General features: G+C 34.0%; 279 protein-coding genes, 4 tRNA genes, 1 rRNA gene, 1 other RNA gene, 3 pseudogenes and 1 riboswitch (1 of these 289 only partly in view). Of the genes and pseudogenes, 152 read left to right on the top strand and 136 right to left on the bottom strand.

From position 1 onward, the window contains the following. The first annotated feature begins 11 nt into the window (after positions 1-11). A 5S ribosomal RNA gene (gene rrf / locus DR871_RS09475) occupies positions 12-121 on the top strand. A gap of 768 nt (positions 122-889) precedes the next feature. Here rrf and DR871_RS09465 read toward each other — a convergent pair. From DR871_RS09465 to DR871_RS09385, 17 genes are all read right to left on the bottom strand, one after another. Then, positions 890-1,333, bottom strand: a complete 444-nt coding sequence (locus tag DR871_RS09465) for an RteC domain-containing protein (protein WP_113665511.1) — start codon at positions 1,331-1,333, stop codon at positions 890-892. Positions 1,334-1,466: 133 nt separating this feature from the next. Beyond that, complete coding sequence (locus DR871_RS09460) at positions 1,467-2,630, bottom strand: site-specific integrase (protein WP_317125680.1); 1,164 nt, start codon at positions 2,628-2,630, stop codon at positions 1,467-1,469. Between the two features lie 384 nt (positions 2,631-3,014). After that, positions 3,015-3,102: transfer RNA gene (locus DR871_RS09455), tRNA-Ser, on the bottom strand. Positions 3,103-3,270: 168 nt separating this feature from the next. Next, on the bottom strand, positions 3,271-4,404 hold the full coding sequence (gene ribB, locus DR871_RS09450) for a 3,4-dihydroxy-2-butanone-4-phosphate synthase (protein WP_113665512.1): 1,134 nt from the start codon (positions 4,402-4,404) through the stop codon (positions 3,271-3,273). Positions 4,405-4,411: 7 nt separating this feature from the next. Then, positions 4,412-5,851 carry an LptF/LptG family permease gene (locus tag DR871_RS09445; RefSeq protein ID WP_113665513.1) on the bottom strand — a complete coding sequence of 480 codons (1,440 nt, stop codon included), beginning with the start codon at positions 5,849-5,851 and terminating at the stop codon, positions 4,412-4,414. An 8-nt stretch (positions 5,852-5,859) separates the two neighbouring features. Beyond that, a complete protein-coding gene (locus tag DR871_RS09440; protein ID WP_371807565.1) occupies positions 5,860-6,474 on the bottom strand; it encodes a LolA family protein in 615 nt (204 codons plus the stop codon). 79 nt (positions 6,475-6,553) lie between these two features. Then, positions 6,554-9,001 carry a DNA translocase FtsK gene (locus tag DR871_RS09435; RefSeq protein ID WP_113665515.1) on the bottom strand — a complete coding sequence of 816 codons (2,448 nt, stop codon included), beginning with the start codon at positions 8,999-9,001 and terminating at the stop codon, positions 6,554-6,556. 19 nt (positions 9,002-9,020) lie between these two features. Next, a complete protein-coding gene (locus DR871_RS09430; RefSeq protein ID WP_113665516.1) occupies positions 9,021-9,395 on the bottom strand; it encodes a diacylglycerol kinase family protein in 375 nt (124 codons plus the stop codon). A gap of 10 nt (positions 9,396-9,405) precedes the next feature. After that, positions 9,406-9,903, bottom strand: a complete 498-nt coding sequence (gene tpx, locus DR871_RS09425; RefSeq protein WP_113665517.1) for a thiol peroxidase — start codon at positions 9,901-9,903, stop codon at positions 9,406-9,408. Positions 9,904-10,093: 190 nt separating this feature from the next. After that, entirely contained in the window at positions 10,094-10,351 is a 258-nt protein-coding gene (locus DR871_RS09420) for a DUF6952 family protein (protein ID WP_113637306.1), read from the bottom strand. 106 nt (positions 10,352-10,457) lie between these two features. Continuing rightward, complete coding sequence (locus DR871_RS09415) at positions 10,458-10,766, bottom strand: thioredoxin family protein (RefSeq protein ID WP_091172170.1); 309 nt, start codon at positions 10,764-10,766, stop codon at positions 10,458-10,460. Between the two features lie 87 nt (positions 10,767-10,853). Next, positions 10,854-11,492 (bottom strand): peroxiredoxin, encoded by a 639-nt coding sequence (locus DR871_RS09410; RefSeq protein ID WP_113665518.1) that lies wholly within the window; start codon positions 11,490-11,492, stop codon positions 10,854-10,856. A 142-nt stretch (positions 11,493-11,634) separates the two neighbouring features. Continuing rightward, positions 11,635-13,245, bottom strand: a complete 1,611-nt coding sequence (locus DR871_RS09405; RefSeq protein ID WP_113665519.1) for a glycoside hydrolase family 3 protein — start codon at positions 13,243-13,245, stop codon at positions 11,635-11,637. Positions 13,246-13,401: 156 nt separating this feature from the next. Then, positions 13,402-14,676, bottom strand: coding sequence for an AmpG family muropeptide MFS transporter (locus DR871_RS09400; protein ID WP_113665520.1), 1,275 nt, complete (start codon positions 14,674-14,676; stop codon positions 13,402-13,404). Positions 14,677-14,703: 27 nt separating this feature from the next. Beyond that, a complete protein-coding gene (locus tag DR871_RS09395) occupies positions 14,704-16,236 on the bottom strand; it encodes a glycoside hydrolase family 10 protein (protein WP_113665521.1) in 1,533 nt (510 codons plus the stop codon). Between the two features lie 307 nt (positions 16,237-16,543). Beyond that, the gene (locus tag DR871_RS09390; protein WP_113665522.1) at positions 16,544-17,752 is read right to left on the bottom strand and encodes an anhydro-N-acetylmuramic acid kinase; all 1,209 of its coding nucleotides are present in this window, start codon (positions 17,750-17,752) and stop codon (positions 16,544-16,546) included. A 231-nt stretch (positions 17,753-17,983) separates the two neighbouring features. Beyond that, the gene (locus DR871_RS09385; RefSeq protein ID WP_113665523.1) at positions 17,984-19,210 is read right to left on the bottom strand and encodes an aminotransferase class I/II-fold pyridoxal phosphate-dependent enzyme; all 1,227 of its coding nucleotides are present in this window, start codon (positions 19,208-19,210) and stop codon (positions 17,984-17,986) included. A gap of 276 nt (positions 19,211-19,486) precedes the next feature. Here DR871_RS09385 and DR871_RS09380 point away from each other — a divergent pair, with 276 nt between their 5' ends. Both DR871_RS09380 and lpdA read left to right on the top strand, forming a co-directional pair. Continuing rightward, a complete protein-coding gene (locus DR871_RS09380) occupies positions 19,487-19,945 on the top strand; it encodes an Lrp/AsnC family transcriptional regulator (protein ID WP_113665524.1) in 459 nt (152 codons plus the stop codon). Positions 19,946-20,096: 151 nt separating this feature from the next. Next, positions 20,097-21,500 (top strand): dihydrolipoyl dehydrogenase, encoded by a 1,404-nt coding sequence (gene lpdA, locus DR871_RS09375; protein ID WP_113665525.1) that lies wholly within the window; start codon positions 20,097-20,099, stop codon positions 21,498-21,500. 79 nt (positions 21,501-21,579) lie between these two features. On the opposite strand, the gene DR871_RS09370 is transcribed toward lpdA, so the two are convergent. Together DR871_RS09370 and DR871_RS09365 are read right to left on the bottom strand one after the other, a co-directional pair. After that, positions 21,580-21,960, bottom strand: coding sequence for a DoxX family protein (locus DR871_RS09370; RefSeq protein WP_113634612.1), 381 nt, complete (start codon positions 21,958-21,960; stop codon positions 21,580-21,582). A 36-nt stretch (positions 21,961-21,996) separates the two neighbouring features. Then, on the bottom strand, positions 21,997-22,401 hold the full coding sequence (locus tag DR871_RS09365; RefSeq protein WP_113665526.1) for a VOC family protein: 405 nt from the start codon (positions 22,399-22,401) through the stop codon (positions 21,997-21,999). Positions 22,402-22,543: 142 nt separating this feature from the next. Between DR871_RS09365 and DR871_RS09360 the strand changes: the two genes are divergently transcribed. From DR871_RS09360 to DR871_RS09350, 3 genes are read left to right on the top strand one after another with little or no spacing between them, the layout of a single operon-like run. Further along, positions 22,544-23,830: an anthranilate synthase component I family protein gene (locus tag DR871_RS09360; protein WP_113665527.1), complete on the top strand. Its 1,287-nt coding sequence runs from the start codon at positions 22,544-22,546 to the stop codon at positions 23,828-23,830. 27 nt (positions 23,831-23,857) lie between these two features. Next, a complete protein-coding gene (tilS, locus tag DR871_RS09355) occupies positions 23,858-25,168 on the top strand; it encodes a tRNA lysidine(34) synthetase TilS (protein WP_113665528.1) in 1,311 nt (436 codons plus the stop codon). After that, on the top strand, positions 25,168-27,201 hold the full coding sequence (locus DR871_RS09350; protein ID WP_113665529.1) for a protein-disulfide reductase DsbD family protein: 2,034 nt from the start codon (positions 25,168-25,170) through the stop codon (positions 27,199-27,201). Before tilS ends, DR871_RS09350 begins: the two co-directional genes overlap by 1 nt. Before the next feature lie 143 nt (positions 27,202-27,344). On the opposite strand, the gene DR871_RS09345 is transcribed toward DR871_RS09350, so the two are convergent. From DR871_RS09345 to DR871_RS09325, 5 genes are read right to left on the bottom strand one after another with little or no spacing between them, the layout of a single operon-like run. Continuing rightward, positions 27,345-28,418 carry an alanine/ornithine racemase family PLP-dependent enzyme gene (locus DR871_RS09345; RefSeq protein WP_091171105.1) on the bottom strand — a complete coding sequence of 358 codons (1,074 nt, stop codon included), beginning with the start codon at positions 28,416-28,418 and terminating at the stop codon, positions 27,345-27,347. Beyond that, positions 28,418-29,569, bottom strand: coding sequence for an alanine racemase (gene alr / locus DR871_RS09340; protein WP_113666035.1), 1,152 nt, complete (start codon positions 29,567-29,569; stop codon positions 28,418-28,420). Before alr ends, DR871_RS09345 begins: the two co-directional genes overlap by 1 nt. Then, positions 29,559-30,713: an amidohydrolase gene (locus tag DR871_RS09335; protein WP_113665530.1), complete on the bottom strand. Its 1,155-nt coding sequence runs from the start codon at positions 30,711-30,713 to the stop codon at positions 29,559-29,561. Before DR871_RS09335 ends, alr begins: the two co-directional genes overlap by 11 nt. A 6-nt stretch (positions 30,714-30,719) precedes the next feature. Beyond that, positions 30,720-31,154 (bottom strand): GNAT family N-acetyltransferase, encoded by a 435-nt coding sequence (locus DR871_RS09330; RefSeq protein WP_113665531.1) that lies wholly within the window; start codon positions 31,152-31,154, stop codon positions 30,720-30,722. Then, positions 31,135-32,607 carry a sodium:solute symporter family protein gene (locus DR871_RS09325; RefSeq protein ID WP_113665532.1) on the bottom strand — a complete coding sequence of 491 codons (1,473 nt, stop codon included), beginning with the start codon at positions 32,605-32,607 and terminating at the stop codon, positions 31,135-31,137. The genes DR871_RS09330 and DR871_RS09325 overlap by 20 nt, the downstream gene beginning before the upstream one ends. Before the next feature lie 511 nt (positions 32,608-33,118). Between DR871_RS09325 and DR871_RS09320 the strand changes: the two genes are divergently transcribed. After that, positions 33,119-34,966 carry a CocE/NonD family hydrolase gene (locus DR871_RS09320; protein WP_113665533.1) on the top strand — a complete coding sequence of 616 codons (1,848 nt, stop codon included), beginning with the start codon at positions 33,119-33,121 and terminating at the stop codon, positions 34,964-34,966. Positions 34,967-35,212: 246 nt separating this feature from the next. Here the strand turns inward: DR871_RS09320 and DR871_RS09315 are convergent, their stop codons facing one another. The 4 genes from DR871_RS09315 to DR871_RS09300 form a co-directional block, all read right to left on the bottom strand. Continuing rightward, a complete protein-coding gene (locus DR871_RS09315; protein WP_113665534.1) occupies positions 35,213-36,529 on the bottom strand; it encodes an ammonium transporter in 1,317 nt (438 codons plus the stop codon). 327 nt (positions 36,530-36,856) lie between these two features. Further along, positions 36,857-37,234 (bottom strand): PH domain-containing protein, encoded by a 378-nt coding sequence (locus DR871_RS09310; protein WP_113665535.1) that lies wholly within the window; start codon positions 37,232-37,234, stop codon positions 36,857-36,859. A gap of 9 nt (positions 37,235-37,243) precedes the next feature. Continuing rightward, positions 37,244-38,551 (bottom strand): amidohydrolase family protein, encoded by a 1,308-nt coding sequence (locus DR871_RS09305; RefSeq protein WP_113665536.1) that lies wholly within the window; start codon positions 38,549-38,551, stop codon positions 37,244-37,246. A 65-nt stretch (positions 38,552-38,616) separates the two neighbouring features. Beyond that, complete coding sequence (locus DR871_RS09300; protein WP_113665537.1) at positions 38,617-41,607, bottom strand: amidohydrolase family protein; 2,991 nt, start codon at positions 41,605-41,607, stop codon at positions 38,617-38,619. Positions 41,608-41,841: 234 nt separating this feature from the next. Between DR871_RS09300 and DR871_RS09295 the strand changes: the two genes are divergently transcribed. From DR871_RS09295 to DR871_RS09285, 3 genes are all read left to right on the top strand, one after another. After that, positions 41,842-43,377: a YifB family Mg chelatase-like AAA ATPase gene (locus DR871_RS09295; RefSeq protein WP_113665538.1), complete on the top strand. Its 1,536-nt coding sequence runs from the start codon at positions 41,842-41,844 to the stop codon at positions 43,375-43,377. A 155-nt stretch (positions 43,378-43,532) separates the two neighbouring features. Next, entirely contained in the window at positions 43,533-44,231 is a 699-nt protein-coding gene (locus tag DR871_RS09290) for a pseudouridine synthase (protein WP_113665539.1), read from the top strand. A gap of 362 nt (positions 44,232-44,593) precedes the next feature. Continuing rightward, positions 44,594-45,253 (top strand): hypothetical protein, encoded by a 660-nt coding sequence (locus tag DR871_RS09285; protein ID WP_113665540.1) that lies wholly within the window; start codon positions 44,594-44,596, stop codon positions 45,251-45,253. Positions 45,254-45,594: 341 nt separating this feature from the next. Here the strand turns inward: DR871_RS09285 and DR871_RS09280 are convergent, their stop codons facing one another. The 8 genes from DR871_RS09280 to panB all read right to left on the bottom strand — a co-directional run bounded on the left by DR871_RS09280 (position 45,595) and on the right by panB (position 56,712). Further along, positions 45,595-46,884 carry a DEAD/DEAH box helicase gene (locus tag DR871_RS09280; RefSeq protein WP_113665541.1) on the bottom strand — a complete coding sequence of 430 codons (1,290 nt, stop codon included), beginning with the start codon at positions 46,882-46,884 and terminating at the stop codon, positions 45,595-45,597. A gap of 167 nt (positions 46,885-47,051) precedes the next feature. After that, the gene (gene ypfJ / locus DR871_RS09275) at positions 47,052-47,912 is read right to left on the bottom strand and encodes a KPN_02809 family neutral zinc metallopeptidase (RefSeq protein WP_113665542.1); all 861 of its coding nucleotides are present in this window, start codon (positions 47,910-47,912) and stop codon (positions 47,052-47,054) included. A gap of 85 nt (positions 47,913-47,997) precedes the next feature. Beyond that, entirely contained in the window at positions 47,998-51,933 is a 3,936-nt protein-coding gene (locus DR871_RS09270; RefSeq protein ID WP_165355321.1) for a PAS domain S-box protein, read from the bottom strand. Positions 51,934-52,149: 216 nt separating this feature from the next. After that, positions 52,150-52,938 (bottom strand): DUF2189 domain-containing protein, encoded by a 789-nt coding sequence (locus tag DR871_RS09265; RefSeq protein ID WP_113665544.1) that lies wholly within the window; start codon positions 52,936-52,938, stop codon positions 52,150-52,152. Positions 52,939-52,958: 20 nt separating this feature from the next. Further along, on the bottom strand, positions 52,959-53,696 hold the full coding sequence (locus tag DR871_RS09260; protein WP_113665545.1) for a nitroreductase family protein: 738 nt from the start codon (positions 53,694-53,696) through the stop codon (positions 52,959-52,961). Continuing rightward, positions 53,687-55,015: an aldehyde dehydrogenase gene (locus DR871_RS09255; RefSeq protein ID WP_113665546.1), complete on the bottom strand. Its 1,329-nt coding sequence runs from the start codon at positions 55,013-55,015 to the stop codon at positions 53,687-53,689. The genes DR871_RS09260 and DR871_RS09255 overlap by 10 nt, the downstream gene beginning before the upstream one ends. A 160-nt stretch (positions 55,016-55,175) precedes the next feature. Further along, a complete protein-coding gene (locus DR871_RS09250) occupies positions 55,176-55,865 on the bottom strand; it encodes an RluA family pseudouridine synthase (RefSeq protein WP_165355320.1) in 690 nt (229 codons plus the stop codon). Positions 55,866-55,893: 28 nt separating this feature from the next. Further along, positions 55,894-56,712: a 3-methyl-2-oxobutanoate hydroxymethyltransferase gene (panB, locus tag DR871_RS09245; RefSeq protein ID WP_113665547.1), complete on the bottom strand. Its 819-nt coding sequence runs from the start codon at positions 56,710-56,712 to the stop codon at positions 55,894-55,896. 101 nt (positions 56,713-56,813) lie between these two features. Here panB and DR871_RS09240 point away from each other — a divergent pair, with 101 nt between their 5' ends. After that, positions 56,814-57,257 (top strand): Cif family virulence factor, encoded by a 444-nt coding sequence (locus DR871_RS09240; protein WP_113666037.1) that lies wholly within the window; start codon positions 56,814-56,816, stop codon positions 57,255-57,257. A 40-nt stretch (positions 57,258-57,297) separates the two neighbouring features. Here the strand turns inward: DR871_RS09240 and DR871_RS09235 are convergent, their stop codons facing one another. The 4 genes from DR871_RS09235 to DR871_RS09225 all read right to left on the bottom strand — a co-directional run bounded on the left by DR871_RS09235 (position 57,298) and on the right by DR871_RS09225 (position 60,101). Further along, positions 57,298-57,645: a hypothetical protein gene (locus DR871_RS09235; protein ID WP_113665548.1), complete on the bottom strand. Its 348-nt coding sequence runs from the start codon at positions 57,643-57,645 to the stop codon at positions 57,298-57,300. Between the two features lie 4 nt (positions 57,646-57,649). Then, the gene (locus tag DR871_RS09230; RefSeq protein WP_113665549.1) at positions 57,650-58,282 is read right to left on the bottom strand and encodes a SatD family protein; all 633 of its coding nucleotides are present in this window, start codon (positions 58,280-58,282) and stop codon (positions 57,650-57,652) included. A gap of 136 nt (positions 58,283-58,418) precedes the next feature. Beyond that, positions 58,419-58,589, bottom strand: coding sequence for a hypothetical protein (locus DR871_RS16420; protein ID WP_165355319.1), 171 nt, complete (start codon positions 58,587-58,589; stop codon positions 58,419-58,421). A gap of 84 nt (positions 58,590-58,673) precedes the next feature. Further along, positions 58,674-60,101 (bottom strand): L-serine ammonia-lyase, encoded by a 1,428-nt coding sequence (locus tag DR871_RS09225; protein WP_113665550.1) that lies wholly within the window; start codon positions 60,099-60,101, stop codon positions 58,674-58,676. 238 nt (positions 60,102-60,339) lie between these two features. Here DR871_RS09225 and DR871_RS09220 point away from each other — a divergent pair, with 238 nt between their 5' ends. Further along, on the top strand, positions 60,340-62,847 hold the full coding sequence (locus DR871_RS09220) for a M14 family metallopeptidase (RefSeq protein ID WP_113665551.1): 2,508 nt from the start codon (positions 60,340-60,342) through the stop codon (positions 62,845-62,847). A 70-nt stretch (positions 62,848-62,917) separates the two neighbouring features. Here DR871_RS09220 and tamL read toward each other — a convergent pair whose 3' ends face one another. The 8 genes from tamL to DR871_RS09175 form a co-directional block, all read right to left on the bottom strand. Further along, positions 62,918-65,212: a translocation and assembly module lipoprotein TamL gene (gene tamL, locus DR871_RS09215; RefSeq protein ID WP_113665552.1), complete on the bottom strand. Its 2,295-nt coding sequence runs from the start codon at positions 65,210-65,212 to the stop codon at positions 62,918-62,920. Continuing rightward, a complete protein-coding gene (locus tag DR871_RS09210) occupies positions 65,205-70,208 on the bottom strand; it encodes a translocation/assembly module TamB domain-containing protein (RefSeq protein ID WP_113665553.1) in 5,004 nt (1,667 codons plus the stop codon). The genes tamL and DR871_RS09210 overlap by 8 nt, the downstream gene beginning before the upstream one ends. Before the next feature lie 163 nt (positions 70,209-70,371). Further along, positions 70,372-72,054 carry a Na/Pi cotransporter family protein gene (locus DR871_RS09205; protein WP_113665554.1) on the bottom strand — a complete coding sequence of 561 codons (1,683 nt, stop codon included), beginning with the start codon at positions 72,052-72,054 and terminating at the stop codon, positions 70,372-70,374. 167 nt (positions 72,055-72,221) lie between these two features. Then, positions 72,222-73,031, bottom strand: a complete 810-nt coding sequence (locus DR871_RS09200) for an NIPSNAP family protein (protein ID WP_113665555.1) — start codon at positions 73,029-73,031, stop codon at positions 72,222-72,224. 105 nt (positions 73,032-73,136) lie between these two features. Further along, positions 73,137-74,267: a chromate efflux transporter gene (gene chrA, locus DR871_RS09190; RefSeq protein WP_113665556.1), complete on the bottom strand. Its 1,131-nt coding sequence runs from the start codon at positions 74,265-74,267 to the stop codon at positions 73,137-73,139. 75 nt (positions 74,268-74,342) lie between these two features. After that, positions 74,343-74,903 carry a helix-turn-helix domain-containing protein gene (locus DR871_RS09185; protein WP_113665557.1) on the bottom strand — a complete coding sequence of 187 codons (561 nt, stop codon included), beginning with the start codon at positions 74,901-74,903 and terminating at the stop codon, positions 74,343-74,345. A 105-nt stretch (positions 74,904-75,008) separates the two neighbouring features. Beyond that, complete coding sequence (locus tag DR871_RS09180; RefSeq protein WP_113665558.1) at positions 75,009-75,593, bottom strand: cytochrome b/b6 domain-containing protein; 585 nt, start codon at positions 75,591-75,593, stop codon at positions 75,009-75,011. 82 nt (positions 75,594-75,675) lie between these two features. Then, entirely contained in the window at positions 75,676-76,113 is a 438-nt protein-coding gene (locus tag DR871_RS09175) for an acyl-CoA thioesterase (RefSeq protein WP_113666039.1), read from the bottom strand. A gap of 257 nt (positions 76,114-76,370) precedes the next feature. Between DR871_RS09175 and DR871_RS09170 the strand changes: the two genes are divergently transcribed. Then, positions 76,371-76,751 (top strand): hypothetical protein, encoded by a 381-nt coding sequence (locus DR871_RS09170; protein ID WP_113665559.1) that lies wholly within the window; start codon positions 76,371-76,373, stop codon positions 76,749-76,751. A gap of 99 nt (positions 76,752-76,850) precedes the next feature. Here DR871_RS09170 and DR871_RS09165 read toward each other — a convergent pair whose 3' ends face one another. The 3 genes from DR871_RS09165 to DR871_RS09155 form a co-directional block, all read right to left on the bottom strand. Beyond that, positions 76,851-78,323, bottom strand: coding sequence for a serine hydrolase (locus tag DR871_RS09165; RefSeq protein ID WP_113665560.1), 1,473 nt, complete (start codon positions 78,321-78,323; stop codon positions 76,851-76,853). A gap of 82 nt (positions 78,324-78,405) precedes the next feature. Continuing rightward, positions 78,406-78,753 (bottom strand): ligand-binding sensor domain-containing protein, encoded by a 348-nt coding sequence (locus tag DR871_RS09160; protein ID WP_113665561.1) that lies wholly within the window; start codon positions 78,751-78,753, stop codon positions 78,406-78,408. A 12-nt stretch (positions 78,754-78,765) separates the two neighbouring features. Continuing rightward, positions 78,766-79,470 carry a ligand-binding sensor domain-containing protein gene (locus DR871_RS09155; protein ID WP_113665562.1) on the bottom strand — a complete coding sequence of 235 codons (705 nt, stop codon included), beginning with the start codon at positions 79,468-79,470 and terminating at the stop codon, positions 78,766-78,768. Between the two features lie 537 nt (positions 79,471-80,007). Here DR871_RS09155 and DR871_RS09150 point away from each other — a divergent pair. Further along, the gene (locus tag DR871_RS09150; protein ID WP_113665563.1) at positions 80,008-82,626 is read left to right on the top strand and encodes a TonB-dependent receptor; all 2,619 of its coding nucleotides are present in this window, start codon (positions 80,008-80,010) and stop codon (positions 82,624-82,626) included. 167 nt (positions 82,627-82,793) lie between these two features. Here DR871_RS09150 and DR871_RS09145 read toward each other — a convergent pair whose 3' ends face one another. The 4 genes from DR871_RS09145 to DR871_RS09130 form a co-directional block, all read right to left on the bottom strand. Continuing rightward, on the bottom strand, positions 82,794-83,183 hold the full coding sequence (locus DR871_RS09145; RefSeq protein WP_113665564.1) for a DUF1398 domain-containing protein: 390 nt from the start codon (positions 83,181-83,183) through the stop codon (positions 82,794-82,796). Positions 83,184-83,294: 111 nt separating this feature from the next. Next, entirely contained in the window at positions 83,295-83,984 is a 690-nt protein-coding gene (locus DR871_RS09140; protein WP_113665565.1) for a DUF2461 domain-containing protein, read from the bottom strand. Between the two features lie 154 nt (positions 83,985-84,138). After that, positions 84,139-84,549 carry a DUF5004 domain-containing protein gene (locus tag DR871_RS09135; protein ID WP_113665566.1) on the bottom strand — a complete coding sequence of 137 codons (411 nt, stop codon included), beginning with the start codon at positions 84,547-84,549 and terminating at the stop codon, positions 84,139-84,141. A gap of 200 nt (positions 84,550-84,749) precedes the next feature. Further along, positions 84,750-85,700 carry a C1 family peptidase gene (locus DR871_RS09130; RefSeq protein ID WP_113665567.1) on the bottom strand — a complete coding sequence of 317 codons (951 nt, stop codon included), beginning with the start codon at positions 85,698-85,700 and terminating at the stop codon, positions 84,750-84,752. Between the two features lie 655 nt (positions 85,701-86,355). Here DR871_RS09130 and dnaK point away from each other — a divergent pair. The 3 genes and pseudogenes from dnaK to DR871_RS09115 all read left to right on the top strand — a co-directional run. Beyond that, entirely contained in the window at positions 86,356-88,242 is a 1,887-nt protein-coding gene (dnaK, locus tag DR871_RS09125) for a molecular chaperone DnaK (RefSeq protein ID WP_113665568.1), read from the top strand. Positions 88,243-88,409: 167 nt separating this feature from the next. Continuing rightward, positions 88,410-89,009, top strand: coding sequence for a hypothetical protein (locus DR871_RS09120; protein WP_129752536.1), 600 nt, complete (start codon positions 88,410-88,412; stop codon positions 89,007-89,009). A gap of 26 nt (positions 89,010-89,035) precedes the next feature. Further along, positions 89,036-89,440, top strand: a pseudogene (locus DR871_RS09115) (Hsp70 family protein); the annotation flags it as partial. A 79-nt stretch (positions 89,441-89,519) separates the two neighbouring features. Here DR871_RS09115 and DR871_RS09110 read toward each other — a convergent pair. After that, complete coding sequence (locus tag DR871_RS09110; protein WP_113665571.1) at positions 89,520-90,431, bottom strand: Brp/Blh family beta-carotene 15,15'-dioxygenase; 912 nt, start codon at positions 90,429-90,431, stop codon at positions 89,520-89,522. Between the two features lie 109 nt (positions 90,432-90,540). On the opposite strand from DR871_RS09110, the gene DR871_RS09105 reads away from it, so the two are divergent. After that, complete coding sequence (locus DR871_RS09105) at positions 90,541-91,266, top strand: bacteriorhodopsin-like (RefSeq protein ID WP_113665572.1); 726 nt, start codon at positions 90,541-90,543, stop codon at positions 91,264-91,266. 363 nt (positions 91,267-91,629) lie between these two features. Here the strand turns inward: DR871_RS09105 and DR871_RS09100 are convergent, their stop codons facing one another. Next, entirely contained in the window at positions 91,630-94,191 is a 2,562-nt protein-coding gene (locus DR871_RS09100; protein WP_207209804.1) for a zinc-dependent metalloprotease, read from the bottom strand. A 352-nt stretch (positions 94,192-94,543) separates the two neighbouring features. Here DR871_RS09100 and corA point away from each other — a divergent pair, with 352 nt between their 5' ends. The 11 genes from corA to DR871_RS09045 all read left to right on the top strand — a co-directional run bounded on the left by corA (position 94,544) and on the right by DR871_RS09045 (position 114,803). Further along, a complete protein-coding gene (gene corA / locus DR871_RS09095; protein ID WP_113665574.1) occupies positions 94,544-95,614 on the top strand; it encodes a magnesium/cobalt transporter CorA in 1,071 nt (356 codons plus the stop codon). 54 nt (positions 95,615-95,668) lie between these two features. Then, positions 95,669-97,762 carry a phosphate acetyltransferase gene (gene pta, locus DR871_RS09090; RefSeq protein WP_113665575.1) on the top strand — a complete coding sequence of 698 codons (2,094 nt, stop codon included), beginning with the start codon at positions 95,669-95,671 and terminating at the stop codon, positions 97,760-97,762. An 86-nt stretch (positions 97,763-97,848) separates the two neighbouring features. Further along, positions 97,849-99,033 (top strand): acetate/propionate family kinase, encoded by a 1,185-nt coding sequence (locus DR871_RS09085; RefSeq protein WP_113665576.1) that lies wholly within the window; start codon positions 97,849-97,851, stop codon positions 99,031-99,033. A gap of 97 nt (positions 99,034-99,130) precedes the next feature. Next, positions 99,131-101,875 carry a helix-turn-helix and ligand-binding sensor domain-containing protein gene (locus tag DR871_RS09080; RefSeq protein ID WP_242497091.1) on the top strand — a complete coding sequence of 915 codons (2,745 nt, stop codon included), beginning with the start codon at positions 99,131-99,133 and terminating at the stop codon, positions 101,873-101,875. 242 nt (positions 101,876-102,117) lie between these two features. Continuing rightward, positions 102,118-105,114: a SusC/RagA family TonB-linked outer membrane protein gene (locus DR871_RS09075; protein WP_113665578.1), complete on the top strand. Its 2,997-nt coding sequence runs from the start codon at positions 102,118-102,120 to the stop codon at positions 105,112-105,114. Positions 105,115-105,118: 4 nt separating this feature from the next. Then, on the top strand, positions 105,119-106,576 hold the full coding sequence (locus DR871_RS09070) for a RagB/SusD family nutrient uptake outer membrane protein (RefSeq protein WP_113665579.1): 1,458 nt from the start codon (positions 105,119-105,121) through the stop codon (positions 106,574-106,576). An 82-nt stretch (positions 106,577-106,658) separates the two neighbouring features. Beyond that, on the top strand, positions 106,659-108,032 hold the full coding sequence (locus DR871_RS09065) for a glucoamylase family protein (protein WP_113665580.1): 1,374 nt from the start codon (positions 106,659-106,661) through the stop codon (positions 108,030-108,032). A 6-nt stretch (positions 108,033-108,038) separates the two neighbouring features. Beyond that, a complete protein-coding gene (locus DR871_RS09060) occupies positions 108,039-108,752 on the top strand; it encodes a carboxylesterase family protein (RefSeq protein ID WP_113665581.1) in 714 nt (237 codons plus the stop codon). Further along, a complete protein-coding gene (bglX, locus tag DR871_RS09055; protein ID WP_113665582.1) occupies positions 108,742-111,042 on the top strand; it encodes a beta-glucosidase BglX in 2,301 nt (766 codons plus the stop codon). The genes DR871_RS09060 and bglX overlap by 11 nt, the downstream gene beginning before the upstream one ends. 143 nt (positions 111,043-111,185) lie before the next feature. Next, positions 111,186-113,285: a glycoside hydrolase family 97 protein gene (locus tag DR871_RS09050; RefSeq protein WP_113665583.1), complete on the top strand. Its 2,100-nt coding sequence runs from the start codon at positions 111,186-111,188 to the stop codon at positions 113,283-113,285. A 138-nt stretch (positions 113,286-113,423) separates the two neighbouring features. Continuing rightward, on the top strand, positions 113,424-114,803 hold the full coding sequence (locus tag DR871_RS09045; protein WP_113665584.1) for a M28 family peptidase: 1,380 nt from the start codon (positions 113,424-113,426) through the stop codon (positions 114,801-114,803). 31 nt (positions 114,804-114,834) lie between these two features. Here the strand turns inward: DR871_RS09045 and DR871_RS09040 are convergent, their stop codons facing one another. The 4 genes from DR871_RS09040 to DR871_RS09025 form a co-directional block, all read right to left on the bottom strand. After that, a complete protein-coding gene (locus DR871_RS09040) occupies positions 114,835-115,929 on the bottom strand; it encodes a PAS domain-containing sensor histidine kinase (RefSeq protein WP_113665585.1) in 1,095 nt (364 codons plus the stop codon). 214 nt (positions 115,930-116,143) lie between these two features. After that, on the bottom strand, positions 116,144-116,986 hold the full coding sequence (locus DR871_RS09035) for a hypothetical protein (protein ID WP_113665587.1): 843 nt from the start codon (positions 116,984-116,986) through the stop codon (positions 116,144-116,146). 18 nt (positions 116,987-117,004) lie between these two features. Beyond that, a complete protein-coding gene (gene kdsA, locus DR871_RS09030; protein WP_113665588.1) occupies positions 117,005-117,823 on the bottom strand; it encodes a 3-deoxy-8-phosphooctulonate synthase in 819 nt (272 codons plus the stop codon). A 211-nt stretch (positions 117,824-118,034) separates the two neighbouring features. Beyond that, complete coding sequence (locus DR871_RS09025) at positions 118,035-118,484, bottom strand: 2-dehydro-3-deoxyphosphooctonate aldolase (protein WP_113665589.1); 450 nt, start codon at positions 118,482-118,484, stop codon at positions 118,035-118,037. A gap of 444 nt (positions 118,485-118,928) precedes the next feature. Between DR871_RS09025 and DR871_RS09020 the strand changes: the two genes are divergently transcribed. Together DR871_RS09020 and DR871_RS09015 are read left to right on the top strand one after the other, a co-directional pair. After that, complete coding sequence (locus tag DR871_RS09020) at positions 118,929-119,489, top strand: YeeE/YedE family protein (protein WP_113666040.1); 561 nt, start codon at positions 118,929-118,931, stop codon at positions 119,487-119,489. Between the two features lie 36 nt (positions 119,490-119,525). Beyond that, positions 119,526-119,942 (top strand): DUF6691 family protein, encoded by a 417-nt coding sequence (locus DR871_RS09015; RefSeq protein WP_113665590.1) that lies wholly within the window; start codon positions 119,526-119,528, stop codon positions 119,940-119,942. Between the two features lie 44 nt (positions 119,943-119,986). Here DR871_RS09015 and DR871_RS09010 read toward each other — a convergent pair whose 3' ends face one another. The 4 genes from DR871_RS09010 to prmA all read right to left on the bottom strand — a co-directional run bounded on the left by DR871_RS09010 (position 119,987) and on the right by prmA (position 123,185). Beyond that, positions 119,987-120,658, bottom strand: a complete 672-nt coding sequence (locus tag DR871_RS09010) for a lysoplasmalogenase (protein ID WP_113665591.1) — start codon at positions 120,656-120,658, stop codon at positions 119,987-119,989. Between the two features lie 9 nt (positions 120,659-120,667). Beyond that, positions 120,668-121,939, bottom strand: a complete 1,272-nt coding sequence (locus DR871_RS09005; RefSeq protein ID WP_113665592.1) for a sterol desaturase family protein — start codon at positions 121,937-121,939, stop codon at positions 120,668-120,670. A gap of 92 nt (positions 121,940-122,031) precedes the next feature. Next, complete coding sequence (locus DR871_RS09000) at positions 122,032-122,307, bottom strand: ATP-dependent Clp protease adaptor ClpS (RefSeq protein ID WP_113665593.1); 276 nt, start codon at positions 122,305-122,307, stop codon at positions 122,032-122,034. A 44-nt stretch (positions 122,308-122,351) separates the two neighbouring features. Beyond that, positions 122,352-123,185 carry a 50S ribosomal protein L11 methyltransferase gene (gene prmA, locus DR871_RS08995; protein WP_113665594.1) on the bottom strand — a complete coding sequence of 278 codons (834 nt, stop codon included), beginning with the start codon at positions 123,183-123,185 and terminating at the stop codon, positions 122,352-122,354. A 95-nt stretch (positions 123,186-123,280) separates the two neighbouring features. On the opposite strand from prmA, the gene DR871_RS08990 reads away from it, so the two are divergent. Continuing rightward, complete coding sequence (locus DR871_RS08990; protein ID WP_113665595.1) at positions 123,281-124,504, top strand: porin; 1,224 nt, start codon at positions 123,281-123,283, stop codon at positions 124,502-124,504. Positions 124,505-124,559: 55 nt separating this feature from the next. Here the strand turns inward: DR871_RS08990 and tpiA are convergent, their stop codons facing one another. The 4 genes from tpiA to DR871_RS08970 all read right to left on the bottom strand — a co-directional run bounded on the left by tpiA (position 124,560) and on the right by DR871_RS08970 (position 127,772). Further along, the gene (gene tpiA, locus DR871_RS08985; RefSeq protein ID WP_113665596.1) at positions 124,560-125,312 is read right to left on the bottom strand and encodes a triose-phosphate isomerase; all 753 of its coding nucleotides are present in this window, start codon (positions 125,310-125,312) and stop codon (positions 124,560-124,562) included. Positions 125,313-125,379: 67 nt separating this feature from the next. After that, complete coding sequence (locus DR871_RS08980; protein ID WP_113665597.1) at positions 125,380-125,877, bottom strand: TlpA family protein disulfide reductase; 498 nt, start codon at positions 125,875-125,877, stop codon at positions 125,380-125,382. A 230-nt stretch (positions 125,878-126,107) separates the two neighbouring features. Next, positions 126,108-127,208, bottom strand: a complete 1,101-nt coding sequence (locus DR871_RS08975; RefSeq protein ID WP_113665598.1) for a BT_3928 family protein — start codon at positions 127,206-127,208, stop codon at positions 126,108-126,110. Between the two features lie 18 nt (positions 127,209-127,226). Next, positions 127,227-127,772, bottom strand: coding sequence for a DUF1599 domain-containing protein (locus DR871_RS08970; protein WP_113665599.1), 546 nt, complete (start codon positions 127,770-127,772; stop codon positions 127,227-127,229). A gap of 88 nt (positions 127,773-127,860) precedes the next feature. Here DR871_RS08970 and folP point away from each other — a divergent pair, with 88 nt between their 5' ends. Both folP and DR871_RS08960 read left to right on the top strand, forming a co-directional pair. Further along, a complete protein-coding gene (folP, locus tag DR871_RS08965; protein ID WP_113665600.1) occupies positions 127,861-128,685 on the top strand; it encodes a dihydropteroate synthase in 825 nt (274 codons plus the stop codon). 2 nt (positions 128,686-128,687) lie between these two features. Then, the gene (locus tag DR871_RS08960) at positions 128,688-129,320 is read left to right on the top strand and encodes a hypothetical protein (RefSeq protein ID WP_113665601.1); all 633 of its coding nucleotides are present in this window, start codon (positions 128,688-128,690) and stop codon (positions 129,318-129,320) included. 32 nt (positions 129,321-129,352) lie between these two features. Here the strand turns inward: DR871_RS08960 and rlmH are convergent, their stop codons facing one another. The 3 genes from rlmH to DR871_RS08945 all read right to left on the bottom strand — a co-directional run bounded on the left by rlmH (position 129,353) and on the right by DR871_RS08945 (position 131,011). After that, a complete protein-coding gene (gene rlmH / locus DR871_RS08955) occupies positions 129,353-129,826 on the bottom strand; it encodes a 23S rRNA (pseudouridine(1915)-N(3))-methyltransferase RlmH (protein WP_113665602.1) in 474 nt (157 codons plus the stop codon). A 117-nt stretch (positions 129,827-129,943) separates the two neighbouring features. Then, the gene (locus DR871_RS08950; RefSeq protein WP_113665603.1) at positions 129,944-130,435 is read right to left on the bottom strand and encodes a CIA30 family protein; all 492 of its coding nucleotides are present in this window, start codon (positions 130,433-130,435) and stop codon (positions 129,944-129,946) included. Between the two features lie 132 nt (positions 130,436-130,567). Next, entirely contained in the window at positions 130,568-131,011 is a 444-nt protein-coding gene (locus DR871_RS08945; RefSeq protein ID WP_113665604.1) for a hypothetical protein, read from the bottom strand. A 285-nt stretch (positions 131,012-131,296) separates the two neighbouring features. Between DR871_RS08945 and nadC the strand changes: the two genes are divergently transcribed. From nadC to DR871_RS08905, 8 genes are all read left to right on the top strand, one after another. After that, on the top strand, positions 131,297-132,154 hold the full coding sequence (gene nadC, locus DR871_RS08940; RefSeq protein ID WP_113665605.1) for a carboxylating nicotinate-nucleotide diphosphorylase: 858 nt from the start codon (positions 131,297-131,299) through the stop codon (positions 132,152-132,154). Then, positions 132,151-133,059, top strand: coding sequence for a YihY/virulence factor BrkB family protein (locus DR871_RS08935; protein ID WP_113665606.1), 909 nt, complete (start codon positions 132,151-132,153; stop codon positions 133,057-133,059). The genes nadC and DR871_RS08935 overlap by 4 nt, the downstream gene beginning before the upstream one ends. A gap of 120 nt (positions 133,060-133,179) precedes the next feature. Continuing rightward, the gene (locus DR871_RS08930; protein ID WP_113665607.1) at positions 133,180-133,608 is read left to right on the top strand and encodes a DUF2147 domain-containing protein; all 429 of its coding nucleotides are present in this window, start codon (positions 133,180-133,182) and stop codon (positions 133,606-133,608) included. Positions 133,609-133,682: 74 nt separating this feature from the next. Beyond that, positions 133,683-136,148, top strand: a complete 2,466-nt coding sequence (gene priA, locus DR871_RS08925) for a replication restart helicase PriA (RefSeq protein WP_113665608.1) — start codon at positions 133,683-133,685, stop codon at positions 136,146-136,148. A gap of 84 nt (positions 136,149-136,232) precedes the next feature. Next, a complete protein-coding gene (locus tag DR871_RS08920) occupies positions 136,233-137,081 on the top strand; it encodes an NAD(P)H-hydrate dehydratase (RefSeq protein WP_113665609.1) in 849 nt (282 codons plus the stop codon). Positions 137,082-137,138: 57 nt separating this feature from the next. After that, positions 137,139-137,606 carry a hypothetical protein gene (locus DR871_RS08915; RefSeq protein ID WP_113665610.1) on the top strand — a complete coding sequence of 156 codons (468 nt, stop codon included), beginning with the start codon at positions 137,139-137,141 and terminating at the stop codon, positions 137,604-137,606. Positions 137,607-137,701: 95 nt separating this feature from the next. Beyond that, positions 137,702-138,496 (top strand): HipA family kinase, encoded by a 795-nt coding sequence (locus tag DR871_RS08910; RefSeq protein ID WP_113666041.1) that lies wholly within the window; start codon positions 137,702-137,704, stop codon positions 138,494-138,496. Further along, positions 138,474-138,857: a DUF3037 domain-containing protein gene (locus tag DR871_RS08905; protein WP_113665611.1), complete on the top strand. Its 384-nt coding sequence runs from the start codon at positions 138,474-138,476 to the stop codon at positions 138,855-138,857. The genes DR871_RS08910 and DR871_RS08905 overlap by 23 nt, the downstream gene beginning before the upstream one ends. Positions 138,858-138,933: 76 nt before the next feature. Here DR871_RS08905 and DR871_RS08900 read toward each other — a convergent pair whose 3' ends face one another. The 3 genes from DR871_RS08900 to DR871_RS08890 form a co-directional block, all read right to left on the bottom strand. Continuing rightward, positions 138,934-140,124, bottom strand: coding sequence for a BaiN/RdsA family NAD(P)/FAD-dependent oxidoreductase (locus DR871_RS08900; RefSeq protein WP_113665612.1), 1,191 nt, complete (start codon positions 140,122-140,124; stop codon positions 138,934-138,936). Positions 140,125-140,346: 222 nt separating this feature from the next. Beyond that, positions 140,347-140,850 (bottom strand): SRPBCC family protein, encoded by a 504-nt coding sequence (locus DR871_RS08895; protein ID WP_113665614.1) that lies wholly within the window; start codon positions 140,848-140,850, stop codon positions 140,347-140,349. Between the two features lie 140 nt (positions 140,851-140,990). Then, positions 140,991-141,500, bottom strand: a complete 510-nt coding sequence (locus tag DR871_RS08890) for a GNAT family N-acetyltransferase (protein ID WP_113665615.1) — start codon at positions 141,498-141,500, stop codon at positions 140,991-140,993. A 244-nt stretch (positions 141,501-141,744) separates the two neighbouring features. Here DR871_RS08890 and DR871_RS08885 point away from each other — a divergent pair, with 244 nt between their 5' ends. Then, positions 141,745-142,284 (top strand): lipid-binding SYLF domain-containing protein, encoded by a 540-nt coding sequence (locus DR871_RS08885; RefSeq protein WP_113665616.1) that lies wholly within the window; start codon positions 141,745-141,747, stop codon positions 142,282-142,284. Positions 142,285-142,396: 112 nt separating this feature from the next. On the opposite strand, the gene DR871_RS08880 is transcribed toward DR871_RS08885, so the two are convergent. Beyond that, entirely contained in the window at positions 142,397-142,891 is a 495-nt protein-coding gene (locus DR871_RS08880; RefSeq protein WP_113665617.1) for a hypothetical protein, read from the bottom strand. Positions 142,892-143,766: 875 nt separating this feature from the next. Between DR871_RS08880 and DR871_RS08875 the strand changes: the two genes are divergently transcribed. Beyond that, a complete protein-coding gene (locus DR871_RS08875; RefSeq protein WP_113665619.1) occupies positions 143,767-144,675 on the top strand; it encodes an SH3 domain-containing protein in 909 nt (302 codons plus the stop codon). A 107-nt stretch (positions 144,676-144,782) separates the two neighbouring features. Here the strand turns inward: DR871_RS08875 and DR871_RS08870 are convergent, their stop codons facing one another. The 4 genes from DR871_RS08870 to thrA form a co-directional block, all read right to left on the bottom strand. Further along, positions 144,783-146,192, bottom strand: coding sequence for a hypothetical protein (locus DR871_RS08870; RefSeq protein ID WP_113665620.1), 1,410 nt, complete (start codon positions 146,190-146,192; stop codon positions 144,783-144,785). 462 nt (positions 146,193-146,654) lie between these two features. Continuing rightward, entirely contained in the window at positions 146,655-147,944 is a 1,290-nt protein-coding gene (gene thrC / locus DR871_RS08865; protein WP_113665621.1) for a threonine synthase, read from the bottom strand. A 117-nt stretch (positions 147,945-148,061) separates the two neighbouring features. Then, positions 148,062-148,982 (bottom strand): homoserine kinase, encoded by a 921-nt coding sequence (locus DR871_RS08860; protein WP_113665622.1) that lies wholly within the window; start codon positions 148,980-148,982, stop codon positions 148,062-148,064. 84 nt (positions 148,983-149,066) lie between these two features. Beyond that, the gene (gene thrA / locus DR871_RS08855; RefSeq protein WP_113665623.1) at positions 149,067-151,514 is read right to left on the bottom strand and encodes a bifunctional aspartate kinase/homoserine dehydrogenase I; all 2,448 of its coding nucleotides are present in this window, start codon (positions 151,512-151,514) and stop codon (positions 149,067-149,069) included. Between the two features lie 712 nt (positions 151,515-152,226). Between thrA and hutH the strand changes: the two genes are divergently transcribed. The 3 genes from hutH to DR871_RS08840 are packed head-to-tail and all read left to right on the top strand — an operon-like array spanning position 152,227 to position 155,813. Further along, a complete protein-coding gene (gene hutH, locus DR871_RS08850; RefSeq protein WP_113665624.1) occupies positions 152,227-153,741 on the top strand; it encodes a histidine ammonia-lyase in 1,515 nt (504 codons plus the stop codon). A gap of 49 nt (positions 153,742-153,790) precedes the next feature. Then, complete coding sequence (locus DR871_RS08845) at positions 153,791-154,435, top strand: DUF47 domain-containing protein (RefSeq protein WP_113665625.1); 645 nt, start codon at positions 153,791-153,793, stop codon at positions 154,433-154,435. A 31-nt stretch (positions 154,436-154,466) separates the two neighbouring features. After that, entirely contained in the window at positions 154,467-155,813 is a 1,347-nt protein-coding gene (locus DR871_RS08840) for an inorganic phosphate transporter (protein ID WP_113665626.1), read from the top strand. Between the two features lie 70 nt (positions 155,814-155,883). Here DR871_RS08840 and DR871_RS08835 read toward each other — a convergent pair whose 3' ends face one another. The 7 genes and pseudogenes from DR871_RS08835 to DR871_RS08805 form a co-directional block, all read right to left on the bottom strand. Next, positions 155,884-156,165 carry a GNAT family N-acetyltransferase gene (locus DR871_RS08835; RefSeq protein ID WP_113665627.1) on the bottom strand — a complete coding sequence of 94 codons (282 nt, stop codon included), beginning with the start codon at positions 156,163-156,165 and terminating at the stop codon, positions 155,884-155,886. Between the two features lie 193 nt (positions 156,166-156,358). Next, entirely contained in the window at positions 156,359-156,556 is a 198-nt protein-coding gene (locus tag DR871_RS08825; protein WP_113665629.1) for a hypothetical protein, read from the bottom strand. Positions 156,557-156,566: 10 nt separating this feature from the next. After that, positions 156,567-156,749 (bottom strand): annotated as a pseudogene (locus DR871_RS08820) (pirin-like C-terminal cupin domain-containing protein); the annotation flags it as partial. Between the two features lie 7 nt (positions 156,750-156,756). Further along, positions 156,757-156,876, bottom strand: a pseudogene (locus DR871_RS16655) (pirin family protein); the annotation flags it as partial. Between the two features lie 57 nt (positions 156,877-156,933). Beyond that, a complete protein-coding gene (locus DR871_RS08815; RefSeq protein WP_113665630.1) occupies positions 156,934-157,449 on the bottom strand; it encodes a DUF421 domain-containing protein in 516 nt (171 codons plus the stop codon). An 85-nt stretch (positions 157,450-157,534) separates the two neighbouring features. Continuing rightward, a complete protein-coding gene (gene rimK, locus DR871_RS08810; RefSeq protein ID WP_113665631.1) occupies positions 157,535-158,917 on the bottom strand; it encodes a 30S ribosomal protein S6--L-glutamate ligase in 1,383 nt (460 codons plus the stop codon). A 137-nt stretch (positions 158,918-159,054) separates the two neighbouring features. After that, the gene (locus tag DR871_RS08805; protein WP_113635627.1) at positions 159,055-161,601 is read right to left on the bottom strand and encodes an ATP-dependent Clp protease ATP-binding subunit; all 2,547 of its coding nucleotides are present in this window, start codon (positions 161,599-161,601) and stop codon (positions 159,055-159,057) included. Positions 161,602-161,857: 256 nt separating this feature from the next. Between DR871_RS08805 and gyrA the strand changes: the two genes are divergently transcribed. From gyrA to DR871_RS08790, 3 genes are all read left to right on the top strand, one after another. Next, positions 161,858-164,506, top strand: a complete 2,649-nt coding sequence (gene gyrA, locus DR871_RS08800; protein WP_113665632.1) for a DNA gyrase subunit A — start codon at positions 161,858-161,860, stop codon at positions 164,504-164,506. Between the two features lie 46 nt (positions 164,507-164,552). Next, the gene (locus tag DR871_RS08795; protein ID WP_113665633.1) at positions 164,553-165,821 is read left to right on the top strand and encodes a tetratricopeptide repeat protein; all 1,269 of its coding nucleotides are present in this window, start codon (positions 164,553-164,555) and stop codon (positions 165,819-165,821) included. 345 nt (positions 165,822-166,166) lie between these two features. Then, entirely contained in the window at positions 166,167-167,240 is a 1,074-nt protein-coding gene (locus DR871_RS08790) for a tetratricopeptide repeat protein (RefSeq protein ID WP_113665634.1), read from the top strand. A gap of 24 nt (positions 167,241-167,264) precedes the next feature. Here DR871_RS08790 and DR871_RS08785 read toward each other — a convergent pair whose 3' ends face one another. Beyond that, complete coding sequence (locus DR871_RS08785) at positions 167,265-168,026, bottom strand: C40 family peptidase (RefSeq protein ID WP_113665635.1); 762 nt, start codon at positions 168,024-168,026, stop codon at positions 167,265-167,267. Positions 168,027-168,098: 72 nt separating this feature from the next. Next, positions 168,099-169,277, bottom strand: a complete 1,179-nt coding sequence (locus tag DR871_RS08780) for an acetyl-CoA C-acyltransferase (protein ID WP_113666043.1) — start codon at positions 169,275-169,277, stop codon at positions 168,099-168,101. A 227-nt stretch (positions 169,278-169,504) separates the two neighbouring features. Between DR871_RS08780 and DR871_RS08775 the strand changes: the two genes are divergently transcribed. The 3 genes from DR871_RS08775 (at position 169,505) to DR871_RS08765 (ending at position 169,777) form a co-directional block, all read left to right on the top strand. Then, a tRNA-Ser gene (locus DR871_RS08775) sits at positions 169,505-169,588 on the top strand. Positions 169,589-169,608: 20 nt separating this feature from the next. Continuing rightward, positions 169,609-169,683: transfer RNA gene (locus tag DR871_RS08770), tRNA-Pro, on the top strand. A 20-nt stretch (positions 169,684-169,703) separates the two neighbouring features. Beyond that, a tRNA-Arg gene (locus DR871_RS08765) sits at positions 169,704-169,777 on the top strand. A 174-nt stretch (positions 169,778-169,951) separates the two neighbouring features. Here the strand turns inward: DR871_RS08765 and DR871_RS08760 are convergent. The 3 genes from DR871_RS08760 to DR871_RS08750 all read right to left on the bottom strand — a co-directional run bounded on the left by DR871_RS08760 (position 169,952) and on the right by DR871_RS08750 (position 175,120). Beyond that, positions 169,952-171,370 carry a UvrD-helicase domain-containing protein gene (locus DR871_RS08760; protein WP_113665636.1) on the bottom strand — a complete coding sequence of 473 codons (1,419 nt, stop codon included), beginning with the start codon at positions 171,368-171,370 and terminating at the stop codon, positions 169,952-169,954. Then, a complete protein-coding gene (locus tag DR871_RS08755; protein WP_113665637.1) occupies positions 171,363-173,039 on the bottom strand; it encodes an ATP-dependent nuclease in 1,677 nt (558 codons plus the stop codon). Before DR871_RS08755 ends, DR871_RS08760 begins: the two co-directional genes overlap by 8 nt. Before the next feature lie 1,142 nt (positions 173,040-174,181). Continuing rightward, positions 174,182-175,120 (bottom strand): alpha/beta hydrolase, encoded by a 939-nt coding sequence (locus DR871_RS08750; RefSeq protein ID WP_113665638.1) that lies wholly within the window; start codon positions 175,118-175,120, stop codon positions 174,182-174,184. 423 nt (positions 175,121-175,543) lie between these two features. Here DR871_RS08750 and DR871_RS08745 point away from each other — a divergent pair, with 423 nt between their 5' ends. The 10 genes from DR871_RS08745 to DR871_RS08700 all read left to right on the top strand — a co-directional run bounded on the left by DR871_RS08745 (position 175,544) and on the right by DR871_RS08700 (position 186,367). Continuing rightward, a complete protein-coding gene (locus DR871_RS08745; protein WP_113665639.1) occupies positions 175,544-176,992 on the top strand; it encodes an MFS transporter in 1,449 nt (482 codons plus the stop codon). Between the two features lie 100 nt (positions 176,993-177,092). Next, entirely contained in the window at positions 177,093-177,929 is an 837-nt protein-coding gene (kduI, locus tag DR871_RS08740; RefSeq protein WP_113665640.1) for a 5-dehydro-4-deoxy-D-glucuronate isomerase, read from the top strand. A gap of 6 nt (positions 177,930-177,935) precedes the next feature. Then, a complete protein-coding gene (locus tag DR871_RS08735; RefSeq protein ID WP_113665641.1) occupies positions 177,936-178,721 on the top strand; it encodes a gluconate 5-dehydrogenase in 786 nt (261 codons plus the stop codon). A 17-nt stretch (positions 178,722-178,738) separates the two neighbouring features. After that, the gene (gene uxaC, locus DR871_RS08730; RefSeq protein WP_113665642.1) at positions 178,739-180,139 is read left to right on the top strand and encodes a glucuronate isomerase; all 1,401 of its coding nucleotides are present in this window, start codon (positions 178,739-178,741) and stop codon (positions 180,137-180,139) included. A gap of 18 nt (positions 180,140-180,157) precedes the next feature. Then, positions 180,158-180,505, top strand: coding sequence for a cupin domain-containing protein (locus tag DR871_RS08725; RefSeq protein ID WP_113665643.1), 348 nt, complete (start codon positions 180,158-180,160; stop codon positions 180,503-180,505). Between the two features lie 23 nt (positions 180,506-180,528). After that, positions 180,529-181,551 (top strand): sugar kinase, encoded by a 1,023-nt coding sequence (locus tag DR871_RS08720; protein WP_113665644.1) that lies wholly within the window; start codon positions 180,529-180,531, stop codon positions 181,549-181,551. A gap of 10 nt (positions 181,552-181,561) precedes the next feature. After that, complete coding sequence (locus tag DR871_RS08715; RefSeq protein WP_113665645.1) at positions 181,562-182,230, top strand: bifunctional 4-hydroxy-2-oxoglutarate aldolase/2-dehydro-3-deoxy-phosphogluconate aldolase; 669 nt, start codon at positions 181,562-181,564, stop codon at positions 182,228-182,230. A 13-nt stretch (positions 182,231-182,243) separates the two neighbouring features. Beyond that, positions 182,244-183,062 carry an SDR family oxidoreductase gene (locus DR871_RS08710; RefSeq protein WP_113665646.1) on the top strand — a complete coding sequence of 273 codons (819 nt, stop codon included), beginning with the start codon at positions 182,244-182,246 and terminating at the stop codon, positions 183,060-183,062. 216 nt (positions 183,063-183,278) lie between these two features. Next, positions 183,279-184,721: a tagaturonate reductase gene (locus DR871_RS08705; RefSeq protein WP_113665647.1), complete on the top strand. Its 1,443-nt coding sequence runs from the start codon at positions 183,279-183,281 to the stop codon at positions 184,719-184,721. Positions 184,722-184,750: 29 nt separating this feature from the next. After that, positions 184,751-186,367 carry a UxaA family hydrolase gene (locus DR871_RS08700; RefSeq protein ID WP_113665648.1) on the top strand — a complete coding sequence of 539 codons (1,617 nt, stop codon included), beginning with the start codon at positions 184,751-184,753 and terminating at the stop codon, positions 186,365-186,367. A 63-nt stretch (positions 186,368-186,430) separates the two neighbouring features. Here DR871_RS08700 and DR871_RS08695 read toward each other — a convergent pair whose 3' ends face one another. Beyond that, on the bottom strand, positions 186,431-187,459 hold the full coding sequence (locus tag DR871_RS08695) for a LacI family DNA-binding transcriptional regulator (RefSeq protein ID WP_113665649.1): 1,029 nt from the start codon (positions 187,457-187,459) through the stop codon (positions 186,431-186,433). A 320-nt stretch (positions 187,460-187,779) separates the two neighbouring features. On the opposite strand from DR871_RS08695, the gene DR871_RS08690 reads away from it, so the two are divergent. From DR871_RS08690 to DR871_RS08650, 9 genes are all read left to right on the top strand, one after another. After that, complete coding sequence (locus DR871_RS08690) at positions 187,780-189,222, top strand: glycoside hydrolase family 28 protein (RefSeq protein WP_113665650.1); 1,443 nt, start codon at positions 187,780-187,782, stop codon at positions 189,220-189,222. Positions 189,223-189,265: 43 nt separating this feature from the next. Further along, the gene (locus DR871_RS08685) at positions 189,266-192,361 is read left to right on the top strand and encodes a SusC/RagA family TonB-linked outer membrane protein (RefSeq protein ID WP_113665651.1); all 3,096 of its coding nucleotides are present in this window, start codon (positions 189,266-189,268) and stop codon (positions 192,359-192,361) included. Between the two features lie 12 nt (positions 192,362-192,373). Then, positions 192,374-193,999 carry a RagB/SusD family nutrient uptake outer membrane protein gene (locus DR871_RS08680; RefSeq protein WP_113665652.1) on the top strand — a complete coding sequence of 542 codons (1,626 nt, stop codon included), beginning with the start codon at positions 192,374-192,376 and terminating at the stop codon, positions 193,997-193,999. A 156-nt stretch (positions 194,000-194,155) separates the two neighbouring features. Continuing rightward, complete coding sequence (locus tag DR871_RS08675) at positions 194,156-195,052, top strand: alpha/beta hydrolase (RefSeq protein WP_242497090.1); 897 nt, start codon at positions 194,156-194,158, stop codon at positions 195,050-195,052. Positions 195,053-195,057: 5 nt separating this feature from the next. Then, positions 195,058-196,014, top strand: a complete 957-nt coding sequence (locus tag DR871_RS08670) for a DUF4861 family protein (protein ID WP_113665653.1) — start codon at positions 195,058-195,060, stop codon at positions 196,012-196,014. 23 nt (positions 196,015-196,037) lie between these two features. Further along, entirely contained in the window at positions 196,038-197,234 is a 1,197-nt protein-coding gene (locus DR871_RS08665) for a glycoside hydrolase family 88/105 protein (protein ID WP_113665654.1), read from the top strand. 44 nt (positions 197,235-197,278) lie between these two features. Continuing rightward, positions 197,279-199,330, top strand: a complete 2,052-nt coding sequence (gene pelA / locus DR871_RS08660) for a pectate lyase (protein ID WP_113665655.1) — start codon at positions 197,279-197,281, stop codon at positions 199,328-199,330. 31 nt (positions 199,331-199,361) lie between these two features. Continuing rightward, positions 199,362-200,729, top strand: coding sequence for a glycoside hydrolase family 28 protein (locus tag DR871_RS08655; protein ID WP_113665656.1), 1,368 nt, complete (start codon positions 199,362-199,364; stop codon positions 200,727-200,729). A 10-nt stretch (positions 200,730-200,739) separates the two neighbouring features. After that, positions 200,740-201,486 carry a rhamnogalacturonan acetylesterase gene (locus DR871_RS08650; RefSeq protein WP_113665657.1) on the top strand — a complete coding sequence of 249 codons (747 nt, stop codon included), beginning with the start codon at positions 200,740-200,742 and terminating at the stop codon, positions 201,484-201,486. Between the two features lie 676 nt (positions 201,487-202,162). On the opposite strand, the gene DR871_RS08645 is transcribed toward DR871_RS08650, so the two are convergent. The 3 genes from DR871_RS08645 to arsC form a co-directional block, all read right to left on the bottom strand. Beyond that, on the bottom strand, positions 202,163-202,360 hold the full coding sequence (locus DR871_RS08645; RefSeq protein WP_113665658.1) for a hypothetical protein: 198 nt from the start codon (positions 202,358-202,360) through the stop codon (positions 202,163-202,165). 401 nt (positions 202,361-202,761) lie between these two features. Further along, positions 202,762-205,215: a TonB-dependent receptor domain-containing protein gene (locus DR871_RS08640; protein ID WP_113665659.1), complete on the bottom strand. Its 2,454-nt coding sequence runs from the start codon at positions 205,213-205,215 to the stop codon at positions 202,762-202,764. A 97-nt stretch (positions 205,216-205,312) separates the two neighbouring features. Continuing rightward, positions 205,313-205,657 (bottom strand): arsenate reductase (glutaredoxin), encoded by a 345-nt coding sequence (gene arsC / locus DR871_RS08635; RefSeq protein WP_113665660.1) that lies wholly within the window; start codon positions 205,655-205,657, stop codon positions 205,313-205,315. 97 nt (positions 205,658-205,754) lie between these two features. Between arsC and DR871_RS08630 the strand changes: the two genes are divergently transcribed. Together DR871_RS08630 and DR871_RS08625 are read left to right on the top strand one after the other, a co-directional pair. Beyond that, positions 205,755-206,666, top strand: a complete 912-nt coding sequence (locus tag DR871_RS08630; RefSeq protein ID WP_113665661.1) for a CPBP family intramembrane glutamic endopeptidase — start codon at positions 205,755-205,757, stop codon at positions 206,664-206,666. Between the two features lie 39 nt (positions 206,667-206,705). Next, entirely contained in the window at positions 206,706-207,755 is a 1,050-nt protein-coding gene (locus tag DR871_RS08625; RefSeq protein WP_113665662.1) for an AMP-binding protein, read from the top strand. A 76-nt stretch (positions 207,756-207,831) separates the two neighbouring features. On the opposite strand, the gene DR871_RS08620 is transcribed toward DR871_RS08625, so the two are convergent. The 4 genes from DR871_RS08620 to prfB all read right to left on the bottom strand — a co-directional run bounded on the left by DR871_RS08620 (position 207,832) and on the right by prfB (position 212,707). Further along, positions 207,832-208,464 (bottom strand): hypothetical protein, encoded by a 633-nt coding sequence (locus tag DR871_RS08620; RefSeq protein ID WP_129752535.1) that lies wholly within the window; start codon positions 208,462-208,464, stop codon positions 207,832-207,834. Positions 208,465-208,614: 150 nt separating this feature from the next. Then, positions 208,615-210,243 (bottom strand): acyl-CoA carboxylase subunit beta, encoded by a 1,629-nt coding sequence (locus DR871_RS08615; protein ID WP_113665664.1) that lies wholly within the window; start codon positions 210,241-210,243, stop codon positions 208,615-208,617. A gap of 165 nt (positions 210,244-210,408) precedes the next feature. Further along, positions 210,409-211,407, bottom strand: coding sequence for a UDP-3-O-(3-hydroxymyristoyl)glucosamine N-acyltransferase (gene lpxD / locus DR871_RS08610; protein ID WP_113665665.1), 999 nt, complete (start codon positions 211,405-211,407; stop codon positions 210,409-210,411). Positions 211,408-211,608: 201 nt separating this feature from the next. Continuing rightward, a protein-coding gene (gene prfB / locus DR871_RS08605; protein WP_113665666.1) for a peptide chain release factor 2 occupies positions 211,609-212,707 on the bottom strand; the annotation gives its coding sequence in 2 pieces (ribosomal slippage) (positions 211,609-212,643 and positions 212,645-212,707; 1,098 coding nt in all). Between the two features lie 189 nt (positions 212,708-212,896). Here prfB and DR871_RS08600 point away from each other — a divergent pair. Continuing rightward, a complete protein-coding gene (locus tag DR871_RS08600) occupies positions 212,897-213,919 on the top strand; it encodes a threonine aldolase family protein (RefSeq protein ID WP_113665667.1) in 1,023 nt (340 codons plus the stop codon). A gap of 85 nt (positions 213,920-214,004) precedes the next feature. Here DR871_RS08600 and DR871_RS08595 read toward each other — a convergent pair whose 3' ends face one another. Then, entirely contained in the window at positions 214,005-214,325 is a 321-nt protein-coding gene (locus tag DR871_RS08595; protein WP_113665668.1) for a YbaB/EbfC family nucleoid-associated protein, read from the bottom strand. A 145-nt stretch (positions 214,326-214,470) separates the two neighbouring features. On the opposite strand from DR871_RS08595, the gene DR871_RS08590 reads away from it, so the two are divergent. Together DR871_RS08590 and DR871_RS08585 are read left to right on the top strand one after the other, a co-directional pair. Then, the gene (locus DR871_RS08590; RefSeq protein ID WP_113665669.1) at positions 214,471-216,531 is read left to right on the top strand and encodes a S9 family peptidase; all 2,061 of its coding nucleotides are present in this window, start codon (positions 214,471-214,473) and stop codon (positions 216,529-216,531) included. Positions 216,532-216,599: 68 nt separating this feature from the next. Then, complete coding sequence (locus DR871_RS08585) at positions 216,600-217,640, top strand: PLP-dependent cysteine synthase family protein (protein WP_113635574.1); 1,041 nt, start codon at positions 216,600-216,602, stop codon at positions 217,638-217,640. 83 nt (positions 217,641-217,723) lie between these two features. Here DR871_RS08585 and DR871_RS08580 read toward each other — a convergent pair whose 3' ends face one another. Continuing rightward, entirely contained in the window at positions 217,724-219,796 is a 2,073-nt protein-coding gene (locus DR871_RS08580) for a hypothetical protein (RefSeq protein WP_113665670.1), read from the bottom strand. Positions 219,797-220,474: 678 nt separating this feature from the next. Between DR871_RS08580 and DR871_RS08575 the strand changes: the two genes are divergently transcribed. After that, a complete protein-coding gene (locus DR871_RS08575; RefSeq protein ID WP_113665671.1) occupies positions 220,475-222,100 on the top strand; it encodes an amidase in 1,626 nt (541 codons plus the stop codon). Positions 222,101-222,137: 37 nt separating this feature from the next. On the opposite strand, the gene DR871_RS08570 is transcribed toward DR871_RS08575, so the two are convergent. The 3 genes from DR871_RS08570 to DR871_RS08560 are packed head-to-tail and all read right to left on the bottom strand — an operon-like array spanning position 222,138 to position 224,079. Further along, positions 222,138-222,785, bottom strand: a complete 648-nt coding sequence (locus DR871_RS08570) for an endonuclease III domain-containing protein (protein ID WP_242497089.1) — start codon at positions 222,783-222,785, stop codon at positions 222,138-222,140. A 1-nt stretch (position 222,786) separates the two neighbouring features. Continuing rightward, on the bottom strand, positions 222,787-223,176 hold the full coding sequence (msrB, locus tag DR871_RS08565) for a peptide-methionine (R)-S-oxide reductase MsrB (protein ID WP_113633934.1): 390 nt from the start codon (positions 223,174-223,176) through the stop codon (positions 222,787-222,789). 36 nt (positions 223,177-223,212) lie between these two features. Next, entirely contained in the window at positions 223,213-224,079 is an 867-nt protein-coding gene (locus tag DR871_RS08560; protein WP_113665672.1) for an alpha/beta fold hydrolase, read from the bottom strand. A gap of 169 nt (positions 224,080-224,248) precedes the next feature. Here DR871_RS08560 and DR871_RS08555 point away from each other — a divergent pair, with 169 nt between their 5' ends. The 6 genes from DR871_RS08555 (at position 224,249) to DR871_RS08530 (ending at position 233,943) form a co-directional block, all read left to right on the top strand. Then, positions 224,249-225,670: a glycogen synthase gene (locus DR871_RS08555; RefSeq protein ID WP_113665673.1), complete on the top strand. Its 1,422-nt coding sequence runs from the start codon at positions 224,249-224,251 to the stop codon at positions 225,668-225,670. Beyond that, positions 225,667-226,947, top strand: a complete 1,281-nt coding sequence (locus tag DR871_RS08550) for a glucose-1-phosphate adenylyltransferase (protein ID WP_113665674.1) — start codon at positions 225,667-225,669, stop codon at positions 226,945-226,947. The genes DR871_RS08555 and DR871_RS08550 overlap by 4 nt, the downstream gene beginning before the upstream one ends. Before the next feature lie 67 nt (positions 226,948-227,014). Next, the gene (gene glgB / locus DR871_RS08545; RefSeq protein WP_113665675.1) at positions 227,015-228,922 is read left to right on the top strand and encodes a 1,4-alpha-glucan branching protein GlgB; all 1,908 of its coding nucleotides are present in this window, start codon (positions 227,015-227,017) and stop codon (positions 228,920-228,922) included. A gap of 196 nt (positions 228,923-229,118) precedes the next feature. Next, on the top strand, positions 229,119-231,518 hold the full coding sequence (locus tag DR871_RS08540; RefSeq protein WP_113665676.1) for a glycoside hydrolase family 31 protein: 2,400 nt from the start codon (positions 229,119-229,121) through the stop codon (positions 231,516-231,518). An 88-nt stretch (positions 231,519-231,606) separates the two neighbouring features. After that, positions 231,607-232,422 (top strand): M48 family metallopeptidase, encoded by an 816-nt coding sequence (locus DR871_RS08535; protein ID WP_113665677.1) that lies wholly within the window; start codon positions 231,607-231,609, stop codon positions 232,420-232,422. A gap of 195 nt (positions 232,423-232,617) precedes the next feature. Next, on the top strand, positions 232,618-233,943 hold the full coding sequence (locus DR871_RS08530; RefSeq protein ID WP_113665678.1) for an MFS transporter: 1,326 nt from the start codon (positions 232,618-232,620) through the stop codon (positions 233,941-233,943). Positions 233,944-233,977: 34 nt separating this feature from the next. Here DR871_RS08530 and DR871_RS08525 read toward each other — a convergent pair whose 3' ends face one another. The 4 genes from DR871_RS08525 to DR871_RS08510 are packed head-to-tail and all read right to left on the bottom strand — an operon-like array spanning position 233,978 to position 236,861. After that, entirely contained in the window at positions 233,978-234,712 is a 735-nt protein-coding gene (locus DR871_RS08525; protein ID WP_113665679.1) for a head GIN domain-containing protein, read from the bottom strand. 16 nt (positions 234,713-234,728) lie between these two features. Next, positions 234,729-235,790, bottom strand: a complete 1,062-nt coding sequence (locus DR871_RS08520; protein WP_113665680.1) for a hypothetical protein — start codon at positions 235,788-235,790, stop codon at positions 234,729-234,731. Beyond that, positions 235,774-236,310: an anti-sigma factor gene (locus tag DR871_RS08515; protein ID WP_113665681.1), complete on the bottom strand. Its 537-nt coding sequence runs from the start codon at positions 236,308-236,310 to the stop codon at positions 235,774-235,776. Before DR871_RS08515 ends, DR871_RS08520 begins: the two co-directional genes overlap by 17 nt. Further along, on the bottom strand, positions 236,307-236,861 hold the full coding sequence (locus DR871_RS08510) for an RNA polymerase sigma factor (RefSeq protein ID WP_113665682.1): 555 nt from the start codon (positions 236,859-236,861) through the stop codon (positions 236,307-236,309). Before DR871_RS08510 ends, DR871_RS08515 begins: the two co-directional genes overlap by 4 nt. A gap of 308 nt (positions 236,862-237,169) precedes the next feature. On the opposite strand from DR871_RS08510, the gene lon reads away from it, so the two are divergent. The 4 genes from lon (at position 237,170) to DR871_RS08490 (ending at position 242,994) form a co-directional block, all read left to right on the top strand. Beyond that, entirely contained in the window at positions 237,170-239,620 is a 2,451-nt protein-coding gene (gene lon / locus DR871_RS08505) for an endopeptidase La (protein ID WP_113665683.1), read from the top strand. A 169-nt stretch (positions 239,621-239,789) separates the two neighbouring features. Continuing rightward, complete coding sequence (porQ, locus tag DR871_RS08500) at positions 239,790-240,809, top strand: type IX secretion system protein PorQ (protein WP_113665684.1); 1,020 nt, start codon at positions 239,790-239,792, stop codon at positions 240,807-240,809. A 37-nt stretch (positions 240,810-240,846) separates the two neighbouring features. Next, a complete protein-coding gene (gene cmk / locus DR871_RS08495; RefSeq protein WP_113665685.1) occupies positions 240,847-241,542 on the top strand; it encodes a (d)CMP kinase in 696 nt (231 codons plus the stop codon). Positions 241,543-241,617: 75 nt separating this feature from the next. Then, entirely contained in the window at positions 241,618-242,994 is a 1,377-nt protein-coding gene (locus DR871_RS08490) for a nucleoside permease (RefSeq protein WP_113665686.1), read from the top strand. Positions 242,995-243,049: 55 nt separating this feature from the next. Here the strand turns inward: DR871_RS08490 and DR871_RS08485 are convergent, their stop codons facing one another. Continuing rightward, positions 243,050-243,649, bottom strand: coding sequence for a YdbT family protein (locus tag DR871_RS08485; protein WP_113665687.1), 600 nt, complete (start codon positions 243,647-243,649; stop codon positions 243,050-243,052). Between the two features lie 305 nt (positions 243,650-243,954). On the opposite strand from DR871_RS08485, the gene rpsA reads away from it, so the two are divergent. The 5 genes from rpsA (at position 243,955) to DR871_RS08460 (ending at position 252,486) form a co-directional block, all read left to right on the top strand. Continuing rightward, a complete protein-coding gene (gene rpsA, locus DR871_RS08480) occupies positions 243,955-245,733 on the top strand; it encodes a 30S ribosomal protein S1 (protein ID WP_113665688.1) in 1,779 nt (592 codons plus the stop codon). A 228-nt stretch (positions 245,734-245,961) separates the two neighbouring features. After that, positions 245,962-246,516 carry a fasciclin domain-containing protein gene (locus DR871_RS08475; RefSeq protein WP_113665689.1) on the top strand — a complete coding sequence of 185 codons (555 nt, stop codon included), beginning with the start codon at positions 245,962-245,964 and terminating at the stop codon, positions 246,514-246,516. Positions 246,517-246,724: 208 nt separating this feature from the next. Beyond that, a complete protein-coding gene (locus DR871_RS08470) occupies positions 246,725-249,379 on the top strand; it encodes a gliding motility-associated C-terminal domain-containing protein (protein ID WP_113665690.1) in 2,655 nt (884 codons plus the stop codon). Between the two features lie 31 nt (positions 249,380-249,410). Beyond that, positions 249,411-250,346: a PorP/SprF family type IX secretion system membrane protein gene (locus tag DR871_RS08465; RefSeq protein WP_113665691.1), complete on the top strand. Its 936-nt coding sequence runs from the start codon at positions 249,411-249,413 to the stop codon at positions 250,344-250,346. 10 nt (positions 250,347-250,356) lie between these two features. Beyond that, a complete protein-coding gene (locus DR871_RS08460) occupies positions 250,357-252,486 on the top strand; it encodes an OmpA family protein (protein WP_113665692.1) in 2,130 nt (709 codons plus the stop codon). 60 nt (positions 252,487-252,546) lie between these two features. Here the strand turns inward: DR871_RS08460 and pheT are convergent, their stop codons facing one another. Continuing rightward, the gene (gene pheT / locus DR871_RS08455; protein ID WP_113665693.1) at positions 252,547-254,967 is read right to left on the bottom strand and encodes a phenylalanine--tRNA ligase subunit beta; all 2,421 of its coding nucleotides are present in this window, start codon (positions 254,965-254,967) and stop codon (positions 252,547-252,549) included. 265 nt (positions 254,968-255,232) lie between these two features. On the opposite strand from pheT, the gene DR871_RS08450 reads away from it, so the two are divergent. The 3 genes from DR871_RS08450 (at position 255,233) to DR871_RS08440 (ending at position 258,325) form a co-directional block, all read left to right on the top strand. Further along, on the top strand, positions 255,233-256,738 hold the full coding sequence (locus DR871_RS08450) for an aldehyde dehydrogenase family protein (RefSeq protein WP_113665694.1): 1,506 nt from the start codon (positions 255,233-255,235) through the stop codon (positions 256,736-256,738). A gap of 65 nt (positions 256,739-256,803) precedes the next feature. Beyond that, positions 256,804-257,871, top strand: coding sequence for a 2,3-butanediol dehydrogenase (locus DR871_RS08445; RefSeq protein WP_113665695.1), 1,068 nt, complete (start codon positions 256,804-256,806; stop codon positions 257,869-257,871). 79 nt (positions 257,872-257,950) lie between these two features. Next, complete coding sequence (locus DR871_RS08440; RefSeq protein WP_113665696.1) at positions 257,951-258,325, top strand: DUF779 domain-containing protein; 375 nt, start codon at positions 257,951-257,953, stop codon at positions 258,323-258,325. Positions 258,326-258,327: 2 nt separating this feature from the next. Here the strand turns inward: DR871_RS08440 and DR871_RS08435 are convergent, their stop codons facing one another. From DR871_RS08435 to DR871_RS08415, 5 genes are all read right to left on the bottom strand, one after another. Continuing rightward, a complete protein-coding gene (locus DR871_RS08435) occupies positions 258,328-259,254 on the bottom strand; it encodes an AraC family transcriptional regulator (RefSeq protein ID WP_113665697.1) in 927 nt (308 codons plus the stop codon). 76 nt (positions 259,255-259,330) lie between these two features. Further along, positions 259,331-260,194: a bestrophin family protein gene (locus tag DR871_RS08430; protein WP_113665698.1), complete on the bottom strand. Its 864-nt coding sequence runs from the start codon at positions 260,192-260,194 to the stop codon at positions 259,331-259,333. 28 nt (positions 260,195-260,222) lie between these two features. Next, a complete protein-coding gene (locus DR871_RS08425; protein WP_113665699.1) occupies positions 260,223-261,536 on the bottom strand; it encodes a TolC family protein in 1,314 nt (437 codons plus the stop codon). Positions 261,537-261,613: 77 nt separating this feature from the next. Continuing rightward, entirely contained in the window at positions 261,614-264,709 is a 3,096-nt protein-coding gene (locus DR871_RS08420) for an efflux RND transporter permease subunit (protein WP_113665700.1), read from the bottom strand. Positions 264,710-264,777: 68 nt separating this feature from the next. Further along, positions 264,778-265,836, bottom strand: coding sequence for an efflux RND transporter periplasmic adaptor subunit (locus DR871_RS08415; protein ID WP_113665701.1), 1,059 nt, complete (start codon positions 265,834-265,836; stop codon positions 264,778-264,780). A gap of 228 nt (positions 265,837-266,064) precedes the next feature. Between DR871_RS08415 and DR871_RS16620 the strand changes: the two genes are divergently transcribed. The 6 genes from DR871_RS16620 to DR871_RS08390 all read left to right on the top strand — a co-directional run bounded on the left by DR871_RS16620 (position 266,065) and on the right by DR871_RS08390 (position 272,063). Then, on the top strand, positions 266,065-266,190 hold the full coding sequence (locus DR871_RS16620; protein ID WP_262707885.1) for a hypothetical protein: 126 nt from the start codon (positions 266,065-266,067) through the stop codon (positions 266,188-266,190). Between the two features lie 44 nt (positions 266,191-266,234). Then, positions 266,235-266,828, top strand: coding sequence for a 2OG-Fe(II) oxygenase (locus DR871_RS08410; RefSeq protein WP_113666046.1), 594 nt, complete (start codon positions 266,235-266,237; stop codon positions 266,826-266,828). A gap of 722 nt (positions 266,829-267,550) precedes the next feature. Then, on the top strand, positions 267,551-268,051 hold the full coding sequence (locus DR871_RS08405; RefSeq protein WP_113665702.1) for a CAP domain-containing protein: 501 nt from the start codon (positions 267,551-267,553) through the stop codon (positions 268,049-268,051). A 473-nt stretch (positions 268,052-268,524) separates the two neighbouring features. Beyond that, positions 268,525-269,010: a SixA phosphatase family protein gene (locus DR871_RS08400; protein ID WP_113665703.1), complete on the top strand. Its 486-nt coding sequence runs from the start codon at positions 268,525-268,527 to the stop codon at positions 269,008-269,010. Further along, complete coding sequence (gene ppk1 / locus DR871_RS08395) at positions 269,007-271,094, top strand: polyphosphate kinase 1 (protein WP_113665704.1); 2,088 nt, start codon at positions 269,007-269,009, stop codon at positions 271,092-271,094. The genes DR871_RS08400 and ppk1 overlap by 4 nt, the downstream gene beginning before the upstream one ends. Before the next feature lie 78 nt (positions 271,095-271,172). Then, positions 271,173-272,063 (top strand): Ppx/GppA phosphatase family protein, encoded by an 891-nt coding sequence (locus DR871_RS08390; protein ID WP_113665705.1) that lies wholly within the window; start codon positions 271,173-271,175, stop codon positions 272,061-272,063. Positions 272,064-272,075: 12 nt separating this feature from the next. Here DR871_RS08390 and DR871_RS16540 read toward each other — a convergent pair whose 3' ends face one another. The 3 genes from DR871_RS16540 to DR871_RS08375 all read right to left on the bottom strand — a co-directional run bounded on the left by DR871_RS16540 (position 272,076) and on the right by DR871_RS08375 (position 274,378). After that, the gene (locus tag DR871_RS16540; protein WP_241258565.1) at positions 272,076-272,651 is read right to left on the bottom strand and encodes a DNA polymerase III subunit gamma/tau; all 576 of its coding nucleotides are present in this window, start codon (positions 272,649-272,651) and stop codon (positions 272,076-272,078) included. A 74-nt stretch (positions 272,652-272,725) separates the two neighbouring features. Further along, positions 272,726-273,811, bottom strand: a complete 1,086-nt coding sequence (dnaX, locus tag DR871_RS08380) for a DNA polymerase III subunit gamma/tau (protein ID WP_113665706.1) — start codon at positions 273,809-273,811, stop codon at positions 272,726-272,728. A 267-nt stretch (positions 273,812-274,078) separates the two neighbouring features. Continuing rightward, entirely contained in the window at positions 274,079-274,378 is a 300-nt protein-coding gene (locus DR871_RS08375) for a hypothetical protein (protein WP_113665707.1), read from the bottom strand. Positions 274,379-274,496: 118 nt separating this feature from the next. On the opposite strand from DR871_RS08375, the gene rnpB reads away from it, so the two are divergent. Together rnpB and DR871_RS08365 are read left to right on the top strand one after the other, a co-directional pair. Beyond that, positions 274,497-274,820: RNase P RNA component class A (gene rnpB / locus DR871_RS08370), an RNA gene on the top strand. 223 nt (positions 274,821-275,043) lie between these two features. Beyond that, entirely contained in the window at positions 275,044-275,976 is a 933-nt protein-coding gene (locus tag DR871_RS08365; RefSeq protein WP_113665708.1) for a ketopantoate reductase family protein, read from the top strand. A gap of 152 nt (positions 275,977-276,128) precedes the next feature. On the opposite strand, the gene DR871_RS08360 is transcribed toward DR871_RS08365, so the two are convergent. The 3 genes from DR871_RS08360 to DR871_RS08350 form a co-directional block, all read right to left on the bottom strand. Then, positions 276,129-276,962, bottom strand: coding sequence for an OmpA/MotB family protein (locus tag DR871_RS08360; RefSeq protein ID WP_113665709.1), 834 nt, complete (start codon positions 276,960-276,962; stop codon positions 276,129-276,131). Positions 276,963-277,013: 51 nt separating this feature from the next. After that, positions 277,014-278,015, bottom strand: coding sequence for a glycosyltransferase family 2 protein (locus tag DR871_RS08355; protein ID WP_113665710.1), 1,002 nt, complete (start codon positions 278,013-278,015; stop codon positions 277,014-277,016). Between the two features lie 66 nt (positions 278,016-278,081). Then, positions 278,082-278,528 (bottom strand): type I restriction enzyme HsdR N-terminal domain-containing protein, encoded by a 447-nt coding sequence (locus DR871_RS08350; RefSeq protein WP_113633896.1) that lies wholly within the window; start codon positions 278,526-278,528, stop codon positions 278,082-278,084. Positions 278,529-278,619: 91 nt separating this feature from the next. Here DR871_RS08350 and holA point away from each other — a divergent pair, with 91 nt between their 5' ends. The 3 genes from holA to ettA all read left to right on the top strand — a co-directional run bounded on the left by holA (position 278,620) and on the right by ettA (position 281,663). Beyond that, positions 278,620-279,624, top strand: coding sequence for a DNA polymerase III subunit delta (gene holA / locus DR871_RS08345; RefSeq protein WP_113665711.1), 1,005 nt, complete (start codon positions 278,620-278,622; stop codon positions 279,622-279,624). Positions 279,625-279,699: 75 nt separating this feature from the next. Continuing rightward, entirely contained in the window at positions 279,700-279,882 is a 183-nt protein-coding gene (locus DR871_RS08340) for a CAL67264 family membrane protein (RefSeq protein WP_113665712.1), read from the top strand. 86 nt (positions 279,883-279,968) lie between these two features. Continuing rightward, entirely contained in the window at positions 279,969-281,663 is a 1,695-nt protein-coding gene (gene ettA, locus DR871_RS08335) for an energy-dependent translational throttle protein EttA (RefSeq protein ID WP_113633893.1), read from the top strand. Between the two features lie 65 nt (positions 281,664-281,728). Here ettA and DR871_RS16615 read toward each other — a convergent pair whose 3' ends face one another. From DR871_RS16615 to DR871_RS08325, 3 genes are all read right to left on the bottom strand, one after another. Beyond that, positions 281,729-281,854 (bottom strand): hypothetical protein, encoded by a 126-nt coding sequence (locus tag DR871_RS16615; RefSeq protein WP_256371164.1) that lies wholly within the window; start codon positions 281,852-281,854, stop codon positions 281,729-281,731. Positions 281,855-281,932: 78 nt separating this feature from the next. Then, a complete protein-coding gene (locus tag DR871_RS08330) occupies positions 281,933-282,349 on the bottom strand; it encodes a thiol-disulfide oxidoreductase DCC family protein (RefSeq protein WP_113665713.1) in 417 nt (138 codons plus the stop codon). Between the two features lie 135 nt (positions 282,350-282,484). After that, a complete protein-coding gene (locus DR871_RS08325) occupies positions 282,485-284,650 on the bottom strand; it encodes an endonuclease MutS2 (protein WP_113665714.1) in 2,166 nt (721 codons plus the stop codon). Positions 284,651-284,796: 146 nt separating this feature from the next. Between DR871_RS08325 and ung the strand changes: the two genes are divergently transcribed. Beyond that, positions 284,797-285,468 (top strand): uracil-DNA glycosylase, encoded by a 672-nt coding sequence (ung, locus tag DR871_RS08320; RefSeq protein WP_113665715.1) that lies wholly within the window; start codon positions 284,797-284,799, stop codon positions 285,466-285,468. Positions 285,469-285,619: 151 nt separating this feature from the next. Here the strand turns inward: ung and DR871_RS08315 are convergent, their stop codons facing one another. The 5 genes from DR871_RS08315 to porX all read right to left on the bottom strand — a co-directional run bounded on the left by DR871_RS08315 (position 285,620) and on the right by porX (position 289,840). Beyond that, positions 285,620-285,994: a DUF4258 domain-containing protein gene (locus DR871_RS08315; protein ID WP_113665716.1), complete on the bottom strand. Its 375-nt coding sequence runs from the start codon at positions 285,992-285,994 to the stop codon at positions 285,620-285,622. Positions 285,995-286,030: 36 nt separating this feature from the next. Next, positions 286,031-287,230, bottom strand: a complete 1,200-nt coding sequence (locus tag DR871_RS08310) for an alanine dehydrogenase (protein ID WP_165151261.1) — start codon at positions 287,228-287,230, stop codon at positions 286,031-286,033. A 94-nt stretch (positions 287,231-287,324) separates the two neighbouring features. Beyond that, a complete protein-coding gene (locus DR871_RS08305) occupies positions 287,325-287,798 on the bottom strand; it encodes a GNAT family N-acetyltransferase (RefSeq protein ID WP_113665717.1) in 474 nt (157 codons plus the stop codon). A gap of 8 nt (positions 287,799-287,806) precedes the next feature. Beyond that, positions 287,807-288,214 carry a tRNA (adenosine(37)-N6)-threonylcarbamoyltransferase complex ATPase subunit type 1 TsaE gene (tsaE, locus tag DR871_RS08300; RefSeq protein WP_113665718.1) on the bottom strand — a complete coding sequence of 136 codons (408 nt, stop codon included), beginning with the start codon at positions 288,212-288,214 and terminating at the stop codon, positions 287,807-287,809. A 72-nt stretch (positions 288,215-288,286) separates the two neighbouring features. After that, positions 288,287-289,840, bottom strand: a complete 1,554-nt coding sequence (gene porX / locus DR871_RS08295; RefSeq protein ID WP_113665719.1) for a T9SS response regulator signal transducer PorX — start codon at positions 289,838-289,840, stop codon at positions 288,287-288,289. A gap of 539 nt (positions 289,841-290,379) precedes the next feature. Here porX and DR871_RS08290 point away from each other — a divergent pair. The 5 genes from DR871_RS08290 (at position 290,380) to DR871_RS08270 (ending at position 294,018) form a co-directional block, all read left to right on the top strand. After that, entirely contained in the window at positions 290,380-291,282 is a 903-nt protein-coding gene (locus DR871_RS08290) for a PIN domain-containing protein (protein ID WP_165355317.1), read from the top strand. A gap of 180 nt (positions 291,283-291,462) precedes the next feature. Next, the gene (locus DR871_RS08285; protein ID WP_113665720.1) at positions 291,463-292,329 is read left to right on the top strand and encodes an alpha/beta hydrolase; all 867 of its coding nucleotides are present in this window, start codon (positions 291,463-291,465) and stop codon (positions 292,327-292,329) included. Positions 292,330-292,828: 499 nt separating this feature from the next. Next, positions 292,829-293,110 carry a hypothetical protein gene (locus DR871_RS08280; RefSeq protein ID WP_113665721.1) on the top strand — a complete coding sequence of 94 codons (282 nt, stop codon included), beginning with the start codon at positions 292,829-292,831 and terminating at the stop codon, positions 293,108-293,110. Positions 293,111-293,128: 18 nt separating this feature from the next. Then, complete coding sequence (locus tag DR871_RS08275; protein WP_113665722.1) at positions 293,129-293,668, top strand: GNAT family N-acetyltransferase; 540 nt, start codon at positions 293,129-293,131, stop codon at positions 293,666-293,668. A 23-nt stretch (positions 293,669-293,691) separates the two neighbouring features. After that, positions 293,692-294,018: a hypothetical protein gene (locus tag DR871_RS08270; protein WP_113665723.1), complete on the top strand. Its 327-nt coding sequence runs from the start codon at positions 293,692-293,694 to the stop codon at positions 294,016-294,018. Positions 294,019-294,134: 116 nt separating this feature from the next. Here the strand turns inward: DR871_RS08270 and DR871_RS08265 are convergent, their stop codons facing one another. Genes DR871_RS08265 through DR871_RS08250 form a run of 4 tightly spaced genes read right to left on the bottom strand, consistent with a single transcriptional unit; the run spans position 294,135 to position 300,355 of the window. Beyond that, complete coding sequence (locus tag DR871_RS08265; protein ID WP_113665724.1) at positions 294,135-295,535, bottom strand: efflux transporter outer membrane subunit; 1,401 nt, start codon at positions 295,533-295,535, stop codon at positions 294,135-294,137. Further along, complete coding sequence (locus tag DR871_RS08260; protein WP_113665725.1) at positions 295,525-298,695, bottom strand: efflux RND transporter permease subunit; 3,171 nt, start codon at positions 298,693-298,695, stop codon at positions 295,525-295,527. The genes DR871_RS08265 and DR871_RS08260 overlap by 11 nt, the downstream gene beginning before the upstream one ends. A gap of 33 nt (positions 298,696-298,728) precedes the next feature. Continuing rightward, positions 298,729-299,835 carry an efflux RND transporter periplasmic adaptor subunit gene (locus DR871_RS08255; protein WP_113665726.1) on the bottom strand — a complete coding sequence of 369 codons (1,107 nt, stop codon included), beginning with the start codon at positions 299,833-299,835 and terminating at the stop codon, positions 298,729-298,731. 22 nt (positions 299,836-299,857) lie between these two features. Next, positions 299,858-300,355: a GbsR/MarR family transcriptional regulator gene (locus DR871_RS08250; RefSeq protein ID WP_113665727.1), complete on the bottom strand. Its 498-nt coding sequence runs from the start codon at positions 300,353-300,355 to the stop codon at positions 299,858-299,860. 235 nt (positions 300,356-300,590) lie between these two features. On the opposite strand from DR871_RS08250, the gene DR871_RS08245 reads away from it, so the two are divergent. The 15 genes from DR871_RS08245 (at position 300,591) to DR871_RS08175 (ending at position 316,288) form a co-directional block, all read left to right on the top strand. Further along, positions 300,591-301,385, top strand: coding sequence for a 3-keto-disaccharide hydrolase (locus tag DR871_RS08245; protein ID WP_113666047.1), 795 nt, complete (start codon positions 300,591-300,593; stop codon positions 301,383-301,385). Positions 301,386-301,506: 121 nt separating this feature from the next. Then, complete coding sequence (locus DR871_RS08240) at positions 301,507-302,736, top strand: HD domain-containing protein (protein WP_113666048.1); 1,230 nt, start codon at positions 301,507-301,509, stop codon at positions 302,734-302,736. 40 nt (positions 302,737-302,776) lie between these two features. Beyond that, the gene (gene lpxD / locus DR871_RS08235) at positions 302,777-303,820 is read left to right on the top strand and encodes a UDP-3-O-(3-hydroxymyristoyl)glucosamine N-acyltransferase (RefSeq protein WP_113665728.1); all 1,044 of its coding nucleotides are present in this window, start codon (positions 302,777-302,779) and stop codon (positions 303,818-303,820) included. Beyond that, on the top strand, positions 303,813-305,201 hold the full coding sequence (locus DR871_RS08230) for a bifunctional UDP-3-O-[3-hydroxymyristoyl] N-acetylglucosamine deacetylase/3-hydroxyacyl-ACP dehydratase (protein ID WP_113666049.1): 1,389 nt from the start codon (positions 303,813-303,815) through the stop codon (positions 305,199-305,201). The genes lpxD (DR871_RS08235) and DR871_RS08230 overlap by 8 nt, the downstream gene beginning before the upstream one ends. An 87-nt stretch (positions 305,202-305,288) precedes the next feature. Next, complete coding sequence (gene lpxA / locus DR871_RS08225) at positions 305,289-306,074, top strand: acyl-ACP--UDP-N-acetylglucosamine O-acyltransferase (protein ID WP_113665729.1); 786 nt, start codon at positions 305,289-305,291, stop codon at positions 306,072-306,074. A gap of 59 nt (positions 306,075-306,133) precedes the next feature. Then, entirely contained in the window at positions 306,134-306,700 is a 567-nt protein-coding gene (gene efp, locus DR871_RS08220; protein WP_113665730.1) for an elongation factor P, read from the top strand. A 68-nt stretch (positions 306,701-306,768) separates the two neighbouring features. Further along, the gene (locus tag DR871_RS08215; RefSeq protein WP_113665731.1) at positions 306,769-307,698 is read left to right on the top strand and encodes a UDP-3-O-(3-hydroxymyristoyl)glucosamine N-acyltransferase; all 930 of its coding nucleotides are present in this window, start codon (positions 306,769-306,771) and stop codon (positions 307,696-307,698) included. 1 nt (position 307,699) lies between these two features. Next, complete coding sequence (locus DR871_RS08210; RefSeq protein WP_091169631.1) at positions 307,700-308,062, top strand: hypothetical protein; 363 nt, start codon at positions 307,700-307,702, stop codon at positions 308,060-308,062. A gap of 94 nt (positions 308,063-308,156) precedes the next feature. After that, entirely contained in the window at positions 308,157-309,029 is an 873-nt protein-coding gene (sucD, locus tag DR871_RS08205; RefSeq protein ID WP_035672307.1) for a succinate--CoA ligase subunit alpha, read from the top strand. A 215-nt stretch (positions 309,030-309,244) separates the two neighbouring features. Next, positions 309,245-309,667: a hypothetical protein gene (locus DR871_RS08200; protein ID WP_091169635.1), complete on the top strand. Its 423-nt coding sequence runs from the start codon at positions 309,245-309,247 to the stop codon at positions 309,665-309,667. A 126-nt stretch (positions 309,668-309,793) separates the two neighbouring features. Next, a riboswitch (SAM-I-IV-variant riboswitch) is annotated at positions 309,794-309,890 on the top strand. 54 nt (positions 309,891-309,944) lie between these two features. After that, the gene (locus DR871_RS08195) at positions 309,945-311,267 is read left to right on the top strand and encodes a Na+/H+ antiporter NhaC family protein (RefSeq protein ID WP_113665732.1); all 1,323 of its coding nucleotides are present in this window, start codon (positions 309,945-309,947) and stop codon (positions 311,265-311,267) included. A 182-nt stretch (positions 311,268-311,449) separates the two neighbouring features. Then, positions 311,450-312,196, top strand: coding sequence for a 3-oxoacyl-[acyl-carrier-protein] reductase (gene fabG / locus DR871_RS08190; RefSeq protein WP_113665733.1), 747 nt, complete (start codon positions 311,450-311,452; stop codon positions 312,194-312,196). Positions 312,197-312,296: 100 nt separating this feature from the next. Next, positions 312,297-314,324 carry a hypothetical protein gene (locus DR871_RS08185; protein ID WP_113665734.1) on the top strand — a complete coding sequence of 676 codons (2,028 nt, stop codon included), beginning with the start codon at positions 312,297-312,299 and terminating at the stop codon, positions 314,322-314,324. 14 nt (positions 314,325-314,338) lie between these two features. Then, the gene (locus DR871_RS08180) at positions 314,339-315,235 is read left to right on the top strand and encodes a LysR family transcriptional regulator (protein WP_113665735.1); all 897 of its coding nucleotides are present in this window, start codon (positions 314,339-314,341) and stop codon (positions 315,233-315,235) included. A gap of 138 nt (positions 315,236-315,373) precedes the next feature. Continuing rightward, positions 315,374-316,288: a YeiH family protein gene (locus DR871_RS08175; RefSeq protein WP_394345633.1), complete on the top strand. Its 915-nt coding sequence runs from the start codon at positions 315,374-315,376 to the stop codon at positions 316,286-316,288. On the opposite strand, the gene DR871_RS08170 is transcribed toward DR871_RS08175, so the two are convergent. After that, positions 316,272-317,021, bottom strand: a complete 750-nt coding sequence (locus DR871_RS08170) for a YoaK family protein (protein WP_113665736.1) — start codon at positions 317,019-317,021, stop codon at positions 316,272-316,274. The genes DR871_RS08175 and DR871_RS08170 overlap by 17 nt on opposite strands. Before the next feature lie 97 nt (positions 317,022-317,118). On the opposite strand from DR871_RS08170, the gene DR871_RS08165 reads away from it, so the two are divergent. Next, complete coding sequence (locus tag DR871_RS08165) at positions 317,119-318,117, top strand: zinc dependent phospholipase C family protein (protein ID WP_113665737.1); 999 nt, start codon at positions 317,119-317,121, stop codon at positions 318,115-318,117. Positions 318,118-318,173: 56 nt separating this feature from the next. Here DR871_RS08165 and DR871_RS08160 read toward each other — a convergent pair whose 3' ends face one another. After that, complete coding sequence (locus DR871_RS08160; protein ID WP_113665738.1) at positions 318,174-320,273, bottom strand: LTA synthase family protein; 2,100 nt, start codon at positions 320,271-320,273, stop codon at positions 318,174-318,176. Between the two features lie 159 nt (positions 320,274-320,432). Between DR871_RS08160 and DR871_RS08155 the strand changes: the two genes are divergently transcribed. The 23 genes from DR871_RS08155 to DR871_RS08045 form a co-directional block, all read left to right on the top strand. After that, positions 320,433-320,867: a thioredoxin family protein gene (locus DR871_RS08155; RefSeq protein WP_113665739.1), complete on the top strand. Its 435-nt coding sequence runs from the start codon at positions 320,433-320,435 to the stop codon at positions 320,865-320,867. Next, a complete protein-coding gene (locus DR871_RS08150) occupies positions 320,867-321,850 on the top strand; it encodes an FAD:protein FMN transferase (RefSeq protein WP_113665740.1) in 984 nt (327 codons plus the stop codon). The genes DR871_RS08155 and DR871_RS08150 overlap by 1 nt, the downstream gene beginning before the upstream one ends. 15 nt (positions 321,851-321,865) lie before the next feature. Then, positions 321,866-322,078, top strand: a complete 213-nt coding sequence (locus DR871_RS08145) for a DUF4266 domain-containing protein (RefSeq protein WP_207209802.1) — start codon at positions 321,866-321,868, stop codon at positions 322,076-322,078. A gap of 43 nt (positions 322,079-322,121) precedes the next feature. After that, positions 322,122-323,570: a DUF3570 domain-containing protein gene (locus tag DR871_RS08140; RefSeq protein ID WP_113665741.1), complete on the top strand. Its 1,449-nt coding sequence runs from the start codon at positions 322,122-322,124 to the stop codon at positions 323,568-323,570. Between the two features lie 28 nt (positions 323,571-323,598). Continuing rightward, positions 323,599-324,261, top strand: coding sequence for a response regulator transcription factor (locus DR871_RS08135; RefSeq protein ID WP_113665742.1), 663 nt, complete (start codon positions 323,599-323,601; stop codon positions 324,259-324,261). A 6-nt stretch (positions 324,262-324,267) separates the two neighbouring features. Next, positions 324,268-325,662, top strand: a complete 1,395-nt coding sequence (locus DR871_RS08130; RefSeq protein ID WP_113665743.1) for a sensor histidine kinase — start codon at positions 324,268-324,270, stop codon at positions 325,660-325,662. A gap of 56 nt (positions 325,663-325,718) precedes the next feature. After that, positions 325,719-330,053, top strand: coding sequence for a CusA/CzcA family heavy metal efflux RND transporter (locus DR871_RS08125; RefSeq protein ID WP_113665744.1), 4,335 nt, complete (start codon positions 325,719-325,721; stop codon positions 330,051-330,053). A gap of 10 nt (positions 330,054-330,063) precedes the next feature. Then, on the top strand, positions 330,064-331,179 hold the full coding sequence (locus DR871_RS08120) for an efflux RND transporter periplasmic adaptor subunit (RefSeq protein WP_113665745.1): 1,116 nt from the start codon (positions 330,064-330,066) through the stop codon (positions 331,177-331,179). A 16-nt stretch (positions 331,180-331,195) separates the two neighbouring features. Next, positions 331,196-332,314: a VIT1/CCC1 transporter family protein gene (locus DR871_RS08115; RefSeq protein ID WP_113665746.1), complete on the top strand. Its 1,119-nt coding sequence runs from the start codon at positions 331,196-331,198 to the stop codon at positions 332,312-332,314. 53 nt (positions 332,315-332,367) lie between these two features. Further along, positions 332,368-332,871 (top strand): hypothetical protein, encoded by a 504-nt coding sequence (locus tag DR871_RS08110; RefSeq protein WP_113665747.1) that lies wholly within the window; start codon positions 332,368-332,370, stop codon positions 332,869-332,871. A gap of 277 nt (positions 332,872-333,148) precedes the next feature. Continuing rightward, positions 333,149-334,006, top strand: a complete 858-nt coding sequence (hisG, locus tag DR871_RS08105) for an ATP phosphoribosyltransferase (RefSeq protein WP_113666051.1) — start codon at positions 333,149-333,151, stop codon at positions 334,004-334,006. 77 nt (positions 334,007-334,083) lie between these two features. Continuing rightward, on the top strand, positions 334,084-335,376 hold the full coding sequence (hisD, locus tag DR871_RS08100; protein WP_113665748.1) for a histidinol dehydrogenase: 1,293 nt from the start codon (positions 334,084-334,086) through the stop codon (positions 335,374-335,376). Next, the gene (gene hisC, locus DR871_RS08095) at positions 335,366-336,415 is read left to right on the top strand and encodes a histidinol-phosphate transaminase (protein ID WP_113665749.1); all 1,050 of its coding nucleotides are present in this window, start codon (positions 335,366-335,368) and stop codon (positions 336,413-336,415) included. Before hisD ends, hisC begins: the two co-directional genes overlap by 11 nt. Before the next feature lie 24 nt (positions 336,416-336,439). After that, on the top strand, positions 336,440-337,576 hold the full coding sequence (hisB, locus tag DR871_RS08090; RefSeq protein WP_113665750.1) for a bifunctional histidinol-phosphatase/imidazoleglycerol-phosphate dehydratase HisB: 1,137 nt from the start codon (positions 336,440-336,442) through the stop codon (positions 337,574-337,576). A 77-nt stretch (positions 337,577-337,653) separates the two neighbouring features. Continuing rightward, complete coding sequence (gene hisH, locus DR871_RS08085) at positions 337,654-338,241, top strand: imidazole glycerol phosphate synthase subunit HisH (protein ID WP_113665751.1); 588 nt, start codon at positions 337,654-337,656, stop codon at positions 338,239-338,241. Positions 338,242-338,340: 99 nt separating this feature from the next. Further along, the gene (gene hisA, locus DR871_RS08080; protein ID WP_113665752.1) at positions 338,341-339,066 is read left to right on the top strand and encodes a 1-(5-phosphoribosyl)-5-[(5-phosphoribosylamino)methylideneamino]imidazole-4-carboxamide isomerase; all 726 of its coding nucleotides are present in this window, start codon (positions 338,341-338,343) and stop codon (positions 339,064-339,066) included. A 98-nt stretch (positions 339,067-339,164) separates the two neighbouring features. Next, positions 339,165-339,920, top strand: coding sequence for an imidazole glycerol phosphate synthase subunit HisF (hisF, locus tag DR871_RS08075; RefSeq protein ID WP_113665753.1), 756 nt, complete (start codon positions 339,165-339,167; stop codon positions 339,918-339,920). Between the two features lie 98 nt (positions 339,921-340,018). Beyond that, positions 340,019-340,624, top strand: a complete 606-nt coding sequence (hisIE, locus tag DR871_RS08070) for a bifunctional phosphoribosyl-AMP cyclohydrolase/phosphoribosyl-ATP diphosphatase HisIE (RefSeq protein WP_113665754.1) — start codon at positions 340,019-340,021, stop codon at positions 340,622-340,624. A 127-nt stretch (positions 340,625-340,751) separates the two neighbouring features. After that, positions 340,752-341,897, top strand: a complete 1,146-nt coding sequence (locus DR871_RS08065) for an alpha/beta hydrolase (RefSeq protein WP_317125678.1) — start codon at positions 340,752-340,754, stop codon at positions 341,895-341,897. Positions 341,898-341,981: 84 nt separating this feature from the next. Further along, the gene (locus DR871_RS08060) at positions 341,982-343,415 is read left to right on the top strand and encodes a leucyl aminopeptidase family protein (protein ID WP_113665755.1); all 1,434 of its coding nucleotides are present in this window, start codon (positions 341,982-341,984) and stop codon (positions 343,413-343,415) included. Positions 343,416-343,418: 3 nt separating this feature from the next. Continuing rightward, complete coding sequence (locus DR871_RS08055) at positions 343,419-344,633, top strand: ATP-grasp domain-containing protein (protein ID WP_113665756.1); 1,215 nt, start codon at positions 343,419-343,421, stop codon at positions 344,631-344,633. A 145-nt stretch (positions 344,634-344,778) separates the two neighbouring features. Continuing rightward, complete coding sequence (locus DR871_RS08050) at positions 344,779-345,825, top strand: alkaline phosphatase D family protein (RefSeq protein ID WP_113665757.1); 1,047 nt, start codon at positions 344,779-344,781, stop codon at positions 345,823-345,825. Positions 345,826-345,884: 59 nt separating this feature from the next. Next, positions 345,885-347,269 carry the 5' portion of a M1 family metallopeptidase gene (locus tag DR871_RS08045; RefSeq protein WP_113665758.1) on the top strand. 271 nt of this gene lie beyond the right edge of the window, so 1,385 of the gene's 1,656 nt are visible here — the first part of the coding sequence; it begins with the start codon at positions 345,885-345,887; its stop codon lies beyond the right edge, outside the window.

The raw sequence follows: 347,269 nt of genomic DNA, 5'->3' as shown, positions 1-347,269 counted from the left end.
TTATAACCTCTTAAGGTGGTTATTGCGGCGGGGCTCACCTCTTCCCATCCCGAACAGAGTAGTTAAGCCCGCCTGCGCAGATGGTACTGCAGTTATGTGGGAGAGTATGTCGTCGCCTTTCTTTGAAGAATCCTCATCATTCAGTTGATGAGGATTTTTTTTTTGTTTTAATGGTAAGAAGTGTCTGGGTATTGCCGGATCAATCCCATAACCTGTAGAGTAGATAAATTAAGAACATAAATTAGTGAGTCTAAATAGGAAGAATTCTATATTTCTTAAGCCTCTAAATTTGCTTCTGAACGTATTTATTTGCGCATTGAATGATTCCTGAGGCATTGGTGCTTCGATTATCAAAATACTGCTAAATAGTTTTGTAATTGATAGATTATGGTTCTTGGGATACTATTGAAAGCCTTAAATACTGATTGGCTTACTTTTTCTTGTCTTAATTATCCAAAAATGTTATATAATCTGAATAAGAACATATATTTTTTCGTATCGCTCTAAATTGCGATTTAAAAGCTTTAATTTTATTATTGAAATATTCTCGCTGAAACGCTTGTATTATTATTTCAAAGTAGTTTATTGTTGGTTAGTAATTAACCGTTATTCTTTTGAGTACTATATTGAAGTTCTTAAACTTAGTCTCCTCTATATTTCTTTATTATTTTTCTAATTAAGCATAGTTATGTGCTATGATTATAAGAATTGTAAACATTTACGAATTGCTATGATCATTGATAGACATTTCTTATATCAGGATATAATTCAAATAAAACATGATAACTCTTTCTTGTAGGCTATCGGTCCACTTTTCTGTAGATTTATAAATCTAGCTAACAATCGATTTACAGTATTGTAATTAATAAAAACTGGAGCATTATGTATCTTATTTGTAGATTTGGCTTATAATATCGATTTCAAAGCTGTTTCTTATAAAAAATTTGTTGTCAAAGGAATTACCTCCTAATCGGTAGTAATTATAAAACTCAGTGTTTTCTCCAAAATAAATATTAAGTTTATTTAATTCATTTTCTAAATAATCTCTTTGTATTCTTTTACTCCCAAGAGGCTTGTAAGATTCTAGTTTTCTGACTTTGTTGAAGTAAATTAATTTAGAAGAAAATTTGGGTTTAATATTTTTGAAAAAATGAATTTCATCCTCCTTGGTTTGAAATTCATTATCCAACGTGTAATTTTTAAGAATCTGTAAATACGTAACTGTGGTTTCGATAGACTTATCACTCATGCTTATTGGGTTATCATAATCAAATGATATAGCATGCAATTCTTCTTCGAGTTCACATAATAATGTGCGACTGAATGTGATCATAAAATAGTTTGGGTTTGGTTAATTTCTATTTGGGTTTTATTAATAAAAATCACCTAAAATAGTTTAATACATTGCCCGAAAACAAATGTAAAAGGGACTATTATTTATCTCCTTTATTTTCAATCACTTACCACTAGTTTATATTTTTATTTTGTTGAGAAGTCACTGCAGCAAATTTGTCGCGAAGTATTTTCATATCCTCACTTACTTTTTTGTCCAAGACCTTAGCATAATGCTGGGTGGTTCGTAAGTTTTTATGACATAACATTTTACTCACGCTTTCAATGGGAACGCCATTTGTAAGCGTTACTGTCGTTGCAAAAGTGTGTCGGGCAATGTTGAAAGTCAATTCTTTTTCGATCTCACAAATACCTGCTATTTCTTTTAAATAGGCATTCATTTTTTGATTGCTTAAAATTGGAAGCAGTTTATTCTGATTGTTGCATTCCTGATGATCTTCGTATTTGTCAATAATCATTTGTGTTAGGGGAAGTATTGGAATTTTTGATGCTGTTTCCGTTTTCTGTCTGTGGGTAAATATCCATTTCTCTCCATCAATACCGATGCTTATATGAGATTTTGTTAAGTTTTTGACATCAATATACGCTAAGCCGGTAAAGCAGCTGAATAGGAAAATATCGCGTACTAATGATAGTCTTTCTGTCTTGAAATCTTTATTGATTATATTTTGGATTTCGCCTTCTGATAAGTACACTCGCTCAACTTCTTTGACTTTAGATTTATAATTAGCAAATGGATTCCGGTCAATCCAATGATTGGCCAAGCAAATCTTAATTATCTTACTGAAGTTCTTGATGTATTTTACAGCGGTATTGTTAGCACAATTGCGAACGCTTCTCAAATAGAACTCATATTCGGTAATGAAAGCGTGGTCGATTTTCGAGATTTTGATATCGGATATTTTGTATTTCCATTCCAGGAATTCTATAGTATGCTTCAAGGAGGTATTGTAGCGCTCTAGTGTTCCCGGCGCATATTCTTTACCCACTAATTCTTTAATTTTATTATTGTGGTCTTTGAAAATAGGGATGAGGGTTCTCTGGCGTTCTTGGGTTCCAAGCAGTCTGTTTTTAAGTGCCTCAGAAGTTATATTGATGTTTTTATGGATAAGTTCCATTTGGATATCAATAATCTTGATTTTGAACATGTCTAGATGAGTATTTATTGAACGGGCTTCTTCAGAACTACCTTTCATTTTGCCAGCTTCCGTGGACCATTTTGAAATTTCGACAAATCTATTTGTGCTCAATTCAATTCTTTGGCCATTGACAGTAATTCAAGTGTAGATAGGTACTAAACCGTTTACACTGGCTTTTGCTCTCTTTGCATAAAAGAGAATAGATACTTTTGTTTTCATTGCGGTAACCTTTTAGTTAAACTTAAATTTAATTCTAAAAAGACTTCAACACAAGATGTTTGAATAGTAAACAGGTTATTAAACATGTAGCTATTCAACAAATGAACATGTTATCAAATATGTTCAAAAGCCTTGTGTGTTCTAGCCTGAGATAAAAATCGGTTACCCAAATTTTTTAAGTTTTAGGGTACCCGAATTTATCCCCTTATAGACACGCATTAATGAATATTTTGGAGGGGGTATAAAAGAAAAACCCTCTAAATCATACGATTTAAAGGGTTTTAATTCAATTTGCTTTCCAGCTGGCGGAGAAAGAGGGATTCGAACCCCCGGACCTGTTACAGTCAACAGTTTTCAAGACTGCCGCATTCGACCGCTCTGCCATTTCTCCAGTGAGCGACAACCATTACCTGATTGCGAGTGCAAATATAAGAACCTTTTTTGGTTATGCAAATCTATTTTTAGAAAAAAAGCATCTATTTTTTGTACTGTTTTTTAAAGGTTTCATTTTCTATACTTTAGATGAAAAATATTTTTAAAAAAGATTTAAAAAAAAACTTTAATACTTAACATATTCTGTGATTTCTAAGCCATAACCTATCATTCCAACTCGTTTTGTTTGCTCAGTATTGGATAATAAACGAATTTTTGAAATGTCTATATCATGTAAAATTTGAGCTCCAATACCAAAATCTTTATTATCCATTTTGATTTGTGGCGCTTTAAATTCTCCTTTGGCTTGCAATCCTTTCAATTCTACAATTCGATTCAGTAATTCCACTGATTGTGCTTCCTGATTGATAAATAAAACGGCACCATTACCTTGTTGATTGATGATTTCAAACATATCATCTAATTTTTTGTTAACATCGTTTGTCAATGTCCCTAAAATATCATTATTGACTAAAGTCGAATTAATTCTAGTTAATACAGATTCGCCAATATTCCAATTGCCCTTAGTTAAGGCAATATGTATTTGTTTGTTGGTAGTTTGTTGGTACGCTCTCAATCTGAAAGTCCCGTAACGCGTTTCAATATCAAAGTCTTCTTTCTTAACAATCAAACTGTCGTGTTGCATTCGATAGGCAACTAGGGCTTCAATTGAAACTAGTTTTAAATCGAATTTTTTAGCCACTTCCACCAATTGTGGAAGTCGCGCCATTGTTCCATCTTCATTCATGATTTCAACAATCACTCCAGCTGATTTAAACCCTGCCAAACGTGCGAAATCAATTGCTGCTTCAGTATGACCGGTTCTTCTTAAAACACCTCCTTGTTTAGCAATTAAGGGAAAAATATGTCCTGGTCTTGCTAAATCATGTGGTTTTGTCTCGGCATTAACGAGTGCTAAAACTGTTTTAGCTCTATCTGCTGCAGATATTCCTGTGGTTACACCATTTCCTCTTAAATCTACCGAAACTGTAAAAGCGGTTTCCATAGGATCCGTATTATTGGTCACCATTACATGTAATCCTAATTCTTTACAACGGCTTTCCGTTAATGGAGCACAAATTAATCCACGGCCATGTGTAGCCATGAAGTTGATCATTTCCGGTGTCACTTTTTCGGCTGCAGCCAAAAAATCACCTTCATTTTCACGATCTTCATCATCTACAACGATAATAATTTTTCCTTGACGGATGTCTTCTATTGCTTCTTCAATTGTGTTAAGTTGTATTTTATTTAAGTCCATTTAGGGTTTAGTTTTGTGTTGGGAATAATTTTTTAATTACTTTTTGGAAGGGTGCTAATATAACATCCATATTTATTAATCCAATATCGTTTGTAGCTCTGTAAGTCAGTAAAACAGCTAATGGTGCTAAGATAAATGATGATAACCAAGCTCCCATAAATGGAGTCATTCCGTTTTCTTGAGCAATCCTTTTTCCAAAAGTATTTATGAAGTGAAAAGTAATAAATATCAACACGGCAAAAACTATTGGAAGTCCTAATCCGCCTTTTCTGATAATTGCTCCCAATGGCGCTCCTATAAAAAACATAAGAAAGCAGGCGAATACAATTACAAATTTATCGTAAAAAGCTAGTAAATGTCTGTTTATGTTTTTTTGCTTATTGAACAATTCAGTTCTGGAAGAATCAATAGCGTAGGAAATACTCGTTACATTACTACTCGCGATTTTTAAAATATCTGATTTTTGTTGGTTTGTGTACAACGACAAAATATCATTTGGAAGCGGTTCTCTTTTCTTAGCCTTAGCAGCAACCATTTTCTTTTTCGCGGGAAATCCAATTCGGGAATTACTGTTTTCTGTAAACGAAATGATATCCGTTTTCATGTTCTTATTCAATGAATCTAAAGTGTAATTGAGTTCATTAACGGTAAGCATCGTATTGGTATTAGCGACCGATTCGTCATTTACGTCAACTTTATTTAGTTCTGACAAATCAATATTAATGATTTGCTTTTTAAAGGAACTTTTTGCGAAAGGCATTTTACTGCGATCTTCATATTTTTTAGGTACTATATCTTCGTAATAATAGCCATTATTAAGCACTAATTGCAGAATACTGGATGCTTCACTACTGATTAATTCTCCGTCTTTTGCTTTGATAACTGTTTTACTTCCGTCACCAATCTTTGATTTTTTGTGAATGGTTATTCCAGTAAGCGTATTGCCTTCCTTACCGCTTTTTTTGTTGACTTTAATATTGTAAAAGCCCACATCATTAAACTGTCCTTCGGCTATAGCCAATGCCGGTTTAACTTGTGCAATGTTTTTTCTGAAATTTATAAACTTGTATTCGGCATACGGAATCACATTATTCGAAAAGAAAAAAGCAACAATACTCAATAATATTATAAATACCGTTAAACTTCTCATAGCTCGTTGCAGCGAAATTCCAGAAGACTTCATCGCTGCAAATTCATAATTCTCAGCTAAGTTTCCAAAAGTCATTATCGAGGATAGTAGTATCGAAAGTGGTAAAACTAATGGTACAATTCTAGGCATAGAAAAGGCCAGGAATTTTATAATCATTAATAGATCTAAATCTTTCCCGGCCAATTCGGATATGAATAACCAAACGGTTTGAAGTATAAATATAAAAAATAGGATTACAAATACCGTAGTAAATGTAGTCAAAAAGGTTTTTAATAAGTATTTGTCAAGAATTTTCACCTAGTGCATTAATCTAATTTGTTGATGTAGTAATTTGGATATTTACTTCCCGCAAATGTAAATTGATTTTTTGACAAAGGTTGGTTGGTTTTGAAAGAATTAACCGTTAATGTTGTTTTTGTTCCTTTTTTACCTACCTCTATCAAATTATAGATGTGTTTCGTTTGAACATCAATCCCTAATAACACCTCTTTTCTTTGGTCTTTAGCATTTAAAGGAACTAATTTGATATATTGAATTTTTCTGCCTTTTACATTTTGCAAAATATCCATATTGTATTTATAACCGGTATTGAAAAAAGTCAACATTTTAGAAGGTGTAATGGCATTATCGTCTTTCTCGTTAACTGCAGAAATCGTAATTTCTTCATCCTCAGGAACGATTGTGTACGTTTTTTTTCCATCAAAAATTTTAGTGACTCCCATGAAATTCAAAACATATTGATTGCCTTTCATCGTCACATTTCCTTTACTGTCCTGATTAATGTTTTCTTTTGCATTATTTAAGGAGTATTTAAAATCAATGGCAATATTATTATAACTTTTAACCTTGGCGGTAACTTGATCTAAAAGGTCTTTTGCTTTTTTGTCTTGTGCCTGAATCGAAAAAGTAAACAGAAACATTGCTGTTAATAAAAATAGTTTTTTACCAATGCTATTTCCACTACTTTTTTTAGAATCTTGAATTTTTAATTTCATCGTATTATTTGTTTTGTTCATTGTTGAAAAATTGATCAAGAGAACTCATATCCAGAATGTTTACACTTCGTGCTTTACTTCCTTCAAAAGGGCCTACAATTCCGGCAGCTTCGAGTTGATCTATTAATCGACCTGCTCTGTTGTAGCCTAATTTAAGTTTTCTTTGTAATAACGAAGCTGATCCTTGTTGTGCATTCACTATTATTTCGGCGGCTTCTCTAAACAAAGTATCTCTGTCGGAAATATCCATATCAAGATTAATGCCACTTTCCTCCCCAACGAACTCAGGAAGTAAATAAGCAGTCGCATATGCTTTTTGAGAACCAATAAAATCAGTAATTTTTTCTACTTCTGGCGTATCTATAAAAGCACATTGTACTCGCACGACATCATTTCCATTAGTATAAAGCATATCACCACGACCAATCAATTGATCCGCTCCTTGAGTATCTAAAATGGTTCTGGAATCAATTTTTGAGGTTACTCTAAAAGCTATCCTCGCAGGGAAATTGGCTTTTATCAAACCTGTAATTACATTTACTGACGGTCTCTGTGTCGCTATAATTAAGTGGATTCCAATAGCTCTTGCAAGTTGTGCCAATCGTGCAATAGGAACTTCAACTTCTTTTCCAGCGGTCATAATCAAATCGGCAAACTCATCGACAACAAGAACGATGTAAGGTAAAAATCGGTGTCCGTTTTCAGGATTCAATTTCCGAGCCTTAAATTTATCGTTGTATTCTTTTATGTTACGCACCATCGCATCTTTCAATAACGAATAACGGTTGTCCATTTCCACACAAAGCGAATTCAACGTATTCACCACTTTTGCATTGTCCGTAATAATAGCATCATCCATATCTGGAAGTTTTGCTAAATAATGTCTTTCTATTTTATTAAATAGGGTCAACTCAACTTTTTTAGGGTCTACCAAAACAAACTTTACTTCAGCTGGATGTTTTTTATACAAAAGAGAAGTCAAAACAGCATTCAAACCAACTGATTTTCCTTGTCCGGTAGCTCCCGCCATCAATAAGTGAGGCATTTTAGCTAAATCCACGACAAATGTTTCGTTCGAAATTGTTTTTCCAAGTGCGATTGGTAATTCCATTTCGGCTTCTTGAAATTTGGCAGAGCCAATAACACTTTTCATCGAAACCATTGTTGGATTCTTATTCGGAACCTCGATTCCTATCGTTCCTTTTCCTGGAATAGGAGCAATGATACGAATTCCTAATGCCGAAAGTGATAAGGCGATATCATCTTCTAAACTCTTGATTTTTGAAATACGAATTCCCGCTTCCGGTACAATTTCATATAGCGTAACAGATGGTCCAACGGTCGCTTTTATTTGTGCAATTTCTATTTTGTAATTGCGAAGCGTATCTACAATTCGGTTTTTATTTTCTTCTAGTTCTTCTTGGTTGATAGTAATTCCGCCAGTCGAATATTCTTTTAATAAATCAATTGTAGGGAATTTATAATTGGATAAATCCAAAGTTGGATCAAATAATCCAAAATCAGCCACCAATCGTGAAGCTAAATTTTCTTCGATAATATCTTCTTCCGGAGCAGTTTCTATGACAAAAGATTCGTCAGCATTCGAAATAACTTCTGGAGCTACCATTGGCGTAACTTCCATTGCAAGCGGTTTTGCAATTGGATCTCTGTTAATATCAGACGAATTACTGATGGTAGGTTTCAGTGCTTCTTTATTAATTTCGAATTGCGAACCATTCTTTTTTAAATGGATGTCATCAATCTCTTCTTCTACAACTGCAAATTCTTCTAGGTTATAACCACTTTTGCCATTGTTAAGCGGATTGGTGATTGAAACCGCTTTTATTTCTTTTTTGGTAGTGTCAAAAAAGGACTGAATACTTTCAGGGGAAAGTTTGATTTTAAAAATCACGTAGATTATTAATCCGAAGAATAAAATCAACAAAGTTCCTGGTTTTCCAATATAATCTTGTAGGAATAAATTTAATTCATACCCAATTGTCCCACCTAATTCTGGAGCTGAAGTAGCAAAGAACCCAAATAAAACAGACAAAATAATAATTACGAATAAATCCCAAAACCATATGTTTTTTAATTTCCTTGCCGGAATTCCAAGTACTAAATAAATCCCTGAAAGGAAAAACAAACGTACAAATATAAATGCAGCAATTCCAAAACCTCTATAAACAAGTAAATCAGCTAAGAAGGCGCCAAATTTCCCAAGCCAATTCTGAACGGTTTCTGAACGATTTGTTAATTCCTGAACAGCACTTTGGTCTTGTTGTCCGTAAATGAAAAAGGACACAAAGGCAAACAATAAAGCAATAGAAAATAAAACCAAAAGCGAACCTAAAACAATTTTGTGCTGTTTGGTTAGCTGTAATGGAGTTTTATCAACTGATTTAGTATCGTTTTTTTTATTTAAAGGGGCTGTTTTTGTTGTTTTTGCCATTCTTAATTTTAAATAATACCTAAAGAAATAAAGGCACATATATGATTAGACCAATTGCTATTGCTGTCAAAGCAGCAAAAAATACCGCTCCTGCAGCAATATCTTTGATGAATCCAATTCTTTCATGGTAATTTGGATGAATAAAATCGGCTATTTTTTCAACAGCGGTATTTAAACCTTCGATGCTCATCACTAAGCCGATAGCTAAAGTCTGAAAAAGCCATTCTGTTTTAGAAATACCAAAATAAAATCCAGCAATGCACATCAAAATCCCAATGGAAAATTGAACCATAATACTGTGCTCCGTCGAGATTAATTTCAAAGCGCCCTTAAATGCATAAGAGACGCTTTTTAATCTTCCGGTAAAGAAAGTATTGTCTTTTTGAAACTCCATCAAGTTGTGATTATAGTACTGCTAATGCAGCTTCGTAGTTTGGTTCATCTGCAATTTCAGCAACTTGTTCAGTGTGAGTGATTATTCCGTTTTCGTCAACAACAATAACAACTCTTGAATGTAATCCAGCCAACGGTCCGTCAGTAATTTCTAAACCATTTGCTTTACCAAAACTTCCTTCTGGAAAATCAGATAAATTTACTACATTTTCAAGTCCTTCCGCTCCACAAAAACGTTTTTGCGCAAAAGGTAAATCTCTTGAAACGCATAAAACTGTTGTATTTTCTAAAGTACTGGCACTTTCGTTAAATTTACGAACAGATGCTGCACAAGTCCCCGTGTCAATACTTGGAAAGATATTTAAAACTAATTTTTTACCTGCAAAATCACTTAGTGAAGCTACAGAAAGATCTGTTTTAACTAATTTAAAATCAGCAATTTTAGTACCTACTTTTGGTAATTCTCCTGATGTGTGAATCGGATTTCCTCCTAATGTTATTGAAGCCATAATGTTTGTTTTTTTGTGAGGTTCAAAAGTATGAAAATTATTTAAGAATAAGCCCTCAAATGTCTCGATAAGTTTAGCGTTTTGGTTCAATTTTTAAACTCACTGACTGCAATGTATTTTGCTTTTTGTATAAAAAAAAAACGCGCTCATTGCGGAGTGCGTTTTTGAAATACAGAATTAAAAATTCTTTTTATTTGTCAATAGAGCCCAAAACACGTTTCATAAAACTGTTTAAAGCTTCTTTTTTGTCAGTTCCGGTTTTTACCAATTTGTTGACTTCTAAAGCGCCATACATATTAGAAATTAATTCCCCAATAACATCTAATTCTTCATCTTTCAATGATGAAATTTCAGTCATTGCTTCCAGAACTTCGATTGTTTCTATGATGTAATCTTCATCATTTTCTTCTATAAACTGCGTTAAATGCTTAATTACGGGTAACTTCATTTTATTTTTTAAGTTTAAAGTTTAATGTTTTTAAAGGTTTAAGGTTTTGAACTGCTGTTGCATTAAACTTACTTATAAAGTCAGGCAACTTTAAACTAAGAAATCATTAAACTATTTCGTTCACTAATTCAATTAACACTTCTTGTTTATTGGTTTGTGTTTCGTTCACCAGTTTTCCATTTACAAAAGTGGCAAAAGTTGGTAAATTACTAACATTTGCTAATTTTCTGGATTCTGGGAAATTTTCAGCATCAACAAGAGCAAAAGTGATTGTTTCGTTTTCTGAAGCTAATTTTTTGAATTTTGGCTTCATAATTCGGCAATTTCCGCACCATGATGCCGAAAATTGAACGACTACTTTTTCGTCTTTTGCAATTAAATCCTGTAATGTATCTTCAGTTAATTCGATTAACATATTTTTTAAATTTAAAAATGCAATTGCAATAACAATAATCAATATTATGAATTGAAATTTGGTATTGCAATTGACATTGTTATTGAATTAGTTTAAAGTCAAGTATTCAGCAGTACTGATTCTGTCAGCGCTCATCGCTTCTTTTCCAGCTTCCCAGTTTGCAGGACAAACTTCTCCTTTTTCCTGAATGTGCGTGTAAGCATCAACCATACGTAAAAACTCGTTTACGTTACGACCAAGTGGCATATCATTTACACTTTCATGGAAAATTTTTCCAGTTTCATCAATTAGGTAAGTCGCTCTAAAAGTTACATTAGAACCTTCAACAATTACAGAATCAGTTTCTTCAGAATATTCAGTTGAATCAATATCAAGAATTCCTAAGATGTTAGATAAGTTTCTGTTAGTATCAGCAAGAATTGGGTAAGTAACACCTTCAATTCCACCGTTGTTTTTTGGAGTATTCAACCAAGCAAAGTGTACTTCGTTAGTATCACAAGATGCACCTATGACAATTGTATTTCTTTTTTCAAATTCCGGTAAAGCAGCTTGAAAAGCGTGCAATTCAGTTGGGCAAACGAATGTAAAATCTTTTGGGTACCAAAACAAAAGTACTTTCTTGTTGTTATTAACTGCTTCTTCGAAAATGTTGATTTTTAAATTATCACCCATTTCAGAAATAGCGTCTACTGCAATACTTGGAAATTTTTTACCTACTAATGACATTTTATTTACTTTTTTAGTTATTTATTTTGATGGTGCAAAAGTAGTCTATACAATAGGCTGGAAGCAATAAGATTTGATTATAAATAGTTATTAAAGAATAGTTATTTCTTATGTGTGCTATTTTAAACTTTTTGAGAAATAATTATTGAATACTAACCATCACTGGCAGAGTTCCTTTGCAATCCATATTTTCCAGAAGTTGCTCTGCAGCGGTTTCTTGAAATTCTGAAAAATCTTGATACATTTCTATAATTCCCAATGCATGTTCCAGATTTGGAATAATTTGTAGTGCATACGGATTTCCAAAAACATACAAAACACATTTTTTGGTAGTCAATACGTTGCCTAAAAATTGAAGTACAGATTCTTCAATATCAAAATTATTCAAAGGTTTTGCCTTTGGAACAAATAAAGATATGATTAGTGTGTCAAATTTATTCAGGTTTTTTTCTAATTCATTCAAAACGGATTCACCGCCTATTTCGTAACTAAATTCTGACGAAGGCAAAGCATGAGTCAGGCTTTTAAAAAACACATTATCAGTGTTTTTGTAAATACTGATTTTAGCAAGATCTTCTCTGTTTTTTGCATCAAAAACGGTCACAGTATTGTGATTATCTTTAATTTTAGTAATGCAGTTTTGAGCAATTTTCAGATTTAATTTCGAAGTATTTTCAAAATCAAAATGGTTTATTGAAGTATCTGGCAGACTAAGATTTCCGTCTGTAATTCCAGCTTTTTGTTTGCATTTCCAGATGCGTTGAAAACTAGCTTCTATTCGCTCCGGAGTTGCGTTTTTTAAGATTTCTTGAATTCCTTCGGGAACATTTTCGGCAAAGCATAACACATCATTTCCAGCATTAAAAGCTTCCCATTCCAGAAGGCCTTTTTGATCGTATAATTTAGAAACACTATGCATGTTAAGAGCATCAGAAATTACTAAGCCATTATAACCTAATTGCTTTCGCAAAAGTGTTTCAATCACAGATTTTGATAATGTTGCCGAAGTATCTTTTCCATCGTTTAAAGCAGGAACAGCCAAATGACCAATCATAATCGAATCCACATTATGTTCGATTCCTTTTAAAAATGGAACTAATTCATTGGCTAATAATTCTTCGAGAGTTTCTTTTAAAACAGGTAATCCTAAATGCGAATCTACATTTGTATTTCCATGTCCGGGAAAATGTTTGAGACAACCCAAAATCCCGACATCATTCATTCCTCTTAGATATTCCAAAGCAAAATCACTTACTTTTTCTTTGTTTTGACCAAAAGAACGGTAGCCAATCACAGGATTATTCGGATTGTTATTGATATCCGCTAACGGCGCTAAATTATAATGAATCCCAACTGATTTTAAGTCTAATCCTATTTGTTTCCCAACTTCGTAAACCAAGTTTTTTTGATTGTTCGGCAAAGCGCCAAGCGTTATTGCATACGGATATTGTGGTGTTTTTTCGACACGCATGGCTAATCCCCATTCGGCATCAATACTCATTAATAACGGAGTTGTAGCGCAATTTTGATACCTGATGATAAGTTCCTTTAAACGCTGAAAACTATCATCATTCAACACTATTTTTTTCTTCGTTTCATAATTCGTTGCTGCACTGGCTCGACTGTGAAAAAAAGTCAATCCGCCTATATTGTGTTCTTTGATTAATCTTTCGGTAGCCTGAATATTTTCTTCGGTATCATTGATAAAAACGGCAGGAAAGAAAAATTGTCCTATTTTTTGTTTTAATGTCATTTTGAAATGGATATGGTAATAATTTTCAAGATATAAGTCATGTAAGTCAAACTATACAGAATAAATAATTACATAAAAGTGGTTGCAAAAAAACAATTATTTTAAGAAAGTCTTACTTACTTATATGACTTATATGTTATAAAAAAAGCTAGTTTTTTATTCTTGTTCAGATTTCTTCCCGAATTCGGCTGGGAAAATCAAAAAGCGCGATAAAATTAGTCCCGGAATCGTTGCTAGAAATACCCAAATAAAGAAATTTCCATAGCCTAGATATTCCTGGATATAACCGCTCAACATTCCCGGAAGCATCATTCCTAAAGCCATAAATCCGGTTGCGATAGAGTAGTGGGACGTTTTTGATTCACCATCAGCGACATAGATTAAATACATCATGAAAGCGGCAAAACCAAATCCGTAACCAAATTGTTCTGCAATAACGGTTGCATAAACATACAAAACGGAACCAGGGTGAAAATGTGAAAGTAGTATGAACCCAATTATAGGTAAGTGCATGGCCAAAATCATGGGCAACATCCATTTTCCTAATCCGTCTCGTGAAATTACGATTCCGCCCAAAATTCCACCAACAGTAAGTGCAATCACGCCAAAAGTGCCGTAAATGACACCGACATCTTGAGTAGTTAAGCCCATTCCGCCTGCGGTTACAGGATCGATTAAAAAAGGAGTTAGCATTTTTAATAATTGGGATTCGCCTAATCTGAATAATAGAATGAAAGCCAGTGCTAAACCTATTTGTTTCTTTTGAAAAAAAGTAGCGAAAACAGCAGCAAAACTTTTATTTGCAACTGATTCCGTTTTTGTATCTACGATTTTTGCTTCTGTTTTTGGAGTCGAAAAATAATTATAAACTGTAATTACGGTCATAATTACACCCACAACTACCATTGTATAAGACCAAGCTTTTTGCTTGTCGCCATATTCTTGTTCTAAATAACCAGCAATAAACACCATTAATCCATTTCCAGTAAGCATTGAAAGTCGGTAAAAAGTACTGCGGATTCCCAAGAAAAAGGATTGTTGGTCTTTTTCTAAAGCCAACATGTAAAATCCATCACTGGCCACATCATTTGAAGCTGATGCAAAAGCAGCTACCCAAAAAACGGCTAAACTGATTACGAAAAAATTGCTCAAAGGAATCGTTAAACCAACAATTAAAAAAGCAAGAGAAATAAGCAATTGCATGCTCAAAAACCATTTTCTTTTAGTGGAATAGAGATCAATAAACGGGCTCCACAACGGCTTAATTACCCAGGGTAAATAGAGTAAACTGGTATAAATTCCAATGTCTTCATTATTAATTCCGAGGTTTTTGTACATGATCACCGAAACCGAAATAATGATGGCGTAAGGCAAGCCGGAAGCAAAGTTTAAAACTGGAATCCAATACCAAGGTCTATTGTCTGTTTTCATGTAAGGCAAATTATAATCAATTAAATTTTATAGCGTAAAGTTCACTAAAGTTGGGTCACTTTCATTACCATAAAAATCAATGAATGTAATCGCGCACGTTGTGTTTTTATCTAATTTATAGGATGGAATTACGACTTCAACTGTATCACTGTCTTCTTTAAATGCAATTTTGTCAATAATTTGACTTGGGTCATTTACATTAATTTCCGAATTGAATTTGGCGCCATAAACCATAACATAACGCACTTTGCTATACATTGGATAGGTTACATTAAATCGTGATGCAATTGGATCTATCAATATGTTATTTGCAGTGGGAACTATAGCCATTTTTTTTACGGAACCAGGTACTACTGCAGGAAGAGCAGGATATTTATACTGGTTTTCTGTTAGTAATTTAGTCACACTTTGATTTTTATTCAAAAATGATTTAGCACTAAAAAACGCATTTCCCTGAACGTTCTTGTAGGATCTGGTGATATCAATTTGATTCGGAATTTCTTGTGGATTATTCCATCTTTTATCAGAATCCGCATTAATTTTATAGGTTCCATTTCCAATGTAAATTGCGGTATTCGTTGAATTTTCAGACCACCAACGCAATAATTTCGAATACGAAGCTTTAGGGTGATCCATACTCCAATACAATTGAGGAACTAAATAATCAATCCATTTGTTCTCCATCCACGCTAACGGATCAGCGAATAGATCATCATAATTTGTTTGTCCCGCTTCCGTTTCAGAACCTCTGGGATCCACTGATTTATTTCTCCATACTCCAAATGGGCTGATTCCAAATTGTACCCATGGTTTAATATTTTTTATCGAAAGGGAAACACATCGTACAAAATTATTCACATTTGAACGTCTCCAATCTTCAATACTTAGTCCATTTCCATATTTTTTGTACGAAGCAGTATCATTAAATAATTCTCCTTTTATTCTGTATGGATAAAAATAATCATCAAAATGTATCGCATCGATATCGTATTTTTCCACAACTTCCTCTACAATGGCCAGTAAATGGTTCTGAACTTCGGGCAATGCCGGATTGTAATAATATTTTCCACCGTATTTAATCATCCAATCTGGATGCTTGAAAAAATCATGATTTGGACTCAAAAGCGAAGTATTATAATCCATCGTAGCTCTGTATGGATTCATCCAAGCATGAAACTCAAAACCTCTGGCATGCGTTTCAGCAATCATCCACGCTAATGTATCATAGTAAGGTTTTGGTTCTTGACCTTCTTTTCCTGTCAAAAAACGGGACCATGGTGCTAATTGGGTTGGATAAAAAGCATCCCCAACACTTCTGATTTGGACAATTACAGCGTTATAATTTAGTTTTTTATAAGCGTCTAAAATTTCAATATAATCCGCTTTTTGTTTGGCAACATTATCAGTACTCATTTTCGGCCAGTCAATATTTACTACGGTAGCAATCCATACGGCTCTAAATTCATTTTTTGGATTTGTAGCCAATGCTTGTGCGTTAGCATTCCAAAAAGAAAATATAAGGAACGAAATAAGCAAAAGTTTATGCTTGAAATTTTTCATTAGAATATTGTTTATTAAGTAATCAAAAATAGTTTTTTTAGTGAAATTTACCAGTTAAAATGGTTTTAAAATTTGACTTATTTTAACAGCTCAATTTCTTTGCCAATTTTTTGTATTTGCATTCAAAAACATATTAGAGCTATGTTTTATATCACTTGAGGTACTCCTAAAATAAATAGTGTAATGGTGTAGTTTGCCACAGTGAAATTTTATGGTTGTCAAATGTAGAACGGCAACAGATATTTTTAAAAATACCATGGAGATCGCTCATAATGGATTATGAATAATTATAAAAAGTATCTCTACTTTAATTGGGAAATGATATTTTCCCCATAGAAACTGATGGGATTCCTTTGCGGGTACCAAAATCTGAGCCTCCGCCTGCAATTGTTTCATTAGCCAAAACAGCAAATAATACTGCTTCTTTTGCATCACCAGATATACCTAATTCATCAGTTTTAAAAAAATGACAAGGCAATAGTTCTTTTAACCAATTTACTAATAGTGGATTATGAGCTCCGCCACCTGACATGTAAATAGAGAAACTTTCTAAGGCGTATTTTGTGTTTTCTATAGCATACTTGATTGCTTCGGCTATAGTTACGGCGCTAAATCTTGTTAATGTGGCTAATAAATCAGGTACTATAATGTTTTGGGTATTACTTTTAGCTTGAGCACTTTTAACATATTCCATATTAAAAAGTTCTGGACCTGTAGTTTTTGGGAAAGAATCTTTAAAAAAACTATTTTCTTGTAAAGCCTCTAAAAGGGATTGGTTTACAACACCGAGTTTTGCAATTTCCGCATCTTTATCATACGATTTTCCGGGGTAAAATTGTCTGATACAGGCATCAATTAATGTGTTTCCAGTGCCTGTATCCGTTACGAAAACTTCTTCTGGGTTCATATTTGAGGGTAAATAGGTGAAATTTGCAATACCGCCCATGTTCAACATAATACGATTTTCGCCTTTTTTTCCAAAAATAAAATAATCACCATAAACTGCCAGTGGAGCTCCTTCACCGCCTGCTGCAACATGTTTTTGCCTGAAATCCGAAAGTGTTATTATTCCAGTCTTTACAGCAATGTGATCCCCATCCCCAATTTGCAAAGTGGCATTAGGAAATTTTTCTTGCAGATGTAATTTTTTTGGAAGGTGTAATACAGTTTGTCCATGTGAAGCTATTAAATCTACCTCATGATTTGATATATTCCAGTTTTTCAAACAATTTAATACCATGTTGGCATGAAGAATACCAATCCATTCATTCAATAAAACAAGAGAGTGGAAATCAATATTCTGTTTTGCAAACACTTTTTGAATCTCAGCCTTTATTTCGTTTGAATATTCAATCGTCTTAAAATTTGTTAGCGTGATTTTTGTATTTTCTCCTGTACCTGAAACCTTGCACAGAGCAACATCCAGACCATCCATTGAAGTACCTGACATGAGTCCAATAATCATTCTGGAAGGTTTTTTGGCAATTTTACACAGCAATTCTAAATTTTTATTCATGACAATATTTTTCGCAAAATAGTTTTTTTTCTAACCAACATGTAAATACTGGAAAATTTATCTTTGATTGCAAATAAAATCCAGTATTCATGAAGGTTATTGCTAATAGCAAATTTCATATACTTTTAGCAAAGTACAAATTAAATTTTAGGAATTGTAAAACAATCCTAAAGAATTAAATTTAAAAAAGCAGTTGTGTTGGGTCTAAAAATTATAATTAAAACACTTTTACTATTTTGTCAAAATTGATTCTGATGCTAGTATATTCAACTCTTGCATACATTTCTTCATCATCTGATATGTTCTTTCAATATCATTGTCTAAACCGATTGAGAACCGAATCAAGCCGTCAGTTAATCCCATTTCTATTTGTTCTTCCATTGGAATTTCACTTGAAGTTGAAGTTCCTGGGGCGCTAAATAAGGTTTTATAGAATCCTAAACTTACGGCAAGATACCCAAGATTTTTGGCTTGCATCAATTCCATTAACGCATTGGCTTTCGCCAAAGTTCCTACATCTAAGGTCATCATTCCGCCAAAACCATATTCATGATTGATCATTCCTGAATATAATTCATGACTTGGGTGACTTTTCAAACCCGGATAAACCGTTTTCAGTCCGTCTTTTTCAAAGCGTTCTGCAAGATACATCGCATTATGGCTGTGTTGTTTCATTCTAATGTGTAATGTGCGTAAGTTTTTCATCACACTTGCTGAACGCAAACTATCCATTGTTGGGCCCAATAACATACTAGCACCGCTGTTCACATTTTTTAAACTGTCGATAAATTCTTGTGATGCACAAGTCACACCACCCACAGTATCACTGCTTCCGTTGATGTATTTTGTCAAACTGTGAATCACAATATCAGCACCTAATTTTGCAGGAGAAACTGATAATGGTGAAAAAGTATTATCGACAACCAATTTCAAATTGTGTTTTTTAGCAATTTTTGCCAAACCTTCAATATCAGCCACTTCTAATAAAGGATTACTCACCGTTTCACAGTACAAAACTTTAGTTTCGGGAGTAATAGCTGCTTCTACAACATCGAGTTTTGTGATGTCAACAAAGGTGGTTTTGATACCTAATCTCGGTGTAAAATTCTTCAAGAAAGCATAGGTTCCACCGTAAATTGTTCTGCTCGAAACGATGTGATCGCCCGAACCGCATAATTGTAATAGAGTAGGAGTAATCGCTCCCATTCCTGAAGCCGAAACGTTAGCTGTTTCTGTTCCTTCCATTGCTGCCAAGGCTTTGTCTAAGTACAAATTACTCGGTGAAGAGTGACGGGAGTACAAATAGCATCCTTCCATATTACCTTCAAAAGTATCGAACATCGTTTTCGCCGATAAAAAAGTATAGGTTGAGGAGTCTGAAATTGATGGATTAACACCACCAAATTCACCAAAGTACTGTAAATCCTGAATGTTGTCTGCGGGATTAAAATTTTTCATAGTTGTTTTTTTGTTATTTGAAGCTATTCCTGCTATTCGCTATATCTTTTACTTTTTAAAGAAAAAAGTAAAAGGATGCCGCTGCTATCAGGGCTAGGGAATTTCGGTCTTGATTAAATCTATTCAAAATAACAGTGTTCTAGATTAATAATCAATACTATTATTTATTATTAGATTTTAAAACTATAAAATATAAAAAATGTAATTTAATTTTCTAAATTAGCTTTTCAAATAAGTATTTTATAGATTATTCATCCATTATAATTTTTTAATAAAATGACATTAGACGCCATCGATAAAAAATTACTCTTTTTATTACAAAAAGACAGTAAAAAAACAACCAAGGACCTGTCCTTAAAGCTTAATCTTTCGGTTACTGCCGTTTACGAGCGCATTAAAAAACTGGAAAGAGAAGGCATTATCGATAAATACGTAGTTTTAGTGAATCGTTCGAAAGTAGAAAAAGGTTTTGTTGTTTTTTGTCACCTCAAACTGATTCAGCATACGAAAGAGTTTATCGCTAAATTCGAAAGCGAAGTGATACAACTTAAGGAAGTAATTGAATGCCATCATGTGAGTGGAGATTATGATTATATCTTGAAAATAGTAGTAAAAGACATGGAAGCCTATCGAGAATTTTTGGTTACAAAACTCACAACATTGGAGCATATTGGAAGTACGCACAGTACATTCATGATTAGTGAAGTAAAAAACACGACCATTGTTGATATTTAGAATAAAAGTGGATTTAAAGCGGTATTCAATGGTAAGCAAATGTTAATTACTAAAAATTCGTAACAAAAAACCTTCTGAATTAAACTTTAAACAAAACTTAATTCCTTAATTTTGTGCAACATTTTATAAAAACACCATAAAAAAATATACTATGAGTTCATTTGACGTAGTCATTATAGGTTCTGGACCAGGCGGATATGTATCAGCAATTCGTTGTGCACAATTGGGTTTCAAAACAGCAATTATAGAAAAATATTCCACTCTTGGAGGAACTTGCCTGAACGTAGGTTGTATTCCTTCAAAAGCATTGCTAGCTTCTTCTCATCATTACAGTGAAATTGCTCATTTTGCGGATCACGGTATTGAACTTTCTGGAGAAGTAAAAGTAAACCTTGAAAAAATGATTGCACGCAAACAAGCTGTTGTCGATCAAACTTCAGGTGGTGTGAAATTTTTAATGGACAAAAATAAAATTACAGTTCTCGAAGGATTGGGTTCATTTGTGGATGCTACGCATGTTGCTGTTGCAAAAGCAGATGGAACTTCTGAAACTATCGAAGCTAAAAATATCATTATTGCTACAGGTTCAAAACCTTCTTCTTTGCCATTTATCAAAATTGATAAAGAAAGAATTATTACTTCTACAGAAGCTTTGAAACTTAAAGAAGTTCCAAAACATTTGGTAATTATTGGTGGTGGAGTAATTGGAATCGAATTAGGTCAAGTGTATTTACGATTGGGAGCACAAGTTTCTGTTGTAGAATATTTAGACAGAATCATTCCTGGAATGGATGCTTCATTGTCTAAAGAATTGACTAAAGTATTGAAAAAACAAGGCATGAAATTCTACGTTTCGCACAAAGTGAAATCAGTAGAAAGAAATGGCGAAGGAGTTGTAGTTCAAGCTGAAAATGCAAAAGGAGAAACAATTACGCTGGAAGGAGATTATTCATTAGTTTCTGTAGGACGTCGCCCATACACAGATGGATTGAATGCAGATAAAGCAGGAGTGAAAATCTCAGATAGAGGAATGGTTGAAGTCAACGATCATTTGCAAACTAATATTCCAAATATTTATGCCATTGGTGATGTGGTTCGTGGCGCAATGTTAGCGCACAAAGCAGAAGAAGAAGGAGCTATGGTTGCCGAAATATTAGCAGGTCAAAAACCGCATATTGATTATAACTTGATTCCTGGAGTTGTGTATACTTGGCCAGAAGTAGCTGCTGTTGGACAAACGGAAGAGCAATTGAAAGCAGCTGGTGTTGATTATAAATCAGGAAGTTTTCCTTTCAAAGCTTTAGGTCGTGCTCGTGCAGGAGGAGATTTAGACGGATTTGTTAAAATTCTTGCTGATGCAAAAACAGATGAAGTTTTAGGCGTTCACATGATTGGAGCTCGTTGTGCAGATTTAATTGCTGAAGCGGTTACAGCAATGGAATTTAAAGCATCTGCTGAAGATATTTCAAGAATGTCTCATGCGCATCCAACTTTTGCAGAAGCAATAAAAGAAGCAGCTTTAGCAGCAACTGATAATAGAGCTTTACATGTGTAATTAGTTAATTACATTTTCTATAAAATAAAGAAACCCGTTCAATTGAGCGGGTTTCTTTGTTGTTATGAGTTTAGTTTAATTAGCCTTTTGCTACAAATAAACCTTTATAGTTTTCCCAATGGCTGTAAATTAAAAATAGATTACCTAGAAATAAGAATACAGCGATTGGTATTCCTTCAGGGGATAAGAAAAAATTAATAAATAATATGTTTAAGGTGATTGGTAGGATTAATAGATTCGCTAATGTAACATAGCGTCCTGTAAGAAACGATAGTCCACAAAGGAATTCTATTGATTTTGCTAGTGGCAAGATGTAAGTAGAGGCGACTAAACCTATATTGAAAGCTTTGAAATTTCCGGTAACTTCAGGTTCTGGTGCTAGTTTTAGAAAAAAGCTAACAGAAGCATAAAGTAATATAAGCCCAATTAAAGTACGGATAATAATAATTGCAATTTTCATAGTATATGGTGTTAGAGGTTACATATTTGAAAACTATTATTGTGGAATTGCATTTTCATCCATATACATAATTTCCCACTGATGCCCGTCTAAATCGGCAAAACTATGTCCATACATCCATCCATGATCTTGCGGCTCCATATAAATTGAGCCACCGGCATCTACTGCGGTTTTTACCATTTCATCTACTTTTTCTCTACTTTCAGCATCTATTGCAATTAATACTTCGGTATTTTTATGGGCATTGCAAATTTCTTTTTTGGTAAAGTCTTTAAATCGTTGCTCAGTAACTAGCATCGCAAAAATATTTTCTCCAATAATCATGCAAGTGGCATGTTCATCAGTAAATTGTGGGTTGAAAGAAAATCCAAGTGTAGTAAAAAAATCAATCGATTTTTTAAGGTCTTTAACAGCTAAATTGAGAAAAATTTTGGAAGCCATAACGGGAATGATTTAATGATTTACAAAATCTAAAACGGATCACGCACTATCAAATTTACAAAAAAATAAGCTAATTTTAGTAAAATCGGTTATTGAAGGTTTATTTTTTGTTGTAATTTTGAATTTTAAATACCAATACTTTTTGAGAACTTCTATTTACAAGTCTATTTCTGATCCAAAACTGTTTAAAGAACAGCTTTTATTTTGGTCTCAACAGTTTCGAGAAATCATTTATTTAGACAGCAATGATTATCCAAAAAATTATTCCAGTTATGATTGTGTTCTTGCCGTTGATGCATTTACTTCAATAAAAACGGATTATCAGAATGCTTTTGAGGATTTAAAACAATACCAGCAAAGTACCAAAGATTGGCTTTTTGGATATTTATCCTATGATTTAAAAAATGATATTGAACAGTTGCAATCTCAGAATTTTGACGGATTAGAATTTCCAGATTTGTTTTTTTTTCAACCTAAGAAGTTATTTTTATTGAAAGGGAATCAACTTGAAATTCAATATCTCAATATGTGTGACGATGAAGTGGAGTTAGATTTTGAAGAAATTGTCGAAATTCGAAAGTCAAAAATCGAAATAGAAGCACTAGTAAATATTCAACAACGGATTCCGAAAGAGAGTTATCTTGAGAAAGTTTCAAAAGTTTTGGAACACATTCATCAAGGCGATATTTATGAAGCTAATTTTTGTATGGAATTTTTTGCTGAAAACGCAACGATTGATCCAATAGAAAAATTTATCAAACTCAACGAAATTTCTCGGCCTCCATTTGCCGTTTTTTTTAAAAACAACAACCATTTTTTGCTTTCGGCGACACCGGAACGTTATTTAAGGAAAGAAGGAGAACGCATTATTTCACAACCGATTAAAGGAACCGCGAAAAGATTTTCAGATCCAATCGAAGATGAGCAATCAAAAAGACAATTGGCTTTAGACCCAAAAGAACGAGCCGAGAATATTATGATAACGGATTTAGTTCGGAATGATTTGTCTCGAACGGCACAAAAAGGATCCGTTGAAGTAAAAGAGTTATGCAAAATTTACTCTTTTTTGCAAGTGCATCAAATGATTTCTACAGTGACATCAAAATTAGATGCGCAATATTCCGTTGTTGATGTATTAAAAACTACTTTCCCGATGGGAAGTATGACTGGAGCACCAAAAATTTCAGTGATGAAAATCATTGAACAGTTGGAGGAAACAAAACGCGGATTATATAGCGGCTCCGTTGGTTATTTTACACCAAACGGAGATTTTGATTTCAATGTTGTTATCCGAAGCATTTTGTACAATCAAGAGAAGAAATATATTTCTTTCTCGGTTGGAAGCGCCATCACTTCACAATCCATTCCTGAAAAGGAATATGAGGAATGTTTGCTTAAAGCAAAAGCGATGCGAGAAGTTTTAAGTTAAATCCAAACGAATTAATTAAATTTGAACATGCTACAGAAATTCCAAAATCATCTGCTTCATAATTTCCAGTTCTTGAGCGGAAAAAAAATACTTCTGGCGACAAGCGGCGGGAAAGACAGTATGGTAATGGTGCATCTTTTTCAGCAATTGGATTATAAATTAGGAATCGCACATTGTAACTTTCAATTGCGTGGGATGGAAAGTTTTGAAGACCAAAATTTTGTCCAGGAATATGCTGCCGCAAATGATATTCCGGTATTTATAACACAATTTGACACTAAAGCTTTCGCAGAAGATTATAAAGTTTCTACGCAAGTTGCCGCGCGTGAGTTGCGTTACAATTGGTTTTATGAGTTATTGGAAACTGAAAAATTCGATTATATTCTCACGGCACATCATGCCGATGATAATCTGGAAACTTTTTTAATTAATTTGAGTCGTGGAACTGGATTAGAAGGTTTAACTGGAATTCCGGAACAAAACGATAGAGTAATTCGTCCGCTTTTGGCATTTAGCCAAGAAGAAATGGAAGAATATGCCATAATAAATAACATTAAATGGCGTGAAGACAGCAGCAATGCATCAGATAAATACCTTCGAAATAAAATTCGTCATCATCTGGTTCCTATGTTAAAGGAATTGAATCCCAATTTTCTTTCATCGTTTCATAAAACGCAAGCCTATTTGCAAGAAGCTCAAGTGATGGTCGAAGATGCATCAATTATGATTTATCAGCAAGTGGCTAAACAAGAGGAGGATACTATTTATTTTGATTTAAAAAAATTAAAAAAATTACCCAATTACAAATCGTATTTACATCAATGGCTGAAAGAATTTGGATTTTCGGCTTGGGATGATATTTATGATTTGGTCGAAAGCCAATCTGGTAAATACGTTTTTTCGCCAGAATATAGATTATTAAAAGATAGGGATTCCTTAATCCTAAGCCCAATAAATTTCGTAAATGAAAAGGAGGAATATGCAATTGATGAAAATCAAAAAGAAGTTAATATTCCCTTAAATCTTACGTTTTGTAAAGTAGCGGACATTAGTTTAACAACGAACTCAGCTATCTTTGTTGACGCTGATAAACTGCAATTTCCTTTAGTTTTACGCCACTGGAATGAGGGCGATAGTTTTCAGCCTTTTGGGATGAATGGTAAATCTAAAAAAGTGAGCAAGCTTTTTAAAGATGAAAAATTATCCTTGCTGGAAAAAGAAAATTCGTGGCTTTTATGTTCGAATGAAGACATAGTTTGGATTATTGGGCTTCGTCAGGATGAACGTTTTAGAATAGAGAACACAACAAAGAATATACTTAAAATACAATTAGAATAATGAAGAAACTACTATTTATACTTATTGCTTTTTTGGCTTTTGCCAATGGATATGCCCAAATTCTTGATCCTGCAAAATGGACTACCAAAATAGAAAAGAAATCTGAGAGTAATTATATTCTTACTTTTAATGCCGTCATAGAAAAAGATTGGCATTTATATTCCCAATTTACGGCTGACGGTGGATCTTTGCCTTTGGAAATTATTTTCAAAAATCAAAAAGTAAACTTTAATTTAGTGGGCAAAGCCAAAGAAAGCAAAACTACAACTGCTTTCAATGATGTTTTTGAAGTGAATGAAACGTACTTTGAGAAAAAAGCTCAAATTCAACAAGAAATCACGATTACAAACCCAAAGATTACAAAAATTGAAGTCAATTTGAATTATCAGGTTTGTAAAGAAGCATGTATCAATTTAGAGAAGAGTTTTACGTTTACCATTCCTGCCACTGCAAAAACAGCGGAAATATCTACTGTAGCATCAGATTTAACTACGATAGATTCAGCTAAAGTTGATACTTCAGTTGCCATTGCGGATGTAAATAAAGAACAAGTTGTTACTCCTGAAAAAGTTCCTGTTCTGGACACTAAACCTTCTAAACAAAGAGGATTATGGTCTATTTTCTTTATTGCTTTTTTATCTGGTTTTGCCGCGTTGCTTACGCCTTGCGTCTTCCCGATGATTCCTATGACGGTCAGTTTTTTTACCAAACAAAGCAAAACAAAAGCAAAAGGAATTAGAAATGCCATTATTTATGGAATTGCAATCATCTTCATATATGTTGTTTTAGGATTCTTAGTGACTTGGATTTTTGGTGCGGATGCATTGAATGCGTTGTCTACGAATGTTTGGTTTAATATTATTTTCTTTGTTTTATTAGTCACTTTTGCGGCTTCATTTTTAGGAGCTTTTGAGATTATGTTACCAAATTCTTGGGCAAATAAAGTCGATAATCAAGCGGATCGAGGCGGAATAATTGGAATTTTATTCATGGCTTTGGCATTAGCAATTGTCTCTTTTTCGTGTACAGGACCTATCGTAGGAACACTTTTAGTCGAAGCTGCGTCTAAAGGTGGAATAGCGCCAATTGTTGGAATGTTCGGATTTTCATTGGCTTTAGCCTTACCATTTATGTTGTTTGCGATGTTTCCGGGTTGGTTGAATTCATTACCAAAATCTGGCGGTTGGTTGAATACGGTTAAAGTAGTTTTAGGATTTTTAGAATTGGCTTTGGCATTCAAATTTTTGTCGAATGCGGATTTAGTTTTACAATTGCATTTCTTGGAAAGAGAAGTGTTCTTGGCGATTTGGATCGCTATTTTTGGAACATTAGCCTTTTATTTATTCGGGAAAATTACACTACCGCATGATAGCCCGATGAGTCATATATCAGTAGGAAGATTGTCTTTTGGATTGGTAGTTTTGGCCTTTACCATCTATTTGATTCCCGGAATTTGGGGAGCACCATTAAAATTAATTTCTGGTTTCCCACCTCCAATGACGTATAGCGAAAGTCCGTACGGAGTAGGAAATTCAAAAGGTGGTTCGAATGCATCTGCCCAAATTTTGCCGGAAGGTGCGCATTTAGGACCGCATGATCTTATTGCTTTTGAGGATTATGAAAAGGGATTGGCTTATGCCAAATCAGTAAACAAACCCATTTTACTTGATTTTACAGGATATGCTTGTGTGAATTGCAGAAAAATGGAAGATTATGTTTGGTCTGATCCTGCTATTCTAAAAATTTTACAAGACGAAGTGGTTTTAATCTCTTTGTATGTCGATGATAAAAGAGAATTACCCAAAAATGAGCAATATGTATCAAAAGAAACGGGTAAAGAAATTGTAAGTGTTGGGAATAAATGGAGTGATTTCCAAATTACAAGATACAAAGCCAACGCGCAACCGTATTACATTGTTATAGATGTAGAAGAAAATATGTTGTCTAATAAACCGGAAAGTTATAATTCGGATATTAATGCTTATAAAGGCTGGTTGAGAGAAGGAATTGATCGCTTTAAAAAGGCTAAATAAAGCGTAACAACAAGACAAAATAGTAAACGTAAATTGCACTAATTTCCAGGGATCAAGCCATGGAAATTACTGCAATTTTTTTTGAATTTAGTATTTTTAACTAAGTGTAATTGTTATATTTTAACTGTAGACAGGAAATTTTTTTATTCAATTATTTTTTCGATATAATCAGAATTTAAAAGATACAAAGCGCCCATATAGCGTATTTGAAAAGCAACTAAGTCTCCAATTTTATACGTTTTTTTAGAATTAGAAATATCGATAACCAACATGTCAGAACTCGCATCTACAATAGTAATATCCGTGTCATCAGATTCAATGTATTGTGGTTGCATATCTAGCAAACCAATATCTAGAATGGCTCGCAGCGAAGTAATTCCCAGATCAGTGACATCGTCCATTGAAAACGAATTTCCGGCTACATTCTCTCCTAATTCACCTGTTGGCGTATTCGGCTTTTCAGTAATTTCGATGATTTCAGCATATAATTTGAAAACATCATGGTGCATTCCTTCAATTGTATTTCCAGTAAACAAGTCTTTCCCAAAAAAAAGCGCTTCTCCTATTCGGAAGTGATTCACGGCCATTGGTCGGGCATTTTTTAGGAGCAACGGTATTGTAACCGAGGTTCCTCCAGAGACGAACGGAATACTGATATTGAATTTAGCTTCGATTAATTGCTTGTATAAACTCAATTGAATAAGCTTGTCCTGCGTTGGCATTACGCCGCTAAGGCAATTAAAATTCGTCCCGATACCAGAGATTTCGATATTTGGCATTTTCAGAATTGTACCGTAAAAGTCTATTAATTCTTCCCCCATAACGCCTTCGCGAAGGTCTCCCATTTCAATCATGATGATGATTTTATGCGTCTTATTTTGCTTCACCGCTTCATCTGAAAGTAGTTGTATGGTATAGATTTCAGTATTAAAACTGATATCGGCATACTTAACAATGCTTTCAATACTTCGTTTTGCAGGTGGTTTTATATAAACAGTTTGAATTTCAGGATCTAGTGCTTTAATTTTTTTCAAATTACTCACTCTGGAATCATGAATTTCACGCACTCCTAAAGCAATGATTTCTTTGAGGTAAATTTTATTACCGCACAGCAGTTTTGAAACTACGCCCCATTCAATATTTCTGGATTTAAATGTTTCATCTAAAAACTGATAGTTTTCCTGTAATTTTTTTCGATATAATTTTATAAAAGCCATTATTCTATGATTTTACGTGGAATTGCTTTAGAAATCCGAGTTAATAATTCGTAATTGAGTTGGTTACTGAAATCACTGAATGAAGCTACAGATACGGAAAGCTCTTTTTGGGTGCCTATCAGTACCACTTCATCCTCTTTTTTTGCCATGTCGATATCAGTAATGTCGACAGTCATCATGTTCATGTTTACGGAACCCACTACAACACATCGTTGCCCATGGATAAGAACACGACCTTGGTTGCTCAATGAGCGACTGTATCCGTGGCAGTAGCCAATGGGGATAACAGCGATTTTCATTTTCCTTTTAGCCATAAAACTGCTACCATACCCAATGAAATCACCAATATTTACTTTTTTTATGCTCATAATAGCACTTTTCCAAGTGATAACGCGCTGTAATGGATCCGTTTTGTTCTTTTTAGAATTGAGATAGGTTACAAATACTTCGGGACTGGACCACAATCCGTATTGCATAATTCCGATGCGTACCATATCCATTCTGGTTTGCGGAAACATTATTGATGCTGCGGAACAAGCAGAATGTCTGATTTGTGGTTTCAGGTCATTTTTACAAAAAAAGGCATAAATTTCTTCAAACTTCTTGATTTGTTGATCCACTCTGTAATAATTAGCGATACTTTCGGCACCCGCATAATGTGTGCAAAGCCCTTTGAAAGTAAGATATTGTTCTTCTTTTTTTAATATAGCAATAACAGTATTCAGTTCGTTTTTGTCAAAACCGGTTCGGTTCATTCCAGTTTCTACTTCAATGTGCAGAATTGCTTTTTTTTCGAGTTTTTTAGCTGTTTTCATAGCTTTCGTTAGTCGGCTTTTATCAAAAACAAAGAATTCGATGTCATTTTGGATTACCCATTCCAAGTCTTCATCCTGAACAAGTCCCATAACCATGATAGTTGCTTTATCCTTTAATGTATTTTTTACAACTTTAGCTTCTTGAACATCAAAAACAGAAAAATGATTTACGCCACATTGAAAAGCCATAGAAACAAATTCTTGTACCCCGTGACCATACGCATTTCCTTTTACAACAGAGGAAACCAATACTTTTTTTCCGAAAGTCTTTTTTAGAAAGTCGATGTTGTTTTGATACGCGCAGCGATTAAGCTCTATAAGTGAATTAGTGTGCATTTGTAATTTGTTTACTGATTTCATAAAAAACGGATACTCCAGTTGCAATAATTTCATCTGGAAAATCATAATCAGGATTGTGTAATGCAGGAGTGTTTATTCCTGCCCCCAGTCCAAACATGGCGCCAGGATAGTGTTGTGTGAACAAACCAAAATCTTCGCCCCAAGTGAATGGTTTCTCTTTTTCGAATAATTCAAAACCATTAATTTTTGCTGCTTTTTTGATGAATGTTACAGCATTTTTGTCATTCTCATTGGCTTGAAAACTTTGGGTCCAACGGGTTTTACACTTTATCTGATGCTCTTTTGCGATTGATTTGGCTAAATTTTCTAAAGCGAGTTCAATCTTTCTCATTTGCAAATTGCTGTCACTTCGTACTGTAAAATGAATTTCTCCTGTACCAGCTGATACGCCATACGCTTTTTTGCCGATTTTAGAATAAATGGGGGTAATCAGGCAATAGTTTTCTTTTGTAATTTCGGTCTGAATAATAGTATTAAATTGATTAATAATTGCGGCTATTGCCAAGGCAGGGTTTATTCCTTTTCCGGGTTCACCGGCATGAGCTGTTTTGCCTTTTAATTTTATAATAATGCTGTTTACGGCGCAGGTAAAAGTTTCGTTTTTTACTACAATTTGATGTATTGGAAATCCCGGCAAATTATGAAGTGCAAAGACGTAATCGGGTTGGATAGAAGCAAATTTGGGATCCGATAATACTTTTTGAGCACCACTGCCGTCTTCTTCAGCGGGTTGAAATAATACAATAACAGCTCCTGATTCTGGTTTGTTCTGATGCAATTCAGTAGCTAAACCACAGAGGATAGCCATGTGACCATCGTGACCGCATTTATGTGAAACGCCATTATTTAAGGAACGATGGTCAAAATCATTCGTCTCTTCAATGGGTAAAGCATCTAATTCGCATCGGAATAATACTGTTTTTCCAGCTTTGTTACCTTTGTAAATTGCCATTACACCAGTTGTACCTACTTCGGTAATCAATTCATCAGGTTGATAATTTTCGAGAAAAGAAAGGATCCGTCTAGACGTTTCAATTTCTTTATCGGAAACCTCCGGATGCTGGTGTAGTTCTTTTCGCAACCGCACAAGTGAATCGGTAAACTGGTTTGAATTTTCCATTTTGGATTATTTGATGAGGCGCATTTCCAGATATTTATTGGTAAAACCTAAACTTTCATATAGTTTTTTGGCAGGATTATCCGGTTCAACATGCAATGCTATATTTCCTTCGGCAATTGATATGGCTTTTTGCATCAACTGTTTTCCAAATCCTTTTCCACGTTGACTGTTGTCCACGGCAATGTATACCAAAATATTTTCGGGAATAAAATCTTTCATTCCCGTGTTGTTCAAGATCACAACACCTACGATTTTCTGTTCCTCGATTCCCACAACAATGTTTCCTCCTTTGGCAGGATTCATGACATAATCAATACATTTTTGAATGTCTTCAATAGTGTCGCCATATTGTTCTAAATGCGTATAAAGGAAGAGTGCTATAATTTGATTGGTATATATTGTATCTTCTCCAGTAGTGTCATTAATTTGTTTGAATTCCATTTTGTCTGTCTTTTTTGTTATAGTGATAAAGTGATATTGTGATGAATAAAATAAGTGAAACACTTATTCCGTAAAGATTAGCGTCTAAGTGTTCCGGCAGTTCTAATCCCAAAGGGAGTTTATTCTCCGAAACAATTAATAGAATCGTTGTTGCACCGCCAAAAAGCATGCTCCAAAAAGCTGCTGTTGGATGGCTTTTTTTCCAAAACAAAGCGCCTATTACTGGAACAAATAGTCCTGAAACCATGAAAGCGTAGGAGTAAAGCATCAGTTCTAATACATTTTGCATTTGGGACGCAATTAAAATAGCAAGAAAACCAACCATTAAGGTGACTCCTTGTGAGAGTCTTAGCTCCTTTTTATGACTCAATTCTTTTTTTGAAAACTTAGCAATAATATCAGTGACAATATTTCCAGAAGCCGCCATCAAGCAACTGTCCGCAGTTGAAAGTATAGCCGAAAAATAGGAGGAAAGCATCAATCCCATTAATCCTACAGGAAGTATTGTGGCCAATAAAATAGGCAATCCCATTTCGCTGTCCATATTGGCTGCATCAGTAAAGCCATCAAACATTCCTTTGTTAGCAGCCACTTTAGCCAGCATTCCCAGAATTACTCCCATGAATGCCATTATCGGCCATTCAAAAACGCCTGCAATCAGCCAAGCTTTTTTAGCTTCTTTTTCACCCTTGCTGGCATAAATTCGTTGGTATAAAGTCATTCCTACAAACCAAATAGGAATAATGGTTATGGACCAGTTTAGAATCTGATACCACTTCACATTGGTCAGCGATAAATATTCAGGTGCTAAACTAGTTTTGATTGCATCATAACCTCCCACGGCAGTGTAGGCAATAGGAATTCCTATGAAAACCAATCCTCCAATTAAGACTAACCATTGGATCGTATCGGTATAAATGACCGCTTTTAGTCCTCCAATAGCGGTGTAAATTACTGCGATAAGACCCATGACTATCAGCGCAGTTTGTAAATCAAGTCCTTTTATGGTTGCCGAAGCTAATTTGGCTCCTGCCAAAACCTGAGAACTCGTAAATCCGATGTATCCAATAGCTGAAATAATTCCGGCCAGCAGCGCAACTTTAGCATTATAAAAATGATTAAATATTTGCGGGAAAGTAAAAAACTTGTATTTGTGTCCTAATGCGCTTACTTTTGGAATAAGAAAAACGGCACTCAACCATGCGCCCAGCAGTCCGGTGAACAGCATCCATGAACCTGATATTCCCATTGTAAAACCAAGTCCACCCAATCCTATTGAGAATCCACCACCAACATCAGTGGCAACAACTGATAAGCCAATGTGCCAGCTACTCATATTTCTGCCACTTACGTAAAAATCTTCAGCGGTTTTATTTTTGTTAAAAAAGTAGACACCAACGCCTAACATGGCCAACATATAAACAATAAAGATTGCATAATCTATTATGTGCATATTATTAATTTTCGATTATTTAATAGCCTGTAAATGGAATTTTTCCAAAAGGCAAAAGGTGCAGTAAACTGCAAAAAAAGATGATTTTTTCAGAATTTTTTTCTGAAATAAGGGATCTTAATTTTGGGTTAAAAGTGCACAAAAAGAGACTTTAAAAACCACAAAAAATAATTTGGTATTTTACAAATATAAGGCAAATTATCTGAAAATAGCTCTTAAAATGGGTAAAAAGTGCTTTTTGTAAGGAAAAACAATCCTTTTATGGTTTTTTTTTGTAAATAATTCAAAGCAAAGACAAAGGATTATCGGGCAGAAAAAGTTGCTAATTTGAATACATAAATGAATGAATTATTGGTGTGAAAACGTTGAATAATGAGCTATTATAAACAGCGTCAATTGCTACTTTTTCATCTTATCAAAATCGATATATGAATTTTAAAAAAGTTGGAATAAGGATACTATAATCAGTGAGATTTTTTATCTTTAAAAACTATTTTAATTCAAAAAATTCATGAAAAAACTACTTAGTATTTCTCTTTTTTTTATTGGTGCAGTTCTGTTTGCCCAAGACAATAAATCCAATTATGTTTCGGAAAATTACACTAAAAAAGAAGTGCATATAAAGATGCGCGATGGTGCAGAATTATTTACTTCTATTTACACCCCCAAAGATGTTTCTAAAAAATATCCGATTATAATGCAAAGAACGCCTTATAATTCTAGTCCTTATGGAGAAGGTCAGCTCAAAAGAAGTATTTCTCCTAGCGAAACGATGATGAAAGAAGGATATATTGTGGTCTATCAAGATGTACGAGGAAGATTTATGAGCGATGGTTTATACGATAATATGCGCGGCTTTATTCCAAATAAAAAAGGAAAGGCAGCTACCGATGAAGCCTCGGATACGTATGATACGATAGATTGGTTGGTCAAAAATGTAGCTAATAACAACGGAAATGTTGGAACTTGGGGAATTTCATATCCAGGATTTTACGCTACGTATTCTTTGTTGAGCAATCATCCAGCTTTGAAAGCGGTTTCACCTCAAGCGTGTATTGCTGATTTCTTTTTTGATGATTTTCATCATAATGGAGCCTATTTGTTGAGCTATTGGAAAGTTACGCCATTATTTGGTCCTCAAAAAACAAAGCGAACTACGGAACCTTGGTATAAATTTACGAATACGGGTACAAATGATGATTATCAGTTTTTCTTGGATGCTGGCCCTTTATCTAATTTAGATAAATATTACGGTAAAGATGATGAATTTTGGCAACAGCTGAAAGACCATTCCAGTTATGATGATTTTTGGCAAAAACGTGGAATTTTACAACATTTGAATAATATCAAACCAGCGGTAATGACCGTTGGCGGTTGGTTTGATGCTGAAGATTTATATGGACCTTTGAATACGTACAGTACGATTGAAAAAAGCAGCAAAAATTACAACACAATCGTTATGGGACCATGGAGCCACGGTGATTGGGCTAGAAATTCAGCAAAACAAGTGATTGGTAATATTAATTTTGGAGATAGTATTTCAGGTTATTATCAAAAAAATATAGAAGCTAATTTCTTTCGTCATTTCTTAAAGAATAACGCTCAAGGTGAAAATAAATTACCAGAAGCCTATGTTTTTGATACTGGAAGAAAAGAGTGGAAGACCTATGAAACTTGGCCTCCTCAAAATACTGAAAAACAAGATTTCTTTTTGCAAGGAAATCAATTGACAAAAATGGCGAAGCGAAATATTTCTTTTGAAGAATTTATCAGTGATCCTAAGAAACCGGTTCCTTATTCTGAAGATATCAAACAAGCAGGGCTTACGCCAAGGAAATATATGACGGATGACCAACGTTTTGCCGCGAGACGTCCGGATGTGATTGTTTTTGAAACAGAAGTATTGAGCGATGATACCACATTAGCAGGAGAAATATTAGCCAAATTACAAGTTTCAACTACAGGAACAGATGCGGACTGGATTGTAAAAGTAGTTGACGTTTTCCCTAATGATGAGCCAGAGACCAAAGATGTTGCTCCTTATTTGAAGATGAGTAATTATCACATGATGGTACGCAGTGAGGTTATGAGAGGACGTTTCAGAAACAGTTTTTCAAAACCGGAAGCATTTGTTGCTAATGAGAAAACACCAGTGAATATTAAGTTGCAAGATGTTTTTCATACATTTAAAAAAGGACATAAAATCCAAATTCAGGTTCAAAGTACGTGGTTTCCGTTTATTGATTTGAATCCACAAACATTTGTAGATAATATTTTTTATGCTAAACCAGAAGATTTTCAAAAGCAAACTCATAGAATTTATAATGATTCAAAAATTGAGTTTACTATTTTAAAATAGATAATCCTTTTACTTACTAAAAGCATTCGATTATATTTGAATCTAAAATCCCAATCTTTTTTAAAGATTGGGATTTTGTTTTTAAAGGATATTGACTAAAACTAGTCTGGCAAAAAATGTTTCTTAAAGATGTTAATTTTTGTCTAAAGATAATTGGACAGACTGCATAGAATCATCCTTCTTTGAGTGACTGCAGAGCAAAAAAAACTCTCTGAATTGCAGAGAGTTAATTGATGTTAAGATGATTTACAAAAATTCACCATGTTGAGAAATATCTAAACCTAATTCTTCTTTTTCTTCACTTACACGAAGTGGGGTAATTTTATTTACGATAAAGAAAAGGAAATAGGAACCTACAAAAGCAAATATGGAAACAATTACTAAAGCAGTTAATTGATTGATAAATAATGTAGCGTCTCCAAAAATTAGACCTTGATTATCACCAACAACGGAGTTGATCGATTTTGAAGCAAAAACTCCAGTTAAAAGCATTCCAACCATTCCGCCCACACCATGGCAAGCAAATACGTCTAAAGCATCATCAATTTTTAATTTGTGGAAACTTCTAACCACTAAATTACTAACGATACTGGCAAAAGCTCCTATGAACATTCCGTGTGGAATACTCACAAATCCTGCAGCAGGAGTAATAGCCACTAAACCTACTACAACACCGATACAAGCTCCCATTGCAGAAAGTTTGTGACCAAGAATTTTGTCAAGAAATACCCAAGCCATTCCAGCTGCGGCAGCTGCAACAGTTGTAGTACCAAGCGCTTGAACCGCTAAACCGTTAGAACCTAAAGCAGATCCAGCATTAAAACCAAACCATCCAAACCATAATAAACCAGTTCCTAATAATACATAAGTGATACGGGCAGGATTAGGTTTTTGTGCTTTTCTTTTTCCAAGAAAAATGGCTCCTGCAAGTGCAGCCCATCCAGCACTCATGTGAACGACTGTTCCACCTGCGAAATCCAATACCCCCATTTTAAAGAAAATACCATCTGGGTGCCAAGTCATGTGTGCTAATGGTGTATAAACTAGTAATATAAATAAAACCATAAATAGTAAGTAAGCCCAAAAACGAATTCTCTCAGCAAAAGCACCCGTAATTAAAGCTGGGGTAATTATGGCAAATTTTGCTTGAAACAATGCAAATAACATAAAAGGGATTGTTGGAGCAAGACTCCATGATGTATTAGTACCTACACCTTGAAAGAATAAATTCGGGATAGGATTTCCTATAACGCCGCCAATTGTTGGGCCAAATGATAATCCAAAAGCGATAACAACCCATAAAACGGTTACAATTATCATGGCCATAAAACTTTGAAGCATGGTACTGATGACATTTTTTTTACCTACCATCCCACCATAAAAGAAACCTAAACCAGGAGTCATGATTAATACAAGTGCTGTAGCAACAATCATCCAAGCGGTATCGCCAGTGTCAAATTTTACAGCTTCTGCGGGTGCAGGGCTATCTGTTAGAAAATAATTTGAAAAAAGGGTAAATACCAAGATTGTGATTAATATCACACTTAAAATAATTTTTCTCATTGTTTTTTAGTTTTAAATTTCGATAAAAATATAAAAATCATCAACAACCCCCTTTATAAAAGTAATTGAATGTTTTATTTTTACGATTTAAACAATGCACACCCCTTTTTATTGTGGGTATATTATAATTTGAAGTTAAAATTTGTAATTTGTTAAAGTTAGGTTAAAGGAATATTATGTTTTGATATCTAAAACCGCCTTTTCTACAAAAAATTAAGAATCCTATTCTGATGTGTCGCCGTCTTTTGTAATGACAAAAGAGATTAACCTAAAAAAGGCACTAATTGCATGGATTGCAATTAGTGCCTTGAATTATAAATGATATGCTTATTTCAATGTATGTTGGCTCAATATTTTATAAACCTCATTGATGTTGTTTCCTCCTTTACCAAATTGTTTGATAATTGGATTATTATCGTGGTTTAACCAAATTTTTAATTCGGCATCCAAATCTAATATTCCTGCACTTTCTTTTGAGAATTTCTTAATACTGGAATAGGGAATAGACATATAATCAACTTTACTTCCAACCAATTGTTTTTCGACTAAAATCAGTCTTTTATTGGTGAAAATAAACATATCCCGAATAAGCTTATACGCTTTTTCGATTTTTTCTCCATCAATTAAGATAGGCTCAAATTCATTCGAAACATTTTCAATATTTACTTCAGATGCATTGCCTAAGATGGCGTTAAATAGTCCCATTGTATTAATTTATTTTTGATTGTATTTTGTTTTATATCGGTCATTCAGCTTAGTTTGATGTGTTTCCAAACTAATCATTCTCCCTTGTATAAAGGCATTAGTCAATTTATTGGTTCTCATATCTAAAGCATCACCTTCGGAAATGAATAATGTAGCATCTTTTCCTTGCTCTAAGGTACCACATTGCGCATCAATTCCTAATATTTTAGCAGTATTAGATGTAATTAGTTGTAACGCTTTTTCTTTTTCCATTCCGTAGGCAGCACATGTTCCCGCTAAAAATGGTAAATTTCTGGTATTCATTCTTTCATGGGCACCGCTATTTTCTAAACCTACAAGGACACCTTTATCGGTTAATAATTTGGCTGCTTTGTATGGTAAATCAATATCATGATCATCATTCTCTGGCATATCATGCACGCGTTTTAGCAGTACGCCAATATTATTTTTTTGTAATAATTCAGCAGTTTTATACGCTTCATACCCGCCAACAATGACCATTTTTTTAATACCATTTTCTTTGGAAAATTGCACCGCATCGATGATTTGTTTTTCTTCATTGGCATGAACAAACAGCGTTAGACTTCCGTCATATAGACCTTTTGTAGATTCTAAAACTAAATTTCGCTCTTTTGAACTATCGCCTAAATACGCTTTTGCATTAGATAAAAATCCAGATAATTCTAAAACTTGTTTAGCATAGTCCTTATTAGCTTCTATATTTCCTGGTTCTGCCCACCATCCACTTCTTTTAAAGGTGGATGGGAAATTGATGTGAATTCCATCGTTTTCTTTTATAATTGCATCTTTCCAATGCCAAGCATCCAGCTGAACAATTGAGGAAGATCCAGAAATCACTCCGCCTCTAGGTGTTATTTGAGCCATCAAAATACCGTTTGGTCTTACTGTTTCAATTACTTTAGAATCGGCTGTGTAAGCAACAATACTTCTTACATTTGGATTCATTGCTCCAATTTCATCTTCGTCATCGGAGGATTTTATGGCATCTATCTCAACCAAGCCTAATGTAGAGTTAGGTGCAATAAATCCCGGATACACATGTTTTCCGCTGGCATCAATTGTCATGTCATAGGCACCCGCAGCTAAGCGTATTACTCTCGCATCTGCAACCAAAGTGATTTTCCCGTCTACAAATCCGATGGCGCTGTTCTCAATCACTTCACCATTACCCAAGTGTGCTGTAGCATTAAGGATTAAAACAGATTTTGATTGCTTTGCGGCTGGTGTTTGTTGTGCCTGAGATAGTATTGAGATACTAAAGGCCAATATTAAAAGATATATTTTTTTACTATTCATGATTATAGGTTTTTTAGAATTGCTTTATAATAAAAGCACGGTTTTTGAAATTTAGATGCATTGGATTATTCTTCTAAAGTATCGCAATGATATTCTTTCTTCTCCGTTTTTTTAGGTTCTTGCGTGGTCATTCCTTTATTTTTTTCTTGTAATAACTGACCTATTAGTTCACTTCTTTCTTTAGCGATTGCTACTCTTTGTGCTTCATCTTTTTTAGCATCATAATACACAACACCTTCAATTAATGTTTTTTCAGCTTTGGCATAAATAGATAAAGGATTTGCATTCCATAATACGATATCCGCATCTTTGCCCACTTTGATACTTCCTACTTTATCATCTATATGCAATAATTTAGCAGGATTCAATGTCACAAATTTCCATGCATCTTCTTCTGAAATATTACCATATTTTACTGCTTTTGCTGCTTCTTGATTTAATCTTCTAGACATTTCAGCATCATCAGAGTTGTAGGCAACTACAATTCCTGCATTATGCATAATTGGTCCGTTGAAAGGAATGGCATCATTCACTTCAAATTTATAAGCCCACCAATCCGAGAAAGTGGAGGCTCCAACACCATGCTCTTTCATTTTATCGGCAACTTTATAACCTTCAAGAATATGAGTGTAGGTATTAACTCTAAAATCAAATTTTTCAGCTACATTTATCAACATCAAAATTTCAGATTGCACGTAAGAATGACAAGAAATGAAACGTTCTTTGTTTAATATTTCGGCTAATGTTTGTAACTCTAAGTCTACTCTCGGTGCATTTCCTTTTGCTTTTTTACCACTAGCATTGTATGCTTTCCAAGCTAAGTCATATTCTTTTGCACGTTGGAAATAATCAGTAAAAACTTGTTCGACTCCCATTCTGGTTTGTGGAAAACGAGTAGGGTTTACGTTACCCCAATTAGATTGTTTAACATTTTCACCTAAAGCAAATTTGATGAATCCGGGTTGGTTTTTATATAACATTTCCTCTGCAGGTGCTCCCCATTTCCATTTTACAATTGCGGAACGTCCACCAATAGGATTAGCTGAACCGTGCAATAATTGAGATGTTGTAACTCCACCAGCTAAATCTCTATAGATATTAATGTCTTCAGAATTCACTACATCTTGTATCGTTACTTCAGCACTAGAGTTGTGTCCGCCTTCATTCACACCGTTTGAAATGGCAATGTGCGAGTGCTCATCAATAATTCCGCTAGTCAAATGTTTTCCTTTTGCATCAACAATTGTTGCGGATGCATCAGCAATATTTTTCCCAACAGAAGCTATTTTTCCGTTTTTTACCAATACGTCTGTTTCTTCTAAAATACCGTCTTTTTCATTGGTCCAAACAGTAGCATTTTTAAAAAGTATTGTTTCTGCGGTAGGTTTCTTCAGGTTACCAAAAGCAACATTTGGAAATGTTGTTGGGATAATCATGTTGTTTTTTTCAATTTTAGAAGAATCAATCGCTTTTACAAATGGAGCCGTTTTTACCGCTGACCATTTCACTTCATTTCCATTGAATAAAACTGCTTTCCCGGAAAGATTTTGTGTGTCTTCGATGTATCCAATTAATCTGGTAAAGCTAGTTTTAGTAGAATCATTAGGTTTTATTACAGTCGAAATCCAATTATTGGTCATCGTCAGTTTTGACTTGATTTTTTTAGAATCTACTGTTGTGATTTCTGATTTTGGTGCAGTAATCTCCCCATCAATTTTCCATTTATATTTTTCGGAATTAATGGTCAAATCATAATTTCCACGAATGTCCTTCGTTGCAATGTCGTTGACAACAAATTTGTTTCCTTGAACCCAGTTTTCGTACAATACTGTTTTTTCTTCAAAAATTTCTCCGGATGTAATCACAAAATTGGCTAAACTTCCTGTTTTCAAAGTTCCCATTTCGTTGCTTTTTCCTAAAAGAGCAGCAGGAATGGTAGTCAATGCTTCTAATGCTTTGGTTTTATCAAAACCATATTTGATGGCTCTTAACAGATTGGGTCTAAAATCTTCCATCTTCTTTAACTTGTCAGTTGTCAATGCGAAAACAATTCCATTATCCGATAAAACTTTAAGGTTGGTCGGCGCTTGGTTCCAAAAACGCAAATCTTTTAATTCCATTTGGTTCGCTTGGTTCGGATCAGAAACATCATAGGCTTCAGGGAAATTGATTGGAATAATAAATTTCGAATTCGTTTTTTTGATTTCCTCAATGCGTTCAAATTCGTTTCCGTTTCCTTTTAAAACATAATTCAAACCAAATTCCTTCGCAATTTTGGACGCTCTTAAACTGTTTAATTTGTCTTCAGAAGCAAATATTTGAACTAACTTTTCATTATTTGCCATGGCTTCTAATGACAAATCTTTGGTTGCTGAATTTCCTTTTTTGTACCAATCTAAATCATAGTACATTTGGCGTAATAATGCCATCATTCCCATTAATGAACTTGGATAGGATTGATTTGTAGTTACGCTTTTAGTAAATGCAAAATGATTGGTCACTTTATCGGATAGCAATTGATTCTTTTTTTCGAAATTATTCAAAGCGATTAAAGTTCCTGATCCGCGGGCAATTCCGTCTGGAATATGCGTTCCTACAACACCAAATCCAGCTTTCAATAATTCTTCGGCTTTAGGTTGGTCATATTTAAATGCTTCGTAGGCATTCAATTCTGAACGGATGCTCTCATTCCAATAAAAACCAGATCTTTTAGTATCATATAAGGGGTTTCTTTCGGTAATTCCTTTTGGTTTTTCGATTCCAAAACTCGTGTAAATATCAATAAAAGAAGGATAAATGGACCTTCCTTCTAAGTTGATTGTGGTACAGTTTTTAGGAATTGAAATATTAGTTCCTACACCAATTACTTTTCCGTTTTGTATCAGTAAAGTACCTTTTTCAACAACTTGTGTTGGTGTCACATAGATTTTTGCATTGGTAAAAGCGGTGAAATTGCTGGTTTTGTTTTGAACACTTTCATTGTTAGGAAAGTATTCCTGTGCATAAGTTTTTGGCAGTAAAAAACTGAAAAATAACAGAAGTAAGATTTTTTTCATAGTAAGGTTTCTAATTATTTTCTAAAAGTAGAAAAATGCTAATAGTATACCTTCAATTTTTTTAATTTTAACATTTTGTTTTTGCGAAAAATGTATCATATCGGACTGTAATATGTAATATTTGAAGTATTTTTTGATGAAATTTTGGTTATTCACTATTTTATTGGAATTTGTGTAGGATTTATAATAATAATAAGAAAAGTTTTCTCTAATTTTAGAATCAAATAAAAACAGATGCTAGTTAAAGTTTTTGGAAGTGCAGTTTTTGGAGTCGAAGCCACAACGATTACTGTTGAGGTAAATATTGATAAAGGGATTGGTTATCATTTAGTTGGATTGCCGGATAATGCCATTAAAGAAAGCAGTTACCGTATTGCAGCAGCACTCAAAAATAACGGCTACGCCATGCCAGGTAAAAAAATCACCATCAATATGGCTCCTGCTGATTTGCGCAAAGAAGGCTCTGCCTACGACCTGACTTTAACCATCGGAATTTTGGTCGCATCTGGGCAAATCAATGCCGAGGACGTTGATAAATACATCATTATGGGGGAACTTTCCCTTGATGGCAGCCTTCAACCAATAAGAGGTGCTCTACCCATTGCCATTAAAGCCAAAGAAGAAGGTTTTAAAGGTTTTTTTCTTCCAAAGCAAAATGTAAAAGAAGCAGCGATTGTTGCTGGATTAGATGTGTATGGAGTCGAAAATGTTCAGGAAGTAATTGATTTCCTTGAAGGAAAAGGAACTCTGGAACCAACAACAATAGACACGCGAGCTGAATTTTATAAAACATTAGACTTTCCTGAATTCGATTTTAGTGATGTTAAAGGACAAGAAAGTATTAAGCGTTGCATGGAAATTGCCGCAGCCGGAGGACATAATATTATCTTGATTGGACCGCCGGGAGCAGGGAAGACCATGCTTGCCAAACGTTTACCGAGTATTTTGCCGCCGATGACGTTGCGTGAAGCATTAGAAACAACCAAAATTCACAGCGTTGCCGGAAAATTAAAGGAAGTGGGATTGATGAATCAACGTCCGTTTCGAAGTCCGCACCATACAATTTCGAATGTCGCTTTGGTGGGCGGCGGAAGTTATCCGCAACCGGGTGAAATTTCGATGGCGCATAATGGTGTTTTGTTTCTGGATGAATTGCCTGAATTTAAGAGAGACGTTTTGGAAGTGATGCGTCAACCGCTGGAAGATCGAGAAGTAACAATTTCCAGAGCTAAATTTACGGTTACTTATCCGTCTTCTTTTATGTTGGTGGCGAGTATGAATCCAAGTCCAAGTGGGTTCTTTAACGATCCGGATTCACCACAAACTTCTTCGCCACACGAAATGCAACGGTATTTGAGTAAGATTTCGGGACCTTTATTGGATAGAATAGATATTCACATCGAAGTGACTCCGGTTCCTTTCGAAAAATTATCGGATGATCAAAAAGCGGAAAGCAGTGTTGATATTCGGAAAAGAGTGACTGCAGCACGAGAAATCCAAACCGAACGTTTTGAACAAATGGAAAACATCCATTACAATGCTCAAATGAATACCAAACACATTCGGGAGTATTGCGCTTTGGACGATGTTTCCAAGCAATTATTGAAAACGGCAATGGAACGATTGAATCTTTCCGCTAGGGCCTACGATCGTATTTTGAAAGTAGCCAGAACAATCGCCGACTTGGATGCAGCTCCAACAGTAATTTCGGGCCATATAGCAGAGGCAATTCAATATAGAAGTTTGGATCGTGATGGTTGGCTGGGGTAAATTAGATTTCAGATTTTTGATTAACGATTTTTGATTTTAGATGTTTAACAGCTGAAAATAGAGAATACGCTCGCGCTAAAGAGTAAAAAAGAAAAGTGTAGAAATAAATAAGTCAAAAAAGAGATTTCGAGAGAAATCTCTTTTATTTTTGCCAAATGTTAGAAATTCTGTACCAAGACGAATATATTATTGCAATTAATAAACCAAGTGGATTGTTAGTCCACAAATCGTTTTACGCGCGCGATGCAAAAGTTTATGCGATTCAAGAATTGAGAAATCAAATAGGAGGGCAACACGTTTATCCTATTCATCGGTTAGATCGCAAAACATCTGGAGTCTTGTTATTTGCGTTGGATAAGGAAGTTTTAAAAATTATGAATGATCGTTTTGCCACACGCGAAGTCGAAAAAAAATATTTAGCAATTTTACGTGGTTGGTCACCCGAAGAACTAACGATTGATTATGATTTAACCAATGATGATGGCATTATACAAAATGCAGTAACCTACTTTCATCGATTGCAAACTACAGAAATTGAGTTAGCATTTAACAATAAACCTACATCACGATATTGTTTGGTAGAGGCTATTCCTGAAACGGGACGTATGCATCAATTACGAAAACATTTCAAACATATTTTTCATCCCATTTTAGGAAGTCGGCCACATGGTTGTAATAAACAGAATAAATTATGGTTGGAGCATTTTGAACTGATAGGAATGATGCTTCATGCACATCAGTTAATTTTTAATCATCCAATAACAAATAAACCACTTATCCTGAATGCAAAAATTAATGAAGAATTTAGCAGAGTAGGTACTATTCTTAATCTAGATTTAAATACGTATGAATAGAATACTACTTTGTAAAGTAATGCATTAAATTATTGTTGTATTTGGAAACAACAATTTTCAGTATGAAGAGAAGTAGATTTGTGATTAACTATTTTTAATCACAACGTTCCACAAAGTTTCCTACTTTGAGGAAGTGACTTTCGGTTTTTAACCGATTTTGTTTTTATAATATTTTAATTTTAAGGTCAGTTGGCGACTGAGAAACATATACTCAAAGTTGGAGACTTTGCGTAGCGGGTTATAAATTTTAAACTACTAACAATCGAATATTTAATCCTTTTTGAACAATAAAAAGCATCATATTAATTTGTGACAGATTTTATTCGGAAATATTTTATATTTGTTATATTTAATTTTACAATATGAATTTTTTTAAACGAAATATGGGTTTAAGTTATACGATTTTAGCGGGTTTTTTTCAAATTGCAGCTATTATATGCGGCATTTTAGCGTATAATGCCGATAAGAAAGTGGATGTAGTTCCCACATCAGGAAATACATTTAATATAAATGGTGACTATGTGAATAGAGATAAAAATATTGATAACAAAACTGTTATAAATAAAAAAACAGTCATCCAAAAAGATAAAGAACAAGAAGTTATTCACGCTAAGAAATCAGATAATAATAAAATTCCGATTGCAAATATTAATGTAGCTAATTTAGGGGTAAATAACGGTATAATTAATTCAGGGGTAAATTATGGTAATCAAACAGTAAACAATAATTACAATGAGAAAGAAGCACCAAGACAAGTCACAAATAATGACTTAGAATACATTAAACAGAATATTCCATTAGATTATAAAATTGATTTAAGCTTTGTTAATAGCACGCAAGAATGTATAAATTACAAAAACCAAATAATTTCAGGTTTAACTCAGTTCGGTTATAAAGTAGCTAATATAAATTCTATTGGAATGCTGCTAGATGGTAGAATAAATAATTCAGGTGATAGATTCTATATCAACAAAGATGAATCTCAAAAAACAGCTGAAATTGTTATTAAGGAACAAAAATAATTTTTTAAATAAAAAGTCAGCACATTCAGTTGTTGGATGTGAACTCCTAGATATCTAGTATATGTATCTTCAAACAGATATGTAGGTTTGCAAACTGTCCCCCCATAAACGTGAGCGACTTTGTTTTTCAAAGAAAAGTGCTATTATGAAAGTAAAAACGCTCTCAATAGCCCCGATTACTTCACTTAGCTTTTATTTTAATTGGAGTTCAGTGAACTACGTTTGAAATGAAAAACCTTCTTAGAGCTGGTGTTCAGCTCTAAGAAGGTTTGTAATGTATAGCGGGAAATACGTTCTAAAAAAACGAACTCGTTCTGCTCCTAAAAAATAATAAAAATTAATTATCTATTAGAACGTCGGTCATTATTTTGACTTGGGCGTCTTGGACCAAAACTATTATTGCTGCTACGGTTTGTAGTGTCAGTTTTTGGTTTTCGCGGAGTTGAATCGCGTTGTTGTCTTCCTTGCCCTTGTTTAATTGGTTCTTTGGAAGCGTTAGGATCGGGTTCGAAACCTTTTATGTTTTCTTTAGGCAAATTTAAACCTACTAATTTTTCGATATCACGTAAAAAAACCGTTTCATCCGGACTGAATAGCGAAATAGCTTCACCATTTGCACCAGCTCTTCCGGTACGACCAATTCGGTGGACGTAATCTTCAGGAATGTTAGGCAATTCAAAATTGACCACATGCGGCAACAATGGAATATCCAGACCTCTGGCCGCAATATCGGTAGCGACTAAAGCGGTAAGACTTCCGTCTTTGAACCCTGCCAAGGCTTTGGTTCGTGCGCCTTGCCCTTTATTTCCGTGAATGGCAGCTGCTTTGATTCCGGCACTAATCATGCTTTCTGTCAGTTTATTGGCGCCTTGTTTGGTACGGGTAAAAACCAAAATTTGTTTCCAGTTTCCTTCTGTAATCAATTTAATGATCAGTTCCGTTTTTTTCTCTTTGGCAACAGGATATATTATTTGAGTAATAGCATCGACGGTGGTATTTTCCGGAGTTGCTTCTACATGAACGGGATGGTGTAAAATGCCCATCGCCAATTTCTTGATGTCTGTTGAGAAGGTTGCCGAAAACATCAAGTTTTGTCTTTTTGTAGGCAATACTTTTATAATGCGCTCAATGTCTCGTACGAAACCCATGTCTAGCATACGGTCAGCTTCATCTAAAACTAAGATTTCAACTTTGGCAAGTGATATTAAACCTTGGTTTTGCAAATCGATTAACCGACCTGGAGTGGCGACTAAAATATCGACACCCTGACGCAATTGCGTTACCTGGGGATTCTGATTTACACCACCAAAAATAACGGTGCTTTTCAGGTCTAAAAATACACTGTATTCCTTGATATTGGCTAATATTTGTGCGGCTAATTCTCTGGTTGGTGTCAATATTAAGGCGCGAATAGGTCTTTGTCGCAATTGTTGACCTTGTGATAATATTTGTAAAATAGGTAATGTAAAACCGGCTGTTTTTCCTGTTCCTGTTTGTGCAGATGCCAAAACATCTTTACCTTCTAATATTGGGGGAATTGCTTTTTGTTGAATTGGAGAGGGAGTTGTGTACCCTTTTTTGCTGATGGCTTTAAGTAAAGCATCAGATAAACCTAATGAGTTAAATGACATAAATGGTGTTTATAAAGTAAACACTATTATTTAGGTTACTTTTTTAATTGGGCGCAAAGGTACTGTTAATTTTCCGATGTGCTTTTGATTGCCTCGATTTGTTTAAATGTAAGCACAAAAAAATCGGGACTATATCCCGATTTTTTAAATTCTTATTGATTTGAAATTTATCTTATTTCTGCAAAAGTATCGCCTTGATTGATGTCACCGGATTTATACCCTTTCATAAACCATGCTTTTCGTTGTGCCGAAGTTCCGTGTGTAAAGGACTCCGGAACAATGTGTCCTTGAATTTTAGATTGAATTGCATCATCACCAACTGCGTGAGCCGCACTTAAAGCTTCATCAATATCACCTTCTTCCAAGAAATTATTCATTTTTTGATTGTAATGCGTCCAAACACCCGCATAAAAATCAGCTTGCAATTCCAGAGCAACCGATAATTTATTGGCTTCAGCCTGGCTTTTTCCTTCTTGCATTTGTCTCATTTTAGCAGAAGTGCCTAACAACGTTTGCACGTGATGACCAATCTCGTGAGCGATTACATAGGCTGTAGCAAAATCGCCACCTTCAGCTCCAAATTTAGTTTTCAGTTCCTCAAAAAATGTTAAATCCATATATACTTTCTGGTCAGCCGGACAATAAAAAGGTCCCGAAGCAGAGGTAGCATTACCGCACTCCGTTTCCACAGCCTGGTTGAACAATACTAAATTTGGTCTTTCATACTGCATGTTATTCTGCTGAAATATTTTTCCCCAAACATCCTCCGTATCTACTAATATAGCTTCTATGAATTTGCCTTCTTCAATTTCGGTGGCGGTTAGGTCTCTTTGTTCAGTAGGAGCGCTATTTCCTTGATTCATTTGTTCTAAAATTGGCGTCAGCATTTGTGCATTTTCTCCACCAAAAACATTCAATAACAAGATAATTATACCTATAATTCCACCTCCTACAATTGTTTTTCCTCCAGAGGACATTCCTCTTCGGTCTTCAAAATTTTCACTTGAACGTCTGCCACTCCATTTCATAATCTGTTGTTTTTTAATTGTTAATAAACCTTTGTACTACAAAATTACTTTATTTTTAAGTATTATTATACTTTTTAAATTTAGGTCAATGTACCCATTTCAGAAATGTTTCTTCAATAATTCCTTTAATTATTGGTTTTGGAATGTAATCACTCATTCCTGCATTAAGACATTTTTCCTTTTCTTCTTTTTCCGTACCGGCAGTTATTGCAATTATAGGTACGTTCTGTCCTGATTTTAAATTCCGAATGATTTCTGTCGCTTCATAACCATTCATGACAGGCATTTGGATGTCCATAAAAATAATATCAGGGTGAATTGTTTCAAATTGTTCTATTGCTAACTGACCGTTTAGTGCTTCATAAATTGTGGTAGGTACGGGCAAATTTTTAATGATTGTTTTCAGCAGTAACATATTCACTTTGTTATCCTCCACAATTAATACAGTAACTTTTTTAGCTTGATGATTAGTTTGGACTGCTATTTTGTTAATAGAATCAAAATCAGTGTCGTGTAAACTGAACGTTGTCGAAGCTTCATCGCTTGTCTTTAGTGTTAAATCAAAATAAAAAGTGCTGCCTAAATCTATTGTACTTTCTAATTGCAAATGACTGTTCATTAATCCTAATAATTGGTTTGAAATCGTTAATCCCAGTCCAGTACCACCAAATTTTCTTGTTGTGGAACTGTCTTCCTGTGAGAATGCTTTAAATATTTTCTTTTTGTTTTGTTCTAATATTCCAATTCCGGTATCGATAACCGCAAAGCGAATAGTAGCTTTGAAATCATCTATTTTCTCTATCACTGACACCTCTAATTTTATTGCGCCTCTTTCTGTAAATTTTACGGCATTCGCCAATAAATTAATCAAAATCTGTTTCAATCGAACGCTATCCAGCCATAAATATTTTGGTGTATCTGCTGCAATATTGAGTTCCAGTTTTAAATTTTTTTGATTGGATTCATATAAAATTAAATCGATTACTTGAGCGAGCATTTCATTGATATCATATTTTTCAATGTACAAATCCAATTTTCCGGCTTCAATTTTGGAGAAATCCAGAATATCATTGATAATGTCTAGCAAGGAGTGTGCCGATTGACTGATGGTAGTCATATATTTATGCTGTGTTACTCCAAGATTAGTTTTCATCAATAAATCCGTAAAACCGATAATCCCGTTTAAAGGCGTTCTAATCTCATGACTCATATTAGCCAGGAATTCTGATTTTGCTTTGTTGGCAGCTTCGGCTAATTCTTTCTCCTGGACTACGGTTTCGGCTTGTTTTCTCTCGGTAATGTCAATAAAAATTCCTTCTAAAAAAACAATTTTTCCATCTTTGTATATGGTATCGCCAAATTCTTCTACCCAAACCACGCGATTGTCTTTATGAATAATTCGGAACGTTAAGTGGACAGGGATTTTACGGTCTATCGCATTTTTTTGAGCAGCAATAGCGTTCGCTTTATCTTCGGGATGAATTAAATCTATGAAAGATAAGTGGTGATTTAGGAATTCTGATTTGGGGTATCCAGTAAGTTTTTCAATTTCATCATTGATGTAAATTTTAGTATTATTTTCATCGTAGTTCGATAAATATACCGTTCCGGGAATATTATTAGCCAATAATCTAAATTTTTCTTCACTTTCATAAATTGCGGTCTCGTTTGTAATACGTTCAATAGATGACGCAATATTACTGGCTAATGTTTGTAAAATATTCACCTCATCTTCAGACCAGGCTCTTTCGTTTTGTGTGTCGTCAAACCCTAAAAATCCGTGAAATTTATTTTTAACGAAAATTGGAAATAAGATAATTGAAATTACATCTACATTAATTAATTTGTTTCGAAGCGATAGATTTTCAATTTTCGGAATTATTGCTTTATAGATTTTGTTATTCAAAAGCGGTGTTAGTAGCTCTTCAAAAAAATCATGCGGTAAGTTTTGAAGTTTAATATTGTTCTCTGTCAATTTAATATTGTTGATAATCCATCGGTATTTTTGACTTATTAATCCCGTATTTGCATCGTTTTCATAGTAATACGCACGATGTGATTTGGTCGCTTGTCCCATAATAATAAGGACATCCGAGAAAATATCGTTGAAGTCATTACTGTTCAAAAATTTCTCCGTGCAAAGCGCCATTGCAGACAAAAGTTCGCTTTTGTATTCTAATTTCTTTTCAGTTTCATAGCGACTTTGTGAAATCATGGTTAGTGAAATAATATCAGAGATTGATCTTGCAAAATTAATGTCTTCATTATCCCAATTTATTTTTGATTTGGTAGCCTCAAGACACAATACGCCAATGAGTTCCCCATTAATAAAAAATGGAATATCAAGTATTGACTTTATATCATACTCTAAAAAATAATTTTCAGTGAATTCTGATAGTCCATATTTGCTGAATACGTCAGGAGCACAAATTTGTTTTCTGCTTTTTATCAGTTCAAAATAAATTGGGTAATTTTCTTTTTTAAGAACAACGCCTCTACTGAAAGAATTAGCTTCTAATTCATATTGGTTTTCACATGTTAAGATGTCATTGGCATATTTCCAATAACTTACACGATTGCATCTGGTAACTCTAGCAGCGGATTCTAGGATTTGCATTACACTAACATCTAGATTTTTGTAGTTGCTAAAGTTGGTTGTTGATAATCGTTTAATCGTTTCGTTGTATTTTTCTATTTTTTCCTGCCGCGCTTTATTTTCAATTTCTATATCTTTAAACTTAGTTATATCTCGAGCAATCCCGGAATAAGCAACTATTTTTCCAAGATCATTTCTACGAATAATCACTTTCTGTGAAACCCATAATTCTTCTCCGTTCTCTTTTAGTAAGGGAAATTCAATTGTTGGAAAGTAATTTTCCTTTTCCAACAAATTTTGATAAAAATCTCTGATGCTGCTAACATAATCTTTCCGAATAAAATCAGAGTAATGTCGATTTATTAATTCCTCATTTTCATAACCCAGTAATTTAATTGTAAAGTCATTCACAAATATAAAATTTCCAATAGTATCGACTTCATAAATAAGATCGATTGCATTTTGAATTAGATATTTATACTGATTTTGAATTTGAATTTCATTGGTTACATCCTGTCCAATTCCAATTATCAAATCATTCGAAAATTTCTTATCGTTCCATTGGATGTGTTTGAATTCACCATTTTTACATTTCAGTTTTCGAATAAATATATGATCGTCTTTAAATGTTTTATGGTATTCTTCACCAAAAAATTCGCTATCTTCAGTAACTTTCCAATACCCTAATCCCATAACTTCCTCTACAGAATAACCTAAAATTGTTTTTACATTTTCACTACAAAATACAATTTCACCTTTTTTGTTAGTGGCCAGAATAAGCGAATTTCCTTTATTAATGATTTGATTGTTGAAACGCATTTCAATTTCAAGATTCAGTAACGAAATGTAATGAATGTAGTTGATAATCAATATTATGAATGAATAGGTGGCAAGCGCAATGCTAGTTTCTATAGGGACCAATTCTAATAAAAAAATAACCAAAAAGAATGTAAAGACTGCGGTTACGAAAAACCAATATAGTTTTGTAGGTTTTAAAATGTTGTACGAAAAGAAAAAGGAAACTATAAAGCCTACAATAGGAATTGTATCTGTTGGAGAATAAATCAGATTTCTAGAAATAAAAACAAAGTAGAAAAGAAATAAACTGATGAATATTTCTTTAATATGTTTAAAAATAATGGCATATTTAGTGCTTAGCATGTAGAGAATTAGCAGAAATAAACCAATAGTACAGTTAGCTAATATTAAACTTTTAGGTCTAATTTTAAAAATCTCAAAGATGATTTCAATTGAAGGAATTATGATACCTAGAAAAAGAAGATACAGTTGGTATTCTTTATTTTTTAAAACGGTGTCCCTACCATTTTCTAATAGCTTACTCTTTAAAGTTGATTTTATTTTATATACTTCATAGATTATGAACACAAATAAAATGGGTATAGCAATCAATAAAAGATTACTCATAGGGAAAAAATTATAAGCCCAAAATAAAATAAATTTTGAGTTGAGAATAGTCAGCAGTCCACAGTACCACAACATAGTAATTTTTTTATGAGGTTTCTAAAGAGTAGATCTTGGGCTCTAACTTTTGGTGTTCAATGTAGCAAAAAAAATCAAATAAAAACCAAAACAGATTTAAATTTCTGTTTGGTCTTTATTCAAAAAAGTAATTCTTAATTTTTATATTTTTTCTTGAAATTCAATTTCGCTTTCATTTTCAAAACCTATTATTTCGCTGTAAATAGCATAGTATAAGGAGTACATAAAAGGTAATGTGAAAAATATCCCAATACAACATCCTATAAAACCTACCAGCACTCCAATCGTTCCAATAACGATTAATCCCAGTAGTACTAATGGTTGTTTAGAAACCAGTAAAATGCTAGTTTCTATTGCTTCTACCGCTTTTAAATTTCCAAAAATAATTAACGGAATCATTAACATCGTAAATAACGATACGGTCACAGTAACAATAAAACCAAGTGCAGGTATTTGTGCATAATTTATTATCGTGGAAATGATGGAACTTGTAATAGATATGAGAAATGTTGCTACAAAAAGTTCCTTGAAATAGGGAGCTTTGAAAAATTCAAACATAGTAGAGACATGAAACTCTTCATCTCTTTCTGCGCAATAAGCCATTTTTAGTAATCCCGCTGTGAATGGACTAAATAAACTTGAAATAAGTGCTGAAATTCCTGTAATCAGTAGCAGCGTAGGTAAGGCAATTTCCTCCAGTTTTAAATTTTCCGGTTTTAAAAAATCTAAAACTGTTGGTGCTCCAAATATTGACATCACTATTCCAAATCCTAATATACTAAGCAGAACAAAGAAGACGAAAAATATCAAACCGCCATACAGTGCAATCTTTTTATAATTTTCGAAAGCGTGATTAAAAACATTGCCAAAATCTAAATTGTAGCCATCTTGTTTTATTTCTGAAATTCGGTTTTGTGTAGTTTTGTTCATTTGGTTTATATATTGATTAATTATATTTTAAAATAAGTTTCTTCAAATGGGATTCGGAATCGTTCTCCATAAACACCATTTTCGTCTCTGATACCGCAGCCTAAAATCATGTTGATTTCTGCGGAAGCGGGTAAATGTAATATTTTTTTAATTCTCAGCGAATCAAAACCTTCCATGGGACACGTGTCATAATTGATTGCGGCCATACTGATCATAAAATTCTGCGCAGCGAGTCCAGCACTTTTGTGAGCTACAATACGCATGTCGCTTTGTCGCGCTTGTCTGTAAATAGGTTTGAATATTCCAATGACTTGAAAAACAACGAACTTTATCATTCCGATAATTCCTAAAAAATCAAAATAAAGTGCCGGAATAATTTTCTGATAATAATTCAATGCAAATTTCTCTCTTTTGGAATACGCTGCTTCGGGTTTATTGCCGTATTGATTTTTCAAATAATCAATATTCGATTGCACTCTCTTGCGCCATAAATCCTTCCTCGCCACTACAATTACCAATTGCTGAGCTGTTTTAGCTGCATTTTGGTCAAAACTTGCTTTGGCTATTTTTTGAATTACTTCAGGGGAGACAACATGATAAAATTCCCAAAGTTGCATATTACTGCTTGTGGGTGCGAGCGCCGCTAATTGAATACATTCTTTTACTTTTTCAGTATCAATAGCTTCATTTTTAAAGACCCGAACCGAGCGTCTGTATTTTATGGCTTCGCTTACTGATTTTTCATTGGTTACAACCATTTTAAGAGTTTTTGAATGGTTTTTAATTTGTCTTTATAGGGTGCATAACGCAGTTGTAAATCAAGCCAAGTTCCTTTTTTTACAATCGCTTTTTTATGGGAAAAAATATCAAAACTTAATTTTCCATGATACGCACCCATTCCGGAATTTCCAACTCCACCAAAAGGAAGTCGATTGTTTACCAGATGAATTACGGTGTCATTAATACAACCACCACCGAACGAATATTTGTGGATGACTTCATCGATAAAAGATTTGTTTTGGGAAAATAAATAGAAGGATAATGGTTTTTCGAAGCTCGAAATTATTGCATCAATATCTGATTTAGTTTCATAGGAAAGTATCGGGAGTATCGGTCCAAAAATTTCTTCTTTCATAACTAGACTGTCCATTTTGGGTTCGTCCAGTAAAGTAGGAGCGAGGTATAGCGAATCTGGGTTTGATTGTCCACCAAAAAGTATTTTCTGATTTTCTAATAAACTCAATTGACGCTGCCAGTTTTTCAGGTTAATAATTCGGGCAAAGTCCGGAGATTCTTCTGGATTTGCTCCCAATGCTTTTTCAATTTCCTGGATAAGAAATTTCACCAAAGTATCTTTCATTTTATGGTGTACCAAAATATAATCAGGAGCCACGCAGGTTTGTCCTGCGTTTATGATTTTTCCCCAAACAATGCGGCGGGCACTTAATTCTAAATTGGCTGTTTCATCAACAATGCAAGGGCTTTTTCCGCCTAATTCCAGTGTTACCGGCGTTAGATTTTCGGCTGCAGCCTTTGCTACAATTTTTCCAACAGCGACACTTCCCGTAAAAAAAATATAATCCCAGCGTTTGCTTAACAAATTTGCTGCAATAGTGGCGTCTCCAGTAATGACAACAACATCCTTTACCGGAAAAGTTTCAGTGATTATTTTTACTATAATATTTGACGTATTCGGGGTTAGTTCAGAAGGTTTTAAAGTCACTTTATTCCCAGCAGCAATAGCGGCGACAAGTGGACATAAAGCCAATTGAAACGGATAATTCCAAGGCGAAAGGATTAAAACATTGCCATAAGGTTCACTGTATACGTAATCAGAAGAAGGGAAATTTAAAAATGAAGGGAAAACCTTTTTTGGCTTCGCCCAAGAATCGATGTTTTTTATCGTTTCTTTCAAATCACTGATAACGTAATTAGTTTCAGTTAAAACGGCTTCAAAAGCAGGTTTTTTAAAATCATCATACAACGCCTTAATAATTTCCTCTTCATGTTTTGTGATGACATGTAATAATTTTTTAAGAGATTCTTTTCGGTATTTTATGTCGGTTTTGTGATTCATGAGATGATTTTTAAATTAAAAATACATAATTATTAACTTACAGCAACTTTCTTTAGAAGCTAAAATAAAAAAAACAGGAGTTTATTCCTGTTTTTCTATGGTATAAGTCTGTAAGTTATCTTTTTTGTTACCGTTTTTGGATCCGTAAACTGCAAAATATTTAGACTGCATTCCAAATCACATCATCAGGAGTTGGTGCGATTATTTCTATGTTTTCTTTGGTAACAGGATGTACAAAAACTAGTTTTCTGGCGTGCAAATGTATTCCTCCATCGGGATTACTTCGATCAAAACCGTATTTCAAATCGCCTTTTATGGGTGATCCAATAGCCGAAAGTTGGGCTCTGATTTGGTGGTGTCTTCCCGTATGAAGATTAATTTCCAGTGCAAAATAATTGTTGAGTTGTTGAATGATTTTATAATCTAAACTGGCTAGTTTACTGTCAGGAACTTCTTTTAAATGCGCTTTTGACGTGTTGTTTTTTTCATTTCTTTTAATATAATGAACCAATTTATCCTCAGAATTTGCAGGTTTATTTTTCACAATACACCAATACGTTTTTTGAGTTTCACGGTTGCTGAACAACTCATTCATTCTGGTTAACGCTTTACTGGTTCGGGCAAAAACTACAATTCCGGTTGTTGGTCTGTCTAAACGGTGTACAACGCCCAGAAATACTTCTCCCGGTTTATTATACTTATCTTTGATGTATTCTTTCACCACATCAGACAATGGTTTATCACCTGTTTTATCACCTTGCACAATATCGCCTACGCGCTTGTTGACCACAATAAGATGGTTGTCTTCGTGAAGAATTTGCAGGTTATTTTTATTGGAAACTATTTTCATTTTCAATTCCCCTTTCGGGTTTAGGTGCTTAATATTGTTCGTTGGAATTAGGAAAATCACTTGATTTCACATCGGCAACATATTGACCAATAGCAGTTGTCATTCCTTCGTATAAATTCATGTATCTTCTCAAGAAACGCGGACTAAATTCATTGTTCATTCCTAACATGTCGTGAATTACTAAAACTTGTCCGTCAACACCGCCACCAGCGCCAATTCCAATTACTGGAATCGAAATACTTTGGGCTACTTTTTCGGCTAAATGTGCTGGAATTTTTTCCAAAACCAAAGCGAAACAACCTAATCTTTCCAACAATTTAGCGTCTTCTATTAGTTTATGCGCTTCTTCCTCTTCTTTGGCACGAACGGTATAAGTTCCAAATTTATAAATAGATTGTGGGGTTAAACCCAAATGTCCCATCACTGGAATTCCTGCGTTTAGTATTTTTTTGATTGAATCTTTAATTTCTTTTCCGCCTTCCAATTTCACGGCATGACCACCGCTTTCTTTCATAATTCGGATAGCAGAACGCAAGGCTTCTTTAGGATCTGATTGGTAACTTCCAAAAGGTAAATCTACGACTACCAATGCTCTTTCGATCGCTCTCACCACAGATGATGCGTGATAAATCATTTGGTCCAACGTAATTGGCAAAGTCGTTTCATGACCCGCCATCACATTCGAAGCAGAATCACCAACTAAAATCACATCAATTCCGGCGGTATCAACGATTTTTGCCATCGTATAATCGTAGGCAGTAAGCATGGAAATTTTCTCTCCATTTGCTTTCATTTCAATCAGTGATTTTGTAGTAATCCTTTTATAATCTTTTTTTGCGACAGACATATTTGTTATTTTAAGATTGTAAAGGTAACAAAATGTATATTTTTAACTCAAAAATGTAACAGTAATGTTACTTGAAATACCAATTAAATAAAAAAGTAATTATGCGTAAAACAGTAGTAATGATAGTATTGCTTATAACGGCGAATGCTGAGGCTCAAAATCAAGAAATTCAAAACGTAATTGAAACTTTTTTTGAGGCTTTTCATGCCAAAGATACGCTGAGATTAAAGACGATTTGTGACGAAACAATGATGTTACAATCCATTAGTGAAAATGCTAAAGGCACTAGATTAACGAATGAAAAATTACAAGCATTTTTTAAATCGATAGCTTCTATTCCTCCCGAAGTCAAATTTCAGGAAAAAATACTGAATTACTCCATCCAAATCGATGGAAGTATGGCTCACGTTTGGACGCCGTACGAGTTTTATGTGGATGGTAAATTAATTCATAAAGGCGTGAATGCGGTTACGCTGTTTAGGAAAGATACTCCCGAAACTTCAGAATGGAAAATCGTTCATATTATTGATACCAGAAGAAAGTAGTTTTAGTCAGTTATTTTTTAAAGACGTTTACTTGATTGTTTTATCCAATGTATTTATCATAGAGAAAAACATAGAAAATGGCTATCATAACAGAAATGAAATTCCCCACCAAATAAAAATCGTTGTACAGAGATTGCTTTACTTTATCTTGTTCATCGTCCCTTTTTAATCTTGTTGCCAATTTTAAGGCACCAAATAAAGCTAATGCATGAGGGTAATCATTGATCAGCGAAACTAATAAAAAGATTCTTTCAACGATTCCTTTAAGAAGAGATTTATAGTCTATAACTTTATTTTTTCGAATTGTTTTTGGCGTGATAACATAATAAAATATACCCAGAAGTATTTCTGTAGAAAGAATGAAAACCATAAATTGAAATATAGCCATGCTTTTATTTTATTGAGGTAATTGTATGAATTATATTTTTTGTAGCATTATAAGTTTCCATCTGCAATGTTTTTTCTCTTTTCCATATTAAAGAACGGGTTTTATTCATTTTTTCAGAAACGATTTTATAGTCTTTTAATAGTATAAAATTTGATACTAATTCATAGTCCTTTTCTAAAGACCATTTGTCTATAACATTTTCAAAAATTATGAAAGCATCATTCAAAATACTTTGTTGTAAGAGATTGTCTATTGAAATGTTAAATCTAAATTTTTTATATTTTGAATCATTCAGTTTCAATCGTGCCTCCGTTAAACCGCTTCCCAACATTTCATAGGCAATCTTTTCATTGACGGGCGTTTCTATTTCGCCTTGATTCAAAACATACCGTAATTTAAAATTTAATTTTTTGTGAACACAATTTTCCTCTAAAGTAAGAATAATTTGTATCGATGCGGCTAAGTTTTTTATTACGCCTTGAAATTCATCACCTAAAGTAATAGTCAAGGGTGATAATATATCCGTTTTATAGATTTCATTTACCTCTTCTATTAGATTTTTGAAATCTTCCATTAGTGGTTTTTGCTCCTTTTTTCCACTATTAATAATATCCGCCATTAGGATAAAGTGTTTCATAAAAAATGAAATTATATTAATTATTTCAAAAATAGTGAAATAATTAATATAATTTCATTTTTAGTGAAATTAAAAGTAGGATTTAAGGAAAGATAAAATCAATTTATAAAATTACATGAGAATTTAACAAGACAAGTTAATAGGTGTCGTCATTCAAATCTGATTCTTTTTCATCAGCTTTTTTGAAATCATTGTTCAAAAAATTGGTGTACTTTTTTTTATCTTTTTGATTTTTTTTGATAAGAAATACAATCAAAATTACCACACAAATAATTACAATACTAACTACCATCCAATTGATTTCCATTATTTTTGATTTAAGAATAAAGATTAAATCTACTATTAATAGTTGGATTTTAGAGTGAATGTATTTTAAATTTGTGTTATGGAATTAACAATCCGCCATATTTACGGCAATAGCTAATCCTCCTTCGGAAGTTTCTTTGTATTTGTTGTTCATGTCTTTAGCCGTTTGCCACATCGTGTCCACCACTTTGTCCAAAGGTACTTTTGCGTTTTTAGGGTCGGTTTCCAGGGCTAGTTCAGCTGCATTAATCGCTTTTATGGCGCCCATCGTATTACGTTCAATACACGGAATTTGAACCAAACCACCAATAGGATCACAAGTCAATCCCAAATGATGTTCCATCGCGATTTCGGCAGCCATTAAAACCTGTTCGGGAGTTCCGCCCATCAATTCACATAAAGCGGCAGCTGCCATCGATGATGAAACGCCTATTTCGGCCTGACAACCACCCATTGCTGCGGAAATAGTAGAACCTTTCTTGAAAATACTGCCTATTTCACCGGCAACCATCAGGAATTGTTTGATTTCTTTTTCTCCGGCATTGTGGTTTTCAATTACTAAATAATACATCAAAACGGCAGGAATTACACCCGCACTTCCATTTGTTGGAGCCGTAACCACACGTCCTAAGGCTGCGTTTACTTCATTTACCGCAAGGGCAAAACAAGAAACCCATTTCAGGATTTGGCGAAATTTCACTTCCGTTTTTCTGATTTCTTCGAGCCAGGTTTGTGGAGAATCATAATTGGCTAAACCGATGAGGTTTTGGTGCATATCAAAAGCGCGGCGACGCACGTTTAATCCGCCGGGAAGAATCCCTTCAGAATGACAACCAATGTACATGCATTCGAGCATGGTTTTCCAAATGCGCATCAATTCATGATCGATAACCGCATCAGTGCGCATCGATTTTTCATTCTCATAAACGATTTCTGATATGGATTTGTTCTCCTTTTTGCAAAAATCTAACAGTTCAGCTGCTTTCTCAATTGGATAAGGAAAAGCATATTTTATTTGTGTTTTCTTCTTGGCGTTGATGCGTTCTTCCTTAACCACAAATCCGCCACCAATAGAATAAAAGGTAGAAACGTATTCGCTGTCATCCGTCATATAAGCCGTAAAAGTCATTCCATTGGCATGAAAAGGAAGGAAGTTTTTATTGAAAACGATGTCTTGAAGGAAATAAAAGGGAATTGGTTTTTCGTTTCCTAAATTGATTTCGTTTTTTGTTTCAATGGATTTGATAATCGCATCAATATTTTCAACGGGAATATATTCCGGATCTTGTCCGCTCAAACCCAGCATTACGGCTAAATCGGTGGCGTGACCTTTTCCGGTCAAGGAAAGGGAACCGTATAAATCTATTTTTACCCGATTTACAACAGGAAGTAAATTTTCATTTCTCAATTCACTAAGAAAGCGTTCGGCTGCTCTCCAAGGTCCAAGTGTGTGTGAACTCGAAGGTCCAACACCAATTTTTAACATGTCAAAAACTGAGATACATTCTTCCATCTTTCGTGTGAATTTTGTTGTTTGCAAATATAATAGAATGTAGCAAGGATACTAATCCAAATTGGAATATTATTGTTTTTTTAATAACGAAAGGTGCTGTATTGTTAGTATTCTTCAACAAAAAATGAATTAATAAAAACTTGAGGTTTAGGAAAATCAATATTTCACTAATCCGAAATTTAGCTTGTACAATAGTTCGTAAATGGCTATTTTTGAAGTATAACTAACCCAAAACAATATGAAAAAGACTATTTTTTCTTTTTATCTTATGCTAACTTTGGTGCTCAGTGTTCAGGCACAAGTGCAAAGTCCTTCCCAGTTTTTACCCAATTACGGAAAACAAATTACCTATTATCATCAGGTTGAAAATTATTTCAAGCATCTTGCGGAAAAGTCCACTTTTGTCAAACATCAGAAATATGGAGTGACTCCAGAACAAAGAGACTTGAATGTGTATTTTATTTCCAGTCCGGAGAATTTAGCTAATTTAGAACAAATCAGAAATAACAATTTAGCAGCCATTGGTTTATCCGAAAATAAATCGCAAATGATTGGTGATAAATTAATTGTATGGTTGAGTTTTAATGTTCACGGAAATGAATTTGCCGGAACCGAAAGTGCCATGACCGTAGCATACGAGTTAGTAAATCCATCGAATGCTGAAACTAAAAAATGGTTAGAGAATACGATTGTTATCCTTGATCCATGCATTAACCCTGATGGATATTCCAGATACGGGAATTGGTTACGAGAAATTTCAGGAAAAAAAACGCATCCTGATTTATCAGACAGAGAGCATATGGAAGTTTGGCCAGGCGGTAGATACAACCATTATATTTTTGATTTAAATAGAGATTGGGCTTGGCAAACACAACCGGAAACCCAGCAGCGTATCGCGTTGTACAACCAATGGATGCCTCAAGTTCATACGGATGTACACGAAATGGGATACGATTCTCCGTATTTTTTCCCACCATCAGCGGAACCTTTGCACGAATACATTGAGAAATACCAGAAAGATTTTCACTACACTTTAGGTAAAAATATTTCCAAAAAATTTGATGCTCAAAACTGGATGTACAATACCGGCGAACGTTTTGATTTGTTTTATCCAAGTTATGGCGACACTTATCCTACGTATAATGGTGCGGTAGGAATGACGATGGAACAAGGAGGAATAGGCGCGGGGAGAGCTGTTACAATGAGTAACGGAATTACCCTTACAATACAAGACCGATTAACACATCACGCAACGGCAGTCTTGACCGTGGTAGAATCAGCGGCGGCACAAGCGGATGTTTTGCTGAAAGGATTCAGAGGTTTTATGAATAATTCCCGAAAAACAGTAAAGGGAAATTATAAAATGTACGTGATGAAAAGCAATCCGAAGTTGGTTCAAATGGCAGATTTATTGAAAAAAAATAATGTAGAATTCAGTTATGCCGATGCCAGTCAAAAAGCATCTGGATTTAATTATAATACTAAAACAGAGAAAGGTTTTACGATTGAACCGAATGATTTAATTGTAAAAGTAGACCAACAAAAAGCTGTTTTTGCGCAGGTACTTTTTGAACCAAATCAAAAGTTGAATGACAGTTTATCCTATGATATTACTTCTTGGGCTCTGCCCTTGGCGTATGGAGTTGAAGGCTATGCGTTGAAAAACAGTTTGGCTATCAAAACAAAAGCAGCCATTGAAGTGCAAGAAAAAGGAATTCCACAAAATGTATATGCATTTCATATTCCTTGGAATAACAGAATTTCTGCTCAGGTGCTTTCATTATTGCACCAAAATAATATCAAAGTTCGATCTGCTATGAAAAAAGCTGTTTTTGGTGATGTAATAGTGGAGCCAGGCGGTTTGATTGTAACCAAAGCCGATAATCCAAAAGTAGTAGATTTTGAAAAAACGATTGGCGAGCTGATTAAAATAAAAACCGATTACAATTATATAGCTACGGGATTTTCATCGAATTCGAAAGATGTTGGTGGAGAAAATTTCAATTTACTAAAAGCACCAAAAGTCGTTTTATTATCCGGAAAAGGAGTTGGCTCAACGGAGTTTGGTGCTGCTTGGTATTACATGGAAGAAACTATTGGATATCCAGTGAGTGTGGTTGAGGTAAGTAATTTTGACAGATTAAACCTATTCAATTATAACACGCTTATTATGGCTGATGGATATTATGATTTTTCAGAAGACCAACAAAAGAAAATAGGAGAATGGATTAAAAATGGCGGAAAAGTGATAGCGATGAACAGCGCGCTTACTCTTTTTGAGGCTAAAGAGGGATATGCGTTGAGTCCTTTTGCAACAGAAGAAGACAAATTAAGTTCCGAAAAAGAGGCCGAAGAAGAAGAATTGAAAGAACGTTTTCTGGATTTTCAGGATTCAGAGCGTAGGTATATTTCTAAATCAATTCCTGGAGCCATCATTGAAAATCTTCTGAATAAAACACATCCAATGTCGTTTGGTTTAGGCGATAAATATTTCAGTCTAAAAACAGATGACAGGCATTATTCATTGTTGAAGAAAGCCACCAATGTTGTTTACGTTCCTAAAGATTATAAAAGTTATGGATTTGTGGGGAATGAAATCAGAAAGAAACTGAACAACACCGTAAGTTTTGCAGTAGAAAATAAAGGTGATGGTTCTGTAATTTATATGGTAGACAATCCATTATTCAGAGGATTCTGGGAAAATGGAAATTTACTGTTTAGCAATGCCTTATTCTTGGTAGACTAAAACGGGATTAATTATCATAAAAAAAGAGCACGAAATCATCGTGCTCTTTTTTTATTTAAATGGTTTTGTTCTAAAAAGGATATCCAATCGCTAAATTAAAAACTAAATTTTCTCTTCGCCAAGGACCGCTTCCAAAATCAATTTTATCTAAAACCCAACGGTCTCCGTCCGGCAAATAGGGTTTTCTTAAAGGAAATGCAAGATCTGTTCTCAGGATAAGAAAAGAGAAGTCGAAACGTAATCCGGCTCCAGCTCCAACAGCTATTTCATTTAGGAATTTTTTAGAGAATTTAGCTCCCGGTTTTTCCGTATTCTCATTCAACAACCAAATGTTTCCGGCGTCTATAAATAAAGCTCCCTTCACTAATCCGTAAATTTTAGCTCGGTATTCGGTATTAAATTCTAATTTTATATCACCTGATTGATCGGGCAAGAAAGCATTAGTATTTGTTGATGCGCCATCAAAACTTCCCGGCCCAATAGAACGTGCTCTAAAGGCTCGCAAACTATTGGTTCCACCAATGAAAAACTGCTTGATAAAAGGCAATTCGCGCGAGTTACCGTAAGCAAATCCTGCTCCTGCAATAACTCTGGTGGCAATTTGTGAATCCGGACCTAACTTGTAATAATGTCTAAAATCATTTTCTATTTTTATAAATTGGCTAAAAGGGACGTCAAAAAATTTAACCGGGTCCTTTTTTTCAATGTTTGCTCCCGTAGCTAATCCGGCAATATTTCCTGCCAAGTCGACGGTTCCTTTGTAGTAAAAAGTATTTTTCTTTCGCTTTTGCAATGTATTAGTGTACGTGTAGGAATAGGTTGGACCAAAAATTAATTGTTTCTCAATTACTTTATCTAACGATGGGTTTACATTTATTTGTTCTTGATACAAAGGCGTTACATTTTGCGGACTTGCATACGTAATTTCAGTGATATTTAATAAATGTTCTTTCTGTTCACTTTCTTTCCATAAATATCCAAAAGAGCCTTTGAATGTTTGCAACGAGTATAACTTGGTTCTATTTTGAAACTCATATCCTAATGTTGCTTTTGTTTTTGGTACAAAACCACTTGGAGAATTTAGTTTGAAAGGTGCCACTAATCTTGGCCAAATTAAATTAGCCTCGGTTCCGAAGCGATAAACATTAAATCCATTATTTTGTCCGGAAACTTGTACTTCAACACCTCCAAATGCTGATATCGTAAGCAATTCAGCACCTCTGAAAGCATTTCTGTTGCTCCAGTTTAAATTGAGCTCGGTTCCGGTATAATTAGCTGAATTTGTTTTGGCTAATAATTCCAATCGGATTGATTTTTTTGGTAACGGCGTCAAATAATAGTAGGCATCAAGATAATTTCCTGTTGTATCTGAAACCTTAAATTGATTTTTTACAAATTTAAAAGTACCTAAATTCACCAATCGATTCAGTGATAAGTTATGATCAGTTCTGTTATACAAATCTTCTTTTTTGAAATACAGCGCGCGGTCAAAAATACGTGGTTTGAATAAATTCTCTGGGTCTATAATCGTTAAATCATTGTACTTTTGGATAGAATCCAAGTTGTTTTTTACACTGTCAATGCCAATAGAATAATTAGGATAAACAATAATTTTATTGATTTTATACGGTGTCTCTGCCAGGCTTGGAGTTTCCTCTTTAACTTTTACAATTAAATCCACTTGATGATCCGCAACGGTACTATCGACCTGCACTTTAAGATAATCGGGGTTAAAATAGAAAAACCCTTTTTCTTTTAATCGGGCATCAATACGAACCCTCTCTTCTTTAATTGCCTCAAGGCTGTATCCGTCCTCTTTTTTCAACAAACTTCTTCGTCTGGTATTGCGCACAGCAGTTGAAATTATTGAAGAATCCGTAGGGAATTTAACTTCTCTGATTTTGTATTGTTTTGCCGGATTTACCAGATATTCAGCACTTGCTTTTTTTCCTTTTCGTGTAGAATCCGCCGTTGTTTTGGTATTGAAATAACCACTGTTTTCAGAGAAATTTTGTAAAACACTTTTGTTGTACGATAAATCTACTTGACTATACAAAACGGGAGGTTCGCCTACTTTAGTTCTCAACCAGTAACGCCATCCTTTTTCTTTCTTTGGCGTCCCAGCCAAATTATAAATGTACAGTTTTGGCTTTAACCCAAGAATTGAAGAGTTGGGTTTGGGTCTCACAATTTCTTGTAATTGGTTTTTTAGCGCTTTGTTTTCTTTCTTGGAGGTTTGCTTTCCTTCCACTTTTATTTTTGCGCCGGTATACAATAATTCTCCTTCCGGCAAATATCTGGTATTGCTACACGAGGAAATAAACAATCCTAAAAAAAGAAAGTATAATAAAGGAGTTTTATTCATCTGATTTATTTTTTAATTCTTTTTTTGCTTTTTGCTTTGCTTTTTTTGCTTCGCTTTTAGCGTATAGTTCCCTGAACTTGTTGTAATTCATAGTAATAACGAATGCAACTCCAGTTTCAACCACTTCTCCCTGAAGCGCGACTTGATATTTATTGACACGATATACTCTAATTTTATACCTTCCATCTTTAGAAAGTTGATAATCCAGCGAAACATCACCTGCAATATTATTGGCATCCTGATTAGTTTGCTGTGGCCCTTCGATTCCAAAACTACTTCCAACAGTAACTTTCAATCGGTCATTCAGCAATTTCTTTGAAATTCCAACATTCAAATCGGTTTTATTCTCGCGTTGTCCGGTTGTGTAATCGTCAGAAGTATTCAAATCAAAATTAAGTTCAACGCCTTCAATTAAATCTCCTGCCAGATTATTCAGCTGTTGTGATAAAATTTTACTGGCACTTTCTCGCGCTAATGATGAAACGTTTGTTCCTCCGGTTTCACTGGCAAATGGGTTTTCTCCAACAAAACGGTTTAATAACAACAAGGCAAAAACCTGCTTGTTCATTTCATCCTGTTGCTGACGCAATTGAGTCAATTTAGCCTGTGTAGTATTAATAATTTCTGTTGAAACACTGTTATTTCCCTCCGGTAAAACAATGTCAAATGAAATTGTAGGTTTCATTAATTCTCCTGTCATTTTCAGACGGGTTTCAAACGGAATTCTTTGCTTGTATGTATTTCTTATTTCGGCAGTAACAGTTCCTAATTGGTCGTTGACTAAATCGATTGGAGCGGCTTCCGTCTTGTAAATTGCCGTGATGTTTATGTCAGCGCTTGTTGGTTCTCCAGTCCACAAAATATAGCTTCCTGATTCGATATCGAATTTTCTTTTAATACCATTAAAATTCATCTCATAACTTCCTTCAGACAATTCATATCTGCCGGTAAGCGTTGTTTTTCCTGAAGGATCAATTCCTCCATTCAATTGCGCTTCTCCTTTTAATTTTAAGAAATCTCCGCTTGCTTTATCAATGTTTAAAGATAGTTCAGCCTCTTTGTCGATTTCAATATTTACAGAGGCATTGATTCCTTTTATTTCCATTTCACTACTGATTTCATCAAGTGTAGCGGTGCCTAGAATTTGTGGATTATCCTGATCAATGAACTCTACAATTCCTTCTCTGTCCGCTATGGACGGATCTGATTGTGGTAAAACAACAGTAAATTTAGTGTCTTTATTGATTTTGATATTTCCTTCTACGATAGGATTTTCTATTGTTCCACTTACTTTTAAATGGTTATCCAGAAACAGTTGACCATAATACAAATCATTATCTTTCGCTTCAGAATTGACTGCTTGAAAATTATCTGCATCAACGGATAAATCAAATCCAAAATTGCTGAAATTACTACTGTTAATCGCTCCGTTTATCACTAAATCATTGTCTTTCTCGTCTTTTATAGTGAACGTGTCAAAAAGTATTGCATTTTCTGTAAAGGTGATTTTATCATTCAAAGACTTAAATTTGGCATTAAGTTGTGTGGCTTTGAATCCAATCTCATTGAATTGTAATTCTCCAATTACTTTTGGCTGTGTAGTATTTCCGGTAATCTTGAAATTTCCAGTTAAAAATCCTGTGCTTTCAGTAATGTTATCAAGTGTAAAGCCTTGGATACTTTTCAAATTCAATTTGTCAATGTCCAAATTCATATCAAAACGGCTTTCATTCGCTTTGTAGAATCCTTCTAAATTCACCTGATTTCCTTGCCCGGTAATTGCAACTTTAGCATCATATTGATTTGCAATCGCATTATTGACGTTGATGCTGATGTTTCCAACGGTGTCTTTTTTGAAAGTGAAATTTTCAATGTTCAAATCCGAAGTGAAAAGCGGTGTTTTAGTTAAGTTTTTTACAGTTGCATTTCCATTTATTTTCCCACTTAACTTTAAATCTTTCTTCTCCACAAAACTGGTAATCGTATTGATGTCAAAATCCTTAAAATCAATTGCAATTGGAGCATTCTGATTATCCGTTTCGGACTGGATTTTGATGTTACTTCCATCTTTACTCAATTCGAAATTATCGATATAAATTCCTTTTGCGCCAAAGCGAATCAGATTGTCTTGTGCAATTTTCCAAGATTCATAGTTTAACAATAAATTGTCCGGACCAAGGCTTACTTCATTATTTCCATTAGTAGCCTTTAAAGTACCAGCAATTAAATAACGCTCCACATCTTTTGCATCTTTTAATTGCAAGATGTAATCCACCAGATTTTTCTCCACTTTTCCAGTAATGCTGGTGTGTGGTAATTGAATTTGGTTGTTTTGAATATCGTCTACTACAAAGCTGTATAGCAGTGCTTTGTCTTGAGTGTCAACTTTCAAAGTCGCATTTGTAATTGTGTTGGCTCCGTAAACTAATTTTGGAATAGAACCATTCAAAACAATGGAATCGTTTACCGAATTATATTTCCCTGTTATATTAATTGGTTCCAGACTTTTAAGTTCAGGAATAAGTTTCAATATAATAGGATTATCTTTTACACTAACTTTAAAATCGAATTGCTGATTTTCAACCGCTATTTTTTTCGAATTTGGGTTACTGTCATAATACGTCGCAATAGAATTAGATAATGCATTTGCAATTTTTGATAACTTATATTTTCCATTAATTTCAGCGTCTAAAAATGGAGAATTTACTACCAATGTATTTTTTTCAGAAGTGGTTGTTGCTACAACATCTATGGAATCAATTACGAATTGTTCCTTGGCATTGACCACATTTATGCTGTGTGCATTCACGGTTCCGTTGAGATAATCTAAATCAGCTGACTGAATATCAGCATCTACAACACCTCTTATTTTTAAAGGACCAGCATGCAGATTCAGTTTTTCTAAATCGGCGATATCGACATTCAGTTTTAATTTTCCGGAAGGATATTTGTCTTTAAAACTACCGCTGCTCACTAAATCAAAAGTCAAATTAGGATCTTTTGCAATAGCAGTCGCATTAAAATTTCCATTTCGAATGGCTCCTTTTACATTCAGGTTTTTATAGGTGTATTTGTTGTAATATGCTTTTAAAATACTTCCGTTTAACGAAGCCGTTGCGGTTTTTGGATCAAAACCAGTTCCTTTTATATTGGCTTTTAATGTGACTTTTCCAATCGAATCGTTTTTGATAAATTTTCCTAAATCAAAATTAGTAAACTCCGTTTGAGCATCGTATTTCTCATAATTTTTTCTTCTTTGATCGAATGTTGCTTTGATTTTTGCACTTCCAAAACTGCTGACCAAATTCAAATTGGTATTGAAATTAGCAATCGTTCCTTTAAATGTTCCTTTAGCGTTTAATTTTGAAGGCAACTGAATCGTATTTGGAATCGTCCCTTTTGGTAAAAAACCAACAAAATCCTTTGCGCCAGTTTGCAAGTCTTTAATATTCAAATCAAAATAAGCTTTGGTCATGTCCGGTAATCCTACAATGCTGCCGCTTGCCGATAATTTTGTCGCTCCAATGCCGCTAATCTCCATAGACGGAAATATAATGTTGTTCAGTTTTCCTTTGATGGAGCCATTTAGCAACAATATTGCATTAGGATAGCTCATGAAAGGATTGGTTTTGTTCAAAGTGGGGGCAAAAAGCAAAATGTCTTTAATTCCAATTTTACTTTTCTTTAAAGAGGCGATAAGGCCTAGTTCGCCGGGATTTGCTGCCAATGAAGTAATTGATGGATACCCAATTCTGATTTCATCCCTCAATTCCGTTTGTGGAGTTTTTAAATATAATTTCTTAAAAAAAGCATTCTTCTTTCCATAAAAGAACTCAGTAGTTAAGGATTGAATGTTCAAACCGCTTTTGTCTTTTATGCTCAGGGAATTAACCTCTCCGGATATGTTTTCGGGATTGTAATTAAGGACATCTACTTGTAAATTTAAATTGGTAAGATTTAAATGGTTGTAATCAATTCCTTGTTGGGTAGCAGCAACATTATTATTGTCGTAACGGAAATTAACACGCTTGAACTCCGTCGTCTTTATCTTGACCTCCCACTTGTTGGATTCGGTGCTTGCAGTTTCTTTTTTTGGTATTTTTTTATCTAATTTTCCAAAGGTCAAAGCACCTTCTACTCCCATTAAGTCTAAACTTTCCACAATGGCAAATTGATTGTTGAGATCAATTTTATCTATTTTGGCAAGCAATTTTTTAACATAGAAATTTGTCTCTAGTTTGGTTTCTTCACTTTGGTAATCCACATCAATTTTTGCTAAATCAATTTCACCTAATTTTAATTTTAGGATGGATTCCGACTCGTTTTTTATAACTGCGGCTTTGGTTGCATTAGAAATTTGAACGATACCCTGTTGTAATCTGAGCTTTAATCCATTAATTTTTGCTTTCGGAATTTCAAAGTTCATTTTGTCTAAATCGAAAGTTTTGATATTGGTTTCAAAGTGATTTAGATTGGCGTACAGATTGTTTTTTGTAACAAAATCATTGTATTTAAATCGGATTCGGTCCAGTTTGATTTTTTCTACGGAAAATTGCATCGGTGGTGAATCTGTTTTCTGTTTTTCAGGCGATGCAAAAGCGTCTATGATGTAATCAAAATTAAAAACAGCTTTTGAATCTCTATTTAAATGAGCCGTAATTCCTTCTAAATGAACAGAGTTTATTTCGACTTTGTTATTCATCAATTGGAGTAAACTAATATCGACGGAAAGTTTTTCTCCTGCAAAAAGGGTGTCTTTTTTTTGATCTTCAAAATAAACACCTTCAAGAATCACTTTTTTTGGAAGGCCAATTTCTATGCGTTTAATGGTAACTTTAGTTTTAATTTTTCCTTCCAGATACGTGACCGCTTTAACTTTAGCATAATTTTGAACTGATGGAATTTGAATGGCTACAACCAATAGTAAGAACAACAGAAGTATTGATCCTATTATCCAAAGGAAAACTTTTAAACTTATCTTTAAGTATTTTTTCAAATGATGTGTTTTTTTTAGCTAAAAATAACTAATTAAATCAGAATTCAATTTCAATCCTAAAAGGAATTACCTGCAAAGGTCGAAAATTGAAAGTAAAATACCTTATATAATATAAAAATAAAGTTGTAAAATTTTTCGGAATTTTTTTATTTTTTTATAAAGTTTAGGTTTTGTAGATGGGGATTTCATTAAAATTCTGGGCATTTTTTTCGTCTAATAAAACATCTTTCACAGCCATTAGCATCGCTTTATTTGAAGTAAAAAGTTCTCTGTTAAAATTAATAACGGTTGTAATGTCAATACTTTCAATGGTTGTCAGTTGAACTTCTGTATAGAATGTGTTAAGTGCTGTCGTGTAATTTTTTTGAATAGTGTCAAAAAGAACTTTTAATTCTTCAAAATTTGTGGGTTCTTTTTTAGTCAGAAACGCATTTAATTTGTCATATAATTGTTGTGTCTCGTTTTTATGATGCAGGAAAAATTGGTATTTAATATCTTTAGAAGAGCGACTCAGATTGGTAATGTTTGCACCAATATCTTTCACGCTTTTTACGGCATGCATTGAACTTCGTGCAGCCGAAATTAATTGGTTGAGTTCTGAGTTTTGTTCACTGTTTAATTTAGTCCTTAATTTCAAATAGAAAGCCTGCATTTCCCCTTGCAACTGTTTCAGGAATTCATATTTTTCTTCGATGGATTTCGTTTCATAATTATTTTTTTCATTGATTTCAACGTAATCGCTTTGTTGTTTTAGAGCAGTCGTATCAATTTTAAATAATTCCAGATTGAAAAGCATCGAATTGTGAATGAAATAATTAGTTTCTCTTCGGAATAAATCAAGTGCCGTTACGGGTTCTGCAATAGAGGCGTGGCCAATAAAAGCAGCAGAATTACCATCGGTATTTTTAAAAAAACGTTCTAAAAATTTAGTAAAAATATCAAGAACAGGCAGAAAAAGTACAATCGCCAGTAAGTTAATCAGACTTGAAAATGTAACCAAGCCTATCAGCGGATCTTTGATTTTTATAACGTCAGTAATCAACTGAAGAATAGGTTTTAGCAATATAAATGCAATGGCGGTGATGAAAATATTGAACAATAAATTGCCTAAGGCGACGCGTTTTTTTGATGCGTTGCCTCCAATTGCACTTGCAAGAATTTTAATGATAGTTCCGGTCTCTCCTCCCAATACTATTGCGGCTGCCATAGGAAATCCTATTGCTCCGGCATTCAACGCACTTAATGTGAGCGCCATGTTTACGGAACTTGATTGCACAATGAGCGTAATCAAAAAACCAATAATAAGAAAAACGATTAGCGGCATCGAAGCATATTGCGAGAAATCAAAGTGTTGTACCTGCGTCTCCATGGCGGTTTTCATAAAGGAAAGTCCGATGAACATTAAGCCAAATCCCAAAAGAAAATAAGAAATGTATTTGAATTTTTTCCGGCTACCAAGCAAAATAAGTAAAAAACCACCCAAACAAACGGCTGGATAAGCAATCACTTCAATATCAGTTTTAAAACCTAAAGTGGCCACCAGCCAGCTGGCAATTGTTGTTCCTAAATTAGCACCAAGTATGATGGCCATTGCATTTTTCATCGTAAAAACACCTGCACCTACAAACGCCAAAACCATTAACGAAACCATCGAACTGCTTTGAAGTATGCCCGTAATTATAGTTCCGCCCGCAACGGCGCCAATATTGTTTTTAGTAATGCGTTGCAGAAATAGTTTGAAACTTCGGCCGGAGAGATTTTTCAACGATTCTTCTACCAAATACATGGCGAAAAGAAATAATCCCACACCTGCAGCAAGTTTTAGTATCGTATTGAGTGTTTCCATAGCTTAAATTGGTATTAAAGATACTTAAATTTATCAATACTACCTTTGTGAAGTTTTGACTTCTATTCTTTGCAAATTAGCATTTGGGGTATTGCTTTAAACAAAAAAACTACAACTTTTAGGGTTATAGTTTTAGTAGCTTACGATCGAAATCAGTTGTTGTAAACCTAATAATCAGAATAATCTGTTGGGTATAAAAAAGTAATATCGATGTGCGAAATATTATTTTTATACTTTTCCATAGCTATTAATCCTTTCCATTCTGGCGAATCTACAAAGGATTTCCAGTGCGCATCTCTACTTTGCTGGTCTGCAAAAGTGGTCATATACATTAAATTCGGCATTTTGGCTCCTGAAACAACATCGCCGTAAAAAACAGCATTAAAGGCAAGGCGTTTAAAGAGTTTTATTTCTCCACCGGCATTAAACATATCGACTTTATTGTGGTAAATTGCTTCGGTAGCTGATTCGTAGCTTCTCAATTCATAAACACGACTGGATCTAGCGCTGTTCAGTGCTGGTTTCGTCAAGAAAGGATGATCTGAAAAAGCTTTTAGTAAAATAGATTCTATTCGCAAATATGGCGGTTGTTTGTAGGTAGCATTTAAATAATCGGCGCCGGCAATTAAATATGTTTTGTCTTTCGCCAGTTTATCTTCTAATTCGAGGAATTGCTTCATGGATGAAAACGGAATTACTACAATAACTTTTTTTAAGGTGTCCGTAGCATTTGGTTTTGGTTTGAAAACACCAATATTTTTGATTCCCAGTTTTTTCAATCCAGGTAAATATGCTTCTTTTAGATATGCATCAGTGGTTTGTTCTTGCTGTTCGTTTTTAAAAATATAGGTCTTAATTTGGTAAAATTCTCTTGATTTTAGAGTAAGAGATGCAGCAATTGAATCGTTTGGAGCCCATTTAAAACTGGTTATGCTAAAAATGATCAACAGTGCAAAAAATAATTTTGTTAATTTCATTCTTGATTTTTTGGTTTGGTAGTTTTATTTATTCATCTATAAAAGTATAAAAAAAAAGACAACTTTATGGGGTAATTACTTGGGAAGCGAATTACTTTTTATTGTTTAAAGAAGGGTCAACATGTAACCCAAAATGGAACTGCCCAAAACGATAAATGCACTGTTAATTCTTTTGAAACCAAAAGTAATGGCGAGGCTTATCATGGCGATTAAAATGGTCCGCCAATCTGTAACGGTGTCTTTTGCCATGGCATAACATATCGAAATTATAATGGCCACAGAAGCTATATTTACCGCATCGAGGAATGCTGAAAAAGGTTTTGAATTTCTCATTTTTTTTACCAATGGATTCAGAAGCGCAACAAAAATAAAGGAAGGCAGAAAAATTGCAATTGTAGAAACTACTGCGCCGGAGAAACCTTTGATTTGATATCCAATAAAAGTTACTGATGAAAAAACTGGACCTGGTGTAAATTGTCCTACGGCAATTGCATCGATTAATTGTTGTCTTGTCAGCAGTCCGGTAGCCACGAGTTCAGCATCGAGAAAAGCAAAAAGTACATAACCGCTGCCATAAAGGATTGCGCCAATTTTCAAGAAAATCCAAAATAAATTCATATTGGTGGCAGTCAAAACTGTTGCGGTTGAAACCTGCATCAGCGTTATGGGCAGAAAAATAGAAGTGTTTTTCACTTTTTGGACTCGGATGAAATACCAGAACAAGGCAAATAATCCTGCTCCAAACATCAAATAGATTTCATGGAAGTCGAGTAAGGACAAGATTAATACAGCAATTCCGATTCCGGCTAATGGTATTGATTTCAGGGATTTCTTGGCCAATGGATAAATGGCAGCCAGAATCACGGCAATAATCGCGGGCTTTATGCCATAAATAAAGGGTTGAATTTCCGGTAACTGTCCATATTGTTTATAGCCCCAAGCAAAAAAACCGGTGATGAAAACTGCTGGCAGAATAAAACAGAGTCCAGCTGCAATCAGACCTTTCCAACCAGCTCGTTCATTGCCAATATGGATTGCCATTTCAGTGCTGTTGGGTCCCGGAATTAAATTTGTGGCACCTATGAGATCTAAAAAATGTTGTTCTGAAAGCCATTTTCGCTTTTGGACTACCTCTTCCTGCATCATCGCAATATGTGCCACCGGACCACCAAAAGCGGTAAGTCCCAACTTAAGGAATAGTTTGGCAAGCTCTTTTATTTCGGAATTTTGATTCATCTTTCTGAATCTTTTTTGTTAAAGGCAATACAACTATCGAAAGGCATTTGGTTTTATAAAAAGGAAGTTCTTTTATTAAATATTTTGAATGGTAATTCTTCTTTTTTCTTTTAAATTTTTAAAATGAGTAGGTGTCAATCCGGTTGCTTTTTTAAACTGATTTGACAAATGGGAAACACTGCTGTAATGCAGTTTGAAAGCTATGGCTGAAAGGGTGTGTTCCTCTAAAATGATGAGCTCTTTTATACGTTCTACTTTGAGTGAAATCACATATTGTTCAATTGTACTGGCTTCTATTTCGGAGAAAAAATTGGCTAAGTAGGTGTAACTGTGATTTAATTTTTCGCTTAGCAAAACAGAGAATTTGATGACTGGTTTTTCATCAGAATTATAGACGTAATCAATTATTACACTTCTGATTTTTTCAATCAGAATACCTTGTTTTTTTTCTAATAATTCTAATCCTGCTTTTTTAATTTTACTGTTTAATTTCTTTTTTTCACCCGTGGTGAGTTCTTCTTTCACTTCAATTTCACCAAGTTCTATTTTTATCGCTGTGATGTCGAGCTCTTCTAAAGCCTCTTTAACAAAGATTTTACAACTTTCGCAAGCCATATTTTTGACATATATTTTCATAGATGGGATATTGCATTAAATTTTTGGATTCCGAAGTTTATCCAAAATATTGTTTTTGTTTCTTGAAAACCGGATAATTTGCAAAAAAATGAGTGCTTTTTATTTCTAATTTTCTTCGGTCTTTGTTGGTCCGCTTACGATTCTGGAAATTAATCCTTGCTGCGTTGTTAATTCAGAATAGAAAACGCCTGATAAGTGAATCACAATAAACGCCAATAGATAGTAAATAGAAAGTACGTGTATTTCTTCCATGGATTCCTTTAGATTTTTTGGACCTAAAACGATAATTAAACCGGTAATCAGCGAAATAGCGACACAAACATAAAAAATGAGATATGTCCAATATTGAAATTTTTCTTTAATGCCTAAATCTTTGTGGAACGGATTAGAAAATTTCATTTGCCCAAAAAATGGAAGCGCCATCCGAATACTATACAAACCTACCAAAGCATAACCAATATAAATATGCCAGTCCCACATGGGTTTTCTTATTTTTTTAGCAAGCGTAATGAGTTGGTCTTGCGTCAACTTTTGATCTGTAGTCGCTAAATAATCTTGAATAATTAGCGCAACATTATTTTTATTCATCCACGTCAAACGTAGAAAAATCGTGACAAGCAATAAAGTCATGCAAATGGCGATTGACCAATGCATTATTCTGTAAATGGCGGAGTATTCTCTGTTTTTCATGATTTTTGAGTGCTAGTAACGTTACGCTTTTGATTCTCGTTTGATTTAAAATGCGAAAATGATTCTAATTTCCCGATTTTTTTTATGTAGTCACGAAGCTCTCGCTTTTAGGAAAAATACTCAAGGCTTCCATCGCAATTGCGGGAGTAGGAGATGCTAGTTTTCGAAGTTTAAGATCCATCCATGCGCCATCAACTGTTATGGTTGCGCATAGTTTATTGTCTTCATTCATGAATTCATGTACAATGGACCAGCGGGAAGCATCCGCATTTACTTTTGAAGTTTTGGTGTACATGGAAATTTTATCCGAAAGTTTTATTTCCTTTCTAAACACACATTCTTCCCTAAACAGAATCGGGCCAAAGCCTTGCGCTTGCATCACCTTCATTGTTAAACCAAGACTTTCCAGTATTTCGATACGATGTTGTGCACCAAAGTCATAATAAGCGCTGTGTCGAACATGAAAATTAGGGTCAAGATCAGACCAACGAAAGGATAATTCTTTGCTAAATGAAGTCATTGTAATTATTTTTAAAGTTGTTTGCGCTATTCTTTTGGATTGCTTTACCAGAAATTTATTACGCATTGTTACGGTCAAAACTACGAATAATATGTGGAATGAAAAGGAACTCACGAACCTTTTTAATCCTTTTTTAAGGATACGCTACCAAAAGTAATTGGGGATTTTGTAGTTTCTTTTTCTTCAAAAAAAAATGTGGCGTGTCTTTTGTATAAGAAAAGAATTGTCCAATTCTGGATAATAGAAAATAACCATGTATGAAAAAAATGATTGTACTGTTATTGCTATCGGGTGGTATTTATGCTCAGGAACAAGTGTTTTATGTGCAACGGTATTGCATAGATGAAGAGCCTTTTAAACAAGGCGAATGCAATGTATCAGGAAATGAATACTCTTTTGTGTTTCTTGACACTCATAAGCGTACTGTAGTTTTCTTTCTCACAGCTACAAAGATGAAATATAAAATTGTAGACTCGGGCATTTTTGCTCCCGATAGGAATTATACGTTCTATACTTTAGAAAATGAGAAAGGTCAAGTAACAATGCGGATAAACAAGCAAAATACTAAAATTGAATTCCTGTATCCCAATACGCATGTTTATTTGACCGTTGGGAAGTCAACTAAGGCGGTGAATTAAAAAGTGAATTTAAGAGCGTGATTTTTATTATTATCCGCACGGTCATGTTTTTGAAATCAAACATGATCCGTGCGGTTTTTTTTAAACAGGTCTACTAATTTAGGACTTTGAAATTTCTTCCAATACTTTTTTCCCATTTTCATTATTTGGATCCAGTTCCACTGATTTTTTATAATTTAGAATAGCAAGCTTTTTATCTCCGTTTTTCAAATAGGCTTCTCCCAAACTATCGTAGGCATTTCCTGATTTTGGAAACGCTTCTACATTTAGTTTGAAAACTTCTATTGCTTCTTTTACTTTTCCGGTTTGTAACAATTGATATCCTGCGGTATTCATTTCATTTTCGTTGATAGCATAGGTATTTGAATTTTTATTTTCATTAAAATAAGTTAATCCGGAAGCAATTCCTTTTTCCAGAATAACGTCTACGAAAGCAACAGCCAATGATTTTTTAGGCAAACTGTACGGTTTATTGTATAAGATGTTTCGAATTGCTTTACTCATCTCGTTTAAGTTTGTACCGCCTGTATTATTTAACAAAACCACTAGATTTTTGTCAGACGGAATACGGGAGAGCAAGGTGTTGAATCCATTTATTCCACCGCCATGCTCAGTAACTATGATACTCTCATTTTTTTCTCCATTGAAAGCCTTATTGATAAACCATCCATAACCATATTGTCCTGGTCCTGCAGGAATATAGGAATTAAATAACAGCTCTTTATTTTTTGTCGAAAGTAACTGTTCGGTGTAAAGTGCTTGATCCCATAAATACAAATCATCTACATTGGAATACAAAGAACCGGCAGCGTAGGGGATAGACAAATCAAGGTAACTGGCATTGCTGTAGTTTTTACCATTTTTCTCATAACCGGAAGCTCTGTTTTTCAAAATTGTCTCATGATGGTCGAATCCTGTATTATTCATTTTGAGTGGCGTAAGAATATTGTCTTGCAAAAACTGCTCATAAGTTTTACCGGAAACCTTCTCTATAATATAACCCAATAAAAAATAACCGGAATTGCTGTATGCAAATTTTTCTCCCGGCGTAAACTCCAGCGGTAGGTCAGCGAATTTTTTTACAAAAGCTTCCGGACTGTAAGGATTGATACTTAAATCTTTCACGAAATTAGGAAACGAAGTATAATTAGGAATTCCAGCGGTGTGCGTTAGTAAATGATGAATAGTGATTTTATCGCCCAATGCTTTAGGATAATCAGGAAGATAGGTTGTAATAGGAACATCCAACTTTAATTTTCCCTGCTCAACTAATTGAAGTATTAGCATGGCGGTAAATTGTTTGGTAACAGAACCCAAACGGTGTTTAGTGTCTGGCTGGTTCGGAATATTCCATTCCATGTTTGCCATTCCAAATCCCTTTTTATAAATAACTTTACCTGCGTCAGCGACAAGAATGGAGCCGTTAAATTGCCCGTAGTCCGAATATAGATTCATCAATTTATCGATTTGTTCTGCTTTGGTTTGCCCAAAGGAAACCGTTACTGTAAATAGCTGGATGAATAGACCAATTAGGATTGTTTTTACTGCAAAATGCTTGGAACGTTGTTTCATAATGATTGTTGGTTTTAGTGATTGATGTTTTTTTGTACTTTTTGTCTGTTGTTGCAAATTTTGTTTATTAGTCCGTTACAGGCTAGTGTTTATATTCCGAATAATTAATAAATGTTTTTCCATCGTAAAGGGAGAGACCTGTTTCTCTCGTACCCACCCAAATATTTCCTTTTTTATCTTCCAAAATTGCCCAAACACCGTTATTGATTAGTCCATCTTTTGTTGTAAAACAAGTGAAAGCTTTTCCATCGTAACGGCAAATACCGCCAGCGCCACCAAACCAAATATTTCTGTTTTTATCTTCTATAATTCGCATAACCGAATCACTTACCAAGCCATCACTTTTTGTAAAACTAGTAAATGATTTTCCATCATAACGGTAAACCCCGCTCCAATTGCTGAACCAAATATTTCCGTTCTTGTCTTGCAATGCGGGCCAAGCCTAATTGTCGCCATTTGGTTTAAGATTGATTATAGATTTTCCATCGTAACGAAACACACCCTTATTACCCCTTCCACCAAACCAAATGTTACCAGCTTTATCCTCTAAAATATATTCCACGTTATTGTTACTGCTCATATAGCCAACTCCGCCCTCATTAATTATAAACGGAGTAAAGGATTTGCCATCGTAGATGTAAACACCATTGATTGTTGCGAACCATAGTTTTCCGCTTTTGTCCTGCATGATACTGAATACCTCCTGCGTTTTTCTAAACTTGTTGGGAGGCAGGTTTTTTCGTAAAGGGATCTGGATCTTAGTAAATGTTTTACCATCGTAAAGGCAAACTCCCGCTGGAGTACCTATCCAAATTTTACCATCTTTATCTTCCAAAAGGGCATTAATATTATTACTGTTGAGCCCATCGCTTACTAAAAATTGGGTAAAGGATTTTCCGTCATATTTATAAAGACCATTTTCTGTGGTGCCAAACCAAAGGTTACCGGCTTTGTCCTGCAGCGCAGATTGTACATTGCCATATTTAGGCGAGCCTATGGTTTTTATAAGTTTGGGATGTGCAACAGATAGCGATTCACTTATCTCTCCTTTTGGCAAGTCTTTTTTAACGGGTCCGTTGCAGGCAGTGCCAAAAAGTAATATTGTCAGAAAAGTAAAAACTCGCATTTGTGAGAAATATTTTTTCATCGTTCAATCTATTTGTCGGTTTGGGTGTCGCTCTGCAATGACCATTAACTTGTATATATTTGTTGCACAGTAGCGGACATAGACCCAAATATATGTATAACTTAGAAGAGCAACTGTAAAGTTCACCATATTTTTATTGCGTTAGTTTTTAATATTTAAAACTAAGTCTTTTTTTGAACAATTTTTAAGAAAGTCTGCGAAAAATAGTTTGCACAAGTAATCGCTTTCTATAAAAATTTTCTGTAATAATAGAGCAAGTACGGTAATTATTTGGCAGTATTTAATTTAATAGTCTTAATAGTATGGCACAGGAGATCAGCTTAAAGCTATTTAGCGAGCTAATAATTGATAGTTGTGATTCTTTATCGGAAAAAAAATAACAGTTAACTTTTTTAAGAACAATCACTTAGTGCCATTTATTTTAAATTTCTGTCGTTTCATAAGTGAAACTTTAGATTAATCTTGATTTTTAAGATTTTTTTAAGAAAAAAAAGTAAATTTACTTTCTAGACTATATTAAAAAAACAAAAAAAAATTATGAGATTTAACCAATTTATTTTAGCCGCATTATTTATCTTAATAGGTACTGCAGCTGTAAATGCACAAACAATTAAAGGGATTGTGACGGACGAGAATGGGCAAGCGCTACCATATTCTAATGTAATAGACAAAGTGACATCACAAGGAGTAACCACTGACGGTAATGGTAATTTTGAAATTAAGGTAAAGAGTTTGCCAGTTACTTTAATTGCAAAATATGTGGGTTACCAAAATCAAAATATTGAAGTAACCAATGCTGATGTTGCCATTGTTTTTAAACTTAATCCTAATAACAGTTTAGATGAAGTAGTTGTTACTGGAAATAGATCAAAAGTACGCAGTGTTTTAAACTCTGCTGTGCCAATCGATAAACTTTATGCGGAAGATCTTAAATCTAGCGGACAGGTTACATTTGATAAAATGTTAGCCTATAAAATCCCTTCTTTTAATTCTAGTAGTCAGGCTATCTCTGATGCTACGGCTCACTTTGACCCAGCAGATTTGCGTGGATTAGGACCCAGTCGTACGTTAGTTTTGGTAAACGGAAAAAGAAAAAATCAAAGTGCTTTAGTTTATATCAATGACACGCCTGGTAAAGGAGAGGTAGGAACAGATATGAAAAGTATTCCTTTTTCAGCAATCGAAAGAGTTGAGGTTTTGCGCGATGGAGCCTCTTCTCAGTATGGTTCTGATGCTATTGCCGGAGTAGTGAATATTATACTTAAAAAGCAAACTAACTTTACCGAAGTGAGTCTTACTTCAGGAATAACTTCGCAAGGGGACGGTTTCAATTTTGGAGCTGATCTTAATTCAGGATTTAAAATTGCTGACAAAGGTTTTGTGAATTTCAATCTTTCTTATTTGGATCAAAAGAAAACGAACAGAGCAGGGAAACCAGGAAAAGATGATTTGTTTGGAGTAGCTGCAAATGATGCACAATGGGGAGATTGGTTAAGCAGAAATCCTGACTTGGGGATGACTATCGGACAGCCAGATTCTAAAATGGGAGCTTTGGTGGTTAATGCTGAATATCCTCTTTCTGACCTCACAACGATTTATGCTTTCGGGGATGTAAATGTTAGAAAAGGAACGAGTTTTGCTTTGTATAGAACTCCTTACTGGGTTTCAGACCCTAACAATTTATTACACGATGCAGGTACGACTTATAATGGATTCCAACCTACCTTCAACACGGATGTATTTGATAACCTGGGGTCTATTGGGATAAAATCAACTTTGTTTGGTTTTAATTCAGATTTCAGTTTAACAGCGGGTTCTAATAAAGTAGATTACACAGTAGGGAATTCCTTGAATGTATCTCTGGGCGCTAACAGTCCTACTGAATTTAATACTGGTGGATATACTTTTAGTCAGTTGGTGGGTAATGCTGATTTTAGCAGAACATTTGATAAAGTTACTTTTGGTTTTGGAACAGAATTAAGAAGAGAACAATTTGAAGCTAGAGCAGGCCAAGAGGAGTCATACGTTGGTGGAGGTGCGCAGTCGTTTCCTGGGTTACAACCGGCAAATGCATTGAAAAAAGACCGCAGCAACGTTGGGGTTTATACTACATTAGACTATGATGTTTCTGAGGCTTTCTTGATTGGAGGATCTTTACGATACGAGAACTATTCAGATTTTGGTGATAATTTTTCTTGGAAAGTGAATTCTCGTTACAAATTAAATAGTGATATTGTTGTAAGAGGGTCTTTCAGTACAGGATTTAGAGCACCGGCATTACACCAGATTTATTTGAGTAATATTCAAACCCTTGTATCAGGAGGTACGGTTTCTAATCAAGGGACTTTTAACAATGTGGATCCAGCAGTGATTGGATTAGGAGTTCCTAAGTTACATGCTGAGCAATCACAAAATGCATCAACAGGGATTACTTTTAGATCAGGTGCTAATTTTTCTGCTTCTGTTGATTTCTACCATATAAAAGTGAAAGACCGTGTTTTGTTTTCAGGAGAAGTTGGATTTGACGGTGATAATTCAACAACTAACCCAGTCGAAGCAGTGTTAATTGCTAATGATATAACAAGCATGAAGTTTTTTATCAACGCAGTGAATACTATAACTAAAGGTGTTGATGTTGTTTTGAATTATAAAAACCTTGCAATTGGGAACGGTAAATTAGGATTTAGCTTGGCATCAAATATTGCTTCTACTAAAATTGATGGACAAATTGCAACACCAGCTATTTTGAAGGCTAACGGATATGACATTTTCAACCGTAAAGAGCAAGGTAGAATTCTAAGTGCAAGACCTAATACAAAGGTATTGTTAGGAACCAATTATGATTTGAAGAAAGCAAGTCTTATTTTTAATAACACTTATTTTGGTGAAGTTACTTGGCAACACGCTACAGACATCTCAAAAGATCAAACTTTTGCAGGAAAAGTTATTACGGATTTAGGAATTGCTTATAAATTCACAAATACAATATCTGCTAATGTGATGGTAAACAATTTATTCAATGTTTATCCAGACAAAATAGACACTAAAGGGGATGTGGTTACTGACTTGGGAGGTCGTTTTAAATATCCTTGGGAAGTAAATCAATTTGGGTTTAATGGAACCACTTTTTCAGCAGGACTAAACTTTAAGTTTTAAAAGGCAGTAAAAACTTAGCATAAAAAAACGGGATTTATTCCCGTTTTTTTTATGATTAAGTTTAACTGATTGCTGCCGTAGTATTTATTTTAATAATTGAATGGGGTAGTACTATATTTCAGTTATAGTTGTATGACTAGTAATTGAAAATTAGACAACTCAAAAAATTAAACCGGAATTTTTTCTATCACAATGGGATCCTCTGCAGAGGTAAGATAAGTGCAGGTCATCTCGATGATATCAATACGCGACTTGGCAATACCACATTGCGCAGCTTGTTGGCAAAAAGTATAATAGTCGGTTTGACCGCTTTCATGAGTAACCAGATATTCAATGAAGCGTTCCTTATTTGCAGTGCCAGCGATCAATAATTGATCGTATTTTGCATCGGTGCTTACTTCATGATTAGTATCTCCATAATAAATGACACGACCGTCTGTAACATGAGTGTCATATCCTTTTATACCTAATTCAATTAATTCCTGTATGTAATTTTTAAAATCAATTTCTGTATGTACTTTATCATACGCTTGTTTGATTTGTGCTAGGGTAAACATATTTTTTAATTTTATTTTTTATTTAGTTTGTGGCTACAGCTTGCAAATATACGCGATATGCAAAAATAAGTTGGACCGCTCTGACTTTGATTTTGTTTGCAACTTGCTATTTTAAACTTTAATTTCACCATTCAAATCAGTTGTAAGTACAACACTCAAATGGTCAAAAAAGGGGCGTACCGATTTAAAAATTTCATTTACATTGTGGACAAATCTTGGATCAATGACTTCTTGATCTGTAAAATTATATCTCAAAATAAATTGTTTATGGCGAATTAGATCTATGGCTTCATGGTCTTTAGGGAAGCCTTTTGGAAAAGTGGGAACGGTGCTGCCTGTCAGCTCTACAAAGTTATCTTTGATAGGTTTTGAATCTAAAATTTTGCGCCAATCTTTAAAGTTCAGCTCAATATCCTTTCGTATTCTTTTTAGGTCTTCTGGATTAGGGGAGAAAAAACCACAAGCCAAATAATTATTACCGGGTTCTATGTTCATATAATAGCCTCCTCTTTTTAATTTAGTAGCTCGTTGTAAACTGAATGCAAATCGAGGTTTGTAAGGGGATTTATCTTTACTGAACCGGACATCATTATAAATACGATATAGGCTTTTTTTTCCAGATTCATTTTCAATGGCATCATGAGTATTCATTAGGAGTATGAGTTGGTCAATAAAGGCAATAATATTACTTTGTGCCGAAATATAAGTCTCCTTATTTTCAGCAAACCATTCTCGATTGTTATTTGTTGCCAAGGTTTCCAAAAAAGTAAGGCTGCTGGCAAGTATACGTGAATCTTCCATTTTTAATGTGTATTCTGATTATTGACCTTTGTGTTAGCGGGCACGGATAGCAAATTTGTGCAATCTGGATTTGCCGAAACATGGCAGATAAAATACTATTTTTCCATTAAGCCTAATGCCCAAATTCATTGTAATAGCTTTTGTACTAACTTTTTTAAACTTTTTGTACTTCTAAATCAAGTTCTGTTTCGCTTAAATGGAAAATTATTTTACCATTTACTTCAGCTACAATTATTTTTAAAATATTGTATCCATCAGATTGATTACCAATACTAATAACATAATTATTTTTGTTTAATTTCCATTTAGAATTATTGGTCATATTTGTGAACATTGAAAATAACTTTGAATTGTCAGCTGTTGTTAGTTTAAAATCTGAATTCTCCTTAAATTCAAATATTGCGGTATTAAAACTTTTAACAATATCTTTTAGGTTAGGATTCTCAATCTTTTTCAAAACTTTAATCACTTTCCATTTTCCAATTATGTTTTCTTGAGTGATTTCTTGAGAAATTATATGATTGGAAAACAGTAAGATTGATAAGATAAAAAGATATTTTTTCATTATTTTTTGGTTAGGTTATTGTTTAATAGATTCTTGGACTTTTAGTTTTCTAGCAAACTGTCGCACGGCTTGCAAATACGCGCTATCGGGTTTGCTCTTTTTCTTTTGTTCGTCAAAATAACTATAAATTCGATATAAATCCAGATATTAGAAACCCATGTATAAACTAAAAAAAATATTGGAGATAGAACTTTATATATTTAAACCCAGATACCGTATCCTTCGCAAAATGCTGCCGCAACATAATCGTTAGATGCATAAGCATAACCATTATCTCCCCAATCAGTACCCCAACTGTTGCGAATGATAAAATGATTTTTAGTATAACCTACAATGGCAATTGCGTGTCCTGTATCTGGAACAACTGTTGTTAAATCATAAAAATCCAGTTTTCCGCCATTATCGTAGTTTCTAAAGTTCCAGTCGGTATCAGTCATTGCTATTATTGGGCCAATACTTGCTAACCACATTCTAAGATGATCTAAATTGACATCGTATTCCTTGATAATGCTGTAATAACTATTAATAGAAAATAGTGAAGCGATCGAATAGAAAGTTTCAGCATCCATTTGTGGATCAGTTATTCTTCCACCAAATGGAAGGTGTTTTTCCAGAACAGCACCATACTTCTTTAAAACATTTAAAGCACCTTTAAGCGGTGTGCCTGAATTTTCAATAAAAGTTTCAGGATAGGTTACAAAATTATCAGTCTCTTTTGCAGCCATCCAAGTAAATTGTACAGAAAGCCTTTCTGTTTCGTTTATTTTCTTAGCTCTTACTAAATGCCATCTCAATAATGAATCTGTAGCAGCCCATGCAGTGCAAGAACCTGTATGATTTTGATCACCTATTTCCCACCAATTATTACCTGTTCGTAAATCTATTTCTTCGGGGAAATCATGTTTTACAATGCCATTAACTATTGCATGTATAATGGTCCAATCATTTTCTTTTTCTCTTGATCTAACACAGTGGGCAATTGGTTTTTTTATTGTTTCTTCTACAAATCCTCTTGTTTTTTCTTTTAAACTGTCTTCAGTTTTTCCTCCTACTCTGCCTCCTGCTACATTGCTTTTCCCGCCTCTTGTTCCACCTTTTCCTCCAGATGTTCCACCTTTTCCACCTGAATTCCCTGCTATTCTTTCAGACATATAATTTATTTAAGGGTTAAAATAGTTGCTCATTTTAGGCTGAAATTTTGAGCCAGTTTTATAACTTGACTAATAACGAGCAGTACTATTTTTTTGTAGTAAATGTAGGTGATTTTTTCTTTTTTGAGAATGATTTGAGAGGATTATTACAAAAGTTCAATTCACTGAAATAATGTTTCTCCTTTACTCAAAGAGATTCTTACAGATTTTATGTATTAGCTTTTATTTTTCCTATTTAGATTTACCGGTACTGATTTTGACCCTTTATGTTTACTTTTTAAATCTCGGGAATTTATTAAATTGGATTTTTTTGAAAGTACTAATAAAATTAGTAATTCCAAAAATGTGATTTAATCCTAAATGCCCTAGCCCCGATAGCAGCGGCATCTTTTTTTTTAAAAAAAGAAAAGATTTAGCGAATAGCGGGAAACAGCTCCTAAAATAAATACAAGCTTCGGATGTGCTTAGTGTCATAGTAAGAATGACAATTCATAGAACAATGACAGTGGACCTAAAATGTCATCTTGTCAGATTTTTTTCCGCCAATTTTAATATAAACTGACATTTTATTAGTGGGTTTTGTATTGGCACAAAGATTGACTTATCGACTTCGAGTCATTAAAACAAGTATACAATAAAATTAAATATATTAAAAATGGGTAAAATAATCGGAATTGATTTAGGTACGACCAACTCTTGTGTTTCTGTAATGGAAGGTAATGAAGCAGTTGTTATTCCTAATGCAGAAGGAAAAAGAACAACACCATCTATCATCGCTTTTGTTGAAGGTGGCGAAATTAAAGTAGGAGATCCTGCGAAAAGACAAGCGGTAACTAATCCAACTAAGACTATTGCTTCTATCAAACGTTTTATGGGACAAGGTTTTGGTGAAGTTTCGGCTGAAGCAAAAAGAGTTTCATACAAAATTGTAAAAGGGGACAACAATACACCACGTGTGGATATTGATGGTCGTTTATACTCTGCTCAAGAATTGTCAGCAATGACACTTCAAAAAATGAAAAAAACTGCTGAAGACTATTTAGGTCAAACAGTTACTGAAGCAGTTATTACAGTTCCTGCTTACTTTAATGATGCACAACGTCAAGCGACTAAAGAAGCTGGTGAAATTGCAGGTCTTAAAGTTATGCGTATCATCAATGAGCCTACTGCTGCTGCACTAGCTTACGGATTGGATAAAAAAGGAACTGATCAAAAAATTGCTGTTTACGATTTAGGTGGAGGTACATTTGATATTTCTGTTCTTGAATTAGGAGACGGAGTTTTCGAAGTATTGTCTACAAACGGTGATACTCACTTAGGTGGAGATGATTTTGACCACGAAATTATTGACTGGTTAGCTGCTGATTTCTTAGCTGAAGAAGGTATTGACTTACGTCTTGATCCAATGTCATTGCAACGTTTGAAAGAAGCTGCTGAGAAAGCAAAAATTGAATTGTCTTCTTCTGCAGAAACTGAAATCAACTTGCCATACGTTACGGCTACAGCTTCAGGACCAAAACACTTAGTGAAAAAATTATCTAGAGCTCAATTTGAAAAATTAACTGATTCTTTAGTTAAACGTTCTATGGCACCAGTTGCTAGAGCCTTGAAAGATGCAGGTTTATCTGTTTCTGATATTGACGAAGTTATCCTTGTGGGAGGTTCTACTCGTATGCCAAGAATTGCTGAAGAGGTTGAAAAATTCTTTGGTAAAAAAGCGTCTAAAGGAGTTAACCCTGATGAGGTTGTTGCAATTGGAGCAGCTATTCAAGGTGGAGTTCTTTCTGGAGATGTAAAAGATGTATTGTTATTAGACGTTACACCTTTATCTTTAGGTATCGAAACTATGGGTGGAGTTATGACTACATTAATTGAGTCTAACACAACTATTCCAACTAAAAAATCTCAAGTTTTCTCAACTGCTGCTGATTCTCAACCAACTGTTGAACTACACGTTCTTCAAGGAGCTAGAGCAATGGCTGCTGATAACAAAACTATTGGTCGTTTCAACTTAGATGGTATTCCACCAGCACCAAGAGGAGTTCCTCAAATTGAAGTAACTTTTGATATTGATGCTAATGGTATCATCAAAGTTTCTGCAACTGACAAAGGAACTGGAAAATCTCACGATATCCGTATCGAAGCTTCTTCTGGATTAACTTCTGAAGAAATCGAAAGAATGAAACAAGATGCTGAAGCTAATGCTGAGTCTGACAAAGTTTTAAGAGCTAAAGCGGAGAAAATTAATGAGGCTGACTCAATGATTTTCCAAACTGAAACTCAATTGAAAGAACTTGGAGCTAAATTAGCTGATGATCATAAAGTTGCTGTAGAATATGCATTAACTGAATTGAGAATGGCTCACCAATCTCAAGATGTTCCTGCAATTCAAACGGCTCTTGACAACATCAATGCTGCTTGGAAAACTGCTACTGAAGCAATGTACGCTCAAGGAGAACAAGGTCAAGGTGAAGCACAACCTCAAGGGGATGCTGCTCAAGGAGACAATGTTGAAGACGTTGAATTCGAAGAAGTAAAATAATTATCCGTAGAGATGCACTGCGGTGCATTTTTACGATTGATTTAGAAAACCGTTCGCCATTGGTGAACGGTTTTTTTTGTGGAATTTATTTTTGTTTAAATAGGGATGCGCCTATTTTGTATCAAATATTATTGTACTTTTCAATCTCTTTGAAATCCAAATCAATTATGAAAAAAACAATTTTACTTCTTGTTATGGCATTTTGTTGTACGGCTCTTTTCAGTCAGACCAATAAATCCAAAAAATCAACAGCTTCATCCATTCTTGCAAAATCAGAGAATGTTTCTGCGGAAATGATTAAGAATAAATTTTATTTGTTTATCACGAATAAAGGAGCCAAAAAAGACACGATTTTATTGAAAAGTTTTGAGGTAGATAAGTTGCCATTAGAATGTAAAATTGAACCCTTTACGACCAAAGGAACTCCTTTGCATAAAATAACGTGGCAGGAAAAAAAGACGGCGCAAAGCAAATTAAAAACAGAGGCTGCAGTGACTACCGTTTCTGTAATTTGTGACATAGTTTCTAAAACAAAAGTGCTGACGAATGAACAAACAACTACAAAAATAACTGAAATACATTTTTTGGATGATAAGCAAACGGTTTCTGAAACAATAGACCGAATTCGAAATGAAGGTTTTGAATGTATTGTAAATAAAGCAGGAGATGTGGTATTGAAAAATAAAGGAAAGGAAAATAAAATGATTTACGTTCCTGCGGATAAGAAGTTTGTATTCGCTTCTGCTGGACCAGCTAAGAAAAAATAATAAGTTTAGTTTTAAAATTTAGCCTGATTCGTTTCAGCAATGAGTCGGGTTTAGCAGCTGAAGAAATCGAAAGAATGAAAAAAGAGGCAGAAGCTAATGCTGATTCTGACAAATTTTTAAGAGAAAGAACAGAAAAATGGAACGAAGCAGACGGAATGATTTTCCAAACTGAAACTCAATTGAAAGAAGTAGGTTCTAAATTAACTGATGAAAACAAAGTTGCTGTAGCATATGCATTGACTGAATTGAGAATGGCGCACCAATCTCAAGACATTCCTGCAATTTTAACGGCTCTTGACAACATCAACGCTGCTTGGAAAAAAGCAACCGAAGCAATGTATGCTCAAGGAGAACTAGGGGATGCTCAACCTCAAGGGGATGCTACTCAAGGAGACAATGTTGAAGACGTTGAATTCGAAGATGTAAAATAATAATTCCCTGTAGAGACGGACTGTTGCCCGTCTTTATTGTTAATTTAGAAAATCGTTTACCAACGGTGAACGGTTTTTTTTATGCTTCTTTATTTTTGATTTGCTTTTCGTTACCACGGAACATTTCTGTTATTACTGCCGCATGTGGAAAGGTTATGGCGGCCAAAAAGGAGAAAAACAAAGCATTAAACAATTGTTCCTCTTTACATATATAGTAGATCAGTGTAATTCCTACTATAGATAGTAACCAATAAATCCCTGCCGCTTTACAATAAGCAAAAAAATATTTTATTGAAAAGGAACCATTCAAAAATTTAATTTGGTCAATTATTGAAGGAATGCTGTGCCATAAAACAAAATAAATGGCAAATCCCCAAATCAGACTGGAAGACTTAAAGAGGATTGCAAATAGAAGCAAATAAAAGAATTCTAAAATTAGTTTTTTTCTGATATTTTCTGATTTCCAATACAAATATGCGCTTAAGCTAATAAAAATAATTCCTGAAACCTGCAGTATAATGGTAAAGTAACTGTCAGAAATGCTGATATTTGCAATGTTTAAAATGATATTTTGCACTTCAATTAAGTGAAAATTAAACAGTAAAAGAAGAATAACTAATCCATATATAAATTGGAATATTATTATCAGCCATTTGGGAAAGTCACGTTGTAGATTTTGCCATTGTTGTTCTCCAAAATGATAGGCACTTACAATAATGAACAGTAACAATGCAATTTGCGGAATTGTATAAAACAATAGTATGCCTGTTAGAACCACCACTACATAATACCCTAGTATTTTGAGTCCTGAATTGGACTGTTTTACAGAATTTATATTTTTTATTAAAAGTAGATCATTTGCGCCATGCAAAATCCCAAAAGTAAAAATCAAGAAGAAACCTGATACTATCTGAAGTTCAGTCGAAAGAAAAGAATCCATCCATAACCCGAAAAAGCTTGCTACAATTGCAATATTTGAATAATTTTTCATGAAATTTAATTAATGTTTAAAATTAGTTAAAAAATATTAAACAAAAAACACTTTTGTTTGTTTAACATTTTGTAGATTTGACTCAACAAAATCATTAAAATAATTATTTATGACAAATTTTATGTTTATTTCAGGACTAGTTGGGAAAATGTTGCCGACTGATTACGTAGGGTTTACTTTTTTTGTAGGCTGTATGGCTATGATGGCCGCTTCAGCATTTTTCTTTTTATCCTTAAGCCAGTTTGATAAAAAGTGGCGTACGTCAGTGTTGGTTTCTGGTTTGATAACCTTTATCGCTGCGGTGCATTATTTCTACATGAGAGATTATTGGGCTTCATTTGGGGAGTCACCAACTTTCTTTCGTTACGTTGACTGGGTGCTAACAGTGCCGTTAATGTGTTTAGAATTTTACCTAATACTAAAGGTAGCTGGAGCAAAACAGTCTTTATTATGGAAAATGATTATTTATTCAGTAATCATGTTAGTAACAGGTTACATTGGTGAAGTTATCGCACCAGAAAATGCAGCTTTATGGGGATTCATTTCCGGAGTAGCTTACTTTGCAATTGTGTATGAAATTTGGTTAGGTGAAGCCGCGAAATTAGCTGCTGCAGCTGGTGGAGAAATTCAAAAAGCACACAAAATTTTATGTTGGTTCGTACTTGTAGGATGGGCAATCTATCCATTAGGTTACATGTTAGGAACTGATGGATGGTATACAGGTCTTTTAGGTAAAGGAAGCGTTGATGCAGTTTACAACATCGCTGATGCTATCAATAAAATTGGGTTTGGATTAGTAATATACACTCTTGCTGTTAAATCTCAAAAAGATTAATTCCATTTTTATTTTTTTTAATATTTGATTAGAAAACCGGGCTAGCGATAGACCGGTTTTTTTGTGTCATTTAATGAAATAGAACACCCGACCTATTTGAAACAAGTTGGATGTTTTCATTTTATTATTGTTATTTATCTTGCAGAGACGCACTGCATTTCATCTCTACATTGTGTGTTCTTCAAGGTAGGTTTGTATAACGTACGCCTCTATGAAGTGAGATTTTTCACTGTGCGTTTTATAAACGTCATAATAACCATGCAATGTATTAGTACATTTCACATAATCCACGATGAAATAACATTCATTACAAAGCAAAAAAAAAGGGAAAATGTTGTTTGAACATTTTCCCTTTTTAATTTATTATTTAGGATCTAAAGCTTCACCAATTCTAGAAATCAAATCGAGTACATGGTATTTACTCATTCGGTCTGACATTCTAGCGGAAGACATTTTTAAATCATTTTTAAGAGAATTCAATTGGCCTCTGGCAATAGAAGGTAAATCCGTTTGTGCTAAATTTACTCTTCTGGTATTGAAACCGTACGTTACACCAACCGGAACCGATCTTACTTCTGCATTACCAGGTTTTAACATACCAATCATCTTGTCTACATACAATTTTTGAATGTTTCTGCGATACATATCAATAGAACTATTGCTTTTCAATTCAGAGAAAATTCCTTTATTCAAATCACTGATTAATTCGTCCACAGAATAATTGTCTTTACTAGCAGTTGAGGTTTCTAAAAGGCGAACCATTCTGTCACCGGCTAATAAGCTAGTTAATGTTGCATCTTGCATTCCTTTGATTGCTTCAACACCGTTTTCTGGGTTGATTTTCGAAAGGACATTTTGATCCAATAACCATTTTGGGGTGTTGAATAATTGAGTATTCAAGAATGCCACAGCGTCTTTTTGAATACTTTTTGGAACTACTTCAAATTGATTCCCAGCCATATCATAGGTTTTTGGAGAATCATAAATTCCACCCACGTTTTTAGTTACGTGTCCCATGTATCTTCGGAATTGTCCTGTAAGCGCGCTGTAAAGCTCGTCTAATTCAGTATAACTTTGACCATCTTCTTTAGTCCATTCTAATAAATTAGGAAGTATTCTTTTCAGGTTTTTAATTCCGTATTCAGAAGCTCTCATCGCATTATCACCAATATCTTCCGTTTGATATCTTGGATCATAAGGACTGGATTCCGTACCAAACCACAAACGATTGTTTTTATATGCTTCCTTAGTCATTTCATTCAATAATGCTTTTTCCTGTGCTTCATTTTTAGTGTCTTCAAAATAAGAATATCCCCATTTGATAGCCCATTTATCATAATCTCCAATTCTTGGAAACAAAGCCGTAACACCATCTTCTGGTTGTGCAACATAGTTGAAACGCGCATAATCCATAATAGATGAAGTATGTCCATTTTTCTCTTGGTAGTCTTTATCTCTCAATTTCTCAACCGGAGTTGCAGAACTCGCACCCATATTGTGACGTAATCCTAACGTGTGTCCAACTTCATGTGAAGCAACAAAACGAATTAATTCTCCCATTAATTTGTCATCAAACTTTTTCGATCTTGCCGCTGGATCAACCGCTGCCGTTTGAATCAAATACCAGTTTCTTAAAAGACTCATGATATTATGGTACCAACCAATGTGGCTTTCTAAAATTTCACCGCTTCTTGGATCGTGAACATTAGGACCATAAGCATTTAGAATTTCGGCAGCAAAATATCTTAAAACAGAAAAACGCGCATCTTCCAAACTCATTGTTGGATCATTTTCCGGCCAATATTCACCACGAATGGCATTTTTCCAACCTGCTGCTTCAAATGCGATTTGCCAATCGTCAATTCCTTGTTTGATGAATTTTTTCCATTTTTCCGGAGTGGCGGGGTCAATGTAGTATACAATTGGTTTCAAAGGCTCAATCAATTCACCCTTTTTTTGTTTTTGGGCATCTTCAGCAGATTTCGGTTCTAAGCGCCATCTTACCGCAAATACTTTGGTATCAGATTTTTGAGATTCTTCCTCGAATACATCATATTGGTTTGCAAAATAACCTACACGAGCATCAAATTCTCTTTTGCGCATCGGATTTTTTGGCAATAAAATCATAGAAGTATTCATTTCTACTGTAATCACACCTGCATCTAAAGCCGAAGGCAAATCAACTCCAATTTTTGGAGTAGGTGAAGTATTGATTTTTGGTGGCGTTGTCGTAAAGGTTTTTACACTTCTAATTTCGGTGTTTATTGGAAAACTACTTACTTTTGAGATAAATGATCTGTCTTTTTGAAATGTCTGAATGTTTAACAGTTGCTTTTTAATTGGATCCAATGAAAAAGTTTGAACATCAGCATCGAAAGTAGTGGATAAATCTAGTACATAACCTGTGATTTTTCCAGCATCATCTTTTTTGTACGCCAGAACATCATAATTTCCAATAATTGGATCTGAAGTTGAATTTTTGACTGCTTGAGCCATTGGTTTGTCTTCATCCGGAGACATAATAACGTAGGTAATAGATCTCAATAAGATATTGTTATTCAACCCTTTTTCCCAACGAACCACTTGTCTGTTGATTTCCTCTCCACCAAAAATTCCTCCTCCGGCCGGAGTTTTAGAATATCGGGTAATGGTCATCATTTCACTTCCTAAAATAGAATCCGGAATTTCAAAAAGGTATTTGTTGTCTATTTTATGGACGTCGATTAATCCTCTTTGCGTAACTGCACTTGAATCAATTACTTTTTTGTACGGTTTGGGTTCTTTCTTAGCATCATTTGCCTTGGTATCTACTTTGGCAATAGCATTTTTCTCTGCTTTTCTTTTCTTTCTACTTTGAGCAAATGTCTCCGGAGCCGAAAAAATTAACAGAAAAACAATAAATAGAGTTAGTTTTTTTTTAAACATGTAGTGCAACATATATTGGTTAATAATTAGTTTTTAGTAAATAAATAGGAGAATCTTCTATTTATTTGCCATTAATTTTCAAATCTATTGATATATTTTTAAAATTGTATTATCCAGAAATAGAATTTTAAATAATTAACAATAATTAACAATAATTAACAATCGTTGAGTATTTATTTCTCATTGGGGCAATATGATTTTTGTCATGAAAGGAATTACTATTTCGTGTTACCTTTGCTTTTTTTAAGGAGTAAATAAAGTAATATTTTTTAATTTCATGGAATGTCAAAAGTGCCTAAAAACGATTTACTTGTAAAAGTTTTTCGTAATATTACTTCATAAATCAGTTGGGATGAGAAAAATCAAGTACAAGAAAGGGAGGAAAATGCAACCCTATAATTTAGAATATACAGGGATTCATAAAAGCAAAGATTCAGAACTGCAGTTGTTTGTTTACGATGATTTGAATCTAACGGAATATGAGGATTTTAAGGTTTCAGATTTAGACAAATATATTGATAAACAGAAAACAAATTGGATTAACATACACGGCTTGAATAATGTTGATTGGTTAAAATCTATTGGTGATTATTTTAAAATCGATAATTTTATGTTGGCTGATATTTTGAATACCACCCGAAGAACTAAACTGGAAGAATCTCATGACTTTTTGTTTTTCAATATAAAATCACTGTTGCCAGGGGAAAATTCAGATAATATTAGTGTAGAACAAATTAGTTTTTTATTGAAAGACGGCGTCTTAATTTCTTTTCAGGAAAAAAGGAGTGATTTTTTTACCCATATTCGAGAACGCATTCGAACCCATTCAGGGATTGTAAGAACTAAGAAAGCGGATTATTTGCTGTACATCCTTTTAGATGCAATTATGGAAAATTTCTTCATCACTTTAGAAAACGAAGAAGATAAAGTAGAGGAATTGATCAATCTTACGAAGCAAAGTGTAGATCCCGTAATTTTAGAAAAAATAGAGAAACACCGCGATAATTTAAACTTCTTAAAACGTTCCATTATTCCATTACGAGATTCTTTGTACGACATTAAAAGCATAAAAGACGACACGATATTTAATGCGATGGAAGCAGATAGTTTTAGTTTCTTTTCGCGATTGCATCAAAAAAGTTTAGAACTTTTGGAACAAATTGATTCTGATATGGGGTCTTTAGAAAGTGCTTCAAATTTCTTTTTTTCGGCACAAACGCATAAGATGAATGAAATTATGAAAACGTTGACCATCGTATCGGCGATATTTATTCCGCTTACTTTTATTGTTGGGATTTACGGAATGAATTTTGAATATATGCCGGAACTCAAGCGTCATTATGGCTATCACACCGTTGTTGGTGCCATGTTTTTAATAGTGATTGGAATGATTATTTATTTTAAAAAACGCCGTTGGTTTTAGAACTCAAAAAGCAATACATTCAATTGATTTGAAATTAAATTTAAAAATATATAGATGAACAAGGCCATATACATTGCAACAAGCGAGCAAAATAGTGGAAAGTCGATTATTACGTTGGGATTGATGAGTATGCTTATTGGCAAAATGGCCAAAGTAGGTTATTTTAGACCCATTGTTGAAGATTTTGAAGAAGGCGGATTTGATAACCACATTGAAACTGTGATAGGTCACTTTGGTTTAGATATTCAATTTGAAGACGCTTACGCAATTACAAAAAGTAAATTAATCAAAAAGAAGAACAAAGGAAAAATAGGAGAGGTTCTCGATTTGATTATTGAAAAATATAAGAAATTAGAAGAGCGTTTTGATTTTGTTTTGGTGGAAGGAACTGGTTTCAGTGGGGAAGGAACGGTGATTGAATTAGACATGAATGTTCTTATTGCTAAAAATCTGGGAATCCCAACGATTATTGTTGGTTCTGGAGTAGGCAAAACACTGGAAGAATTATTGGACAGTTTGTATCTTGCTTACGATTCATTTAAAGTGAAGGACGTGGAGGTATTAGCCGTAATATCTAACAAAGTACAACATGAAAATATAGACATAGTAACTACTGGTTTACGCAAAAGTTTGCCTCATAGCGTGATGGTGAATACGATTCCTTTAATCCATAATTTGAATAATCCGACGGTACAGGAAATAGTAAAGGAGTTGGATGCTAAAGTTTTATTTGGCTCGGCACACTTGAACAACCAAACCGGAAATTTCAGTGTTGGCGCCATGCAATTGTGTAATTATTTGTTGCATCTGAAAGAGAATAGCCTGGTGATTACTCCTGGAGACAGAGCCGATATTATTTTAGGAGCTTTACAAGCTAATGAATCCGTGAATTATCCAACTATTTCCGGAATTGTTTTGACAGGGAATATCTTGCCGGAGATTAGTATTTTGAAATTGATTGAAGGACTTTCGACTATTGTTCCAATTATTGCCGTGGAAGAAGGGACGTATTTCATCACCAATAAAATAGGATCCATTAAATCTAAAATTTATGCAAATAACAAGCAGAAGATTGAAATTTCGATTACTACTTTCGAAAAATATGTCGACTTAGATAACTTGGCTGAAAAGCTCATTACTTTTGAGGCTGATGGAATGACGCCAAAAATGTTTCAGTATAATTTGGTTAAAAGAGCCAGACAACACAGGAAACACATTGTCCTGCCGGAAGGGAATGACGATAGAATTATTATGGCAGCTTCCCGTTTATTAGAAATGGATGTAGTGGATATTTCGATTATTGGCAACAAGAAACAAATAGAAAGTAAGGTTGCGGAATTAGGATTGTTTTTTGATTTTTCCAAAGTGCAAATCATTAATCCGATTGAATCCGAGCATTATGACGACTACGTAAACACGTATTATGAGTTGCGAAAAGCGAAAAATGTTACGTTAGGAATGGCGAAAGATTTGATGGAAGATGTTTCGTATTTTGGAACGATGATGGTTTACAAAGGAGATGCTGACGGAATGGTTTCTGGCGCTGCACATACTACGCAACATACTATTTTACCGGCGTTGCAATTCATTAAAACAAAACCCAATTCATCAGTGGTTTCCTCAATATTTTTCATGTGTTTAGAGGACAGAGTTTCAGTTTTTGGAGATTGTGCCATTAATCCAAATCCTACCGCGGAACAACTGGCAGAAATTGCCATTTCATCTGCGGATTCCAGTTTAGCTTTTGGTATTGAACCAAAAATCGCTATGCTTTCGTATTCTTCGGGTTCTTCCGGAAAAGGAGATGAAGTGGATAAAGTGCGAACTGCAACTGAAATAGTGAGAAAAAAACGCCCAGATTTAAAAATCGAAGGTCCTATTCAATACGATGCTGCCGTTGATATGGCCGTTGGTAAAAGTAAAATGCCAAATTCAGAAGTGGCAGGACAAGCCAGCGTTTTGATTTTTCCAGATTTAAATACAGGAAATAATACCTATAAAGCGGTTCAAAGAGAAACGGGTGCATTAGCAATTGGTCCGATGTTACAGGGATTGAACAAGCCGGTTAATGATTTAAGCCGCGGTTGTACCGTAGATGATATTATAAATACAGTCGTGATTACGGCGATTCAAGCACAAGGATTATAGCTTTTTAATTTAAAGATTGAAATATTTAATGATTTTAAAATTAATCTTTTAATACTTCAATTGTTTAATCTTTTAATGAAACTTAAATGAAAATAGTAATAATAAACTCAGGAAGTTCTTCTATAAAATACCAGTTAATTGACATGCCTTCTTGCGAAGTTATTTGCTCTGGGATGATTGACAGAATAGGATTAGAGACTTCAAATTTGAGCTATGAAACTCAAAAAAATAAAATTGAGGAATCGATGCCAATTCCCAATCATAAAATAGGGTTAGAAAAAATCGCTCGTTTATTGATGGATGAAAGAGTAGGTGTGATTAAAAGCACGCTCGAAATTGATGCTGTTGGTCATCGTGTTGTTCACGGAGGTGCTGGTTTTTCAGATACCACCATCATCAACAAAAAGGTAAAAGATAAAATAAAACAACTTTTTGAATTGGCACCATTGCACAATCCTGCTAATTTTGAAGGAATAATTGTAGCGGAAGAAATCTTTGGCACTGCTAAACAAGTAGCTGTTTTTGACACGGCATTTCACCAAACAATTCCAGTTGTGGCTTATAAATATGCCTTGCCTAATTATCTTTTGACCGAAAATAAAATTCGAGTTTACGGTTTTCACGGTACAAGCCACAAATATGTTTCTGAAAAAGCGATCAAGTTTTTACAAAACAGCTCTAAAATTATCACTATACATTTAGGTAATGGATGCAGTATGGCGGCTATAAAAGATGGGAAAAGTATCGATACTACACTCGGTTTTGGACCAATGAATGGTTTGATTATGGGAACTCGTAGTGGAGATGTCGATCAATCAGTTATATTTTATATGGTCAATTCATTGGGTTATTCCCTTGCCGATGTCAACACGATGTTGCAAAAACAAAGCGGAATGCTTGGACTTACCGGTTTTAGTGATTTAAGAGATATTGAATCTCAAGCCGGACAAGGAAATAAAGATTGTCAAATGGCATTGGCAATGAATGCGTACCGAATCAAGAAATATATAGGTTCTTATACAGCTGCTTTAAATGGTTTGGATGCGATTATTTTTACAGCTGGAATTGGAGAAAATTCTTCTTACATGCGAAAATTAGTTTGTACTGATATGGAGTATTTTGGAATTGAACTTGATGATTCTAAAAATGATATGCGTTCGAAAGAAATTCGGGAAATCAATACTTTGGAATCCAAAACTAAAATAGTAGTTATTCCCACTAATGAAGAGATTGAAATTGCCAATCAAGTCTTTGAATTACTGATAAACTAAGAAAATAAAAAACCCGAAGGAGCTTCTGAATTCAGAGGCTTTTTTTATAGATTTTATTTAATAAATCTAATTATATTTGGATACTAAACACCACATTTTGAAAGCAAGAATTACAGCCATATTCCTACTCTATCTTATCTCATTTCAATTGTATTCGCAGGAGTTACTTCCTTTTGTGGAAAATTACAATAAATCTGATTATCAAGGAGATAATCAAATATGGAATGTAGCGCAGGGCAATGATAATGCGATGTATTTTGCCAATAATTATTATTTATTGCGGTACGATGGTGTAAAATGGGAAAAATATTCGCTGCCTAACAAAACCATAATTCGTTCTATAATGGTGGATGGCGACAGGATTTATTCCGGTTCCTATAAGGAATTTGGCTACTGGTATCGAAAAAATGGGAAGATGATTTATGTTTCTATTTCTGATACCACTAAGGTTTTTGATGAAAGTGATAATGAGGAGGTTTGGAAGATATTTAAATTTAAAGGTAAAATTTATTTCCAGTCTTTTAACGGTCTTTTTCAGTATGATGGAAAGATAATTAAGAAAAGTAAATTTGATTTTTTGGTTTCCTATTGTTTTCCCGTTGGCAATGATTTATTAGTGGCTTCGGTAGAAAAAGGAATTTATAAAATGAATAATTCCAAATTTGAAAAGATAGAGGGATGGTCTATTTTAGAGAATAACGTCATCCACGCTATTCAAAAACACCAAAATAAAACGTATTTTTTCACTAAAAAAAATGGAGTTTATGTGGAAGAAAACGGAGTATTAAGTGCTTGGAAAAGTTCATTAAATGATATTTTGAAAGCGGCTAATATCAATGTTGCTAAATTCATTAAAAGCAATAAATTAATAATAGGAACTGCAAATAAAGGAGTTTATATTTTTGATTTGAATTCTGGTGCTTACAAAAACATCAATCGCAATAATGTTTTAATGAATAATTCAATTTTGAGTATTGAATTGGACAAAGAAAATGATTTGTGGTTGGGTTTAGATAACGGAATTGCTCATATCGAAGTAAATTCTCCAATTTCTATTTTTTATGATAATTCAGGTATTTTAGGTTCCGTTTATTCTATTGCGAGTACTTCAAAAGGTTATTTAATGGCTTCGAATCATGGTGTTTTTAAATACGAAGACAAGGAACTTTCGTTGATTCCTAATACGCAAGGACAAGCCTGGGATATCAGTAAAGTAAATAACAAATACCTAATAGGCCATAACGAAGGTACTTTTGTTTACGAAAACGGATTATTCTCTAAATTAAGTACTATAAACGGAGGTTGGAATTTAGCCAAAAGCAATATTAATAATTCGTATTTGCAAGCAACATATAGCGGCGTAATTATTTACAATGATGCTAATGATTTGAATCAAAAGATAGTTATAAAAGGAATATTGAAACCGATTAAATACGTTGCGCAAAACAGAAAAAATGAAATATGGGCTGCTGATAATAATAGAGGCTTGTATCGAATTCTGTATAATGATGCATACGAAACAACCGATATCAAAAATGTTACCCAACACAGTAAAATAAGTAATGATTTTGGAGTCAAAATATTTGAGTTCAGAAATGAAATCCTTTTTTTAATTAATAAATCCTGGTACACTTATAATTCAATTACTAATCAATTGGAAGCAAATGAATTGTTCAATACTAATTTTAAAAACGTATCAAACATAGTTTCCATTGATGAAAACCATTTTCTGATACTTCAAGAAGGACTTTTATACAATATTTATGCACATGATAATAAATTTATTCGCAATATTATTCAAGAGAAATATTACAAAGGGAAAATCATTAACGACAATGTAAAAGTTTTCAAAAACAAAGATAATTATCTGTTAAACCTAGATGATGGCTTTATTTCGTTACAATTAAAATATACGAACAAGAAAGCATCAAACATAAGTATAGAAGCTTTTGTTAATAATAATTTGGTTCAAAAGAACTCAAAGATTCCGTACAATTCTGAGCTTCGCATACATGTAATATCAGGTGTTTTTGGCGCAACAAGACCTAATTTGTTTTATAAATTAAATGGGACCAAAGAATTTATTCCTGTAAATGAAGGTTTGATTGTTTTGAACAATTTAAATAGTGGTTCCAATGAGATTACCGTTTACCTTCATGACGGCCTTACGTATGATAAAATTTCCAACTTCCAATTTATTGTGGCTAAACCATGGTATTTATCTTTTTGGATGATTTTATTTTATCTAGTTGTGATTGGAGGAATACTCTATTTGTATTACAAATGGAATAAAATGCGATACATTCAGAAACTGGAATTGCGTGATGAAGAATTAAAACATCAAAAGAAGATTCTCGAGATGGAATTGAAAGCCGAAAATGAATTGAATATTCAGGAGTATGAAAAACACATTTTAGAACTGGAACTGCAAACCAAATCTTCTGAGGTTGCAGGCAAATCACTTTCGATTGCGAAACAAAGTGAAATGATTGAAAACATACAAAGTATTCTGGATTCCGATATGGATTTTAATAAATTGAAAAGTGAAATTAAAAAAGCTATAAAAATCAATGCCGTTAACAAACATGAATGGGAAACGTTTGAAACAAATTTGAATCAAATTCATAATGAATTTATAATTACCTTATTCAAAAAATTTCCCAATCTTACTTCGAAAGATATTAAACTTTGCATTTACTTAAAAATGAATCTTTCCTCCAAAGAAATTGCTCCCATGATGAATATATCATTTAGAGGGGTAGAACTACATCGTTATCGATTAAGAAAGAAACTAAACCTTGTTCAAGATGAGAATTTATCTAAATTTTTATTATCAATATAAATAGCTTTATTTTTTTATAGATAATTTATAATTTAAGCATATTTATTATGAAATAACACTACATCATTACTACATCATATAGATGTAGTGCGGTATCTCGTAACCGTTATTTTTAGCAGTTATACCGAGATTTAGAATCTTATTTTATTGTTTTGATGTATTCATGTAGTATTTCTGTTTTAGTAACTATAACGTTGTAATTATTTACTTTGGCTCCACTAACTTTAACAAATCATTAATATATGAGAAATATTATTTTTAGCTTTTTAGCACTCATTTTACTTCCGGCATATATGTCTGGACAAGTAATTAAGGGAAAAGTACTGGATAAAAGTGGAATTGGTATTCCAGGAGCCATGATAGTCGCGGCTGATTCTAAAACTTCAACTGATACCGATTTTGAAGGTAATTTTAGTATCAATGCTAAAGTTGGCGAAGTATTAAAAATTAGCATGGTAGGTTTTGATGCTTTATCAGTACCTGCAACTGCAGCACCGATGAACATAAATTTACAAGAATCCAAAGACACTGAATTAAAAGAAGTGGTTGTTATTGGTTATGGAACCAGAAAAAAGATTGATAACACTACCGCAATTACTTCATTAAAAGCGGAAGAAATATCCAAAACCAAGGTTTTGAATGCTTCGCAAGCCATACAAGGTAAAGCAGCAGGAGTTCAGGTAGTTTCTTCAGACTTACCAGGAAGCACTCCTTCGGTAATTATTAGAGGTTTAGGTACTGCTTTAGGCGGAAGAACTCCTTTGTATGTTGTAGATGGAATGCCTACTGATAATATCAATAATATAAATACAAATGATATTACCTCTTATGAGATTTTGAAAGATGCATCATCTTTAGCTATTTATGGTACAAGAGCAGCAAACGGTGTTATCATTATTACCACTAAAAAGGGTAAAGGCGACAAGGTTTTAGTTGAATTTGAAAGTTTTGCCGGTTTTAGAAAACCATTAAGAACGGTAAAAATGGCTGGAAGCGAAGCTTATGCACGATATTCAAATGCTGCTTTGAACAATACAACATTTTCTGAAAATCAGCCTGTAAATACAAATTGGTTAGATGCTATTACTAGAACGGGATCATACACTCAAAATAATGCATCTATTTCTGGGGCAACTGAGAGTGTAAAATACTTTTTCAGTATTGGGAATTATGAAGAAAAAGCAATTTTAAACGGTCTTGATTACAGTCGTTTTACTTTTAGAAATAACAACGAATATAAAATTTCTAAAAAATTGACTATAAATCAAAACTTTAGTTTTACATCAGCTAATTCAAGCCCAAAACCATTAGGTGCTTTTACTAATGCTTACAAACAATCTCCTATCGTTCCGGTACGTTTTGCATCAGGTCAATACGGGGTTTCCTTTGTAGATACAAATGGTGTTGCAAGTACGAGTGGCTCTTCCTTTAATAATGTTGGAAATCCAGTTGCTCAATTAGACTTTTATGATGAAGAACAACGTAGCATAAGCTTACAAGGAGGTTTAAAATTAGATTACGATATTGTAAAATCATTAAAATTCACTTCACAGTTTAACGGTGAATATTATTCTTGGAAGCAATATAATTTTGAAGATACAAGAGCTATTGATATTGCTGGAGATCCAAGTCCAGGAAATTCTCTACCAACGAATATTAATGAGTTGACTAAAGGAAGAGAGCAATATTTTAATTGGAACTTATCAAATTATTTAACCTACAATAAGGTATTTAATGATATTCATGATGTTGAGCTAACTGCAGGTATCGAAACATCAGTTAAAGGAGCAAGAGAAAAATTGACGATAAGAAGAAAGAATGTCAATGCAAATTCTAATTATTGGTCATTAGCAGGTGTTGATAATGTAGCTAACGTAATCAGTTATAGAGATGAAGTGTTTAATGAAACTAGATTGGCTTCATACTTTGGTCGTTTTCAATATAAGTTAATGGATAGATACTTAATTACAGGAACAATCAGACGTGATGGCTCATCTAATTTTGCTAAAGATTATCGTTGGGGAACTTTTCCTGCCTTTGGTTTAGGATGGATTGTTACCAAAGAAGAATTTATGGCTAATGTAAAAGGAATAGATTTATTGAAACTAAGAGGAGGTTGGGGTAGATTAGGAAATCAAACGGTACCGCTTAACAATCAAGCTTATGCATCAGGACTTTCAAGTTATTTAGGAGGTTCAATACTAAATGAAGGAACTACAATCAATTCTCAAGTAGACCCAAGTCTTTCTTGGGAAATTACTGAAGAAACTTCAGTAGGTTTAGATTTTGAATTATTGAATAGGAGGTTAAAAGGATCTTTTGATGTTTATGAAAAGAATACAACAAATGTAATTTTGAATGTGCGACCTTATCCAACTTCAGGAATTGTTGTAGCTACACCAGGACATGTAGGGGAAGTATCCAATAAAGGGTATGAAATTGCATTGCGTTGGGATGATAAGTTAACAGACAATTTGAGTTACTGGGTTGGAGGGAATTATTCGAAAAATATAAATAAGCTTTCAGGTTTAAAGGATTTTGAAATTTCTCCGATTATTGGAGGTAATTTAGGTAACGGTCAGGATACTAAATTACTTAATAGCACCTCTGTAGGTCAGCCACTAGGAAGTTTTTATATCTATGAATTTGCTGGTGTAGATCCGGCAAATGGTAAAATGTTATATTATACTGCCAGCGGTGCAAAAGTGACGCAAGATGCCTTATCTGCAACTAATGATAAAAAATATGGAGGCTCAATATTGCCAAAATCTAATTATGGAGTATCAGTGGGTTTAAACTATAAAAACATCGATTTTTCTGTTGACGGATATGGTACAGGTGGAGCAAAAGTTTACAATGGTAAAAAAGCACAACGCTTTACAGGTGAAAATATAGAGCAATCATTAGCTATCGACTTCTGGAGTACCAGCAATACAAATGCTTCAAATCCAGCTCCATTCAATCAAGTGCCAGTTGCTTCTACATACTATTTAGAATCAGGTGATTTCTTCAGAGTCAATAACATTACTTTAGGTTATAAAGTTCCAATGAAGGAAAATCAATTTTTAAGCTATTGCAGAATATATATGAATGCAATAAACCCATTTATCACCCAAAAATTCTCAGGTTTCTCTCCAGAACTAAATGGAGATGGTAATCCTTACGGAAATCAAGGAATTGAGTTGGATGCTTATCCTACGTTAAAATCTTTCGTTATTGGTGCTAATTTAAAATTTTAATATTATGAAAAAGATATATATAACAATGTTCGCGTTATCCGCTTGCTTTTTTTCGGGATGTGCTGATGATTATTTGGATGTAAACCAAACAGAATCTATTTCTACAGCAGATATTGAATTGTTCAATAATGACGCTGGTGCAACCACTTTTGTAACTGCAATTTACAGTAAATTTTTAGATTGGGATATGACCTCTTTTGGTTGGATTGGACTCTCGAGCATTACTTCTGACGATGCCGATAAAGGTTCATCTCCTGGAGACACTGGAAGTGATAAAGATGTGTTAGATGCATTAACATACAACGCATCAAATCCTTCAGTAGAAAGTACTTTTAATGCCAATTATGATGGAATTAACAGATGCAATCAAGCTTTAAATATTATTCCTAAATTAGATAAAGCAGATGCAGGTTTGCGAGCGAGGCTAATTGGGGAAGCTAAATTTTTAAGAGCATTTATGTATTTTACATTGGTAAAAGCGTATGGCGGTGTACCTATTGTAGATCATTTACCAAATCCGACATCTGAACAGGATAAAATAATGTTGTTGACTCGTAAGACTGCTGCTGAGGTGTATGCTTTTATAGAAAGCGATTTGAATGATGCGATTGCAGTATTGCCCATTAAATCAGTTTATTCAGCTAATGAAAAAGCAAGAGCTTCAAAAGGTTCAGCTCATGCGTTATTAGCTAAAGTAAATTTATATCAAAAAAACTGGCAAAAAGTGGTAGACAATTGCAATTTGGTTACAGGTTATTCCATTGTTCCAGATTATGCCGCTATGTTTAGAGTAGGGGGAGAAAACGGTGATGAATCTATTTTTGAAATTAATGGTGTAGGTTCAGTTCCTGCAAAAGGGATTCAAGGGTATTCAGCCACTCAAGGTGCTCGTGGTGCTGGTGGATGGGGTTGGGGATTCAATACTCCATCTCAAAGTTTAGTAAACGCTTATGAAGTAGGGGATGTGAGAAAAAATGCAACAATCATTTTTAGAGGAACGACCTTATACGATGGTAGAGTAGTACCAGTTACTGTTGAAAATGAAAGATACAACTTCAAAGCATATTCTTCTGCATTTACAGATGGATGGGAAACAGATGTAAATATTAAATATTTAAGATATGCCGAAGTCCTTTTAATGAAAGCTGAAGCGTTGAATGAATTAAACCAAACTCCCGCGGCTATTGTTTTGTTGAACCAAATCAGAAACAGAGCTGGATTAGCAAATACAACTGCTGTTTCTCAAGGCGATGTGAAAACTGCAATCTGGAAAGAAAGAAGAGTAGAAATGGCTTTTGAGCACGACCGGTTCTTTGATTTAGTTAGAACAGGACAAGCGGCCGCTGCATTTGCTGTTGATGGTAAAACATTTACTGTAGGTAAAAACGAGCTATTTCCTATACCGGATTCTTTTATTAGACAAGCTGCTGGTTTATCAAGTCAAAACCCGGGATATAATTAAATGATAATAATCTCCCTTCTGCAAAAAAAAGAGTAGAAGGGAGATTTATTTCTAATAACTTAAATTGTTTAAAAATCAAAAGATGATTAAAATTTCAGTTTTATTTATAGCTTTTACTTTTCTCGGTTGCAGTTCCTATAATGATAAATCAAATGAAAGTGATAAAGCAAAAACTCCTATTACACAAGTATCAGATGAGGAACTTATAGATCTCGTTCAGAAGCAGACTTTCGCTTATTTTTGGGAATATGCAGAGCCAAATTCTGGTTTGGCTAGAGAGCGCTTCCATCCTGACGGTTTTTATCCTGAAAATGATGCTCATGTGGTTACAACCGGAGGCTCCGGTTTTGGATTGATGGCAATAGTCTCAGGTATGTCTAGAGGCTATGTGACGAAGGATGAAGGTACCAAAAGATTGAATAAAATCGCCAATTTCCTTGCTAACGCAGATCGTTTTCATGGAGCTTGGTCACATTGGATTGATGGGAATACTGGTAAAGTAAAACCTTTTGGCATAAAAGATAATGGAGGAGATTTAGTAGAAACTTCTTTTTTGGCAGCCGGTTTTATAGTAGTCAGGGAATACCTCAAAAACGGAACAGCTGATGAAAAGGCTGTCAGCCTAAAATTTGATGAACTCTGGAAAGGGATTGACTGGCAATGGTACACAAACAATCAGAATAAATTATATTGGCATTGGTCTCCTAATTACAACTGGGATATGAATTTTGCCTTAGAAGGGTATAATGAATGTTTGATTACGTATGTCATGGCAGCATCTTCGCCATCACACCCAATAACTCCTGCAGCTTATCATGAAGGATGGGCAAGAAATGGAGGCATAGTTTCAACCAAAACCAAATACAATTTGCCATTGATTTTAAAACACAATGGTGCTGAAGAATTCGGAGGTCCATTATTTTGGGCTCATTATTCTTATTTAGGATTAGACCCAAATCAGTTAACGGATAAATATGCCAATTATTGGGATTTGAATTCCAATCATACTAAAATTAACTATTTATATGCAATTGCTAATCCTAAAAGTTATAAAGGATATGGAGCTTATTATTGGGGTTTGACAGCTTCGTATTCAAGAAATGAAGATGGATCTGTTGGGTATGATGCGCACATGCCAAGTAACGATAAAGGTGTCATTTCGCCTACAGCTGCCATCAGTTCAATTGTGTACACACCAAATGAATCTAAAGCATTTATTCGAAATTTATACGAGAATTATAAAAATGATACTTGGGGAGTTGCGGGCTTTTATGATGCACACAGTCAGCACTATCAATGGACAACTAAACGATATTTAGCTATTGACCAAGGACCGGAAATGGTGATGTTAGAAAACTATCGTACAGGTTTAATATGGAATTTATTCATGAATGCACCAGAGGTAAAAAAAGGTTTAATTAACCTGGGCTTTCATTCGGGTAAGTATAAGTTCTAAATGTGTATGAAATATCTATTTATTGCAACGGCCTTTTTACTATCGTTGAATTCGTTTTCACAAAATGATGTTATTGGTACCCTAAAAACCGAAATCGTTCAAAAACGCGAATTAACTTTTGCTTTACATATTCCGAAGCATACAAAAGATAAAAAGCCGCTGATTGTTTTTCTTCATGGTTCTGGTGAAAAAGGAACCGATATCGAAAAAGTAAAAGAGCATGGACCATTCAAGTATTTGAAAAGTCACGAATTAGATGCTTATGTTTTGGCACCGCAATGTCCGGAAAATGAATATTGGAATGAAGAAGTGCTCTACCGATTGATTCTTAAAATCCAGAAAGAGAATAATATTGATAGTAGCAGAATTTATCTCACAGGTCTTAGTATGGGAGCTTGGGGCGCTTGGAATTTAGTCGTTGCACATCCTGAAACTTTTGCCGCTTTGGTTCTTATTGCAGGATATGTAGATCGAATTCCTATGATTGAAAATTGTAAAATCGCAACCATTCCAACTCGGATTTTTCATGGTTTGCTGGATGATGTCGTGAATGTAGAGTATTCGATTGCGATGTATAAAAAATTAAAAACCTGTAATACTAATGTGACGCTGACGATTTTTGATGATGCCAATCACGACAGTTGGTCACGAGTATATGACAACCAAGAAATTTATGATTGGATGTTCAAACAAATAAAAAACAGACAAAATGAAAATTAAATTGATCATACTACTTTTTGGAATTTCTCTTTTTGGCTACAGCCAAAAAAAGACATCTAAAAAGGAGGTTAAAATTAAACCGAAAACAGAATTCGTTACAGAGTTACTTTCGAAAATGACTTTGGAAGAGAAAATTGGACAATTGAATTTACCAACTTCAGGTGATATTACTACCGGTGCAGCCAGTAGTTCTAATGTGGCTAAGAATATCGAAGATGGAAAAGTGGGTGGTTTATTCAACATCAAATCAGTTCAGAAAATAAAAGAAGTACAGAAAATTGCTGTCGAAAAAAGCCGCTTGAAAATTCCGTTACTTTTTGGGATGGATGTCATTCACGGTTACGAAACGACTTTTCCTATTCCGCTAGGATTGTCCGCTACTTGGGACATGAAACTAATTGAACGCTCTGCCCAAATCGCCGCCAAAGAAGCAAGTGCCGATGGAATCAACTGGACATTCTCGCCTATGGTAGATATTTCCCGCGATCCACGTTGGGGAAGAGTTTCTGAAGGCTCGGGTGAAGATCCGTTTTTGGGAAGCGAAATTGCAAAAGCAATGGTGAATGGGTATCAACAAAATGATTTGTCAAAGAACAACACCATCTTATCGTGTGTGAAACATTTTGCTTTGTACGGCGCACCAGAAGCTGGACGTGATTACAATACGGTTGATATGAGCCGAATTAAAATGTACAACGATTATTTTCCGCCATACAAAGCTGCTATTGATGCAGGTGTGGGTTCAGTAATGGCATCTTTCAATGAAATTGATGGAGTTCCCGCTACTGGAAATAAGTGGTTAATGACGGATGTGTTGCGCAAGCAGTGGGGATTTAAAGGTTTTGTCGTGACTGATTTCACCGGAATTCCGGAAATGATTGAGCACGGAATGGGAGATTTGCAAACAGTTTCTGCTTTGGCTTTGAATGCCGGAATTGAAATGGATATGGTGGGCGAGGGTTTCTTAACAACGTTAAAAAAATCAGTAGAAGAAGGTAAAGTAACTATTGAACAAATCGATAATGCAACGCGTCTTATTTTGAATGCGAAATATGATTTGGGATTGTTCCATGATCCGTACAAATATTGTGATGAAAATAGAGCGAAAACAGAAATTTTTACAAAAAACCACAGAGCCGAAGCACGAGCAATTTCAGCACAGTCTTTGGTTTTATTGAAAAATAACAATCACTTGCTTCCTTTGAAAAAATCAGGAACGATTGCTTTAATCGGACCATTGGCTGATGCCAAAGAAAATATGGCAGGAACTTGGAGTGTGGCTACTAATATGGATAAATCGATTTCATTAGTTGCAGGGATCAAAGAAGTGGCAGGGAAGGATACTAAAGTGCTTTACGCCAAAGGGAGCAATTTGGATTATGATGCTGCTTTCGAAGAAAAAGCAACTATGTTTGGGAAAACCTTACACCGTGATAACAGAACTTCCGAAGAATTATTGGCGGAAGCCTTAAAAATTGCCAATCAATCCGATGTGATTGTAGCAGCTTTAGGAGAATCAGCAGAAATGTCCGGAGAAAGCAGTAGCAGAACGAACTTAGAGATTCCACAAGCGCAAAAAGACTTATTGCAAGCCTTATTGAAAACAGGAAAACCAGTAGTTTTGGTTTTATTTACAGGCCGTCCATTGGTTTTGGTACAAGAAAACGAAACAGTTCCAGCTATTTTGAATACTTGGTTTGCAGGAAGTGAAGCGGGAAGCGCTATTGCTGACGTTTTGTTTGGAAATGAAAACCCTTCCGGAAAATTAACCGCTACTTTTCCAAGAAGCGCTGGTCAAGTACCTATTTATTACAATCAAAAAAATACGGGAAGACCGTTAGGGAATAAAGAAGGAAAGTTCGAAAAATTCAGATCGAACTATATCGACGAAAGAAATGAACCTTTATATCCGTTTGGTTTTGGATTGAGTTATACCACATTCGATTACTCAAATTTGAAAATTTCATCTGATAAAATGAATTTCAATGAAAAAGTAAAAGTGACTGTTGATGTTATCAATACAGGAAATTATGATGGTAAAGAAGTGGTTCAGTTGTACATAAGAGATTTAGTGGGTTCCGTTACAAGACCGCTAAAAGAGTTGAAAGGATTTCAAAAAGTAGCCCTTAAAAATGGAGAAAAACAGACAGTTACTTTTGAAATTTCTGTTGAAGAATTAAAATTTTATAATTCGGATTTAGAGTTTTTGGCGGAATCTGGTACTTTCCAGGTTTTTGTAGGTACAGATTCGAATACGGATATGAAAGTTAGTTTTGAGTTGATTAAATAGATTTGGTTTGTTTATTTATGATCGGCCCTTCAGTATTTATACTGAAGGGTTTTTTTTAACAAAAAAATGGTATTTATTAAAAGTCATACTGTGAAAAACAGCTATTTTCTTTACTTTTATCAATTCAAAAAAATCATCCAAAAATGAAATATTTATTTTCTCTTTTTCTACTCTTTCTTTTCAATTTTGGCAATGCCCAAAGCGTTCAATCGCCATCGGGTAAAATTGCCTTAAATTTCAAATTAGGGACAAATGGTCAACCTTTTTATTCTGTAAATTACAAAAACAAAGCGGTCGTTTTGGAAAGTGCTTTGGGTATAAAATTAAAGGAAAAACCAGCTTTAGACGCAAATTTTGAAATACTGACTTCAAAAACTTCCAACTTCAACGAATCTTGGAAACCAGTTTTAGGGGAGCAATCCAGTATTAAAAATCAATATAGTGAACTTAATGTTTCGCTTATCAACATGGAAACTAAGGTGAAAATGAATATCATCTTTAGAGTTTTTGATGAAGGAGTTGCTTTCAGATATGATTTTCCAAAACAAGCGGAATTGAATTATTTTATCATTTCTGATGAGGTTACCCAATTCAATTTAATCGAAAATAATAAGGTATTTTGGCTTCCAGGCGATTTCGACAGCAATGAATACGAATACAACGAAACTAAGTTTTCTGAAATTGATAATAGCAAAATTAATATGAACAACGGAATTGGAGTAAAATCGATTCCAGGGAAATACATGGTTCAAACACCGTTGATGATGAAAGCGCCATCAGGTTTGTATCTCAATATTTTTGAAGCGGCGGTTGTCAATTATCCAGTGATGCACCTAAATGCAGATGTGACAAATTATAAATTAAAAGCCGAATTAGTTCCGAATGCCATTGGTGACAAAGCCTATTTGCAAACGCCTTGTGTGTCGCCTTGGAGAACCATAATGATTAGCGATGATGCCAGAGATATTGTGGCTTCTAAAATGATTCTGAACCTAAACGAACCGTCAAAATTAGAAGATACTTCTTGGATTAAACCCATGAAATATGTTGGAATTTGGTGGGAAATGCACGTAGGGAAATCTACTTGGGATTATGCCGGTTCTCAAAACGCCACTAATTTTGCAGATGCCCCAAAAGCGTCAGGAAAGCACGGTGCTACTACCGAAAATACGAAACGATATATCGATTTTGCTGCAAAAAACGGTTTTGATGGCGTATTGGTAGAAGGCTGGAATGTAGGTTGGGAGGATTGGAACGGAAACTGGAAAGAGGAAGTTTTTGACTTTACAACGCCGTATCCGGATTTTGATATTGCAGCTCTTTCGGCTTACGCCAAAGAAAAAAATGTCAAAATGATTATGCATCATGAAACATCGGGATCTGTCAGCAATTACGAAAGACACTTGGATCGAGCTTTTGATTTGATGAAAAAATACGAATATCCAGCAGTAAAATCGGGTTATGTGGGTAAAATTATTCCACGTGGGGAGTTTCATGACGGGCAATCTATGGTGAATCATTTCAATTTTGTGGTTAAACGCGCTGCTGATTATAAGATTATGATTAACTCTCATGAATCATCAAGACCAACCGGTTTTGGAAGAACATATCCTAATTATATCGCTGCTGAAGCGGCTCGTGGGAATGAATTTAATGCTTGGAGTGTTGGAAACCCGCCAGCGCACGAAACTATTTTACCATTTACCAGACAATTGGGTGGACCTATGGATTATACGCCGGGAATTTTTGAAGTCAAAATGAGTTATTATGATAAAAACAAAACAGAGCAGGTTCATACGACTTTAGCCAAACAACTGGCTTTGTATGTTACGATGTATTCTCCGCTGCAAATGGCGGCTGATTTATTAGAAAATTATGAGAAATATCCAGATGCTTTTCAGTTTATCAAAGATGTTGAAATGGATTGGGATGAAAGTAAATATTTAGAAGCGGAACCAGGTGATTATGTTACAGTTGCCAGAAAAACAAAAGGAAAAGAAACTTGGTTTTTAGGTGCTATTACCGATGAGAATGCCAGATCATCAGAAATAAAGTTAGACTTCTTAACCAAAGGGAAAAAATACAAAGCGATCATTTATGAAGATGCTAAAAATGCCGATTGGAAAAATAATCCAATTGCTTATAAAATTAGCACGATGACAGTTTCCAGCAAATCAAAAATTAAGTTGAATTTAGCTCCAGGAGGAGGAACAGCAATCAGTTTCGAACCGATAAAAGAATAAGGATATCCTGCAAGAGCTTTAAACTTGCAGGATTTTTTTTGAATCTAACATAAATTATTCGTTAGGAATTGCGAAATTGCAACAGCAACCAAAACCAAAATTATAAAGAAAAATACCTTAAAAAGTTCCAAATTTATTATGAAAAAATCAATTGTTTTAGCAGCACTTTTGTTTGGTGGAATCACTTTATTCGCGCAAACTAAAGACGAACAAGCGTTAAAAGATATTTACAAATCATCCCTGACCAATGCCAAATGTTATCCTTGGCTGGACCATTTGTCGAATACAATAGGATCCCGATTATCAGGTTCTACAGGAGCAGAAAAAGCCGTTTTATATGCCAAAGCACAATTAGAAACGCTAGGTTTAGATAAAGTGTACCTTCAAGAAGTAATGGTGCCAAAATGGGTGAGAGGCGAAAAAGAAATCGCTTATTTACAAGTAGGGAAACAAAAAATAACGTTCCCCATTTGTGCTCTGGGGGGTTCCGTTGCCACTCCAAAAAAGGGAATACAAGCGCCAATATTGGAAGTAAAGAGTCTAGAGGAATTAACAGCATTAGGAGAAGCAAAAGTTAAAGGTAAAATCATTTTCTTTAACAGACCCATGAATCCTGAGTTTGTAGAAACATTTAAAGCTTACAGTGGTTGTGTGGACCAGAGATCATCAGGCGCTAGAGAGGCTGGAAAACTGGGTGCTTTGGCAGTGATTGTTCGTTCAATGAACTTAAGATTAGATGATTTTCCGCACACAGGTGCTACCAATTATGGTGATATTACCAAGGAGCAGCGCGTTCCTGCTGCTGCCATTAGTACCAATGGTGCCGAAATTTTGAGTAAAAGTTTGAAAACCAATCCCAATGCAACTTTTTACTTGAAACAATCGTGTCAGACATTTGATGATGTTTTATCCTACAATGTGGTTGGTGAAATGACCGGTTCTGAACATCCTGAGAGAATATTGGTAGTTGGAGGTCACCTTGATTCTTGGGATCTTGGAGATGGTTCTCATGACGATGGCGCAGGATGTGTCCAAAGTATGGAAGTGTTGAATATCTTCAAAAATATAGGGTACAAGCCTAAAAATACGTTGCGTGTGGTTTTGTTTATGAATGAAGAAAACGGCGTTCGAGGCGGAAAAGAATATGAAACACAGTCCAATAAAAACAACGAAAACCATATTTTTGCTTTAGAAAGTGATTCGGGAGGGTTCTCACCAAGAGGTTTTTCAATTGAAGCCGATGAAGCTAACTTCAATAAGATTAGTAGTTGGGCAACGATGTTCGAACCCTATTTAATTCACAAATTTGTAAAAGGACATTCCGGTGTTGATATTGGTCCGTTACAATCCAATCACATCGTAAAAGTAGGATTGCAACCGGATTCTCAGCGTTATTTTGATTATCATCATGCTGCCAATGACACTTTTGATGCTGTCAATAAAAGAGAGTTAGAACTAGGAGCAGCAGCTATGGCTTCTATACTTTATTTGATGGATCAAAACGGTATTGCAAAATAGAAACATACTTATTCTTGAAGGTGCTACATTCTCAATATTTGAAAGAAATAATGAATGTAGCACCTTCATTTATTTTACTCTCCACGGCAATTCTTCCGCCTAAACTGGTGATGTGATTGTAGACCAAATAGAGACCAATGCCATTGCTGTCAATGTTACTGTGGAATTTTTGATACAATCCAAAAATCTTATCTTTTACTTTATCCATATCAAAACCGAGTCCTTCATCCGAGAATACTAATTGGTTGACTCCATTGACATTTCTGGATTCGATGGTAATAAGTGGTACTTGATGTGGTTTCGCATATTTAATTGAATTGGTTAATAAATTCAAAAAAATACTTTTGATGTATGCTTTGTTAAAAGTAATATTCTCAAATGCTGAAAAGTCAATGTTAATAATTGCTTTTGAATCGCGAACTAAAGAATTTATGGAAGTAAGCACTTCACTAAGGGATTCATTTAAATTTATTTCTTCAATTTGAGTATTGATACTCTCGTTTTCTACTAATTGATCAATAGAATCATTTAAAGTTTGTTTTAAATTTTCACTAGTTAATTTAAGAATTTCTACTAACTCTAACGTTTCTGGATCATTGATTTTTGAAACATCAATTAAGTTAAAAACAGAAAGCATGTTATTTATGGGAGACTTTAAATCATGCGAAGTTTTATGAGACAAAACCGTTAGTTCTTTGTTGATTTGTGTCAAATTTGCAATCAGTAAATTGCGCTCCTCTTCCATTTTTTTTTTATGGGTGATGTTTTTGGCAATTGCATAAACTAATTTCTCTGACTCAACAGGCATAGAGGTCCATGATAACCATACAATTTCTCCGCTTTTAGTTAAATAGCGGTTTTCAAAATTCAAAAGAGGCTTGTTTTTATAGACTTGTTCTCTGGTTTCTATCGTAATTTGGAGATCGGCTGTGTATACAAAACTGCTGATTGGTCGAGAATATAATTCCTCTTCCGTAAAGCCTAATAATTTTGAAACAGCCGGATTTATTCTTCTAAAATAGCCATCAAATCCTGCAATACATATGAAATCAGCTGAGATATTAAAAAAATTATCAAAGTGATAGTCTGTTTTTAAAGAAGAAGTGGCGGTGTTATTTTTGGTCATTTATAATTTTAAGGAATTATATTTATTAAAATTACCCAACTTGAAACAAGCAAATCCGATGGCTAAATTTAACTATTTAAAATTTCAAAAAAAAGAAAAAAAATCAAATAATGAAACAGTTGTTAATTTTATATATTTTAGTTTTTTTTTAAATCAAATTCAAAAAAAAAGCCATCAAAAATGACAGCTTATTTAATTTTTAATACAGGATGAATTAAATTCTAAAAATCCCTCCCACGGCAATTATCCTCTGAAAAAAGAAAAAATCTTGTGAGGCACTATCTTCGGTGCTCTGTGTAGTTCGTATATCCTGCATGTTGATGTAACCTCCTTTAAGTTCTCCTTGAATATAAAAGTGTTTGAAAAAAGTAACATTTAGTCCTGCTTTCAAAGAAGTTCCAAAACCTGAAACATGGAAATCATCATGACGTTCTTTTCCCAATAAAGTTGTATTAGTTTTAGGGTATAAGAAACCAAAACCAACTCCCTCAGTTAAATTGACTTGAATTTTATCAATATTTCCAATTTTGAATATTGACGATATGTCATCATGTCTTGAAAACTCAGTATTTATATAATTCAAACCATCGGTATGCTCATATTTCAGAAATTCTTCAGTCAAAAGCACTTGATTATTAGCTAATAGCTCATCATAAGATCCGGGATTTGGATAATACCCATTGATGTCCACAGCCTTATTTTGCGACATCACATATTTCATGTGATCCACACCAATAGCAACACTATAATGATCGCTTACAAAATACCCCATTCTAAAATTAGTCTGTGGTATAGTCATTCTGGATGGATTAATATAATCAACATGCCAACCTTTTGGTTTGTCATGCGCTGGAACATTTTCTAAAGTAAAATTGTAATCTTTACCTCGAAAAGTGATGTCTGATTTGGAGTAACTGTCTCTGTTTCCTCCCCATGAAATAAAAAATTTCCCTTTGTTATGAGTTGTATATTTAGTTTGGATTTCTGTAACTTCCTGTGCAATTGTGTTATTAGTAAATAAAATAATAAAGAATGCGTAATATAATAGATATTTCAATGAATTTGGGGCCTAAATTTAAAATGTATTTATTGTTTTTCTGATATCAACTAACTTGGTCATCAAGGATTCAAAATAATCCAAATGCAACATATTAGCTCCATCGCTTTTTGCATTGGCAGGATCAAAATGGGTTTCAATAAAAATTCCATCTACACCTACAGCAATACCAGCTTTGGCAATGGTTTCAATCATATCTGGTCTTCCTCCAGTTACACCTGCTGTTTGGTTGGGTTGTTGCAGCGAGTGCGTAACATCAAGAACAGTTGTTGCGTATTGTTGCATCGCAGGAATTCCTCTAAAATCAACAATCATATCTTGATAGCCGAACATGGTTCCTCTATCCGTAACCATCACGTTTTCATTGTTACAATCCAATACTTTTTGAACCGCATGCTTCATGCTTTCCGGACTCATGAATTGTCCTTTTTTCAAGTTGACCACTTTCCCAGTATTGGCAGCAGCCACGACTAAATCAGTTTGACGTACTAAAAAAGCGGGAATTTGTAACACATCAACATAATGAGCAGCCATATCAGCATCTTCATTGGTATGAATATCCGTAACAGTTGGAACGTGAAAAGTCTCTGAAACTTTTCTTAAAATTTTCAATGCTTTTTCGTCACCAATTCCTGAAAAACTGTCAATTCTAGAACGGTTTGCTTTCTTGAAAGAACCCTTAAAAACGAAAGGGATTTGTAAATTATCAGTAATACCAACTAGTTTTTCGGCAATTCGCATCGCCATTTCTTCCCCTTCAATGGCACAAGGCCCTGCTAATAGGAAGAAATTGCCGCTGTCAGTATATTTGATTTGTGGAATATGTTGTAGGTTCATAGTATGATTTTTTAAAGGTGCAAAGGTAGTTATGATTTACGATTTACTATTTACGATTTCCAAATAATTTATGACATTAACTTTTTTTTAGGAGCTGTTTCCTGTCTCGTCATTAGGACGAGATTACAATCTCCCTGAAAAACGGGAGGATTTTCACTAGCATCAGGGCTAGGGAATTGTTTTGCAAGGACATTTTGGGATTCGAAAAATATTATTTTTTCAATGTAAGTCCTACAGGAACCATCAATATTCCTTTTTCATAGATGTTCAAATAGAGTAGTACTGGTTTTTTTTGACCATTCCATTTTAATTCATATACATCTAGAAACCCGGCACCCAACTCGCTTCTTTTTGTTGGAAACGGGCAGCAACTTTCTAATTTAGTAAATGTGATTTTTTCGCCATTAGGTCCCGCCAAAGCATTCAAAAAACGACCTTGATTGATGGTTTCATTTTTAGTGTTATTAAAGAAAATGTTGATTGGGTAATCTTTATCATAACCATATTTTTTGTCTTTACTATATGCCGTAATTAGAAAAGTATTGTCTTTAGAAAGAGTAAGGTTTGGCGCATTATCATCCGTATTTTTCAATGTAGATTGCGTACTGGAGCAAGAAGCTAAACTAATAAGTAAAGCAATAAGAAGGATTGATTTGTTCATGTTTTAAAATAAATTTATTGCGTAATTCGCTTAAGTCTTGAAATAACAGTATTGTGTTGAATACATATTTTTAAACATATAAGAAAAAATAAGTTTTTTAATTTGAATAAAATCGAGTAAAGTTAGTAGTTCATTTAAGCAAAGTCTCTTTACCTCGTAAAGAATATTTTAACTTATATTTACTTTTTAACCCTAATTTGACAAATAAACTTTTTTAGCTTACATGACTTATATGTTTAAAATTAAATTCTTTTCATTTTAGGACATGGTAATAAAATTTAAATAGCAATTATAATACCATGCAGTTTAAATGTACAAATATAAACAGAACTTTAGACCTTAGTGCGTGTTCCCTTAATAATTTAGATTCCCACTTTTTTACCGAAAGTAGCATTTCTTCCAAAATCTCGTAAAATGCTTCTTATCTTTGCACAAAAAAACAATATGGATATTATTTTTCAAACATGGTCCTGGTACGTTTCCGGTTTTTTAATCGGCTTGATTATGTTAGCACTTATATATTTTGGAAAGTCTTTCGGAATGTCTTCTAATTTGCGTTCACTGTGTTCAATGGCGGGTTTAGGAAAACGAGTAGCCTTTTTTGATTTTGATTGGAAAGCACAACGCTGGAATTTAGTAGTCGTTCTCGGTGCAATGCTGGGTGGTTTTGTTGCTGTTCATTTTATGAGTAATGCTTCAAATGTGGACATAAATCCCAAAACAATAGCACAATTAGCACAAATGGGTATCGAAGCTCCAAATGGAAAATTAGTACCGGATGCACTTTTTGGAATCTCCATTTTAGAATCTCCAAAAAGTATTTTCATACTGCTTATTGGTGGTATTTTGATTGGTTTTGGGTCTCGTTATGCTGGTGGTTGTACTTCTGGACATGCCATTTCAGGATTGAGTAATTTACAAATTCCTTCGTTGAAAGCAGTAATTGGATTCTTCATTGGTGGATTAATAATGGCGCATTTTTTATTGCCATTAATTGTAAAGTAGATAGGCAATCATCATTTAAAATTTAAAATTAAAAGCATGAAAAATATACTAAAATATTTATTGGTTGGATTTGTTTTCGGAATTGTACTGACTAAATCTGAAGCCGTTTCTTGGTATCGTATTTACGAAATGTTCCAATTTCAGTCATTTCATATGTACGGTATCATTTCGGTGGCTATCTTGACAGGAATTATTGGGATTCAAATCATAAAAAGGAATAACATCAAAGACATCAAAGGAGAATCGATTGAAATTCCAGATAAAGAAAAAGGATCTGCTCGTTACTGGATTGGCGGATTATTTTTTGGTTTAGGTTGGGCATTGGTTGGTTCTTGTCCGGGACCAATATTCATCTTACTTGGAGCAGGTTTTTGGACTATTTTGATAGTTCTTTTTGGAGCTCTTTTAGGAACTTATTTATATGGGTTATTGAAAAATAAATTGCCCCATTAATCGTTAGAAATTTTATATCAAAGTAGCATTCTCGTATGGAAATGCTACTTTTTTTTATTTAATTTCAAAATACCAATAACAATCAAATATTGCGCAAGTAAATAAGTTGCCATAATCAGGAAGGAACTGTATTGCAACGGTGCATAAAATTTATTAAAGGCCAAAATACTATCTGAAGCTACAAAAATGATAGCGCCAACCAAAATGTATATGCTGGCAGGTTTATGCCAATTCATAAAGCCTTTCAATGCAAATAACAACATAATTGAAATTGTGAGCGCGTAAACAAAAACCGGAATTTTTAGGTCACCCAAACTTGGCAATAAAATCAGCATCATTACAATTAAATAAAAGGTAATTGCTGTAACTCCTATCCAGAAAATGATTTTACTTTTCTTTAAATAAATCTTTAATTGTTTGCTAAAAAGTATGATATAAAAAATATGTGAAAGTAAAAAAGCAATCAATCCTGCAATAAAATATAATTCTCGTTTATCAGCAAACATCAAAATAATATCACCAAACCACGACAAAGTCAAAGCTGTCAAAAGAACTTTTTTAGTAATGAACCTTTCGTGTACATAAACTGCCAGAATTAGAAACGGTAATAAAAACGGTTTGAAAAACCAGGCAATTTCCTCTTTTCCAAAAAGAATTATCAAAAGATAAACTAGATTAAACCCGATGAACCTTTTTAATATTATGTTGCTTTTCATTTTTTATTTTTAAGATTGAGCTATAATCATTGTTTCTTTTTCAAAATTACTGCTGACAAAATATACCGTTACAGCCCAGGATAAAAGGAGGTAACCACCAATAATATAACTCGCAAATGGGAAGAGTTGATTCATCCCAAACCAATCTCCAAAATAGAAAATTAGCCCAATTCCAAATACAAACCGGATACTTTCCCAAAACACAGAAATTTTTCGGGTGTCCATTAATTCTGTGTAACTGTAAACGGTCAGGAAAATGAACGCTCCGTAAATAAATACATTTGGCAAACCTATTAACGCGATTGAATTGTAGAGGTAACTAATAAGTAATAACGTTATTATTGCTTGAAATAAAGACCAGTACATCAGTTTTTTAGAATATTGGACTCCATATTTTTCAAAATCATAGACATTGGTGATTTTAGTTACGGGATATTTTTCTTCAAAATTTTCTGGACGCCAGCCTGTTGGTTTAAACCAAATGGTAAACTTATCTTTCCAGTTTTCGACGCGCCAAGCATCTGTAATCAGCAGCCATAAATGCTGAAAATTAATCCGAATAGGATTCCAAGTTCTCGCAGGTCTTGTGATTCCAAAAACAGGCGGAACGGTTTCTAATTCTGCTTGAAAAGTGCCAAACAATTTATCCCAAATAATAAATATCTGTGAATGATTTTTGTCCATGTATTCTGGATTTATGGCATGATGAACCCTGTGATGGGAGGGAGAAACCAGTATGTTTTCTAGAAAACCAATTTTCTTAATGTGCTTGGTGTGGTACCAAAATTGAAGGAATAAATGAATAGGAAGTGTTATAGCAATCACTTTGGAGGGAACTCCTAAAAGAGCCGCCGGAATTAATAAAAAGGTAAACAGATTGACAAAACTGGAAACAGGTTGGCGCAGGGCACAGGCCAAATTGAATTCTTCACTACTGTGATGAATCGCGTGTTTGTTCCATAAAAAATTAATTTGATGTGACAGTCGATGACTCCAATAGCCATAAAAATCAATAGCAATAAATCCGATAAAGTAGGTAAAAAAGGTTGCTTGAAGATCAAATAAGGCTATTTTAGAAGCAATCCAATCGTAAGAAACAAGCGTGATGCTGAGTCCCAAAACATCTTTTAGGGAATTTACCATTCCAGAACTTACGCTCGAAACAGAATCCATATTAGGTGAAGTATCTTCCCCTTTGTAATGCCCATATATTTTCTCGATGATAATCAATATCAAAAATAGGGGCATTGCAAAAACTAAAATTTTACCGTATTCTTCCATAAAAACACTTTTTATTATTCAAATATAGAATAAAAGAGAATGTTTTTGAATTATTCACAGTAATTTATTTCTAGTGGAAGTTTTTACTGTACTTAAATTATCTCCGCATTTAATCCTGCTTGTAATAATTGAGTGCATTGCGGTTTTAATTTATCATAAGGACCCGTTTTTACGGTACACTTTCCGTTATAATGTACAATTAATGAACATTGCTCTGCTTGTTCCGGAGTGTGATTACAAACACGAATCAAAGTTTCAATGACATGGTCAAAAGTGTTTACATCATCGTTGTAAACCACTATTTCATTGTCTAAACTAATTGTTTCTTTTACACTGACTCTTTCTCTTACTTTTTCTTTAGTACTCATTATGTAGGTTTTTGTACTTTCGTAATTAATAAAAAATAGTACTACTAATTTACGTATTTTAAAGATACCCAATTGTTTCTTTCAAATTTTTTAACATAAGTCAGTCCTTTTTCAGTACAAGAAGCATCTATAAATGGAATATCTTCCTGATAAAACCCACTTAAAAGTAGTGTTCCATTAGGATTTAAACTGTCAACATAACTTTGCATATCGTTCAACAAGATGTTTCTGTTAATATTAGCAATAATTAAATCGTATTTTTTACCGGCTAATAATGCTGCTTCACCTTCATAAACTGTGACGTGTTTACAATTATTGCGTTGAGCATTTTCAATTGAATTCAAATAACACCAATTATCAATATCAATGGCGTCAATTGGTTGTGCTCCTTTCATCTCGGCAAGTATTGCTAAAATGGCAGTTCCGCATCCCATATCCAGCGTTTTCATTCCGGTAACATCTATTTCTAATAAATGCTGGATCATCATGTGAGTTGTCTCGTGGTGACCTGTTCCAAAACTCATTTTTGGTTCGATAACAATATCGAATTCGGCATCTGTTTTTGGGTGAAAAGGGGCGCGTACGTGACAATTTCCATCAACATCGATTGCTTCAAAATTCTTTTCCCATTCTTCATTCCAGTTGACTTGTTCGATTTCTTCGAAAGTATAATCGATAGTAAATTCATCTGATTGTAAAATATGAATGTCATCAAGAATCATTTCATCCCATAAATCTTTTTGTACAAAAGCTGAAATCCCAGTTTCAGTTTCCGTAAAACTCTCAAATGCTCTTTCTCCCAGTTCTGCGATTAATATTTCAGAACCTAGTTCTTTAGGCTCAATAGTAAAATGGTACCCGATATATATGTTTGACATGCTTATTTTTTTTGCAAAGGTAACAATCACTATTTAAACGGCATTTGTAAATCAAATTTTATTTTACATTTGTAGCACTAACACACAACTACACAATGAAAAAAATCATTTTATTTTTTGTTTTTCTGCTTAGTATTGCCGGCAATGCTCAAGTTACTATAAAGCAAAATAAACAAGATAATGACTTAAAATTATCTGCACTTCCTTATTACAGCTTTGGTAAAGGGATTGGAATTACTTCTCCAGACAGTTTATACCAATTGAATATTCGTTTTCGAATGCAAAACAGAGTTACTTATACTGAAAATGAAGGAGAAGATGGCGTTTATGATGGACAAATCAGACGTTTGCGTTTGCGATTTGACGGATATGTGGGTTCACCAAAATTTTTATATGCAGTCCAATTATCATTTGCCCCAGGCGATGTGGGAGAAATTCAAGAAGGAGAAAATATTAATATTATTCGTGATGCGGTTGTTTTTTACAGACCTAATAAACATTGGAATATCAGTTTTGGGCAAACAAAATTACCAGGAAACCGTCAACGTGTAAATTCTTCAGGTGGTCTTCAATTAACGGATCGCTCCATTAATAACGCCAGATTTACAATTGATAGGGATTTTGGTTTCCAAGTTCATAATATGAATGAATTTCAAGATAAATTTTCTTATAATATCAAAACTGCTGTTTCAACAGGTGAAGGACGTAATATAACAGGAAATGCAGATGCAGGAGTTGCTGTAACCGGAAAAGTGGAGTTATTACCCTTTGGAGCTTTTTCTAGGGACGGGACCTATTTTGAAGGGGATATTGTAAGAGAAAAAAAGCCAAAACTGATGCTTTCTGGAGCTTTTCAGCAAAATAATCATGCCAAAAGAACACAAGGACAGTTAGGGAATGACTTGTTTGACGAACGTACTATGAAATCAGTGATGTTGGATGTGATGTTAAAATACAACGGTTGGGCAGCGATGTCTAGTTACATGTCTAGAACTACATCCAGGAATGCTGTTACTATTAATCCGGACGATATTTCACAATCTAATTTTGCTTATGTAGGGAATGGATTTGATCATCAGTTGAGTTATAATTTCCCATCAAATTATGAAGTTATTGGCAGGTATTCCACTCAAAAAGTAGGTGAAGATATTAGGACTTTGGCTCCAAATTCTAAACAATATACTGTTGGTTTAACCAAATATATTTGGGAACACACTTTTAAGCTGCAAAGCGAATTGACTTTTGACACTTTAAATTATTTCGACGGAAGTACTAAGAATAATTGGTATTTACGTTTTCAGGTAGAAATAGGTATTTAAAAAAAAAGCGGTGAAAATAAATCACCGCTTTTTTTATAAATTCTAAAAATGAAATTTATATTGCATTTATAATTGATACAAAATCATCAGCTTTTAATGCAGCACCACCAATAAGACCACCGTCTACATCAGGTTTTGAGAATATTTCTTTTGCATTATCAGGTTTCACGCTTCCTCCATAAAGAATAGATACGTTATCAGCAATATCGCCTCCAAAAGCTTTACGAACAGTTTCTCTAATAAATTCATGCATTTCTTGTGCTTGTTCCGGAGAGGCAGTTTCTCCTGTTCCTATTGCCCAAACTGGCTCATAAGCTAAAACAATATTATCCCAGTCCTTTGCTTCAATATGAAATAACCCATCTCGCAATTGGTTTTCTACCACATTAAAATGATTTTTTGTTTGACGATCTTTTAATTCTTCTCCAAAGCAAAAAATAACTCTCATATCATGTTCCAAAGCTGTATTTACCTTGCTAGCAATCAAAGCGTCTGTTTCATGAAATATCGCTCTGCGCTCTGAATGTCCTAAAATTACGATATCTACACCAACACTTTTTAACATATCTGCTGAGATTTCACCAGTGAAAGCGCCGCCTTCGGCTTGATGAACGTTTTGTGCAGCAACATCAATATTAGTAAACTCTAAATGATCTACAGCAGAGGCTAAGTTCACAAAAGTAGGAGCTACAATAACCTGAACAGTAGTGTCTGTTGGTATTTTTGCTATTAGTTCATTTAATAAATCTTCAGTTTGTTCTGCATTTTTATGCATTTTCCAATTTCCTGCAACAATCTTCTTTCTCATTTTCGTTGTGTTATATTTAGTTTTTGGTTTTAATTTTATATGGTTTGAAAAATAATAGCTAGAATAATTATTTCAAACTTAGTAAGGTTTCATTTATTTTTTCAAAATCTGTTTCAATAGCGCGGTACAATACTATTTTTCCAGTTTTGTCTACGATGATGTATCTAGGAATCCAATCCACATCCACAGCTTTTGCAAATACACCTTTCATTTGATCGTTTGCCATGAAATGTCCACCTTTTAATTGATGTTTTTCAATCCCAGCTTTCCATTTATCAGCAGTTTTATCCATTGAAATAAACAAGTAAGCAACATCAGGATTATTAGCTTGTAATTCTTTTAGTTTAGGCATTGCTTTTACGCAATCACCACACCAAGAAGCCCAAACTTCAATTACTAATGTTTTTCCTTTGTACTGTTTTAAAATATCTTTAAAAGCGACTTGACTTCCATCAGTGGCTAAAAGGGTTTCAGATAAAGCTTCTTTTGAGAATTTAGTTTTTTGTGCATTTGATGTGCAAGAGAAGGTGACAAACGCAAGTAGTAATGCTATTATTCGTTTCATTATAGTATAGTTTTTAAACAAAGTTAAACAAAGAATTTGAATGCGTTATACAGAATAAGAAATTTTGAAAGCATTATCCGAAAATGATAAAGCAATATCGTTATAGTTCAAAAATAATTGAATGATTTTGACTTAGTGTTTTTTCGGAATAGAACTTGCCATTCTTTTAAACAAAAAAGCCGTAAAGTTTCCTGTTTCGGACTCTACGACTTTTTAGTTTTATGGTTTATTTAGAATTTTAAATCTGCAATATCATTATGATGAACTTTTTGTTTTATTGTTCCTTTTTCAATCAAAACAATACTTGGATTGGCCCTTTCAATTGTTTTTACGGTTATCGCATCACAAAAATAGAAGTCAAATGTCAATCCGAATTGTTTTTTTGCAGCAGCTATTTCTTCTGGTGAAGAAGCTGTCATTGCAATCACCTGATATCCTTTTGCTTTCGCATCTTGATTCAGTTTTTCTAATTTTGCCATTCCACTATGATCCGCTTTTGTTAAATCGTAAGCGGTTATCAACATCAATTTTGGTGCTTCTAAAAATTCTTCTTTATACTCAGATCCGTCTTTTTCCATTGTAAAATCATGAATAGGAGGAACGTAACCTTCTGTAATAACTTTGTCTTTTCGGTCTACAAATACGGCGCCTTCAGGAATTGCCATCAAATCTTTTTCAGTAAATTCTTTATCGACACCGCCAACTTTGTAAATAAAGACCATTTCTACCACTGATTTTTCAGCTCCATCAGGAATTCGCATTCCTTTTTGAATATTGTTTCCTACTTTATAAGGTCTGAAATCGATTAATGGCAAATGGTTTAAAACCCAAACTCCCATAAGTGACGATAAAACGATACTGGCGTAAATGACTATGTTTTGTACATTATTGGTAAACAAAGGTTTCACCAATTTTTGATTAAAAAATAATATCAAAACAAAGAAAAGTAAAACGATATCCTTAGTAAACGATTGCCAAGGTGTCAGTTTTAAAGCATCTCCAAAACAACCACAATCTTTTACTACATTAAAATAAGCCGAATAAAAAGTTAGGAAAGTAAACAGTACAATCAGGATTAATAAACTCCAAATAGTGAATTTGGTCTTGTAACCAATGAGCAACATAATCCCCAAAACCACTTCTAAAATCACCAAAAATAAAGCGATTCCTAATGCAAACGGAACAAAAAAGGGCATGTTGAAAACAGGTTCACTGAAATACTCCGCCAGTTTATACGAAAACCCAATCGGGTCATTCAGTTTGATTAAACCGGAGATAATGAATAGGATTCCAACGAAAATTCGAGAAAATTGCGTAATTATATTTTTCATTTTTGTGACAGCTTTTTATTATTTATTTCCAAAACCCATTAGAATCAACGCAAAAACCGAGTAATTTATCATATCCTGATAATTAGCATCGATTCCTTCAGAAACTAATGTTTTTCCTTTATTGTCTTCAATTTGTTTGACACGAAGTAGTTTCTGTAAAATCAAATCAGTCAGTGAACTCACACGCATTTCGCGCCAAGCTTCCCCATAATCATGATTTTTGTCTTCCATTAAATCTTTGGTCAGTTTGACTTTAGCATCGTATAATTCAGTGGCTTTAGCAACGTCTAAATCGGGTTGATCCACAACGCCTAATTCCAATTGAATCAAAGCCATAATCGAATAATTGATAATCCCGATGAATTCTCCTGTTTCATCTTCATCAATTTTTCGAACTTCGTTTTCTTGTAAACTTCTAATTCTTTGGGCTTTAATGTAGATTTGATCCGTCAATGAAGGCAATCTTAAAATGCGCCAAGCACATCCGTAATCTTTCATTTTGTTGATAAACAGTGCACGACAAGTCGCAATCACCGTGTCATATTCCTTTGAAGTATTCTTCATTATTGGTGTATATTTGTCTTGAAATTTTTCCAAAAATAAGATAATTTTTTTGAATGTCGAATTTTGAAGTCTTTAAAACTGTAAACGAATGACTATTAACTGCAAAGGATTACTTGTTGACTTATCAACTCCCAAAGTAATGGGAATTTTGAATGTGACGCCCAACTCTTTTTTTGATGGTGGAAAGTATAAAAATGAAACGGAAATACTTTCTCAAGTTGAAAAAATGCTCCTTGATGGCGCAACTTTTATAGATATTGGCGCTTATTCCAGTAAACCAAATGCAGAATTTGTCTCGGAACAAGAAGAAATTTCGAGAATTAATCCTATTGTTGATTTGGTTCTAAAGAATTTTCCAGAGACAATAATTTCGATTGACACCTTTAGAAGTGAAGTGGCAAAAACTTCAATAGAAAGCGGTGCAGCTATCATCAACGATATTTCAGCAGGAAATCTGGATGATAAAATGTTTGAGATAATTGCAAAATATAATGTTCCGTATATTATGATGCACATGCGAGGTAATCCGCAAACGATGCAAACACTCACAGATTACGATGATATTGTAAAAGAAATTTCGTTCTATTTTTCGGAGAAAGTGTCTATGGCCAGAAGTTTTGGAATCAATGATTTAATAATCGATCCGGGCTTTGGCTTTGCCAAAACAATAACTCAAAATTACGAAGTTTTTAAAAAAATGGAATTGTTTAATATGCTGGAGTTACCACTTCTTGTTGGGATTTCCAGAAAATCCATGATTTATAAAACGCTTGAAACTACAATCGAAAATGCATTGAACGGAACTACGGTTTTGAATACTTTGGCGTTAACCAAAGGAGCAAAAATTCTTCGAGTTCACGATGTTAAAGAAGCGATGGAATGTGTTACCTTATTCAATAAAATAAATTTATAAAGATGAAATATTTTACGCTGATTGTTCTTTTTACTCTATATTCTTGTGGAAAGAAAGAAGACATTTTGTTGCCAAAAGCAAATACAACAATTGTCAAAAATGTAGATGATCTTTCTCCAATCTATATTTTTTTTAGAATAAAAGGAAATGATACCTTAGCAGATGTAAACCGTAAAAACAGTATTATTTCGACCAATTGGATTCTAAATGTTGACAAACGTTTACCGTTGCGACTTGCCATTCCGGAAATCATGAAGTTGCAACAAAAGAAGCGCGAAGAAAAAGCACACAAGAATGAAAAGGCCGAAAATTATTATTCTTACGCAGATACAATTGGAAAAAATCTAGCTTTTATTCCTTTTACCAATGTGTATTACAAAATGGAAAAACCAAAGTCAGGAGTTGCGGTCTTTTTTACTAAAAACAATGAAATTTTAGTAGATGATATTGTGGTAAAAGAAGAAGAGTTGCAAACCTATTTTGATAAAGTACCAAATAATGAAGCTGTCCAATATGTTTTTTGCTTTGATAAAAACTTGAATTTTGGAAGTTACATTCAAAACAAAATTTTCATTAATGGTTTAAAGTTGCCATCGTCGGAATTTAATATAAAACAGGAAGAATTTATTTACTAAACTTCAAACAAAGAAAACTTTAAACAAAATAATTACTGGTGATGATACGGTTCGTTTCTTAAAATCGTGAAGCCACGATACAATTGCTCGATAAAAAACAACCGCACCATTTGATGGGAAAATGTCATTAAAGACAGCGATATTTTTCCTTGTGCTTTAGCATAAACAGTATCAGAAAATCCGTAAGGACCGCCAATTACGAAAACTAAAGTCTTCACTCCGGAGTTCATTTTCTTTTGTAATTCTTCTGAAAAAGCTACACTGGAAAAGTTTTTTCCGTTTTCGTCCAACAAAATAAGTTGGTCCGTAGGTGTAATTTTTGCCAAAATCAATTCGCCTTCTTTTTCTTTCTGTTGGCTTTCGGATAAGTTTTTTACGTTCTTGATATCAGGAATAATATCTAAATCGAACTTGATATAAAAAGACAAACGTTTGGTATAATCGTCTATTAAAGATTGTAAGGCTTTGTTATCAGTTTTACCGATAGCAATCAATTTGATGTTCATTTTTGTTGGATTTCAGAGGCGCAAAGATAGAAAAATTAACAGTTTCAATCTATGTTTTTCTTTGGTCGAAATTAATAATATGACTTTAAGTTTGTACAAAAAAAGTTTGAATAATATTTATTTTACCTCAATGCTATCAATTAGCAATTGAAATGTTTCCTCTTTTTTATTGCCTATCAAAAATGTAATTTCTTCTAAATTAGAACCGTCATAATTAGCCAGATTTAGTTTTTGTCCTCTGAAAGCAGGATACAATTCCGTGATTGGAATTTCAATCGTTTGCCAATCTGTGGTAGTTTGAAAAGGAAATACATATGAATGGGAATCAGTTCGATGAGTCTTGACTCTGAATTGATATTGTTTACCGTCCCCTTTAATCCGAATGCAAAAATGTGTAGCGCTTTTTAAAATTAATGGATCAAAAGTATATTTTACAGCGCAAAATCCACCATTATTTTCTAAAGATACTTTGCCTTCAAAAGTTCCCTCTCCATTTGTATTCAGATAGATTTTACTTTCGGATACTCCGCCCATCACAGCATCATTTACAATTTTCCAATTGCTAAGGTCGCTCTTTAAATCAAAATCAAAAATTAAAAATGGTTTCATAATGTTGGGTTTGCAAATTATTTTATTCTAAAAAATTTCTTTTTTTTTTATGGCATTGATACCAAAAACTAATAGTGGCGTAAACTCTTCAGAATTTACGCCAGTTTTTATCTTGAGGAATTGTTTCAAATTCTATTTTGGTAATGGCGCACCCACGGCAATATCACAACGGTGATTTTCTTGACCATGTGGCGGGTTCATTCCTTCAGCGGTTGGAGTTGTTGGAAGAGTAGTTGCAACAGTTGGGGTTGTTGTCGTTGTAACAGTAGCAGTAGTTACTGGTTTGTTTTGTTGTGGAGTTGTTGTAGCAATTGGAGAATTTAAAGGTGCTCCAACAGGGATATCACAACGATGACCTGGTTGACCGTGAGCTGGATTTGCACCGGCGGCAGAGGTTGTTGGCTGAGCAGTTGTATTTTGTGGTTGGTTAGCTGCAGCAGCTTCAGTTTTCATTTGTCTGCCAACTTCCGTAAAAGGAACAACGTTTGTTGGAGTGGTATTTTGGGTTTCTGCTTCCTTTTTACAAGAGGTTAAAAGCAGCGAGGTTACAAAAAGTAAACTTAAAAAAGATTTCATAAACAGTGTTTTAATTACTAAATCCAAATATAAGATTTTAAATAGGATTGCCCTAAAAAAAAATAGGATTCTAAAGTTTGAATTGAATATCTGCACAATACTGAATTTTTTAATGCGTTGCTTATAAAATTCAAGGATGCAACTGCATTCAATTAGTCTGCTCCGCAGGGTATATTTTCTTGATGAAGCGGATTCAATTGTATCTTTTTTCTAAAGAACCCGACCTACAAATTTTCAATTCCACAAAATATATCTTACTTTAGCATTCTATAAATTTCCTATAAAATGATCAGCGATATACAGTTTAAAAACGAGTTAGACATACTAATACAAAATGCCATTCGAGAAGATGTTGGACCAGGGGATTACAGTTCATTAGCTTGCATTCCAGCATCTGCAACAGGTAAAGCAAAGTTATTAGTCAAAGAAGACGGCATTATTGCCGGTGTAGCTTTTGCTAAAATGGTTTTTGGTTATGTAGATCCTAATTTGCAAATTGAAACTTTTATTCAGGACGGAACTCCGGTAAAAAAAGGTGACATCGTTTTTCATGTATCAGGAAGTTCTCAATCTATTTTGAAATCAGAACGCGTAGTTTTGAATTCAATGCAAAGAATGTCAGCTATTGCAACTAAAACTAAAGAATACACCCGTTTATTAGAGGGAACAAATACTAAAATTCTAGACACACGTAAAACGACACCAGGATTTAGAGCATGTGAGAAATGGGCAGTTAAAATTGGAGGTGGCGAAAACCATCGGTTTGCTTTGTATGACATGATAATGCTTAAGGATAATCACAATGATTTTGCAGGTGGAATCACTTTGGCTATAGCCAAAACAAAAGCATATTTAAAAGAAAATAACCTGAATCTAAAAATTATTGTCGAGGCCAGAAATTTGGATGAAATCAAAGAAATTTTGCAGAGCGATGGTGTTTTCAGAATTTTAATAGACAATTTTAATTTTGATGATACGAAAAAAGCAGTCGCTTTAATTGGAGATAAATGCGATACAGAATCTTCTGGAAATATTAATGAAAACACGATTCGTAACTATGCGGAATGTGGTGTAGATTATATTTCTTCGGGCGCGTTGACGCATTCCGTATATAACATGGATTTGAGCTTGAAAGCATTATGAGTAAAGAAATTGAATTGAAACTACGAAGAATTCCAATTGTACGGAATCTTATGTTTGGTTTAAAAAAGATAAAACTTCCTTGGTTGGAAGGGTTGTCTTTGTATGATTTAATGGAATTATATGGATTAGGAATAGTCGAAAGTGCGTTAACCTATCATGCTAGTGCCATTGCATTTAGTTTTTTTATGGCATTATTTCCTTTTGCACTTTTCATATTAAATCTAATTCCATTCATCCCTATTGAAGGTTTTCAAGAAGATTTTTTGTTGTTTGTCAAGGACGGAGTACCGCCTAATACATACGATGCTATTTATAAAATCATCAGTGATATTCTGAATAATAGTGATTCCGGACTATTGTCTTCCGGTTTTATATTGTCTATTTTCTTGATGGCAAATGGATTAAATGGTATTTTAGGTGGTTTTGAAACTTCTCGTCACGTCCTTATAAAAAGAGGGTTTATTCGTCAATATTTAGTTGCTTTGGGAATGTCGTTATTATTGTCTTTACTACTATTAGTGACCGTTGCAATAATTGTTGTTTTTGAAGTTTTGTTGCAAAAAACAGTTTTTAGTGACCAAATTCAATTAATCGTTATAGGACGATATGCGTTTGTTATTTTGATGATTCTGATGACCACATCCATACTTTTCAAGTTTGGTACTAAGCATGATAAAAATAGAGCTTTTATCTCCATAGGATCCGTTTTTACTACAATTTTGATTATTTTGGATTCCTATTTTTTTGGAATCTGGGTCACAAAATTTTCACAATACAATGAATTATATGGTTCGATAGGAACATTATTAATCTTGATGTTTTACATTTGGATTAACTGTATGATATTATTGTTGGGTTTTGAATTGAATGCAACAGTAAATAAATTAAAAGCTAAAAAAGAATAAATTATTAAATCTAAATAGTTTCAAAATTAGGAGCTATTTCCTGCTATTCGTTACAATCTTTTCTTTTTTAAAGAAAAAAAGAAAAGGATTTCCACTACTATCAGGGCTAAATAAAAAAAAATGAGAAACACAATTACAAGTCTGGCATTATTCGCCTCTATGGCTTTTTATGCACAAACCAATAGCGTTATTGGGAAATGGAAAACTATCGATGACGAAACTGGAAAAGCTAAATCAATCGTAGAAATCTACGAGCGTTCCGGTAAAATCTATGGAAAAATCGTTGATATCATTGATGTCGAAAAGAAAAAAAGCTTGTGTACTGCATGTTTAGGTGAGGAAAAAAACAAACCGGTAATGGGACTTGTTATCATCAAAGGATTAAAAAAAGATGGTAAAGAGTACAATTCAGGAAAAATTCTAGATCCTACTTCTGGTAAATTATACAAATGCTTTATAGCTTTAGAAGGTAATGACAAGCTGAATGTAAGAGGCTATATTGGAGTTTCTTTATTTGGTAGAACACAAACTTGGAATAGAGTAAAATAATTAAAATATTAAGAGTTATGAGTTAAAGTACTACATAATCATAACTCAACCTCATAACTCTTAATTGATAATAAATGTATTTTGTAGAAGTAATTTTACCACTTTCCCTAGCCAAAACCTTTACCTATAGTGTTTCCGAAACGGAATTTCACTACATCAAAAAAGGGATGCGGGTGGCAGTTCCTTTTGGAAAAAGCAAAATATATACCGCTTTAGTTATTGAAATTCATCAAAACAAACCAGAATTATACGAAGCTAAGGAAATCCATCAAATTCTGGATGAAAGACCTATTGTTACTGAAATCCAAATCGCACATTGGCAATGGATTGCTTCTTATTATATGTGTGCCATTGGGGATGTGTATCGTGGCGCTATGCCAAGTGCACTTTTGCTGGAAAGCGAAACCCTTATTTCTCAAAAAACAGATTCATTTATTGATACCAGCCTTCTTTCTGATGATGAGTTTCTAGTTTATGAAGCCTTGCAGCAACAAAGTTCTCTAAAGGTCCAAGATATTATTGCTATTTTAAACAAGAAAAATATTTTTCCTGTTATTCAAAAACTGGTCGATAAGAATATTTTAGTACTTCAGGAGGAAATACAAGAAAGCTATAAACCTAAGTTAGTTCGATACTTACGTTTACATCCTAAATATGAGTCCAATCAAGGTTTAGGCGAGTTATTGGAAACATTGAAAAATGCCAATAAACAAAAGGAAATCGTAATGCGTTATTTCCAATTGTGCGCTACAGAAAAGACCCAAGGCGTAGCTAAACCCATAACCGTAAAAAAACTAATTGAGGAAGCTAATTCTTCTGTTGCGATTGTAAAAGCGTTAATCGAAAAAGAGATATTCGAGGACTATTTTCTTCAGGAAGACCGTGTAAATTTCAGCGGAAAAATTAACGAAGGTGAACTGCAATTAAGCGTGGATCAGCAAACCGCTTTTGAGGAAATTAAACAAAGTTTTACTCAAAAAGAAGTGTGTTTGTTGCATGGCGTAACTTCCAGTGGAAAGACCGAAATTTACATTAAACTCATCGAAGAATATTTGGCAACGGGGAAACAAATTCTGTATTTATTGCCGGAAATTGCTTTGACGACTCAATTAGTGGGGCGTTTAAGGGCGTATTTCGGAAATAAAGTGGCTGTTTTTCATTCGAAATACAACAATAATGAACGAATTGAAGTTTGGAATCAAGTCTTACAAAAATCGGAGAAAGCACAAGTGGTAATAGGAGCGAGGTCCGCTTTATTTTTGCCATTTCATGATTTGGGATTCATAATTGTAGACGAAGAGCACGAACAAACCTTCAAACAAGTAGATCCGGCTCCACGATATCATGCTCGAGATGCAGCTATAGTTTTAGCTCATTCACATAAAGCAAAAGTACTTTTAGGTTCAGCTACGCCAAGTATAGAAACGTATTTTAATGCCAAATCAGATAAATTTGGTCTGGTAGAAATTACGAAACGATTTGGAAATGTAATGATGCCCAATATCGAATTGGTGGATTTGAAAGACAAATACTTTCGTAAAAAAATGACCGGACATTTCAGCGATGTTTTAATCGAAGAAATTACAAACGCACTGTCATTAGGAGAACAGGTAATTTTATTTCAAAACCGTAGAGGATATTCACCAGTTGTAGAATGTATCACTTGCGGTCACGTACCACAATGCCAGCAATGTGATGTGAGTTTGACGTATCACAAACATAAAAATCAGTTGCGTTGTCATTATTGTGGGTACACTATGGCAAAACCTACGCATTGTCACGCGTGTTCGAGCGTTGATTTGACTACTAAAGGCTTTGGAACGGAACAAATCGAACAAGAACTGATTTCTATTTTTCCAAATTCAAAAATAGGGAGAATGGATCAGGATACTACCAGAGGAAAATTTGGTTTCGAAAAAATCATTGATAGTTTCAAGAATAGAGAAATGGATATTCTAGTAGGAACTCAAATGCTCGCTAAAGGATTGGATTTTGATAACGTTAGTTTAGTGGGAATCATGAATGCGGATAATATGTTATACCATCCTGATTTTAGGGCTTTTGAGAGAAGTTTCCAAATGATGACTCAAGTTGCGGGTAGAGCGGGTCGTTCAGAAAAACAAGGAAAAGTAATTATACAAACCTATAATCCTAATCACAATACCATACAACAAGTCACTAATAATGATTATTTGGGAATGTACAACGAACAGTTGTATGACCGACAAATTTATAAATACCCTCCGTATTTCAGAATCATAAAGCTGACTTTGAAACAGCGTGATTTTGATAAGTTGAAGGAAGGTTCTATGTGGTTGTACCAAGTAATGAGCCAGAACTTGAACATGCCGGTATTAGGTCCGGAGGAACCGGCAATCAGCAGAATCAGAAATGAATATATCCGGACGATTATTATCAAAATTCCTCAAAATGTATCTATTGGAAACACAAAAAAAACGATTCAGAAAATGTTGAATAGTTTTGAAGCGGTTGCTCAGTACAGAGCTATAAAAGTTACTTTGAATGTAGATTTCTATTGAGAAATTATGTCTTGGATATGAAAAAAATCAAACGGAATTTCTATTTGAGATTTTAAATCCGTAATTTTAAACAAACAAATTTCCATGATAAATCCAATTTACATTGACCAAAAAGAAATCCTGAAACACTACAAAAAGCCTGATGAACATACGCATAAAGGAATTCAAGGACATGCTTTAATCATTGGCGGAAGTTATGGCAAAATAGGAGCAGTAAGTTTATCTTCCAAAGCTTGTTTGAAAACTGGTTGCGGATTAGTCACCGTTTTTATTCCAAAATGTGGGTACACTATTCTGCAAACAGCGATTCCCGAAGTCATGGTTCTTACAGATATTCAGGACGCAATAATTTCAGAAATAACTTTTGATGTAGAACCGCAGGCCATCGGAATTGGTCCTGGTTTGGGTCAGGTAGTAGAAACCCAAAATGCGCTGTATCAATTTTTGAAAACGAATAGAATTCCGTTAGTTATAGACGCTGATGCATTAAATATTATCTCTAAAAACAAAAAATTATTAGCTTTACTACAACCCAAAACTATCATTACGCCGCATCCCAAAGAACTGCAACGATTAATAGGAAAATGGGATTCCGAAGACGAGAAAATGAGTAAAGCAGTCTCTTTCTCCAAACAATATCAAATTATAATCGTAATGAAAGGCGCACCCACACGAATCATCGATGGTGAAACTGTCTATCAAAATACCACGGGAAATGCTGCGCTTGCAACTGCGGGAACTGGCGATGTTTTGACGGGAATGATTAGCAGTTTATTGGCACAATCCTATGAACCCATTAGTTCCGCAATTCTTGGCGTTTATCTCCACGGATTAACCGCTGATATTGCGCTGCCGGAAACTGGTTATCAATCGTTCATCGCTTCAGATGTGATTGCGAATATTGGGAAAGCCTTTTTGAGTTTAGAAAGTTGAGATATTCTCTAAATTAACTACTTTTAAGAATTCAACAATTAGAAAATAGTCATCAACATGAACAAATTAAAATTATTGTTTTTCGTATTTATCCTTATTTCATGTTCTCGAAACGAAAAAATTATTGAAGGAGATTTGGCTTTTAAGTCGATTGATCTTTTTAACTATTATAATCTTGATCAGAAGAGTATTGATGAGTGGGAAAAAGTACTTATTGGTACGCGTCAAATTAAAAACCCTAGTGCGGATGATGTGTTTATTTTGAATTATTTTGATGCATTAAAAAAACACAAAGTAATAAAGTCTCCTTCTATTAAACTCAAAACAAAAGATTCAATTATAAGAGTCTATTTAAGCGAGAATGATTATCAAAAAGTAAAGAATTATAATTCAAATGATTTGATTTCAAATAATAGAAAAGTAAGTCTTAAAATGAACATTGAAACCAGAGGAAAAGAAATTTATTATTGTAAAGAGTTAATTTATATAAAAGAAGTTCATGGTGAAACTTACAACAGTAAGTAGCAATATTATTTACCGTTTTAGTAATTACTAATACAAAATCAAACCACTTATTTGTAAGTTTGTATCCAAGCAAAATTGCTTTATCCAATTCAATTATGGAAAAAACACCCCATCTTAGAACCGTAAATGTTACGCGATACATCACTCCTTTGCGGGAAGGAGGCTCTTTGCCTGCACTCGCTGAAGCCGATGATGATTTTAAATATGTCTTGAAATTCAAAGGTGCCGGACACGGCGTAAAAGCATTAATCGCTGAATTAATTGGCGGAGAAATTGCCCGTGCATTAAATTTGAAGATGCCGGAATTAGTTTATGCTAATCTCGACGAAGCTTTCGGACGCAGTGAAGCCGACGAAGAAATTCAGGACCTGCTTCAAGGGAGTCAAGGACTGAATTTGGCGTTACACTATTTATCTGGAGCCATAAATTTTGATCCTATTGTCACGTTGGTTGATCCAAAATTAGCTTCCCAAATTGTTTGGTTAGATGCTTTTATTACAAACGTGGACAGAACGTTTAGAAACACCAATATGTTGATTTGGCATAAAGAATTATGGCTGATCGATCATGGCGCCAGCCTATATTTTCATCATTCGTGGACCAATTGGGAAAAGCATGCGCAAAGTCCTTTTGCACTGATAAAAGACCATGTGTTGTTGCCTCAAGCTTCTTTGTTGCCAGAAACAGACGCGATTTTCAAAAAAATATTGTCTGTTGATGTATTGCAAAATATCGTGAATCTGATTCCGGAAGTATGGCTCCATTGGGAAGATACCGATGAAACTCCTGAAGCCATTCGGGAAGTCTATTTTCAGTTTTTAGCGACACGTTTGAACCATTCCCAAATTTTTATAAACGAAGCACAAAATGCAAGAGAAGCACTTATATGAGTATGCCGTAATCCGTGTTGTGCCTAGGGTAGAACGCGAAGAATTCCTCAATGTGGGTATTATTTTGTTTTGTAAAAAAGCGAAGTTTATAAAAGTACTCTGCTCGATGAACGAAGCCAAATTGCAACTATTCTCAGCCGATTTAGATCTGGAACAATTACATCTAAATTTACAGGCATTCGAGAAAGTGGCGCATGGTGAAAGATCAGGTGGACCCATAGGACAATTTGATATTCCATCGCGTTTCCGTTGGTTGACTGCACTTCGCAGCTCTGCCATTCAAACCTCAAGACCACATCCGGGCTTGTGTGATGATTTGGAACAAACAACACAGCGGTTATTTGAAGAAATGGTGTTATAAATAAATTTTAAAACTATTGGAAAGTCATTTCGTATTCAAAATACTTTTTTGGAATCCACACTATAATCCATAAGATTTAAGGAATGCTGTTCAAGTGACGTGCAAGATGCATCCCCATACTAAAGCAAGCCTGAAGAAGGTAACCGCCAGTGGGTGCATCCCAGTCCAGCATTTCACCAATACAATAATTACGATTTTTATTTTTTAATTGGAAATTTTCATCGACCGCATGGAGCTGAATACCACCTGTTGTGGATATAGCATCGTTCAAGAGTCCTGTACCAGTAATTTCGAGGCTTAATTTTTTTATGTTTTGAGCCAATAACTCCGGATTCAAATAAGTTTCTTTGGAAAGGTATTTTTTCAAAAGCCCAATCTGTGCAGGACTCAATTTTACTTCTTTTTGTAATGTTTCGCTCATCTTTTTAAAAGTCGATTTTTTAATTTTGTCAAGCAAATCTTCATAACACAAAGTTGGTTTCAGATCTAGAGAAATTGTAGCTTTTTGATGGTTCTCTAATTCCTCCCGAATTTGTGGGCTAAGCGCATAAATAGCATTGCCTTCTAAACCGAAACGCGTGATAACCGCTTCCCCTTTTTGTCTTTTATTTAAACAACTGATAGCAATATTTTTAAGCGGACTGCCTTCATGTTCTAAGATAAAATCTTCCGGCCAATCCACACGATACGCACAATTCGAAGATTGAAAAGGAACGATAGGAATACTTTCCCTTTCGAATAAATCTAGCCAAGAACCATCAGAACCGGTTACTTTCCAGCTCCCACCGCCCATGGCAAAAATGGTATAGTCGGATTTTATTGTTGTATAGGTATTGAAGATTATCTCATTTTCATTTGTCCAACCCTTCCAAGTATGTTGGTATTGAATGGCAACGCTTTGCTTATCCAGAACATCCAGAATTGCGTTGAGTACTGTTATGGGCTTGATACCACTTTCAGGATACACACGTTTGCTACTGCCAATATACGTTGGGATACCAATGGAATCAATCCACTGTCTAAAGTCATTATTATTAAAATCAAGCAATGCTTTTTCCAGAAAATGAGGCGGAGTGTAGCGCGCAATCAACTCCCCAATAGGTTCAGAATGGGTGAGGTTGAATCCACCTTTTCCAGCCACCAGAAATTTCCTTCCCAGTGTTTTATTTTTCTCGTAAATGGTAACTTTGAATTTCTTACAATCCAATAATGCAGCAAGGATAAGCGCTGCGGGACCTCCTCCAATAATTGAAACTGATTTTTTCACTCCACAAAAATAGGCTTTGTTTTAACTATAACTGATTTTATTGGAGTTTTATTAGGGTTTGGGCATAACCCCAAAGCAGAAAATTCCTTTTTCCATTTCCATATCTGCAACTTTGGGGTCGGGCTTTTGGCTCTATCTTTTTTTTTAAAGAAAAAAAATAAAGGATGCCACCGCAATCCCTTACGCGAGCTGCCCTACGACTAAACGAAATCTTGCTTATTGTTATATTTTATTCTCTTGAAATAACATTTCCAATTGCTCCAAACAAGCAGTAATGCCTTGTTCAAAACCCATTTCAATCATGGTTTCAATCTCTTTTTCATTGGAATAAAACATCTTGAATTCCACTAAAGTGCCCGATGCTGTTGGTGTAAAAACAATTATTCCTTTGGAAACAGGCAACGAAGTATTCACAATTCCTTCTTCATCACAAAAACTATCATTAATTTCAAAACTTAAATGTGGAGTTATGGCAGTATAGTCCATGCGTCCCCAATGTTTTTCATTTTCGGGACCTACCATCGCGTAAAGCCAATGACCGCCAACTGAAAAGTCCATCGATTTAGTTTCGGCTTTCCAAGGTTTTGGTGCCCACCATTGTTCTAATAATTCACTTTCAGTAAACGAACGCCAAACTTTTTCTAGCGCAGCAGAAAATGTTCTAGAAACCAAAATTGATTTTTCTTCTAAATCTTTTATAACGAGTGTTTTAGGAGTAGTTGCCATTTTATTTCGATTTAAGATTGATAATAGAAAAACTAATAGATTGAAATTATTTATAGCTTTACTACTGGGAATTAAAAGGAATTAATAAAGTTAATTAATTTTATTTAAAAATATAATAAACTATAAATCAATTGTTTGAATTAATAAATAATTTTTTCCATAACAATAAATTCCAAAGGCTCTTCCGAAATTGGAATATGAACATCGCTTGCGGGAAACGGTTCTTTTGCGCCAGTATCCTCATAACCGTTACGTTTGTACCAAGCAATAAGTTCATCCCGAACGGAAATTACTGTCATAACAATTTTAGGTAATCCCAATGCTTGCGCATGAATTTCTGCCTGCTGCAATAATTTTTTTCCAACGCCACTGTTTTGTAATTCGGGTGAAACGGTCAGCATGCCTAAATACAATTCCTGCTCTTTCTCAACCAATAGTACACAACCTATAATTTGGTTGTTGTCCGTAAATTTCAGAACTGTATTTTTAGGATTCAGAATCGTTTCTGACAATTCTTCCTCAGTCGTTCGAAATCCATCTAAAATATTAGCCTCAGTAGTCCATCCTTTTTTAGACGATTCTCCGCGGTACGCTGAATTGATTAAGGTGTTTAATTGCGAAACGTTCTCTAATGTTGCTTTTTTAATCATGTGAAGTTGTCTACTATTTTTGTGTTTTTCAAAGATAGAAAAAAGGAATAAACAATTACAGTTTCTACTGGTTTCAAGTTTGTGTATGAATTATTATAGGAATTGATTTTTTTATTAATAAACAGAATTTTATCAGGAATGAATAAAATTTAAATAATTGAAAATCAATATTTTATATTTTAAGTAAATAATTTTTTTTACCTTTAGATAAAGATATAAATTCAACATTTTAATAGTTATAATTATGAAAAATCTAAATAGTATTTTGGTGATGATGGTGGTTTTTGCATTAAATACAGCACCAATATTTGGTCAAACGACCGCTAAAAAGAATAAAATTATTGCTGATAGCGAATCAGCAAAATCTGAATTTATTAAAAGTGATCCGCTGATGAAGGCACTTTTTGATAAAGCGTACGGTTATGTCATCTTTCCTAATGTTGGAAAAGGAGGACTTGGTATAGGTGGAGCAGCGGGTAACGGAGTCGTTTATGAACAGAATAAGAGAGTGGGTATGGCCAAGTTATCGCAAGTAAGCATAGGATTTCAAGCGGGAGGACAAGCGTATCGGGAAGTTATATTTTTTGAATCCAAAAATGAAATGGACCGGTTTAAAGAAAGCCGTTTCGAGTTTTCCGCACAAGCTTCTGCAGTAGCGGTAACGGAAGGCGCTTCTGCAAATGTAAAATATACCAATGGCGTGATGGTTTTCACCATGCAAAAAGGTGGACTCATGTACGAGGCGTCTATTGGTGGACAGCAATTTAAGTTTAATAAATTGTAATAAAAATTAAAACGGCTGAGAAAATTTTCTCAGCCGTTTTGATTTTTAGTAAGTATTGTGACATGCGATCTTAGATACTATTTTGATTCCTGCAGAGGAATAATTTTAGTAATCAACATCGATTATTTTTTTTTGTTTCCAATAATATGTATTTTTTGAATACATATTTCCAAGGTACAAAGAGTATAGGTATTATAATTCCGGAGAACATATAAGCCATTTCTTCGGCTGGCGAACCTTCAAGAGTGCCGGCAGACCATAAAGGATAAGCCACAACTACAAGCCAGAGTCCTTTATAAAAAATCATAAAAAGCATAATGGGTAACATTCGCAATGTATGAAATACTCCTAAAAGTGCCAGTGTGGAGTAAGCAGCCCAAGTGCACCAAGCAACCGCCCTTGTAGGATCCCATGCACCTTCATGGTTAAGAATAACGGTCCAGGAATCTGTGGCAACAAAAACAAACATTAACGCAAAGAACAGCCGCATCACATAAATATTGATTCTGCGAACCCCTTCATAGTTTTCGTAGTCCGGAACAAAAATATTTTTGATACTGAACTTGGTTTGTTTCTGCTGTTGTGACGCTTGTTCTGTTGTATTCATAGTTTTTCTGTTTGGTTTTTATTGTAGAGCCAAGGTATAAAAAAAGCTATATACGTTTGAGTCAATAGCTTATTTTGTTATTATATCGTATTTGGTTCTATGAATGATTAGATAATTTTTCTTGCTAGCGTGAGCGTCCCGCTCGTGCCCATTACAATTTGATTCACAATTTATTATCTCTTTTTTTTAGTTGGCACGAGCGGAACGCTCACGTTAGATGGGGTATTTCTAAGATGAAGTGCTTTAGTAATCATTTGCATTACCATTTTTGCATCTAAATCTGCACGTATAGTTACCTTTTCTATGTGATGATTTATCACAGCTTGAAAAAAAATATAGATAAATATTTTGCAAATCGTGATAATCAGAAATAGATTGACATCTAAAAGTCGTGAGCATTTTTTTCTTAGTTCGTTTTGATTCATATGTTTTTTTTAAGGAGTGCTCGAAGATTTTAACCAATTTTTATATACTAGCGGTAAAGTGACCCAAATTTGGTTGACTCTGTATCATAAGTATTGCTTTTCTTAATTCTATGAGAATTAATGATTTTATTTATATAAATCTAATCTATCAATAAAAAGAAAATAGAATTGATTTCGATAAAAAAAATCGACTAAAAATCACTTTTAAGTCGGTTTTGTATTTAAAAAAAAAATATTTGATTTTTATCCAAAAACACTTTCAATTCCTTCTAAATCTTAATTTGCAATCTCCCTTTTTCTTCAGGCTAAATAGTATTACTTATTGCTGTTTAGTGCTGTTGTTTTTTAGAATTAGTTTAAAAAAAACTAAAAAATAATAGTTTCCTGTGGTGCTTTCTTGGTTGTTTTTAGTATTTTGGCAGTAGAATCATTTATAATTAACTGATTAGTATGAAATATAGAGTCGCTACTCCGTCATTAAATCTGAGAGATTTTCCGGCAACGCAGGATAATTCCAAAATTTTAATACAAATACCTTTTAGACATACCGTTAAATTAATTGAGAAAACAGCCTCAGATTGGTGGAAAGTAAAACTTTTGAACACTGAAAAAGAGGGGTTTGTGTTTTCAAAAGATATCGAGCTTGTTGATGAAACGAATCAAAAAAGTATGGATATTGAAGTGCCCAATTTTGAACCGGGTACAAAAGCAAGTTTGGATAGTAAAGAGGAAACATACAAACCTATTGGCGATCCTTCAATTCCGTTTAGAGATTTAACGAATCTAGAGTCTAAACTTACGTCAATTCAAAACATCATCAAGGCGCTGGATGTTTCAAAAAGTTTCCGATATCAGAAAGACGCGTCGGATACCTACTGTAATATTTATACTTTTGATTATTGTTTTTTTGCCAAGGTCTATATCCCCAGATTGAGATGGACTGATACCGCAATTGAGCAATTGGAGAAAGGGAACGAAGTAGCATTGGTTTTTGATGAAACGGTAAGGCCTTTTTATTCCAATTATATCTATGATTGGTTTTTACAATCGGGAAGTGAGTTTGGTTGGGAAAGAATTGATGATGTTGATGAACTTCAAATGAAAGTAAATGCTACTGGAGGAGTAGGAATCATCTGTGCCAAAAGATTTATCCTGAATAAATCAGGACATATTGTAGTGGTAGTTCCGGAAACGGATACTGATAAAGCCTTTAGGAAAGACGGCAAAGTCATTTATCCGTTGCAGTCCCAAGCAGGAGCGGATAATTATAATTATTTTTCAGAAATCAGAAAAGATTGGTGGGACAATAAAGATCCGGAAAAAGGATATGCTGCTGCTATATTTTATTACCATGAGTAGTTAAAAAAAATCGTATAAATAAATACCCTTCTGGCAGACTACTGTCAACAAGAAGGGTAATTATATAGGGCTTATTCTAAAATGAGACCTTGTATTTGTGACACCCCTTATTTTTTTATTAGTAAAGAACTACAAAAGCCTTTTTCATAATAGGTAGCGTGTAAACTGCTGAATATTTGATTGTAAATTTCTAAAGGATCATTCGATTCTATGGTGATAGATAATATGTTTTCTAAAAGGCCGATGAATTTTGACGGTACATGTGTTTCTTTGCCGTGGATAATAGATTCGTAGACAAAGTTATTCCATTCCAAATCGCAAATCGGATTTTCGATTTCGTTTAACAGGGCGTGATCCATAATAAAAACAAGAAAATTCAAAACCTCCTGTAGGTGTATTTCGTCGAAATAATCAAATATTCGAAACTCAATGCCATGATTTTTGTGCTTGTGAAAATTGATGTCAAGCCCAATTTTATCAATTTTTTCATAATCTGATATTTCAGAATAACGGTTCACCCACCACAACGGATTATCGTGCATTGGGTGTTCGTCAAAATTCATTTGGACGATTTTTCCGGTTTTCATCACATTGGTGTCATAGGTTCCTACCCCAATGTATCTTGACATGGCACATCGTTGTGATGCTTTTGTTAAATTAACGCTGCTGTCATTATGCGATAAATAATCAGAAGAACCGAATTTTATCATAAATAATGGACTCAACCATTGGAATAAGCGAATGGCTCTTTGGTGTTTTTTTATAAAACCTATTTTGTCCTTAATTTCACCGTCCTTATTTAACTCAGTAGGAATAGTTAAATTGAAGTGATAGGTCATATTATTAAAAACAGAATAATTAGTGTTGTTTGAAATAAATATGGCAAAAGGATGATTTTTAGAACATATTTTTATGGCGCCATATTCCGTAAAGATTTTATCTTTATCAAAGGCGCTTTGTAAGTTGTTTATGAAACCTTGTTTTATTTTTGCTAGCTCAGCAATGGCGGAGTCAATATCTGTTTTGTAAAATTTTTGTGTAACAAATTCAACTGTGTCACCGTCAAAAATGAATTCTTTTTGAAGCTCGTCTATAAAATAAGGATTGTTTTTTTGTAATATTTCAAAGATACTTTCCCCTGAATATTCAGGATTTGGCTCATTGTCTATCGGGTCAAAAGTCTTGTGCTGGTTGTTAATGTCCGTTTTTGTAAACGAATGGGAATTCATCAGTACAGGCAAATAATATTCTTTATCGGATAATATTTTTAGTAATGAATTCTGGTATATGTTTTCTTTGTAATTCTTAAAATGATTAACACTATACTTTTCATGAAGTCCTTTAGTCAGCAAAAAATCTTTGTCTACCACACGATGGTTTTCAAACTCTAAATAACATTCATTTTCGATTCCTACGCCCCAATATAAATCATTTGACTTATATTGATTCCTATAATCTTTGTGCTTATCCAATAATTCAATTTCAAAACTAACAGCATTCATGCTATGATCCGTCATAAACTTTTTTCTCCTTCTTTTAATAAATTATGTTGATATGGGAAGCTACTTTATCAGGTAGTTTTTTTGAAGTATTTTTTAATCTGTTGATTTTAGTTAAGATTCAAACAGTTTCTTAAATACTTAGTTGTTTTTTTAATGGGGTTCAGGTTTGTTTTTTTACTCTCAAATGACCTGAATAGAGACAACTCAATTTTTTGCAAAACTAAGTATAATTTAAATCATATTCAAGCTATATTTTCAGATCTGGAATTTTATTTTTTTGTGGTGGAATTTATTTTTTAGCTTCTCTGTAAATTACTCATAATTATATATTTAAAATGGAAGTCTAAAATGCGTAGAATTGTTTTGTAGTTCCAAAATACAAGTTTAGGACCACTTTAAAAACAGATTTATTTTGGTATAAAAAAACGACTAAAATGGGATTCTTAGTCGTTTTTTTTTGGGGGTAACAGACATTTTTTATCCCAAAAACGCTTTCAAATCCTCGTACGTTTTAATTTTTGTACTCACTTTTTCCTTTCCTAAAACGCTTTCAATTTGGGTTGGAATCGGTAATTTTACGTTTAATGCTGGTTCCACCGTATCCAAAAACTTAATTGGGTGGGCAGTTTCTAAGAAAATACCAATCGCATTTGTATGGTTTTGCAATTCTTTTTTCAATCCTAAATAACCAACAGCTCCGTGCGGTTCTGCAATGTAACCGTTGGTATTGTAAATAGTTTTCATGGCTTCAATCGTTTCTGCATCAGAGAATGTAAACGAAGAAAAATCTTTTTTGAATTGCTCTAAATCATTGTCATACATTTCCTGAATTCGGATAAAATTACTTGGATTTCCCACATCCATCGCATTCGAAATCGTCGCTTTTGAAGGTTTCGGGTCATAAATTCCGTTTTCTAAAAATCTCGGAACGGTATCATTCACATTCGTGGAAGCGACAAAATGTTCAACAGGCAATCCCATTTTTTTGGCAATAATCCCTGCGCAAATATTTCCAAAATTTCCACTTGGACAAGAGAAAACCAACGGTTTGTTTTCTTTTTTTAATACTTTATACGCAAAGAAGAAATAAAACATTTGTGGCAACCAGCGCGCAATATTTATCGAATTTGCCGAAGTCAGGTTTTTATGTTGTAGACTTTCATCTAAAAATGCTTTTTTGACCATATCCTGACAATCATCAAAGACGCCGTCTACTTCAAGCGCTTTAATATTCTGTCCCAAAGTAGTCAATTGTCGTTCTTGAATATCGCTCACTTTTCCGGATGGATACAGGATAATCACTTCCACACCTTTTACGCCAAGAAAACCACTGGCCACAGCTCCGCCCGTATCTCCGGAAGTCGCTACCAAAACCGTGTTTTTACTGTCTTTGTTATCTTTATTAAAATACCCCAAACAACGAGACATGAATCGCGCGCCTACGTCTTTGAAAGCCATCGTTGGGCCATGAAACAATTCAAGGGAATAAATGTCTTTTTCAACTTCGACAACAGGGAAATCAAAACATAACGTTTCGGCAATGATTTGTTTTAAAGTGGCTTCCGGGATTTCGTCACCCACAAATTGTTGAATCGCTTTAAAAGCAATTTCTTCATTGCTTAAATTTTCGATTTTATCAAAGAAATCAGGAACTAAAGGGGTGATTGTTTCCGGAAAATACAAACCTTTATCAGTTGCTAATCCTTGTATTACGGCTTCTTTGAAAGAAACTTTGGGTGCGTTATGGTTTAAACTGTAATATTTCATTATGATTTTTGATTGAAGATTAACGATTTTTGATTTAAGATTTCCGCAACAGAAGTTATATTAGAAATGCAAAGCCAGTTAGCTGACGCTCGGGTCAAAAATCGTTAATCATAATTCTTAAATAATTTTCATCCCCTCATCATTCACCTTAGAAACGTGAATTTCATACGGTAATTTCATTTCGTCGTACACAGCGCTCATGGCTTTTGCGATTTTATCAGCGGTTTCCTTTCCTTTGCTCAAAGCAAAAATTGAAGGACCCGAACCGGATATTCCAGAACCTAAAGCTCCGTTTTCTAAAGCCGTTTGTTTGATTAAATCAAATCCGGGAATCAAAACACTTCGCAACGGTTCCACAATTTCATCATGTAATGAACGCCCGATTAAGTCATAATCTTTGGTGTATAATCCGGCAATTAATCCGCCCACATTTCCCCATTGCGTGATGGCACTTTTCAAGGAAACGGTTTGTTTTAATACCGAACGCGCATCGGAAGTTTTCAACTCAATTTGAGGATGAACCACCGTAGCATACAATTCTGATGGACTTTCAATTTTAATAATATCCAACGGATTGGAACTTCTCACCAATGTAAAGCCACCCAAAAGGGCAGGAGCAACGTTATCCGCATGGGCATTTCCACTAGCTAATTTTTCGCCTTGCATAGCAAATAAAACCAATTCTTTTCTTGTAAATGGACGTCCCAATAATTCATTGATTCCAAAAACTGCTCCCGCTGAACTCGCGGCACTGCTTCCAATTCCGCTTCCGGCTTTAATGTTTTTATAGATTTCGATTTCGAATCCAAATTCGGTTTCTACCGCTTCCAACATCGCCAAAGCGGATACTCCAGCAACATTTTTTTCGGTTTCCAAAGGTAAGTCGGCACCCACAATTTTAGTGATGCGAATCCCTTTTACATCTGATTTCCGAATAATCATTTCGTCACCCGCAGTTTCCAAACAAAGCCCCAAGACATCAAATCCACAGGAAAGATTGGCGATTGTAGCGGGGCAAAATATTTTTATTTCGTTCATGTTGTTTTGTTTCAGGTTTAAAGTTTAAAGTTGTTACCAGTTCTTGAACTTGAAACTTTAAACAAAGAAAACTTTAAACTATTTTTATATATTTCCAATTCTAATCACATCAGCAAAAATTCCGGAAGCAGTAACTGCAGCTCCGGCACCGGCACCTTTTATTAATAAAGGTTGATCCACATAACGATCGGTGAAGAATAATACAATGTTGTCTTTTCCTTCCAAATTGTAAAACGGATGGTCTTTAGGTATGAATCTTAAACCAACATTTGCTTTTCCATTTTCGAATTGCGCTACGTATTTCAAACGAGATTCTTTGCTTAACGCTTCTTTATAAATAGTTTCAAAATGAGCTGCATGTGTTTGTAAGGATTCGAAAAAAGCTTCGTTTGAAGTCGTATCTAAACATTCAGCAGGCATAAAAGATTCGTTTGTGATTTCGTCAATTTCCATTTTGTAACCACTTTCACGAATCAAGATTAATATCTTTCTGGCAACGTCAATTCCGCTCAAATCTATCTTTGGATCCGGCTCTGTAAATCCTTGTACACCAGCTTCTTTGACGACATTATGAAAAGTGTTGTTTTCATCGAAATTATTAAAGATAAAGTTCAGACTTCCAGATAAAACGGCTTGAATTTTATTGACTTTATCGCCCGAAGCAACCAGATTTTTTACGGTATCGATGATTGGTAATCCCGCTCCCACGTTCGTTTCAAAAAGAAAAGGCGCATTGAATTGTTGTGATAATTTTTTCAGTTTTTTATAATTATCATACTCGGAGGCACAGGCAATTTTGTTGCAGGTTACCACCGCAATATTTCTTTTTAAAAACTGTTCGTAGGTTTTAGACACGCTTTCATTTGCAGTAATATCCACAAAAATACTGTTGCGTAAATTGAGTTGTTTTACATTATTAATAAACTGTTCTTTATCCGCAAGTTCCCCTGTTTCTAATGCAAATTGCCAATCTTTTAAGGAGATTCCATCTTCATCGAAATACATTTTTCGGGAATTTGACAACGCAATAACACGCAGGTTTATTTTCAGATTGTCTTTTAGGAATTTCTTTTGTTGGTGAATTTGCTCGATGAATTTTTCTCCCACATTTCCAACGCCCATTACAAATAGATTCAACTGCTTGGTGTTTTCTTCGAAAAAGTTTTCATGTAAAGAATTCAATGCTTTTTTTACATCTCTTTCGTTGATTACTGCCGAAATATTTCTTTCAGAGGCACCTTGTGCAATCGCTCTGATGTTGACGTTGTTTTTACCCAAAGTGCTAAACATTCTGCCGCTTAAACCTTGATGATTTTTCATGTTTTCGCCGACCAAAGCAATAATGCAAAGGTTTTTTTCAACAATACAAGGCTCTATTTTATTTTGCAAAATTTCTACTTCAAAAGCTTTGTTAATGGCCTCTTCCGCCACATCAGCATCCGAATTTAGAATTCCGATACAAATAGAATGTTCTGATGAGGCTTGAGTAATGAAAATTACGTTGATATTTTTATTGGACAATACTTCAAAAAGCCTTTTTGAAGAACCGGAAACACCAATCATTCCAGAACCTTCAAGCGTAATCAATGTGATTGCATCAATATGTGTGATTCCTTTTACGGGATTGGATTGAGTGAAAACTTGATTGGAAATATACGTACCTTCAGCAGCAGGTTCGAAAGTATTTTTGATCAGAATTGGAATATTCTTTCTCAATACCGGCTGGATTGTTGGCGGATATAAAACTTTGGCACCAAAATGAGATAACTCCATTGCTTCCTGATATGAAATGTAGGCGATAGGTTGTGCTTGTTTTACAATTTTTGGATTGGCAGTAAACATTCCGTTGACGTCAGTCCAAATTTCCAAATCACTTGCGTCAAGAGCGCCTGCAAGAATAGCGGCAGTATAATCCGATCCTCCGCGTCCTAAAGTTGTGTTGATTCCGTCTAACGAAGCAGCAATAAATCCGGGCATAACAACCACCTGATTTTCATTCGAAGCAAAAAAGTCTACAATTAATTCATTGGAAACATCAAAATTCACGATAGCTTTTCCAAAATGATTATTGGTTTTGATCAATTCACGACTGTCTTTATAACTGCTGTTTTTTAGATTTTGTTTTAAAGCTTCTGCGATGATATACGAAGACAGTAATTCGCCAAAACTCAAAATTGTGTCTGAAGTTCTGGAAGATAACTCACCCAAAAGATAACATCCATCCAATAAGGTTTCCAGGTGATTGACGATTCTTTTGATGTGGCTCAAAAGACTGCTTTGTTCGCTGACAGGAATTAGTTCTTTTAAGGCATCTAGGTGTTTTTTCTCGATTTCTGCAAGAATATCTTTAAAACTCTCATCTCCGGCAGCCGCTTTTTGCGAAGCAAGTTGAAGCAAATCAGTAATTTTGCTAAAAGCGGAAACCACGACGATTAATTTTTCTTCTCTTGCTTTATCGCTAACGATTGCTAAAACCAGTTTTATATTTTGTGCATTGGCAACGGAAGTTCCGCCAAATTTTAATACTTTCATATCAAGTTATTTTAATGTAATAATAAATCGCTATTTAGTTGTTGCAGACGATTTAATTGTGTGTGTTGTTTTTTTTTTTGAAAATGCAATATTTATTATATACCCAAGAACTTTCTTTCTTCCGAAAAAAAAATATAATAATAGGATTATATGTTGAAAATTTACCCCAAAGGGGTAGTTGTAGTTGTTGTAGTAAACGTAATAGCAGTGCCAACCCAGATTTGAGTTGTTATCGAAGAGTGATATGTAGCTTTATTGTTTACCATTTTGATCTTCCAAAAGTACATTTTTTTATAAAAAGCAGTGCGTTTAATTTTGTTTTTGCGAATATTTGAAAATATTCGATGCTATTTGAGGATTATGAAATATTGTATGGTTTATCAAGTCCTTGATGAAGCTATTCTTATAAATCAGCATATTTTTCAAATTGGTTTAGCATGCTAGTATCTTTTTTATTGAATCAAAAGGATGTAATTCCCTCCTAATTAAAGTCAAAATAGGTAAAACGCGTTTGTTTATTTGTCTACTCACTTTTGGTTTTTAGTAAAGGCAGTGAAAAGTGGCAATTAAAATTAGTGTTTTGCACTCGTATAAGAATATTTGCCTGAAATCTAATTTTTAGTTTTGTTTAACTATTAAATTTAAATTATTATCAATAAATGTTGTGTAATTATAAAGATTTATTCAATTTTACCTTTTAAACACTATCAAAATGGATAATACGCATTATATTAGTACTGAATTACTTAGCTTGGAAAAATTGACCGAAATTGTTTCTCACCAAAAATTATTGGCTTTGTCTGATGAGGCGAAAATAAATATTCAAAAATGTCGTGATTATTTAGACAAAAAAATGGCATCGCATTCTGATCCTATTTACGGTATAAATACAGGTTTTGGATCGCTTTGTAATGTTAAGATATCCAATGAGAACTTGTCAAAATTGCAAGAGAATTTAGTGAAATCACATTCTTGCGGGACAGGCGAGGAAGTGCCAACTGAAATTGTGAAACTGATGTTGTTGCTTAAAATTCAATCGTTAAGTTATGGTCATTCCGGAATTCAATTGCAAACAGTCGAACGATTGATTGCTTTTTATAATAATGATATTCTGCCGATAATTTATACACAAGGTTCACTGGGAGCTTCGGGAGATTTGGCTCCTTTGGCGCATTTATCGTTGCCTTTGTTAGGCGAGGGAGAGGTATATTTTGAAGGCAAAAAAGTGCATTCAAGCGAAGTTTTGAAACATTTTAATTGGGAGCCCATTGTTTTGCAATCAAAAGAAGGGTTGGCTTTGTTGAACGGAACGCAATTTATGAGTGCGTATGGCGCGCATATTTTGATGAAAGTTAGCAAATTTTCTTATTTGGCTGATTTGATAGGAACAATTTCGCTTGAAGGTTTTGATGGAAGAATCGAGCCATTTAATGAATTAATCCATTTTATAAGACCTCATAAAGGACAAATTGTAACGGCCAACCGCATCAAAGGATTTTTAGAAGGAAGCGAAATTATCGAACAACCTAAAAATCATGTTCAAGATCCTTATTCGTTCCGATGCATGCCGCAAGTTCATGGTGCTTCAAAAGACGCAATTGATTATGTGAAAAAAGTGTTTAAAACAGAAATCAATTCGGTTACGGATAATCCTAACATTTTTATTGAAAGTGACCAAATCATTTCCGGTGGGAATTTTCACGGACAGCCTTTGGCTTTAGCCTTAGATTTTATGGCTATTGCTTTAGCTGAATTGGGAAGTATTTCAGAGCGAAGAACGTATCAATTGATTTCAGGAACTAGAAATCTTCCTGCATTTTTAGTAGACAATCCCGGTTTGAATTCTGGTTTGATGATTCCGCAATATACAGCGGCAAGTATTGCCAGCCAAAATAAGCAACTGGCAACTCCCGCCAGTGTGGACAGTATTGTTTCCAGTAACGGGCAGGAAGATCATGTCAGTATGGGAGCCAATGCCGCTACTAAAGCATTACGTGTTTTGGATAATCTGGAACGCATTTTAGCGATCGAATTAATGAATGCTTCGCAAGCGATTGAATACAGACGGCCATTACAATCTAGCGATTTTATTGAAATGTTTTTAAACGCATATCGCGAAGAAGTTCCTTTGATTAAAGAAGACCGAATATTACATTATGATATTGAAAAGACGGTCTCTTTTTTGAACACTTTTCAAATAGAAAATGATTTGTTAATGTTAGCTTAACATTAGCAGTAAATAATGAAGTAATTTTGCCGGACTAAATTTTAATGAAATGAACATAAATAATTTTTTCCAATTTTTGGTTCCTAAAGACAAAAAGTTCTTTCCGCTTTTTGAACAAGCATCAAGTAATTTAATTGAAATTGCTACAAATTTGCACGAAGCTGTAAACCTTCCTTTGAAAGAGCGTGAAGTTCTTTTTCAGAAAATCGATGTTTTAGAGCAAAAAGGGGAGGATATAACCCGTCAAACCAATCTTGAGTTGAGTAGAAATTTTATTACACCGTTTGATAGAGAGGATATTTATTCATTAATAACTTCAATAGACAATGTAGCGGGTAATCTTCATGGTGCAGCGAGTAGAATGCGATTGTATCAAGTAGATAAAATTACAAAATCTATCAGAAAATTGACCGAGATTAATCTTGAGGCATGTCAGAATATTGATGTGGCAGTAAGAGAATTGAGAGATTTGAAAAAAATGAAGAATATTACTGATGCTTGTCTTAAAATCAATAAGTTAGAGAATAAGTCAGACAATGTTTATGATAAAGCAGTCCTTGATTTATTCGAAAATGAAACGGATGCTAAAAACATTATCAAGTACAAAGAAGTATTGTCAGTTTTAGAAACAGCAACTGATAAGTGTAAGAGCGTAGCAGGTGTTCTAGAATCTATTTCTGTAAAACATTCTTAATTCAATCGGTTTTATTCTGAAATTATAATTTATGGAATTTACTCTACTTATAGTTATTATAGTGCTGGCTTTGATCTTTGATTACATCAATGGTTTTCATGACGCTGCCAATGCTATAGCAACGGTTGTTGCCACAAAAGTATTAAGTCCGTTTCAAGCAGTTGTATGGGCAGCTTTTTTTAACTTTTTGGCCTATTGGGTTTTTGGTTTTGGAGTCGCTGATACGGTTGCGAAAACTGCCAATACCTTGGAAATTGATTTAGTTGTGATCCTTGCTGGAGTTATAGCTGCAATTATTTGGAATTTATTCACTTGGTGGCAAGGGATCCCTTCCAGTTCCTCACATACTCTTATTGGAGGATTCGCTGGAGCAGCAATTGCACACGCTATTGCAGTCCATGGTTTTTTTGGATATGCAGTAATTGAAGGAACGGAAATTCATACTGCGTATTGGTATGATACTGTAAACTGGTATACCGCAGGTAAAAACGGAGGATTCCCTTCAGGGGTTTTAATCATTATTGCCTTCATTGTTTTGGCTCCTTTAATTGGTGCCCTAATGTCGTATTTAATCTCAATTTGGCTTCTTAATGCATCGAAAAGAAGTATTTATCCTAAAATATTTACGGTTTCATTAATGTTGCTAACTATTTGGTTTGTGGAAAGTCAAATGGTATACTTTGATGAAATAAAGAAACCACGTTTCGACTCCCAGTTTTGGAGTGTTGTTTTTGAATCACACAATATTAAGTGGTTTTTAGTTGCATTTATTGTTTTGTCTGTAAGTTCTTTTTGTTTAATTTTCAGTAGCTTAAATCTGCATCAGTCAACGTATTGGTTAAAAAAAATGCAATTATTATCATCAGCTGCTTTTAGTTTAGGGCATGGTGGAAATGACTCCCAAAAAGTAATGGGTATTATAGCTGCGGCTGTTACTGTTTATATTCAAACTAGTGGTATCGCACAGGAAAGCTTACCGAATTGGTTAGATGTAGTTCTTCCGGATGAAAATGGAGCTTTCAAAATGCCAGACTGGATTCCGCTAGCATGTTACTCTGCAATTGCTGCCGGTACTTTGAGTGGTGGTTGGAAAATTGTAAAAACAATGGGTTCTAAGATTACAAAAGTAACTTCTTTTGAAGGCGTTGCTGCAGAAACTGCAGGAGCATTAACTTTGTATTTTACGGAGCATTTTAAAGTTCCTGTAAGTACAACGCATACGATTACTGGATCTATCATTGGAGTTGGACTTACTAAAAGAGTTTCAGCTGTACGATGGGGAATGACCGTAAGCTTGTTGTGGGCATGGGTTTTAACCATTCCAATTTCAGCTATATTAGCAGCAATAATTTATTATATTTTCAGTATTTTTATTTAATGCTAAAATAATATTCATAAAAAAAACCATTCTGAGAATGGTTTTTTTTATGCTCAAAAAATTCTATTTATTAAAACAATAGATCTTGTATATCCTTTGTTTTATCAAACACGCTTTTTGCGAAAGGACATAAAGGCAAAATTTTAAGATTGTTTTCTCTTGCGTATTGCACGGCTTCCAACACCATTTTTTTACCTACGTTTTGTCCAGCAAAATCTGGATTTACTTCAGTATGGTCAATAATAAATTTATCCGTTCCTGCCCAAGTATAGGTCATTCTTCCGGCTTCCTTTTCATTATCAATCGCTTTGAAATGACCGTTTTTTGTTTTGTTTAAATGTTCTATTGTCATGGCTTTCTAATTTAATGTGGTAGTTATTTCGATAGGATTGGTTAAAATTTTGTGTAACGGACATTTATTTGCAATGATTAATAATCGCGCTTTTTGATCCTTTTCTATATCTCCGCGTAATTTAATATTGCGAAATATTTTGAATTTGTTTTTACTGAATCAGCTTCAAAACGGAGTTCAACTTTTACATCGGTTAAATTCCAGCCTTTTCTGTTCGCATACAGGCGCAAAGTGATTGCTGTGCAAGTGTGGATAGGGAAGAAGCCAGTAATTCTTTTGGCGTAAAGCCTAAATCTTTTTTGTCCGCTCCGTCCGGTTCATCAGAAATGATCAAATTTGTTTCAGATTCTTTTTCCGTTTTGTAAAGTTCAGCGCCAATATTTGCTGTCATCTTTTAATATTTATTGTTTTTTAATTTGCTCCGGAAGTGGAACAAATTCAGTTTCACCAGGAATTTTTTCAAAGGTTTGTGCCAACCATTTTTCTTTGGCTTGCTCAATCAATTCTTTGGTTGAAGCCACAAAATTCCAGTAGATAGTTCGTTCTTCTGGGAAAGGTTCTCCTCCACAAATATAGATAGTCGTCTTATCAGTGATTAATAAATGCAAATGGCCCAACCATTCTTTTTTCTCGAAACGGAAGTAATCTTCCCACCATAAAGTTGCCAATATTACTCGGGCGCTCTTCTATTATTAGTTTTATATTCGACATATTAAGTGTTTTGTAAATCTAAAAATAACGAAAATTGATCTGCGATTACTATTTCCTTTAGTTTATCCCGCTTAAACTTTTGTGAATGTGTTTGCGCTTGTGATACGTTTGTTTTAAATTTTGGTTGCCCGAAATGATACTAATATTTCCATCAATTTCTAGCATTGCGAGTTTTACATCTTTAAAATATTCGATTCCATGTTCGCGCATGGCTTCTTTTAATTCATCCGATGTGATATTTAATTTGCTTAAAGATTTAAAATCCAAATTACCATCGTGTATCAGGATTTCTGGTTTTTCTTGCATGAAATCACTGAATCGGGGATATTTATACATTAATTTCTTTAAAATAAAATTAATGCTAAAAAGGACCGAAGCCGCGGCTAAGCCTCCCCATAAACTGGTATCGTTTCCAACCATTGCATTTTGAACGGAGTTACTGATGAGTAGAATTAATATTACATCAGCAGTGTTCAATTGAGACAATTCTTTCTTGCCAAAAAGGCGTAAAGCGATAACCATAAAAAAATAAACGGCACTACTGCGAAGAATTATAGCAAGGTACTCGTTCATTTTTTTAGGTTTACTATTTTGTTTTTAACTTTAAGAATGACCAAAACTTAAATAAATTTTTTACAAATTCAAGGTTGGTATAATACTATTTCAAATCTGTTTTTTGTTTGAAATTTTTTTCAATTGCTTTGATCATTTCGCCGGCAATATCTTTATTAGTAGCGCCTTCAATTCCCTCTAATCCAGGGGATGAATTTACTTCCAATAATAATGGCCCTTTTGCGGAACGAATAATATCAACTCCTGCTACTTTCAAATCCATAGCTTTAGTTGCTTTTATGGCAATACGTTTTTCTTCTGCAGTTACTTTTATAACCGATGCTGTTCCTCCAAGATGAATGTTGGCTCTAAATTCGCCCGGCATTGCTTCGCGCTGAATGGCTGCGACTACTTTTCCGTCAATTACAAAACAACGAATATCTTTTCCGTTAGCTTCTTTGATAAATTCTTGAACTAATATATTGGCATTTAAACTTTTGAAAGCATTAATTACACTTTCTGCGGCCTTTTTCGTTTCTGCTAATACGACTCCTTTTCCTTGGGTTCCTTCGAGTAATTTTACGATTAAAGGAGAACCTCCAACCATTTTTATCAAGTCATCAGTATCTAAAGGAGAATTAGCGAAACCAGTCGTAGGAATTTCTACACCATGATTTAATAACAATTGCAATGAATACAATTTATCGCGTGATTGTGTAATGGCATTTGATGAATTCAAACAATACACTTTTAAGGCTTCAAATTGTCGTGTCAGTGCGCATCCGTAAAAAGTGATACTAGGTCTTATTCTAGGTATGATGGCATCAAATTGATTTAATATTTTACCGCCACGATAATGAATTTCTGGTGTTTTTGCATCCAGTTTCATGTAGCATTCCTTGATGTTTAGAAAGTGCATTTCGTGACCACGCATTTCACCAGCTTCCATAATACGCTTGTTGCTGTACAATTCAGGATTACTTGCTAAAAGTCCGATTCGTAAACCAGAACTTGCTTTTTCCGAATTTTTATATAATTCTTTTAAAGTGTCAGTTGTAGGTTGTCCCAAAAGATACTTTTGTTCCGGATCAACGAGAACTCTTCCGCTCATGGCTTCACGTCCCAAAAGCATTCTGAAACCCATAGAATCTCGATTTGTCAACGTCATTTCTATTGGCCACTTGGAACTTCCAATTTGAAGATTTGTTTGAATTACATAACGTTGTTCTCTAAAACCACTGGAACTTTTAACAATCCGTTTATCAATTAATGGTGCTTCACAATGGATTACCGTTTTTAAATTATTTTGAATCGGGTTAATGTCAAATTTTACCCAGTTGCTTTCATTTTTAATGAATGGAGCAATGTTTATAGCATGTAGAGCAGATGTTTTTGCACCCGAGTCCACTCGGGCTTTAATGGTAGGAATCCCTAATTCTGGAAAAGAACACCATTCTTCGCTACCTAGAATAACTTTGTTATCTGACATATATTAATTTTATTAAATCTTTTTTTAAAACTCAAATGTAAATATTTGTTTTTAAAAAAAAGGTTATTTGCCGTAAAGAATAAACCCGTTATGTTATAAAAACGTAACGGGTTTATATCAAGATAATTGTTTAATAATTATGGATTTGTTGGTTCTCCCGCCTTATGAACTTGCACTGTTAATTCTTGAGCGCCATCTTCAATATCCATGAAAATCTCATCTCCAGAACTAATTTTAGAAGTGATGATTTCTTCAGCAAGTGCATCTTCAACATATTTCTGAATAGCTCTTTTAAGAGGTCTTGCGCCAAATTGTCTGTCGAAACCTTTCTCTGCAATAAAAGCTTTTGCTTTATCAGAAAGATTCAATTGATATCCTAGTTCCGCAACACGAGCAAATAATTTTTTCAATTCGATTTCGATAATCAAATCGATATCATGTTTCTCCAAAGCATTGAAAACAATTACATCATCAATTCGGTTTAGGAATTCAGGAGCAAAAGTTTTTTTCAATGCGTTTTCAATAATGCTTTTCGAATTATCGTCAGCCTGAGCTACTTTGGCAGCAGTTCCAAAACCTACTCCTTGTCCAAAATCTTTTAATTGTCTGGCTCCAACATTCGAAGTCATGATAATTATAGTGTTTTTGAAATCAATTTTTCGACCTAAACTGTCTGTCAAATAACCATCATCCAAAACTTGCAATAGCATATTGAAAACATCAGGATGCGCTTTTTCAATCTCATCCAATAAAACAACACAATATGGTTTTCTACGAACTTTTTCTGTTAATTGACCACCTTCTTCATATCCTACATATCCCGGAGGAGCTCCAACTAAACGAGAAATCGCAAATTTCTCCATGTATTCACTCATATCAATACGAATCAAAGCATCTTCAGAATCGAATAATTCTTTAGCCAAAACTTTAGCCAATTGGGTTTTACCAACACCAGTTTGTCCTAAGAATATAAAAGAGCCAATTGGACGATTCGGATCTTTTAATCCGGCACGATTTCTTTGGATAGAACGAGCAATTTTCATTACTGCTTCTTTTTGTCCAATTACTTTTCCCTCAATTAGTTCTGGAAGTTTAGCTAGTTTATTGCTTTCTGTTTGCGCAATACGATTAACAGGAATTCCGCTCATCATCGAAACAACATCAGCGACATTGTCTTCTGTAACTTCAATTCGGTTATTTTTAGCATCTTCTTCCCATTGTTCTTGGGCGATAGCTAAGTCTTTTTCAATGCGTTTTTCATCATCACGAAGTTTGGCAGCCTCTTCGTATTTTTGTTTTTTCACTACAACATTTTTCAATTCACGAACATCCTCTAGTTGACGTTCGAGATCTAAAATTTGTTTTGGAACTTCAATATTAGTAATGTGAACTCTTGAACCTGCTTCATCTAATGCATCAATAGCTTTGTCTGGCAAGAAACGTTCGGACATATATCTATCCGTTAATTTTACACAAGCCTCAATTGCTTCTTGCGAGTAGGTAACATTATGATGATCTTCGTATTTGTTTTTGATATTATTCAAAATTGTAATTGTTTCGGAAACTGATGTAGGTTCCACAATTATTTTTTGAAAACGTCTTTCTAATGCACCATCTTTTTCTATGTATTGTCTGTATTCGTCTAATGTAGTTGCACCAATACATTGAATCTCTCCACGAGCTAATGCTGGTTTAAACATATTAGAAGCATCAAGAGAACCTGTTGCGCCACCGGCACCAACAATAGTGTGAATTTCGTCTATGAAAAGAATGATATCATCATTTTTTTCTAATTCGTTCATAACTGCCTTCATGCGTTCTTCAAATTGTCCGCGGTATTTTGTACCGGCAACCAGACTCGCCAAATCCAAAGTTACGACACGTTTATTGAATAAAGTACGAGATACTTTCTTCTGAATGATTCGTAACGCTAAACCTTCGGCAATAGCTGATTTTCCTACTCCAGGTTCCCCTATAAGTAAAGGATTGTTCTTTTTTCGACGGCTCAAAATTTGAGAAACGCGTTCAATTTCTTTCTCGCGTCCTACAACAGGGTCTAGTTTTCCTTCTTCGGCCATTTCTGTTAAATCTCTACCAAAATTATCTAAAACTGGTGTTTTAGATTTTTTATTTGATTTATTGGCTGGATTGTTAAAAGTTCCTTCTTTGAGACTGTCATCTTGTCCTGAATCGTCATTATACGATTCGTTTCGTGGCAAGTTTTCTATAAAATCTTCTTCGTTTGGAGTCATGTTTAGATATTGTTCTTTGGCTACGTCGTAATCAATTTTAAGTTTATTCAATAGCTTGGTTGTTGGATCGTTTTCGTTTCTTAATATGCACAACAATAGATGTGCGGTACTGATGGAAGAACTTTGAAATACTTTAGCTTCCAGGAAAGTAGTTTTCAAGGCTCTTTCTGCTTGTCTTGTCAAGTGTAGGTTTTTCTTTTCAACATTTACTTCTAAGCTTGGACTGGCAGGGCTTAGGATTTCCACTTTTCTACGTAAGTGATCCAAATCAACATCCAGGTTATTCAATATTTGAATTGCTTTTCCATTTCCGTCTCTTAAAATACCCAACATTAAGTGTTCTGTTCCTATAAAGTCATGCCCTAATCGCAAAGCTTCTTCCTTGCTGTAAGTAATAACGTCTTTTACTCTTGGTGAAAAATTATCATCCATAATATATATTTGATATCGTAAATTTAGTGAATTAGTGATAGAAAAACAAAAACCATTCCTATAAGAAGTCGTGTCAGCTAAGAGACAAAAATAATCATAATATTAAAGTTAAATTTACCTTAAATTATTAACGAAAAGCGAAGTTTAATTTGTTAATAAATCATTGAAATAAGTATTTTAAAATTGGTTTTAAAATTTCAAAAAAGCGTATATTGGCACGTTTGGAAACTAATATAATTATTTAATATAACAACTTATGTCTGAAGGAGAAAAGTTAATTCCTATTAACATTGAAGATGAAATGAAAACGGCTTACATCGATTATTCGATGTCAGTAATTGTATCAAGAGCTCTTCCAGATGTTAGAGATGGCTTGAAACCAGTACATCGAAGAGTACTATTTGGAATGCATGATTTAGGAGTTAACTCTAGATCAGCCCACAAAAAGTCCGCAAGAATTGTTGGGGAAGTTCTTGGTAAATATCACCCTCACGGTGACACCTCTGTTTATGATGCCATGGTTCGTATGGCGCAGGAATGGAGTATGCGTTATTTATTAATAGATGGTCAGGGTAACTTTGGGTCTGTGGATGGTGATAGTCCTGCAGCAATGCGTTATACAGAGGCTAGAATGCGTAAGATTTCGGAAGAAATCTTAGCGGATATAGATAAAGAAACGGTTGATTTTAAATTAAATTTTGATGATACGCTAGAAGAACCGACAGTAATGCCAACGCGTGTTCCTACCTTATTAATAAATGGGGCAACAGGAATTGCGGTAGGTATGGCGACTAATATGCCACCTCACAACTTAACGGAAGTGATTAACGGTACGTTAGCTTTCATGGATAATAATGATATTGAGGTTGACGAGTTGATGACGCATATCAAAGCTCCTGATTTTCCTACTGGTGGTATCATATATGGTTATGAAGGCGTTCGTGAAGCATTCAAAACAGGTAGAGGGCGTATTGTGATGCGTGCCAAAGTTGGTTTTGAAGAAGTAGATGGTCGTGAGTGTATCATTGTTACCGAAATTCCATACCAAGTCAATAAAGCTGACATGATTAAGCGTACGGCTGATTTAGTTAATGACAAAAAAATTGATGGAATTGCGAATATCCGAGATGAATCGGATAGAAACGGGATGCGTATCGTTTATATTTTAAAACGTGATGCTACGCCAAACGTAGTTTTGAATACGCTCTATAAATTTACACAATTACAATCTTCTTTTAGTGTAAACAATATTGCCATCGTAAAAGGACGTCCGCAAATGTTGAATCTGAAAGATCTGATTCATTATTTTATCGAACACCGTCACGATGTGGTGACTCGCAGAACGCAATTCGAATTGAAAAAAGCCGAAGCAAGAGCACATATATTAGAAGGTTTGATTATTGCTTCAGATAATATTGATGAAGTAATTGCTTTAATCAAAGCTTCAAAAAGTACTGAAGAAGCAAGAGAAAAATTAATTGAAAGGTTCAAATTATCAGATATTCAATCTCGTGCTATAGTAGAAATGCGTTTGCGTCAATTAACCGGTTTAGAACAAGACAAGTTAAGAACGGAATACGACGAAATCATGAAATTAATAGAGCATTTGAAAGCTTTATTAGCGGATGTAAACTTGAGAATTGCTTTAATTAAGGAAGAATTGACTGAAATTCGCGATAAATACGGTGATGAGCGTCGTTCTCAAATTGAGTATTCTGGCGGTGATGTTAGTATCGAGGATTTAATAGCCGATGAAAATGTAGTTATCACAATTTCTCATGCGGGTTATATTAAACGTACTAATCTTACAGAATATAAAACTCAAAATAGAGGTGGAGTTGGACAAAAAAGTGCAGGAACAAGAGATCAGGATTTCTTAGAGCACATGTTTGTAGCAACGAATCACCAATATATGATGTTCTTTACTCAAAAAGGAAAATGTTTCTGGATGCGTGTTTATGAAATACCGGAGGGAAGTAAAACGGCTAAAGGAAGAGCAATTCAAAATTTGGTAAATATTGAAAGCGATGATAAAGTAAAAGCATTTATTTGTACGCAAGATTTAAAAGATCAAGATTACATAAAAAGCCATAACCTTATTATGGTAACCAAAAAAGGTCAGGTTAAGAAAACTTCTTTAGAGAAATATTCTAAACCTAGAGTAAATGGAGTTGCTGCAATCACTATTAAGGAAGGCGATGAATTATTGGAAGCGAAATTAACCAATGGTGAAAGTCAAATTATTTTGGCTGTAAAATCTGGAAAATTAGTGCGTTTTGAAGAAACTAAAACGCGTCCGATGGGAAGAACAGCTTCTGGAGTTCGTGGTATTACTCTTAAGGATGATACGGACGAAGTTATTGGCATGGTTACTGTAGATAAGGAAAATATTAACGATTCCCAAATTTTAGTAGTTACTGAAAATGGTTATGGAAAGCGTACCAAATTAGTCGATGAAGATGGCGAAGATGTTTATAGAATTACTAATCGTGGAGGAAAGGGTGTAAAAACACTTAATATAACAGAAAAAACCGGAAAACTTATTTCGATAAATGCAGTTACTGACGCTGATGATTTGATGATTATTAATAAATCTGGATTAACAATCAGAATGGCTATTGAAGATTTGCGTGTAATGGGACGTGCTACCCAAGGGGTTAAATTGATAAATCTAAAAGGTAAAGATTCAATTGCTGCTGTTACCAAAGTAATGAAAGATGATGTGGCAGAAGTGGTTGTTGATGAAGACGGAAATATTATTGAATCTGACGCTATCGAAAGAGTGAAACCGGTATTAGAAGTTCTCGAGGACGAAGGTGTAGAAGAGGACGATGATGAAGATGAAACAGAAGAAAATGACGCTGAGGATGAAACTGAAGAAGACGATTCTGACGACGAAGCTTAATTAAAAAAGAAAAACAAGAATAATTATTAAACAAACAGAGAATATTATGAAAGGTAAATATGTATTACTAGCATCAGCGTTATTGATATCAGTAGCTACTTTTGCTCAAAAGGATCAAATTAAAGCAGCTGAAAAGGCGCTTAAAGGTGGGAAATCTCAAGAGGCGGTAACCATTTTGATGGAAGCAGAATCTTTAATAGCTAATGCTCCAGATGCTGAAAAAGCACAGTTTTTCTTTGTAAAAGGAAACGCTTTATTGGATTTAGCAAACAAGAATGTTGATGCCAGTACGAATCTTTCGCTTGCTGCAAAAGCATATCAAGATTTAATTGCAGCTGAAAAAGCTTCTGGGAAAGTAAAATTCTCAACGCAAGCCTCAGCTTCAATTACAGATATTAAATTCAAATTAATTAATAGTGCAATTGCTGATTCAAAAGTGGATAAACATTCAGATAGTGCTAAAAAATTATATGATGCTTATTTGTTAGACAAAAAAGACACTATTAATTTGTATTATGCTGCATCTACTTATGTTAATGCTAAAGAGTATGACAAAGCGCTTGAGTTGTATGATAATTTAAAAACGTTAAACTATTCTGGAAAAGGAACCAGTTATTTTGCAGTAAATAAGTTAACAACACAAGAAGATTTTTTTACGACTGTTCAGGAGAGAGATAGAATGGTGAAATTAGGAACACACGAAAAGCCAAGAACTGAAGTTGTTCCTTCTAAAAGAGGTGAAATTTACAAGAATATGGCTTTGATTTTAGTTGAAAAAGGTAAAACCGAGGAAGCTAAAAAAGCAATCTCTGAAGCGAGATTAGCAAATCCTGAAGACACATCTTTGACTTTAACTGAAGCTAATCTTTATTTAGAAACTAAAGATTTTGACATGTATAAAAAATTAATCGCTGAAGTATTGGAAAAAAATCCAAACGACGTAGAATTGATTTTTAACCTTGGAGTATTAAGTGCTAATGCGAAGAACACGGATGAAGCGGAGAAATATTACAAAAAAGTGATTGAAATTAACCCAAAATACATCAATGCTTACATCAATCTAGCTGCAATGAAGTTAGAGAATGAAAAAGCAATTATTGATGAAATGAACAAATTGGGTACATCCACAAAGGATATGAAGCGTTATGATGATTTGAAAAAGAAAAGAGAAGAACTTTTTAAATCAACGATTCCTTATCTTGAAAAAGCGGTTGAATTAGATTCTAAAAACGAAGATGTTGTTAAAACTCTTTTAGGTGTTTACAGTGCTTTAGAAATGACGGCAGAATACAAAGCATTAAAAGCAAAAATGTAAAAAAGTTTACAAAAAAAAAGCATAATTGTTTAACAAAAATACTTAAAGACCCTTTCAAAAGTTTATACTTTGAAAGGGTTTTATTTTTTGTATGATTTTTTTATTTAGTAGGAATAGTAATTAACAAGGTAAAATATTGTAATTTTTAATTTGCTGATAATTAATGTGTTAAAAATGGATAAATGTTATATTAAATAATTGTTACTATTTTTTTTGTAAAACAAAAATTTAATTATATTTTTAAATTACATTATGTTTAATTTTTATTAATTAGGATGGACTTTAACCAGTATAACTCTTAAAATTAAATAAAATTCTAACTTTAAAACCAAAACCAATATTAATATGAAAAAGCATTACTTTTCGATTATCTTCTTATTATTTTTTTCAATAGTATCATTTGCTCAAAAAAATCAAATAAAGGCAGCTGCAATAGAGTATAATAGTGGTAAATTTCAGCAAGCAATAGATATTTTAAATGGTGCAGAGTATTTAATTTTTAATGCGGAGGCAGTTGATCAATCGGAATTCTATAACTTAAAAGCTAAAGTTTTAACTGGTTTAGTAGAAAATAATATTGAACCAACTAAAAATGTTGCTCTCACAGTAACTGCTTATCAAGAGTTAATCGCGGCTGAAAAGGCATCAGAAAAATTTAAATATTCAGTTGCTGCATTAGAATCTATTAAAAAAATACAAAAGGATTTATTTAATAGTGCTCTTTCAGATGCTAAGGCTAAAAGGTTTTCAGAAGGGGCTAGTAAAATGCATACTATTTATTTGACTAACAAAAGAGATACTATAAATTTATATTATGCAGCTTCTTATTTTAGAGATGCTAAAGATTATAATCAGGCTTTAAAACTTTATGAAGAGTTGGATATTCTCAAATATTCAGGGAAGGGTTTAGATTATTATGCTGTTAATAAGCAAAATAATGAAGATGAATTATTTAGTTCGGCAGCATCGAGAGATTTAACTATTAAATCAGGAACTCATATAAAGCCAAGGATGGAAAAATCCCCATCTAAGAAAATTGAGATATACACAACTATGGCCTATATGTATCTTGAAAAAGGAGATTTAGAAAAGTCAGAGAAATTTAATAACAAGATATTAGAGATCGATCCCAAAAATCCTGATTCCTATCTAAATTTAGCCTATTTAAAACTTGATGAGAAAAAAGAGATAATGGATCAGATGAGTAATCTTGGTACATCACCTAGTGACATGAAGATTTATGAACAGATGATAATTAAAAAGGATAATTTAATTAAAAAAGCTATTTCCTATTTGGAAAAAGGTAATGTAGAAATTCCTAAGAATCAAGATATTTCTAAATTACTATTGAATTTATACAGAGCACTGGATATGACGGCAGAGTATAATTCATTAAAAGCACGCATAGTAAATTTATAAACTAAAAAAAATAAAGATGCCGTTTTAAATAATTTTTTTAATCACTCTGAGTTTATGAGTGTGTTTATTTATTTCGGCATTATATATCCCAAGATGATCTAGTCTATCTATTCGAACCTTTCCACTTGCATGAATGATATAATTATTTTCCATTATAATTCCAACATGGGTAATTGCTCCTTCATCATTATCAAAAAAAGCTAGGTCTCCAGGTTCACTTTCTTCAATAAAACTTAATGCCTCTCCTTGTTTTGACTGCTGTGAAGCATCTCTGAGTAATTTATAACCATTAAGTTTATATACCATTTGAGTAAATCCGGAACAATCAATACCAAAAGGTGTTTTTCCTCCCCACAAATAAGGAGCATTCATATACATAAAGGCTGTATTGATTAAGTTGCTTTTAGCTTTTTCACCACTGGTTTTAATTCCTTCAAAATCAAAATTAGCAACATTTATTTCATTGTGATTGATAAATGCTAACGAAGACCCAAGAGGAATAGGTATTAATAAGTTGTTTGGAGCAGTAACATATTCAATCAAATCAGAATTTAAAATGATAGCTTCTGTTGACAATCGCTTAAAGCTGGACTCTGAAATCGGTTGTAACTGTTTAGAGTCTATCCAGCCTTCGTAATCATCATATTGCATTCTGATGTAAGACCATTGCTTAAGTTGTTCTAAAATTTCAAAATGTTCCCCAAATAAAACTTGAGAAACAATTTCACTTTTGTCACTAGGTTCAAAGCGAAGCGGGATCATTGCTAGATTACAAATTCCGAACATTTAGATTGATTTAGAGTTAAGTAAAATGAGTTATAAGTTCAAAAACCCATAACTCATTAAATTTAGTATTAGTTATGCTTTTTCAATAACAATTGCCGAGGCACCACCACCACCATTGCAAATTGCAGCAGCACCGATAGTTCCGTTATTTTGTTCTAAAACATTAATTAACGTAACAATTATTCTTACTCCGGAACAACCAAGGGGATGTCCTAAAGATACTGCTCCACCATTTACATTTACTTTGCTGTCATCTAAACCTAAAATTTTAGAATTAGCTAAGCCTACTACTGCAAAAGCTTCATTGAATTCAAAATAATCAACATCACTAATCGCTATTCCTGCTTTTTCTAATGCTTTTGGAATTGCTTTTGAAGGGCTTGTAGTAAACCATTTTGGTTCTTGCGCCGCATCAGCATAACCTTTAATGTAAGCCAGCGGTTTTAGTCCTAAAGCTAAAGCTTTTTCTTCGCTCATTAATACCACAGCTGCGGCGCCATCATTTATTGTAGATGCGTTGGCTGCAGTTACAGTACCGTCTTTTGTGAAAACAGCATTCAATGCTGGTATTTTATCCAATTTTACGTTTGTAAATTCTTCGTCTTTAGAAACTATGATAGGATCTCCTTTTCTTTGTGGAACAGAAACAGGAACAACTTCATTATCAAATTTTCCAGCATCCCAAGCTTTTGCGCTACGCTCATAGGATTGAACTGCGTAGTTATCTTGGTCTTCACGGGTAAAGTTATATTCTGTAGCACATAAATCAGCACACACTCCCATAGCGCTGTTATCATAAGCATCAGTCAGTCCGTCTTTCTGCATTCCGTCTATCATGGTTGCTGAACCAAATTTAGTTCCAGTTCTTAAATTCATATAATGTGGAATCAAACTCATGTTTTCCATCCCACCGGCAACAACAATTTCTGCATCACCACATTGAATCGCTTGCGCGCCCAACATAACTGCCTTCATTCCTGAAGCACATACTTTATTTATTGTGGTACAGGCAACCGTATTAGGTAAACCGGCAAATATTGCAGCTTGTCTGGCAGGAGCTTGTCCTACGCCAGCTTGAACTACATTGCCCATAAATACTTCATCAATTAAATTTGGATCTAATTTTATTTTGTCCAATGCACCTTTAATAGCAACTGCACCTAATCTTGGAGCAGTAACTGTAGATAATCCCCCCATAAAACTTCCGATAGGTGTTCTAACGGCAGAAACGATAACAACTCTTTTGTTCATGACTTTCATAATGTTAGTTTATGTAGCAAATTTAAACTTTTTTATACAATTTCATATTTTGATACTGTGTTTATCTTTTTTATATTTATTTTTAATCTATATGTTTGATATTGAAGTGTTTTTATATTAAAGACAAAAAATATTGAAAAAAAGCCCTGAAATACTTGTGAGAAGTCTAAAGATGTCTTAAATTTGCAACCGCAAAACAGACACGTTTTCTTGAGCATGGAGGGGTGCCAGAGTGGTAATGGAGCAGTTTGCTAAACTGTCATCGAGTAATCGGTGCCAGGGTTCGAGTCCCTGTCCCTCCGCTTTATGATTTATTGTTTTTCGGGGTGTAGCGTAGCTCGGTTATCGCGCCTGCTTTGGGAGCAGGAGGCCGCAGGTTCGAATCCTGCCACCCCGACAATTTTTTCCAAGAGTAATGGAGGCATAGCTCAGCTGGATAGAGCACCTGCCTTCTAAGCAGGCGGTCGAAGGTTCGAATCCTTCTGCCTTCACTAAAATTCCCCTTATAAACTGGTGATTATCAGTGTTTTAAGGGGTTTTTTTATTGTTTTTTACTTCTGACATAAGTCCTTTTTTATATCTTTTTTCAAGTAGTTTGAGGACTTTTGACACAGATATGGCACAATGATAATTTGTGTGTCAAATTTTCATGAAATTATTTTCTGCTAATACGGTTTGAGAATTTTGCTTTCAGTAAGAATTATTAGTCTTTTTGATGCTCTTGTTAAAGCTACATATAAATGTTTTGGACAGTCGAACTTATGAGCATTTAATATTACTACCGTATCGAACTCCAAACCTTTAGTTAAAAGTGTGGTTCCAATGCATTTCCCATATATTTTTCTACCAACCCTACGGGTCAAATTTCTACTATTTGTCATTGCTTGAAATACTGAAATATTAGAATGTTCAGCATCTTTTAGAGCAGAACAAAACGAATGAAATAATTCCTTTCTATAGCATTTTACATCGGGTAAATCTTTTATTAAAATTAAAGCTTCTAAAACAATAGAAAACGAAATGTTTTTTTCTAAAATTTGAATTTTATTTATCAATGGTATTAAAAGTACATTATCACTTTCTTTAGTTTTGTTTTTGATACCTTTTGCAGTGAACCATTTTTCTATCGCAGTTTTATTAAATAATTTAATTGTTAATGAATACAGATCTTTTATAATATTATCAGAAGTGATTAAATCTGCATCTTTTGATAAAATATAAAATGTTTTATCGTCGATTGATTCAATTAATCTAGGTATATTTTTAAATCGTTGTGTAAAAGCAATTCTACTATTAATATTAGTAGATATTGGATCAATTATTAAAACACTGTCACTACTTGTCAATAAGTTCATAATAAAATTATATTTATCATAGTACATATTCTTTGTAATATGCGTTTCTATCGAGCTATGAGAGGCTAAATTAATATCTTCTTTATCTATAAGAGATTTTCTAATTTTTTTTAAATCTTCACCTAATAAGGTATTATTTCCATTTAGCCATCTTTGAGGTTCGTGTAATTCGTAATAGGATTTTTGAAATTCTCCCATTTCAGCATTGCTTTGCAGATTAACAAGGTTTTCTCCATTAAAGCCAAATATCCCTTGCAAAAAATCACCAAGTATTCGTGTAGGTAGTAATTCTGAAAGTATTAGAATTAGTTCATGCTGTTTTGTAGTGCAATCTTGATATTCATCAACAAAAAGACCATCATATGTATTTAAAATAATTTCTCTGATTGGTTTTCTTTTTAATAGATGAATAGACTTTTCAATTATAAATGGATAATAATTCTTGGAATCTTCTTGTTCTGGAATATCAGTTCCGATGTAGAAGGATAAAACATATTTTTGTGCAAAGCTGGATATTGTTTCAATAAAGTACTGGGAACTTGGAATTCCTTCCCTTTTAATTTTTTCTTTTATTGATGCAACTCCTGCATGTGTATGGGTTAGTATGAGTTGTTTACCTTTTGTTTGAGTATGCTTAAGACATTCTACAATAGTATGTGTTTTACCAAAGCCTGCTGGCGCAATAAGCATACTCTTTTCATTGGAAATAAATTCTTTATAATTAATCATTATCAATCCATTTAGATAATTCTTGAAATTGGTTACCCAACTTTTTATCCTTAATGTCTTCCAGATATTTACATATTACACCTCCAACAAATTCACCATGGTCCGTTCTTTTAAACCATGATTTTTTCTTGGCAATTGTTCCAATAACAGAACGTAATTGAGGCGTATCAATTTCTTTCCAATTTTCGGGTAAATCACCATGTACTTTATAACCCGTGCGTATGCTATCTTCTACTGAATCCTGATTCTGTAAAGTATAATATTCAATTAGTTCATGTATTCCTTTTAATGGTAGATCATCAAAAATTTGATTTTCTGTGGCATTGTGGTTTTCGCAATCTACTATACATATACCATCGTCCTTCAACTTTTCTTTTAGTTTATTTATTCCTTCTACATCTGAATCGCAAAACAAGCAAACTTCAAATCCGGATTTTAAAAAACTTTTTGCATATTCAATTTGACTTGAACCATTCCCATTTGCAAATCGAATTCCTAAAAAAGAAATGTTATCTTTTCCATTCTGCATTCTAAAATTATTCAAACCTCTACAAATTCCTATTTCAGTTGGACCTTCACAAACCAATACACGATCAGAAAAAAAGGCTTCGGGATTACTTCTGATGGCAGATTGTAAGGAATTATCAAACTGATATAAACTTGGATAGTATTTTTTTACTTTAAATAAATCATTAGCATCTAATTCAACTAATACATCTCGTGAGTGCGTCGTGATAAAAATTTGACCTTGGTTAGTTCTTTTTAAAATTTTTGCCAAATGTTGAGCTCTATCCGGTTCAAGACCTTGTTCAATTTCATCTATTAGCAATATTCCTCCAGCTTTAGCTAATTCAGTTTGTATTGCTATAGAAATTAATCTTTTTGAACCTTTCCCTTTTTGTCGAAATGGTATTTTATCATCGTGTAAACAAATTCGACCATCTTTAATAGAAAAATCTTTAAAATCTATTGTTGTTGTTGTATTTGAGATATCAATTCCCAAATTTGAAGCAGAGTCTTTTATTTTTTTAACGATACTATCTAAGTGGTTGAAAGAACTTGAATCAATTTTTTCTTTTGCCTCTCTCAATGCATCTATAATTACATTATTTTTTTCGTCATGATTCTTTTCCTGTTTTAATAATGAATAGAGAGGATTTCCTTTGTTCCATGAAAAGTGCCTATCTATATAATCCGAGACTAAAAAGACATTCAGGCTAGCTCTATCAGTAGCTTTTATTTCAATAGGTTCTTGATGCTCTCTATCATTTATAATAAACCATTTTGGTTCTAAATCTTTTTCTACAATTAGTTTTACTGTAAGAATAATTTCATGGTCATCCAGCAGGTCGTCATATATTATATCTGTAGATTTATCAAGACCTCTTATGAATAGCCCATATTTATTTTCCTGAATTAATTCTTTAGGCAAATCATATAATGAAACTTCAATTTCAATGGAATTATTAATGTCGCCATTAAAAAAATCGGTATCGTAGAAGCTTAAATTCCAACTTGGTGATAAGACTGCTGAAATAGCTTCAAGAATAGTTGTTTTACCAGAGTCACCTCTACCAATTAAGCATACAAAATCAGTCATGCCAAAAACTTGTTGAAGTTCTTGAATTCCTCTAAAGTTAGATATTTTAAACGAGTGTATTTTTGCCATGTCTTTTTTTGATTACTTGTAAATGTAGGAAAGATAGTTAAATATTAATTAATTTGACTTTTAAAATAGCAGTATTTTTTTAATACATCGAATCATATATGATTTGATATTTATAATTGTTTTTCTCTTTATTTAGTTTGCTATATTTGACATGGAATTTCTATTACAAACAAGTTAATTCTAAGAGAAAACGAAAAAATTTGGCACAAAGTTGCCACAAGAAATATAATAACTCAATAATAACGTGCGCTGCGAGTTGTGTCAGTAATCCTTCTGCCTTCACAAAACCCTTATAAATACTTAATTTATAAGGGTTTTTTAATTTAATTGCCTTTTCCGTTGCCTTTTTTGGTTATTACTTAATTTTACTAAGGAATTTATTTTTTTTACAAAATTTGTTTCTTTTTAATAAGTGTTATTCTTTTTAAATGTTGAATAAAAAAAAATCCCATTTCTGAAAGGCTATTTTTTAAATTTGATAAGACTATATTACGCAGTCAATTGATAAGATGAATTGTACTTTTCAATAGCCTTTATCCATTTTCGATAAATAAGCGCAGCCAGTTCATCTATTTTGTCTTCATTATCTTTACTGTATACTGCAAATTTAGAGATGTTGACCACCTGATTTAGGTGTACAATTGATCCTTAAAAACCACTAACTTTTTCATGTTTTTTGCACCAAACATTCGTTAAAAAAAAACAGGGATTACAGCAAACAAAATAACAGACATGAGTAAAATTAGGAAAGCAATTAAATGCTACTGTAACGTTAAAAGTAAGTTATGCATAAGTAATTAGCTATCCCTTTCTAGAAATACGGTAAAGAAGTATATTTCTTTATTTGAAGTCTTCGAATTAAGTATTGAAGTGATAAATGAAAAAACTGGTGCAGAACTGGAACTTTTGTTTTCGCACGCTACAGTGGAATCAATCACTCCCAAATTATTCAAATTATATCCTTACTTCAAATAAGAGACATGAACAAAATCAAATTAAAACCTATAAAACAAAAAAACAGTAATAAACATGAGCTCACTACTGTTTAAAAACTGAGCTTTTACATTATTAATCTTGTGTTACTTTTCAGGACTAGATCTTTCATAAAATAAAAAATAGAACTTCATAATTTAATCGATTATTCATAGGATGCCACGAAGCCAATTCTCGCAATCTTTGGTCCAATATTGGCTGGTATCTTTCACTCCTAAACCAAAGCCATGTCCTCCTTTTTCATACAAATGCAACTCTGCTGGAACCTTATTTTTCTTTAAAGCTATGTAATAATTGAGGCTGTTTTCTGCTGGAACTACTAGATCGTCTGTGGCATGAATGATAAATGTTGGCGGTGTCTCAGAATTTACGTGCTGTTCATTGGAAAATTTATTAATCAATGAAACGGACGGCGAGACCCCCAATAAATTATTTTGTGATCCTTTGTGTGTGATTTCATTTGTCATGGAAATAACAGGGTAAATTAATATCGAAAAATCCGGTTTGGCACTTAAGGAATCAGAAACTTGGTATATTTTTTCATTATAATGAGTAGATAAAGTGGCTGCTAAATGTCCGCCTGCCGAAAAACCCATAACTCCAATTTTGTCCTTATTTACTTTCCATTTTTCTACGTTGCGTCTGATGTATCTAATAGCTTCTTGGGCATCTTGTAAAGGACCAATTGTTTTATCTTTCATTATTTGTTCGTTTGGTAGTCTATATTTTAAGACAAAGGCTGTTATTCCTAAGGTATTTAACCATCGTGCTACTTTCGTTCCTTCTTTATCAATAGCTAAATGAGAATATCCGCCTCCAGGGAAAATCAGAACTGATGCTCCATTAGTAGAGGATTCGTTGGGTAGAAAAACAGAAAGAGTAGGAGTGATAACTTTACTACTGTTTTGGACTATTCCCTCTTTTGATATTTCATTTTCCTGATAATTCGAATTATAAATAGCATCAGGTATTGCTTCCGTCCAAAGCGGTATTATTTGATCTTGAGCGTGTATCTGTGAATGTATGCCAAGAATAAAAAATATAGGTAATGCATAGCGACTTGCTTTTAGAATAGTATTAATTTTCATTGTATTTTTTTTTTAAGGATTTATTTTTCGGTAGGATAAAATTTTAATGTCTTTTTTAGAAATCAATAGGTTATTGTTAATGCAGTTTAGATTTCCTAAAAGCTGAAACTATCGGTTTAATAGCTTTAACATTAATTTTCTTAAATGTGTAATTTAATATTGTTTTTTATTTTATGTATTTATTTAAGTTGCTAATTTAAAATAATATTCAAATAATTTGGATAATGAATATTAAAAAGTATATTTGTGCAATCGATTACATTTCATAGCATCTAAATTTATTCTCGAACAAAAAGGGTTCTTTAAATAAAGGAAAGACTTTATCGAGATTCATTTTAAAAAGAGATCAAATCTGCGGATAAACTGTTTTACGTAATAAGGATGCATTTTATATCGAAAACTAACTATTTTAAACATAACCAAATGATAAAGCAAACAAGTAAAAATATTGGAAACTACCGCTGGTCAATTTGTGGTTTACTTTTTTTTGCAACTACTATAAATTACTTGGACAGACAAGTGCTTTCATTGACATGGAGTGATTTTATTGCTCCAGAATTTCATTGGACCAACAATGATTATGGAAATATTACGGCATTATTTTCAATTTTTTATGCAGTATCATTATTGTTTGCAGGAAGATTTGTGGATTGGCTAGACACCAAAAAAGGATTTCTTTGGGCCATTGGGATTTGGTCTTTTGGAGCTTGTTTACACGCATTCTGCGGTATTGCAACAGCAGGGATTATTACTGGGGATTGGTTTGTTGGTTTTGAAGGAGCTAAAGAAGCACTTAGTACGGTGAAAGATACTGGACTGATTATCAATGTAAGTGTGACTTTATTTATTTTTGCCCGTTTTGTTTTGGCCGTTGGTGAAGCAGGAAATTTCCCTGCAGCTATTAAAACAACAGCCGAATATTTTCCTAAAAAAGACAGAGCTTTCTCTACAAGTATTTTTAATGCGGGTGCGACTGTTGGTGCATTGGCTGCCCCAATATCTATTCCGTTTATTGCAAAAGCGTTTGGTTGGGAAATGGCTTTTATTATCATTGGTGCCTTAGGTTTTGTTTGGATGGGATTTTGGGTTTTTATGTATGAAAAACCAGAGAAACATCTAAAGGTTAGTACCGCTGAATTAGAATATATCCAGCAAGATGATATTGCGGCCAGTAAATTAGAAGGATATGTACCAGAAACGAGCACCAAGGTAACTTTAATGGATTGTTTTAGATACAAACAAACATGGGCTTTTGCTTTTGGTAAGTTCATGACCGATGGCGTGTGGTGGTTCTTTTTGTTTTGGACTCCTGCGTATTTAAGCTCAGTTTACGGCATGGATTCCACCGAAGCGGCTTTGCCATTATTTGTATTATACATGATTACATTGCTTTCAATTATTGGAGGTTGGTTGCCCACTTATTTTGTTGAAAAGAAGGGGATGAATCCTTATGAAGGACGAATGAAAGCCATGCTGATTTTCGCTTTTTTCCCATTATTAGCTTTGATCGCGCAGCCTTTGGGCCATATTAGCTATTGGTTGCCCGTAATAATAATTGGTATTTCAGGAGCGGCTCACCAATCTTGGTCGGCAAATATCTTCACAACAGTAGGCGATATGTTCCCTAAAAAAGCAATTGCAACTATTACTGGTATCGGCGGTTTGGCTGGTGGTATTGGTTCCACGATGATCAACAAAGGTTCAGGCTTGTTGTTTGATTATACTAAAGAAACCAATATGGCTTTTATGGGTTTTCAAGGGATTGAAGCTGGATATTTTATTATTTTCTCTATTTGTGCCGTTTGTTATTTGACCGGTTGGTTGTTCATGAAAGCATTGGTGCCAAAGTATAGTCCGATTACTGATTTATAAGTCGGTTTTTTAAAATTAAGAGCTTTTTAGAGATAAAAAAATAGTACTTAAAGGAATATAAAGTATCTTTGTGTAATCGATTACATTAAAATAATATAACATGACAAATTTTTCTTTCAGATACGCTTCGAACCCTACGGACGTCAAGAAATATGGAACTGACGAATTGAGAGAGCAATTTTTAATTGAAAATCTTTTTGTTGAAAATAAAATACAATTGACCTATTCTATGTATGATAGATACATTGTAGGTGGAATAATGCCGGTTGGTAAAGAATTAAAATTAGAAACTATTCCGTATTTGAAATCAGAAAACTTTTTAGACAGACGGGAATTGGGAATTATCAACGTTGGCGGTAGCGGAACCGTTACGGTTGACGGCGTGGTGTATGAATTGCAAAAAAAAGAGGCGCTTTATTTAGGTCAAGGTTGTAAGGAAGTTATTTTTTCCAGTGCTAATGGCGAACAAGCTTTATTTTATATTAATTCGGCACCGGCACATACGAAGTTTCCAAATAAAAAAATTGGAAAAGAAGACGCTGAAGTCATTCAATTAGGAGAAGAAAAAACAGCCAACAAGCGAATTTTAAACAAACTGATTGTCAATAGTATCGTTGAAACGTGTCAGTTACAAATGGGACTTACGGAATTGTTGCCCGGGAATGTATGGAACACCATGCCTGCCCACACGCACAACCGACGAATGGAGGCCTATTTTTATTTTGATATAGAAGCACCACAAACGATTTGTCATTTCATGGGAGAACCACAAAATACCAGACATATCTTCATGCAAAACCACCAAGCCGTTTTATCTCCGGAATGGTCCATACATTCTGGTGCAGGAACGTCAAACTATTCCTTTATATGGGGAATGGCCGGTGAGAATTTAGATTATGGCGACATGGATATCGTTGCCCCAAATGAATTAAGATAAGAAACTATGAATTTATTTGATTTAAAAGGAAAAAGAGCGCTGATAACCGGAGGAACGCACGGTTTAGGTTTGGCAATGGCGGAAGGTTTGGCAATTGCAGGTGCTGAACTTGTAATAACCGGTACAACGCCTTCTAAAATGGAGGAAGCACTGGCGTATTATTCTGGTAAAGGATACAAAGTTTCCGGATATTTATTTGATGTTACCGATGAAAAAGCGGCGGCAGACAACATTGCATTAATCACCAAAGAGTTAGGAGATATTCATATTTTAGTGAACAATGCCGGAATTATAAAAAGAGAATTAGCCATCACAATGCCGGTCTCTGATTTTAGAAAAGTGATCGATGTAGATTTAGTAGGTCCTTTTATCATGTCACAACTGGTTGCCAAGCAAATGATTGAAAGGCAGGAAGGCAAAATAATCAACATTTGTTCTATGATGAGTGAATTGGGACGGAACAGTGTCTCGGCTTATGCTGCTGCAAAAGGTGGTCTGAAAATGCTGACCCGAAATCTGGCTACCGAATGGGCAAAATACAATATTCAAGTCAACGGAATTGGCCCTGGTTATTTTGCAACTACACAAACAGAACCTATTCGAGTAGACGGACATCCGTTTAATGAATTTATAATCAATAGAACGCCGGCTGCACGTTGGGGAAATCCAGAAGATTTAGCGGGAACAGCTGTCTTTTTGGCTTCAAGAGCGAGTGATTTTGTAAACGGACAAATCGTATATGTCGACGGTGGAATATTGGCTACTATCGGAAAACCATCAAATGAAAATTAATATTTAAGAAATTTATAATGAGTACACCATTTATAAACGACAATTTTTTATTAGAAAATAAATTTGCGGAAGAATTATATCATAATTATTCTAAAAATCAGCCTATAATCGATTATCACAATCACTTGTCGCCACAGTTTATTGCTGAAGATAAAATTTTCGACAATATAACCCAAGTTTGGATTAATGGTGATCATTACAAGTGGCGCGCGATGCGTACGTTGGGGGTCAACGAACAGTTTATAACAGGTAACGGTTCAGATAAAGATAAGTTTATGAATTGGGCAAAAACAGTTCCGTATACCATGCGCAACCCTTTGTACCATTGGACGCATCTGGAATTGGCCCGTTATTTTGATATTCATGATTTGTTAAATGAAAAATCAGCTGAAAAAATATATATGGAGGCTTCCGCCAAAATAAATTCGGCAGAATACAGCACTCAAAATTTACTTCGAAAAGTAAATGCCGAATTTGTATGTACTACCGAAGATCCAATTGATACTTTAGAATACCACCAACAATTAGCCAAAAATCCTTTTGGGACCAAGGTTAGCACTGCCTTTAGACCGGATAAAGCGATTCTAATTTCGAATGATGGATATAATTCGTACATAGACACTTTAGGTGAAGTTGCAGGAATTACGATTAGTTCTTATTCTGATTTGTGTACTGCGCTTACCAACAGGATTGACTTTTTTGATAAAGATGGCTGCAAACTTTGTGATCATGGTTTGGACCAAATTTATTTTGAAAATTTTACCGAAAGTGAAGTAAATTCAATTTTTAAAAAGAAAAGAGAGCGCAAGGAAATCAGTAATGAAGAAGCGTTAAAATTTCAAACCGCTATTTTATTGTTTTTATCTGAAACCTACCACCAATACGGTTGGGTACAGCAGTTTCACTTGGGAGCACTAAGAAATAATAATGAGCGCATGCACCGTATTTTAGGTCCTGATACCGGATGGGATTCCATTGGAGATTATCCGCAGGCTCAAAAATTATCTCGTTTTTTAAATGCTTTAGACCGTAAAGATAAATTGACAAAAACCATTATTTACAATCTAAATCCTGCCGATAACGAAGTTATGGCTACGATGATTGGTAATTTTAATGATGGAAGCGTAAAGGGTAAAGTACAATTTGGATCCGGATGGTGGTTTTTAGACCAGAAAGACGGAATGACCAAGCAATTGAATGCCCTTTCTAATATGGGATTGATTAGTTGTTTTATAGGAATGTTGACCGATTCCAGAAGCTTTTTATCGTTTCCAAGACACGAATACTTCAGACGTATTCTTTGTAATCTTTTAGGAGATGAAATCAAAAGAGGTGAACTGCCAAATGATATGGAATGGATTGGTAAAATGGTTTCGGATATTAGTTATAATAATGCCAAAGAATATTTTAAATTCTAATAATCAGATTCGGATAGTATGACGGTATTGGCAAATAGTACGCGCTTTTTTAAAGAAGAAGAAACTCAATGGGAATTTGTGGGGGAAGGCGTGCAACGTCAAATTGTGGGATTTGATGATCGGGTCATGATGGTCAATGTGAAGTTTGAGAAAGGAGCAATTGGCCCTTTGCATACTCATCATCACACACAAGTTACCCATATTGCCGATGGTACATTTGAAGTGACTATTGAAGAGGAAACAAGAATACTAAAAAAAGGAGATTCCTTTTATATTCCTTCCAATAAAATACATGGGGTTGTTTGTTTGGAAGAAGGAATTCTAATCGACGTTTTTAGCCCTATGAGAGAAGATTTTATAAAATAGAGAACATTTAATTCAGGTATAAAATGAATAAAGTAGTCACCTTTGGAGAAATAATGTTGCGACTTTCAACAGAAAGGCATTTGCGTTTTGAGCAAGCAAAAGCATTTACCGCTTCCTATGGTGGTGGTGAATTTAATGTGGCCGTTTCTTTGGCAAATTATGGTATAAATGCAGAATTTGTAACCAGAATTCCAGAGAATGAAATAGGTGCTTGTGCGCTAAAAGAAATGCGAAAGATGAATGTTGAATCCAAAAATATCATTTTTGGAGGCGATCGTTTAGGGATTTATTATCTTGAAACGGGTGCTGGAACACGCGGCAGCAACGTAGTGTATGACCGTGCGCACAGCTCGATGGCAACCATTGAAAAAGGAGCAGTTGATTGGGAAAAAGTACTGGAAGGTGCTACCTGGTTTCATTGGAGCGGGATTACACCGGCGATTTCTGAGAGCGCTGCCGAAGCCTGTTTAGAAGCCGTAAAAGTGGCGCATAAATTAGGTTTAACAATCTCATGCGATTTGAATTACAGGTCAAAATTGTGGCAATATGGCAAAACTCCCAGCGAGGTTATGCCTGAAATATTGCACTATAGCAACGTAATTCTAGGAGATATTGATACTGCTTATTTTATGTTAGGAATCCCTAAAGTGAACCCCAATTATCAGGACACAAAATCACTACCGGCTTTATATAATAAGTTATTTGAATTATGCCCAAATTTAAAAATAGCAGCTACCACATTACGTTATTCTGTGAGTGCATCGCACCAACGAATTGGAGGCATTTTATTTGACGGAAAAAGTATTTATGATGCTGCCGTAAAAGAAGTAACTCCTGTGATAGACCGTGTAGGCAGTGGTGATGCCTTCATGGGCGGATTGATTTATGGTTTGTTGGAATTTCAAAATAACAATCAAAGAGCGTTAGATTTTGCAGTTGCGGCCTGTTGTTTAAAACATACCATTGCAGGGGATTATAATTTAGTGACCTTAAAAGAAGTTGAAAACATGCTAGACGGTGATGGCGCCGGATTAGTTTCTAGATAAATACAGAAGTATGGCAAAATATTCAAGATTAGAAGTAGCAAATGTAATGGCGGAAACGGGAATGGTTCCCTTATTTTTCCATACCGATGTTGAATTGGGGAAAAAAGTAATCAAAGCCTGTTATGATGGTGGAGCCCGATTGATGGAATTCACCAGCAGAGGCGATTTTGCATTTGAAGTTTTTGGTGCATTAAACAAATACGCATTAGCTGAATTGCCGGGAATGATCTTGGGAGTTGGTTCGATAACGGATGCCGCTGCTGCTTCATTGTATATGCAATTAGGAGCAAATTTTATTGTCACACCGGTTTTGAGAGAAGACATTGCATTGGTTTGCAACCGTCGCAAAGTATTGTGGTCACCAGGTTGCGCTTCACTTACCGAAATTGCACGCGCCGAAGAATTGGGTTGTGAAATTGTAAAGTTATTCCCGGGCGATGTTTACGGACCACAATTTGTCAAAGGAATCAAAGGTCCTTGTCCATGGACGAGTATTATGCCAACGGGAGGTGTTTCAACCGATAAAGACAATCTAAAAAACTGGTTTGACGCTGGAGTAACTTGTGTAGGTATTGGTTCTCAGTTGATTTCAAATGAAGTTTTGAAAAGTGAGGATTTTGACGGTTTAGAGGCAACTGTCAGAGCAACTTTAGCCACAATTAAAGAAATTAGAAGCTAAAAAATAAAAAAAGATGGAAAATAGTTTTTCATTAAAAGGGAAAGTAATAGTGGTAACCGGCGGAACCGGAATACTCGGTGAAGCCTTTATAAATGGTATTATTCAGGCAGGAGGAGCAGTTGGGATCTTGGGCAGAAATGAGAAAATAGCCAATGAAAGAGTTCAAAATATAATTGCCAAAGGCGGACGAGCTATCGCTCTGATCGCCGATGTAACGGATGAATTACAACTCTTAGCTGCAAAAGAAAAAATGCTTGCCGAATTTGGAAAAATTGATGGTTTGGTTAATGCGGCCGGTGGAAACCTTCCGGAAGCTGTAGTACAGCCCGAACAGGATATTTTTAAGTTAAATGTTACTGCATTGGAAGATGTAATGCGATTGAACCTGGTTGGTACTATTTTACCAACACAAGTTTTTGGGGAAGCTATAAAAAAAAATGGTGGCTCAGGAAGTATCGTAAATATTTCATCGGTAGTATCACAATTAGCGGTTACCAAAGTATTGGGCTACAGCCTAGCCAAATCTTCCATAGATTCTTATACGCAATGGTTTGCAGTGGAGCTCGCCAAACGATATGGCGATGCAATACGAATGAATTCAATTGCACCGGGATTTTTTCTTACGGAACAAAACAGAACCTTGTTGACGAACGCCGATGGGAGCTTAACGGATAGAGGGAATTTGGTACTTCAAAACACACCATTTAAACGTTTTGGAAATCCGGAGGAACTCGCAGGAGCCTTGGTTTGGTTGTTAAGTGATGCCTCAAAATTTGTTACAGGATCAAAAATTACTGTTGATGGCGGATTTACGATTTTCAGTGGCGTTTAAGAAAATTCAATTTCAAATTATAAAATAAGAATGCAATAAGCGACTTAAAGAAATGCGTTTTAAAGGATTGTTCCTTATTCCTCTAATGGACTGAAATGTTGAATCGCAAAGCAGTTAAGTCGTTTATTGTACCCTTAATTAAGCGTATTTCCGGCTTAAATAAATAAAACATTTTACTGCTAAAAAATAAGATTTTGGGGTATTAAAGATATAAAAATGAAAAAATTAAACAGAATAAATACAGGATTAGAAAAATTACAACCCATAAAAGTGGTACAATTTGGAGAAGGTAATTTCTTGAGAGCATTTGTAGATTACGCTTTTCAAAAACTTAATAAAGAAGTTGATTTCAATGCTGGTATCGCAATAGTTCAGCCATTGAAAGAAGGTATGATAAACATGATTAACGATCAAGATGGTTTGTACACTTTGTTTGTGAATGGAATCAAAAAAGGCGAAAAAATACAGGATATTGAGTTAATTTCTAATATTGTAAAAGCTATAAATCCATATACTGATTTTGCAGATTATCTAGCTTTAGCCAAAGAAGAGGAACTTCAATTTATTGTTTCAAACACTACCGAAGCTGGAATTGAATTCATCGAAAGTGATACTCCAGATATGCAACCACCGGTTTCATTTCCTGCAAAGTTGACTGTTTTATTATATGAAAGATTCAAACATTTCAATGGAGATGCTGCTAAAGGATTGACTATAATTCCTTGTGAATTGATCGATTATAACTCAGAAACTTTAAAAAAATATATTTTGCAATATTGCGATTTATGGAAATTTGAGGCTTCATTCAAAACTTGGGCATCAGATGCTTGTACGTATCACAGTACTTTGGTGGACAGAATTGTTCCTGGATATCCAAGAGCTGAGATTGAAGAATACAATAACAAATTAGAGTATCAAGACAATTTAATTGTTGCCGCTGAACCATTTTTTCTTTGGGCTATCGAAGGCGGTGATGCTTTAAAAGAAAAATTACCTTTCCATAAAACGAATTTGAATGTGAAGATTGTTGACGATATACGGCCTTTTAAAATGATAAAAGTTCGTATTTTAAACGGTGCTCATACTGCAATGGTCCCTTTTTCCCTTTTGCACGGTAACAAATTAGTTATGGAAACCGTGAACGGAGATTTTACTGGGAAATTCGTAAACAGCGTTATTGGCGAAATTAGTGAAACTCTTGATATGGACAAAAATGAAATCCTTGCCTATACTGAAGAGGTAATGGATCGATTTAAAAATCCATTTATCAAACACGCATTGGCTGATATTGCTTTAAATTCTATCTCAAAATTCAAAGTAAGAGTTTTACCAAGTTTATTGCAATATTATAATGCAAATAAAAAATTGCCTACTAATTTGACTTTTTCATTAGCTTGTTTAATCCAATTCTACAAAGGAACTTGGAATAACGAAGCATTACCGGTTAAAGATTCTCCAGAGATAGTTGAAGCATTTAAAAATGCTTGGCAATTAGGATCTTTAGATTTAGTTGCGACTAAAATTTTATCTAATGACGAATTCTGGGGTGAAGATTTAACTAAAATAAACGGATTATCAAAAGCTATGATATTGGCATTGAACGAAATTGAAGCGAATGGTATTGAAAAAGGTTTTGCCAATTTCAGTCAACAATATTAATATTTTATAAACTTATCACATTTATTAAAATGCAAAAGAAATTAATAAAAGTAAATCCTTCAGATAATGTCGCGGTAGCATTGGTGAATCTTGCAGCTGCTGAGGTTATCCACTTTGAAGGTGAAAATATCACGATAATCACTGATGTGAAAATGAAACATAAAATCGCTTTAAACGATTTGAATACCGGTGATCGAATTATAATGTATGGTGTTTTAGTGGGTAAAGCAAGTGCTAAAATCGAAAAAGGAGGTCTTCTTTCTACTTTAAATGTTAAGCATGAAAGTGATAAAGTGACTGGAAAAACGGAAACTATTGGTTGGGATGTTCCGAATATTGATAAATGGAAAGATAGAACTTTCAATGGATATCACAGGGAAGACGGACAGGTAGGGACCGAGAATGTTTGGTTGTTTTTTCCGTTAGTTTTTTGTGAAAACAGAAATATCGAAATCTTAAAGGATATTTTTGAAAAAGAATTAATCAAACCGAAAGAAAACGATTATCAATTGTTACTTCGTTCGTTAGTAAGTTCTGAAAACGGTTCCACAGAAGCGGCAGGAAAATCGGCGGAAGCAGATTTATTCAACAATATTGAAGTGAAATTCATCACGCACCAAGGCGGATGTGGTGGAATTCGTCAGGATTCACAAAGTTTGGCTAAACTTTTGGCAGGATATGTCAATAATCCCAATGTGGCTGGAGCAACGGTTTTGAGTTTGGGTTGTCAAAACTTACAAATCCAAATATTCAAAGACGCTTTACATGAAATTAATCCAACAAGTACTAAGCCCGTTTTGATTTATGATCAGCAACAAATTGGTACCATTGAGGCAATGTTGAGCAGTGTGGTAAAAGATACTTTTGAAGCTATCAAAGAAGCAAATAAAATAGAAAGAACACCAGCGCCATTGTCTAAATTGACGATTGGTTTAGAGTGTGGCGGTTCAGACGGGTTCTCCGGAATCTCGGCTAATCCAACTTTGGGAGTTACTTCGGATTTGCTTACAGCGCTTGGAGCAACAACCATTCTTTCAGAGTTTCCCGAATTATGTGGAGTGGAGCAGGAATTAGTAAACCGCTGTGTTGAAGACGAAGCTGGAGTACGTTTTTTAGAATTGATGAAATGGTATGAAAAAACGGTTGTAGATGCCGGATCTGGATTTGACATGAATCCTTCACCAGGAAACATCAAAGACGGATTGATCACGGATGCCATGAAATCAGCAGGAGCGGCTAAAAAAGGAGGAACATCTCCAATAGTAGGCGTTTCGGATTATGGAGAATACATTTCAAAACCAGGTTTGAATTTGCTTTGTACGCCAGGAAATGATGTGGAATGTACGACTGCAATGGTTGGTTCCGGAGCCAATATGGTTTTGTTTACAACAGGTTTAGGAACACCAACAGGAAACCCAATTGCACCGGTAGTTAAAGTTTCCTCCAACTCTGAGTTAGCTAGAAAAATGTCGGATATCATTGACATTGATACTGGTGGAATTATTACAGGTGAAAAAACAATTGATGAAATGGCGGATGAAATGCTGGAATTTATTATAAATGTGGCTAGTGGTGAAATTAAAACCAAAGCAGCAATTTTGAATCAGAACGATTTTATTCCGTGGAAAAGAGGCGTTTCTTTATAGAAAAAGAGGTTGTTATTGTATCGAAAAAGGGTGGAGTTTAAAAAACTTCACCCTTTTTTTGTTTTAAATATTGTTTCTCGAGGATGATTTCCGAATGTGCAGAATAGGATTCAGAACAATCTTTTTTTCCATTTTAAAATCTTCCGTATTGTTCATTTGTTCCAAAAATACTTTAGCGGTCATTTTTCCCATTTCAAGAGGGGATTGATCAATTGTAGAAATGGAAAGTTCCATGAATTTTGTAAAGGGTTCGTTACCAAATCCTACTACACAAAAGTCTTCCGGAATTTGAATTCCCTGTGCTTTCAATTCTTGTATGGCGCCCAATGCGGCAAAATCACTAGCAGAAAATATAGCGTCAGGTGGGGTTTTTAATTGCAGTAATTTGTTGGTTACTGATATACCGTCTTCAATATTACTCTTTGACTGAATAACATAAGTTTCATCAAATGTTATTCCGTTGTCTAGCAATGCTTTTTGGTAGCCTTTAAATCGATTTTCGTATATTTCTAATGATTGATCTCCACATAAATGAGCTATTTTTTTACAACCTTGGTCAATCAAATGTTTTGTTGCTATGTAACCAGCTTTGAAATCATCAATTGTAATGGAACTCACACCATCAATGTTCTTTTTTCTGTCGAAAAAGATTAGTGGAACATTTTTTTCGAGAACACGATGAATGATTTTTTCATTTTTCTTTGATTCATTGGTAATAGAGATCATGATGCCATCTACTTGTGCGTCAAGAAGTGTATTGATATTTTCAATTTCTCTGCTTTCATCTTCATGTGTTTGGCATATAATTACATTGTACTTATTGGGATGTAATTCTTCCTCAATCCCTCGTATGACAGATCCAAAAAAATTGGTATTGATGCGAGGAACGATAACGCCAATATTTCCGCTTTTTCCGCTTCGAAGCGCTAAGGCTAACCTGTTTTGTTTATAATTCATTTTAGCTGCAGTATCCATTACAAGTTTAATAGTACTTTCACTTATTTTGGGATTATTATTTAAAGCTCGAGAGACTGTAGCAGCGGATATATTGAGTTCTTTTGCAATATCGTAAATGGTTGTTTTCTCACTCATTATGAATCAATAGTTGTTATGAATTTGTAAAATTAATACTTTTTTTCTTAAATACTTATTTAATGTTATCGATTGTATAAAATCTTATTTTTTACAGGTTTTATCTAAGAAGCTTCTAGTTATAATGTATTTTTAATACTATTTTTTTATAATAAGTGTATAAATATAGGATATTTTTTATGGTACCTACATTTTTATTGATTTTATTTTGGTTAAATGGAAATTAATATTTACGTTTGTGTAATCGATTGCATGATTTGATTTTTGAATCTAAGCACATAGAGAAAAAACTAAATTTGAAGGAATTTATATTTTACCAAATGAGAAAAAAAATATTTTTTATAATTAACAGACTTTCGTCTATTGTTCTTTTTTCATTGCTTTTTGTTTCTTGTGGAGTAAAGCAAACAAAAACAATTGTGTCTGCTGATCCTTGGAAAACGATGCAGCATATAATTGATAGTGTAAAGGTGCCTTCTTTTAGGGATAAAACATATGTAATTACTGATTTTGGTGCTCAGTCTGGAGGTGTTTTCGACAATACTCAGGCATTTAAAAAAGCAATTCAACATTGTGGTAAAAACGGTGGCGGTAAAGTTTTAGTTCCATCCGGAAAATATTTCACCGGTCCGATTCATTTAGAAGATAATGTAAACCTTCATTTGCAAGAAGGAGCAGAAATTTTGTTTAGTACAAATTCAGCTGACTATCCGATAGTACATACTTCATGGGAAGGAACGGAATTGATGAATTACTCTCCTTTAATATATGCTTACCAAAAAACTAATGTTGCGGTAACCGGAAAAGGAATATTGAACGGTCAATCCAATAATGAAAATTGGTGGTGGTGGTGTTCTAAAAAGGAATACGGTTGGAAAGAAGAGAAGCCTAATCAGAACGATCCTCTCAATCGATTGCGTCTTATTGCCATGGCTGAAGAAGCAGTGCCTGTTTCGGAACGTGTTTTTGGTGAGGGACATTATTTAAGACCAAATTTTGTAGAGTTTTTTGATTGTAAAAATGTTCTTCTAAAGGATGTAAAAATTGTGAATGCGCCATTTTGGGTTGTTCATCCTATAAAATCTTCGAATGTCATAATTGATGGAATAACGGTTGAAAGCCACGGTCCTAATAATGACGGATGTGATCCGGAATATTCTAAAAATGTAATCATAAAAAACTGCACTTTTAATACTGGAGATGACTGTATCGCTATAAAATCTGGAAGGGATGCTGATGGTAGGCGTGTGGCTATGAAAAGTGAAAATATTGTTGTGCAAAACTGTAAAATGATTGATGGTCATGGCGGGGTTGTAATTGGAAGTGAAATTTCGGGTGGAGTAAGAAATGTTTTTGTGGAGAATTGTATTATGGACAGTCCAAACCTTGACAGAGCAATTAGAATTAAAACAAACTCAAACAGAGGTGGACTCATCGAGAATGTATACGTAAGAAATTTAGAAGTCGGTCAGGTCAAAGAGGCTGTTTTGAAATTAAATATGTTTTATGAAGTCTATGGCGCTAAACCAGGGACATTTATACCTCAAATACAAAATATTTTTCTAGAAAATATAACAGTAAAAGATGGTGGAATGTATGGTATCTTGGCAAAAGGCTATAAAGAATCACCTATAAAAAATGTTACTTTAAAGAACGTAAAAATTATTAAAGTAAAAGAAGCATATTCTATCGAAAACCTAGAAGGTCTTACATTAATCGATACGTATATCAACGGAGTACTTGCGGAAAGCCCTAAAAATTGAATTAAACTATTATCTATATACTAACTAACCAAATAATTAAATTATGAATTTCAGACATTTATTTAAAAAAGGCTCAATATGCTGCTTTGCCTTTTTCTTTTTAATGAGCCTGTTCACGGGTCAGGAAATGAAGGCTCAGCAGACTTCAACAATTAGCGGTATAATCACTGATGCCGCAGGTTTAACTTTACCCGGAGTAAATGTTATTGAAAAAGGAACTCAAAACAATGCGGTAACAGATATTGATGGAAATTTTACTTTGAAACTATCAAATGCCAAAGCTATTTTACAGATTAGTTTTATAGGCTTTGAGACACAAGAAATTAATGTTGCAGGTAAAAATAACATAAAAGTAGCACTTCTTGAGCAGTCTCAAACTTTACAGGAAGTTGTAGTTGTAGGTTATGGATCAGTTAAAAAAACGGATTTGACAGGTTCTGTAAGTACATTAGATGCTAAAACAATTACAGAAAGAAGTACAACTAACGCATTAGAAGGAATCCAAGGGAATGTTGCCGGAGTTCAAATTAATGCTTCAACGGGTCGTATCGGGGATCCTTTTACTATTTCAATTAGAGGAAAAAGTACAATGAGCGGCGAAGCTTCACCTTTATTTGTGGTTGATGGAGTGCCTACTGATGGGATTGACTTTTTAAATCCGCAAGATATTGCCCGAATTGACATTTTGAAAGATGCCTCATCTACAGCAATTTATGGATCACGTGGTACAAATGGTGTCGTGATTGTAACAACAAAAGGAGGGAGTACTGTAAAATCAAGCATGTCGGTTTCTTTTGATTCTTATATTGGAGGAAAAGAAGTGGCTCGATTACCTAGAATGATGGATGGTCAAAAATGGTGGTTGTATCATCAAGCAGCCTATTTACCAACGGCGAAAAAAGATCCTATTACCGGAACAGTTACTGCATCTATTTTAGATGCGACTGTACTTGGAACTCAAAACACATTGTTAGGAACCAGAGTAGCAAATAACGATACATTTGATTGGTATGATGCTGTATTAAAATCCGGTATTCAAAAAAATAATTATTTGTCAATTGCAGGTCGTAGTGACAATGGATTGTCTTATAATTTAGCTATAGGTGTTCAAGGTGAAACTGGAAACGTAGACAACGAATCATTAGATAAATACAGTTTTAAAGTAGGCTTGACTCATAAAGTAAATGATAAATTTACTGTTGGAACTAATTTAACGCTTGCTAAAACTGAACAAGAATTAGGAAGTGCTTTAGCAATGCAAGAAGCTTTTAGATTAAGTCCGTTTTACACGCCATACGATTTAAATGGAAATTTATTTCCATTACCAGGGAAATTGACAGATGCAACAGGCGCTTTTTTGATTAATAAAACAAGTACGTACAATCCGTTGTTAGAAATTGCTAATAGCACTAATTCAATCAACAGATGGAATGGTGTAGGGAATTTATTTGTGGAATATAAACCAATCACTTGGCTTACCTTAAGATCATCATACGCAGTTGGATATGATCAATTTAAAAACGGAAAATCTTGGGGAGCTTTGACTAATACAGGTGTAGCTAATAGAAATTTACCTTCGGCTTCTATTTACGAAGAAGAGAATTTTAATTCTACTTTTGACAATCAGTTTACTATTAATTATGATTTGAATAAAGATCATTCCTTTACTTTATTAGGACTACAAAGTATGTATTATGATAAGACAGAAGGAGTATCTGCCAGTTCCACGGATCAGCCATTCGATCTTTCCTATAATAATTTGGGTTCAGGAAAACAATCCACTTTTTTAATGGGTTCTAGTTTTGTGAAAAGCACATTGCTTTCGTATGCTTTGCGTTTGAATTATAACTTCAAAGGGCGTTATTTATTGACCCTATCTGACAGATGGGATGGGTCTTCAAAATTCGCTGAAAATAACAAATGGGGATCATTTCCATCAGCAGCTCTAGCTTGGAGATTAAGTGATGAAGGTTTTATGAAAAACCAAAAAGCAGTTTCAGACTTAAAAGCCAGAATTAGTTATGGATTTACAGGTAACAATAAAGTTGCCGAATATTCAACGATAAACAAATTAGATCAACAAACGTATTATGATTTTAATAATACTACTGCAAATGGATGGTTGCAAGGTTCTCCGGCTAATAAAGAGTTAGGTTGGGAAAAAACAAGAGAATTTAATGTAGGATTAGATTTTGGATTCGTCAATAACAGAATTACAGGTAGTTTAGATGTTTATGACAGACTTTCTACAGATTTATTGTTGAAACAAAAATTAGTGGTAGAAAATGGATTCGCTACCTATACTAATAATATTGGTTCAGTAAGTAACAAAGGGGTTGAAGTACTTGTAACCACAAAAAATATCAATACTGATTTTGTAAAATGGGAAACGACTTTCATCTTTTCTGCAAACAAAAACAAAATTGAATCTATTTACGACGATGTGTCTGATGATGTAGGGAATAATTTATTTATTGGTGAATCAATCGATGCGATTTACAATTATAAATTCACTGGAATCTGGCAAGCTGATCAAAAAGCGGAAGCTGCATCTTTTGGACAAACGGAAGGACAAGCCAGAGTGGAAGACTTGAACGGAGATGGAAAAATCACCTCTGCGGATAGACAAATTTTAGGGCAGGGAAATCCAGATTGGACAGGAAGTATTTCTACGAAATTAACAGTGGGTAATTTTGATTTAGCAGCTTCAGCAATTACTAGTCAAGGTGGTTACGTATACAGTGCATTTCATGCTAACTTTACTAATACAAGTGATAGAGGTCGTCAAAAATCAGATATTAATTGGTATATTCCCGCTAATGATGCTGGTTTGCCAGCTCAAGCTTCAAACCAATATCCAATGGCTCAAAACGAAGGGACGTATTGGAATTCTAATGGTGTAGGATACTACAGAGACAACTCATTTGTGAAAATTAAAAATATTACTCTAGGGTATACTTTTGATAAAAATATCATAGAGAAATTTAAAATGAAGTATTTGCGTTTTTATGTAAATGTTCTGAACCCGTTTGTATTTACTCGTTATGACGGTTATGATCCAGAATGGGCTGCCGCAGGATTCGGTGTAGGACGTGTAGCATCGATTACTTATCAAATGGGAATGAGTATTAAATTTTAAAACAAAATCAAAATGAAAAAAATAATAGTAAGTCTGTCAATAGCTTTATTAACACTAAGTTCTTGTAGCGATTTCATAGAAGAAGATAATAGATCTAATGCAGAAACGAATGAATATCTTAAAGCATCCGGATTTGAGTCTTTAATTAATGCAAATTATGCACAATTAAAAGATATTTATGGTGGTGAACCATGGTTATTTGTTGCAGGTACTGATTTATATTCCGAAGGGAGAAATAGAGAACCGATAGAATTGAGTCAATACACACAACTAACTCCAGCATCTCCAAATGTTGATTACTTATACAGAGAGTGTTATAAAGCTATTCAGAGAGCTAATACGGCATTGTATTATAGTACATTAACCGAAAAAACGACCACATTAACAAATCGTATCGGAGAAGTAAAATATTTAAGAGCAAATGCTTATTTCTTATTGGTGCAAACCTATGGCGGTGTAAGTTTAGATACGGAGTATCATGCTTCTCCAGTACTTTCTTTTGAAAGAAATACCGCTGAAGAAGTCTATACTTTTATTATTAAAGAATTAGAAGAATCACTTTCTTTATTACCAGCAGGTGCCTTTACAGGTCGCGTTACTAAAAGAGCTGCACAAGATTTATTAGCAAAAGTTCATTTGACAAGAGGATATGAAACTTTTGGAGCAGCCAGTGATTTTACAACTGCGGCTAAATATGCAGATGAGGCCATTGCAGGAGAAACATTAACGCTTAATTATAATGATTTATGGTTTCCGTCTACTACTGCTATAGATATTAATAAGGAAACTATATTCTCAGTTCAGTTCAGCGCTGGTTCTAATAGTTCTAATCCACAAACCACGGGTAATGGTCAAGCCAGTTATTTCAGTTCTTATTTAGGAGGTTCAGAAGTGGCTACGAAAGCACCTTACCGATCTTATACTTTATTACCAACGGATTTCGCTATAGGACTTTATGAAAAAGGAGATAAAAGATGGGAAGGAACGTTTATGACGCAAGCGTATGCGACCTATTATGATTTTTATACAAAAGCAGATAAAACAGGTTTAACAGTAGCACATTTTTATGTGCCAAAATGGATGACAGATGCTGAACTAGCAGCTTATAAATTGGCAAATCCTAAAGCAACAATACATTTATATGGTTCTTACGGTACTTCGGTTACTTTCAGTAATGATTATCAAACCATACCTGTTCGTAAATTCGATGATCCAAAAGCACCTTTTGCCACTAGCGCATCAAGTCCTAGAACAAGTACACGTGATTTTGTAGTTTCAAGATTAGCGGATACCTATTTGATTGCTGCCGAAGCTTATTTGCGCACCAATCCGACAACTGGATTGGCAAGGCTTAACGAAGTAAGAAGGAGAGCTGGTGTTATAGCTGCTACAAGTGGGCAGTTCAATATTGATTATATTTTAGATGAAAGAGCAAGAGAAATGATTGGAGAATATAACCGCTGGTTCGATTTGAAACGTACTGGAAAATTGATTGAAAGAGCTTCTTTATACAATCCAAAAATCAAAGCTTCGAACTTTGACGGAGCTAATGGAGAGAAGAAAATCTTAAGACCAATTCCACAGGAAGCATTAGATTTGAATCAAAATAAAAGTTACCCACAGAATCCTGCGTACTAAATAATAAAATTAGTTTTTGGTTGAATTTTTTGAGTTTGTTAAAAAAGGGGCTTGATTGGTTTATCAAGCTCCTTTTTTCATAAGGAATACATTAAATCCGTTATTTTAAATAAAATGATAAAACCTTGCTGTCTCATTTTGATTTTATTTACAAATTTGCTTCATTCACAGATTCACTCTAATAGAGATACTTCTTATACGGTTCAAAGCACTTTTAATAAAGACAAAATCAAGTTTCCCTTTATTGAAATCGTTCAGGAACAAGAATATGAAAGTGTGAATCAGATACAGGAATTGGTTTATAAAAAAACGGAGACAAGGGAACTGCATTTAGATGCCTATTTTAAAAAAGGGAATTCATTAAAACCAGCGGTAGTATTAATTCATGGTGGCGGATGGAAATCAGGGAATAAATCACAGATGAAAATTTTAGCACAAGAAATCGCTTCAAGAGGATATTCTTGTTTTGCTGTTGAATATAGATTATCTCCGGAAGCAGCATATCCAGCAGCAATATTTGATGTAAAAGAAGCCATTAAGTACATTAAAGAGAATGCTAAAAATTTTAATGCAGATCCAAGTAGATTTGCTGTGTTAGGTTGTTCTTCAGGCGGACAAATGGCGGCTTTGATTGGGACGACAAATGATAATCTAGAATTTGAAGATCAAAAAAGTGATTTTAACCAAAACGCAAATGTGCAAGCCATTATAGATATGGATGGTATTCTGGCTTTTAAACATCCGGAATCTCAAGAAGGGAAAGTTGCCGGTGAATGGTTCGGCGGAACTTTTGAAGAAAAACCGGACATTTGGAAGCACGCTTCAGCCTTGACACATACGGACAAAAATACTCCGCCCGTATTATTTATAAACAGTGATATGGTGCGTTTTCATGCAGGACGAGAGGATATGATTGCTATTTTGAAGCAAAATAGAATTTATAATGAAACTAAAGAATTACCAAATGCACCACATTCCTTTTGGTTTTTCCATCCCTGGTTCGAAAAAATTGTAACAGATACAACTGATTTTTTAGATAGAATTTTAAAATAAAAAAGATGAAAACAGTAAAAATAATAGCTTGCCTTACGTTGCTTGGAGTATTAAATAGTCAAGCCCAAAAAAAGAATGATGCAAAAACCTATGCTGAAATCTCTGTAAAGGAAGGGGGCAAATGGGAAGGTAGAAAATACATTGGTGGGACTTTCAAAAATGTTGAAAAACTCCAATTAGCTCCGGAACATACAGATCATTCGTTTGATATTCGCTATGAAGGTCCGGGTTGGGAAAGCAACAAAATTGGATACCGATTGTATCTGGACTGGAGAAATGCTATTGATATTTTTGGAAAAAAAACCGAAGCGATCATTCTTCCGCAAGTTGGTCAGGATGGTTTTGATTCCTACCACGAAATGAGCGATTGGGGTTCGGATATTTTAAAAGCTGGAAAAGGAATCGGAATTGGTTCCATCGATAGGTATTTAAATAAAGAAAGACTACACTTTTATGAAGTGGATTCGACTATTGCCAAAGTAGAAAACAAAGCGAAATCTTCCGGTGTGAAAATCAATTACTACGGATGGAAATCAGCTTCGGATAAAATTGATTTCACTTCAGAATTGACTATTAATCCTGATCAGCGTTATACTAAACACACTATTCAAGCCTCACAAGCAATTGCTGGAATTTGTACCGGAATTGTAAAACAAAAAAACACCGAAGTACTCAAAAAAGTAAGCCGAAACAAAAAATGGGCATACCTAGCTACTTATGGCGCACAGACTTTGGTGCCAGATAAATTGGGGATGGCTATTTTCTATGAAATTAAAACCATAGAGTCTGAAGTGGATGCTGAATTTGATCATCTTTTGATTTTTAAACCAACAACAAAACCTACTTCTTTTTATTTTTTAGGTGCATGGGAACAAGAGGTAAACGGGATTAAATCCAAGGAAAATTTCGTGAAATACTTAGATGAAAAATTAGCCCTTTTGAATAAAAAAAGAAAAATGTAATCCTTTACTATTACAATCTTACTATGAAAAACAACATTTTAAAACCACTAATAGCAGTCCTTTTAATCGCTTTTGTTTCATTGCAAATGAACGCACAAAAGGACCAAACCATTTCAAAAAAATTAAAATGGTCGGAGCGAATGGCTTTGTCAATCATGATGCAACACAAAGAATCCTATATGATAGATGATGCCATTACCCCAAAATGGGATTATGTGCATGGTTTAGTGTTAACCTCTTTTGATGAATTGAACAAAAAGCATCCAAACCAAAAATACAGTGCGTATAGTAAAACATACGTTGATAAATTGGTTCAACAAGATGGTACGATTGATACTTATAAATTAGATACTTACAACATAGATATGGTTGTTGCCGGTCGCTTATTATTTGATTTGTATGCAACTACCAAAGAGGCCAAATATTTAAAAGCACTTCAAACACTACGAAAACAAATTGAAGAGCAACCTAGAACAGCCAGTGGCGGTTTCTGGCACAAGAAAATCTATCCAAACCAGATGTGGCTGGATGGCTTATACATGGGGGAACCTTTTTATGCGCAATTCACCGTAACCTTCGAAGACGGAAAGAACTTGTTTGATGTTGCCAAACAATTTGAATTGATTCAAAAAAACGCTCGAGATTCAAAGACTGGATTGTTTTATCATGGTTGGGATGAGAGCAAACAAATGCCTTGGGCAAACAAAACAACCGGAACTTCCCCTAATTTTTGGTCGCGTTCTTTGGGTTGGTATGCAATGGCTCTTGTAGATGTATTGGATTATTTTCCAAAAGACCATCCCAAGCAAAAAGAATTGGTGAGTTACTTGAATCAATTAGCCAATACTTTAGTGAAGTTTCAGGATAAATCGGGACTTTGGTATCAAGTTACAGACAAAGGTGCTGTAGGCGGAAACTATCTAGAAGCTTCAGGAACTGCAATGTTCACATATGCTTTTGCAAAAGGGGTGAACAAAGGGTATTTGCATAAGAAATTCAAAACTGCGGCTAAAAAAGCATTTTCAGGTATGACAAAGCACTTAATTAAGGTTGGTCAAAATGGTGAAGTTACTATTACACAAGCATGCGCCGTAGCAGGTTTAGGAGGTAATCCATATCGTGATGGCTCTTTTGAATATTATGTAAACGAAAGAAAAAAAGACAACGACCCAAAAGCTACCGGACCTTTTATTTTAGCGGCTTTAGAGTTGAATAAATAAACTTGAATTTTTAAAGTGCAATTGTTTTCCTAATAGTTTAAAAAATGAGTTGTTTTCAAAAAATAATAATTGCGTTCGTATTTGTTTGCACTGCAGGTTCAGGTCTTCAATCACAAATATTGAATAAAAACTGGAAAGATATTGTTGCCATAGATGACAAAGCTTGGTTCAGTTCCACGGAAGCGCGAGAGATTGCCGAAAATGTGTTGCTTTACCAACGCAACATTGGCGGATGGCCAAAAAACATTCAAATGCAGAAAATACTTTCAGAGGAAGAAAAACAAAATCTGGAAGCGCTTAAAACGGATCCGATGGATTCGACTACTGATAATGGTGCGACTTGCATGGAAATGCTTTTTTTGTCTAAAATATATGCACAAGTTCCCAATGAAAAATATAAAAAAGCATTCTTAAATGGTTTAGATTATTTGCTGGCCGCTCAATATGAAAATGGCGGATGGCCACAGTTTTATCCGTTAAAAAAAGGATATTATTCGCACATTACGTTTAATGATGATTCGATAGTGAATATTTTGGAAATTTTAAAAAATCTAATAGACGGAACGGATTATTATTCCATAAAACCATCGCAAGAAACGCTTTTGAGACTACAGAAAGCTTTTGATAAAGGAATTGATTGTATTCTAAAAACGCAATACAAACAAAACGGACAATTAACGGCGTGGTGCGCCCAGCATGATGAGTTTACCTTGCTTCCTGCTAAAGCTCGGGCTTACGAATTACCATCATTAAGCGGAAAAGAATCGGCTAAAATAGTACTGCTTTTGATGGCTATTGAAAATCCATACAAGGAAATAATTACTGCGATAAATAGCGCAGTGGTTTGGTTCGAAAAAACAAAAATAACAGGAATTAAAGAAGAGCGTCAGAGGGTTGGGAATACTAAAGTCTTCGACAAAGTGATGATGAAAGATCTAAATGCAGCTCCTTTATGGGCTCGTTTTATGGAATTGGATACTAATACTCCTTTTTTCTGTGATCGCGATGGTGTCAAAAAAGGATCTTTAGCAGAAATTGGTTCAGAGCGCAGGAATGGTTATGCGTGGTACACCAATGAACCAAAGGAGGTTTTGAAAAAGTATCCGCTTTGGAAAAAAACATACATGGTTTCGCTTGACAAATCTAGTATAAAAAACACTAAATCTTCAAAAAACGAATGGTACAGTGTCGTTGCAAAGGACGGAAGCGGTGATTACAGTTCGATTCAAGAAGCAATAAACGATTCGAATTCATTTCCGTATCAAAGGAAAACTATTTTTATAAAAAACGGAATTTACTACGAGAAAGTAAAAATTCACGAGTGGAATACTAACATTTCTTTGATTGGAGAAAGTAAAGAGCAGACGATAATTACCTACGATGATTATTTCAACAAGATTAATTTAGGTAAAAACAGTACTTTTTATACCTACACGATGTTAGTGGAAGGGGAAGGTTTTGTGGCTCAAAATTTAACCATACAAAATTCCTCCGGTGAAGTGGGGCAGGCGGTAGCTTTGACTTTAAATGCCAACAAAGTATTAATTTCAAATTGTATTATTTTAGGCAATCAGGATACTTTGTACGCAACAGGAAATGGAAACAAACAGTATGTGAAAGACTGTTATATCGAAGGAACCACGGATTTTATTTTTGGAAAAGCAACTGTTTTATTTGAAAATTGCACCTTGAATAGTTTGAAAGATTCCTATATAACGGCAGCTGCTACTCCTGAAGACGTTGCTTATGGATTTATTTTTAAAAACTGTAAATTGACTGCTGCTCCAGAAGTTACGGCTGTTTATCTCGGACGCCCTTGGCGCATTCATGCTAAAACAGTTTTTTTAAATTGTGAAATGGGAAAACACATCAAACCGGAAGGATGGCACAACTGGTCCAAACCAGAAGCTGAAAAAACGGTACTTTATGCCGAATACAATTGCACTGGTGATGGATTTCTTCCCAAAAGCAGAGTGACTTGGTCGCATCAATTACGGAAATCAGAAGCGAAGAAATATTCGCTGGAAAACTGTTTGGGTTCGGATTTTTCCAATGCGATAAAAGCAGGTTTGTTGGAATCAAAAATAAAGTATTAAACAACTTTTTTTCAAATCAAGATTAAAAATCATGAAATATAAACTTCTCCTTTTATTGCTGGTTTCGTTAAATTGTTTTGCCCAAAACAACAGTTTTCCATCGGACAGCGTTGATTTAATCCTAAAGCGGATTCAATTGCCTCAAATCCCATCCTTTAAAATTGTAGTTACTGAATTAGGAGCAAAAGGAGATTCCATTAGTGATGCGAAACCCGCTTTTGATAAAGCGATGGCACTTTGCAAAAAGAATAATGGAGGTACAATCGTAGTTCCTAAAGGCGTTTATACGCTAAACGGACCCATTCACTTTGTGAGTAATGTGAAGCTTTTAATTGAAAAAGACGCTAAAATCCGCTTCAGTGATAATCCTAAACATTATTTACCACTGGTACTCACGAGCTGGGAAGGAACTATGATTTACAATTACAGTCCGCTTATTTATGCCTACGGCTGTACTGATATTGCTATAACTGGAGAAGGAACCATTGATGGAGAAGGAAGTAAAGTCTGGCATAGTTTTAAGGCAAAAGAAGGAGCCGACAAACTATTAACCCGAGAAATGAATCATAAAAATGTGCCTTTGAAAGACCGAAAATTTGGACCGGAACATTTTCTGAGACCGCAATTAATTCAGTTTTTTAATTGCAAAAATATTTTGGTAGAGAATATAAAAATTGAGGATTCTCCTTTTTGGTGTCTTCATTTATTGAAATCACAAAGTATTACCGTCAGAGGATTAAGATATAAAGCTTTTAACACTAATAATGACGGAATAGATACGGAATATGCCAAAGATGTTTTAATCGAAAATATTGATTTTGATAATGCGGATGATAATATTGCCATTAAAGCAGGCAGAGATCATGAAGGAAGAGCAAACAGCAAAACCCCGAGTGAAAACATCGTGATTCGCAATTGCAATTTCAAAGGATTGCACGGAGTAGTTATGGGTAGTGAAATGTCAGCGGGTATCCGAAATGTTTTTATTGATAATTGCAACACTGTTGGGTATTTGAAACGCGGAGTTTATTTTAAAACCAATGCCGAGAGAGGCGGATTTATCAAAAATATTTATGTCAGAAACATTCAATTGGATGAGGTTGAGGATTGTATTTATATCACTGCGAATTATATGGGGGAAGGCTCAGGTGATTTCCCATCGGATGTATCCGATATTTTCTTGTCCAATATTTTTTGTAAAAAGGCTAGAGAAACCGCGATTATTATTCAGGGATTTGCCCAAAAGAAAGTACGAAACATACATTTGGACACCATTGAAGTACAATCCGCAAAAAATGGAATGACGATTCTGAACACGGAAAATGTAACCATGAATGATGTTATAGTTGGTCAAAAGGCTACAATTCCCACTTCAGCAAGTAAGTCCGTTAAACATTAAACAGAAGATTATGAAACACTCATTTTTCTTATTATTGTTTATTTCGCTCAACTGCTTAGCTCAAAAAACAACGATTTACGGCATAGGCGATTCTACGATGGCCAATAAAATCAAACCGGAAGAAAATCCGGAACGCGGCTGGATGCAAATGATATCGCAGTTTTTTAGTGCAGATGTTGTGATTGATAACAGAGCAGTCAACGGTCGCAGTACACGCAGTTTTATCAATGAAAAAAAATGGGATTCGGTTTATAAAGTGTTGAAGCCCGGAGATTATGTTTTCATACAATTTGGGCATAACGATCAAAAAAATGCAGATTCCACCAGATATACCAATCCTCATACGAGTTATCGCTATAATCTAATTCGTTTTGTTCAAGAAACGAGAGAAAAAGGTGCCGTTCCAATTTTATTTTCTTCCATTGCCCGACGAAATTTTAACGAACAAGGTGTATTAATTGGTACACATGGCGATTATCCGCTCGAAACCCGTTTGGTAGCCCAGCAATATAAAGTACCTTTTATTGACTTGGAATATTTTACAGAACAATTAGAAGAATCGTACGGTCCCGAAAAATCAAAAGAATTGCATTTGCATTTTAAAGTGGGTGAACATCCATATTATCCCGAAGGTAAAGAGGACAATACCCATCTTTCTGTAAAAGGGGTTACAGCAATCGCAAAATTGGTTATAGATCAAATACGATTATTGGAAAGTCCTTCGGTTAAAAAGCTGAAAAAAGGAATTAAAAAATAAGTTTTAAATCTACGTTGTTTTTTATTTTAATAATGCTATCCGAAAGTTTTAATTTAATCGAAAAAAAGAAATGGCTACAAATTAAATATAGGTTTTAAGTATATTTAGTCAAAGCTTAGATATCTTTAAGCACCAAAACGGGGCTTTTATCATTACTAAGTTACATTCAGATTAAATGTAACATCAAAGATATTATTTATATTAAATTTACTATAAATAATACTTTGCTTTGCTGATTTTAGCAAGAACTAACAATATGACTTTTCTATCTGATGCCAGTCATTGTGAACAAATTAGATATTGTAACTGCTACTAAAGTTAAATAAGAATAACCAAAATTAACAAACTTGTTGTTTAAGTATTTGAAAAAAAAAATTAAATTTATTGATCCTGATTAAGAAGAAACCGTGGAAAAATATAATCCAAAATAAAATGAAAGAAAATAAAGAGGTTAAAAAAGTTACTACAAAAGAATAATTAGAACAGAAAGCTATAACTACAAAACTAAAAATATTAATTAGAACCTTTGCATTTCAAAAAATCAACTAAAAGTTTCAAATCTTCTAGTAAAAGGTTCGAATTTTGTACCTTATGGTTCACATATTGGGATAAATCAGGGAAACCTGATTTATACTTTTTTTAATATCTAAATCCTTGTATAGTAACAACATAAGTCTTAGTCCTTCATTGATTCTAGTGGTTCGAAATTAATTATTTTAAAAGTGGGTTTTTCAGGAAATATTGAACCAATTATCTTTCTTTTAGTGGTGGCAGATCCCTCTTCGTACAATGTCAAAAGTTGTGAAATTTGGTTTATAGCCTTATTTAAGAAAGGTTCAACATTGGTGACTTTACTGTTTTTTGTATTTAGCATCGATCCAAGTCTTTTTATTCGTTCACCTGTTTCTCTTTTATCTTGCGATAATCATTTGGATCTAAATCTCTTGCAACCAATAAATTTCTTGCTTTGGCCAATCTTAATATTTGTCTCTTCAAGTTCTTTTGTAAATTGATTACTATCTTTTCGCCGGTATTTAGTTTTATTTTGAAGTACTGATGTTATTGCTTCTCTACTTAAATTCTGGATTTAAATTTCTATTTATCAATGTTTTTTTTTGCTATTTATGGATGTTAAAGTATCAAATCCAAAAACCGGGAAAGAGCAAAAAATTGGACAAAGTTCAAAAGTTATGGGTTTTTTAAAAGGGTTAGATTATCTGAAAAGAAAAAATGACTTATAAAAAAAGGACTCATTTTCATGAGTCCTTAATTTTGTTATCCTTGATAATCACCTTCATTATCACCTTGATTTCGTTTAGGTTGTTCTCTTTCGTTTTTAGGTTTGTTAAAACGATAAGTAAACGATAAATTAAATTGTCTCTCTCTCCATTGCATTTCGCTGTAAGAATCAACAATTCCCGGAAGGTTAGCTTCCATCATTCTTTTTCTTGAATTGAAAACATCACTCACGTTGAATGAAAGTGTTCCTTTGTCTTTTAGAACATCTTTACTAAATGCTATATTTGCAGCAAAAATTCCTAAGCTTCTTCCTTGAGCATTATTTTGAGGACCGTTATACGTTGCATTAGTCTGCCAGTCAATTTTGTAAGGCAGTGTGATTTTTGAGGTTAGTCTTGTAGACCATGAAGTTGCGATGTTATCAAAATTTTGTACAATTTCAATATTGTTAAAATCAGTATAAGTAAAATCTCCTTGAGTTTCGTTTCTGAAGAAATTGAAATTACTGTTTAATTTCCACCATTTGAAAGGAGAATAGTTTAATGTGAATTCAAATCCTGTTCTATATTCAGTTGCCAAGTTGATTGGAGAACTAATAATAATAGGAATTCCGTTTACAAAATCACCTGATTCTCTTCTTGCAAATTGGAATACATCAGTTGTTTTATTAACGTATAATGAAGTATTGAATGTTAGTTTCTCCCATCTTTTAATGTAACCAAAATCAATAGCATCTGAAAACGCTGGATCTAAATCTGGATTTCCAACAAAAATATTGATGTTACTTGACAAGTTGCTGAACGGATTCAACATTCTTCCTCTTGGTCTTTGAATTCTTCGGCTGTAACTTACAGAAGCGCTACTTTTATCTGAGATTTCGTAAGTGAAAAACGCACTTGGAAAAAAGTTATTGTACTTTTTAGTATTGAAATCATTGGTCGCTAATTGATTGATTTCAATATTGGAATCTTCAAAACGCAATCCAAATAAGGCTGAAAGTTTATTGATTTTCACTCCGTATTGCGTGTAAAGTGCATTTACTTTTTCTTTGTATTCTAATGTATTCGTGAAATTTTCGTTGATTACGCCATCATTATCAACTCTGTAATCTGTAAGTAATTCCGAGAAATCACCACGGTAACCTGCTTCAAATTGACTTCCTTTTCCAAAAGGTAAAACATAGTCCATTTGAAGTAAATTTCTGCTTTGAGTTTGATTGTTGATGGTATTGTCAAATTTTACTACACTTGTATTTGTTGCTGTGTCTGTAATTAAAGCGTCATTAATATCATCATTTGTAGAGAACGAACCGTCAATTGTTAATTTATGACCGTCTTTTTTAAATTTCTTAGTAAAGTTAGTTGCAAATTCTACGTTTTCACTGTCGCTATTTTCTAAATTGATACGGTTACGAGTGTAGTCATAATTAAAACCGGCATCATAATTATTTTGGAAAACGTTATCCACATTGTTACCATTACTTTTTCGGTAGTTGAAAGTGTTAGTCCAAGAAAGGCTTTCACTTAAATACCATTCCATTCCAAAGTTTCCATTGTAACCTTTGCTGTCTCTTTCGTTTTCTCTCGTTTCATTTACATAATTTCGAGTTGTATTATCAGCATTTAAATATCTTGAATCTGTAAATGCATTTCCAGGATTACTGCGGTCATTGTATCCCTGTGTTGTAAAAAGATTGAAGTTCTTGGATTTATAATTTAAGGTTCCGCTTAAACCATAATTTTCAGGATATCCTGCTGATGCAATGATTGTTCCGTTTAAACCTTGGTTTTTTCCCTTTTTTAATATAATATTCAATAATCCTCCACCACCTTCGGCATCATATCGTGCCGATGGATTAGTGATTACTTCAACTTTTTCAATCGCATCAGCAGGAATCAATCGCAATGCTTCAGCAATATTAATAGCATTTGAAGGTCTGCCATCAATAAGAACTCTTACATTTTCATTTCCACGAAGGCTTATGTTTCCTTCAACATCAACAGCAACAGAAGGAATGTTGTCTAAAACATCACTTACAGTTCCTCCTTTTACCATGAGGTCACTACCTACATTATATACTTTTTTATCTAATTTTATTTCAACTGTCGTTTTTTCGGAACGAATGATAACCTCATTCAATTGATTAGCATCTTCCTCTAAACTGATTAAACCTAAACTGGTAGTTTTTTGAAGATTTTTTAGTTTAAACTCGCTTAATTTAAATGATATAAACTCGATTTTTATGTCATAAATACCGGGGTTTACTTCAATATCAAATTCTCCAGTCGCGTTAGTAATTCCGCCGGCTACTGGTTTTGGATTATTAGGCACTAAGAAAGTAATTGTTGCGTATTCAAGTGGTTGCTTGCTTATTTTTTCTACTACCTTTCCGGTAATTTTGATTTTTGGAACAGCAGGACCTTGTTGGGCAAAACTGAATAAGGTTGTTAAAAAGAGAACAAGAATTAATACGGATTTTATTTTTTTCATTTTAAAAAAACTTAGGTTATGGCATTTAGATTGCAAAAGTAAGATTTGGTTTAATACTATAAATCACAAATAAATGTTAATTAAAATATGCGAATTTTCATAATATAAACGATTCTACTTTTTCTAAGTCACGTCCTATAATCGCCGATTCCTCAATAACAACAATGGGTCTTTCTATAAGAATTGGGTTATCGACCATTGCTTGGATGATTTCTTCCGAATTCATTTTTTTATCTCTAAAAATTTCAATCCAAATTTTTTCTTTTTGGCGAACTAATTCAATAGGTTTTTTGTTCAGTTTTTGAAGGATGGAGGATAATTCTTCAAAAGATGGCGGGTTGGTCAGATAATTAATAACTTCGAATTCTTTTTTAGAATTTTCTAGAAGTGCTAAACAATTTCTTGATTTTCCACAGCGTGAATTATGGTATATTTGTATCATATTTTAATGAAAGTAAGTTAGGATTGAAAAGTATATTAAGTCTAGCAAAAATAACATTTGTTATACTAATTAGGTAAAAATATTAAACTAAAAATACATGTTTATAGAACAAGGTTTTAAATCAGAAAATAAATTTTGGAAGTATATTGTGGGCTCTCTAATAATCATTTTCGCTTCATTTCTGGGTCAGTTGCCGCTCCTGATGGCTTTGCTTTTTGAGACATTTGTAAATGGAAAACCATATCCTTCCAGCAATGAGGCAATCATGCGTTTTTTTGAACCTAATTTCACTTTGTTTTTAATCATGATTTCGTTTGTATTTATTATGCTTGGAATCATTTTGGTCATCCGCTATTTGCACCATCAAACGGTACTTTCTGTAACCACTTCAAGAGCGAAAGTAGATTGGAACCGAATCGTGTTTTCATTTTTGATTTGGGCAGCAATAACTATTTTATCGACATTGTTGTTTTATTATTATTCTCCAAGTGATTTTGTCATCAACTTTAAACCTGTTCCATTTGCTATTTTGGCAATAATCGGGATAGTACTTATTCCTATTCAAACCAGTTCTGAAGAATATATTTTCAGAGGCTATTTGATGCAGGGATTTGCGAATCTTGCTAAAAACAAATGGTTTCCGTTACTTATGACTTCGCTTATTTTTGGGGGCATGCATTGGTTTAATCCAGAAGTAACTAAGATTGGTCCAATTGTTCTGGTTTATTACATTGGGACTGGATTGTTTCTGGGAATTATAACGCTTATGGATGAGGGAATGGAATTGGCTTTAGGCTTTCATGCAGCTAATAATTTAGTTGGTGCATTGTTAATCACTTCGGATTGGTCTGCTTTTCAAACGCATTCTATTTTTAAAGATATTTCAGATCCTTCAGCAGGATTAGATGTAATTTTACCAGTTGTCATAATTTACCCGATACTTTTATTTATCTTTAGTAAAAAATACAACTGGACGAACTGGAAAGAAAAATTAAGCGGCAATATATAGTTGATTTAAGCATTAAATAATTTAAAAAAATACTCGCTCATGACCAATACAATAACTTATCAGAATGTTCATAATCTGTTTAAATTGAACGGATTTCACCTAAATCGAAATGATTTATGTCGAGTTGCGTATAGTTTTATCAAAGAAGGTGATGAATATGAAAAGTCTGTTGGAGACTTCATACTTGATTGGTTTGACAATAAATCCTACTTGGAACTCAATACATCCGGGACTACGGGAACGCCCAAAATAATTCGAATTGAGAAACAAGCAATGGTCAATTCAGCGATTGCTACAGGTGATTTTTTTGATTTACAACCGGGCGATAGAGCATTACACTGTTTGCCAACGAAATACATCGCCGGAAAGATGATGTTTGTTAGAAGCTTTATTCTTGGTCTTGATATCGATTTTGTGGCGCCAAGTTCGCATCCAATGTTGAAAAATGACACTAAATATGATTTTGCAGCTATGGTTCCTTTGCAAGCCCAAAACTCTTTAGCAGTATTAAATAATGTGAAGAAGATGATTATTGGCGGAGCAAAAATGAACAATGGTTTAGAAAAAGAACTTTCTAAATTGAAAACACAGGTGTATGAAACCTACGGTATGACTGAAACTATCACGCATATTGCAGCTAAAAAAATAGGAGAGAAGGCATTTTCAGTTTTACCTAACATAAAAATTGCCAAAGATGACAGAAATTGTCTGGTGATTGATGCACCTAAAATTTCAGAAGAATCTATTGTTACGAATGATTTAGTGGAATTAGTTGGTGAGAATCAATTTGCTTTTTTAGGAAGAATAGATAATGTAATCAACAGCGGTGGGATTAAATTAATCCCTGAGAAAATTGAGGAGAAATTGTCTGCAAAGATTCAATCCAGATTTTTTGTAACTGGAATACATGATGCTGATTTAGGCGAAAAATTAGTTTTAGTAATCGAAGGTGAAGATCAAACTTTAGAGGATAGTATTTTTGATGGTTTAGATAAATATGAAAAACCAAAAGAAGTATTTTATGTAGCAAAATTTTCCGAAACCGAAAATGGTAAGCTCAAAAGAAAAGAAATACTGGAGGGTATATAAATTAGTATAAGTATCAAATTAAAAAATAATCTTTTCTAAAAGACACTTTTGAATTTGATACTTTTTTTAATGAAAATCAGTTTATAAATCGGTAATTGAATTTCAAACCTAAACTATTTTCAGCATGTCCAAGCGCCAGAAATTGGGTTAAATTCATGGAAACTCCAAATTTATTTTTATTAGGGCTAATTATGAAATACCGACCCACATACAATCCCGAACATATACCAAATTGTTGATCACTGGCATATTCTGAAACAAAACCCATTCCTATTTTTCTGTCTTCATCAGATAAAACATATCCCACTCCCGTTTCTGCACCCCAAAACCAATGCGAATTCATATTGAATTGAATATTGGGTTTGAGACTAAAGAGGCTAAAGTTATTGTGACTGGCTCTTTCTGGCAGTGTACTTTCTGGGGTTAGAATTCGGGTGTTTTTTCGGATGAACCGATAATCATAATCAAATCGGAGTCCTAACTCTATTTTCTTTGAAATCAATTTCCCAGCTCTCGCATTCAAACCAATCGCTAGTCGGTGCGTCCGATACATCATGATATGAACCGGCAAAGATGCATTGAGTCCTGATTCAAAATAAATAGGTTTCTTTTCTTTTTGAGTACCAGCATTGCCTAAGTTGTTTTGTGCACAAATTGAATGACCTATTAGTAGCATTATACTAAATAGTAAAACCAAAATCTTTTTCATTTCTTATTCAAGTTTAAATTAATAAAATGAATTAGGTTAAGATTTTTTAAATATTGTATAACAAATGAGGCTATTTTACAACTGCTATAAAGCAGGAGTAAAACAGCCATAAATATACAAAACATTAGTATAAGTATTTGAAAATCAGTACTAAACTTGAATAACTCCTAAATTAAATTTTTTCTCAATTGGCGAGTGGTTTGCCGCTTCAATTCCCATTGATATCCAAGTTCTGGTGTCTTTTGGATCGATAATCGCATCTGTCCATAAACGTGATGCAGCATAATAAGGAGAAACTTGTTCGTCATATCTCGCTTTTATTTTATCAAACAACTCTTTTTCTTTGATTTCATCTACGACTTCACCTTTTGCTTTAAGCGATGAAGCTTCTATTTGTGCCAATACTTTTGCAGCCTGCGTGCCGCCCATAACGGCTAATTCAGCACTTGGCCAGGCAAAAATTAATCTTGGGTCATACGCTTTGCCGCACATAGCATAATTTCCTGCTCCGTATGAATTTCCTACGATTACCGTAAACTTTGGTACAACCGAATTTGAAACGGCGTTTACCATTTTGGCACCATCTTTTATGATTCCGCCATGTTCAGATTTAGATCCAACCATGAATCCGGTTACATCTTGTATGAACACTAAAGGGATTTTTTTCTGGTTGCAATTGGCAATGAAACGCGTGGCTTTATCCGCACTATCAGAGTAGATTACACCACCAAACTGCATTTCGCCATTTTTAGTTTTCACTACTTTTCGTTGATTAGCCACAATTCCTACTGCCCAACCGTCAATTCTGGCATAACCGGTAATAATGGTTTGACCGTAACCATCTTTGTAGGCTTCAAATTCAGAATTATCAACTAAACGATTGATGATTTCCATCATGTCGTACTGCTCATTTCTGGCTTTTGGCAAAACGCCATAGATTTCATTTTCGTCTAAAGCCGGTTTTTCAGCTTTAATTCGGCTGAAACCTGCTTTGTCAAAATCACCTATTTTGTCGACTATATTTTTAATTTTATCTAATGCATCTTTATCATCTTTGGCTTTGTAATCCGTAACGCCCGAAATCTCACAATGGGTTGTTGCTCCTCCCAATGTTTCATTATCGATGCTTTCGCCAATAGCAGCTTTCACTAAATAACTTCCTGCTAAGAAAATACTTCCCGTTTTATCTACAATCATGGCTTCGTCGCTCATAATTGGTAAATAAGCACCTCCGGCAACGCAACTTCCCATTACAGCAGAAATTTGAGTTATTCCCATACTGCTCATCAGGGCATTATTTCTAAAAATACGTCCGAAATGTTCTTTATCAGGGAAAATTTCGTCCTGCAATGGCAAGTAAACTCCTGCACTATCCACTAAATAAATGATTGGCAATCTATTTTCCATTGCAATTTCTTGCGCGCGTAAGTTTTTCTTTGCGGTGATAGGAAACCAGGCACCTGCTTTCACGGTAGCGTCATTAGCCACAACAATACATTGTTTCCCTCTAATGTACCCTATTTTTACCACAACACCTCCTGATGGACAGCCGCCGTGTTCCGCATACATTCCTTCACCAACAAACGCTCCAATTTCTATACATTTCGCCTTCGGATCCAATAAATAATCGATACGTTCGCGTGCAGTCATTTTGCCTTCTCCGTGTAATTTCTGGATGCGTTTTTCACCGCCTCCCATTTTAACTACGCTCAATTTTTGACGCAAAGCGGAAAGTAAAAGTTTATTGTGGTCTTCGTTTTTGTTGAAGTTCAAATCCATGATGAAATAATGTTAAAAAAGTTTGCGCTAAAATACAAAATCCAACTAAATAAATTTTATTATTTTAAAGTGTAAATAATGAAAATCGAATATTTGTTTACTATTAAAACAAAAAAACAGAAGCGAACTTCTGTTTTTTTGTGAATTCAATAAAAAAGCTAGTAATTATTTTTTAGATTCATTTACGAGTCTTTTCAAAATTGCCCATTGTTTCAATGCATCTCGGGCTTCTACAGCCGGATATCCTAACATGGTTTTTCCCGCTGGAATATCTCCTGTAACACCTGAACCGGCACCTACAATAGCTCCGTCACCAATAGTGGTATGGTCTTTTATAGATGCGCTTCCACCAATGATTACGCCGTTACCTAAAGTTACGGATCCTGCCAGTCCACTGTTTCCAGCCATAATACAAAACTTACCTAATTTACTGTTATGACCTATTTGGACTAAATTATCAATTTTGCAACCGTCACCTAAAATGGTAGAACTGAATTTCCCTCTATCAACGCATGTATTGGCGCCAATTTCTACATTATTACCTATAATTACATTTCCAATTTGTGGAATTTTTACCAAACCTCTTTGTGGATCAGGACGAAAACCAAAGCCATCAGCTCCAATTGTTGCATTGGGATGTAAAATACAGTCGTTTCCTATATGGCAACGTTCTCTGATTACAGTTCCTGACCAGATAACCGTGTTTTTTCCAATGGTGCATTCATCTAGAATGGTCACGTTAGGATAGATTGTTGTGTTGTCACCAATGACAACTTTTGGTCCAATATAAGATCCAGCACCAATTTTGACTCCATTGCAAATAGTTGCTGTTTCGTCTATTATTGCAGTTGGATGAATGTCAATATTGAATAATGGTGTAGGAGGAGCAAAAAGTTCTAATACTTGTGACATCGCCAAATCAGCATTTTTTACTTTTATAAAAGCTCTGTTTTCGCCAGGTTCTATAGATATGTCTTCATTAACAACGGCAACAGAAGCATTAGATGAAGCCCATAATTTTTCATATTTCTTGTTTCCAATAAATGAAATTTCGGTTGTACTGGCCATTTCTAATTGTTCAGGAGCCGTAATTTTTTGAGTTATGCTTCCTACGATAGCGCCCTTAAGAATATCGTTTATTTCTTCAATTGAATAAGATTTCATGGAGTATATAGGAATTAGTTTTGTTATCGTTTTCAAATAAAATCATTTAACGTTGAAATTGCAAATGTTTTTTTGAATTAAAAATAAATGTTTACTTTGGTTAAAAATAAAACCCCTTAAATTCATCGATAATATGATGTTAAGGGGGTAATATTTATGAGAGCATTGTGAAAATTTATAAATCGTGCTTATAATAATATCTTATTCTTCTTCTTTTTGCCCCATCATCATTAAATAGGCTTTCAGAAATTCGTCAATTTCTCCGTTCATAACACCATCAACGTTACTGGTTTCATATCCAGTACGAACATCTTTGACTAATTTATAAGGTTGCATTACATAATTCCTGATTTGGGAACCCCATTCTATTTTCATTTTTCCTGCTTCGATATCCGCGCGTTGTGCCTGTTTCTTTTTCAACTCAATTTCATACAATTGAGAGCGTAACATTTGCATCGCACGTTGTCTGTTGTCTTGCTGGGAACGTGTTTCAGAGCATTGTATTTGAATTCCGGTTGGTTTATGAAACAATTGCACTTTGGTTTCCACCTTATTTACATTTTGTCCTCCCGCACCGCTGGATCTCGAAGTCGTAATCTCGATATCAGCAGGGTTTATCTCAATTTCTATACTGTCATCTACAAGTGGATAAACATATACTGAAGCGAATGAAGTATGACGTTTGGCATTGCTGTCAAACGGTGAGATTCGAACCAATCGATGTACTCCATTTTCTCCCTTTAGATAGCCAAAAGAATAATCACCTTCAAACTCAAGGGTTACAGTTTTTATACCTGCTGCTTCTCCTTTCTGGAAATTCAGTTCTTTGATTTTGTAACCGTATTTTTCACCCCACATCATGTACATGCGCATCAGCATCTCGGCCCAATCGCAACTTTCAGTTCCACCGGCACCAGCAGTTATTTGTACCACGGCACTCAATGTATCACCTTCGTCCGAAAGCATATTCTTGAATTCGATCGCTTCAATATGTGCTTGCGTAGCGATGTAATGTTCGTCTAATTCTTCTCCGGTTAGTTCACCTTCTTTGTAAAAATCATAGGCGAGTTGCAATTCTTCAGTCATTTCGACCGCCTTATTGTAATCTTCAATCCACTTTTTCTTGTTTCGGAGATTTTTTACAATGAGTTCAGCATCTTTGGCATTGTTCCAAAAGTCAGGCGCAAAAGTTTTCTCTTCTTCGTTCGAAATCTCAATTAGCTTGGCATCAACGTCAAAGATACCTCCTCAACGCACCAAGGCGCTCTACAATACCTTTAATTTGTTCGGTAGTTGTCATAAAATTATATTAATTTGATAGGTCTGTTTTCAATATTTATCGAAAATGCCGTTGTGTACTACAATTAGTTTAGTTTTAACGGAACTAGTTGGAATTAACAAACGGTATTGTGTAAATTTGTGGTACAAAAATAGAAAAATTTTACGCAGGGGCAAGTTGTGATTTGTCCTTATCAAAAATAAAAATAATATGGAGATAAATTTAATTAGCGATACGATTACAAAGCCTTCACGCGAAATGTTGGTTCACATGTTGAATGCTGTAGTAGGTGATGACGTTTACAAACAAGATCCCACGGTTATTGAACTTGAAGCAAAGGTTGCAGAAATGTTCGGAATGGAAGCGGGACTTTTCTTTCCTTCAGGAACTATGGCCAATCAAACGGCGATAAAACTACATACACAGCCTGGAGAACAATTGATTGCCGACAAATATGCGCATGTTTATCATTACGAAGGCGGTGGAGTTTCCTTTAACAGTGGTGTTTCGTGTTGTTTGTTAGATGGAAATCGCGGAATGATAACTGCGGAACAAGTGGCTGGAGCGATCAATGATCCGGAATTTTACCACAGTCCGTTAACGAGTTTAGTTTGTGTGGAAAATACAACCAATAAAGGCGGTGGTGCTTGTTATGAACTGGAAGATTTGCAAAAAATAAAGATGGTTTGTGATGCCAACAATTTGAAATTTCACATGGATGGTGCCCGAATCTGGAATGCTTTGGTAGCCAAAAATCAAGATCCAAAAGCATTTGGGAAATTATTTGATACCATTTCAGTTTGTTTGTCAAAAGGTTTGGGAGCACCAATTGGTTCGGTATTGTTAGCTGATAAAGCTACTATTCATAGAGCGTTGCGTATCCGAAAAATTCTAGGTGGCGGAATGCGTCAGGTAGGATATTTGGCGGCAGCCGGAATTTATGCTCTAGATAATAATATAGAACGTCTCGCTGAAGATCATCGAAGAGCTAAAGAAATAGGAGAAGTTTTAAAAAAGGTAAGCTGGGTTGCATCAGTAGAACCTGTTGAAACTAATATTTTGATATTCACACTGGTTCCAAATTGTATCGAGAAGAATTTAATTGAATTATTGAAACAAAAAAATATTTTAATCAGTTCCATGGGTCATGGAAAACTGCGAATAGTTACGCACCTTGATTATAAAGAAGTAATGCACACGTATGTGTTGGAAACGCTACAAAAGTTAGTGTAAATCTTCTTAGGGAATTTGTTTAAAGTTTAAGGTTTAACGTTTTTATCGCGATCAAAAAACGTTAAACCTTAAACTTTAAACTTTTTTATTTAAACAAATCTTCCATTCCAGGAATCATTGGCATATCCATTTTGGTAACGGCATCCAGTTCATTCTGATTCACATTTGTCGCTTTTTCAATCGCTTTATTCAATACTAAAATTAAATAATCTTCCAGTTGATCTTTATCTTCTAATAAAGTGTCGTCAATGGTGATTGATTTTATAGTTCTGTTAGCAGTCAAAGTAACTTTTAATAAAGTATCGGTACTTTGCTCGTCAATTAGAACAGTATCTAAACGTTTTTTTGTGTCTTCTATCTTTTGTTGGGTCTCTTTAAGTTTGCCCATCATTCCCATTAAATCCATGTTTTAATTTTTTAAATTAATTTGATTTACAAAATTACTATATTGCATAGTCATAATCAATAAAATATTCATGAAAAATAAACTCATCCTCAGTTGTCTTTGTGTTATTTTTGCAGCATCAAATACTAAAATTAAAGCACAAAAAATGTCAAAAAATATTCCAACTCCAATAGCTAAAATAATTCCAAAAACTTTAGAAAAACACAATCAAAAACGTGTTGATAATTATTTTTGGTTAAACGACAGAGAGAATCCTGAAGTAATCGATTATTTGAATCAGGAAAATACTTATTATGACGCTATGACTGCGGATACGAAAGGTTTTCAGAAAGAATTATACGAAGAAATGAAAGCCCGCATCAAGGAAGACGACCAATCGGTTCCTTATTTATACAATGGTTATTATTACATTACGCGTTTTGAAACGGGAAAAGATTATCCTATTTATTCTCGAAAAAAAGGAAGTCTTACTGCTACTGAGGAAATTTTATTCAACTGTAATGATTTGGCCAAAGGACAAACATACTTTCAATTAGGCGGTTTGAGCGTGAGTCCAGATAATAAATTTGCGAGTTTTGGTATCGATACTGTGGGAAGACGTATTTACACAATACAAATTAAAAATCTTGAAACAGGAGAAATTCTTTCGGATAAGATTGAAAATGCTACCGGAAGTTCGGTTTGGGCCAATGATAATAAAACAATATTTTATACCAGACAAGACAAAGTTACGTTGCGTTCTGATAAAGTTTTCAAACATAAATTAGCCTCAGATGCTGCCGATGATGTATTGGTTTTCAATGAAAAAGATGATACATTCAATGTTTCTGTAGGCAAAGAAAAATCAAAAAAATACATTGTAATAGGTTCTGGAAGTACATTAACTACTGAATATAGAATTTTAAATTCGGATAATCCAGACGGAGAATTTGTGGTTTTTCAACCAAGGGTTCGCGGATTAGAATACAGTATTTCTCATTTTGGTGATTCTTTTTACATCATGACCAATAAGGACAAAGCGACTAACTTCAAGTTGATGAAAACGCCGGAGAACGCTACTGCAAAAGAAAATTGGAAAGATGTAATCGCGCATAGAAAAGATGTTTTACTGGAAGATATTGAGATTTTCAGCAACTATTTGGTTGTAGAAGAACGTTCGAATGGTTTGAATCACATTCGTATTATGCCTTGGAGTGGAGAAGGAGAGTATTATTTGCCTTTTGGGAGCGAAACATATAGTGCTTACACAACGACAAATGTAGATTTTGATACTGATATTTTGCGTTACAGTTACCAATCTTTGGCAACGCCATCTTCGGTTATTGATTTTAATATGAAATCCAAGGAGAAAGAAATCAAGAAAGAGCAACAAGTTCTTGGTGGCAAATTTGATAAAAATAATTATATCGAAGAGCGTGTTTGGGCTACAGCAACAGATGGAACCAAAGTGCCCATTTCAATGGTGTACAAAAAAGGTTTGAAAAAGGACGGGAATAATCCGGTATTGCTTTATGCTTATGGTTCTTACGGTGTTACAATGGATTCTTATTTTTCATCAACACGTTTGTCGATTTTGGATCGAGGTTTTGTTTTTGCCATAGCGCACATTCGCGGTGGCGAAGATTTAGGAAGACAATGGTATGAGGACGGAAAATTATTGAAAAAGAAAAACACATTCACTGATTTTATTGATTGTTCCAAGTTTTTGATTAAAGAAAAATATACTTCACCACAACATTTATATGCCGAAGGCGGTTCAGCAGGCGGATTATTAATGGGAGCAGTAGTCAATATGGCACCGGAATTGTACAATGGAGTAATTGCCCAAGTCCCTTTTGTCGATGTAATTACCACGATGCTTGATGATACTATTCCGCTTACAACTGGAGAATATGACGAGTGGGGAAATCCAAACGAGAAAAAATCGTATGATTATATGTTGTCGTATTCGCCTTATGATAATGTAAAGGCTCAAAAATACCCTAATATGTTTGTTTCTACCGGACTTCATGACTCTCAAGTTCAGTATTGGGAGCCTGCAAAGTGGGTTGCAAAGCTACGAACCCTAAAAACAAATGATACTGTTTTATATCTTAATACGAATATGGATGCCGGTCACGGTGGTGCTTCAGGACGATTTGAAGCTCTAAAGGAATTAGCAAAGGAATATAGTTTCTTATTAGATTTAGAAGGAATTAAAAACTAATCAGATTTTTTTGTTAAATTTGCAACATTCGTGTTTAATGAAAAATTGCCACGACTAACTATTTTTTTATGAAAAAAGAAATAACAGCTTATAATAATGTCTTAGAATTAATAGGTAATACTCCGCTTATTAAGCTAAATAAGGTAACTGAAAATTTAGAAGGAAATTTTTACGCTAAAGTAGAAGCTTTTAATCCAGGACATTCCTCAAAAGATAGAATAGCATTATACATAATTGAAGAAGCTGAAAAGAAAGGTATTTTATCTCCGGGTGATACCATAATTGAAACCACTTCCGGTAATACTGGTTTTAGTTTAGCAATGGTCAGTATCATAAAAGGCTACAACTGCATTCTTGCCGTTAGTTCTAAATCATCTAAAGATAAAATAGATATGCTTCGCAGCTTAGGTGCTAAAGTGTACGTTTGTCCTGCGCATGTTTCTGCTGATGATGAGCGTTCTTATTATAACGTAGCCAAACGTTTGCACGAAGAAACGAAAGGTTCTGTTTATATTAATCAGTATTTCAATGAGTTGAATGTTGATGCGCATTATAAGTCTACCGGTCCGGAAATTTGGAAACAAACTAACGGAGCAATTACACACTTAATTGCTTGTAGTGGTACAGGTGGTACTATTTCAGGAACTGCAAAATACCTAAAAGAACAAAATCCAAATATTAGAATTCTTGGCGTGGATGCTTTTGGTTCAGTATTGAAAAAATATCATGAAACCAGAGAATTTGATAATGATGAAATTTATCCATACAGAATAGAAGGTCTGGGGAAAAATTTAATTCCATCTGCAACGGATTTTGATATTATTGATAAGTTCATGAAAGTGACGGATGAGGAAAGCGCTCATGCTGCCAGAGAAATCACTAGAAAAGAAGGTTTATTTGTTGGATATACTTCAGGAGCAGTGATGCAAGCGATAAGACAATATGCAGAAGAAGGTGAATTTGACGCCAACAGTAATGTAATCGCAATTTTCCCTGATCATGGTTCTCGTTACATGAGTAAAGTATTTAGCGATGATTGGATGAACGAACAAGGTTTCTTTGACAGCATCAACGAAGAAGAAGTTCAAAAAATTGAAATGATAAAATAAGTTGAAAATTATACATGAAAAAGTCCCATCTGCTTTTGCGAATGGGACTTTTTTATTGAGTTTAAATAAGAATACTTTTTTATTTAATCCAATAATTCAGGATTATTAAGTATCAATTCAATTTTTTTAATAGTGATTGTGATCTGACTCATTTGTAATTCTATATTTCTAAAAAAGAGGCTAATATCTCTATTGACCCAACTTTCAGAAATAACTCTCGCGCCCAAACTAATTCTTAAAATAGCACTTTCAATTTCATTAGTATATTTTACATTAACTGCTTGACCAATATGACATTTTTGGGCAGCAAGACGAATGATTTCTAAAGAGGACCCTTCAAACTGATCCGATAAATCAGAATTTAATAAAGTGTATAATTTCTTTACTTTATCAACAGATAAGACTTCATTGTTTTTAAAAATAAAGAAAGGAAAAATGGTACGTATATTTCTTATTCCAAATTCTTTACTGCTGTAGCTCTTGGTTTTAGTTTCGTCCCCATAAATAGGCTGTAAAAAAGTAGCTTCTTTTATGGAGTCATCCACAAAATTGCAAAACATCTCAATACCCATATTTCGATATAAAATAGGTGTTTTGTAATACCTGTCCATTTCAACCACTGCAGCATTCCAGCGCATATAGGAACCATAGTTATAGCCGTCAGATAATTCAGTGGAACAAAACCAGGAAGTCGGCCAATCAGAACGATTATAATATTGGGTTAAGCCTTTGGGTAATGTGTTTTTTACAGATTGAATTAATTTATTGACACTTTGAGGTAAAATTAATGCACCGCAGTATGGAGGGCCAGTGAAGAATTTACTCCCCGTTATGGTAACAATATATCCTTTATTTAAATAATTTTGTATGTCTTTTGGATCTAATCGTAACTGTGAACCATCTACAATTATTTGAATTGATAAATCTTCAAGTGTATTTAGTTTTTTAATAAATTCGTCGCTAGGAGATTGATACCCTAGTTTTGATTGGTCCATAGTATGTAATACGATGTGCCTGCCTTGATTTTTGGTCTTAATAACGGCATCAAATACTTCCTGATCTAATTGAGCAGAAGATTTTAATGCTCCATTTTCATCTCTAAAAGGAATTTGTATTAAATCAACATCTCTAAAACCTTCAATTTTAGTGTCTTTTTTAATTGGATAATTTAAAGCAGTAGTATTTTCAAAATGACACCCTTTTAAGGCCGCAGCTACACCACTACCAGTTTCATCAGAGGCAACCAGAATATGTGTAATTTCTTTATCGGAAATAATTTGCGTTATGGCTGCTATTTGAAGTGAAGAATCAGTACCGGATGGTGAAAAAATTATTTCACATTCCTCATTTAATTTAAATATATGTCTCAGGTTATTTTTCAGCAATTCAGAAAACTCGATCGTAGTTTCTTGAAAACCTTTTTTCAAGCTATTTCTAATCAATATACTTCTCACTTTATCTGTTTTATCAAAAGCAAAATTAGAAACGCTCGATGCCGTAGACGAAGCAAAGGTAAATGCATCAGGTCTTGGGAATGGGCGACATCCGTATTTGTTTAGCAAATGAATCTCGTCGATATTCAATCTAAGATCACCGCCAGACATCAACATATATTCTGTAGGTTTTGCAAGATTTTCGACAATAGGTTTCCAAGATTCTTTGAGTTCAATGTTAGAATTTTTCATACCATGAAAAGACTGAAGCTCTTCGTTTAGTAATGAAGATTCAGCATTTAGATAAATATCATTTTTGATTAAATTAACTAGAACATAATCAAGATTTTCTAATTTTTCTTTATCATCTTTTGGCAGTAAATTATAAAATATTCTGATCACTTCAAGAGCTGCAATATCACATAAAACAACATCTTTTTTCTCGGTGTTCAAAGCTTTATACCATAGCTGCCATTCGATCCCATATCTTAAATAGACTAAAGCTAAAATGGGTTTGTTCAAAAAGGAGGAACCAATTATAATTGATTTATTAGGAACAATTTTGAAAACAGTAGGCTCACTAGTCGACGTAATAATATTGATGTTATTTATCTTTGGGACGGTATTGAATCTTTTTAAAATGCGAACTAAATAGTTTACATTTTCTTTTTCAAATAAACTGGTTCTTTTATATTGATTTTCAATTAGAATATTATTTGTCATATATGTTATAATTTTAAGCGTTCCTTAGAACGATATTCTGTATTTGTAAATTTAGATTGCTAACTAAACTCAGGCAATCAGGGACAATATTTTGTAATAAATTATCACAAAAAATAATTGTGTTACCAATGCTTTGAGGTTTCGCCTATTTTAAAGCGTTACATATTGCAAAAGTTAGCAAATATAAGAAACTTGGCAGCAGTAAAAAAGACATTAAAAAATACTCGTTTACGAAATCATCTATTTTTAGTTAAAGTCAGTTATTTAAACGGTATTTATAAAGTGATTTTACATGGATAAACTTGTGAAAAAAATAATTTCTATACTATTGATTTAATGTTTGAAAACTTCAGAAAAAGTGAAAAAAAATAGGAGAACACATAATTACAAGAAACTATTTGGTTTGTGTTGTAAATATTTTTAGCATATTTTAAAAAGTAATTCAGAGAAGACTTTAAATAATAAATCACAGAGGCTATATTTATATAGGTATCTGTCAATTTTTGATTTCCATTTTAGTTTCGTTTTTCTATGTTAAGGAATTTTAAATTTTATTCCATTCAGCACACAAACTAAACTTTAACATTTGTTCCAATTAACAGCGTCTTGTTTTTAGCGAAAAAAAACTAATTTAGGGCATTATTATGCGAATTTTTAGCCAAATAAATGATTTAACCTATGAAAAGAAGATCTTTTTTAACCACTGCAACACTTGCCTCAGCAGGTTTAACCACACTTTTGATTACTGGTTGTACTTCAAATACAAAGAAAAAGGACAAAGAAACAGTATCAGTCGAAGAGACTAATGAAGCCTTTGAATTGGACGAAGAAACAATCGGGAGTTTAAGGGAGAAATTAACTTCTGGAAAATATACTTCGGAACAATTAGTTCAGTTGTACTTGAAACGCATCGAAGCTATTGATGCTTCTGGACTACAATTGAATTCGGTTATCGAAATTAATCCTGATGCAGTTGCTATTGCAGTTGCAATGGATAAAGAGTTCAAGGCAGGCAAAATCAGAGGACCTTTACATGGAATTCCTGTTTTAATAAAAGACAATGTAGACACTGCAGATAAAATGCAAACAACGGCTGGTTCTCTTGCAATGGAAGGGAATATTGCTTCAAAAGATGCTTTTGTGGTAAAAAAGCTCAGAGAAGCCGGAGCTATAATCATTGGGAAAACAAATTTAAGTGAATGGGCTAATTTTCGTTCGACCCAGTCGTGTTCCGGATGGAGCAGCAGAGGTGGGCAGACTAAAAATCCGTACATTTTAGATCACAATCCATGTGGTTCAAGTGCTGGATCAGGAGCTGCAGTTTCAGCGAATCTTTGTGTAGTTGCTGTTGGAACTGAAACCGACGGTTCTATTGTGTGTCCAGCATCGGTAAATGGAATTGTGGGTATTAAACCGACAGTAGGTTTGGTTAGCCGCTCTGGAATTATTCCAATATCAAAAACGCAAGATACGGCCGGTCCAATGGCGAGAACGGTAACTGATGCAGCTATTTTACTAGCAGCAATAACGGCGATTGACGAAGATGATTCAGTAACTCTCGAAAGTAAAGGAAAATCACAGACGGATTACACAACGTTTTTAGATGCCAATGCTTTGAAAGGCAAACGCATTGGTATTGAGAAAAAACCACAGGGAAATAATAAATATATTAACGCACTTTTTACTGTTGCTATAAACCTGCTCAAAAAGCAAGGTGCTACCATTGTTGAAATCGATTATTTAGATAAAATTAATGCTGCAGGTCAGGCTGAATTTGAAGTTTTGCAATATGAATTTAAAGACGGATTGAATAGCTACTTGGCTACAGCCAATGCAAAAGTGAAAAATTTAAAAGAAGTCATTGATTTTAATATTGCTAATGAAGATAAAGCAATGCCGTATTTTAAACAAGAAACATTGGAGAGTTCTAATGCAAAAAAAGGACTTGATGATAAAAAATATACAGAAGCATTGACTGCGAGTTTTGAAGGAAGTAAAAGTATTTTAAATGCTGTTTTTAAAGCAAATAAATTAGATGCTATTTGCGGAATAACTATGGGACCGTCATGCAGTATTGATATGATTTACGGCGATCGTTGGGGCAGTTATTCATTGACTTCGCCAGCTGCGGCAAGTGGTTATCCGCATATTACAGTTCCTTGCGGACTGGCTTATGATTTGCCTGTTGGGTTGTCATTTTTTGGAAAACCATATACAGAAGGTGAATTAATAGGATTAGGATTTGCTTATGAACAAGCGTCTAAAAAGCGTTTAAAACCTAACTTTAAGCCTTCTTTTTTATAAAAAAAATATTTTAAAAGGGTAATAAGTACTTCACTTTTTACCCTTTTATTTTTTTATAATACTGACAAATCGTATTAATAGGACATTCTGGACATTTAGGTTGTGGGCGGCAAATTTCTCTTCCTAAAAATGAAATAGCCATCCCAATTTCGCCCCAGATTTCTTTTGGAAGCACTTGCATCAACTGTTTTTCGGCTTTAATTCCGTCTTTAGTTTCTGAGATTAATCCAATTCTGGGTGCAACTCTGATAACATGTAAATCGGCTATAATTCCCTCTGCTGGAATTTTTGCTTCTCGCATAATTACGTTGGCTGATTTTCTTCCAATTCCTTTTAATGCAACTAAACCTTCCATTGTCAGTGGAATATTTGCATCATTTTGAACTGTTTTCGCTATTTCCAAAAGCCATTTTGCTTTGGTTCCAAAATTCCTCACTTCAGAAATATACGGAAATAATGCTTCCTCATTAGCAACGGCTAAACTTTCCATATTTGGATATGCATCAAATAAAGCAGGAGCAATTTTATTGATATTAGCATCAGAATCCTGAGCCGAAAGTACCACCATAACCATAAGTTGATACAAATTATGGTACTCCAGCGGATGTTTTTGTCCTTTATATTTCGTTAGGATAGGTTTTAGTTTTTCAGTCCAATCAGTAGAATTCCCAAATAAGTCCATCATACTATTCTTTAAAGTCTACTGATAAAGAGTTTACGCAATAACGTTGTCCGGTTTTTGTAGGTCCGTCATCAAATACATGTCCTAAATGACTGCCGCAATTAGCGCACAAGATTTCGGTACGTTTCATGCCATGAGAAACATCTGATATGTATTTTACTTTTCCAGGAATGGATTCATCAAATGAAGGCCAACCGCAATGTGCATCAAATTTTGAATTACTTTCAAATAAAGGTTCTCCGCAAGCACCGCAACAATAAGTTCCTTTTTCGTAATGTAAATTATAAGTTCCCGTATGAGGATATTCTGTTCCTTTTTGTCTAAGAATTCGGTAACGTTCTTCTCCCAATTGTTCTTTCCATTCTTGTTCTGTTTTTTCTAAAGGATATTTCATGATCTATTTTTTTTACTAATTATAAAATGTTAAGTTCTATTTATTTTGAATGAATTGAACCGTTTTTTCAATTACTTTAGAATTGCCAAGAATTTTGCGATGCCCTAAACCATCGGTTAATAGTAACTCCCCATTTTTTAGATACTTATGAATATGAATTCCCGCTTTTACAGGAACTTCAGGGTCATTATTATCATGAATTACTAAAACTGGAATCGCTGTTTCTTTTGCAGCCAAAAAAGCAGAATAACTGTTCATTTTCTCTCCGTATTTTTTTTCGAAATGCAAACGCAAAAGAGTGCTTACAGTTGGTTTGAGTTCTAATTTTGCCACAAAATCATCTATAATATCTTCAACGATATCGCCACTGCCAATAACTACAGCATAGTTTACTTTTAAACCTTTTTTTATTGCATTTAATACGGACATTCCACCCAATGAATGACCGATTGCAGCTTCGAAGGGACCAAATTGCTTTTCTATTTCTAAAATTGTAGCGATAAAATCGACCATGATAGTATCTTTTCCTGGTGATTTTCCGTGGGCTGGAGCATCAAAACTAAGGGTTGAGTATCCTACTTTGAGCAATTCGTCGGCTATTTTGAATAATTGTGTTCCTCGACCTGACCAACCGTGTACCAACAAAACTTTCTTCTCGCTTTTGCCATATTCGTACACAACAACTTCTTTGCCAATTGCAGGAATCGAAACTAATTTTTGGAGACTGTTTCTATCCATTTCTAATTCTCGTTTTGGAATTTTATGTTTTATAGGTGTTGTAAATAGTTTAGCAGCAAATAATGTAATTAATTTTGGCGAAATAAAAGAGATTAATTTACTGGTTAATAAAATAATCTTAGGAATTTTCAATGATTGGGTATGATTAGCAGATTTTTTTGTCATTTCAATAAATTTTCAAGCGGGTTATAATATTATAATTTTTTTAGTAAATTTAGAAAAACATAAAAGTAGTATTTTTTATAAAGTTTTTATGGGTATTAACATAAAAGACGGAAATATTAGTAATTAATCGAGTAGTATTACAATACTCAAAAACATCAAAATTTCATATATGGAAATATTTCATATCAGTGCAGAGTGTTATCCTGTTGCAAAAGTAGGAGGTTTAGCAGATGTGGTTGGCGCGTTACCAAAATATCAAAACAATGCAGGACATTTAGTAAGAGTCGTTATGCCATGTTACGACACCAAATTCAGGAAGGATAATGATTTTGAATGTGTTCATTGGGGTCATGTAAAATTGGGTAATTTTAATTTTCCTTTCAATATTTTAAAAGAAAAAACGGACCACCTTGGATTTGAATTGTATTTGGTCGAAATTCCAGAATTGTTTGATAGAAAAGATGTTTATGGATATAAAGATGATATTGAACGATTTTTGTCTTTCCAAATTGCCGCTTTGGATTGGATAATTGGTAGAAAAGACATTCCAGATGTTATCAATTGTCACGATCATCACACAGGTTTGATTCCATTTATGATGTTGTACTGCCATAAATATGAAAAACTGCGCAATACACCGTCTATGATTACGATTCATAATGGTTTGTATCAAGGTCAGTTTGGATTTGATAAATTGTATTATTTACCCGAATTTGATTTAGCGCATGTAAAAGTTTTAGAATGGGATAATTGCATTAATTCATTGGCAGTTGCTGTAAAATGTGCTTGGGCTGTAACTACTGTTTCGCCAAGTTATCTAAACGAAATCAATTATTCTTCAAATGGATTGGAATCCTTATTTAATTTGGTACGCTATAAATCCAAAGGAATTCTAAACGGAATCGATATTGAGGTTTGGGATCCGGCCAAGGATATGATGCTGGAAAAAAATTATTCGATTAAAAATTTTGAAAAAGGAAAACAAGAAAACAAAGATAAATTGTGCAACCTTTTTAATTTAGATCCAACAAAACCACTTTTTAGTTTCATTGGAAGACTATTAGAGGAAAAAGGAGGCGATTTATTGCCACATGCGGCCGCTCTAGCCTTATCAGAGAATTATCAGCAAATAAATATATTGATTTTAGGCTCAGGAAATACTGCCATAGAAAATCAGTTGAATAGTTTGCTACAAGATTACAAAGGGAATTACAACACATTTATTGGTTATAACGAAGAATTAGCGCACTTAATTTATGCTGGTTCTGATTTTTTGCTAATGCCTTCCAGAGTAGAACCTTGTGGTTTGAACCAAATGTATTCCTTGCGTTACGGGACAATTCCCATTGTACGTCGAACGGGCGGATTGCGGGATACTGTAGTTGATTTTGGCGATGACGGAAATGGGATTTGTCATGATCAAGCCACAGTTGGTGATATTTGTTACTCGATTCAGCGCGCAGTAAATTTATATGATGATAAAAAACATCTGAATGAAATTAGAAAAATTGGAATGAACACCGACCATTCTTGGGAACGTGTTTGTCAGGAATATATAGAAATGTACAAACTAATAATTAACAAGAAATGAAAGCCAAAAAGAAAAATGTTATTGCAATAATTTTAGGTGGTGGGCAAGGTTCCAGATTATATCCTTTGACAGAAACGAGATCAAAACCTGCTGTACCGATAGGGGGAAAATATAGATTGGTTGATATTCCAATATCAAATTGCATGAATTCAGATATTTACAGAATGTTTGTATTGACACAATTTAATTCGGCTTCCTTAAATGCGCACATAAAAAACACGTATAACTTTAGTATTTTTAGTCATGCTTTTGTTGATATTCTTGCAGCTGAGCAAACTCCTGATAACCCAACTTGGTTTCAAGGTACTGCTGATGCCGTAAGACAATGTATGCCTCATTTCTTGAATCATGATTTTGATTATGCCTTGATACTTTCCGGGGATCAGTTGTACCAAATGGATTTCAATGATATGGTAGAGGAACATATCAAGAGAGAAGCTGATATTACCATTGCGACATTACCCGTAAATGCAAAAGATGCGCCTGAATTTGGAATTTTGAAAACAAACTCCGAAAGTTGTATTGAATCTTTTATTGAAAAACCCGCGAAGGAATTATTGCCAGATTGGGAATCAGATGTAAGTGAACAAATGAAAAGCGAAGGCAAACATTATTTAGCTTCGATGGGAATCTATATTTTCAACAGAAAATTGTTGATAGATATCATGTCTAACAAAGAAACCAAAGATTTTGGTAAAGAAATTATTCCGCATGCTGTAGGAAACAAAAAGATTTTAAGTTACCAATATGAAGGATATTGGACAGACATTGGTAATATTGATTCATTTTTTGAAGCAAATATTGGGTTAACTGATGACTTACCAAAATTTAATTTATTTGATAACGATAATAAAATTTTCACCAGACCTAGATTACTCCCGCCGTCCAAATTCCAAAAAACAATGATTGATAAATCATTAATTTCGGAAGGTTGTATTTTAAATGCAAAAGAAATAAATCGATCTGTGATTGGAATTCGATCAAGAATTGGTGAAGGAACAATCATTCAGAATTGTTATGTAATGGGGAATGATTTTTATCAGAATATAGATGATATGAATGAAGATCTTAAAACCGGGAAACAACTAGTGGGAATTGGAGAAAGATGTTTTATAAGCAATGCTCTAGTGGATAAAAACTGTCGAATTGGGAATGATGTTTACATCAACGGTGGAAACCATTTAGAAGATTTCTCGAATGAATTGTATGCCATAAAAGACGGAATTGTTGTTATTAAAAAAGGAGCAGTTATACCGGATAATTACATCATAAAATAAATTTTTAAACTGTTTTTTCTTAAAAATAATATTCTATTTCTAAAAGGTAGAATTATACAATTATTATATGAGTAAAGTAATTACGCATTCTCTTTTTACCGATTTCGATATCGACTTATTTAAAGCTGGAAAACATTTCCGTCTCTACGAAAAACTTGGAGCACATCTTATTTCAGTTGACGGAGCTGACGGCGTTTATTTTGCAGTTTGGGCTCCTACGGCACATTCGGTATCGGTAGTTGGGGATTTCAACTTTTGGACACAAGGCGAACATTTGTTAGAAGTTCGTTGGGATTCATCCGGAATTTGGGAAGGTTTTATTCCAAATGTCAAAAAAGGGACAACCTACAAATATAAGATACAATCTAATAATGGCGGTATAGTTACTGAGAAAGCAGATCCTTTTGCTTTTTACTGCGAAAAACCTCCACATACGGCTTCAGTAGTTTGGGATTTAGATTATAAATGGAAGGATAAAAACTGGATGGAAACGCGTCAAAATCACAACGGTCTTGACAAGCCTTACTCAGTTTACGAAGTCCATTTAGGATCATGGAAACGTCATGCCAATGATAATCGTTTTCTAACCTATCTTGAATTTGCCGAAGATTTAGTAAATTATATAAAAGAAACCGGCTTTACGCATGTAGAGTTCATGCCAATAATGGAATATCCGTACGATCCGTCTTGGGGATATCAATTAGTGGGGTATTTTGCACCAACTTCCCGTTTTGGGAATCCCCAAGAATTCATGCATTTAGTAGACAAATTGCACGAAGCAGGAATTGGAGTAATTCTCGACTGGGTTCCTTCTCATTTTCCTGATGATGCGCATGGTTTAGGATTTTTTGACGGATCAAATCTTTTTGAACATCCGGATCGAAGAAAAGGCTATCATCCTGATTGGAAAAGTTTAGTTTTTAATTATGGTCGAAATGAAGTTCGCTCCTTTTTAATAAGCAATGCTTTGTTTTGGCTGCATCATTATCACGCCGATGCGTTGCGCGTAGATGCTGTTGCCTCGATGTTGTATTTGGATTATTCTAGAAATGATGGTGAATGGGAACCTAATATTTATGGTGGAAGAGAAAATTTGGACACGATCAGTTTTCTGAAAGAATTTAATGAAGCTGTTTATTCTAATTATGAAGGCGTACAAACCATTGCCGAAGAAAGTACATCCTTCCCGATGGTTTCCAGACCTACATCTATAGGTGGTTTAGGTTTTGGAATGAAATGGATGATGGGTTGGATGCACGATACGTTAGAATATTTTCAGAAAGATACCGTATATAGAAAATACCATCAAAATGATTTGACTTTCTCGATGACGTATACTTTTTCGGAAAATTTTATGCTTCCGCTTTCTCACGATGAAGTAGTTTACGGAAAAAAATCTATTGCAGGAAGAATGCCTGGAGATGAATGGCAAAAATTTGCGAATCTACGATTACTCTATGGCTATATGTTTATGCATCCCGGAACTAAATTGTTGTTTATGGGTTGCGAATTTGGACAAAGTAGCGAGTGGAATTTTGAAGGAAGTTTAGATTGGCATCTTTTACAATATCCTTTTCATGCAGGAGTCAAAAAATTAATAACGGATTTAAACAAATTATATAAAACCCAACCTGCCTTGCATGAAAAACAATTCAGTGCAGATGGTTTTGAATGGATTAATTATTCCGATCATCAAAACGCGGTAATGTCCTTCATTCGAAAAGGAAATAATCCAAAAAATGACGTCATTATAGTTTGTAATTTTACGCAAGTAGTGCGACCTAATTATCGTATTGGTTTACCCAAAAAAGGAAAATTGACAGAAATTTTTAATAGTGACGCTTCAGATTATGGAGGAAGCGGAGTTTCAAACGCGAATAAAATTGCAATTGAAGCGATGCCTTATGATGGAAGAGATTATTCAACAGAATTACTTTTGCCACCTTTAAGTGTTACTGTTTTTAAAATTTCATAAGCATAAAATTGTTCTTTTATAGATAAGCATAACTAATGGTTTTCATTTATAATGGAAACCATTATTATATATAGTTGATTGTTACATTGAAACAAACTACAACGTTATCGTGAATAAAATCTACATATTTAACAGTTTACCAAGTAATTTTGTAAGTTTGAATTTTATATAAAGATTAAAGTAAATACCATAAAATATGATTACAAATACAGAATTAGAATATAAAGGAGATTTATATCCTACTAAAATAGTCTCTTTTGAGCATGAAGTTGATACGATAAGTTTCCATACTGATAATAGTGTCATATTAAAAGTAACTGTATTAAGAGATAGTTTAATTCGGTTTAGATTTACTACAAAAGGGTATTTCAGCAATGATTTTTCTTATGCTGTAGATAAAAATCATTCCCATGGATATAATCATCTGGAAGTTTCAGAAGTAGAGGATTATTATCAGATTAAAACCAGTAAGGTAAAGTGCAGGATTCAAAAAAGTGACATGAGATTGTCTATTTTTGATTTAGAGGACACTATTATTTTAGAAGATGAGTTGGGATTTCATTGGGAAGAAAGCTATGAATATGGTGGAAATATCGTAAAAATGAGTAAAGCTTCTAAAGATGGAGAATGTTTTTACGGACTTGGCGATAAAGCAACTCAACTGAACCTTAAAGGTAAGAGACTGGAAAATTTTGCTACAGATCAATATGCTTTTCAAAAAGACCAAGAACCTTTGTACAAAGTAGTTCCGTTTTATATTGGATTACAAAACAAACAATCGTACGGTATTTTCTTTGATAATACTTTTAGAACCTATTTTGATTTTTGTCACGAACGAAGAAACGTTACCAGTTTTTGGGCTGAAGGAGGAGAAATGAATTATTACTTCATTTACGGTCCTGAAATGCAGGATGTCGTTACAACCTATACTCATCTAACGGGTAAACCAGAGCTACCGCCGCTTTGGGCACTTGGATATCACCAATGTAAATGGAGTTACTATCCAGAAAGTAATTTAAAAGAAGTTGCTGCCAAATTCAGAGAATTGAAAATTCCTTGTGATGCTTTGTATTTGGATATTGATTATATGGAAGGTTTTCGATGTTTCACCTGGAACAAAGAATATTTTCCCAATCCTAAAAGAATGGTGGCTGAATTAGCTGAGGATGGTTTCAAAACTGTGGTAATTATTGATCCGGGAATCAAGATTGACAAAGAATATTCAATTTATAAAGAAGCTTTAGAAAAAGATTATTTCTGTAAAAGAGCTGATGGTCCATACATGAAAGGGAAAGTTTGGCCGGGAGAATGTAATTTCCCGGATTATACAAATCCTGCGGTAAGAGAATGGTGGGCAGGATTATTCAAAGAATTAATATCAGATATTGGGGTAAAAGGCGTTTGGAATGATATGAACGAACCTGCCGTTATGGAGGTTCCTAATAAAACGTTTCCTATGGATGTACGTCACGATTATGATGGAAATCCTTGTAGCCATAGAAAAGCGCACAATATTTACGGCACACAAATGGCCAGAGCTACTTACCACGGTGTAAAACGTTTTGCGTATCCAAAAAGACCTTTTGTAATAACAAGATCAGCGTATGCAGGCGCACAGCGTTACACATCGTCCTGGACCGGAGATAATGTGGCCACTTGGGAACATTTGTGGATAGCAAATATTCAGGTACAACGCATGTCTATTTCGGGAATGGGTTTCACAGGATCTGATATTGGTGGATTTGCAGAGCAACCTTCAGGTGAGCTATATGCACGCTGGATTCAATTGGGCGTTTTTCATCCATTTTGTAGAACACACTCTTCAGGAGATCATGGAGATCAAGAACCATGGGCATTTGATGAAGAAGTTATCGATATCACCAGAAAGTTTGTCAACTTGAGATATCAATTATTACCTTATTTATATACGATGTTTTGGCAGTATATTGAGGAAGGAATTCCAATGCTCAAACCATTGGTTTATTATGATCAGGAAGATATTCAAACACATTACAGAAATGATGAATTTGTTTTTGGAAATCAAATACTAGTTTGTCCTATTTTAGAACCAAATTCTTTGGGACGAAGAATGTATATTCCTCGTGGACAGTGGTATAATTATTGGACAAATGAAGTGGTAAAAGGGGGAAAAGAAATTTGGGTAGACACTAAATTCGATCAGATTCCAATTTTTGTGAAGGCGGGAGCAATTATTCCTAAATATCCAGTGCAACAATTTGTAGGTGAGTTAGAATTTGACGAGTTGACTTTAGATATTTATTACAAAGAAGGAAAAGAAAAATCTGTCGTGTATGAGGATGCTCAAGATGGGTATGATTACAAAAAAGGGAGATACAGCTTCTTATCGTTTCAAACAACCGGTAAAGAGAAAGAATTGATTATCCAATTGCATAAAGAAGGAAAATACGATACGAATTATTCTAAATACAAAATAAATCTTATTGGATTACCATTTAAAGTAAAGGCGATTGAAATCGATAACGTAGAAGTCCCATTTGATAGTTTTACTTTAGAAAATGATAATTATTTAATTGTGGATAAGGAGTTTACAACTTTTCATATCATTGGAGAATAACAATAAAGTTGAAACTTTTATATTTAATTGTGTAAATATTAGACGTTAGAATTCGTGTATTTTTGTTAATTATTTAATATTTAAAATTATGAAAAAACATTTATTAATAGGGATTTTTGCAGCAGGATTAGTTTATTCTTGTGCTACTAATCCACTTACAGGGAAGAAAAGTTTGAATTTTGTTTCTAACAGTGAACTGTTTCCAACATCTTTTCAACAATATGGTACTTTTTTAAAGGAAAATAAAGTAATTACCGGAACTGCAGAGGCTAGAAAAGTGGAAGCAGTTGGGATGCGAATTAAGGCTGCAGCCGAAAAATATTTGACCTATTTAGGTCAATCACAATATTTGACTGAATACCGTTGGGAATACAAATTAATTGACAATAAGGAAGTGAATGCTTGGTGTATGCCAGGAGGGAAAATTGTTGTTTATTCCGGGATTTTGCCAGTAACATTGAATGACTCGGGTTTAGCGACTGTAATGGGGCATGAAGTATCTCACGCATTGGCAAATCACGGTGCGCAACGTATGAGTGCTGCTCAATTGCAACAATTAGGTGCGGTAGGAGTTGCAGTAGCGACTGGAGGTAAAAGTGAACAAACACAACAAATATGGGGTCAAGCGTATGGATTAGGGTCTCAGTTTGGTGTTATGCTTCCTTTTAGTAGAAATCACGAAACTGAAGCAGATAAAATTGGTCTGACTTTAATGGCAATTGCTGGATATAATCCGGAGGAATCTATAACTTTCTGGTCTAGAATGGCTGCAAAATCTTCAGGTCAAGCACCGCCGGAATTTATGAGTACGCACCCGTCTGATGCTACTAGAATCGCAAATTTGAAAGCATTGATCCCGGAAGCTAAAGCTTTAGCAACCAAAGTGGGTATTATCTATAGGTAACAATTTGAAATCATAGTGTTCTTTATCGAACATCGAAATGGGCTATTCTCAAGTGAGAGTAGCCCTTTTTGGTATACTATTTTGCGACTTTTAAATACATTGTAATTATGGCGCAATTTGTTAATATCAAATAAAGCTGTTTTTTGAATTTTATCAATAAAAATTAAATAAATTCGCAGCATAAATTAAGTAAATATGGCAGATTTAGAAAAAGGGAGTAAAAAATTATTAAATGCTTGGGCTTTTTATGATTGGGCAAATTCAGTTTATACACTTACCATTGCATCTGCAGTATTTCCTATTTTTTATGAAGCCTTGTTTTCTGAGCGAAATCATTACATTGATGTTTTTGGCTTACATCTAAAAAATTCAGCTTTAATCAGTTTTGTTACCGCTTTTGCATTTTTATTAGTGGCTTTTATTTCTCCACTATTATCTGGTATTGCTGATTATGTTGGAGATAAAAAATCATTTATGAAATTCTTCTGTTATTTGGGAGCTTTGTCTTGCATGGGATTGTATTGGTTCAATCTTGACAATATATACCTTGGTTTAGCATTTTATTTTCTAGGATTGATTGGATATTGGGGCAGTTTAGTTTTTTATAATTCCTATCTACCAGATATTGCTTATGTGGAGCAACAAGATAAAATTAGCGCCAAAGGATATTCCTTAGGATATATAGGAAGTGTAATTTTATTGATTATCAATTTAGCGATGATTATGAAACCAAAGCTTTTTGGGATTTCTGGGACTGATGGTGAAGCAGCTATGAAAGCCATGCGATATTCCTTTGTAATGGTAGGTGTTTGGTGGGTTTTATTCAGTCAGTACACGTATTATTTTTTACCAAAAGGAAATAAAAACGCAAACAACAAAGTAACGCACCATGTTGTCTTGAATGGTTTTAAAGAGTTGAAAAAGGTATGGATTTTATTAAAAGAAAACGTTGCATTGAAACGATATTTAGGAGGTTTCTTTGTTTCGAGTATGGCAGTGCAAACTGTAATGCTTGTCGCTACTTACTTTGGTGCACAAGAAATTGCTTGGTCTTCTAAAGCGGAAAGTACAACGGGTTTAATTATTTGTATATTAATCATTCAATTAGTAGCTGTTCTCGGCGCAGTTCTAACTTCTAGAGCATCAGAAAAATTTGGTAATATTCCAACTTTGATTTTTATTAATTGTATTTGGGCAGTATTTTGTGCACTTGCATTTTTTATCACTTTACCCATACATTTTTATGTAATGGCGTCAATTGCAGGTTTGGTGATGGGAGGAATTCAGGCTTTATCGCGTTCTACTTATTCTAAACTATTGCCAGAAACGCAGGATACAGCTTCTTTTTTTAGTTTTTATGATGTTGCTGAAAAAATTGGAATCGTAATAGGAATGTTAGTCTACGGAATCATTGATCAGATTACTGGCAGCCCGAGACTTGCCATCGTATTTTTGGGAGTATTTTTTGTAATAGCCATTCTATTGCTGAAAAGAGTGCCAAAAAAAGGCGTTTTAAATTAATAAAACACCTTATTGTATAATGCTAAATTCGAAGTTAAGACTTTGAAATATTCCCTGATCCAGTCACTTTGGTATCTTTTTTCTTTGGATTGCCTTTGTATTCAATATCTCCAGAACCTGAAACTCTGGCATGAATGCTTTCACTGCAGAAAACAGTATTGTCTCCTGATCCAGAAACGGTCGCTGTTACGTTTTTAGCTTTTAAATTTGCGGCATCTATATCGCCTGATCCGTTTAAATTACTGTTTAAATTTACCGCTGTTCCAGTTATATTTAAGTCTCCTGAACCACTTAAATTGGCGTCAAGATCGTTTGCTTCTACTTCTAAATTCATGTCGCCTGAGCCAATTAGTTTAGCTGAAAATGATTTTGATTGGATGCGATTTTTAGTCAACACATCTCCGGAACCGGTCAAAGAAACTTGATTAATACTTTCGAAAGGAACAGTTATAATAATTTGTTTTCCTTTGCTGCTACTAATGTATTTGTTCTTTTCTGAATAAATTTTCAAAACTTGATTCGCAACTTCAATTTTGATGTAAGGCAGTAAATTTTCTTCTCCTTTTACAGTAATGTTTCCCTCATTTCCAGAAACTAATTCTACATCAAAAAAGCCTGTTACAGCAATTTCATCATACGAAGATGTCGTTCTTTTTTCAGATACAACGTTTCCGTTTCCATTTATTTTGGATTTAGAAGACCATTGTGCTTGGGCCATCGACGTGATTAATACTGCGCAACTGACAAATAATTGAATTGATTTTTTCATAAGTTTTGTTTTTAGGTTATTGGTTTTTAGTTAATATTACGTTTCCATAATCTGAAATTATATTCAAATTGTTAAGTCCTTTTTTCTTGTGAAAACCACTATATTTTTTTGAATTTGACACTTCTTCTTTAGAATCAATTTCTAAATCAGAATCATATTTAAAGTTTGCATATTTTAAAAGCACATTAAAATCAAAAGCAAAATTAGTGTGGTATCCAATGTTTATTCCCGTATAACCCGCCATTATAGTAACTGAATTTGCGTTTGCATTAATCGATTGAACGGTTAAAGAACTGTATTTTGTGTTCAGCTTTAAATAATCAAACACTTCTCCGATTTTTATCGTCAAGTAATTTCCTAATGCGTCTAAGGTTTTTACATTTTGAATTCTGATTTTCCCATATTTACTGTTGTATTTAATGGCATCACTTTGCTCAATTTCGATATCCGTGTAATCAGAAATTAAATCTAACTTAGTTGCCTCACCAATTTTTAGATTCGAATATTTTGCTGTTACCATTCCATTTTTTAGAAATGCAATGTTCGAATTAGAGCAATATTCCATTTCAAGTGTACTGTTTCCATACAATCTCCCCAAGATTACCTTTCCATATTTACATTTGATATCCGCTTCTGCATATAAATCAGAGGTACTGATATTGCCGTATTTGTTATTGAGTTTTACACTTCCATTTTTTGGAATTTTGAGGGTGTAATTTATTTCAAAATTATTGTTTTTACCGTGACCTTTGTAATTGGAATTTCCCAGAATTGTTTTGGCAGAAATCATTCCTTTCAAAGCGACTATATCAACAGCGATGGTTTCAATACGCTGGTTGACCCAATTTTCATTATCACCGCTAACTTTGATACTTATGTCAAGTTCAATTTTATCTTCGTTCCAAGTGGTTACTGAAATAGTGCCGTACGAATTGTCAATCGAAAGCGTTGCGTTAGGATTGACATAATACGCTTTTTTAATATTTTTTTCTTTCAAATGCAGGAAGTCATTGTCAATTGCATGTCCCAAAAATGGAATTAAAATAAATAAAATCAGTGTTTTACATTGTTTTTTCATCAGCTATGTTTATCTTTTGTTCCTTATTTTCAATATGTTGCAGTACGCTTTGCAAAAAAGAAATCCGCGTCTGAAGATTGCGGATCATTGCATAAATAATCTGTTTACTTTCTCCATTGGTTTCGAGTTCCTTAATTATTTTGTAGTAATCATTGTCCAATGTTCGCATTTGTTTGAGTGCATCAGCGATGATTTTTTCATTTTCAGGTGATTTTTTTTCTTTTATTTTTTCTAATTCCTTTTCGATTAAAATAGTAAAAATCGAATCCGTTTGTTTCGTTTCTTTTGATGCAAATTTTAATTCCTCAGTTTTTTTAGGAGTAGTATTGAAAATTGAAAGTCCTAATATAAGTACTATAGAAGCAGCGATTCCAATAGAAACAAAACGTTTCCAATTCGATTTCTTAGATTTTAATTTTTGTACAAATCGTTGCTCATGATTACTTTCAGGAGACTCGACATCCCATTGATTTTCAAATTTTTTAAATAATTGGTCTAGTTTTTTATTTTCCTTTTTCATATTTCCTCTAGTTTTTTTCGCAAACAGTCTTTGGCTCTGCTCAGTGTAGTTCTGCAATTGGCATAACTAATATTCAAAATTTCGCTAATTTCTTCTTGGTCGTATCCTTCAATGAAAAATAGTGTTAAAACCATTCTGTAATTGTATTTCAATGAAGTGATGGTGTCTAAAATTTGTTTTACTTTTAAATCTTTGAAAGAAGTGTTTTCTAAAATGCCATTTTCTGTTTCTTCGATTTTGTAAAGTGTAGCATCAAAATCTTCTGGTTTGAATTGGTTGTTCTTTTTATAAAAATCAATACTGCAATTCACCACAATTCTTTTTAGCCAAGCGCCAAAAGCAACTTCTTGCTTGTAATCATCTATTCGCGTGAATGCTTTTAAGAAACTTTCCTGCATTACATCCTCTGCAAAATGGCTGTCTTTTACGATTCGATGCGAGACATTATACATGGCTTTTGCATAACGATTGTAAATTTCGCATTGTGCTTTTTGATTTTTTTGCTTGCAGAGCAAAATCAATTCTTCGATATTATGTTGATTTACATTCAAACAGCTGCTAGTAATTTAATAGTAAGGACTTGTTAATTTTTTCTTTGTTACACTTTTATAAAAATAAAACTAAAATTTTCATTTGATTGCTCCTGCAGGGATTAATTTGTTGCAGTTTTAATGGTCAGCATTTTTACTTTCTGATGAAAAATAGGATAAAGATAGTTTCTTTTGGCACAAAGATTGACTCTTTTACCGTTATGCAAATTTTGAGGATTAAACATCGCTTTTATATAAAAAGACTATTTTGAAACCTTATATTTGCTTAAATAATGAATTTTTTAATGACAAAAAGACTTAAATAATATATGTCAAATCATAAAATACTTACTATTGACAATCTGTCACTTCAGGAATTTGATTCGGAAGCAGATTTAATTCCACTTTTGACTCCCGAGGACGAGGAGGAAATGAATAATGAGGCTTTACCGGAATTATTGGCTATTTTACCTTTGCGAAATATGGTTTTATTTCCTGGAGTTGTAATACCAATTACTGCGGGACGTGATAAATCAATTAAATTGATTAATGACGCCAATGCAGCTGGAAAAACGATTGGAGTTGTTGCTCAAATCAACGAAGAAGATGAAGATCCAACCAAAGATGATATTCATAAAATAGGTACAGTTGCCCGTATTTTGCGCGTGCTAAAAATGCCTGATGGGAATGTAACGGTAATTCTTCAAGGTAAAAAACGTTTCGAAATTGATGCTGTTATTGATGAAACGCCCTATATCACTGCGAAAATCAAGGAAGTTCCTGAAAAAAGACCAAAGAAAAATGATACTGAATTTGTAGCGATTCTGGATTCAATCAAAGAATTAGCGATTCAAATTATTAAAGAAAGTCCAAACATTCCCAGTGAAGCTACTTTTGCCATCAAGAATATTGAAAGCCAATCATTTTTAGTCAATTTTGTGACTTCTAATATGAATCTTTCTGTTAAAGAGAAACAAGACTTGTTAGCTATTAATGAATTGAAAGAAAGAGCTTTAGAGACGCTTCGTTATATGAATATTGAGTTGCAAAAACTCGAATTGAAAAATGATATTCAGTCCAAAGTTCGTTTCGATTTAGACCAACAACAACGTGAATATTTCTTGCACCAACAAATGAAAACCATTCAAGAAGAATTGGGTGGTGTTTCTCAGGAAGAGGAAATGGACGAAATGTTGCAAAAGTCTTTGACCAAAAAATGGGATGAGAAAACCAAAAAACATTTCGAAAAAGAATTGTCTAAAATGCGCCGCATGAATCCACAAGCGCCTGATTTTGGAATTCAAAGAAATTACTTAGAGTTGTTCTTGGAATTGCCTTGGAACGAATATTCTAAAGATAATTTTGATTTAAAAAGAGCTCAGAAAATATTGGACAGAGATCATTTTGGTCTTGAAGATGTTAAGAAAAGAATGATAGAACATTTGGCAGTTTTAAAATTGCGAAATGATATGAAATCCCCAATTATTTGTTTGACAGGACCTCCAGGAGTTGGTAAAACTTCAATTGGACGCTCTATTGCAGAAGCTTTGGGTAGAAAATATGTTAGAATTTCCCTTGGTGGATTGCGTGATGAAGCGGAAATTCGCGGACACAGAAAAACCTATATTGGTGCGATGCCAGGACGAATTATTCAAAGTTTGAAAAAAGCGGGAACTTCGAATCCAGTTTTTGTTTTGGATGAAATCGACAAACTATCTAACAGTAATCAAGGTGATCCATCTTCGGCTTTATTGGAAGTTTTAGATCCGGAGCAAAACAATTCGTTTTATGATAATTTCCTTGAAATGGGATATGATTTATCTAAAGTGATGTTTATTGCCACTTCTAATAATATGGCTGCCATCCAACCTGCGTTGAAAGACAGAATGGAAATCATCAAAATGTCAGGCTATACGATTGAAGAAAAGGTAGAAATTGCGCGTCAGCATTTGTTTCCAAGACAATTGAAAGAGCATGGTTTGACAACTAAAGATTTGACCATTGGAAAAAAACAATTGGAGAAAATTGTTGAAGGATACACCCGTGAATCTGGAGTTCGTGGTTTAGAAGCTAAAATTGCTCAAGTTATCCGTAACGCAGCCAAATCAGTTGCGATGGAAGAAGAATATAACAAGAAAGTTACAGATGAAGATATCATAAAAACACTTGGTGTTCCTAGATTAGAAAGAGATAAATATGAGAACAACGATGTTGCCGGAGTGGTAACTGGTTTGGCTTGGACCTCTGTTGGTGGTGACATTCTGTTCATAGAATCGTTGCTTTCTCCTGGAAAGGGAACCATGACTATTACTGGAAATTTAGGTACGGTCATGAAAGAATCTGCAACAATTGCTTTAGAATATATCAAGGCCAATGCAAAACTTTTAGGATTGGATTCTGAGATTCTTTCTAAATATAATATTCACTTGCACGTTCCGGAGGGAGCTACTCCAAAAGACGGTCCAAGTGCCGGAATTGCGATGTTAACTTCTTTGGTTTCTTTATTTACACAAAAACGTGTGAAGAAAAACTTGGCGATGACAGGAGAAATTACGTTGCGTGGAAAAGTATTACCAGTAGGCGGAATCAAAGAAAAAATATTGGCAGCAAAAAGAGCGAATATTAAAGAAATTATTCTGTGTCACGAAAATAAGAGTGATATTGATGAAATAAAACCTGAATATTTGGAAGGACTTTCTTTTCACTATGTAAAAGAAATGAGCGAAGTATTAAAATTTGCTTTGACAGATCAAAATGTAAAAAACGCCAAGGATTTGTAATAAGTTACAACTCCTAAATACAAAAAATCCAAATTTCAAAACTTGATTTTCAAGAGATGGAATTTGGATTTTTTATTTGCAATTACGAGTTTCAAAGTTGCCATTTATTGTATTTATAATTTTATCTTCGCAGTTGCGTTTTTATTTTATACCAACTGCAATTTAAAGCATGTTAAAAAAACTTCTACTATACTGTTTCCTTATTATTTGTGCTGTTACTTACAGTCAAATAGGAGGAAAGTATACCTATCAGTTTTTGAATTTAGTGACTTCGCCAAGACAAGCAGCTTTGGGAGGAAAAGTAATCACGATTTATGATGATGACGTCAATCAGGTTCATTTTAATCCGGCAACCATAAATGCGGAAATGGACAACCATCTGGCTTTGAATTATGGCAGTTATTATAAAGAAGTTACTTACGGAACGGCTTCTTACGCCTATACATACGACCAGCATTTGCAAACTTTTCAGGTTGGAGTAAATTATGTCAACTATGGCAATTTTGAAGGTTTTGATGAAAACGGTCAGCCCACATCTGAATTTACAGGAAGCGAAATAGCCCTTTCGTTTGGGTATGCTTACAATATTCCGTATACCGATATTCATATAGGAGCCAGTGCAAAACTGATTTCTTCCAGTTTGGAAACCTACCATTCTTTTGGAGGAGCGCTTGATATTGGGGCTTTGTTTATTGATGAAAGAAATGATGTCAACTGGGCGTTGGCTATTCGGAATATAGGAACTCAGTTTTCAACTTATAATGGCACGAATGAGAAACTGCCGCTTGAAATCATTGCAGGAGTGTCACAAGAATTGGAAAACGTTCCTATTCGGTGGCATCTTACATTAGAAAATTTGCAGCAATGGAATATCGCTTTTTCGAATCCAGCCAGAGCAGAATCCTCTTTTGATGGTGAATCCACCGAAGAAAAAGTGTCCTTCGTGAATAATGCTTTGCGGCACGTAATTGTGGGTGTAGAACTTTTTCCGAAAAAAGCATTTAACCTGCGAGTGGGATATAATTTTAGAAGAGCAGAGGAATTACGCCTTGTAGAACAAAGGAATTTTTCCGGAGTTTCATTGGGTTTCGGACTCAAATTAAATAAACTGAAATTCAATTATTCATATTCCAGATACACATTAGCTGGAAATACTAGTTTATTTGGGCTGACAGTTAATTTCCAATAATAATTTTGATATAACATAGAACTTTAAATTTTACATTTTGAATAAAAAAATTACTATCGCTATTGACGGTTTTTCCTCTACGGGGAAAAGTACATTGGCTAAACAACTTGCGAATCATTTAGGATATATTTATGTAGACACGGGAGCGATGTATCGTGCCGTAACTTTATTTGCGATGCAAAATGGTTATATAAATGCGGAATCTTTTGATAAACAAACCTTGATTACTAGTTTACCAAATATAAAATTGCAATTCAAATTCAATGCTGATTTAGGTTTTGGCGAAATGTATTTGAATGGGGTAAACGTTGAAACTGAAATCAGGACGATTGAAGTTTCTAGTTTTGTGAGTAAAGTAGCTGAAGTTTCTGAAGTTCGTGCCAAATTAGTGGAACAGCAAAAAGAAATGGGAAAAGACAAAGCAATTGTAATGGATGGAAGGGATATTGGTACAGTAGTTTTTCCAGATGCGGAGCTAAAAATATTCATGACCGCAAGTGCAACTACAAGAGCACAAAGACGTTATGATGAACTGGTTGCAAAAGGCGATGCGGTCACATTTGAAGAAGTTCTCAAAAATGTGGAAGAGCGCGATTATATTGATACGCACCGCAAGGATTCTCCATTAGTTATGGCTGAAGATGCGATGGAAATTGATAATTCACATTTGAATCGTAAGGAACAATTTGATCTTGTTTTAGAATTGGTAAATGAAATTACTAAAACGATATAATTATTTGCAGATCTCATTTTTAATAGTAGATTTACGCCCTGTTAATTTTTAAAAAAACAAATAACAATTCATCTCATGGGAATTAAAAATAGATTGGTAATAATGAGCTTTCTTCAGTTTTTTGTTTGGGGAGCTTGGTTGATTACCATTGCGAATTATTGGTTTGGCACCAAGAATTGGGAAGGAACGCAGTTTGGGTTGGTTTTTGGAACAATGGGAATTGCTTCCTTATTTATGCCGACACTAACGGGAATTATCGCTGATAGATGGGTAAATGCTGAAAAATTATACGGAATACTTCATATTTTATATGCTGCAGTTCTATTTTATATGCCACAAGTTTCCACTCCGGAAACCTTTATTTACATTATGCTTTTGGCAATGTGTTTTTATATGCCAACGATTGCTTTGAGCAATTCAATATCGTATACGGCATTAAAATTAAACAATAAAGATGTAATAAAAAATTTTCCACCCATTCGCGTTTGGGGAACAGTTGGGTTTATTGTAGCGATGTGGATTACCAATTTAACTGGAAATAAAGCAACTGAATATCAGTTTTATATAGCAGGTTTAGCCGCTATAGTTCTAGGGATTTATTCTTTTACTTTACCAAAATGTAAACCCCAGCGCTTATCGAAAGAGAATGCTTCTGTTATGGAAACATTAGGATTAGAGTCTTTCAAGTTATTTGCTGATTATAAAATGGCTTTGTTTTTTGTTTTTTCTATGTTTTTAGGAGGGGCGCTGCAATTGACAAATGCGTACGGAGATGTTTTCTTGGATGAATTTAAACATTTTCCAAAATATGCGGATTCTTTCGTAGTAGAATATTCAACGATTATCATGTCTATTTCTCAAATATCGGAGACTTTATTTATTCTTGCAATTCCTTTCTTTTTAAGACGTTTTGGAATCAAACAAGTTATGTTGATTAGTATGTTGGCTTGGGTATTGCGTTTTGGATTGTTTGCTTACGGAAATCCTACAAGCGGATTATGGATGATTATTATGTCTTGCGTGGTGTACGGAATGGCATTTGATTTCTTTAATATCTCAGGATCATTATTTGTGGAAACGAATACAGATCCAAAAAATCGTTCTTCAGCACAAGGTTTGTTTATGATGATGACCAATGGTTTTGGAGCGGTTTTGGGAAGTTTTACTTCCGGATGGGCAATTGATAAGTATTTTACAAAATCATTTAATAATACTACTGAGTTAGCTGGTTTTTTGGAAACAGAAACTACAAATTCAAAAATGCTAGAATTTGTAACTGGTCAAGGGAATGTAATAGGAGCTGATGGATTGTTCAGCAAAGTAGTTTTAATGAAAGACTGGCACACGATTTGGCTGGCTTTTGCAATTTACGCGCTGATAATTGCGGTTGCATTTGCTGTTTTGTTCAAGCACAAACACAATCCAGAAGATGTAGAGCAAATTAGCCACTAGAATAGAAAAAAAACCGATTGTAATAGCGCCATCGGTTTTTTTTTGAATTAGATAATCATTTGTTTAATGAATTCTTGAAGGATTGGATATTGTAATCACTTTCAAAATCAAGGATCATTAAAACCTCTGCTAATGTTATTATCTTTTTTTGTATTAATGTTTTTAAAAAAGGATATATTGACTCATGTTGTGTATCATATTCTTGTTTGAAAAAGATTTTATTTTTCACACCATTTTGTAAGCCATATTCAATCCAATTATTTGTTCCGTTTGATGCTACTGGATTTAAATTAGGACCGCGAAGATTAGCCCTATGATAGAGTTCACCGGTAAAATCCCCTACAGATAGTTTAATTGATTGAATTTTTGAAAGACTAATTTTGGTGTTATTTACTACAAGAAAATCTTTTTCAAAAAGTATGGACCCTTCTAATTTTCCTTTTATAGGCTTTATTCTATATGTTCTGGAAACACCTAAATACAGGTAAATAAATATAAAAACAACTAATATTACATTAATTATACCATGGTATGGTTGCACACGTAAATTTAAAAACAAGATGATAAATACTGCCAAAAGTGGATAGTAAGTTAAGTTAGTGCCTAGTATAAATTTACCATTATTAGGAATGAAAATTTGAAACGAATTGTACATAAATCTTGTTTTTTTCTTACAAATATATACAATTAGCGAAAAATAGCACTAGTTAAGGTGATAACCTCGAAGTGCAATATTAGCGGGAACGGTATCTACCGATAAACCCTTGTATTTTGCTCTTGATTTTCAAATAATTATCTGAGCTTTAAAATTTTGCCATTAAATATAAATGTGTTACTTTTGCAGTCCTTTTGGTGAATAAGAGTTTCCTTTGGGGTTCAATTAATTATACAAACAACTTCTGCTGTTTTCTGGCACATTAAGAAACTCGAGAGAATACAGAATACAAATTTTTAATCAGCATGTCTGAACAAGTAAAATCACAAGAAGAGTTTTTAGCAAATTTTAACTGGCACAATTTCGAAGAAGGTATTGATGCTGTTGATGAGAAAAACTTATTAGAATTCGAAGAACTAGTTTCAAAAACATTTATCGCTACTGATCAAGAAGAAGTGGTTGATGGTACAGTTGTTAGAATTACAGATAGAGACGTTATCGTTGATATCAACGCAAAATCGGAAGGTGTTATTTCATTGAACGAATTCCGTTACAACCCAAACTTAAAAGTAGGTGATACTGTTGAAGTATTAATTGACATCCGTGAGGACAAAACTGGTCAATTAGTTTTATCTCACAGAAAAGCACGTACTATCAAATCATGGGATAGAGTTATTTCGGCTAACGAAACAGGAGAAATCGTTAATGGTTTTGTAAAATGCAGAACTAAAGGTGGTATGATTGTTGACGTTTTCGGAATTGAAGCTTTCTTACCAGGATCTCAAATTGATGTTAAACCAATTAGAGATTACGATGTATATGTAAACAAAATGATGGAATTCAAAGTGGTAAAAATCAACCACGAATTCAAAAATGTTGTTGTTTCTCATAAAGCGCTTATTGAAGCGGATATCGAAATCCAGAAAAAAGAAATCATCGGTCAATTACAAAAAGGACAAGTATTAGAAGGTGTTGTTAAAAACATTACTTCTTATGGTGTCTTTATTGACTTAGGTGGAGTTGATGGATTGATTCACATTACTGACCTTTCTTGGTCAAGAATCAACCACCCATCTGAAGTTCTTGAATTAGATCAAAAATTAAACGTTGTAATCCTTGATTTCGATGACGAAAAAACAAGAATACAATTAGGATTGAAACAATTAAATGCTCACCCTTGGGATGCTCTAGATGCTAAATTAGCAATTGGAGACAAAGTAAAAGGTAAAGTAGTTGTAATCGCTGATTACGGTGCTTTCATCGAAGTTGCTGAAGGTGTTGAAGGTTTGATCCACGTTTCTGAAATGTCTTGGTCTACTCATTTACGTTCTGCTCAAGATTTCGTAAAAGTAGGTGATGTTGTTGAAGCAGTTATCTTAACTTTAGACAGAGATGACCGTAAAATGTCATTAGGTATCAAACAATTGTCTCAAGATCCTTGGACTGATATCACTTCTAAATATCCTGTAGGTTCTAAACATTCAGGTATCGTTAGAAACTTTACAAACTTTGGTATTTTCGTAGAATTAGAAGAAGGAATTGATGGATTAATTTACATCTCTGACTTATCTTGGACTAAGAAAATCAAACACCCATCTGAATTTGTAAATGTTGGTGAAAAATTAGACGTAGTAGTATTAGAATTAGATGTTGATGGACGTAAATTATCTTTAGGTCACAAACAAACTACTGCTAATCCTTGGGATCAGTATGAAGATTCATTCGCTGTAGGAACTATCCACAATGGTGAAATTTCTGAAATCGTTGACAAAGGAGCTACTGTAGAATTCGGAGATGATATCGTTGCTTTCATTCCTACTCGTCACCTTGAAAAAGAAGACGGAAAGAAATTGAAAAAAGGTGATTCAGCTGATTTCAAAGTAATCGAATTCAACAAAGAATTTAAAAGAGTAGTTGCATCTCACACTGCTATCTTCCGTGAAGAAGAAGAGAAAAATGTGAAAACAGCTACTGAAAACACTTCATCTAACTCATCTACAAATGCACCAGCTGCAACTTTAGGTGATAACAATGATATGTTAGCTGCATTGAAAGCTAAAATGGAAAAATCAGAGAAAAAATAATTTCTTGAAATTTTTTGAATATAGAAAGCCTCGCAATTTGCGAGGCTTTTTTTTGTTTAAAAGTTTTAGCAGTAGAACATTTTTACTTTATATCATTTTCACAATAGTAAAAAAAAGTAGCTTTCAAATAGTTTAAAATCAGTATTTTAAAAAATATTTTAATTTTTTTAAAACCAAAAGTGCTTATAGTGCGTAAATGCTTTTATATAACTTAAAAAAATAGATTTTATGAAAACTAGAAAATTTTTATCGATTGCATTATTTACGGTAGTATTAGGAGCAACTTCTTTCGCTCAAAAAACAGTAATGGTTGGTGGTGCTGCGATGTATCCGTCTAAAAACATTGTTGAGAACGCAGTAAATTCCAAAGATCACACCACTTTAGTTGCTGCAGTAAAAGCGGCTGGTTTAGTTGAAACCTTACAAAGTAAAGGACCGTTCACCGTTTTTGCCCCAACAAATGCCGCATTTGATAAATTGCCTAAAGGAACAGTAGAAACATTATTGATGCCAGAAAACATGAAAATGTTACAAACAATTCTTACCTATCATGTTGTTGCAGGTAAAATGAACGCTTCGGATATCGCTAAAGCTATTAAAAAGGGCAATGGAAAAGCTACAATGAAAACAGTAAGCGGTGGTACTTTGACTGCTTGGATGAAAGGAAAAGATTTATACATCACTGATGAAAATGGTGGAAAATCTAAAGTAACAATTGCTGATGTTAACCAATCTAACGGTGTGATTCACGTTGTTGACGCTGTTGTATTACCAAAAAAATAATTTTTTATAGAGGTTGAAATTTGTTAATCTTTAGAGCCTTGTAATTATTTGCAGGGCTCTTTTGTATTATGTAAAGTCCTTATTCTAATTTAGGAAGCAGAATATTAAGTAATATGCTTATTATTCAAAAACTAAAGGGATTTTAATTTTAGAAAAAAGTATGTAAAAATCGTATGAAAATGTTTATTTTTGGTAAAATGAAACATTTATGATTATAAAATTACCCTTAATTAGAGTTAAACACCTTTATTGTTTTTTTTCTTTTTTTCTTTTTATTTTTTGTACCTATGATGCCTATGCACAATGTTCAGGAATTGCTGGAAATGATGATAACAGCATAACTATTTGCGATATTTCAAACGTATCTAGTACAGCTATAGATTTGAATTTGCAATTAGGTTCTCATATTTCTGGCGGAACTTGGAAAGATGATGATAGATCAGGAGGATTAAATAGAACGACGGGAATTCTTAATGCTCAGTTAATTAAGAAAAGTGGTGTCTATAAATACACGTATACTGTTTCGGATGGGTTAGGTTGTACAGATACTGCGGTTATATCCATAACTGTAGGTGGATATACAGGAGTACCGGGGTCCAATGCTTCAATTTGTAATACCAAACAAGCTTATAATTTATTTGAGGCTTTTAATGGTGATTTTTTAGCGCCACAACTGGGTGGTACTTGGGTTGGAAATACAAGTAATATAGGCTTAAATAATAATATACTGGATGCTACAAATTTAAATCCTGGTAGTACTTACGAATATACGTATTCAATACCAGCTATTGGTTCTTGTGCAGCGCCTCCAGAAGTTAAAATTTTTGTAACAATTTATCGATCGCCACAGCCTGGAACTCCGTATGATTTGAATTTGTGTTCCAATGAACTAAGTGCTTACACCAATTTTAATTTAAACGATCAACTAATAGGGGAGGATAGTAACGGTATTTGGACTGAGACTGTAACGGATGAAATCGACAATAACGACGATACTGATTCCACTATTAATATCCAAAATATTTATAATACCAAAGGACCTGGGACATTTCGTTTTACTTATACAGTATTCACGGATAATAATGTTTGTGATGATCAGTCATCAAGTGTAGATATTACCATTGAAAAACAACTCGATTATACAGGAGCAACTTTAACTGTCAATACACCCATTTGTGAAAAAGAAATTGCTGTAACAGCTTTTTCAGCCACTTTGAAAGATGTTGTGAATATTCCAGATGGAAGTTATAGCGTTACGTATACTATATCAGGTATTGGATCGCCAATAACAACTATTCAAAACTTTTCAAATAATGTTTTGACTTTTCCAATTGCTTCTAATAATTTTTCTGTTCCCGGAAATTACACTATCACGGTTACAAATATTGTCAGTGGCTCATCACTTAATATTTGTAATAATATAATTCCTTTAATTTCGGGAGTGATTAAAATTAACCCAATTCCTAAAATCAATAACGCTACACTTACTATTGCTCCAGTTTGTCAAACTTCTGACGCCGCAGTAGAATTTTCGGGGACCTCCAATCTTGCTGACGGAAGTTATACTATTGTTTATAATTTATCTGGAAGTAATATAGCCACGGCACAATCGACTGTTATCAACGTTACCGGTGGACTTACTTCATTTTTTATACCAACAGGTTTAATTCCAAATATTGGTACTACAACAATTGCAATTACAAATATCAGAAATCTCACTACCGGCTGTACCAATATGGCAACCTTGTCTAAAGATTTTGTTGTTAAAGCATTGCCAGATGTAACCAATTTAGTAGTTACTATTAAAGATGTTTGCCAAAATCAACCTGTCACTGTGGAACTCTCAGGATTAGGGAATTTAACATCTATTTTTTTAAGCTATACTCTTTCAGGGTCTAATAACAGTGCTTCGCAAATAGTAACCTTAGCAGTGAATTCTGGAAAAGCTAGTTTTGTAATGCCGGTAAATAATCTTCCTAACACAGGTAATACTTCATTTACGATTACTGACCTTACTAATGTAAATAATGGTTGCTCAGCAATAATAAATCCAAATTCTAAGAGTTTTTTAATAAATGTAATACCAAACAATCCAACAGTTACGAATCAGGAATTTTGTAAAGTTGAAAATGCTACTGTTGCCAACTTAATTCCAAATGGTTCGCAATACCGATGGTATAATTCATTGACAAGTACGACTGCTCTAAATAGTAGCGCACTTTTGGTAACAGGTAATTATTATGTAAAAGAAATAAATTCTGTAACAGGATGTGAATCCGGACTAGAAATGGTAGCAATTGTAATAAATGAATTATCAACACCAATTTTAAATCAAGATGGTGAAAACTTTTGTGGATTAGATAATCCTACAATTCAAAATTTATCTGATAATGTTACTAGTAACGGTACTTTAGTTTGGTTTGATGGTGCAGTAAGTGGAAATCAATTGTCTGCTACTACATTGCTTCAAGATAATCGTATCTATTACGGATTTGATTCTACGACTGCTAATAATTGTTTTTCAACAAATCCATTACAAGTTACTGTATCCCTTACAAATTGTGATGTTACGGCTGATTTCTTTATACCTGATGGGTTTTCACCAAATGGGGATGGCGTAAATGAAACATTTAGTATTCCGGACATTGATTTTTTATATCCTGATTACACATTGGAAATTTTCAATCGATATGGAAATTTGATGTACACCGTAAATAAAAATAAACCGGATTGGGACGGAACAGCATCGGATTCTAGTACTGACATCAATGGAAAAGCACCAAATGGAGTTTATTTTTATGTTATTAATTTTAATAAAGGTAACACTTCACCAAAACAAGGACGACTTTATTTAAATCGTTAATGGTTCTTTACAAGTTAAAAACAAATTTCAAATGAAAAAAACACTACTATTTTTAAGTTTTTTCTTAATCATAATTAAAGCATCAGCACAACAGGATCCACAATACACACAATATATGTTCAATATGAATGTGCTAAATCCTGCGTATGCCACAGGAGTTGAATCCACTTTAAATCTTGGAGCTCTATATAGAACGCAATGGGTAGGAGCCGTTGGCGCCCCAAAAACATTGACTCTTTTTGCCCATATGCCAGTAAATAAAAAAGTTGAAGTTGGTTTCTCATTAATTTCGGATGATATTGGAGACGGTGCTAAAAAAGAGAATAACTTTTTTGCAGATTTTGCTTATTTGTTAGAATTCAATAATAATCATAAATTATCTCTAGGATTAAAAGCGGGTTTAACATCCTTAGCAACTAATTTTAATGGGTTTGTTTTTGAAAGTGGCAATGCTTTAACAGATTTAGCATTTTCTGAAAATATTAATGATGTCATGCCAAATATTGGTATCGGAGCATTTTACTTCACGGAAGAGTACTATGTAGGTTTATCAGCACCTAATTTGCTTGCTACAAAACATATTGAGGAACGTTCAGGAATTAACTCTTTTGGCTCAGAAAATATTCATGTATTTCTAACTGGTGGTTATGTTTTTGATATCTCGCATTCATTCAAATTTAAACCATCTTTTATGTCAAAATATGTTAAAGGCGCACCAATTTCACTAGACCTTTCTGCTAACGTTCTATACAATGACCAATTTGAATTTGGAGCTGCATATCGATTTGGAGATTCAGTAAGTGGTATGATGAATGTAAAAGCAACGCCTAACATCAGAGTTGGATATGCCTATGATTACAATACGTCTAATCTGGGGCAATTCAATTCTGGAACACATGAAATTTTTGTATTGTTTAATTTGGATTTATCTAGTAAAGGATACGATAAATCGCCAAGATTTTTCTAACATATAAAATATGAAAAAAATAGTACTGATTTTAATCGTATTTTCAATACAATTAATAAACGCCCAAGAACAAGATTTAAAAAGAGCCAATCGTTTTTTTGACAGAACTTTTTATAATGAAGCTATTCCATTGTATGAATCCATTATTCGAGAAAACAGTTCAGTAACGGTAGTTAAGAACCTTGCTGATAGTTATTATTTTACGAGTGATTTTGCAAATGCACAGCGCTATTATAAACTATTGATAAATAATTATAGTAAAGATCTAGAAGAAGGGTATTATTTTAAATATTCCCAAACTTTAAAAGCTACTGGAAATTACAAAACTGCTAATTCAGTTATGAGAAACTATTTTTCTTCATTAACGGATCAAAAATTTTTGATTGACTTTGAAAAAGAGCTAGTCAATCTAGAAAATGTTTCTGCTATCGGTAATCGATTCGAAATAAAAAATTTAGGGATAAATACGCCAAATTCTGAATTTGGAGCAGTCTCAGAGAGAGGGAATTTAGTGTTTTCGGGAGTAAAAAAGAAAGCAGGTTTATTTGATAAAATGTATAAATGGAATGGTGAAACGTATTTGAATTTAATTTCAATTCCTTTAAAAAATATAAATTCCAGTAATTCAATTGTAAATTATTTTTCTAAAGAAATAAATACTTCCATGCACGAATCTAACGCTGTATTCACCAAAGATGGAAAGACAATCTATTTCACTAGAAATAATTATAAAAAAGGAAGAAGAGGTAAGAATAATGACAAAGTTTCAAACCTTCAAATTTATAAGGCTCAATATGTTAATGATAAATGGATAAATATAGTTTCGTTACCATTCAACAGTGAAAATTATTCTACAGAACATCCAGCATTGAGTACTGATGAGAAAACTTTATACTTTGCATCCGACATGCCAGGATCACTAGGATCTTTTGACATTTTTTCAGTATCAATAAGTGGTGATGCATATGGTACTCCCCAAAATTTAGGTAATCTAATTAATACTTCCAAAAAAGAACAATTTCCTTTTATTTCAAAAGACAATAGATTATATTTTTCGTCAAATGGACATGAAGGTTATGGATCGTTGGATGTTTTTGTTTCGCAGTTGCAAAATAACGTATTCTTAAAAGCTGAAAACGTAGGTTTGCCTCTGAATTCTGGATATGATGATTTTGCTTTTTACATAGATTCAGAGTATAATGAAGGTTATTTTTCATCCAATCGATTAGGAGGAAAGGGTAGTGATGATATTTATTCTTTAAAAGAGGTAAAGAAATTACTAATAGAGGATTGTAAGCAATTTATTTCCGGTATAATTTCAGATGTAGATACAAAATTACCATTAGAGAATACTGTAGTTGTTTTACAAAATTCTGATGCAATAGAATTGCAAAGAATTGTAACATCTGCAGACGGTGCATTTAATTTTACAGTTTCTTGTGAAACAGAATTTAAAGTAAATGCATCCAAAGAAAATTATACCAACAGTTTCAAAATAGTTGCTCGTAGCAAAGAAAGAAATAAGAGGAATGATGCCTCAATGGAATTAAAATCTATGGAAGAAATAGCAAGAGCAGCGCAATTGATTCTTGATGAACAGAATAAAACAGAATTAGCTGCCTTAGCCTTGAAGAAAAAAGAAGCAATTTTAGCGCAGGAGCAAAACAAAAAAGATCTTGTAATAGCAGCCAAAAAAGATAAAGATTTAGCCGAAGCTAAGAAGAAAGAAAAAATAGAAGCAATTGTAGCGAATGAAAAAGATGTAGTTCAAGAAAAAAATAGATTAATCATTAAAACAGATCCGATCTATTTTGACTATAATTTGTGGTATATCAGAAAGGATTCAAAACCTATTTTGAACAGAGTTGTTGAATTAATGAAAAAATATCCTGAAATGGTTGTTGAAATTGGTTCGCATACAGATAGCAGAGGTAACAACACGTTTAATATGAATTTGTCATCCAGAAGAGCGCAAGCAACAAGAACTTATTTTCTGGAACAAGGAATCCCTTCCAAACGAATTCTTGCTAAAGGATATGGAGAGACGGTCCAAAACATAAAATGTATTCCTGAGGACTCTTGTACTGAAGAGCAACATGAGTTAAACAGACGTAGCGAATTTGTAATTAAAAATATATAAAAACAAAATCCCGATTCTAATTTTAGAATCGGGATTTTATATAATATAAAAAAATAGAAATTATCTTAAACTTGCTCCAAGTTCAGTTTCAAAATTCTTTTGCAGTTTGCAGATAATTTTGTCAATTTGAACATCCGTCAGTGTTTTAGAACTGTCTTGAATGGTAAAGCTTAAAGCGTACGATTTTTTACCTTCAGGAAGATTTTCTCCTTCATAAACATCAAATAAATTAATATCTTTCAAAAGTGCTTTCTCAGTTTGACGAGCAATGTTATAAATACTGTCATACGTTATATTTTTATCAATTAATAACGCCAAATCCCTGCGAACTTCAGGATATTTAGGAATTTCAACATATTTTATTTTTGTGGAGATTTTCTTTAGAATTGTATCCCAATCAAAATCAGCATAAAAAACTTCTTGTTTGATTCCAAAATGTTTTAGAATCGATTTTTTTACAATTCCAAACTCTAAAATGGTTTCATTGCCAATCGAAATAGCTAATCCTTCAGAAAAAACATCCGAAGTGACGGGATTATTTTGTGCTTTATCTAAACCTAATCTTGAAAGTATCCCTAAAATATATCCTTTGAACAGAAAGAAATCAGATGGCTTCTGCGTAGCGGTCCAGTTTTCTTGATTTCTATTACCGGTAAGGAATAAACTCAAATGTTTTTTCTCTTCGTAGCCAGCTAGGTAATTATGATAGGTTTTACCAAATTCAAATAATTTTAAATCGGCATTCTTACGATTGATGTTATACGATACAGCTTCCAATCCTGAAAATAACAAAGATTGACGCATTGTGGATAAATCAGCACTCAAAGGGTTAAGCATCGTCACATTGTGTGCAACATTCAATTCATCTGAAAGCGCAGCATAAGAAGCTGTAGTCAGTGAATTTGCCATTATTTCATGAAAACCTTGAGAATTCAATTGTGTAGCAATCGTATTTTGAATTTTATAATCTTCGTTTCTAGGTGAATTCGAAACCGTAGCATTTAACTTTTTAGAAAAATTAATGTTGTTGTATCCGTATACTCGCAATATTTCCTCAATTACATCAATTTCTCTTTGTACATCCACACGATAAGAAGGAATAGTCAATCCCAATCCTGCATCTGAAACACTATTCACTTTAATATCTAAAGAAACTAATATTTTCTTAATGGTATCTTTTGGTATTTCCTGACCAATAATTTTTGCAACTTTACTAAAGTTTAAAAAAACAGAAAAATCTTCAATTTTCTTAGGATACATATTCATAACATCAGATGTTATTTCGCCTCCAGCAACTTCTTGAATTAATAAAGCAGCACGTTTCAATGCATATTCTGTAATAGTTGAATCAATTCCTCTTTCAAAACGGAAAGAAGCATCCGTATTTAGTTGATGTCTTTTGGCTGTTTTGCGTATACTTATAGGATTGAAATAAGCGCTTTCTAAAAATATAGAATTGGTACTTTCTGAAACTCCTGATTTTTTCCCACCAAAAACTCCTGCAATACACAAAGGTCCTTTTTCGTCACAAATCATTAAATCTTCTTCATGTAATGTTCTTTCCACATCATCCAGAGTAGTAAATTTGGTTCCAGCAGGAAGAGTTTGAACTATTATTTTACCGTTAATTTTTGAAGCATCAAAGGCGTGAAGTGGTTGACCTAATTCATGTAGAACATAATTTGTAACATCAACAATATTATTTTTTGGATTTAATCCAATCGCTTTTAATCTATTTTGTAACCAAGCTGGAGAAGGTTTAACCTCTATACCAGAAATTGTCACCCCGCAATATCTTGGGGCAAGTTTAGGTTCTTTAACATCAATGTCAATTTTTAGAGTTCTTTTGTCGACTCTAAAATTACTTACGGATGGTGTAATCAATTCTACGTTGACACCACTTTGCAGCATTCCGGCTCTTAAATCACGAGCAGTTCCTAAATGGCTCATTGCATCAGCACGATTGGGTGTTAGTCCAATTTCGAAAACCTCGTCATTTTCAATTTTGAAAACTGTTGCCGCTGGAGTTCCAGGTAATAAGGCATCATCCAATATCATAATTCCGTCATGACTTTCACCAAGACCTAATTCGTCTTCAGCGCAAATCATTCCGTGACTTTCCTGTCCGCGAATTTTTCCTTTCTTAATTGAAAAAGCGACTCCTTCTTTATCATATAGTGTCGTTCCAATAGTAGCAACCGGAACTTTTTGTCCTGCAGCAACATTACTAGCACCACATACAATTTGAACAGGAACACCATTTCCTAAATCAACGGTAGTTATTTTTAGTCTGTCAGCATCCGGATGTTGAATACAAGTAAGTACATGTCCCACAACAATGCCTTCTAATCCGCCTTTTACCGATTGGTATTTTTCAACAATCTCTACTTCAAGACCTAAATCGGTTAGTAATGCTGCGGTTTCTTCGGATTTCCAGTCTATTTTAATGAATTGTTTTAACCAGTTGTAAGATATTTTCATCTGTTAATTTTAATGAGACTGCAAATATAAGGATTGCTTATTGGAGTAAGAAACAATTTTTTTGGTTTTTTTGTGTCAGATTCGGGCTAATTACTACTGGAATTAAATGTTAATATTGCATTATAAGCCATAATTAAATGTGAATTAAACAATAAAATTAGGTTAAAAAAATACATATGAAAATTTAATGCTATTAGTTGAATGAATTGTGCTATGAAAAGAAGAATTAGCAAACTAAATTTGAGAAAAATAAAAATTTAACGATATGGATAACGTAGTACAAAGACCTGAATTTAAGGCTAAATATGATAATTATATAGGTGGAAAATTTGTTGCACCAGTAAATGGTAACTATTTTGATGTAGTTTCTCCTATTGATGGAAAAGTATTTACACAAGCTGCTCATTCAAGCAAAGAAGATTTAGAGCTGGCTGTTGATAAAGCACATGAAGCTTTTCAGACATGGGGAAAAACATCTGTAACGGAGCGTAGTAACTTATTGAATAAAATTGCTCAGGTTATTGAAGATAACTTGGAATACCTTGCAACTGTTGAGACGATTGATAACGGAAAAGCAATTCGGGAGACATTAGCGGCAGATATGCCTTTAGCAATTGATCACTTCCGCTACTTTGCTGGAGTTATTCGTGCTGAGGAAAGCTCTATTACCGAGTTAGATTCGCAAACGGTTTCTATCGCTTTAAGCGAGCCTTTAGGAGTAATTGCTCAAATTATTCCTTGGAATTTCCCAATTTTAATGGCTGTTTGGAAACTTGCGCCAGCATTAGCAGCTGGAAATACTGTAGTTTTAAAACCAGCAGAAAGTACGCCAATTTCTATTTTAGTTTTAATGGAATTAATTGGCGATATCCTTCCTCCGGGAGTTATAAATATTGTTAACGGTTTTGGTGCTGAACTTGGAAGAGCTTTGGTAACGAACAAAAAAGTGTCAAAAGCAGCTTTTACCGGTTCTACGCCAACAGGTCGTTTAGTAATGCAATATGCTACCGAAAATATTATTCCAGTAACCTTAGAATTAGGTGGAAAATCTCCAAATATTTTCATGAAATCAGTAGGTGATGCGGATGATGATTTCTTCGATAAAGCGATTGAAGGTGCGGTAATGTTTGCTTTAAACCAAGGTGAAATTTGTACCTGTCCTTCTCGATTATTGGTTCATGAGGATATTTATGATAAATTTATTGCCCGAGTAATTGAAAGAACGGAAGCGATAAAAATGGGAAATCCATTGGACAGAACAACAATGATGGGAGCTCAAACTTCTTTGGTTCAAAAAGAGAAAATTCTATCGTATATAAAATTAGGAAAAGAAGAGGGTGCAGAAGTTCTAACGGGTGGTGAAGAAAATCATCTAGAAGGGAATTTAGCGGAAGGGTATTATATCAAGCCGACACTTTTTAAAGGGCATAACAAAATGCGTATTTTTCAGGAAGAAATTTTTGGACCCGTTTTAGCGGTTACTACTTTCAAAACCACTGAAGAAGCGATAGCTATTGCAAATGATACGATGTATGGTTTAGGAGCTGGACTTTGGACACGTGACGCACACGAAATTTATCAGGTACCAAGAGCGATTCAGTCAGGTCGTGTTTGGATTAATCAATACCATTCTTATCCTGCAGGAGCTCCTTTTGGAGGGTACAAACAATCTGGAATTGGTCGTGAAAATCATAAAATGATGCTAGGTCATTACCGCCAGACAAAAAATATGCTGATTTCTTATGATAAAAAGAGATTAGGTTTCTTTTAGAGATGAAATAAAAATTAAAAAAAGGTAAGTTTTAAAGCTTACCTTTTTTTATAAATCAAAATATTATGTTACCAAAAACAATGAAAGCTGCCCGCTGGCATGCTGCAAAAGATATTAGAGTAGAAGAAACAGAAATCCCAACAACAGGTTCAAACCAAGTTAAAATTGAAGTTCAATTTGCAGGAATTTGTGGTTCAGATCTTCACGAATATACACATGGTCCCATGTTGATTCCAGTTGAAAAACCGTATCCTTTAAACGGTCATCAAGGCACAACTACTTTAGGACACGAATTTGCCGGAATTATTTGTGAACTTGGGGAACAGGTGAAGCATCTAAAAATAGGAGATCGAGTGGTAGTTGAACCGCTTTTCAAAAATCCAGATAGTCCATTTATTACCAACGGAGAGTATAATCTGTCTGAACCACTGGGTTTTGTTGGGTTAACTTCTAATGGTGGTTTTGCAAAATACACAGTTGTCGAAGATTATATGGTCCATAAAATACCGGATTCAATGAGTTTTGAACAAGGTGCTTTGGTAGAACCTGCTGCAGTTGCCGTTTATGCTGTTTTGCAAAGTGGTTTAAAAATGGGACAATCTTGTTTGATTTATGGTGCTGGACCAATTGGACTTTTGTGTGTTCAAGCCGCTATTGCTGCCGGAGCAGCAGAAATTATTGTTGTTGATATCGCAGATAAACGTTTGGAAAAAGCCAAAGAAATTGGTGCAACAACTATCATCAATGGTAAAAGTGAAAATATTTCGCAACAAATTAAAGACTTGATTGCTGGTGGTGTTGATATTTTTCTGGATGCAGCTGGTGTTCAAGCCTCATTTGATGGAGGAATTGCCAGTTTAAAAAATGGAGGAACTGCTGTTTTAGTGGCTTTATTTGGAAAACTGGTAACACTCGATGCTTTTGATCAGGTTGTTCGCGAAATCACAATCAAAGGGATTATTGCCTACAGAAATATATTTCCTCAAGTGATAAAATTAATTGACCTTGGACGCATGCCGGTTGAAAAATTAGTAACAAAAAGAATTACTTTAGATGAGATTGTAACGGAAGGATTTGAAGTATTGGTTTCGAATCCATCTCAAGTTAAAATTTTGATTGATATTAACGGATAGCATAAATCCCTAAATTAATTTAATAAAAGTATACAGCCATAATTTTAAATAATTGTGGTTGTATTTTAAAGGACTGACTATGACAAAAAGAATTGATGCAACAGAAAAAGCAATAGAATTAATCAAAATATTGCAGGAAAAACATGGTGATTTAATGTTTTATCAAGCTGGAGGTTGTTGTGAAGGAACGCAACCGCAATGTTTTGAAAAAGGAGGTTTTTACCAAAGATTGGGTGATGTTTGTATAGGTACAATAGAAAATACGGAATTCTGGGTAGACAAGGATTTATTCGAATACTGGAAACACGCTCATTTTACTTTGGATGTTATTGATGCATTTGGGGTTGGAGGATTTTCATTGGAAACACCTTTGAAAAAAACATTCCGAATCGAATATAGAATTTTTACACCTGAAGAAGAATTATCGCTTGAACCCGTAACGTATATTGAATAAATCTAATTGATTACGTACAATAATTGGTATTGTTTTGGAGTAATTCCTTCATGTTTTTTAAACAAACGAATAAAGTAATTGGAATCTTCAAATCCGGATAAGTAGCAAACTTCATTAATTTGTATTGTAGGATTTTTGAGTAACTGTTTGGCGCATCTTATTTTTTCACCAATCACAAATTCGATAGGACTCATACCTAATTCTCTTTTGAAAAGTCTATAGAACGAAGTAGAGCTCATACAGGCTTTTTCGCTTAGATTTTTCATGCTGATATTTTCCTTTAAATTCAAGCGGATAAATTCTACCACTTGTGTGATTGGATTTCTTGGGTCGGCAAATAAACCATCATCTATTGCTTTTGCGGTTTGAGTTTGAATTATCCGAATCAGTAATTCCTGTAAAGTCAAATCGGCCAAAGCATCTTTTGTAATAGAGGTGCTCATGCATTCTTTTATTAACTTATTAATGGTTGTTGCTAATTCCACATTATTATAAAAGAAATAATTTTGGTAATCCAATTGCCAGAATTGGTTTTTTCCTTCTTTTGGATACCGTTCGTTCAAAAACTGCAAAGTATCTGTAATTTTAGTTTGGTCTATCGCCAAAGCCAAACACTGCGTAGGATTATTTTTTGAAGCTTCCGGAAAATCTATTTTCATTTCCACATTCGAAGGAATCACAACGGTTTCTCCAGGTAAATAAACAAAACCAGGATCGTCAAAAAGATGCATTACTTTTTTACCTCGCAACATGCTGGTCACCACAAAATCATTAAATTTCAAAGGAACTAATACCGCAGATTCATAGGTTTCAAAAAGATTCAGCTCACAATGGTTTAGGGAGTAAACTGTTCTATTTTCGACTAATGTTTTTAATGATTTCTCGTTGGATAAAAGAGGTGGATTTATAAGCGCACGGTTACTATTCATTTATTTTAAACTTTAAAAAAAGGCAAAGTTTAAATTTAATAAAAAAAATTAGAATTAGAACACGGTTTAACAAAAATTAAAGTAACTCTTCTACATGTTTTTTTATGTTCTCAGCAATTTTATGTGTCGGTAAATCATTAGCATCCGTACCAAAAGGATCTTCAATTTCCTCAGCGATTAACTCTAAACTAGCCAAAACATAAAAAATAAATACTACTACAGGAATGACAAAATACCCTAAACTAATGGCATATCCAAAAGGAAGTGTAAGCACATAAAAAAATATAAATTTCTTTAAAAAAGCGCTGTAAGAGTAGGGAATAGGGGTGTTTTTAATTCGTTCGCATGCACCGCAAATATCAGTAAAGGATTTTACTTCTTCGTTTAAAATAATCAGTTGATCACCCGTTATTTTTTTTGAATCGTATAAGTCATTGATCTTTTGAAACAACATTTTCGCAACCTGATTCGGCTTGTGTTTGTGATGATCAATTTCTAAATCTACATCGTCAAACAATTGTTTACTAGTTTCGTCATCTTTTAAATGTTTGTTTAAAATAGAAGCATAACTGGGAATTAGGTTTCTGAAATATGCTAAGTCTTTTTCATCTGTTAAAATCACGGAGAGTTTAATGGCAAAATTACGACTGTTGTTTACTAAAGCGCCCCACATTTTTCGTCCTTCCCACCAACGGTCGTAAGCAGTATTAGTTCTGAAAACCAGTAGTAAAGAAATCACGAAACCAAGCATTCCGTGCATGAGAGTAATGTTTTTTACGTAACTTTTATCAGTCAATTTCCAGTATTCTACTTCTAGATATCCTATTATCCCAGAATAAACTGCGATGGCAAACATTATTGGCAATAATGTTCTAAAAGTGTCCGATTTCTGTAATCTAAAGATAAAAGTAATCCAGTCTTTTGTATTGTATGAAATCATTTAAGCTGCTTTTTTTAACAAAAATAAATTAAAAAATAAGATTTCCAGCTAATTCACGTAGTGCAATTTCAGATAATTTGCCTTGAAATTGAGCATTGCTGTAACGTACTTTGGCGTTCACATAATTCAATTGCGCTGTTCTGAATTCTAAAGTAGTTATCGTTCCAATGCGAAATTTGTCTAAAGTTATGTTCAAATTTTGTTTGGCAATCAATTCATTATTTTCTTCTAAAGCAATCAATTCTAAATTGGTTAAATAAGTCTGATAAGAAGTCGCCAGCTGCGAGTTTAAAACCAAATTTTGCTGATCTATATTTAACTTCGAATTTTCAATTTGAATCTTGGCGATTTTCTCATTTCGGTTCTGTGCAAAACCATCAAATAAATTTAATGAAGCACTAAAACCATAGTTCAAACCTCTTGATTGCGATTGTGCCACGAACCCAAGGCTGGATTGACTTTCTGAAAAATTATAGGCGCTATTTACGCGAACAGTAGGGTAACGTCCAGCTTTAATTTGCTTTAATTCTAATTCGGCTACTCTCTTATTAATAATTTGAGTTTCTAATTGTGGATTTTGTTTTTCCGCTAAAGCTCTTAATTCTGGTAGTAAAAGTAAGGAATCTACCTTCAGAACATCGATAACTTTGAAATCTGTGGCAACATCTCTGGCCAACAGTTGATTTAATAAAATTTTACTGTTGGCATACAATTCTTTTTGTCTTAATAATGCAACCTGATCCGTATTCAAATCCACTTGGGCATTCAAAACTTCTAATTTTGAAGCTTTTCCAATCGTAAATCTATTTTGCGCCAAAGTCAATCGCTGGTTTGAAATAACGATTGTCGTGTCTAGTGCCGCTAATTGTTGTTGTTGCTGAACCAAATCATAATAAGCAGCATTCACGTCACTGATTCTTGTTATCAATGTCAGTTTTAATTGTGCTTCACCCAGTTTTTGCAACTCTTTCAACTGATCCATTCGTGCAAACATCCGCATTCCATCAAAAATGGTCCAATCCAGTCCAACGCCATAGGTTAAACTGTTGTTTTTGGCATTGTCTAATTTTGTTTCAGTTCCGTCCTGACGCGTTTGTGAACTGTTTTGAATACTGTTATTATCAAGTATATTAGCAGTAACAGTAGGCAACATTCCAGCGTTTCCGATAGCAACATTTGTTTTTTGAATGGTCAAATTATTGGTGGCAATCTTTATTTCGTAATTGTTTTCCAAAGCTATTTTAACAGCGCTTTCTAACGTCAGCACTTCCTGCGCACTAGCTGTTGCAGCGCAGAACAAGATTAGTATAAAGCTTTGAAAAAGTATTTTAGTATGTGTCATAATTATATTTTTTTGACTCGGATCACTATTTATTCAAATGAATATTTTTATCCCAAATCATCAGCGTTCCATTAAAATTAGTTGAAATCTTTTTCATATTCTTCAATATGATCAAATTCAGGATAGTGTTTTCTTGCTTTGGACCACATCAGATACATTGCCGGAATAACGAATAATGTTAAAACCAAAGAGAAAATAGTTCCACCTACAATTACAACTCCCATGCCAATTCTACTAGTTGATGCCGCTCCAAGAGACAATGCAATTGGCAGTGCTCCAAGTGAAATCGCCAAACTCGTCATTAAAATTGGTCGTAATCGTGCTTCCGAAGCTTCTAATATGGCTTCTAATTTTGGTTTGCCTTGTTCCCGCAACTGATTCGCAAACTCGACAATCAGGATTCCGTTTTTGGTTACCAAACCAATAAGCATTACAGTTCCAATTTGGCTGAAAATATTCCAAGTTTGATCAAACAACCACAAGGAGAATAAAGCTCCTGCAACGGCCATTGGCACGGTCAGAATAATGATGAAAGGGTCAATAAAACTTTCAAATTGTGCCGCCAAAATTAAAAATATCAATAATAAAGCCAATCCAAATGCAAAAGCAGTATTCGAACTACTTTCAACAAAATCCCTTGATTCTCCACCTAAATCAGTAGTAAAGGTATCGTCAAGAACTTTGGCTTTTATTTCGTTCATCGCATCAATTCCATCGCTGATACTTTTGCCCGGAGCAAGACCAGCAGAAACAGTGGCCGCCATATACCTGTTGTTGTGGTACAATTGTGGGGGATTACTTTTTTCTTCAATAGTTACCACGTTGTCCATTTGGATTAATTGTCCCATATTATTTTTGACAAACATAGAAGTTAAATCCAATGGTTTTGAACGGTCTTTTTGATCAAATTGTCCAATAACTTGATATTGTTTTCCATTTCTCATGAAATAACCAAAACGTTGTCCACTCAATGAAAGTTGTAACGTTTGCGCAATATCAATCACTGAGATTCCTAAACTCTCCGCTTTTTCTCTGTCAATAGTGACATTGACTTCTGGTTTGTTGAATTTTAAATTCACATCGCTAACTGCAAAAGTTGGGTTTTTAGCAACTTCATCCATGAAAACAGGAATTTTTTCTTCCAGTTTTTTAAAGTTTGATGCTTGAATAATGTATTGAATCGGCAATCCACCGCGTCGGTTTACGGCGATAGTTGGTTGCTCAATTACGGATGTTTTTGCATCCGGATATTGCTTCGTCCATTTGGTTAATTTTTCTGCAATTTCTTTTTGAGAATCGGTTCTTTCATTTGGTTGGACCAATGATACCCGAATAAAACCACTATTTACTGATGAAGATCCAAAACCAGGAGATGTAATTACTAAGGCAACTTTTTTTCCCGGAATCGAGTCATCAACTAACTTTGAAACTTCCTGCATAAAGCGATCCGTATATTCATAGGAGGAACCTTCAGGTGTTGTCATTCTTAAAACAAAACCACTTCGGTCATCATAAGGTGCCGTTTCTTTTTGCAAAAGGTTGAAAAACAAATAAATTAACCCAAAACAAGCAATTAGAATAGGGAAACTCAACCATTTTTTCTTCATAAAACGACTTAATGCACTAGCATAACCACTATTTAGTTGTTGAAAGTAAGGTTCCGTTCGAATGTAGAATTTTGATTTTTTTTGTTCGCCGCCTTTCATTAAATAAGCGTTCAACATTGGGGTTAATGTCAACGATACAAATGCAGAAATCAGTACAGCTGCGCCAATGACGACGCCAAATTCCCTAAACAGTCGACCGACAAATCCTTCGAGGAAAATTACCGGAAGAAATACCGCTGCTAAGGTGATCGAAATCGAAATTACCGCAAAGAATATTTCGTTAGATCCTTTGATGGCTGCCTCGATAGGCGTCATGCCTTCTTCTACTTTTTTGAAAATATTCTCGGTGACCACAATTCCATCATCGACCACAAGTCCTGTTGCCAGAACGATTGCCAATAAAGTCAATACGTTTATAGAAAAACCAAAAAGCCACATGATAAAGAAAGTAGCGATTAATGAAACAGGAATATCAATCAACGGTCTAAAGGCAATCGCCCAATCCCGGAAGAATAAATAGATAATCAAGATTACCAGAACAATTGAAATCCCTAATGTTTCCGCTACCTCAATAACCGATTTTTTTACAAAAATAGTATTGTCAATGGCGATATTCAGTTTAATATCTTTAGGTAAATCCTTTTTTAATTTTTCGAATTCCTTATAAAAAGCAGTGGAAATATCTAAATAATTAGCTCCTGGAAGTGGCACAATGGCGACACCAACTAATGGCGTTCCAGATTGCGTCATTTTGGTTTCGGTATTTTCTGGTCCAAGGCTTGCTAATCCTACATCGCTGAAACGTACTACTTTTTCACCTTCAGTTCGGATAATAATATTGTTAAATTCTTCAGGAGTAGAAAGGTTTCCAACTGTTTTTACCGTCAATTCGGTGTTGTCACCAGTTAGTTTTCCCGAAGGTAACTCTACATTTTGCTTATTCAACGCATCCCTCACTTCAGATACAGTACATCCATAAGAAGCCAGTTTGACAGGATCAATCCACAAACGCATCGCGTATCTTTTTTGTCCCCAAATTTGAACACCGCTCACGCCAGGAATAGTTTCAAGACGTTGTGAAATCACATTTTCAGCATAATCACTCAGTTCTAATGCATTTCTCGTATCACTTTGTACGGTCATCGAAATGATGGCATCGCCATTCGCATCCGCTTTAGAAACTACTGGCGGAGAATCGATATCCTGAGGCAGGTTTCTTACCGCTTGCGATACTTTATCACGGACATCGTTTGCTGCATCTTCAAGATTTTTATCCAGATTAAATTCGATAGTTATATTACTGCTTCCTTGCGCACTGGAGGAAGTTACATTTCTAATTCCGTCAATGGAATTGATTGCTTTTTCTAGCGGTTCTGTAATTTGGGATTCTATGATATCGGCATTTGCACCAGCATAATTCGTACGAATCGAAACTTGAGCGGGATCAATCGAAGGAAATTCTCGAACACCCAGAAAGGTGTAGCCAATTAATCCAAACAAAACGATGGCTAAATTAATTACTATGGTAAATACGGGTCTTCTAATACTTGTTGTGGATAAACTCATTTAGATTTTAGATTTTTGATTGCTAATTTTAGATTTTTGATTGTTAGGAACGAATCTTATATCTCAATCTATTTTATTAGAACTTTAACTGGAGTTTCGTTTTTTAAGGACATAACACCGCTTGTAATCACGGTATCACCTGCTTTCAAACCAGAAAGTACAAGTATAGAAGCATCAGTTCGTGTGGCGGTTTCTATCATTACTTCTTTGGCTTGACCATTACTGGAAACGAAAACTTTTTTACCGTTTTGAACTGGAATAATGGCTTCAGTAGGAACAACAATTGCATCTTTTATGATATCCAATGGCAATTCGACATCTGCAAATGTTCCCGGCAATAATTTTCCGCTTTTATTTTCGGCAATCGCACGAACTTGTAATGTTCTGGTAGCAACAGCCACTTCAGGTTCGATTGCGTATACTTTGGCAGTATATTTTTCATCAGAACCAGCGACTTTAAACGTTAAGGTTGTATTTGTTTTTACCTGACTGGCGTATTTTTCAGGAATTGAAAAAGTAATTTTTAATTTTCCGGTGTTCACTAATTTTGCCACTAAAATGGCTGGTGTGATGTAAGTTCCCGGTGAAATAGAACGCAATCCTATTCTTCCTGAAAAAGGCGCTCTAACAGATGTTTTGGCGATTTGTGCTTTTATCAACTGACTTTGGGCTTGTGCCGATTTTAAATCAGCGCGTGCCAAATCATATTCTTCTTGACTGATTGCTTCTTTTTGCAATAATAATTTGGCTCTTCTTTCGTTTTCCGAAGCCAATCCTTCTCTGGTTGACGTTTGTCTCAATTGAGCTCTTAACTCTAGATCATTAACTTTAAAAAGAACTTCCCCTTTGCTCACATTACTTCCTTCCTGAAAATAAATACCTTCTACAATTCCGGAAACTTCACTGCGAATTTCCACTTGTTCATTTGCTTCAATAGAACCGGAAAGAGACAAGTTATTATCAAAAGTTTCATATTCAACTACGATTCCGTTTACGCTCATCGATTTGCCTTTTCCTTTTGGGTCTTTTGAATCTTCATTTTTACTTTTGTTTTCTGAGATTCTGTAACCGATAAATCCAATGATTCCAATTGTTAGCACGGCATAAACTAGGTATTTAATTTTCATGGGTTTAATATAAAGTAGGATTAGTTTTCAATAATTTTAGTTAAAACAAATTTAGGTTTTAGAAACGGAAATTGTGATGTTGTTAATTTTTATTTAACGTTTGTACATACAAATATTAACATATAAAAATCTATTATTTGTCAAATAATACAATTCATTACAAATAATAGATTTTAGGACTCCTAAAATTGCAAATGGTTTAATCATGAAGTAAAAAAATGAATTTTTATGCAAGAATTTAGTGCGAAAGATCAAGAGCAAAATTCAATAATGACTGTTTTTATTGAAGAAAGTATAAATTTAGCTTTTAATTTTTTATTTATTACATATTCAGACGCTAACGGATTTGATTAGTGTACCTTGCCCCGTTGGCGGTATTTTCAGTCAATTCAAAAGACATGGAAAATACGTTCGAGGATTTAATTGCCTCATATATTGAGAGTAAAGTAGGCATATCGGAACATTTTTTAAGCACTGATTTAGCCAATAATTTAAAACAAAACTTGATTACTCTAAATCAAAAAAGCCTCCTGAAAGATGCTGGAATTGGAAATTCACAAAAGGTTTCTTATGATAGTGCTATACGCAGCGACTCTATTTATTGGTTGGATAAAAAGCACAACAATGTATTTGAAAATGAATTTTTTATTCAAATAGAAGCCTTTATTGTTTATTTAAATCAAAGTTGTTATGCAGGAATAACAGGTTATGAATTTCACTACTCTTTATATGAATCGGGAGATTTTTATCTGAAGCATTTGGATCAATTCAAAAATAATCCTGGTCGAAAATACTCTATGATTAGCTATTTAAATAGCAATTGGCAGGAAAGCGATGGTGGCGAGCTGCTCATTCATCAATTAGACCAAAATTTGAAAATTGCTCCTACGCATGGTAAAACAATTTTCTTCAAGAGCGACGAATTAGTCCATGAAGTTTTAGTTACCCAAAATACCAGAATGAGTATTACGGGTTGGTTGAAAATCGATTAATTCCTACAAAAAAACACATTCATTGGGATGGATTTTTTTTAATCAACTCCTTTACAAGTCCTAATAGGTTAAGAACTTCTACGACTTTACATCTACTTAAGTTGCTTCTTCATTCTTCAATATTCTGCACATATTGAATGCTTTAATTAAGAAAAAATTGCACTCCGTCAAAGAAAATACTCCAGCTATAGGAACCGAAAAATGGGGTAATCCAACTCTTGTTTCTATTTTTTTACGTGGTTTAGTTTTTTATAGATTTTTTTATTGAAATTTTCGGTATTAACATGCAAAGGGTTACCCTATATTCCAAGCCCAGATTTTCGTCTTAAGGTATACTTTTTTTAAAGTAATGAAGCACATAATTCACATAACCAACTTTTAGATTTTATTTATTATAGTGGTAGCGAAAAGAAATTCTGTTTTCAAATTTTTTTAGGTATTTATTTTCTAAAACACGACTATTTAAGAGATAAATTATTGGTAAATAATCTTTTAAACAATTATCTTATACTAATAAATAGGCTTTTTTAATAATAATTTAAATTATCATTCTCATATTATGTAAGAAAAAGTATATACAAAATTATTATGTATGTATTTCATCGATTATTTTAGGTATTTAAACGATATTATTTATACTTTTGGATAAGAGTTAAAAACATATATCTAATTCTTAAAGAAGTTTGCCCCACAATCTACTTTAAACTTAAACTACTACAATTATGAAAACAAATTTACTCCGTGTAGTATTGCTTACTTTAGTAATATTTATGATGAATTCTTGTTCATCAGATTCTGAAACAACTACAGAAGAAATTAAATCTGAAATAATTGAAACTTATACCTATTCAGCTTCAGAATTAGAAGCGATGAATTTAATAAACGAATATAGAGTAAGTAAAGGGTTAAATGCATTAAAAAAAATAAATCATTTGTCTCATAAAGCTGAAGAACATGATTTTTTCATGATTGGAAATAATATAGTAAATCATGCTAATTTTAGCGATCGTTCACAAAATATTATCAGCGCATTAGGAGCTAAAAGCGTAAGTGAAAATATTGCATATAATTATAAAACTTCTCAAGCTGCATTAACTGCATGGTTGCTTAGTTCAGGACATAAAGAAAATATTGAGGGAAATTTCACCCACTTCGGTATTTCAATTAGAGAAAACCCCGTTAACGGGAGAAAATATTATACTAATATTTTTATAAAAATTTAATTTAGTTTTTTAGTAAAAGAAGGCTGTCATCCCCCAATGACAGTCTTTTTTTATTTTCAATATTTAATTATATGCATAGGTTAGTAACTTCTAGTTTTCAATATTATAATTGAATGAGTTCTATCTTCTTATTTTTTAAAATACTTTAAAAATAATTTCTACTAAAAATTATTATCTAATGTCCATTTTTATAGGGTAGTGCCAAAATTTTATTTTAATTCTATTGAATTTTAAATAACATTTTCTTGAAACTCGTTGACGTTGAACAGTTTTATATTCTGTTTAAAATCTCTTTATTTTTATTCTTCTCCTTTTTAAAATTTCTGATATAATTCATATTTATTGATTTTTACTTTTTTCTATACTAATTTCACAAAATAATGATAAAAGTTTAAATGATTATCTTTTGTTTTGTAAATTAGGGACTAAAATTTTTGTCTGTTTCTTGATTTTTCACCATTTTATTCATCATTATGAAAAACTTAATATTGGTTCGCCATGCAAAATCAAGTTGGGAAGTTCCCATGGGTGATAAAGATCGCGGTTTGACTTGTCAAGGTGTAAAAGATGCTCATCTGGTAGCGACCGAAGCTAAAAATTCAATTCCTAAAACATATATAATTTGGAGTAGTAATGCGAAAAGGGCGACTGATACTGCTTTAATTTTTGCTCAGAATATTTCGTATCCTATTGAAAGTATCATTTACAAAGACGACCTTTATACTTTTGATGAAAAGAAATTGGAAAAAGTAATCAAATCTTGTAATAATAATTTTGATAGTGTTATTCTTTTTGGACATAACGCGGCAATTACAGATTTTGTTAATAAATTTGGTGACGTTTCCATTGAAAATGTTCCTACATCTGGTTTTGTGTCATTTAAATTTGATACGGATGATTGGAAAAAAATAAAGAAAGGCAAAATAAAAAAAATAATATTCCCCAAAGATTTAAGATGAATAAAGTATTAGAATATAAATACATTGATAGAGAAAAAAGCTGGTTAGCTTTCAACGCCAGAGTGCTTCAAGAAGCTGGTGATCATTCCGTTCCGTTACTAGACAGGTTACGTTTTTTAGGTATTTTTTCGAACAATTTAGACGAATTTTTCAGAGTACGATTTGCCGCCATCAGACGTTTAAGCTTAACAGGCATATCCGGCGAAAAATATCTTGGAGGTATATCTGCTCAGCAATTAGTCAAGGATATTACCGAAATCGTTATTCAGCAACAGTCTGAAAGTCTTCGAATATTGAATATTATCGAAAGCGAACTGGAAACTAAAAATATTTTTATCATTACCGAAACCGACATTACTGTTGAACAAGAAATTTTCCTGAAAGATTTTTTTATTCAAAAAGTGAGTCCGGAATTAGTTACCATAATCTTAAATGATTTGGCAGAATTCCCCGTATTGAAAGATACTTCAGGTTATTTAGCGATTAAATTGGTAATGAATAAAAACTCAGAGGTTCGTTATGCAGTTATCGAAATTCCTAAAACCATTAACCGTTTTGTTGTTTTACCATCCAATAATGAAAAACAATATATTATCCTTTTGGATGATGTTATTCGCCATAATCTTAGTAATATTTTTAATATTTTTGATTACAAAAGCGTTTCGGCTCACATGATAAAAATTACCAGAGATGCGCAACTTGACATCGATAGTGATTTAAGTAAAAGTATGATCGAAAAAATATCATTGAGTGTAAAAGACCGAAGAATAGGGGAGCCGGTACGTTTTATTTACGATCAGTTAATTGAAGAAGATACTTTAAAGTTTTTTCTGGATAAAATGAAAATTGTCTCCACTGACAGTATCATTCCCGGCGGTAGATATCACAATAGAAGGGATTATATGAATTTTCCAAATCTTGGAAGATATGATTTATTATATCAAACAAATGATCCGCTTCCTATTCCGGGATTAAGTCTTGAAGGAAGTATGCTCGAAAAAATAAGTGAGAAAGATTATTTATTAAATGCGCCGTACCAATCATTTTCCTATTTGACCAAGTTTTTGCGTGAAGCAGCGTTAGATCCCAAAGTAATTTCGATAAAAATCACACTGTATCGATTGGCAAAAAATTCTCAAATTATCAGTTCGCTAATAAATGCGGCCAAAAATGGAAAAAAAGTTACCGTTCAAATCGAATTGCAAGCTCGCTTTGATGAAGCATCCAATATTTCCTATGCAGAGCAAATGCAATTGGAAGGTATTGAACTTATTTTTGGTATAAAAGGCCTGAAAGTGCACAGTAAAATTTGTGTTATTGAAAGAATTGAAAATGAGAAAATAAAAAGATACGGCTTTATTTCAACAGGAAATTTCAATGAATCTACTGCCAAAGTATATACGGATGTCACTCTGTTTACCAGTCATCAGCAAATTTTGAAAGATATTATGAGAATTTTTGAGTTTTTTGATATCAATTATAGAGTTCATCGATACAAACACCTCATTGTTTCACCACATTACACCAGAACTAAATTCGTTAAGTTAATTGACAGAGAAATTACGCATGCACTAGCAGGAAGGAAAACGCATATAAAACTAAAAATGAATAGTTTATCTGATTTTGCAATGATTGATAAATTATATGAAGCAAGCAGAGCCGGAGTAAAAATTCAACTTGAAGTCAGAGGGATTTGTTCCTTAATTCCCGGTATTCCTGGAATGAGTGACAATATAGAAGCAATAAGTATTGTCGATAATTATTTAGAGCATTCTAGAATTTATATTTTTGGAAATGCCGGACAAACTGAAGTTTATATTTCGTCAGCGGATTTCATGACTAGAAATCTTGATGGAAGAGTTGAAGTGACATGTCCCATTTACGATCAGGGAATAAAAAATGAGCTAATTGATAATTTTGATATTGGTTGGAAAGGAAATGTAAAAGCCCGTTTTCACTCTTATAAATTAGATAACAAGTATCGCCCTAGAAATCATAATCCTATTTTTAGAGCACAATTAGAGACCTATAAATACTATCAAAAAAAGCTGGACGCAGTATTAAATGAAGAGGAAAAAGTATAATTGTTTGTTCATGATTAAAGTGGAACTTTAACAAAAGAATCAAACAATTAATAAGAAATTAAACGAATCAAAACGAAGATGATTAAAATAAAAAAATATGCAGCAATAGATATTGGTTCCAATGCCATGCGTTTGTTAATTGCTAATATTGTGGAACAAGAGGGAAAAGAGCCTCAGTTTAATAAAAGTTCCCTGGTTCGAGTACCCATTCGTCTTGGTCAGGACGCTTTTACAGTTGGTGAGATTTCAGAAGAGAATATCGAAAGAATGTGTGATGCAATGAAGGCTTTCAACTTGTTGATGAAGGTTCATAAAGTAGAGCGCTATATGGCTTTTGCGACATCAGCGATGCGTGAAGCCTATAATGGTAAGGAAGTTGTAGCATTAATTAAGAAAAAAGCAGATATAAAAATAGAAATTATTGATGGGAAAAAAGAAGCTGCTATCATAGCTTCCACTGATTTACATTATTTGTTAAAAACAGATCAAACCTATCTTTTTGTTGATGTTGGTGGAGGAAGTACTGAGTTTACACTTTTTTCTAACGGCAAAATGATTAATTCAAGATCGTTCAAAGCCGGAACCGTCCGTTTATTGAATGATATGGTTTGCGATGTTGTATGGGATGAAATCGAAAAATGGATTAAAACCAATACGCAAGAATATGATGATGTTACGCTGATAGGTTCTGGAGGAAATATAAATAAGCTCTTTAAAATGTCGGGGAAAATGCAAGAAAAACCACTTTCCTACATTTATATGAATTCGCAATATGCTTTTTTGAATTCTCTTACTTATGAACAAAGAATTTCTGAATTAGGTCTGAATCCAGATCGTGCCGATGTAATTATCCCTGCGACAAGAATTTATCTGAATGCGATGAAGTGGAGTGGAGCACGAAATATTTATGTTCCTAAAATAGGTCTTTCGGATGGAATTGTAAAAGCAATGTATTACGGTAAAATATAATTTTAATACAGATTATGCGTCTAAATCTAATCCAAATGTTGTGCGTAAAAGCTCAATATTTGGATTTATTTCTAATAATCTGTTGTAGCGGTCTTGGTCATTAAAGCTTCTTTTGTTCTCTATACTTTCATTTACAATAACCTCAATTGTAAGGTCATGATTTTGTAAATGACCTTTTAAATGTCCTAAAAGTCCATGTATTTCTTTTTCGAAATCTAATTTTGATCCTTCATTAGGCAATTCAATTGTTATGGCGGTTCCATTTAATTTTGGATCGTTAATAAGCAATAGAGATTCCATAATTCTATAGCCTTTATCGCCTAAACGTTGTGCATATTTATTCCACTGCAGCAACATTTCAGTCTCTGAAAAAGCTTCTGTTGGCAAATGAAGCACTTCTTTGACGATTCCTTTATTGCTTTCTTCTAATGCTTTTTTAGCACGAATACTGGCTAATGAAAACGCGGAAACCTTTATTCCTTCTGATTGTGGAATACTACTTTTTGTTGCGGGACTGGGAACTGGAATTGATGGAACAGCAGTTTTAGTTTCCGGTTCTTTTGATGGAACTGATTCTCCCACTGGCATAGCAGGTTTTGAATCTTCAACTTTCGTTTGAATGGTTATTGAATAATCATTCTTTCTATAATAAGTAGGTGGAATTATATATTGCTCAACTTTTTTTTTTCTCCATCATAAGTGATAGAGGCAAGTTGCATCAGGCAAAGTTCAACAAGAAGTCGTTGGTTTTGGCTCAGTTTGTATTTTAAATCACAATCATTTGCAATCTCGATTCCTTTTAAAAGAAAGTCTTGACTGCATTTTTGTGCTTGCACGCCATACATTTGTTGCGCTTGTTCACCAACTTCTAATAAAGATAAAGTTGCTGGTGTTTTAGAAACCAATAAATCCCTAAAATGTGAAGCTAATCCGGATACAAAATGATGTGCATCAAAACCTTTGGCAAGAATTTCGTTAAAAGCCATCAATAAATCTGGGATTTTGTTTTCCAAGATTAAATCGGTTACATTGATATACGTTTCGTAGTCCAATACATTCAAATTCTCTGTAACGGCCTGACGTGTTAAATCTTTTCCACAAAAAGAAACTACTCGGTCAAAAATCGATAAAGCATCGCGCATGGCGCCATCCGCTTTTTGAGCTATAATGTGCAAAGCGTCATCTTCAAAAACTACGCCTTGGCTAGTGGCTACTTCGGCAAGATGTTCTTTGGCATCTTTTACGGTAATTCTTTTGAAATCAAATATCTGACAACGAGAAAGTATCGTTGGAATAATTTTATGTTTTTCGGTCGTTGCCAAAATAAAAATGGCATGTTTTGGCGGTTCTTCCAATGTTTTCAAGAAAGCATTAAAAGCTGCCGATGATAACATGTGAACCTCATCTATAATATAGACTTTGTATTGTCCCGTTTGTGGTGGGATCCTAACTTGGTCAATAAGATTCCTAATATCATCAACAGAATTGTTAGAAGCAGCATCTAATTCGAAAACATTAAAGGCAAAATCTTCATTAGGATCATCATATCCTGGCTGATTAATTTTACGAGCCAAAATACGGGCACAAGTTGTTTTTCCAACACCACGAGGTCCTGTAAATAACAATGCTGAAGCTAAGTGATTGCTTTCTATGGCATTCAATAAAGTATTGGTAATGGCTTTTTGTCCAACAACATCTTTAAATGTTTGAGGACGATATTTACGGGCCGATACAACAAATTGTTCCATAGAAATTTTATTCGAAAGCAAATATAGGTTTTAATTTAAAGATGCAAAAATTTAAGGATTGAAAGATTTTATAATTTTCAGAATGGTTTTTGTTCTCCAAATTTTCTAGCCCAGATTACTTCACAGTACTATAATTTTATCGGAGTTCAGTGAACTGCGTTTGTATTTAAAATCCTTATTCGCCGGTGTTCGGCGGATAAGATTACAACGTATAGCTGGAATTAGCTTCTAAAAAAATAATTGATTTAAGTTCTTTTAGAAAAGGATTTACTTGTCTCTTCCTTTGATGCTAAGATCGATTAAAACTCTTGCGGCACCATTATCTGAATTTGCTGCATATCCAGCTACAAACACACCTTTTTTACCCGAAGTTGATTTTATGCCATAAACTGTTGCTTCGTCATCTGGATTGGTGTCTCCTTCGTAACGATAAATATGTTGAATTTCATAATGGCTTGGATTTTTTACAATATCTTCTTCATGAAGATTAAAATCAAAGGTAAACCCCATCTCATTCAAATCGTCTAAGGCTTTAGAAACGGTGGCATAATGATACATATTTGACATAATAGAGATTTTTTAGTTATTTATTAAAGGTAACTATTTTATTATGAATTGTTTGTAAAAGGCTTGTTAAAGTAAGCAACAGTAAATGAAAAAAAAGAATTAAATAGTGTAAATTTGCCCTGCAGACCGCCTTATCGCCGTTTTGAGCAATCAAGAGGGAGGAAAGTCCGGACACCAGAGGGAAGCATAGCGGGTAACACCCGTCGGTCCCGTCTTTACGGACGAGATTAGGACAAGTGCAACAGAAAGTATGTACAGGTAATGCTGTAGTGAAACCAGGTAAACTCTATGCGGTGAAATATCAAGTATATCAGCATTTAAGGGCTTCTCGTCCGTTGTTGAAGGGTAGATAGCTTGAGTCTCGCAGTAATGCGGGATCTAGATAAATGATAAGGCTCTAATTTATTGGAGACAGAATCCGGCTTATAGGTCTGCATTTTTTTTATTAAAATATTTAATAAAATAAAGATTGTGAAATCTAATAAAAGAAAACCATTAAGAAATTAAGTGTCATTAAGTTCCAAAGCTTAATTTTCTAAATTTCTTAATGGTTTTCTTTTTACTTAGTAGTTATAAAATCGCCAATAACAACAAGTTTGGATTAGTAAAAACAATAGATAAAAAACTATAACATAAAGGTCAACTAAAAAATAAATTTTATACCGATGAAAACAAGAATTGGAATTTTAGGATTGGGTGGAGTAGGCGGTTATTTTGGTGGGTTATTAGCCAAAGCTTATGCTGACTCAGATGCAATCGAAATTATTTTTATTGCTCGGGGCAAAACTAAAAAAGCCATTGCTGCAAATGGTTTGAAAATCATTTTGGATGAAAGTGAAATGATTGTTTTTCCAAAATTGCTTTCGGATGATGCAGAAAAGATTGGTAAACTGGATTACTTAATTTGTGCAACTAAAACCTATGATATTGAAACTAGTTTTGAATCCATAAAAAACTGTATAACTTCAAAAACTATAATTTTACCTTTATATAATGGCGTTGATGCAACAGAACGCATACTAAATTTGTTTCCTGAAAATAATGTTTTGCAAGGATGCGTTTATATTGTTTCTATGATTGAATCTCCTGGGGTGATAAAGAAAATAGGGCATTATGAAAAGTTATTTTTTGGGTCTAAAAACACTTCAATTTCTTCATTAAAGGAACTGCAATCTATTTTCGAAAAGGCTTCTGTCGAAAGTTATCTTGTTGAAAATATAGAAGAAACAGTTTGGGAAAAATTTATATTTATTTCAGCTTTGGCTTCAGTAACTTCTTATTTGAATGAGAATATTGGTGGGATTCTAAATAATCCGGATAACAAAGCAATTTACATTTCACTTCTCAATGAAATTACTGCTGTAGCTCTGGCAAAAGGATTAGCGTTGCCAAATGATATTATTGTTCAAACAATCATTAAACTCGAAAAATCACCACAAGATAACACATCATCTATGCATAGGGATTTGTTGGCAGGTCATAAAATAGAAGTGAATTCCTTAACCGAGTTTGTAGTAAAAGAGGGTATGAAATATGGTGTTCCAACTCCAATGTATCGAATGATTTTAGATAAATTAATGGATAGTATCATTTACTAATTAAGAAGATTAAATATTCTTTTCTAGTGTATAATATAACTTCACGATTTTTATTGAATGATAAAAATGAAATTACACAACCATGTTTATCAATAAAAAAAAAGAGGTTGTCTTTTTTAGACAACCTCTTTTAATAAAAAATTTTACAAAAATTATGGTCTTTGTTTTTTCATTTCTTTTTCAATCATTTCGTAGAATTGATCGATTTTAGGTAAAACTACAATACGAGTTCTTCTGTTACGAGATCTGTTTTCAGCAGAATCATTTGCTACTAAAGGAATGTAAGAGCTTCTTCCTGCCGCAATTAATTGCTCTGGTTTAACACCTAATTGATTCGTTAATACACGAATGATAGAAGTAGAACGTTTTACACTTAAATCCCAGTTGTCTAATAAAACACCTGTACCATTGTAAGGAACATTATCAGTATGTCCTTCAACCATACATTCAAAATCAGGTTTGTCATTCACTACTTTCGCAACTTTCGCCAAAACCATTTTAGCTCTGTCTGTTACTTCGTAGCTTCCGCTTTTGAATAACAATTTATCAGCAATTGAGATAAAAACAACACCTTTTTCAACATTTATTTCGATATCCGGATCAGATATTCCTACTGAACTTTTTAAACTAGTTACTAATGCAAGTGTCACACTGTCTTTTTTAGTTAAAGCATCCTGCATTCTGCTTATTTTTAAATCTTTCTCTTTGATAGATTCTAAAGCTTTTTCAATGTTTTGAGCACCCTTAGTTGACAATACAGTCATGTCTTTCGAAACACTGATTAAACCCTGATTTTGCTCTTTTAAAGTAGCTGCTGTTGCTGCAAGACCTGCTTTTTCTTCTAAACAAGTGTTTAATTTTACAGTAGCTGTATTTAGTAAATCTTGAGTTTCTTTGTTTCGAGCTTCTAATTCAGTGTATTTCTTTTTAGAAACACATGAAGTTAAAAGGGCCATTACTGATAAGGCAATTACGATTCTTTTCATAAATTGTTTAAATTTAGATTAAAGGTTAAAGACAAATTTAGCTTTTAAAATTTATTTGATTCCAAATAAATCGTTAAAAGCTTTTAATTTTCTGATGAAGTATATGTAAACGATACTTTTGACGGTATAGTATGCTGATTCTTGAAATTCATTTCTTTTTTTATAATTATCAGAAAAAAGTGTATAAAAAGACCCATGTGCTTTCAATATTGCCCAAAAATGCTTGAACTTTCCTTGTGTTAAAAACTGAATTCCTGCAATTCCATCTAAAAGCATTCTGCCTAATAGTATCCTGTAAAGTTGCTCTTTCGGAAGATTTTTGGTCAGCATTAATAAAGAGTTTCTAAAATTTAAGTAGGTCTTCATTGGATGGCCTTGCTGTAAAGTGGCGCCACCTACATGATAAACTACAGATCCAGAATTGTATTTAATTTTATATCCTTTATTAAAGGCACGCCAACACAAATCAATTTCTTCCTGATGCGCAAAAAAATCATCATCAAAACCATTTAGTGTTTTATAAACAGAACTTCGGATAAAAAAACAAGCTCCTGATGCCCAAAATATTTCACGAGTATCATCATATTGACCGTTATCTTTTTCTAAAGTATCAAAAATACGGCCCCGACAAAAAGGATAACCATATTCGTCAATAAATCCACCAGCAGCACCAGCATATTCAAAGTATTCTTTACGTTTATAATCTAATATTTTGGGTTGAATAATAGCAGTTTTTGGTTCGTTCTCGAAAGTATCAAGAATAGGTTTTAGCCAATTCTCGGTCACTTCGATATCCGAGTTTACTAATGCATATATTTCAGCATCAATATGTTTTAAAGCTTCATTGTAGCCACTTGCAAAACCAAGGTTACTTTCGTTTTTTATAATTTGTACTGATGGAAAAAAAACCTTGATGTAGGAAATAGAATCATCTGTAGAGGCATTATCAGCAACATAAATTGTAGCTTGTGGAGAATAATTAACTACAGATGGAAGAAACTTTTCAAGCAATAAAATTCCATTCCAATTTAGTATGACAACAGCTATATTCATTTTTGTTTTTATATTTTCAGATTTTAGACTTTATAGATTTTAAAATTTCAAGAAGTCTAAAGTAAGCTAATTATTATAATTTGGCAGATTCTCTAGAAATGCATATTTCTCGTTTTCAAAATCCATTTGGCAAAAGTAATGATTCAATCCATTGGTTACCATTAGGAATTGGGCTTTCATCGTCATGTTATAACGGGCAATTTGGTCGAAAGTAGCTTGTGCAATTTTGATTTCTGGAGCTTTGCATTCAATTAAGATGAAAATAGAACCATCGGGATTGAAAACCACGACATCGTATCTTTTGCGCAAGCCATTGACTTTCAAAACTTTCTCGACATTAATCAATGATTTTGGATATTTTTTTTCTTCCAATAAAAACTGAACTACATGTTGACGAACCCATTCTTCGGGAGTAAGAATGATAAATTTTTTCCTGATTTCATCAAAAATGGATACTTTATTTTCGCTATTTTTGAACCGAAAGTTATAAAGTTGAAAATTTAGTTTTTGCATAAAGCAAAAGTATTAAATAAGTTTAAAATTTAAAGTTTAAAGTTTCATCCGAAGCAACAATCTTTAAACTTCAAACTTAAAACAAAAAGGAATGGACGAGGTTTTAAAAATTGTAAATGATATAAAAAGCGGTAACATCAAACCAATCTATTTTTTGATGGGCGAAGAACCGTATTATATTGATAAACTATCAGATTATATTGAAGAAAAAGTCTTATCCGAAGAGGAAAAAGGCTTCAATCAAACGGTTTTATACGGAAGAGACGTTTCTATAGAAGATATTATTTCGACTGCAAAGCGTTATCCAATGATGGCAGAGCGGCAAGTGGTCATTGTAAAAGAAGCTCAGGATTTAATCCGAACTATAGATAAGCTCGAAAGTTACGCAGACAATCCGATGCTCACCACCGTTTTGGTTTTTTGCTATAAATACAAAACATTGGATAAACGCAAAAAAGTAACCAAGTTATTAGCGAAAAACGGTGTCGTTTACGAAAGTAAAAAACTATATGAGAACCAAGTAGGAGATTGGATCAAACGTGTTTTGTCAGGCAAAAAATATTTAATTGAGCCTAAAGCAAATGCCATGTTGGTGGAATTTCTTGGGACAGATTTGAGTAAAATAAACAATGAACTCGAAAAATTACAAATTATTTTGCCAGTTGGAAGTACGATAACTCCAAAGGATATTGAGGAAAACATAGGGTTTAGCAAAGATTTCAATGTTTTTGAATTGCGAAAAGCACTTGGCGAACGCAACCAGTTAAAAGCATATACTATTGCTGAAAATTTTGCACAAAATCCAAAAGATAATCCAATGGTAGTAACGACGAGTCTGGTTTTTAGTTTCTTTATTCAATTATTGAAATACCATGGTTTGAAAGACAAAAATCCCAAGAATGTAGCAGCAGTTATTGGAGTAAATCCATTCTTTTTGAAAGAGTATGATGTGGCTTTGAAAAATTATCCAATGAAAAAGGTCAGTCAAATTGTAGGTGCTTTAAGAGACATTGATGTTAAAAGTAAAGGAGTTGGCGCAAATGCGATGTCCCAATCTGATTTGTTACGAGAAATGCTTTATAAAATATTTAATTAAAGGGCAAAAATTTCCGATATTTGCACTCCCGTTCCGAGGCTTCGGAATTGGATCATTAAAATAAATTCCAAAATTATGTCAATGAATAAAAATACGATTCTGGGTTGGGCCACTCTGATAATGATAATCATGGGCTTATTGCTTATTGCATTAGGTGCTTTTAGATATGATGATGTAGCAGGATGGGGCTTCGCAGCAGTAGGTGTTGGCTTTTTAGCTAATGCGTGGGTGTTTAGTTCACTCAAGGGAAGACTTTAGTTAATCAAAAATTACGAATTTAAAATTGAAAAAATTAGATAAAAACTAATTATCTAAAAGTATAATAATAAGAAAATCTATAAAAAATGGCAGACGATAAAAAAGTGATATTCTCAATGTCAAAATTGAGCAAGACCTATCAAGGAGCAGATAAACCAGTACTTAAAAACATCTATTTGAGTTTCTTTTACGGAGCTAAGATTGGTATTTTGGGATTAAATGGTTCTGGAAAATCTTCCTTATTAAAAATTATTGCCGGTGTTGATAAAAACTATCAAGGTGATGTAGTGTTTGCACCAGGTTATACAGTAGGTTATTTAGAACAAGAACCTATTTTAGATGATAGTAAAACGGTTATTGAAATTGTAAGAGAAGGTGTCGCTGAAACGATGGCAGTTTTAGATGAATTCAATAAAATCAACGATAGTTTTGGTTTACCTGAAGTCTATGAAAATGCTGATAAAATGGAGCAATTGATGGATCGTCAAGCGCTTTTGCAAGATAAAATTGATGCATTGGGAGCTTGGGAAATTGATACCAAACTGGAAATCGCCATGGATGCTTTGCGTACTCCGGAAGGTGACACGCCAATCAAAAATTTATCCGGTGGTGAGCGTCGTCGTGTAGCTTTATGTCGTTTGTTGTTGCAACAGCCTGATGTATTGCTTTTGGATGAGCCTACGAATCACTTGGATGCAGAAAGTGTACTTTGGTTAGAACAACATTTAGCACAATATGCAGGAACTGTAATTGCAGTAACGCACGACAGGTATTTCTTGGATAATGTTGCTGGTTGGATTTTGGAATTAGACAGAGGTGAAGGTATTCCTTGGAAAGGGAATTATTCTTCTTGGTTGGACCAAAAATCAAGCCGTATGGCATTAGAAGAAAAAGTAGCTTCGAAACGCAGAAAAAACTTAGAACGCGAGTTGGACTGGGTTCGTCAAGGTGCCAAAGGACGTCAAACAAAACAAAAAGCGCGTTTGCAGAACTACGATAAATTATTGAATGAAGACCAAAAACAATTGGATGAAAATCTGGAAATTTACATTCCAAATGGTCCACGTTTAGGGACGAATGTAATTGAAGCCAAAAATGTTGCTAAAGCTTTTGGAGATAAATTACTGTATGATAATTTAAATTTTACGTTGCCACAAGCTGGAATTGTTGGGATTATAGGACCAAACGGAGCTGGTAAATCAACCATTTTCAAGATGATAATGGGTGAAGAAAAGCCAGATTCAGGAGAGTTCTCAATAGGAGATACTGTAAAAATCGCTTATGTAGATCAAGCACACTCAAACATAGATCCTAATAAATCAATTTGGGAAAACTTTGCTGACGGTCAGGAATTGATTATGATGGGCGGAAAACAAGTAAATTCAAGAGCTTATTTATCACGATTTAATTTTGGTGGTGGGGAACAAAACAAGAAAGTGTCTATGCTTTCCGGTGGAGAACGTAACCGTTTGCACCTTGCGATGACTTTGAAAGAAGAAGGAAACGTACTTTTACTAGATGAGCCTACGAATGATTTGGATATCAATACACTTCGAGCATTAGAAGAAGGTTTGGAGAGTTTTGCCGGTTGTGCGGTAGTTATTTCTCACGACAGATGGTTCTTAGACAGAATTTGTACACACATTCTAGCTTTTGAAGGTAACTCTGAAGTGTATTGTTTTGAAGGTGGTTTTTCTGAATACGAAGAAAACAAGAAAAAACGTTTGGGTGGTGATTTAACGCCAAAACGATTGAAATACAGAAAATTAATTAGAAGTTAATTCATTCTAATTTTAGATAATAGCAGTAAGAGGATGTCCAAAAGGGCATCCTCTTTTTTATGCTGTTATTTTTTTCTGTCAGAATTCATCATAATGAAAACTGCCGAAATAATTCCTACGATGACTAATCCGAAAACGACAACCATTATAAAGGTTCCGTTGTCCCAAGAAAAAAGAGTGGTGTCTTTCATGATCCATTTATTTTTAAGATTTTTCAAATATATTATTCTTGCAAAATAAAAGGCATGATAATTATCATGATTGGGTGTTTAATCTAAAAATTTAGCTTGTAGCTCTTTTGTGGGAATTAAGCAAGCTTCCTTTTTCCCATACCATTTGTACCGGTTCTTAGCAATATAATCATAAATATAGTTACTGAAAGAAGTGGGTAATATTGAAAATAGTGAAGCAAAATAAAATATTCCTCCCAAATGTTTAGCAATTTCTAAGGCAGCTTCGGATTTATAATAGTAAGCAAAACCAGGCTGATACAAAATAATACTATCTGTTTTTTGAGTGTCAATTCCCAAGTGTTTGATTATTTTTTGACCTAAATCAGATTGTAAGGCTACAAACCGGAAAACATCTTTAGTATCATGCTTAATAATCGTTTGCACCGCCGAATCACACAGATTGCAAACGCCATCAAAGAGAATTATTTTTTTGTCTTTAGGAATATTGAGCATTTTCTTGTTTTGTTATTTCATTGCGAGGAACGAAGCAATCGCATTTCGTATATCTGTTTCAATGATTAGCAAAAGTCACTCTTGTTAGTGGGTTTGCTTCGTTCCTCGCAATGACTTGCATAAATGGTATACTGTTTACTTCTTCCCGGCTTCCACAAATTCCAGCGCTTCTAGACTGACTTTTGAAGTAAATACTCCGTAGTTCACTGTTACTTTGTTTTTTTCAATAGAATCAATCGTTCCTACTGCTTTTCCATCAAACATTCGCACGCGATCACCTACTTTTAGGATTGGTTTTGGTTTTTCAATCACGACTTTCAATTTCTTCTCTTTCTTTTCTTTTCTGATCTCTTCAACCTGCACCGTAACTTCTTGAATGACTTCTTTTTTCTTTTCAATCAGCGCTTTTGTCTCTTTGGTTGTGGCTTTCTTACGCTTTGAATTTTCAATTTCAATGATTTTCAAAAATTCACCAAGCAGTTCTTTCTTATTTTTATTGTTGAAATATTTCTCCGAAATGTCTTCAATTTTTTGGCCAATATAAATGGTTTTCTGGTTGCTGTCGTACAATTCTTGATAGCTTTCCAGTTTCTGTTTGATTTTTACATTAATGGTTTCCATTTTCTTGCCTTCTTCACGCGCTTTTGTTTCTTCTTCTTTCAGCGTTTGCGAAGTTTTCTCCATTTTCGAGCGTTCTTTCTGAAGGGTAGCAATCGTTTTATCGAAACGCACTTTTCCAACTTCAATTTTCTTTTTCGCCCGATTGATTAAGCTGAAAGGAATTCCGTTTTTCAAAGCTACTTCAAACGTAAAGGAACTTCCTGCTTGACCTAAAACTAATTTGTACAATGGCTCTAATGTTTTTTCATCAAAAAGCATGTTGGCATTGGTGGTAAAAGGCAATTCGTTCGCCAGAATTTTTAGGTTTGAATAATGCGTTGTAATAATCCCGAAAGCTTCTCTATGATAGAATTCTTCTAAGAAAATTTCGGCTAAAGCGCCTCCTAATTCTGGATCAGAACCAGTACCAAATTCATCAATAAGAAACATGGTTTTTCTATTGCACTTCTTTAGAAAGTAGTTCATGTTCTTTAATCGATAACTGTATGTACTTAGATGATTTTCAATAGATTGATTATCACCAATATCTGTTAAAATTCTATCGAATAAAAACGTTTCACTGCGTTCGTGCACTGGAATCAACATTCCGGATTGCAGCATTAATTGCAGTAGTCCTACGGTTTTTAACGAAATAGTTTTCCCTCCCGCATTAGGCCCTGAAATCACTATGATTCTACTTTCCTGACTTAATTCAATAGTTTGCGGATGCGTAATTTCGTTTTTCTGTTTGTTGTTCAAATACAGAATTGGATGGAAAGCATCTCTAAAATAAAGGCGGCGTTCCTCTGTAATTGTTGGTAAAATTCCATTGATTTTATTGGCATATTTTGCTTTCGCAGCAATTACATCAATATCACTAAGAAAATCCTGGTATTTGATTAAAAGCGGTAAATATGGGCGAATATAATTAGATAACTGTTTTAAAATTCGGGTAATTTCTTCTTTCTCTTCGTATTCAAGATTACTCAATTCACGGGAATATTGTAAAGTAGCTTCGGGTTCAATATAAGCAATACTTCCTGTTTTGGAACTGCCCAGAATGGATCCTTTTACTTTACGGCGATACATCGCTAAAACTGCTAAAACGCGTCGATTTTGAACAAAACTTTCTTTGATATCGTCTAAATAGCCTAAAGCATTGTATTGTGTCAATGCTGTGCCAAAACTTTGATTGACTTTTCCGCGAACAGCATTCATACTGCGACGGATGTTCAATAAATCTGGGGATGCATTGTCTTTAATTTCACCATATTTATCGACTACTTCGTCCACCATCGTGATGATTTCTTTGGTCAGTTCGACTTGGTTTGCTCTTGCGTTTATATTTGGATAATAATCTTCGAATTTTCTCAAAAAACTCAATAGGAAATTTACTGTTGAAGAAATGGTAGCTATTTTTCTAAAGCTGCCTACTTCTAAGAAACTGTCTTCAATGGCCAGAAATTTTATTTCATGCGTGATAGCATCAAAACCATGATTGGGAATCGCATTGTTATTTTGGAAAGACGAAACATATTCTGAGGTTTGCATTAATGCTTGCATCAATGTTTCCTTGTCTTTAAAAGGGGTTATTTCTAATGCTTTTTGTTTTCCAATGTCAGTATTACAAATGGTCGAAATGGTTTCGAGAACCGTTGGAAATTGTAAATCTTGTAATGTTTTTTCAGTGATGGATATCATTTATCGTATAATTCTTTTCAACACAAAAATAGCTAATAGTTAAGACTATTTAACAGACTTTCACAAAGAATTAATGAATGTTTATTATCCTTTTTATGATTCAAAAAAAATATTCTCTCTGTATCTTTGCTTTCTAATATTTAACTATGCAGATCAATCTCAATCCCACTTGGCAATCCATTTTATCAGATGAAATCCAGAAACCCTATTTTCAAGAATTAATGGAAACGGTTGATGAAGAATATAAAAATCATACGTGTTATCCCCCGAAAGAATTGATTTTTGCTGCGTTTAATTATTGCAGTTTCAAAGATGTAAAAGTGGTTATCATTGGTCAAGATCCATATCATGGCAAGGACGAAGCCAATGGTTTGTGTTTCTCTGTTAATGATGGTGTTCGAATTCCGCCTTCGTTACGCAATATTTTCAGGGAAATGAGTGAAGATTTGGAAACTATTTTCATGCCTACTTCCGGTAATTTAGAAGCTTGGGCAAAGCAGGGCGTTTTGTTGTTGAATGCCTCGCTGACCGTGAGAGAAGACAATGCGAATAGTCATAAACACTTAAAATGGAATCTTTTTACCGATGCTTTAATTCAGAAAATTTCGGAAGAAAAAGAGCATGTTGTTTTCTTGCTTTGGGGGAATTTTGCCCATAAAAAAGGACTCAAAATAGACCGAACAAAACATTTGGTTTTAGAATCCGGGCATCCTTCGCCAATGAGCGCCAATCAAGGAAAATGGTTTGGGAACAAGCATTTTAGTAAGACGAATGCATATTTGAAAAGTAATAATTTAGAACCTATAAAGTGGTTGTAGTTTTTTAAACTATTTTCAAATTACCTTTTTCTGAACCATTAAGAAATTAAGTTTAATTAAGGCTATAATACTTAATTTTCTAAATATCTTAATGGTTTGATTTTAAGGGTACTGTTTTTTAAAATTTACTTTTATAAGAATAAAAGAGTAATTATTTTTTTATAATATCCTCTAAAATAGCTTTGTCAGCGTAATTAATGACTTTCAAAGTTACCTCTTGGTTTTTGATTGTTTTACCTTCTATGATGTATAGCTTTCCTTTTTTAAGTTCTTTATTACTTTGGTCAAAATCTACGTCACCAAATTGCAATGTATTTTTTATATCGGCAGTGTCAATCCATTTTTCAGCCAAAATCATTGAAGCTTTATCCGAATAATAAAACGGTTTGTTTCTCAAATCATTTAAAACTCTTGCATTTGGAAAATAATTACAGCGAGTGTCTTTACCACTGAAAACTAATGCTACAAAAAACAGTCCTATTACTAAACCTACTAGATAATAGGCAAAACGATGTATAAACTTCATGAATTAAATTTTTGGCAAAGGTAGAAGAAAGTTTTCTTAAAAAACAATTAAATTGATGTCGTTATAAGGCAAATCAAACCATTCGCCTATGGAAGTATTAGTGAGGATTCCGTGGTACATATAAACGCCATTTTTCAACCCTTTATCACAACGAATAGCACTTTCGATGCCGCCATCTTCTGCTATTTTCATCAGGTAAGGGGAAATTATGTTGCTTATAGAAAGTGATGCCGTTTTAGAATATCGGGAAGGTATATTAGGCACGCAATAATGCAAAACATTGTTTTTGATAAACGTTGGTTTCTCATGTGAAGTCACTTCTGAAGTCTCAAAACAACCGCCGGTATCAATACTTACATCCACAATTACAGCTCCATTTTTCATGTGCTCTACCATAGTTTCCGTAACGATAACGGGACAACGTTCTTTGCCTCGCATGGCGCCAATGGCTACATCACAACGTCTTAACGCTTTTAGTAACGCTTTTGGTTGTATCGTGGAAGTGAAAATACGCTGGTTTAAATTATTTTGCAAACGACGCAATTTGGTAATAGAATTATCAAAAACTTTGACACTGGCGCCTAATCCTATAGCGGTTTTAGCGGCAAATTCTCCAACGGTTCCTGCGCCCAAAATAACCACATCAGTAGGAGGGACGCCGGTAATGTTCCCGAATAATAATCCTTTTCCAAATTCGTTGGTAATCATCAACTCAGCAGCGATAAGAATGGATGCTGTTCCGGCAATTTCGCTCAAGGATTTCACCGCAGGATACGTTCCGTCTTCGTCCTTGATGTATTCAAAAGCTAGTGCGGTAATTTTCTTTTTCGTTAACGCCTCAAAATATGTTTTCTTTCGGGTTTTCAATTGAATGGCGGACAGCAGAATTGTTTGCGGGTTCATCATTTCAATTTCGGCAAGCGTGGCTGGTTCCACTTTCAAAATCATGGGGCAACTGAATACTTTTTTGGTGTCATTAGTAATTTCGGCACCTGCATCAGAATATTCTTTGTCGGTATAACTCGAACTCAATCCCGCTCCCGCTTCAATCATAACGCGATGGCCATGATAGGTAAGCGAGTTAACAGCATCTGGGGTAAGACAAATTCGGCGTTCCTGATAACTCGTTTCTTTTGGAATCCCAATAAAAAGTTCGCTTTTTTGTCTTGCAATTTCCAGTTTTTCCTCTTGGGGCAAAAGCTGTTGTTTTGTGAATGGCGTTATAGTTATTGACATTGATGTTGTTAAATTAAGGGTACAATTTACGTAAAAAGTTTTATAAACAGTACAAATTCAATCGTGTTAAATTCATTTGGAATGTAACAGAATCTCAGCGAATGATTCTTTCCATTTTTATATCGGCTCGTTCATAAACACCATCTTCCAATGGTACTTCTACGAAACCAAATTTTTCATACAAATGAATAGCCGACAGTAATTTCCGGTTAGAATATAAAATCACTTTCTCCATTCCTTTTGCTTCAGCAACAGCAAGACAATGCAACATTAGTTTCTTGCCAATTCCTAATCCTTGTACACCATCTGTAACTGCCATTTTACTCAGTTCGAAAGTCGTATCGTCAATTTTTATTAAGGAAACTGTTCCTACGATTTTATCTTTATATTTTGCATAAAAAATCATTCCACCTTTGTCTATTATCTGACCTTGCGGATCCGAAAGCACAAGTTCATCTTTGGGTTCAACCCTAAAATGTTTTTGCAACCATTCCAGATTTAATGTTTTTATAGCTTCTTTGTATGTCGGAGAAAAAGGTATAATTTCAATAGTATTGTCTACACTCATGTTTACTTTCAGCTTAAAGTTAAAGAACGTTTTCCATCAGCGAGCAGCGAAATAGTGATAACCGAATGTACTTCGGGAATCAAATTTGGAATCTTCTCTGCCCATTCTATAAAGCACCAATTACCGGAATACAAATAATCATCAACACCCATATCCAAAGCTTCTTCCTCTTTGTTTAATCGATAAAAATCAAAATGGTAAACCAGCTGATTGTCATTAGCTTCATATTCATTAACTAATGAAAAGGTTGGACTGCTCGTTGCTCCGGTTACGCCAAGTGTTTTACACAATTGCTTGATCAAAGTTGTTTTTCCAACCCCCATTTCTCCGTGAAAAAGAATCACTTTTTTGCGGTTATTGGCAATAATTTGCTGCGCCACTTCTTCGAGCTGGTCTATAGAAAAAATGATATTCATTCTTATAAAATTGTTTAAAGTTTAAAGTTTAAGGTTCTTGCCGTAAGCTGAAAACTGAGTCTGACTACTTTTTTATTTGGGAGTAAAAACTAAAAACGGAATAATCATTTCTTCCAATGAAATTCCTCCGTGCTGATACGTGTTTTTGTAATAACTTACATAATGATTGTAATTGTTGACATAGGCCAAGAACAAATCATTTTTTGCAAAAATATAAGAACTACTCATATTTATGGTAGGCAAACCAATATTTTTTGGTTCTTTCACAGCATAAACATCTTTGTGTTCGTAGGTCAAACTGCGCCCTGTTTTATAACGTAAATTCAAACTAGTGTTTTTGTCACCCACCACTTTCGATGGATTTTTTACGTTTATCGTCCCGTGATCGGTAGTCAAAATCAATTTGAAACCCATTTTTTGGGCCTGTTGAATAATTTCTAAAAGTGGGGAATTCTTAAACCAGCTCAACGTCAGCGAGCGATACGCTTTATCATCTGAGGCCAGTTCTTTTACCACATCCATCTCCGTTTTGGCATGCGAAAGCATATCTACAAAGTTGTATACCACGGTAACTAAATCATTATCTTTCAAGGCTTTGAAGCTTTCGGATAATTTTTTTCCGCCGGCAAGACTGGTAATTTTAAAATAATCTTCCTTGATATTCAAGCCCAATCGTTTCAATTGCGCCGTCAAAAATTCTGCTTCAAAAAGGTTTTTTCCGCCTTCTTCAGGGTCATTTTTCCAGTATTGCGGAAACTGTTTTTCCATTTCCAATGGCGTTAAACCAGAGAAAATCGCGTTTCTCGCATATTGTGTCGCCGTAGGAAGAATAGAGTAGTAAGGCACTTCTTTTTCTAGCTTGTAGTAATTTCCCACTACACTTTCAAAGGTTTTCCACTGGTCGTAACGCAGGTTGTCAATCACGACAAACAAAATGGGCTTATCTTTTTTCTTGAGTTCAGGAAGTACTAATTCTTTGAATAACGTGTGTGATTGAACCGGTTTATCAGCTTTTGGAGCAAACCAATCCTCGTAATTGCGCTCAATGAATTTTCCAAATTGCGAATTGGCTTCTGTTTTTTGGGATTCCAAAATTTCAATCATGCTCTGATCATCGATATTTTCCAATTCCAATTCCCAAAAAATCAATTTCTTGTACAACTCAATCCAGTCTTCATAGGAATTCACCATCGCCATTTCCATGGTGATTTTTCTAAATTCCTTCTGGTAATCCAGCGTTGTTTTTTGCGAAATCAATCGGGAATGATCCAGATTTTTCTTTAAACTCAACAAAATCTGGTTCGGATTCACAGGTTTGATTAAATAATCGGCAATTTTAGAACCTATGGCTTCCTCCATAATGTATTCTTCCTCGCTTTTCGTAATCATAATCATGGGAACCGAAGATTTTTTCTCCTTCATTTCTGATAGCGTTTCCAAGCCGCTCATTCCGGGCATATTTTCATCCAAAAAAACAATATCAAAATTATTTTCCTCAAAAATCCCAATAGCGTCAAGTCCGTTGTTACAGGTTGTTACCTCGTAATTTTTCTTTTCCAGAAATAGTATATGTGGTTTCAAAAGGTCGATTTCATCATCAACCCAAAGTATTTTTATTTTATCCATAATTGTATCAACAAGAGTTCTAACGTACTAAATTAAAGTGCCAAATTACATTTTTTTGCAACGGCTACCTGCTAATATTATGATAATTTTTTAACACACTTACGCTGCATTTTATAAAATTAGATTTCGCTTTCATTTTGTTTTAGGTTTGCTTTTGGGCGTGCCCCTTCCTCCGTAAACTCCGTGCGGGTCGGGCTGTACGCTGTATCTTTCCTTTTTAAAGAAAAAAGGAAAGGATGCCGCTTCCATCCCTCACGCACTTGCGAGAATGATTGGGAGTTTATAAGTACGTTTGGGAGGTAGAGTTTTTTAGCAATATAAAACCTGATTATATTATTTGTAATGAATTTATTATATATTTGGAAATAACAATATTCTGTTATTTGTTTGAATGAGCTAAAATATGGATAGATTAAGTTTCAAATTTGAAGGTGAACTTTATTGGAATTATGAGTTATCAACTAAAAATTAAATTCCAATTAATCCCAAAGCCAGAGCAAAGATGGGAGAATATTGTTTGTAATTATAAAATAAAAACTATGGCAAAAAAAATTGAGAAGCTAGATGCACTAATTTTTATTGATACAAATATTTTTCTTGATTTTTATAGAATTAGGAGAACAGATGTTTCAATGAAGTATTTAGAGGAAATTGTCAAACACAAAGACATTATTATTACCTCCAGTCAAGTAGAAATGGAATTTAAAAAAAATCGTCAAAGCGCAATATTAGAGTCAATAACGGAGGTAACAAAAAAAGGGAATATTAATTTAAGTGTTCCGGCCATTTTATCAGATAGTCAAGCTTTAAAAATGATGAAAAAAGCAAAACAAGATATTGATGACCAGCAAAGAAAATTAAAATTGCAAATAGAGAGAATATTAAAAAATCCAAATCAGAATGATCAAGTCTTTAAATGTCTCCAAAAAGTTTTTTCCAACAAATCGATTATAAATCTTGACAGAGAAAATAAATTAAGATTTACTATTAGAAATCTAGCAAAAAAACGTTTTTTATTAGGTTATCCGCCTAGAAAAAAAGATGATAATTCAATTGGGGACGCTGTCAATTGGGAATGGATAATTAAATGTGCAGAACTCACTGGAAAACACATAATAATTGTTACAAGAGACACAGATTTTGGTACAATTAGTGAATCGGAATCATATCTAAATGATTGGCTTAGGCAAGAGTTCAAACAAAGAATAAGTCAAAAGCGTAAACTAATATTAACTGACAAGCTTTCTAAAGCATTTCAGCTAGTTAAAATACCTGTTACAAAAGAGATGATTGAAGAAGAAAAAATTGTAATTAATGATAATTTTATCTTGACCCAACAAAGACTACAAGAAACAATAAGAAGATTTTCTGAAACAATTAAAGACTCAAATATATTTGAGACAATGAACAATATTAATAAATTTAAATTACCTGAAAACTAATAAAAAAGCGACCGATTCAATCTTATAAAGTACTGGTTTTGTTTGTGTGTAGTGATGATCTATTCCTGCAAACGTGATCGTCCCACTCTTGACCACAAACAAATTGCTTAGAATTTAAAAAAACGAACAATATAAAAGAATGTCACACATTCATTTTTAAAATATTCCAAGAAAAACAAAATGATGAAACCAATACTGATTTTAATAGTACTCTTTTTTACAGCAGTTTCAAGTTCTCAAAATAACAATCCAAAAGAGAATAGTAAACCTTTTGTTCTGGGAAGCATCGAAGAAATACATTCAAAAATATTATCCGAAAAAAGAATACTAAACATTTATTTACCCGAAGGATATCAACAAAATGATTCCATCACTTATCCGGTAATCTATTTATTGGATGGTTCCGCAGACGAAGATTTTATTCACGTTGTTGGACTTTTTCAATTCAACAGTTTTTCATGGATCAATAGAGTTCCAAAATCAATTGTAGTAGGAATTGCAAATGTGGATCGTAAAAGAGATTTTACATATCAAACCACCATCGAAGCGGACCAAAAAAGATATGCAACTGCGGGGAAATCGGCAAATTTTATTTCATTTTTAGAAAAGGAATTACAGCCCTATATTGAAAGGAAATACAAAACAAATGATTCAAAAACTATTATTGGACAATCATTAGGCGGACTTTTGGCCACCGAGATTTTACTTCAAAAACCCAATTTATTTAATAAATATATCATCATGAGTCCCAGTTTGTGGTGGGACAATGGCTCTTTATTGCGTCAAAATTCAGTTATTTATCAAGAAAACTTCAATAAAAAAATTGATATTTACGTAGGAGTTGGTAAAGAAGGACTTGCACCAACTGAGATTCCGCATGTTATGGAAGTAGATGCAAATCTATTAACAGAAAAATTAAAAAGTACAAAATCGAAAACGATTACAGTAAACTTTGACTATTTGCCACAAGAAGACCACGCCACGATAACACATCAAGCTATTTTTAACGCTTTGAGAATTTTGTATCCGATGCGCACGGAAAAGTAAAAGTAAAAGGCACTTTTATCAATGGACTGATGGAAAGCGAGTGGTTCTTTTAATCAGTATGACAAAATGATCAATTAGAATATCAAGAGACTTTTGAAAACGATAGAATCATCAAAAAAAGATAGTCCAATGTATTGCTTCGGTATTTCTAAAAAGCTGTTAATCAATTATGTTATAATCAATAAATTTCGTTGCTGAAATTCTGATTTTTTAAATACAGTAAATTAATTTCTTTAAGAATTACTTAGTAAAAAAAACAGGGAATTTATTGAGCCTCGAAAAAATAGGAATTAATAAAATTTGGGTTTTACTTTTTGAAACAATAACCCTGACAACATTAAGAAAATAAGACATTACGCAGAGAAAAATTAATATAAAATTGGCAGTAACAAATCGTAGAGATTTTATTTTTGTAATGTAGTATTATGGCGAATAAAATTGGTCAAGTTTTTGTATTGCCACAGTACTGCAATTTATTATTAATTAAATTTTTATTATTATGACAGAAGATTTTAAACTCATTGATAAAGAAGACATTGCGCTTCTTAAATTTCCCAAAACAGATGTTCTAAACGATGTGGACGAAATAAAAACCAGAACCGGTGAAATCAACAGAGCCCTATCATTGGGTAATTTAGAGCATTCAAAAATTAAAATATTCTTTGAAGACAGCGAATCCAAAAAAGTTGTAGATACTACGGTTTGGGCTGTTACAGACAAAAATGTTATTTTAAAGCAAGGTGTGATGATTCCTATTCACAGAATATATAAGTTGTTTTAGTATTATAAAGAACAAAAAATGAACATCCTATTTCTCAAAACAGAACGATTGATTTTAAGACCAATTACGCTATTGGATTTGGATTATATTCATGAATTGCATTCTTTGAAAGAAACAGATGAATTCAATACGTTAGGAATTCCGGAAAATAGTGAAGAAACAAAACTGCTTTTAGAAAAGTGGATTTTCGAAAACAATAAAGCACTTACGACCCATTTTACTTTTGCGGTCGAATTCAGTACAGGAAACCAAATTATTGGATTAATTGGAATCAATTTGGGGAAAGTGAAATATAAAAATGCTGAAGTTTGGTTTAAATTCCACAAAGACCATTGGAACAAAGGCTTCGCTACAGAATCTTTAAAAGAAATTCTCCGTTTTGGTTTCAATGAACTGAATCTGCATCGGATTGAAGCGGGTTGTGCCGTGGGAAATATTGGTTCCATACATGTTTTAGAAAAAACTGGAATGACAAGAGAAGCACACACCCGAGAATTATTGCCATTGTCATCTGGCTGGTCCGATAATTACGGTTACGCTATTTTAGCAACCGATTAATAAAATTCAACAAAAACTACACTATGAAATTTACCACAATCAATCTTGGAGACAATAAAATTGAAGTTTTTAATTCTTTTATCGGAAGAGAAACAATAGTACTAAACGGTAAAGTAGTTTCGGAGAAAAGTTCGATAACCGGAGCAACACATCATTTTAAAATGATTGAAAATGATCAAGAAGTAACGTGTAAATTTATTTTGGGTTATGGACTAAATGGAGTGGTAATGAGTTTGTACAAAGACAACAAACCAGTAATTGAGTCTCAAAAAAGTATATTCTTTGGATTTGTATTTTTGACTCTTATTTGCTTTGGTTTTGTGTTTTTTTATAACGTAATCTTTCACTGAGAACGTCAATAATACCATTCAATACAATTATAATTTAAAAGACAAAACCACTGCCGGTACAAAGAGCAGTGGTTTTGAACAAACAGGAATCAATACTATTTAGTCAAGCAATTTGATTACTGCCAGCCGCCACCAAGGGCTCTGTACAATTGAATTATCGCTTTGTATTGTTGGAATTTATTGTCTATCAAGCTTAGTTCAGCATTCAAAGCATTGTCTTTTACGGTCAAAACTTCTAAATAATTGGCTAAACCATATGTCAATAATTCATCCGAATAATCGGTGGCTTTATTCAACGCATCGACTTGTTTTTCTCTAACCGTAAGTTTATACGTCTCATTATTGTATTGTGCCAAAGCATCCGAAACTTCTTTTCCAGCAGTCAATAATGACTGTTCAAATTGAAGATAGGCTTTTTCCTGATTGGCTTTAGCAATTTCAAACTTCGTTTTAATTTGGCGTTGATTGAAAATGGGTTGCGTCAATCCGGTAATCACATTGGCGAAAATTGAATTGGCACTGAACCATTCTTTCAAATCGATACTCTGAAGTCCACCAGTTGCAGTAACTTTCAATGTTGGATAAAAATTACTTTTGGCAACATTAGTCTGTTCAAAGTTTGAAATTAAATTGTATTCAGCTGCAATTACGTCAGGTCTGTTTCGCAGCAAAGTTGCAGGAACCCCAAGTGTAATTGTAGGTTGCATGGATTGAGACTCGAATGTGCTTCTTTCAACTTTGGTAGGACCTTGACCCATAAGAATACTTATGGTGTTTTCAAGAATAATAATGCTATTCTTTAAATCGGCAATGATGATTTGGGTAGCATATTTCTGAGCTTCTGTTTGCTTAACGCCAACTTCAGTTACATTTCCCGCTTTTTTCAATGCTACAATAGTTTCAACACTTTTATCTCTGTTTACCAATGTTTTCTCCGCTAATTTTATTTGCGCATCAACCGAAAGCAATTGATAATAAGTAGCGGCAATGTTAGCAATCAACTGCGTTTTTACGGCTTGATTGGCAGCAGTTGTTTGCAGATATACAGCATTTGCAGCACGCTTGTTGCTTCTTATTTTTCCCCAAATATCAGCTTCCCATGAAAGATTTCCTGTTAACTGATATTGATTGGTACTTCTGTCTTGCAACAATGCACCAAACTGACTATTCCTAGAAAGTTCCTGATGCGTCCAGTCGGCACCGGCAGAAAGAGTAGGGAAGTACCCTGCTTTTCCTTGCTTCATCGATGCTTCTGCCGCTGCAATATTTTGCATGGCAATTTTGATATCCAAATTATTTTCTAATCCTTTCTTGATATATCCCTGCAAAAGCGGATCCGTGAAAACGTTTTCCCAAGCAACATTTGCAAGTGAAACAGTATCGTTTGAAACAATTTCGTTTCGGTATAAATTTTCCGTTTTTAATTCCGGTCGTTCGTATTCTTTGGCAACAAAGCACGATTGCATTACAGTTGCGGTTACAACAAGTACTGCTATTTTAGTTAACTTATTCTTCATTTTCTTTGTTTAAAAGTGCGACATCTGAATCCTGATTTTCTATAGGAAGTGGTTTTGTAGAAATTTTTTCCTGTAAGGTTTGAAAGACAATAAAAAGAACTGGTATTACAAAAACACCAAAAATAGTTCCTATTAACATTCCACCAATAGCTCCAGTTCCAATAGCATTGTTTCCAATAGCTCCAGCTCCTTTAGCTAACATTAAAGGCAATAATCCAAAGATAAATGCAAATGATGTCATCAATATTGGACGCAAACGCGCGACTGCACCATGAATAGCAGCTTGCGTAATACTCATTCCTTTTTTTCTGGAATCTACAGAAAACTCGACAATTAAAATGGCGTTCTTAGCGAGTAATCCAATAAGCATAATAAGTGTTATTTGTAAGTAAATATTATTACTCACGTCGAATAAATAAGCAAATAAGTACGCTCCTGCTAAACCAATTGGCAATGAAATTAATACGGCAAAAGGCAACATATAACTCTCGTATTGAGCGGCTAATAAGAAATATACAAATACCAAACACAATAGGAAAATATACAAGGTTTGACCGCCTGCACTTATTTCTTCACGGGTCATTCCTGAAAACTCATAGCCATAACCAATAGGTAAAGTTTGACTTGCCACTTCCTCAACTGCTTTGATGGCATCACCAGAACTGAAACCTACGTTTGGAGCACCTGTGATTTTTACAGAAGTAAACAAATTGAAACGCTCTATTGCTTGAGGGCCAAATACTTTTACTAACGTCACAAATTGGGAAATAGGCGCCATTTGACCATTTTTATTTCTGACCAATACTTGATTTAATGATTCGGGATTACTTCTAAATTCAGGTTCAGATTGGTAAACCACACGAAATTGTTTTCCAAATTTGTTAAAATTAGAAGCATAAACGCCACCATAATATCCTTGCATCGTTCCTAAAACATCAGTAACTGTTAAACCTGATTTTTTTATGGAAGCAACATTCAAATCAATTCGATACTGCGGATAATTTGGAGAAAAAGAAGTAGTCGCATATTTGATTTCAGGACGGCTGTTTAAAGCTGCCAAAAATTTATTATTTACTTCACTCAACTCCGTGATTGTCCCTCCTTTTTGATCTTGTAATTGAAATTCAAAACCATTGGTAAAACCAAAACCAACAAGTGTAGGACGAGCAAAATAAAGTACTTTTGCATCTTTTACCGAAGCTGTTCGCTTGAATAATTCCTGTACAACTGCATTTATTTCTTGATTCGTTTCTTTACGTTCTGCCCAAGTTTTCAATTTCACGATTACCATTCCGTAGTTGCTACCGGTACCACTTAGTAAACTACGACCTGAAATACGAAGCACTTCTTTTATTTCAGGAATGTCTTTAACTTTATTTTCAATTTGTAATAAAACCTCTTCTGTTCTTTCTAATGAAGTTCCTGGCGGAAGCGAAATATCTGAAAGAATAGCACCTGTATCTTCACCCGGAACAAAAGCCTTTGGAGTAATATTTAATAATAAGATAAAAATCCCTGCAAAGATGGCAATTCCTAAAAATGCCAACCATTTTCGTTTTATAAAAAACTCAACAGATCTTTTATATTTAGCGGTTGTGGTTTCAAATCCAACATTAAATGCAGTAAAAAAGCGCTCTGCAAAACCTTTTTTCTTAGCACTTTTATCGTGTTCTTTTAAGAAAATGGCACATAAAGCGGGGGAAAGTGTCAAGGCATTAATAGCTGATAATACGATTGCAACAGCTAAAGTTATTCCAAACTGCTTGTAGAAAACTCCCGCAGATCCACTGATAAATGAAACTGGAATAAATACTGCCGACATAACTAACGTAATGGAAATAATTGCACTACTAATATCCTGCATGGCACTGTGAGCCGCTTTTTTGGGATTATGTTCCCCAGCTTCCATTTTGGCATGCACGGCCTCAACGACGACAATGGCATCATCGACCACAATTCCCACAGCGAGTACTAAGGCAAAAAGCGTTAGTAAATTTATGGTAAAGCCAAATAAACTTAGGAAAAAGAACGTTCCCACAATTGCAACAGGAACAGATATTGCAGGTATAAGGGTCGATCTCCAGTCTTGTAAGAAGATAAAAACTACGATGAATACCAATATAAAGGCTTCAATTAAGGTATGAATCACTTTAGTAATAGATTCGTCTAAGAAGTCGTTTGCATTAATTAAAGTGGCATATTTTACCCCTTTTGGGAAATTTACTTCCGCTTCGTCTAACACTTTTAAGGAACCTTCAATTACTTCTTGTGCATTAGATCCTGCAGTTTGAGCAATTGCAATCGCAATGGATTTGTTTCCATTTGTGTAGGCATTACTGGCATAATTTACAGCTCCCAATTCAATTTTTGCAACATCGCCTAACTTAAGGATTTCTCCGTTTTCAGTTGAACGAACGATAATTTCTTCGAACTCTTTTACATTTTGTAAACGACCTTTATATTTTAAAGCATATTGAAAAGATTGGTCACCACTTTCACCTAATTGTCCTGGAGCGGCTTCAATATTCTGCTCAGCCAATAAAGCTGTAATGTCCGAAGGAACAAGTCCATATGCACCCATTACATCTGGCTTAAGCCAAATGCGCATGGAGTAGTCTTTTTGTCCAAAAATCATTGCTTCTCCAACTCCAGCTACACGTTTTATTTTTGGTAAAATATTAATGTTAGCATAATTTTGAAGAAAAGTATCATCATAATCGGGGTTGTCACTGTATAATGATAAAATCAAGATATTATCGCTCTGTCTCTTTGAAGTTGTAACACCTGCTCTTGTAACTTCTTGAGGTAGCAAAGGTGTAGCACGTGAAACACGATTTTGCACATTTACAGCGGCTAAATCTGGATTTGTACCTAATTTAAAGTATATATTAATGGCTGCCGAACCATCATTATTTGATGTAGAAGTCATGTAAGTCATGTCTTCGACACCGTTGATTTGTTCTTCTAATGGAATTACCACCGAGCTCATTACCACTTCGGCACTGGCTCCTTGATAATTTGCTGATACAGTTACTGTAGGTGGTGCTATTTCTGGATATTGTGAAACTGGAAGTGAGATTAACCCTAAAACTCCCAAAATTACGATGATAATAGATATCACCGTTGACAATACCGGTCTGTCAATGAATTTTGAAAACATATTTTATTATTTATTCAATAGTTAGTGTGTGAATTATTTTTTTGCAGGATTGATTATGGTATTAAAATCGACTACTTCAGGTTTAATAAGGGTTCCTTCAGTAACAATCCCAACACCTTCAACAAGTATTTTATCATTTAAATTTAATCCGCTATCCACTACAAAAAATTTGCCTCCAGGAATTGCACGAACTACAATAGGAACCGCTTGTACTTTGTTATTTTTATCCACAACAAGGGCAATACGCTTGTCTTGCAATTCTAATGTCGCATTTTGTGGGACAATAATAACATCTTCTAAATTTGTTGGGATTTGTATCGTTCCACTTCCTCCAGAACGCAACAATTTGTTTCCGTTTGCAAAGCGTGCTCTTACATTAAACGATCCTGTTTGTGCATTGGCTTGTCCGCTAAAGGTTTCAATTTTACCCTTTTGTTCATAAGGCATACCATTGCTCAAAACCAAATTCACCGCTTCCATTTTGTTTATTTTTTCCTGAAATGACTTTCCTTCAGCATTCATCATGATATCCAATTGTTCTTTTTCATTCACTGAAAAATAAGCATAAATGGTACTTACATCTGAAATTCGGGTTAATGGTTCAACGGTTTGGCTACTGACATAACTTCCCAGTCTTAAAGGCAAATTCCCTACAATTCCATTCACGGGACTTTTTATAGTAGCATAATTAATTCTGGCAACTATACTTTGATAGGTACTCTTGGCACTGGCTAAATTTGCTTTTGCAGTTTCTAATTGCACATCACTGATAATGTTACGTTCTACCAAAGGGATTAATCGATTTACCTCTACTTGAGCAGCAGCAACTTTTGCTTTTGCAGCACCAGCTTCTTGGGTTGCAGTTTGTGTCTCTAATTTAAAAAGTAATTGCCCTTTTTTAACTTCTTGGCCTTCTTGCACAAATATTTTTTCAATATAGCCATCCACTTTTGCACGAATGTCAATATCAGTAATTCCTTCTAAACTGGCAGGATACTCCGCTAATAAAGTGGTATTAGAGTTTCCTATTTTGACTACTTTATAGGACATAACTGGAGGAGCCGTTTGAGCAGTTTCTTTTTTGCAGGAGAATAAGCTTATTGATAACAAAATTATACTTATAAAATATTTCTTTTTCATACGGACTATTTACTAAAATTGATTAATTATTTTTACTATTACTGATTTCTATTTCTTTGAATTTTTCGATGGTTTTAATCAAAAGCTCTTCTACTTCACATACATGGGCTTTATAGGCTTTTACATTTTCCATGTTGCATTGTTCCTCTTTACAGGAAATAGTTTGCTCTCTGTAGGTGATTAATTTGTCTATTATTTTTTTTTCAAAATCAAGGATTTTGATATAATTAAAAAGTCTTTCACTAAATGGAGATGGTTTAAAATATTTTTTACGATCGCCACTTACTGTGTAGTAATTTATTTTATCCATCTTTAGCAATAGATTTAAGTTTGTGGAAACTGAGCTTTTACTTGCAGCCGTTTTTTCAACTATCTCTTCAAATGTTAACCCGGTCTTGCAACCATCTACTATTAATAATCCAAGAATTCTGGAACCTAGTGGCGGTAAATTGTATAATAACTCAAAATGAATTCCGAACATCTCGATGAGTTCTTCTCTCTCTTTTTGGATTGTTGCCATGATTTTTTTTGCAAAAGTAAAGTTAGTTCGTAATTTACCGAACTAAACGAACTTAAAATTATGTTAATTTTCAAGAAAACGATTTCTCTATAACTTATTGTCTTTCGAATAAAAATCTAAAGTTTAACCCTCAATTAGTTATATTTAAATTAAAAGTTAGTTCGTGAAAAAAAAATGCTTAATATTGAAAAGAGAACAATTAGCCTATATTGTATTAAACCAAATGAATTTAACTATGAAATCTAAAGACTTCACGAACTCTTTTTTAATGATTGCCTTATTTTCTGCAACGGCAGCTATGGCGCAACAAAAATATGTCAACACGCCGCCGGAGGTTTCACCAATGCCAATGAAACCGGAAATGACTGAAATTTGGGAACCAGAAGTGAAAGTTATTACTCCCGCAAAAACCATTGGATATGCACCTTCGGATGCCATTATTTTATTTGACGGTAAAAACTTAGATCAATGGGTAAGTCAAAAAGATGCCAGCAAAACTGCACCTTGGAAAATTATTGACAAAGATTACATGGAAGTTGTTCCGGGTTCTGGAGCCATTCAAACCAAAATGGCTTTTGGTGATTGTCAGTTGCACCTGGAATGGAGTGCGCCGGATGTTGTTTTAGATGGTGGACAGGCAAGAGGAAATAGTGGTGTATTTTTCCAAAATAGGTATGAATTGCAAATATTGGATTCCTACAATAACAGAACATACAGCAATGGACAGGCGGGAAGCATCTATAAAGATCATCCACCATTAGTTAACGCGGTAAAAACACCATTAGAGTGGAATGCTTATGATGTAATTTATACGGCACCTCGATTCAAAGCAGATGGCAAAATTGATGCTCCAGCTAGGTTAACCGTATTTTTGAATGGGGTTTTGGTACAAAATAACGCGACTATTAACGGATTGACACTTTATATTGGTTTACATAATTATCCGTCCTCTCATGCCGATGATGTTATTTCGCTTCAAGATCATGATTCTAAAAATCAATTCAGAAATATTTGGATTAGAAAACTTTAAAAAATATACCAACGGAGCGCAACAAACGCTCCGTTTTTTTTTGCTCTAAATCAGAAGCAGGAACTTTTCTGTTTTGAAATCTAAATTACTTATATTTGTTGACCTTAAAAACAAACTTATAGTGAGTCAAATCAATAAGCTGAAAATATTCAATGATCCCATTTATGGGTTTATTACCATTCCAAATGCCTTAATTTACGATTTAGTTCAGCAACCCTATTTTCAAAGATTGCGTCGAATTTCCCAAATGGGATTGTCGTATTTAGTATATCCTGGTGCCAATCATACTCGTTTTCATCATGCTTTAGGTTGTATGCATTTAATGCAAAAAGCAGTCGATGTATTGCGTTTCAAAGGAGTTTCAATTTCTCCCGAAGAAGAAAATGCATTGTATATTGCTATTTTATTGCACGATATAGGTCATGGACCGTTTTCGCATGCAATGGAAAAAAGCATTGTTGAAGATGTGCATCACGAAGAAATATCGCTATTATTCATGAACCAATTGAATGTGGAATTCAATGGTCAGTTGAGTTTGGCAATTCAGGTTTTTAAAGGAGAATACAACAGGAAATTCATGTTGCAGTTGATTTCGAGTCAGTTGGATATGGATCGAATGGATTATTTGAAACGCGATAGTTTTTACTCGGGCGTGGCAGAAGGAAATGTCAACTCAGAACGACTGATTCAAATGATGAACGTAGTGGACGATTATTTGGTAATTGAAGAAAAAGGAATTTATTCTGTCGAAAAGTTTTTAATGTCCAGACGCTTGATGTATTGGCAGGCATATTTGCACAAAACGAGTTTAGTGGCAGAGTTAATTTTGATGAAAATCTTAAAGCGCGCCAAAGAATTAACGTTAAAAGGAGTGCAATTGCCATGCAGTGAACCGTTATTGTTTTTCATGCAAAACAAAGTTACGATTGATACTTTTGATGCTGAAACCTTAGATTTATTTGCTCAATTAGATGATTTTGATATTATTGGAGCTTTGAAATCTTGGCAAAAACAGGATGATTTTATTCTGTCGTCTTTAAGTAAAATGATAGTAAACCGAGATTTATTAAAAATAAAATTAACGAGTGAAAAAGTAGCGATTGAAGAATTACAACCGCTTAAAGAGCGGTTTGCATTAGAAAATAATATTTCATTATTAGAAACTAATTATTTTATTTTTAAAGGGAAAATAAAAAACCAAGCATATAGCAAAGAAGCGGAACCGATACGTATTTTGAAAAAAGACAGTACAATTGAGGACGTCATAGAATCTTCTGACCAGCTGAATTTAAAATCGTTATCTAAATTAGTGACTAAGTATTATATCTGTTTCCCAAAACAACTGTTATAAAAAAGTCATTTAAAATCTATTTTTTTATATTTTTGTCGCGATGAAATTTACAGCAGAACAAATAGCAGGGATTTTAGAAGGAGAAGTTGTTGGGAATCCCATGGCGGAAGTTTTTAGATTGTCAAAAATCGAAGAAGGTACGGAGGGATCGCTTACTTTTTTATCAAATCCTAAATATCTTAATTATATATATTCTACAAAAGCCTCTGTAACAATTGTTAATGAGACTTTTGTTCCGGAATCACCTTTGACAACCACATTGATAAAAGTACAGGATGCTTATGCGGCATTTTCTAAATTATTAGAATTTTACAATCAGGTGAAATTGAATAAAAGTGGAATAGAGCAACCTTCTTTTCTTTCGCAGAGTGTAAAATACGGAGATAATTTATATCTTGGCAGCTTTAGTTATGTGGGACAAAATGTAGTTTTGGGTGAAAATGTAAAAATTTATCCTAATTGCTTTATTGGTGATAATGTGGTAATTGGCGATAATGTATTGTTATTCGCTGGCGCAAAAATATATTCGGAGACCGTAATAGGGAATAATTGTACGATACATTCCGGAGCAATTATCGGTGCTGATGGTTTTGGTTTTGCACCAAATCCAGACGGAACCTACACTAAAATCCCGCAAATAGGCAATGTAATTATTGAAGATAATGTTGATATAGGTTCTTGTACCACAATAGATAGGGCCACAATGGGATCAACAATTATTAGAAAAGGAGTAAAGCTTGACAATCAAATTCAGATTGCCCATAATGTAGAAATTGGCGAAAACACTGTAATTGCCGCTCAAACAGGGGTTGCTGGTTCTACAAAAATTGGAAAAAATGGGATGATTGGCGGTCAAGTTGGAATATCCGGACACTTAAATATTGGCAATAATGTTCGAATCCAAGCGCAATCGGGTGTAGGTAGAAATATAAAAGATAATGAAATCTTACAAGGAAGCCCTACATTTGGTTACAATGATTTTAGTAAATCGTATGTTCATTTCAAGAATTTACCAAAAATCGTTGCTGAAATAGAAGAATTAAAAAAACAAATATTAAACCAAAAAAATGGAAACAATGGTTAAACAGAAGACCATCAAAACAGAAATTTCGCTAACTGGAGTTGGATTACACACAGGAAAAGAAGTAAAAATGACTTTTAAACCTGCTCCAGTGAATAATGGTTTTACTTTTGTTCGAGTAGATCTGGAAGGGCAACCTATTATTGAAGCAGATGCAAATTATGTTGTAAACACGCAAAGAGGAACTAATTTAGAAAAATTAGGAGTAAAAATTCAGACACCTGAACATGTTTTAGCAGCATTAATTGGTTGTGATTTAGACAATGTCATTATTGAATTGAACGCCTCTGAACTTCCTATAATGGATGGTTCTTCTAAGTATTTTGTAGAAGCACTTGAAAAAGCAGGTTTTGAAGAGCAAAATGCGAAAAGAAATGTATATGTGGTGAAAGAAGTGATTTCTTTTACTGATGAAGCATCAGGAAGTGAAATTTTAGTAATGCCAAGCGATCATTATTGTGTAACGGCGATGGTTGATTTTGGGACTAAAATTTTAGGAACTCAGAATGCAAACATGAAAAGCATTGCTGATTTCAAAACTGAAATTTCAGAGTCCAGAACCTTTAGTTTCTTGCATGAATTAGAATCTCTTTTAGAAAATGGATTGATAAAAGGAGGTGATTTAAATAATGCTATTGTTTATGTTGATAAAGAAATTTCAGCAACTACAATGGAAAATTTAAAAGTTGCTTTTGGAAAAGAAGAAATTTCCGTTAAGCCAAATGGTATTTTAGATAATCTCACATTACATTATCCAAACGAAGCTGCAAGACATAAATTACTTGATGTAGTAGGTGATTTAGCTTTAATTGGAACAAGAATTCAAGGAAAGGTAATTGCCAACAAACCAGGTCATTTTGTTAACACACAGTTTGCGAAAAAAATGGCAAAAATCATAAAAATTGAACAAAGAAATTATGTTCCTGTTTATGATTTAAACCTAGAACCTTTGATGGATATTCATAAGATTATGGCGGTTTTACCTCATAGACCACCATTTTTGTTGATTGACAGAATTATTGAAATGTCTGAAACCCATGTTGTGGGAATGAAAAATGTAACCATGAATGAAAATTTCTTTGTGGGTCATTTTCCTGAAGCTCCAGTAATGCCGGGTGTTTTAATTGTGGAAGCAATGGCACAAACAGGAGGGATTTTAGTATTAAGTACAGTTCCGGATCCAGAAAATTATTTGACTTATTTTATGAAAATTGATAATGTCAAATTCAAACATAAAGTATTACCGGGTGACACTTTAATTTTTAAATGTGATTTAATTACGCCAATCAGAAGAGGAATTTGCCACATGCAAGCAAACGCATATGCAAATGGAAAACTAGTTGCTGAAGCAGAATTAATGGCGCAAATTGCAAAAAAACAATAGACTTAGGTTGAAAACGTTACAATCGAATCTCAACAAGAATTGATTGGAGTTTTTATTCTGATAAATATAAAAAATAAATAATATCTGATGAATCAACCACTAGCCTATGTTCATCCAGGCGCCAAAATAGCCAAAAATGTTGTCATCGAGCCATTTACAACCATACACAATAATGTAATTATTGGAGATGGAACATGGATTGGTTCAAATGTCACCATCATGGAAGGGGCAAGAATTGGAAAAAATTGCAATATATTTCCGGGTGCTGTAATTTCAGCAGTACCTCAGGATTTAAAATTTGGTGGAGAAGAATCTTTGGCAATAATTGGAGACAATTGTACGATTAGAGAGTGTGTCACCATTAACAGAGGAACGATTGCATCAGGTCAAACGACTTTAGGTAATAATTGTTTGGTAATGGCAACCGCTCATATTGCTCACGATTGTCATATAGGAGATAACGCTATTATTGTGAACGGAGTCGCTTTGGCAGGTCATGTTACCGTTGGTAACTACGCTGTTATTGGTGGGTTGGCTGCAATTCATCAATTTATTCATATTGGCGATCACGCGATGATTTCTGGTGGATCTCTGGTTCGAAAAGATGTTCCGCCTTTCACAAAAGCAGCGAAAGAACCATTGTCGTATGTTGGAATTAATTCCGTAGGATTGAGAAGACGCGGTTTTACTACCGAAAAAATACGTGAAATTCAGGATATTTACAGAATTCTATATCAAAAAAATTACAATACCACTCAGGCTTTGGGAATAATTGAAGCAGAGATGGAAGCTACGCCAGAAAGAGATGAAATCATTGATTTTATTAGAAATTCATCAAGAGGAGTAATGAAAGGTTACTCGGGGAACTACTAAAAAATAAAGTAATTTCAGTTACCAAAAAATAAAAATAGTAATAAAAAATAAACAATAAAATGGCATCTACATCAGATATTAAAAACGGATTGTGTATCAAATACAACAACGATATTTACAAAATCATAGAATTTCTTCACGTAAAACCAGGAAAAGGTCCAGCTTTCGTTAGAACTAAATTAAGAAGTTTGACAAACGGAAAAGTTTTGGACAACACTTTTTCTGCAGGTCATAAAATCGAAGAAGTTCGAGTTGAAAATCATAAATTTCAGTTTTTATATCCAGAAGGTGATGATTTTCATTTTATGAATACAGAGACTTTCGAACAAATTACTTTGAATAAAAATATTTTAGATTCACCGGATTTATTGAAAGAAGGAGAAAATGTAATGGTGAGTATCAATACAGAGACTGATTTACCTCTTTCTGTTGATATGCCGGCATCTGTAATTCTTGAAGTTACTTATGCGGAGCCTGGAATCAAAGGGAATACAGCTACAAATGCAACAAAATCAGCAACTGTTGAAACTGGAGCAACTGTAAATGTCCCTTTATTTATTAATGAAGGAGATAAAATTAAAATTGATACTGCATCAGGTTCTTATATGGAACGTGTAAAAGAGTAGATTACAGTGTTCAGTATTCAGTTTGAAAATGAGCTGAATACTGAATATTGAAACCGAACATTAAATTTATGAAATTCCAAAAAGTTTACACTTTAGAAGAAATTGCTACTATTATCGACTGTGAATATGTTGGTGATAAAGATTTTCCAGTTACTGGAATGAATGAAATTCACGTTGTTGAATCTGGAGATATTGTTTTCGTAGATCATCCTAAATATTATGACAAAGCATTAAATTCAGCGGCAACAATAGTTTTAATCAATAAACACGTTGCTTGTCCAGATGGAAAAGTACTATTGATTTCTGAAGATCCCTTTAGGGATTTTAATAAATTGACAAATTATTTCAAGCCATTTCAATTTTCGAATGTTTCAATAGCTACTTCAGCTTATATCGGTGAAGGGACTGTAATACAGCCCAATGCATTTATTGGAAATCATGTTGTGATTGGAAAGAATTGTTTAATTCATTCCAATGTTTCGATTTATGATTATACCGTTATTGGAAATAATGTAATCATTCATGCAGGAACTATTCTGGGTGCTGATGCATTTTATTACAAAAAACGTCCTGAAGGATATGATCAATTACTTTCTGGTGGAAGAGTGGTCATCAAAGATAATGTGGGAATAGGGGCGCTTTGTACTATTGACAAAGGAGTTACAGGTGATACCACTATTGGTGAGGGTACAAAAATTGACAATCAGGTACATGTTGGACACGACACTGTTATTGGGAAAAAATGTTTAATTGCTTCCCAAACCGGAATTGCAGGCTGTGTAATTATTGAAGACGAAGTTACTATTTGGGGACAAGTAGGAACGACCAGCGGAATAACAATAGGAGCTAAGGCAGTGATTATGGGACAAACTGGTGTCACAAAATCTGTTGAAGGTGGGAAATCCTATTTTGGTACTCCAATAGAAGAATCAAGAGAAAAATTGAAACAACTGGCTAATATCAAGAAGATACCAGAAATTCTTAATAAACTAAAGTAATATGTCTGCTAAAGAAATCGTTCAGCAATTTTACAAATCAGATGCTCTCATTGATAGCGAAGTCATAAAAGATTTTTTGCATCCTGAAGTTATCGTTGAATGGAACAGTAGCAAAGGATTAGTTCAATTGAATTATGATTCTTTGGTAAGTTTATCCAATGATTTGAGCAAGGCATATGTACGTTCTAAAGTTCGTATTAGTCATATTATTTCTGAAAATGATTTAATTTCAGTTCGGTATTCTCATTTTGTAAAAACGATTGAGAATCCAAGAGAAGAGATGTTATTGGCGCATTTTATTGTTATTTGGCAAATAAAAGACAATAAATTATTTCGAGGGTATCAAATGAGTCAATTATCATAATTTAGTGTCAAAAAACTGAATGCTGAAGATTGATTAGTGCTTACTATTTTATACTTTTGCATAACCATTTTAAAAACTACATAAAAAATATATCATGAGTGTTTTAGTTAATAAAGATTCCAAAATAATTGTTCAAGGTTTTACAGGAAGCGAAGGAACTTTCCATGCTTCTCAAATGATTGAGTACGGTACTAACGTTGTTGGTGGTGTAACTCCAGGAAAAGGGGGAACAACTCATTTAGACAGACCAGTTTTCAATACTGTAAAAGATGCTGTAGAACAAGCAGGTGCTGATACAACTATCATTTTTGTACCGCCGGCTTTTGCTGCAGATGCAATTATGGAAGCTGCAGATGCTGGAATAAAAGTAATTATTGCAATTACCGAAGGAATTCCTGTTGCTGACATGATAAAAGCAAATAGTTATGTTAAAGAAAGAAACGCAAGATTAATCGGTCCGAACTGTCCTGGAATTATTACTCCGGGTGAAGCTAAAGTTGGTATTATGCCAGGTTTTGTTTTTAAGAAAGGAACCGTCGGTATTGTTTCTAAATCTGGAACATTAACGTATGAAGCCGCTGACCAAGTTGTAAAACAAGGATTAGGAATCACTACTGCAATTGGTATTGGTGGAGATCCAATCATTGGAACTACTACAAAAGAAGCGGTTGAATTATTGATGAATGACCCAGAAACAGAATGTATCGTAATGATCGGTGAAATTGGTGGACAATTAGAAGCGGATGCTGCTCATTGGATTAAAGCTGATGGTAACCGTAAACCAGTTGTTGGTTTCATCGCAGGAGTTACGGCTCCTCCAGGACGTACAATGGGACATGCTGGTGCAATCGTTGGTGGATCTGATGATACTGCTGAAGCTAAAAAACAAATCATGAGAGAATGTGGAATTCACGTAGTAGATTCTCCAGCTGAAATTGGTAAAAAAGTAAAAGAAGTTTTAGGTTAATCTAAACTCCAATTAAATATTTAAAAGCCTCACAATTTGTGGGGCTTTTTTATTATTAATTGAATTAAAGAAATATCTTTGCACTTTATTAAATATTTCTGTTTTTGCAGATTCAATTGTAATAAGAGCAAACATAAACGAATGGTTTCTAATGGGCCTCACGATTTTGTGGGGTATTTTTTTGTCGAAACCAGTTCAAATAAAAATAAAATAATATGTACAAAGAATTAAAAAATTTCAAAGTTACCAATCAGTTTTCATTTACTACAGAAGATAGTTTAGCAGAAGTTTGCAACGCATCAGAAGGTTCTGGAGTATTTTTAGTGTATTCAGTAGGTGATGAAAAAGAACTAATTATGGTTGGTTCTACTGGAACTGTTCAAAATAATGGAACTTTGAAAATTAAAAATGGTGGTTTGAACGATAAAATCGTTGAAGGACACCAATTTGCAAAAACAGGAAGAAAATATTCTTGGCCAGCACAAATGAAAATTGAAAATATCAGCACGCTAGAAGTAGTTTGGTACGAAACATTCAATGATGAAACTAAAGTGATTCCAACATTCGTAGAAGGACAAGTTTTACAAAACTTTCTTGACGAAAATGGAAGATTACCAAAATGGAATGTAGCTTTTTAATTATTTAAAGACTGTTTTTCAATATGTTACTTATAATTGCGTCACATTTTTATGTGGCGCTTTTTTTGTTTTATTATTTTTTTGAATGAAATTCAAAATATTTCATAAATAATTAATTACTTTTGCACCCGTTATCACGAATCCTTCAATAGGATAGCAACCTGCAACAACAAGCAAGGTGCTAAAACGATAAGCCAAATCCTTTGGAAAAAATGTTGTTCACATTCCCATATTTAGCTTTGTTTTTCGTCATAATTTTTAATTTAAAATTATTTTTATGACTTTATTTTCAAAAGAAAAAGGAAATGCCTTTGCTTTGATTCCTTTATTTGTTTTTATTTTTACTTTTTTGGGAGCGGGAATTATTTTGAATGATTTTTATGCTTTTCCATCTCCAGTAGCTGTTTTAGTTGGTATAATCGCTGCTTTTTTATTATTTAAATCCTCAACTGAGGATAAAGTTGAAACGTTAATCGCAGGTTGTGGCGAAAGTAAAATCATGACCATGTGTTTAATTTACTTGCTAGCGGGAGCGTTCGCAGTGGTAAGTAAAGCAATGGGCGGAGTAGACGCTGTTGTGAATCTTGGAATAAATACAATTGACGTTGCTTACTTCCCGTTGGGAATTTTCTTGATTGCTTCTTTTTTATCAACTGCTACAGGAACTTCAGTAGGTGCAATTGTAGCGATTGGTCCAATAGCTGTCGCATTAGCTGATAAAAGTGGCGCTTCATTACCGCTTATATCTGGCGCTTTATTGGGTGGTTCTATGTTAGGAGATAATCTTTCCATGATTTCTGATACTACTATCGCAGCAACACAATCATTAGGGTGTGATCTAAAAGACAAGTTCAAAATTAACTTGTTTATTGCTTTTCCAGCTGCAGTTTTTACTATTCTGGTTTTCTTTTATCTTGGTTTAAACTCGGATATTGTGACCGTTGCCATTGCAAAAAGTGATTTTTCCTGGATTGCAATTGTACCTTATATTTTAGTAATCGTATTGGCTGTTGTGGGTGTTAATGTATTTTCAACATTGCTTATTGGTACTTTATTAGCAGGTATAATTGGATACTTTAGTGGTTCATTTACGCTGATGGAATTCACACAAAAGATATATGAAGGTTTTACTAGTATGACTGATATTTTCTTGTTGTCTATGCTTACCGGTGGTTTAGCTGCTATGGTAGATAAAGCGGGTGGAATAACGTATTTATTAGTTCAAATTAAAAAAAGAATTAAAAGTAAAAAATCAGCTCAAGCGGGAATTGGCGCTATAGTAGGTTTTGCTAATTTAGCTATAGCGAATAATACGGTTTCTATTGTAATTACAGGGCCAATTGCTAAAGAAATTAATGATGAGTACGAATTAAATCCTAAAAAAACAGCTGCAATTCTGGATATTTTCTCGTGTATAATTCAAGGGATTTTACCTTATGGCGCTCAAGTATTGCTTATATTGAGCTACGCTAACGGGAAATTAGATTTCTTTGACTTAATTAGTAATGCATGGTATCATCTATTTCTACTAGTTTTTACATTAGTGGCTATTTACAGTTCGTTTTGGGACAAATGGACAAATCGTTTCTTTAAAATTTAAGAGTTGAATTTTGACTGTTATTGCTTTTGAATTTTTTTTAAAAAGGGAATTATTATATATTTGACGGGTGTAAGATAGCCCTGATAGCAGTGAAAATCCTTTTATGTAAGCGATAGCGGTCATAAAAGGTTGAAGCGGATAGCAGGAATAGCTCCAAATAAAATTTAAACTAATTTTTGAATATGAAATTACTAGAAGGAAAAGTTGCCATAATTACTGGTGCGAGTCGAGGAATTGGAAAAGGAATTGCTGAAGTTTTTGCAAAACATGGTGCAAATGTAGCCTTTACATATAGTTCATCAGTAGAATCTGCTTTGGCTCTTGAAAACGAATTGAACGCTCTTGGAATAAAAGCCAAAGGATACCAATCAAATGCAGCCGATTTTAATGAAGCGCAAACTCTTGTAGACGCGGTTTTGGCTGAATTTGGAACAGTTGATATTCTAATAAACAATGCCGGAATTACCAAAGACAATCTTTTGATGCGTATGTCTGAAGGCGATTTTGATCAAGTAATTGATGTTAACTTGAAGTCGGTTTTTAATATGACTAAAGCCATTCAACGTACGTTTTTGAAGCAACGTTCTGGTTCAATTATCAATATGAGTTCTGTTGTGGGAGTAAAAGGAAATGCTGGACAAACGAATTATGCAGCTTCTAAAGCGGGTGTTATTGGTTTTTCTAAATCAGTAGCATTAGAATTAGGATCACGTAACATTCGTTGTAATGTAATTGCTCCGGGTTTTATAGAAACGGAAATGACGGCTAAATTAAACGAAGATGTTGTAAAAGGATGGAGAGACGGAATTCCATTGAAACGTGGCGGAACAACTGAAGACGTTGCTAATGCATGTCTTTTCTTCGCTTCGGATATGAGCGCTTACGTAACTGGACAGGTTATGAATGTTTGTGGGGGAATGCTTACCTAAAATTTAATTGAAAGATTGTAAAATTCAAAGATTTAAAGATTTTTGAACTATGTTATTAATTTTTAATCATTAAACCCTTCAATCTTTTAATAAAGAATAAATGACAACAAACACGCTACTATTATTACTGCTTTCTTTACTAATAGCTGGTGGTTTGTCGTTTTTTCAATACATCTACAAAGCCAAAAATAAATCGAGAGTCGGTTGGTTTTTGGCTTTTTTGCGTTTTTTATCCATTTTTGGAATTTTATTGTTGTTGATTAATCCAATAGTAACTAAAAATACGCTCGAAACAGTTAAAACGCCTTTGCCGATTGTTGTTGATAATTCGAGTTCTATTTCTTTTTTGAATGCCAATGAAAAAGCATTAGAATTGTATAAAAAAATACAATCAAACTCTGATTTACAAGAGAAATTTGATGTGCAATCGTATCAGTTTTCCGATGACTTTGAACTTACAGAAGCTTTTGATTTTAAAGGAACTCAAACTAATATTGATGTTGTTGCCAAAAATCTAAAAAATATTTATAAAAACGCAATTTATCCAACAGTTTTGATTAGCGACGGAAATCAAACTTCTGGAAATGATTACGTTTATAGTTTTGATGCTGTAAATAAAGTATATCCTGTAATTGTAGGCGATACAACGACTTTTTTAGATTTCAAAATCAATCAACTAAACGTTAATAAATATGCTTTTCATAAGAATAAATTTCCTGTAGAAGCTTTTTTACAGTATTCAGGAACCAAAAGTGTAACTGCTGATTTTGTTATTTCACAAGGCAATTCGGTGTTTAGTAAACAATCAATTACTTTTTCTCCATCTAAGAAAACAGCAACTGTAAACATACTTTTACCGGCTGATAAAATAGGATTGCAGGTTTTTAAAGCTACAATATTATCAAAAGAAAAAGAAAAAAATACGTATAATAATACTAAGAATTTTGCGGTTGAAGTCATTGACCAAAAAACAAATATTGCTATTATTTCAGCTATAAATCATCCTGATTTAGGCGCGATGAAAAGAGCAATTGAATCGAATGTACAGCGTAAAGTAACGATTGTTAAATCAAATGAAATCAAAACTTTGCAAGATTATAATGTTTTGATTTTATACCAACCAACGACTGAATTCAAAACTATTTTTGAGAATAATAAAGTTGCCGGAATCAATACATTTATCATTACTGGAAACAACACTGATTTTAATTTTCTGAATCAGCAGCAGGATAATTTGAACTTTAAAATGAGCGGACAAAAAGAAGATTATTTGTCGATTTTTAATGGGCAGTTTAATTTATTTGCAGCTGACAATATCGGTTTTGAAAATTTACCGCCTTTGCAAAATGCTTTTGGAACCGTAACTACAAAAGGTGCGGTGTCTGTTTTGCTTTCGTCCAAAATCAGATCTATAGATACCAATTCACCTTTGTTGGCTTTTGCCGAAAATCAAGGCAAACGAGCCGCTTATCTTTTAGGAGAAAACAGTTGGAAATGGCGTTTACAAACCCATGTCAACAATCAGTCCTTTGAAAAATATGATGTTTTCATTGAGAAGATTATTCAGTTTTTAGCTTCGAATAATTCTAAAAAATCACTAGTTGTTGAACATGAAAGTTTTTATAATTCAGGTGAAGCCATTGAAATAACCGCGCAATTTTTCAATAAAAATTATGAGTTCGATGAAAAAGCCCGTTTGACAATTGCGGTAACAAATACAAAAAACAAGCAAACTAAAAATTACGATTTATTAAAAGGAAATAATTCCTATAAAGTCAATCTTGATGGATTGAAAGCGGGTTCTTATGCGTTTACTGTCAAAGAATTGAATTCAAAAACGACCTATTCCAGTAATTTTGAAATTCTTGATTTTAATATCGAAAAGCAATTCGTCAATCCCGATGTGGAGAAATTGACACAATTAGCCACGCAAACGCAAGGAAAAGCTTTTTTCACAGACCAAGTTGATGTGTTGATTAAAACGCTTTTCGAAAATGATGAATATAAAGCGATAGAGAAGAACATTGTTACTAAAACTCCTTTGATAGATTGGATTTGGTTATTGGTTTTAATTTCATTTTTGTTGGCAACGGAATGGTTTGTTCGAAAATATAATGGATTACTCTAATACAATTAAACAACATGGATTTTAGACTGAAAGTATTTTATACTGTTGCCAATCGTTTGAGTTTTACAAAAGCCGCAACGGAATTATTCATTACGCAACCTGCGATTTCCAAACATATTCAAGAGTTAGAAGAGCAGTATAAAATCAAATTGTTTGACAGGAATGGTTCCAAAATCGCATTGACAATTGCTGGTGAAGTATTATTGAAACACACCAAAAATATTTTCGAACTATATCGCGAGATCGATTTTGATATGAGCACTCTTATTAATCAACGTTCCGGACTGTTACGATTAGGTGCTAGTACAACGATTTCTCAGTATATTATTCCACCACTTTTAGCACGTTTCCACCAAAAATTACAAGATGTAAAAGTGAGTTTACTTAATGGAAACACCGAACAAATAGAAAATGCTTTACTAAACCAGGAAATTGAAATAGGAATTGTTGAAGGGCAATCAAAAAATAAATCTATTAAATATACCGAGTTTTTAAAAGATGAATTGGTTCTAGTTTGTAAGAGTTCCAATCCGTTAGTAAGTCTTGATGAAGTGACTCAGGAAGATCTTAAAAACATGCATTTTTTAATGAGGGAACAGGGTTCTGGAACACTTGAAGTTATTGAACATGCATTAAAACCATTTGAAATTAAACTATCAGAACTACAAATTGAAATGCAATTAGGAAGTACTGAAAGTATAAAATCCTATTTGATAAACTCTGATTGCGTGGCTTTTATATCCATTCATGCGATAAAAAAAGAACTTCAAAACAATGAATTGGCTATATTAGATACTAAAGACTTAGTTATTGAACGTTTCTTTTACGTCATTACGTTGCAAGGAAAAACGGATTCGCTATCGGATTTGTTTATCCAGAATATTTCCAACCATTATAATTTAAAGTTATAGCAGATTATAATTTGCGATTGGCTTAAATAGATTTATCTGCTGACCTTTGTACTGTACTAATTCAACAACTTTACATTGGAAACGCATCAAAAAGTCATACAAAAAGAATCTTTTATTTTTTTTAAAGTAAATGCCCCTTTGCAGCAACTTATTTTTGTTGTCTTGCTATTGTTTTGTACCACAATTTTTGTTTCTCCGCCGATTGCTTTAGTATTAGGATTGATTGTCGCCAACCTTTTTGGGCATCCTTTTTTAGAGTTGAATCACAAAGCGACCAATTATCTATTGCAGTTTTCAGTAGTTGGTTTAGGCTTTGGAATGAATGTTCACAGTGCTGTTTCTGCAGGAAAAGAAGGCTTTTTGTTTACCATTATTTCTATTGTGAGCACTTTAATTTTAGGAGCTTTTTTAGGAAAATGGTTTAAAACGGATAAGAAAACATCTCATTTAATTTCTTGTGGCACTGCAATTTGTGGAGGAAGTGCCATTGCTGCGATTGCTCCAGTAATTAAATCGAATGAAAAACAAACCTCAGTTGCTTTAGGAGTGATATTCATTTTGAATTCGGTGGCGCTGTTTTTATTTCCTGCCGTGGGTCATTGGTTCGATTTATCACAAAAAGAGTTCGGATTATGGTGCGCCATTGCTATTCATGACACGAGTTCTGTGGTAGGAGCAGCGAGTAAATTTGGCCCCGAAGCTTTGCAAATAGCCACAACAGTAAAATTAGCCCGTGCGTTATGGATTATTCCTGTCGCATTGATTACGGCATTTATTTTTAAAAATAAATCTGGAAAAATAAAAATTCCTTATTTTATCGGATTGTTTATTTTGGCAATGATTGCCAATACTTATTTGCCGCAAATGGAGAGTGTAGCGCCACACTTGGTTTCCGTTTCTAAAATAGGTTTGACAATAACTTTGTTTCTTATTGGAGCCGGACTAAATAGAAATGTATTGAAGTCAGTGGGATTAAAACCACTGGCGCAGGGTGTTTTGCTTTGGACATTCATTGCAATTGCGACTTTGATTTCGATTATTTATCTAAAATAGTTTTGTGACGGAAGGTTTTTCGTTTGATCACATGAAATTGCAATCGGATATAATCATACAAAAGCGCAAACAACAAAAAGGTTGCAGCAACAAAAAGTGTTTTCATTTCCAGTAAATTATAAAGAAAACCACCCAAAATACAGCCTAAAAAAAAGAAAATAATAATCGATAATCGGAGGTAAATACTGGTTTTTAATTTCTTATTCTCTTCGGGTTTTTTATAAAAGAACAACTGCGACAGTTCTATTCCTAAATCAGTAAAAAGCCCTGTTAAATGAGTTGTTCTAACAGTAGATTGAGAAATTTTAGTTACCAAAGAATTTTGTATTCCCATCGCGAAGAGCATTGCAAAAGCAATCCATTTCCCTTCAATACTGGATAATGCAGATTGTGCTCCGAAAATCCCAACACTAATCAAAATAATCATTTCCAAAGAAATAGGAATAACATGAGATAAATTAGGATGTTTTCTCGAAATTAATTCAGCTAAAAAATTAGAAGTAAATGCACCCAATAAAAAGAAAATAGTGAATACAAAAAAGGTGATTGCGGCTGCGTAATCTCGCTTCATGATTTCTTCTGCAAAATAGGCGAAATGTCCCGTAACATTTGTTGTCAATGTTTGTACTGATAAAACTCCCGTAACATTTACAATTCCTGCAACAAAAGATAATAAAGTGGCTAAACGAAGATTGTGTATAAAAGTTCTGTTTTTTCCTTGATGTCGAAACATATTTGTAAGTTTTCTTATTTAATTAACAGAATCTTAAACCCAATTTTATCTAATAACGATTTAAAGAAATACATTTGTACCTCAAAAAATAAATTTAATGAAAAATTTTAAAATTAGACCTACACTAATCACTTTATCTGCTTTAGGAGTTGCACTTTTTCTTTTGTCATGGGGCGTTATCGGTCATGAACGAATCAATAGAGCGGCAGTAATGGCACTTCCAAAACCATTGCAGACTTTCTTTTACAATCATATTGATTTTATAACTCAGGAATCTACCGTTCCGGATTTAAGAAGAAATGTTTTGAATGATAAAATGGAACCACCACGTCATTATTTTGATATGGAAAACTTTGGTGATGTGGCTACATTTCCTAAGACTATGGACGAAGCGAAGCTAAAATACGACGAAAAATTCTTGACCAAAAACGGAATTTTACCTTGGCATATTCAAGATTTAATGGTGAAACTTACCAAAGCATTTAAGGAAAAAAGGAAAAATGAAATACTATTTATTGCAGGTGATTTAGGACATTATATTGCTGATGGTCACATGCCATTGCACACATCTGATAATCACGACGGGCAAAATACCAACCAAAAAGGAATTCACTCTTTATGGGAAAGCCGTTTGCCGGAATTGTTTGCAAAGGATTATAAGTTCAACGTACCTCAAGGTGTTTATCTTGAAAATGTTGAAAAAGCAACATGGGACATGATTTTTGATACTCATAGTTTAGTAGAACCTCTATTAGCGATAGATAAAAAATTGAGAACTGCGACACCTGAAAATAAAATATTTGTTACTGATGCTAGTGGAGAAATTGTAAAAAATAAATATGGAGGAACCTTGTATTCTGATGAGTATGCCAAACAATTGCATGCTGATATGAACGGAATGGTTCAACAACAAATCAGAAAAGCCATTACAGTTACGGCAAGTTTTTGGTACACTGCATGGGTTAATGCAGGAAAACCCGATTTAAGTGGTCTTGATACTCCAGCATTAACTAAGAGAAACAGTAAACTTCTAAAAAAAGATATGAAGACGTATTCTAAAGGGAATCTTTTTGGGTTGATAAACGAAAAAGAGTAACGATATATTTCCAATTAAAAAACGGGTGAAACTTCAATTTCACCCGTTTTTTTATGCTAATTAATTTTTTGATATTTCTTTTTCTTCAACATATCCGAGGCTGTTTGATAGTAAGAAATCGTTTCGTTTACTAAATCCGTTCTTTCATTTTTCAACGGTATTTGATCATAAAATATTTGAAAATAAGAAGCTACTTTTTGATTGGGTTTCAAAGTCAATTGAAACTGTTTTGCGGTTTGTTTGGGTGAAATAATCGTTAACACATTATCTTTAATCAATCCTAAATCCTGATAAGTAGCAATTAAAGCTCTTGGTTTATAATCTGGTTTTAAAACATCCTGACCAAAGAATTTACTTTGGTAATCAAAATTTAATAATCCAAATACAGTTGGCATGACATCAATTTGCGACATCAAATTATTGTATTTTCTTGGTTCAACAAATCCTGGACTGTAAATCATTGCCGGAATCCTGTATTTATCTGCCGGAAGTTCTGTTTTTCCTGCACTTGAAGCACAATGATCGGCTAGAATTACAAAAACGGTATTGGCAAACCAAGGCTGTTTTTTTGCCATTTCAAAGAATTTTTTCATCGCATAATCCGTGTACTTTACACCGCCATCACGAGATTTTGCATCACCTGGAATATCAATTTTACCATTTGGATAGGTAAACGGTCTGTGATTGCTCACAGTCATAATGTGATTGAAGAAAGGCTTATTTTCCGCTGCTTCTTTGTTCATTTCTTTGATGGCTTTATTGTACATATCCTCATCGCAAACGCCCCAAATATTAGCAAAAGTAATTTCGTTGGGTTCAAATGTTTTTTTGTCTACAATTTCATAACCATTTCCAGAAAAGAAATCTCCCATGTTATCAAAAAAGGAATCGCCACCATACATGAATTTTACAGCATAGCCTTTTTGCTTAAAGATGCTTCCGGTAGAAAATTTATTTTTATTGTCGTCTCGTTTTACCACACTTTCGCCGGCTGTAGGAGGAAAACACAAAGTAACGGCTTCAAGACCGCGAACCGTCCTGTTTCCTACGGCATAAAGATTGGTAAAAACTAAACTTTTGCTTGCTAAACTGTCTAAAAACGGAGTGATATTCCCCTCATTTCCATACATTTTCATAAACTCGGCGCTGTAACTTTCAATAGTTATCAGAACAACATTTTTATGATTTTCGGCAGCTTCATTTTTTATTTGTCTTAAAGTCGTTTCACCTGAAATGGAAGAAATTTGTTGTTTTAATTGCGCAAACGCTTCGTTATTAGGAACTGTTTTATAGAACTTAAAATAATCTAATTCACTTTTCATAAATGCCAAGTAAAACTTATAAAGTCCATTGGCTTGTAATTCATTGGCAAATATATTTTGGGAATTTTCTTTAGCAGATAAAGCGGGAACTGCTAATAATGATAATCCGAAAAGAAGCAGGTAAACTCCTGAAATTTGGATTTTTTGCACAAAAGCAGGAATGTTCTCAATGTAATTTTTTGATCTCTTTACAATTAAATAAGTAACAAGTCCTGCAATAATAAACAGCGCTGAAAATAAAGGGATAACAGGATAGGATTCCATAATATTTCCAATCACTTCATTGGTGTAGACCAAATAATTTACTGCAATGAAATTGTATCTTACCCCAAATTCATTCCAAAAGAAATACTCGCTGATTGCGTTTTGCAGAATTAAAACGACGTAAAGGAAAATGACGAAGGAAAATAACCAAAACCTGATTTGGTTTCTATATTTTGGTAAAAAAAGTAATAACCCGAATAAAATCGTTTTTATGGACAGGAAAGCGATTACAATTTTAGGTAAAGCACTTCCATATTCGTTGAGTATCGTGTTTCCAAATGCAACGTAAAGCAATAAGGCAATCAACAATCCAAAAATTAGATATCCGTAGGGCTTATAATATTTTGCATTGGATATAAAAATAAGATACAGCCATAAAAACCCACTAACTAAAACAAATATAAATATATCGGAAATTAACCCTAATAAAAATAAAGACAGCGTATCAACCCAAATAAATGATGCTTGTGTTATGGGATGAAAGAAAAGAATAACTCTAACAATAAAACTTATGCTAATGTAAAACAGTAATAAGTAATAGAATGGAGAGACTTTTTGTAACAATTTCATAATTATAAATTTAAAACAAAAGTATATATAATTTTCATCGCTATTTTTTAAGAATTGCTTAATATTTTATCAAAATTAATATTAGCTTAAAATCAGAGAACAAGAGATTAAAATTGGCATAAAATGAATAATTTTACTTAAATTTAAAAAGGTAATGCAATGAAAAAAAATATTATAATTCTGTTTCTTTTCATGGGAACTTTAGGCTATTCTCAAAATTGGAAAACGAATTTTGAAGAAGCAAAAACGCAAGCCAATAAAGAAAATAAAAATATTCTTCTTGTTTTTTCAGGATCAGATTGGTGTGCGCCTTGCATTAAATTAGAAAATACCATTTGGAAATCAGAAGATTTTAAAAAAGAAGCAGAACAGAAGTGGGTCATATACAAAGCTGACTTTCCTAAGAAAAAAGCAAATTTACTATCAGCAGAACTAACTGCCAGTAATAAAAAATTGGCAGAGCAATATAACAAATCAGGAAATTTTCCATTAGTGCTGCTTTTGGATCAATCAGGAAGTGTTTTAGGAATCACTGGTTACAAAAACGTAACTCCTCAAGCATACATTCAAATCATTCATTCTTTTGAGAAATAATGAAAAAAATACTCTTCATAACTTTGCTATTCGCAAGCGTAATCGCCACTTCCCAGATTACGCACAAAAGAAGGTTGTTTATGTTAGGAAGTCCTTTTGAGGTTACTGCTGTTGCAAAAGACACTATAAAAGCCAACGAATATATTGATTTGGCTATAGTTGAAGTAAAACGAATTGAAAATTTAATTTCCGATTGGATCCCAACCACACAAATCTCAGAAATCAATCGCAATGCAGGAATAAAACCCGTAAAAGTCGATACCGAAGTTTTTGAATTGGTCGAAAGAGCGATAAAAATTTCTCAAATTACCAATGGTGCCTTTGATATTTCTTATGCCTCGATGGATAAAATATGGAAGTTTGATGGTTCGATGAAAGTAATGCCAACTGAAGAAGCTATAAAAAAATCAGTGGCAAAAATTGGATACAAGAATATTATTCTAAATCCAAAAGAACACACCATTTTTCTGAAATTTGAAGGAATGAAGTTAGGATTGGGTGGTATTGGACAAGGATATATTGCAGATAAAGTGAAAGATTTATTGTTTTCAAAAGGCTGTGTTTCTGGAATTATAAATGTTTCTGGTGATATAAATGCTTGGGGAAAACAACCGGATGGAAAACCTTGGACTGTAGGAATTGTAAATCCTTTGAACAAAAATAAAATTTTTGCCACTTTCCCAATAGAAGACAGCGCGGTGGAAACTTCTGGCAGTTATGAAAAATATGTGATTTTTAATGGAATCCGTTACTCACATATTATTGATCCAAGAACGGGCTATCCGGCAAAAGGTGTGGTCAGTGTCTCTGTTTTTGCTAAACAAACAGAAATTGCTGATGCGTTGGCCACCGGGATTTTTGTCCTTGGAGTAGAAGTAGGCTTGGATTTAGTAAATCAAATTAAAGGTATTGAATGTATTATTGTTGACGATAAAGGCAAAATTCATTCTTCAAATGGAATTGATATCAAAAAATATAATTAATATAAAAATGCACTCATGAAACAGAAAATAGCCCTTGTGTTTTTTACACTACTGATTTTGCAATCGTGCAGTTCCGTAAAAGAATATGAAAAAGAGAAAATAAATGATCCTGATATGAAGCTTTCTGCCCGAACTGCGGAACGGTATGAAACGTCTTTTCAAGTATATCGTGAAGCTGCGGCAGGTGCTAATGGGGGAAAATCAGGTGGCGGTTGCGGTTGCAATTAATTTAAAGTATCAATTCAGATTGTAAATTTCAATCCATTAGAAAATGAAAATAAAAATTTTATCTCTTTTTATCTTAATTACGGCAACTGCTTTTTCACAAGAAAACAGTAAAGAGCCAGTTTTTAAAAAAAGAGTGTTAGAAAGCACAGAAGTTGACTTTCTAGCCAGTTATTACAACCAAGACGGGTCAAGATCAGCCGTTTCTGGTGGAATTGGTTCGGAGAAACTGACTGATGTTGCCTCCAATATTGTTGTGGCAATGCCTTTGAATGATGATGATGTTTTGACTATTGATTTAGGAATATCAGCCTATTCATCAGCATCTTCCAGTAACATAAATCCTTTTAATTCTACTGGAGCTTCTGGCGGAGGCGGAGATGATGATGATAGAATTGCTGGCGGTCAAAAAGCTGCGGCTACCGGACCTTACGGAACGCCTTGGCAAGCTTCTTCGGGTGCTTCAAAAAGTGATCAGCTGGTTTCTGTAGTTGCCAATTACAGTCATAGCAGCGATTCTAGAAATTTTATTTGGAACACAGATGTTTCTTTTTCAAATGAATACGATTACACTTCTGTTGGTTTTGGTGGTGGAATTGCAAGTCTTTTTAACGAAAAAAATACGGAATTGAGCTTGAAAGTAAATGCATATTTGGACCAATGGAGACCTATTTATCCTACTGAATTGCACGAATATTCAAAATATGGTTCTAATTTCTTAAATCAAGGTTATTTTAATGGTGTATCCGTTTTGGATCAAAATGGACAATCAACAACCAATTATTTGCCTTCAGCATTTCAAACGGTAAACGCGGTTAACCGAAATTCTTTCTCTGCTTCTGTAGGGTTTTCTCAAGTTATAACTAAAAAATTACAAGTTTCTGTTTTCTTTGATGTATTGCAGCAACAAGGATTATTGTCGTCTCCTTATCACCGTATTTATTTTGCCGACAAAGCCAATTTTTATATTGGACAACCGCAATATATAAGCAATTACGAAAGTTCAACCAATACCGGAGTTTACAAATTAGCAGATGATATCGAAAGATTGCCGGATTCACGTTTTAAACTTCCAGTTGGAGCGCGTTTGAATTATTACATCAATGAGCGTTTTATAGTGCGTACTTATTATCGTTTTTATTCTGATAACTGGGACATACAATCCCACACCGCCAGTATAGAACTTCCTGTGAAATTATCAGATAAATTTACTGTTTTTCCAATGTATCGTTATTATACACAAACGGCTTCTAAATATTATGCACCTTACGAAACCCATTTATCAACAGAAAAATTTTATACTTCCGATGCTGATTTAGCAACATTTGATGCGAACCAATATGGTTTTGGTGTAAATTACACCGATATTTTTACTGCGGGTAAAATCTGGAAATTTGGTTTGAAAAATATTGACTTTAGATTCAACCATTACAAACGAAGTGATAATCTGAATGCTAATATTGCTACAATCGCTTTCAAATTTATAATGCAATAAAACCTAAATTTACAAAAAAACGATAAAAATGCACATATTAATTGTAGAAGATGAAGCCGGAATTGTTCAATTTCTGCAACAAGGATTAGAGGAAGAAGGATATACAATTACCAGTGCTTCGGATGGTTTGAAAGGGTTTGAGTTATCACAAAAGGAAAATTTTGATCTGATTTTATTGGATTGGATGTTACCAAAAATGACTGGATTGGAACTGTGTAAATCGATTCGATTAAAAAACACAACGACTCCAATCATTTTCCTGACTGCTAAAGATACCGTTCAGGAAACAATTGAAGGATTGAAAGCGGGCGCCAATGACTACATCAAGAAACCTTTTAGTTTTGATGAATTGGTGGAACGCATCAAAATTCATTTCAGAAATCAAAATGAAGATGAAATTCTGACTCTTGGAACAATTCAAATTGATATTCCACAACACCGTGTTTTAGTAAATGAAGTTGAAGTGGCGTTGACGCAGCGTGAATTTGAACTATTGACGTATTTGGTAAAAAATAAAGGAAAAGTATGTACCAGAACTCAGATTATTGAGGATGTTTGGGACATTCATTTTGAATACGATACCGGCGTTATTGATGTTTTTATGAATGCTATTCGCAAAAAATTAAATTTAAAAATTGAACAAGACTACATAAAAACAGTTCGTGGTGTAGGGTATATTGCTAACGATTAAATAATAATGCAACAACTTTCCTTTAAAAATAGAATCGCTTCTAACTATATTGTTACCACAGCTTTATTGATTTTTGTGGTTTTCTTTATCATTTATTCTATTGTTAAATTCAGTGTATACAGTCATGTTAACAATGATATTACGAGTGAAGTTGACAAACATCTCAATGAAATTGTAATTGTTGGCGATAGTTTTCATCTGATTCATGAGGAAGAATGGAAGGAAAGGGAGCATAATACACTGGACGTAAATCCCGTATTTATTCAGTTTGTAGATCACAATAGAAATGTGATTGAAAAATCGCCCAATCTTAAAAAATCTACTTTAATTTTTGATAAAGAAAATGCGGAGAACAAACTTTTTGATACCAAATTAGCGAATAACGCAATCCGTCAAATTCAGGTTCCTATTTATCAAAAAAACAAAAGGATTGGATATATCATGATTGCCATGTCACTGGAAGATGCAACGATGGTACTCAACAATTTATCGGAAGTCTTGATAATTGCCTATCCTGTAATTCTGATATTGTTGTTTTTTATTGCACGTTTTTTCGCCGGAAAGAGTATAAAACCGATTAGTTCGATTATCACAACTTCTAATATTATTACCAAAGACAATCTTAGTTCCCGAATTCCGTTACCGCAAAATCGAGACGAATTGTTTGTATTATCACAAACCATCAACAATTTATTAAACCGAATAGAAACTGCTGTTGAACGAGAAAAGCAATTCACTTCCGATGCTTCGCATGAATTAAGAACACCACTAACGGTAATCAAAGGAACTTTAGAAGTCTTGATTCGGAAACCCAGAGAACACGCTGAATATGAAGAAAAAATAAACTTTTGCGTTACAGAAGTCAATCGGTTGAATCATTTAGTAGATCAGTTGCTTTTATTGGCTCGATTTGAAAACCAAAAGCAAACCTTAAAAACGGAGAAAGTATATCTAAATGCTTTATTTTTAGATACTATTGCTCGATATTCTACTGTAATTCAATCCAAAAAAATCACTGTTTCGACTGAATTTGATCAGGATTATTACTTAGAAACTGATAATTATTTATTTTCGATAGTGATTAATAATTTGATATCGAATGCATTAAAATATTCGAATCAAAACGGGAATCTGGAAGTTACCATAAAAACTATGGATTCTAAAATTGAATGTCAGATCACTGATTCTGGAATTGGAATCCCTGCTGAGGACTTAGAAAAAATATTCAATCAGTTTTACCGCTCAAAATCCACTAATCATCCAGAAATAAAAGGAACAGGTTTAGGATTGTCTATCGTAAAAAGATTGTGTTCTTTACTCAATATTGAAATTGCAATTAGCAGTAAAGAAAATAATGGAACCACTGTAATTTTAAGTTTATTTGAAGCAGACCTTAAGTAGTTCTTAAGGAAATCCTTATCTTTAAACTTTACTTTTGAAGTATAAATAAGATAAAAATGCTTGAAAAAATTATTGCCTTTAGCTTAAAAAATAAACTGATTGTCTTACTCTTTACTTTGGGAGTTTTCGGATTTGGTTTGTTTTCTGTTTTCCAAATATCCATTGGAGCAGTTCCTGATGTGACGAACAACCAAGTTCAGGTAATTACCACTTCTAGAAACCTTTCTACACAAGATATCGAACAGTTTATCACGTATCCTGTAGAGATTGAAATGGCGAATTTGCCTGGTGTAAAAGAAATTCGTTCTATTTCAAAATTTGGTTTATCAGTTGTAACGATTGTTTTTGATGAAAATTTGGGTACCTATCTTCCAAGGCAACTTATTGCGGAGAAAATCAAAACGGCTTCAGAGAAAATTCCGCAAGGTTTTGGAACACCTGAAATGGGTCCAATCACTACAGGACTTGGAGAAATCTATCAATATACTTTAGAAGTAAAACCAGAATTTAAGAATAATTATTCCGTAACTGACTTGCGTACCATTCAGGATTGGGTGGTAAAACGTCAATTGTCAGGAATTAAAGGTGTTGTAGAAATCAATACATGGGGCGGTTTTTTAAAGCAATATGAAATCGCGATTAATCCGTCGCGTTTGAAAGCGATGAATATCACAACAGCTGATGTTTTTACAGCGCTGGAAAGAAACAATAGTATTGCCGGTGGAGCCTACATCGAAAAAGTGAACCAAAGTTATTTTATCCGAGGCGAAGGAAAAGTAAATTCGCTGGAAGATATTGGGAATATTGTTGTTACAAATGCTAATGGGTTGCCAGTTTATATCAAGAATGTAGCACAAGTTCGTTTTGGTCATGCCAACCGTTTTGGTGCAATTACAGGTAATGGCGAAGGCGAAAAAGTCTTGGGACAAGTGATGATGCTCAAAGGTGGAAATTCTAAACAGGTAATTGATGATGTTAAGAATAGAGTTGCCGAAATCCAAAAAACATTACCTGATGGTGTTTACATTAATGGATTTTTGGAACGAAGCGAATTAGTGGGAAAAACGACTTTTACAGTTGCCGAAAACTTGATTTTAGGATGCTTAATTGTAATTTTTGTTGTCATTTTGTTATTAGGAAACTGGCGTTCCGGATTGGTCGTGGCGTCTGTGATTCCGTTGTGTTTATTATTCGCCATTTCGTTTATGAATATTTTTGGTATCGATGCCAATTTGATGAGTCTTGGTGCTATTGATTTTGGAATAATTATCGATGGTGCTGTAATTATTGTTGAGTTCATAGCTTTCCAAATCGCCAGTAAATCCGCTCATTTAGTAAATCTCAGCAAGGAAGAACGCCAGTTGGAAATTGACCAAATTACCTACAAAAGTGCTTCCAAAATGATGAATTCAGCTATTTTTGGCCAATTGATTATTCTGATTGTTTTTATTCCAATTCTCTCCTTATCTGGAATTGAAGGTAAAATGTTCAAACCAATGGCAATGACCTTTAGTTTTGCTTTATTAGGCGCAATGATTTTCTGCTTTACCTATGTTCCGGTCGTTTCTTCTTTATTTCTAAAACCAAAAGCAGAAAATCCAAATTCATTATCCAGTAAATTAATCCATAAACTGAATTCCTGGTATTTGCCTATTATTACTTGGGCGGTAAGCAATACCAAAAAAGTAATGTATGGCGCATTAGGATTATTATTGCTGGCCGTAGGATTATTTGCAACCATGGGAGGAGAATTTATTCCTACGCTTGACGAAGGTGATTTTGTGATTCAGCCGGTTTTAAAAACGGGAACATCTTTAACAAAAACAATAGCCATAACGACCAAAATAGAAAAAATTATCCTCAATAACTTCCCGGAAGTCACACAAGTTGTCAGCAGAATTGGAGCTGCCGAAGTGCCTACAGATCCAATGTCTATGGAAGAAAGTGATATTATTGTAAAATTGAAACCCAAATCAGATTGGACTTCAGCTTCCACCAAAGATGAATTGGCAGATAAAATAAAAGCAGCATTGGAAAAACAAATCCCGAATATGGAAATCGAATTTACGCAACCTATCGAAATGCGTTTTAACGAATTAATTTCTGGAACAAGATCTGATGTGGCGGTTAAAGTTTTTGGCGAAGACTTGAATATTTTGGCACAAAAAGCACACGAAATCAAAAATGCTATTGCAAAAGTAGAAGGCGCTTCGGATATTATTATCGAAAAAACAGAAGGTTTACCACAAATGTCAGTGGTTTATGATCGTTCGAAAATTGCCCGTTACGGTTTGAATATTGCTGATTTGAACGAAATGATTGCGCTGGGCTTTGCCGGAAAAACAGTTGGAAATGTTTTTGAAGGAGAAAAGCGTTTTGATATGGTAATCCGTTTGGATCAGGCAAACCGTCACGACATTGAAGATTTACGTAATTTATATGTACCAACACCTAACGGAGAACAAATTCCGTTGAGTGAATTGGCTTCTATCGAATATACCGAAGGGCCCGCAAAAATTTCTCGAGACAATACTAATAGAAGAATTGTAGTGGGAATCAACGTTCGGAATCGTGATTTGCAAAGTGTAGTGACTGATATTCAGAAAATTGTGGACACTCAAGTTAAATTGCCAGCTGGTTATTACGTGAAATACGGTGGACAATTTGAAAATTTACAAAGCGCCAAAGCCCGATTGATGATTGCAGTTCCTATCGCATTATTTTTGATTTTTATCCTTTTGTATTTTGCATTTGGCTCCGTAAAAGAAGCGTTAATGGTCTATTCAGCAATTCCGTTGTCTGCAGTTGGTGGCGTTTTGTTTTTATGGATGCGTGATTTGCCGTTCAGTATTTCGGCAGGTGTTGGTTTCATTGCTCTTTTCGGAATTGCAGTATTAAACGGAATTGTACTGATCGAACATTTTAAAGAACTCAAACATCAAGGCATGAAAGATATCGATGCATTAATTTTAAAAGGAACTACCGATAGATTACGTCCGGTTTTATTAACCGCTTCGGCTGCTGCACTAGGATTTTTACCAATGGCAATTTCATCTTCGGCTGGGGCAGAAGTGCAACGACCATTAGCAACGGTAGTCATTGGCGGATTATTTACGGCAACTATTTTGACGATGATTGTGCTGCCTATTTTATATAAGGTTTTTGATAGTCAATCCTTCAAAAAAGCGAAGTTTAAGAAGCATCAAAGTTCTACTTATATCATTTTGTTGTTGTTGAGTTCTTCGTTGGCTTTTTCCCAAAATACTAATCCGGAATTGGATAGTTTAGTGTCGAAAGCAATTCAAAATAATAAAGGAATTAAAGCGGCTCAATTGCAAGTGGATAAAACAAAAGCCAATATCAAAACGGCAAATACTTTTGATAAAACTAATATTTATTACAGTTACGATCAAAATAATTTGGCACTGAATAACGAGCCTTTACGAGTATTTGGTGTACAGCAACGTTTTTCTTTTCCAACGGTTTACGGAGCGCAGAAAAAAGTATTTTCTTCTGAATATGAAAGGGAAAAAGCCAATTTTGATATTCAAAAAAACAAACTTTCATTGGCTGTTTCTAAATCGTATCAGCATATCGTTTATTTGCAACATCAAGAAAAACTATATCAATATTTGGATAGTTTGTACCAAAATTTCTCTAAAGCAAGCGACAGACGTTTTGAATTAGGAGAAACTAATTATCTGGAAAAAATTACGGCTCAAGCTAAATTCAGACAAATTAGAACTAAGCTTTCGCAAATTGAGAATGATAAAAAAGCACAATACGAACTGTTGCAATCCTTGCTTCAAAATGATGAAATAATAACAATAAAAAGCAATTCAATTATACCTTTAAATACTTTTATTGATGCAACAAGTAAATCATTTTATACTGCTTATTTAGAAAGCGTTACCACAAATTATAAAAACCAAATAGAGCTGCAAAAACAACATTGGTTACCAGATATTAACTTGGATTATTTTCAAGGAAGAAATAACGGTTTATCACAGTCGTTGTATGGTTTTCAAGTTGGTTTAGCAGTACCGATTTTATTCTCGGGACAAGTTGCTAAAAGTAAAGTTGCACAACTTGAATTACAAAGTTGGGAACAACAAAAGCAAAACGAGGAAGTAAAAATAGAAAAGTACATTACTCAAAAAAAGAATGAATTAGCCAAACATCAAGAATCCATAAATTATTACAATATGTATGGAAAAAAATTATCGGATGAGATTATAAAAGTAGGGAATAATAGTTATAAACATGGTGAGATTGATTTCTTCCAATACATCCAAAGTTTAGAAAATGCTACAACCATTCAGGTGGATTATTTAGATACTATTTTACAATTCAACCAAACCCAATTAGATTTACAATACCTAAATTTTTAAAATACAACTAATGAAAAAATCTCTATATATAATCGCTTTATCCCTTGTTTTATTTTCTTGTAAAGAATCAAAAACAGAAGAGGTGGAACAAAAAGACAACGGTTTGACAACTGTAACTTCTGCTCAATTCAAATCTTCGGGAATGGAGATTGCCACTCCAACAGAACAGGATTTTGATGTTACGGTAAAAGCATCAGGGAAAATTGACGTACCGCCACAAAACAGAGCTAAAGTGAACACTTTTATGGGTGGTTATGTGAAATCCACAACGCTTTTGGTTGGAAATAAAGTCACAAAAGGACAGGCTTTGTTAACGCTACAAAACACCGAATTTCTTGATATTCAAAAAGATTATATGGAAGTGGCGGAGCAACTAAATTTCTTGAAATCGGAATATGATAGACAAAAAACCTTGTACGATGAAAAAATCACTTCGCAGAAAAACTACTTAAAAGCAGAAAGTGACTACAGAAGAGCTAATGCAATGCATCAAAGTTTACGTGCTAAATTGTTGCTTTTGAACATTAATCCGAGAAATGTAGAGAAAGGAATTTTGACTTCAACAATCACTATTTTTTCTCCAATAACGGGTGATATTGTAATTATGAATGCCAATGTGGGAATGTATGTAGCACCTTCGGATGTGATTTTAGAAATTGTCGATACGGATCATTTGCATTTAGAGTTGGCCGTTTTTGAAAAAGATATTTTGAATGTGAAAATTGGGCAAAAAATACATTTCAAAGTTCCTGAAGCTTCTAAAGATGTTTTTAATGCCGAAGTACATTTGGTTGGAAAATCAATAGAAGGGAATGACAGAACGATTAATATTCACGGACATTTAGACGATGCCATAAAACAAAAACTGTTGACGGGAATGTTTGTAGAAGCTGAAATAATTATCGATTCTAAAAAAGGTTTAGCAATTCCTTCTGAAGCATTAGTTACTGAAAACAACAAAAATTTCGTACTTTTATTGGACAATGAAAAAAACGGGTATTCATTCAAGAAAGTAAGCGTTACAATAGGCGAGAAGTCTGAAAATTTTGTCGAAATACTTCCAAATACTGCAATTAATGCTTCTTCAAGAATTTTGACAAAAGGTGTTTTCGATTTGGCTAATTAATTAAAAAGTAAATAAAATGGACTTGAAAAAACTTAAAGATCAGTTGCAAACAGAGGTTGATACTGCCTTTTTGTATGATAGCATTGCTGCTATTCAATCGGATGATAATCTTTCAAGAGTATTATTGAGTTTGGGTGAAATTGAGAAAGGACACGCGAAACACATGTTTGATAAAGTGTTGACTTTGGAACCAAATTATAAAATGCCTTCGCCTTCAGGAAGAGCAAAATTCCAATTAAAGTTGGGTAAAATCTTTGGTTACAGTTCTATTATTAGCAATCTTTCCAGTATAGAAAAGCAGTTTGCCGTAAATTCAATTAAAAATAAACTTAAAAGCGGAGAGAAACCAACAGGTTTTGAGCACAATCATCTTAATATTATTGAAGCCGTAAACAATAATGCTGCTTTGAATGTTTCCGGAGGCTTATTGTCTAAATTTGAAAGCAGGCATAAATCAGTAGGTGGGAATGCCTTGCGTGCCGCCGTTTTAGGTTCCAATGATGGATTGGTTTCTAATATGAGTTTGGTCATGGGAGTTGCCGGAGCAGCCGTTTCTAATGATACGATATTGTTAACCGGTATTGCAGGACTTTTAGCAGGAGCAATTTCAATGGCTTTGGGCGAATGGCTTTCGGTACAAAGTTCCAGAGAATTAAACCAGCGCCAAATTGATTTGGAAACAGAAGAATTAGAAGCTTCTCCCGAAGAAGAGAAAAAAGAATTAGTTTTATTATATCAGGCCAAAGGAATGAATGCTGTCGAGGCACAAAAACTGGCTGACAAAGCTTTTGAAAATCCGCAAACAGCGATTGATGCCATTATTACGGAGGAATTGGGAATTGATAAAGAAGAATTAGGAGGATCAGCTTGGGAAGCAGCAACAGCTTCGTTTGTGCTTTTTGCCATTGGAGCTATTATTCCATTATATCCTTTTATGTTTTTAGACGGAAAAAATGCGATTTTATTAAGTGTCGGAAGCAGTGTTATTGGCCTTTTTGGAATAGGTGCCGCAATAACTTTATTGACAGGAAAAAGTATTTTATTTTCTGGATTTAGGCAAGTTTCTTTTGGACTGGTAGCAGCAGCGGTAACTTATGGAATTGGTTCCTTGATTGGAGTTTCATTAGCAGGATAAAAAATTAACATAGTAGGGAATATTAAATACAATTTAACTTTAAATAAAAAATTATGAATGATGCCCATTTACACATGGTTGTAAACCATTTTCCAATTATTGGAACAATTCTTGGACTCGGAATTTTAATCGCAGGATTAGTACTCAAGAACAAGTCCGTACAAAATACAGCTTATGTATTATTTGTCATTGCAGCTGTTTTTGGCTTTTTTAGCATGTCTACTGGCGAAGGAGCAGAGGAAATGGTGGAAGATTTCCCTGGAATAGGAAAAGCAATTATTCATGAACACGAAGAAATGGCCGAAAAATTAGCAATTGTTTTATATGCGTTGGCAATTACATCGCTATTTGGTCTCTATTCTAATTTGAAAAACAAACCAAAAGCAAAGCTTGTTTCTTATATCGCGACAGTAGTTGCAATAATCGCCGTGTTTTTTGCACAACAAACAGGTACAACAGGTGGAGAAGTTCGTCACACTGAAATTAGAACCGACAGTACCGCAGTAGGCAGTAATGCAGAGCAAATTAGCCCTACAAAGGAGGAGGAAAAGGAATAAAAAAAGTATTTTAACAAAAAAACTATATTAAGTTAAAGTATTAATTGCTTTTTAATTAAAAAAGCTTTTATATTTGCAGAGAAAAATAAAACACATGTTTACAATACAATTACATCATCATCATTTTCATTATTGCTCTCAAGCGATGTGTTAATGGTATGTGTGTAAATCATCATATTCTAAAAACCCGTTTGAGTACATCAAACGGGTTTTTTATTACCCAATATTTGTACTCAATCAAATTATTTTAAACAAAAACAAAAACAAAAAAGACAAAATGAGTACATTAAAAATTGCAATTCAAAAATCAGGACGTTTAAACGAAGACAGCATTCAAATTTTAAAAGATGCAGGTATTTCAATAGATAACGGAATCGACCAATTAAAAGCCGAAGCATCCAACTTCCCGTTAGAGGTTTTATATTTAAGAAATTCGGATATTCCTCAATATTTGATTGATGGAGTTGTAGATATTGCTATCGTTGGGGATAATCTTTTAGTCGAAAAAGGCGAGGATATTGAAGTAATTCAAAAATTAGGTTTTTCAAAATGTAAAGTATCTGTTGCTGTCCCAAAAGCATTTGATTACAAATCTGTTCAAGATTTAAATGGTATGCGTATTGCGACTTCATACCCTAAAACAGTGCTTGATTTTTTTAATTCAAAAGGCGTAACAGTCGACATTCACCAAATTTCAGGTTCGGTAGAAATTGCTCCAAACATTGGTCTTGCCGATGCTATTGTTGATATTGTTTCCAGTGGAAGTACTTTATTCAAGAATAATCTAAAAGAGGTTGAAGTTATTTTTAAAAGTGAAGCGGTTTTAGCTGTTTCTCCAAAAGTAAGTCCTGAATCTCAAAAAATTATTGATACGTTAAAATTCAGAATCGAATCTGTTTTAAGAGCAAGAAAATCAAAATACATTTTGATGAATGTCCCAAATGATAAAATTGAAGCAGTTGGTAAAATTCTTCCTGTATTACGAAGTTTAACGGTTTTGCCATTGGCACAAGAGGGATGGAGCAGTGTTCACTCTGTAATCGATAAAGATACTTTCTGGGATGTTATTGATCAATTGAAAGAAGCGGGTGCAGAAGGTATTTTAATTTGCCCAATTGAGAAAATGGTGCTATAAGATTTTAAATTGTGAGTTATGGATTATGAGTTTAAAAACGAATAATTCTATTATTTAATCTTTGAATAAAATTAAAAATGAATAAAATATACAATCCAAAAGCAGAATCTTGGTCCTCAATTTTAGAGCGTCCTACCAAAACTATTGACGACATTGAAGCCACTGTAAAAGAAATTTTTAGTGAAGTTCAAAAGAAAGGTGATGTTGCTGTTGCAAAATACACGTCGCTTTTTGATGGCGCCAAAATCGATACCATTGAAGTTTCTAAAGCCGAAATTGATTTGGCAATTGCTTCCGTTTCCCCAGAGTTGAAAGAAGCTATCAAATTAGCCAAATCTAATATTTCAAAATTCCATATTGCGCAAAAAACTGATAGAGTTGTCGTAGAAACAATTGAAGGAGTGAACTGCTGGCAGGAAAAAAGACCTATTCAAAAAATAGGATTGTATATTCCTGGCGGAACTGCTCCATTATTTTCTACAGTATTGATGCTTGCTGTTCCTGCAGAAATTGCAGGCTGTAACGAAATTGTTCTATGTTCGCCACCCGATAAAAATGGAGTTGTAAATCCTGCAATTTTGTATGTTGCAAATTTATGTGGTGTGACAAAAATATTAAAAGTTGGAGGAATTCAGGCGATTGCAGGAATGACTTTTGGAACAGAAACGATTCCCAAAGTATATAAAATCTTTGGTCCCGGAAATCAATTTGTGACTGTGGCAAAACAATTAGCTACACAATTTGGTGTCGCAATCGATATGCCGGCTGGTCCATCGGAATTACTGATTGTTGCTGATGATACTGCAGTTCCGGCTTTTGTAGCTTCAGATTTGTTATCACAAGCGGAACACGGAGCGGACAGTCAGGTTATTTTAGTTTCTACTTCCAAAAAATTAATCGATGCTGTAGAGACTGAAATTCAAATGCAAATGGAAGCTTTACCAAGAAAAGCCATTGCAGAAAAAGCGATTGCGAATTCAAAGTTAATTTTTGTTGAAAATGACAAAATTGCTTTGAATTTAATTAATGAATATGGACCAGAACATTTTATTATTTGTTCGGAATTTGATGATTTTTATAGCAATGGCGTTCAAAACGCAGGTTCGGTATTCATAGGGAATTATACCCCTGAAAGTGCAGGTGATTATGCTTCCGGAACCAACCATACATTGCCAACAAATGGTTATGCAAAGAATTACAGCGGTGTAAATCTGGATAGTTTTAACAAAGCGATGACTTTTCAAAAAATAACTCAAAAAGGCATACAAAATATCGGTAGAGCTATCGAAATTATGGCAGAAGCTGAAGGATTACAAGCACACAAAAATGCAGTTACATTACGATTAAAAGCGATTGAAGATGGAAAATAATTTCGATATAAATAATTTGGTCAGAGAAAACGTTAAGGAAATGAAACCCTATTCTTCGGCTCGTGATGAATTTGAGGATTTTGATACAGCTGATATGATTTTTTTGGATGCCAATGAAAATCCATTTGAAAATGGTGTGAACAGGTATCCGGATCCACAACAATTGAGTGTGAAAGAAGTTTTGGCTAAACAAAGAAACGTCAAAACAAATCAAATTTTGCTAGGAAACGGAAGTGATGAAGTGTTAGATTTGTTATTTAGAGCTTTTTGCGAACCAAAAACGGACAATGTAGTTACTTTGCCACCAACCTATGGAATGTATGGCGTTTTAGCTAATATTAATGCTGTAGAAAACAAAGAAGTATTGCTTTCACAAGACTTTCAACCGCAAATTGAAAAAATCATGGAGGCTGTTGATGAAAACACTAAAATCATCTTTTTGTGTTCTCCAAATAATCCTACCGGAAACTCCTTTTCAGATGAAAGTGTGGCGTATCTTTTGCAAAATTTCAAAGGATTAGTGGTGATTGACGAAGCCTATATTGACTTTTCAAAGAAAGAAAGTTGGATCAATGAATTAGATGAATATCCAAATTTGGTAATTACCCAAACACTATCAAAGGCATATGGTTTAGCAGGTATTAGATTGGGAATTTGTTATGCCTCTGCAGAAGTAATTTCTGTTTTAAATAAAATTAAACCACCATATAATGTGAATGAATTGACTCAGAAAAGAGCTTTGGAACGGTTGGACAATCTGAAAAAAATAAAATTTGAAATCAACTCTATTATTACACAAAGAGAAGAATTACTTAAAGTATTACTTGATGTTAAATTTGTTGAAAAAATTTATCCAACCGAAGCTAATTTTATTTTGGTAAAAGTAGATGATGCTAATAAAAGATACGCTGAATTGATTGCAAAAGGAATTGTAATCCGGAACCGCACCACCCAACCATTATGCGATAATTGTTTGCGTTTTACTGTTGGAACTGAACAAGAAAATATGAAATTAATTGAGGTGTTAAAGCAACTTTAAACCTTAAACTTTAAACTTTTTTTAATGAAAAAAATACTTTTTATAGACCGTGACGGAACCATGGTTTTAGAACCACATGATTACCAATTAGACAGCTTTGATAAATTAGAATTCTATCCAAACGCTTTTCAATATCTTGGAAAAATAGCTAAAGAATTGGATTTTGAATTGGTAATGGTAACCAATCAAGATGGTTTGGGAACTGATTCTCACCCGGAAATTAACTTTTGGCCGGTTCACAATTTGATCATGAAAGCTTTTGAAAATGAAGGTGTTGTTTTCAAAGAAGTTTTAATTGACAAAACATTTCCACACGAAAATGTGCCAACTCGCAAACCTGGTACTGCTATGTTGACCAAATATCTTAATAATCCAGAATATGATTTAGAGAATTCATTCGTCATTGGAGACCGAATAACGGATGTAGAATTAGCCAAAAACTTAGGTTCAAAAGCGATTTTCATTAACAAAGATGAAGCTTTGGGAGGTGATGAAATATCGTCTAAAAGACACGAATTGGATTCGGTTATTGCCTTGCAAACTACTGATTGGAAAACCATTTACGAGTTTTTGAAATTAGAGGAACGCTCTGCAACCATTTCTAGAAAAACGAATGAAACTGATATTTTCATTAATTTAAACCTTGATGGAACAGGAAAAAGCAAAATTGAAACAGGTATTGCTTTCTTTGATCACATGCTGGACCAAATCGCGCGTCACGGACAAATGGACATGGAAATTCTTGTAAAAGGTGATTTAGAAGTCGATGAACACCACACAATTGAAGATACAGCGATTGCACTTGGAGAAGTTTTTGCGAAAGCATTAGGGAATAAATTAGGAATAGAACGTTATGGTTTTTGTTTACCAATGGACGATTGTTTAGCGCAAGTGGCTATTGATTTTGGAGGTAGAAACTGGCTAGTTTGGGAAACCGAATTTAAACGCGAAATGGTTGGAAAAATGCCAACAGAGATGTTTTATCATTTCTTTAAATCATTCTCGGATGGAGCCAAAGCAAACATCAACATAAAAGCAGAAGGAACGAACGAGCATCACAAGATAGAAGCCATTTTTAAAGCTTTTGCAAAAGCTATAAAAGTAGCCGTAAAAAGGGATACGGAAAAGATGATTTTGCCAAGTACGAAGGGAATGTTGTAAAAATTATGAATTATAAATTATGAATTGTTAAGTGTTTAATCCTTAATAAAACTTAATTTCTTAATGGTTAAAAAGAAATGAAAATAGTAATCATAAATTACGGCGCAGGAAATATTCAAAGCATAAAATTCGCTATTGAAAGGTTAGGTTTTGAGGCTGTTTTGAGTAACGATTGGACAGAAATTAAGGCTGCTGACCGGGTAATATTTCCGGGTGTTGGTGAGGCTAGTTTTGCAATGAAAATGCTTATTGACAGCGGTCTTGATGTGTTAATTCCAACCTTGAAACAACCCGTTTTGGGAATCTGTTTGGGTATGCAATTGATGTGCAACAAATCAGAGGAAGGGAATACCACAGGATTAGGAATTTTTGATGTTGATGTGATCAAATTCACGCCAAAAGTTAAAGTGCCACAGATGGGATGGAACCAAATTTACAATTTGAAATCGGATTTATTTAACGGAATTTCTGAAAATGAATACATGTATTTAGTGCATAGTTTTTATGCTCCTAATTGCCCAGAAGCCATTGCTAAAACTGATTATGAAGTTGAATATGCTTCAGCTTTACAGAAAGATAATTTCTATGGAACACAATTTCACCCAGAAAAAAGTGGCGATATTGGAGAACAAATTTTGGCAAATTTCTTAAAATTAAAGGATTGAAAAATTCAAAGATTGAAAAATTAGAGAGTCAAAAATTTCTTTAACTAACAATGTCAATCTTTAAATAATTCAATTTTTAAATCTTTAAATTATAAATAAATGAGAATAATACCCGCAATAGATATCATAGAAGGAAAATGTGTACGCTTGTCAAAAGGAGATTACAGTACCAAAATCATCTACAATGAAAATCCGCTGGAAGTGGCAAAGTCATTTGAAGCACACGGAATTGAATACTTGCATTTGGTTGATTTAGACGGAGCCAAATCAAGCCAGATTGTGAATTATAAAATACTGGAGCAAATAGCTACTCTAACCAAATTGAAAATTGATTTTGGTGGTGGATTAAAATCCGATTCCGATTTAAAGATTGCGTTCGAAAGTGGCGCCAATCAAATTACCGGTGGAAGTATTGCCGTTAAAAACAGAGAACTATTCGAAAAATGGATTGCAGAATATGGTTGTGATAAAATCATTTTGGGAGCAGATGCTAATAATGAAAAAGTAGCTGTTTCAGGTTGGTTGGAAGATTCAAACGAAGATTTGATTCCTTTTATACAGGATTATCAAAGCAAAGGAATTCAGTACGTTATTAGTACGGATATTGCCAAAGACGGTATGCTTGAAGGACCATCTTTTGATTTATACGCTAAAATTTTGGCGGAAGCCAAGGGCATAAAATTGATTGCTTCAGGAGGAATTTCTACTTTTGACGAATTGCCAAAACTAGCTGAATTAGGTTGTGAAGGAACGATAATCGGAAAAGCAATTTACGAAGGACGAATTTCATTGAAACAGCTTGAAAACTATATTTTAAATAAATAGATTATTTCACAAAGTCACAAAAAGAAAACACAAAGATTCTCTAAAAATTTTGTGTACCTCTGCGTTACTTTTGTGAATCTCTTTGTAAAAACAAAATTATGCTTACTAAAAGAATTATCCCTTGTCTAGATATAAAAAACGGACGTACCGTCAAAGGTGTAAATTTTGTAGATTTGCGTGACGCCGGCGATCCCGTAGAATTAGCCAAAATATATTCGGATGAAGGTGCTGATGAATTGGTTTTTTTGGATATTTCGGCAACGGAAGAAAGAAGAAAAACCTTAGTTGATTTGGTACGTAAAGTCGCTTCAACTATTAATATTCCGTTTACTGTTGGTGGTGGAATTTCATCTGTAAAAGATGTGGAAGTTTTGTTGCAAAACGGGGCTGATAAAGTTTCCATTAATTCATCAGCAGTCAAAAACCCGCAGTTGATTAATGATCTGGCACAGAAATTTGGAAGCCAATGTGTAGTTGTTGCGATTGATGCTAAACAAATCGATGGACAATGGATTGTTCATTTGGTGGGCGGAAAAGTACCTACCGAATTGAATTTATTTGATTGGGCAAAGGAGGTCGAAGAACGTGGAGCAGGCGAGATCTTATTCACATCAATGGATAATGACGGAACTAAAAACGGATTTGCTAATGAAGCTTTGGCTAGACTTTCGGAATTAGTAAATATTCCCATAATTGCTTCCGGTGGTGCGGGAAACATACAGCATTTTGTAGATACTTTTTTAGATGGAAAAGCAGATGCAGCATTGGCCGCGAGCGTATTTCATTTTAAAGAAATTGAAATCAAGACATTAAAAATAGCCCTTAAAAATAACAATATCGAAGTACGTATTTAAGTAATAAGTTTTAAGTATGAATTATTAAGGTTAAACTACTTAATATTTTACAACTTAGTACTTACGACTTAATATTTACGACTTAATACTTAAAAAATATGAACATAGATTTCTCAAAAAATACAGACGGATTAATACCAGCCATCATTCAGGACAGCGAAACCAAAACGGTTTTGATGTTGGGTTTCATGAATGCTGAAGCATATCAAAAAACGGTTGATACTAAAAAAGTAACTTTTTATAGTCGCACCAAACAAAGACTTTGGACAAAAGGCGAGGAAAGCGGCAACTTTTTGAATCTGATTGACATTAAAAACGACTGCGATAATGATACGTTGTTGATTCAGGTTAAACCAGAAGGGCCAACATGTCACAAAGGAACTGATACGTGCTGGAATGGCGAAAATAAAGGAAAATATGGTTTTATTTCAGATTTAGAAGATACCATCCAACTTCGAAGAGAAAATGCGGATTCTGAAAAAAGTTACGTGGCTTCCTTATTTAAATTAGGCATGAACAAAATTGCCCAAAAAGTAGGCGAGGAAGCGATAGAAGTCGTAATCGAGGCAAAAGATGACAACGACGATTTATTCTTGGGCGAAAGTGCCGATTTACTTTTTCACTATCTTATCTTGCTGCAAGCCAAAGGTTTCAAACTAGATGATGTTGTTGAAGTTTTGAAAAGCCGCCAAAAGAAAAATTAGTATATTTAAATTTCATTTATAAAAACCCAATAGCAAAATTGATTCGCTATTGGGTTTCCTTTTTTCTTTTATTTCCAAATGCAATCCACTATATTTACTATTATTAAAAAAAAAATTAAAGTAGCGCATGCAAGTAATGAATTCAGATAATACCACATTTAACCCTGATTTAAACAATTCCACAATAAATACCGGACTGCATATAATAATGACTACTGATGAAGATGATGCGCGACCGGTTTATATTTCTGGAAATTTTAATAATTGGCGCACACAGGACAAAGATTTTCTGATGGAGAAAATAGGAAACAGTTCGTATCATTATAAATTTTCGCACGATTTTGATTACCCAGCTGAGCTTTTATATAAATTTTCAAAAGGGGATTGGAGTGAAGTAGAGATTGACAGCCATGGAAATCGAACCGAAAATCGCTCCACAATAGCGCATACCGGAATTCAAAACGAACACGTTGCGAGATGGAGAAGAAACTGGCTTCCCTTTAAACAATCTTTTTTGCCACAAGTACAGTTGATATCTGATGAATTTGAGATTCCGCAACTCAACAAAACCAGAAAAATTTGGGCACTTTTACCACATGATTATGACAATTCAAGTGAAAGTTATCCGGTGATGTATTTACAGGATGCCCAAAATTTATTCAATGAAACTGCTGAATTTGGCAATTGGGAAATTGATAAGAAATTGGCAGTTATGTCCGAGTATAAAATTGGAAAAATTATAATAATTGCAATAGAACACGCCGAAGAAGATCGCATAAAAGAATACAATGTTGGGAAAACAGTTTTGGGAAAAGGGCAAGGCAAGAAATACATTCGCTTTGTAACGGACACATTAAAACCCTATGTAGACAGTCATTTTAGAACCAAAAAAGAACGAGAATTCACAGGAATTGGAGGAAGCTCGATGGGTGGATTAGTGAGCATTTTTAGTGGGTTGAGAAATCCTGAAGTGTATGGAAAATTAATGATTTTTTCCCCGTCATTGTGGGTTGTTCCCGAATTAAAAATTGACCCAAAGAAAGCGAATACTGCTGATACCAAAGTGTATTTATATGCTGGCGGTGATGAAAGTAAAACCATGATTGAGCATGTAAATAAGTTTCAGAATGATTTGATTTCAAGTGAATTTGTGAAAGAAAACTCGAACATTAATTTAAGTATAAACAGGCAAGGAAAACATAGTGAAACCTATTGGAGTGATGAATTTCCTAAAGCCATTGAATGGTTATTTTTTAATACAAAAAATCCGTAGAGAAGTGATTTATTGAATATAAAACAAAAAAAGTATCAGGCAATGCTATTGCATTTAATCAGTTAGCTATAAAAAAACAAGAAAATGACAACAACGACAATTACAAATTCAGATAATTTTTCAGGCACAATTTTGATTCCAGTTTTTGAAACCTACTCAAAAAGTATTGTTCCCATTACATTCAATGGTTTGGAAATTTCTTCTAAAGTTTTTTATGGAAAAAAAGATTCTCACTATTTAGCTGAAGAAAATGATAATACATATCTCTTCATTGGATTAGGAAAAACTATAGATTATAAATCTTTGAAAACTACTTTTCGCCGCATTTCATCGAAACAAAAAGATAATTTCAGTTCGAATGTAGCTTTAGTTATACCGCAGGAATTCGTAGAAAACCAGATTGAAGCTATGGTTTCAGGTTTGCTTTTGGGTACTTATGATTTAGGTCATTTTAAATTAGACAAAAAAACACATCCATTTATAGAACCCGATTTTAATTTGAGTTTGATTTCAGAAAAAGATCATTTGGCTGCAGCCAAAAAAGGAATTAAAATTGCCAAAGCACAATTAGCAACCTACAGCTTAGTCGATTTGCCGCCTAATACTGTTAATCCAAAATATTTAGCAAAATGGGCTAAAGAAACAGGAGATCAATATGGTTTTGAAGTTGAAGTTCTGGGCTACGATGCTTCAAAAATAGTTGGATTGGGTGCTTTTTTAGCGGTTGGAAAAGGAAGTGAAAATGAGCCTCAGTTCATTATCATGAATTACACTCCTAAACAAGAAGTCCCACATCTAAAACATGTTGGATTGGTAGGAAAAGGAATCACTTTTGATACTGGAGGATTGAATATCAAAACGGCAGGAATGCTTCACATGAAGTGTGATATGGCTGGTGGCGGCGCTGTTTTTGGTGCGATGCAACTAATTGCTGATTTGCAATTACCTGTAAAAGTAACCGCAATTGTACCTTGTGCCGAAAATGCTGTGGACGCAAAATCATTTTTGCCAAGTGATGTAATTCACAGTTACAGCGGACATTCTATAGAAATAATCGATACAGATGCTGAAGGCCGACTAGTTTTAGCTGATGGATTGTCCTATTTGATTAAAAATTTCGAACCGGAATACATTGTTGATATTGCTACATTGACGGGAAGCAGCGTGGCTACTCTTGGTTTTGAATGCGGTGCTTTGTTTACCAATAACGAAGAAATGGCTAAGAAACTACAAGAAAACGGAGATGCAATTGGAGAGCGTTTATGGCCATTACCGCTTTGGGATGTATATAAATCCGATATAGAAAGTGATATTGCCGATGTTAAGAATTTTAGTGGAAAAGCGGTTGCTGGAGCCATAAGTGCGGCTAAATTTTTAGAATATTTTACGCAAGAACATAAAGCTTGGGCACATTTGGATGTGGCTGGAGTAGCATTTGGCGATGATGAATTTGCTAAAAGTAAGCATGCAACAGCATTTGGTGTCCATTTATTAACTAAATTCATTGAAAATTTATAATCTATGGAAAATTCTAAAACGTTTCTTTGTATTTCAAATTATTTCAAAGGGTCCGATTTTTTAATTAATTTAAAAAAGTCAGGCAACAAAGTCTATTTAGTGACGAGCGAAAAACTGAGGGATAAACCATGGCCACATCAATATATTGATGAGATTTTTTATATGGAAGGGCAGGATGTCGATTGGAATTTAGAACATCTGTTGTTAGGTGTTGGTAATTTTATGAAGTCAACAAAAATTGATGCCATTGTAGCTTTGGACGATTATGATGTTGAAAAAGCTACGTATCTCAGGGAAAATCTTCGTATTGATGGAATGGGACAAACTACGGGACGTTATTTTAGAGATAAACTGGCCATGCGAATGAGAGCTAAAAGTTGTGGAATTCCTATTCCGGCTTTTTGTTCGTTATTTAATGATCATGACATCAACACTTTTGCGGATACAATTCCGGCTCCATGGGTTCTGAAACCACGCTCTGAAGCATCGGCATCCGGGATTATAAAAGTGTTTGATAAAGAGAGTTTGTGGATTCATATCAATGAAATGGGGAATAACAGATTCAAATATTTAATCGAACAATTTAAACCAGGCGATGTATATCATTGCGATAGTTTGATTTCGGAAAGTAAAGTAATCTTTAGTTTAACATCAAAATATTTGGCAACACCAATGGAAATTTCACAAGGAGGCGGTGTTTTCCGCTCTGCTAATGTCAAATACAATTCTGATGATGACAAAGCGATAAAAAAACTAAATGAGCAAGTGATGAAAGGCTTTGGCTTGAAACATGGTGCTGCGCATACGGAGTTTATAAAAAGTAATGATGATGGTCAGATTTACTTTTTGGAAACATCCTCAAGAGTAGGAGGAGCGCATTTGGCCGAAATGGTTGCTGAAGCTTCCAATATCAATTTATGGAAAGAATGGGCAGCAATTGAAAATGGATTGGTCAAAGAATCTAAATACATGTTACCAAAAGTAAAAAAAGGATATGCAGGTATCGTTTTGACATTGTCAAAATTCCAACATCCTAATTTAGCATCGTTTTCAGATCCGGAAGTTTGTTTTAAAGTTCCACTAGAATATCATGCGGGTCTTATTGTCAAATCAGATAAACAAGAAAGAGTTTTAGAATTGCTAGAGGATTATGGGAATCGTTTAGCAAATGATTTTACCGCTGTAGTTGAACAAAGTAAAGTGACAAACCTTCATTAATTTTTGGTTTAAAATCTATAAGAAAAGCGACTATTTCCATAAGAATAGTCGCTTTTTTATTAAACTTTACTTAAAGTTGAACTGAACTGATTTTTATATCTTCGTAGCAAATTTAGAATTTAGAAATATTTTATAAAAATACCACATGAAAAAAATACTTTTTATTTTTGGTTTTTTTGCCTTTATTGGTTGCAAAACGCAGGATACAAAATCCACTATTATAACTGAAAAACCGTTTCAAAATACTTTCTTAACGGTTGCTTTCGGTTCATGCGACGACCAGAAAATTAAGAATGAACTTTGGTCAGCGATAGATGAAAATCATCCGTCCGTTTGGATTTGGGGCGGTGATAATGTCTATTCGGATACTGAGGATATGCAGGTTCTTAAAAAAAATTATGAAATTCAGAAACAGGATGCTGATTATCTCAAATTTATAAAAAACAAAATCGTTCTTGGAACTTGGGACGATCACGATTTTGGTGCAAATGACGGCGGAGAAGAATATCCTTTTAAAAGAGAAAGTCAACAGCTTTTGTTGGATTTTTTAGGCACTCCAAAAAGTGATCCTGAGCGAAAAAGAGATGGCGTTTATACTGCCAAAACTATTGCAGTAAATGGAAATAAAGTCAAAATAATTGTATTGGATTCCCGTTTTTTTAGAACTAAATTGACAAAAGCCACCGATTCTAAAAAACGTTTTGAACCCAATAAATACGGTGAAGGAACGGTGTTAGGAAATGCACAATGGAAATGGTTGGAAAAAGAACTTCAAACTTCTGATGCACAATTTAATGTAATTGTCAGCAGTATTCAATTTCTTTCCGATAAACACGGTTTTGAAGCTTGGGGGAATTTTCCTCATGAGATAGAAAAATTGGAGCAATTGATTGTTTCTACCAAAGCTAAAGGTACTTTTATAATTTCCGGCGACCGCCATATTGCTACATTTTCTTCTAAAAAGGTAATTGGTTTGTCGTATCCTTTAATTGATTTTACTTCAAGCGGATTAACGCATACCTACGCTTCTTTTTCAGGTGAAGAAAATCCTTATATGAAAGGAGAAGTTATCAAAGATATTAATTTTGGGTTGTTGAAGTTTGATTTTGAAAACAACAAGGTAATCATGCAAATTAGAGGAAAAGATAATAAGCTGTTGCAAGAATATGCCCAAATTTATCCAGGAAAATAAATTTCAGGAAGTTTATTTCTAAAATTTTAAAGTTTATTTTTGTCCAAAGTAAATTCACTATGAAAAAACAATTCTGTCTTATTTTTATCTCTTTTGTTATTTTTAATGGAACAAAAGCACAAGGACTTTTAGAAAAAAAAGAGGAAATATTCACCAGACAAGATACTTTGCGTGGCAGCGTCACTAAAGAAAGAGCGTGGTGGGACGTAAAAAACTACCATCTTGATATAAAGGTAAATACTGCAGACAGCACTATTTCAGGTTCCAACACTATAAAATATCAAGTTCTTCAGGAATACAAGACTATGCAAATTGATTTGCAAAATCCAATGCAAATTTATAAAGTCATTCAAGATGGTACGACTTTAAAATACAGCAGAGAAGGAAATGCTTTCTTTATCGAACTAATTGCTCCTCAAACCAAAGGTGCTGTAAAAGAACTGACAGTTTTTTACGTAGGTAAACCAAAAGTTGCAGTAAATCCGCCTTGGGACGGAGGAATTACTTGGAAGAAAGACAATAACGGTAACCCTTTTATTGCATCCTCCTGTCAAGGATTGGGAGCTAGTGTTTGGTGGCCGAACAAAGATCACATGTATGACGAAGTGGAAAATATGTTGATTAGTGTCAATGTTCCAAAAAATTTGACTAATGTTTCTAATGGACGTTTGCTAAGTGTCAAGCAATTAAAGGATGGAACTAAAACCTACAATTGGTATGTTTCTAATCCAATTAATAATTATGGAGTAAACATAAACATAGGCGATTATGTTTCGTTTTCAGAAAAGTATAAAGGAGAAAAAGGAGATTTAGATTGTACCTATTACGTTTTACGAGACAATTTGGCGAAAGCCAAAAAACAATTTCAGGATGTCCCAAAGATGTTGAAAGCTTTTGAACACTGGTTTGGACCATATCCATTTTATGAAGACAGTTATAAATTAGTTGAAGCTCCGTATTTAGGAATGGAACATCAAAGTTCAGTTACATACGGAAATAAATTTCAAAACGGATATTTAGGACGCGATTTGAGTGGTACGGGTTGGGGATTAAAATTTGATTTTATCATTATCCATGAATCTGGACATGAATGGTTTGCTAATAATATCACGTACAAAGATATTGCTGACATGTGGATTCATGAGAGTTTTACCAACTATTCTGAAAGTCTTTTTGTAGAATATTACTATGGAAAAGACGCTGGATTCGAGTATGTTAGAGGAACCAGAAAAGGAATAAAAAATGACAAACCAATTATAGGAAACTATGATGTTAACAATGAAGGTTCAGGGGACATGTATCCTAAGGGCGCGAATATGTTGCATACTCTTCGCCAAATTGTAAATGATGATGAAAAATGGAGAGGAATATTAAGAGGCTTGAACAGTACGTTTTATCATCAAACGGTAACGACTAAACAAATTGAAGATTGTTTAAGTCAGCA

This window comes from Flavobacterium petrolei, from assembly GCF_003314435.2.
In the GTDB taxonomy this organism is placed as follows: domain Bacteria; phylum Bacteroidota; class Bacteroidia; order Flavobacteriales; family Flavobacteriaceae; genus Flavobacterium; species Flavobacterium petrolei.
Note: the sequence above shows the minus strand (reverse complement) of the source record. Positions and strands in the feature narration are given on the sequence as shown.

Excerpts from the sequence above, each read along its gene's own strand:
- DR871_RS09465 (WP_113665511.1), bottom strand. The coding sequence starts at position 1,333 with ATGATCACATTCAGTCGCACATTATTATGTGAACTCGAAGAAGAATTG.
- ribB (WP_113665512.1), bottom strand. The coding sequence starts at position 4,404 with ATGGACTTAAATAAAATACAACTTAACACAATTGAAGAAGCAATAGAA.
- DR871_RS09440 (WP_371807565.1), bottom strand. The coding sequence starts at position 6,474 with ATGTTTCTGTTTACTTTTTCGATTCAGGCACAAGACAAAAAAGCAAAA.
- DR871_RS09435 (WP_113665515.1), bottom strand. The coding sequence starts at position 9,001 with ATGGCAAAAACAACAAAAACAGCCCCTTTAAATAAAAAAAACGATACT.
- DR871_RS09430 (WP_113665516.1), bottom strand. The coding sequence starts at position 9,395 with ATGGAGTTTCAAAAAGACAATACTTTCTTTACCGGAAGATTAAAAAGC.
- tpx (WP_113665517.1), bottom strand. The coding sequence starts at position 9,903 with ATGGCTTCAATAACATTAGGAGGAAATCCGATTCACACATCAGGAGAA.
- DR871_RS09420 (WP_113637306.1), bottom strand. The coding sequence starts at position 10,351 with ATGAAGTTACCCGTAATTAAGCATTTAACGCAGTTTATAGAAGAAAAT.
- DR871_RS09415 (WP_091172170.1), bottom strand. The coding sequence starts at position 10,766 with ATGTTAATCGAATTAACTGAAGATACATTACAGGATTTAATTGCAAAA.
- DR871_RS09410 (WP_113665518.1), bottom strand. The coding sequence starts at position 11,492 with ATGTCATTAGTAGGTAAAAAATTTCCAAGTATTGCAGTAGACGCTATT.
- DR871_RS09405 (WP_113665519.1), bottom strand. The coding sequence starts at position 13,245 with ATGACATTAAAACAAAAAATAGGACAATTTTTCTTTCCTGCCGTTTTT.
- DR871_RS09400 (WP_113665520.1), bottom strand. The coding sequence starts at position 14,676 with ATGAAAACAGACAATAGACCTTGGTATTGGATTCCAGTTTTAAACTTT.
- DR871_RS09395 (WP_113665521.1), bottom strand. The coding sequence starts at position 16,236 with ATGAAAAATTTCAAGCATAAACTTTTGCTTATTTCGTTCCTTATATTT.
- DR871_RS09390 (WP_113665522.1), bottom strand. The coding sequence starts at position 17,752 with ATGAATAAAAATTTAGAATTGCTGTGTAAAATTGCCAAAAAACCTTCC.
- DR871_RS09385 (WP_113665523.1), bottom strand. The coding sequence starts at position 19,210 with ATGAAAAATTTTAATCCCGCAGACAACATTCAGGATTTACAGTACTTT.
- DR871_RS09380 (WP_113665524.1), top strand. The coding sequence starts at position 19,487 with ATGACATTAGACGCCATCGATAAAAAATTACTCTTTTTATTACAAAAA.
- lpdA (WP_113665525.1), top strand. The coding sequence starts at position 20,097 with ATGAGTTCATTTGACGTAGTCATTATAGGTTCTGGACCAGGCGGATAT.
- DR871_RS09370 (WP_113634612.1), bottom strand. The coding sequence starts at position 21,960 with ATGAAAATTGCAATTATTATTATCCGTACTTTAATTGGGCTTATATTA.
- DR871_RS09365 (WP_113665526.1), bottom strand. The coding sequence starts at position 22,401 with ATGGCTTCCAAAATTTTTCTCAATTTAGCTGTTAAAGACCTTAAAAAA.
- tilS (WP_113665528.1), top strand. The coding sequence starts at position 23,858 with ATGCTACAGAAATTCCAAAATCATCTGCTTCATAATTTCCAGTTCTTG.
- DR871_RS09350 (WP_113665529.1), top strand. The coding sequence starts at position 25,168 with ATGAAGAAACTACTATTTATACTTATTGCTTTTTTGGCTTTTGCCAAT.
- DR871_RS09345 (WP_091171105.1), bottom strand. The coding sequence starts at position 28,418 with ATGGCTTTTATAAAATTATATCGAAAAAAATTACAGGAAAACTATCAG.
- alr (WP_113666035.1), bottom strand. The coding sequence starts at position 29,569 with ATGCACACTAATTCACTTATAGAGCTTAATCGCTGCGCGTATCAAAAC.
- DR871_RS09335 (WP_113665530.1), bottom strand. The coding sequence starts at position 30,713 with ATGGAAAATTCAAACCAGTTTACCGATTCACTTGTGCGGTTGCGAAAA.
- DR871_RS09330 (WP_113665531.1), bottom strand. The coding sequence starts at position 31,154 with ATGGAATTCAAACAAATTAATGACACTACTGGAGAAGATACAATATAT.
- DR871_RS09325 (WP_113665532.1), bottom strand. The coding sequence starts at position 32,607 with ATGCACATAATAGATTATGCAATCTTTATTGTTTATATGTTGGCCATG.
- DR871_RS09320 (WP_113665533.1), top strand. The coding sequence starts at position 33,119 with ATGAAAAAACTACTTAGTATTTCTCTTTTTTTTATTGGTGCAGTTCTG.
- DR871_RS09315 (WP_113665534.1), bottom strand. The coding sequence starts at position 36,529 with ATGAGAAAAATTATTTTAAGTGTGATATTAATCACAATCTTGGTATTT.
- DR871_RS09310 (WP_113665535.1), bottom strand. The coding sequence starts at position 37,234 with ATGGGACTATTTAACGCCATCTTAGGCAATGCATCTGAAGTAAATATT.
- DR871_RS09305 (WP_113665536.1), bottom strand. The coding sequence starts at position 38,551 with ATGAATAGTAAAAAAATATATCTTTTAATATTGGCCTTTAGTATCTCA.
- DR871_RS09300 (WP_113665537.1), bottom strand. The coding sequence starts at position 41,607 with ATGAAAAAAATCTTACTTCTGTTATTTTTCAGTTTTTTACTGCCAAAA.
- DR871_RS09295 (WP_113665538.1), top strand. The coding sequence starts at position 41,842 with ATGCTAGTTAAAGTTTTTGGAAGTGCAGTTTTTGGAGTCGAAGCCACA.
- DR871_RS09290 (WP_113665539.1), top strand. The coding sequence starts at position 43,533 with ATGTTAGAAATTCTGTACCAAGACGAATATATTATTGCAATTAATAAA.
- DR871_RS09285 (WP_113665540.1), top strand. The coding sequence starts at position 44,594 with ATGAATTTTTTTAAACGAAATATGGGTTTAAGTTATACGATTTTAGCG.
- DR871_RS09280 (WP_113665541.1), bottom strand. The coding sequence starts at position 46,884 with ATGTCATTTAACTCATTAGGTTTATCTGATGCTTTACTTAAAGCCATC.
- ypfJ (WP_113665542.1), bottom strand. The coding sequence starts at position 47,912 with ATGAAATGGAGTGGCAGACGTTCAAGTGAAAATTTTGAAGACCGAAGA.
- DR871_RS09270 (WP_165355321.1), bottom strand. The coding sequence starts at position 51,933 with ATGAGTAATCTTTTATTGATTGCTATACCCATTTTATTTGTGTTCATA.
- DR871_RS09265 (WP_113665544.1), bottom strand. The coding sequence starts at position 52,938 with ATGAACAAAACTACACAAAACCGAATTTCAGAAATAAAACAAGATGGC.
- DR871_RS09260 (WP_113665545.1), bottom strand. The coding sequence starts at position 53,696 with ATGGTTGTAACCAATGAAAAATCAGTAAGCGAAGCCATAAAATACAGA.
- DR871_RS09255 (WP_113665546.1), bottom strand. The coding sequence starts at position 55,015 with ATGAATCACAAAACCGACATAAAATACCGAAAAGAATCTCTTAAAAAA.
- DR871_RS09250 (WP_165355320.1), bottom strand. The coding sequence starts at position 55,865 with ATGAAAATAGTTTCCAATAAAAATAACCTGCAAATTCTTCACGAAGAC.
- panB (WP_113665547.1), bottom strand. The coding sequence starts at position 56,712 with ATGTCTGTCGCAAAAAAAGATTATAAAAGGATTACTACAAAATCACTG.
- DR871_RS09240 (WP_113666037.1), top strand. The coding sequence starts at position 56,814 with ATGCGTAAAACAGTAGTAATGATAGTATTGCTTATAACGGCGAATGCT.
- DR871_RS09235 (WP_113665548.1), bottom strand. The coding sequence starts at position 57,645 with ATGGCTATATTTCAATTTATGGTTTTCATTCTTTCTACAGAAATACTT.
- DR871_RS09230 (WP_113665549.1), bottom strand. The coding sequence starts at position 58,282 with ATGAAACACTTTATCCTAATGGCGGATATTATTAATAGTGGAAAAAAG.
- DR871_RS16420 (WP_165355319.1), bottom strand. The coding sequence starts at position 58,589 with ATGGAAATCAATTGGATGGTAGTTAGTATTGTAATTATTTGTGTGGTA.
- DR871_RS09225 (WP_113665550.1), bottom strand. The coding sequence starts at position 60,101 with ATGGAAGAATGTATCTCAGTTTTTGACATGTTAAAAATTGGTGTTGGA.
- DR871_RS09220 (WP_113665551.1), top strand. The coding sequence starts at position 60,340 with ATGAAAAAGACTATTTTTTCTTTTTATCTTATGCTAACTTTGGTGCTC.
- tamL (WP_113665552.1), bottom strand. The coding sequence starts at position 65,212 with ATGAATAAAACTCCTTTATTATACTTTCTTTTTTTAGGATTGTTTATT.
- DR871_RS09205 (WP_113665554.1), bottom strand. The coding sequence starts at position 72,054 with ATGGAAACACTCAATACGATACTAAAACTTGCTGCAGGTGTGGGATTA.
- DR871_RS09200 (WP_113665555.1), bottom strand. The coding sequence starts at position 73,031 with ATGAAATTAACAAAATTATTTTTTGCACTGTTGATCATTTTTAGCATA.
- chrA (WP_113665556.1), bottom strand. The coding sequence starts at position 74,267 with ATGAATCAAAATTCCGAAATAAAAGAGCTTGCCAAACTATTCCTTAAG.
- DR871_RS09185 (WP_113665557.1), bottom strand. The coding sequence starts at position 74,903 with ATGAAAATATATGTCAAAAATATGGCTTGCGAAAGTTGTAAAATCTTT.
- DR871_RS09180 (WP_113665558.1), bottom strand. The coding sequence starts at position 75,593 with ATGAAAAACAGAGAATACTCCGCCATTTACAGAATAATGCATTGGTCA.
- DR871_RS09175 (WP_113666039.1), bottom strand. The coding sequence starts at position 76,113 with ATGACTTCATTTAGCAAAGAATTATCCTTTCGTTGGTCTGATCTTGAC.
- DR871_RS09170 (WP_113665559.1), top strand. The coding sequence starts at position 76,371 with ATGAAAAAAATGATTGTACTGTTATTGCTATCGGGTGGTATTTATGCT.
- DR871_RS09165 (WP_113665560.1), bottom strand. The coding sequence starts at position 78,323 with ATGAAACAACGTTCCAAGCATTTTGCAGTAAAAACAATCCTAATTGGT.
- DR871_RS09155 (WP_113665562.1), bottom strand. The coding sequence starts at position 79,470 with ATGAAAAAATATTTCTCACAAATGCGAGTTTTTACTTTTCTGACAATA.
- DR871_RS09150 (WP_113665563.1), top strand. The coding sequence starts at position 80,008 with ATGAGATTTAACCAATTTATTTTAGCCGCATTATTTATCTTAATAGGT.
- DR871_RS09145 (WP_113665564.1), bottom strand. The coding sequence starts at position 83,183 with ATGTTTACCCTAGCACAAATCAAACAAGCGTATGATAAAGTACATACA.
- DR871_RS09140 (WP_113665565.1), bottom strand. The coding sequence starts at position 83,984 with ATGGAAGATTCACGTATACTTGCCAGCAGCCTTACTTTTTTGGAAACC.
- DR871_RS09135 (WP_113665566.1), bottom strand. The coding sequence starts at position 84,549 with ATGAAAAAATATCTTTTTATCTTATCAATCTTACTGTTTTCCAATCAT.
- DR871_RS09130 (WP_113665567.1), bottom strand. The coding sequence starts at position 85,700 with ATGTCTGAAAGAATAGCAGGGAATTCAGGTGGAAAAGGTGGAACATCT.
- dnaK (WP_113665568.1), top strand. The coding sequence starts at position 86,356 with ATGGGTAAAATAATCGGAATTGATTTAGGTACGACCAACTCTTGTGTT.
- DR871_RS09120 (WP_129752536.1), top strand. The coding sequence starts at position 88,410 with ATGAAAAAAACAATTTTACTTCTTGTTATGGCATTTTGTTGTACGGCT.
- DR871_RS09110 (WP_113665571.1), bottom strand. The coding sequence starts at position 90,431 with ATGAAAAATTATTCAAATATTGCAATTGTAGCAAGCTTTTTCGGGTTA.
- DR871_RS09105 (WP_113665572.1), top strand. The coding sequence starts at position 90,541 with ATGACAAATTTTATGTTTATTTCAGGACTAGTTGGGAAAATGTTGCCG.
- DR871_RS09100 (WP_207209804.1), bottom strand. The coding sequence starts at position 94,191 with ATGTTTAAAAAAAAACTAACTCTATTTATTGTTTTTCTGTTAATTTTT.
- corA (WP_113665574.1), top strand. The coding sequence starts at position 94,544 with ATGAGAAAAATCAAGTACAAGAAAGGGAGGAAAATGCAACCCTATAAT.
- pta (WP_113665575.1), top strand. The coding sequence starts at position 95,669 with ATGAACAAGGCCATATACATTGCAACAAGCGAGCAAAATAGTGGAAAG.
- DR871_RS09085 (WP_113665576.1), top strand. The coding sequence starts at position 97,849 with ATGAAAATAGTAATAATAAACTCAGGAAGTTCTTCTATAAAATACCAG.
- DR871_RS09075 (WP_113665578.1), top strand. The coding sequence starts at position 102,118 with ATGAGAAATATTATTTTTAGCTTTTTAGCACTCATTTTACTTCCGGCA.
- DR871_RS09070 (WP_113665579.1), top strand. The coding sequence starts at position 105,119 with ATGAAAAAGATATATATAACAATGTTCGCGTTATCCGCTTGCTTTTTT.
- DR871_RS09065 (WP_113665580.1), top strand. The coding sequence starts at position 106,659 with ATGATTAAAATTTCAGTTTTATTTATAGCTTTTACTTTTCTCGGTTGC.
- DR871_RS09060 (WP_113665581.1), top strand. The coding sequence starts at position 108,039 with ATGAAATATCTATTTATTGCAACGGCCTTTTTACTATCGTTGAATTCG.
- bglX (WP_113665582.1), top strand. The coding sequence starts at position 108,742 with ATGAAAATTAAATTGATCATACTACTTTTTGGAATTTCTCTTTTTGGC.
- DR871_RS09050 (WP_113665583.1), top strand. The coding sequence starts at position 111,186 with ATGAAATATTTATTTTCTCTTTTTCTACTCTTTCTTTTCAATTTTGGC.
- DR871_RS09045 (WP_113665584.1), top strand. The coding sequence starts at position 113,424 with ATGAAAAAATCAATTGTTTTAGCAGCACTTTTGTTTGGTGGAATCACT.
- DR871_RS09040 (WP_113665585.1), bottom strand. The coding sequence starts at position 115,929 with ATGACCAAAAATAACACCGCCACTTCTTCTTTAAAAACAGACTATCAC.
- kdsA (WP_113665588.1), bottom strand. The coding sequence starts at position 117,823 with ATGAACCTACAACATATTCCACAAATCAAATATACTGACAGCGGCAAT.
- DR871_RS09025 (WP_113665589.1), bottom strand. The coding sequence starts at position 118,484 with ATGAACAAATCAATCCTTCTTATTGCTTTACTTATTAGTTTAGCTTCT.
- DR871_RS09020 (WP_113666040.1), top strand. The coding sequence starts at position 118,929 with ATGGATATTATTTTTCAAACATGGTCCTGGTACGTTTCCGGTTTTTTA.
- DR871_RS09015 (WP_113665590.1), top strand. The coding sequence starts at position 119,526 with ATGAAAAATATACTAAAATATTTATTGGTTGGATTTGTTTTCGGAATT.
- DR871_RS09010 (WP_113665591.1), bottom strand. The coding sequence starts at position 120,658 with ATGAAAAGCAACATAATATTAAAAAGGTTCATCGGGTTTAATCTAGTT.
- DR871_RS09005 (WP_113665592.1), bottom strand. The coding sequence starts at position 121,939 with ATGGAAGAATACGGTAAAATTTTAGTTTTTGCAATGCCCCTATTTTTG.
- DR871_RS09000 (WP_113665593.1), bottom strand. The coding sequence starts at position 122,307 with ATGAGTACTAAAGAAAAAGTAAGAGAAAGAGTCAGTGTAAAAGAAACA.
- prmA (WP_113665594.1), bottom strand. The coding sequence starts at position 123,185 with ATGTCAAACATATATATCGGGTACCATTTTACTATTGAGCCTAAAGAA.
- DR871_RS08990 (WP_113665595.1), top strand. The coding sequence starts at position 123,281 with ATGAAAAAAATCATTTTATTTTTTGTTTTTCTGCTTAGTATTGCCGGC.
- tpiA (WP_113665596.1), bottom strand. The coding sequence starts at position 125,312 with ATGAGAAAGAAGATTGTTGCAGGAAATTGGAAAATGCATAAAAATGCA.
- DR871_RS08980 (WP_113665597.1), bottom strand. The coding sequence starts at position 125,877 with ATGAAACGAATAATAGCATTACTACTTGCGTTTGTCACCTTCTCTTGC.
- DR871_RS08975 (WP_113665598.1), bottom strand. The coding sequence starts at position 127,208 with ATGAAAAATATAATTACGCAATTTTCTCGAATTTTCGTTGGAATCCTA.
- DR871_RS08970 (WP_113665599.1), bottom strand. The coding sequence starts at position 127,772 with ATGAAGAATACTTCAAAGGAATATGACACGGTGATTGCGACTTGTCGT.
- folP (WP_113665600.1), top strand. The coding sequence starts at position 127,861 with ATGACTATTAACTGCAAAGGATTACTTGTTGACTTATCAACTCCCAAA.
- DR871_RS08960 (WP_113665601.1), top strand. The coding sequence starts at position 128,688 with ATGAAATATTTTACGCTGATTGTTCTTTTTACTCTATATTCTTGTGGA.
- rlmH (WP_113665602.1), bottom strand. The coding sequence starts at position 129,826 with ATGAACATCAAATTGATTGCTATCGGTAAAACTGATAACAAAGCCTTA.
- DR871_RS08950 (WP_113665603.1), bottom strand. The coding sequence starts at position 130,435 with ATGAAACCATTTTTAATTTTTGATTTTGATTTAAAGAGCGACCTTAGC.
- DR871_RS08945 (WP_113665604.1), bottom strand. The coding sequence starts at position 131,011 with ATGAAATCTTTTTTAAGTTTACTTTTTGTAACCTCGCTGCTTTTAACC.
- nadC (WP_113665605.1), top strand. The coding sequence starts at position 131,297 with ATGATCAGCGATATACAGTTTAAAAACGAGTTAGACATACTAATACAA.
- DR871_RS08935 (WP_113665606.1), top strand. The coding sequence starts at position 132,151 with ATGAGTAAAGAAATTGAATTGAAACTACGAAGAATTCCAATTGTACGG.
- DR871_RS08930 (WP_113665607.1), top strand. The coding sequence starts at position 133,180 with ATGAGAAACACAATTACAAGTCTGGCATTATTCGCCTCTATGGCTTTT.
- priA (WP_113665608.1), top strand. The coding sequence starts at position 133,683 with ATGTATTTTGTAGAAGTAATTTTACCACTTTCCCTAGCCAAAACCTTT.
- DR871_RS08920 (WP_113665609.1), top strand. The coding sequence starts at position 136,233 with ATGATAAATCCAATTTACATTGACCAAAAAGAAATCCTGAAACACTAC.
- DR871_RS08915 (WP_113665610.1), top strand. The coding sequence starts at position 137,139 with ATGAACAAATTAAAATTATTGTTTTTCGTATTTATCCTTATTTCATGT.
- DR871_RS08910 (WP_113666041.1), top strand. The coding sequence starts at position 137,702 with ATGGAAAAAACACCCCATCTTAGAACCGTAAATGTTACGCGATACATC.
- DR871_RS08905 (WP_113665611.1), top strand. The coding sequence starts at position 138,474 with ATGCAAGAGAAGCACTTATATGAGTATGCCGTAATCCGTGTTGTGCCT.
- DR871_RS08895 (WP_113665614.1), bottom strand. The coding sequence starts at position 140,850 with ATGGCAACTACTCCTAAAACACTCGTTATAAAAGATTTAGAAGAAAAA.
- DR871_RS08890 (WP_113665615.1), bottom strand. The coding sequence starts at position 141,500 with ATGATTAAAAAAGCAACATTAGAGAACGTTTCGCAATTAAACACCTTA.
- DR871_RS08885 (WP_113665616.1), top strand. The coding sequence starts at position 141,745 with ATGAAAAATCTAAATAGTATTTTGGTGATGATGGTGGTTTTTGCATTA.
- DR871_RS08880 (WP_113665617.1), bottom strand. The coding sequence starts at position 142,891 with ATGAATACAACAGAACAAGCGTCACAACAGCAGAAACAAACCAAGTTC.
- DR871_RS08875 (WP_113665619.1), top strand. The coding sequence starts at position 143,767 with ATGAAATATAGAGTCGCTACTCCGTCATTAAATCTGAGAGATTTTCCG.
- DR871_RS08870 (WP_113665620.1), bottom strand. The coding sequence starts at position 146,192 with ATGACGGATCATAGCATGAATGCTGTTAGTTTTGAAATTGAATTATTG.
- thrC (WP_113665621.1), bottom strand. The coding sequence starts at position 147,944 with ATGAAATATTACAGTTTAAACCATAACGCACCCAAAGTTTCTTTCAAA.
- DR871_RS08860 (WP_113665622.1), bottom strand. The coding sequence starts at position 148,982 with ATGAACGAAATAAAAATATTTTGCCCCGCTACAATCGCCAATCTTTCC.
- thrA (WP_113665623.1), bottom strand. The coding sequence starts at position 151,514 with ATGAAAGTATTAAAATTTGGCGGAACTTCCGTTGCCAATGCACAAAAT.
- hutH (WP_113665624.1), top strand. The coding sequence starts at position 152,227 with ATGGATAATACGCATTATATTAGTACTGAATTACTTAGCTTGGAAAAA.
- DR871_RS08845 (WP_113665625.1), top strand. The coding sequence starts at position 153,791 with ATGAACATAAATAATTTTTTCCAATTTTTGGTTCCTAAAGACAAAAAG.
- DR871_RS08840 (WP_113665626.1), top strand. The coding sequence starts at position 154,467 with ATGGAATTTACTCTACTTATAGTTATTATAGTGCTGGCTTTGATCTTT.
- DR871_RS08835 (WP_113665627.1), bottom strand. The coding sequence starts at position 156,165 with ATGACAATAGAACATTTAAACAAAACAAAAAACGGTCATTTCAAAGCG.
- DR871_RS08825 (WP_113665629.1), bottom strand. The coding sequence starts at position 156,556 with ATGACAGCAAATATTGGCGCTGAACTTTACAAAACGGAAAAAGAATCT.
- DR871_RS08815 (WP_113665630.1), bottom strand. The coding sequence starts at position 157,449 with ATGAACGAGTACCTTGCTATAATTCTTCGCAGTAGTGCCGTTTATTTT.
- rimK (WP_113665631.1), bottom strand. The coding sequence starts at position 158,917 with ATGTCAGATAACAAAGTTATTCTAGGTAGCGAAGAATGGTGTTCTTTT.
- DR871_RS08805 (WP_113635627.1), bottom strand. The coding sequence starts at position 161,601 with ATGGATGATAATTTTTCACCAAGAGTAAAAGACGTTATTACTTACAGC.
- gyrA (WP_113665632.1), top strand. The coding sequence starts at position 161,858 with ATGTCTGAAGGAGAAAAGTTAATTCCTATTAACATTGAAGATGAAATG.
- DR871_RS08795 (WP_113665633.1), top strand. The coding sequence starts at position 164,553 with ATGAAAGGTAAATATGTATTACTAGCATCAGCGTTATTGATATCAGTA.
- DR871_RS08790 (WP_113665634.1), top strand. The coding sequence starts at position 166,167 with ATGAAAAAGCATTACTTTTCGATTATCTTCTTATTATTTTTTTCAATA.
- DR871_RS08785 (WP_113665635.1), bottom strand. The coding sequence starts at position 168,026 with ATGTTCGGAATTTGTAATCTAGCAATGATCCCGCTTCGCTTTGAACCT.
- DR871_RS08780 (WP_113666043.1), bottom strand. The coding sequence starts at position 169,277 with ATGAACAAAAGAGTTGTTATCGTTTCTGCCGTTAGAACACCTATCGGA.
- DR871_RS08760 (WP_113665636.1), bottom strand. The coding sequence starts at position 171,370 with ATGATTAATTATAAAGAATTTATTTCCAATGAAAAGAGTATGCTTATT.
- DR871_RS08755 (WP_113665637.1), bottom strand. The coding sequence starts at position 173,039 with ATGGCAAAAATACACTCGTTTAAAATATCTAACTTTAGAGGAATTCAA.
- DR871_RS08750 (WP_113665638.1), bottom strand. The coding sequence starts at position 175,120 with ATGAAAATTAATACTATTCTAAAAGCAAGTCGCTATGCATTACCTATA.
- DR871_RS08745 (WP_113665639.1), top strand. The coding sequence starts at position 175,544 with ATGATAAAGCAAACAAGTAAAAATATTGGAAACTACCGCTGGTCAATT.
- kduI (WP_113665640.1), top strand. The coding sequence starts at position 177,093 with ATGACAAATTTTTCTTTCAGATACGCTTCGAACCCTACGGACGTCAAG.
- DR871_RS08735 (WP_113665641.1), top strand. The coding sequence starts at position 177,936 with ATGAATTTATTTGATTTAAAAGGAAAAAGAGCGCTGATAACCGGAGGA.
- uxaC (WP_113665642.1), top strand. The coding sequence starts at position 178,739 with ATGAGTACACCATTTATAAACGACAATTTTTTATTAGAAAATAAATTT.
- DR871_RS08725 (WP_113665643.1), top strand. The coding sequence starts at position 180,158 with ATGACGGTATTGGCAAATAGTACGCGCTTTTTTAAAGAAGAAGAAACT.
- DR871_RS08720 (WP_113665644.1), top strand. The coding sequence starts at position 180,529 with ATGAATAAAGTAGTCACCTTTGGAGAAATAATGTTGCGACTTTCAACA.
- DR871_RS08715 (WP_113665645.1), top strand. The coding sequence starts at position 181,562 with ATGGCAAAATATTCAAGATTAGAAGTAGCAAATGTAATGGCGGAAACG.
- DR871_RS08710 (WP_113665646.1), top strand. The coding sequence starts at position 182,244 with ATGGAAAATAGTTTTTCATTAAAAGGGAAAGTAATAGTGGTAACCGGC.
- DR871_RS08705 (WP_113665647.1), top strand. The coding sequence starts at position 183,279 with ATGAAAAAATTAAACAGAATAAATACAGGATTAGAAAAATTACAACCC.
- DR871_RS08700 (WP_113665648.1), top strand. The coding sequence starts at position 184,751 with ATGCAAAAGAAATTAATAAAAGTAAATCCTTCAGATAATGTCGCGGTA.
- DR871_RS08695 (WP_113665649.1), bottom strand. The coding sequence starts at position 187,459 with ATGAGTGAGAAAACAACCATTTACGATATTGCAAAAGAACTCAATATA.
- DR871_RS08690 (WP_113665650.1), top strand. The coding sequence starts at position 187,780 with ATGAGAAAAAAAATATTTTTTATAATTAACAGACTTTCGTCTATTGTT.
- DR871_RS08685 (WP_113665651.1), top strand. The coding sequence starts at position 189,266 with ATGAATTTCAGACATTTATTTAAAAAAGGCTCAATATGCTGCTTTGCC.
- DR871_RS08680 (WP_113665652.1), top strand. The coding sequence starts at position 192,374 with ATGAAAAAAATAATAGTAAGTCTGTCAATAGCTTTATTAACACTAAGT.
- DR871_RS08670 (WP_113665653.1), top strand. The coding sequence starts at position 195,058 with ATGAAAACAGTAAAAATAATAGCTTGCCTTACGTTGCTTGGAGTATTA.
- DR871_RS08665 (WP_113665654.1), top strand. The coding sequence starts at position 196,038 with ATGAAAAACAACATTTTAAAACCACTAATAGCAGTCCTTTTAATCGCT.
- pelA (WP_113665655.1), top strand. The coding sequence starts at position 197,279 with ATGAGTTGTTTTCAAAAAATAATAATTGCGTTCGTATTTGTTTGCACT.
- DR871_RS08655 (WP_113665656.1), top strand. The coding sequence starts at position 199,362 with ATGAAATATAAACTTCTCCTTTTATTGCTGGTTTCGTTAAATTGTTTT.
- DR871_RS08650 (WP_113665657.1), top strand. The coding sequence starts at position 200,740 with ATGAAACACTCATTTTTCTTATTATTGTTTATTTCGCTCAACTGCTTA.
- DR871_RS08645 (WP_113665658.1), bottom strand. The coding sequence starts at position 202,360 with ATGCTAAATACAAAAAACAGTAAAGTCACCAATGTTGAACCTTTCTTA.
- DR871_RS08640 (WP_113665659.1), bottom strand. The coding sequence starts at position 205,215 with ATGAAAAAAATAAAATCCGTATTAATTCTTGTTCTCTTTTTAACAACC.
- arsC (WP_113665660.1), bottom strand. The coding sequence starts at position 205,657 with ATGATACAAATATACCATAATTCACGCTGTGGAAAATCAAGAAATTGT.
- DR871_RS08630 (WP_113665661.1), top strand. The coding sequence starts at position 205,755 with ATGTTTATAGAACAAGGTTTTAAATCAGAAAATAAATTTTGGAAGTAT.
- DR871_RS08625 (WP_113665662.1), top strand. The coding sequence starts at position 206,706 with ATGACCAATACAATAACTTATCAGAATGTTCATAATCTGTTTAAATTG.
- DR871_RS08620 (WP_129752535.1), bottom strand. The coding sequence starts at position 208,464 with ATGAAAAAGATTTTGGTTTTACTATTTAGTATAATGCTACTAATAGGT.
- DR871_RS08615 (WP_113665664.1), bottom strand. The coding sequence starts at position 210,243 with ATGGATTTGAACTTCAACAAAAACGAAGACCACAATAAACTTTTACTT.
- lpxD (WP_113665665.1), bottom strand. The coding sequence starts at position 211,407 with ATGAAATCTTATTCAATTGAAGAAATAAACGATATTCTTAAGGGCGCT.
- DR871_RS08600 (WP_113665667.1), top strand. The coding sequence starts at position 212,897 with ATGGAGATAAATTTAATTAGCGATACGATTACAAAGCCTTCACGCGAA.
- DR871_RS08595 (WP_113665668.1), bottom strand. The coding sequence starts at position 214,325 with ATGGATTTAATGGGAATGATGGGCAAACTTAAAGAGACCCAACAAAAG.
- DR871_RS08590 (WP_113665669.1), top strand. The coding sequence starts at position 214,471 with ATGTCAAAAAATATTCCAACTCCAATAGCTAAAATAATTCCAAAAACT.
- DR871_RS08585 (WP_113635574.1), top strand. The coding sequence starts at position 216,600 with ATGAAAAAAGAAATAACAGCTTATAATAATGTCTTAGAATTAATAGGT.
- DR871_RS08580 (WP_113665670.1), bottom strand. The coding sequence starts at position 219,796 with ATGACAAATAATATTCTAATTGAAAATCAATATAAAAGAACCAGTTTA.
- DR871_RS08575 (WP_113665671.1), top strand. The coding sequence starts at position 220,475 with ATGAAAAGAAGATCTTTTTTAACCACTGCAACACTTGCCTCAGCAGGT.
- DR871_RS08570 (WP_242497089.1), bottom strand. The coding sequence starts at position 222,785 with ATGATGGACTTATTTGGGAATTCTACTGATTGGACTGAAAAACTAAAA.
- msrB (WP_113633934.1), bottom strand. The coding sequence starts at position 223,176 with ATGAAATATCCTTTAGAAAAAACAGAACAAGAATGGAAAGAACAATTG.
- DR871_RS08560 (WP_113665672.1), bottom strand. The coding sequence starts at position 224,079 with ATGACAAAAAAATCTGCTAATCATACCCAATCATTGAAAATTCCTAAG.
- DR871_RS08555 (WP_113665673.1), top strand. The coding sequence starts at position 224,249 with ATGGAAATATTTCATATCAGTGCAGAGTGTTATCCTGTTGCAAAAGTA.
- DR871_RS08550 (WP_113665674.1), top strand. The coding sequence starts at position 225,667 with ATGAAAGCCAAAAAGAAAAATGTTATTGCAATAATTTTAGGTGGTGGG.
- glgB (WP_113665675.1), top strand. The coding sequence starts at position 227,015 with ATGAGTAAAGTAATTACGCATTCTCTTTTTACCGATTTCGATATCGAC.
- DR871_RS08540 (WP_113665676.1), top strand. The coding sequence starts at position 229,119 with ATGATTACAAATACAGAATTAGAATATAAAGGAGATTTATATCCTACT.
- DR871_RS08535 (WP_113665677.1), top strand. The coding sequence starts at position 231,607 with ATGAAAAAACATTTATTAATAGGGATTTTTGCAGCAGGATTAGTTTAT.
- DR871_RS08530 (WP_113665678.1), top strand. The coding sequence starts at position 232,618 with ATGGCAGATTTAGAAAAAGGGAGTAAAAAATTATTAAATGCTTGGGCT.
- DR871_RS08525 (WP_113665679.1), bottom strand. The coding sequence starts at position 234,712 with ATGAAAAAATCAATTCAATTATTTGTCAGTTGCGCAGTATTAATCACG.
- DR871_RS08520 (WP_113665680.1), bottom strand. The coding sequence starts at position 235,790 with ATGAAAAAACAATGTAAAACACTGATTTTATTTATTTTAATTCCATTT.
- DR871_RS08515 (WP_113665681.1), bottom strand. The coding sequence starts at position 236,310 with ATGAAAAAGGAAAATAAAAAACTAGACCAATTATTTAAAAAATTTGAA.
- lon (WP_113665683.1), top strand. The coding sequence starts at position 237,170 with ATGTCAAATCATAAAATACTTACTATTGACAATCTGTCACTTCAGGAA.
- porQ (WP_113665684.1), top strand. The coding sequence starts at position 239,790 with ATGTTAAAAAAACTTCTACTATACTGTTTCCTTATTATTTGTGCTGTT.
- DR871_RS08490 (WP_113665686.1), top strand. The coding sequence starts at position 241,618 with ATGGGAATTAAAAATAGATTGGTAATAATGAGCTTTCTTCAGTTTTTT.
- DR871_RS08485 (WP_113665687.1), bottom strand. The coding sequence starts at position 243,649 with ATGTACAATTCGTTTCAAATTTTCATTCCTAATAATGGTAAATTTATA.
- rpsA (WP_113665688.1), top strand. The coding sequence starts at position 243,955 with ATGTCTGAACAAGTAAAATCACAAGAAGAGTTTTTAGCAAATTTTAAC.
- DR871_RS08475 (WP_113665689.1), top strand. The coding sequence starts at position 245,962 with ATGAAAACTAGAAAATTTTTATCGATTGCATTATTTACGGTAGTATTA.
- DR871_RS08470 (WP_113665690.1), top strand. The coding sequence starts at position 246,725 with ATGATTATAAAATTACCCTTAATTAGAGTTAAACACCTTTATTGTTTT.
- DR871_RS08465 (WP_113665691.1), top strand. The coding sequence starts at position 249,411 with ATGAAAAAAACACTACTATTTTTAAGTTTTTTCTTAATCATAATTAAA.
- DR871_RS08460 (WP_113665692.1), top strand. The coding sequence starts at position 250,357 with ATGAAAAAAATAGTACTGATTTTAATCGTATTTTCAATACAATTAATA.
- pheT (WP_113665693.1), bottom strand. The coding sequence starts at position 254,967 with ATGAAAATATCTTACAACTGGTTAAAACAATTCATTAAAATAGACTGG.
- DR871_RS08450 (WP_113665694.1), top strand. The coding sequence starts at position 255,233 with ATGGATAACGTAGTACAAAGACCTGAATTTAAGGCTAAATATGATAAT.
- DR871_RS08445 (WP_113665695.1), top strand. The coding sequence starts at position 256,804 with ATGTTACCAAAAACAATGAAAGCTGCCCGCTGGCATGCTGCAAAAGAT.
- DR871_RS08440 (WP_113665696.1), top strand. The coding sequence starts at position 257,951 with ATGACAAAAAGAATTGATGCAACAGAAAAAGCAATAGAATTAATCAAA.
- DR871_RS08435 (WP_113665697.1), bottom strand. The coding sequence starts at position 259,254 with ATGAATAGTAACCGTGCGCTTATAAATCCACCTCTTTTATCCAACGAG.
- DR871_RS08430 (WP_113665698.1), bottom strand. The coding sequence starts at position 260,194 with ATGATTTCATACAATACAAAAGACTGGATTACTTTTATCTTTAGATTA.
- DR871_RS08425 (WP_113665699.1), bottom strand. The coding sequence starts at position 261,536 with ATGACACATACTAAAATACTTTTTCAAAGCTTTATACTAATCTTGTTC.
- DR871_RS08420 (WP_113665700.1), bottom strand. The coding sequence starts at position 264,709 with ATGAGTTTATCCACAACAAGTATTAGAAGACCCGTATTTACCATAGTA.
- DR871_RS08415 (WP_113665701.1), bottom strand. The coding sequence starts at position 265,836 with ATGAAAATTAAATACCTAGTTTATGCCGTGCTAACAATTGGAATCATT.
- DR871_RS16620 (WP_262707885.1), top strand. The coding sequence starts at position 266,065 with ATGCAAGAATTTAGTGCGAAAGATCAAGAGCAAAATTCAATAATGACT.
- DR871_RS08410 (WP_113666046.1), top strand. The coding sequence starts at position 266,235 with ATGGAAAATACGTTCGAGGATTTAATTGCCTCATATATTGAGAGTAAA.
- DR871_RS08405 (WP_113665702.1), top strand. The coding sequence starts at position 267,551 with ATGAAAACAAATTTACTCCGTGTAGTATTGCTTACTTTAGTAATATTT.
- DR871_RS08400 (WP_113665703.1), top strand. The coding sequence starts at position 268,525 with ATGAAAAACTTAATATTGGTTCGCCATGCAAAATCAAGTTGGGAAGTT.
- ppk1 (WP_113665704.1), top strand. The coding sequence starts at position 269,007 with ATGAATAAAGTATTAGAATATAAATACATTGATAGAGAAAAAAGCTGG.
- DR871_RS08390 (WP_113665705.1), top strand. The coding sequence starts at position 271,173 with ATGATTAAAATAAAAAAATATGCAGCAATAGATATTGGTTCCAATGCC.
- DR871_RS16540 (WP_241258565.1), bottom strand. The coding sequence starts at position 272,651 with ATGCCAGTGGGAGAATCAGTTCCATCAAAAGAACCGGAAACTAAAACT.
- dnaX (WP_113665706.1), bottom strand. The coding sequence starts at position 273,811 with ATGGAACAATTTGTTGTATCGGCCCGTAAATATCGTCCTCAAACATTT.
- DR871_RS08375 (WP_113665707.1), bottom strand. The coding sequence starts at position 274,378 with ATGTCAAATATGTATCATTATGCCACCGTTTCTAAAGCCTTAGACGAT.
- DR871_RS08365 (WP_113665708.1), top strand. The coding sequence starts at position 275,044 with ATGAAAACAAGAATTGGAATTTTAGGATTGGGTGGAGTAGGCGGTTAT.
- DR871_RS08360 (WP_113665709.1), bottom strand. The coding sequence starts at position 276,962 with ATGAAAAGAATCGTAATTGCCTTATCAGTAATGGCCCTTTTAACTTCA.
- DR871_RS08355 (WP_113665710.1), bottom strand. The coding sequence starts at position 278,015 with ATGAATATAGCTGTTGTCATACTAAATTGGAATGGAATTTTATTGCTT.
- DR871_RS08350 (WP_113633896.1), bottom strand. The coding sequence starts at position 278,528 with ATGCAAAAACTAAATTTTCAACTTTATAACTTTCGGTTCAAAAATAGC.
- holA (WP_113665711.1), top strand. The coding sequence starts at position 278,620 with ATGGACGAGGTTTTAAAAATTGTAAATGATATAAAAAGCGGTAACATC.
- DR871_RS08340 (WP_113665712.1), top strand. The coding sequence starts at position 279,700 with ATGTCAATGAATAAAAATACGATTCTGGGTTGGGCCACTCTGATAATG.
- ettA (WP_113633893.1), top strand. The coding sequence starts at position 279,969 with ATGGCAGACGATAAAAAAGTGATATTCTCAATGTCAAAATTGAGCAAG.
- DR871_RS16615 (WP_256371164.1), bottom strand. The coding sequence starts at position 281,854 with ATGAAAGACACCACTCTTTTTTCTTGGGACAACGGAACCTTTATAATG.
- DR871_RS08330 (WP_113665713.1), bottom strand. The coding sequence starts at position 282,349 with ATGCTCAATATTCCTAAAGACAAAAAAATAATTCTCTTTGATGGCGTT.
- DR871_RS08325 (WP_113665714.1), bottom strand. The coding sequence starts at position 284,650 with ATGATATCCATCACTGAAAAAACATTACAAGATTTACAATTTCCAACG.
- ung (WP_113665715.1), top strand. The coding sequence starts at position 284,797 with ATGCAGATCAATCTCAATCCCACTTGGCAATCCATTTTATCAGATGAA.
- DR871_RS08315 (WP_113665716.1), bottom strand. The coding sequence starts at position 285,994 with ATGAAGTTTATACATCGTTTTGCCTATTATCTAGTAGGTTTAGTAATA.
- DR871_RS08310 (WP_165151261.1), bottom strand. The coding sequence starts at position 287,230 with ATGTCAATAACTATAACGCCATTCACAAAACAACAGCTTTTGCCCCAA.
- DR871_RS08305 (WP_113665717.1), bottom strand. The coding sequence starts at position 287,798 with ATGAGTGTAGACAATACTATTGAAATTATACCTTTTTCTCCGACATAC.
- tsaE (WP_113665718.1), bottom strand. The coding sequence starts at position 288,214 with ATGAATATCATTTTTTCTATAGACCAGCTCGAAGAAGTGGCGCAGCAA.
- porX (WP_113665719.1), bottom strand. The coding sequence starts at position 289,840 with ATGGATAAAATAAAAATACTTTGGGTTGATGATGAAATCGACCTTTTG.
- DR871_RS08290 (WP_165355317.1), top strand. The coding sequence starts at position 290,380 with ATGGCAAAAAAAATTGAGAAGCTAGATGCACTAATTTTTATTGATACA.
- DR871_RS08285 (WP_113665720.1), top strand. The coding sequence starts at position 291,463 with ATGATGAAACCAATACTGATTTTAATAGTACTCTTTTTTACAGCAGTT.
- DR871_RS08280 (WP_113665721.1), top strand. The coding sequence starts at position 292,829 with ATGACAGAAGATTTTAAACTCATTGATAAAGAAGACATTGCGCTTCTT.
- DR871_RS08275 (WP_113665722.1), top strand. The coding sequence starts at position 293,129 with ATGAACATCCTATTTCTCAAAACAGAACGATTGATTTTAAGACCAATT.
- DR871_RS08270 (WP_113665723.1), top strand. The coding sequence starts at position 293,692 with ATGAAATTTACCACAATCAATCTTGGAGACAATAAAATTGAAGTTTTT.
- DR871_RS08265 (WP_113665724.1), bottom strand. The coding sequence starts at position 295,535 with ATGAAGAATAAGTTAACTAAAATAGCAGTACTTGTTGTAACCGCAACT.
- DR871_RS08260 (WP_113665725.1), bottom strand. The coding sequence starts at position 298,695 with ATGTTTTCAAAATTCATTGACAGACCGGTATTGTCAACGGTGATATCT.
- DR871_RS08255 (WP_113665726.1), bottom strand. The coding sequence starts at position 299,835 with ATGAAAAAGAAATATTTTATAAGTATAATTTTGTTATCAATAAGCTTA.
- DR871_RS08250 (WP_113665727.1), bottom strand. The coding sequence starts at position 300,355 with ATGGCAACAATCCAAAAAGAGAGAGAAGAACTCATCGAGATGTTCGGA.
- DR871_RS08245 (WP_113666047.1), top strand. The coding sequence starts at position 300,591 with ATGAAATCTAAAGACTTCACGAACTCTTTTTTAATGATTGCCTTATTT.
- lpxD (WP_113665728.1), top strand. The coding sequence starts at position 302,777 with ATGAAATTTACAGCAGAACAAATAGCAGGGATTTTAGAAGGAGAAGTT.
- DR871_RS08230 (WP_113666049.1), top strand. The coding sequence starts at position 303,813 with ATGGTTAAACAGAAGACCATCAAAACAGAAATTTCGCTAACTGGAGTT.
- lpxA (WP_113665729.1), top strand. The coding sequence starts at position 305,289 with ATGAATCAACCACTAGCCTATGTTCATCCAGGCGCCAAAATAGCCAAA.
- efp (WP_113665730.1), top strand. The coding sequence starts at position 306,134 with ATGGCATCTACATCAGATATTAAAAACGGATTGTGTATCAAATACAAC.
- DR871_RS08215 (WP_113665731.1), top strand. The coding sequence starts at position 306,769 with ATGAAATTCCAAAAAGTTTACACTTTAGAAGAAATTGCTACTATTATC.
- DR871_RS08210 (WP_091169631.1), top strand. The coding sequence starts at position 307,700 with ATGTCTGCTAAAGAAATCGTTCAGCAATTTTACAAATCAGATGCTCTC.
- sucD (WP_035672307.1), top strand. The coding sequence starts at position 308,157 with ATGAGTGTTTTAGTTAATAAAGATTCCAAAATAATTGTTCAAGGTTTT.
- DR871_RS08200 (WP_091169635.1), top strand. The coding sequence starts at position 309,245 with ATGTACAAAGAATTAAAAAATTTCAAAGTTACCAATCAGTTTTCATTT.
- DR871_RS08195 (WP_113665732.1), top strand. The coding sequence starts at position 309,945 with ATGACTTTATTTTCAAAAGAAAAAGGAAATGCCTTTGCTTTGATTCCT.
- fabG (WP_113665733.1), top strand. The coding sequence starts at position 311,450 with ATGAAATTACTAGAAGGAAAAGTTGCCATAATTACTGGTGCGAGTCGA.
- DR871_RS08185 (WP_113665734.1), top strand. The coding sequence starts at position 312,297 with ATGACAACAAACACGCTACTATTATTACTGCTTTCTTTACTAATAGCT.
- DR871_RS08180 (WP_113665735.1), top strand. The coding sequence starts at position 314,339 with ATGGATTTTAGACTGAAAGTATTTTATACTGTTGCCAATCGTTTGAGT.
- DR871_RS08170 (WP_113665736.1), bottom strand. The coding sequence starts at position 317,021 with ATGTTTCGACATCAAGGAAAAAACAGAACTTTTATACACAATCTTCGT.
- DR871_RS08165 (WP_113665737.1), top strand. The coding sequence starts at position 317,119 with ATGAAAAATTTTAAAATTAGACCTACACTAATCACTTTATCTGCTTTA.
- DR871_RS08160 (WP_113665738.1), bottom strand. The coding sequence starts at position 320,273 with ATGAAATTGTTACAAAAAGTCTCTCCATTCTATTACTTATTACTGTTT.
- DR871_RS08155 (WP_113665739.1), top strand. The coding sequence starts at position 320,433 with ATGAAAAAAAATATTATAATTCTGTTTCTTTTCATGGGAACTTTAGGC.
- DR871_RS08150 (WP_113665740.1), top strand. The coding sequence starts at position 320,867 with ATGAAAAAAATACTCTTCATAACTTTGCTATTCGCAAGCGTAATCGCC.
- DR871_RS08145 (WP_207209802.1), top strand. The coding sequence starts at position 321,866 with ATGAAACAGAAAATAGCCCTTGTGTTTTTTACACTACTGATTTTGCAA.
- DR871_RS08140 (WP_113665741.1), top strand. The coding sequence starts at position 322,122 with ATGAAAATAAAAATTTTATCTCTTTTTATCTTAATTACGGCAACTGCT.
- DR871_RS08135 (WP_113665742.1), top strand. The coding sequence starts at position 323,599 with ATGCACATATTAATTGTAGAAGATGAAGCCGGAATTGTTCAATTTCTG.
- DR871_RS08130 (WP_113665743.1), top strand. The coding sequence starts at position 324,268 with ATGCAACAACTTTCCTTTAAAAATAGAATCGCTTCTAACTATATTGTT.
- DR871_RS08125 (WP_113665744.1), top strand. The coding sequence starts at position 325,719 with ATGCTTGAAAAAATTATTGCCTTTAGCTTAAAAAATAAACTGATTGTC.
- DR871_RS08120 (WP_113665745.1), top strand. The coding sequence starts at position 330,064 with ATGAAAAAATCTCTATATATAATCGCTTTATCCCTTGTTTTATTTTCT.
- DR871_RS08115 (WP_113665746.1), top strand. The coding sequence starts at position 331,196 with ATGGACTTGAAAAAACTTAAAGATCAGTTGCAAACAGAGGTTGATACT.
- DR871_RS08110 (WP_113665747.1), top strand. The coding sequence starts at position 332,368 with ATGAATGATGCCCATTTACACATGGTTGTAAACCATTTTCCAATTATT.
- hisG (WP_113666051.1), top strand. The coding sequence starts at position 333,149 with ATGAGTACATTAAAAATTGCAATTCAAAAATCAGGACGTTTAAACGAA.
- hisD (WP_113665748.1), top strand. The coding sequence starts at position 334,084 with ATGAATAAAATATACAATCCAAAAGCAGAATCTTGGTCCTCAATTTTA.
- hisC (WP_113665749.1), top strand. The coding sequence starts at position 335,366 with ATGGAAAATAATTTCGATATAAATAATTTGGTCAGAGAAAACGTTAAG.
- hisB (WP_113665750.1), top strand. The coding sequence starts at position 336,440 with ATGAAAAAAATACTTTTTATAGACCGTGACGGAACCATGGTTTTAGAA.
- hisH (WP_113665751.1), top strand. The coding sequence starts at position 337,654 with ATGAAAATAGTAATCATAAATTACGGCGCAGGAAATATTCAAAGCATA.
- hisA (WP_113665752.1), top strand. The coding sequence starts at position 338,341 with ATGAGAATAATACCCGCAATAGATATCATAGAAGGAAAATGTGTACGC.
- hisF (WP_113665753.1), top strand. The coding sequence starts at position 339,165 with ATGCTTACTAAAAGAATTATCCCTTGTCTAGATATAAAAAACGGACGT.
- hisIE (WP_113665754.1), top strand. The coding sequence starts at position 340,019 with ATGAACATAGATTTCTCAAAAAATACAGACGGATTAATACCAGCCATC.
- DR871_RS08065 (WP_317125678.1), top strand. The coding sequence starts at position 340,752 with ATGCAAGTAATGAATTCAGATAATACCACATTTAACCCTGATTTAAAC.
- DR871_RS08060 (WP_113665755.1), top strand. The coding sequence starts at position 341,982 with ATGACAACAACGACAATTACAAATTCAGATAATTTTTCAGGCACAATT.
- DR871_RS08055 (WP_113665756.1), top strand. The coding sequence starts at position 343,419 with ATGGAAAATTCTAAAACGTTTCTTTGTATTTCAAATTATTTCAAAGGG.
- DR871_RS08050 (WP_113665757.1), top strand. The coding sequence starts at position 344,779 with ATGAAAAAAATACTTTTTATTTTTGGTTTTTTTGCCTTTATTGGTTGC.